The sequence below is a fragment of the Dactylosporangium sp. NPDC051087 genome, assembly GCF_055586325.1.
In genome coordinates this window covers 22,054-432,271 of record NZ_JBVJIJ010000004.1, presented here as the reverse complement: position 1 = coordinate 432,271, position 410,218 = coordinate 22,054, and the positions used below count along the sequence as shown (strand labels likewise).

Here is a 410,218-nt window from a genome sequence, read left to right as displayed (position 1 = left end):
GGCCGGGGTCGGTGTCGGCTGGGCTCCAGGCCGGACTGCAGTCGGGCCGGCCGTGATCGTGATCTGAGCCGGAATCGCGGTGGTCGGTCGGGCCGGGGTCGGTGTCGGCTGGGCTCCAGGCCGGACTGCAGTCGGGCCGGCCGTGATCGTGATCTGAGCCGGAATCGCGGTGGTCGGTCGGGCCGGGATGGTGGTCACCGTGGCTGTCGGCTGGAGCCCCGGCCGAACTGCGGTCGGAGCCGTGGTGGCTGTCGGCTGGCGCCCAGGTCGGACTGTGGTCGGGGCGGCCGTGACCGGTGGAGGAATCGGCCGGTCGGGCGGCGCGAGAGGTGGGTCGGCCGCAGGCGGCGACAGGAGACGAGCGTTGCGCAGGCGGGTCAGTTTCGCGGCGTGACGGGCGGCCAGGCCATGCGCGCGGGCCGCGGCGAACTCCGACCGCACCCGCACCCGCACCCGCACCCGCTCCGCACGCCGACGCTCATATTCGGCAGTCCGCTCGGCGAAGCGGGACTTCCAATCGACCGGGCCGATGGCTGAATCTGGTGCTGACAAAGAAAAGTAAGGTCGTGGCACGGCTGCCGCCTCCCCCCGGTAGGCGCCACCCCCATCATCGAGGTCGCACACCACCACGTCCAGCGGCATGACCGAAAGTCACGACCTGCGGACGGAGTGTTCGATCAGGGAGACCGTGGTGCGGGGGTCGTCGACCTGGATGACCAGGCGGGCGTACTGGGCGTCGGCGAGTTCCACGACGATCGCCTTCGCCGGGTCGCGGACGTCCCAGAAGACCTTTTCGCCGTCGAGGTGGAAGGTGCCGGCGGTGATGACGTTGGGGATGTGGGCGCCGGGGGCGCGGATGCCCTTCGGCTGGTGGATCATGCCGGGGTCGGCGGTGGCGCCGCGGACCTTGGTCAGAGGGATGGTCAGGCGGCTCTTGAGGGCCCAGAGCTTGTCCATGCCTTCGATTTCCACGACGAGGGTGTCGCGGTCGATGGTGACGGTTGCCATGGTCGCTACTCCTTGGGGTTGATGCGGGCCCGCAGGCGCTGGCCCAGCAGTGCGGTGGCGCGGTCCGGGCCGAAGACCTCGTCCAGCCGGGTGAGCGCGTCGCCGACCAGCAGGGCCACCTCCGGGTCGGAGGGGGCCTGTTCGACGGCGGCCAGCAGCAGCAGGTCGAGTGCCGCCGGGTCGGGAAAAGCCGAAGCGGAGGCGGAGGCGTCGGAGGCCAGCAGCGGAGTGAGGTCGTGCTCGAGATACCAGCGCAGCGCGGTCAGATACAGGCCGCGTTTGCTGCCGAACGTCTTGTACAGGCTGTTGCGGTGCACGCCGAGGCCGTTGACCAGGTCGTCCACGGACAGGCCGTCGTAGGCGCGCCGGGAGAACAGTGTCACGGCCGCCCGGGTCACCGCCTGCTCGTCGAAGCCCCTCGGTCGTCCCATGCCTCAACGGTACGAGTAAAGGAACGAACAGTCAAGAACGAGCGTTCCTAAACGGGGAGGGGTCATAATGCGGGGCATGGTGACGTTCCGAGACGCTGGCCCCGATGACGTGCCGGCCCTGGTCAGTCTGGTGCAGGCCGCCTATCGCGGGGACAGCAGCCGGGAAGGGTGGACGACCGAGGCGGACCTGCTGGAGGGCCAGCGTGCCGACCCGGAGATGGTCACGGCGGCGATCGGGACGACGATCGTGGCGGAGCGGGACGGCGGCATCGTCGGGTGCTGCCAGCTGGAGCGCCGCGACGGGTATGCCTACTTCGGCATGTTCGCCGTCGACCCGAAGCTGCAGGGCAACAGCATCGGCCGCAAGGTCCTCGAAGAGGCCGAGCGCAAGGCGAGAGACGAGTGGGGCGCCGGCGAGGTGCGGATGACCGTGATCGTCCAGCGGGAGGACCTCATCGCCTGGTATGAGCGGCGTGGCTTCAAGCGCACCGGCGAGCTGTCGCCGTTCCCCTATGGCGACGAGCGCTTCGGCCAGCCGCTGCGCGATGACCTGGCGTTCGAGACGCTGGTCAAGCAGCTGGCATAGTGCCGAGATAGGCCGAGGCGACGAGGGTCGTCCACTGATACACCGCGTCCTCGTTCGGCGCCAGGGGGCCGGGGACGAAATGGGGTGAGGACAGGCCGCGCTGCACGGACTCGCACGCTGCCCAGTCCTGCCGGTTCGTCAGGTCCCAGAAGTCGACCGCGTAGGCCGTCTCCGAGAAGCCCTCGGGGAAGAACCAGCTGCACTCGATCGACGTCAGGCCGGGCTCCAGCGGCGTCAGCCGGTGCGTCATCACATAGTCCGGATGCGCTGACACCAGCAGGTTGGGGAACAGCCCCACGTACAGCACCGTGCGGCGCGGTGCGTCGGGGATGAAGTGTCCGGGTCCGCTGCCGTCGAACGACATGGTCGTCGCGTGCGGCCGCAGGTCCATCGAGCCGCCGACCCACGCCCCGGGCAGGGACCAGTTGTCGCCGGACGTCGGCGGCGAGACCTTGCACAGCTCGGGGTGGATCAGCGGGCAGTGGTAGCACTCGTAGTAGTTGTCGATCATGACCTTCCAGTTGGCGGCCACCCGGTATTCGTGGCGCGCACCCAGTTGGAGGCCGCCCATCCGGTACGGCTGGAGCAGCCCGTCCAGGTCGCCGACGAACGCGGAGAAGGGCTGGGCGGGGGCGCCCGCGTTGACGAACAGCCATCCCTCCCAGACCGCGGCGGGCAGCTCGATGAGGCCGAACTCGGCGGGATCGAGCGGTCCCATCCCGGGCGCCGTGGCCAGCGCGCCGTCGAGGCGGAACGCCCAGCCGTGATAGGGGCACACGGCCGACGGCCGCCCGTTCGAAGCGCCGTCTGGCAGCAGCTCGTGCGCCCGGTGCCGGCACACGTTCGCGAAAGCGCGGACGGAGTCGCCGCTGAAGGTCAGCAGTACCCCGACGTCGCCGACGGTGACCGCCCGCTGCGTGCAGTCCGCGCCCAGCTCGGAGGCCCGCCCCACGCACGTCCACGAGGCCGCGAACAGGTGCCGGCGCTCCCACGCCAGGACCGCCGGGTCCGTGTACGCGGCGGCGGGCAGCATCCGCGACGACCCGAACGGCAGCAGCGCGGCCTCGACCGCGGCCCGGTCCAGCGGGGCCTCCACGCGGGACATGTCAGACCTGCCAACCATGCAAACCATCATGACGGACCGGACCGCGTTCGAGGAACGGTCAGCGCGTGGTCTCCCAGCGGTCAGACATCACGTGACACGCTCGGCGGATCGCCGAATCCGAGCCAGGTGATCCGGTGTCCGAGTCCGTCGTGCACCACCTCGAGCCGTAGCCGGGACACGCCGTAGACGGTGTCCCACAGCGACATCACGCTGACCCGGCGATATCCCTCGTCGGTGCTCATCAGGTCGGGTGGGATCCGGTGCGGGGGCAGCAGGAGGGGCACCGGGTAGCCGTCGACCAGCTCCCTCAGCCGGTCACCCTGCCAGCCCTGGCCGTCGGTCCGCGCGTCGATCGTCTGGTACCAGCCTCGTACAAGATCCAACACGATCGCCGCGAGCTCGAAGCGCACCGACGGCGGCAGGTCCCGGGCGGTCGGCGGTCCCCACGTGACCGGCTTCAGCCCGGCGGGCGGCAGCGCGTCGTGCATCCCGTCGCGGATCTCGGGGTTGCCGCCGAGCTCCCGCAGCGGCCCGTTGAGGTGCTGGTCCAGCGCGGCGAGCACCTGCATCGTGCCGAGCGACATGGCGCGTACGGCCGGCGAATGCTGCCGGTTCCAGTCGTTGAGCAGGAACACGAAGAACTCCCGCAGCTTCAGCGGATCGAAGTGCAGCTCGTCGCTCTCGGGTCCGAGGATGCCGCTGGAGCGCTGGATCCGGTCCTCCATGACGCGCACCTGCGCCGCGAACATCCGCGCGGTGCTCCTGCCCGGCTCCCAGAAGGAGACCCCGTCGACGTACCCGAACATGCCCATGCGCATGACCTTGCCACCTCGGCGGAAAAAGGTGCCCGCGAAAGCTCATGGCCGGCGCGGTGGCGCCGATGAAATCCCCGTGCGGGCCACGGACGGCCCGCGAAGTACGACCCGCATCAAGGAGGAATCACCATGGGTCTTCGTATCAACAACAACATCGCCGCTCAGAACGCCTACCGGAACCTGTCGGTGACGGACAGCCAGATGAGCAAGTCGCTGGAGAAGCTCTCCTCGGGCTTCCGGATCAACCGGGCCGCCGACGACGCCGCCGGCCTGTCCATCAGTGAGGGCCTGCGTTCGCAGGTCGGCGGTCTGAAGGTCGCGGTGCGCAACGCGCAGGACGGCATCTCGGTCGTGCAGACCGCTGAAGGCGCGCTCACCGAGACCCACTCGATCCTCCAGCGCATGCGTGACCTGTCCGTGCAGGCGTCGTCCACCGGTTCGCAGGACACCGACGCCCGCACGGCGGCACAGACCGAGTTCACCCAGCTCAACGCCGAGCTGGACCGGATCGCCACCACCACGTCCTTCGGCGGGCAGAAGCTGCTCGACCCGGCGGGCGCTTACACCGGCACCTTCCAGGTCGGCGCGAACAACGCGACGGCGGACCAGATCGCCGTGAACCTCGGCACGGCCGCCTTCGGCAGCGTCGCGGTGACCGGCTTCGACTCGACCGGTCTCGGCACCTCGGGCCTCGACCTGGTGGCCGGCGGCTCCGCCGCGATCACCGCGATCGACACCGCGATCAAGGGCATCTCGACCGCTCGGGCGACGCTCGGTGCGTACCAGAACCGCTTCGAGCACACCATCAACAACCTCAACACCGCGGTGGAGAACCTGTCCGCCTCGGAGTCCCGGATCCGCGACACGGACATGGCGCAGGAGATGGTCTCCTTCACCAAGTCGCAGATCCTGACCCAGGCCGGCACCAGCATGCTGGCGCAGGCGAACCAGGCGCCGCAGAACGTGCTGTCCCTGCTGCGCTAAGTCAACACGCCGTTGAGCGGGGCCCGCGTACGTTGGGCCCCGCTCAACGCATTCTTAAGTTTGTATTCAGCGATTGACATCGTTTACTGCTGGTACGAATGCTGCTGAGAGCGCTCTCACGAAGGAGTCTCTCGGTGCGTCTCAGGACAAAACTGCTCGGTGCGGCCGCCGCACTGGCCGCGGCGGTGCCCGTCGGCATCGCCGCGATGCCCAACGCGTCGGCGGTCGGACCCGGCCTGCTGCCCTTCACGGTCACGAACACCACCGGCCGCGGCGACGCGGTCTACCTCTACGTGCTGGGTGTCAACCTGAGCACCGGCCGCCTCGGCTACGCCAACGCCGGCGGTACCTTCACCAACTGGCCCGCGGGCCAGAACCCGCCCTCGCCGGCGCCCGACGTCGCGATCGGCGGCCCCGGCAACGGCGGCAGCACCACCATCCAGCTGCCGAAGAACATGTCCGGCCGGGTCTACATGTCGCTGGGCCAGAAGCTGAAGTTCTTCCTCACCCCCGACGGGCTCGTCCAGCCGGCGCCGTGGTCCGCCAGCGACCCCAACCACGACATCCTGTTCGACTGGAGCGAGTTCACCTACAACGACGCCGGACTGTGGCTCAACAGCTCGCAGGTCGACATGTTCGCCGTGCCGCACGAGGTCACCGTGACCGGCAGCAACGGCGTCACGACCCGCACCGGCGCGCCCGTCGCCAACGGCCGGCAGAACGTCATCAACCAGGTCAAGGCCCAGTCGGGCTGGGGCAACACCGTGGTCACCCGCGGCGACGGCACGGTCCTTCGCGTTCTCGCTCCCGGCAAAGCCGCCGATGCCGGGCTCTTCAGTGCGACGTACCTCGACCCGTACATCACCAACGCCTGGAACGCGTACACGTCCAAGACGCTGACGGTCGTGCCGTTCACGGACCAGCCGGGCATCAAGTACTTCGGCCGGACCAGCGGCAACGTCATGAACTTCACCAACGGCTCCGGCCAGCAGGTCGCGTCGTTCAACAAGCCCAGCACCAGCAACGTCTGGGGCTGCGACGGCGCGCTCGGCGCCCCCAACGACCAGGTCGTCGGGCCGATCGCCCGCACGCTCTGCGCGGCGCTGCACCGCGGCACGCTCGGCACCATCGACACCCAGCCCGGCGGCGGAGCGGCGGACTTCTACAAGAGCTCGCTGACCAACCACTACTCGCGGATCATCCACGCGAACATGGCCGACGGGAAGGCGTACGGGTTCGCGTTCGACGACGTGCAGAACCAGGAGTCCCTGGTGCACTCCGGCGACCCGCGCTCGGCCGGCATCACGCTCAGCCCGTTCGTCGGCGGCACCACCCCGCCCACCACGAAGCCGCCGACCACCCAGCCGCCGGCCGGCAACGTCAGCGGGATCGCCTCCAACTGGCACGGCAAGTGCATCGACGTGCCGAACTGGAACTTCAACGACGGCCAGCGCCTGATCGTGTGGAACTGCACGGGCGGCACCAACCAGCGCTGGAACTGGGTCAACGGCACCCTGCGCACCGAGAACAACAAGTGCATGGACGTCGCCTGGGGCTCCACCGCCAACGGCGCGGCGATCCAGATCGCCACCTGCAGCGGCAACGCCGCCCAGCAGTTCGTCCTGTCCGCCGTCGGCGACCTGGTCAACCCCCAGGCCAACAAGTGCGTGGACATCGCCGGCTGGAACCCGAACAACGACGCCGTCCTGCACCTGTGGGAATGCACCGGCGGCGCCAACCAGAAGTGGCACCGCGTCTGACGCGCAGGCCACGCCTGAAGGGCCGGGTCCCCGCCAGGGCCCGGCCTTTCGCGTGCGTCCTCAGCTGGCCAGGTCGAGACGGGCCAGCTGGGTGCGGCCGGAGACGTTGAGCTTCGGGAACGCGCGGTACAGGTGGTAGCTCACGGTCTTCGGGCTGATGAACAGATGGGCGCCGATCTCGCGGTTGGTCCGCCCCGCCGCGGCCAGCCGGACGATCTGCAGCTCCTGCGGGGACAGCCCCGACACCGCGCTCGGCGCCGCGTCCGCGGCGGCGGCGCCCGCGGCGCGGAGCTCGGCGCGGGCCCGGTCGGCCCACGGGCGGGCCTCCAGCCGGTCGAAGATCTCCGCCGCGGCGCGCAGCTGCGTCCGCGCCTCGTTCTTGCGGCGCTCGCGGCGGAGCCGTTCGCCGAAGGCGAGGTGGGTGCGGGCCGCCTCCCACGGCCGGCCGCTGGACGCGTGCGCGGCGACCGCCGCCTCGAAGTGCCGGTTCGCGGCCGGCCAGGACGGCTCCAGCAGGGCGTGGCAGCGGTGCGCGACCGCGTCGGCCCAGTCGAGGCGCGCCGCGCCGGCCCACTCGGCGAATCGCTCGCGGGCCGCCTCGGCCCGGTCCGGCGCGCCGATCCGCACCGCGGCCTCCACCTGGTCCGGGGCGCTGTAGACGGCCTGGATCTGGTGGCGGACCGGCCCGGCGAGAGCCGCGTCGAGCCGGTCGGACGCCTCCGCCGGCCGGCCCAGACCGAGGTCCAGCAGGGCGAGCGCCCACTCCGACCAGGCCAGCCCGTTGGCGATGTGGTTCCGCGCGTACCGGTCGTGACAGCGCCCGGCGAGATCCGCGCACCCGTCCGCGTCGCCCCGGACGGCGAGGATCCAGGCGAGGATCCCTTCCAGGTATCCGGCCCGGTTCGGTTGCCCGGTGTCCGTGGCCAGCTGCAGCCCTTCCGTCGCGGTGGCCACCGCGTCGCGGAACCGGCCCAGGTAGACCTCCGCCGCCGCCAGGGTCACGTGCGCGAGCGGCAGCCAGCCGATCGAGCCCTCCGCGCGCGACTCGTCCGCGACGCCCTGCGAGATCGCCCGGCCGGCCTCGAAGTCGCCGACGAGTCCCGCGACGAACGCCGCGTTGAGCCGCAGATTCGGCGGGCCGGTCCTCGTGCGGGTGAGGGCGCGCATCGCCGGTACACCCGCCGCGGGACCGTCGATGAGCAGCCTCGCCGCCGCGGTCACCGCGTCGACGGCGGGATCGAGGCCGTCGGCGGGGCGCAGGCCGAGCTCGTGCAGCCGCTCTGCCGCCTCCCGCACCCGCGGCGGGTCGCTGAGCTGCCAGGCGTTGCGGGCGGCGTCGACGAGCAGCAGCCCGGCGGCCTTGCGGTCCACCGGCGCGAGGGCCGCCGCCCCGGCGACCAGCAGGTCGTGCGCGGACGCCGCCGACCCCTCGTCGAACGCGAGCCGGGCGCGCAGCTCGCACACCTGCGCGGTGAGCACCGGGTCACCGTCGACCTGCTCACAGGACGCCAGGAACCGCCGGGCCAGGTCGGGCTGGCCGGCGTCGTTGGCCGCGACCGCCGCCGCGACCAGCCGGCGGGTCCGCTGCCTCGGGGACGCGGTCAGCTGGGCGGCGCGCTGCAGCGCCGCCGCCGAGGCCGGGTAGCCCTTGCGGCCGCGGGCCCGCTCGGCGGCGCGTTCGAGCGCGTCGGCCGCCTCGTCGTCGGGGCCGGTCGCGGCGGCGGCCAGGTGCCAGGCCCGGCGGTCGTCGTCGGCCGGCAGCAGTCGCGCCAGTGTCCGGTGTACGGCCAGCCGCCGGTCGAACGTGGTCTGCTGGTACGCCGCGGCCCGCAGCAGCGGATGGGTGAACGAGATCCGTTCCGCGGCGACGGTGACCAGGCCCGCCTCCTCGGCCGCGCCGAGCCCCTCGGGTGCCACGCCGAGCAGCTCGGCGGCGCGCAGCACGTTGCCCAGACCCTCGCCGGCGGAAGCGGCGGCGGCGATCAGCAGCATCGCCCGGCCGTCGGGTGGCAGCTCGTCGATCCTCGCCGCGAACGCGTCCTGGATCCGGCGCGGCAGCGTGGCCGGCACGAACGGCGGCGCACCCCGGGGCAGCTCCCGCAGCGCCAGCGGGTTGCCGGCGCTGTCGCGCACCAGCCGCACCCGGATCCGCTGCGGCAGGTCCGGCCGGACGTGCCGCAGCAGCGCGTCGGCGGTCTCCTCGTCCAGGCCGGCGAGGCGGTGCTCCGGCAGGCCCTCCGGGGCGAACTCGTCCCGCGCCCCGAAGAGCATCACCACCGACTCCGCGTGCAGCCTCCGGGCCACGAAGCGCAGCGCCTGCGCGGAGGACCGGTCCAGCCAGTGCGCGTCGTCGACGAGGCACAGCACCGGCCGGTCCTCGGCGAGCTCGGCCAGCAGCGTCAGCACCGCGACCCCGACGAGCAGCTGGTCCCCGCCGGCCGACGGAGGTCCGAGCCCGAGGGCGCCGCGCAGCGCGGCCGCCTGCCCGTCCGGCAGCCGCTCGATCCGGTCCAGGACCGGCGCCAGCAACTGGTGCAGCGACGCGAACGGGACCTCCGCCTCGGTCTCCACCCCGGCACAGCGCAGGGCCGTCATCCCGGTCGCCGCGGCGGCCGTGTCGTCGAGCAGGGCACTCTTGCCGATACCCGGGTCGCCGCGCACGACGAGCACCGCGCTGCGCCCGGCGCGGGCCCGGTCGAGCAGCGCACCCGCGGCGGCCCGATCGGCTTCCCGGCCCCACAACATGATCATTAGAGGGTACTGGTCACCTGTCCGGTACCGCGCCCCGCCCGCCCGCTCATACGGTCGTCGGCATGGTCGAGCTCGATGCCGTCACCAGGCGGTTCTCAGGAGTCACCGCGCTGGACGCGGTCACGGTCGCGTTCGCACGAGGGACGTTCACGGCGGTGATGGGGCCGTCGGGCTCCGGCAAGTCGACGCTGCTGCAGTGCGCGGCCGGCCTCGACCGCCCCGACGCCGGCCGGGTCACGGTCGCCGGGCAGGACATCACCGGGCTCAGCGAGCGCCGCCTCACGCTGCTGCGCCGCGAGCGGATCGGGTTCGTGTTCCAGGCGTTCAACCTGCTGCCCGCGCTCACCGCCCGGCAGAACGTCGGCCTCCCGCTGCGCATCGCCGGCCGCCGGCCGGGCCGCGGCACCGTCGACCGGGCGCTCGCCGCGGTCGGCCTCACCGACCGCGCCGGGCACCGCCCGCACCAGCTGTCCGGCGGGCAGCAGCAGCGGGTCGCGATCGCCCGGGCCCTGGTCAGCGAGCCGGCGGTGCTCTTCGCCGACGAGCCGACCGGCGCCCTGGACACCGCCACCAGTGGCGAGGTGCTGCGGCTGCTGCGCACGCTCGTCGACGAGCACGGCCAGACGATCGTCATGGTCACCCACGACCCGGTCGCCGCCGCCCACGCCGACCGGGTGCTCTTCCTGGTCGACGGCCGGTGCACCGGCGCGCTGGAGGCCCCGACCGCCGCAGCGGTGGTCGCCCGGATGGCGGGTACGGCGGCATGATCCTCATTGCGATCGCGGGTCTGCGGCTGCGGTGGCGGTCGTTCGTCGGCACGTTCCTCGCGCTGGTCCTCGGCAGCGCGCTCATCGCGGCCATGGGGCAGGTCCTCGCCACCACGGCCACCGCGCCGGACCGACCGCCGCAGCGGTACGCGGCGTTCCCGGTGGTGGTCGCGCCGTTCGACACGCTGACCGTCCCGACGTGGCGGGGCGGGGACAGCGAACCTCTGGAGGTGTCGTCCGGCCTGCCCACCGAGCTGGTCACCGAGCTGGTCGCCGCGCTGCCCGGCGCGCGGGTGGACCGGATCGTCCCGGCGCAGCTCGCCGACGGGCCGCGCGGATCCGGCGCCGGGCGGCCGTGGGCCGTCGCGCCCGCGCTGCTGGCCGGCCGGGCACCCGCCGACGACGAGATCGCCGTGGCGGGCCATCCGATCGGCACCCGGATCCGGGTCGTCGTCGGGGACGGCGTCCGCTCGTACACCGTGACGGGCCAGGTCGGCGAGGGCCTGTTCTTCGCCGACGCCACCGCCGCCAGGCTCCGGCCGCAGGTCGACGCGCTGCTGCCCGGCGGCGGCGCCGAGCGGGTCCGGGACCTGGTCGGCGACCGGGCCAGGGTGCTCACCGGCGACGACCGCGGCCGCCTCGACCCGGGCCGCACCGCCGACGGCCGGGCCCGCAACAACGCCAACACGATCGTCGGCATCGCCCTCGGGTTCGCCGCGTTCGTCGCGATCTTCGTGGTCGCCTCCACGTTCGCGTTCGCCGTCGGGCAGCGGCGGCAGGAGTTCGCGCTGCTGCGGGCCGGCGGTGCGCTCCCCGGCCAGGTCCGGCGGCTGGTGTACAGCGAAGCCCTCCTCGTCGCCCTGGTCGCCGCGGCGATCGGCGCGCTGGCCGGCCCGTCCCTGGCACCCGGCCTGCTGGACCTGCTGCGCGACCGGGGCATGGCACCGGACTGGGTGAGCACGGTCAGCACCGCGCGCTGGCCGGCCTGGACCGCGTTCGGCACCGGCGTGACCGTGGCGCTGCTCGGCGCGGTCACGGCGGCGTGGCGGGCCGGTCGGGTCCGCCCCGGCGAGGCGCTGCGCGAGACGGTCGTCGAGTCGCGGACCATGCCGCCGGCCAGGTGGGTCGTGGGCGGGCTGACGCTCGCGACCGCGGTGATCTCGATGGCGGTCACCGCGTTCGGCGACCCGGCGGGGGCGACCAACCGCAAGAGCTACATGCCGGTCGTGATGCTGCTGGTCGCCGCCACCGGACTGCTCGCCCCGGCGCTCGTCGCCGTGCTCGCCCGCCGCTCCGACGACGCGCCGTCCGGTCGCCGTTCCGGTGCCGCACTGTCCGGGGTGGGGTGGCTGCTGGCGGTGCGCAACGTGACCGCCTCGGCCCGGCGCACCGCCGCCGTCGCCGCGCCCGTGCTGGTCACCGTCGGGTTGGCGGCGTCGCTGCTGATCGCGTCGGACCTGACCGACGAGGCGAAGAACGTCCTGCGCGCCGACTCGACCCGCGCCGACTTCCTCGTCGTGCCCGACGGCACCGCCGGCCTGGACCGCGAGCTCGTCGCCCGCCTGCACGGCGTCCAGGGCGTCGACGTGCGCGTCAGCATCGAGACCAGCGTGTACACCCTGGAAGGCGACACCGCGCTGGTCCGGCGCCCGGCGACGGCGGTCGACGATATGCCCGACGACGGGATCAAGGTCGCCGCCGACTGGGACCTCCGGGTCGGCGACACCGCCAGGGTGTGGCTCGCCGACGGCAGCGAGGCGCGCCTGCGGGTCCTCGAGGTGCTGCCGACCGGCGGCGAGGCCGACGCCTATGTCTCCGCGTCGAAGGCGTTCACCGAGTTGCCGTCGGTCGCTCAGGTACGGCTGCTGCCCGGCACCGACCCGTCGGCCGCAAGCGCGGCGCTGAAGGCCGCGGTCGACGGCCACCGGGCGAAGGCCGTCACCCGCGCGGCGTGGCTGGCGGCGCAGCGCACCGGGCAGGGTTCGGCGAGCCGGCTCGGCCTGCTGGTCGTGCTCGGCATCGTGCTCGCCTACACCACCCTGGCGATGGTCAACACCCTGCTGATGGCGGCCCCGGACCGGGCGGGGGAGCGGCGCAGCCTGGGCCTGCTCGGCGCGAGCCGCCGCCAGGTGCTGGCCTGGACGGCCGTCGAGGCGCTGGTCACGGTGGCGCTCGGGGTGGCGCTCGGCGTGGCGGCCGCGGTGGTCGCGGTCGCGGGCCTGTGGACGACGCTGCTCGCGGTCGCCGGGCCGGTGGCGGTGCGTGTTCCGTGGGCCACGCTGGGTGCCGTGATCGGGGGGACCGTGCTGCTCGCGGTCGTCGCGGCGCTGGTCGGTGCCCGTCCGGAGAAATAGTGAGACCGGCACCCACGGGGGAAGGCGCCGGTCTACTGCATCCCAGAATAGGCCGCCTTCCGCGCATGCGCCAGTGCCAACCGGAGGACGTCCACCGTGGACGATCGGAGGCCGCCTTATTGCGATGTCGCCGCGCGTTCATCGGACGTTCAGCCGGGCCGGTGACCGACTCGTCCGCGATAGCCCATTTTGATCATCGGACGTTCAGCCGGAGGTCGGAAACAGGGGCAACACAAAACTAAATTCATGATTAAACTCCCGGTCGGACCCCGTCCCGGCGCCTCGCGGGCAGCGAGAGCGGCACGGCCATCGCGGTGGTCCGTTCAAATCCTTTTACGGGGAGGATCAATTTGTCTCGTGCTTACGTACGCCGAATCGCAGTCGGCGGCGTAACCCTCGCGACGGTCGCCGCGACCGCCACGGCGGCCAACGCAGCGCACACCGGTGAGGTCGGCAAGCTCACCTACAACGTCGGCTCCACGGCCTATGTGGCCAACCAGGACGGCACCGGCGCGAGCGTGCTCGCATCCGGGGTCGTCGGCAACGGCGCCTGGTCGCCGGACGGCAGTCGTTACGCGTACGCCTCGACCGACGGCAGCATCCACACGGTCCGCTACGACGGCAGCCGCAACCTCCAGATCACCAACCCGGCCTCGGGCACCGCGATCGACCCGTCGTGGAGCGCCTACGGCCAGCGGGTGTACTTCAGCCGGAACGGGCAGCTGTTCTTCGCGTCCAGTGACGCGACCTTCTGGGTCACGCCGCTGGCCGAGAACCCGGGCGGCAGCTACTACGACGTCAACCCGTCCGTGTCCGACACCAACGAGGTCATCTTCGAGCGGTCCGGCGGGGTCTACAAGTACAACCCGCAAAGCCCCGCCAGCTCGACCAAGCTGCTCGACGGCACCAGCCCGGACTTCGCACCGGGCGGCGCCACGTTCGTCTACGTGTCGGGCGGCAACCTCTGGACCGCCGACAACAACGGCGGCAACAAGACCCAGCTGACCACCGAGGGCGGCGCCACCGACCCGGCGTTCTCCGCCGACGGCGCCACCGTCGTCTACTCCACCGGCGGCGCGGTCAAGAAGGTCGTCGTCTCTACCAAGCAGGCCTCGACGGTCAAGGCCAGCAGCAGCGCCCCCAGTTCCCAGGGGGTGCGGCGCAACGTCGTCCAGCGCGTCTGGGGTGCCGACGGCACCGACACGGCGATCCAGACGTCGCAGTGGAACTGGCTCGACAACGGCGACACCAGCACCGACACCGGACGCATCCCCGCCGACGCGGTCGTGCTGTCCCGCAGCGACACCTACCTCGACGCCCTCGTCGGGTCGGCGCTCGCCATCAACAAGCAGGGCCCGCTGCTGATCACCGCCCGTGGCAACACGGTCGAGCCGCGCGTCCTCGCCGAGATCAACCGGATCCTCGGCACGTCGGGCGACGTCTACCTGCTCGGCGGCTCGCTCGCCCTGCCGGCGGGCATCGAGAGCCAGCTCACGGGCCTCGGCTACTCGGTCCACCGGATCTGGGGCAACACGCACTACGACACCGCGATCGCCATCAACCGGGAGATCACGCCCGACCCGCTGTTCGCGATCGTCACCACCGGCGCGAACTACTACGACGCCCTCGCCGCCGGTGCGGCCGCGGGCGCCACCGGTGACACGGTCGTCGTCCTCTCCGACGGTGGCAACATGCCGGCCGCGTCGGCGAACTACCTCAACAGCCTCAACCCCTACCCGGAGCAGGGCGGCACCTACATCGTCGCCGCCGGCGGCCCGGGCAACACCGCGCTCGGCAACGCGTACTTCAACAACCAGCTGTACAACTGGGGCGACGACTGGCTCTACTACCCGCTGGTCGGCAACAACGAGAAGGACACGGCGCTCGACCTGGCCTCGTTCTTCTTCGCGGCGCCGGTCAACGTGGCGATCTCCACCAACCGTGGCTGGCAGGACGCCCTCACCGGTGGTGCGATGATCGGCGCGGCCAACGGTCCGCTGCTGCTCAGCGAGCCGACCGGCCTCTACGGCCCGGTCGCGGACTACCTGTACGCGGGCTCGGGCAGCATCACCGCCGGCATCATGCTCGGCGGCTACCTCGCCCTTCCGGACAACCTCGCCGGGCAGATCGGCAACCCGATCAGCGTGGCGGGTCAGTACGACTTCGTGGACTTCTCGGCCGGGGTGGCCAAGAGCGGGCTGCGCGCGCAGACCGTCACGCCCAAGGCGACGGTCGACGCGAAGAGCACCGAGGTGCCCGGCCTGACCACGGTCAAGCCGAAGACCATCAAGTAAGCACGGCTCATCCAGGACAGGCCCCGGCGAGTTTCGCCGGGGCCTGTTCGCCCCCCAGGAGGAACCTTCTTGTCTCGTCCTTACGTCCGCCGGCTCATCGTCGGCGGTGTGACCCTCGCGACGGTCGCCGCGACCGTCACCGCGGCCGAGGCGACCCAGGCCGGCGAGGTCGGCCAGGTCGCCTATCGGGTCGGCGGCGCCGTCTACCGCGCCAACCCGGACGGCAGCGGCACCGCCCTCATGTCCTCGAGCTCCGCCAAGCCGGGCACCACGGGCAGCTGGTCCGACGACGGCAGCCGCTACGCGTACTCGTCGCTCGGCGGCCTCGTGTCCGTCCGCGGCGGTGGCGGGCAGACCGTCCAGCTCACCGACGACGCCGCCGACATCGACCCGGAGTGGCTGCCGGGCGGCTTCGCGCTGCTCTTCAGCCGCAACGGGCAGCTGTTCTCCGTGCAGAGCGACGGCTACGGCGAGTCGCCGCTCAGCGTGGACCCGGCCGGCGCCTACCAGGACACCGACCCGGCCGTCTCGATCAACTACCAGATCCTCTTCGAGCGGACCGAGCCCGGCCAGCCGGTGTCGATCTACGAGTTCGGCCAGGGTGCGCCGAGCCCGAGCACCATGCTCGTCGAGGGCTCCAGCCCCGACTTCGCGCCCGACGGCGCGCGGTTCGCCTACATCGCCGGCGGCAACCTGTGGACGGCCGCGGCCGACGGCAGCGCCAAGAAGCAGCTGACCACCGACGGCACGTCCAGCGACCCGGTGTACTCGCCGGACGGCACCGAGATCGCCTTCTCCACCGGTGGCGCCCTGAAGAAGATCAAGGTCGACGGCTCCGGCCTGACCACGATCAAGGCCGCGGGCACCGCGCCGGCCTGGCAGACCATCAACGCCAACGGCGTCGAGCGGGTCTGGGGCAACGACGGCGTCGCCACCGCCATCGCCACCTCCAAGTGGAACTGGGTCGACGACGGCACCGGGCCGGACGACCAGGGCCGGGGTCAGGCCGGGGCCGTGGTGCTGTCGCGCAGCGACACCTACCTCGACGCCCTCGTCGGCTCGGCGCTCGCCATCAAGAAGGACGCGCCGCTGCTGATCACCGCCCCGGGCAACTCGGTCGAGCCGCGCGTCGTGGCCGAGATCAAGCGGGTCCTGGGCAACAACGGCGACGTGTACCTCCTCGGCGGCACCCTCGCCCTGCCGGCCGGCATCGAGACCCAGCTGAAGAACCTCGGGTACACGATCCACCGGATCTGGGGCCAGAACCACTACGAGACCGCCGTCGCGATCAACAAGGAGATCGCCGCCGACCCGCAGCTCGCCATCGTCACCACCGGCGCGAACTACTACGACGCCCTCGCCGCCGGTGCGGCCGCGGGCTCCATCGGCGACACGGTCATCGTCCTCACCGAGGGCGCCACCATGCCGGCCTCGTCGGCGACGTACCTCAACAGCCTCGACCCCGACCAGGTCGCGGTCGTCACCGCGGGCGGCCCGGGCGACGCCGCGCTCGCCAAGGCGCTGAGCCGTGGCCAGCTGAGCAACTGGGGCGGCTTCGGCATCGACGACGCGTACCGGCTGGTCGGCCAGGACGAGATCAGCACCGCGCTGCAGCTGGCGCAGTTCTTCTTCAGTGCCCCGGCCTACGTGGCGATCTCCACCAACCGCGGCTGGCAGGACGCCCTCACCGGTGGTGCGATGATCGGCGCGGCGAACGGTCCGCTGCTGCTCACCGCCCCCGGCCAGCTCAACGGGTCGGTCGCGGAGTACCTGTCGGACAACTCGGCGAGCATCTGGCTCGGCGTCATGCTCGGCGGCTACCTGGCGCTGCCGGACGCGCTCATCGACCCGTTCGGCGAGTCGTTCAGCGCCGCGTTCGACTACTACTCGGGCGCGCCGTCGCTGGCCAAGAAGGCCAACCCGCGGTCGCTGGTCCCGCACGTGGACACCGACCCGCACACGGTGCCGGGCCTGCAGGCCAAGCGCTGACACAGCAATAGTTGAGCGGGCCCCGGCGGATCTTCGCCGGGGCCCGTTCCGCGTTCTGCCCACCATGTACCGGTTTGCTCATCGGCCGTTCGGGCGGAGCCGCTCTCCGAGATGGGATGTGACAAGGATCCGCCCCTAGACTGCCGCCAAGATCTCCATCTGTGCCGCCGGGTTCCCCGCGTGAGGACTGGTATGCAGCGTCCTAGGTATCTCCGGCGGTACACCATCGGTGCCGTCACTGTCGCCATCGTCGCCGCCACCGCGGTCGGCGCCGAGGCCACCCACACGGGGGCGGTCGGCAAGATCTCGTACAACAGCGGCGGCACCATCACGGTCGCCGGCCCCGACGGGTCCTGGCCGAAGACCCTTGCCGAGGGCACGGGCGCGAAATGGTCGCCGGACGGCTCCCGCGTCGCCTTCGTGGCGCCCGGTGGCGGCATCAGGTCCGTCCGGCAGGACGGCGGCCGGCCGGTCACCATCACCACGGACCCGGCCGACAGGGACCCGGTCTGGAGCCCGACCGGAGAGGGCGTCTACTTCAGCCGTGACGGCCAGCTCTACGTCGCATCCGCCGACGGCTCGGGCTCCGTCGAGCCGGTCGACGAGAACCCCGACCCGGCGATCATCCAGGACACGCTGCCGTCGGTGTCGATGACCCGCGAGGGCGACGGCAACGACCACGACATCCTGTTCTTCGTGCGCCGGCAGAACGGCGGTGCGCCGGCCATCCACCGCTTCACGCCCGTGGACGCCGCCCCGTCGCTGCTGATCACCAACGCGACGCTGCCCGACGTCGACCCGAACTTCACCAGGATCGCCTACGTCGTGCCCGCCACCACGCCGGCGGCCAACGACGCCGAGCTGTGGACCGCCGGCCTGGACGGCTCCGGCAAGGCGAAGCTCGTCACGCTCGCCGGCGACGTCACCTCGGTCGCCTGGTCGCCTGACGCGCAGAGCATCCTCGTCACGAGCGGCACGAAGGTCAGGTCCGTCGACGTCGCGGCCAAGACCATCAAGGACCTCGCCACCGGCTCCGGCACCGTCGCGTGGCAGTCGATCCAGGGCAACATCATCCCGCGCGTCTGGGGCAACGACGGCACCGACACCGCGATCGCCACCTCCAAGCGCAACTTCAACGACGGCTCCGCACGGGCGGTCGTCCTGTCGCGCAGCGACACCTACCTCGACGCCCTCGTCGGGTCGGCCCTGGCGATCAACAAGGGCGGGCCGTTGCTGATCACGGCGCAGGGCAACACCGTCGAGCAGCGGGTGCTCCTCGAGATGAGCCGGGCGCTGGGCGGGCACAGGACCGTGTACCTGCTCGGCGGCACCCTCGCGCTGCCGCAGGGGATCGAGAACCAGCTCAAGAGCCTCGGGTACACGGTGAAGCGGATCTGGGGCCAGAACCACTACGAGACCGCTGTCGCGATCAACAAGGAGATCACCTCGGCGCCGACGACGGCCATCGTCACCACCGGCGCCAACTACTACGACGCCCTTGCCGCCGGCGCGGCAGCGGGCGCCACCCCGGGCACCGTCGTGGTCCTCACCGACGGCGGCACCATGCCGGAGGCGTCGGCGACCTACCTCGACGGCATCGGCCCGGACATCGACACCGTCGCCGCCGGCGGCCCCGGCGACGCGGCGCTGCGCAAGGCGGCGAGCGCCGGGCAGCTCCCGGCGTGGGGCAACTTCTCCTACACCAGCCTCGTCGGCGACAACGAGAAGGACACCGCGATCGCGTTGGCCAGGCACTTCTTCGTGGCTCCGCGCAACGTCGCGATCTCCACCAACCGCGGCTGGCAGGACGCCCTCACCGGCGGCGCGATGATCGGCGCGACCTACGGACCGCTGCTGCTCACCGAGCCCGGCGCCCTCTACGGCCCGGTCGCCGACTACCTGTCCGACGGCTCCGGCAACATCCAGTACGCCGTGGTGCTCGGCGGGAAGCTGGCACTGCCGGAGACGATCATCCCGCCGATCGGTAACGCGATCGGCGTCCCCGGCACCTACATCGTTTCCGGCGGCTCGGCACCGTCATCGAACCTCGTGCCGCAGGGCGAGCCGCTCACGCGACGCTGATCCGCTGCTCCGCCCCGGTCGGCAGCGGCGGGGTCTGGATCGTCACGGTGCGGGTGGCCGCGTCGAACGACCAGGCCCCGCCGTCCAGCTCGGCCCCGTTGAGCAGCACCCGGGCCGGCGCCGCGCCGACCGCGTGCAGGCGGACCGTCCACGCGCGCTTGTCCACCGCACCCGGGAACGTGCCGTCGCGGGCGCCGATGGTGACGCCGCCTCCCCCGTCCTGGCTGTAGCGGACGGTCGTCCAGGCGAGCTCGCCGGCCCGGTCGCCGTGGCCCTCGCCGGCGTCCTCGTACAGGCGGAACTCCCCGTTCGCGCCGGTCGCGACGTCGAGGGTGACCTGGTCCATCGGTGCGGCGCCCGCGTTGGGGACGTCGTCGGTGCGCGTCGGCAGGATCCCGCCCGCGCGCTGGAAGACGGGCATCGTGCCGAGGTCGGTGGTGACGGTCTCGACCTTCGGGCCGGTGTAGGAGCGGCCGGTGAACCAGTCCGTCCACGTCCCCGGCGGGAACCACACGTCGATCCGCACGCCGTCCGTCCCGGGCCCGGTCACCGGGGCGACCAGGAGGTCGTCGCCGAAGAGGTACTGCGACGTGAAGTCGTACGCCTCCCGGAACGCTGGATAGTTGAGGAACATGCCACGCGCCATCGGCAGTCCGGTGTCCCGTGCCTGGCGGGCCAGCGTGTACGTGTAGGGGATCAGCGCCTCCCGCAGCCGCAGGAACTTGACCGCCGAGTCCCGCGCCTCGCCCGGGTAGTCCCACGGCAGCCGGAAGCCGTGGTTGGAGTGCAGCCGGAGCAGCGGCTGGAACGCGCCGAACTGCACCCACCGCGCGTAGAGGTCCGGCGGCAGCCGGTTGCCGTCCTGCGGGTAGTTGTGGCCGCCGATGTCGTGCGACTCATAGGGCATGCCGATCGCGCCGCGCAGCACGGTGTAGCGCGACGCGAACGCCAGCAGCTCCCACGTCGAGGTCGTGTCCATGCTGGTGTCGACGGTGTACCGGTGGTCGGCCCACGGCCCGGCCGGATAGACGGCGCTCTCGGCGTAGGCGGTGAAGCCGCTGCCGCTGCGGTTCCACGAGAAGCCGCGCCGCCCCTGACCGTCGATGTACGCGGCGTACTGCGCGTTGAGCCAGCTGTCCGGGGAGATGCCGGGCGTGGTCGCGACGCTGGAGTCGCAGCAGCTGTCCGGCCACCACACGATCGGGGCGAGCGCGTCGAACGGGCGGTGCAGGTCGAAGTACGCGCGCAGCTCCACCGGGTCGCTGAAGTCGAACACCCGGCACGGGTTGCCCGCCTCGCACGCGCCGACCGGCAGCTCGTGTCCGACGGTCCGGACCACCTCGGCGTAGCGGGGGTCGTCGGCGCGGATGCTCGGGTGGATGTTCAGCGCGACCCGCAGCCCCTCGCCGGTCGCCCAGTCCAGGAAGCCCTCCGGATCGGGGAACAGCGAAGGGTTCCAGTTCCAGCCGTTCCAGAACCCGGGCGCCTTGAAGTCGGTGTCGACGACGAGCACGTCCAGCGGGACGTCGTTCTCGCGGAACGCGGGCAGGATGCCGTCGCGGTAGTCGGCGTCCTTGTAGGGGTAGTAGCGCGAGAACCACGTGCCGAACGCCCAGCGCGGCAGCGTCACCGCCGGGCCCGTCAGGTCGCGCAGGTCCTTCAACGCCTGGCGGTAGTCCTGGCCGTACCCGAACAGGTAACCGTCCTGGTAGGTGTCGCGCACGGGGCGCGGCTGCCCGGTCGCCAGGGCCGTGGCGGAGTCGTTGAGCAGGAACCAGCCGTCGCGGCTGAGCAGGCCGTCGTACAGCGGCCGCGGCCCGTCGGCGTAGTCGAGGCTGCGCCGCCAGCCGCCCAGGTTCGCCGCGCTGTGCGCCGCGTCGGCCATCGCCGGATACGTCGCGCCGGTCGCCGTCACCGCCACGCTGTCGACGTTGAACGCGCATGCGTCCGCTCTCGCGCAGCCTACCGACACGCCGCTGGACCCCGCCGGCAGTTCCATGACCGCCGCCGTCTCGGCCCAGGCGTCCCAGCTTCCGGTCGGCGGCAGGTCCAGCCGTACCTTCGTGTCGCCGGCGGTGATCAGCGCCGTCTGCGTCTGGTCGCCGCCGTTGGCGTAGCGGAACCCGACGCGGTGCAGGCCGGCGGCCGGGCTGTCGCGGAGACTCCACGCGATCGTGCCCCGCATGCCGTCGACGAACCCCGGCCCGGTGAAGCCCCGCTGGTCGTCGGCGAGCCCGGCGCCGCCGGACAGGCGCATCAGCTCCGCCTCGCAGGCGACGCCGTAGTCGCAGTCGCCCGCGAGCCGCCACACCGGGTGCGCGGCGGCGCTGTCGCGGGGCTCGACGGTCACGTTGCCGTCGGAGAACGGGCCGGAGTTCAGCTTGTACCGCAGCGTGAGCCGGCTGGTCCTGATGACGCGCTCGCCGTGCTCGATGTCGCTCGTGTACCGCGGGACCGGAAGGTCACGGTTGACGGCGTTGAACGTGGGCCGGTCCTCGAACCGGCCGTCCGGGGCGTACTCCATCCGGATCAGCGTCGGCGACAGCACCTGAAACCTGGCCCGGCCGTCGTGCACCGCCGCCGGCGGGGACGGGTCGTCGTCGTCGGCCGCGACGACCGCGATCCCGACGAGCAGCGCCGCGGCGACACCGAGCGCTATTACGGAGCCGGGTCGACGACCTCTGAGGACTGGCGCTGGCTTGGAAGTGGGTTCAGGACCGGCCACGCCTCGCGCTCCTCGGTCATCGCGATCCGAGGCAGGTGCGCCTCCTTGAGCAGGAAGTGCGGGCGGCGTTTCACTTCGTAATAGATGCGGCCGACATACTCACCGATCACACCGACGACGATCATCTGCAGGCCGCCGAGGCCGACGATCGCGGTGAGCAATGTGACGTATCCGGGGGAGTCGATGCCGCTGACGACGCTCACGCCGATGATCCACAGCATGTACGCCACGGCGATCGACGTCATGAACAGGCCGAGATAGATCGCCAGGCGCAACGGCCGGTTGTTGAACGACAGCAGGCCGTCCATCGCGTAGTTGACCAGCTTCGGGAACGTCCACGAGGTGGCGCCGCCCTGGCGGGACACATTCTGATACTCGATGTAGGCGACGTCGAAGCCGACCCAGGCGAACATGGCCTTGGAGAAGCGGTTGTATTCCGGCATCGCGAGGATCGCGTCGACGACCGGGCGGGAGATGAGCCGGAAGTCACCGGCGCCGTCGACCAGCCGGACCTCGATCCAGCGGTTGACCAGCCGGTAGAAGGCCTTGCTCAGGAACGTGCGGGTCCTCGGGTCGCCGGCCCGGTTGCGCCGGGCGACGACCTGGTCGATTCCGGTGCGCCACATGGCCACCAGCTGCGAGATCAGCTCCGGCGGGTGCTGCAGGTCGGCATCCATGATGATGATCGCGTCGCCGGTGGTGTGCCGCAGCCCGGCATACATCGCGGCTTCCTTGCCGAAATTCCGGCTGAACGCGACATAGCGGACGCGGTCGTCGTTGGCGGCGAGCTTGCGCAGGATCGCGAGCGTGTCGTCGGAGCTGCCGTCGTCGACGTAGATCAGCTCGCAGGTCTCACCGGCCGCCGCGACCTCGGCGGTGATCCGGTCGTGCAGTCGGACAAGTGTCTCGGCTTCGTTGAAGCACGGAACAACCACGGACAACACGTGAGGGCCTCTCGTCTGGCAATGCGGACACACAGTAACGCGGGGGCTGACGCATCCGCGACCCCCGCTCGGCCGGTCCCGTCCGCCGTCCTTTCGACCCCCCGCGCCCTCCTTTCGGCCCCGGTCAGACGGAGGGCGATGGACCGCCGAGGTTCTGACTAGACTCCGGGGCGCCCCGACGAAGGAGTGCCCGCACCGTGCAGGACCTGCTCGTGGACCGGCCCGCCGTCGAGTCCGCCCCCGCCCCCGGCCCGCGCCGCCGCCGCTCAGATCTGCTCGGCCTCGGCGTCGTGGCGGTCATCGTCGCGTTCGCCGCGCAGCTGCCGGTGCTCAAGACGCACCTTTTCTACTACTACGACGACACCTCGTCGGTGATCATCCCGGGCTGGCGCCTGATCGGCGAGCAGCTGCTGCAGGGGCGGCTGCCGATGCTCGACGTCGACACCTGGCTCGGCGGCAACTTCGCCGGGGAGGCGCAGTTCGGCCTGTTCAACCCGCTGACCATGGCGAATGCCGTGCTGGTGGCGCTGCTGCCCGACCTGGCCGTCTCCGCCATCCTGATCAAGACCGAGTTCCTGGTCCTGCTCGCCGCCGGCGTCTACCTGCTCGCCCGTGAGTATGGCGCCAACCGCTCGGCCGCCGCCGTCGTCGCGGTCGCGATGCCGTTCAGCGGTTACACGCTGTTCTGGGACGCGCAGGCCTGGGTCACCAACCTCATCGCCTTCACGCTCACCGTCCACACGTGGTGGACGCTGCGCCGCTATGCGCGCGGCCGCCTGCACCCGGTCGTGCCGCTGATCGTCGCCGCCCTCACGACGACGTCGGGCAGTCCCTACAGTGTGCTCGGCGTCATGGTCGTCGTCGCCGCGGTCATCGTCGAGCGCCTGGTCAACCGGCAGCTGCGGGCCGCGATCGGGGTGGCCGTGATCGGTCTCGCCGCCGGGCTGATGGCCGCGATCGTCTTCCTGCCCCTGCTCGGCATGCAGCCGGTCGGCACCCGCCAGGCCGGCGGGGTCTTCAACACCGGCCAGCTCGTGCCCGGCCTCGGTCAGCTGCTCAACCTGAGCGCCCCGACGTATGTGCCGCGCCTCTACACCTTCGGGCCCGCCACCACCCCGATCGCCTACCTGGCGTGGTTCGTCGTGCCGCTGCTGCCGTGGTTCGCCTGGCCGGCGCTGCGGGAGTTCCGCGCCCGGGCCGGCATCGCCGCCGTCGGTGTCGCCTACCTGGCGCTGACCCTGGCCCCGTCCAACCTGTGGATGTTCCGCTGGCCGGCCCGGCTCATCGAATACCTGTTCCTGGCCGTCATCCTGGTCGTCGCGCTGCTGCTCAGCGCCGGTCTGCGCACCGACAACGCCGTCCGGCGCGGCCTCGGCTCGGCCGGGCTGATCCTCCTGTCCACCTACCTGGTCTGGGCGGACCGCCCCGACGAGGCCCGGCGGGCCGCGGAGGCGGCGCTGGTGGTCGGCGTGCTGGTCCTGGCGGTCGTGCTGGCCGCCCGGCACCGGGCCCGCCTGGTCACGCCCGCCCTGATCGCCGGGACCCTGATGCTGCTGGTCCTGCAGCTCAACTGGTTCCCGCGCAACCGCGACATCACGCCCTGGCAGTTCCCGCACAACGTCGCCCAGCTGCGCGCCGACTTCGCCGACCGGTCCGACGGCAACACGCTGATCATCGCGAACTCCTTCGACAAGGTCCGGGCCGCCGACAAGCAGCCTGACCGGGCCTGGCGCGAGGTCCTGTTCGGCAACGTGAGCCACGTCGCCGGGATGGACAGCCTCAACGCGTACACCGGCATGGGCAACCAGCAGTTCGGCGCCGCGCTGTGCATGGAATACGAGGGCAGCGTCTGCGACGACGCCTACCGGCGGGTGTTCGCGCCCGACCCCGCGACCGGCGTGCCGCTGGCGGACCTGCTGCGGCTGCAGACCGTCACGCTGCTCAACAGTCAGGTCCCCGGCACCCTGCAGAAGACCCCTGAGCTGCAGCGGGACCAGCCCTACCTGTTCGACCTCGCGGCGGCGCCGCCCGGCTGGGAGACCGGCGACCGCGGCGCGTATGCCACCGTGATCCGCCGGACCGCCGCCCTGCCGCACCCGTCGGGCCGGGTCTCGTGGACCTCGCCGGGGCTGACGGTCACCGCAGACCAGGTCACGTCCACGTTCTCCTCGTCGTCGGAGGAGATCCGGTACACCGGCGGCGGGCGGGTCATCGTCGCGGCGCTGGCCTGGCCGGGCTGGCACGCCTCCGTGGACGGCCGCTACCTGCCCGTCGACCGTGGGCCGGCCGGGCTCATCCAGGTCGACCTGCCCGACCAGGCGGGGGAGGGGACGCTGAAGCTCTGGTTCGTCCCCGCCGGGCTGCGCACCGGTGTCGAGCTGGTCGCCGTCGGCGTGCTCATCGGCGCAGGGTATTGCACCTATCACTCTGTGCGGCTGCGCCGGCGTCGCGCCGTTCCGGCCGCATGAACTGCCCGTTCGGCCAGGCCGTAGGGTGGGCGGCATGACCGTGGAGGTGGAGTCCGTCGATGTCCGGCGGGGACGCATCGGCGCGATCGTCGAGCACAGCGCCTTCCGTTACCTGGTCATCGGCGTCCTGAGCGCCGCCGCCGACTTCGGCCTGCTCTATGGGTTGCACGGCGGCCTGGGCGTCCCGGTGGGGATCGCCGCGTTCATCGCGGTCACCCTCGCGTTCTTCTGCAACTTCGCCCTCAACCGGATCTGGTCCTTCCGGAGCCAGGCGCCGGTCGTCGGCCAGTTCGGCAAATACCTCTTCCTCGGCTGCGTCAACTGGGTGCTGACCGCGATCCTCGTGACCGCGTTCACGGCGATGGGCCTGAACTATCTCGTCGCGAAGGCCATCGCCCTCGTTTTGACTACAGGCAGTAACTACATGTTGTACCGGTTATGGGTCTTCAGAGATCGACGCCCGGCGACGCCGGCTGAGGTCGGCTGAACGGGTTGTAAAGTACGCACGGTCGTCCGACGAGTGCCTCAGGAGCGCGGTCGGCGACACTGTAACCGGCAAATGAACTTGTGATCGGCAGGTTGCCGTTCACCGACATGTCCTTTAGTGTCGCCGTTCGTGCTGGCCGCCAGGCCGTCGCGCGCTTCACGGGGTGTAATCGAGCTGGCAGGGAGTGCCATTGTGTCTGGCGAGAAGCCGACCACTGTAGTCATCGGGGCCGGTCCGGCCGGTCTCACCGCCGCTTACGCCCTGGCGAAGCAGAACCTGCCGGTGCAGGTCTTCGAGGCCGACAAGGTCGTCGGGGGCATCAGCCAGACCGTCGAGCGCGACGGCTGGCGCTTCGACATCGGCGGTCACCGGTTCTTCACCAAGGTGCCCGAGGTCGAGGCGCTGTGGCACGAGATCCTCCCCGACGAGGACTTCCTGCTGCGCCCCCGCATGAGCCGCATCTACTACCGCGGCAAGCTCTTCGACTACCCGTTGAAGGCGATGAACGCCCTGCGCAACCTCGGCATCTGGGAGGCCGTGCGCTGCGTCGCGTCCTACACCGCGGCCCGCATCCGCCCGCCGAAGGACCAGTCGCACTTCGAGGGCTGGGTCTCCGCCCGCTTCGGATGGCGCCTCTACTCGATCTTCTTCAAGACCTACACCGAGAAGGTGTGGGGCATGCCCGCCACGGCCCTGCAGGCCGACTGGGCCGCCCAGCGCATCAAGAACCTCTCGCTGTCCAGCGCCGTGATCAACGCGATCATGCCCAAGCGCAACCAGAAGGACATCGCGAGCCTCATCGAGGAGTTCCAGTACCCGAAGTACGGCCCCGGCATGATGTGGGAGCGGTGCACCGAGCACGTCGAGAAGCTCGGCGGCTCCGTCACGATGCAGACCTGGGTCAAGACCATCCACCGCGACCCGGAGACCAAGAAGGTCACCGCCGTCGACGTCGCCGACGCCCAGGGCGAGCGGCGCGTGGAGCTGGACCACCTGATCTCCTCGATGCCGCTGTCCGAGCTGGTCCTCGCGATGGAGCCGGCCGCCGACCACGACGCCATCCTCGCCGCCAAGGACCTGCACTACCGCGACTTCCTCACCGTCGCGCTGGTCGTGCCGCAGGAGTTCTCCTTCCCGGACAACTGGATCTACATCCACGACCCGCACGTGAAGGTCGGCCGGATCCAGAACTTCGGCTCCTGGTCGCCGTACATGGTCAAGGACGGCCGCACCTGCCTCGGCATGGAGTACTTCGTCTTCGAGAACGACGAGATGTGGGTCAAGTCCGACGAGGACCTGGTCGCGTTCGCCACCAAGGAGCTGGAGCGCCTCGGCCTGGTCAAGGAAGGCGCCGTCGAGACCGGCTACGTCGTGCGCATGCCCAAGGCATACCCGACCTACGACGAGACGTATCAGCGCAACGTCGACGTGCTGCGGGCCTGGCTCGACGCGAACGTCACCAACGCGCACCCCGTCGGCCGTAACGGCATGCACCGCTACAACAACGCCGACCACTCGATGATGACGGCGCTGCTCACCGCCGAGAACATCGCCTCCGGGACCAGCCACGACGTGTGGGAGGTCAACGTGGAGGAGGAGTACCACGAGGAGAAGTCGACCGGCGACAAGCCCACCGCGGCCGCCGGCACCGGTCGCAGCGCTCCCGTGATCCCCCGCCAGACGCCTCGCGTCGACGCACCCAGCACGGCCGATGTCGACCGATGAAGCCACGCTGCCGGCGGTGACGGAACCCGTCACCGCCGGCCCCCCGGGGCCGCTGTCCCGCTTCTGGGGTCTGATCCGCGCGAACAAGCTCTTCACCGGCCTGCTGGCCGCCGGGGTCCTGCTCCGGGTGGCCATGATGGTCGTGTACTACCCGGCCTTCGGCTACTTCATCGACACGCTTGCCTACATGCGGTCGGCGAAGAACTGGGACACCGACCCCATCTGGCCGTTCGGCTACCCGTTCTACCTGTGGCTGCACGAGCCCTTCCAGCGCAACTCGACCGTCGCCCTCAGCCAGCACCTGCTCGGCCTGGTCATGGGCATCCTGGTCTACGCGCTGCTGCGCCGCCGCGGCCTGGCCCGCGGCTGGTCCGCCCTGGCGACCGCGCCGATCCTGCTCGACGCCCGCGAGCTGGTCGTCGAGCACCACATCCTGTCGGACACGGTCTTCTCGACGCTGCTGCTGCTCGCCGTCGTGCTCCTGCTCTGGCCCGCGCAGCGCCTGCCGCTCTGGGTCGCCGCGCTGTCCGGCGGCCTCTTCGCCGCCGCGAGCCTCACCCGCACCATCGGCCAGGTCCTGCTCGCCATCGCCATCGTCTACCTCATCGTGCGGCGGGTCGGCTGGAAGCAGATCGCCACCTTCTGCGTCGCCATGGCCATCCCGCTCGCCGGTTACATGGTCTGGTTCCACCACGAGCACGGCGCCTACGCGATCAACACGTACACCGGCCGCTACATGTGGTCCCGCACGACCACCTTCGTCGACTGCGACAAGGTCGACTTCACGCCGCAGGAGCGGGAGCTCTGCCCGCTGGAGCCGCTCGGCCAGCGCCTCGGCCCGGACTCCTACCTCTGGTACGACGACCCGACGAAACTGGTCAAACGGTACAAGGACGACAACATCTACAAGTCCTTCGCCACGAAAGCCATCCTGGCCCAGCCGGGCGACTACATCTCGGTCGTCTTCTCCGACACCCTGCACATGTTCCAGCCCGGCTGGCACGGCCCCTGGCGCACCGAATGCGTCCACGACCGGTGGAACATGCCGTCCGCAGCCTCGGACGACACCTGCCAACCGTCGCTGATGGTCAAGCCCTTCCGGGCGAGCTCCGACTCAATCGCCGGCAAACCCGCCAACTGGCAGCACAAAACCATGCACGCCTACGGCACGGTCTTCACCAGCCCCGGCTTCCTGTTCGTCTTCATGCTGCTGTTCATCTTCGCCGCGGCCCTGCGCCGACCCCGCAAGCAGCACGGCTACGAAAACCTCGACGCCGTCTTCCTGGCCACGATCTCCGTCGCCCTGGTGATGATGTCCCTCGCCCTCTCGGCGATCGACATCCGCTACATCATGCCGCTGCTGACCTTGGCGCCGATCGCTCTCGCCATCTCGATCCGCCGCTTCCGCAAGCCCACCGACGCCTAGTCCCTTCGTACACACGTTCCATCCACACCCTGTGGATAGAACGTGTGTACGAAGACTCTTCCCCTGCTCGGCCCCTGTGGACAAACCCGGGCCGCGTAGCACGCGTGCTTACCCGGGAAAGGCGGCCGCTGCTGTCAGGTGCTCGACGAACGCGCGGAAGTCGGGTGCGAGCGGAAGCTCGTGGTCCATCTCGTTGTCGATCCAGACGACCGGTGGCCTCCCTTCCGGTCCGCAGTCGCGGTAGTCGAGGCCGACCCAGTAGTGACCATCACCGCTGAGCAGGACCACTGGTGAGGGAAGCTCCCACTCCTGCGCCAGATACGGGGTGTCGAGCAGGGTCGTCGTCTCGGCTTGGCCGGCGGGGCCGATCCCGAAGAGGTGGTCGAAGGGAATGTGGTCGTCTGCGTAGAAGTTCGGGTCGGCAGGGCAGGCGTCCCATCTGCCGGCGATGACGCCGCCGTTCTGGATCCGAAGCAGGTGGAGGAGATCGAGCGGCAAGGTGACACCAAGTCGTCGCTCCGCATCGACGATCAGCTCGTCGGTCAGTGGGGCCAGCCGGAAGTGCTCATGCTCCGGGTGCCAGAAACTGGCCCCGACCTGCTCGAACGACACCATGCCAATCATGCTGTCACGCGCGGCGTGTCGAGGTTGCCGCCGAAGGTCGGGAGTCTGCTCCGCGGCCGAGGAGGGGCGCGGTCATGTCGACGTGAGCGGTTCGTTGGTCTGGCCGTGATCGTCGTGTTCGACGGCGATGGCGTGTCGTAGGAAGGTCCAACCGTCTCCGTTGTCGTCCTCGTTGTCGTGTCCGGCGTCGAGGGCGCTCGTAGTGTGCCAGGTCTCGCTGCTCGACGGCCCTGGTGGTCAGGTGACCAAGTTGTCTGGTTGGGTCGGGGTGTTTCCGCGGACCCGAGTCCGAGGATGGCTGCCATCTCGGTCGCCGATGTGCTGCGGCTGAACAGCGCGAAGTGGGCGTCGCGGCTGGGACGGCGGCGGGCGCGACCTTGCGCCTTGGACGCCGCACGCGTTGTTGCTTCAGCGGTGCGATCGCCTGCGCCGCCTGCGTTGCCGAGGGCTCCGGCCAGAGCCTGGACCGAAACCAAACTTCGTACACACGTTTCATCCACAGCCTGTGGATAGCACGTGTGTACGAAGAGGAGCTCCTGCTCAAAGTCTGTGGATAAACGGGAAGACCCCCGGACCCAAGTGGGCCGGGGGTCTTCCTGGGGTCTGTGTCGGGGCTTAGAGGGCCCGGCGGCCGCGCCCTGCGAAGCCGGCGACCAGCGCGACACCGATGGCGGCCACGATCACCTGGACCAGCAGCTCGCCCCAGTCGACGCCGGGGGTGTCGGTCGCGATGCCGACGGCATTGGCGATGAAGGTGCCGATCAGGGCGGCAACCACGCCGATGACCATCGTCAGCCAGATCGGAATGTTCTGGCGGCCGGGGACCACCAGCCTGCCGAGCGCGCCCACGATCAGACCGACGATCAGCGCAGTGATGATTCCGGTGACGGTCACTGTTCCTCCTCGTTTCCCGATGTAACGGCATCAATCCGCCGCTGATTCAGGGGTGCCCGATCCCATTGGCCGTCAAACACGAACCCGTCATCGACCGTCGACAGGATCCGGGGATTTCGGTGGGCGGATGGCGCCGGCCAGCAGGAAGGCGACGGTCAGCAGGACGGGAATCACGATGAGTGCGCGGAGGACCGACATGTGGTCGCCGAGCAGGCCGATGAGCGGGGGGCCGCCCAGGAAGGCGCAGTAGCCGATCGACGCGACCACGCTGACCCGCCCCGCCGCCTTGGCCGGGTCGTCGGAGGCGGCGCTCATCGCGACAGGGAAGCCCAGGGAGGCGCCGGTGCCCCACAGGAGCGCGCCGGCGTAGGCGACGGCGGTGTTGGGGCCGAAGATGAACAGGGCCAGGCCGGCCAGGGCGATGACGGCCAGGGCGCGCACGACCGGGACACGGCCGTAGCGGTCCAGCAGCGCGGGGCCGAACCACCGGCCGAGGGTCATCGCGGTCAGGAACACGGTGAAGGCGAGCGTGCCGACCGCGGCGGGCGTTTGGTAGCCGTCGATGACGGCGACGGAGATCCAGTCGATGCCGGCGCCCTCGGTGAAGGCGAAGGCGAGCACGAACACGCCGACGAGCAGGGTGCGCGGCTCGGTCCAGAACTGCAGGATGCCGCCGGAGGAGGAGGTGGACGAGGTCGGGGTGGGTGCCTCGTCGGGGAGGAACGCCCGGACCATGAAGAACGTGCTGGCGCCGGCCAGTAGTGCGACCGCGGACAGGTGCAGCGTGACGGGCACCTTCAATGCGACCATTGCCGTGCCGATCAGGGCGCCCGCGACGGTGCCGACGCTGTATCCGGCGTGGAAGCGCGGCATGATCGCCCGTTCGAGGTGGCGTTCGACGAGCGCGCCCTGCACGTTCATCGCGACGTCCCAGGCGCCGTTGGCGAAGCCGAACGCGAAGAGGCCGAGCACGACCAGTGGCACGCCGAGGTGGTATCCGGTGGCGACGACGACCAGCCCGACGGTGAGCAGCACGGCCATCGCGGCGACGGTGGCCCGCGAGCCGAGACGCGCGACGATCTGACCCGACAGTACGAGCGAGATGATCGAGCCGGCGGCGATGGCGACGAGGACCAGCCCGAGCTGGGAAGGCCCGAGGCGCAGCTCGTCGCGGATCTGCGGGATGCGGGTGGCCCAGCTCGCCATGGCGAAACCGGACCAGATGAAGGCGGCGTAGACGGCGCGGGTGGCGGCGCGCAGTGAGGTGGTGGACGCCGGCCCGGCGATCAGGGTCATCGAGGGTCTCCGAGGGTACGGGCCACGATCACGCGGATGTCGGCGCGTGAAACGGGTGCCGTGGACAGTGTCTTGTGCATGACCAGGCCCTCGATCAGGGCGTCGACGCCCCGTGCGGTGGTCGGGTCGACGAAGCGTTCGAGCACGGCGCGGCTGGTGCGCATCCAGGTCTCGGTGATGGTGCGCAGCGAGGGGTCGCGCAGCGCGGCCAGGTACAGCTCATAGGCGACGGCCCAGTCGGCGGTGTCCGCGCCGGCGTCGCCGTGGATCAGGTCGGTGAGCGCCTCGATCAGGGCGTCATGCGTGTGTACGTCGAGGAAATGCGACTCGTAGACCGCCGACATGCGTTCGGCGTGCCGCTGGAACGCCTGGGCGCGCAGGTCGTCGAGGCCGGTGAAGTGGTATGTCAGCGAGCCGAGCGGCACGTCGGCGGCCGACGCGATGAGCCGGTGCGTCGTGCCCGCGACGCCGTGCTCGGCGATGACCGAGATGGCCGCGTCGACGATGCGGTCCTTGCGGTTGGGGTCGTGGCGCCGGGTCCCGGTGGCCATCTCAGAGGGCCCGGACGACCCTGGCCGGGCTGCCGACCGCGAGCACGCCCGCGGGCAGGTCGCGGACCACGACCGAACCGGCCCCGACGACGGTGTCGGCGCCGATCGTGACGCCGGGGCAGACGATGACGCCGCCGCCGAGCCAGACGTTGTCGCCGATGACGATCGGCTTCGCCGCCTCCCACTTGTCCCGCCGCGGCCCCGGCTCCAGCGGGTGGGTGGACGTCAGCAGCTGCACGCCGGGGCCTATCTGCACGTCGTCGCCGATCGTGATGGTGGCGACGTCGTTGCAGATCAGGCCCCAGTTGGCGAACGACCGGGCGCCGAAGCTCGTCTGATATCCGTAGTCGCACTGCAGTGGCGGCCGGATGTAGGCGCCCTCGCCGTAGTGGCCGAGCAGCGACGTCAGCACGTCCCGCCGGCCGGCCTGGTCGGTGGGGTCCATCGTGTTGAAGCGATGGGTGAGCGCCTGCGCGCGGGCGTCGTCGGCGGCCAGTTGCGGGTCGTCTGCGATGTACAGCTCCCCGGCCAGCATCCGCTCGCGCATGGTCTTTCCGGTCATGTGTACAAACGTACACTCGCTATGTACGTCTGTACACTACCGCCGTCTACGCTCGACGGCGGCGGCGATCAGAGCGATCGGGATCCACAGGTACACCGCGATGAACCCGGCGAACTTGAGCGCCGCGGCGGTCGAGTAGAGGACGGCGACGACCGGGTTCACCGAGGCCGGATCCGGCAGCATGACGAAGGAGAACAGGTTCTCCACCACGTCGAGCAGCGGCGCGAACAGGCCCAGCGGAATCGCCAGGGTGGCGACCCGCCGTCCGCGCGAATCGGCCGGGAACGCGCGGGCCGTCAGGGCGAGTGCGGCCGTGAACAGCAGCGCGGTCGCCGCGATGAAGGTGAAGTCGATGAGCTGTGTCTGCCAGTAGACGCCCAGCGTGCCCGCCCGCCGCATCGCGGTGTACCAGCCGGAGAGCTTGTCCGCGCTGAACGACAGCTGCCCGACGTAGTACGGCACCGGATATCCGGACCTGGCGTAGAACCCGTCGAGGACCGACTGGGTGACCCGCTGTGCGACGAAACCGGCCACCGTGGCGCCGGCGAGGACGGGGAGCGATGCGCGCTTGATGAATTCCATGGAATGTATCTTCCGGAGCGCGATGGCGTGACGTCAAGTGTTCCATGGAATATATTTGCCCGATGGACAATCAGACGCGCGCTGAGCTGCAGGGCCGGGCGATGCGCGAGCTGTCGATCGCGCACCAGCTCGCCGAGACCAGGCTCAACCGGGCGCTCCGCCCGCTCGGCCTCACCATGACCCACACGGCGGTCCTGCTGCACCTCGCCAACGCCGGGCCCGGATCGGTTGGTGACATCGCGGCCGCGATGGAGGTCAACCAGCCCGCGGTGTCCAAGACCCTCAAGACCCTCGTCGAGCGCGGGGCCGTGACGATGGAGGCGGCCGCGGACGACGCCCGGCGGCGCCTCGTCGGCCTCACCCCGCTCGGCGGCGAGCTCATCGGCCAGGCCATGCACGCCATGCACCCGGACGCGACGGTCGCGTTCGCCGGGCTCGACGACGCCCGCCTGCGCCAGCTCGTCGAGCTGCTCGCGCAGGTCCGGGCCACCCTGGACGGGGCGAGGGCCTAATCGGGGGTGATGCCCGTGTTCGTCGGGTCCTGCAGGGCCTCGTCGATGTCGTTCGTCGTGGTGGTCATGATGGCCTGGACCTGGGCGCGGTCCAGGGCGCCCGGGGCGCTCCACAGCTCGACGAGGTCCTTCGCGATCACCGACTCGACGATGATCCAGGCGGAGACCGAGGGGTACATCTTGCCGTGCGGGATCATCTCGCGGAACGCGGCGTACTCCGGCTCGGTGGCGAGCTTGGTGCCCTCGATCGCCTCGGTGCGGGCGGGCCACAGGCCGGAGTTGACGCTGTAGCGCTGCTGGCTGGCCTTGCCCGTCAGGTACCGGACGAACTCGAACGCCGCCTCGGGATGCTTCGCCTCCTTGAGGATGCCGAGGTTGGAGCCGCCCAGGAAGCCGAACCTGCCCGCCTTGCCGGCCGGCATCGGCGCCGTCGCCCAGCCCGCCTTCAGCCCGGCCCGGGAGGTGTCGGAGGCGAACTCGGCGACCGACTGCGAGTTGTCGATGGTGATCGCGCCGGTACCTTCGGCGAACGCCCGCGGCACGTCGCTGGAGGACAGGGCCATCGCCTTCGGGTCGTCGTACAGGCCGATGAGCCGCTGGTAGTAGGTGACGCCGTCGACCGCGGCGGGCTCGGCGAGCATCGACTTCGTGCCGTCGTCCTTGATCAGGTCGCCGCCGGCGCCCCAGATGAAGGGGGCCACGTTGTGGATGATGCCGAAGTTGTTCTGCAGGCCGATGGCGAGCGGCGCGACCCCGAGGTCCGCCGCCTTGATCTTCTGCAGGGTCGTCTCGAACGAGTCCCAGGTCGCGAACGCCTCCTTCGCGTCCAGGCCGACCTTCTTCAGCACGTCGGTGCGGTAGAACAGCGCCCGGATGTCGATCAGCCACGGCAGCGCGGTGATGTCCTCGGAGGTGATCAGGTGGCTGGAGCTCCAGCTCGCCTTCGCGAACGCGGCCTCGCCGCCGACCGCCGCGATCTCCTCGATGCTGTACGGCCGCAGCGCCCCGATCGAGCTGAACCCGGCGACCCAGGTGGTGCCGAGCACGGTCACGTCAGGGCCCTCGCCGCTGGTCGACGCGGTGCTGAGCCGGGTCAGCGCCTCGTCCCACGGCACCCGGACCGCGTTGACCGTGATGTTCGGGTGCGCCTTGTGGAACTCCTCGGTCTCGGTGATGACCGCCTGGTCCTGCACCGGTCCGCCGTACGGCATGTACCAGAAGTCGATCGTGACGGGCGGCTGGTCGGCGGCGTACCCCACGCCTCCGGACTCTTTGTCGCCCTTCCCGGCGCACCCGGCGGCCGGCAGGAGCGACGCCGCGGCGGCGGCCGCGGTCATGATCAGCCGGCGACGGCTCAGGCTGCGTTGCACTGGGCACCCCCTTGTGGTCATCAGGCCAATCGTCCCGAGCGGCCGCGTGCTGAGAGCAAATCCGCAGCTCAAAACCCGAAAGTCGGGCCGCGCGTGCCGATCTCAGTGCCATGCGACAGGTCGGGAAGGTCAAGTGGCGATGGCCGCGGGTGCTGGTACTCGCGATCGTGCTGCTCGGCGGCGTGACCTTCGCCAACGTGTACCTGCACGGCCGCAGCCAGGCGCACGAGGCCACCCGGTCGCACCTGAGCGAGCTCAACATGCTGCTGCACGAGGAGAGTTCGCTGCAGTGGAAGACCGTCGCCGACCGCAACACGCCCGTGACGGTCGCCCGTGAGCTCGGCGAGATCCGCAGCCGCGAGCGCGCCCTGATCAACGCGCTCGGCGACCTCGACCCGAAGACCGTCGAAGGGCTGGAGACCAGCGTCAACGCGTACCACGCGGTGCTGGACACCGAGCTCGGCATGCTCGGCGTCGGCAAGCTCAAGGAGGCGCGGGCGCTGGAGAAACGGCAGACCGAGCCGCAGTTCGGCCGGCTCAACACCGAGCTGCGCAGCCTCGAGCAGCAGGAGGCCGACGCCGCGGACCTGGCCAACACGGTCGCCGACCTGGCGCTCGCCGTCGCCATGGTGTTCGCCCTCGTCTCGATCGGCGTGCTGCTCTACCGCTTCGAGCGCGAGCACCGCCTCACCACCAAGGCCAACGAGGAGATGCTCGAGCAGCAGCAGATCGCGCTGGACACTCTCGCCGAGCACGAGGCGCTGATCCGGCACCAGGCCTCGCACGACCCGCTGACCGGGCTGCCCAACCGGCGCATGCTCACCGAGCTGCTGGAGGGCGGCGCCGACGCCGACAACGCCGACCGGGCGCTGCTGCTGGTCGACCTGGACAACTTCAAGCCCGTCAACGACCAGCTCGGCCACGCCGCCGGCGACGACCTGCTCATCGGCGTTTCCAGCCGGCTGCTGGCCGCGGTCCGCGGCGACGACACCGTGGTCCGCCTCGGCGGCGACGAGTTCGCGATCGTCATCTCCGGCGGCGACGCCGGTGTCGCGGTGCGGGTGGCGGAGCGCATCGTGGCCACCGTCGGCGAGCCGTTCGAGATCGCCGGCACCGAGGTCCGGGTCGGCGCCAGCGTCGGCGTCGCCATCAGCGGCGGCGGCCGCGACGGCAACCAGCTCCTCCGCGACGCCGACATGGCGATGTATCAGGTGAAACAGGGTGACAAGGGCGGCTTCGCCGTCTACCACGAGCCCACGGTCCGCCTCATCGAGCAGGCGGTGCGCTGAGACCGGGTCATGATGGATCCATGAAGCTGGGTCTGCATTATTGGAACTTCTCGACGCCGGCCGATCCGGCGGCGATCGCACCAACTTTGAAGGAGACCGCCCTCATCGCCGAGCAGTCCGGCGTGGCGTCCTTCACCGTCATGGACCACTACTTCCAGATGGAGGCCTTGGCGCCGGCCGAGGCGCCGATGCTGGAGGGCTACACCACCCTGGGCTATCTCGCGGCCCTCACGGACAAGATGACGCTGGGCCTGCTGGTGACCGGGGTGATGTACCGCCACCCGGGGCTCCTCGCGAAGATCGTCACCACCCTGGACGTGCTGTCCGCCGGCCGTGCCCGCCTCGGGATCGGCGCCTCGTGGTACGAGCGGGAGCAGCGCGGCCTGGGCGTCCCCGTGGTGCCGGTCGCGGAGCGCTTCGAGCGGCTCGAGGAGACGCTGCAGATCTGCCTGCAGATGTGGAGCGACGACAACGGCCCCTACCAGGGCACCCACTACCAGCTGACGGAGACGCTCAACTCCCCGCAGCCGCTCGGCCGGGCCCGCCCCCTGATCATGATCGGCGGTGGCGGAGAGAAGAAGACGCTGCGGCTGGTCGCGAAGTACGCCGACGCCTGCAACGTCTTCGGCACCTCACCTGAGGAGGTCGCCGCGAAGTTCGACGTGCTGCGCGGCCACTGCGACACCGAGGGCCGCGACTACGACTCGCTGGTCAAGACCGTGCTGGTCAACCGCCCGCCGCTGGCCGACCCCGACGCCTGGCTGCGCGACGTCGAGGCGTACGGGCGGCTCGGTGCCACCGAGGTCATGACCATCCCGGACCGGCACCCGGTCGAGTTCGCCGACGGCCTGGCCAAGGAGATCCTGCCGAGGCTGCGGGAGCTCAGCTGAGCAGGGCGATGTCGCGCAGGTAGTGATCGAGGTCGCCGCGGGCGATGTGGGCGGCGAAGGCCTCGTCGCCCGCGCCCGCGGCGGCGCGCATGTGTTCGGTCAGGTCGCGCAGGCGGGGTGCCACTGCGGCGAGGGCGGCCTCGCGCAGCGCGGGGTCGGCGCCGTAGGCGTCGAAGAACAGCCCGAGGCGCTCCTGGGTGCGCGGCCCGGCGGCGGAGCCGAGCGGGACGAACCGGTAGACCGCATACGCCAGGTCCCAGGAGCGCGGGCCCGGCGCCGCCACGTCGAAGTCGATCAGACCGACCGCCGCCGAGCCGTCGTAGACGCAGTTGTACGGCGCGACGTCGTTGTGGCAGATGACCTCGACCGGGTCCAGCGCCGGTTTCTGCCAGCCGTCGCGCCAGCTCGCCGCCACGTCGGCGGTCGCGTCGTGGTACGCCCGCAGCAGCCGACCGGCGCTGGTCAGGGCCTCGTCGCCGGCCACCGCCGGGGTCCACGGGTCGTGGCCGACCTCGCCCGGAAGGAAGCTGAAGACGTCGCGGCCCAGCGGGTCGGTGCCGAACGAGCGGGGCGCCCCGGTGAAGCCGCGGGTCTGCAGGTGATCGAAGAGCTGGTGGATCCGCGGGCTCCAGGCGCCCGGCGGGCGCCGGACCGTCGTCCCGACGCGGACCACCCGGTTGACCCCGCCGCCGGTGAGCTCTTCCTCGACGTCAGTCATACGGGCCAGCTTCGCACAGTCCGAAAGGGCAGGCTCGCCCGGAAATGCGGCGACCTCGTGCGTGGCGTCACCTGTCGCCTATAGACGGCGTTGCACCGTTTGATGAGAGTTCTGGTCACCGGCGGCGCGGGTTTCATCGGGGGAAACCTGTGCCGGGAGCTGGTCACCCACCCTGCCGTCGATGAGGTCGTCGCGTTCGACGACCTGAGCACCGGTAGTGAGGGCAACCTCGACGGCGTCGGCGCGACGCTGGTCACCGGCAGCATCCTGGACCGGCCGGCGATCGACGACGCGGTCGAAGGCGCCGACGTCGTGATCCACCTGGCCGCGCGGCCGTCGGTGCCGCGGTCGGTCGCCGATCCGCTGCGCAGCCACCTGGTCAACGCCACCGGCACGATGCACGTGCTGGAGGCCTGCCGCCGCGATGGCACACCCATCATCACGGCGTCGTCGTCGTCGGTGTACGGGCCGACGAAGGTCCTGCCGAAGCACGAGGAGCTGCCGACCCGCCCGCAGAGCCCGTATGCGGCGAGCAAGCTCGCGGCCGAGTCGTCGGTGCTGGCCTACGGCGCCACCTATGGGCTGCCGGTGCTCGCGTTGCGGTTCTTCAACGTGTACGGGCCGCTGCAGTCCGTCGGCCACGCGTATGCGGCGGTCATCCCCACGTTCGCCGACGCGGCGCTGCGCGGGCAGCCGGTGCACGTGCACGGCGACGGCCGGCAGACGCGGGACTTCACCTTCGTCGGGTCGGTCGCGCGGCTGCTCACCGACGCGGCGGTCCGCCGGGTCACCAGCCCCACGCCGGTCAACCTGGCGTTCGGCACCCGCACGTCGCTGATCGACCTGATCGACAAGATCCGCGGCCTGGTCGACCGGCCGGTCGAGGTGGTCTTCGACCCGGCCCGCCCCGGCGACGTGCGCGACTCGCAGGCGGAGTCGTCCCGGCTGCGCGAGCTGTTCCCCGGCCACGGCCCCGTCCCGCTGGACGAGGGCCTGGCCGAGACCGTCAGCTGGTACGAACGGCAGATAGCGTCGGCGCCGCTGTAGCCGGCGCCAGAGCCGGCACCAGGCACAGGTCCGTGAGCTGCCCGATCAGCGCCGCCGGGGACGAGCGGAGGTCCAGGGCGAGGGCGAGCGCCGGATCCAGCGGCGGCACCGACACGTGCGAGATCAGCGGGTGCAGCGGCCGGAGGTCGATCTCGCCGTCGCCGAAGAGCTCCTCGTGCAGCTTCTCGCCGTGCCGTAGACCGGTGTAGACGAAGTCGACCGGCCGCTCGGACTGGGCGGCGAGCTGGTGCGCCAGGTCGTCGATCCGCACGGGGGCGCCCATGTCGAGCACGAGCGCCTCGCCGCCGGCGCCCAGGGCCGCCGCCTGGATGACCAGCTGCACCGCTTCCTGGACGGTCATCATGAAGCGGGTGACGTCCGGGTCGGTGACGGTCACCGGCCCGCCGGCCGCGATCTGCGCCTGGAAGGCGGTGACCACGGAGCCGCGGCTGCCGAGCACGTTGCCGAAGCGGACGTTGAGGAACGTGCCCGCCGCGACGGACGACCGGTGCGCGGTGAGCCGCTCGGTGATCCGCTTCGAGTAGCCCAGGACGCTGCACGGGTTCGCGGCCTTGTCGGTGGAGATGTTGACGAAGCGCTCGACGCCGGCCGCCGCGGCCGCCGTCAGGACGTTGAGCGTGCCGAGGACGTTGGTCTGCACCGCCTCGGCCGGGTGCCGCTCCAGCAGCGTGAGGTGCTTGAGCGCGGCCGCGTGGAACACCACCTCCGGGCGGCGGTCGGCGAAGATCGCGGCGATCGACTCCGCGTCGCGCAGGTCGGCGAGGATCAGCTCGGGGCCGTCCAGCAGCGCCCGGCCGTGGATCGACAGCTGCACCGCGTGCAGGGCCGACTCGTCGCGGTCGAGCATCATCAGCTCGGCGGGGCCGAACTGGTGCAGCTGCCGGCACAGCTCGGAGCCGATCGAGCCGCCGGCACCGGTGACGAGGACCCGGCGGCCGGTCAGGTAGTCGCCGATCGCGGCCAGGTCGGTGTCGATCTGGCGGCGGCCGAGCAGGTCCGACAGCTGCACGTCGCGGACCTCGGCGACCCCGACGGGCCCTTCCAGGCTCTCGCTGATCGACGGCAGGATCTTGAGGTCCCGGCCCACCGCCGTGGTCGTGGCGCGGACCTCGCGCAGCAGCGCGCCCGCGTCCTCGCTGCCGGCCCGGATCGCGAAGATGACGACCTGGGCGCCGGTGCGCACGATCGCCGAGCGCAGCGAGGCCCGCCCGCCGAGCACGGCGACACCCTCGATGCGCAGGTTGCGCTTGGCCGGGTCGTCGTCGACGATGCCGACCGGGCGATACCGGCAGTGCGGGTCGTGCGCCATCGAGCGCAGCAGCCGGTGACCGGCGGCGCCCGCGCCGAAGACGATGACCGGCACGGCCTCCGGGGTGGGGGCGACCCGCAGGCGGCGCTCGCGGCGCAGCCGCCCGGCCGCCCGGCCGGTGACCATGGCGAGCAGCGCGGTCATCGCGCCGACCACCGCGACCGGGGCCGCGGAGCCGGCCGGGGTCGAGCCGGCCGTCCAGAGCGACGGGCCGGCCGCCCACAGCAGCACGCCGGTCGCGGCGACGGTGAACGCGAGCGCCCGCAGCTCCGGCAGGGTCCCGCGGCCGTACCGGCGCCGGTACAGGTGGACCGGCCAGGCGATCGCCGTGTGCGCCCCGGCGGCGAGCACGATCGCGGCCCCGGCGGCGAACAGCGACGGCGGGGCGGGCGCGATGGTGATCGCCAGGGCCAGGCCGCCGGCCCAGGCGCAGAGGTCGGCGGGCCAGTCCGCGGGCCCGGAAGGCCTGTGGTCGTCCATCGGTTCCCCCTTCGACTGCGACCATTTTTCACGATTTGCAGTAGGAGATCCGGATAAAGCCGGATCGGGGAAATTAGACGGTTTCACCTCTTCCGTCATGACATCATGTCACTCTTCGTAAAGAAGCGAACACGGGAGGTCATGGCGTATGGAGCTGCGCGACTATGTCGGCGCGGTCCGGAAACGCTGGTGGCTGGTGGCCACGACCGCCTGCCTGGCCCTGGTCGCCGCGGTCTTCGTCACCGCGCGCACCGCGCCGATGTACGCGGCCTCGGTCACGTTCTTCGTGAGCACCCCGAGCAGCGGCGTGACCGATGCCTACCAGGGTGGCCTGTTCTCGCAGCAGCGGGCCAGGTCCTACGTCAACCTCGTCGGCAGCGACCGCTTGGCGCGGGCCGTGGCCGCGGACCCGGCGGTCGGCCTCGACGCCGACGAGGTCAAGGAGCGCATCAGCGCCCGGACCGTGCCCGACACCGTCCTGCTGGACATCACCGTCCTGGACACCCGGAGCGACCGCGCCCTGCGCATCGCCCAGGCCGTCGCGTCGAAGTTCGCCGCGCTCGTCGCGGTGCTGGAGACCCCGCCGGGCGGCGACAGCCCGACCGTGCGCGTCGACGTGGTCACCGGCCCCCGCGTCGGCACCGACCCCGTCTCGCCGCAGCCGGCCCGCAACTTCGCCGTCGCGCTGGTCATGGGCCTGCTCGTCGGTGCCGCAGGTGCCGTACTGCGGGAGATCCTGGACAGCAGCGTCCGCTCCGCGACCGCCCTGCGGCAGGCCGGCGGCAAGGCCGTCCTCGCCACCGTGCCGCTGGACCCCAGGGCCCGGCAGGAGCCGCTGCTGCTGGAGGACGCGTCCTGGTCCCCGCGCGGCGAGGCGATGCGCCACCTGCGCACCAACCTGCAGTTCGTCGACCCCGACCGGCGGGCCCGCTGCATCGTCGTCACCAGCGCGCTGCCCGACGAGGGCAAGTCGACGATCGCCTGCAACCTCGCCATCGTCCTGGCCGAGAACGGGCACCGGGTCCTGCTGATCGACGCCGACGTGCGCCGCCCGAAGCTCGCCGAATACCTCGACCTCGAAGGCGCGGTCGGCCTCACCAACGTCCTCGTCGGCCAGGTCGACCTGGACACCGCCGCGCAGCCGTGGGGCGACCGCGACATGTGGGTCCTGGCCAGCGGCTCGATCCCGCCCAACCCGAGCGAGCTGCTCGGCTCGCAGCAGATGGCCCGGCTCCTCGCCACCGCCGGCGAGAACTTCGACTACGTCGTCGTGGACACCTCGCCGCTGCTCGTCGTCACCGACGCCGCGGTGGTGGCCAGCCGCGCCGACGGCGCCGTGCTCGTCACCCGCGCCGGCAAGACGACCACCACCCAGGTGCGCTCCGCCGTCCTCGCGATCGACGCGGTCTCCGCCCGGCTCTTCGGCTGCGTGCTCAACGGCGCGAAGGCCGGCGGTGACGACGGCTACTCCTACGCCTACTACGGCACCCGGACCGGCGCGCCGCTGCTCACGGCGCGACCCGCCCCGCTCAGGCGGGATCTCGACGCGGCCGGTCGGCCAGGAGGGTGAGGATGTCCGCAATCGTCTCGGCGCAGACGCGGAACTCGTCGATCGGACCGCCGAACGGGTCGGGCAGGTCGTCGTCGAGCGACGAGCCCGCCTGCAGCCGCCCCCGCACCCGGGCGATGTCCCGCAGCGTCGTCGGCTCCGGCGGCAGGTGCCGCAGGTACCGGCCGAACTGCCGCAGCGTGAACGTCCGCGCCGCCGTCGCCGGGGCGAGGGTCACGCAGTGCGCCCGCTCCGCCCGGGTCGCGGTCAGCACCAGGTCGGCGCCGGCCAGCAGCCCGGCGTCGACGCGCCGGCTGGCGAACCCGGCCGGGTCCGCGCCCCGCTCCACCAGCACGTCCTTCGCGAACGCCGGCATGTCCAGGTCCGGCACCGCGTGGGTGCCCGCACTCGCGGCGTCCAGGCCACCGGCCCGGGCCAGCCGCTCGGCCATGGCCGACCGGCACAGGTTGGCCCGACAGACGAACAGCATGGAAAGCCCCCGATGACTTCTCGCATCTTCCTTTCGGCGCCCGATATGTCGGGCACAGAGGAGCGCTACCTCGTCAACGCGTTACGTTCCGGTTGGGTGGCGCCCGTCGGCCCGGATCTTGACGCGTTCGAGGCGGAGATCGCTCAGCGGTGCGGCACCGCGCACGCCGTCGGGGTCAGCTCCGGCACCGCCGCGCTGCACCTGGCCCTGCTCGCGATGGGGGTCGGACCCGGCGACGCGGTCGTCGTGCCGACGCTGACGTTCGCGGCCACCGCCAACGCCGTCGTCTACACCGGCGCCGAGCCCGTCTTCGTCGACTGCGAGCCGGACACCGGCAACGTCGACGTCGCCCTCGTCGAGCGGGCGGTCGCCGACCTGCGCCGCGAGGGCAGGCACGTCGGCGCGGTCGTCTCGGTGGACCTCTTCGGCGCCTGCGCCGACAACCAGGCGCTCGAGGCGCTGGACGTACCGCTGCTGGAGGACGCGGCGGAGGCGCTCGGCGCGAGCCGGGACGGGCGCCCGGCGGGCTCGTTCGGCAGGGCCGCGGCCCTGTCGTTCAACGGCAACAAGATCATCACCACGTCGGGCGGCGGGATGCTCGTCACCGACGACGAGGCGCTCGCCGACCGCTGCCGCTACCTCGCCACCCAGGCCCGGCAGCCAGTGGCGCACTACGAGCACACCGACGTCGGCTACAACTACCGGCTCAGCAACCTGCTCGCCGCGGTCGGCCGCGGGCAGCTGGCCCGCCTCGACGGGATGATCGCCCGGCGCCGGCAGCTGCGGGAACGCTACGCCAAGGCCTTCGCCGGCGTCCCCGGCGTGCGGATCGTCGGCGAGCAGGAGCACGGCGCCAACTGCTGGCTCACCGTCATCGCCGTCGACGAGCGCGAGTCCGGCTGGCCCGCCGCCGACCTCGGCGCGCACCTCGCCAAGGGCGACATCGAGACCCGCCCGGTGTGGAAACCGATGCACCGGCAGCCGGTGTACCGCGATGCCCGCGGCTGGCTGACGGGCGCCGCCGACCGGCTCTTCGCCACCGGCCTGGCCCTGCCCAGCGGCTCGCAGCTGCAGGACGCCGCGCAGCAGCGCATCTTCGACGCGATCGACGAGTTCCTGTGAACCGGGCCCTCGACATCGCCGGCGCCGCGGTCGCCGCGGTCGCCCTCGCCCCGGTCATGGCGGCGACCGCCGTCTTCGTCGGCGTCACCATGGGCACGCCGGTGCTGTTCCGCCAGGAGCGGGCCGGCCTGCACGGCGAGCCCTTCACGTTCGTCAAGTTCCGCACCATGCGCCCCGCGGCGACGAGCGGCTTCGACCCGGGCAGCGACGCGGACCGGCTCACCGCGGCCGGCCGCTTCCTGCGCTCGACCAGCCTCGACGAGCTGCCCGCGCTGTGGAATGTGCTGCGCGGCGACATGAGCCTCGTCGGGCCGCGGCCGCTGCCGACCGCGTACCTCGACCGGTACACCGACAATGAGGCGCACCGGCACGACGTGCGGCCCGGCATCACCGGACTGGCCCAGGTCCTGGGCCGCAACAACCTCACGTGGGAGCAGAAGTTCGCCCACGACCTGCACTACGTGCGGCACCGGACGCTGCGGATGGACCTGCGGATCCTCGTCGAGACGGTCCGCACGGTCGTGCGCCGCGACGGGGTCACCGCGACCGGCTCCGCGACCAACCACGAGCTGCGCGCCGCCGCTGCCGACGACGGGCGGCGGGCATGAGGAACGGCCTGGTCATCGTCGGAATCGGCGGGCACGGTCGCGAGGTGCTGACCATCGCGCGGGCCGCCGGCATGCCCGTGCGCGGCTTCGTCGACGACAGCCCCACCCAGCGCAACCTCGACCGGGTGTCCGCGCTCGGCGTGCCGTTCCTCGGGCCGAGCACCCGCCTCGGCGACGAGCGGCCCTCGATCGGATACGTGATCGGCATCGGCGACCCGCGGGTCCGGGCCCGCCTCGACGAGCAGCTGCGGCTGCACGGCCTCGCGGCGGCGACCCTGATCCACCCGGCCGCGACGATCGGCCCGGACGCGTGCGTGGGCGAAGGGTTCGTCGCGTTTGCCGGCGCCCGCGTCACCACGAACGTCCGCATCGGGCGGCACGTCCACCTGAACCAGAACTGCACCGTCGGCCACGACACCGAACTGTCCGACTTCGTGCAGGTCAACCCGCTCGCCGCGATCTCCGGGGACTGCCGGATCGGCCCCGAGGTGCTGATCGGCACGACCGCCTGCGTGCTGCAGGGGCGGCACGTCGGCGAGGGCGCCACCGTCGGCGCGGGGGCGTGCGTCACCCGCGACGTCGAGCCGAAGACGATCGTGAAGGGGGTGCCGGCCCGGTGAAGGTCGCGATGATCATCAAGACGGACGACGGCGGCCGGTGGACCCTGTCGCAGCTCGACGAGCTGCGACAGCGCGGCCACGATGTGGTCGCCGTGCTGCCGCCCGGCAGCGAGGGGCAGCTGCGCAAGGCCCTGCACGACCGGGGCATCGACGTCGTGCAGTCCGCGTTCGACTTCCGCTTCCGCCCGTCGCCCGCCACCCTGGCCGGGCTGCTCGGCCTGCGCGAGCAGCTCCGCGCGCTGCAGCCCGACGTGCTGCACTACCACCTCTACGCCTCCGCGCTCGCCGTCCGGATCGCGAGCCTCGGCCTGCCCGCCCGGCGCGTCCACATGGTCCCCGGCCCACTGTTCCTGGAGTCGCCGCTGATCCGGACGGTGGAGCGGGTCCTGTGCCGCCGCGACGAGGTCGTCATCAGCGGCAGCGACCACACCGCGGCGCTCTACCGCGGCATCGGCATGCCCGCCGAGCGGGTCGCCCCGATCCCTTACGGCACCGACTGCGACCACTTCTCGCCGCCGTCGCCCGCCTACCGGGCCGCGTGCCGGGCCGCGTTCGGCGTCGGCGACGGCACGTTCACCGCGTGCATGGTCGCCTACGTGTACCCGCCGAAGTGGCTCACCCACCGCGGCCGGGGCATCAAGGGCCACGACATCCTGCTCACCGCGTGGCGCCGCTTCCGCCGGGACGTCCCCGACGCCCGGCTGATCCTGCTCGGCGGCGGGTTCAACGCCGAGGGGGAGGCCTACAAGCGGCAGCTGGAGACCCGCTTCGGCGTCGCCGGCGACCCGGGCGTCGACTGGCACGACTCGGTGCTCGACGTCCGCGACTGCTACGCCGCCGCCGACGTCAGCGTCAGCCCGTCGCTGTCGGAGAACCACGGCGCCGCCCGCGAGGCCGGTGCGATGGGTGTGCCGAGCATCGTCTCCGACGCCGGCGCGCTGCCGGAGACCGTCGACGCGTCGTCGGGCTGGCTGGTGCCCCGCGACGACGTCGACGCGCTCGTCGCGGCCCTGCACGAGGCGCACGCGGAGTTCCTCGCCGGCACGCTGCGCCGCCGCGGGGAGCTGAGCCGGGAGCTGATCGTCGCCCGCTTCGCCGAGGGCCCGGCCGCCGCCGCGGTCGCCGACGTCCTGGAACGCGTCGTCCTCGACCGGCCCGCCTCCGACCGGTCCGGCCTCGACCCGTCTGCCTCCGACCGGTCCAGCCTCGAGCGGTCCGCCTCCGACCGGCCCGGTCTCGGGCGCGACGGCCTCGACCCGGACGGCCTCGACCCGGACGGCCTCGACCGGGACGGGCTGGGACGGGGCGGTCGAAGATGACGCAGCTGCGATCGGCGAAGACGCCCGTCCGGCATGCCGCGCCGCGGCGCAGGCCCTCGTTCGCCGGCAACGTCGGCTGGGGAGTCGCCGGCAACGCCGGCTACGCGCTGTGCCAGTGGCTGGTCCTCGTCGTCGTGGCCCGGCTCGGCACCCAGGCGATGGTCGGCGACTACGCCCTGGGCCTGGCCGTCGGCGCCCCGGTGGTGCTGCTGGCGAACCTGTCGCTGCGCACCGTCCTGGTCACCGACACGTTCCACGAGCACCCGTTCCGCCGGTACCTGCGGGTCAGGCTCGCCGGGATGGCCATCGCGACCGCCGCGGTCTGCGTCGCCGTGTGGGTCTTCGACCTGCCCGCCGCGGTCGTCGTCCTCGTCGGCCTGGCCAAGGCGTTCGACGGTGTCGGCGACATCTACCTCGGCCTGCTCCAGCGCCACCACGACCAGCGGAGCATCGCGATCGCCCAGCTCGCCAACGGCGCCCTCACCGTCGCGCTCACCGGCGTGCTGCTGTCCGCGACCGGCAGCGTCGCCTGGGCGGCCGCCGGCTCCGCGATGGGCTCGCTGATCGCGTGGCTCGGCTTCTGCGCGCCGCTCGCCTCCCGGGTGCTGGACGCGACCGCGAAGACCGGCCCGCGCAAGCGGCACACGCACCGCTTCAGCCCGCCCGGACCCGGCGCGCTGGTGTGGACGGCGCTGCCGCTCGGCCTGGCGTCGGCGATCACCTCGCTCACCGCGAACGTGCCCCGCTACGCGCTGCAGGACCGGCTCGGCGCCGCCGCCCTCGGCGCGTTCGCCGCCGCCGGGTACCTGGTGCTCACCGGCAACGTGCTCGTCTCCGCGGTCGCGCAGACGCTCCTGCCCCGCCTGGTCGAGCTGCGGGCGGCCGGGGCCAAGGACCGCTTCGCGGCGCTCGTGCGGCAGTCGCTCGCCGGGATCGCCGTCGCCGGTGTCCTCGCCGTCTGGGCGGCGGAGCTGTTCGGCGCGAAGGTCCTGCGGACCGTCTACGGCGAGTCCTACGCGGAGGACGCCGGCACCCTCACCGTGCTCACCGTCGCCACCGCCGTCGCCGCGACCTGCTTCGTGCTCGACGCGGCCCTGTCCGCGGTGCGCCGCTTCACCGGGCAGCTCGCCGTCAACGCCGCGGTCTGCGCCGCCGCCGTCCTCGCCGCGCTGGTGCTCGTGCCCCGCTACGGCATCAGCGGCGCGGCCTGGGCCACCGTCGCGGCCGCCGCCGTCCACGCCGGCCTGAAGTGGGAGCTGCTGCGGCGTGACCTTTGATGCTTCGTTCGATCCGTGGTACGCGGTGCTGCTGGCCGGGCTGGCGATCCCGGTGCTGCTGCTCGTCGGCGGGGTCCGCGACATCCTCGCCTACGTCACCGCGTACTTCTTCCTCTTCGGCTTCGGGCCCGTCGTCAGCTACCAGCTCGGCGGGGCGATCTACTTCGGCACCAACACCGCCCTCATCGGCCGGGCCGCGCTCGGGTTGCTGCTCGCCTTCGCCGGGGTGCTCGCCGCCGGTCTGCTGGTGCGCCAGCGCGACGACATCGCCGCACCCGTCGCGACGCACCGCTTCCCGCTGCTGCCCGTGGTCCTCGCCGGGCTCACCCTCTACGCGACGACCGTCCTGGTCCTCGGCGGCACCAGCTTCCTCGCCGGCACCAAGCTCGACCGCATCGACGTCGCCGGGCCCGGCCACTACGACTACCTGCTGTTCGAGATGTTCGCCTGCGCGCTGTACTACATGGCCGACGGCAGTTCCGCGGGGCGTTTCACGTACCGGCTGAACTTCGCCGTCTACGTCGTCTACTGCCTCAGCACCGGCGAGCGCGACTTCGTCTTCGTGCTGTTCAGCCTGATCCTGCACCGCGAGCTGACCCGGGGCGGCTCCTTCACCAGGCCGGTCGGCTACGGCGTGCTGCTGCTGCTCGGCGCGACCCTGATCTTCAGCCTCCGCGGCGACGGGCCCGCCGACACCACGCAGGTGCTCAACCAGGGTTCGGTGCTGTTCGTCGACACCTGGGTGATGACGCACGTGCCGTCGGTCGAGCCGTTCACGCGCGGCGCGACCTACTTCCACGCGATGGTCAACCTGCTGCCCGGGCACGCGCAGCCGGCGCTGGCGCAGTGGCTCGTCGACCGGTACGCGCCCGGCAGCGCCTCCGGCTACGGCTTCTCCCTCACCGGCGAGGCGTATCTCAACTTCGGGCTGTGGGGCATCCCGGCGCTGTTCGCCGGGCTGACGGTCGTGCACCGGCTGCTGGTCAACCGCATCGACCGCGCGCCGGTCTACGCCTACGGCAGCCTGCTCTTCACCGTCGCCTGGATGTACGGCTTCCGCGGCGAGAGCGGCAGCCTGCTCAAGACCTGCGTCTACGGCCTGCTCTTCTACGGCGCGGTCCGCCTGGTCTCCATCCGGACGGACCCGGAGATACCTGCCGAACGAGCGACCGAGAATCCGGAGGCGGTGCCGCAATGCGTCTCGTCGTGAGCTGCGAACAGCGGTACGTGCGCACCCCGGACGGCCGGGTGTGGAGCACGACCGGTGCCGCGTACGACTTCTGGCAGCGTTACCTGACGGTCTTCGACGACGTCCGGATCGTGGCGAGGGTCGCGGACCGGGACGGCCGCCCGGTCGACGCCCAGCGTGTCGACGGCGACCACGTCACCGTGCACCCGGTGCCCTACTACGTGGGGCCGCTGCAGTACCTGCGCCGCCTGCGTGCCGTGCGGGCCGCCGTCCGCGCCGCCGTCGAACCCGGCGACGCGGTCCTGCTGCGGGTGCCGTCGCCGATCGGGACGCTGCTGCACCGCACCCTGCGCCCGGGGCTGCGGTCCGCCGGCCGCCCGTTCGGCCTCGAGGTCGTCGGTGACCCTTACGACGTGTTCGCGCCGGGCGCGATCCGCCACCCGCTGCGCCCGCTGCTGCGTGCCTGGTTCACCGCCCGGCTGCGGGCCCAGTGCCGCAGCGCCGTCGCCGTCGCCTACGTCACCGAGCGCACGCTGCAGGCGCGGTACCCGGCCGCGCACGGGGCGGTGACCGCCGCGTACTCCAGCATCCAGCTCGACGGGTCCGCGTTCGTGGCCACGCCGCGCGCCGCACGCTCGCCCAAGGTCGCGGTCCGGCTCGTCTCCGTCGGGTCGCTGGAGCTGCCGTACAAGGGGATCGACACGCTGATCGAGGCGCTGCCGATGCTGGTGCGGGCCGGCCTGGAGGCGCACCTCGTGCACCTCGGCGACGGCCGCTGCCGCCCCGACCTGGAGCGGCTCGTGCGGGAGCGGCGCCTCGGCGGGCGGGTCGCGTTCGCCGGCGCCGTCCCGCCCGGCGCGGCCGTGCGGCTGTTCCTCGACGACGCCGACCTGTTCGTGCTGCCGTCGCGCACCGAGGGGCTGCCCAGGGCGCTGATCGAGGCGATGGCCAGGGCGCTGCCCGCGGTCGGCACCACCGTCGGCGGCACCCCGGAGCTGCTCGACCAGACGCACCTGGTGCCGCCGGACGACCCGGTCGCGCTCGCCTACGCCATCACCGCCCTGGTCGCCGACCCGGCGGCGCTCGCCGCGGCGTCGGCCCGCAACCTCGTCCGGGCCCGCAACTACGCCGCCGACACCCTCGCCCGGCGGCGCACCGACTTCTACCGCGCGCTGCGCGTCATCACCCAGCCAGAGAAGGTCAAGGAGGTCGTCGGAGGTGCCCGACAGCTCGACTGAGATCACCGGTGTCCGGCCCCACCTGCGGGTGCTGCTGCGCACCCGGCGGCGCAAGGTGGTGCTCGCCGTCGTCGTGGTGCTGGTCCTGCTCGGCGGGTTCGGGCTGCGGCTGATGACCGTCGCCGGGTCCGCCGCCGGGCACCTGCAGCGCGCCGCGACCCTGGTCGGCTCGCTGGAGGGGGCGCTGCGCGCCGGTGACCTCGCCGCGGCCCGCCGCACCACCGCCGACCTGCGCCGCCAGACCGCGCAGGCCCGGGCCGACACGTCCGGGGTGACGTGGGGCGTGGGCCGGTCCGCCCCGATGGCCGGCGACGACCTCACGGCGGTCGCCGCGGTCGCGCAGATCGTCGACGACCTCGCCGGCCGGGTGCTGCCGCCGATGCTGGACGCGGCCGGCGGGCTGCAGTCGACGCTCGCCGGCGGGGACGGCCTGGCCGCGGTCACCGGCGCCGCCCCCCATCTGGCCGCCGCTGATTCGCTCGTACGAGCCGCGCAACGCAGACTGGCGGGGCTGGAGCGCGACGGGCTGGACGCGCGGGTCCGCGCCGCGGTGCGACGGCTCGACGAGGCGCTGCACCGGATCGCGCCGCTGCTGGCACCCATCGCCCGGGCGGCGAAACTGCTGCCCGCGATGCTCGGCGCCACCGCGCCGCGGACCTACCTGGTGCTCTTCCAGAACCTCGCCGAGGTCCGGGCCACCGGCGGGATGCCGGGCGCGTTCGTGGTGCTGCAGGCGGACAAGGGCGCGATCACGATCCTCCAGCAGGGCGCCGCCGCCACCGACATCGCCGAGTTCGCCGCGCCCGTGCTGCCGCTGGACCCCGACATGGAGGACCTGCACACCGACCGGCTCGGCCGCTATCCCGCCGACGTGAACCTCACGCCCGACTTCCCGACCGCGGCGGCGCTGTACCGCGAGATGTACCGGCTGCGTTCCGGCCGCACCGTCGACGGGGTCCTGGCCACCGACCCGGTCGCGCTGGCCTACCTGTTGCAGGCGACCGGCCCGGTCGACGTCGCCGGCGGTCCCGCGCTCACCGGCCCGACCGCGGTCCGGCGGCTGCTGTCCGAGGTGTACCTGACGATCGCGGACCAGAAGTCGCAGGACGCGTTCTTCGCCGACGCCGCCAAGGCCGTCTTCGACAAGCTGACCGGGGCGTTGCCGTCGACGTCGAAGCTCATGCCGGCGCTGCGCAAGGCCGCGGCCGAGCGGCGGCTCCTGGCCTGGAGCGCGCACCCGGAGGAGCAGGCCGAGCTCGCCGGCACGGTCTTCGCCGGGACGTTGCCCGCCGACGACGGCGCCCGGCCGACCGTCGGGGTGTTCCTCAACGACGGCACCGGCGCGAAGCTCGGCTACTACATGACCCGCGAGGCGTCGCTGACCGCTGGGGAGTGCCTGGAGGACGGCTCCCGGCACCTGATGCTGACGGTGAAGCTGGCCTCGACGGCGCCGCGGACCGGGCTGCCGCGCAGCGTGCTCGGGCTGGGCCTGGCCGGCGACTACACGATCCGCACCAACGTCATGGTGTACCTGCCGAGCGGCGGCGCGCCCGTGGACGCCACCCAGGACGGTGCGCCCGTGGACTACGGCAGCGGCTTCGAGCTGGGCCGCACCGTGGCCGTCTTCACCGTCGACCTGGCGCCCGGCAAGAGCAGCACCCTGCAGCTGAACCTCATCACGGGCCCGGTGCCCGCCGAGGGCTTCACGCCGCGGCTGGTGACGACGCCCGGCATCACACCGTGGACGCTTCGGTTGCAATCCGCCGAGAGATGCGGCAAATGATGAAAAATGCCCATATCGGGGTGATGCGAAGTCTACGGTGAAATTTATGCGACCCCGAACAAGATCCGCACTGACCGCCCTCGCGGGGGCACTTGTCGCGGCGGCAGTGCTGGGAGCACCGACCGTCGCGCACGCCGAACCTGGTGGAGCGGCGGCCGCGGCCGCCTATCCGGCGCCGGAACCAGCCGTGAGGGTGAGCTCCGCGTCGGTGAGCACCGGCGGCGCGGTCCGCATCCAGGGGAAGCGGTTCCTTCCCGGCGAACCGATCTCGATCCGCGTCAAGTACCGCATCACCCGGCACTCCGGCGGCTTCGACAGCCCGTTCCCGGCCCAGGTGAGCGGTGACCGGCGCACCGACGACGACGGCAGGTTCTCCGCGAAGGTCCGGCTCACCTCACCCGGCTACGCCACCATCAAGGTCACCGGCAAGAAATCCGGAGAATCGGCCTCCGTGACCGTGCGAGTGCTCGCCTGGCGCGGCTCGTACGACTTCGGCGGCGACGACTTCTTCGCCGGTACGCCGCTCGGCAACCCCGTGCACAACAAGGGCGGCGACCACTGGGACGGCGGCGACCGGCCGGCCGGGTTCTTCGGACCGTTCTTCGGCGGCTGGAGCCCGTTCAAGCTGTCGGCCAACGAAACCACGCTCGGCACCGGGACCGCTGCCGGCACCGAGACCACCGACGCGGCCGACCTGGCGGCATCCGGCACGGACCAGCGCGGCGCCCACGGCGCCGACGTGGTGGCGAGCCTGCTCGGCCTGACCGCACTCATCGGCAGCGGACTGATCATGCGCCGCCGCCGCGTCTCCTAGCTCGCACAACCAAACCACCATCTGCACATCGCGTTCGACCCGTCGGCCTGCTTCACGGCCGGCGGGTCGAGTGTTCCCACCCTTAGGATGATCATGGGCAAAACAGTCATCATCGGGCAGGGCTACGTCGGCCTGCCGCTCGCCATCCGAGCGGTCGAGGCGGGCGACGACGTCGTCGGACTCGACGTCGACACCGACCGGGTCAAGTCCCTCGGCGCCGGCATCTCCTTCGTCGAGGACGTGCCCGACGAGCGGCTCGCCTGGGCGCTGGAAACCGGCCGGTACCGGCCGACGGACGACTACGCCGACGCCGCCGGCTTCGACACGTGCGCGATCACCGTGCCGACCCCGCTGACCGACGGCGTGCCCGACATCAGCCACATCGAACAGGCCGCCCTCCAGCTCGCCCCGCACCTGCGGGCCGGTTGCACCGTCATCCTCGAGTCGACGACCTACCCGGGCACCACGGAAACCGTCCTGCGGCCGCTGCTCGAGCACGCCTCCGGGCTCAGCGCACCGGACGACTTCTTCCTCGGGTACAGCCCCGAACGCATCGACCCCGGCAACCCCACCTGGCACCTGGACAACACGCCGAAGCTCGTCTCCGGCATCGACGAGGCGTCCCTCGCCGCCACGATGCGCTTCTACCAGCGTTTCGTCGACCGGCTGGTGCCGGTCTCCGCGCCGCGGACCGCCGAACTCACGAAACTCTTCGAGAACACGTTCCGGCACATCAACATCGCCCTCGTCAACGAACTCGCCATCGTCGCCAACCAGCTCGGCGTCGACGTGCGCGAGGCCATCGGCGCGGCGGCCACGAAACCGTTCGGGTTCATGGCGTTCGACCCCGGCCCCGGCGTCGGCGGGCACTGCCTGCCGATCGACCCGTCATACCTGTCCTGGCAGGTCAAACGCGAGGTCGGGCAACGGTTCCGGTTCATCGAGCTGGCCAACGACGTCAACGAGGGCATGCCCCGCTACGTGGTGCAGCGGCTCGCCGCCGGCCTCAACGACCGCTACAAACCGGTCCGCGGCAGCCGCGTCCTGCTGCTCGGCCTGGCGTACAAGAGCAACGTCGGCGACCTGCGCGAGTCACCGGCCCGGGTCGTCGCCGAACTCCTCGTCGCCCAGGGCGCCGACGTGCACGCCGTCGAGCCGCACGCCGCGCAACGCGACACCGGCAACGTCGTCGGCGTGACACTCGTCGACCTGACCCCGGCCGAACTCGCCGCCGCCGACGCCGTCGTCCTGCTCACCGACCACGACGACTTCGACTACGACCTGGTCGAGCGGCACGCCCGCTACATCTTCGACACCCGGGCGCGCTGCCACGGCGACGCCGTCGAACGCCTGTAAAACCTTCGATGTGCGGCGGCATCACGTTCGTCGGGTAGCTTGTGCCCGGTGATCGTGGTGCCGCTGCTCACGTTTATCGCTGTCTGCTGCCTGTGCCGGCCCCGCGAAGGCGGCGGCCTGCGGCTCGCGCTGCTCCGCGCGTCGGTCCTCGTCGGCGGCGCCGCCTGCCTGTCCGTCGAGGCGTTGTCGGCCCTGCACGCACTCAACCGCACCGCGGTCACCGTCCTGTGGCTGGTGGCGCTCGCGGTGACCGCGACCTTCGCGGTCCGCTCCCGCCGCCTCCCGGTCCTCGACCTGCGGGCCCGGTGGGCCGGACTGGCCACCGCCGAGCGGCTCATCGTCGGGGTGCTCGCCGGGCTGTTCCTGCTCGACCTCGTCGTCGCGCTCGTCGCCCCACCCAACAACTACGACTCGCAGACCTACCACCTGCCGAAGATCGAGCACTGGGTGCAGCAGGGCGACGTCACGTTCTACCCGACCGTTATCGACCGGCAGCTCGCGATGGCGCCGGGCGCGGAATACCTGCTGCTGCACCTGCGACTGCTCACCGGCGGCGACGGCTTCTACAACCTGGTGCAGCTCGCCGCCGGGGTCGGCGCGGTCCTCGCGGCGGCACGCATCGCGGGGCAGCTCGGCGGCGGCACCCGGGCGCAGCTGCTCACCGCGCTCGTCGCCGGGACCACGCCGATGATCCTGCTCGAGGCGACCAGCACCCAGACCGACCTGGTCGTCGCGCTGTGGGTCGCGTGCGTCGCCACCCTCGCCCTCGACGGCCTGCGCGCCCGGACCGGCCTGCTCGACACGCTGCTCATCGGCACGGCCGCCGGGCTGACACTGCTGACGAAGGCGACCGGGCTGCTCGCCGCCGGGCTGCTCCTCGCCGTCTGGGCCGCCGCGCAGCTGCGCCGGTCCCGGTGGCGCGGGCTCGCCTCCGCCGCTGCGGTCGGCGCGCTGATGCTGCTCCTCGCCGGGCCGAACCTGCTGCGGGTGCAGGCGACCTACGACAACCCCCTCGGTCCGGCGCATCTGCGTGACTCGATCTCCATGCAGGCGCACGACCCGGCCTCAGTGCTGGTCAATGCGCTGCGCATCGCGGAGACGGCGCTGCAGACGCCGGTCGGACCCGTCAACAGGGCCGTCGAGGCCGCGATCATCGGCGTCGCCGGCGTCCTCGGCGTCGACCCGCAGGCGCGGGACATCACGTACTGGAACGAGACCTTCCCCTACCCGTCGTGGCCGCCGGACGAGGACCGGGTGTCGCTGCCCGCGCAAGGCGTCCTGATCCTGATCGGCGCCCTGCTGCTGGCGTTCCGCAAGGACACCCGCCTGTATGCGGCCGTCTTCTGGCTGGCGGTCCTCGCGTACGTCGTCACCGTGAAATGGCAGCCGTGGGGCAACCGGCTCGTCGTCTTCCTCATCGTCCTCGGCGCGCCGCTCGCGGGCCTGTGGATCGCGAGCCTCAACGGGCGTCGGTTCGCGACGTGGGCGACGACGGGGACGCTCGCGGTCGGGGTCGCGGCCGGCGGGTTCGCCGTCGCGTACGGCTGGCCCCGGCGGCTCGTCGGCCAAGGCTCGGTCTTCACGACGTCGCAGCTGGACCAGCGCTTCATCCGTGAGCCGCAGCGGCGGGGCGACTACGAGTGGGCCGCGGCGGCCGTCCGCGAGTCCGGGGCCCGCCGGGTCGGAATCGTGCAGGGCTACAACACGTGGGAGTACCCGTGGTGGATCCTGCTGCGCGGCACGAAGATCGTGTCGATGCAGTCGCTGCAGCCCGGGCTGGCGGCGGCGACCATCAACGACGTGGACGCCGTCGTGTGCGTGAAACCACCGCACCAGTGCGAGTTCTACGTGCCGCCGACCTGGCAGGTCCACCGCCGCGCCGACGTCGCCTACGCCGTCGCGCCCTGAGGTTCTCGGCACCCGCGCTTCGAGCCTGACGTCCTCGGCGCACCCTCGCTTTGAAGTGCCCGGCCTATGCCGTGGCGTCCTGGCGTCCCTCGGCGGGTTCCGCCGACGGGCTCTGGCCGGGCACGACCGCGGGCGACTCGGGCGCGGTCCTCGACCGGACCTCACCCGCGAGCAGGATCAGCCAGATGGCGCCGTTGGTGCCGCCGATCACCCAGTCCTCGGTCATGATCGTCGGTACGGCCGCCGCGGCGCCGACCGTGAACCACAGGGCCGGGTGCCGGACGCCGGGCCGGCGCAGAACGACCGCCTGCCAGAGACCACGCAGCGCGTGCCAGAGCAGCAGGGCCACCCCGATCAGGAAGCCGATCGCGCCGAGCACGCCACCGCGGCGGAACGCGCCGACCGCGGCGTTGTCGGTGTTCAGGTCGCGGCGCGGGCCCTCCTTCGGGGCGCCGTCGTCGTCGCGGTGCACGACCGCCCGGGAGGTGCGGGCGTCGCCGAACGTCTTCTCCGCCCAGCCGGCGTGCTCCCAGTCGACCCACACCTGCCGCCACGTGTCGGTGCGGCCGCTGGTGACGTCGTTGCCGCCGTCGGTGAACCTGTCACGGAAGAGGAACGTGCTGCCGCCGCCGATCGTGAAGACGGCCGCGAGCACGACGAACGGCATCGCGACAGCGACCAGGCCGGACCGGCCGGACCGTTCGAGATCGTCGCTGCCGCCCACCGCGTCCCGGCCGTTACGTGCGGTCCACCGGCGCAGCAGTACCACCGCCGCATGAGCCAACGCGGCGGCCGTCGCGAACACGAATCCGGTCCGCGAGTCGCTGATCGACAGGACCAGCGCGGCGACCACGGCGACGCCGAGACGCTGCCAGGCGGCGAACGCCCGGTCGAACCCGACCCGCACCGCCGCGATGACGACCAGGCCGGCGAGGGAGTTCGGGTGGTAGAACAGCCCCGGACCGCCCCAGAAGCGGTTGCGCATCACGCGGGCCGACGCGCTGTCGGGGATCGCGTGGAGGTCGTCGAAGAGACTGCCGGCGCCGAAGTAGAGCAGCGCGCCGATGCCGACGAGGACCGCCGCGGCCATGCCGACGCTGAGGTCCTTGCGCTGGTCCTTCTTGGTCGAGGCGACGACCGCGAGGACCGCGAGGGTGAAGACGCCCAGATACGCCAGCCGCTGCGCGGCCACGGTGAGGTGGCCGGCCCGCATCACGAACAGGGCGCCGAGCACGCCGAACACCCAATAGGACAGGCCGAGCCAGGCGCCGCCGAGCCCCGGCAGCTCGCGCAGGGTGCGCAGCCACGGCCGGCCCCAGACCGCGAAGACGACGACCTCGACGAAGAGCACCGCCCAGATGACGATCGGGCGGTGCGTCGACGTCCACGTGAGGATGCCCGCGGTCGTGAACAGTCCACCGGCGACCGCGCCGCGCAACGTGACGCCGGGCAGGCTGACCGCGAGACCGACGACGCCGAGGGCGATGACCGCCGCCGCGAACGCCTCCGCCGACTCGCTGACACTGCCGGTGCGGCCGTGCTCCAGGACCGCCGCGAGGACCGCCAGGACCGCGGCGACAGCGCCGGCGGCGACCTTCTTCATTGGGCGCTGGCCGGCAGCTGCTTCTTGTCCTTGCGCCGGTTGCGGCTCAGGAAGAAGTCGCGCACGACCCGCCGCGGACCGGCGGGGACCAGCCACACCTGCAGGAACGTCACATAGTCGGTCACGCTGGGCTTGCCGTGCCGGCGGGCCTCGCCGAGCAGGTCGAAGAAGACGCGGGGGCTGCGGCTGGCCGCGGCCATCGAGCCGACCACGCTCATCGCGAGCGCCGCGTAGGCGCGGGGGGTGACCCGCGGCCGGGTCTCCTTCAACCAGTCCAGCGACTGCTTCCACGGCGCGTCGAAGCTGATCCGCGGCCGGTTCTCGTCCGCATACCAGATGACGAGAGGCTCCTCGGCGTAGATCAGGTCGACGCCGTCCTCCTGGAGGCTGCGCAGCGTCCAGTCGAGCTCCTGCAGCCGGCGCAGCCCGTCGGCGAACGGCACCTTCCGCAGCAGCGCCGTCGGCGCCATGATCGTGGAGGTCTGGATGAACCCGTCGCCGTGGAACAGCCCGTGCCGCACGGCCAGGTATTCACTGATCGGCTCGCCGGGCGCCGGCACGCGGCGCGGCATGATCAGCTCGGCCCGCGGGGTGCGCATGTAGAGGCGGCTGCCCACGATCGGCAGCGCCACCCCCGACGCCTTCGCCCGGCTCAGCTGGGTCTCGAGCTTCTCCGGCAGCCACTCGTCGTCGTCGTCGAGGAACGCGACCCACTCGGCCTCGGCGACGTCGACGCCGTGGTTGCGGGCGGCGGGCGCACCGCCGGACGTCTCCCGCTCGACCCAGCGGACTCGCTTGTCGCCGATCTCGCCGAGGGCTGCAACCGTCGCGGCGTCGGGTCCGTCAATGATGACGACGACCTCGATCTCCTGCAGCGTCTGGGCCAGTGCGCTGCGCACGGCACGCACCACCAGCTCGGGCCGGTTGCGCGTCGGGATGACGACGCTCACCACGGGTGTTTGCACGATGACCAATCCGTCTCGGCGATCCTTAAGGGTTCGCTGGCGTAGCGTACACGAGCTGCACTTTTGTCGGATACTTCGCAGCGAGCGCGCGGGCTGCCTCGATGTTCGACGGTGCGGCCGGATCACCGAAGGCTACCGGCAGCGGCTGGCCGGGTCGCACCGCGGGGCGGCTCGGGTGATCCTTGTCCATAACGAGCAGGCTGGCCGCCGGGTCGTGCAGGAAGAACCGCACGGTCACCGGGCTGTTCGCCACCAAACGGTCGAGGTCGTCCATCGTGCCGCCCTTGCCGCCGGGGTACAGCAGCCCGGACCAACCCGGGAACTGGCGGTACTGGCCCTGCAGCGCGGCGGCACCGAGCGTCCCGGACCAGTTACGCCACGGACTGCCCATCAGGTTGACGTTCACCGCGTTGCCGCCGTCGGGGAACATCCGGGCGATCAGCAGCGCGTCCCGGGCCGCCTCCGGGGAGCCGCGGTCCTTGCCGAGCGCGAGCTTCACCCCGGGCGCGACCGGCGTCGTGTGCCACTCACCGCCGGCGACCAGCATGAACAGCGCGACGGGCACCGCGACCGCGGCGGTCGCCTTGAAGCGGAACCTGGCCGCGGCGCCGAGGGTGCACAGCGCGACCACGATCAGCAGGTGCAGCAGCTTGTCGAAGTAGTAGACGGGCCGGCCGAGGGTGGCGATCTGGTACGCGCCGAGCCCGACGGCCATCACGCCGGCCGTGGCGAGCGCGAACCCGGCCGCCCTGAGCCGCGGGCTCCTGATGCCGAGCGGTCCCGCCGGCTTGAGCCGTGAGCTGCCGACGGCGAGGAGTCCCGCCGCGGCCAGGGCGACGAGCAGCACCGTCGCCGGGCGGTCGACGATCCTGGCGGTGCCGTTGAGCAGCAGCTGGTCGCCGCTGGACGCGGTCGCCGCGGTCAGCGGGCCGATCGCCGAGAGCGCGCCGACGGCGGCCGCGGTGACCCATGCCCACCAGTGCCGCCACAGCCTCGCGCGGACGGCCCACAGGGCGGCGATGATCCCCGCATACGGCAGGAACAGCGCATAGGTGAACGACACGCCGACGAGCAGCAGCGCGACCGTCGCCGTCTGCTCACCCCCGCGGGTCAGCGGGCGGGCGACCAGGCCGGTCAGGACGGCGGCGCAGGCGAGGCCGGCGAGCTCGTTGGGGTAGCCGCGGGACAGCACGGTCACCGGGTCGCCGAGGACCAGCCAGGCGACGACGACGGCCAGCACCGGGAGCAGCCGGGCGGGGCTGGCGCCGGGCCCGGCGATGCGGCGGGCGGCCCACAGGACGGCGAGGCAGAGCAGCAGGTACGTGCCGACGAGCAGCCACACCATGACGTCGACGGCGGTGGCGGGCGCGGCGTTGTGCCCAGACGAGCGCGCGAACCGGTCCAGGACGGCGAAGCTGAAGTGCAGGCCCTGGGGGTAGTTGGCGATGCCGGTCAGCTCCGCGTCGGGCACGAACGGGCGCAGCGCCTCGGGGCGCATGAACAGGTAGCCGCCGGTGCGTCCGATGACGTCGAACAGCAGGTAGTGCCGGGCGATGTCCTCACCGGCGAGCGGGAGGCCGAGCCGGCCGCCGAGGTCGCGGGCGGCGTACGGGACGAGGGCCACCAGCGACGTGACGGCAACGGCGATTGCGAGGAGTGCGTCTTTGCGCATCCCGGGCATTTCCGGCATCCGGTTGGTGGCGGCGGCGACCAGGACCAGCACCGACAGCGCGACCCCGGCGATCAACGTCGGGTGGAGGTGACCGGGCCACAACGTGATCGCGAGCCCGAAGACACAGGCGGCGCCGAACAGCTGGCCGGCCGCCGTCACGATCCGGTCCACCAGGCTCGTCGAGCCCCGCTGGACCGCCACCGTGCCGGCGAGGACGAGCAGCGGCAGCACGGCGTCGAGGTGCAGCGGATGGGTCGCCAACGGCACGAGCCAGGCCAGCGCCAACGCCGCCGCCGTCACCGCCGTTTTGCGGATCACCATCACGCTCCGTATCGATCGGTGCCACCGGCGATGCAACGTCGCCGCCGGGACGTGACGATATCGCGTTGTCCAGGTACCGTGCAGAAGGCTTCCGGGGCCGGCCTTCATGACGGAAGGTGATTGCCGAATACGGGGAGTGGCGGGCGTTGGCGAAGGGCGTGGCGCGACGAAAAGGTCGCGGCCGGCGGGATCCACTGTGGGCGAGGCTCCTCGTCATCGGGGGCGCACTGCTGATGATCGTCTCCGGCACGACGTTCGTGCTCAAGGACGCCGTCTTCGGCTATGCGACCCGCAGCGTCAACAAAGAGGACCTGCTCGGCGGTCAGGGCGAGAAGCACGCCACGGTCAGCGGCGCCAAGAACATCCTGCTGATCGGCATCGACCCCCGGCCCAACCAGGACCCGACCGAGGCGATCCGCTCCGACTCGATCCTGATCCTGCACATCCCCGCCAGCCACGACATGGCCTTCCTGATCTCGATCCCGCGCGACACGTGGGTGGCGATCCCGAGGTACAGCAACGGCAAACGCACCTACAACGGCGGCAAAGGCAAGATCAACGGCGCCTTCGCCGAGGGTGGCTACGGCCTCACCGGCAAGGACCAGCGCAAGCACGGCACCACCCTGCTGGCCGCGACGATCAAGCAGAACTGGGGCATCGTGTTCGACGCGGCGGCGATCGTCGACTTCGTCGGCTTCCAGGACGTCGTGCGGGTCCTCGGCGGCGTCGACATGTACGTCGACCAGCGCACCGTGTCCGTCCACATCGGCCACGACGCGCAGGGCAACACGAAGGTCCCGTTCGAGCAGCGGGACAACCCCAACGGCGGCACCACCCTCATCCCCATCAAGGGCGTCACACCCAAGGTGTATGAGGTCGGCTACCAGCACCTGGCCGCCTGGGAAGCCCTCGACTTCGTCCGGCAGCGCGAGACCCTGCCCAAGAGCGACTACGACCGCCAGCGCCACCAGCAGCAGTTCATCAAGGCCCTGCTGAAGAAGATCGCCAGCAAAGAGGTCATCGGCAACCCCGCCACCCTCAACAAGGTCCTCGAAGTCATCGGCCGCGCCATGACCATCGACTCCGGCAAGATCGGCCTGGACGACTGGATCTTCGCGATGCGCGGCATCGACGGCGACCGCATGCTGACCCTCAAGACCAACGACGGCGGCTTCCACGCCTCCCCGGAGAACCCGGGCGCCGAGGCCCTGGACCAGACCACCCTGGACCTGCTGAGCGCCGTCCGCACGAAGACCGTGCCGACGTTCGTCGCCGCCAACCCGGGCATCGTCAGCTCCAGCGGCTGAGCGGCAGCCCGCCACCCGGTTGTCTGACCATTGACCGCGGTCTACTGAGGTCTACCGAGATGCGCGACAACCCGAGAGAACGGCAGCGCCATTCTTTCGGGTTGTCGCGCAATACGTACGGTGACGACTACTCGGCGATGGCGGAGAGCTCCGAACGCAGGGTGCGCAATGCGCCCGCGAGGAGACGGGACACGTGCATCTGGGAGATACCGAGCTCCGCGGCGATCTGCGACTGGGTCAGGTTGCCGTGGAAACGCATCGCGATGATCTTCTGCTCACGCTCCGGCAGCTTGGCCAGGATCGGGCGCAGCGACTCCCGGTTCTCCACGTTGGCCATGTCGGGGTCCTCGCCACCGAGCAGGTCACCCAGGCCGGTGGCACCCGGCTCGGCGCTGTCGCCGGCGGGGGCGTCCAGGGACAGCGCCCGGTAGGCCTGACCGCAGTCCAGACCCTCGATGATCTCCTCCTCGCTGACACCCAGGCGGGCGGCGAGGTCGGCGACCGTCGGCGAGCGGCCCAGGTCCTGGGCGAGGTCACCGGAGACCTTGGAGATCTCCAGGCGCAGCTCCTGCAGGCGGCGCGGGACGCGGACGTCCCAGCCCTTGTCGCGGAAGTGCCGCTTGAGCTCGCCGACGATCATCGGGATCGCGTAGCTGGTGAAGGCGGCGCCGCGGGTCGGGTCGTAGCCGTCGACAGACTTGATGAGGCCGAGGTTCGCGACCTGCACGAGGTCGTCGAACTGCTCGCCGCGGTTGCGGAAGCGGCGGGCCAGGTATTCGGCCAGGGGGATGTACAGCTCGATGAGGCGGGCCCGCACGCGGTCGCGGTCAGCGCCCGCCGGCAGGTCGCCGAGCAGGGACAGCAACGCCTTGGCCTGGGCGTCATTGGCCCGCGTGCTGCTGCTCTCGGTCGGGGTCTCGTGGCTCCTGGCGATCGCGCGGCTGACATCCTGCGAAGCCGGAGCGGAGGTGGAGACAGTGATCGTCATCGGGGAATGACCCTTCTGGTGCGTTTGACCGGAACGGCGGTGACGGCACGGTGAATAAGAGCCGTGCTGGAAGGGGTTACGTCACCGTGCCTGGCCTGGCGCAGAGCGCACTGAAGCCGGCGCCGGTCGGGAATCGCTCTCGACACCCGTTGTTTGAGTGCCGGTGCAAGACCTGCGAGGTCAACCGGAGGGCTGGCCCGCCGCTGCTGGACGGAGCCCTAAATCGTCCGTTCGGACGAGGTGACCGAGCCCGACTGTACTAGAGCGGTGCGCCAAATGCGAGATGCGCGCTCCCACGAGGTTATTCCGAGGTCATCTATCACCGACAGTAGATCGATCCACTACTCGGTGTATACGAAAGCATTGGTTTTCCATTTCAATTCGGTAGTCGATCGGGTCCGCATGCCGATACCGGGGCTGCGTTTTTGCAGCGCGCAGGTTACCGTCTCACCCGTGGCGTGCACCTGATTCAACATTGATCCGTGAGGTGCGGGTCGGGGTGTCGTCGCTAAGGAGTTACACGTGGCATCAGGCACGGTGAAGTGGTTCAACTCGGAGAAGGGCTACGGCTTCATCTCGCAGGACAACGGTGGACCCGATGTGTTCGCGCACTACTCGGCGATCCAGGCCACCGGCTACCGCGAGCTGACCGAGGGTCAGAAGGTCGAGTTCGAGATCACTCAGGGCCAGAAGGGTCCGCAGGCCGACAACATCCGTCCGGTCTGACACACCCTTAGTCGTAGGCCGAGACCCGCTTCACGGCCGAAGGAGTATGCAAGCCCCCGTCCGGACTTTCCGGCGGGGGCTTTGCGGTTGGACGGGGAAGTTTCACGCGAGCGCGGCGGGACGGGCGAAGACCTCAGGAGTGCACGACTGCGCGTAGGCGTGCCGGATCGTCCGCAGCGCCCAACTCATCCGCTTCGTCGCCGTCTCCGGATGATCGCCGAACTCGGTCGCGACCCGCGCGACACAACCCTGCACCCCGATCCGCCGCAGCGTGACCGTCACCGCGGCACGAACCTCAGCATCCGCGGGACCTTGCGACATCTGCAACGTGGAGGCGAAGAGAGCTTCAGCGCGGACCGCTTCAAACGTCGACTCCATGATGTGACCTCCTGCTCGTTGCTCCCTGCTGTGATCCAGCTAACTCCTGGCCGGGTGCCGAGATGCTCCTAGTTCGGTTGCTAAACGGTTAGCCCGAACGTCTCCAGCAACCCGGTGAGCTCAAGTAGCCGGTGCACCGCAGGGCTGGTGCCGGTGATGCGCAGGTCGCCACCCACGTCGGACTGCGCGGCGACGAGCACCTGGATTCCGGTCGAGTCCATGAAGGGCACGCCGGACAGGTCGAGATCGACCCGGGATGGCGCGTACGCGTGGATGGCGTCGCGCAAGGACTCGATAAGGGTCGGGGCGCTCGTCATGTCGAGCTCACCGGTGGCGGTCACGGTCACCGTGCCGTCAGGGCCGGGGGAGGCCAGTGCGGCGAAAGCGGTCACAGATGTTTCACCACCCTCAGCAGGAGGCCATCGCCACCCACGTCGACAGTATCGGCGAGGGTCGAGACGACCTGGAGGGAGGGCTCCGACGGCAGCTGCGCGTCAGGAGCGTCCGGCGGGGACGTGACTTCGATCACGCACGCCTTCTCATCGACCGTAGCGCGGACTTGAAAGGCGATGCCCACCCGTACGTGGGTGATCACGTTGGCCCACGTCTCCGAGACGATCAGGCCGATGTCGGTGCGTTTCTGCTCGTCGACGCCCAAGCCGGCGAGCGCGCCGTCCAGGACGTGCCGGAGGGTGTTCATGCGATCGAGATCGCGCGGCAGGTCGACGGTCAGGCGCAGGTCCACACCTGATGTTTTACCGCGAACCGGAGATCGGAAACGCGCCGCAGGTCAGCCCGCGTAAGCGAACTCGCGAGCAGCCAGCTCCTGGTACGCGGAGTTGATCATGTCCAGGGCCCAGCTCATGCGCGCCGCCGACGTCTCCGGGTACTCACCGAACTCGCCGGCGACCCGGGCCGCGCAGCCCTTGATGCCGAAACGACGCAACGTCGACGTCACCGCCGAGCGGATCTGCACGGCCGACGGCTCCTGCGAGGCCTGCAGAGCGGAAGCGAAGAGCGCCTCGGCGCGGACCGTGTCGAACGTGCTGTTCATGTCAACCCCCGAGCTCGTGTGCTTCCCGACGCCAACCAGAGTTCCGCCGGGATGGTGCGGGCCGGTCCGCCACTCGGTTGCCGGAAGGTAGCGTGTCGACTACGGACAGATACTTGCCCTGGCGGGCTTGACGAGCTACGGTCAAGCCAGTCCCGCGGAAGTCGGCAGTCTGTCGCCCGGGGACCACCTTTCTCAAACGCGTGTCACGCCCTCTCGCAGGAAGCCAAGGTCACACGCGTTTCGGCCAGTGTTCTCAGGGACACAAGCCACCTCAAACGCCAGTCCCGAGGAGGACGCCCATGGCCCCAACCGAAGTGTTGGATCGAAACAAGCAAAATCACCCGGCGAAACCTCGCCGCACCAGATCCGCGCAGCGCAACCGGGACCACAGCCGCCCCGGCAACCAGCCTCAGCCCCCAGAGTCGGGCGAGGCGCGGGACGTCTCCGGCATCGCCGACGTCTTCCGCGACAAGATGATCCTGAGGGTCGAGAGCTACAGCCCGAGCCCCGAAGACGTCGCCATCCCCGCCGCGATGGTCCGGAAGTACGGGCTGCGCCAAGGCGACGCGATCACCGGCAGCGCCAACGGGTCAACCCTCACCCGGCTCGACACCGTGCACGGCAACGACCCCGAGTGGGCCCGCAACCGGCCGGAGTTCAGCAAGCTGACCGCCCTGTTCCCGCAGGAGCGGCTCCGCCTGGAAACCGGCCCGAAGCAGCTCACCAACCGGCTCATCGACCTGGTCATGCCCATCGGCAAGGGCCAGCGGGCACTCATCGTGTCGCCGCCGAAAGCCGGCAAGACGATGGTCCTGCAGTCGATCGCCAACGCCATCGCGCAGAACAACCCAGAGGTCCACCTCATGGTCCTGCTCATCGACGAGCGACCCGAAGAGGTCACCGAGATGCAGCGGTCCGTGCAGGGCGAGGTCATCGCCTCCACGTTCGACCGGCCGCCGTCGGAGCACACCGGCATCGCCGAGCTCGCCACCGAACGCGCCAAGCGCCTCGTCGAACTCGGCCACGACGTGGTCCTGCTCCTCGACTCGATCACCCGGCTCGGCCGCGCGTACAACAACTCGGCCCCCGCCTCCGGCCGCATCCTCACCGGCGGCATCGACGCCAACGCGCTCTACCCGCCGAAGCGCCTGCTCGGCGCCGCCCGCAACATCGAGAACGGCGGCTCGCTCACCATCATCGCCTCCGCGCTGGTGGAGACCGGCTCGACCGGCGACACCGTCATCTTCGAAGAGTTCAAGGGCACCGGCAACGCCGAGCTCAAACTGGACCGCAAGCTCGCCGACCGGCGCGTCTTCCCGGCGATCGACGTCGACGCCTCCAGCACCCGCCGCGACGACGTCATCCTGCACCCCGACGAGCTGCTCGCTGTGTCACGCCTGCGCAAGGCACTGTCGGCCAGCAACGGCGGGGCGACCGAGCAACTGCTGGACCGGCTGTCGAAAACCCAGTCGAACGCCGAGTTCCTGACCATGCTCCTGCGCGGTAACACCAACTAGCCACCGGCGCGCCGCTCACAACCCGCGCGGCGCTGCCACTGAAGGTGATGCCGCAAACACGAACCAATGATCAATTTTTTCGCGTTTGCTACCGTGCTTTTTAGCAGGCGGCGGTCACGGAGCGAACGCCTGCGGACCCTCCCCGGTCGAGCGTCATGAGGTTTCCAGGGTTGCAGTGGGTTCCTCCGGGGGTAGGCAGACAGGTTCGGAGTCGGTCGACCGCGAGTTGGACGGGTCAAACCGGCGAGGTCCGGCGGGAGCGAGTTCCCAGGCGGCCGGCGGACCAGGATCAGCGGGGGCGAGTCTTGGGTGTCCGGCGGCCTTTCCGGAGGTCCGGCGAAACCAGGACCTGCGGACCAGGATCTGTGGGGGGATCGGAGCCCGGCGCTGGGCCAGCCAGTATTCGGTGAAACCGGGGGATCAGCGGGACTCGTCCCGTGAGCGCCAGGGGTCAGGTCCCAGTGGAAGCCGGCCCGGGCTGAGCAGCCAGGTTCAGCGGGCGCGAGTTCCCGAGGCCAGGCGGACCAGGATTCAGCGAGAGCGACTCATGGTGTCCCGTGACCAGGAGCCCGTGACCAGGAGCCCGTGACCAGGAGCCCGTGACCAGGAGCCCGGTGGATCACGACCCCGTGGGCCAGGGCCTGGACTGGGGCTGAGTGGCCACGCTGGGTTCAGTGCGCAGCGGGGATTGGTGGCGTCCGTCCCATGGGGGCGGGCGGAACCAGGCCAGCGGGAGCCGGCTCCAGGAGCTAAGTCGATCAGGTTCGGCTGGAGCGAGTCCTCGGGGCCAAGCGGGCCGGGATTCAGCGAGAGCGAATCTCGGAGGTCCAGGGAGTCGGGAACCACGGATCGGGCCCGCGAGAAAACCGCAGGCCAGGAACCGCAGGCCAGGAACCGCAGGCCAGGAACCGCAGGAGCAGGGCCTGGCGCTGTATTCGGATGAGCGGCTGCGGGTGCCGGATGCCCTCACCGAGGCCCACCTCGTCGCCACCACCTGAGCGGGCGGGGTCAGTGGGGCGTCCCGCGTGGGGCCCAAGCGGGACCAGGCAGGCCCAGGGTCAGCGGGAGCGGGTTCCCGGGGCTAAGCGGACCAGTGCCTCGTCCGCCGAGAGGACGCCGAGCGCTGAGGCATAGGCCATCTCGCGGCCCCACGAGGCGATGTCGGCCGGAGCGAGGTCAGCGACGCCCTCGACGGTTGTGAGGTGCTCGCGCAGGCCGAGCCAGCTCTCCGTCGCGGCCATGCCCTCAGGGGTGGTCTGGTCGGACCAGCCGTAGTCGACCACGAAGTACTGGGCCAGGTAGACCGCGGCGGCGCCGATGATGGCGCCGGTGACCTGGTCGGGGATCTTGGCGCTGAGCTCTTCGTCGACCCACCACCAGGTGACGAACATGAGCAGGGCCGGCAGGATCGCGCCGAGCAGCAGGCCGCGCCGCATCTTCGGGGCCAGGCGGGGCTGGGAGAGGCCGCGGGCACGGGCCTCGTCCACGACGGCACGGTAGAAGGTGCGCCGCCACCGGCGGGCCTCGGTCCAGCTGTCGAACGCCAGGCGGGTCAGCGAGGTCTCGCCGTTGACCGACAGGCGGTGCACGCGGTCGAGGATCTGCTGCTCATACGGCGTCAGGCTGCGGCCGTCGCCCTTGCGCAGGCGGGCGGTCGTCTGGGTCGGCTCGTCGCCGGTCTCGCGCAGCTCCAGGAAGCCCCGCGCGGCCAGGTCGAGCAGGGTGCTGTCGATCGCGTCCTCGTCGGAGCGCCAGCGGTTGACCATGAGGCTGACGACCGCCGGCGGCTCCTGGCCCGGCAGGTCGGTGCGGGTCGGGCCGGGCTCGGGCAGGCGCGGGCGGGAGCGCCACAGGCTCACCGCCACCGCGGCGACCCAGAGGGCCAGCGCGGTGGGCACGCTGAACTCGAGGAACGGGGGCCAGTCCACGGCGGTCCTTCCCACGGGGGATGGGGAGACTTCGAGCAATCACTCTAGCCGCTCCCCAACCACCACCTTGCCGACCATATGTCCCGATTCAACCATTTCGTGGGCACGTGTGAGCGTCGCCGCATCGATGGGGGACAGGTGGGTGGTCAGGGTGGAGCGGATCGTGCCGTCGTCGACGAGCGAGGCGACCCGGTCGAGCAGCTCGTGCTGGGCGATCATGTCCGGGGTCTGGAACAGCGGCCGGGTGAACATCAGCTCCCAGTGGAAGGTGATGCTCTTCGCCTTGAGCGGCAACAGGTCCAGTCCTTCCGGCTCGTCGATCGCGGTGATCTCGCCGCCCGGGCGGAGGATCTCCGCGAACCGTTCGATCCGCCCCGCCGTGCTCGGCGAGAAGATGTAGTCGACGCCTGAAGGGAGGTCGTGATGGTCCACGACCTCGTGCGCGCCGAGGTCCAGTGCCCACTTGCGAGACTCGTCACGTGACGCCGAGCCGATCACCGTCACGCCCGTCAGCGCCCTCGCCAGCTGGATCACCATCGAGCCGACCCCGCCGGCGGCGCCGAGCACCAGCAGCGTGCCCGTGGACTGCGAGGAGAGCCGGAACCGGTCGAACAGCGTCTCCCAGGCGGTGATCGTCGTCAGCGGCAGGGCCGCCGCGGCGGCGAAGTCCAGCGTCGCCGGCTTGTGGCCCACGATCCGCTCGTCGACCAGGTGCAGCCGCGAGTTGGTGCCGGGACGGTCGATGCTGCCGGCGTAGTACACCTCGTCGCCGGGTGCGAACAGGGTCACCTCGTCGCCGACCGCCACGACCACGCCGGCCGCGTCCCAGCCGAGGACCTTGTCACCGCCGCCGCGCCGGACCTTGTGGTCCACCGGGTTGACGGACACCGCCTTCACCCGTACGAGCAGATCCCGCGCACCCGGAGCGGGGACCGGCAGTTCGGTGTCCTTCAGGCCCTGCGCCGTGCTGATGACGGCCGGCATGCTTTCCGAAGAGCTCATACGGCCGACGCTACCCAGGACGCCCTAGTTACCCGCAAGGGTGATGAGTTTCCGTTGGGTACTGTTGGCGCCGTGCCCGACGACGTCTACGCGGCGTGCTGCCCGTGCCGTGACATGCTTGACCTGCTCGCCAACAAGTGGAGCGCGCTCGCCCTCGGTGCCCTGGAGGACGGGCCGCAGCGTTTCGGTAGCCTACGGACCCGGCTGCAGGGCATCAGCCCGAAAGTCCTGACCGTCACCCTGCGCAAGTTGGAGGAGCACGGGTTGATCACCCGCGAGGTGTTCGCCGAGGTGCCGCTTCGGGTGGAGTATGCGCTGACCCCGCTCGGCCGGGACGCCTGCGCGCCCCTGGCCCACCTGCGGATCTGGGTCGAGTCCAACATCCACCGCTTCCCGGTGGCGGCGTCATGACCGGCCGGCGTCGCGGCGCGGCGGTGTCCGCATGACGCTGCCGCTGCTGCCCGAGCTCACGCTGGACCTGGCCGACGAGGACGCGGGCCTGTTCGACGCCACCGGTGGCGACTATCGCAGCGACGTCCCACCGCCGTTCTGGTCGTTCGCGTGGCCGGGCGGCATGGCGTTGGGCCGCTTTCTACTGGATCAGCCGCTGTACGTGGCCGGCCGCAGCGTCATGGACCTGGGTGCGGGTTCGGGGCTGGTCGGGATCGCCGCCGCCCGCGCGGGCGCCTGCACCGTCACCGCCGTGGACACCGACCCCGAGGCGCTCGCCGCGTGCGCCCGCAACGCCCGGGCCAACGGCGTGGACATCGTGACCTCGTCCGTCCCGGTCGACGCCGAGGTCATCGTCGCCGGCGACATCTTCTACAGCGGGCCGGTCGCCGAGCGGGTGCTGGGCTTCCTGCGCCGCAGCGGCGCCGAGGTCCTCGTCGGCGACCCGGGCCGCGGCTACCTGCCCACGCGGCTGTTCGAGCCGCTCGCCACATACGAGGTCCCGGTCCGCGTCAAGCTCGAGGACCAGTGCACGATGCGCACCACGATCTGGCGGCTACGCGGAAAGTCGTGAAGCGGAAGTCGTGAAGCGGAAAAGCGTGATCCGGAAGACCCCGGGCACCCAGAGGTGGCCGAAGTCTTCCGGATCACGGAGCAGCGTTACTTGTTGAGGCCGTCGAGGCCCTTGTCGAGACCGGCCCGGCGCAGGGCGTCGGCGAGCGCGCTGTTCTGCAGGCCACCGCCGCCACCCCGGGAGTCGCGGCCGCCACGGGAGTCGCCGCCACGGCCGCCGCCGCCACCGCGCTGACCGCCGCCGCCACCGCCACCACCGGAGGCACCGCGCTGACCGCCGCCGGCGCCGCCACCGCGGGAGTCGCGGCCGCCCGAAGCGCCGCGCCCGCCGCCGGGACCGCGCTGGCCACCGCGCGAAGCGCCGGAACCGGAGCCGGAGCCCGAGCCGGACCCGTCGGAAGCGCCGCCCGACTGCTGGGCCTCGTCGTCGAGGCGCAGGGTCAGTGAGATGCGCTTACGCGGGATGTCGACGTCGAGGACCTTGACCCGCACGATGTCGCCGGGCTTGACGACCTCGCGGGGGTCCTTCACGAACGTGTACGACAGTGCCGACACGTGCACGAGACCGTCCTGGTGCACGCCCACGTCGACGAACGCCCCGAACGCGGCCACGTTGGTGACCACGCCCTCCAGCAGCATGCCGGGCGTGAGGTCGGAGATCTTCTCGACGCCGTCGGCGAAGGTCGCCGTCTTGAAGGCCGGGCGCGGGTCGCGGCCGGGCTTCTCCAGCTCCTTGAGGATGTCGGTGACGGTCGGGAGGCCGAAGGTCTCGTCGACGAAGTCGGCCGGCTTCAACCGGGCCAACGCCGTGCCGTTGCCGATGAGGGTCTTCATGTCGGTGCCGGTCGCCGACAGGATGCGCCGGACCACCGGATACGCCTCAGGGTGCACGCTGGACGAGTCGAGCGGGTCGTCGCCGTCGGGGATGCGCAGGAAGCCCGCGCACTGCTCGAACGCCTTCGGCCCGAGCCGGGCCACGTCCTTGAGCGCCTTGCGGGAGCGGAACGGCCCGTTGGCGTCGCGGTGCGCGACGATCGCGTCGGCGAGGCTGCCGCCGATGCCCGACACGCGGGTCAGCAGCGGCGCCGAGGCGGTGTTGACGTCGACGCCGACGCCGTTGACGCAGTCCTCGACGACCGCGTCGAGGGAGCGGGACAGCTTCGACTCGGACAGGTCGTGCTGATACTGCCCGACGCCGATCGACTTCGGGTCGATCTTGACCAGCTCGGCCAGGGGGTCCTGCAGGCGCCGTGCGATGGAGACGGCGCCGCGCAGGGAGACGTCCATCCCGGGCAGCTCCTGCGCGGCGAACGCGGACGCCGAATACACCGACGCGCCGGCCTCCGACACCATCACCTTGGTCACGTCGAGCGCCGGGAACTGCTTGATCAGGTCGGCGGCGAGCTTGTCGGTCTCCCGGGAGGCGGTGCCGTTACCGATCGAGATCAGCTGCACGTTGTGCTTCTGGCACAGCGCGGCGAGCACGGCCAGGGACTCGTTCCACTTGTTCTGCGGCACGTGCGGGTAGATCGTGTGCGTGTCGACGACCTTGCCGGTCGCGTCGACGACGGCGACCTTCACGCCGGTGCGGAAGCCCGGGTCGAGGCCCATCGTGGCGCGGGTGCCGGCGGGGGCGGCGAGCAGCAGGTCGCGCAGGTTGGCGGCGAAGACCCGCACCGCCTCCTCCTCGGCCGCCTGCCACAGCCGCATCCGCAGGTCGATGCCGAGGTGCACGAGGATGCGGGTGCGCCAGGCCCAGCGGACGGTGTCGTTGAGCCACTTGTCGCCGGCCCGGCCCTCGTCGCGGATGCCGAACTTCGAGGCGATTGCCGGCTCGTACAGCGACGGCGCCTCCGGATCCTGGGTGGGCTCCAGCACCAGGTCCAGCATCTCCTCCTTCTCGCCGCGGAACATGGCGAGGATCCGGTGGGAGGGCAGCTTGGTGAAGGGCTCGTCGAAGTCGAAGTAGTCGGAGAACTTCGCGCCGTCGGCCTCCTTGCCGTCGCGCATCTTCGACACGATCCGGCCCTGCGACCACATCCGCTCGCGCAGCTCACCGATGAGGTCGGCGTCCTCGGAGAAGCGCTCGACCAGGATCGCCCGCGCCCCGTCCAGGGCGGCTGCGGCGTCGGCGACGCCTTTTGAAGCGTCCACGAAGACCGCGGCGGCGGCCTGGGGGTCGACCGTGGGGTCGGCGAGCAGGCCGTCGGCGAGGGGCTCGAGGCCGGCCTCGCGGGCGATCATCGCCTTGGTGCGGCGCTTCGGCTTGTACGGCAGGTAGATGTCCTCGAGTCGCGCCTTGGAGTCGGCGGCCATGATCTGCGCCAGGAGGGCGTCGTCGAGCTTGCCCTGGGTGCGGATCGACTCGATGATCGCGGTGCGGCGCTCCTCCATCTCCCGCAGATACCGCAGGCGCTCCTCCAGGGTGCGCAGCTGGGTGTCGTCGAGCATCTCGGTCGCTTCTTTGCGATACCGGGCGATGAAGGGCACGGTCGCGCCGCCGTCGAGCAGCTCGACCGCGGCGGTCACCTGCCGCTCCCTGACGCCGAGCTCTTCGGCGATCCGCTGCTGAATGGAGGTCGTCACGATCCTGCATTCTGCCCCACGCACCTCACCCGCCGCGCGGCCAGCACGGGCGGGTCCGCCGGAAGCTTCCGGAAAACTTTTTCGACAAAGCGTTATTGACCCTGAGCTGGTCCGTCTCCTGAATAGTTCGACAGGAGGATGCGGATGGGCACGGCCACGGTGATCGCGGCGAGGGATGGTGACCAGCGGGCGCTCGACGCCCTGGTCGCCGAGTACCTGCCGCTGATCTACAACATCGTCGGGCGGGCGCTGCAGGGGCACGCCGACGTCGACGACGTGGTGCAGGAGACCATGCTGCGCATCGTCGACGGCCTGCCGCGGCTGCGTGAGCCCGACAGCTTCCGGTCCTGGGCCGTCGCCATCGCCATGCACCAGGTCAGGGACCGGCACCGCCGGCAGACGCAGGCGCCGCTGGTCGGGGACCGGGCCGACCCGACCGACACCGCCGACCCCGGCGCCGACTTCGCCGACCTCGCGATCACCAGGCTGCGGCTGTCCGGCCAGCGCCAGGAGGTCGCCGAGGCGACCCGGTGGCTCGACCACGACGACCGGGAGCTGCTGTCGCTGTGGTGGCTGGAGGCCGCCGGGCAGCTGGAGCGCGAGGAGGTCGTCGAGGCGCTGCACATCACCAAGCAGCACGCCGCGGTGCGCATCCAGCGGATGAAGGCGCAGCTCGACGCGGCCCGCGCGGTGGTGCGGGCGCTCGCCGCGCGGCCCCGCTGCCCGGAGCTGATGGCGGTCGTGGCCAGCTGGGACGGGCGGCCGAGCGCGCTGTGGCGCAAGCGGCTGGCCCGGCACACCCGGGAGTGCCAGCGCTGTGACCGTGCGTGGACCGACATGGTCGCCGCCGAGCGTCTTCTCGCGGGCATTTCGCTGGTACCGGTCCCGTTCGTCTTCAGCGCGGCGGCCGTGAAGACGGGGGCGATCGGCACGGCGGCGATCGGCGCGAAAGGGCTGAAGGGGCTGATCCTCGGCTGGTTCGGCGCCGCGAAGCCGGCCCTGGCGGGGGTCGCCGCGACCGTCGCGATCGCCGGCGCGGCGGGCGCGGTCTACGTGGCCACGAACGGCGAGCAGAAGCCGGCGGTGGTGTCCCAGCCCGGCGAGTCGCCGTCCGCCGAGCAGAGCCAGAGCCCGGCGCCGGCGCAAAGTCCGAGCAGCGCCCCGCCGTCGAGCGTCGCCCCGTCCAAGCAGAACCTCCCGCCGGCGGTGAAGAGCCCGAAGAAGGGCATCAGCACCAACGGCAAGGTCAACTTCAACCAGGCCGCGGTCAAGGACATGAAGGCCGGCTGGTACTACAACTGGTCGCCGAGCCCGAGCTTCGGCGCGACCAGCGGCGTCGAGTTCGTGCCCATGGTCTGGGGCACCGCCAACGTCGACGCCGACGTGGCCAAGGCGAAGGCCAACGGCAAGGTGCTGCTCGGCTTCAACGAGCCGGACCTCAAAGAGCAGTCGAACATGAGCCCCGAGCAGGTGCTGGACCTGTGGCCGAAGCTCCAGGCGTCCGGCCTGCGGCTGGGCAGCCCGTCCGTCGCGTACGGCGGCGACACCGCCGGGGGCTGGCTCGACCGCTTCATGGCCGGGGCGAAGCAGCGCGGCTACCGGGTCGACTTCATCACGCTGCACTGGTACGGCGGCGACTTCGGACCGGACGCGCCGAACCAGCTCAAGCGCTACCTGCAGAACGTCTACAACCGGTACAAGCTGCCCATCTGGCTGACCGAGTACGCGTTGATGCGGTTCGAGAACGGCACCGTCTACCCGAGCGTGGACCAGCAGGTCAGCTTCGTGAAGAGCTCCACGGCGATGCTCGAAGGGCTGTCGTTCGTCGAACGGTATGCCTGGTTCATCCTGTACAGCTCGAAAGCGGGCGACACCGGTCTCTACAGCAACGGCACCACCCCGACCGGGGTGGGCGCCGCCTATCGCGCAGCAGGAGGATGATCATGGACGCGAGATCGGGTGGCGCCGCCACACTGCTCGGTGCGCTCAACGACGCCTGTGAGGATTTCCAGCGGTACGGGCAACAGGTCGCCGCCACGCACGGCCCGATCCACTGGGAGCTGATCGGCCGCATCGGACCGGGTGAGGCGCCGTTCGCCCTGGTCGGCGTGGTGCTGCGGTACGACCGGACCACCGTCGACCTCGGTGTCGACCTGTGGGTGCGGGAGGGCGCGTTCGAGGTCAGCGGCTACGGCACCGTCGACGGCAGGCGGCTGCTCATCGACCTGCCGGACGTGCTGACCCCGGACCTCGACGAGGCGATCGACGTCCTGCGCGAGTACACGCGGCGGCTGTGCTCCTACCGCAACGTGCTCGACGACGTCGCCTGAAGCGCCGGCCGGCGCCCTCGTGCGCGCAGGATGCGCAGGTGGACGGTGAGCGCGACCAGGCCCACCGCCGCGGTCAGCGCGCCGCAGGTGACGAAGGCGGCCGACGCGCCGACCGCCTGCACCAGCGGCGCGCCCATCAGCGTGCCCAGGGGCGTCGACACGACGATCACCGCGCCGCGGGCGGCGAGCACCGGCGGCAGCCGCCAGGCCGGCACCCTGCGCTGGAACAGCGCCATGCTGGTCGCCGGGTACGGCGCCCAGGCGAGCCCGGCGAACGCGAGCGTGACCATGTGCGCCCACAGCGGCAGCGCCAGGCCGAGCGGCATGAGCAGCACGCCGAACGCGATCACCGCGACGATCGTGGTCGGCCACAGCGGCAGCCTGCGCAGGTGCCCGGTGGCGACCGCGCCGGTGAGCGCGCCCACGCCGAAGGCCGTGTACAGCAGCCCGACCTCGCTCGCCGACGAGGCGAACAGCGGCACCGCGACCGGCAGCGGCCCGAACAGCAGGAAGAACCAGAACGTCAGCACCATCAGCCCCAGCAGGTCCGGATCCCGGCGGATCGCCGCGAAGCCCTCGCCGCGGTCCCGGTCCGGCGGCACGGCCGGGGCCGCGACCGGCGTCAGCGCCCTGATCTGCAGGAACGACACGGCGAGCACGGCGAAGGTGGCGGCGTCGACGGCCAGTACCGCCGGCGCCCCCAGGACCGCGATCAGCAGCCCCGCGATCGCCGGGCCGGCCACCGTGGACGCCTCCGTGATGACCGTGAGCAGCGCGTTCGCCGGCAGGTGCAAGGTGTCCGGCAGGACCTGGGCGATGACGGTGTACCGGCCGGCCGACCCCCACGCCGACAGCAGCGCGGACATGCCCAGCAGCAGCACGTACCGGAAGATCGACAGCCCGCCGCAGGCCGACAGCAGCGCGATGGCGCCGAGGAACACCGCCCGCAGGATGCCGTCGCACGCCACGAGCTGCGCGGCGCCGCAGTTTCGCAGCAGCGGCCTGAGCATGATCGCGCCGATGGCGCCGGGCAGCGCGTACGCGGCGATGGCGAGCCCTACCCACAGTCCCCGCGCGTGCCCCGGCGCCAGCTGCAGCGCCACCCAGCCGACCGCGACGGCGCTCATGCCGTCACCCAGCGCGGACAGCACCAGCCCGGGGAGGATCCGGTTGAAGACGGGGTGCCGGATGACCGGTAGATAGGGAGACATCGATTGATTCTTACTCAGATGCTGGGCATTCTCCAAGGATGATCGTCGAGCGCGTAACGGCCGCGGCTCGGGGTAACCAGAAATCCATGGCGAACTTCGGTTACACACTGATGTGTGAGCAGACGGGACCCACGGAACTCGTCGACGACGCGGTCCGCGCGGAAGAGGCCGGCTACGACTTCGCGGCGATCTCCGACCACTACAACCCGTGGCTGGTCGAGCAGGGGCATTCGCCGTTCGCCTGGTCGGTGCTCGGCGCCGTCGCGTACGCCACCCAGAACCTCGAACTGATGACCATGGTGACCTGCCCGATCCGCCGCTACAACCCGGCGGTCGTGGCCCAGCAGGCGGCGACGATCGGGGTGATGTCCCAGGGTCGCTTCACGCTCGGCCTCGGCGCGGGGGAGAACCTCAACGAGCACGTCGCGGGCGCCTGGCCGCACCGGACCCAGCGGCACGAGATGCTCCAGGAGTCCCTGGAGATCATCCGCCCGCTGCTGGCCGGCGAGACGGTCCACCACGGCGGCACCTACTTCGACGTGCCCGAGGCGCGGCTGTGGGACCGCCCCGACGACGGGGTGCCGGTCGTCATGGCCGTCTCCGGGCACGACTCGCTGCACCTGGCCGAGCCGCTCGACGGCACCGTCGCCGTCACCCCCGACGCCTCCCTGCGCCTGCCTGGCAAGCCCGCGTACGGGCAGGTCGCCGTCTGCTACGGACCCGACGAGTCCGAGTGCCGCAAGCGCGCGCTGGACCAGTGGCGCTGGTTCGGGCTGCAGTGGCCGGTCCTCTCGGAGCTGCCCGACCAGCGCGCCTTCGACGCCGCGTCAGCCAACGTCTCCGAGGACGACGTCGCCGCGTCCGTGCCGTGCGGCCCCGACCTGGACACGCACGTCGCGGCGGTCCGCAAGTACGTCGACGCGGGCTTCACCCACATCGCGCTGGTCCAGATCGGCGGCGGCCACCAGGAGGACTTCCTGGCCTGGTCCGAGTCCGAGCTGCTGCCGGCCCTAAACGCCGCCGGGGCGTAGGCGGGGGAGCCGGGAGTCGACGTCCGGCACCGAGTAGCCCAGGGCGCGCAGGCGGCTCGACACCTCCTCGATCGGCTTGCGGATCTTCTGCGCCGCGGCGAGCAGGTGGTTGAGCGGCACCGGCTGGCCCGCGTCCAGCCACGGCCTGGAGCCGTCCAGGTCGGTGCTGGCCAGGAGCAGGTCGTTGGGCTTCACCGAGTCGACCTGGATGCTGCTGAGGTCGACGTCGACGGTGTAGCCCAGCGTCTCCAGCCGCGCCGCGACCTCGTGCACCGGCCGGCGGACCCGCCGCGCCGCCTGCAGCAGGTGCGGCAGCGGCACCTGCTCGTCGAGGTCCAGCCACGGCTGCGAGCCGTCCAGGTCCCGGCTGGTGATCAGCAGGTCGTCGGGCTCCACCTGGTCCAGCGACGGACCCGAGCCCTGCAGGCTGACCGCGTAACCGAGGAACGTCAGCCGGGCCGCGATGTCGTGCACGCTGCGGCGGGTCCGCTGCGCCGCCCGCAGGATGCGGATCGTCGGGACCGCCTTCATCGGGTCCAGCCACGGGTCCGAGCCGTCGAGGTCCTCGCTGGTGATCGTCAGGTCGTCGGGCTCCAGGTGGTCGATGAGGATCGCGTCGGGGTCGACGTCGACGCGGTAGCCGACCGCCGCGAGCCTGGTGGCGACGTCGCCGACGTCCCGGCCGGTCGCCTCCGTCGCCCGCAGCAGGTGGATCAGCGGCACCGGGCGCGCCGGGTCCAGCCACGGCTGCGAGCTGTCCAGGTCCCGGCTCGCCAGCTGCAGGTCCTCCGCCTCCAGCTTCACGGTGTCCAGGGCGTCGAGGTTGCCGCCGACCGTGAAGCCGAAGCTGCCCAGCCGCGCCACGACCTCCGCCACCGGCCGGCCGGTCCGCTCGGCGGCGCGCAGCACGTGCACCGGCGCCACCTCCTCGTGCAGGTCCAGCCACGGTGACGTGCTGTCCAGGTCGCGCGAGATGAGCACCAGGTCGTCGGACTCGACGCTCAGCGCCTCCCAGCCGGCCTCCAGGGGGTAGCCCAGCAGCGCCAGCCGCGCCGCGGTCTCCTCGGCGGGCAGGTCGACCTTGTGCGAGGCGCGCAGGATGTGCAGCCGCGTCACCGGCTCCCGCGGGTCGAGCCACGGGTGCGAGCCGTCGAGGTCCCGGCTGGCGATGGTCAGGTCCTTCGGGCCGAACTGCTCGATCGGCAGCATGTCCACGTCGACGTCCACGTCGAAGCCCAGCTGCCGCAGCCTGGCGACGATCTGCTGGATCGGCCGGCCGGTCTTGTGGGTCGCCCGCAGCAGGTGTACGAGGTGCACCGGCTGGTCCGGGTGCATCCACGGGCGGGTGCCGTCCACGTCGCGGCTGGTGAACACGAGATCGTCCGGGTCGACGCCGACCTGCGCGGCACCCACCGACGGCTCGTAGCCGAGCTGGTCGAGGCGGGCCGCGATCTCCGGGGCGCTCCGGCCGGTCTTGCGCGCCGCGCGTACGAGATGGACCAGCGGCACGATGTCGACCGGCTCCAGCCACGGGCCGGTGCCGTCGACGTCGACGCTGAGCAGCAGCGCGTCGGACGGCCGGGAGCGCAGCGCCCGCTTCCAGTCCGCGCCGGGCTTGAGCACCTTGCGGTACCGGCCGCCGGCCGCGAGCGCGGTCAGCCGCCACTCGACCAGCTCGTCGGGGCCGCCCACCGGCCCGTCGTTGGCCACGAAGCAGCCGGTGACGGACGCGTCGACGGTCTCGCCGTCCATGTCCCACTTGCCGTGGCCACGCTCGATCGCCTGCTCGAAGATGAGGTCCGCGACCAGCGGCCGGATCGGCGCCAGGCGGCACAGCCACTCGTAGCCGAGCAGCGTGGTGCCGGGCGCGGTGAGGGCCGGGACCGCCTCCCACAGCAGGCGGTCGACGTCGTCCTCGCGGTACGCCAGGATCTTCGTCCGGTCGACGGACAGCCGCGGCGCGAGGTCCCGGTTGAGGTTGACCACCGCGCCGAAGATCTCCTTGCCGGCGTAGAGGCCGTCGGCGAGCAGCGCGCCGGTGCCCTTGCACCACCACACCCGCGACCCCTCGGCCGCGACCACCCCGACCCCGACGCCGTCCTCGTCCTCGTCCTCGTCGTCGACCGCGGTCGCCGCCTCCGACAGCTCGCCCGGCGCCCACGCCTGCGTCTCCACGCCGTCGGTCGCGTCGGTGGCGAACTCGGCCACCCACAGCAGCTTGCGCAGCTCCTCGACCGACGCGACGGTGACCCCCTCGCGCAGGTGCAGCCGCACGGTCGTGCCCGAGCCGTCGCCGGGACCGAGATCCTGGATGCGGAACAGGCTGCCCGGCCCCGCGATCGACACCCGCAGCCGCTCACCGGCCTGCCCGTCGCGGCCCATCCGGCACGTCTCGACGGTCAGCTCGTCGGCGAGCATGAAGTAGCTGAGCACGCCGATGCCGAAGCGGCTGTTCGGGAAGAGCTGCACCGGCGGGTCCAGCCGGGCCCACTCCGCCTGCTCCTCCAGGAACTCCGGCAGGTCCGCCAGCCGCACGCCGGCCTGCGAGAACACCTCGCTGAGCTCGCGCACGCCCATGCCGATGCCGTTGTCCACACAGTCCAGATACGGCCGGCCGGCGTCGTCGACGCCCTGCTCGAAGCGGATCCGGCCGTCCCACGCCGGCTGCTCGGAGCCGGTCCGGGTCAGGAACTCGGTGCGCGCCTCCCGGTAGCGGCAGGCGTCGAGCGCGTTCTGGTACAGCTCGCGGATGGCGAGCGCCGGGTCGCCGTACAGCTGCTCGCCCATGAGCAGCTCCCGCACCCGGTCCTCGGCCAGCCGGAACCGGACCCCGGCCGACTGGTAGGCGGGGACCCCGTCGACGACCGCGGGACCGACCTCGTCGGTGGCGGCCCGGTTGGGCAGGTGCCGCAGCGGGGCGAGCGAGTCGTCCCGGGAGGCGGCCCGCTGCGCCTCGGCGAGGAGCTGGTTGAGGGTCTCGACGTGGACGCGCAGCGCCACCTCGATCGAGGGGTGGGCGCAGTCGGCGGCCAGGACGAGCGTCGCACCGCGAAGATCCCACCGCGCCGCGTGGACCGTGCCGATCACCTGACCCGGCGTGACCGGGTCGCCGATGCCGAGGTGCTCGCCGATGACCTCGGGCAGGACCGTCGCCTCGATCGCCAGCCAGCGGGCGATCGTCAGCAGGAACGCGACCAGCCGCTCCCGCGTGCCGTGCCGGCCCTGGGAGACCAGCGACTCGGGCCGGTCGTGCCGGTTGAGGAACGCCGGGTCGGCGCGGATCGCCCGCAGCAGCTCGGCGAGGCGCTTCTGCGGCTCCTCGCTGAGCGCGGTCGCCAGGTCCTGGGTCTGCCCCTCGGGCCCCTGGATCAGCGACTCGATCGTCGACGGCTGATACGCGGCGGGCCGCCGGCCGATCCACCGGTGCAGCAGCCACCAGCCGAGCTCCGCGGCGGCCTCCCGCCGGCCCGCGCGGATGGCGGCGAGCGCACGGCGGTGCGGCTGGGCATACGTCTGGGAGAACCGCTCGAACGCGGCCCGGTCGCTGGACGCGTCCTGCGACGGCTCCAGGTCGCCCGGCTGCACCCCGCGCTCGGCGGCGGCGATGCCGGCCCAGAGCGCGTCGTGCAGGAACGGGGTCGTCACCAGCAGCGCCGCCTCGGCCCCGCTGAAGGTCACGTCCGGCGGCAGGAACCCGACCAGGGCCGCGACCTGCTCGGACATCCGCCGGGCGAAGTCGCCGTCCTGCCACGGGTCGTCCGCCAGCAGGGCCGCGGACCGTCTGCGTGCCTCGGCGAGCTGGCGAACGAGCGTCACCGCACTGTCACGATGCGACGTGCCCTCGGTCACCCGCCCCCACACCGCGTGCTGTGCAGCGAACGTTTCCCAGCCGTCAGGAGCCATGCGGGAAAACTTACCGGCCGAGGGCAACGGATTGCTCCTGTTGGGGCCGAACGGACGGTCGCGCGTCCTTGCGTGCGCAGGCTACGGTGCAGCGGGCAATGATGGCCGCTGGAAGGAGCACGTCGGGTATGTCCGTCGCTGAAGACGGCAACGAGCAGGTGCAGCCGGGCGAATCGCAGCAGCGTACGGACCGGGCGGCGCGGCATCGCGTCCCGCCGACGGCGTCCGCCGCCGCGAAGGTCCCCCGCCTGCCGGAGCCGTTCAACCCGGCGAAGCCGACGTTCCCGGCAGGTGCGGCAATTCCCCGCCAACGCCGCGGCGGCCCCACGGCGATCGCGACCGCCTCGATCCCGCTCGTTCCCGTCGAGGACGACAAGCCGGACTTCGACGCCCTCTTCGCCGACGCGCTGGGCGACGAGCCCACCTCCACGCCCGACGCCGATGCCGACCTCGAAGCCGAGGCCGAAGCCGATGCCGTGGTCGATGCCGGTGCCGCGCCTGTCGTCGCGCGCGAGTCGGATGCGGATGCGGACGAGACGGCCGTCGATGCGCTCGCTGACGGCGTGGAGGCCCCGGCCCTGATCGAGGCGTCTTCTGTCGAGGAGTCGGCCTTCGAGGCAGAGGGCGCGGGTCCGGACGAGGGCGAGGACCCGGCGACGGTCGGCACGCTCGCCGGCGAGGCCAGGGCGAACGCAGTGTCGTTCCTGGCCGAACCTTCCGGGTCCGCCGAGCCTGTGGCGCTCGGTAAGCCGGCGGCCGGGTCGCCGTCGCCGGTGGACCCCGCCGCGCTCGACGCGGCTCCGGCGGAAGGGCCCGAAGACGAGCCGGTCGACGTCGTCGCCGTCGGGGCGGCGCCCGTCCCGGCCGCGCCGGTCGGGGTCGCGCCGGTCGTGGTGACCGCCGACGACTCGCCCACGGTCGCCGACTACGTGCCGCCGGTGCTCGCGATCGTCACCGACGACCCCGCGGACGAGGACGGCGACGACTACCGTGGCTCCCGCCGCCGGACCGCGCCCTGGCGCAGGTACCCGGTCGGTGCCGTCGCCGTCGCCGTGCTGATCCTGCTCATCACCGCCGCCGTGGTCCTGCAGCTGGTCCGCAGCGACGGCGACAGCCCGACCCCGGCCGCCGACACCAGCACGCAGCGCCCCAACATCGGCGGGCTGCCCGAGGTGACCCGGGACGTGCCGTCCCCCGCGGCGTCCAGCGCCCCGGGGTCGGCGAGCCCGTCGCCGAGCCGGTCGCGGACCTCGGCGCGCCCCTCGGCCTCGGCGTCCGCGTCGAAGTCCGCGAGCTCCGCCCCGCCCCCGGCCCCGCTGATCAGCGGCCAGCTGGTCGGCGTCGGCTCCGGCAAGTGCCTGGAGTACCGCTCCGGCGAGAGCAACCGCGCCGTCATCGACAACTGCGACGCCCGCAACTCCGGCCGCACCAACCAGCGCTGGACCCTGCACGCCGACGGCACGGTCCGCGCCGACGGCGGCTGCCTCGACGTGCTGAACGCCGGCACCGCCAACCGCACCCCGGTGCGCCTCCTCACCTGCAACAGCACCCCCGCCCAGCGCTGGACCGTCCGCGGTGACGGCACCCTGCAAAACGTCAACTCCAAGCGCTGCCTCGACGTCGAGAACGGCGGCACCGGCGCCGGGAACGCCGTCATCATCTGGGACTGCAGCGGCGCCGCCAACCAGAAGTGGAACCGCCAGGCCTACTGACCCGCGATCGCGGGACCGGGTGCGTTTTCGTGCGCCCGGCGGAGGTAGGGGCGGACCGCCCGACGGCATTCGCGCGTGCGTCGAAAATGCCACCTGGCATTCATGAACCTGGCTTATTTGCCCTCTGAGCGGCGCTTTTGTGCCAGACGTGGTGTGGCTCTATCCCGGGACGCCCGGCGCGGCTAGTTTGTTAGGTAACACAACGAACCACACGCACGGGCCGGTCGACTCCTCGGCGGGAGGACACCGGTTCCTTTACGCACAGCGGTTTTCGGCGAACCGTTGCGCGCAGCGACCTGTGTCCACCCCGCACAAGGAGCTCCGTGTTCACCCAACGCCGGCGCGCTGCACGCGCGCTACTCAGCCTTGCCTCCTTATCCCTGATCACGACCGCGGCCGTCGCACTTCCGGCCGTCGCCTCCGCTGAAGCAGCTCCCGTTCAAGCACCCCAGGCACAGGCCGTCGACCCGTTCGACGTGCTCGTGTTCTCCAAGACCGCCGGGTTCCGGCACGACGCCATCCCCGCCGGGATCACCGCGATCCAGCAGCTCGGCGCCGCCAACGGCTTCACCGTCGACACGACCGAGGACGCCGGCGCGTTCACCGACGCGAACCTCGCCAAGTACGAGGTCGTCGTCTGGCTGTCCACGACCGGTGACGTGCTCGACGCCGACCAGCAGGGCGCTTTCGAGCGCTACATCAAGGCCGGCGGCGGCTACGCCGGCGTGCACGCCGCCAGCGACACCGAATACGACTGGCCCTGGTACGGCGAGCTGGTCGGCGCCTACTTCACCAGCCACCCGGCGCAGCAGCAGGCCACCATCAAGGTCGAGGACCCGGCGCATCCGTCCACGAAGGACCTGCCGGACCGCTGGAGCCGCTACGACGAGTGGTACAACTTCCGCGCCAACCCGCGCTCGAAGGTGCACGTCCTGGCCAGCCTGGACGAGAGCAGCTACACGCCCGGGACCGGCGCGATGGGGGCGGACCACCCGTTCGCCTGGTGCCGCGACTACGACGGCGGCCGTTCCTGGTACACCGGCGCGGGCCACACCCAGGAGTCCTACTCCGACCCGCTGTTCCTCAAGCACCTGCTCGGCGGCATCGAGACCGCGGCCGGCGTGCTCAAGTCGGACTGCAGCGCCACGCTGACCAGCGGCTTCGAGAAGGTGACGCTGGACAGCAACACCAACAACCCGATGGAGCTCGCGGTCGCGCCCGACGGCCGGGTCTTCTACATCGAGCGCGACGGGCGCGTCCAGATCGTCAAGCCGGACACGCACACCACCGTCACGGCCGCCACGATCCCGGTGTTCACCGGCAACGAGGACGGGCTGCTCGGCATCACCCTCGACCCGGGCTTCGCCCAGAACCACTGGGTCTACCTGTACTACGCGCCCAACGGCGGCGGCCCCCGCAACGTGCTCAGCCGCTTCACCGCGGTCGGTGACACGATCGACCTGAGCAGCGAGAAGCAGGTGCTGCAGGTCGACACGCAGCGCAACACGTGCTGCCACGCCGGCGGCACGATGACGTTCGACAGCGCGGGCAACCTGTACCTCGCGACCGGCGACAACACCAACCCGTTCGAGTCCGACGGCTACGCGCCGATCGACGAGCGGGCCGGCCGCCAGGACTACGACGCGCAGCGCAGCTCCGCCAACACCAACGACCTGCGCGGCAAGGTCATCCGCATCAAGCCGCAGGCCGACGGCACCTACACGATCCCGGCCGGCAACCTCTTCCCGGTCGGCACCGCGAAGACCCGCCCCGAGATCTTCGCGATGGGCTTCCGCAACCCGTTCCGCATCGGCGTGGACCCGAAGACCAACACGCTGTACGTCGGCGACTACGGCCCGGACGCCAGCCAGGCGAACGCCAACCGTGGCCCCGGCAACACCGTCGAGTGGAACATCGTCGGGCAGCCCGGCAACTACGGCTGGCCGTACTGCACCGGCGCGAACGTGCCCTACCGCGACTGGACGTTCCCGTCCGGCCCGGCCGGCCCCGCGTTCGACTGCGCCGCACCGGTCAACAACTCGCCCAACAACACCGGTCTGACGAACCTGCCGCCGGTCATCGCGGCGACCGTCGACTACGACTACGACGGCAACCCGCGCTTCCCCGAGATCGGTGGCGGCGGCGCGCCGATGGCCGGCCCGGTCTACCGGTACAACGCGGACTCCACCTCGGAGACGAAGTGGCCGCAGTACTACGACGGCAAGGCCATCTTCGGCGAGTGGAACCAGAACAAGCTCTACACCATGCAGGTCACCGCCGACGCTAAGTCCCTTGTGGACATCAACCAGGCGCTGGTCGGCATGAGCACGATCCGCCCGATGGACATGGAGTTCGGCCCCGACGGCGCGCTCTACCTCATCGAGTGGGGCACCGGCTTCGGCGGCAACAACGACGACTCCGGCGTCTACCGCATCGACTACATCGCCGGTGACCGGGCCCCGATCGCGCAGGCCGCGGCGAACCCGACCAGCGGCCCCGCGCCCCTGGCCGTGCAGTTCTCCAGCGCCGGGTCCCGCGACCCCGACGGGCAGCAGATCACGTTCGCCTGGGCGTTCGGCGACGGTGGCACCTCCACCGCGGCGAACCCGACGCACACGTACACCAGCAACGGCAACTTCACCGCCCAGCTGACGGTCACCGACTCCGAGGGGCGCAGCGCCACCGCGAACGTGCCCGTCACCGTCGGCAACACCGCGCCGAAGGTCACCATCACCCTGCCGCCCGACGGTGGCTTCTACGAGTGGGGCGACCAGGTCGCGTTCACGGTCACCGTGACCGACCCCGAGGACGGCACCGTCGACTGTGGACGCGTGCAGATCCAGTACCTGCTGGGCCACGACGAGCACGCGCACCCGCTCAACCAGTACACCGGCTGCAGCGGCACCGTGCAGACGTCCCTGGCGAGCGGCCACGGCGCCGACGCCGACGTCTTCGCGGTGATCGAGGCGTCCTATGTGGACAACGGCGGTGCCGGCGGTGCCGGTCCGCTCACCGGGCGCTCGCTCGTGCAGCTGCAGCCCAAGCGCAAGCAGGCCGAGTACTTCGCGGCCACCGGGCGGGTGCCGGGCTCGACCGCCGGCGGCGACCCGGGCGTGCGCACCGAGACCACCGGTGACCCGCAGGGCGGCTTCCAGAACATCGGCTTCGTCGAGGAGGGTGACTGGTTCTCGTTCGCGCCGGCCAACCTCACCGGCATCAGCCAGCTGCGGATCCGCGCCGCCTCCAACAACGCCAGCGGCGGCACGATCCAGGTCCGCACCGGCGCGCTCGACGGTCCGATCGTCGGATCCGTCGCGGTGCCCGGCACGGGTGGTTGGCAGACCTATGTGGACCTGACGGTCGACGTGACGCCGAGCACCTCCAGCGGCCCGCTGTACTTCATCGCCACCGGGTCGGGCGCCGGGTACAACGTCAACTGGGTCGACTTCATCGGCCGCGGCGTGACGGACAACGCGCCGCCGGTGGTCACCGCGACCGCCACCCCGCCGACGGGCACGACGCCGTTCAACGTCGCGTTCGCCGGCAGCGCCACCGACGCCGAGGGCGACTACCCGCTCACCTACGCGTGGGACTTCGGCGACGGCGGCACGGCCACGACGGCCAACGCCACGCACACCTACACGGCGCCGGGGACCTTCACCGCGACGCTGACCGTCACCGACGCCCGCGGCGCCAAGGGGTACAAGAGCGTCACCGTGCGGGCCGAGGCGCCGAACACGTCCTGCTTCGGCGCGAAGTCCGACGACTTCCTCGGATCCACATTGGACCGTGCGAAGTGGAGTGTCGTCCGGGAGAACCAGACGTTCTCCGTCGCGGGCGGCTCGCTGATCCTGCCGACCGCCGCCGGTGACCTCTACGGTGGCCGCAACGACGCGACCAACCTGGTCGTGCAGCCGGCCCCGACCGGTGCCTGGCAGGCCACCACGAAGGTGACCCTGACCGCGGCGGCGAACTACCAGCAGGCCGGCCTGATCGTCTACGGCGACGACGACAACTACGCCAAGGTCGATCTGCTCTACGGTGACTCGCGCAAGATCGAGTTCATCCGGGAGACCGCCGGCAGCCCGCGCAACGAGGGCGCCGACGCGATCCCGGCCCAGCCCGGCGACACGTACTACGTGCGCATCGCCTCGGACGGCACCAACCTGACCGCGTTCTACTCCACCGACGGCACCACGTTCACCCCGGTCGGACGGGCGGCGGCGCTCGCCGGCATCGCCAACCCGAAGATCGGCCTGTTCGCGCTCAACGGCGGCACCACCGCGCCGGTCGTCAACGCGAGCTTCGACTACTTCCAGCTGGTGCCGGACGAGCCGACGACCTCGACCGACCCGAACGACGAGTTCACCGGGTCCACGCTGGACCACTGCCGGTGGAACGCGATCGTGCGGGAGGACTCCACGAAGTACCGGGTGAGCAACGGCGCGCTGCAGATCGACGTCCCCAACGGCGACGTCTACGGCGCCGACAACTCCAACCCGGCCAACTTCATCCTGCAGAAGGCGCCCACGGGTGACTTCACGCTGGACACGAAGATCGACGGCTCGCTGTTCAACGAGCAGTACCAGCAGGGCGGCCTGATCGTCTACGGCGACGACGACAACTACGTCAAGTTCGACTTCGTCGCGGACAACCAGGCGGGTCAGACGGTCTCGCGGCGCATCGAGTTCCGCAGCGAGATCGCCGGGGCCGTGCAGAACCCGCAGCCCGGGGCGAACAACCTGACCGCCGCGGTCTGGTACCTGCGGCTGGCCAAGGCCGGTAACGTCTACACCGCCTCGTACTCGGCGGACGGCGTCACCTACACCGCGCTGGAGCCGCTCACCAACGCCGCGGTGGCGAACAGTGCCAAGGTAGGCCTGTACACCCTCGGCGCCGGGCAGAAGGCGTCGAAGCCGGCATCGTTCGACTACTTCCGGATCAGCACCGCCGCGGTGGACACGACGGCACCCGTCGCCACGTCCACTGTGGATGGTCCGCAGTCGAACGGCTGGTACACCGGGCCGGTCACCGTGACCCTCGCGGCGACCGACAACGCGGGCGGCTCCGGTGTCGACAAGGTCGAATACCAGCTCGACGCCGACAGCACCTGGACGGCCTACACCGCTCCGGTCGCGGTCAGCGGCGACGGTACGCACACCGTGAAGTTCCGCGCCTCGGACAAGGCCGGCAACGTCTCGGCGGTGCAGACGACCACCGTGAAGATCGACGCGACCGCGCCGGTCACCACGGCGGCGTTCGCGCCGGCGACCGACGCCGGCTGGCACAACGGCGCCACCCCGGTGACGCTCGCGGCCACCGACGCCGGTGCGGGAGTGTCCAAGGTGGAGTGGTCGCTCGACGGCGGCCCGTGGACGGCGTACACGACGCCCGTCAACGTGACCGGCAACGGCCAGCACGAACTGCTCTACAAGGCGACCGACGCGGCCGGTAACACCGAGACGCTCAAGTCCGCCATCCTGAAGATCGACGGCACCGCGCCGACGGTCATCGTCGCCGGCCTCGCCGACGGCCAGCTCTACGGCGACAGCCAGGACGTCCGCGTCACCTGGCAGGCCATCGACCCCGTCTCCGGCATCCGGTCGGTCACCGGGTCGCTGGACGGCGGCGCCTACCAGACCGGCACCCTGCAGGCCATGTACGAGCTCGACCTCGGCCTGCACGAGCTGGTCGTCGTCGGCACCGACAACGCCGGCAACACCACCACCAGCACCGTGCGGTTCTTCGTCACCACGTCGTTCCGGGACATGCAGAACCTCCTGGACCGCTTCAAGGCGACGAGCCGGTTGACCACCAAGGCCTACAACCAGCTGTCGGACCAGCTCGCGAAGGCCCGCAAGGCCGAGGCGAGCGGCAACGACAAGAAGGCGCTGAAGGAGCTCGCGGCCTTCCGCGACCTGCTGACCGCCAAGCTGGTCCCCGAGGCCGAGGTCCGGGACACGTTGACCCGGGACGCGGACGCGATGACGGTGCGGCTCGGCGGTACACCCCCCAACAACGCGGGAGTGAAGGCCAACGCCGGCAAGTCGCTGAAGGGAACCGGGCGCCTCGACGAGGACCCGAACAGGGTGAAGAAGAACGGCAAGCTGTGAAGTCCGTCGTTGCCCTGCTGGCACTCGCGGTGCTGGCGCTCGCCCCCGGCGACCTCAACCTTGAGGTCGCCGGGGACGGCGCCGAGGGGGTGACCGTCCGAGCGCTCAGCGCGGACGGCCGCCCCGCCGAGGGGGACCTCCGCCTGGTGCTGACCGCTACCGCGGAAGGCGGCCGGACGGTCGGCCCGTTGCAGCTCAACGCGGCCTCGGAGGGGCGCGGTTTCTACTCCTCCGGGCCGGTGCTGCCGGCCGGGGCGACGTGGACCGTCGTCGTCACCGGGGCGGGCGCCAAGGCTTCGGCGGTGGTCGCGTCGCGGCCCGCGCAGACGCCACCCGCCGTCGCCAAGCCGGTGCCACCCGCATCCCCACCCTCCCGCCTGTGGATCTGGGGACTCGGGGCCGCCGTGGCGGCGGGCGCGTTCGCCGTCGTCGCGGTGGTGCGGCGCCGGGCTTGACGCTCGGCGATCGACAACAGCGACACCGATGTGAGCAACAGGCCTGCACCAGCCGCTGACCAGCCCGTCAGCGGCTCGTGCAGGACCAGCACGCCGAGGGCGACCGCGGCGAGCGGCTCGATCAGGGCCACGACCGACGCGGTCGTGGCCCTGACCACGCTCAGGCCCGCGAAGAACAGCGCGTAGGCGAGGGCGGTCGGCACCGCGCCGAGGAACGCCAGCAGCGCGACCGTCTCACCGGTCCCGCCCCTGGTCGGCAGGAGGCCCTCGATCATGGCCAGCGGCAGCAGTACCACGGTGCCGACCGCGAACCCGCCGAGCGCGGCGTCGTAGGGGTCGTCCTTCGCGGCCCGGTTGAGCAGCGTGACGCCGGCGTATCCGGCCGCGGACACCAGCGCCACGGCCAGGCCCGCCGCCGTGACGTTGCCGTCGACCCCGATCAGCAGCACCAGCCCGACCAGCGAGGTCGCGACGATCGTCCCCTGGAGGGGCTCCTTCAGGAGCACCCGCGCGCCGACGGCGACGAGCACCGGGCCCGAGCCGAGGACGACGATCGTGGCGACGGCGACACCGGTGAGGTCGATCGCCACGTAGTAGGTGCTCTGGTACAGGGCCATGCCGAGGCCGTTGACGGTCCTCATCTTCCAGTTGGCGGGTGCTCCGGTCCGCGCTCTGAACGGGCGCATGGCCGCGAGCAGGAGGATGCCGCCGAGGTACCGCCAGAACGTGACGGCGATCGGGCCGAGGCCGCTGTGGTCGTACAGGACGGCGGCGACGAACCCGCCGGCGCCCCACGCGGCGGCCGCTACCGCGACGTAGAACAATCCCCTATTGACACTGTTATGTCCCATTTATGCGTTACTCCCGAATTGTGGTTTCCGCTATTACCCTTTCGATTTCTGCGGGCAGCGGTCACCGGCGCCGGGGCTTTTTGGTCTCCGCGGCGCTGATTCGGGGTCGTTCGCCGGCCGCCCGCTAACGGGTGGGTGGCGACAGCACGACACGCAAGCACATGCCGCGCACGGTAGCGATCACCCGCCGGCGGGACACCTCAATTACCTGCGACGATCACGTTCTGGTGACAAGTCCCCGACACCGCCGTGGTGATCATCACTGTCCGCTGCCGGCTTCGCGCTGCTGACCGGCGCTTTTACGCGTGGCGGTGACAATTCGTGTCCGGGTTTTCATCGGATTGTCACCCTTCGATGGGTCGACCCGTCCAGCTGATGACCACTACGCTGTAGCGACACGCACAGCCGGAGGTCGCGCCGTGGCTCTTTCCGCACCCGCCACGCACGGGTCATCCTCAGGACAAGGCCTGCCCTGGACCCTCGACGGCGGCAGAGGCATCCTCGGCCTCGACCCCATCACCGGCGCCCTCGTGGTCTGGGCCGCGCTGATGGGCATCATCATCCTGTTCATCCTCTTCGCCGCGATCCTGTCCCGCTGGAGCCTGGCCCGCATCAACCGGGCCGAGCGCCGCGCCGAGGTCGCCGAGGCCGACGCGAGCCTCAGCCCCGCCGAGCGCGCCCGCCTCCGCGTCGAGGCCGGCGAGCTGATCCGCCAGGCCGCCGCGACCGCCGCCGCCGCGAAGCGGGCCCAGATCGAGGTCGTCGAGGCCCAGGCCCGCGCGCTCGCCGCCCAGCAGGCCCGCGAGGTCGCGTGGGCCACGTTCGACGTCGCCCAGAAGGCCTACGAGGAGGCCCTGCGCTCCGCTGCCACCGAGTCGTCGCCGCCGGCCGAAGAGGACGAGGACGCCAAGCGCGAGGTCTCCCGCGCCGCCCTGGACGCCTTCAAGCGCGGCGACATCACCGTCGACGCCCTCGAGTCCGTCTTCAAGGGCGCCTCCGGCTGGGACCCGCTGCAGGAGCTGCAGGCCCGCGAGATCGAGCTGCGCCGCTCCGCCGAGAGCCGCGCCCGCCGCCTCTATGACGCCGCCACCGCCACCGAGCGCACCGCCGTCAAGGCCGCGGACGTTGCGGTCGTCGCCGCCCAGGCCCTGGCCGAGGAGGCCGCGGAGGTCGCCGAGGAGGCCGCCGAGCTGCGCAACACCCTCGACGCCGCCCGGCAGTCCGCGATCACCGCCTCCACCGTCGCCCGCCCCAAGCGCCGCGTCCCGCAGCAGCGCGCGAAGAACGCTCGCGCCACCGAAACCGCCACCACCCGCCCCGGCCCGGACGTCACGGTCACCTCCGACCCCGACCGCACGCAGGACATCCGCGCCGCGATCGAGGCCGCCGCGGCCGCGAAGGCCCCGCTCACCGAAGCCGCCTGACCCCACCTTCCGCCGGTCCCGTCCGACCGCACCGCCCGGCACCGCCGCCACCCGGCGCCGGGCAGCGCCGAGGGCGTCGACCCGGGGGCGGCGGGGTGCGCGCACGGTCACCTCCGACCGCGACCGCACGCAGGACATCCGCGCCGCGATCGGGGCCGCCGCGGCGAAGGCCCCGCTCGCCGAAGCCGCCTGACCCCGCTTTGCACCGGTTCCGTCCGGCCGCACCGCCCCGGCGCCGCTGCCACCCGGCGCAGGGTGCCGCCGATGACGTCGACAGGGCCGCGGCGCGCGACGGGGCACCACAAGGCGGACCCCGGACAGGCCACGCGCGGTCAGGGAGCACAGGAACGCCGGCCGGCCACCGCTGTCCTCATCAGACGTGACATCCGCGGCCGGCGTTGACCCGGCCGCGATCAGGGCGTGGATCCCTGCGCTCCGGCCGTGTCCGCGGACCTTGATCGCTGGCGTCGGCAGGCCGGGCGGATACGCCGTCGCGGCCATGCCGGCCAGGGCTTGTTCGGCGCGGTGTCCCGGTCCCGCCGCCGGTGGCCGTTGCGGAGGTCGTCGACGCGTTCGCCGCAAGCCGGCACCGCACACAAAGACGTCGGCCTCGGCGGACATGAGCGCGCATCCGGGGTGAGCATCCCCCGACTGGGGCGGAGCGCAGCATGAGTGCGCGGGGGAGTAGGGATCTGAGGGGTTGTAGAACGAGCGTTCACTGTCGCAGCATGGACGCATGGGTGAGCTTGTGGCGCTGCCCAAATCGGGCGACGTGTTCGAAGATGTGCGGGGCGACGACCGCACCATGCGGGTGACCTGTCACCCGATGCGCGGCACCGTGGTCGTGTCGCTGTGGGTGGACAAGATCTGCCGGGCCTCGTTTCAGCTGGCCGAGGGCGACCTGCCAAGGTTGCGGGCCGCCCTCGATGCCATGGAGTTCACTTCGGCGCCGATGGTGGTGCGGGAGGAGAGCGCCTAGCTAGGGCAGGTGCAGCACCATGCTCGGCGACGGGTGCTCCAGGACGACCCGGCCGGGCTGGGGCACGCCGGTCGCGGGGTCCAGCTCCAGCAGCGTGACCGTGTCGGAGTGCTGGTTGGCAACGACCAGGGCGCCGTCCAGCAGGGCGAAGTGGCGCGGCCACGTGCCGCCGGTGGACACCTCGTCCAGCGGGGAGATGCCGGAGTCCGACACCGCGAACGTCGTGATCGTGTCGTTGCCCCGGTTGGCGACGTAGAGGCGGGTGCCGTCCGGCGAGAGCACCAGCTCGCTCGGGAAGTTGTCGCCCGCGGGCGGGACCAGCACCGACGGTTGGACGTCGCGCACGGCGAAGTCGGCGGAGAGCACGGAGACCGTCGAGGTGAGCTCGTTGGCGACGAACACGCGGCCGTCGGGGTGCAGGACCAGGTGCCGCGGCCCGCTGCCCAGCGGGGCCTTCGAGGCGACCCCCACCCGGGACAGGGTCCCGGCGGGCGACAGCTCGTAGTGGACGATCTCGTCGAGGCCGAGGTCCACCACGTACACCATGGAGCCGCGGACCGTCACCTGATGGGCGTGCGGCGCGGTCTGGCGTGCCGGGTGCACGCTGCCGCCGGTGTGCTGCACCAGGTCGGTGCGGGAGGTCAGGGCGCCGTCGGCGGAGAGGGCGAAGACGGAGACGCTGCCGCCCTGGTAGTTGGCGGACAGGAGGAAACCGTCGGTGACCGCCAGGTGACACGGGGAGGCGCCGCCCGTCGGCAGCGACCCCATCGGGGTGCCGTCCGGGCGGAACGCGGCGACGTGGCCCTCGTCCAGCTCGGCGACCGTGTAGATCACCCCGGTCGCGGCCGAGAACGCCAGGTAGGACGGCGATGAGGTGCGGATCGGTGGGGCCGAGGGCTTGAAGTCGTCGTCGAAGATCGAGATCTGGTCTGCGTAGGAGCCGATGAGCACTGGCACCCCACCAACCTAACGGTCCCCGATGGTGGGGCCAGCACCACCACAAACAGCGGGGCTGCCCGGCTCGTGACCGGGCGCGGACAACGCGAGGCTGGACGGCATGACGCTGCTGGCCGACCGAACGTCCGACTTCACGACGTTGTCGAAACACATCCGGGCGGCCGGTCTGCTCGACCGCCGCCCCGGCTATTACGCCCTCAGGTTCACCCTGGTGGGTGCCCTCTACGCGGGCGGCTGGGCGACCCTCGTCCTCGGCAGCCCGCTGCTGGCCGCGGTCCTGCTCGCCGTCGCGTTCGCGCAGGTCGCGCTCGTCGCCCATGACCTGGCGCACAAGCAGGTGTTCCGCAAGCAGAAGATCTCCGAGATCCTCGGCATGCTGGTCGGCAACCTCGGCATCGGGATGAGCTACGGCTGGTGGATGAACAAGCACACCCGCCACCATGCCAACCCCAACCACGAGGAGCACGACCCCGACGTGGCGCCGGACATCCTGGTCTGGTCGACCCGGCAGGCGAGCGAGGCCAAGGGCCTGGCCCGGATCATCGGCGGCTGGCAGGCGGTGCTGTTCTTCCCGTTGCTGTTGCTGGAAGGGTTCAACCTGCACGTCTCCAGCGCCCGCGCGATCGGCAGGATCAAGCGCTCCAAGCTCGAGGGTTTCCTGCTGTACGGCCACTTCGCGATCTACCTGGTCACCGTGTTCGCGCTGCTCTCGCCGGGCATGGCGGTCGCGTTCATCGCCATCCATCAGGGGCTGTTCGGCCTGTACCTGGGGATGACGTTCGCGCCGAACCACAAGGGCATGCCCACCCTGACCGGCGAGGACGAGCTCGACTTCCTGCGCAAGCAGGTGCTGACCTCCCGCAACGTGCGTGGCGGCCGCTGGGTCGACGTGCTGCTCGGCGGGCTGAACTACCAGATCGAGCACCACCTGTTCCCCAACATGCCGACCCCCAACCTGCGCAAGGCCCAGCCGATCGTCGAGCGGTACTGCGCGGAGATCGGCGTGCCGTACCTGTCGGCGTCGTTCGTCGACTCGTACTCGCAGGCGCTGCGTCACCTGCACGAGGCCGGGGCGCCGCTGCGCGGGTAGCGTCGAGGCGTGGACGCACTGTCGCTCGCCGACTTCAGGGCCCGGGTCGCCGCCATGTATCTGTCCGACGTGGACGTGGCGGGGTTCCGGGCCCTCCGCGACGCGCTGTTCGCGACGCATCCGCAGTCCGCGGCACCCGGACCGTTGCGGTACTTCCCGGTCGACCCGTCGTTCTCCGCCTCGGTGCCGATGGAGCCCGCCGAAGGTTCGCTGGAGATAGCGACCGGGGGCGAGGACGGTGTCCTGCGCTACGACCGGGTCGGTGTGCTGCCCACCCCGTGGGGCCGGCTGACGCTGTTCTGGCTGGCGGCGTACGGTGGCGGCCTGTTCCTGCCGTTCCGCGACGCGACCTGCGGCAAGGAGTCCTACGGCGCGGGCCGCTACCTGACCGACACCGTCAAGGGCACCCATGGCCGCGGCGTCACGCTGGAGCCGGACGGCCGGGTCAGGCTGGACTTCAACTACGCGTACAACCCCTCCTGCGCCTACGACGATGCCTGGGCGTGCCCGCTCGCGCCCTATGAGAACCGGCTCGAGGTCGAGATCAGGGCGGGCGAGCTGGCGTACACGTGAAAGGCCGGCCCCCGAGCGGGGACCGGCCTTTTTCTGAAAACCCGAAACTGTGAACCCGAAACCGGTCAGCGACCGCCGAGCAGCCCACCGACGAGCGGGAGGTTGCCGCCCGCGACGCCGTTGAGCAGCGGGAGCCCGCCGACCAGCGGCAGGGCCTCCTCGGCGCCCTCGGTGGCGGAGTGCCGCGGGCTGTACTGCGTCGAGTGCTTCGGCGCGTAGGTCTTCTCGGTGACCAGCGGCAGCTGGCTCGCCGCCTGCGGCAGGGCGCCGGTCGTCGGCACGAAGCGGCTCGCGACCGCCGTGGTGCTGACGCCGGGGGTCGGGCCGACGCCGCCGATCACCGGGACGCCGGTGACCGAGTCGTTCTTCAGCACGTCGCTGCCGCCGAGCGGGAGGTCGCCGACGACCGGCAGGCCCGTGCCCGCCTCGGTGCCCTGGATCCGCTGCACCCGCTGGTTGCCGGAGCGCTTGCCGGTCGCGCCGACCGGGATGGCGAAGTCGTCGACGGGCTTGAGCGTGCCCGTGACCGGCAGGCCACCGACGAGCGGCAGGCCACCCGTGCCACCGGCGAGACCCCCGACGAGCGGCAGGCCGCCACCGGCGGTGTTGCCCAGCGGCAGGCTCGTCGCCTCGGTCCCGACGGCGGGGAACGCGGTGCGGGTGTCGGCGATCGACGTGCCGCCCAGCGTGTCGCCGGCGTCGACCGGCATGCCGCTCACGCCCGGCAGGCCCCACTGCTGCAGCGAGCCGACCAGCGGCAGCGCGGCGACGGAGTCCTCGGCCGGCAGCGCCTTGCCCGGCGCGGCCGAGATGTTGGAGACCTTGCTCGACGTCGTCTTGGGCAGGCCCAGCATCTCCGTCGGCAGGAAGTCCAGCACGTTCGGAAGCTGCTGAGAGCTGCCGGAAGGGCGTACCAGCTGATTGCTCATGTGTGCGGTGGTGGTGCGGCGGCCCGACTGCGTGTCGCTGGCCGCGCTCGTGTCGATGCGCGAGCCATGGGCCTCGAGCTGCAGCGACTGGTTGTTGGGCCCGCCGGCGGGCGAGAAGAGATCGTCCAGCTGGCCGGGCGTTAGCGTGTCATCGGCATGTGCGGCACCGGCACCGAGCAGCAAAATGCCGCCGGCCACACCGACGGTACCGACCGCCCGGCGAAACCACGTGTTCATCCTCGTAAACCAATCTGGTCGACAAATCCGATCGCCTGTTCAACGACGAACTCGGACAAAGTGACGCGGCAGTTGTCGATCCGCCGGGGCTCCGGGGGTTGGTGATCTTCGTTAGGATCGTCCTGTGGAGTCCGAATCCTGGTTGATGCGTCGGCTCCGCAGCGGCCTTCCCCGCGCTCAGGCCATCACCCGTCCGTGGTCCCTGGGCCCCGACGGGAACCCGCATCACCCACCCCGGCCGGCGGGCATGAAGAAAATCGTCGTCTGCGGCGACGACCCCCTCGCCTATCGCCTGATCGAGGAGCTGATCCACCAGTACGGGGTGCACGTCACCGCGATCCTGCCGAGCGTCGACCGCCGGTACGGGCCCGACATCGCCCGCCTCCTGCGCGACCGTGGCGGCCGGATCGTCGAGTCGCCCAACGCGGACCGGGCCGCGTTCGAGCTGGCCGGTCTCGCCGACGCCGACGCGCTCGCGCTGGTCAAGCAGGACGACATCGGCAACCTCGACGCCGCGCTGCAGGCGCAGGAGCTCAACCCCGGGCTGCGGCTCGTCATCCGGATGTTCAACCTGCGGCTGGGCAACACCGTCCGCCGCAACTTCGCCGACCTCCGCGTCCTGTCCGACGCGCAGATGGCGGCGCCGGCCTTCGTGTCGGAGGCGCTCGGTGAGGTCGCGCCGGTGCACGTACGGGTGGCGCGCCGCACCCTCTTCGTCGCCCGCCGCTCCGAGGTGCGCGCCGAGGACGTGATCTGCGGGCTCGCGGTGACCGAGGGGGACGGCGAGCCGGTGCTGCTGCCCGCCGACCAGAACACCGCCGACCTGGTCCTGGCCGTCGCGACCGGCGAGCCGTTGAGCACCGTCGTCGTCCGCGACGACGGCCCGGACACCGGGCAGGTGCGCCGCCGGCGCCGTCGCTGGCTGCGCAACCCGTGGCGGGCGTACCGGGGACTGGTCGGTCGCCGGCTGTGGACCACGGCCCTGATCATGCTCGGCCTGCTCGCCGTCGGCACCGCGATCCTCGCCGCCTACCAGGACATCCCCTGGTGGGACGCGGCCTACGTGACGCTGCTGTCCGAGCTCGTCGGCGGCGAGGCGGACCTGGAGGCCCGCTGGCCCGAGAAGCTGATCACGGTGCTGCTCAGCCTGGTCAGCATCGCGCTGATCCCGGTGATCACGGCGGCGATCGTCGAGACGATCGTCAACGCGAAGCTGGCCATCGCGCTCGGCCGGCTGCGCGAGCCGCTGTCGGACCACGTCGTGCTCGTCGGCCTCGGCAACGTCGGCACCCGGGTCATGCACGCGTTCGTCGACCTCGGCGTGCCTGTCGTGGTCATCGACCGCAACGAGAACGCCCGCGGTGCCCAGTCCGCCCGCGACCGCGGCGTGCCGTTCATCGTCGGTGACGCCAGCCGGATCGCGACCCTGCGGGCCGCGTCGGTGGACACCAGCCGGGCGCTGGTCGTGGTCTCCACCGACGACCAGGCCAACCTGGAGGCGGCCCTGGAGAGCCGCGAGCTCAAGCCGGACCTGCGGGTCGTGCTGCGGCTCTTCGACGGCGCGTTCGCGCACCGGGTCCAGCGCGCCTTCGGCATCACCGCGTCGCGCAGCGTCTCGTTCCTCGCCGCGCCGGCCTTCGCGGCGGCGCTGCTGGAGCGCGAGGTCATCGGCACGATCCCCGTCGACCGCAAGGTGCTGCTGCTGGCCGAGGTGCCGGTCGTCGTCGCCTCCGACCTCGACGGCGGCCTGGTCGGCGCGGCCGAGGACGTCGGCGAGGTCCGGGTCCTCGCGGTCACCACCGACAGCGGCCGGCAGACGGTCTGGTGCCCGCCCATGACGTACGTGCTGAGCGAGGGCGACCTGCTCATCGTGGTGGCGACCCGGGTGGGACTGGGCAACCTTTTGGCTCAGACCGGTGGGACGCTCGACCCAACTCCCTGAGTTCCCGCCTCCTCCCGGCGGCATCCGTCGTTGAATGGGGCGGATCGCCCGATTTACCCCTAACAGTCCGGGCGGTCCCTTCAGGCGGACCACTGGGAGGAAAGCGCTCATGCGCCGTAGGGTTTTGCTGGTAAGCGGGGTGTGCGCCCTTGTCGCGCTCACCGGGGCGGGGGTCGCGACGGCGACCTCGTTCGTGCCCGCACGACAGCCGGCGACCGCGTTCGCGGCGCCCGCGCACGAAGAGCCGGCCCCTGAGCCGTCGGGCATCCTGGAGTCGGTCACCGGCGGCGCGTTCGACCGGGCGACCACCTACCGCTACCCGGGCGCCGACTACGTGAAGGTGCACTTCTCCCGGCTCCAGCTCAACTCGGGCGACACCGTCAAGGTCAGCGACGCGACCGGATCCGAGATCCACCGGTACAGCGCCGCGCAGCTCGACGACATGGACAACTGGACGATGTCCGTCTCCGGCGAGTCGGCCACGGTCAGCGTCGAGCGCGCCGAGACCGACCCGCTGGGCATCCGCTCGAAGCTCGCCGGCCTCGGCGTCACCGTCGACCGGGTCGCCCGTGGCCAGACCCCGGCGGAGCAGGCCGCCGCCGAGGCAGCGCGGAAGGCGGCCGCCGCGGCGAAGCCCCACGAGGAGAGCATCTGCGACCGTGACGAGAAGGAGAACGCCGCCTGCTACAAGTCGGACGATCCCGTCGCGTACGCCAACTCCAAGCCGGTCGCGCGCATCCTCATCAACGGCGTCGAGCTGTGCACCGCCTGGCGCCTCGGCCCGAACAACCGCATGATGACCAACGCGCACTGCTTCACCACCACCCGTGAGGCCCGCAACACCGAGGTCTGGTTCAACTACGAGTGCGCGCAGTGCAGTGGCGGCCCCACCCTGCGCCCCGTCAAGGTCATGGCCGACCAGGTCATCGCCACCGACAACGTCCTGGACTACACCCTCTTCACGGTCCGCAACTTCGACGCCATCGCCCGCTTCGGCTACCTGCAGATGGATGTCCGCGCCCCGGTCCGCGGCGAGGAGCTCTACATCCCGCAGCACCCCCGCGGCATGCCGACCGTGATCACCACCCTCGACAGCAGTGAGCGCAGCGGCAACTGCGCCGTGGCCAACCCCGCCTACAACGGCTACGCCGTCGACACCGACATGTCGTACTACTGCGACACCGACGGCGGCTCGTCCGGCTCGCCGGTCATCTCCCGCCGCACCAACAAGGTCATCGCCCTGCACCACTTCGGCGGCTGCCCCAACTCCGGCGTCCGCATGGATCACATCGCGGCCGACATCAAGGGGCTCGTGTAGAGGTCCTGTAGAGCCTTTCGTCCAGGGCCGGGTCCGTTTCGCGCCGTCGGGTACCGTTTTCCGACATGCGAAACGTGCGCCCGGCCCTGTGGTTCGACCTGGTGCTCCTGGCACTCTTCGCCGCGATCACGGTCGCGCTCGCGCTGCGCACCCCGCTGCTGTCCGTCGACCTCGCGGTCCGCGACCTCGTCGACGCCCACCGCCCCACCTGGGCCTACTGGACCGCCCGGGTCTTCAACTACCTCGGCCAGGGCGGCCAGGTGCTGACCCCGTTGGCGGTGCTGACCGCGCTGTACATCGGCTGGCGCACCCACTCGGTCCGCCCCGCGCTGCCGGTCATCGGCGCGTTCGTCCTGACCTACCTGACGATCGGCCCGCTGAAGCTGTGGACCGACCGCCTCGCCGCCAGCTCCGACTACCCGGACCACCCCGAATACCTGTTCCACGTCGACTCGGGCATGTCCTACCCGTCCGGGCACGTGGTCAATGCCATCATCTGGTACGGCGTGCTGGCCCTTCTCCTCGGCGCCCTCCTGCGCCCGGGCCAGCTCCGCGCGATCCGCTACGGCGCGCCGGCGATCGTCCTGTTCACCACGACGTACCTGAGCTTCCACTGGGTCACCGACGGCCTGGCCGCGATCTGCCTGGGCCTGATCCTGGACCGCATCCTCCAGCGCGTCCCCTGGGACCGCGTCCCCCTGCCCCGCGGCCTGGCCGCCTGGTCGGGCCCCCTCGCCCCGCCCACCGAGGCGGCGGCCCCGCGCGGCGGCGTCCGCCGTTAGGACAGCCAGGCGCCGGCGCGCATGACCCGGGTGACGCGCAGGGACTCGTCGAGCAGGACGAGGTCGGCGCGCAAGCCGGGGCGCAGCGAGCCGAGCTCGTCGCCGAGGCCGATGGCGGCGGCCGGGGTGGCCGAGGCCATCCGGGAGGCGTCGACGAGGGACAGGCCGGCGCCCGTGGCGCGGCGGAAGGCGGCGTCCATCGTGAGGGTGCTGCCGGCGATGGAGCCGTCGCGGGTGAGGCGCGCGACGCCGTCGGCGACCGCGACGCTCTGGCCGCCGAGCTCGTATTCGCCGTCGGGCATGCCGGCGGCGGCCATGGCGTCGGTGATGAGCGCGGCGCGGGCCGGACCGGTGACGGAGACGGCGAACGCGAGGGTGCCGTCATGCAGGTGTACGCCGTCCGCCACGAACTCGCACGTGACCGGGCCCGCGCCGAGGAGGGCGAAGACCGGGCCGGGCTGACGGTGGTGCGGGGGGCGCATGCCGTTGAAGACGTGGGTGCCGACCGTCGCGCCGGCGTCGACGCCCGCGAGGGTCTCCTCCCAGGTGGCGTCGGTGTGGCCGAGAGCGGCGACGACGCCGCGGGAGACCAGGAGCTTGATGGCGTCCAGCGCGCCGGGCAGCTCGGGGGCGACGGTGACCATGCGGACCGCGCCCTCGCCCGCGTCGATGAGCGCGGTGAGCTCGTCGAGGTCGGGGTGGCGCAGGTGCGCGGGGTTCTGCGCGCCGCAGCGGGCCTGCGACAGATACGGGCCCTCGAAGTGCACGCCGGCGAGGACACCCTCGCTGACCAGCGGGGCGAAGGCCTTCGTGGCGGACAGCATCAGGTCTGGGGGCGAGGTGACGAGGCTCGCCAGCATCGTCGTGGTGCCGTGGCCGAGGTGATACGCCGCGGCGGTGCGGGCGGCGGCCGGGTCGCCGGTCGTGAACGTGGCACCGCCCCCGCCGTGGACGTGGATGTCGACGAAGCCGGGCACGACGGTGCCGGTGACGGGCGAGGCACCGGACGAGGCACCGACCTCGGCGATGCGGTCGCCCTCGACCCGGACGAAGCCGTTGTCGATGACCCGGTCGCCCGCGATCACCCGTACACCGGACACCAACGTCATCGAGATCCTCCTGTGCTGTCGTCGTGCATGCTGTCCAGGGCTAGCAGGGCGGCGCCGAGGCAGCCGGCCTCGTCGCCGAGCGCGGCGCGGGTGATCTGCGGCTCGCGGTGGAACGTCACGCGCGCGTGGACCCCCGCCCGCAGCGGGGCGAGCAGCGCCTCGCCGGCCTCGGCGAGCCCGCCGCCGAGCACGATGACCGCCGGGTCGAACAGGGCGATGCCGGTCATCAGGCCGTCGGCCAGGGCGTCGATCGTCTCCTGCCACACGGCGACCGCGATGGGTTCGCCTTCGGCGGCGAGCCGGGCGACCTCCTCGGCGGTGGCCGGTCGGCCGGCCTGTTCGCCATATCGCCGGCCGACCGCCGACGCGGAGGCGATCGACTCCAGGCAGCCGCGCTGCCCGCAGCCGCACTGCGGGCCGCCCGGGCGCACCACGATGTGGCCGATCTCGCCCGCGGCGCCGTGCGCGCCCGTGTAGACCTGGCCGTCGACGACGTTGGCCGCGGCGATGCCGGTGCCGATGGGGATGACCAGAACGTAGGAGTGGTCCCGGCCGGCGCCCAGCCGAGCCTCGGCGAGCCCGCCGGCGCGCACGTCGTGGCCGAGCGCCGCGGGCAGGCCCAGGCGCTCTTCCAGCAGGGCCTTCAGCGGCACGTCCCGGAAGCCCACGTTGGCGGCCCAGACAGCGATGCCGTTGCGCTCGTCGATCACGCCCGGCACGGCCACGCCCGCGGCCCGGGGGTCGAGCCCCTTGGCGCGGGCGGTGGCGGCGAGCCCCTCGGCGATGTCGAGGATCGTCGCGATGACGGCCTCGGGCCCGCGCTCGCGCCCGGTGGCGTGCCGCTCGGCGTGCAGGACCTGGTGCCGCTCGTCGCCTTCGGCGCCGACCAGCGCACACTTGATCCCGGTGCCCCCCACATCGAGGGCGATCACGGTCTTCGTCATGTGTAGCTCGTCCTCGCGCTGATCGATGTGGCATGAAACCGGGCGGGTTCGCGCATCATTGCGCACTGTCGGGCAGGCTGGCAACCGTACCCCGAGGGTTAGTTTGAGCAGTTGCCTTTGCGTTTACCCGTAGTTTCGCGCATTATTGTGCACACATCTCGCACCGTACGCGCAAAGGAGGGGCGAATGGACCGCTACGCACGCTGGAACGCGCTCCTCGAGATCCTGACCGACAGCGGGCGGATCAGCGTGGAGGACGCGGCCGAGCGCCTCGACGTGTCGCAGGCCACGATCCGCCGCGACTTCGACCAGCTCGCCCAGCAGCAGATGATCACCCGCACGCGCGGCGGGGCGGTCGCCAACGGCGTCTCGTATGACCTGCCGCTGCGGTACAAGACGGCGAAACACGCACCCGAGAAGCAGCGCATCGGGGCCGCCGCCGCCGCGCTGGTGTCCCCGGGCATGGTCGTCGCCCTCAACGGCGGCACGACCACGACCGAGGTCGCCCGCGCGCTCGCCGTCCGCCCCGAGCTCACCGGCGGCGTCGACGACGCCCAGCTCACCGTGGTCACCAACGCCCTCAACATCGCCAACGAGCTGCTCGTGCGGTCCCGCATGAAGATCGTCGTGACCGGCGGCGTGGTCCGCCCGCAGTCCTTCGAGCTGGTCGGCCCCCTCGGCGGCAACATCCTGCGCGACGTCACCCTCGACATCGCCCTGCTCGGCGTCGACGCGCTCGACGTCACCCTCGGCGCGGCCGCCCATCACGAGGGCGAGGCCGCGATGAACAGCCTCATGGTCGCCCGGGCCCGCCGCGTCGTCATCATCGCCGACAGCTCGAAGCTGGGCGGCCACGCGTTCGCCCGCATCTGCCCCATCGACCGCATCGACACCCTGGTCACCGACTCCAACGCCACCCCGCAGACCCTGGCCGCCTTCACCGCCGCCGGCGTCAAGATCGTGACTGCCTGACCCTTCACGACGGGTAGGCTGGCGGGACCCCCTGAGCCCCGCAGCGACGATGGAGCGACGATGAAGCGCGACGACCTCGCCGCCGCTCGTGTCCCGGCGCACCCCCTCCAGGACACCGACGACTTCGTGGACAGCGACGTCACCGCAGACCCCGAGCCGGACCCCGAGCCGGACCTCGAGCCGGACCACGACCTCGCCACGGTCGAGGAGCCCCCCGAGCTCGACGAGCGCAGCAAGCGGATCCTCGCCTTCGAGCGCCAGTGGTGGCGCCAGGCGGGCTCCAAGGAGCAGGCCGTCCGGGACACCTTCAACCTGTCCGCGACCCGCTATTACCAGCTGCTCAACGCCCTGCTCGACGACCCTCTGGCCCTGTCGCACGACCCGGTCGTCGTCCAGCGCCTGCGCCGCCTGCGCGCCTCCCGCTCCCGCCGCCGCTAGCCACAGCCGTGCCGGCTAGCGGGACTGGTGCTGCTCGGCGTAGGCGGCGAGCCACGCCACCTGGTCGGGGTCCAGGGAGGGGCGGACCCGGTCGCGGGCGAGAGCCACGTGCGCGGCGGTGACCTCGGTGGCTTCCAGGGACTCGCGCATGGCGGCCAGGGCGGACTCCCGGATCAGGGCGGTGCAGTCCGCGGCGGAGAAGCGGTCCAGCTCGTCCGCCAGCGCGGGCAGGTCCACGTCGGCGGCGAGCGGCACCGTACGGGCGGCGGCGCGCAGGATCTCGGCGCGGGCCTGGGCGTCCGGCGGCGGGACGAAGACCAGGCGCTCGAGGCGGCCGGGCCGCAGCAGGGCCGGGTCGACCAGGTCGGGGCGGTTGGTGGCGCCGATCACGACCACGTTGCGCAGGGACTCCACGCCGTCGAGCTCGGTGAGGAGGGCGGCGACGACGCGGTCGGTGGTGCCGCCGTCGGTGGCCTGGCCGCGGGTCGGGGCGAGGGCGTCGACCTCGTCGAGGAAGACGAGGGTGGGCGCGGCCTCGCGGGCGCGGCGGAAGAGCTCGCGGACCGCGCGCTCGCTCTCGCCGACCCATTTCGACAGCAGCTCGGCGCCCTTGACGGACAGGACGTTGGCCTTGCCGGTGCCGGCGATCGCCTTGACCAGGTAGGTCTTGCCGCAGCCGGGCGGGCCGTAGAGCAGGACGCCACGGGGCGGCTCGACGCCGAGGCGGGAGAAGGCGTCCGGGTAGGACAGAGGCCACAGGACGGACTCGGTGAGGGTCTGCTTGACCTCGACCATGTCGCCGACGTCGTCGAGGGTGACCTTGGCGAGCTCCAATGAGGACTCCGCCATCGAGGTGGGGCGCACGACCTCCAGGGCGGCCTCGAAGTCGGCCATCCGCACGCGGGGGGTCTCACCCTCGCGGCGGTGGCGGAGCGCGGCTCGTACACCTGCCTCGCGGGACAACGCGGCGAGGTCCGCGGCGACGAAGCCGGGCGTGCGGGCCGCGACGTCGTCGAGCCTGACGTCGTCGTCCAGGGGCATGCCACGGGTGAGGACGGTGAGCTGCTCGCGGCGCAGGGCGGCGTCGGGGAGCGGCACGGCGATCCCGTGCGCGAGCAGGCCGGGGGCGTGCACCGCGGGGTCGACGGACTCGGGACGGCTGGTCGTGCCGACCACGGCCGCGCCGTCGCGGATGAGCTCGCCGATCAGTTGACGGAAGACGGTCGACAGCGGGCCCGGCTGGTCGCGCGGGGCGAGCGCGTCCACGTCGGAGACCAGCAGGACCGCCGGACCGGCCGCGCGCACCTGACCTGCGGCCTCGCGCAACCTGGCGGCGGCGTCGTTGTTGGTCAGCGCCGCGAGCTCCGGCGCCCACAGCTGCACGACCCGGGCCCGGACACTGGTCGCGACGGCCTGCACGAGCGCGGACTTGCCGGAGCCGGCGGGCCCGGTCACCAGGACCCCCAGCGACACCGTCGTGCCGAGCTTGGCGAGGACCTCGCGGTGGTGGAAGCCGAGGTCGAGCAGCTCGCTCAGCTGCTCGGCCTGCGCGTTCAGCCCCGGCAGGTCCTCGAGGGTGAGATCGGCCGGCGGCGGCGAGGCGACGACGCTGCCGGGCGCGTGGGTGGCGTGGCCGTGCTGCCAGCCGACCGCGGTGTCCATGGTCACCAGGGCGCCGGCGGCGGGTGCGGCGGCCGCGACGGTCAGCAGGGCGCTGGTCCAGCCGTATCCGACGGTGTTGGACAGGCTGCGCCGCGCCGCCTCGAACACGCCGGGGTCCAGTGACGTGAGCGACACGTCCTGCGGCAGCAGCGACACGTTGTCGCCGACGGTGACGACCTTGCCGAGCAGGGCCAGGCGCAGCATCTCCGGCGACACGACCGCGGCGATCGCGGCCGGCCCGGACAGGGTCACCGAGGTCGCCGCCCGCAGCGGCGCCGCCGACACCGTCACCTGGCCGCCGTCGCGCAGGCCGAGGTTGCCCAGCAGGAGGTCGTCGGCGTAGAGCAGGGCGCGGCTGGCGCCGGACTCGGCGACCGCGGCGATCCCGGCGGACTCGCGCCGGCCGGTGAGCGTGATGGGGTCGCCGGCGCGCAGGCCCAGCGCGGACAGGACCTCGGCGTGGAGCCGGACCACGCCGCGGCGGGCGTCCAGGGCCGCGGGGCGCAGGCTGGCGGTGAGCGTCAAGGTCGCGGCCACGCACCGAGCGTATAACCCAGCCGCTTGCTGTGAACCTGCTGAGGAATTCGCCAGAGAGCAACATCCGTTGCGTACGTTTGGCCGATGCGTCTCTTACCGCGTCTCGACCGGCGCAGGGTGATCGCCGGCTCGGTGGTCGCCCTGCTGCTGGCCGGTCTGGTCGGCTGGGCGGTCGTCCCGTCGCCCGCCACGTTCCGCACCGAGGAGCAGCGCATCACCGTGCGCACCGGGCCCGACGACGCGACCGAGGTGACCCTCGACACGACGCTGTACCTGCCGAAGCAGAGCGGCAAGAAGCCGGCGATCCTGCTCGCGCACGGCTTCGGCGGCACGAAGCAGAGCGTGCGGTCGGACGCCGAGAAGTTCGCCGACCTCGGCTACGCCGTGCTGACCTGGACCGCGCAGGGCTTCGGGCGCTCCACCGGCGAGATCCACATCGACAGCCCGGACTGGGAGGTCAAGGACGCCCAGCGCCTGCTGGACTGGCTCGCGGCCCGCCCCGACATCCAGACCGACGCGTCCGGCGACCCCCGGGTGGCGGCGGTCGGCGGCTCGTACGGCGGCGCTCTCGCCCTCCTGCTCGCCGCGCAGGACAAGCGGGTGGACGCGATCGTCCCCATGATCACGTGGAACGACCTGTCGCGGGTGTTCCTGCCCGAGTCGACCGGCAAGGACCCGTCGGGCGGCGTGTTCAAGAAGCAGTGGGCGGGCCTGTTCTTCGGCTCCGGCAGCTCGCTGACGGACATCGCCGCCGCCGCCCCGCAGCGGACGCCGGGCGGGGACGCCCAATGTGGACGGTTCGCCAGGGACGTCTGCGAGGCGTACCTCGACATCGCCACCACCGGCACGGCCGACAAGGACGCCATCGCGCTGCTGCGCAGGTCCAGTCCCGCGCCCGTCCTGGACCGGATCAAGGCGCCCACGCTGCTCATCCAGGGGCAGGTCGACACGCTGTTCCCGCTGAGCGAGGGCGACGCCAACGCCCGTGGCATCGCCGCCAACGGCACGCCGGTGCGGGTCGCGTGGTTCACCGGCGGGCACGACGGCGGCACCGGGCCGCAGTCCGAGGTCGACCGGCTGCGGTACCTGACCGCGCAGTGGCTCGACCACTACGTCAAGGGCAACGGCAAGGCGCCGGAGAACAGCTTCACCTACTCGCGGGTGTCCGGTCTCAACGCCCAGGGCCGCGGGCTCGTCACCGCCGCGTCGTCGACGTCGACCTACCCGGGCATCGCCGGCACCTCCACCGAGAGCGTGCCCCTCCTCGGCGGGCCCACCGGCATCGCCAACCCGCCCAACGGCAACCCCGCCGCGATCTCGTCGCTGCCCATCGCCGGCATCGCCAGCCTCCTCGGCAGCGGCGTGTCCGCCGAGATCCCCGGCCAGCACGCCGACTTCACGTCCGCGCCGCTGACCGCGAGCCTCGACGTGGCCGGCGCGCCGACGGTCCGCATCCGGGCCGCGTCGCCGACCGGCGAGGCCGTGCTGTTCGTCAAGCTCTACGACGTGCCCGCGAAGGGCGCCGCGTCGATCCCCGACGGGCTCATCGCGCCGGTCAGGCTCACCGGCCTGCCGAAGGACATCGCCGACGCGCAGCCCGTCACCGTCACCCTGCCCGCGGTCGTGCACCGGTTCGAGGCCGGCAGCAGCGTCCGGGTCACCGTCGCCACCGCCGACACCGCGTACTGGTCGCCGCCCGAGCCGGGCGTCTACCAGGTCGACGTCGACGGCGCGCTGACCCTGCCGAACGTCGCCGGCACCCCGCTGGCCAACCCGAACGTCATCTGGCGCTACGTCCTCGCCGCGCTCGTCGCCGCCGTCGCGGTCGGGCTGGTCGTCGCGATCCTCGTCGCCCGCGGCCGGGCCCGGCGGATCGAGCGCCGCGTCGACCCCGACCTCGTGGACACGCCGCTGGTCGTGCGGGGGCTGCGCAAGACGTACGGGGACTTCGTCGCCGTCGCCAAGGTCGACTTCACCGTCGAGCGCGGCCAGGTCGTCGGCCTCCTCGGCCCCAACGGCGCCGGCAAGACCACGTCGCTGCGGGTCCTCATGGGGCTCACCCGGCCCAGCCAGGGTGAGATCTTCGTCTTCGGCCACCAGCTCCTGCCCGGCGCCCCGGTCCTGTCCCGGGTCGGCGCCCTGGTGGAAGGGCCCGGCTTCCTGCCGCACCTCACCGGTCTGCGGAATCTCCAGCTGTACTGGGCGGCGACCGGCCGCCCGCACGACGACGCCCACTTCGACGAGGCGATGGACATCGCGGGGCTCGGCACGGCCGTCAACCGGCGGGTCAAGACCTACAGCCACGGCATGCGGCAGCGGCTCGCGATCGCCCAGGCCATGCTCGGCCTGCCCGAGCTGCTCGTCCTCGACGAGCCCACCGACGGGCTCGACCCGCCGCAGATCGCCGAGATGCGCAAGGTGCTGCGCCGGTACGCGACCGGCGGCCGCGCGGTCCTGGTCTCCAGCCACCTGCTCGCCGAGGTGGAGCAGACCTGCACCGACGTCGTCGTCATGCACCGCGGCGAGGTCGTCGCGACCGGCAAGGTCGACGACATCGTCGGCGACTCGCCCACCGTCCAGCTCGACGTGTCCGACGTGGACGCCGCGTTCAAGGTGCTCGAAGAGCTCGAAGGGGTCCGCTCGGTCGCCCCATCCGGCGGCAACGGCGGCCTCATCGTCGAGCTCGACGGGGTACCCCGCTCGGAGGTCGTCGCGGCGCTGGTGCGAGCCGGCGTCGGCATCGACCGGGTGACGCCGCGGCGGCGGCTCGAAGACGCGTTCCTGTCGCTCGTCGGCGGCGACACCAAGGCCAGTGGGGAGCGGTCATGACAACTTCGTCCGTGGACGTCATCGGCGGTGCGCCGGGCTACCGGCCGGGCGCGACCCTCTCGCTGTGGACGGAGATCCGCCGGCAGGCGGCCCGCCGTCGTACCCAGATGGCGCTGGGCTTCATGGTCCTGCTGCCGCTGATCATCCTGGTCGCCTTCCAGCTCGACAACGGCGGCGACGACGAGGGCGGCAACGGCGGCGAGTTCTCCCGCCTGGCCGACCTGGCCACGGCCGGCGGCGCCAACTTCACCCTCTTCACCCTGCTGGTGTCCTCGGGCTTCCTGCTGGTCGTGGTCGTCGCCCTCTTCTGCGGCGACACCGTGGCCAGCGAGGCGTCGTGGGGGAGCCTGCGGTACCTGCTGGCGATGCCCGTCCCGCGGGCCCGGCTGCTCGGCATCAAGGTGACCGCGGCGCTGCTCTACTGCCTCCTCGCGGTGCTGATCCTGGTCGGCACGGCCATGCTGGCGGGCACCCTGCGCTATGGCTGGGCGCCGCTCAACGCGCCGATCGGCGGGGAGATCGCCGCGGGGACGAGCGTCGTGCGGCTGCTGGAGATCGTCGGCTACCTGTGCGTCTCGCTCCTGGTGGTGGCGTCCCTGGCGTTCCTGCTGTCGGTGTCCACGGATGCCCCGCTCGGCGCCGTCGGCGGTGCGGTCCTGCTGCAGATCCTGTCCAACATCCTGGACCAGATCACGGCGCTGGGCACGATTCGCAACTTCCTGCCGACCCACTACGGCGACGCGTGGCTCGGCCTGCTGTCCACCCCGCTGCAGACCGACGACATGGTGAAGGGCGGCATCGCGTCCCTGGCGTACGCCACCGTCTTCTTCTCCCTCGCGTGGTGGCGCTTCTTGCGAAAAGACGTGGTGAGCTGAACGGAATTCGCGTACTGACCGGTAGGGTGCCGGTCCATGCGAATCTCGGCGCTCCGCGGTGCGTGGCTGCTCGTCCTCGGCCTCGCGGCGCTCTCCGCCACCCTCTACTACGACCAGGCCAACATCGCGGCCTGGACCACCTACGTCGCCTCGTCCAACGCGATGAACGGCCCCGCCGAGGCCCTCACCGCGCAGATCTTCACGATGATCGGCGCGGTCGCCGCGGCGGCGGTCGCGGTGCTGGTCACGCTGTGCGCGCTGCTGTTCGCCACCGGCCGTTCCGCCGGCCACTGGGCGCTGCGGCTGACCGTGGTGCTCACCCTCGTGCTGCTGTCGCTGGTCGCGATGGTCGTGCTGGTCGCGACGCTGACGGGTGAGCCGCCGACCGCCGTGATCGACACTCCACTGTGGCTGCTCGCCGCCGAGTGGGCCGCCGTCGCGACCGCGCTCGTCGGCGCGGGCATCACCACCTCCACGCTGTGGCAGTTCACCCCTGAGCCCGTGTAGCGCGCATCGGCGGGCGATCGGGGTGGGTGATGTCGTGATCGACCGGGGTCACCGTGTCGCCGTGCCTGGCGAACTGGGTGAGGGTCGGCCAGATCGGCGCGCCCGGCGTGACCCTGGCGTGGATGGTCTGCAGGATCGTCGCGGCCATCCGGCCCAGGGCCGCGGTGTCCTGGTGACCGTGGGTCCGCTGGCCGAGGTCGACCTGGGCGATCGCGTCGAGCCCGGCGGTGCGGTAGGTGTCGATGAGCAGGCCCGTCTCGACGCCGTACCCGGCCGCGAAGGGCAGCGACTCCAGCAGTGAGCGGCGGGCCGCGTACTCCCCGGCCAGCGGCTGCACCACGCCGGCGAGCTGGGGGAAGTACGCGTTGAGCAGCGGCCGGGCGGCGAGCTCGGTGACCCGGCCGCCGCCGGAGGCGGACACGTCCAGCAGCGGCCGGTCGTAGAACGCCTTCACCATGAGGGTGGCCGGGTCCTCGAGCAGCGGGCCGAGCAGTCCGGTGACGAAGTGCGGCCGGAAGTCGGTGAGGTCGGCATCGACGTAGACCAGGATGTCGCCGCTGGTGACCGCGAGGGCCTTCCAGAGCACCTCGCCCTTGCCGGGCCGGGATCCGGTCCCGGGGAGGATGTCGTCGCGGTGGTGGACGACGGCCCCCGCCTGCCGGGCGACCTCGGCGGTGCGGTCCACGGAGCCGGAGTCGACGACGACCACCTCGTCGACCAGGGGCATGAGGGTGCGCACGCCGGTGACGATCTCCCCGACGGTCGGCTCCTCGTCCAGCGCCGGCAGCACCACGCTGATCCGGGTGCCGCCCTTACGGCGCTGGAGCTCGGCGAGGGACCAGTCGCGCCAGGTCGAGGTGCGCTTGGCGAACCAGGTGGCCGCGTCGGAATGCATGAGTGAAACCGTAGTCAGGTCCATCTCGTGAGATGACTCATACGACGCCACCCGTGTCGGCCCTTACACTCGAAGTCGAAACGCGCTCGTCACAACTGAATACCTCATCCAGAGGGGCAGAGGGATACGGCCCGATGAAGCCCCGGCAACCCCTGCGACACGTCTCGACGCTGAGGCGGTCGCGGTAGGTGCCAAATCCGTCCCGGTGCGCAAGGCCATGCACTTGGGGAAGATGAGAGGAAGGCCTCTATGACCTCGACGCTCAGCGTCTTCACCGACTCTCCCGCCCGCCATCTGGTCTGCCGTGGCTGTGGGGCGCAGTTCCCGCTCGCGGCGCAGCACGCCTGTTACGAGTGTTTCGGCCCTCTCGAGGTGGGCTATGACGCCGAGGCGCTCGGCCGAGTCACCCGGGAGCAGATCGAGGCGGGTCCGCAGAACATCTGGCGCTATGCGCCGCTCCTGCCCGTCGGCATCGACCCGGACAGCCGCGTGACGCTCGACCCGGGGCTGACCCCGCTGGTCAAGGCCGACCTGCTGGCCGGCGAGCTCGGCATCACCGGCCAGCTGTGGGTCAAGGACGACTCGGCCAACCCGACGCACTCGTTCAAGGACCGGGTCGTCTCGGTGGCGCTGACGGCCGCGAAGGCGCTGGGCTTCACCCGCTATTCGTGCGCCTCCACGGGCAACCTGGCCAACTCGGTCGCCGCGCACGCCGCGCGCGCCGGGGTGCCGTCGACCGTGTTCATCCCGTCGGACCTGGAGCCCGGCAAGGTCGTGATGAGCGCCGTCTACGGCGGCGATGTCGTCGCGATCGAAGGGTCCTACGACGACGTCAACCGGCTCTGCTCGGAGCTGACGGAGACCGACGAGTTCGAGGACACCGCTTTCGTCAACGTCAATGTCCGTCCGTTCTACGCCGAGGGCTCCAAGACGCTGGGATATGAGGTCGCCGAGCAGCTCGGCTGGCGCATCCCGGCGCAGGTCGTCATCCCGATGGCCAGCGGCGAGCTGCTCACCAAGATCGACAAGGCGTTCAGCGAGCTGGTCGAGATCGGGCTCGTGCCGGACGCGGAGTGGACGGTGTTCGGGGCGCAGTCCGCGGGCTGCAACCCGATCGCGGTCGCGCTGCACAAGGGCACCGACGAGATCGTCCCGGTCAAGCCGACCGGCATCGCCAAGTCGCTCAACATCGGCGACCCGGCCGCGGGGGTCTACGCGCTGGAGTCGGTCCGCCGGACCGGCGGCTGGATGGAATACGTGGACGACGACGAGATCCGCGCCGGCATCCAGCTGCTCGCCCGCACCACGGGCGTCTTCGCCGAGACCGCCGGCGGGGTCACCACCGCGGTGCTGAAGAAGCTGGTGGAGACCGGCAAGCTCGACCCCTCGAAGGAGACGGTCGTCTTCAACACCGGCGACGGGCTGAAGACGCTCGACGCGGTCGCCGGCACGGTCGGCCCGTCGCACCGGGTGAAGCCTTCATTGAAGTCCGTGCGCGAGGCTGGGCTTTTGAGCTGATGGCTGATTTTTTCGCGCAACCTGCTGACGCCGATCACGGACGGTGTCGGATCGGCTGCGGTTGAGAGAGCGCTTCCACGCTCGGACGAGGGGCTACTCAGCCGATCGACGGATGTGACCGCGACGCAGTGTGATCGCGGTCGAGCCGAGCGTCTCGAAGCCACCCGCCGAGGGACTTGACGACCTCAGCACCGCGCGCCAGGATGCTCGATGCGGGAGGACGTGTCGCCGCGAGGCCCGGACCCTGGTCCAGGCCCGCGACCACAGCACCGGAGGTGCTGGCGAGCGTCCTCTCGACCATTTCCAGGGCAGGTTCGGGGCGGCCCTAGATCATCGACGCATATATCTGTTGTCCGTCGATGTGCCGGTGGTCCACCCTGGCGGACATGAGCCAGGACTTCAGCATCGTCGAGCTGGACGCCGATGACCCGGCGGCGATCGACGCGGCATTCACCATCGGCAACGAGGCGATCCTCGCCGACCTTCCGGACTTCCCGCCTAACTGCCGCTATGAGCACGACGTGCGGGTCCGCCTGCCGATGCCGGGCGCCGAGCGGCACGCCTTCCTCGCCCACCGCGGCGCCGAGCCCGTCGGCCTGGCCCTGCTCGACCTGCCCGACCACGACAACCTCGACAAGGCGCTGCTCGACGTGCTGGTGCTCAAGCGGCACCGCCGGCAGGGCGTCGGCCGGGCGCTGTATGAGCACGCGGTCGACTTCGCCCGGTCCCGCGGCCGCACGACGGTGATGGGCTTCGGTGTGCTCACCGACGCGGCCGGCGCGCCGCTCGGCTCGGGGGCGCCGTTCGCCGAGGCGCTCGGCCTGGACAACAAGCTCCTCGACGTCCGCCGCCGGCTGGACCTGGCGGACGCCGACGACGCCGCGCTGGACCGGATGCTCGCCGAGAGCTGGCCGAAGGCGGCCGGCTACTCGACCGTCCAGTGGGGCAACACCCCGCCGCCGGAGCTGATCGAGGACCTGGCGCTGCTGGACAGCTCGTTCCTCGAGGAGTCGCCGATGGGCGAGCTGGACTTCGAGCCGGAGAAGATCGACGCCGAGCGCCTCCGCAACGCGTCGGCGGTGCGGGCGCAGTACGGCTCGCGCAGGTATGAGACCGGGGTCATCGACGACGCGACCGGCCAGGTGGTCGCGTGGACCGCGATCCGGGTCGCCAAGACGATCGACTGGCACGCCTGGCAACTGATCACCCTGGTGCACCCCGCGCACCGCGGGCACCGGCTCGGCCTGATCACCAAGTTGGTCAACCTGCGCACGCTGCGGGCGCAGGAGCCGTCGGTGCGCATCGTCGACACCTTCAACGCCGAGGTCAACGCGCACATGATCGCGATCAACGAGGCGATGGGGTTCCGCGTGGTGGACCGGTGGGCCAACTGGCAGGGGCCGATCGCTCCCGCGGGGTCAGTCGCGTGAGCGGTCCTCGTACATGGCGAGGAAGATCGAATACGGCCGGCCGTTGGTCCGCTCGCGGCCGGCGTATTCGTCGAGCAGGGCCTGGAAGCGGACCCGCAGCTCCTCCCACTCCTCGGGGGTGAGCCGCAGCCCGAGCCGGGCGAAGTCGATCGCGTCGTTCTCGGCGTCCAGCAGCGCCAGCTCCTGCTCGAAGGCGTCGAGCATCGCCCGGTTGGTGCCGGCGCGCTGACCGCCGAGGCTGAGCTGCCACGACTTGGTCGTGGACAGGTAGGGCACCTCGCGCGTGCCGCGCGGACCGCGGCGCTCCTCCTGCGGCACCAGGAAGCCCGTCGCGACCAGCGTCCGGACGTGGTGCAGGACCGTCGCCGGGTTGGCGTCGAGCCGCTCGGCGATCTCCTTGTTGGTGAGCGCCCGATCCAGGCAGAGCCGGATGATGCGCAGGCGGACGCCGGAGGCGAGTGCCTTGGCCTCCGCGTCGGTTGCTGCTCGCCGCATCGTCCGAGTCTAACGATTGACTTTTCCCAATCGGTCACCGACAGTGGGTCCGTGAGACTCGGCCTGCTCCGCGATCACGACTTCCGGCTGCTGTTCACCGCCGACACCATCAGCCAGGTCGGCACCCAGGTGACCCTGCTGGCGCTGCCGCTGGTCGCGGTGCTCACGCTGGACGCCACCGCCCTGCAGATCGGGATCCTCGCCGCCTGCGAGACCGCCGCGTTCCTGCTGGTCGGGCTCCCGGCCGGCGCCCTGGTCGACCGGCTGCGGCGGCGCGGGACGATGATCGTCGCCGACCTCGTGCGGGCGCTCCTGCTGGCCTCCGTGCCGCTCGCCTGGTGGTCCGACATGTTGCGGATGCCCCAGCTGTACGTGGTGGGCCTGCTCTGCGGTGTCTGCACGGTCTTCTTCGACGTGTCGTACCAGAGCTATCTGCCGTTCCTGGTCGGCAAGGAGCATCTCGTCGAGGGCAACGCCCGGCTGGAGATGGTCCGCTCCACGTCCCAGATCGGTGGTCCGACCGTCGCCGGCGGCCTGGTCAAGCTCGTCGGCGGGCCGCTCGCGATCGCCACCGACGCGGCCAGCTACCTCGTCTCGGCGCTGGCCCTGTGGCGGATCCGCAAGATCGAGCCCGAGCCCACGCCGAAGGCCGACGCCCACCTCGGGCGCGAGATCATGGAAGGCCTCCGGTTCGTCCTGGGCAACCGGCTGCTGCGGGCGATCTCGATGTGCACGGGCACCGCCAACTTCTTCGGCGCCATCTTCAACGCGATGGTGATCATCTACTTCGCCCGCGACCTGGCGCTGTCGCCGGCGCTCATCGGCCTGTACTTCAGCATCACCGGCCTCGGCGCGCTCGCCGGGGCGTTCCTGGTCGGGCCGTTCGTGCGCTGGTTCGGCCAGGGGCCGGCGATGTGGATCTCGATCCTGGGCGGGTCGCTCAGTCAGGTCCTCGTCCCGTTCGCCCGCGACGACTGGCGGCTGTGGCTGGCCGCGGCCGGCGGCGTCGTCTTCGGCATCGGCGTCGTCGTGTACAACGTGACCCAGGTCAGCTTCCGGCAGACGATCACCCCCGACGACCTGCTCGGGCGGATGAACGCGACGATGCGCTTCATCGTGTGGGGCACGATGCCGATCGGCGGGCTCGTCGGCGGTCTGCTCGGCACGGCCCTCGGGGTCCACCTGACGATCTGGGTGGCATGCGCCGGATCGCTGATATCGGTGGTGCCCCTCCTTCTGTCACCCTTGCGGAGTCTCCGCGAGTTGACGTCCGCACCTTCCGCGGGCACGGAAGCAGTGCGGAAGTAGGCCGATCTTGCGGTTGTGACAGGTTGCGTGGTTCCAGTCGCGGCTTCCGGTTCCAACCGCAAGATCGGCGCTTCCCCTCGGATCTGTCTGACGTTTCCTTATTCGTTTGTGCTCACTATTCGACGCCTGCCGATGCGCTCGCCGTTTGTCGGCCGCCCCAAGAAAGGTTCGATCGGGGACCTTTTGCGTGCGCATGAACCGTGACCTTGCTGTCCGATTTGGGGCTGTCGGGCCTCGGTATATCTCGTGTACCGTCCGTTTCGGTCGTCGATCCTCGCGCCGGTGCCACCCCTTGGCCCGGCGTGCCCGGCCGAGGACCTCAAGGCTGGTCCCCACAGCCAGCCGGAGTGACAAAAGAAGGACTGAAGTAGAGGAAGTGCACCGTGGCACAGGGCACCGTGAAGTGGTTCAACAGCGAAAAGGGCTATGGCTTCATCGCGGTCGACGGAGGACAGGACGTGTTCGTCCACTTCTCCGCGATCGAGATGGATGGCTACAAATCGCTGGAAGACGGACAGCGCGTCGAGTTCGAGATCGCGCAGGGTCAGAAGGGCCCGCAGGCGGAGAAGGTTCGTCACCTCGCCTGACAACGTTCGTCCACACCCCGCCGGGGCACCGTCCTCATTGATGAGGAACGGTGCCCTGCGTCTTTTTCGGCATTATTCGCGCCATTCATGCCTGATTTGGCGCTCTTTGCGACGCTTCGACCACCCATGCCGTCACCTTGGGTTTGCTTGCACTCGACCGGCCAGAGTGCTAAACAGGAGTTGGCACTCGCATCAGGTGAGTGCCAACGGTCGGGGCGGTGCAGCGCCTGGGCGCGAGAGCGTCGGGGAGCTGGTCGTCGCGGGCTCATCCGGCCCGGCCAGCGAGGATCCCGCTGGGTCCTTGAAGGTGCGAAAGCAGGCGGTGAGCCGCCGGCCCCACGTGGGTCGAGGCGTAACCGGAGTGTCCAGGAGGACAACGCCGAATGGCCAAGATTATCGCGTTCGACGAGGAAGCGCGCCGCGGCCTCGAGCGGGGCATGAACACCCTCGCCGACGCCGTCAAGGTGACGCTGGGCCCCAAGGGCCGCAACGTCGTCCTCGAGAAGAAGTGGGGCGCGCCCACCATCACCAACGATGGTGTGAGCATCGCCAAGGAGATCGAGCTCGAGGACCCCTACGAGAAGATCGGCGCCGAGCTGGTCAAGGAGGTCGCGAAGAAGACGGACGACGTTGCCGGTGACGGCACGACGACCGCGACCGTCCTCGCCCAGGCGCTGGTCCGTGAAGGCCTGCGCAACGTCGCCGCGGGTGCCAACCCGATGGCGCTGAAGCGCGGCATCGAGGCCGCCGTCGCGTCCGTCGCGTCGGAGCTGGCCAACCTTGCCAAGGACGTCGAGACCAAGGAGCAGATCGCTTCCACGGCCTCGATCTCCGCCGGTGACTCCACCGTCGGCGAGATCATCGCCGAGGCGATGGACAAGGTCGGCAAGGAAGGCGTCATCACCGTCGAGGAGAGCAACACCTTCGGGCTCGAGCTGGAGCTCACCGAGGGCATGCGCTTCGACAAGGGCTACATCTCGCCGTACTTCGTCACCGACACCGAGCGGATGGAGACGGTCCTCGACGACCCGTACATCCTCATCGTCGAGTCGAAGATCTCCGCGGTGAAGGACCTCCTCCCGGTGCTGGAGAAGGTCATGCAGTCCGGCAAGCCGCTCGCGATCATCTCCGAGGACGTCGAGGGCGAGGCCCTGGCGACCCTGATCGTGAACAAGATCCGTGGCACGTTCAAGTCCGTCGCCGTCAAGGCCCCGGGCTTCGGCGACCGCCGCAAGGCGATGCTGACGGACATCGCGATCCTGACCGGTGGTCAGGTCATCTCCGAGACCGTCGGTCTCAAGCTGGAGAACGCGACCGTCGACCTGCTGGGCAAGGCCCGCAAGGTCGTCATCACCAAGGACGAGACCACGATCGTTGAGGGCTCCGGCGACGCCGACGGCATCAACGGCCGGGTGGCGCAGATCCGTGCCGAGATCGAGAAGTCGGACTCGGACTACGACCGCGAGAAGCTGCAGGAGCGGCTGGCGAAGCTCGCCGGCGGCGTCGCGGTCATCAAGGTCGGCGCGGCCACCGAGGTCGAGCTCAAGGAGCGCAAGCACCGCATCGAGGACGCCGTTCGCAACGCGAAGGCGGCCGTCGAAGAGGGCATCGTCCCCGGCGGTGGCGTCGCGCTCGTGCAGGCCGGCAAGTCGGCCTTCGACAAGCTGGACCTGGTCGGCGACGAGGCCACCGGTGCCAACATCGTCAAGGTCGCCCTTGACGCGCCGCTGCGCCAGATCGCGGTCAACGCCGGCCTCGAGGGTGGCGTTGTCGTGGAGAAGGTTCGCAACCTGGACGCCGGCTGGGGCCTCAACGCCGCCACCGGTGACTACGTGAACCTGCTCGGCGAGGGCATCATCGACCCGGCCAAGGTCACCCGCTCGGCCCTGCAGAACGCCGCCTCCATCGCGGCGCTCTTCCTCACCACCGAGGCAGTGGTCGCGGACAAGCCGGAGAAGACCCCGGCGCCGGCGGGTGCGCCCGGCGGCGGCGACATGGACTTCTGAGTCCACGTCTTCCTTCGTCAAGAAGGGCAGGCCCGTTCCGGGCCTGCCCTTCTTGCTGTCATGGGCGGTTGTGTTGGTGTTTGTGAGATTCGGTACACCTGACGTGCTCGGACAGCGGGGTGAGCGCTAACAGTTAGGTATCTTTACCAAATGATCGAGGAGCGGGTGGATGACCGCGAGGTGAGCCGGTTGTGCGCCGGGGCGCTGGACCTTCCGGAGGACGCCGGAGAGGCGGACGCGCTGGTGCGGCGGCTGAGCGCACCGCCGGCCGGGCGGATCACGGTGCGGTTCGCGGAGCGTGACGACGCCGGTGACCTCGCCGGGGTGGTGTTCGGGTCGATCAGTGACCGGGACCCGCACCTCGGGCACGTCGAGCTGCTCGCGGTCCGGCCCGACCGGCGGCGCGGCGGCGCCGGCCGGCGGCTGCTGGAAGCGGCGGAGCGCGGCCTGGCGGAGCGCGGGGCGCGGAAGATCAGGATCGGGGGCAACCCGCCCTGCTACGCGTGGCCCGGGATCGACGTGCGGTACACGCCGGCCGTGTGCCTCGCGCAGCGCGCCGGATATGAGCACACCGACACCGCCTGGAACATGACCGCCGACCTGGACAGGGTCAGCCAGGCGAAGCAGGCGGACGAGGGGCGGCTCGACAGCGCGGGGGTCAAGGTCCTGCGGGCGGACGCCGCCGCACCGGAGTGGGTGCGGGGCATCTGGGGCGACGGCTGGGCCTGGGAGGTGCAGCAGGCGCAGGGTTGCTGGGTCGCCATCCGGGACGGCGAGATCCTCGGGTTCGCGGCGTACGGGGCGAACCGCCCCAGCTGGTTCGGCCCCATGGGCACCGCGCCGGCCGCGGAAGGCCTCGGCGTCGGGCGGGTGCTGCTGCGCCGGTGCCTCGCGGACCAGCACGCCGACGGGCACCGCACGGCACAGATCGGCTGGGCGGGACCGGTCGCGTTCTACTCCAAGACGGTCGACGCACGGCTCGAACGGATCTTCTGGATCTACACCAAGACGCTGTGACGCATGAAGGGCAGGCCGTGGGTTCGCCACAGTCCTGCCCCGCACACGTCGCATCGGCGCCCAGTGATCCCCCGTCGTGCCACGGGCGGCCGATGCCGTCTCAAGACCCGCCGCGAGCGGCGGGCACACGAAAGGTCAGCGGTCGGGCTGGTTGGCCCGCTTGTCCTGCAGGCTCGTCTGCTGGTCCTGGAGGATCTTCTTCGCCTGCATGGTGGCCGTGTTCGTGGTCGCCGTCTGAGCCGCGATGTCCGCGTCCGGCGTGATGGTCATGTCGTCGGACATGTCCTGGTCCAGGTAGCCGAGGTCGTCTTCGCTCCGGTGCATGCCGCGGCTGTCGAAGTTGCTGTTCTTCTTTGACTTGCCCATGGCTTTCCCCCTCGTGTAGGCCGCTCCCACCATATGAGGACCCTTCACGTGATGCGGGCAAAATCCTCATATCGTCCCTACAGTCGGTGGGATGAGCGGTGCGATACCAGTCATCGACGGCCACAACGACCTGCCCTGGCGCCTGCGGATGCGGGACACGACAGACATGGCCGGGTCGGTCGACGGCCTGCACACCGACATCCCCCGGCTCAGGACGGGCGGCGTCAAGGCGCAGTTCTGGTCGGTCTACGTCCCGTGCGGCGGCCCCGAGGCGGTCTCGACCGTGAAGGTGCTCGAGCAAATCGACCTCGTCCACCGGCTGATCGGCGCGTACCCCGATGACCTGGCCCTCGCGACGACGGCCGACGAGGTCGAGCGGGCAGCCGCCGGCGGACGGATCGCCTCGCTGCTCGGCGCCGAAGGCGGGCACTGCCTCGACAACTCGCTCGGTGTCCTGCGCAGCCTGTACCGGCTGGGCGTGCGCTACCTGACGCTGACCCACGGCAAGAACACGGCGTGGGCCGACAGCGCGACGGACACCCCGGCAGTCGACGGCCTCTCACCCTTCGGCGTGGAGGTGATCCGCGAACTCAACCGCCTAGGGATGATCGCCGACCTGTCACACGTCTCGACGGCGACGATGCACGCGACGCTGGACGTGTCGACCGCCCCGGCCTTCTTCTCGCACTCGAACGCCCGGGCACTGTGCGACCACCCGCGCAACGTCCCCGACGACGTCCTCACCCGGGTCCGCGACACCGGCGGCGTGGTCATGGTGACCTTCGTGCCGTTCTTCCTCAACGAGGCCTGCCGCCAGTGGGGCAACGAGCTGTACCAGGTCGAGGACGCCATCCCCGCGGAGTTCGGCTCGCCCGAGTTCGAGCGGCTCCAGCGCCGGTGGATCGCCGCCAACCCCTGCCCGCCCTCGAGCGTGCGCGACGTCGCCGACCACGTCGAACACGTCCGCACCGTCGCCGGCCTCGACGCCGTCGCCCTGGGCGGCGACTTCGACGGCACGGAGGTCGTCCCCACCGGCCTGCCGGACGTGTCTGCCTACCCGGCCCTGTTCGACGAGCTCCGCACCCGCAACTGGTCCGATGCCGACCTGCGCAAACTCGCCTGGGACAACACCCTGCGCGTCCTGCGCGACACCTGCGGCTGACGCGCTGTCAGACCGCTCGGACCTGGGCGAGCCGCTTGACCGCGTACTCATCCTTCCAGCACACAGCGGCCTCCCACGCCGCCGACGCCTGCGCGGCCACGTCAAGCGCACCGTCGTCGAGGCCGGCGGCGTTGCCGGGCAGCACGAGGTCGAGGTCCGGCACGTCGACGTGCGCCTCGTCCCAGTCGATCAGCCCGACCTGATCCGCGTTCATGCGGATGTTGCCAGGATTGTTGGGGTTGCCGTGCACGACGCACGTCTGCCGTCCGGCGAGCCGCGCCCACGCCGCCCGGCACCGGACGACACCCTCCGGGGGCATCGCCCCGAGGTCGATCCTCGTCCCGGTGCCGGCGTGCAGAAGATCGGTCGACGACCGCCAACCCGGGCGCTGCGGCCAGCCCTGCGTCAACCGGTGCACCTCGCGGAGCACCCCGGCCACGCGCCGCCAGTCGTCCTGCGTCTCGGGCGGTCCGCCCTCCAGGTAGGTCATCACCACCAGACCATCGACGAACAGCCGACCGTCCACGGCCGGGACCGGCACCGGCACGGTCAGCCCCTCACGGTCCAGGTGCTGGAGAAGCCCGGTCTCCCACGCCAGATCAGCATCACTCCTGCGGCCGAGACGACCGACCGCGAGCCGCCCGCCGACCCGCACACTCCACACGTCGTTGGCGACTCCACCGGTGAGCGGCTCAATGCGAGCGGCATCCTCACCCCACTGCCCGAGCGCCTCCCACCCCATCCGCCCCACCTTACGGCTCACCCGAACCCACTGCTCCGACCCGATCGAACACCGCCTTACAACCTGCTGCATCAGACGGCGTCCCGACCACGCCAGGCGGTCGCCGCCACTGACCGGCGGCGCCATCGGCTTGGTGCCCATGGCCGTTCGCGGCGTCGGCGTCGATGGCCAACCGAATTGGTGGCCGCGGCAGCGGTGCTGGCAGTTGCACACCGACGGACGTTCACCGCGGTGGCAAGAACGGACGCCAGCAGCGTGCCGCAGTGTTGGCGGCAGCCGAGGCTGCGGTCCTCCAGCTCCGCCGCGAACTTGTGGCGCGCCAAGTGCCGGCGGCAGCGGCGCGCACGATGGTGCCAGGGTGGCGACAGTGCTGCTGACGGGTGCTGCGGCGGCCCTCATGCACCGCGTCGCCGCTGGTCCGGCAGCTGGTGACGATATCGCGGCGTCGGCGTCGGCGTCGGCGTCGGCGTCGGCGTCGGTGGTGGCGGTGGCGGTGGCGGTGGCGGTGCCGAGGTGGCCGGGGGTCAGAGGAATGGGCGAGTGGCGGCGGCAGCGGTCACGCCGGCCCAAGCGTCCATAAGGCTGGGGCCCGCGGCGTCGGGTTGACCGTTGGGGGAGGTGGAGGTGCGGCCGGCGGTGAGGTGGGGGTGGCGGGGGTCGGAGGGATGGGTGGGCGGCGGCGGTCACGACAGCAGGCGAGTCCACACGGCCGTCAACTGCGGTGTCGGGTGGCCGTAGGAGCAGGTGGAGGCGTCGCTAGCCGTGGGGGCCTGCCGAGAGGGCGGAGTTGGCCGGGGATGGGAGGTGTCGAAGGACGGCCAGCACACGGATGAGGTCGGCGCCCTGGGTCGGGTTGGCCGCAGGAGGTGGAGTTGCTGCTGGTGGTCGGCGTAGGGGTTGCCGGGGTTCGCTGCGAGCGCCGCAAGAACCAGGCGCGGACGCAGCTGCGCACCGTGCCGGAGATCTTCGACCGGATGGAGGCCCGCCCGTCGGCCGACCGGGCCCGCGCTGAGCTCCGCGCCGCAGGCGCGACGCCGAGAGCGGTGTCGGGGGCTGTCTACGCAGGAACTGCAGATCGTCCGGGTCAGGGGATGGGCCGGTGGCGGCTGCGGTCACGGCAGTTGACGCAGCCACGAGGCCGGCGCCCGACGTGTCTGGTCGGCCATCGGCGGAGGCGTCGCTGGTGGTGAGGGCTGAGGTAACTGGGATGGGCGGTGTCGATGGTGGTGGCCAGCGCGTGCATCAGGTCGGCACCCGCGGTCGGGTTGGCCGTAGGAGAAGGTCGACGCTGCTGGTGGTGGTGTAGGGGAGCCAGGTCCGCTGCGAGCGCCGCAAGGACCAGGCGCGGACCTGCGCGCCGCGGCGGAGATCTTCGACCCGGTTGGTGGCCCGCCCGGGCCAGCGCCGTGAGCGCCGCCGCCATAGACGCCACGGACGCCGCGCCGAGAGAGGTGTCGGGGCTGTCCCCCGCAGGAGTTGCAGATCGTCCGGGTCAGGGGACGGGCAGGCGCCCGCCGTGCCCGGTTGGCCGTAGCAGGAGGCGGAGACGTCACCGATGGGGGGCTTCGGTGGCCGGGGTGGGCGGCGTCGATGATGGCGGCCGGCGTGTGCTGAGGTCGACGCCCGCGGTGCTGGGTAGCCGTACGGGGGCGGCCACCAGTGCCACCACCGACGCGACGTCGGTGGGCAGGGGTGCCCGGGAGGTCAGGGGGATGGGCGGATGGCGGCGGCTGTGGTCACGGCAGTCAACGCGTCCACGGGGCTGGCGCGTGCTGAGCTCGGCGCCCGTGGTGCCGGGTGGCCGTGCGGGGCGGCCACCAGTGCCAGCGCTGAGGCGGCACCGGCGGCTGCGGTTACTGCGGTCGACGCGTCCATGAGGCCGGCGCGTGCTGAGGTCGGCGCCCGTGGTGCCGGGTGGCCGTGCGGGGCGGCCACCAGTGCCAGCGCTGAGGCGGCACTGGCGGCTGGAGGCAGGGCTGGCCGGGAGGTCAGGAGGACGGGCGGCTGCGGTTACTGCGGTCAACGCGTCCACGGGGCCGGCGCGTGCTGAGGTCGGCGCCCGCGGTGCCGGGTGCCCGTACGGAGGTCGACGTCCACGAGGCCGGCGTCTGCTGAGGTCGACGCCCGCGGTGCCCGGTGGCCGTACCGAGAGGCCACCCGTGCCGCCACCGACGCGACGCCGGTGGCCGGAGGCAGGGTTGGCCAGGGCCAGGGCCAGGGGTGGCCGGGGGCAGGGGTGGCCGGGGGCAGGGGTGGCCGGGGGCAGGGTGGCCGGGAGGTCAGGGGGATGGGCGGATGGCGACGGCTGCGGTCACCGCGGTCAACGCATCCACGAGACCAGCCCCCGCCGTGTCGGTCTGGCCGCAGGACGACGTGGAAGCGTCGGCGGGCTGGGTGGTGGTGGTGAGGATCTGGCGGGTTTCTTCGATGTTGCCGATGAGGGCCGGGTTGGCCGCCCACATCAGGGCCACGACGCCCGCGACGTGGGGTGTGGCCATGGAGGTGCCGCTGAGGGCGCCATAGCCGCCGCCCGGCAGGGCGGAGACGATGGCGACGCCGGGGGCTGTGAGGTCGGGTTTGGCGAGGTTGCCGGGGGCGGGGCCGCGGCTGGAGAAGGAGGCGACCTTCGCGGCGTGGTTGACGGCGCCGACGGTGAAGGTGGCCGGGTAGTTGGACGGCGGGTCGGTGATGGTGGCGCAGCCGGGGCCGGTGTTGCCGGCGGCGGCGACGAAGAAGATGCCCGCGGCGGCGAAGGCGTCGACGGCGTGGCGCAGCGAGCGGGTGTCGCAGCCCTCGACGGACGGGCAGCCCCACGAGTTGGTGAGGATCTGCGGGGCGCGGTCGGGGTGGCCGCCGTGCATCGGGTCGGCGCCGGCTGGATAGGGCGCGAGCATGAACTGCAGGCAGGTCAGATAGTTGGCCATGCTGCCCAGGTTGCGCGGGAGGTTGGAGCAGGCGATCCAGTGGGCGCCGGGGGCGACGCCCACGCCGGCGCCGACCGCGGTGGCCAGGGTGTGGGTGCCGTGGCCGTTGTTGTCGGTGGGCAGCGCGGCGTGGTTGAAGGGGTCGAGCCAGGAGTCGTCGGCGCCGCGGAACGAGCCGCGCAGGGCCGGGTGGGTGCCGTCGACGCCGGAGTCGGAGCTGCCGACGACGATGCCGCGGCCGGTCGTGTATCTGGACCAGACCTGGTCGGCCTTGATGAGCGTGAGATTCCACGCGGGGGCGGTGGGCGCGGGCAGGTCGCCGCGGGTCGGGGCGGCCGCGGCCGGCAGGGGGCGCAGCTCCGGGTTGAACAGCACTCGGTCGACGTCGGAGCGGCCCTCCAGCCACCGGCGGGCGAGCTGGCCGTCGTGCACCTCGATGCCGTTGACCAGGTAGAACGGGGTGTAGTGCAGGCCCTTGGAGCGCAGCGCCGAGCGCAGTGAGGCCTGGGAGCGCTCGGCGGTGGTGACGAGCCGCTCATAGGTCTTGCGGATGCGGGTGGTGCGGTCGGGCTCGTCGCGCAGCCCGCTCAGGTCGGCCTGCTCCTTCATGATCACGAAGAGGTGCTCGCCGTGGAAGCCAGGCTGGCCGGCGAACGCGTAGACGCCCACGCCGCAGGCGGCGACGACGACCGCGGCGAGGGCGGCGAACCGCGGCCGCCACCGGATCCTGCCGGTCGCCGGGACGGCGAGGGCGCCCACCAGCAGCGCGAGGGCGAGGCCGGCGAGGGCACCGATCAGGGCCCACCACGCCATGTCGCGGGTGCCGAGCAGCAGCGACGTCTCCTCGGGGTCGACCAGGGCGAGCGGGCCGAGCAGCGGCGGCGCCAGCATCGCCAGGACCGACGGGCGGCCACGGCGGGCCAGCGCCGCGAGGGCGAAGGCCAGCGGCGGCACCGCGATCAGCGCGAACAGCTGCAGCGCGGGCTCGCCGACGCCGGAGACGAGGGGGACCAGGCCGACGGACGCGGTCAGGCCGCCGACCGCGGTGCCGCCCCAGGCGCTGCGCAGCGACCCGCCGAGGGCCACGAGCGCCGTGGCCGGCTGGACGGCGAGCCAGGCGACCGCCACGCTGGCGATGACGGCGAGGGCCGTCTCCAGCTGCCCGCCGAACGCGCCGACCCACAACCACGGCAGCAGCGCCACCAGGCCGGTCGTGAGCGACAACCACAGCAGCCAGCCGTCGGCCCGGTCGGGGCGGCCCCGGGTGGAGCGGTGCACGATCGCGGCGACGCCCGCCACCGCGGCGAGCAGCGCGAGATAGACCTCGTGATAGGTGTCGGGGATCAGGCGGACGGTGCCCAGCAGGGCGCCGAACAGCGCGGTCAGCGCCCACTGCCGCCCCGCCACCCGGGCGAACTGCACGTCGCAGAGCCGGGCGAGCAGCAGCGCGGGCACCGCGACCAGGGCGAAGACCAGCCAGCCGACGGTCGGCCAGATGTAGCGGGGCAGCTCGAAGCCCAGGGCGAGGAGGCCCTCACCGACCACCCACACCCCGGCGTGGACCGCGACGGTGACCGCCACCGTCCACAGGCCGAGGACGATGGTCAATCCCAGCGCCCAACCCCGCGACCGAACCATGGCCGCACTCTACGACCCGGCTGTGACAGTTTCGGATGAGCTGGAGGGGCAAACTGGGGGGCATGACGGAAACGTTCGACGCGGTGGTCATCGGCGCCGGGCACAACGGTCTGGTCGCGGCCAACATGCTCGCCGACGCCGGTTGGGACGTCGTCGTGCTGGAGGGCACCGGGCACGTCGGCGGCGCGGTCCGGTCTGCGCAGATCACCGCGCCGGGTTTCCTGAGCGACCTGTGCAGCGCGTTCTACCCGCTCGCCGCGGGGTCGCCGCCGCTGCTCGCACTCGACCTGGAGGCGCACGGCCTGCGGTGGACGCACGCGCCCGAGGTCGTCGCGCACCTCTTCCCGGACGGGCGCGCGGCGGTGCTCAGCCGCGAGCTGGACCTGACGGCGGAGTCACTGGAGCGCTTCGCGCCGGGCGACGGTTCGCGCTGGCGGCGGCTGTACCAGCAATGGCACCGCCTCTCCGACGCCATGCTCCCGTCGTTGCTCACCCCGTTCCCGCCGGTCCGGTCCGGGGTGCGGCTGGCCGCCCGCGCCGGACTCGGCGACGCGCTGCGGCTCGGCCGGCGGTTCCTCGTCCCGGCCGGGGTCCTCGGCGAGGAGCTCTTCCAGGGCGACGGCGGCCGCATGCTGCTCACCGGCCTCGCCCTGCACACCGACCTCGCCCCCGACGACGCGGCCAGTGGCGGCTTCGGCTGGCTCCTTGCCATGCTCGCCCAGCAGCACGGCTTCCCGGTGCCGGTCGGCGGCGCCCAGCAGCTCACCGACGCCCTGGTCAGGCGGCTCGGGAAGCGCGGCACGATCCACACGGGCGCGTCGGTGGAGCGGGTGGTCGTCGGCGGTGGCAGGGCGCTCGGCGTCCGGTGCGCCGACGGGAGGCTGTTCCGGGCCCGCCGCGCGGTGCTCGCCGACGTGCCGGCGCCCACCCTTTACCAGAGCCTCCTCCAACGGGAGCAGCTGCCGGCCGGGCTCCTGGACGACCTCGAAGGCTTCCGCTGGGACAACGCCACGCTGAAGATCGACTGGGCGCTGTCCGGGCCGGTGCCGTGGATCTCGCCGGACGTCGCCGGCGCCGGGACGGTCCACCTCGGCGCCGACCCGCAGCGCTACGCCGCGGACCTGTCCCTCGGCCGCGCGCCGGAGGACCCGTTCCTGCTCATCGGGCAGATGACGACCGCCGACCCGACCCGGTCCCCGGCCGGGACCGAGTCGCTGTGGGCCTACACGCACCTGCCGCGTCCGGCGAAGCCCGGCGAGGTCGACACGGACGAGTACGAGGGGATGGTGCGCACGCAGGTCGGCCGCGTCGAGGACGCCATGCGCCGGCACGCGCCGGGCTTCGCCGACCTGGTGCTGGCCAGGCACGTCAGCGGCCCGGCCGAGCTGTTCGCGAAGAATCCCAGTCTCGTCGACGGCGCGATCAATGGGGGGACCGCGGCGGCGTATCAGCAGCTCATCTGGCGGCCGGTCACCGGCCTCGGCCGCGCGGACACCCCCGTCGACCGGCTCTTCCTGGCGAGTTCCAGCGCGCACCCTGGTGGCGGCGTGCACGGCGCCGCCGGCGCGAACGCGGCGCGGGCGGCGCTCGCCCGGCACCGGCCCCTGCTCGGCGACGCCTACGCGGCGGGTGTCGGAAAGCTGATGCGGGCGATCTACCGCTGAGCGACCGCGAGATCGGCAAGCCGGGACAGCGCCTCGCCGTTGCGGAAGTGCAGCGCCACGTCGCCGATCTTGTTCCGGACCCCGAGCATCGGTCCGTCGGTGAACTGCTCCTGCAGCGTCACCCGCGTCGCCTGCGCGTCGAGGGGGTCGAGGGTGAAGCGCACCTCGCCGGCGCCCAGCGGCCACACCCGGACCTTGAGCAGGAGCATCCGGTCCGGGACGCACTCCAGGGACTCGCTGTGGTCCTTGATCGACAGCGGCCACGGGCCGGCCTTGTGATGCAGCCGCGACCCGGGCGAGGGCCATGACGGGTCGACGTCGCGGACGTGCGCGGTGCCGACGACCCAGTCGCTGTACGTCCACCCGTCGGACAGAACGGCGAAGACTCGGTCGGCCGGCGCTTCGATGATGCGTTCGGTGATGGACACGATGATGTGATGCCCCGTGACGGGCGCGGCTACCGTAGTGAGGTGCGCCGTGAACCCTCCACGTCCCGATTCGAGGCCAGTCGCCTGTCGCCGGGCCGCCGCGCCCAGGACGTCGCCAGGCTGCGCCGGGAGCGCTTCGACGTCCTGATCATCGGCGGTGGCGTCACCGGCGCCGGTGCGGCGCTCGACGCCGCGTCCCGTGGGCTGTCCGTCGCTCTCGTCGAGGCCCGTGACCTGGCCTCCGGCACGTCCAGCCGGTCGTCGAAGCTGATCCACGGCGGCCTGCGCTATCTGGAGCAGCTCGAGTTCGGCCTGGTCGCCGAGGCGCTGGAGGAGCGCGGGCTGCTCGCGACCCGCCTGGCGCCGCACCTGGTCAGGCCGGTGCCGATCCTGGTGCCGCTGCCCGCGCACCGGGGGCTGACCGGCGTCGCGCAGCGCGTCTGGCAGCGTGCCTATTATGGCGCCGGCGTCGGCCTCTACGACGCGTTCGCCACCGCCGCCCAGCTGCGCGGATCCGCGCCGCGGGGGATGCCGCTGCACCGGCACCTGTCACGCACCGAGACGCACCGGCGGTTCCCGTCGCTGCGCGAGGACGCGATCAGCGGCGCCATCCAGTACTTCGACGGCCAGGTCGACGACGCCCGGCTGGTCGCGACGCTGGCCCGCACCGCCGCCAGCCTCGGCGCCGTGGTGGTGCCGAGCGCCCGCGCGGTCGGGTTGCTGCGCGATGCCCGTGAGGTCACCGGTGTACGGGTCCGCGACCTCGAATCCCGTGAGGAGTTCGAGGTCCACGCCCGCACCGTCGTCGCGGCCACGGGCGTGTGGATGGACGACATCGCCGGCCTGCTGTCCGGCACCGGCCCGCGCGAGTCGGCGGGCATGCAGGTCCGGGCCAGCAAGGGCGTCCACCTCGTGGTGCCGCGCTCCGCGATCACCGGCGAGGCCGGGCTGATCCTGCGCACCCAGACGTCGGTGCTGTTCGTCATCCCGTGGGGCGGGCACTGGATCATCGGGACCACCGACACCGACTGGAACCTCGACCGCGGCCATCCGGCGGCGTCGGCGACCGACATCTCCTATCTGCTGGGCCAGGTCAACGCGGTCCTGGACCGGCCGCTGACCACCGGCGACATCGAGGGCGTCTACGCCGGTCTCCGGCCGTTGCTCTCGCGCGAGGCCCGGCACCGGCAGCCGCACAGCAAGGACGAGCAGAGCTCCGCGCTGTCGCGCACCCACGCCGTCGTCGAGCCGATGCTGGGGCTGATGCTGATCGCGGGGGGCAAGTACACGACGTATCGGGTGATGGCCGCCGACGTCATCGACCGCGTCGCGCACCGCCTCGGCGGCCTGCGCCGGCACGGTGGCCTGGTGCCCGCCTCCCGCACCGCCGACCTGCCGCTGCTCGGCGCCGACGGCTACCACTCGCTGTGGACCAACCGCGCCGACCTGGCCCGCCGGCACGGGATCTCCGTCGGCGTCATGGAGCACCTGCTGGAGCGGTATGGCTCGCTCGCCTTCGACGTCCTCGCGCTGGACCCGGCGCTGCGCCGTCCGCTGCCCGGCGCGCCGGAATACCTGGCGGCCGAGGTCGCCTATGCGGCGCTCGCCGAGGGCGCGCTGCACCTGGAGGACGTGCTGACCCGCCGGACCCGGATCTCGTTCGAGACCGACCACCGCGGCGCCGCGTCGGCCGCGGAGACCGCCGAGATCATGGGTGAGGTGCTGGGCTGGGACGCGGCGACCCGGTCCCGGGAGATCGAGCACTACCTGGCCCGGGTGGCGGCGGAGCAGGAGTCGCAGCGGATGCCCGACGACCTCACCGCCGACGCCGCCCGGCTGGGCGTCCCGGACGTCCGAGGCTTCCGGACGGACCGCACGGCGATTTCATGAGCAGACCTTGACGAAATCCGGGCAGCGATCTTCATAGAGGCCGGACGATGATGATTGCATGCTGTGGGGCATCGCGATCGTGGTGGTACTGGCTGTGGCGGCCGTAGCGGTCATCGTTGTCAACACCCGGCGGCAGCCGCGGGAGTTGACCCGGGAAGAGGTGCTGCGTCGCGGCCGGCTCGCCGGTCAGCGGGCGGCACGGACGAGCAGGACGTCCCGCCGGGGCCGGGGCCGCACCGGGGGCGGCGCGGACGGCGACGACGGCGGCGATGACGGCGGCAGCGACTGGGGCGGCGGCGACTTCGGCGGCGGCGACTCGGGCGGCGGAGGTGGCGGCGGCGACTGAGGCCGCGGCCGGCCCGCCGGACAACGGCGGAAGCCCGGCCGGACGAATCCGGCCGGGCTTTTCGCGATCTACTTCCAGCGCTTGGCGGACCAGGTGCTGGAGCTCCAGTAGTGCCCGCTCCAGTAGTGCCCCGACCACGTCCCGCCGGACCAGTAGTGGCCCGACCAGGTGTCGTCGTACCAGGCCTCGTCGGCCCAGCTCTCCCCGGACCACGTCGCCGAGCCCCACGTCTTGGACGCCCACGAGGTGCCGGTCCAGCCGTCGCCGGCCATCCGGCGGTTCATCCAGACCCCGCCGTTCCAGGCGCTGAGGTTGCGGGTCGCCTGCGCCCACACGGCCGGGTTGAAGCCGCCGAAGAGGTCGAACTCGCCGACCAGCTGCTGGTTGTCGTGCACGACGTGGTTCGAGCCGCGCGCGGACTCCAGCGAGCCGACCCCCGCCGAGGTGCCGGCGGCCTGGACGGTCGTCGGGGTCGCGGCTTTGACCGCGGCCGCGAGGTTGAGCTCGCCGACCCCGCCCGCCAGCGCCGTCGCGGAGCTCTTCAGCAGGGCCTTGACCTGGTCGGGGGTGAGGGTGGGCCGCTTCTGCAGGAGCAGTGCGATGCCGCCGGAGGCGACCGCGGCGGCCTGCGAGCTGCCGCTGCCACGGAAGAACCGGTCGCCGACGCGGGCGCCGGGGTACGTCTGGTCGAGGTAGGAGCCCGGGTCCCGCAGCGACACGATCTGCTCGCCCGGCGCGAGCAGGTCCAGGTTGCGGGTCGTGCCGCGGGAGTTGAAGCTCGACGCCGTGTCGTCGCTGTTGGAGACGGTGTTGTTGACCGAGGCCGAGCCGACGGACAGCACCGACGGGTCGTTGGCCGGGTTGGTGAGCGTCGCGACGGTGCCGGTGTTGCCGCCCGCCGCGACGACCACGATGCCGTTGCGCCAGGCGTTCTCCACCGCGTAGTTCAGCGGGTCGTAGAAGGTCTGCTGGGTGCTGTCGGTGCCGTACGCGAGGGTGATGATCCGGATCGGGTTGGCCTTGTCGTCGTTGCGGTGCTGGACGACCCAGTCGATGCCGGCGATGACCTGCGAGACGTCCACGGCGCCACCGGACGCGCCGACCTTGATGGAGGTCAGCTTCGCCTTGGGGGCGATGCCCTTGAACCCGGTCGAGCTGTCGTTGCCGACGATGATGCCGGCCAGGTGGGTACCGTGCCCGAACGTGTCCAGATATCGCAGGTTCGACGACTGGGACTCGAACGACAGGTCGGGCCCGTTGACGATCTGCGCGGCGGGCAGCCCGGGCACGTTGACGACGCCCGTGTCGATCAGCGCGACGCCGACCCCGGTGCCGTCGGCGCCCCCGACCTGCGAGGAGTAGGCGGTGCCGAGGTCCGTGGCGGTGAGGCCGCTCCCCCCGGCGTTGGACCAGGCGTCGGCGTGCCAGAGCCGGGATCCTTCATCGTGGGCGTATGCCACCGCCGGCGCCGTGACGGCCGACCCTGACACAAACGACGCTGCTAGGCCGAGCGCCACGGCACCTGCGACGACAGTCCTGTGAGCTGCCACCAGTGCTCCTTCCTGGGGTCCGGCCCGATCGGTGCCGGCTCACCAAACATGCAGGAGCTCTTACTGATAGTCACGTCCCGGCGACGCAACGGCACCTTCGGCGGTGACGAACACCCACCAGGTGGACACCGGACGGTCAAAACCTGCTGAACACCTCATCGGCGACCCCGGAAGGCCGATCAAGTTGACAATGAGCGTGCAGGGCGGCCCCGCACCGGTGACGATGGATCCAGTCACCGGTGCTCATTCGCGTGCCGCGCTGGACGTCGCCCTGCACGACGTCGCGGGCTGCAGCCTGCTGCTGTTCGACGTCGACCACTTCAAGACGGTCAACGACGCCTTCGGCCACCTGCGCGGCGACCTGCTGCTGCGCCAGCTCGCCGACCGTATCGCCGAGCTCATCCGCACCGACGACGTGCTGTTCCGCTACGGCGGCGACGAGTTCGTGCTGCTCCTGCCCAACACCGGCGCCGACGAGGCGCTGCGCCTCGCGATCCGCCTCACCGACGAGATCCGCGCCCGGGAGTTCTCCGGGACCCCGCCGCTGCACCTGTCGATCAGCCTCGGCGTCGCGACCAGCCCCGTCGACGGCACCGACGGCGAGGCCCTGATCGCGACCGCGGACCGCCGCAACTACCTCGCCAAGCGCCGCGGCCGCGGTCAGGCGGTCGGCGACGACGTCGAGGCCTCGGCGGCCGCGGGCTCGTCCCGCCTGTGGGAGCGCGACGCGGCGCTGAGCAGCACGCAGGAGTTCATCACCAGGGTCTCCGCGGGCGGTCAGGCCGCACTGCGGATCGTCGGCCCGCCGGGTGCCGGGCACACCCGGTTCCTCCGCGAAGTCGCCCAGATCGCCCGTTTGCGCGGTTTCCCGGCTGTACTGGCGGCAGACCGCGCACCAGGCTGCATCCTCCTGGTGGACGTGGGCGACCCGATGCCCGAACTCGGGGACGCGGCCGCGATCGTCTACGCGACCACCAACGTGCGCGACGACGACCCGCGCCGCACCGGGCTGCACGAGGCGGTCGTCGAGCTGACCCCGTGGTCGCCGGCGACGCTGCGGATCTGGCTGCGCATCGCCCTGGCCGGCGAGCCCAGCACTGCCCTGGTCGACCGGCTCGTGGAGCGCTCCGGCGGGCTGCCGGCGAAGGCCGAGGCGGAGCTGGGCCGGCTGAAGGCGGCCGGCGAGCTGATCGGCTCGGCCGACGGCACGTGGACGGTGAAACCGGCGAAGGCGAAGCGCCGGCGCAGCCGCCTGCCGGTGCCGATGACCAAGCTCGTCGGCCGGGACCGGGAGACGGCCAAGGTCGCCGCCCTCATCCGGGACGGGCGCCTGGTCACGCTGGTCGGCCCTGGCGGCATCGGCAAGACCCGCCTGTCGCTGGCCGCCGCGACCGTCGTCGCCGACGACTTCGCGGGCGGCGCCGTCTTCGTGCCGCTGGACAACAGCGCCGACGCCGAGCAGCTGACCGCCGCCCTGGCCCGGGCGCTGCAGGTCAGCGAGCTGCCCGACCAGCACCTGTTCGACACCGTCCTGGACCAGCTAGAGGAGTCCGAGCTGCTGCTGGTCCTGGACAACTTCGAGCAGGTCGTCGACGACGGCGCGGCTCTGGTCAGCGACCTGCTGGCCGCCGCGCCGGGGGTCCGCGCGCTGGTCACCAGCCGGGAGCGGCTCTCGCTCTACGGCGAGCAGGTGTACCAGGTGCCGACGCTCGCCGACTCGCCCGCCGTGACGCTGTTCGAGCAGCGGGCGCGGGCCGTCGACGCCGACTTCGAGATCACCATCGACACCGCGCTGCCGGTCGCGGCGCTGTGCCGCCGCCTCGACGGCCTGCCCCTGGCGATCGAGCTGGCCGCCGCCCGCATCGACCGCTGGACGCCGGACGAGCTGCTCAACCACCTCACCGAGCACCTCGACCGGGACCTCGACTCGCTCGGCGGCTCCGGCCCGCGCGATCTCCCGGCGCGGCAGCAGACCCTGCGCGGGGCGATCGACTGGAGCTTCGTGCTGCTCGACGCCGAGGAGCAGCGGCTGCTCACCGAGCTGTCGGTGTTCGCCGGCGGCTGGACCGCCCCGGCCGCCCTCGCCGTGACCATGCCCGGCGGCGACCTCGACCTGCTGGCCAAGCGGCTCGCCGGGCTCGTCGACAAGCACCTCGTGGTCCGCGACGAGGACGACGGCCGGTTCCGGCTGCTGTCGACGATCCGCTCGTACGCGCGGCACCGGCTCGGCAGCGCCCTTGAGGCCGCCGGGGCCCTCGACCGGCACGCCGACTTCTACGCCGCCTTCGCCGAGGCGTCGGCCGTCGGGCTGTCCGGGCCGGAGCAGGTCGAGTGGACCGGACGGGTCGAAGCGGACTATCAGAACGTCCGGGCCGCTTTCGCCCACGCTGATTTCCCGACCAAGACCCGGATCTGCCTGGGGCTCTGGCGGTACTGGCGCAACGGCGCCCACATCAACGAGGGGCGGGACTGGTTGTCCACGCTGCTCACCGCGCCGGGACTCGAGGACGCCGCCCTGGCGAGGCTGCTGCACGCCGCCGCCATCCTCGCCGCGACGCAGGACGAGCACGAGGAGGCGTTCCGCTTCGGCGAGTCCGCGCTGTCCAAGGCGACCGCGGCGGGGGACCGCGCGACCGTCGGCCACGCGCACAACGCGATGGGGATCGCGGCGATCGGCGGCGGCGACCACGCGGCCGCGACCGAGCAGTTCGGGCACAGCCTGGCGATCTGGCGGGAGCTGGACGTGCCGCAGGGCGTCGCCGCGTCGCTGGGCAACCTCAGCAAGGTCTCGCTGTCGCAGGGCGAGATCGCCGTCGCCGAGCGGTACGCCACCGAATGCCTCTCCCTGGAGCGCGCCGCGGGCAACACGCGGGGCATCCAGCTGGCCCTGGAGTGCCTCGGCCAGATCATGCTCGCCCGCGGCGACGTCACCGCGGCCCGCGAGGCGCTCGACGAGAGCCTCACCCTCAGCCGGCAGATCGGCGACTCGTTCGGCGCCGCGATGGCGCAGCACCAGCTCGGCCTCGCCGCCCGGCTGGAGGGCGACCGGGTCGAGGCGCTCAGGCTGCTGGTGACCGCGCTGGTCACCCGGCAGGAGGTCGGCGACCGGCTCGACCTGGCCATCTCGCTGGACGTGGTCGCGGCGCTGGTCGCGGCCGACGACCCGGCCCACGCGGCGCGGCTGATCGGCGCCGCGGACGGGCTGCGGGCCCGGCACCGGCTGGCCGAGCCACCGGACGCGCAGACGTTGCGTTCCGTGACGTTGCCGCTGCTCCTGGACCACCAGCGGGACCGGGCCGCGGGCCGGGCGGTGAGCATCGAGCACATCGTCGAGGCTCTAAAGTCGTCGTATGGTGTCGTTGGCTGACTGGCAGCGCCTGTTCCCCGCGGACTCGACCGTCGGAGCCGATCTGATCGCGCGCTGGTCGGAGCCGCACCGGCGGTATCACACCCTCGACCACCTGGCGTTCATGCTTCGCGTCATCGAGGATCATGATGACGTCGCCGACGACCCGGACGCGGTGCGGCTGGCGGCGTGGTTCCACGACGCGGTCTACGAGCCGTTCGCGCCGGACAACGAGGAGCAGAGCGCTTTGCTCGCTTCGAGCGTCTTGCCGGATTTGGGCGTTGACGCGGATCGCGTGGCCGAGGTGGCCCGGCTGGTGCGCCTGACGGCCGGTCACACGGTCACGGAAGGTGACCGCAACGGCGCCCTGCTCGCCGACGCCGACCTCGCCATCCTCGCGGCGCCGCCGGCCGACTATTCGCGATATGCGGCGGCCGTGCGAGCGGAGTACGCGGCGGTCCCCGAGGACGCGTTCCGCTCCGGGCGGGCGCAGATCCTCGGGGCTTTCCTCGCCGAGCCCGACCTCTTCCGGGCGGTGCCGGCGCGGGCGGAATGGACCGCCCGCGCACACGACAACCTGCGGGCCGAGATCACGACGCTTCTGGGTGCTCCGTGACGTTCTGCAGGTAGAGCGGCTCACCGAGCTTCTCGATGAGCGCCAGCTGCGTCTCCAGATAGTCGACGTGGTGCTCCTCGTCCGCGAGGATCTCCTCGAAGATGTTCGCCGACGTGACGTCGCCGATCGAGCGCATGTATTCGATGCCGCGGCGCAGCCGGTCGACGGCCTCGACCTCGACCTGCATGTCGCACTTGAACTGCTCCGGGACGGTCTCGCCGATCCGCAGCGCGAAGAGGCGCTGGTAGTTGGGCAGCCCCTCCAGGAAAAGGATCCGGTCGGTCAGCACCTCGGCGTGCTTCATCTCGTCGATCGACTCGTGCCGGGTGTGTTTCGCCAGGACCGTGTATCCCCAGTTCTCCTGCATCTTGGCGTGCAAGAAGTACTGGTTGATCGCCGTCAGTTCGGCGGTCAGTTGTTCGTTGAGAAATTCAATGACTCGTGCATCCCCCTGCATGTGGGCAGGGTAACCCCTTTTCTAGGCCAAAGCGGGCAATACCGCGTCAGGCACTTCGGCCTCGATCAGATCGGCCACCCGATCGAGGCAGGTGCCGCATCCAGTACCGGCGCCGCACTCGTCACCGACGGCGTCCTCGGTGTGCGCGCCGGCGCGGATGACCCGCCGGATCTCGCACTCCCGAACGCGGGCGCAGATGCAGACATACACGCTTGTGCTCCTCGCTTAGCCTTACCTAAGCAAGGGTCGCCTAAGTTCTCCCGGAAAACAAGCCCTGAGCAGGTATTTTACTTTGTTGATCCGGACATATGCCGTGGGCGGCGCAGCCCGGCAGCATTCAGACGGGCCACGATCTCCTTGCCCGTCACCCTGATGGCGCCCAGCCACACGGCCCGCTGGGCCATTTCCGCGGGCACGTCGTAGTGGTCCCGCTCGAAGGCTCTCCTCGGCGCGCCCAGCAGCTCGGCGAACGCGTGCAGCTCGGCCGGCGACACGTCACTGATCAGATGGGCCCAGAGGCGGCCGTGCGCGGGCCACCGCGGCGTGTCGATGTAGAGCACGACCACTAGCCTGCCAAACATGGATCTGCTGCACGAGCTTCGCGCCGCACTGCCCCACGAGGGTGGTGTGCTCACCGACCCGGACCTCCTGCGTTCGTACGAGCACGACGAAGCCGACCTGTGCGCCTATGGGACCCCGGCCGTCGTCGTGCGTCCCAGGACCACGGGCCAGGTCTCCGCCGTCCTCCGCGCGGCGAGCCGCCACCGCGTCCCCGTCATCCCGCAGGGCGCCCGCTCAGGCCTGGCCGGCGGCGCCAACGCCATCGACGGCGCGATCGTGCTGTCCCTCGTCGCGATGAACGAGATCATCGACATCGACGCGGCCAACCGCGTCGCCGTCGTCCAGCCCGGCGTCGTCAACGCCCAGCTGCGCCGCGCCGTGGCCGACAAGGGCCTCTACTACCCGCCCGACCCCGGCTCCTGGGAGCAGTCCACCATCGGCGGCAACGTCTCCACCGACGCCGGCGGCATGTGCTGCGTCAAGTACGGCGTCACCAGCGACCACGTCATCGGCCTCGAGGTCGTCCTGGCCAGCGGCGAGGTCCTCAACTGCGGCCGCCGCACCGCCAAGGGCGTCGCCGGCTACGACCTGACCAGCCTCTTCGTCGGCTCCGAGGGCACTCTCGGCGTCATCACCGAGATCACGGTCAAGCTCCGCCCGGCGCCGGCCTCCTCGCTCACCCTCGTCGCCGTCTTCGACACCCTGCCCGCCGCGGGCGCCGCCGTCTCCTCCGTGATCGCCTCCGGCCTCCAGCCCAGCATGCTGGAGGTCATCGACCGGGTCGCTCTCGGCGCCATCGAGGCCTACCGCCCCATGGACCTGCCCACGTCCGCCGCCGCCCTGCTCATGGCCGCCGTCGACTCCGGCAGCAGGGCACCCGACGACCTCGCGGCGATCGCGGCCCTCTGCCGCCAGGCCCAGGCCGTCGACATCCACGTCGCCACCGACGCCACCGAGGCCGACGCCCTCCTGACCGCGCGCCGCCTCGCCCACCCCGCGCTGGAGCAGTTCGCCGCGCAGCTCTACCCGGGCGGCGGCGGCATCATGGTCGACGACGTCGCCGTCCCCCGCACCCGCCTCGTCGAGCTCATCGAAGGCATCGAGGGCATCGCCGCCACCCACGGCGTGGTCGTCGCCACCGTCGGCCACGCCGGCGACGGCAACCTCCACCCGATCATCGTGATCGACCGCTCCGACCCCGCCAGCCTGGCCCGCGGCCAGAAGGTCTTCGACGCCATCATGGCCCTCGGCCTGTCCCTCGGCGGCACCTCCACCGGCGAGCACGGCGTCGGCCTGCTCAAACGCGACTGGCTGGCCCGCGAGATCGGCCCCACCGGCCTGAAGGCCCACCGCTCCATCAAGGCCGCCCTCGACCCCGACAACATCCTCAACCCCGGCAAGATCTTCTGACGGCTACTTGAGCCGGTTCACCGGCCCGGCGTCCATCCGCACCACCACCCGGTCGCCGGGTCCGATGTACGCGTCCGGCACCCTTTGGTCAGGACGGTCATGGCGACGCTCCTCAGCTCCCGAACGGCGGGAGCACAAGAACGCCCCATCCCGCCCGTTGCCGGTTCGCTCGTCCGCTTCCTGTCCCGCCCGTTGCCGGTTCGCTCGCCCGCTTCCTGTCCCGCCCGTTGCCGGTTCGCTCGCCCGCTACCTGTCCCGCCGGGCAGCCCGATCCCGTCTGCCCGCTCCGCCGGCCGGTGGACCGACTCGGGCCCCCGTTTCGCCGGCCCGCGCCGGTCGCTCGGCGCCGCCGGCACCAGCCGCCCCGGGAACCCCGGATCGTGCGGATCGGCTGCCGACCCCGCCCGTCCGGCGCCGCGGAGGCCGGCCGGGTCAGGGGGATCGGGGGAGTGCGACGGCGAGGGTGGTGGAGATCGCGGTGTGCACCGCTTCGGGGGGTGGGGGGTCGAGGCGGCAGTCGGCGTACAGCAGGTGGCCCGTGCCGATCAGGATCGCGGCGAGGGTGTCGACGTCGGTGTCGGCGGCGAGGCGGCCGAGGTCGCGCTCGGCGGCCAGGTACGCGGCGATCGCGGCGGCGGCCTCGGCCAGGACCGGCAGTCCGGTCGGCCAGGTCTGCCGGAGCCTGGCGCGCAGCTCGTCCCGAAACGTGATCAGCGGGATGATCGCGGCTGCCACCGAGGTGAGCAGGGTTTCCAGGGCCTCGGTGATGTTGGCGGTGACGGTGGCCGTGCCCGGGCGCATCGTCTCGCCGCGCGCCTTGACCCGGGCGGCGTGGTCGTGGACGAGCTCGACGAGCAGGTCGTCGAAGTCCTTGAAGTGCCGATGCAGGACGCCTTTCGCGCAGCCGGCCTCGGCGGTGACCGTCCGGCTCGTCAACGCCCCCGGACCGTCGCGCAGCAACACCCGCTCGGCCGCGTCGAGCAACTGCTGCCGCGCATCCCGCAGCGCCACTCCAGTCGGCACGTGCCTCCTCCATCTTCCAAGTGGGCAGTCGCCCATTTATAGTGGGCGCATGGTCACTCTACCGTCGTCGCCCGCTGACCAGCGCCGCGCCGTCGCCGAGTCGTTCGGCGTGGACGCGGCGCGCTACGACCGGGCCCGTCTCGCGTACCCGGACGCCTTGATCACCCGAATCGCCTCCGCCGCCTCGTCCCTGACCCCGTCACCCGCGCAGTCCGACCTTCGCACGCAGTCCGACCTTCCCGCGCAACCCGACCTTCCCGCGCAACCCGGCCTTTCTGCGCAGTCCGGTCTTTCTGCGCAGTCCGGCCCTTCCGTGGCGCCGGGGCCGGCGGTCCTGGACGTCGGGTGCGGGACGGGCATCGTGGCCCGGCAGCTGGCCGCAGCGGGCTGCTCGGTGCTCGGGGTCGAGCCCGACCCGCGGATGGCCGCCTTCGCCCGCGACACCGGCGTGCCGGTCGAGGTGTCGACGTTCGAGGACTGGGACCCGGCCGGCAGGACGTTCGCCGCCGTCGTGGCAGGCACCGCCTGGCACTGGGTCGACCCCGCCGCCGGCCACGCCAAGGCCGCCGAGGTGCTCATGCCGGGTGGCCTGTTCGCGGCCTTCTGCCACACGTGGGAGCTGCCGCCCACCGTCGCGGAGGCCTTCGCCGCCGCCTTCCGCAGGGTCCTTCCCGACGCCCCCTTCGGCATCCAGCCCTCCGTGCAGGGCGTCGCCGTCTACCGGCCACTGTTCGACCAGATCAGGGCCGGCCTCGACGCGACCGGCGCGTTCGGCGAGGTGGAGGAGTGGACCTTCACCTGGCAGCACACGTTTACGACAGCGACCTGGCTCGACCAGCTCCCGACCTCTGGTGCCCTCACCCGCCTCCCCGCGGACCGCCTGGCCGAGGTCCTGTCAAGTGTCGGCGCCGCCATCGACCAACTCGGCGGGACCTTCACGATGCCCTACACGACCGTCGCCGTCACCGCCCTCCGCCAGCGCTGAGCCCCGCAAGCTGTCACCCCGTGCCGGCCTCCTTGGCGGCCTGCTCCACGCGGTCGTGGTGGCTTTGCCACCAGGTGCCGTCGCCGGGTGGGAGGTTGTCGTTGTCCTGGCGCATGCCGGCCGCGCCGTCGATGAGCTCGCGGACGATGTCGGCGTGGCCCGCGTGCCGGTGGGTCTCGGCGGTCATATGGATCAGGATGCGGTGCAGGGTGACCTCGTTGTGCCCTGGAGACCACCAGGGCACCCGCCCGGCGGCGTCCAGGGGCAGCGCCTCGATCGTCGCGTCGGAGTGTGCCCATACCCGCCGATAGAGGTCGGTGATCTGCACCCGGGTCTCACCGGCCGTGGCCCACATGTCGGCATTGGGCTCGGCGCCCTCGTCGATCCACGGCATGGGCTCGCCGAACGGCCGGCCGAACGTCACGCCGAAATACCCCGCCTCCACGCTCGCCACGTGTTTGACCAGGCCGAGCAGGTTGGTGCCGGTCGGCACCAGCGGCCGCCGCACGTCATACTCCGACAGCCCTTCCAGCTTCCACAGCAGGGCGTCGCGGCCGGCCTGAAGATATCGGTGCAGGTCTGCTTTGCTCATGCCCGCAGCCTGCCACGGGGGTATGACAAAAAGTCAGGGCCGGTCTTCCGTGTGGAAAACCGGCCCTGGACGCTGTCGGGGTAGCCGGATTTGAACCGACGGCCTCTTCGTCCCGAACGAAGCGCGCTACCAAGCTGCGCTATACCCCGAGCGTGCCGGGTAATCGTAGCCCACACCCGTCAGGGCTCCAACTCGGCATCCCCTGTGGCTTCAGAGAGTCTTGAGGAAGGTGCTCACATTCGTCTCGTAGGCAGCGGGATCGAGGTTCCAACTGCGGCAGTGACCTGCTTCTCGGGTCTCGACGAGCCGTACCGACGCAGACGCCGCGGCAAGGGCGACGGTCGGCTGCGGGGCGACGGTGCGGTCGTCGTGGTCGACGAAGAGCAGCGTCGGGACGTCGAGGTCGACGTCGCTGTAGTCGAGATCGGCGGACCGGACGCCCAGGCGGTGCTGGATCAGCTTGAGGGCGGTCCAGGTCCACAGGGGCGGCACGTTGAGCTGCCGGGCGTTCATCCGCAGGGTGGCGGTCCAGTCGACGACCGGGCAGTCCAGGATGACCCCGCGCACGAATCCTCCGTGCTGCCAGGAGCGCAGCAGGTTGAGGATTGCCGCGCCGCCCATGGACCAGCCGTACAGGATGACCTGGCGAGCACCGGCCGAGCGGGCGTAGTCGATCGCTGACAGGACGTCACGCCACTCGGTGTGGCCGAGGTGGAAACGGGCGTCCGGGCTGGGGAACGCCTCGGGGTCGTTGCGGTAGGTGACGACGAGGGTGTTGTGACCGGATTCGGCGAGCGTCGGCAGGATGCGCAGGGCCTCGCCACGCGGGGCGCCCCGGCCGTGGACCGCGATGATCCACGTGTCGTCGGCCGGCCCGCTGGTCGGCGGCACCAGCCACGCCGGGCAGTCGCCGAGCTCGGCCGGGACCTGCACCTCCTCGAAGGGCAGCGCACGGGCGGACATGGGGTCGCCCTCGTAGACATAGCCGGTGGTGTACCCCTTGAGCCCGCCCGTCAGGGTGCCACGCGTGAGGCTGGTGATCTCCCGGGTCACGCTGGCGCGGTCCATGCTGATGACCGGCCCGAGGATGGCGTGACCGGCCGGCCACACGAAGGCCAGGGGCATCGACCGCGCCGTGTCCGGGGTGCGGGTCAGCGTGATGCGGTTTCCGGCGTACGCCCGCACGCGCACCGGCCACGCCCGCACCGCATTCGCGTTGAGGACCTGGCCGGCGAGGAACCACCCGGCGCCCGCCGTGCCGGTCGGCAGCAGCACGGCCAGACCGGCGGCACCCGCCACGCCGGCGTAGGCGGCCCTGCGCGGCCACTTGCGCACCGCAGGTACACCAGCGGCGGCGGCGGACGTGGCGGTCATCGCGGGACGAGCGTCAGGATCGACGCCTCCGGCGGGCAGGCGAACCGGACCGGGGCCGTCGGGTGGGTGCCGAGACCCGCCGACACGTGCAGGAACGCGGACGAGAACGGCCACCGGTGCAGCCCCTTCGCCATTCGCCGGTCGAGGCCGCAGTTGGTGACCAGCGCACCGAAGAACGGCAGCGCGACCTGGCCGCCGTGGGTGTGACCGGCCAGCAGCAGGTCGAAGCCGTCGTCGGCCATCCTGTCCAGGAGCCGGGGCTCGGGGGAGTGCGTGAGGCCGACGCGCACGTCGACGTCGGGCGAGGCAGGCCCGGCGACGCTGTCGTAGTCGTCGCGGCCGACGTGCGGGTCGTCGACGCCGACCAGCTCGACCGTGCGCCCGCCGGCCTTGACCGTCGTGCGGGCGTTGTTGAGGTCGGCCCAGCCGGAGCCCGTGAGCACGTCGCGCAGCTCCTCGGTGGGCAGCACGGCACCCTGCACATACGGCTTGTCACGGTCGAAATAGCCGAACGGGTTCTTCAACACCGGGCCGCGATAGTCGTTGCTGCCGAAGACGAAGGCACCCGGCCGGTCCAGGAGGGGGGTCAGCGCTCGCACCACAGCGGGGACGGCATCCACGTGCGCCATGTTGTCGCCGGTGACCACGACGAGGTCAGGGTCGGTGCCGGCGAGCTCCGCGATCCAGCGCTGCTTGCGGTGCTGTCCCGGCGTCATGTGGAAGTCGCTGAGATGCAGAATCCGCAGCGGCTCCGCGTCCGGAGCGAGCACCGGCACGTCAAACCTGCGCAGCGTGAACATGTTGCGCTCGACCAGCGAGGCATAGGCAAATGTGGCGGCACCGGCCGCAACGGTACCGACGGCGAGTCGCCGGACAGTCTTCGAGCGCATCCCTTGAGCGTACAGCCGCCTTTTACAACAGAATTTGTGTCGGGGGTCGCCGATAGACTGGGTTTCATGTTGAAGGAGCGTCTGGAGTCCGACTTGCGCGAGGCCATGAAGGCCCGCGACGAGTTGGTGACCTCGACCCTGCGGATGGCGATCACCGCGGTGCGCAACGCCGAGGTCGCCGGCAAGGCCGCCCGCGAGCTGTCCGACGAGGAGATCCTCTCGGTGCTCACCAAGGAGGCCAAGAAGCGCCGCGAGGCCGCCGAAGCCTTCGCCGACGCCGGCCGCGAGGCGCAGGCGGCGAAGGAGCGGGCCGAGGAGGAGGTGCTCGCGGGCTACCTGCCTGCCCAGCTCTCCGACGAGGACCTCGCCGGCATCGTCCGTGACGCGCTTGCTGGTGCCGGGCTGAGCGGGATGGCGAGCATGGGCCAGGCGATGAAGGCCGCCCAGGCCGCGGTGGCCGGCCGGGCTGAAGGGGGTCGGGTCGCGGCCGAGGTCCGCACCCAGCTCGCCGCGAAGTCCTGACCGACGCCGTCGGCGCTGGTCGGCGGAGCGTTGGTCAATCCGCGCGCTGGCTGCGCGGAGCATTTGGTCGGGCGGAGCAGCGGTCGGATCGATCGTTGCAGGAAGCGCGCCGGTGCAGGGCCAGAACAAGACCCTGGGTGCTGACGAGGCGTGGCCCATCGTGGCACTGATCGGACGAACGCCGCCGGACGAGACGAATCCAGGGCCGCCGAGCCGCGCGGATCCGCGGACACGGAACAAAGCTGGCTGGAAAGGGAGCGGCCGCCCCGAAGAAGATCGGGGCGGCCGCTGTGGTGCTTGGTGGGTCAGCAGACCCAGGGGAGCGGGCATTCCGTGTCGTCGCGGATGCCGTCGCCGGTGCCCGGGTCCGTGCCCAGGTACGGCGGGGCGGGGTTGCCGGGCCCCTTGCTGATGACCAGGGCGACCTGGCCCCCCTTGACCGTGGCGCCGCCCGGTTCGGTGCGGGCGACCGTGCCCACCGGGCAGGTTGAGGCGACCTGCGCGCTGGAGACCGTGACGGTGAAGCCGGCGCGGGTGATGCGGCTGCGGGCCTGGTCGACCGGGGCGCACTTGACGGAGGGGATCTCCACCAGTTTGCCCATGGACTTGTCCTTGGTCGGGGCCGTGAACTGGGCCACCGGCTTGCCCACCAGGCCGTCCTTGAGGGTGCCGAGGGTGGCGTAGTTGATCTGCGGGTGCTTCATGTCCTTGTTCGTCTCGGGCCAGTCGGGGTCGGTGAGGAAGCCGCCGACCGCGAGCTGCTTGGTCATCGCGACGAACGTGGCGCTCTTCTCCGAGTCGGTCGTGCCGGACTTGCCGGCGACCGGGCGGCCGACGTACTTGCGGGCGTAGCCTGCGGTGGCGCCGCCGCACTTGCCGGTCGCGGACTGGTCGCCGACCGGGCAGCGGGCCATGTCGACGGCCGCGCGGGCGACCTCCTTGTCGACGACCTGCTTGCACTTCGGGTCGAGGCCCTCGACCTTCTTGCCGCTGTTGTCGCGGACCTCGAGGATCGGGGTCGGCTCGCAGTACAGGCCGTCCGCGGCGAGCGTGCCGTAGGCGTTGGCCAGCTGCAGCGGCGTGGTGGCGCTGACGCCGAGGGTGAAGGCGCCCCAGCCCTTCGGGTTGGCGGCGAGCTTGGCGTCCTCGGTGGCGTTGAACTGGATGCCGAGGCGCTTCGCCACGTCGACGACCTTGTCGGCGCCGACCTGCTGCTCCAGCGGCACGAAGTACGTGTTGATGGAGCTGCCGAACGCGGTCCACATGTTGTAGGGACCGGACTGGCCGCCGGCGTTCTTCGGGCAGTACCACGGGCCGTTGCAGGCCGCCGGGCTGCTCGGGTCGATCTTGAAGGTCGACTGGAACTGCTTCTCGGTGTTGATCGTGGTCGCCAGGGGCAGGCCCGACTCCAGCGCCGCCACCGCGGTGAACATCTTGAACGTCGACCCTGCCTGGTAGCCGGGGATGTCCTTGTCACCGGTGATGATCGGCACCGTGGTGTTGGGGTAGTTGCCCTTCTGGCCCTTCTTGTCCGGGTTGGTGTTGGCCCCGTTCTTGCTGTTGTCGTTGCTGAACGTGCGGTTCGTCGCGATCGCCTGGACCCGGCCCGTGCCGGGCTCGACCGCGGCGAGCATGATCGCGTTCTGGTTGCCCAGGCGGATCTTCTCGTTCTTGCCGACGTTCGGCTGGTCGGCCGCGTACTTGAACGCCGCCGTCTGCGTGTTGATGTCGAGCGAGGAGATGACCGTGTAGCCGCCGGCGCGCAGCCGGTTGGCGCGCTGGTACTGGTCCTCGCCGAAGATCTTCTGGTCCATCCACCAGCGGCGCAGGTAGTCGCAGTAGAAGCCGGCGCCCAGTGCGGGTTGCTGCACCGACTCGCAGCCCTCCGGCGTGCGCTTGCCGATGATCTTCAGCTCTTCCTTGCCGGCCGCGTCGGCCTGCTGCTGGTTGATGTAGCCCATCGAGACCATCTGGTTGAGCACGTACTTCTGCCGGTTCAGGGCGACCGGCTTGCCCTCGGCGGTCGCCGGGTCGCTCGTGCCGGGCGCCTTGACCAGGCCGGCGATGAGCGCGGCCTCGGCCAGCGTCAGGTCCTTGGGGTCCTTCTCGAAGTAGACGTGCGCGGCGGCGAAGATGCCGTAGGAGCCGTGCCCGTACGCCGCGATGTTGAGATACCGCTCGAGGATCTGGTCCTTGTTGAGCTTCTTCTCCAGGTCGATCGCGTACTTCATTTCGCGCAGCTTGCGCGTCGGGGTCTTGTCGGTGGCGTCGACGACGTCCTGCGGCGTCTTGGCCGAGTAGGAGATCGCCTGCCGCACATACTGCATCGTGAGGGTCGAGGCGCCCTGCTCGGTGCTGCCGCCCGCGTTCTGGTTGGCGACGAACGCGCGCGCCACACCCTTCACGTCGACACCGGCGTGCTTGTAGAAGCGGTTGTCCTCGGCGGCCACGATCGCCTGACGCATGACCTCGGCCACGTCGGTCAGCGGCACGTCGCGCCGGTTCTCGTCGTACATCATCGCCAGCAGGGTCTTGCCGTCGGATGCGTAGACATAACTGATCTGCGGCGACGGGAGCACATCGATGTCCGTCGGCAGGTTCTCAAATGTGTCGGCGCCGGCCTTCGCGGCGAGGCCCGACATCGCGACCGCGGGGAATGCGGCCGCAGCGACCACCAAGCCCGCGAGCAGCCCACACAGCAGGAGAGATGCTGCGTTGGGCAGCAGGCCGTGTTCGCGTTTGCGCATCCAGGTCACTTCCTCAGACTACGTGACGGCGTCATGAGGCCGCGTCCAGATGCTGGCGTCCTCGTTGTCCTAGACGCGTGACACCGGGCGTGAGGTTGACCCGTAGCCGAGTCTGATACACGGAACACGGGGGTGCAGGCATTTTGGGCAAATCACACCCGGTCGTGACGCGGCGGTACCACGCTCCACCCTTTGGTGGATCGCCAAAGTGGCGGTTAACCTGGTGCAACAACGTTGCGTAACTGGACGACTACAGAGCATGATGTTCCGGAAAGCTCCTCTCGGGGTTCCCGTGGCCGGGGACCCTCCCGTCACGCCGGGTAGCCCGGCGAACTGCATCCAAAAGCCATGGGGGGACATGGTTTGGGTGCTATTCGCTGGGGCAAGCACGGCGGATGGACCCGGGGGGAGTCCAAGGGGGGAAGAGGAAATATGAGCATGGTCGTCGACTGGCCCAGCATCGCCGCGTGTCGCAATGGCGACCCGGACGCTTTGTTCGTCCAGGGTGCCGAGCAGAACGTGGCGAAGCGGATCTGCCGGAGCTGCCCCGTGCGGTATGAGTGCCTGGCGGATGCCCTCGACAACCGGATCGAGTTCGGAGTCTGGGGCGGCATGACCGAGCGCGAGCGCCGTGCGTTGCTGCGCCGTCACCCGCAGGTGCCGAGCTGGCGCAAGATGTTCGAAGCCGCCATGGATCGTAACGAGAAGGACGCCACCAAGGAGCTCGTTCCGACCGGCTGAGGCAACCGCGTCAGAACGAATTTCCGATCGCACGCAGCCCGTCGAGGTCATGGACGTCGGCGGGCTGCGCTGGGATCTTCACGACCGGCACCCCGGGGTGGGCGCGCAGGAAGCGGCCGGACACCGCCGCCTGCCGGTCCCGCTGATCCGCGAGTTCCGCATGTACGCGCAGCACCTCCACCGTCGCGGGGTGGCCGCCCAGCTCGTCGAGCCGCTCAGCGGCGGCGCGGGCCTCGTCGGCCGGCAGGGCGGCGGGCACCGAAACCACCCGGTTGAGCACCAGCCCCGCCAGCGGCATGCGGTCGGCGGCGAGCCGGCCGGCGAAATACACGGCCTCCCGGACCGCGTCCGGCTCCGGGGCCGCCACCACCAGGAACGCCGTCTCGGGCGCCTGGAGCACCCGGTAGGTCTGCTCGGCCCGCTCCCGGAAGCCGCCGAACATCGAGTCCAGCGCGCCGACGAACCCCGACAGGTCGGTCAGCAGCTGCGCCCCGAGGATCTTCGTCACAGTACGGCTGAAGAGCCCGAACGACGCCGACACCAGGTTGAACACGCTGCGCCCGCCGGCGCGGGCCGGGGCGAGCAGCAGCCGCAGCATCTTGCCGTCGAGGAAGCGCGACAACCGGGCCGGCGCGTCCAGGAAGTCCAGCGCGGAGCGCGACGGCGGCGTGTCGACCACGATCAGGTCCCACTCGTCGCGGGCCCGCAGCTGGCCCAGCTTCTCCATCGCCATGTATTCCTGCGTGCCGGAGAACGTCGAGCTCATGGCCTGGTAGAAGGGGTTGGCGAAGATCTCCTCGGCGCGCTTCGGGTCGGTGTGCTCCAGCACGACCTCGTCGAAGGTCCGCTTCATGTCCAGCATCATGGCCTGCAGCTCGGCCGAGTCCGGCTGGAGCCCCTTGACCAGCCGTGGCGTGTTGTCCAGCTCGGTCAGGCCCAGCGCCTGCGCCAGCCGGCGGGCCGGGTCGATCGTGAGCACCACCGTGCGCCTGTTGTGCCGCTCGGCGGCGCGCACCGCGAGGGCCGCCGCGGTCGTGGTCTTGCCGACCCCGCCGGAGCCGCAGCAGACGACGATGCGGATCGCCGGGTCGGCGAGGATCGCGTCGGCGTCGAGCTTGGGAGTCCCCACCTAGCGAGCGTATCCGCTAGGCGCTCGGTCCAGCCGAGGTGAGCAAGAGATCACCGAGTGGCTCCAGCGCGTCGGGCGTGACACCCCCCGGCAGGACCGGCAGCTCCACCACCGGCCGGCCGAGTCCCTGCAGGTCGGCCCGCAGCGACGCCTCCGCGGCGACCCTGGTCTGATACGCCTTCGCCTCGCCGGCCAGCCCGGCGAGGGTCTCCTTGTCGGCGGTGAGCCCCGCCGCGGTAAGCCCCCGGCGCAGGTCCGCCTGGGTCACCTTCGCCCCGGCGAGCACCGGCGGCCGGGTCGCGTTGACGATCACCGTGCCGATCGGGATGCCGAGCCTGGTGAGCTCGTCGATCGCGTCGGCGGTCTCCTGGACCGGCATTTCCTCCAGAAGGGTGACCACGTGCACCGCGGTCATCGGCGAGCGCAGGATCGCCGCGACGCCCTCGCTCTGCGTCTTGATCGGCCCGACCTTCGCCAGGCGGGCCGTCTCGGCGGTCACGTTGAGGAAGCGGCCGATCCGGCCGGTCGGCGGCGCGTCGAGCACGACCGCGTCGTAGACCCGGCGGCCGTCGGCGGTGCGCGTCACCGCCTCCTTGATCTTGCCGGTCAGCAGGACGTCACGCAGCCCGGGGGCGACGGTCGTGGCGAAGTCGACCGCGCCGACCTTGCGCAGCGCCCGGCCGGCCACGCCCAGCCGGTAGAACATCTCCAGGTATTCCAGGAGCGCCTCTTCGGCGTCGACCGCGAGGGCGCGGACCTCCCCGCCGCCGCTCGCTGTGGCGATCCGCAGCTCCTGATATGGCAGCGGGTCACGCTCGAAGAGCTGCGCGATGCCCTGCCGCGCCTCGACCTCGATGAGCAGCGTGCGCCTGCCGTCCCGGGCGAGCGCCAGGGCCAGGGCGCCGGCGACCGTGGTCTTGCCGGTGCCGCCCTTGCCGGTGACGACATGAAGACGGGCGGGCCAGCCCATGTTTCCCGCTCGGCTGGCCCGCCCGTCCTGAGACTCGCGCGTTGTCACTCCTCGACGCTACAGGGCGCCGACGACGACTACCCGGCAGTGATCTCGCACACCCACCAGCCGTTGTCGTTCGTCGCGAGGAACTTGTACTTCGTCTCCGCGACCTTCTCGTCACTCGTGGCGACCTTGATGGGGACGAGCAGCGTGGCCGAGGAGGCGTCCTGCTTCTCCACCGTCGGCGCCGGCCACGTGTAGGTCGGGCTGCTGAGGCCGGCGTCGTACTTCTTGATCTCGTCGACCCGGGCGGCCAGCTTGTTCTTGTCCCGCGAGGACGCGCACACGTACTTGAGCGCGTCGGTGGTGTTCTTGTCCTTGTAGACGGCCTTGAGGAACCCGTTGACCGCGTCGATCGCGCTCGCCTGGCCCTTGCCCTGGTTGCCCTTGTTGACGAAGTACGCCGCGGCGCCGCCGCCACCGCACAGGACCAGCGCCACCGCGAGGACGATCAGGGTGATCATCAGGCCGCGCTTCTTCGGCGGCTGCTGGGGCTGCTGGTAGCCGGGCTGGTAGCCACCCGCATACGGGTCGGCCGGGAACCCGGAGGTCGGCTGGCCGGGGAACCCGGAGGTCGGCTGGCCGGGGAACCCGCTCGTGGGCTGGCCCGGGAACCCGCTGGTCGGCTGCTGCTGCAGCGGGCCGGTCGGGAACTGTCCGGTCGGCTGCGGACCGGTCGGGAAGGCGCCCGTCGGCGGATACTGCTGCGGCTGCTGCGGCGGGAAGCCCTGCTGCGGATACTGCGAGGGGTCCGGCTGCCCGTACTGCGGGGGCTGCTGCCCGTACTGCGTCGGGTCGGGCTGCTGAGACGGGTATCCCGCCTGGGGGAACGGCGGCTGGATCGGCACCGCATACGGCTGGCCGGACGTCGGCGGAGCGGACGTCGGCGGGGCCGAGGTGGGCGGCGCGAACGGGTCCTGCGGCGCGGGCGCGGGCGGCCAGCCCTGTCCCGGAGGAGTCTGCGGTGGCTGTCCCGGCGCGGCGTAAGGGTCGCCTGGCTGGCCCTGGTATTCGGGCGGCCCAGGGTACTGGGGCGGTTGCGTCATATCTCCACCTCGTGTGCGACGGCCGGTCCGCCGGTGGTCCGGCTCCCGGGACCCGTGCGGCGCGGCCCTTAGGGTAGCCGCCGCACGCTCGCCTTGGGGGACCCGATTCGGTCGGTGTGCACCGGACGACCGATAGTCTCGCCTCATGCAGAAATGGGAGTACCTGACCGCGCCGCTGCTGGTCCACAACACGAAGCTGATCCTGGACAACTTCGGCGAGGACGGCTGGGAGCTCGTGGCGATCGTGCCCGGCCTCAACCCGGAGAACCTCGTGGCCTACTTCAAGCGGCCGAAGGCGGCCTGACGTGGGCAGTGAGGTGTTCGCCAGGCTGGAGGAGCTGGGGCTGACGATCCCGCCGGTCGTGCCGCCGGTGGCCGCCTACGTGCCGGCCGTGCGGACCGGCAACTACGTCTACGTCTCGGGCCAGCTGCCGATGGTCGACGGCAAGCTCGCCGCCACCGGCCTGGTCGGCGGCGAAGTGACCCCCGAGCAGGCCAAGGACCTCGCCCGCCAGGCCGGGGTCAACGTGCTCGCCGCCGTGCACGCCCTGGTCGGCCTCGACAAGGTCGTCCAGGTGGTCAAGATCGTCGGGTTCGTCGCGTCGGCGCCGGGCTTCACCGGCCAGCCGGGCGTCGTCAACGGCGCCAGCGAGCTCTTCGGTGAGGTCTTCGGCGAGGCGGGCAGGCACGCCCGCAGCGCCGTCGGCGTCTCAGCCCTGCCGCTCAACACCCCCGTCGAGGTCGAAGCGATCGTCGAGGTCGCATAAGGCAAGGTGCGGTCGCCCGGCCGGTGCGGACAGCGCGGGTTCCAGCGCGGGTTCCATGGCCGGTCGGGTGACGTGTCGAGCGATCCGGCCCGCCGTACGATCACTTCGTGGTAAGCCACGTCACCGCCCCGACCGCCGAGGTCCTCACGACGTTGCCCGACTGGGTGACCCTCGTCCGTGCGCCCAACCCGGGGCCCATGACGCTCGACGGCACCAACACCTGGCTCCTGCGGGCGCCGGGTGGCGGCGTCGTCGTCGTGGACCCGGGCCCGCTGGACGAAGGCCACCTGCGCGCGGTCGCGGAGCACGCGCCGGTCGCGGCCATCATCCTGACGCACAGTCATATCGACCACACGGAAGGCGTTCCGCGCCTCGCCGAGCTCACCGGTGCGCCGGTGCATCAGCCGCCGGTACACGCGACGCTGGACGTGGACGGGGTCCTGGTCGAACCCGTCGCCACGCCCGGGCACACCGCGGACTCGGTCTGCTTCGCCGCGCGGCACGGCGACCAGCGGGTGCTCCTGACCGGCGACACGATCCTCGGCCGCGGCACCACGATCGTGGCCTGGCCCGACGGCGACCTGGGCGACTATCTGGTCAGCCTGGGCCGCCTCGCCGCCTTCGAAGGGGTGCCGGCCCTGCCCGGGCACGGCCCGGCGCTCACCGACACCGCCGTCGCCGCCCGCTTCTACCACCAGCACCGCGAGGCCCGTCTCGCGCAGGTCCGCGAGGCGCTGGCCGCGGGCGCCGTCGAGCCGGCCGAGGTCGTCGCCCGGGTGTACGCCGACGTGGACCGCAGCCTGTGGGAAGCCGCCGAGTGGTCGGTGCGTGCACAACTTGCCTACCTGAGTCGGGAATCACACCCACCCCACTTAGGGTTGGACGCAACGTGACGTGTTCGGTGTGCGGGACCGTGGCCGTTCCAGGTGCGCGGTTCTGCCACCATTGCGGCTCCGCGCTGCCTGCCGCCGCCACCCTCCCGGCCGCCGAGCGGCGGATCGTGACGGTGCTCTTCGGCGACCTGTCGGACTTCACGGCGTGGTCGGAGGACCTCGACCCCGAGCGGGTCGGCGCCGTCACCGACCGGGTCCTCGCCGCGCTCGCCGGCGCGGTCAAGACCTTCGGCGGGCACGTCGACAAGCTCACCGGCGACGGGATCATGGCCGTGTTCGGGGCGCCGGTCGCCCACGAGGACGACGCCGAGCGGGCCGTGCGCGCCGCGCTGTCCATGCAGCGGGCGGTCCGCCGGGTGCTGGACGACGAGCGCGGCGGCGGCGCACCTCTCGGGCTGCGCATCGGCCTCAACACGGGCACCGTCGTCGCGGGGGTCCAGGCCGGCATCGAATACACCGTCATCGGCGACACCGTGAACACGGCCGCCAGGCTCGCCGACGCCGCCGCGATCGGCGCCGTGTATGCGGGCGACCGCACCTCCGCGACCACCCGGCGGCTCGCCTCGTGGCGCGCGCTGCGGCCGCTGCGCCTGAAGGGCAAACGCGAGCCGGTCGAGGCGTTCGAGCTGCTCGGCCTGCTCGACGCGCCCGGCACCCGCTCCGGCCTCGGCGACGAGGCACCCTTCGTCGGCCGCGAGGCCGAGCTCGCCCGCGTCTCCGGCCGCCTCGCCGAGATCGCCGACCGGCAGGAGACCCGCGTCCTGGTCTTCACCGGCGAGGCCGGGCTGGGCAAGTCCCGTCTCGCCGGCGAGATCGAGCGCTTCGCCGCCGGCTACCTCGGCGGCGCCGGCTACACGCCCAGCGTCGGCTTCGCCCCCGGCGGCGGCGCTCGCGTGCTGTCGGTGCACTGCGCCGCGTTCGGCGAGCGCCGCCGGCTCGCGCCCCTCGCCGACCTGGTCCGGGCCGCGATCGGCCTGCCGCAGGACGCGACGAACCTCACCCGCGAGGCGGTCGAGGAGCGGTTGCGCCGCCTCGCCCAGCGGCTGGCGCGCGCCGCCCGGGGCCGCCCCGAGCCGCCGCGCTTCGCCACCGACCTGCTGCTGAGCCTGATCGGCTACTCCGGCTCGTCCGCCGAGGCGTCCTGGGTCGCGCCCGGCGCCAAGCCCGACGAGCTCGACCTGCACGCCGTGCCCAACGCGGTCGCCGAGCTGCTGTCCGGCATGGCCGCCGAGACGCCGCTCGTGGTCATCGTCGACGACCTGCACGACGCCACCGCCGAGACCGTCGACGCGCTCGGCGCCGCCGTCGAGCGGATCACCGGCCCGGTCCTGATCGTGCTGCTCGGCCGGCCCGAGCTGGTCCGCTCCGCGGGCGTCCTCACCCGCGTCCCCGACGCCGAGCTGGTGCCGATCCCGCCGCTGCGCGGCGCCGACGCGGCCCGGCTGCTCACCGCCTACCTCGGCGGCGGGCGGCTCGCCGCGCCCGACGAGGACCGGCTCCTCGCGACCGCGCAGGGCAACCCGTTCTACCTCGCCGAGCTGGTCACGCTACTGCAGGAGCGCGGCGCGCTGAGCACCGTGCCCGGCAGCGACCCCGTCGGCTGGCGGCTCACCCCCGGCTCCCTGGGCGGCCGGCTGCTGTCGCGGGACCTCGCCGCGGTCCTCGCCGCCCGCATCGACGCGCTGCCCGCCGACACCCGCGCCGTGCTGCGCGACGCCGCCGTCATCGGCGACACCGTGCCCGGCCGCGCCCTGGAGGCGCTGCGCTTCAACCCGCCCGGCCAGCAGGCCCGGCCCGCCGTCGTCGCCGCCGTCGAGCTGGAGCGCGCCGTCGAGGAGCTGCTCCAGCGGCGCATGCTGCGGCGCGCCCGCGGTGGGTTCGCGTTCGCGACGCCGCTGCTGCGCGAGGCCGCATATGCCGGCATCGGCAAGGCCGACCTCGCCGAGCGGCACGCGGCCCTGTCCCGCTGGGCGGCCGCGGCGGTCGCCGCCCACCACGCCGGCGGCAGCAGCGCCGGCACCGTCACCGGCATCAACATGACCACCGGCGCCGCCGACGCGTTCATCGCCGAGCACGCCGAACGCGCCTCCCGCCTCGCCGACGTCGTCGGGCTGCGGCCCGACTCCCTCGCCCGGTCCGCCGCGCCGCTCGGCGTGCAGGCGCTCGGCCGGGCCGCCCGCGAGGCCCTCGCCACCGGCGAGCCCGCGCAGGCGGCGCAGGCGGCCGACCGGGCCGTCGCGCTCGGCGGCGGTGCCGTGCCGGCCGGTGACCGGCTCGTCCACGCCCGGGCGCTGCTGCAGCTCGGCCGGGTGCCCGAGGCCCTCGCCAGCGCCGAGAAGATCACCTTGAACGGGTCCGACGACCCGGCCGTCCGCGTCGGTGCCCTCCTGGTCGCCGGCCGCGCCTACCGGGCAACCGGCGACCAGCGCCGCAGCTACCAGACGCTGAGCGACGCCTTGGCCGCCGCGACCGAGGCCCGCCTCACGTATGAGCGCGGCGACGCCATGCGCCGGCTGGGCATGGCCGACTTCCTCGAGGGCCGGCTCGCCGAGGCGGGCGGGCGCTTCGCCGAGTCCTTCCAGATCGCGGTCAGCTCCGGCGACCGCCGCGCGCAGGCCTGGTCCCTGCAGCACCTGGCCTGGGTCACCACCACCCGCGGCGACTTCGCCGGCGCGGACGCGGCGCTCGGCCGGGCCGCCCGTCGCTTTGCCGAGCTCGGCGACCCCGTCGGCCGGGCCTGGCTGCGCGGCACCACCGCCTTCGTGCGGCTGCTCGCCGGCCGCCTCGGCGAGGCCAGGCGCCTCGCGAAGGCGTTCCTGCCGTTCGGCGAGCGGGTCGGCGACGCCTGGGCCGTCGGCACGCTGCGCGCGGTCGAGGCGTTCGCGGCCGCGGAGAGCGGCGACCTGGCCGACGCCGACCAGGAGGCGCGCCGGGCCTACCGCGACTTCGCCGCCGCCGGCGACGACTGGGGCCGCGGGCTCGCGCTCGTCGTCCGGGGCGTGGTCGCCCGCGAGCTCGCCGAGCCCGCACACGCCTACGACCTGCTCACCGACGCCACCGAGTACGGCGAGAAGACCGGCCACCCGCTGCTCATCGGCATGTCGCGGACCATGCGCGGCTTCGTCAGCCTCGACCGCGGCGACGCCGTGGCCGCCGAGGACGACGCCAGGGCCGTGCTCCAGGTCGTGGAGACCCATGACGTCCTGGAGGCGGCGAAGGTCGCGCCCAGGGTCCTCTTCGGCCTGGCCCGCCAGGCGCAGGGCGACCTGGAGGCGGCCCTGGAGGTGCTCGGCTGCGTGGCCGCCGACCGCCCTGGGCCGTCGGTGATGTTCTCCCGCCGGCACGCGGTCGCGGCCTATGCCGGTGCGCTGCTGGCCGCCGGCCGTCAGGTCGAGGCCCTCGACTGGGCCCGGCAGGCGCAGACCCTGCCCGGCGAGGACGTCCGCAGCCGCGTCTACGCCGCCCGCATCCTCGCCGACACCCTGGAGGCCAACGGCCAGTGCGACGAGGCCGCGGTCGTGACCGCCGCCCTCGCCACCTCCTGAGACACGTTGTGGCCGATGCGTGACGGCGAATGTCCGGAGGCTGTCGTACCGTTCTAGCCGTGACCGCTGCCGCCCCTCTGCCCACGGTGCCCGGTATGACCGGTTTGACCGTCTTCGCGCGCGGCGGCTACGCGACCGTCTACCGGGCGACCCAGGAATCGGTCGGCCGCGAGGTCGCCGTCAAGGTCGAGCACCGCACGCTGGAGACCGAGCGCGACCGCCGCCGCTTCCTGCGCGAGGCCCGCGCCGCCGGGCGGATGTCCAGCCACCCGCACGTGGTCGACCTGTTCGACGCCGGCGTGACCGACCTCGGCCACCCGTATCTGATCATGGAGCTGTGCGACGGCTCCTACGCAGAGCGGATGAAGGACTCGCCGCTCAGCCCGTCCGAGGCGCGCGACGTCGGGTTCAAGATCGCCGACGCGCTGGCCGACGCGCACGCGCTGGGCGTGCTGCACCGCGACGTCAAGCCGGCCAACATCCTGTTCAGCCGGTTCGGCGAGCCGGCGCTCGCCGACTTCGGCCTGGCCATCCTCGCCGAGTGGCGCGACGAGTCGATGACGCTCGACACGCTCACCCCGGCCTATGCGCCGCCGGAGACGTTCCGGCAGTCGCCGCCGGCCGGCTCCGCCGACGTGTATGCGCTGTGCGCCACGCTGTATGCGCTGATGCGGGGCCGCCCGCCGCGCTGGCGTGACGACCAGGCACCGAGCCTGCTGTCGCTGGTCGACATGTTCAACGAGCAGATCCCCGACCTGCCCGGCTGCCCCGAGAGCCTGATGGCGGTGCTGCGCGCCGGCATGGCCAACGACGAGACCGCCCGGCCGTCCGCGATCGAGCTCCGCGACATGCTGATCGGCCTGCGCCTGGAGCCGGTCCCGCCGGTGGTCGTGCCGCCGCTCGGATCGCCACCGGTCGAGCCGGTCTTCACGTCGAAAGCGGAGCCGAACCGGCTCCTCGCCTCCCCGTTCATGGGCGGCGGCGACCAGGAGCAGACCGTCCAGCAGGCGGCGTGGCTGGCCGGCGGCCCCCCGCCCGTCGACCCGCCCGAGGGCGGCGTCGTGCCGGACACGCCGACCCCGCCGCCGGGCGCCCGCCGGTTCATCATGATCGCCGCCGCCGTCGTGCTCCTCGTGGTGGCCCTGGCCGGCGCCGGCATCGCCTACAACCTCAGCGCCGGACCCGCCGTGACCCCCAGCCCGACCCCGGCGGGCAGCCCGACCGCCGCCGCGACGGCGGAGAAGGCCACGGCCTGCCCGCCGAGCGCCCCGAAGGCGGCCCGCTGCTCGCAGACCCTCGAGTGCTTCGACGCCGACAAGCGGCCGGCCGACTGCGGCGGGTCGCACGTCTGGGAGGTGTTCGCCTCCGGCGACCTCGCCAAGGGCACCCAGGTGAAGGCCGCCAAGGACAGCGCCGTGGTCGGCGAGGTGTGCAGCAAGAAGACGCTGCTGCTGGTGTACCTGCCGGCCGTCAGCTGGTCGATCGACGTGCTGCTGCCCGGCCTGGACGAGCAGCAGCAGGGCCCGACGACGTTCCGCTGCCTGGCCGGTAACCCGCCGAACGCGTTCACCGGCCCGCAGCTGAAGCGTCCGTAGGTCAGTAGGACTTCTCCTGGCCCAGCAGGTGCTGGGCGACGAAGTTGAGGATCATCTCGCGGGAGACCGGCGCGATCCGCCCGGCCCGGGTGGCGCCCAGCAGCGTCGCGACGCCGTACTCGGTGGTCATGCCGTTGCCGCCGTGCGCCTGGATCGCGGTGTCCACGGCGAGCGCCGAGGCCTCCGCCGACGCGTACTTCGCCATGTTCGCGTTGACGCCCGCCTCCAGGTCACGCCCGGCGTCATACAGCGCGGCGGCCTTGGCCACCATCAGCCGGGCCAGCTCGACCTGGATGTGCGCGTGCGCCATCGGGTGGGAGACACCCTGATGGCTGCCGATCGACCGTCCCCAGATCGACCGGCTGGCGGTGTACGTGGAGGCCCGCTCGAGCGCATACCGGGCCGTCCCGCACGCCATCGCCGCGACCGTGATCCGCTCCGGGTTCAGGCCGGAGAACAGCGCCGGCAGCCCCGCCTCCGGGTCCTCGCCGATCAGGGTGCCGGCCGGGACCCGTACCTCGTCGAAGAAGAGCAGGAACTGGTTCTCCGGCGACACGATCTCCATGTCCAGTTTGGACGCGGTCAGCCCGGGGGCGTCGGTGGGCACCAGGAACAGCGCCGGCTTCAGCTTGCCGGTGCGCTCGTCGGCCATCCGGGCCACCACCACGACCTGCGAGCACTCGTCGAAGCCGGAGATGTACACCTTGCGGCCGGTGATCACGTAGTCGTCGCCGTCGCGGCGGGCCACGGTGGACAGCTTGTGGAAGTTGGAGCCCGCGTCGGGCTCGGTGATGGCGAAGCAGACCTTGCGGGTGCCGTCGGCGAAGCCGGGCAGCCAGCGCTCCCGCTGCGCCGGCGTCCCGTGCCGGGCGACGATCGTGGCCGCGATGGCGGGCGAGACCACGAGCAGCAGCAGCGGCGCGCCGGCCGCGGCGAGCTCCTCGCAGACGATCGCGAGCTCGGTGATGCCGCCGCCACCGCCGCCGAACTCCTCGGGCACGCTGACGCCGAGGTAGCCGAGCTTGGCCGCCTCGTCCCACAGCTCGTCGGAGTGCTCGCCGGCCTTGGCCTTGCGCACGAAGTACTCGTGCCCGTAGCGCTTGCCGAGCTTCGCCACCGCGTCGCGGAGGGCCTGCTGTTCGGATGTGTAGTCGAAGTCCATGAGGGGTGGGCTCCAATCAGAAATGAACTACGCCGGGGTGAGCACCGCCAGCAGGGCTCCCGACTCGACCTGTGAGCCGGCCGCGACCCGCAGGTCGCTGATGACCCCGTCGGTGGGGGCGTGGACGGGGTGTTCGAGCTTCATCGCCTCGACGGTCAGCAGCAGCTCGCCGGCGGCGACCCGCTGGCCGGGCACGACGAGGACCCGGCCGACCGCGCCGGGCAGCGGCGCGATCAGGGAACCTTCGGGCTGCTCGGCGACCGGCAGCGGGTAGCGGGGCAGCTCGGTCAGCGTCACCGAGCCCTCGGAGCTGTCCACATAGGACATCGGGCCGACCGCGGCGACCGCGAACTGCAGGCGCACCCCGGCGACGTCGAGCACGACCTGCTCGGCGGTGGCCGACAGGATCTCCACGGGCGGGTGGTCCGGCGCGCCGGCCGGGTCGAGCGCGGCACCGGGCAGCCCCACGTCGTCGGGGTCGATCCGGCGCACCGCCCAGGCCGCCAGGTCGTTGAGCCGGTCCAGCCGGTAGCCGACCTCGATCGTGCCGGTCGGACCCTCGTACACCACCGTCTGCAGCGCGCTCGGGACGTTGCGCCATCCGGAGGGCAGCCCCGGCAGCGTGGCGGTCTTGGCCCGCCGCGCGGCGCCGGACAGCGCCGCCGCCAGGCACGACAGGCGCACCGCGTCGACCGACGACAGCAGCGGCGCGAACACCTCGGGGTGCCGGTCCAGGAATCCGGTGTCGGTGCCGCCGGACAGGAACGCCGAGTGCCGCAGCACCCGCACCAGCAGGTCCCGGTTGGTGGTGACGCCGTGGAAGCGGGCCCGCGCGAGCGCGTTGGACAGCATCCGGGCGGCCTCGGCGCGGGTCGGCGCCCAGGCGATCAGCTTGGCGAGCATCGGGTCGTAGTGCACGCCGACCACGGAGCCGTCCGCGACCCCGGAGTCCAGGCGCAGCCCCGGCGCGGGCAACGGGCCGAACGAGTGCCCGACACCGGGCACCTCGAAGCGGTGCAGCGTGCCGGTCGAGGGCATCCAGGCGTAGGCGGGGTCCTCGGCGTACAGGCGGACCTCGATCGCGTGCCCGCGCAGCGGCGGCGGGCCGTTGAACGGCAGCGGGCCGCCCTCGGCGACGACCAGTTGCAGGCGCACCAGGTCGACGCCGACCACGCACTCGGTCACGGGGTGCTCGACCTGCAGGCGGGTGTTCATCTCCAGGAAGAAGAACTCGCCGGACGGCGCGAGGAGGAACTCGACCGTGCCGGCGCCCACATAGGACACCGCGCGGGCCGCCGCGATCGCCGCCTGGCAGAGCCGGTCCCGCAGCTGCGGGTCCACCGCCGGCGACGGCGTCTCCTCGACGATCTTCTGGTGCCGGCGCTGGATGGAGCACTCCCGCTCGCCGAGCGTCACGACGTTGCCGTGCGTATCGGCCATGATCTGGACCTCGATGTGGCGGGCGCGTTCGACGTACCGCTCGCAGAACACGGTCCCGTCGCCGAACGCCGACGCCGCCTCGCGCCGCGCGGCCGCGACGGCCTCGGCGAGGGCCTCGCGGTCCCGGACGATGCGCATGCCCCGCCCACCGCCGCCCGCCGACGCCTTGACCAGCACCGGGAACGCGTCGACCTGCTCGGGCTCGAGCGCGGTCGGCAGCATCGGCACGCCCACGTCGGCCAGCAGCGCCTTCGCCTCGATCTTCGAGCCCATCAGCGCGATCGCCTTCGGCGACGGCCCGACCCAGGTCAGCCCGGCGTCGATGACGGCCCGCGCGAAGTCGGCGTTCTCCGACAGGAACCCGTATCCGGGGTGCACGGCGTCGGCGCCGCACTTGCGGGCCGCCGCGACGATCAGGTCGCCGCGCAGGTACGTCGCGGTCGGCGCGTTGCCGGGCAGGTGCACGGCGTAGTCGGCCTCGGCGACGTGCGGCGCGTCGGCGTCGGAGTCGGAGTAGACGGCGACCGTCTCGACGCCCATCGCCCGGCAGGTGGCGAACACCCGCCTGGCGATCTCGCCCCGGTTGGCGACCAGGAGCCTTCTGATCACGATTTCTCCTAGAGTCGGAAGACGCCGAAGTTGGGGTGCTGGTCGCCCGATCGGACGAGCGCCAGGCACATGCCCAGCACGGTGCGGGTGTCGCGAGGGTCGATCACGCCGTCGTCGTACAGGCGGCCGGACAGGAACAGCGCCGCGGACTCCTGCTCGACCTTGTGCTCGACCATGAACCGCATCGTGCGGTCCTGTTCCTCGTCGTAGGCGTGGCCCTTCGCCTCCGCGGCCTGCCGGGCGACGATGGACAGCACCCCGGCCAGCTGCTGCGGGCCCATGACGGCCGACTTGGCGTTCGGCCAGGTGAAGAGGAAGCGGGGTTCGAAGGCGCGGCCGCACATGCCGTAGTTGCCGGCGCCGTACGACGCGCCGATGTTGATCGTCAGGTGCGGCACCTTGGAGTTCGCCACCGCGTTGATCATGAGCGCGCCGTGCTTGATGATGCCGCCCTGCTCGTACTCGCTGCCGACCATGTACCCGGTCGTGTTCTGCAGGAAGAGCAGCGGCGTGCCGGCCGCGTTGGCGAGCTGGATGAACTGCGCGGCCTTCTGCGCCTCGGCGGAGAACAGCACGCCGCGGACGTTGGCGAGGATGCCGATGCGGTGGCCGTGGACGGCGCCCCAGCCGGTGCACAGCGCCTGGCCGTACGCGGGCTTGAACTCGTCGAACTCGCTGGCGTCGAGGATCCTCGCCAGGATCTCGCGGGGGTCGAACGGCACGCGGAGATCCGCGCTCGGTATCCCCAGCAGGTCGTCGGCGTCGAACTTGGGCTCGGGGCCGTAGGTCCTGGCGAGCGTCGTCCCGAAGTTCCGGACGCATTCCCGGGCGAGCCGGAGCGCGTCGCGTTCGTCCTCGGCGATGTAGTCCGCCAGGCCGGACTTCGAGGCGTGCATCGCGGCGCCGCCGAGCGTCTCGTCGTCCACCGTCTCGCCGGTGGCCATCTTCACCAGCGGCGGGCCGGCGAGGAACACCTTCGCCCGGTCCCGCACGAAGATCGTGTAGTCCGACATGCCGGGCACGTACGCGCCGCCGGCCGTCGCGTTGCCGAAGACCACCGCGACGGTCGGGATGCCCGCCGCCGAGAGTCGGGTCAGGTCGCGGAACGCCGCCCCGCCGGGGATGAAGATCTCCGCCTGCTGCGGCAGGTCCGCGCCGCCCGACTCGACCAGGTTGATCAACGGCAGCCGGTTCTCGCGGGCGATCTGGCCGGCCCGCTGGGTCTTCTTCAGCGAGAACGGGTTGACCGCCCCGCCGCGGACCGTCGGGTCGTTCGCCACGATCACGCACGGCGTACCTTCGACGATGCCGATGCCGGTGACGACGCTCGCGCCGACCGGGTAGTCGGTGCCCCACGCGGCGACCGGGCAGATCTCCAGGAACGGCGAGTCGCGGTCGACCAGCAGCTCGATCCGCTCGCGGGGCAGCAGCTTGCCGCGGGCGTGGTGCCGGGTCACGTACTTCTCGCCCCCGCCGCCGCGCGACTGCCGCAGCGCCGACTCCAGCTCGGTCAGCCGCTCCAGCATCGCCTCCCGGTTGTCCAGGTAGACGCTCCCGCGCGGGTCGAGCGCACTGGTCAGGATCGGCATGCCTCTAGACCCCCAACTGCTTCGCGATGATCTCGTTCATGATCTCCGTGGTCCCGCCGCCGATGCCCATGATCCGAGCGTCCCGGTAATGGCGCTCGACCTCGGCGTCGCGCAGATACCCGAGGCCACCGTGCAGCTGCACGGCCTGGTCGACGACGTGGTCGCAGGCCGCGACCGCCGTGTTCTTCGCCATCGCCACCTCCGTAACGAGTCGCTCGCCACTTGCGACACGTGTCGCGGTGTGTCGCACGTACGTGCGGGCGACGTCGACCTGCCTGGCCATCTCGGCGATGCGGTGCTTGACCAGCTGCCGGCTCGCGAGGGGGCGGCCGAACGTGTGCCGGTCGCGCACCCAGGCGAGGGTCAGGTCGAGGCAGCGCTGCGCCGTCGCGTAGCACTGCACGGCGAGGGAGAGCCGCTCCGCCGCGAAGTGCCGCAGCAGTTCATGGATTCCGCCGGCGTCGTGTGTACGGGGGACGCGGACGTCCACAAAGGACAGCTCGGCGGTGTCGGAGCAGTGCCAGCCCATCTTCTCCAGGGTCCGGGTGACGGTGAAGCCCGCCGCCTTCTCGACGACGACGAGCCGCACGCCGTCCTCGGTCCGCACCGCGGTGGTGGCGAAGTCGGCCCGGGCGCCGCTGGTGATGAAGAGCTTCGTGCCGTTGACGACGTACGAGTCGCCGTCGGGCTTCGCGGTGGTGCGGATTCCGGCGACGTCGGATCCGCCGTCGGGCTCGGTGATCGCCAGGCAGCCGATCAGCTCGCCGCGCAGGGTCGGCCGGACGAACCGGTCGATGAGGTCACGGTCGCGGGTGCCGACGATGTGCGGCAGCGCGATGCCGTGCGTGAACAGCGCCGCGATCAGGCCGGACGAGCCGCCCGACTGGATGATCTCCTCGGTGACCACGATCGAGTCGAGCAGGTCGCCGCCCTCGCCGCCGACCTCCTCCGGGAAGCCGATCCCGAGCAGGCCGATCTCCGCCGCCTTGCGGTGCACCTCGCGAGGGACCTCGCCGGCCCGCTCCCAGCCGTCGAGGTGCGGCACGATCTCCCTGCGGGTGAAATTTCGCACCAGGTCCCGCAGTTCGGGCTTCGCGAACGGGTCGATCATGGGATCGGCTCCTGGTGCGCAGCATGGGGGGTGTGGGGTGGCGCAGCCCCCCTCGGAACCGCTGGCGAAGCCAGGGGAGCTGGAAACAGCTCGTCGGGGATGTCGACGACGCGGGAGCGCAGCCACTCGCCGAGCGCCTTGCCCTGCGGGTCGAACCTGGTGCTCGCCGCGACCCCCTCGCCGAGGATGCCGTGCAGGACGAAGTTGAGCGCACGCAGATTGGGCAGCTCGTATCGGCTGACGTCGCGCACCTCGGGCAGCAGCTCTCGCAGCCTGTCCTCGGTGAGGGTCTCGCGCAGCCAGGCGTAGGCCTCGTCGGAGCGGGCCCAGACGCCGATGTTGGCGTCGCCGCCCTTGTCGCCGGACCTGGCGCCGAACAGTGTTCCCAGCGGCACTTTCATCGGACCTCCACCTCGGTGCCGTCGGGGAGCACCGCCACCTGCCGGACGGCGTCGCGCGGCACGAGCTGCGACCGGAACACCCCGAACGGTGTCGCGTCGCCGGGCGGGCTCGTCAGGGTCAGGCCCGGGTAGGAGGCGAGGGCGAGCTCGACGGCGGCCTGGGAGAACACCCTTCCGGCGGCCTTCGGGTCGGCGCTCTTGACGTGCACGGCCAGCAGGGCGCTCGCCCGCTGCTCGTCGTCGGCGTCGGGATGGTCGGTGCGGGCCAGCCGGAACTCCAGGTCGCCTGCGATCCGCCGGCGGAGCTGCCGCTCGACCAGGGCGGCCTTCTCCTCGATGTGCAGTCCGCAGAGGACGAAGGTCATGCTGTTGCGGAAGCCGGCGAGCGTCGGCGTGCCGATCTTCAGCGTGTCCGGTGGCGGGCTGCCCTTGACGTCGCTCACCGCGACCCGGTCGCTGCCCTGCTGGGTGAGCCGGATCGTGTCGAACCGCGTGGTGACGTCGGGCCCGAGATATTCGGGGGCGCCGATCTCGTACAGCAGCTGCGCGGTGACCGTGTCGACGGTGACGGCGCCGCCGGTGCCCGGATGCTTGGTGATGACGGACGCGCCGTCCTCGTGCAGCTCGGCGATGGGGAAGCCGGGATGGTCGAGGTCAGGCAGCTCGGTGAAGAAGGCGTAGTTGCCGCCGGTCGCCTGCGCGCCGCACTCCAGGACGTGCCCGGCGACGGTGGCGCCGGCGAGCGCGTCGAGGTCCCCGGGCCCCCAGCCGAAGTGGGCGATGCCGGGCCCGACGACCAGCGAGGCGTCGGTGACCCGGCCGGTGACCACGATGTCCGCGCCGGCCCTGAGGCACTCCGCGATGCCGTTGGCGCCGATGTACGCGTTGGGTTCGCCGGCGGTCACGTGGGCGACCTTGGCCGTGGTGATCGCCTCGATCGCCTTCCTCAGGCCGGCGGGGTTGAGGCCGCCGGCGTTGGTGACGATCTTCGTGCCCGTGTCGAGGGCGGTGCCGATGAAGCCTTCGAGCTGCCGCAGGAACGTCTTGGCGTAGCCGGTGGCCGGGTCCTTCATCCGGTCCTTGGCCAGGATCAGCATGGTCAGCTCGGCGAGGTAGTCGCCGGTCAGCACGTCGAGCCGGCCGCCGTCGAGCATCTCCTGCCAGGCGGTGGCGCGGTCGCCGTAGAAGCCCGAGGCGTTGCCGATGCGGATCACTGCCTCGGCTCCCTCTTGTCTCCGGGTGGCCCCGCGAACGCCTGGGCGAGCGTCGTCCATTCCCGTGCCTCGTCGCCGGTGGCCTGCAGGGCGAGGTCCGCCGGGTGGCTGCGCTGGGTCACCAGCAGGCAGAAGTCCTCGGCCGGGCCGACGACCCGGTTGGGTGCGTCTTCTGGGCCGAACGTCCACAGGTCACCGTCCACCGTGGACAGCTCGACCCGGAACGGGCCTTGCGGCGCGCTGCGGCCGTGGCTGAGGAAGCTGTGCCCGATCGTGCGGAAGCCGATGTTGGCCACGTGCCGCAGTCTTCGCGTGGGCCGGCGGTGCTCCTGGGCGTCGACGCGGCCGGGGAACGTCTCGGCCACGTCCTGGCCGTGCGCCCACGTCTCCATCATCCGGCCGGTCGCGGTGGACAGCGGCGACATCGCGGTGCCGAACCAGGGCAGCTTCCGGTCCGCGGGATGCGCTCTCAGCGCCTTGGCGAGGGCCTCCCGGCCGTCCCGCCAGCGGCGCAGCAGCTCCTGCGGCGGCGCGATGTTGTCCGCGGCCGCCCGGTCCACGATCGTGGACGGGTCCTCGATCGCGCTCATCTGCCGCACGAAGCCGGCCGGGTCGGTCGCGGCGAGCGTGGCCACCGTGTCGGTCCAGTGCAGGTGGGCGATCTGGTGCGCGACCGTCCAGCCCTTCGCGGGCGTCGGCCGGCTCCAGTCCTGCCCGTCGAGCGCCGACACCAGCCGGTCGAGCGCCGCGGACTCCGCTTCCAGGTCGTGCAGGACGTCGTCCAACGTCACCATCTCAGGCTCCCAGAATCATCGTGAGCTGCACCTTCCACGCGGCCAGGAGCTGGGCGCGGCGGTGGCTGTCGTCGGTGAGCAGGTTGGCGACGCCGAGGCCGCGCAGGAGGTCCAGCGTCGCCTGCACTGCCTCGCGGACGCCCGGCCGGCGCTCGTCGGCGCCGAGGACCTCGACCGTGAGGCGGTGCATCTCCCGGCCGACGCGGGCTTCGAGCGGCACGAGCGCGTCGCGCAGCTCTGGATCGGTGCGGGCGGCGACCCAGACCTCCAGGGCGGCGACGAACAGTGGCCCGGTGAACGCGGTGGCCAGCATGTCCAGGACCTTGTCGAGGCGCTCGTCGCGGTCGCCGGTGAGCTCGGCGGCCTCCTTGCGGATCTCGTCGGCCCGCCGCTCGGCGAGGTGCGTGACGGCGGCCAGGACCAGGGCGGCGCGCGTGGGGTAGTGGTGCAACTGGGCGCCGCGGGAGACCCCGGCGCGCTCGGCGATGACCGTGGTCGTCGCGCCGGACCAGCCGTGCAGGACGAGACAGTCGACCGTCGCCTCCAGCAGGCGCTGCTGGGTGGCGCGGCTGCGTTCCTGCTGCGGCTTGTTTGCGCTCACGCCCTCGAGGGTGCTCGTCGAAAAACAAACAGTCAAGCCTGATTTTTTTGCTCGCAAGCAAAAAGGCACGCGGCGGGCGTGCCTTTTTGGGGTGTCGTGTCCGGCTTTACACGCGGGCGCGGCGCGCGAGGCGCTCGGGGTCCATGATGATGACGCTCTTGCCGTCCAGGCGGAGCCAGCCACGGGAGGCGAAGTCGGCGAGGGCCTTGTTGACGGTCTCGCGGGAGGCGCCGACGAGCTGCGCCATCTCCTCCTGGGTCAGGTCGTGGTTGACCCGCAGGACGCCGCCGTCGCGGGTGCCGAAGCGGCCCGCCATCTGCAGCAGGGTCTTCGCCACGCGGCCGGGCACGTCGGTGAAGATCAGGTCGGCGAGGGCGTCGTTGGTCCGGCGCAGCCTCCTTGCGAGGACCCGCAGCAGCTGCTCGGCGATCTCGGGCCGGTTGGTCAGCCACGGGCGCAGGGCCTGCTTGCGCAGCCGGGCGAGGCGCGTGTCGAGCACGGCCGTGGCGGTCGCGGTGCGCGGACCCGGGTCGAACAGGGACAGCTCGCCGACCATGTCGCTCGGGCCCATCACGGCGATCAGGTTCTGCCGGCCGTCGGCGGCGCGGCGACCAACCTTGATCTTGCCGGACAGCACGATGTACAGACTGTCGCCCGGCTCGCCCTCGCTGAACACGATCTCGCCCTTGCGGACGTCGATCGTCTCCATCTCCTTGGCGAGGGATTCGGCAGCCTCGGGCTCGACGCCCTGGAAAATGCCGCTGCGGGCCAATACCTCGTCCATCGCGTCCACCTCGAATCCGTTGGCGTGTCACTCGCCATGAGCAATCACGCGAACGTCAGTTTATGCACACGCCGATAGTGTCGCGGGCGTCGGGCAGGATGCTCACGATACATGCCGACCTGCGGCGCGGCGTCCTTCAAAGGTACTGGTGACGCACCGGAACCGGACGGTCACGGCGTCGCGGGGGTGCGATATGTTCGCCCCGGGGCGACTCGACCCCGCCGGACTTTGATCTCTGGGGTGGGAAGCGCATGACGGTCTATGGTGGTCCGCCGAGCGACCCGTCCCCTTGGCCGGACGATCGCGAGCAGCCCCCACACGATCAACCGCCAGCGCGCGGGCAGGGTTACGGCCGGCCCGGTCCTGATCCTCGCGGCGCCGACCAGCAGTGGGCTCCGGACCCGCGCGGCGCTGACGGCCGCTCGTCCGACCCGCGCGGTGCCGACGGACGGTCTTCCGATCCGCGTGGCGCTGACGGGTGGTCTTCCGATCCGCGCGGCGGCGGGGATGGGCGTCGGGGCGACTGGGGCGCGGAGCCAGGGACGGCCGCTTGGGGGTCCGACGCCGGTGCCGCCGCCTGGGGTGGCGACGGCGGGCGCGGTGCCGACCCGGCGACGGCCGCCTGGAGCGCCGACACCAGGCCGGGCGACCCGCGCGGCGCCGAGCTGCGCGGCGGAGACTTCCGGGCGGCGCAGCAGCCGCCCAGCGCGTGGGCCCCTGAGGACCACCGCACCCCGCAGCCTCCTTCGGGCCCGGCCTTCGGCGGCGGCGCGCAGGGCACGGCGTCGGTCTGGGGGAGCGCGTCCCCGACCGGTTCGCTGTTCGACCCGGCGCGGGGTGCCGCGGCGCCCGGCCGTGACGGCGGCGGTCCCCAGGCTCGGGGCTCGGCCTCGCCCTCTTCCTTCGACCCCTCTTCCTTCGACCCGGGTTCCTTCGACTCCGGGCCGCAGGCTCGCGGCAGCGCTCAGCCGACCGGCTCGTTGTTCGACGCGGGCGCGCAGGGCACCGGCCCGGTCCGCGGCGGCGCTCAGCCGGGCGGGCCGATGTTCGACGCCGGTCCGCAGGGGTCCGCCCCGGTCCGCGGCAGCGCGCAGCCGACGGGTTCGATGTTCGACACCGGTGAGCGGGCCACGGGTCAGGCCCGTGGCAGCGCCAGGCCGGGCGGCACCTATGGCGCCGCCGCCGTGCCCGGCGCCGCCCCCGATCCGGCCGGTCCGGTCCGCGACCCGGGCGCCTTCCAGGACGGCCCGCCGCAGGGCACGTTCCGCGATTCGGGTCCGCAGGCCACCGGCACGTTCCGCGACGGCGGCCCGCAGAGCACCGGCACGTTCCGCGACGACGGCCCCCAAGCAACCGGCACGTTCCGTGACGCGGGTCCGCAGGGCACTGGCACGTTCCGCGACGCGGGGCCGCAGAGCACCGGGACGTTCCGCGACGGCGGCCCCCAGGGCACCGGGACGTTCCGCGACGGCGGCCCGCAGGGCACGGGCACGTTCCGTGATGCGGGTCCGCAGGGCACTGGGACGTTCCGTGATGCGGGGCCGCAGGGTGCCTTCCGGGACGGTCCGCCGTCGCCGGGGCCGCTGCGCGAGCCGAATCCTCAGGCGACGGGCACGTTCCGGGACGCCGACCTGCAGTCCACCGGGTCGTTCCGGGACAGCGGGCCGGCCGCCGGTGGGATGTTCGCGGCCGGCGGGCCGCCGAGCGGCCCGGCGTATGGCGAAGGACCCGCGTATGGCGACGGTCCCGGTTACAACGACGGCCCGGCCGGTCCGACCTTCGGCGCCGGGCAGTCCACGGGCCCCGTCTACGGCGGCCAGGCGACCGGCCCGGTCTACGGGGCCACGCGGGCGCCCGACCCGGGCGCGACCCGGGGACCCGAGGACCTGTTCGCGGCGCAGGCGTATCAGCCCGAGGAGCGCGCGGGGCGGCGGAAACTGCCGCTGCCGGGGGAGAACCCACCGCCGCGGGGCGGAAACGGCCGGCGCACGGCGATCATCCTGGGCGCGCTCGCGGCGCTCGTGATCGGCGCCGGGACCGCGGGCGCGGCGACGTTCCTCGGCGGCGACGACCCCGAGCCGGGCAAGAGCCAGCCGCCGGCGGTCGCGCAGCCGGGCAGCGAGGCGGCCACGCCGGGCGGGACGTCCGCGCCCGCCGGGGCCGGTGCCGGCACGGAGGTCACGATGACCGCCACCGGTGACATCGTCATGGGCATGGCGCCCAACGGGCTGCCACCCAACAACGGCAAGGGCTTCTTCGACCCGGTCAAGGAGTTCCTCACCGCCGACTTCCAGATGGGCAACCTGGAGCAGGTGCTGACGGACGACACGGGCGTCGGCAAGTGCTCGGCCGAGTCGGCGGGCAAGACGTGCTTCGCGTTCCGGACGCCGCCGTCGTATGTCAGCAACCTCAAAGACGCCGGGTTCCACATGATGACCATGGCCAACAACCACGCCTACGACTTCGGCGAGGTCGGCTACAAGAACTCGCAGAAGGCGATGGACGGCGCCGGCATCAAGTACACCGGCTGGCCGGGGCAGATCTCCGTCGGCGAGGCGAAGGGCCTGAAGATCGCGGTCGTCGGGTTCGCGTCGTACAAGTGGTCCAACCTGTGCAGCGACCTCTCCGCGGCCGAGACGGTGATCAAGGAGGCCGCGACCAAGGCCGACCTCGTCGTCGTGCAGGTCCACCAGGGCGCCGAGGGCTCCGACAAGACGCACACCAAGCCGGGCACGGAGTTCTTCCTCGGGGAGAACCGGTGCGACACGATCGCGTTCGCGCACAAGGTGATCGACGCCGGCGCGGACCTGGTCGTCGGGCACGGGCCGCACGTCATGCGGGCGATGGAGTTCTATAAGGGCCGGCTCATCGCCTACAGCCTCGGCAACTTCGCCGGCTACCGCGCGCTGAGCTACAACGGCACCGTCGGCATCGGCGGCGTGCTCAAGGTGACGATGACCGGCGACGGCACGTTCAAGAGCGGCTCGCTGACCGCGACCTACATGGTGGCGCCGGGCCTGCCGAAGCCGGACCCGAAGAAGCAGGCGATCCCGTTCGTGTCCAACCTGACGAAACAGGACTTCCCGACCACGGGCGCCAAGATCGCCGCCGACGGCACCATCACGCAACCGGCGGGCTGATCCGAGCCGTCCAGCAGACCGCCTGGCGGGGCCGAGCCGGCCTCGCCGGGCGGCGACGTATCGTCGGAGCGTGACAGAGACTGCGCTGGGGCTGAAGCGGCGCGCCCGCAGGATGGGGCGGGCACTCGCGGAGATCCATCCCGACGCGCACTGCGAGCTCGACTTCACCACGCCGCTGGAGCTCGCCGTCGCCACGATCCTGTCCGCGCAGACCACCGACGTGCGGGTCAACCAGGTGACCCCGAAGCTGTTCGCGCGCTACCCGGACGCCGCCGCCTACGCGGCCGCGGACCGCGTCGAGATGCAGGACATGCTGCAGCCGCTGGGGTTCTTCCGGAACAAGACCGACTCGCTGATGAAGCTCGGCCAGGCGCTGGTCGAGCGGCACGACGGGCAGGTCCCCGGCACCCTCGACGCGCTCGTCGCGCTGCCCGGGATCGGCCGCAAGACCGCCAACGTGATCCTCGGCAACGCGTTCGACGTGCCCGGCATCACCGTCGACACGCACTTCCAGCGGCTGACCCAGCGGTGGCAGTGGACCAGGGAGACCGACCCGGTGAAGATCGAGACCGCCGTCGGGGCGCTGATCGAGCGCCGCGACTGGACCATGCTGTCCCATCGCGTGATCTTCCACGGGCGGCGGGTCTGTCACGCCCGCAAACCGGCCTGCGGCGCCTGCACACTGCGGCGCGACTGCCCGTCGTACGGGATAGGACCCACCGACCTCGAATCGGCGCTCGCCCTGCTGAAGGGCCCCCGCGTCGCCGAGCTGACCGAGCTGGCCCTGGCCTCATGAGCCGCTTCGTCGCCGCGGCGCTGGCCGCCGTTCTCGCTCTCTCCGCCTGTACCGCGGCCGCTCCCGAAGCCGATGACGTGGCCGCGGCGCCGACCGGGCCGCCGTGCCTGAGCCCGGTCGAGTCGCCGTCCCCGGCCGTCACCGGTGGCAAGCCGCTGCCCGCGATGGCCGTGCGGTGCTTCGACGGCGGCCGTTACGTCGACGCCGCCCAGCTCGGCACCGCGCCGACGATCCTCAACCTGTGGGGGTCGTACTGCGAGCCCTGCCGCACCGAGCTGCCCGCGTTCCAGCGCTTCGTGACCGCGGCCGGCGGCAAGGTCCGCGTCATCGGTGTGGTCGTGAAGGACTCGCGCACCGGCGCGCAGTCCGTCATCGACGACAAGCAGCTGACGTTTCCGATGCTGGAAGACCGCGACCAGCAGTTCTCCGTCGCGTTGAGCCAGGCGGTGGGCAGGCCGCTCGTCTCGCTGCCCGCCACGCTCTTCGTCGCACCGGGAGGCCGCGTCGTCCACACGTACCAGGGCGAAGCTCTCGACGAGCAGAAGATCCGTGCCCTCACCGCCGAGCACCTGGGGATCGAGGTGCCGGCGTGAGTGACCTGCCAGACTGGCTCGAGCCGCTCCTGACCCGCCTCCGGGACACCGAGGCGGGCGACTTCACGCGCCTGCCCACACCCGACGGCGAGGGCCAGCGGCAGAGCGCGGTCCTGGTCCTCTTCGGCGAGCAGCCGGACAGCGGCCCCGACATCCTGATGCTCCAGCGGGCCGCGACGATGCGGAACCATGCCGGGCAGCCCGCGTTCCCGGGCGGGGCCGTCGACCCCGAGGACGCCGACACGATCGCGTGCGCGCTGCGCGAGGCGGAGGAGGAGGTCGGGCTCGACCCGGCCAGCGTCGAGGTCGTCACGACCCTGCCGACCCTGTGGATCCCGGTGAGCAACTTCCTCGTCACGCCGGTGGTCGCGTGGTGGCGCTCGCCGCACCCCGTCGGGCCGGCGGATCCGGCCGAGGTGGCCCGGGTCGAGCGGCTGCCGATCCGCGATCTGGTCGACCCGGCGAACCGGCTGCGGCTGCGTCACCCGAGCGGATGGATCGGCCCGGCGTTTCGGATACACGACATGTTGGTGTGGGGCTTCACCGCCGGAGTGGTCTCCACGCTGCTGGAACTCGGCGGATGGGCGGTCGACTGGCCGACAGACCGGGTTGAGGAACTGCCGGCACCTGGTGCCGCCACCGTAGGCTGAATACGTGTCTGGCAGCGTGATCGATATCGTCCTAGTGCTCCTCGTGGTGATGTTCGCCGTCAACGGCTACCGCCAGGGGTTCCTCGTTGGTCTGCTGTCATTCGCCGGGTTCTTCGGCGGTGCGCTGCTGGGCCTGCAGATCGGGCCGCGGATAGCGGAGTTCTTCGACGACGACCCGATCCGGGTCGTCGTCTCGTTGGCGGCCGTCTTCGGCCTCGCGGTCGCCGGCCAGGCCCTCGCCAGCTTCGTCGGCAACCGGCTGCGCAGCGCGATCGTCAACCGCACCGCGCAGGGCGTCGACAACGCCGGCGGCGCGGTCGTCTCCGTCGTCGCGGTGCTCGTCGTGGTCTGGCTCGTCGCCGCGCCGCTGAGCCAGTCGTCGCTGCCGTGGCTGGCCAGCTCGGTGAGCAACTCGTTCATCCTCAACGGCGTCGACAAGCTCATGCCGCAGCAGGCCGACCAGCTCTCCGCCGCGTTGCGCGACACCGTCGACACCCGCGGCTTCCCCGACGTGTTCGACGGCCTCTCCCCGACCCGCGTCCGGGAGGTCGAGGCCCCCGACCCGAAGCTCGCCGGCTCCAAGCTGGTGAAGGACTCGGAGCGGTCCGTCGTCAAGGTCCGGGGCATCGCGCAGAGCTGCTCCCGGCGCATCGAGGGCTCCGGCTTCGTCTACGCCACCGACCGCGTCATGACCAACGCCCACGTCGTCGCGGGCACCAAGTCGACCACGGTCGAGGTCAACGGCTCCCAGAAGAAGGCGATCGTCGTCGCGTACGACCCCGACCGCGACCTCGCCGTCCTCTACGTCAAGGGGCTGAACGCGCCGGTCATGCCGTTCGCCACCAAGAAGGCCGAGACCAACGCCGACGCCATCGTGATCGGGTATCCGCTGGACGGGCCGTACAACGCGCAGTCCGCCCGCATCCGCGACCACCGCGACATCACCGGCCCCGACATCTACGAGGACGGCAAGGTCACCCGCGAGATCTACACGATCCGGGCCCTGGTCCGCAGCGGCAACTCCGGCGGCCCGCTCGTCTCTCCCGACGGCACGGTGCTCGGCGTCATCTTCGCGGCGGCCGCCGACGACCCGAACACCGGCTTCGCCATCACCGCCGACGAGGCCGCGGTCGTCGCCGAGGCCGGCAAGTCCCACAACGACCCGACCGGCACCGGCAAGTGCGCGTGACGTGACTTTTGCGCTTGCGCGCTTGCGCGTGAGGGTGGCTTTGCGCGCTTGGGCGTGACGTGGCTTTGCGCGCTTGCGTGTGACGTGGCCTTGCGTGCTTGGGCGTGACCTGGCCTTGTGCGTGACGCGGTCTTAGAAGTGCCGTGCGTGCCTGGCCCGGTGCCTGGCGAGGACCACGCCGGCGCCGGCGACGAGGAGCAGCAGCGTCACGGTCAACCCGATCGTGACGCTCGACGCCATGTCGCTGTCCTCCTCGTCCGCGGTCTGCCTGGCCCCCGCCAGCCCGGCGTACTCGTCGGCCGGCAGCGGTGCCGCGCCACCCTCGTGCGCCGGCGGCGCTGCCGAGACGCTGGGTTTGGCAGGCTTACCGCTCTCCGCCTTCGGCGCCGTCACCGTCAGCGGGTTGGTCGCCACCTCCGCCACGGGCTCGCGCAGCGCCTTGAGCGGGTCGACCTCGCCGTACCCGAACTGGTCGTCCCGCCCCTCGGGCCCCAGATCCCGTGCCGTGCCGATCAGCCGGTTGATCACATTCGCGGCGCTCATCGTCGGGTACTTCGCCCGGATCAGCGACGCGGTCGCCGCCACCAGCGGCGCGGCGAAACTGGTCCCGGAGACCTGCCAGTACCCACCGCCGGGCCGCGCGCCGGTCAGGTTGTCGGCGGGCGCGGTCAGCACGGTCTCGGGGCCGGTCAGCGAGCCTTCCCACAGCCCGTCGCCCCCGCCGCCCTGCCCACCCGTCTGCGACGGGCTCACCGTCGGCTGCCCGCTCGGCTGCGCTTTCCCGCCGCTCAGCCCGGCCACGGCGACGACGCCCGGCTCGCGGGCCGGGTACCACACCTCATGGATCGACGGGTCCGTCGCCACGTTGCCCGTGCACGCCACCACCACGACGTCCCGGGCGGCCGCGTACCGCAGCGCGTCTGCGATCGCGTCGCTGTGCAACGCCCCGCCGAGCGACAGGTTGAGCACCTTCGCCTTGTGGTCGACGGCCCACCGGATGCCTTTGGCGATGACGCCCGGGTCGTCGTACTTGTTCAGCTTGTCGAGCACCCGTACCGGCAGGATCTTCGCCCCGGGCGCGATACCGGCCACTCCCGCGTTGTCGTCCGCCCGCCCCGCGATCAGCCCCGCGACCGTCGTGCCGTGCCCGACCGGGTCCTTCCGCCCGTCACCGCCGTCGACGAGGTCCACGCCCGGCAGCACCTGCCCAGCGAGGTCGGGATGCCCCGCATCGACCCCGCTGTCCAGGACCGCCACGATCACCCCACTGCCCGTCGACACCTTCCAGGCGTCCCTCGCATCGAGCTCGTTGAGCTGCCACTGCGACGACCTGGCCTGATCCGCCTCCGCCGGCTGCGCCACAACCAGGCACACCAACAGCGCAAAGACCGCCGTAACAAGGCCACGGGCGGCGGCACGGGGGAGGAGGACGGGTGCGATGGCCCCATTCTGGACCGTGTTGGCAGGGTCTGTCAGCCTCCCACCCCCACACCCGGACGATTCTTAACCAGCCTCTAAACGTCCCCTGCGAAACCGCTCTCCCGCCCGCCACCGACTGAACCCTTGCCCCTGCTGACCCAGCACACTCGGCTGCTCCGACCCGAACGAATCGCGCCCGCGCTCGTGCGCGGCGGTCAACGGAGGAGGCCGTAGAGGCCCAGGACGGCGCAAGCGAGTGGAATGGCTGAGACCAGGCAGAGGACGTCCAGGATGTCGGCGGTGCGGCCGGCGTACGGCGACAAAGGCCGCAACGCCGCCCTCGCCCCCATCAGCGCGACAGCCAGACCGCCCCCGGCGATGATCGAGGCCAGCACCGCCGTCGGTGGGGCGGCGAAGGCCAGGACCGTGAGCGCGCACCCTCCCGAGACGAGCAGCGGAACGCGGTGCCGGACCGTGACGAACATGCGGGCCCGTAACAGCAGGGCCAGTCCGGCGACGGCGACCAGGACCAGGCCCGACACGTCGCGGGAACGGGTGAGCACGGCCGCGGCCACCGCCGCGGTCAGTCCGATGCCCAGGAGCATGCCGGTGAGCATCTCGTCGGTGCGGGCAACGGCCGCGAACACGCGGTCGCGGTCCGGTGGCGCGCCCAGCCCGTCGCCGGTCGCGGTGAGGTCACCGGGCAGGGCGACGACCGGCATGGGCAGCTTGCCGAGGCGGATCGCGAGCAGCGGCGTGCCGGCCACCGCCGCGATCACGGTCGCGAGGACCACAGCCGCGGCCGCGGCGGGTCGCAGTTGCATGGCCAGGAACGCGCCTGCCGCGCCGAGCAACGCGGTCGTGGCCGCCGCGACGAAGAGCCGCAGCAGGTGCGCCACACCGGCCCCGGCCAGCAGCGAGGCGACGAGCAGCGCGGTGCAGCCCAGCAGCGCCCGACCCGAGGCGCCGGCGAGCGGAGGGGCGGCGAGCCAGCCGAACGCCGCCGCGAACGGCAGGCCGAACGCGGCGACGGCCGCGCCGGTCAGCGCGTCGCCATAGGCCCTGGAGGCGACCGTGCCGGTGAGCGTCAGGACCAGAGCGGTGACCGCCGCGACCAGAGGCAGGTCACCGCGGACCGTTGCCGCGAGCGCGACGACCAGGCCGGCACCGGCGGCGATGAGGGCCGCCGCCCGGGTCGCGGCGGGGCTCCACGCGACGCCCTGACGGCGGGCACCGGCGGCGATCGCGTCGACCACGTCGTCGAACTCGAGGTCGGGCCAGCTCTCCCGGGCGGGGACCAGATGCAGGACCGCGCCGTCGCGGACCTCTTGGCCGGCGAGGCCGGTCGTGGTGGACAGGGCGGTGCCGTCGCCGCGGCGCAGGAGCCAGCCACCGTGGCGCTCGCCGTCGTCGGCGAGGCCGACCCCCGCATGCTGCAACAACTCGGGCAGGAGCTCCACCAGCGGGACGGCGTCGGGCAGCGCGACGTCGACTCGCCGCTGTGGCGAACTGATCGTCACGCGGGCCAGACCTGGCGATGCTGCGGGCATGGGTCAGAGGTACCACGATCAATGGATCAATGTCGGCCCGCGATGCCGTTTTCGACGCTGTGTGAAGAACTCGTCACTCTGGATGCAACCGGCGCCCAGCACCCCCGCGCAGGTTTTACAGTCCCTGGCATGAGCACGGTCGTCGTCAATCGGTCGCCTCGGCGCCCGGCGCCCGAGATCCCGAGCGGTGAGCTGGTTGTCCAGGCACCGCCCGAGATCCCGGCCGCGCCGGCGTCGCGCTGGCAGCAGATGGTCCAGGTGGTGCCGATGCTGACCGGCACCCTGGCGACCGCGCTGCTGTTCGCCGGGCGCGACGGCGGCACCTATTCGTATGTGATCGGTGCGGTGTTCGGCTTCTCCACCCTCGGCATGCTGCTGACGTCGGCCGGCGCGGGAGGCGGGCCCAAGAAGGCGGAGATGATGGCGGCGCGCCGCGACTATCTGCGCCACCTGGCGGCGCTGCGACGGCAGGTCCGCGACACGGCCACAAAGCAGCGCGCCGGGCTGCACTACCGCCATCCCGATCCGGGCTCGCTGTGGTCGACGGTCGACAGTTTCCGCCTGTGGGAGCGGCGCCCGACCGACGGCGACTTCGCGGTCGTGCGGGTCGCGGTCGGCCCGCAGACCCTCGCCACGCCCCTGCACCCGCCCGTGACCGGCCCGCTGGAGGACCTCGAGCCGCTGACGGCAGGAGCGCTGCGACGGTTCCTCGACACCTGCTCGGTGGTGCCCGAGCTGCCGGTGGCGCTCTCGCTGCGCAGCTTCGCAAGGGTCCATCTGAGCGCCGAGGCTCCCGATGAGGCCTCCGCCGCTTTGGTACGAGCCGTGCTCGCGCAACTGGTCGTGTTCCATGCGCCGGAAGATCTGCTGGTCGCCGTGTGCGCGGGTCCGCACCGCCGCGAGCGGTGGGAGTGGACGAAATGGCTGCCGCACGCCATGCATCCGACCCGCACGGACGGGGTCGGTCCGGTCCGGCTCGTCGCGGGATCGGCGGTCGAGCTGGAGGGGCTGCTCGACGACCTGCTCGCCAACCGGGGGAGGTTCGCCGCCGAGCGGGCCGCGGCGCAGCGTTCCGCGCCGCACATCGTCGTCGTGCTCGACGGCGGAGACCTGGCCGGCAGCGGCCATCTCGGCACCGCGGGCGGCGTCGACGGGGTCACGCTGATCGACCTGGACGGTGCGCCGTCGCGGCTGCCCGATCGGACCGCGATCGTGCTCGACCCGTCGGACGGGCGGCTGGTAACCACGTCGGTGGTCGACGACGGAGACCCGGCAAGCCCTGGCGAATCCGTCGGCGTTCCCGACGGGCTGTCGGGCGCCGAGGCCGAGTCGATCGCCCGAAGGCTGGCCCCGCTCCGGTTGGCGGTTGTTGGGCGGACCGACGCCGACAACGCGAGAAGGGAAACCGGCGAGGACCTCGCGGCGTTGCTGGGGCTCGACGACCCGTGGTCGCTGGACGTGGCGAGGGCGTGGGCGCCGCGCCCGCATCGGAACCGGCTGCGGGTGCCGATCGGGGTCGGACCGCAGGGGCAGCCGGTGGAGATCGACCTGAAGGAGTCCGCGCAGGACGGGATGGGGCCGCACGGGCTGCTCATCGGCGCGACCGGATCCGGCAAGTCGGAGCTGCTGCGCACCCTGGTGCTGGGCCTCGCCGCGACGCACTCGTCGGAGACGCTCAACTTCGTGCTGATCGACTTCAAGGGCGGGGCGACGTTCGCGCGGCTGGACCGGCTGCCGCACGTCGCCGCGTTCATCACCAATCTCGAGGCGGAGCTGCCGCTGGTCGACCGCATGACCGACGCGATCAACGGCGAGGTCGTGCGGCGGCAGGAGCTGCTGCGCCGCGCCGGGGACTACGACTCGGTCCGCGACTACGAGCGGGCCCGCGCCGGGGGAGCGCCGCTCGCGCCGCTGCCGAGCCTGCTGGTGATCTGTGACGAGTTCAGCGAGCTGCTGGAGGCCAAACCGGACTTCATCGACCTGTTCGTGCAGATCGGGCGGGTCGGCCGGTCGCTGGGTGTGCACCTGCTGCTGGCGTCGCAGCGACTGGAAGAGGGCCGGCTGCGAGGCCTCGACACGCACCTGTCGTATCGGGTGGGGCTGCGGACGTTCTCGTCGCTGGAGTCGCGCACGGTGCTCGGCGTGCCCGACGCGTATGAGCTGCCACGCTCGCCCGGGCACGGCTATCTGAAGTCCGGCACCGAGCCGCTGGCCAGGTTCAAGGCGGCATACGTGTCGGGTGCCCACCACCAGCCGCGCCGTCCGGGTGCGGGCGGGGGCGAGGGCCGGCGCGTGCTGGTGTATGACACCCGCTTCGCCCCACCGGTCGTGCCGCGGGAGGAGCCGGCCGAGCCGACCGGCACCGCGAGCCTGCTCGACATCCTCGTGGACCGGCTGGCCGGGCAGGGCGTCCCCGCGCACCAGGTGTGGCTGCCGCCGTTGGCCACCTCACCGGCGCTCGACGAGCTGCTCGGCCCGGTCGTGGTCGAGGCGGGGCGCGGGCTGGGCGTCGCCGATCCGCGGCTGCGCGGGGCGTTGCAGGTGCCGGTCGCGCACGTCGACAGGCCACTGCAGCAGCGCCGCGACGTGCTGTGGCTCCACCTCGACAGCGCGCACGGGCACGTCGCGGTCGTCGGCGGCACGCAGAGCGGCAAGTCGGCGGCGCTGCGCACGCTGATCATGGGACTCGCGCTGACCCACACGCCCGCCGAGACCCAGGTGTATTGCCTCGACTTCGGCGGCGGGCAGCTGCTCGGCCTGCGGGACCTGCCACACGTCGGCGGGGTCGCCGGCCGGCTCGACCCGGCCGCGGTCCGCCGCACGGTCGGCGAGGTCGCGGCGCTGCTCAACGACCGGGAGCGACGCTTCGCCGAGGCGGGCGTGGACAGCATGGCGACGTATCGGCGCCGGCGCGCGACGGTCAGCGCGGCCGCCGTGGACGACGCGTGGGGCGACGTGTTCCTGGTGATCGACGGCTGGGCGACGGTCCGCGGCGAATTCGAGGACCTCGAGAGCACGATCACCGACATCGCGACCCGCGGTCTGTCGTATGGCATCCATGTGGCGGTCTCGGCGTCGCGCTGGATGGACTTCCGGCCGGCGCTGCGGGACCTGCTCGGCTCCCGGATCGAGCTGCGGCTCGGCGACGAGAGCGACTCACTCGCGCCGCGCAAGGCCGCCGCCAACGTTCCGAGGGACGCGCCAGGCCGTGGCATCACGTCCGACGGACTGCACCTGCTGGTGGCGCTGCCGGCGCTGACCGCGGTGCCACCCGCGGTGGTCGGGTCCCCGCCAGCGGGGGTTCGGCCTGCGGGGGCGCCGCCGGTTACGGCGAGCGGTGATCAGACCGCCCTGGTCAGAGCGGTGGCGGCGGCGTGGGACGGTCCGCCGGCGCCGCGGGTGCGGATGCTGCCGGCGCTCGTGCCGCACGCGGCCATGATCGGCGACCGGGCAGGTTCCGGCGATCCGCTCGACCTGCCGGTCGGCATCGCCGAGTCCGACCTGCGTCCAGCCCGGGTCGACTTCGGCGTGGAGCCGCACCTGCTGGTCTTCGGCGACGCGGGGTCGGGCAAGTCGACGCTGCTGCGGGGCCTGGCCACGACGATCGGTGGGCGGTTCGCGCCGGAGGAGGCGAGGATCGTGCTCGTCGACCACCGGCGCAGCCTGCTCGGCGCCGTGCGCAGCGAGCATCTCATCGGCTACGGCACCGGCGCGCAGCAGACGGAGGATCTGATCGCGTCGGTGGCGTCGTACATGCAGCGGCGGCTGCCCGGGCCCGACATCACGCAGGACCAGCTGCGCAGCCGGAGCTGGTGGACCGGGCCGGAGTGCTTCGTGCTGGTCGACGACTACGACCTGGTCGCCACCGGGGCGGGCAACCCGCTCGGGTCGCTGCTGCCGTATCTCGCCCAGGCCCGCGACATCGGCCTGCACCTGGTTGTGGCCCGGCACAGCGGCGGCGCGTCACGGGCGTTGTTCGAGCCGGTGCTGCAACGGCTGCGGGAGCTGTCCTCGCCTGGCCTGCTGCTGTCCGGGGACCGGGAGGAGGGCGCCCTGCTCGGCAACGTCCGGCCAGGACCGCTGCCACCCGGCCGGGGCTGGCTGGTCACCCGCCGCGACGGTGCGCGCCTGATCCAGGTCGCACACGTCGAGGCTGACTGAAACGCACCCTGCCGCGTCGGATCCGAAATCGTGCGGCCGTGTCTGAGAATGCCGGTTGCGTCTGTGACGCCCGGGCACGCCGCAATTGTCAGACCTTGAGCGCGCCGGGCCGCGGCGGGAGAAGCGCCGCGGCCGGAGCGGCGTCTTATTCGGTCGCGTGCGCGTTCGGGGCGACGCCCGGGTCGTGATACGTGCCGTTCGCGATCGCCTCCTGGTAACGCTTGCGGGAAGCGGCGATCTCGGCCTCGGCCTCGACCCGCCCGACCCACGTCGCGCCCTCGACGCTCTTGCCCGGCTCCAGGTCCTTGTAGACCTCGAAGAAGTGCTGGATCTCCAGCCGGTCGAACTCGCCCAGGTGGTGGATGTCGCGCAGGTGCTCCAGGCGCGGGTCCTCGGCGGGCACGCACAGGACCTTGTCGTCGCCGCCCTTCTCGTCGGTCATGCGGAACATGCCGATCGCCCGGGAGCGGATCAGGCAGCCCGGGAACGTCGGGGACTGCACCAGCACGAGCGCGTCGAGCGGGTCCTCGTCCTGGCCGAGCGTGCCCTCGATGAAGCCGTAGTCGGCCGGGTACTGCGTCGAGGTGAACAGCGTCCTGTCGAGCCGGATCCGGCCGGTCGCATGGTCAACCTCGTACTTGTTGCGTTGACCTTTCGGGATTTCGACCGTCACGTCGAAGTCCATCTGATGACTCCTCACCCTCGCACCGCTGCGCCGACCATTAGTCTCCCTGACAGCACCATGGTGAAGAACGGGGAGGGTCCGTTGGCGAGGGAAAGACCACAGGTTGGCACTGTTGTCGCGGCCGTCGCGCTGGTCGTGGCGCTCGTCGCCGCGCTCGCTTCGGTGTACGCCGGACCCCACACCATCCGGTTCCTAGGGCTCGTCGACTCGGACGAAAAGGCCAAATGGGCCGCTGGTGTCACGCCCGAGCTGCCACCGGCGGTACTGGCGGCGATGGACAGCCAGGCCCCGCTGCCGTCGCCGGAGGGAGTGAAGAATGCCATCGGCGCGTTGCTGACGGCTCCCGCGCTCGGCCCCCACATCACCGCCTCCGTGGTGGACGTGGCGACCGGCCAGGTCCTGTACGCCTCGGAGCCCGACGCGGCGATGACGCCGGCCTCGACGACGAAGATCGTGACGGCGGTGGCGGCGCTCGCCGCCCGCGGTCCGGCGTATCGCATCCCGACCCGGGTCGTGGCCGGCGCCCAGCCGGGCGAGGTCGTGCTCATCGGCGGCGGCGACCCGACCCTCGCCGTGTTCCAGACGCCGTACTACCCGGGCGCGGCCCGGCTCGACGACCTGGCCGGTCAGGTGAAGAAGGCGCTCGGCGACACCGTGCCGAGCAAGGTCGTCTACGACATGTCGCTCTTCACCGGATCCGGGATCGGGCCGGGCTGGGACTCCGACGCCACCACCGGCGGGTCCGGCGCGGTGATCACCCCGCTGATGACGGAGGGTGGCCGGCCGAACAGCGGGCAGTACGCGAAGCGCTACGCGCAACCAGACGTGCAGGCGGCGCAGGCGTTCGCGAAGATGCTCGGGCTGCCGGCGAGCGCCGCGGTGGCCGGCACCGCGCCGGCCGGGGCCAAGGAGCTCGGCAAGGTCGAGTCGGCGCCGATGCTGCGCCTGGTGGAGTCCATGCTGCTGCAGAGCGACAACGTGCTCGCCGACATCCTCGCCCGGCAGGTCGCGCTCGCCAAAGGCCAGCCGGCGTCGTTCGAGGGCGGTGCGGCGGCGATGCGGACGGTACTGGAGGAGCTGAACCTGCCCGTGACCGGATACGGACTGGTCGACGGCAGCGGATTCTCCCGCAACGACAGGTTGTCCCCGGCGCTGCTGACCACGCTCCTGGCGATGTCCGCCCGCTCCGACCGGGCCGATCTGCACGGCATCTTCGGTGGGCTGCCGGTCGCCGGGTACAGCGGCACGCTCACCGGACGGTTCGTCAAACCCCAGGAGGGGGCGAGCGCGGCGGGCGTGGTCAGAGCCAAGACCGGCACGCTCACCGGGGTCAACTCCCTCGCCGGGATCGTCGTGGACGCCGACGGGCGGACCCTGGCCTTCGCGTTCATGGCCGACCAGACCACCGACCGGGACACCGCGGTGGTCGCGCTCGACCGGGTCGCCGCCGCGCTCGCCGCCTGTGGCTGCCGGTAGTCGACCCGTCGCCGACGGTCGACTCCGGGTCTTCTCAGCAGCAGCCGGTGGTCGTGCGCGGGTACGGTGGGTTCATGGCGCAGTTCGTCGATTGGGATCTGGCCGCGGCAACCGCTGCGGCGTTGGGCAAGAGCGGCCCTGCCGTGTCCTACGAGGAGGCCGCCGCCGCAGTCACCGACCTTCGGGGACTTGCGGACGAGGCGACCGAGCACGTCAGCTCCTTCACCGGCCTGCGCACGAAGATGCTGGCACCGCCGGTGCGCATCGTCGACCGCCGCGACTGGGCGGCGACCAACATCGAGGGCCTGCGGCAGGTCATCCAGCCGCTCGCGGAGCGGCTCGCCGGCGGCAAGCAGCCGGGGCCCGTCGCCAGCGCGATCGGGTCGCGGTTCACCGGCGTCCAGGCGGGCACCGTCCTGGCATATCTGTCGGGCAAGGTCCTCGGCCAGTATGAGGTGTTCTCCGCCGACCCCGGCCAGCTGCTCCTGGTCGCCCCCAACATCGTGGAGGCGGAGCGCCGGCTCGGCGCCACCCCGCGCGACTTCCGGCTCTGGGTGTGCCTGCACGAGGTCACCCACCGGGTCCAGTTCACCGCGGTCCCCTGGATGCGGGGCTATTTCCTGGGTGAGGTGGGCGCCTTCGTCGACGCCTCCCAGCTCAACCAGGACCAGCTCGCCGAGCGGGTGCGGCGCGGCATCGGCGCCCTCGCCGACGTTGTCCGCGACCCCAACAGCAAGGTCTCCGTGCTCGACCTGGTCCAGACCCCCGCTCAGCGGGCCGTCCTCGACCGGCTCACCGCGCTCATGACCGTCCTGGAGGGGCACGCCGAGTTCGTCATGGACGGTGTCGGCCCTGACGTCGTGCCGTCGGTGGAGGACATCCGCGCCAAGTTCAACCGGCGCCGCGAGTCGACCACCAACCCGCTCGACCGGGTCCTGCGCAAGCTGCTCGGTGTCGACGTGAAGATGCGTCAGTATGCCGAGGGCCGCAAGTTCGTCCACGCGGTCGTCGAGCGCGTCGGCATGGACGGTTTCAACAAGATCTGGCAGTCGCCGCTGACCATCCCGCGGCTCGACGAGCTCGGCGACCCCGACGCCTGGGTCGTCCGGGTGCACGGCGCGAGCGCGCTGCACCGGCCCGTCATCGTCCCGCCCGCGCCGCCCGCCCCGCATGCCGCCGCCTCCTCGCCGGCGAAGGCCGCCGTGGTCGAGGCCCCACCGGCGCCCGTGCCGACGGTGGTGGAGCCGGTCGAGGCCGAGGCGGGGATCGCGGAATCCACCGAGGTGGCGGGCCTGTCGACGGATGAGATCGCGGCGTCCGCTCCGGTCACCGCCGCGGCCGCCCCGGTCGCGACGGCGTCCGCTCCCGCTGCCGAGTCCGCTCCGGTCACCGCGGCGGCGACGACGGTCGCTGGAGCCGGCATCCCGCCGGCCGAGGCTGCCGCTGTGCCGGCTCAGGCGGGCGCGGTCGAGGCCCCGCCGGCGCCCGTGCCGACGGTGGCGGAGCCGGTGGAGGCCGAGGCGGGGATCGCCGGGTCCACCCAGGTGGCGGGCCTGTCGGCCGATGAGGCCGCGGTGCCTGCTCCGGTCACGACGGCGACGACGGCGGTCACCGCTGACGACTCGGCACCGTCCGGGACCGCGAAGACCGCCGAGGCCGCGAAGACCGCCGAGACCGCCGAGACCGCTGGGACTGCAGAGGCCGCTGGGACTGCAGAGGCCGCTGGGACTGCAGAGGCCGCTGGGACTGCAGAGGCCGCTGGAACCGCAGAGGCCGCTGGGACCGCCGGAGGTGTTGCCGGCTCGTCCGGCGGCGGCGATGAGGCGGAGCCCGCCGAGGTTGAGCCGCAGGTGGCCAAAACCGGTGCGGTAGCGGACAACAGCAGCACGACCAGCAGCGCCGCGGACAGCAGCACAGCCAGCAGCGCCGCCGGCGGCGGCGGTGACCGTGGCGACGTGGACGGTGAGGGCCAGCAGAAGCCTGCCAAGCCCGACGTGACCGGCTGATCGGGGATGGCCGCGCTCGCGCCGGCCGTGGCCGCGGTGCGTGCCGCGGTCCGGCGTGGGCTGGCCGGGGTGGCGCCGGGTGACACGGTGCTGGTGGCGTGCTCCGGTGGGGCCGACTCGTTGGCGTTGGCGGTGGCGGCCAGGTTCGTCACGCAGCGCATGGGCACGCACTGCGGGCTGGTGACGGTCGACCACGGGCTGCAGGACGGCTCAGGCGACCGGGCCGCCCAGCTGGCGGGGTGGGCGCGCGAGCACGAGTTCGACCCGGTGGACGTCCGGACCGTCAAGGTCGGCGGGCACGGCGGGCCGGAGGCGTCGGCTCGCAACGCCCGGTATGCGGCCCTCGTCGCCGCGGCGAAGCACCACCGGGCGGCGCTGGTCCTGCTGGGCCACACGCGCGACGACCAGGCGGAGACGGTCCTGCTCGCGTTGACGCGCGGGGCGGGGCCGCACGGGCTGGCGGGCATGCCGGCCAGCCGGGAGCGGCAAGGGGTGGTGTTCGCCAGGCCGCTGCTGGACGTGCCACGGGCCGACACCCGGGCGGCGTGCGAGGTGGCGGGGCTGACGCCGTGGGAGGACCCGCACAACACGGACCACGCGTATGCCAGGTCGCGCGTACGGCCGCTGGTGGCGGCCCTCGGACCGGCCGTGATCGGCAACCTCGCCCGCACGGCGGGGCTGATCGCGGCGGACACCGAGCACCTCGACGAGCTGGCCTCGGACGCGTTCGACAAGGCCGTCGCGGGGGACGAGCTCGACGTCGCGCAGCTGGTTCGGTTGCCCGCGGCGGTACGGACGCGGGTGCTGCACGCGTGGGCGCGGCGGCTCGGGGTGTCCGGCGGCGCGCTCTCACACCGCCACGTGGTGGCGATGGACGCGCTGGTCACGGACTGGCACGGGCAGGGTCCCGCGGCGCTGCCGGGCGGGTTGCGGATCGCCCGGCAGGGCGGCAGGCTGCGCCGGATCGCTTAAGATCAACGGATGTCGAACGACCTGCATCCGCGCCGGGCGGTGTACGCGCCGCGCGGTGTCGTGGCGACCTCCCAGCCGCTCGCCGCGTCGGCGGGGCTGGCGGTGCTGCGCCGCGGGGGCAACGCCGTGGACGCGGCCGTCGCCACCGCCGCCGCGCTGACCGTGCTGCAACCGGGGTCCAACGACATCGGCAGTGACCTGTTCGCGATCGTGTGGGACGGCGAGCGGCTGCACGGCCTCAACGCCTCCGGGCGCTCGCCGGCGCTGCTGACCCGCGACCTGGTGCTGGACCGTGCGCCGTCGGTGCGGGCGGGGGCGGCCCTGGGCGGCGCGCAGGCGGCCGCCGAGCGGGTCATGCCGGCCCGCGGCTGGCTGCCCGTGACCGTCCCCGGCGCCCCGGCGGGCTGGCGTGACCTGCACGGACGGTTCGGATCGCTGCCGTTCGCGGACCTGTTCGCCGACGCGATCGCCTACGCCGAGCACGGATATGGGGTGTCGCCGACCGTCGCGCACCACTGGGACCGCGCGGTCGAGGTGGTGCATTCCGCGTTGCACGGTGCCGAGTTCACCGAGTGGACCCGGGTCTTCACGCACGGTGGCCGGGCGCCGCGGGCGGGGGAGCGGTTCAGCAACCCGGACGCGGCCCGCACGCTGCGGTCGATCGCGGCGAGCGGCGGCGCCTCCTTCTACCGGGGCGAGCTGGCCGAGGCGATGGTGGCGCACGCCGAGCGGACCGGCGGGCTGCTGCGCGAGGCCGACCTGGCGGAACACGCGTCGCTCTGGGTCGAGCCGTTGTCGGTGCGGTACCGCGGGCACGAGGTCTGGGAGCTGCCGCCGAACGGGCAGGGCATCGTGGCGTTGCAGGCGCTCGGGATTCTCGACGGGTTCGGTGCGGGCGGCGACGACGACCTGCACCGGCAGATCGAGGCCGTCAAGCTCGGGTTCGCCGACGCTCATGCGTATGTGTGCGACCCTTCGCTGGCCGTACACCCGCCGAACCTTCTGGCACCTGACTATCTGGCGGCGCGCCGGGCGCTCATCGGCCGGGACGCCGCCGAGCACCCGCCCGGTGACCCTGCGCGGGGCGGGACGGTCTACCTCTGCACCGCGGACGCGGACGGCCGCATGGTGAGCCTGATCCAGTCGAACTACATGGGCTTCGGCTCGCACGTCGTCGTGCCGGGCACCGGCTTCAGCCTGCAGAACCGCGGCGCCGGGTTCTCGCTCGGCGAAGGTCACCCGAACGAGGTCGGCCCGGGCCGGCGACCGTTCCACACGATCATCCCCGGCTTCCTGACCAGGGACGGCGCTCCGGTCGGGCCGTTCGGCGTGATGGGCGGCCACATGCAGCCACAGGGACACGTGCAGGTGGTCCGGTCGACGGTGGACGACCTGCTGGATCCGCAGGCGGCGCTGGACCGTTCGCGTTGGTACTGGCACACGGGGCTGGACGTCCGGCTGGAGCCCGGCCTCGCCGACGTGGCCGATGACCTGCGGCGGCGCGGTCACCAGGTGCGGATCGTCGACGAGCAGGGCGCGTTCGGCTACGGACAGGCGATCTGGCGGACACCGTCCGGCTACGTCGCAGGCTCCGAGCCGCGGGCCGACGGCGCGGCGCTGGGCTATTAATGGCGGATGTCTCCCAGGGGTGACCCGCCGTCGATCCGGGTGGGCCGATACGGCAGGCTAAGCGCATGGCCGACGGCACCACCTGGCACGCGTCCGACATCGACCACGTGATCATCAGCGAGGAGCAGATCCGGGACAAAACGGCGGAACTCGCCAAGCAGGTGGCGGCGGACCACGCCGACGTCGACTCGATCCTGCTGGTCGGGGTGCTCAAGGGCGCCGTCATGTTCATGGCGGACTTCGCCCGCGCCCTGGGCCGGGTCGGTCCGCCGGTGGAGCTCGAGTTCATGGCGGTCTCGTCGTACGGGCAGGGCACGACGTCCTCCGGGGTCGTGCGCATCCTCAAGGACCTGGACCGCGACATCGCCGGTCGGCACGTGATCGTCGTCGAGGACATCGTCGACTCGGGCCTCACGCTGTCATGGCTGCTGAAGTACCTGCAGAGCCGCTCCGCGGCCCAGGTCGACGTGGTGGCGCTGCTGCGCAAGCCCGATGCGCTGAGAGTGAACGTCCCGGTGCGGTATGTCGGCTTCGACATCCCCAGCGAGTTCGTCGTCGGATACGGCCTCGACTACGCCGAGCGCTACCGTGACCTGCCCTTTGTCGGGGTCCTCAAGCCGTCGGTCTACGGCCAGGGCTGACCCCGCACTTCCTGGGAGTCTGCTGGGAGCATCTCGTCCCCGGCCCACGCCGATCCGCGACTGTCGGTGCCACGGTGTACCGTCAAATGGTCGCAAGCGTCAACTAGGCCATTCTGTCGACGCTTTCGACATCGCGTCGGCACAGTGGGTCCGGCGCGGTCAGCGGTCTTACGGATGGAGGGGCCGGGCGCCGCGCGCGCTCGACGACAACATGGAACGTACCCGTTTGTTCCGCCGGCCGGTGGTCTGGATCCTCCTGGTGATCATCGGTGCGATCATCCTCAGTTCCTTCTTCACGTCCGGCCCCAGCTACACCAAGGCGGACACGTCGCAGGTTCTCGCCCTGTTGCGTGAGGGCAAGGCCAAGAAGGCAGTCATTCAGGACAAGGAGCAGACGCTCAAACTTGACCTGAAGACCAAGGAGACCATCAAGGGCTCCAAGACGGACAAGGTCGAGACCTCTTACACCGCACGGTCCGCCGACGAGCTGCAGAACGAGCTCGCCGAGCTGCAGGCCGCCAAGAAGATCGACCAGTACAACGTCAATGTCACGCAGGACAACATCTTCGTCAGCCTGCTGATCAACTTGCTGCCGATCGCGGTGCTGGTCGTCCTTCTGCTGCTGTTCATGTCGCAGATGCAGGGCGGCGGCTCGCGGGTGCTCAACTTCGGCAAGTCGAAGGCCAAGCTGATCTCCAAGGACACGCCGAAGACGACCTTCGCCGACGTGGCCGGCTCCGACGAGGCCGTCGAAGAGCTGCACGAGATCAAGGACTTCCTGCAGGCCCCGGCCAAATACCAGGCACTCGGCGCCAAGATCCCCAAGGGCGTCCTGCTCTACGGCCCGCCCGGCACCGGTAAGACGCTGCTGGCCCGCGCCGTCGCCGGCGAGGCCGGCGTGCCGTTCTACTCGATCTCCGGCTCGGACTTCGTCGAGATGTTCGTCGGTGTCGGCGCCTCCCGGGTCCGTGACCTGTTCGAGCAGGCCAAGGCCAACGCGCCCGCCATCGTCTTCGTCGACGAGATCGACGCCGTCGGCCGTCACCGCGGCGCCGGCATGGGCGGCGGGCACGACGAGCGCGAGCAGACGCTCAACCAGCTCCTCGTCGAGATGGACGGCTTCGACACCAAGGGCGGCGTGATCCTGATCGCGGCCACCAACCGGCCCGACATCCTCGACCCGGCGCTGCTGCGCCCGGGCCGCTTCGACCGGCAGATCGCCGTCGACCGCCCCGACATGGAGGGCCGCAAGGCCATCCTGCGGGTGCACGCGAAGGGCAAGCCCTTCACGCCCGACGTCGACCTCGACTCGGTCGCCCGCCGCACGCCCGGCTTCACCGGTGCCGACCTGGCCAACGTCATCAACGAGTCGGCGCTGCTGACCGCGCGTAACGAGAAGCGCGCGATCACCAACGACTATCTCGAAGAGGCGATCGACCGGGTGATCGCCGGCCCCGAGCGGCGCACCCGGATCATGAGCGACCACGAGAAGAAGGTCACCGCGTATCACGAGGGCGGCCACGCGCTGGTCGCCTGGGCGCTGCCGCACTCCGCGCCGGTGCACAAGGTGACCATCCTGTCCCGCGGCCGTTCGCTGGGCCACACGCTGGTCCTGCCGACCGAGGACAAGTACACGCAGACGCGCTCCGAGATGATCGACACCCTGGCGTATGCGCTGGGTGGTCGCGCCGCCGAGGAGCTCATCTTCCACGAGCCGACCACCGGCGCCGGCAACGACATCGAGAAGGCGACCGCGCTCGCCCGTTCGATGATCACGGAGTACGGCATGAGCGCCAAGCTCGGCGCCATCAAGTACGGCACCGGCGACGGCGAGCCGTTCCTCGGCCGCACGATGGGCCACGAGCGGGACTACTCGGAGAAGGTCGCGGCCGAGATCGACGGCGAGATGCGCGCCCTCATCGAGATCGCGCACGACGAGGCGTGGGAGATCCTGGTCGAATACCGCGACGTGCTGGACCAGATCGTCGAGGAGCTGTTCGAGAAGGAGACCATCTCCCAGGCGGACATGGCCCGCATCTGCGCCCGTGTGGTCAAGCGGCCGCCGATGGCTCCGTACAGCGGCAACGGCCGCCGGCGGCGGGCCCTCGAGGCCGGCGCCAACGGTGCCGAGGTCGGCCAGCCGGTCGGGCTGAACGGCGATGGTGACCACGTGCGGATCACCAGCGGCGGCGAGACCACGGACGGCAAGAACTGAGCGAGATCAGCAGCACCGAACCCGACGCCGATGACAACGGCGCCGGGTTCGGTGCATCAGTGGAGCCGGAGCTCGACCACGTCGCCGCCCGGCTCGTCAGCGGGAAGCTCGGCGGCGTGGAGGTCGAGCGCAACGTCGACCTGAAGCGCATCGAGGTGGCCGTCCGCGAGATCCTGCTCGCCGTCGGCGAGGACCCCGACCGCGACGGGCTGCGCAAGACCCCGGCCCGGGTCGCCCGCGCGTATGCCGAGCTCTTCGCCGGCCTGCGCGTCGACCCGGCCCAGGTCCTGTCCACGACCTTCGAGGCGGACCACGAGGAGCTCGTCCTCGTCCGCGACATCGAGGTCATGTCGATGTGCGAGCACCACCTGCTGCCGTTCCACGGGGTCGCGCACATCGGCTACATCCCCGGCCACGACGGTCGCATCACGGGCCTGTCGAAGCTGGCGCGGCTCGTCGAGGTGTATGCGCGCCGCCCGCAGGTCCAGGAGCGGCTCAACTCGCAGATCGCCGACCTGCTGATGACCGAGCTCAACCCGCGCGGCGTCATCGTGGTCATCGAGTGCGAGCACATGTGCATGTCGATGCGCGGCATTCAGAAGGGCGGCTCGCGCACGATCACGTCCGCGGTCCGCGGCCTGCTCCGCGACGACGCCAAGTCCCGCGCCGAGGCGATGTCCCTGATCCTGCGCGGCTAGCCGCCGGGCAGGTCCGCGGCTCCCGAGCCCGGCCGATGGTCGACGACCGTCCGGCCGGGCTTTCGCCTTTCCGTGTCCGGTGGCGCTGGCTCAGCGCAGTACCAACACCGCGACGAAGACCAGAAGAGGGACCAGGGCGAGGAGGCTGATCGTCAGGCCCATCACCGGGGTCCTGGACGTCGGCCGCCGGGTGGTCGCGCCGATCGTCAGCCAGCCCAGGCCGAAGGCGAGCGCCGGCAGTACCAGCGCACAAGGCAGGGCAAGGATGCTGATCTCGTCGAAGCGTTCGCCCGCCAGCAGGGTCGGCACCTGAACGACCGCCGCGAGCACCGCGAACGTGAAATAGATCGCGGCGTTTATCCAGACCCGGGTGCTGGAGGCGGTGTCCGACCGGCCGGGAGCGGCGAGCGCGGCCTCAGACTGCTTCAGGCCCGCCGCCGCCACGCGGAGGGCATGGGACACCCTGCCGGGTAGGGAATCGGGCGCTGGGGGGCTCACAGGGCGTACGACGCCCGTCCCGGTGGCGCCGGTGGACACGGGGGCCGGCACGCCGCTGACGGCCGTCGGGCGGATGGGCCCGCCGCTGACCTGAGCGGGGCTCTTCGCGAGGCTCTGCGGACGCGCCGGGACGCCGCTGACCGGCGGACGATAGGTCGGCTGCGCACCCGTCGGGCCGTTCAACGCGTTGCCGGGATGGTTCTGGTACGGGCCCATGATCGCGCCCGTGTTGCCCGCGGTGCTGCCCATGTACAGGTTGCCGGTCACCGGCGAGGTCGGTGGGGCGCTCACCGGAACGGTCGCCGTGCGCGGACCCTGCTGCGGGGCCTGCGCGGCGCCACGGCGGCGACCCACCGGCTGCGCGGCGCCGGTCAGCACCGAGGCCGCAGTCTGCGTCTCCTGCCAGCTCGGCAACATCTCGAACGGCCGGCCGCCGATCTCACGGGAGACCTCCGCCAGATACGCCTGATGATGGGCCAGCTTCGCCCGGATCGCCGACAGGTCGTCGCGTGCGGCCTTCAGCGCCGCCTTGTGCTCCGCGACGAGCGCGATGACCTCCCGCCGGACCGCGTCGAGCCGCTGCCCGGCGGCCACGTAGTTCAGCCACGCCGTCCTGCTCGGCTCGCCCACCGGCGCCGGTGGCGTGCTCCAGGGGCCGGCGAGCTGGGCGCACACACGGCGTACCAGATCAGCGGGCGGATCAGGGTCAAGGTATACGGGAGCGTTGAGCCGCCCGGGCGTGACGCCGGTGCCGGAGAACGTGGCCCCCGGCGGGTCACCAACCCACGCGTGCGGGTTACGGATCGCGATCTGCGTCGCGTGCGGCAACGGCGCCTGCGTGGTCTCCGCGGTCAACGGCGGCGGCGGCCAGCCGGCCGCGATGAGATGCAGCCTGCCCGCCGGACCCGCGTGCGCCAGCCCCGCGATCCTGGCCAGGTCCCGGCCCTCCGTCAGCTCCGGCAGCGACGCGATCACGATGAGCAGCGTCGGGCCGGCACCGTCCGTGCGGGCCGCGAGCCAGTGCTCTCCCTCGTCCAGTACGGCGCGGAGACCCTCCACATCGGTCACCGGCGGCGGCATGACCGACTCGATCCCGGTGAACCACCCGAACGTGGACCCCGAGTCGACCGAGTCGACCGCCCGGATCCGCACCGACCCCGGCGGCGACGACGCGAGCAGCCGCAGCACCAGACTGCGCAGCAACCCCGCGACCCGGCTGTCCCTGGCATCGGCGTCGATGGCGATGTGCCCCGCCCGCAGCAACGGCACCACGACCGGGAACCGCGCGTCGTCCAGCGGATGCGCCTGCCCGACCCGCACGAACGTCGGCGGCAGCGGCCCCCCGAGCGGCGTGCTCGGCGACAACGCGTCCAGCTGCGCCCCCAACCACCCCGGCGCCAGCAGATTCGCGTCCGCCCGCAGCTCAGCGGTGAGGTCGTGCTGTTCCGCGTACTGATCCGCGGGCGCCGCGTTCGGCGAGTAACCATCGAGGATCGGCCCTGCGGCGGCGACCAGCGCAGCGGTGTGCCGGTGCAGCGCAGCCGCTCGCTCGATCCGTGCCCGCAGGCGTGCCACCGTGCCCCTTTCCGCCCTCTCCGATCCAGCAGATGCCGGAACGGTAACGCAGACCGCGGAACCAGTCAGTAGGCGCACTGGGAGTCTTGCGTTCCCGCAGGTGCGAGCTTTGTCCTTCAGCTCTCCTGATCTTGCATCGCCCGCTGTACGTCCTTGCGCACGTCCCTCACCGCTGTCGTCGCCGGCGTTTGTCATGGTCCGCGGCGCGGGGGGATGCCACGCTCAGCGCGGCCGGATAGCCTTCTGACCGTGGACCCATCGAAGCCGAACGAGCCGAACGTCGATCAGGGCAGGTCGATCCCCCGATCCCGGCCCAGCGACGACGAGGTCCTCGAAGGCGAGATCATCGGCAAGGACGAACCTCTGCGCAGCGCTGACCCTGCTCCTGGCTCCCCTCCCAAGCCTCCGAGGCGAGGGCTTGGCTTTCGTAAGACCTTGTTGTTGGTTGTTGCGGTGACCGCTGTTGGCTTGTGTTTGGGCGGCTCGATCACCGCGTACGTCCTCTACGACAAGGCCACCACCCCCGACCGTGGTAGCCCGACAGTCACCCTGCAGCAGTACCTTAATGCGCGGTTCAACACCCGTGATGAGGCAAAGGCGTCAGTATTTGTTTGCAACTCACCGGGTCTCGGTGAAGTAGACCAAGCAATTGTCGATCTTCGAGCAATTGAAGTGAAATTCGATGTTGGCATTTCAGCAACGTTTTCCGACATGATGGTTTCTGTGGCCGATGAAACGTCGTCAGTCCGACTGAAGATTAACCTTGCTATTCCTGAGGAGGATGGGAGGAAATCGATTCTAACTCAGGATTGGAAATTTGGTTTAAGATACGGTGACGGATGGCGAGTGTGCAGCGCTGAAAAGCTGACGTAGTTACTCGGCCCAGACTAGGTGGATTGGAAGCTCTAGAGTCTTAGGGATCTGTCCGCTCCATGCCCATCTGTACCAATCAAGCTCTGTGCAGACGCGCACGCAGATATCACCTTCCGCGCTGTTGTATGGCTCGGTCACTGCCCGCAGATCACGCGTGTCTTTGCCAATTTTATCTTCTGGACCAAGCAAGCGAACCACTCGCAAACCGGTAATGGCGTCGATGTCTCGAATGGACCGAGGCGGCCGGGGTGGTGGCGTGTCGAGCGAGACCAGGCGTCCCACCAGATCCGAGGCATGCCTCGCTGGCGCTATGGCTGACGAAATCTCCTCCACCCAGACGCGTTCGATCGGCACGAGTGGCGCGAAGACCTCTGTCCGTTCTGATTCGGCCCGGTACCACTCCTGCTCAGGCAGCACTGGCACATACGTCCGGCTTGCCTGAACCACCGCGTCATCAATGCGCAAGTCGCCGCGCCAGCCTAGGCCGGGCATGCCCACCATCGCCCGCCGGCCCCGCAGGTCGCGGGCGGATGCGGCAGGCAGAAGCTCAATACCTGCCGGAAAGCGTCCAGCTCCTCCAGCGAGGAGATCCCAGTCGGGAAGGTCGTCGCCGCTGGGGAAATCGCTCACGGTTCCCCCCCGAGTGGTGCGCCGACACGCTGCATGAACTGCACTGGATCGACCGCGCCATTCTTGCTCGAGTCGCTGTTGATGTGCGTTTCGAAGTGCAGGTGTGGACCGGAGGAATGTCCAGTCGTGCCGGAAAAACCAATCTCTTGACCGGGTGCGACCTTTTGACCCACCACAACGCTGGGCAGTCTCACCATGTGGCAGTAGCGGGTGATGATGCCATTGGCATGTGAGATGTCCACAAACCAGCCGCAGCCACGAACCGACGGCGAACCGTCTCGGTCGCAACCCCAGGGCTTCCCATTTGGCCCGATCGCATCACAGCGGACCTTGATAACCGTGCCTGCTGCGGCAGCACGGATAAGAGTTCCCCGTGGAACGATAAGGTCTACTCCTTGGTGGGTGGGGCGGGATGCAGTCCTATACCCCGATCCTACTTTTCCTTTGACCGGGGCGGTCCATCCAGAAGCGGAGATCTGACCTGCGGCGACGCATTGCAACTCGGTCTGATCGCCAACTGCGCGCGCTGCCCCGCCAGTCAAAGAGTTGACCACTGTCGAAGCCAACTCCTCGTGCTTGGCGTAAGCGTCGGGGTACGCGCTGCGCTGTACCTTCTGCGCGGCGCGCGTCAGGCTCATCGTCTGCCAGCCCGGGATCGTCAACAGCTTCTCATAGAACTTCCGTGACGCGTACTTTGGATCCATGATCTGCTCGGGTGTCCCCCAGCCAGTGCTGGGTCGCTGCTGAAAAAGGCCCAACGAGTCATGGTCGTTTCGTTTTCCGAGATTCGGCAGGTTGCGTAGCCACGATTCCTGCATAGCCGTTGCAACTGCAATGACCCAGCCCCGCGGCGGCACGTTCATATCCTGCCCTACCCTCACAATGATCGCCGCGTTGCGAACTTGCTCGGGGCCGAGTCGTTGATGATTCGGCATTTCCGCCGATATGTCGACCAGTTTGCCGTTGCCACAGCCGGAGTCATATGAGGTGGTCTTAGTTGCCGCGTCAAGGAAGAATGAGACCACCCCACCTCCGCAGCACAGCAGTACCAGCGCCGCTGTTAATGCGATAAGCAACGCTGGACGGAGTCTTCGTTTGCCGTCTTCGTTTTGGTCGTCGGAAGTTTCGATGCCGGTCATGCCACCTCCCAGTCAAGCGAGATGACCTGCCAGCGGCCGCTGATTATTTGGAGTTTGAGGACGATTGTGCCTCCGTCGGCAGGCACCTCAATTTTCACCGCCTGACCGTCCTCCTTTAGGATTGGCGGCCCGGTGATCGTGGTGGCCGGCACGTCGCTTGGGTCAGTCTCGGCGAGAGCCTCCATGAGATCGCTCGAAGCGTCCGGTTTCAGCCCTGACCGCCATTGTTCGCCGGTAATTCCCGGTTTGCGCAACCAGGCATTTGCAAACCGTGTGGCCACGGTGTTCGCATCTGCAGCACCCTTACTCAATGATGGGGCTGGCGTGCTGGGTTCTTCCACGACGCCGTCGTCACCGAGCGAGTTGTACGGATCTGGCGTCGTTGTCGCTGGGGCGACGGTCGGACCCTGGCCCTCGTTTTCCGCTCTGTCATCGTCGGTGAATACAGCTCGGCCGAACCCTACGACTATGAGCACAACGACAATGAGTACTATCGCGATGCCGTACCGCGTGCCGAGCAGGCGCAGAACCGTACGCATGGATGCTCACCCCGGCAGGTTTGCTGACTCCGGCCGCCGAGCCACTGGCGGGTTCGACGAGGACCGCTCCGAGTCAGGCCGATAGATGGAATACGACGGAGCGCTCTCCGCCGTTGAATCCGGCTCTTCCCACGTTGGCTCGCGTCGCCGACGATTGGGTGTGCCTTGTCGGGTCGAGTGGTCCTCCGGTTGTGCCACACGTTCACCGACATCCACGGACAAGGGGTCCTCGTCCCGAGATTCGGGGCGTTGTTGGACAGATCCGCCCTCTCCGCGTTGCCGAGGCTCGTTGGTTCCTCCAGCATCAACGACCTTCAGTGCCGCTGCTTGTCGAACATCCCGCAGGAACAATCGGTGCCAGCCGCCTGCTGATGTGATTGCCCGGGTTGAATCCTTGCCGCCGAGTTGGGTAATCCTGCGGTAGGGGCGTAGCAGTAGCCAGCCGACGATTCCCGTCAGCCATATCAGCAACACTTGGAGCCATCCGGCCAGCGTGGGTGTGTCCAAGATCAGGCTCACCGCAAGAAGGTAGATCGCCGAGCCGGTCCCGAAAATAATGATGTTGAACATCGCTGCGATGACTGCGTTGCCAAGCCTACGCAGCCCGGCGTTGGCTGGCCGCAGAAGTCCGATCGTCCCAAGAATTGGTGAGGCGATTACGGCCCACCTGAAGATCAAAAATCCTAGAATAACGAGCACGGAGGCGGTGACGTCGAAGAGTGCAAAGAACAGGCCTGAAAGGATCGCCAAGAAGCCGGCGCCGACTCGATCCATTCCATTGCTGCCTTGTAGATGCTGGTAGGCTTCCGGATCTTCTGTCTTGATCTGTTCGGAAATGCGCATCCATCGCTGCTGCTTTTGCTCGGTGAGTGTCTTGCGCATCGTGGACTCGATCGGAGGTCCGGGCTTCTTGTCCAGAATGCGCTGCTCTTCTTCGGTGGCGGCGCGCCGTTCGTCCGCCCGAATGCTTTCTATGTCTTGCCAAGAGAATGATTTCGCGTCGTATAGAGCGGGTCCATACTTCGTGGCGGTGGTGCTATCGGAGGAGCCCAAGGTGCCGCGAAGCCAATTACGGTAAAGGAGGCCGTCCACCACCGTGTCGCTGGCGCGCATTGCGGGTGGTCGTACATCATTGCATGCGGATGGATCCGGATTACGGCACTTTTCAGGCGGAATGCTCTCGTTGGGTGGTCCGAGCGCGCCGTGAATAGCCCCGAGGCCAGAGATGAGAGTCTGGTCTGCCAGGCGTGCTGACCAGCTGGGCCAGGCGGCTATTGCCGTGATGAGGACCATGACAAAAATGGCCCAGCCTGCTGTCGTTACGGTGCTAGATAGATCGGATTGCCGGGAACGCCACAGCAAATAGAGTCCGACAATTGCTACGGTTATTGCGCCGAATGCGGTGAAGATCTTCGAATAAACTGCCTTGGTTGCTGTTTCGACAAGCGGGTCGGCCCAGCCCCACATGTATGTAGGATCCCATGCGCGCTCCCGTATGGCATTCGAAGCGCCGATGATTCCCGTAGCTACCAGAAATTCCCCATTCGCGACTGTGTTTTCAAACTCCGCGCTGGGGTTGGTGACGACTGATGCGCATTTCAGGTCGTAAGTTGTAAAATTATACCCGGCATAGCCATACTCGCTGTGTCTGAACCATAGCCGGGATTCCCGCGACGGTGGTGGCTCGGTGGCAAACCAGCCTGCCATGCCGGAGTCCGGTGAACTCGGGGTGGGTGCATCCAAACAGCTCAGTCGCGACTGAATGTTCACCTGCAGTCTGTCGGTGCAATTCTGAAAATTGCCCGGGGTTCGCCATTCTTGAACCGTGCACAACCCATCCCCGGGTGCCCGTGCTGGTGATCCTGGGGTGGCGGCGGCTGGGTTTACTGGGCCGGCGAACAGCGTAGCCACCGCGGCGAAGATGACCACAGCTGCGTGCACTGGCAGGCGGCTCACCTGTCGACCTCCGGGTCGTCATCGTGGACGTCCACGACCTCCCCGCCCACGGCGTCGCCGGGCTGGGTGCCGCCTGGGGTGGTGTCCAGGTAGCGCAGGAGGTCGCGGACGTAGGACACGTCGACGCGGACCTTCTGGACGCGGCCGTCGACGTCGCGCATCACGAACTCACGGAAGCCGAGACGCGAAGAAGACGACGTGTCGGCCTGGGAGAGGGCGGCGAGGGTCTGTTCGTAGCCGACGTCCGTCGGTACCCGCAGGAGGCGCAGCGCTTCGGCGGCGATTTCCGAGTCCTCGGCGATGCGACCCACGAAGACGGTGGAGACGAGGTTCTGCACGTCCAGGCCGAGGATGTCCCGGGGGTTCTGCGAGGCCACCAGCGCGGCCAGGTTCCACTTTCGGGAGTCGCGGGCGAGGCGGACCAGGAAGGAACGGCCGGAGCGCCAGCCTTCCATGAAGTGGGCCTCGTCCAGGCCGACCAGTTTGCGCTGGGTCATGTCGCCGCCGTAGCAGCGGCGGACCGCGAGGCGGTGGGCCGTGTGCAGCATGGGCAGGGCGAGGGACTCCTCGGCGGACCAGTACTCGCGCTCGATCTTGAGGTCTGGCAGGCGCAGGCCGGCCATGGTGATGACCGTGAGGGTCGCGTCGGCGCCGAGGAGGCCGGGTGGCGGCGTGCCGAAGAAGAGCATGGCGAGGGGCATCTCGGCGGTGTCCAGGAGCAGGTTGCCGAGCTCGAGGGCGTCGTGGTCGCCGGTGTCGCGCAGGGAGCGGATGACGTCCTCGAGGCTGGAGGACTCCTCGGCCGGCACCTGGCGCACGGCGTGGCGGAGCATCGTGGCGGTCGAGGCCTCGCGGGCGACCTGCGGCGGGACGAGCATCATGCAGATGTCCTGCACGAGCATGCGGCGTTCGGCTCGGGCGTTGGAGACGGCGATCTCGAACTCGCGGTCGCCGGAGGGGCCGGGGACGTAGTGGCCGCGCTGTGGGGTGGGGATCAGCGAGTACGGCGCGAGCGTGCCCTGCTCGGAGCCGGTGAGGTTGAGGACGCGCGAGTACGGGGCGAGCTCCGGCATCGCGCACAGGCGGGCGAGCGGGCCGGACGGGTCGAGCAGCGTCACCTGGACGCCACGCCGGGCGTTCAGGTAGCCGAGCGCGCCCATGAGGGTGGACTTGCCACCGCCCGGCTCGGCGACGAAGACGGCGAGGCCGGAGCGCTCGCGGACCTCCATCGGGAAGTGCAGGTCGAGGAAGACCGGGCGGCGGGAGGTGCCGGCGGTGCGGCCGATCAGGTCGCCGCGGCGGTCGCCGACAGTGGAAGCAGCCTGCGGCAGGGCGGCGGCGAAGAGCTTGACCGGCATGCGGCGCAGGTAGCCGGTGTTGGCCAGGGGCTCGCCGGGGATGAACTCGCGGGCCAGCCAGTCCTGCTGCTTCGGGTGCTGCAGCGCGACCCGCATCTCCCGGGAGTACATCTGGGTGATCCGGCGGGCCCGCTCCAGGCACTCCTCGCGGGTGCGGCCGCCGACGGCGATGCGGTGCCAGCCGTGCGCGCGGGAGGAGTCGACGGGCAGGCCGGTGCTGATCTCGTCGCCGATGGTGAGGGCGCGCTTCGCGAGGCGCTCCAGCTCCGGTGGCGCGTCGATGCCGTGCTCGCTGTAGTCGGCCTGCTGGGAGCGGATCAGCCGGAGCCGGTGCTCCAGGTTCCGGAACGAGTCGTTGGGGCCGAGGATGTCGATGCGTGAGGAGATCTCCATCGGCCACGGCAGCCGCTCGTGGAAGTGCAGCCACGGCTCGTGCCGCTCGGGGATCTCCAGCGGCTCCATGCGGCCGACGGTGAGGACGGCGACGTGCCGCTCCTCGCCGCTGACCCGGTTGACCAGCTTGACCGTGGACCCGTAGGGCGTGCGGTAGCGCTCCACCTGCTCGGTGAGGGCGAGCAGGTCGCCGCGCTCCCAGCCACCGTCGAGCGTCGTGACCTGTCCGGGTGGGGACATGCACAGTGCGACGGAGCGGTACAGCAGCCATTCCAGCTCATAGGCGGTGACCCGGCGGCCGCGCATGCCGAACGCGCCCAGGACCTCGTCGAACTGCTCGACGGTGCGGGCCATCCTGCGCCGCTCGGCGTCGGCCACACCGCGGCGGAAGAGGGAGCCGATGCGCTCGGCGAAGGTGTCGCCGAGGGTGCGCCGGGCGAAGGAGATGCCCAGGTAGGTCTGGCCCTCGGCGTGGTTGATCGCCAGGAGGTGCTTCTGCGCGGCGACGAGGTGGTCGGCCCACGACGGGCCGGCGCCGGCGGACGGCAGCGGAAACGGCGTGTTGTTGTCCACGACGCGCGCCCACTGGTCGGCCGGGAACGGCCGGGTGGTGCGGCGCAGGTGCAGGCGGAAGCCGGCGAGCCCGGCGTACTGCTCCGAGATCGCCGACAGCAGCGCCTCACGCTCGGCGTCGGGGCGGAACGCCCAGCGGACCTCGGGCAGCCAGTACCAGGCGGTGACGGTGTTCGGCGTGAACGTCAGGTGTCCCGCGATCTCGGTGATCGCCAGGTCGATCGACGCCTGCCGGTCCTTCTGCCGGGGCTTCGGGGTGCGGTCCAGCGGCGTCTTCTTGCCCGCGGCGGGCCGGGACGTCTGGCCGGGTGGAGGGGTCGTCCTGCGTGCCGGCACGACCTTCCCGTTCGCCGGTTTCGCGGGTGTACGACTGGCGCTCCCGCCCGACGGCCGGCTCGGCAACCGGGTGGCGCGGTCCGGCGCCTGCCGCTGGGCCGGCTGCTGGGCCCGGCGCTCCGCAGTGCCCGCCCGCCCGGAAAGGTCGCCCGCCCGCCCGTGAATGTCGCCCGCTCGTCCGGACACGTCGCCCGGCCGCCCGGAAAGGTCGCCTGTCCGCCCGGAGGTGTCGCCCGGCTGTCCGGTGAGGTTGGCGGGGCGGCCGGGCAGGCGCGGGTGCTCGCCGCTCCAGTCGAAGGTGTGCTCACCGCTGCGCTCGAGCCGGTCAGCGGCCGACGACGGACCCGCGGGCAGCGCCTGGGGCGCGGCGGGCTGCCGTCGCTCATAGGCGGTGGCCGGCAGCGCCTCGGTCCGCGGGACCACCCGTTTGGGGGCGCGCAGGTCCTCGGGTGCCCGGCCCGCGCCGGACGTCGGAGCCGCCGACACCGGGATGCCGGAGATCGGCCGGTTGCTGCCGGCGCCGATGGCCTTCACCCGGTCGCGCGGCGGGTCGTCGAACAGGCCGAGGAACGGCGAGTCGACGTCCGCCGCGGGCGGTGCGCTCGCCGGCCGGTCGGCCGACGGGCCACGGGCCGGGCCGCGGAACATCGCCACGCGACCGCCCTCGGCGGCAGCCCTCAGCCCGCCGTCGTAATCAGACGTGTGCGCAGCGTCGTCATCGGTGTCCGGGTTGTTGGAATAGCCCCCAGTACGACGGGGAGGCGGGTTGGTCATGCGAGATCACCGGTGAGTTCCGGGCGGATACGCACCCTGGTGGCCACGAGCCGCGCGTCACGCTGCTCGCGGCTCGGCTCCCGGGTGTGGCGCCAGTCGGTCAGGGCTGTGCGGACCACCATCCGGGCGGGACGGTCGGGGTCGACGTAGCGGAAGATCAGCGACGTCGCCACGATCGCGAGGGCGATCTCGTAGGCGGGGAAGAAGTCGACCTGCAGCGTGATCATGTAGCGGATGAACATGAACAGGGGCACCAGGAGCGCGAACACCCCGTACTGCGCATACGGCAGCTGGATGGGCAGGGTGTAGCCGGGCGGCCCGAGGTAGACCAGGCGGGCCCGGTAGATGTCGTCGTCGGTGCGCAGCCGCATTCTCGTTCACTCGTCTCAGCAGTGAGGCCAGGAAGGCTAGGCAGCTCTAGTTTCCGAAGAGCAGTCGGACGAGCGAGTCGCCGAAGAAGAAGAGCGACGCGGCGCCGGCGACGAAGGCCAGCCCGATGATCGCGATGGCGGAGCTGGTCAGCACCCGCGAGACCTCGCCCTTGCTGGCGCGGCCGATGAAGATGACACCGAGCACGGCCAGCAGGATCGGCACGATCTTCTCGATGAAGAAGTTCAGAATGCCGTCGGTGTTGATCGTCTTCGGCGCCGGGGACGGCGTCGGCGCCAGGGCTATCGCGTCCGCCACGCGGGCGGTCTCCCCCCACAACGCCTGGCCGATCTCCAACAACATCATCAGACCTCCCCGGAGGCGCGACGGGCGAGGTGCACGCCGCGCGTTAAGCCTCGCTGATAAGACGACCCGGTCATACAACCCCGGCTGCTGTGTCGCCCTCCAGCGGAACCTTATCCGGGCGTTTGCCCTGCTAAATGCCCATTGTCGGGTTTAACGGTCCGAATAACGTTCACTTGCAGAGAGTACGTTGCAGCCCTCTTTCCAACAAGCTGACCGGTCCGTGATCAGTGTTGCGGATGAGGCGCCTGAGCGGTTACCCCTGGTGGGGGACAGGTGACACACCGAAGGTGAGTACCTTCATTCAAGTGACGCTCCTTCGCCGTCCTGCCCCCGTGGTCATGGGGGTGCTCAACGTGACCCCCGACAGCTTCTCCGACGGCGGCCGCTACGCCGGCCTGGACGCCGCGGTCGACCATGCCATGCGGATGGTCGACGAGGGCGCCGACGTCATCGACATCGGCGGCGAGAGCACCAGGCCGGGCGCCGACCGGGTCGACGCGCGCACCGAGCTGGACCGGGTCCTGCCGGTCATCCGTGAGCTCGCCGCGGCGGGGGTCACGATGAGCATCGACACCACCCGCGCGGCGGTCGCCGCCGAGGCCGTCGCCGCCGGGGTCGCCCTGGTCAACGACGTGTCCGGCGGGCTCGCCGACCCCGACATGGCCCGGGTGGTCGCCGACGCGGGCTGCCCTTGGGTGCTCATGCACTGGCGGGGGCATTCGCGCAAAATGGCCGATCTGGCGGTTTACGACGATGTCGTCAAAGAGGTGCGCGCCGAACTCCTGGAGCGGGTCGACGAGGCCGTCGCCGCCGGCGTCGCACCCGAACGGCTGATCCTCGACCCCGGCCTGGGCTTCGCGAAGCACGCCGAGCACACCTGGCGGCTCGCCGCGCACCTGCCGGAGTTCGTCGCCCTCGGCCATCCCGTCCTCGTCGGCTCGAGCCGCAAGTCGCACCTCGGCCGGCTCCTGCACGACGCGGACGGCACGCCACGGGCGACCGAGGACCGGGAGGCGGCGACGATCGCCACCACCGTGCTGTCCGTCGCCGCGGGGGCCTGGGGTGTGCGGGTGCACGAGGTCCGTGGCAACGTGGACGCGATCAAGGTGTGGCAGGCAGTACAGGCGGCACGATGAACAAAGGTGATGACATGACGGCCGACCGCATCACCCTGACCGGGCTGCGGGTGCGCGGCAACCACGGCGTGTTCGACTTCGAGCGCGCCGACGGCCAGGACTTCGTGATCGACGTGGTCCTGGAGCTCGACCTCGCCCCGGCCGCGCGGTCCGACGACGTCACCGACACCGTCCACTACGGCGAGCTGGCCGGCCGCCTCGCCGAGATCGTCGCGGGCGAGCCCGTCAACCTGATCGAGACCCTCGCGCAGCGCCTCGCGGACGCATGTCTGCTGGATGCCCGGGTACGAGCGGCGACCGTGACCGTCCACAAGCCGCAGGCGCCGATCCCCCACGAGTTCGCCGACGTCGCCGTGACCATCCGCCGGGAGCGGGCGTGACCAGAGCGGTGCTGTCGCTGGGCAGCAACCTCGGCGACCGCGAGGCCAACCTGCGCGCCGCCGTCGACGGTCTCGGCGACGTGGTGATGGCCGTCTCCGGGGTCTACGAGACACCCCCGTGGGGCGATGCCGACCAGCCGCACTACCTCAACGCGGTCCTGCTCGCCGTCGACCCGGCCGCGACCGCCCGCGACTGGCTGGACCGGGCCCACCGGCTGGAGGAGGCCGCCGGTCGTGTGCGCGATCCGGAGCGTCGTTTCGGCCCGCGTACGCTTGACGTAGACGTCATCGCCGTCTGGGACGACGCCGACCGGCCGGTCACGACCGACGATCCGGAGCTGACCCTGCCCCACCCGCGGGCACATCTCCGGGCGTTCGTCCTCCGGCCGTGGCTCGACATCCAGCCCTACGGGCAGCTGCCGGGCCACGGATGGCTCTATGAGCTGGTCCGGTCCGCCCCGGTCGCCGCCGACCTCGCCGACCTGCGCCCGCGGGAAGACATCCACCTCGATTCGTGATCTGGAGCCGAGCCGATGGCAACGCCGTCACCCGACGAACCGAACGCGACCGGGCCCAAGGGCCGGATGGAGCCGACGAGCCCAGCCACCCTCGTCATCGCAGCGCTGGCGACCACCGCGCTGTCCTGGATCGGCATCAGCAGCCTGTGGAACAGCATGCCCACGCTGCCGTGGCTGCCGCCGTTGACCCTCATCGGCCTGGCGATCTTCGAGGGCTTCGAGGCGTATTCGACCCGTAACCGGATCCTCCGCAAGGAGGGCGCCGGCCCGCTGGTGCCGCTGGTGGTCGCGCGGTATGCGGTCCTCGGTAAGGCGTCCGCGCTCGTCGCGGCCCTGTTCGGCGGCCTCTACCTGGGCATGTCCTCGTGGCTGCTGACCCAGCGCGGGGTGCTGGCCAAGGTGTCGGAGAACCTGCCGCAGGCCCTGCTCGGCGTCGCGGCATCGATCGTCCTGCTTGCGGCCGCGCTCTGGCTGGAGCGCGCCTGCCGGGTGCCGCCCAGCCCTCGAGACAAGGATCTTCCCAGGCAGGGCCGCGTGGAAGGTCGCCACGAGGGCGATCGCAGCCAGGACGAAAGCCTCGATCGATAGCCTTCGGACACAAACACTGTCGTCTTCCTCGCCCAAAGACTGTCGCAGGTCACAATCCGCGGTTACTGTGCGACCCGTACCGGTCGTCGGCTGGCAGGAGGCGCGCGCGATGGCGTACGACGACTCGCGGTTCCGCGGTGAGCCCGGGTTCCGGGAGGAGCCCGACTTCCGCTCGGGCGGCGTGCCCGAGGACGCGCCCACGCTCGGGGCCGCGAACCAGTCCGTCTACACGCCGGGTGCCTACTCGGCGGGCACGGACTACAGCGTGCCGCCGACCGAGAGCACGCTGGGCCTCGCCGCCCGGCGGGCCACGCCCAGCGCTGCCCAGCTCGGTGACGTCTTCGACGACCCGGAGCACGGCGAGCCCGGCCGCGACCGGCTGGCGGTGCACGCGCTGTGGGAGATGGTGCTCCTGCTCGCCGCCGCCGCGCTGCTGTACCTGCTGCGCGACGCCCGGCCGGAGGCCCTGCGCGGTGCCGAGCTCGAGTCGCTGATGCTCGCCGGCGCGGAGCTGGGACTCGTCGCGGTCGCCATGGGGCTCACCCTGCGGGCCGGCGCCGTCAACCTGGCCGTGGGCCCGATCGCCTACGCCTCCTCGCTGTTCTTCGCCGACAACTCCCACCGCGGCCTGGCGATGACCGCCTGCATCACCGCCCTCGTCGCGCTCGGCGTCGGCGTGGTCATCGCGGTGCTGGTCGTCGGCTTCCACGTGCCCGGCTGGGCGGCCAGCCTCGGCGTCGCGCTCGCGCTCATGGCGTGGATCGCCGACCAGAACGCGGAGCAGGTCGTCGCCGGCGCCTACGACCCGCACGACAAGGCGCTGTTCTGGCTGCTCGGGGTGGTCCTCGTCGCGGTCGTCGGCAGCGCCGTCGGGCTGATCCGGCCGGTCCGCCGCGCGGTCGGCCGCTTCCGCCCGGTCGCCGACCCGGCCCGCCGCCGAGGTGGCGGCGCGGCCACCATCACCGGCCTCGCGATCGCCGGCTCCGCCCTGCTCGCCTCGGCCGCCGGCATCCTCACCGCCCTCGACGTCCGCCAGGTCACCACCACCGAGAACGGCATGGCCGCGGCCGGCCTCGCCACCACCGCCCTCGCCCTGGGCGCGGCCCTGGTCGGCGGCACCTCCGCCTACGGCCGGCGCGGCGGCGTGCTCGGCACGGTCCTCGCCGTCGCCGCGATCACGCTGCTCTTCCACTACTCCGCCGCGGAGAAGTGGAACATCGCGCCCCTGGCCGTCGGCGGCGGCGCGATCGCGGTCGGTCTCATCGTGACCCGCCTGATCGAGACCTTCGGCCGGCCGCGGACCTTCGCCGACGCCGAGGTCGAAGAGGAGGAGGTCTGGACCCCCAGCGCCGCCGGGTACGGCACCGGCGCGAGCCAGGCCGAGCCCGACAATTCCTGGTCGGCGTCGCGCACCGGGGGCTGGACGAGCCAGCTGCCGGCCCGCACGACCGACGAGGACTGGGGTGTCGAGGAGCGATGGGGCAGCAACCGCTGACCGCGGTGCGCATCGCTAAGCTGTTGGCATGACCGACGCCACCCTTGCCGAGCTCGACGCGCTGCCCACTGAGGAGCTGCGCGAACGCGCCTTCAACCTCGCCCGGCAGCGTCGCGACGTGAAGTTCTTCTGGGACCTCTTCAAGCACGTCACGGCCAGCAACGACGAGACGCAGGACGGCTGGCTCGGCTCGCTGGACGCCACCGTCGACGACGTCGTGGCGCTCTGGCGCGAGGTCACCGACCACACCTATGGCGAGTCCGAGCCGCTGGTCCGCGCCGCGTTCATCGACTACATCATGTCGCCGGCCAAGTAACTATCGGTATTCGTTTATAAATTGTGTTTCCCGGGACTAATCCGGGGCATGGCAGTTACTCGTTCGCGCTACCGCTCCGCGTCAGGCGCGGCGGCCCTGGTGGCGTTCCTCCTGGTGCTGATCTTCGGCAGCCCCTGGTACGTCGACTGGGTCAACGAGGGCGACCGCGGGATCTTCCTGGAGACCCTCGCGTGGCCCCAATGGAACATCGACAGCGACCAGTCGTTCCGTGAGCTGCTGGCCGCTGACCTGAAGGCGATCCTGCTGGTGGTCTTCACCGCCGTGTTCGTCTCACTGCTCGTCGGCGCGCAGCTCGCCAGCGCGCGCGGCACCATCTCGGCGATCCTGACCGGTTGGGCCGCCTTCATCTTCGCGGCCGCCCTCGCGGCCCTCATCACCGCGTTCCTGCTGGCGAACGCCTCGTTCGGGACCGCGGTCGTCAACGCCGCCGGTGGCGCCGGCTACGGCCTCATCGTCGGCTGGATCGTCGGCATCGCATCCATGGCGGGCCGGCGCACGTAGCAAAGCAACGGGCGCACCTTGGAGACCGGCGACGGCCACCCCGTCGCCGGTCTCGCTGTGTCAGCGCTTGACGGTGTCCACGTCGGCGAGCGCCACCTGTACATCAGCGGCCGACAGAAGACCGAGCGGCTGATCGGCGTCCTGGACCACCACCGAGCCCGCCCCCGCCGCCAGCATCGCGCCGAAGGCGACCCGGAGCGTCGCGTCCGCGGACACCCTGGGCAGGTCGCCGGGCGCGCCGTCCAGCGGGTGGAGCCGGTCGCGGGGGATCGGCGTCACCGACAGGCGCATCAGACCGCGATCTTCGCCGATGAACTGCTCGACGAACGCGTTCGCGGGGTTGGCCAGGAGCTCGGCGGGCGTCGCGTACTGCTCCAGGTGGCCGCGGTCGGACAGCACCGCGATCTTGTCGCCGAGCTTGATCGCCTCCTGGAGGTCGTGGGTGACCACGATCGTCGTCTTGCGCACGCTCTCCCGCAGCCGCAGGAACTCGTCCTGCAGCCGCCCCCGGTTGATCGGGTCGACGGCGGAGAACGGCTCGTCCATCAGCAGCAGCACCGGGTCCGCGGCGAGCGCGCGGGCGAACCCGACCCGTTGCCGCTGGCCGCCCGACAGCTCGTGCGGGTAGCGGTCCGCGTACTTGCCGGGCTCGAGGCCCACCAGGTCCAGCAGCTCGTCGGTGCGCTCCGCGACGCGCGAACCCGCCCAGCCGAGCATCCGCGGGACGGTGCCGACATTGGCGCGGACCGTTTGATGCGGGAACAGTCCCACATTCTGGATGACATAGCCGATGGTCCGCCGCAGCCGCACCGGATCGACGCTCGTCACGTCCTCCCCGTCGATCAGCACCCGGCCTCGGGTGGGCTCGATGAGCCGGTTGACCATGCGCAGCACGGTCGACTTGCCGCAGCCGGAAGGGCCGATGAGCACGGTCACGTCGCCACCCGCGACGTCCAGGCTTAGCTCCTCGACCGCCGTGGTGTTGTTCGGGTACGTCTTGCCCAGCCGATCGAGGGTGATCGGCGCGCCGTCGGCCTTCGCGGTACGGTCCACACATGTCCTTCCTGGCTCGCGGTGAGGCGGGCAATCCCTGGTTTTCCTGGAGCTATATCCGGGATAACACCGACACGATCCGGGACGCGCTGGTGGATCATGTGGCCATCACCGTCTGGTCGGTCGCGATCGCGGTGGCCATCGCGGTGCCGCTGGCGGTGCTGGCGTACTGGGTGCGCCCGCTCGCCACGCCGATTCTGACATCAGCCAGCGTGCTTTACACGATTCCGTCGCTCGCGCTGCTGGCCTTCCTGGCGCCCTTCCTGGGCACCGGCCGGACCCCGGTCGTCGTGGCTCTGGTGATGTACGCGCTGATCGTCATCATCCGCAACTCCCTCACCGGCCTGCAGCAGGTGCCCGGCGACGTGCGGGAAGCCGCCACCGCGATGGGCTACAGCCGGGCCGCCCGCCTGTGGCGCGTCGAGCTGCCGCTCGCCCTGCCCTCGATCCTCACCGGGCTGCGGCTGGCGACGGTCTCGACAGTGGCGTTGGTCACTGTCGGCGCGGCCGTCGGCTCCCAGGGCGGCCTCGGCGCGCTGATCCTCAGCGGCTTCCGCAACAACTTCTACAAGGCGCAGATCGCCACCGCGGCGCTCGTCTGCGTCCTGCTCGCCCTGGTGCTGGACCTGCTGCTGGTCGCGCTGACCCGGGCGCTCACGCCGTGGACGAGGAGGGCCAGGGCATGAGCGGCCTGGAGCGCAGCGGAACGGCCGCGAATCATGGGCGCAGTGTTGGTTCAGGCCGGCGCCGGAGCGAAGCGGAGGCGACGGAATGAACGCCATCAGCGATATGTTCCTGTGGTTCAACGATCCGCTGAACTGGACGAATCCCGACGGGGTGCTCGCCCGGCTGCGGGAGCACCTCGAGATCTCGTTCCTGGCGGTGCTCTTCGGCTGTGTCGTCGCGTGGCCGATCGGCATCTGGCTCGGCCGTCGCGGCTCCGGCTCCGGTGTCGTCGTCACCCTGTCCAACATCACGCAGGCGATGCCGGTCATCGCGCTGCTGACGATCCTGTCGCTGAGCCCGCTCGGCATCGGCAAGCCGGCCGTGGTCGTCGCGCTGACCGTGTTCTCGCTGCCGCCGCTGCTGGCCAACGCGTACACCGGCATGCGCTCGATCGACGAGGAGGTCCGCGACGCGGGCCGGGGCATGGGCCTGCGGTCTGGGGAGATGCTGTTGCGGGTCGAGCTGCCGCTCGCCGTGCCCTACCTCGCGACGGGCCTGCGCATCGCGACCACCCAGGTCGTCGCCACGGCCACTCTCGCCACCCTCGTCAACGGCGGCGGCCTCGGCAACATCATCTCCGCCGGGTTCGGGCTCGGACCGGGCCGCGGCGACGCCCAGATCCTCGCCGGCGCGGTCCTGGTCGCCCTGCTCGCGCTGCTGATCGACGGGCTGATGGCGCTGGTGGAGCGCAAGGTCACACCGAAGGTGTTACGGCAGGCCGCGGGCCGGGCATAGACAGGTCGTTACGAAACCGTGCCTGGTTGCGGTTGCCGATTTCCCATAGGCGGAGTTGCCTATTCAATTAGCGGGCGGGCCTTCAAGCCGAGAGCGCCGTCCGTCGGACACGCGGCCGGTCACAGTGATCGCGCCGGGACACGGAAGGCGGGCCATTTTGCGAACTGCCATGCGCGCCACGCTCGGGGTCGTTCTGGGCCTCGCCACCGTAGGCCTCGCGGCCTGCGGTGATGAGGGCTCCTCGGGCACCAAGGCGCCGGCGAGTGTGAGCGGGGCCGGCTGTGCCCCGGTCGCCGGGGACAAACTCGTCGTCCTCACCGACGACAAGCAGCTGCAGACGGCGGACAACATCATCGCCGCGATCAACACGAAGGCCGCCGACCCGGCCCTCGTCGCGGCACTGGACAAGGTCTCCGACGCGCTCACCACGGAGAAGCTGATCCAGCTCAACAAGGCGGTCGTCGTCGACCGTAAGACCTCGAAGGTCGCGGCGGAGGACTTCGCCAAGGCGGAGAACCTCACCGCCGGCATCGAGAAGGGCAAGGGCGGGGCGATCAAGATCGGCGCCGCCGACTTCGCGGAGAACGCCACGCTCGGCGCGCTCTACGAGATCGTCCTCGACGCCGCGGGTTACGACGCGTCGGTCCAGACCATCGGCAAGCGCGAGGTCTACTACGGCCAGCTCACCAAGGGCGACCTGCAGGTCGTCCCGGAGTACGCCGGCACCCTGACCGAGTTCATCAACGGCCAGGTCAACGGCAAGGACGCCACGACGCTGGCCTCCGGTGACGTCGACAAGACCGTCACCGCCCTCAAGGACATCGGCGGCAAGGCCGGCCTGACCTTCGGCAAGGCGTCGAAGGCGGCCGACCAGAACGCGTTCGCGGTCACCACCGCGTTCGCCGACAAGAACAGCGTGAAGACGCTCAGCGACTTCGCCGCGAAGTGCTCCGGCAAGGACACCGTCCTCGGTGGCCCGGCCGAGTGCCCGCAGCGGCCGTTCTGCCAGCCCGGCCTGGAGAAGACCTACAGCATCCAGTTCGGCAAGTTCGTCAGCCTCGACGCGGGTGGCCCGCAGAGCCTGGACGCGCTGAAGAAGGGCACGGCCACGATCGCGCTCGTCTTCTCCTCGGACGGCTCGCTCGGCTAGGTTCCGATACGCACGGTAGCGGCGAAATGCCCGTCCTGGCCTTCCAGGGCGGGCATTTCGCTAGCTCTGAAGAGTAGGTAAGGTCTCTGCTCATGCCAGCCGCGGAAACCACCGGAGGACGGCCGAGCGCGAAGGTGCTCCAGATCCTCTTCTGGGCTGGTGTCGGCCTTGCTCCGCTGGCCGCGCTGCTGCTGCTGTTCGGCGGAGGGTTCGTCCTGCAGCTCGCCGCGGTCCTCGCCGTCGGCGTCGTCGTGCTCATCGGCCTGTCCATCGCGCTGCGCGGCGACAACGACAACGTGCGCAGCGAGGTCGAGGAGACGATGTTCGAGGAGCTCGACACGCTCCGCGACGAGATCCGCGGCGACATCACCCACGCGGCCCGCGCCACGCACGGTCAGCTCGTCGAGCGCATCGGTGTCCTGCACGAGACCGTCGACGCCCTGCGCAACCAGGTCGACATGATGCGCGGCCAGCTGGAGCGCGCGACCCGGGCCGCGCAGCAGGCCGCCGCCGCGCAGCAGGCCGGACCGCAGCCCGTCGGCTCCGCGTCCGTGCCGCAGGGCGTCCTGCGGCACACCGAGACCGTGCAGGTCACCACCAAGACGATGGTCGTCGACCCGACCGACCAGCGGCGCGACGGCACCGTCTACGGCGCCCGGCCCGAGATCCCGCAGCAGCGCCGGCCCGTCGGGGAGCGCGTGTCGGAGCGCGTCTCCGACCGCGACGCCGACTGGCACGAGACCGGCCGTGTCGTCGACGGCAGCGGCCACTGGAGCGAGCCCCGCCGGCAGGGCTGGGGCGACGACGCCGAGCCGGCCGAGCGCGGTGGGCGGGCGGGCGCGCACGACCGCGGGCGGTCCGAAGGCCGCGGTGACGCCCGCGGCGACCACCGTGGCGAAGGCCGTGACTGGTCGGACCGGGGCGAGGCGACCGGGCGGACGGTCCGCGGCGAGTGGGCAGACGGCGACACCGCACGCCCGGGGCGCGGCGACTGGAGCGACGGCGACACCGGGCGGTCGGGCCGGGGCGAGTGGAGCGACGGCGACGGCGGGCGTTCAGGTCGCGGCGAGTGGGCCGACGGCGACACCGGGCGGTCAGGTCGCGGCGAGTGGAGCGACGGGGACGGCGGCCGGGCGGACCGCGGGCGCGGCGACTGGGCGGGCGACACCGGCCGCGCCGACCGCGGGCGCGGCGACTGGGACGGCGGCGCCGAGGCGGGTCGGGGCAGGCGCGGGGAGTGGAGCGACCGCGACGCCTCCGACAGAGCGGACAGGGCCGACAGAGGCGACAGGGACCGCGGCGACCGGGGGCGCGGCGACTGGGAAGACAAGGCCGACCGGGGCGAACGAAGCCGGGGGGACCACGCCGACCGCGGCGGACGTGGTGAGCACACCGACCGCGGGGAGCAGTCCGACCGCGCTGACCGGGGTTGGGGCGCCGAACGCATCAGCCGGTCAGAGCGCACCGAACGCTCCGAACGCTCCGAATGGACCGAGCGCAGCGAGCGGTCGGAGTGGATCGAACGTACCGAGGCATCCCGCGACGAACCGTCCTGGACCGAGCAGTTGCTGCGCGAGCGGATGGCCCGGGGCGAGGGGTCGCAGGAGGTCGAGCGCTCCGGTGGCCGCCGCCGCGCCTACGACCCGGACGACGACGCGGGCAGCGTGACCGGCGTGCGCACCACCGACCGGTGGGCCTCGATGCACAGCGACGAGCGCGGCGGCCGCGAGCTGCGCATGGGCGAGCGCCGAGCCGCCGTCCACGCCGACGAGACCGGCACCCACGTGCGGATCGAGGACCGGTTCGCGTCCGTGCGGCACGAGGAGTACGTGCCCGAGGACGAGCCCCGCCGCGAGAGCCCCCGCAGGTCGGAGGCCCGCCGCGAGCGCGAACGCCAGCACGGGACCGGCGAGCACTGGTCCGAGAGCAGCTACGAGGAAGCCCGCCGCGACGACACCGGCACCACCCGCTGGTCCGAGGTCCGCCGCCAGCCCGCCCTCGGTGCCGGCCAGGCCGCGCTGCCCGCCGCCCCCGCCTCCCGCTGGCAGGACCCGGACACCACCCCGCCCCGCGAGGAGGAGCGCGTCTCCCGCCGGGCCCGCCACGACGACGACGAGGACTACGGCTGGAACGGCTCCCGCGAGGACGCCCGCTCCCGCCCGGCGCCCCGCCAGATCGTCGACTTCGAGGGCAACGACGACCGCTGGCGCTGACCGCCGTGCGGCCGCCGGCTACTTGTCGACGTCGCCCACGACGAAGAACATCGAGCCGAGGATGGCGATCAGGTCGGGGACCAGGGTGCCCGGGAGCAGCTTCGACAGGGCCTGGACGTTGGAATACGACGCGGTGCGCAGCTTCAGGCGCCACGGGGTCTTCTCGCCGCGGGACACCAGGTAGTAGCCGTTGATGCCGAGCGGGTTCTCCGTCCAGGCATACGTGTGGCCCTCCGGCGCCTTCACCACCTTCGGCAGCCGGACGTTGACCGGGCCGGTCAGCTTGTCGACCTCGTCGAGGCAGGTCTGCGCGATGTCCAGTGAGGCATACACCTGGTCCAGCAGCACCTCGAAGCGGGCGTGGCAGTCGCCGGTGGTGCGGGTGACGACCGGCACGGAAAGCGCGCCGTAAGCCAGGTAGGGCTCGTCGCGGCGCAGGTCGAAGTCCAGGCCGGAGGCGCGGGCGACCGGGCCGGACGCGCCGAACGCGGCAGCGTCGGCCGCCGAGAGGACGCCGACGCCGACGGTGCGGGCGAGGAAGATCTCGTTGCGGCGGATCAGGTTGTCCAGGTCGGGCATGCGGCGGCGGACCTGGTCGATCGCGGCGCGGGCGCGGGTGGTCCAGCCGGCCGGGACCTCCTCTTTCAGGCCGCCGACGCGGTTGTACATGTAATGCATCCGCCCACCGGACGCCTCCTCGAGCACCGCCTGGATCGTCTCGCGCTCGCGGAAGGCGTAGAAGACGGGCGTGATCGCGCCGATCTCCAGGGGGTAGGAGCCGAGGAACATCAGGTGGTTGAGGACCCGGTTGAGCTCGGCCAGGGCGGTGCGCAGCCAGGTCGCGCGCTCGGGGACCTCGATGCCCATGAGGCGCTCGACGGCGAGGGCCACGCCGAGCTCGTTGCAGAACGCGGAGAGCCAGTCGTGCCGGTTGGCCAGCATGATGATCTGCCGGTAGTCGCGGACCTCGAAGAGCTTCTCCGCACCGCGGTGCATGTAGCCGATGATCGGCTCGGCGCTCAGGACCCGCTCGCCGTCGAGGACGAGCTTCAGCCGCAGCACACCGTGGGTGGACGGGTGCTGCGGGCCGATGTTGAGCACCATGTCGGCGGTGTCGAGCCCAGCACCGGTGCCGACCGTCAACTCGGAGGTCATGAGGGACAGCCTAGAGGTCCTGCAGGATCCGCAGCGCGCGCGAGACGTTGTGCATCGTGGCGGTGTCCGCGACGGCGACCCGCTCGAAGAACCAGCGCTTCAGCGGCGAGGAGAGCCGGTCGGGCATGACGACCAGGTCGTCGAGCTCGACGGCGAGCGGCGAGTCGCGCAGCTCCTCGGAGTCGGTGACCTCGGCGACGATCACGACCGGCACGTCGGTGCTGTTGAAGACGTCGGAGCTGATGATGAGGCCGAGGCGCTCGCGGGCGCCCTTGATCAGCCAGACCTCACCGCGCCGCACGGCGCCCGCTGAACAGCTCCGCGTCGACCAGGGCGATCTCCTCCTCGTCGGCGAGCGCGGCGCGCTCCAGGTCGGGCTTGGCGCGGCGCACCGCCTCGGCGTGCGCGGTGAAGATCTCGCGCAGGGCGCGTTCCTGCGCGGCGCGGTCGATCCACGCGCTGAGCGACACGCCGTCGCGCTCGGCCCAGTGCCGGGCGTCAGCGATGGTCTGGTCGGAGAACGACAACGTCACTTTGGCCGTCATACGAACAGTATGACTCATCGTCACACCCAGCGCATGACCCAGAAATGGCCACCGAGCCCCGAAGCGTCCGTGAGCTCGGCGGCGGCACCGGCCCGCGACAGCGCGCGCACATAGCCGGCCGGGTCGCTCGAGGCCAGCGCCAGCGGCGGCCGCCTGCCGTCGACCCCGAGCAGCCGCAAGGCCTCCCGCTGCGTCATCACCAGGTGGTGTACGCCCAGCGAGTCCAACGCCACGGCGATCGTCAGATCACAGGACCCGTCCGGCAGCGGCGGGGTCTCCTTGCCGTCCTGGAACCCGGTCAGCGTGCCGAAGAGCGGCCGCGCGCCGGCGAAGTGCCCGTAGTCGACGGCGAGCGCCAGCCCGCGCGCCACGCTGCCGACCGCCGCGGCCCAGGCCTCGTCCCGCGGGGCGCCCAGCTCGGCACGGGCCCCTTCGGGGAGTCCGTCGACGGGCCACCAGTCGGCCAGCCATTCGGCGTCGCGCTGATCCAGCGGCGACCCGTCCAGCGTGAGCGTGCCGTCGGGGGAGCTCAGGACGTACCGCGGCCGCAGCGACGAATCGAGCTCGACGATGTCGACCGGGATGTTGTCGAGCCACTCGGTGGCCACCAGCAGCCCGTTGATGCCGGAGGGGATCGCCGGGGTCCACCCGATCGTGCCGGGCAGGTCGTCCGGGCGGGGTGCGACCTCGACCCCGACGGCGGCGACCCGGGCGGCCACGGCGGGCGGCAGGGCGGCGAGGACGCCGCGCAGCAGCTCGCCGCGGCCGGCGCCGACATCGACGAGATCGAGCCGCCCGGGCGAGTCCAGCGCCTCGTCGACACGCTCCAGCAGCGCGGCGATCGCCCCGGCGAACAGCGGCGACGCGTGCGCGCTGGTCCGGAAGTGCGCGGCGGGACCGCCGCCGGGGCGGCGGAAGAAGCCGTCGTCACCGTAGAGCGCCCGCTCCATCGCCGCCCGCCACCGCACGCTCACAGGAACACTTTGCCTTCTCCCCGGTAGGTCGGCACCACGTCCACGATCGTGTCGCCGGACACCAGGTGCACCTCGTTGACGTGCTCGCACAGCTCGCCGGCCTTGGCGTGGCGGAAGTAGACGCGCTCGCCGAGGCGCAGGCCGGCCGCGCCCGGGCCGACCAGCGGCGTCTGCACCTCGCCGGCGCCCTCGGTGCCGATCAGCTTCAGGCCCTCCGGCAGCCACGGCAGCGGCTGGCGGGTCGGCGAGGTCTCCCCGGAGGCGATCCAGCCGCCGCCGAGGACGGTCGCGACCCGCGGGTCCGGGCGGCGCACGACCGACATGGCGAAGAACGCCGCCGGTTGCGGTCGCCAGCGCCGGTACGAGTCGAAGAGCCACGGCCCGAAGAGACCGGAGCCGGCGGCGACCTCGGTGACCGCGGGGTCCTGCGCGGTGGCCTGGACGCTGCCCGTGCCGCCACCGTTGACGAACTCGAGCTCGGCGTGGCGGCGCACCTCGGCCACGACCGCCGCCCGGCGCGCGAGCAGCTCCGGGAACGAGCGGGACTGGATCATGCGGATGAGCGCCCCGCGCACCGGGCGCCCGGGCGGGGCGTCGCCCAGCCCGGCGATCTGCGCCTCGTAGGACATGAGCCCCACCAGGCGGAACCCGGCCCGGCCGGCGATGGCGGCGGCGAGGTCGCCGGCCTGCCGGGCGCTGTGCACGGGCGAACGGCGGACCCCGATGTGCACGCCGCGGGCGGGTCGCCAGGAGGCGTCCAGGTCGATGCACACCCGCACGGCGCCGGCCCGCTCGCCGGCGGGCACGACCGAGTCGATCAGGTCGAGCTGGGCGGTGCTGTCGACCATGACGGTGACGGTCGCGGCCAGCTTCTCGTCGGTGGCGAGGCGGTGCAGCGCGGCGCGGTCGGCGGTCGGGTAGGCCACCAGGACGTCGCCGGACGTGCCCTGCTCCGCGAGCCAGATCGCCTCCGGAAGCGTGAACGCCATGACGCCGTGCCAGCCCGGCTGAGCCAGGGCCCGGTCGATCAGCGCGCGGACCCGCACCGACTTGCTGGGCATCCGCAGCGGCTTGCCGGCGGCGCGGCCGAGCATCGCGGCGCTGTTGGCGTCGAAGGCGTCGAGGTCGACGATCGCGAACGGCGGGTCGAGATCGGCGGTGGCCCGGTCGTAGCGGACCCGTTGGGCGGCACGTGAGCTGGACACGACTCACCGTACCGAGTCCCCGATGAATATGAAAGAACCTCGCGTACGGCGCGTCGGCCGACACCTGGGCGACACCTGGGGGCCGGTAGCGTGGTTACAGTAGGCGTTCGACGTCGTCCGGTGGGACGCTCACAGGGGAGGTGCCGTCATCGCCAGCAGCGACCTGTCCGGCTTCGGGGAGCTGAAGGCGGTCCTGCGCATCCGGGCGTTCCGCCGGTTGTGGGCCGTCCTGGGGCTCTCCTCCCTCGGCGACTGGCTCGGCCTGCTCGCCGCGGCGACGTTCGCCGCCTCGCAGGTGTCCAACTCGGCCGCCCAGGGCGCGGCGTTCGGCTCGGTCATCGCCGTGCGCCTGCTGCCGGCACTGGTGCTCGGCCCGGTGGCCGGCGTCTTCGCCGACCGGTTCGACCGGCGCCTCACGATGGTCGCCTGCGACCTGGTCCGCTTCCTGTTCTTCGCCTCGATCCCGGCGTCCGCGCTGATCCTCGACGACAGCACACTCGTCATCGCCTGGACCGCGATCGCCACGTTCATCATCGAGACCACCGCGATGATCTGGACGCCGGCGAAGGAGGCGGCGGTGCCCAACCTGCTGCCCCGCGCCCGGCTCGAGACGGCCAACCAGCTGACGCTCGCCACCACCTATGGCATCACGCCCGTCCTCGCCGGCCTGGTGCTGATCGGCCTGGAGCAGGTCGTCGTCGTGGTGTTCGGCGCCGAGGGCCGCCCGAGGGGCGCCGAGCCGAGCGACGTCGCCCTGTGGTTCAACGCGCTGACGTTCCTCGCCACCGCGCTCACCGTGTTCTTCGGCATCAAGGAGATCAGCGGCCGGCGCACCGCCGACGTCGAGCGCAAGCCGGGGATGCTCAAGGAGTTCGCGCAGGGCTGGGCGTTCGTCCGGCGCACCCCGCTGGTCCGCGGCCTGGTGCTCGGCATCTTCGGCGCCTTCGCCGGCGGCGGCGTGGTCGTCGGCACCGCGAAGTTCTACGCGGTCTCCCTCAGCGCCGGCGACGCCGGCTTCGCGCTGCTCTTCGCCACCCTCTTCCTCGGTCTCGGCATCGGCATCGCGGCCGGGCCGAAGATCGTCGGCGCGCTGTCCCGGCGCCGCTGGTTCGGCCTGTCGATCATCCTGGCCGCGGGCTCGGTGCTGATCCTCGCCTTCGCCACCCACCTCGCCATCGCGGTCGGCGGCGCGCTGCTCGTCGGCGTCGGCGCCGGCATGGCCTTCCTGTCCGGCACCACGCTGCTCGGCGGCGAGGTCGCCGACGACATGCGCGGCCGGGCGTTCGCCTTCGTGCAGACCGGCACCCGCGTGGTGCTCATGCTCACCATCTCGCTGTCCAGCGTCATCGTCGGCGCCGGCGGGTCGCGGCACATCAGCCTCGGCTTCACCGACGTCGAGGTCTCCAGCACCCGGCCGCTGCTCGCCCTCGCCGGCATCTTCGGCGTCTTCGCCGGCGTCGTGGCGCTGCGCCAGATGGACGACAAGAAGGGCGTGCCGCTGCTGGCCGACGTGCTCGGCTCGATCCGCGGCCGCCCGCTCAGCGCCGGCGAGCCGAAGGCAGCCCGGGGGCTCTTCATCGTCTTCGAGGGCGGCGAGGGCGCCGGGAAGTCCACCCAGGTCAAGCAGCTCGCCGACGCGCTGGAGAAGCTCGGCCGCGACGTCGTGGTCACCCGCGAGCCGGGCGCCACGCCGCTCGGCGCGCGCATCCGCAGCCTCGTGCTCGACCCGCCCGAGGTCACCGGCGAGGTCGTGAGCCCCCGCGCCGAGGCGCTGCTCTATGCCGCCGACCGGGCCCACCACGTCGCCACCGTCGTCCGGCCCGCTCTGACCCGCGGCGCCGTGGTCATCAGCGACCGCTACGTCGACTCGTCCCTCGCCTATCAGGGCGCCGGCCGGACCCTCCCGGTCGAGGAGGTCTCCTGGCTGTCGAAGTGGGCGACCGGCGGCCTCAAGCCCGACCTGGTCGTCCTGCTCGACCTGGACCCGTCCGTCGGGCTGGCCCGGGCCGGTCGCCGGGGAGAGGCCGACCGCCTGGAGAGCGAGTCGCTCGCGTTCCACGAGCGGGTCCGCTATGCGTTCCTCGACCTGGCGTCCGCCGACCCGAGCCGCTATCTGGTCCTCGACGCGTCCAGCCCCGTCGAGGCGCTCGCCGTCGGGGTGCTGCAGCGGGTCCGGCACCTCATGCCCGCCGAGGAGGAGTTCGACCTCGCGGAGGCCGTCGAGGAGGCCCTGGAGGACGCCGCCGAGACGGTCACCACGCTGACCGGCGACGAGCTGACCGACCAGCTGCCCCACCACCACCTGCCGGACCGCTCCGACGACGGGCGGGAGACGCGGGTATGAGCGCGGCGCCGCCGATCTTCGCCGAGCTCGTGGGGCAGGACGACGCGGTCGCGACGCTGACCCGCGCCGTCGCCTCCGCCGGCGCGATCGTCCGCGGCGACGTCCCCGAGGCCGGCATGACCCACGCGTGGCTCTTCACCGGCCCACCCGGCTCGGGCCGCTCCGTCGCCGCCCGCATCTTCGCCGCCGCGTTGCAGTGCCCCGACGGTGGCTGCGGCGTGTGCACGGCCTGCCACACGACCCTCGGCGGCACCCACGCCGACGTCCGCTTCGTGGTGCCCGAAGGGCTCTCGATCGCCGTCGGCGAGATGCGCGCCCTGGTCCTGCGCGCGGCCAGCTCGCCGACCCAGGGGCGGTGGCAGGTCCTGCTCGTCGAGGACGCCGACCGCCTCACCGAGGCCGCCGGCAACGCGCTGCTCAAGGCCATCGAGGAGCCACCGCCGCGCACCGTCTTCCTGCTGTGCACGCCCAGCACCCACCCCGACGACATCTCCGTCACGATCCGCTCCAGGTGCCGGGTCGTCCCGCTGCGCCAGCCGCCCGCCGACGCGATCGCCGCCCTGCTGCACCGCCGCGACGGCCTCGACGAGCAGACCGCCGCGTGGGCGGCCGCCGCCGCGCAGGGGCACGTCGGCCGGGCCCGCCGGCTCGCCCGCGACCCCCAGGCCCGCGCCCGCCGGGAAGCGGTCCTCGCCGTGCCCCGCCGGCTGACCGGCATCGGCGCCGCGTTCGACGCCGCCGCCGCACTCATCGAGGCCGCCGAGGCCGAGGCCGCCGCTTCGGTCCTGGAGACCGACGCCGCGGAACGGTCCGCACTGGAGACCGCGCTCGGCGCCGGCGGCACCGGCAAGGGCGCGGCCGGGGCGTCCCGGGGCTCGGCCGGCCAGCTCAAGGACCTCGAGCGCCGGCAGAAGTCGCGCGCCACCCGGGCCCAGCGCGACGCCCTCGACCGTGCCCTCGTCGACCTCGCCGGCTTCTACCGTGACGTGCTGGTCCACACCTTCGACGCGGCCGTCGAGCCCGTCCACGGCGACACCGACGAGCTCGCCGGCGCCGCCGCCGAGAAGTGGGCACCGGAGAGCACCCTGCGCCGCCTCGAGTCGGTCCTCGAGTGCCGCACCGCCATCGAAACCAACGTCAAACCCCGCATCGCCGTCGAAGCGATGATGCTCGCCCTCTGGCGCGGCTGAAGTTATCCACAGGCTGCGATCCGGGGTTTCGTGTCACTCGCTGGTGCCGTACGGTCACCCGGGGGAGGGGCCGACATGGGGCGCGAGATCGACGAGACGTGGATCGAGGAAGCGGTGGAGCGCTACCGCCGCATCGACGCGCTGCTCGCCGAGTTCGACAAGGCGGTCACGACCGTCGAGGTGAGCGTGCGCTCTCCTGACGGCCTGGTCGAGGTGGTGGTGACCGCCGACGGCACGATCCGCGACGTGCGGATCGACCACCTGCGCGGCCAGACCGGGGCCGAGCTGTCCCGCTCGGTCAGGGCAGCCGTCACCTCCGCCACCGAAGCCGCCGCCTGGGCCCGCAAGAAGCTCCACGCCGAAACCTTCGGCGACTACCGCTCCCTGACCTGACCCTGCACCACCCCGCATGCTGGACGCGGTTTCGCGTTGAACGTGGTTTCGCGTTTGGACGCGGGTCGCGTTGGACGTGTTTCGTGCTGAACGCGGTTTGTTGGACGTGTTTTCGCGTTGGATGCGGGCCGCGTTGGACCTGGTCTCGCGTGGACCTGGTCTCGCGTGGACGTGGGCCGCGTTGGACGTGGGCCGCGTTGGACGTGGTCCTGCGTTGGACGTGGGCCGCGTTGGACGTGCGGGTGTTTTGACCGTGGATCGCCTTTGACTGAGCATCGGGGGACTGCATGCGACTCGACGACCTGGCCGGCCGCCTCGACGCCGCCGGTGACGAACTGGCCGCGGCGAGCACCACGACGGCCCTCGTCGACCCGGGCTCCCGGGTCCTCGGCGGCGACACCTCAGGCGGCCCCGGCGCGCTGGGCCGTGCCCTGCACCGCGCTCTGACCACCGCCCTGACCGCACGTGGCCACGAAGCCGCCACCCATGGCGCCCGGCTCGCCGAAACCGCCGAGTCCCTTCGCCGAGCCGCCCAGAACTACCGCACCACCGACGACGACGCCCGTCGCCACCACCAACAGCATGAGGGCACCTGATGGCGAGCCTCCATGGGGCCCTCCTAGGAGTCGGCCCCCCGCCCAGCTCCACCTGCGGGTCGCCCGAGGTCGCCCTGCCCAGCTCCGCCGCCGCGCTGGATGCACACCGCGCGGTCTGCTCGACGTCGGTCCCCGCCGGGCGCCGCTCGTTCCGCGGTGTTCGAACCTTGCGTGGGGTCGCCCTGCTGCGCTGCGCCGACCATGCGTGGGGCGCGGACGGATTCGAGGTTTTCCCGTCGCGCCGTGCCGCCCGCGGTGATTCCGGCACTGCCCTGCGCCGCGCCGTCCGCACCTCGTCCGGGGCCGGTTTCTTGGTCCGGTCGCCGCGTCGTCCTGCCCGAGTCGCGGCCGGAGCCGACCCGGCGGGCAGGAACATCCGCGCCGCCGTCGCGCCAGTCGCGCTCCCCGCGCCAGTCGCGCTCCCCGCGCCAGTCGCACTCCCCGCGCCAGTCGCACTCCCCGCGTCCGCCAGCGCGCTCCCCATGCCCAGCGCGCTCCTCACGCCCAGCGCGCTCCTCACGCCCAGCGCGCTCCTCACGCCCAGCGCGCTCCTCACGCCCAGCGCGCTCCCCGTGCCCAGCGCGCTCGCCGCGTCCGCCAGCTCGTTCGCCGTGCCCGTTGTGCCCGCCAGCGCGCTTGTCGCGCCCGCCAGCGCGCTCCCCGTGCCCAGCGCGCTCCTCACGCCGAGCGCGCTCGCCGCGTCCGCCAGCTCGTTCGTCGTGCCCGTTGTGCCCGCCAGCGCACTCGTCGCGCCTGCCGGCGTGTTCGCCGTGCCGATCGCGCCTGCCGTCGCGTTCGGCGTCGGGTTCGGTGGATTGCCGGACGTGGTGTCGGTGGCGTGTCGGAGCAATCCGTCGTCGCTGATCCCTGCCCGGTCCGCGGGGCGGCCGGTCCGGCGCGATGAGCCACGGTCCCGCGCATCGTGGTCGACGCGGAGTGAGGGTCGCGGCGGGCGGCAGGAGGACGTGTGATGGATGCGCTCGAGCGGTTGCGGGGGATCGGGACCGAGGTGTTGCACCGGGTCGATGCCGTGCTCGTCGCGGGCGGGGCGCCGGACGGGGACCCGATCTGGGCGTTGCTGCGGGTCGTCGGGGCGCTGCCCGGGGACGCGCTGGAGTTCGGGTTGAAGCTGGACCCTGAGCCGCTGCGGGTGGCGGCGACGCAGCTGCGGGGCGACGCGGACAGGTTCGCCCGGCGGCGGGAGTGGCTTGCCGCGGACCTGAGTGGGGTGTGGGAGGGGTCGGGGGCGGAGGCTTTCGCGGCGCGGTGGGGGGCGCTTTCGACGTACATCGGCGGCGGCGAACCGGAGAGCATTACGGGCAGGCTGCGGGCCACCGCTGCCTATGCCGATGCGCTCGCTGACTGGGCCGAAGGGCTGCGGCGGGAGCTTGCCGAGGCGGTGGCGCGGGTGGCGACCTCGGCCGAGGCGGTCACCATGCGGGGCGAGCCGGTCGGGGAAGGGCCGCCGTCCGCCGCCGTGCTCGAAGCGGCCGCGCGGATCGGGGTCCGGGTGCTGCAGCCGGTCGCGGACGCGTTCGGTGCGGCGCAGGACCTGCTGGCGCGGTGGTCGCCGGAGCTGGTCGAGCTGCGGTACACCGAGCCCGCCACCGGGCCGGCCGGCACCGGCACCCCGACGACCCGGGTCGTCCTGTAGCCGGCGCACTAAGATCGCCGGATGTCAGTTGAGCAGCTTGCCGGGTACAGCAGCCGTGACTTCGCCGGGGACCTCGCGCGGTGGTTTCCGGATCGGGAGATGGCGACGGTCGCCGAGGACACCAGGCCGGTGGAGCCGTTCCTGGCCAGGTTGCCGGCGGAGGCGGCCGCGGCGCTGGCGGCGTACGACCGGTTCGTGCGGAGCGGGACGATGCCGTGGGTGGTCGACGTGACCGAGGACTCCTACGGGTTCGACTTCGCCGGCAACGACTGCCAGATCCTCGACTCCGACTACGAGACCGAGCTCTCCGACGACGACGTGTGGTCGGTCGCGGCGGACGGGGGCGGCAACCTGTACGTGATGCTGACCAACGGCAGGATCGCCGTGTGGTTCCACGAGGAGCAGGTCATCGAGGCCGGCACGCAGTTCGACAACCTCGACGTGTTCCTCTACTCGATCGTGCGGTACCAGGCGGCCCGTGCGGGTGTGCTGGACCGGGCCGCCGTCGCCGAGGAGCTGCGCGCGCTCGGGCAGCCCGGTGCAACCGCTGAGGGGGTGGGCCTGATCGCGTACCTCACCTGAGCGTGATCGGCGGCTCCATCAGGCGCAGGCGCATCGGCTTGCGCGGGGCGAACCACGAGCCCGTCGACTGCGCGTTCCAGCGGCGGGCCGTGCGGTCGACGCCGATCGGGTAGATCGTCAGGGTGCCGTCGGCGCCGAAGCGCATCCGCAGGAAGCCCTTGTAGCCGGTGATGCCCTGCCCGGCGAAGAGCTCGTTGACGTTGACGCCGAAGGCCGAGGCGACCAGCAGGTACAGCGCGAACAGCTCGCCGGCCGCGACGCACGACAGCGGGAAGTACAGGACGATCGCGATGAGCAGCGGCAGCGGCCACGCCTGGTCGACGAACGGCAGGTTGAGCCACGCCCAGGTGCCGAGCACGGCGATGCCGACGAACGCGGCGCCGTGGCCCAGCCCCAGGAGCCAGTGTTTGGGTCTGCGTCTGCCGGCGACGCCGGGCATCGCGAGGAAATACGCGCTGACCACGTCGACCGCCACCATCAGGAACGCGGGGATGGTGACGAGGCGCTGCTCCGCGCCCGACATGACGCGGTCGGCGGCGTTGACGAAGGCCAGCATCGTCAGGGTCTGCAGGACACCGAGCAGCCCGAGGAACATGGGATTTCGCCACGGTACGCGCCAGAAGACGCCGAACGAGAGCCGGCGGGACCGGGCCCTGCTCGGATAGGCCGCCTTGAAGTCGAATGCCTGCGACGGGCTGGCGTTGCGCACCAGGGAACGGCGCGGCGGCACCTCCAGCCGGCTGGGCAGCTCGTGCGTCGGGTACAGGTACGCGCCGCCGCCCCCGCAGGTGATCAGCTGCCGGTCGGCGCCCTCGTAGCGGGCGTAGTGATGCAGGTCACCGGAGAGCATCAGCTTCACGTCTGCGCCCGTCGGCGCGATGACGGTCCGCACGAAGTAGTCGAGGCTGTCGTAGGCCTTACGGTCCTCCTGCGCCTCCACCCAGCTCGGCGACGGCGGGCAGATGATGACCTTGTCGCCGGGGCCGAGGCGGGCCGCGACCCGGTTGAAGTACCGCAGCTGCGGATCGTCGATGTACGCGCCGGCCTGCACGTCCGTGCCGAGGATCCACCACCGGTTGGGCAGCTCGATCGCGAAGTAGGACCGGGACTGCCGGGTCTGCCAGCCGCCGATCTTGCCCTCGCCGCCGCGTACGAACAGCCGGAGGAACGCCGTCAGGCCGTCGTACCAGTCGTGGTTGCCGGGCACCGCGTACATGCGCGGCCGCGGACCCTCCGGCGGCGGCTCGGGCAGCGCGGCGCGGAACGGCCCCTTGAACCGGTCCTCGTACTGCTGCCCGCTCGCCGTCGGATAGACCTGGTCACCGCCGAGGACGAGCACCTCGCCGCGCGGCAGCTCGTGCCCCTCGACCGTCAGCTCCGGCTGGGCCAGCAGGTACGCCACGGAATAGGTGGCGTTGAACCCGTCGCCGGTGTCGGCGCAGTAGTCGACCCACAGCTCGCCGTCCGGGAAGTCGTCGGCCGTGTCCGCGCTGTAGAAGCCCGTGTACCCGGGTGCCTCCCGCATGATCCGGTCGGGCATCGAGTCCTGCAGCTCGCGCTTGTCCAGATACGCCCCGAACAGGTCGGCCAGCACGACCCGCACCGCGGTCCCGCTGAGCAGCACCGGGCTCAGCCACGGCACCGCCCGCCGCGGCGTGAACCCCATCTGGTCCGGGTCCAGCGCGTTGGGCCGGTCACCGACCTGAGCGGCCGGCGGCCCGGCCTCGGGCAACGGCAGGATCGGGTCGCCGGGCTGTGCCGTCAGCTCGCCGGGGGCGGCCGGCAGATCGTCAGGGATCACGCGGCCGAACGTTACTCGGGAAACCCCTCGCGCGCGCCCCCCGGGCGTGCCGTACACTTGGTCATCGTTGCCGCCTTAGCTCAGTCGGCAGAGCGATTCACTCGTAATGAATAGGTCAACGGTTCGATTCCGTTAGGCGGCTCTGGCAACGCTAGCTGCACAAACGCAAGGCCCGGGAGATCATCCCGGGCCTTGCGTCGTAGAGATCAAGAGTCGCGTGTGAGTCAGGCCCCACGCCGCGCCCGCTCCAACGCCGCCAGTGCCCTGCCGAACCGCCCGTCACCGGAGTGCACATACCGGTCCGTCGACCGGCCGTCCGCATGCCCCATCAACTCGCTGATGTCGTGCTTCGGCACGCCCTGGTCGGCGAGCCGCGTGCCGTACGTGTGACGGATGTCGTGCGGCGTCGGCTGCGGATCGGTCAGGTACGGCACCCGACGCACCTGCCGCGGCATCGGACCCGGCCTGCCCGGCGGTCGCGGCGCCGGTGGCAGCACCTCCTCCAGGTTTAGCGCCCGCGACCACACCCGGTCGTGCCAGTTGGAGTAATGCAACCTCGGCACCTTGCACCCAGGGCAGTTCTTGCGCTGCCGGCAGTCGTCGAGGTGCGCGGCACCGGGCGCCCGGAACACCACCTCGCCCGGCGGCGTCGCCATCACCACCGGCCGCAGCCGCGCCCACAGTCCAGGGCTCACCACGCACGGCCGGTTTCCCGCGTCGCTCTTCGCATACGGTCGCAGCGACCCGTCCGACTCGAGCACCGCCGCCACGACGAACCGGCCGCGCCGCATGTCCCAGACGTCGCGGGTGATCGCGCCGGCCTCCTCCCAGCGCACCCCGCTGTCGAACATCAGCTCGACGAACAGGCGGGCGTCGACCCGGCCGGGGAACAGCGCGTCGAGCCGGTCGAGCAGCTGCTGCTCCTCGTCGGGCTCGAAGACCCGGTCGACGTGTGCCGGCAGCCGCGGCAGCCGCACGTTCCGCGCGTGGTTGACATTCAGGATGCGGGAGTCGACCGCCACCTCGAGCAGGGACCGGAGCACGTGCACCGCCGCGTGGATGGTGTGCGCTCCGACCCGGCAGCCCTTGCACCGCCGGTCCCGGCAATCGTCCTTGTGCGAGGTCCGCATCTCCTTCACCCAGGCGTTGACGTCGGGCTTCAGGATCGACGAGAGCAGCTTCGCTCCCCAGTACGGCTGGACGTGGTTGCGCCAGACCGACTCGTCCCGCTTCGTGCTGGCAAGTTCGAGGTGACCGCGGCCGGCGTGGGCGCGGGGCCACCACTCGGCGACGGTGACCCGGCCGAGGCGGGGGTCGATCCAATCGCCGCGCCGGATCGCGACCTCCTGCGCCTTGGCCCAGTCGGCGATCGCGGCCTTGCTCGGGTCGGACTCGGTGATGCGGTCGTTGGGGCCTGGCCCGGTCCGGACGGTCGCTGCCCACAGCCCGCTCTCAAGCTGCCGGATCCAGGCCATCAGCTGCCGTTCGGCCGAAGCTGCACCACTGACGCCCGGCCCTGCCGTGGCTGGGTGTCGCTGACCATCAGCGCCCGCAGGATTCGCTCGTGCTCCCTGTGGTTGTGGTCGGCGGCCTCGTCAAGCAGCCGCCGCAGCATGCGCATGGTTTGCACGTGCTGCTGAACGAGGTTGACCTTGATCTCTTCGGTGTCTTCGGTGCTGCGGGTGACGGCGTCGCTGTCGATGCCGGCGCGGAGGTCGCGCAACTTCTCGTCCAGGATGCGTTCGAGGATCACGGCCTGGCGCTCGACTTCGGTGGCGACGACGTATCGGATGTCGCGTTCGGCGCTGCGCCGGTTGCCCGTGTCGACGGCGACCATGATGAGCCAGCCGATCGAGAGGATGCCGATGAGGAGTGCTGCGCCGCGGCTGACGGTCTGGTGGATCTCGAAGCCGCCGCTGCCGTCACTCAGTGCATAGATAGAAAATGATCCGTAGGTTGTGCCCAGTAAAGCGGCTGCGGCACCTGTCCACTTCTGTGCGGCGGAGTCCATAGCAACGTTCCCCCTTGTGGTGGCCCTGTGCTCGACGTCGCACCCCGCCAATGGCGAAACGTCTTCGACTTAAGTTGGCAATAATTGCCCACTACAAAGCAACCGGCTAGCAACACAGAGTGATCAAGCCGATCGGTGGATTAGAACATACGTTCGGATGACATTGTTCGGACCCGAATGGGTTACCACGACCGGGCTAGTTCGCCCGTCGACGGGGGAGCGTCCGCTTCGGCGCGGCCGCGCGCCGGTCCATCTCGCCCTGCACCCACGACGTGATCAGCCGCAGCTGCTGCCGCACGAACGCGCGGTCCTCGTCGGTGATGCGCGGGTCCTTCAGCATCGTGCGCACCTCGTCGAGTTCCGGCATCGGCAACTCGGTGAGGTCGGGCGCCTCGTCCATGTCGAGGTCGTCCATCGACGCCAGGCCGGCGGCGAACCAGAGCTTGACCGGCTTCACGCCGAGCACCGGCGCGATCCGGTTGAGGCTCGCCTTGCTCGGCTGCGCAATGCCACGCCGCCAGTTGGAGAACTGGGCCTGGGACACGCCAGTCAGCCGATTTAGCTCAGCAAAATCCTTGATGGACGCGTTGTCCATCAGGTTCCGGAGGTACCTCGCGAAGTCTTCCGCGGGCCACGGCTCGGCTGGCACACCTAAGACGTTAAGGGTCACCTCCTCGTCAGTCACTCTCTCGCGAGTAAGCGTCAAGCCTGGCACGGCGGCCCGACCGACCGCCCTCGTATTCAACTTCATCGCCTCCCCGACTTGTGTGCGCCTAAGAGTATGCACGTTCGTCGCTCGATGGGAAGGACCCGGGTCACGCCACTTGCTTGCGAGAAAGTGAGCGGGTACCTTGACTTTCGTGAGCCAAAGCGACACCACCGTGAAACTCCGGATCGACGAGTTCGACCGGCACACGAAGCTGCGCGGCTGGGCCACCGACGCGGAGCGGGCCAAGCACCTCGGTATCAGCCAGGCGACGCTGACGAACATCCGCAGCGGCAAGCAGGGCATCGGCCTGCGCTTCGTCGACGCGTGCCTCAAGCAATTCGGCCAGACCTACTACGACGTCCTCTTCGAGCGCGTCCCCGCGGCGAAGACCGAGCAGGTCACGGCCGATGCGTAGCCAGACCCCCGAGACCGTCATGACCGTCGCCGAACTCGGCGCCCGGCTGAAGATCTCCCGCGCCTCCGCGTACCGGCTCGTCGCATCCGGCGTCATCGACCGCACCTTCGTCGGCGCCGGCCGCGCAACCCGCATCACCGAGGCCGCTCTCTCGGCGTACCTCGCCCGGCAGACCAAGCCCGCGCGCAAGGCCGCCTGAAGTCCACCAAACAAGCAGGCCCCGCCCGGCGCTGGAACGCCTGCGAGGCCATGACCGGAGGAGATGCTCCGATGCCCACTACCGTAGACGAGTCCACCGGCGTCCGCGACGCCCGGCTCGCCACCCACGCCCGCCGCAGCGCCTTCGTCCTCGCCGTGCACCGCGCGGTCGAGCTCGACGGCCTGCCGATGCCCTACTCGATCGACTTCAGCAGCTACGGCGACCAGACCCACGTCACCCTCTACATGGACAGCAACGCGACCGGCGACGTCGACGACTGGGCCGAGCACCTCGTCTGCGTCACGTCCTGGGGCGGCCTCTACGAGTCCGGCGGCAAGCCGATGCGGGCCTACGAGATGGGCCGCGATACGCCGTGGCGCGGCTTCACCCTCCGGGTCCTCTCGATCGTCCTGCAGCTGGCCGAGGACGTGACGCGGTGATGACCGCCCTGCTCTTCCTCGCCGTCGGCCTCGCCGCGACGTCCGGGATCTTCTTCGCGCTCCTGTGCGTCACCGAGGGCCAGCTGAAGCGGGCCCGCGCGGCAACCGTGAAGGCCCGCGGCGAGCGCGACGAGGCGCTGCAGGAGGCCGACCGGCTGATGGACCGGCTCGCCGAGCGCATGCGCATCGAGGAGCCGTTCGACGGCGGCCCGCTCAGCCCCGACCTCGCAGCCCTGGACCGCATGACCTGGACCCTGAACGACGACGGGACCTCGGCATGCTGACCCCGACCACGCTGCTGCTCCTGCAGCTGCTCGACACTGACCTGCTCCTCGCGGCCTGGTCCGTCGCCTGCGTCGTGGCGCTGATCGGCGGCTGCGTCGTCATCTTCACCCTGACGCCGCCCAGCGACCCGTTCACCCTGCCGGTCCGGCACCAGCCGAGGCACGCCGCCGGCCGCGTCGACCAGGTCGCCGACGACACCGTCCCGCACGGCCCGCGGCACGCCCGGCACGGCGAGCAGGTGTGGCGGCCCGCGCACACGGTCGCGGCGATGCGACGCCGCGGCCAGCACCACACCGACGGCCGGCGCTGGCCCGTCGCGAACCTGCTCGATCACACACAGGACATCACCGCGGCCGAGCTGGCCGACGCTATGGGAGGTTCCGCGTGACGGCCCCGCTGCACGAGACGTACGCCGACGGCGGTCTGCGCCTGGTCGACCTCGTCGGCACCGACCTCGACGACGAGCTGCTCGTCGACGAGCCCACCCCGGCGCCGAAGCCGATCGCGGCGGGCGGCATGGAGTGGGCGCCGCAGCAGCAGGAGGCCATCCGCAAGGTCCTCGACTGGTATCAGCGGGACGGCGGCAAAGCCCGCATCGACTTCGGGCCCACCGACGAAGGCGACCAGGTGTTCCGCCTGTTCGGGTACGCCGGCACCGGCAAGACCACCCTCGCCCGCGCCATCGTCGACGAGCTCGGCCTGACCCGGGTCGCGTACGCGGCGTTCACCGGCAAGGCCGCCTACGTGTTGAGGCAGAAGTCGTGTGAGGGCGCGTCGACCGTCCACAGCCTGATCTATCAGCCTGTGGAAAAGGTCCGCGCGCACCTGGAGAAGCTCCGCGCGCAGCTCCGCACCGTAGAAGACCTGTTCGACCGCGCCGAGCTGCAGCGGGAGATCGCCCGCGAACAGGCGAAGGTCGACAGCCCAGACTGGATCCTCAAGGAGGAGTCCGAGCTCGAGCACACGCAGCTGCTCGTCCTCGACGAGGTGTCGATGGTCGGTGAGCGGATGGCCCGCGACATCCTCTCCTACGGGTGCAAGGTCCTGTGCCTCGGCGACCCGGCGCAGCTGCCGCCGGTCGACGGCGGCGGCTACTTCATCAACGCCCCCGCCGACCACCTCCTCACCGACATCCACCGCAGCGCCCTGGACTCGCCGGTCACGCGCATGGCCACCGCCATCCGCAACTCGCAGGCCGGGCAGCGGGACTACGGCGTCGCCGGCCGCGACGGTGACTCCGGTCGCCGCGAGCAGCTCACCCTCGACGAGCTCCTCGCGTTCGACCAGATCCTCGTCGGACGGAACGCCACCCGCTGGCAGGCCGTGCACATGATGCGCGCGTTCCGCGGCCTCAGCGGGCAGCGGCCGGTCGCCGGTGACAAGGTCATCGCCCTCGCCAACAGCGGCGAAGCGCAGGTGTTCAACGGGCAGCAGTTCGATGTCCTCGACTCGCGCCCGGGCGACCGCGACGACCGGTGCTGGCTGACCGTCCGCGACGACGACGGACTCGTCCGCGACGTCACCGCCTGGGCCGCCGGATTCCGCGACCTCGAAGGCGAAAAGGCAGCGAAGCGCGACGGCCGCGGCACCGTGATCGCGGCGACGTTCGCGCACGCAATCACCACCCACAAGAGCCAGGGCAGCCAGTGGCCGCGGGTCCTCGTGGTCGACGAGGCGTCCGTGTTCTACGGCGCCGCGTACCGGGAGGCCGAACGCACCCTCGGCCGCGACGCCGCGGTCACCGAGGCGCACCTGAACGGGTCCCGCTGGATGTATACCTCCGTCACGAGAGCCGCCGAGCAGGCCGTGATCGTGCCGCGGCTCAACGGGCTGGTGCGGGCATGAACACGATCACCGTCAGCGTCGCTGACCTGCGCCAGGCGCTTCGCGTGCTCGTGCCGTTCACCGACCGCACTGGCTTCGAAGTCATGGAGTGCGTGCACCTCGAGGCGGCTCGAGGCGTGCTGGATCGCGGCGCAGGCCGACGCCCTCGGCTGGCAGGTGCAGGTCGGCGACGTCGGCGACCGGCTCCTCGTCCTCGACCACATCGACCAGGAGGCGCAGGCATGAGGATCAAGTACGAGGACTGGAGCCCGGGCGCCGAAGCCCGGCAGGCCATCGCGCAGGCCAACAGCATCTGCCGCGACTACCGCGAGCAGGGCTACGACCTGACCTTGCGCCAGCTGTACTACCAGTTCGTTGCGCGGGACCTGATCCCGAACACGCAGCAGAGCTACAACCGGCTCGGCAGCATCATCAACAAGGCGCGCCTGGCCGGGATGCTCGACTGGGACTACATCGTCGACCGCACCCGTAACCTGCGCGGCAACTCCCACTGGACGACCCCCGAGTCGATCATCCGATCGGCCGCGCGGTCATTCGCGATCGACAAGTGGGCATCCCAGCCCCGCCGCGTCGAGGTCTGGGTGGAAAAGGACGCACTCGCAGGCATCGTCGGGCGGGTCGCCGAGCAGGCCGACGTCGACTACTTCGCCTGCCGCGGCTACGTCAGCCAGAGCGAACTGTGGGCCGCCGCCCAACGGCACATGCGGTACATCGCCGCCGGTCAGGGCGTCACCGTCCTGCACCTCGGCGACCACGACCCGTCCGGCATCGACATGACCCGCGACATCCGCGACCGCCTGCAGAACTTCCTCGACGTCGACTGGCTGAACGCCCACGAGGACGACTTCGACGGCAGCTCGGTCCTGGTCAAGGAGATCCGGGCCGCCATGGAAACGCACGTTGCTGGCGAACCGATCGAGGTGCGGCGCATCGCGCTCAACTACGACCAGGTCGAGCAGTACGACCCGCCGCCGAACCCGGCAAAGCTCACCGACTCGCGGGCGAGCGGCTACGTCCAGGAGCACGGCTACGAGTCGTGGGAGCTCGATGCGCTGGACCCGACCACGCTGGCCAACCTGATCCGCTCACACATCGACGGCATCCAGGACCCGGACGTGTTTTTCGTCGAGATGCAGGCGGAGCAGCGGCACCGTGAGCTGCTCGAGGCTGCCTCGGCCCGGTGGGCCGAGGTCATTGACCTGCTGGAGACCGGCCGTGGCTGACACGTTCCCCGACCGGGTCGCCCAGGCCATCGGCGACCCCGGCTCGATCACCGTCCGGAAGCTCAACGGCCGCGGCGAGCCCGAGGAGAACCTCACCCGCTGGCAGAAACGCGCCGTCCTCATGGTCATCAGCGAGCACCAGTGGGCGCCGTCCAGCGAAAACGACGGCGGCATCGCGAACCCGATCTTCGTCGCGGTCGCGCTCGCCTTCTACGGACTGCTCCTGCTCGCCGCCGGCCTGTGGCTCGGGTCGGTGTGGCTGTGACCGACGTGCTGCTCCGCGCCGCCCGCAACATCGGCGCCCTCATCCTCACCGCGGCCCTCCTCGCGCAGGCCGCCCGACGCCTCGGAGGCCACCGATGACCACCTACCGCAAGAGCGAGAAGATCGTCCGCCGCGTTGAGTTCGCCGTCCGCGCCGGGTCCGACATCGGCACCGTCAACAAGGTCGAGGCCATCGCCTTCCAGGACTGGAAGGCCCGCACCGGCAGCAACATCGGCTCCATCACCAGCGCACCCGACGACTGGTGCACGGTCCACGTCACCGACGACGAGATCGTGTTCGCGTTCACCGTCGAGCACACGCCCGATGCCGCCGCGCGCGCCGTCAAGATGGCCCGGGCCGCGACCAACGACCTGATCGAGCGTGCCACCTTCGGCCGCGGGACGGGCCCGGGTGGCAGCCTCAGCGCGGACGACCTCGGCCTCATCCACCACGCGCTCGACGGCGCCGGCATCAACGGTGTCGCATGACCACCAGCATCTCCGACGCCGAGCTCGCCGCGCTCCTCGCCGACCTGGTCGTGCCGACCACCCAGCCGACCGCCGCGCCGGCACTCGACGAGGGCGGCGTCCGCTGGACCATCAGCGGCGAACCCCTCATCGAGCAGCCCACGCCCGCCGAGCAGCCGCCAGCGCCGCGCTTCATCCCGGACGGGCCGCCGCCGTCGACCCTCGCCGTCATGCGCGACGTCCTCGCCGACCTCGACGCATCCCGGCCACGCAGCCAGCAGACCCGCATCGGCCCCTCGGAGCTCGGCACCCCCTGCCAACGCCAGCTCGCGATGAAGCTCGGCGGCGTCCCCCGCCAGCTGCCCGACCACCGGCCGCCGTGGGCGCCGATGCAGGGAACCGCCGTCCACGGCCTCATGGAAGAGGCGCTGCACCTGCACAACCAGCAGCTCGGCTACCAGCGGTGGGTCATCGAGGAACGCGTCCACATGGACGACGAGGTCAACGGCTGCGGCGACGCGTTCGACCTCGACACGGGCACCGTCGTCGACTGGAAGTTCGTCGGCACCACCGCCCTCCGCGAGGTCAAACGGAAGACGATCCCGAACCACCTCTTGGTCAAGCAGGAGTACCGGCTGCAGGCGCACCTGTACGGGTACGGGCACGAGCGCGCCGGCCGTGACGTCCGCTGGGTCAGGTTGGTCTTCCTCGCCAGGTCGCACACGTTCGACGACAGCGCCGAGTGGACCGAGGCATACAACCCGAACATCGCCATCAACGCCCTCACCAGGTACTACGAGACCCAGGACCTGATCGGCGCCCTCGACGTCGCCAACCAGCCGGCCATGTGGGACCTCGTCCCCGCGCAGCCCGGCAAGGCCTGCACCTGGTGCCCGTTCCGACGCATGGGCGGCCCGGCCGACGCGACCGGTTGCCCCGGCGACTTCGACACCGCAATCAGCAAGCAGGTCGCAGGAATCATCCCCTGACCAGCCCGAATCCAAGGAGATCACCGAAGTGGACCAGCACGCTATGGACGCCAACGCCCTGCTCATGTCCGGCGGCACCAAATCGATCAACTGGCAGGACAACCCCGTCGGCTACACCGTCATCGGCACCATCGTCGAGGCGCCCGAAGTCGCCCAGATGACCAAGTTCAAGAGCGAAGAGCTCGCGTTCTGGCCGCAGTCGGGGAAGCCGATGATGCAGATCATCGTCACGCTGCAGACGGAGCTCCGCGACCCCGCCGACCCCACCGACGACGGCAAGCGCCGCCTCCACATCCCGCCGCGCATGCAGGAACCGGTCCGTGAGGCCGTCAAGCGCGCAGAGGCTACCGGCATCGCGATCGGTGGGCGCCTCGCCGTCCGCCGCACCGGCGGGACCGGGACCCAGGGCAGCCCCTACGAGTTCGCCGCCGAATACGCACAGCCGAGCGTCGACCCCGGCAGCCTCCTCGCGGCCGGCCAGCCCGCCACCACCGCGGCGCCCGCGCAGGCCGCGCCCGCCGCGGTGCAGGGGTCGCTCATGAGCGGGTCGGCGATCGACGACACGCCACCGCCCGGCGTCGACCCGGCAAAGTGGGCCGCCCTGCCGGAGACGCAGAAGGCCGCCGTCCGCGCCGCCATGGCACCCGCCGCCGCGCCCACATCCGCCGGGTTCGGCAACGAGCCACCGTTCTAAGCCCCCTCCACCCCTGCTGATCTGCCTGCCCCGCACCGTCCCTCCCCGGTGCGGGGCAGGCCCGCTTAGACCGGAGCATCGATACCAATGACGATCACCGTCAGGCCACCCGCCGCCACCGCCGACACAGCCGCGGTCCGCAGCTGGCTGCGCATCCTGCACGGCGACAGCCCCGGCCACATCCACATCTGCTCCACCGGCGACTGGGCCGGCCGCACCTTCGCCGACCTCGACGCCGCCACCGGCTACGTCACCCACCTCGACAGCGAAGGCCGCGAAGGAATCTACGTCCGCGTCACCTCCACCCGACCCGGCCTCGCCCCGTTCAAACACGGCTGCGGCGAGACCCCGTGCGGCCTGGAAACGTCCCGGTGCCCGAAGCGGATCAAGCGCCGCGGCAGCGCGGAAGACTCCGCCGCGCTGCCCGGATTGTGGGCCGACCTCGACCTCGCCGGCCCCGGCCATGCCGAGCAGGACCTGCCGCCCGACGAGGCCGCGGGCCGCGCCGTCATCGCCGCATCGGGCCTACCCGAGCCGACCCTGTGGGTGCACTCCGGGGGAGGCCTCTACCCGATCTGGCTCCTCACCCAGCCGCACATCCTCACCGACACCAACCTCGACGCCGCCAAGCACCTCGCGAAGTCGTGGCAGGCGGTGATCGAGCACGCCGCCGCGTCGAAGGGCTGGCGGTACGGCCGCGGCGTCGGCGACCTCGCCCGCGTGCTCAGGGTGCCGGGCACCATCAACCGGAAGGAAGGCGGCGCCCGCCCCGCCCGGATCATCACCGACCCGCGCCCCACCGGCCAGCGGTACACGGTCGAGCAGCTGCAGCACGCCCTGGACGCCGCCGTCGCCCGCATCGCCCCACCCGAACCGCAGCCGCAGGCCGCCGGGTCGCCGATGCTCGGCACCGTCAGCCGGCCGGGCGACGACCTCAAACCCGGCGCCGACTTCAACACCCGCGCCGACTGGCCCTCGATCCTCAACCCCGCCGGCTGGCGCCTCCACTACACCCAGGAAGACGTCACCTACTGGACCAGGCCCGGCAAACCCAGCGGCATCTCGGCGTCGACGAACTTCCTCGGCACGGACCGGCTCAAGGTCTTCACCACCTCCGCGGCGCCGCTCGAGGGCGACGAGTCGTACAGCAAGTTCGGCGCCTACGCCGCGCTGCACTTCGGCGGCGACCACCAGGCCGCCGCCCGCGCCCTCGGCCGGCAAGGCTACGGCAGCCCACCCCCGGACCACGCCGCCGAGAACGCGCAGATGATCCGCGACATCCTCGGGCCCGCCGCCAGCACCACCGCCACGGCCGCGCCGAGTCTGCTCGAGCAGCAACGACCACCGTCGCTGTTCGACCCGCAGCCCACCCCGCCCGCCGCGGCGCCGCCGGCCGGACAGCAGCAGCCGTCGCGGGTCTGGGCGCCCGAACTCGACGTCTCCAACGCGATGCTCGCCGCCGACTGGCTCCGCGACGAGGCCGGCCGCGGCAAGCTCGCCGGGCTGTTCCGCCGCCTCGACGCCGTCGTCCACACCCCACGCGAGGGCGACGAAGGGTACGTGCCGCTCACCGAGTCGCTCGTCGACCACGACGGGCCCGCCCAGGTCCGCCCAGTCAACGACAGCACCCTCGCCAGCCGCATCAGCTACACCTACGGCGTCTACCGCGAGGTCAAACGCGGCGACGACTACGAAAAGGTCCCAGCGATCTTCTCCCGCACCGCGGCGAGGACCGCCCTCGACGTCCCCGACATGCTGCCCAACCTCCGCACGCTCCGCGGCGTCATCCACAGCCCCGTGTTCCGCGCCGACGGCACCCTCATCGAAGCGCCCGGCTACGACCCGGCGACAGGGCTGCTGCACCTGCCCGAACCCGGCCTCACCGTGCCGCCCGTCGCCGACGCACCCGACCGGGACCAGGTCGCCGCCGGCGTCCGCCTCCTCGAGGAGATGGTCGCCGGGTTCCCGTTCGTGTCGGCGCACCACAAGGCCAACGCCTACGGCGCCCTGCTCACCCCACTGTTGCGCGCGATGTGCCCGCCGCCCTACAAATTGTGGGCCGTCGAGGCGCACCAGCCCGGCTCCGGCAAGACCCTCCTCGCCAACCTCAACCGGTGGATCCACGGCGGCGTGTTCCGCGCCGAGGTGCCCGAGGACGACGCCGAACTCCGCAAGCAGATCACCAGCATCCTGAGCATCACCACCGGGCCCGTCGTCGTCCTCGACAACCTCAGCGGCGCCCTCAAGTCGTCGACGCTCGCCGGGCTGCTCACGTCGGCACAGTGGGACGACCGGCCGCTCGGCACCACCGCCTGGACACGATGCGTCAACGACCGCCTGTGGTGCATCACCGGCAACAACCTGGCCATCGGCGGCGACCTCCCACGCCGCACCTTCCGCACCGCGATCGACCCCGGCCGGCCCAACCCCGAGCTCAGGACTGGCTTCGCGATCGAGGACCTGGAGACCTGGGTACGAGAGCGCCGCGGGCAGCTGCTGCACGCGCTGCTCACCATCGTCCGCGGATGGGTCGCCGCAGGAATGCCACTCCCCGCCGCCCGCGCCAGCGACGGATACGCACGATGGGTCCGCACCATCGACGGCATCCTCCAGCACGCGGAAATCGACGGCCAATTCGACCACCACACCACGCAAATCGCGACCGGCAGCGACGATGACGACTGGGGCGACTTCCTGCACGCCGTTCACAGCCACGTCAAAGGCGAAGCGTGGACCGTCAAGGAATTGCTCGGCAAATTCAGCAACGGCAGCCTCCTATCGGACACCGTCGGCATTCCCCTCGACGCCCTCCCGGGCGATCTCGGGGACCGCGCAGCACGCCACGGCAGCGGCGTCATGGGCCTCACCAAGTCCCTCGGGAAGTGGCTCAGCAACCGCGAGGGCCGCTGGGCACGCGGCCTGACCGTCCGATCCGCTGGGGCCAGCAGCGCCAACATCAAGCTGTGGCAAATCGTGACAAGCGAGGCGCCATGAACCGGGGTATGGGCTTTGGGGGATTTAGTTCCGGCCCCCTCGCGCGCGAGGTTTACGGACCGACTACAGACCGTAATGGACCCGTGGAGCTGAAAAACGGGTCGGCCAGAACCAAACCCCAGAAAGCCCTAACCCCGCGACGAAGCCACCGCTCATGAGCGAACACCTCATCACCACCGTCGCCAAACAACACCACTGCCACCGCTGCAACGCACCAATCCTCACCGCACACGACGAAGGCTCCCCAGCACGAGTCGACGCAACCCCACTACCAAACCGCCAAGCCGAGATCACCGCACTCCTCGACGGCCGCCGCACCTACAACCACACGTCATGGGGCCACCTCTACTACCGAGACGAATGGCGAATCGCCGCACCAATCCCACCCGGCACCAAAATCCACGCCGAACACCAATGCCGCACCGACAGCCCGCAACAACTCACCCTCGACATCGGAGCAAAATGAGCCGCTCAAAAGCCAAAGGCACCGCGTGGGAAACCGCCATCGTCGCCCACCTCCGCGCCCACGGCGTCCCTCACGCCGAGCGCCGCGCCCTGGCCGGCATCCTCGACCGCGGCGACATCGCAGGCATCCCCGGCATCGTGATCGAGGCCAAGAGCGCCGCCCGCCTGGACCTCGCCGGCTGGCTTGCCGAAGCCGAATGCGAGCGCGACAACGACCACGCCAAGCACGGCATCGTCTGGGCCAAGTGCACCGGCAAGACCAGCCCCGCCGACGGCTACGTCGTCATGAGCGGCGCCACGCTCGTCCAGCTGCTCACCGAAGCCGGCTATATCGCCAAGACCGGCCGCCCGCTCACCAACGACCGGCAGCTCGTCGACGAGCTCCACGACGCATCCGGCCTGCTCGACGAGCTGCGCGGGCTCCTCCAGCGCTTCGACCTGCCCGCCGAGACCGCCCCGCCGCGCTGCACCTGCCCGCAAATCGACGTGACGCGGGCCGGGGAGAAGCCCGGTTCAGTCACAGTCCCCGGCTATGACCCGAGCTGCCCTGTCTGCCCCGACCCCTACGTCAAGCCCGTCGAGCAGGACGGAGCACCGTGACCGTCGACCCGACCGCCCTCCAGCAGGCCCGCATCGCCGTCGCCCTGCTCGCCGCCGCCTGGCCGCAACTTGCCGCCGCCGCCGACACCACGCTCACCCGGCGCGCACCGGCCGTCCGGCACTTCACCGAGGAGCAGCAGGAGATCCGCACCGCGTTCCGTGACCTGCTCGCCCGGGCCGAACGCGCCGACCGTGACGCCACCGAGCGCTACCGGGCACTGCCCTCCACCCGGCCGCCGGCCGACCTGGACATCGTCGACGTCCGCGCCAACGTCCTCCAGACCCTCCACACGGCCGTGCTGCTCGCCCGCTCCGACCTCGCGCCCTGGCTCGGCCGCCATGGGGTCCTTCTTGGCGAGCCGCCCCGCCGCGTCACCGCCGACGTCGCCCTCAGGACCACCAGATGGCTCGCAGACGCACTGGACCACGCAGGAGGCGCCACGCCGGCCGCCATCGTCAGCGAGCTACGCCCCGCCGTCCGCCGCGTCCAGCAGGTGCTCCAGTACGACCCCGACGAAGGGTGGAAGTCGCTGGGCACCATGCGCTGCCCGGCCTGCAAGCAGCGCGCCCTCTACCGCTGGGCCGGCAGCACCGACCGGCGCGCCTGGACCCGCGAGTGCCGCGCCCTGGTCGACGGCAAGCCGTGCCTCTGCCGCGGCGGCGGCAGCTGCCCATGCCGCCGTTCAGGCGCCCGCCTCCACAGCCGCCACCTGTGGGCTGCGTCATGACCGACCGCATTGTCGCCGGTGACGGCACCGTCTGGGTCACAGCCGCCGGCGGCGCCGCCGAGCTCGGCCCCGACGTCACACCCGCCCTCATCCGCAGCTGGGCATCCAGCCGCAGGCGACTCGTCACCGGGCAGCACGCCGAGGGACGCACCTGGTACAGGCTCACCGACCTGCAAGCCGCCGAGGCCCGCACGTTCGGCCGAACCAATGCTCGTACAAGCGGCCAACACGCTTGATCAGCCGAACGGCGAATGTCACAATCAGCGCCAACAGGAGACGTGTACCCATGAGCAACCGATCCCGGGCCCGCCTCACCCCCGCACAGCGCCGCGGCCGCTCAGGCCGGCCAGCAGAGCGCGTACGGCAGCAGACCTTCGAGCGGTACGGCACACGGTGCGGCATCTGCGGCCACCCCGGCGCCAGCGACAGCGACCACATCATCCCGCTCGACCTCGGCGGCGACCCGCTCGCACTGTCCAACCGGCAGCCCGTCCACGGCAAGGTGCCCTGCTACCAGTGCCCGCCCTACCCCAACGGCAAGCCCCGGCGCTGCAACCAGACCAAGGGCAACACGGTCAGCAGCGGGCGAGGCCAGCGCCGCCCCACCTCGGCGCAGCGCCGGCTCAACACCAGCGAGCCATGGTGACCCAGCGTGCGCACCTCACCTAGCGTGACCCCGCTCGGGCCACCGCTCCCGCCCTCACGCTACGTGGCGTGACCGACCGTCGAGCCCACCCCCGGTCGTCACGCCCAGTGGCTACGGACCGCCCATCCGCTCACGTTGGGTGAGGTCAGGGGGTAGGGGGTCGCCGATGAGGGCTGGTCAGGTGGACGACCCCCCGCTTCGCACCCCCCGCTTCTCTCTCCGGGGCCCTCGGCCGGATGTCACTCTGCGTAGTCATCACTCTGAGTGACATTATGCCCCTCACGCTCCGTGACCGCCATCTCAGAAGGTAGATCGGCCGTACGCGCCGGTAACTTAGGGCGGGTCCACAGTGGACGGAGCAAGGCATTGGCGGACACCGATCGACTGGCGTTGCTCATCGAGGCCCGGACCCGGCTCCGCGCCGCGATGAACGGCGACCTCTGCTGCCGGATGTGCGCCGCCGGCGTCGACCCGCCGCTTGCCGCAGTGGTCCGCGAGCTGCGCGCCGTGCTGCTGGAGATCGACCAGATGCCTGGCAGCGGGGAGGTGACTCCGCTTGACGACCTCGCTGGCGGCATCGCCGACGACCTCGCGGCACGCCGCGCCGCCCGTGAGGCGGGGTAACCGACGTCCCCGGATCTGCGTCGTCCCGCCGTACGCCCGCTCGTACGGCGACGAGGTCTCCGACTTCATGGCCCAGATCGGCCGGCCACCGGACCCGTGGCAGGCCGACGCGAACCTGGCTGCGTTCGGCGTCCAGGACGACGGGCTCTGGGCCGGGTTCGAGCAGTCGTACCTGATCCCGCGGCAGAACGGGAAGGGGTACGTCACCGACTCGATCGAGCTCGGCGGCCTGTTCCTCTTCCGTGAGCCGCTGATCTTCCACAGCGCGCACCTGTTCAAGACCAGCCGGGCCGCGTTCACGCGCCTCGAGGAGATCTGCAAGAACAGCGACTGGCTGTCCAAGCGGGTCGCCCGGGTGTCGAAGTCCAAGGGCGACGAGGGCATCTACCTCACCAAGGCCGCCGGCGGCGGGAGCCTGCAGTTCATCGCCCGCACGGAGGGCGCCGGCCGTGGCCTGACCGGCTCGACGACCGTGTTCGATGAGGCGTACGCGCTGACGATCTCGCAGTACCAGGCGCAGACACCGACGCTGTCGACGATCCCAAACCCGAGGATCATCTACACCTCGACGCCGCCGGACGAGGACACCGGGCCGATGCCCGAGGACGCGATGCTCCCGTCGGTCCGCAAGCGCGGACACCGCGGCGAGGACCGCGTCATCTGCATGGAGTGGTCGCCGCCGAAGAACTTCAATCGGCACGACATCGACGCGATCGTCGAGGAGATGTACCGCTGCAACCCGGCGCTCGGTATCCGCATCAGCGAGTGGTTCCTGCGCAAGCAGCTGATGGCGTTCCTTGAGGCGGGTAAGCCCGACAAGTTCTTCACCGAGCATCTCGGCCTGTGGCCTGCCGACCCGGACGAGCAGTGGCGGTACGTGCCGGAGGCCGACTGGACCACTGCCCACGACCCGGAGTCGCGGCGCGCGGGCCGGGTGGCGCTGTGCGTCACCATGTCGCTGGACCGGCAGTGGACCACGATCTCTGTAGCAGGGCGTCGCGGCGACGGGCTGCACCACATCGAGGTCGCCGTGTCGGAGCGCGGCACCGGCTGGGTCGCACCGAAGGTCAAGGAGCTCGTGTTGCGTCTGGCGCCGTCGGCGCTGGTGATCCCGTCGTCGTCGAACGCGGCGGCGTTGAAGCCGGACCTCGACACGGTGCTCGAGCACACCGGCACGACGGTGCGGATGATGTCGACGGCCGAGGAGGCGCAGGCCTGCGGCGGGCTCTGGGACGGGGTCTCCGGTCCGCTCCCGGCCGAGCCCGAGCCGGGCCAGCCCAGGCAGCCGTCGCCGCGCACTGTGCGGCACCGCGGCCAGGGCGTGCTCACCACGGCGATCGCTGGGGCGGTCACGAAGAAGTCCGGCGGCACGCAGACCTGGGACCACTACGCCGCGGCGGTCGACACCACGCCGGCGGCTGGCGTGGCGAACGCGCTGTGGGCGGACAAGACGTTCGGCGGGTCTGGCCCGCAGACGCTCGACGGTGACCTGATGTCCTGAGGAGGCGCGCTGTGACGACGCTGAACGCGGCCGAGCTGGCCGAGCTGCCGCTGTCGGAGCGGGTCGCCTACCGGGCCGCGGCGGTCGACTGGCGCCGGATCCTGCTGCTGGTGCTGCTTGCGCTGCCGTACGTGCTGGGCTGGACGGCCCGGCTCGTGGTGCGCACCGTCGGCTGGGTCCTGGCGTACGGGTGGGCCGCCGCGGTCGAGGGGTACGCGGCGTGCGCACCGGCCCCGAAGGGCGGCTGACGGTGGGGGCGCTCGAGCGCATCCAGGCGCGGAAGGCCGGGCTGGGTCGCAGGTCGTGGCCGGTCGGCCCGGGCTCGGTCCTCGGCACCGAGTCGTCGTGGGGCCATGACGTTTCGCAGTTCGCGCCGCTGGAGTACGGCGACTACATCGCCACCAGCAACGACGTGTACACCGTTGTGACCGCGCGGGCCCGGCTGCTCGCCGAGCTGCACCTGCGGTTCTACCGCGGCCGCGGTAGCGACAAGCAGGAGATGGCCGACCATCCGGCCGCCGACGTGTACTGGAAGGTCAACGAGTTCTGGTCGGCGGAGCGGCTCGCCCGCATGGACGAGATGGCGATGGGCCTGTGGGGTCACACTGCGTGGGCCCTCGAACCGGAGTCCCGGACGCAGCCGGCGCGGATCTGGTGGATGAAGGCGTCCCAGCTGCGCCCGGTGCCGCACGAGGAGAAGTACCTCCGGGGCTTCCTGTACGAGCCGATCCTCGGCGGCCCCGCGATCCCGTTCGAACCGCACGAGGTCGTCTGGTTCCGATACCCGAATCCGCTCGATGAGTTCGCGCCGCTGTCGCCTCTCGCGGCGGCCCGGCTCGCCGCGGACACCGCGTCGGCGATGCAGCAGGCGAACCGGAACCTGTTCATCAACGGGCTGATGGCCGGCGGCGTGATCGTCCCGGACACCGGCAACGTGACGTTCTCCAAGACGCAGGCCGAGGACCTGGAGCGCCAGTTCGCCGCCCGGATGAAGGGCGTCGACAAGGCGCACCGGTGGGCGGTCCTGCGGTACGAGGCGAAGATCCAAGGGCTCAACGTGACCCCGAAGGACGCCGAGTACATCGACGGACTGAACATGTCGTTCCGGCAGGTGTGCCGCGCGTACGGCATGCAGAGCAGCCTGCAGAACGACCTCGAGCACGCAACCCTGTCCAACGCGACCGCGTTCGAAAAGATCGAGTGGTCGCGGACGCTGCGGCCCGACGCGAACCTCCGGGCGGCCGAGATCCGCGAGCAGTACCTGCCGCGGTTCCCCGGCGGCCCGGACTGGTGCGAGTACGACTACACGCAGGTCGCGGCGTTGCAGGAGTCGGCGACCGAGGCCTGGGTGCGGGAGGCGCAGGCCCTGGACCGCGGCGCGATCACGATCAACGAATGGCGGCGTAGGCAGGGCATGCCCGACGTGCCGTGGGGCGACACCCCGTACATGCCGGTCAACAAGGCGCCCGTCGGCTCGGACGGTCAACTGCAGTTGCCGAAGTCCGATCCCGCCCCGGACCAGGCGGCCGACCCGGCCGGTCTGCCGGACGACGAGGTCAACCCCGCGAACCAGCCGGAGACACCACGGCACCTCGACCACCACGCCGCCCGGCGGCTGCTCGCCGCTCTCGCGCCGATGAATGGAGCACGGTTATGACCATCCACCGCGCGCTCGGCTACGTCGACCGGGCCAGCCTCGCCGACGGCTCGCCGCTGCGCGTCGTCATGGCGTCCGAAGGTAGGCAGGCCGACGGCATCGACCTGCGTATGTCCGGCGTCGACCTCGGCCGGTTCAACCGCAACCCGGTCCTCGGCTACGGCCACCGGTACTGGAGCCGTGACGACCTGCCGATCGGCCGGGTCGACAACGTCAAGGTCGAGGGCAAGCAGCTCGCCGGCGACCTGGTGTTCGACGAGGACGACGAGTTCGCGATGCGGTGCGAGCGGAAGATGCGCCGCGGCATCCTCTCCGCCGTGTCGATCGGCTTCGACGTCACCGAGTGGGAGAACGAGAACGACAACTACTGGCGGGGCGGCGTCGCCGTCGGCTGGGAACTGAGCGAACTGTCCGTCGTCCCGGTGCCGATGGACGCAAACGCCGTCGTCACCTCCGGCCGCGGGCTGCTCGACGAAGCCGACCGGGCAGCAGCCCGGGCCCTCGTCGACAACCTGACCGCCGAGTTCGGCGCCGAGCGGGTGCTCGCCGCGCTGCTGCGCCACGCGCTGCCCGGCGGCCCGACTCCTGAACAGCCGGCCGCGCCGGTGCAAGTCCTGACCCCGGCCATCCCGGCCGGCGTCCCCACCGATGCTGCGCGCACCCTGCTCGCGGCCTTCGCAAAGGAGTCCTGACGATGACCGACACGGTCACCCTGGACGCGCTGGCTGGCGAGATCCGGCAGCGCTTCGACGCAGTGGACCAGCAGGTGTCCGAGCGCACCTCCGACGAGAAGCTCAAGCAGCTCGTCCGCGAGGTCGCCGAGGACCTGGTCCGCACCGACACCGAGTTCGTGCGCAAGATCCGGTTCGGTGCCGAGCCGGCCGACGCGCAGATCGTCGGCACCAAGTACGCCCGCTGGGGTCTGTCGACCGGCGACGTCGAGTTCCTCTTCGACCTCATGTCGTCCCAGCGCGGCGTGCCGCGCCGCTCCGGCGGCCTGCACCCCGGCCCGTCCGAGGACCTCACCCGGACCTTCGAGGCGATTTCCGCCGCCCGCTACATGTCTGCCGACCAGGTCCGTGAACTCGACAAGGCCGCGATCGACGACCTGTTCCCGCGGATCCCGCTCGGCGAGTTCCACGGCCCGGACCGCATCCTCGCCCGCGCCGGGAAGTTCGAGCTGACCAACGCCTACCAGCGGGCCATCCGTGCGATGGACACCGCCGAGTCTGGGTTCGGCTCCCAGCTCATCGGCGCCCAGTACGTCGGCGAACTGTGGGAGGCGCCCCGCAAGCTGGGCCGGGTCTTCCCGCTGATCGACTCGTTCGAGATGGCGCACCCGACGGCGTACCTGCCGGTCGAGGTCGACATCCCGGAGATGCAGTTCGTCGCGGAGAACACGGCAAACAACAGCAACGAGTACGGCACGGTCAAGACCGGCAGCCAGCGGGTGCAGGTCGACGCCAAGAAGTTCGTCATCCACCAGATGTGGAGCGGCGAGATGGACGAGGACTCCATCATCCCGTTCATCCCGTTCCTGCGCCGGCAGGCCGGCCTGTCGGTCGCGCACTACACCGACAGCCTCGTCCTCAACGGCGACACCACGAACGCGGGCACCGGCAACATCAACCTCGACGACGCCGACCCGGCGGACACCAAGCACTACCTGGCGTTCGACGGCATCCGCCACGCGGCGCTCGTCGACAACACCGCCAACGGCACCGACGCGGCCGGCACCCTCACGCTCGCGAAGCTGCACAACATGCGCGGGCTGATGCTGGACAAGACCCGCCTCGTCGACTGGGGCCACCCGACGAACAAGGGCGACCTCGTCTACTTCTCCGACCCGGAGACCGCCGACGCGATCGCCCAGCTCGACGACGTCCTCACCGTCGACAAGTACGGCAGCAACGCCACGATCCTCAACGGCGAGGTGTCCCAGATCGCCGGGCACTCCCACGTGTCCACCATCGCGATCTCCCGCACCGAGGCCGACGGCAAGGTGTCGACGACCGCGAACAACAACACCAAGGGCCAGGTCGTCGCGACCAACCTGCGCGGCTACAAGGTCGGCTGGCGGCGCCGGGTCATGGTCGAGACCGAGCGGCTCCCCGCCCGCGACCAGACCCGCATCGTCTACAGCCTGCGCCTCGGGTTCGGCCGGTTCACCCCGACCGGCGCCGCGTCGGGCATCGAGTCCACCGCGGTCCTCTACAACATCTGACCGAAGTCGGCCGGGCCCCGCGCGGGGCCCGGCCGCGCTGTCCGAAGGAGGACACACCGATGTCACGTGAGCGGATCGCGACCGCGCCGACCGGCCGCAGCAACCGGTTCTCGGCCAGGACCGCCGAGACCCTGGCCGGCGCCCGGGTCATCACCCAGGACGAGGTCGAGACCTACCAGGCGTTCGCCTTCGACCCGGGCGGCGCCGGACGCAACGTCGACCTGCCCGCGGTCGGCGCGTGCGCCGGCGTCTACCTGTACATCTCCAACACCGCTGACGCCGCCGAGGTCCTGACCATCCGGACCTCGGCCGGGGCCACGATTGTCACGCCGACGCAGAACGAGACCGCGATGGTCTGGTGTGACGGCGTGCGCTGGTACGGGATGGTCGGTGACCAGGCATGAAGTACACCGTCGTGCACGCGTACACCGCCGCCCGGGACGGCCAGCGGTTCGGGCCGTGGGTGGAGGGCGAAGAGGTGGACCTGGACCAGGCCGACGCCGACTGGATCAACCGCGACTCGCCGGGCTGCCTCAAGGAGACGAAGGCGGCCGAGCGGCAGCAGCCGAAGACCGCCGACCGGCAGCACCGCGGCGGCGCGAACCGGGGCGCCTGATGGCCGACATCCTCGAGGGCCCGCTCGAGATGAAGCGGCACGACGACGGCCGGGTCGAGATCCTCCAGGCGCCGCCGCGCACCACCATCTCGCTGGAGTTCCTGATGACCGCGGACCAGCACCTCGTCCGGGTGTCCGGGTCGCGGCTCCGGCTCGCGGGCCAGGTCGAATACCGGGTGGTCGGCTGGGACCCGGTCCAGCACGCGCTGATCGCGGAGAGGACCAGCTGATGGGCGACTTCGTCTTCAACATCGCCAAGGGCAAGGTCGCCTACTACGGCACCCTGCCCGCCGCCAACGACGCCCTGATCGTCATCCCGATCGAGGCGTCCGGCGTCGAGTCCGACGCCACGCTGCAGGACTACGATGACGTGGCGACGCTGCTCGCCGCAGCGACGAACGAGCAGTCGACGATGGGCCGCAAGACCATCACCTCGGTGACCGTGACGGTCGACGACACCAACAACCGAGTCGACGTCGACTTCGCCGACATCACCTGGACCGCCGCGACCGGCAACGCGATCTCCGACCTGCTCGTCTGCTACGACCCGGACACCACCGGCGGCACCGACAGCTCACTGATCCCGCTGACCTGGCACGACTTCTCCATCACCCCGGACGGCTCCGACGTCATAGCAACGGTCGACAACATCTTCCGGGCGTCCTGATGGCAACCCAGGCCAGGGGCGACGTCCTACAGTCGCCGTGGGTCTCGCGGTTCGCCGACTACCAGGACAAGGCGATCACGATCACGGTCACGTTCAACAACGCGACCCGGTCGATCACCGGCGGCAGCATCACTCGCGACGCCGGGTGCGTGTTCACGAAGGTCCTCATCGGTGTGGGCGGCGACGGTCGGCCGGACTCGACGGACAAGGTGTTCAACGTCGGCGGCCTGGAGGGCACGCAGAGCGTCGGCAAGGCGCCGTTCACCGCCCGCGGCTTCAACACGGTCGAGGACATCCAGGCGCTCCAGATCACCGCCAGCCCATAAGGGGGGCGCCGTGGCCTTCGGCGACGCCGACCCGAGCACGCCCGCATTCGTCAAGGCCAACAGCGGCACGAAGGCCGCCACCACGGCGAGCTTCACCCCGCCGGTCGGGGCGCTTCTCGTGGCGTTCGCGTGGCACGACACCGCAGGCGGCAACCTCAACAACACCAGTCAGGTCACCGACAGCCAGGGCTTGACCTGGACACGTCGCGTCACGCATTCCAAGCAGGACGACACGTCGGCCGCGAACAACGGCCACATCGCGATCAGTACTGCCGTTGTCACGTCCAGCGTGGCGATGACCGTGACGACGACGGGCACGAACACCAACAACCCGGCCGCCCTATACGTCAGGGTGATCACCGGTGCGGACACGACCACGCCGATGGACGCCACCCCGACCGAGGGGCACAACACCAACGCGGTCATCTCGCTGGCCATCACCACCGCCACCACCGGCGCCCGGGTCTTCCTGATCGCTTGCGACTGGAACCTCGCCGCCAACATGACGGCCGGTGCCAACCAGACCGCGATCGTCGCCGACGGCATCGGCGGCCCCGACATGCGGGTCTACGCGGCCGTGCAGAACGCGGTGACCAGCCCGGCCGGGTCGGTCACCATGTCCACCGCGACGCCGTCGACGGGCAACACAAACAACTACGCGGTCATCGCGGTGCGGCCATCAGCAGGCGGGTCACAGTCGGCCCCGGCCAATACCGCCACCGAGACCGATACCGCGGTTGCACTTGGTCGGCAGAAGGCCCGGGCCGTCGGGACTGCTGCCGGAACTGATGCCGCAACCACCTTCGGCCGGGCCAAGCACCGCACGGTCGGCGTGTCGGCCGAGACCGACTCGGCAACAGCGCTCGGCCGAGCCAAGCGCCGCGCTGCTGGCGCCGCCACCGAGACTGACACTGCGGTAGCCGTCGCCCGGGCGAAGGCGCGCACCGTCGGACTGCCGGCCGAGACCGACGCTGCCCAGCCACTGGGCCGGAGCAAGGTCCGGCTGCTCGGCATCGCCACCGAGAACGGCACGGCGCTGCCGATCACCACGAGCGGCATGCACCTGGTTGGCCCTGCCGCCGAGACGGACACCGCGACACCTCTGGGACGGGTGAAGGCCCGCACGACCGGGACGGCAGCCGCCCTCGAGGCAGCGCTGCCGCTCACCCGCGTCAAGGCCCGCACTCTGGGCACCGCCACCGAGACCGGCCTTGCGCTGCAGGTCGAGGCATCCGGCGGCAGCACCCCGCCAGCAGCGGCCCGGACTCTGATCGACGGCCCGCGCAAGGCGGGGCAACGTCCGCTCGACTCGACCCGCGGCACCATGCGCCCGCGTAGACGGAGGTGACCGGGTGACGATCACCAACGGCTACGCGACCCTCGTCGAGTTCCGCGAACACATCGGCGACACCGCCGGCGTGGCCGTCACTGGCCGGGTCGAGCGGGCCATCACCGCCGCGTCGCGCGCCATCGACAAGCACTGCGGCTACCCGCACCGGCGGTTCTGGCTCGACGCCACTGCGGCACCGAAGGTGTACCGGCCCGACGACCCGTACGAGGTGTGGGTCCACGACATCGGCTCGCAAGCCGGGCTGGTCATCGCCACCGACACCACCAGCGACGGCAGCTACTCCACCACGTGGGACAGCGCCGACTACCAGCTGGAGCCTCTCGACGCCGACGGCGGTGACGCCGCCTACGCCTGGTGGCGAATCGTCGCCGTCGACGAGAAGACCTTCCCGGTCTCCCGTTACCGGACGACGCTGCAGGTCACCGCCCGCTGGGGCTGGTCCGCGATCCCCGACGACGTCAACCAGGCATGCCTCATCAAGGCTGCCGCGCTGTACGAGCGGACCAACAGCCCCGACGGCATCCACGCCGTCGACGGGTTCGGCGCCGTCCGGATCAGCCGGCACGGCGACCCGGACGTCGTGGACCTGCTCGGCCCGTACCGGCGCATGGACGTGGTGGGCATCTGATGGCTTCCCTCGAACAGATCCGCGCCGCGGTCAAAGCCACCCTCGAGGCGGCCATCCCCGACTTCCAGGTGCACGAGCGTGTCCCGGCCAAGCCGGTCCCGCCATGCGCGCTGGTCCTGCCGGGGACAGCGGACTTCGTGGTGTCGATGGGCCGCGGCACCGACACGTGGACCTTCGACCTGACCGTGCTCGCACCGACCGGCGACCTCGTCGTCGCCCAGGCGGTGCTCGACCCGTACATCACCGGCGCCGGAGACAAGTCGATCCGGCAGGCGATCTTCAACGCTCGCACCCTCGGCCTGGTCGGCACCGACGCGCACGTCGCCGGAATGTCTGAGTACGGCGGCCTGCACGACTACGCCGGCGGCTCCCACGTCGGCGCCACCCTCCGGCTCATCGTCCACACGCCCGGCAACGAATAGGGGAGCCATGCCCAACATCAAGTTCTGCGTCGAAGACCGGTGCACAAAGATCGCGATCGCCGCGCACCGCAGCCGCGACCACTGCCGCGACCACTACCTCGAGCTCGTCGAGCCGCACCTCGTAACCGCCACCGTCGTCGCCGCCGAGCGTGGCGCGAGGGGTGAGGTCCCCGGCGTGTCCGGCGTCGACGGCGTCACCGTCCGCGCCGGCGGCACCGTCCGGCTCGACCCGGAAGAGACGAACCTCGCGGCCCTCGTCTACGCCGGGCTGATCGAGCTGGCCCCGGACACGGTCGACCTGCTGAAGAAGGCGAGCTGACCCATGTCCACGTACGCCGCCCTGCAGCACACCATGTTCCTCGGCGGCTACGACCTGGGCCCGGATCTGACCAAGATGGGGCTGAACCTCCAGCACGCGGCGCTGGAGGACACCCGGTTCGGGATGGTCGGCCGGTCCAGGATCGGCGGTCTGCAGGACGTCACCGCGAACGCGAACGGCTTCCACCAGGTCGGCGTCGGCCTGAACGACCAGGCAATCTGGGACGCCGTGACGTCCCAGGTGCAGGTCATCACGCAGACGCCCACCGGCAGTGCTGGTGACGTCGCCTACTTCCACCAGGCCAGCAAGTTCGGGCAGAGCCTGTTCGGTGACGTCGGTGTTGTCGCCCCGTTCTCGATCGCGACGCAGGGCGTTCGCGGCGCCGGGTCGCTGTCCGTCGGCGCGGTCCGCGGCCGGCTGCTCGTACCCAAGGGCAACATCTCCGCGACCGGCGTCGCTGGGTCCGTCGTCCAGGTCGGCGCCGTCGCGTCCGGCAAGTATCTGTACTGCGCCGTGCACTGCTTCAGCATCGGCACCAGCTTCACGCTGCAGATCCAGTCCGACGACGCGAGCAACTTCCCGAGCGCCACGACGCGGATGACGACGCCGTCGATCACCGCCGTCGGCAGTACCTGGGTGACCCGCGTGGCCGGGCCGATCACCGACGACTACTGGCGCGTCAACGTCTCGGCCATCACCGGCACCTCGAACATCGCCGTCGCCATCGGCATCAAGTAACAGCCCAACCACCGATCACCCGCCGGCCACCCCGAGACGGGTGGCTTCTTCGCGCGCATGAGGAGCCACCGTGAGCACCTTCGCCTTCATCGACTGCCGGTTCGAGTGCAGCGCAGTCGACCTCTCCGACTGGGTCACCGGCGTCACCCTGCCGCTGGACTTCGAGGCCCTCGAGGACACCGCCATGGGCGACGTCGCCCGCTCCCGCAAGGGCGGCCTCGGCGACTCGACCATCCAGGTGCAGTTCAACCAGGACTTCGCCGCGGGCGGGCCCGACGCCACCATCTACGCGGTCCTCAACACGGTCGTCACGCTCAAGGTCCGGCCGACCTCCGCGTCGATCTCCGCGACGAACCCGGAGTACGTCGGCTCCTACCTGATCAACCAGTGGATCCCGTTCGGGAACAACATCGGCGAGCTCGGCAAGGTCCAGGTGTCGTGGCCGCTGTCCGACCCGGACAACATCGCCCGCAACACGTCGTGAGCGTCCGGTTCCAAGGCGCTGGCCGTAACGCGCTCAACGACATCGCCAGCCGCATGCGCCGATGCGGGGACGAGCTGCGGCCGCGCACAGCCGAGGCGCTTCGCCGCCCGACCAAGGCCGTCTACGACAAGATCCGCACCGACGTCCTCGGCGCGGACCTGTCAGCCCGCCGAGTCGGCCGCCCCCGGTTCACCGCGGCGATGCGCAACCAGGGCGTCCGCAAGCCAACAGCCCGGGCGCTTACCTGGAAGGTGTCGACGGCCGGTGGCGGCGCCCGCGCCGAGGTCAACTTCGACTCCGGCAAGATGCCGCCCAGGATCCGCCCGCTCTTCGCCTACTGGGTCGGGCAGAAGACAAGACTCCGGCATCCGGTCATGGGCGGCCGCAACGGGCGCTGGGTCAGCCAGAAGATTCCGAACGTGTGGAAGCGCAGCCAGCGGCTGCGTGACGAGGCTCGCCGCGACGTCCACGAAACCATCCGGGAAACCGCCGACATCCTTACCGCGAGAGGACGCTGATGAAACTCCGACTCACCGACGACGACCGCGCCACCTACGGCGGCCCCGAGTGGCTGGAGTGGAACCCGGACCGGCTGGCGTACGACGAGGCCGAGCAGCTGCAGGAACTCCTCGGCGTCAAGTTCGCCGCCTACCCGGCCTTCCTCAAGGACGGCACCGCGGCGGCCATCCGGTGGGCGCTGTGGCTGTCGCTGCTGCGCGACGGCGTCGACGTCGCCTGGGACGTCTTCAAGCCCGAGCTGATGGGCGTGCAGGTGCTGCGCGATCCGCCGGCGGGAAAAGATTCCTCGTCCACCCCGCCGACTCCCTCCGACTCCGGCGAGAGCACTACACCCCCGCCCTGATGCGGGTGTACGGGCTGCACCCGGACGAGATCCCGAAGCTGGACGTCGGCCTGTTCGAACGGCTCGTCAAGGACCTGCCCGGGGGGTGACCGGTGGCCAGCACCGAAGAGGAGATCAACCTCCGGATCAACGGTCTCCGCGAGGCACAGCGGGAACTGAACGACGTCGCCAACGGCGCAGACCGCGCCGCACGGATCAGCGACCACCTCGCCCGCTCGTTCGACCACCTCGAGCGCGAGGCCGAGGACGCCCAGCGCGCCCTTGACCGGGTCAACGACGAGATCCGCGACAACGGGCCCACGGAAGAACTCAACGCCGAGCTCGCCCGCCTGCAGCGGCGCCTGTCCGACATCGGCGACGAGCGGCGCGTCGCGGAGAATCTCCGGGCGCAGTTCCGCCGCTCGACCGAGGCAGCCCGGCAACTCGACCGGCAACTCGGCGACGTCCGCCGCGAGCTTGACCGGCTGAACCGGGAGTACGCCGAGGGCGGCGACCCGGCCGTGCTACGCCGGATCCAGGAGCAACGGCGGGCGCTTGACCAGCTCAACGCCCAGCGCCGCCGGTACGCCGCCGAGGACCACGAGGACCAGGTCCGGCTCGCCCGGATCGTCGAAGAGGCCCGCCGCGCACAAGCCCGCCGCGACGACGAGGAACGCCGCAGGCAGGAGGAAGAGGACAACTCCTCATTCCTGCGCCGAGCCCGCCGCCGCCTCAACAGCACCGGCGACTCCCTCCAGAACGCCCCGGTCCCGTCGAACCTCGTTGCGGCCGGCACCGCCATCGGCGCGTCAGCCGCCGTGCCGCTGCTGGCCGCGATCGGCGGGGCGCTCACCGGAGCGGTCGGTGCCGGTGTCGCGGGCGCTGGTATCGCCGGCGCGATCCTCGGCGATCCGGAGAAGTTCAAGAAGGAATGGGCCAGCGCGACCACCACGCTGAAGTCGGAGTTCCTCGGCGCCACCGAGGTTTTTGCCGGGCCGACTTTGGACGCAATCCGCGGGATCGGGCCGGTCGTCAAGTCTTGGAACCTCGGCGAGACCTTCGCCGACGCGGCGAAATTTGTGCCGACCATCGTCCGCGGTGTCGAGGGCTTCGCCACCGGCATCGTCCGCGGCGTGTCCGCGATGACCGACAAAGGCGAACCGGCTGTCGAGGGCTTGTCGTCCGGGCTCGCCGAGCTCGGCGATGCGGCTGGTGACGCGTTCGAGTCGATCGCCGACGGCGCCGAGGGCGGCGGCGAGGCACTCCGCGACGTCCTGTTCCTGACCGGCGACCTGATCAGGTTGTTCGGGTCGCTGACTGGCGCGGCTGAAGACTTCTACGGCTACGTCCACGACCACCCGATCGAGGCGGCTGTCAACACGGCCGGCCTCAGCCTCACGCTGACCCTGCTCGACCAGTTCTCCGACAAGTCCGACATCGTCAGCGGGTCGGTCACCGACCTCGGCGAAGCGGGCGCTGCCGCCTTCTACGGCATCGATCAGCGGGAACGCGACGCGCTGTCCACGGTCGAGCGGCTCAGCGCCGCCTTCGACGACACCCGCAACAAGATCCTCGCGCTGTCCGACGCGAACATCGCAGTCGAGGCCGACCTGGACGAGCTCACCGAGTCGTTCAAGGAAAACGGCAAGACGATCGACATCACCACGGACAAGGGCCGCGCCAACCTCAAGGTCATCAATCAGACGGTGGAGGACCTGCTGCGGCAACGCGACGCGGCCATCGCGGCTGGCGGCGGCACGCAGGAGGCGTACGACGCGGCCAACGCCGCATTCAACAAGCAGCTGCAAAACCTGGAAAACATGCTGGTCAAGCTCGGTTTGTCACGGACAGCCGCGCACAACCTGATGGGCGAGTTCTACGACAAGACCGTCACGCTCACCGTCCGGGTCCGGCAGGTCGGCAACGTCAGCGTCGACGGCGTGATCTCCAGCGGCGACCAGCGGCGGAACACCGGCAGCGCCTACGCCAACGCCGGCCCCGTCACGTCGACGGGCTATTCCCTGGTCGGTGAGCAGGGCGCCGAGATGCGGTTCATGAACAAGGGCGAGTACCTGGCCACGGCCGCCGAGACCCGGCGCATCGAACGCGCCGCCAACGGCGGTGGCGGCGGGACGGTCATCAACGTGACCGTGAACGCGGGCATGGGCACCGATGGGTACGCGGTCGGGAAGGCGGTCGCCGACGCGCTCCGTGCCTACGTCGAGCCGTCCGGGGGAAACCTGCAGCAGGCCGTCATGCGCAGGGGGGTCTAGATGCCCAAGTCCTGGCGCGACGGCTCGGTGCAGATCACTGTCGAGGCGGCGTTCTCGGCGGCGATCGGCAGCTACGGCGCCTGGGATTCGGGCCGCTGGGACGGCGCGACGTGGGGCCCGGACGTCACCTACGTCGATGTCAGCGACTGGATGCGGTCTATCAGCATCGACCGCGGTTTCGCGACCGGGGTCTCGAAATGGGGTGGCGGGCAGGCGTCGGTCGTCCTGGACAACTCGGACGGCCGGTTCTCCGCCGACAACCTTTCAGGCCCGTACGTCGTTGCGGGAGTCACCGGCATCCGGCCGTGGCGCCCGATCCGGATCTCGGCCACCTACGCAGGCGGCACCGTCCGGCTGTTCACCGGCTACATCGTGGACTACGTCGACACGTGGATGCCCGGCAACACCGACGCCGCCGTCACCGTGCCGTGCGTCGACGAGTGGGCCGCTCTGTCCGCGTTTGACGGCCTGGCCGTGGCGCCCCAGGGCGCCGGCGAGCTGAGCGGCGCCCGGCTCCACCGGGTCCTCAACGCCGCCGGTCACGCGGGTGGCCGTTCCATCGCGGCCGGCCGGGTCACGATGCAGGCGACGACCCTCGCGGCCAACGCCGCCAGGGAGATCGACCTCGTCATCGACAGCGAAGGCGGCGGCCTGTTCATCGACGGCGACGGCACGGTCGTATTCGAAGACCAGCACTCGCTCATGGAGGCCACCCGCTCGAACACCGTGCAGGGACTCTTCGGTGACGGCGGCGGCTCCGAACTGCCGTACGCGGACGTCGCGCCGACGAACGGCGGCCTGACGATCAAGAACATCGTCAGCTATGGGCGGGTCGGCGGGACGGTGCAGACGGCGGCCGACGCGACGAGCCGCGCCCTGTACCAGGACAAACGGTTGACGAGGACGGACCTGATCTGCGAGACCGACGCCCAGGCGCTCGCACTCGCCACGCTCGACCTGACCGTGTACGCCCAGCCGAAGAAGCGGTTCTCCGCGATCCAGATCAAGCCGATCCGTGACCCCGCCGCGCTGCTCCCGCAGGTCCTCGGCCGGCGGATGCGGGACCTCGTCCGCGTCATCGCCCGCCCGATCGGCAGCCCGACCGTCACCAGGGACGGCTTTGTCTCCGGCGTGCACCACCGCATCACGCCGGACAACTGGATCACGGACTTCGACCTGTGGGACGCCACGGTCTACAGCACGTATTCGTCGTCCCGCTGGGACGTCGCCACCTGGGACGGAGCCGCATGGTTCTTCTGACCGTCGTCGTGCACCCGGTCGACACCGCGGTGCACCCAACGAACCCGCCCGGCTACCGGTGGGCACTCATGCTTGGCGACGGCCCCGCCGAGCAGTTGGAGCGCTGCGCGAACGCGCACTGGGCGCCGACCCGCGCAGAGGCGGAGACGGAGGGCGACCGCAACGGCGCCTCCGCGACCCGGGTTCTGCAGATGCTCGGCCTGCCGGCCCGCTACGGCGGCGTGCAGCACCTCGACCATGACCCGATCCCCGCCGGCGGAGACCGGCTCAACTTCGTCTGACCGGGGGGCGCCATGCCGTACACCACGAACGTTGCCGGCACCACGATCACCGCTGCCTGGGGCAACAGCAACGTCAGGGATCAGGTGGTCACACCGTTCGCGACCGTCGCGGCGCGCGCCTCGGCGATCAGCGTCCCGGTCGAGGGCATGATCTCCACCCTGACCGACAACGACGTCGCGGACCTGTACGACGGGGCGACGTGGGTACCGATCGGGCCGCTCGTCACCGACGCGCTGAAGGTCACCGCCGCCAGCCCGTTCGTGTCGGGCACCGCGTTCGGCTCCGAGGCGGAGATCTCGTCGAAGTTCCGGCTGACGCTTCCGCAGGTCCGCGCCAACGACCTGTGGCTGATCGGGATCCACTTCCTGTTTCGTCAGTCGGGCACCGGCACCGACCTTACGTTCCGGTGGCGTGAGGACACGGTGGCGGGCAACGTCGTCCGGGCGTCGTACCTGCCTGAGGTGTCGACGAAGATCACGCCGTTCGGGCTGATCACGCCCTACATTCCGGCCGCCGACGCGACCAACAAGGTCCTCGTCTGCACCCTCACCCGCAACACCGGCACGGCCACCACGGACATCTACAACCTGGCCGGGACGGACTCGGCGAACGCGGCGTGGGCCGGCAGGTGCGGCAAGGCGTCCGTGCTCCGCTCGGTGTCATAACCCCCTCAGGACCAGGAGGTCTCCATGCGCGTGTCCGGCGTTCCGTTCGTTCAGGGCCGCAACAGCTACGTCGACGCGGACGGCACCAAGTACGGCGTGGCGATCCACAACACCAGCAACGACGCGAGCGACACCGCTGAGGCGTCGTACGCGACCCGCCGCACCGACGGCGTCAGCTCCCACTTTTACGTCGACGGCGACTCCGTCACCCAATCCCTCGACACCGCCGCCCGGGCCGGTCACGCCGGGTCGAAGCAGGGCAATGACCACGCGATCGCCGTCGAGATCACCGGCGCGAACGGCTGGTCCCGGCAGACGTGGATCAACAGCGTGGCCTGGGACAAGCTTGCCGCCGCCCTTGCCCAGGTCGTCCGGTTCTACGGCATCGAGGTGCGGCAGGCGACCGTCGCCGAGATGCGGACCAACCCGAAGGTGCGGGCCTTCTACACGCACGACCAGATGCGGCAGGCCTGGGGCGGCACCGACCACACGGACCCAGGCCCGGCGTTCCCGATGGATCACCTGCTCGCGAGCGTGCGTGCCGCGCTCGGTGGAACCGCGCCGCCCTCGGCAATCGACTCGAATGGAGATGACGTGAACCTCAGCGACCCGGTGAACTGGACGAAGCAATACAACGCCGCGCCGAAGGAACTCCCGACCGACACCCCCGCCCCGTGGCTCAGCGGCACGGTTGGCCAGCAGCTGCAGTACGTCCGGGAGGTCGGGCACTTCACCTACTTCACGGCGCTGCAGGTGGCCCGGCAGCAAACAGCGCTGACCGCGGTCGTCGAGCAGCTGGCCGGCATCATCGCCAAGGGCGGCGGGTCTGTCGACACCGCGGCGATCCTGGCCGGCGTCGACGAGCGCCTGGCGCGGCTGGCCGTCGAGCAGCGTGACGCTGTCGCGGACCTCGGCGAGGGCGGCGCCGCGCAGGTCCGCGCAGGCATCCCGGCGTCGTGACCTCGGAACCCCTCGGTCCCGTGATCATCGGAGCGCGCGAGATCTACGACCAGGTCGTGCGCATCGGCGGCGCGGTCGACAAGGTGGCGGGCAAAGTCGACGACACCGAGAAGGAGGTCGCGGACCACGAGGCGCGCATCCGGGCGCTCGAGCGGGCCCGTTGGCCGCTGCCCGCCCTCGCGGTCCTCGTCTCGATCGCATCGTTGGTGCTGGCCTACGCCGGCCTGGTCGGCCGCTGACCGACGGTCACTCGCAGGACCAGGACGTCACGAACACGCCCGCCTGACGGATCATCGTCGCGCCGCAGTCGCATCGCCAGGCCGGATGTCCGCGGTGCGGCGCGCAGGGCGCGTGCGTGCGCTGCCCGAACGGCCATCTCTGTCCGCAGGCCGGGCACTCAACCGGGTCGATCAGCGCCATCTCCATCCCGTTGCCGGTCCACCGGTAGCCGTCGGGCGGCGCGCCTCTCGCCATGCCCTCGACCGTACGCGCACCACCCTGCCCGCACGTCCCTGATGCCCTGAGGAGGGCCTCCGTGAAGAAGTTCATGCAGCGGTTCGGCAAGGCCGCGGTTGCGGTCGTCGTCGCCGGGCTCACCGTGCTCAGCTCCGCCGTGTCCGACGGTCACGTCACTGCGGGTGAAGGCGTGCAGATCGCCATCGCCACCGTGACAGCGTTCTCCGTGTGGTTCGTGCCGAACCTGCCGTCGAGCGGTGGCGTAAAGACGGGCGTCGCCGTCGTCCTGGCGGTGCTCAACGCGGCCACCGCCTACATCGTGGGTGGGCTCGACACGGGCGAGGTCGTCAACCTGGTGCTGGCTGGCCTCGGCGTGTTGCTGATCGGCGCGGCGCCGGCGCGGTCCGCGGGAGACCAGCTGGTGCCGCGACCCGTCGCGGCGGCGATGAACCGCGACCGGTACGGCACGACCTGATCAAGGTGTACAGCAGAGCGCCCCCGCCTCCGAAGAGGCGGGGGCGCTTCTCTGCGTCTCAGCTCGGCAGGGCCGGCTGCTCGGGCATGGTCTGCGCCCACGTGATGGCGGCGCGGATTCCCTCGTAGTGCGCGGTGCTGCGGCTGTAGACGGTGGTGTCGAACTTCGTTTTCCCGTCGGTGACGGTGAGCGTCGAGGACCACACGTCCGTTTCCTTGACCAGGAGAAGCAGCAGCGACAGCAGGCACGTGAAGAGGGCCAGCAGGATCGCGAGGGCGGTCGCCCATGACGGGGTCGAGGCGTGTGACGGGACGCGGTCGCCGAGGAACCAGCGGGCGGTGCGGCGGTCAATGTCGCCGTGTGGCGTGATGACGGTCGGGCCGTTGACGGTGATCTCGGCGATCCGCACGGGGCTGGCGTCCCAGCTCGCGGGTGGCGGCTGGACGGGCTGCGCCCAGGTCGTGTGCTGGCCGTACACGAGCGGAGCGTCGTGAGGTGTCGTCATGGCCGTGGACCGTACCGCCCGCACTGGCATGATCACCCTCGGCGATTCGGCTGAGAACGTGAGCGGCCCGGCTGCCCCTCCTCGGGGTGGCCGGGCCGCTTCGCCGTATCCGGATCAGTCCAGGCCGACGTTGTCGTAGACCCACTGAGCGTGGTCTCCGGTGGCACCGTACGGCTCGCACAGTGGGTCAACGGGCTCGCCGTAGACGACACTGATCGCGTCGTCGATGCTGGCGAACGCCCACAGGGTCCTGATGGAATGGCCCGGGTCGATCAGGTCGGCGTCGGGGGTGAAGTTGCCGCGGACAGCGAAGCCGCCGACGCCGTGACGGACCACGATCCGGCAGTTGTCCTGGTCGTCGAACGGGTCGCCGATCATCGCGAGCACGTCCGCGGGCCAGCCCTCCGCAGGCCACTGCAGACGCGGGTCGCGTGCGTACGCGGAGTCCTGCTGCCCGGTCATGACCGCACCTGCACCACGGCGGGACGGCCCGACTTGAGTTCGATGACGTAGCCGCGGCCCTCGCGGGCCCGGCTGGCGAGGACGACCCAGCTCTTGCACGCCCGCCGCCAGCTGCTGGTCTTGCCGTCGCTGTAGACGACGCGCAGCGTGCGGCACGTCGCGCGGCCGTCGACGTCGACGACCCGGCGGACGTTGATGTCGCGGCACGGGCTGCCAGTCGCGACGGTGAGCGGCTCGGTGCGGAACCGCTTACCGTGCCCGACGACGAGCTCGACCTTGTCCGCCGTCTGCTGCAGGCAGCGGACCGGCTTGCCGGCGGGCGCCGCGGCGGCGGGGTTCGGCGCGGTGAACGACGCGAGGAGCGACGCCGCTCCCGTCAGCAGGATAATCTTCGTGGTTCTGTTCACGGTGGTGCTCTCCTTCGTTTGGGCATGGTCGGACACCCGGGCGGGTGCCGGGACTCGTGGTGGATTAGGTGTCAGGCGTCGGGCTTGAGCGCGGCGAGCACCCGCTCAAGGCCGTCGGGTTCGATGAGCACGACGCGGGCCTTGGAGCCGTCGGACGGGCCGACGATCGCGAGGTCTTCCAGTTGGTCGATCAGTCGGCCAGCGCGGGCGAACCCGACCCGGAGCTTGCGCTGCAGCATGCTGGCCGATCCGAGCTGGCTGGTGATGACGAGCGCGGCCGCCTGCTGCAGCAGGTCATCGTCGGCAGCCTCACCCGACTCGGAGGCCGATGCGGTCGGCGTTTCCTGTGGCAGCCACTGCGCGCCGGCGGGTGCCTGGCGCTGCTGGTTCGGCTTCGCGGCTGCGACGACCTGGGCGACCTCGGCGGTGGTAACCCACGCGCACTGCAGCCGGATCGTGCCGTGCAGGCCGGGCGCCCGCAGCAACGCGTCGCCGAGGCCGAGGAGCTTCTCCGCGCCGGGCTGGTCGAGGATGACGCGCGAGTCGGTCAGGCTCGCGGTCGTCAGCCCGAGACGCGCGGGCATGTTCGCCTTGATCAGGCCCGTGACAACGTCGACCCGCGGGGACTGCGTCGCCAGGACCAGGTGGATGCCGGCGGCCCGGGCCAGCTGCACGATCCGCACGACCGACGACTCGACGGCCTTGGGCGCGACGAGCATCAGGTCGGCGAGCTCGTCGACGACGACGAGGAGACGACGCAGCCGGTCCGCCTTCGCGACCCGCCGGTTGTGCTCGGCGACGCTGCGGGCCCCGACCGCGGCCAGTTGCTCGAACCGGTCGTCCATCTCCCGCTCGATCCAGGCGAGCGCGTCGACCGCCTTCCGCGGGTCCTTGACGATCGGCGTCACCAGGTGCGGCACTCCGGCGTAGGCGGCGAACTCGACCTGCTTGGGGTCGACCAGCAACAGACCCACCCGGCTCGGAAGGTTGCGGGCCAGGACCGAGCAGATGACCGTATTCAGCACGCCCGACTTGCCCGCGCCGGTCTCCCCGGCGACAAGCAGGTGCGGCAGGGTCTCGAAGTCGATGACGACCGGGGCGCCGGCGGTGTCGGCGCCGAGCGGCACGAGCAGCGGTCCCCGCTCGGTGAGCGCGGCCAGGAGGTCGGGCAGGGCCACGAGGTCCCGGTCGGCGTTCGGGACCTCGACGCCGACGACGTCGCGCCGGCCAGGGATGACGGGCACCATCCGGATGTGCGGCTCGCCGAGCGTCCGGGCGATGTCCACGGCGAGGGTGAGGACCTTCACGGCCTTCACCCCGGCCGCGGGCCGCACGTGGTAGCAGGTGACCGCCGGGCCCCGGACGGCGTCGACGACCCGGGCGCGCACGGCATACTCGGCGAACACCCGGTCCAGCACCGCCGCGATGTCGTCCATGGCCGGCTGTGCGGTCAACGCCATCCTCGGCGCAGCCTTCACCGGGACCGTCCGCGCGTTCCTGACAGCGGCACGGAGCCGGTGGAAGGCGAGATCGGCGACACCGCTCAGCAGGGTCCGCAGGGCGGCCGGCCGCTCGTCAGTCGTCATCGTCGTCCCTGGACGGCTGGTACCAGGCGCCACGCACGCCGGTCGGTGAGGTGTCGATGACGGGCCGCGAAACCCTCCCCTGCCGCGCCTGGCCGGGCTGCTCCAGCTCGCTGGCCTGCACCGATTCGATCACCTCGGCATCCGCCGGTGGGGTAGGGGAGGGGTTGCGTCCCTCCCAGATCCGGATGCCGAAAACGAACAGGCCGATGGCGAGGATCAACGCCGCAGTGCCATACCAGTCACCCATGACAGCCTCCTCAGACCGTGCCGAAGAAATGCGACAGGACCCAGTTCGTCAGCTTCGCGGCGGCCTCGATCGTCGGGACGACGGGTCCGCCGACCCAGCCGCGTGCCAGGTCACCGAAGAGCCCCAGAGCGAACGCGATGGCCCACAGCTTGTAGTTGATCCGGCCGGTGCCGTGCGGCAGCCGCCAGTCCGCGGACTTGCCCAGCCACTTCCACTTCTTCCGCGCCATCGCCTTCACCCGGGTCGGGGCGAGCGCGAACATCGCGTACACGAACAGGCAGCCGGACACCATGCCGATGACCCGCACCGACGAGACGCCGGCGAAGTGCAGCGCTCCGCTGTTGGCCAGGAGCCAGTCCATGCCGTCGGAGATCTTCTGCACGATCCACAGGTCGAGCGGGCCGCCGTTCCACCCGCAGTAGATGGCCGGCGTCCCCATGACCAGGATCATCTTGTCGCGGAGTGAGTCGGACCCGGCCGCCGAGTAGTCCAGGACCAGGCTGAGCAGCAGGGCCATGAACACGGCGCTGGCGTTCATGATCGAGGCGTCCGGGACGTTGACGCCCGCGGCCAGGGAAACGATCACAGTGGTTCGCTCCTTTCCGTTGTTGGGGATTACGCCGCGGCCAGGGCTGCGCGGGTCTCGACAGGGCCACCCAGCGCCAGGTCGGCGAGGTGCCGCCGGTGCGTCGGGTCCACGACGGTGGCAAGCTCCAGCGCCGCGAGGGCCTCAGCCGGATCGAGCGGCGCGGGTACGGCCGGCCACTCACCGGTCGGGGCGCCGTCGAGGGCGGGCGGGGCGCTCGTCGGCCGGCCGACCTCGGCGAGGTAGCGGCTCACCTGCTTCCTGCTTCTGCCAACGTGCGCGGCGATTTCGTCCTTCGACATGTCCGGGTTCGCGAGGTACAGCGACTGCGCGATCAGCCGCGCCTTGTCGGGCGGCATCGGGGCCTGGGAGGTGTCGCCACCTGCGGTGTCACCCGACGCCCCGGCAATGTCCTCGGCTGTCCGAGCCATGTCCGGGACCGGCGCGCTGTCCACGACGATGTCCGCAGGGGTGTCCGTCGAGCTGTCCGGGACACCGGCAACGGCGGCCGCGGTGAGTTCGGCGCCGAGCAGCGCGGTGAGCCCGTCGTAGTCGGCGCCGGCGGCGAGCCGGGCGGCGATCTCGTCGAGGTCGTAGGTGGCGATCGCGAGTTCGGCGGCGACCTGGTCCTTTCCCACGGACAGCTTCCGGCGCAGCAGGGTGGCGATCGCGGCGTGCCGGGCGGTGCGACGGCGTGCGGCGGAGGCCGCCTCGAGGGAGCGGTGCAGGCCGAGGGTCGGGTCGGCGATGGCCAGGGCGCGGGCCTCGCGGGTGAGCCACGGGTGCCGCAGCCACTGGGCGGCGCCGTACGCCGGCGGCGGCGCGGCGAGCATGCGCCGGACGCGGAGCTGGTCACGACGGCGGGCAGCGGAGTCGAGCAGCCAGACGCCGTAGCCGAGGGCGCTCATGCCGGCGAAGAACGCGCCCTGCCGGTGGTCGGCGTGGCCGAGCCAGTTGAACGCGACGGCGAACCCGGCGACGGCGGCGGACAGGAGGCGGGCGGCGGTGGCGGTCTCGCCGAGCTGCATGCGGGCGAGGGCGTGCTGGGAGAGTACGACGCCGCCGAGCTCAAGGGCGGCGACCGCGGCGATGGCCGTGATGAGGGGCCAGCCGAGCCATTCGACGGCGGCGAGGGCCTGGCCGGCGAGGGCGATCAGCGCGACCACGAGGTAGAAGGCGGTCAGTCCGCGGCGGGAGGTCGTCATGGACGTCACTGTACTAGAGGATCTGTAGGTTTTGGAGGTTCTAGGGGATACTTGTTTTCGCTGGGTCGATCACCCCATAGGTCTTGGAGGTCTGGGAGGATGCAGGGCAGTCGGAGGGTGGGTGGGGTGCTGGTGGTCGGCAACGGGACGTGGCTCAGGCCGGGCGAGGTCGCGGAGATGCTCGGCGTACACGTCAACACCGTGCTCGGCTACGTCGACCGCGGCCTGCTCGACAACCCCGTGCCGCACAAGCGTCTGCCGGGCGGTCACCGCCGGATCCACAAAGACAGCGCCGCCCGCCTGATCGAGCAGACGAGCGGCGAGCAACCCTCGGCCGACTGAGGCCGGCCTACCAGGGACCGCCCGGCGGCCGGCGCAACATCGGATGCTGCCGCGGCGCCTCCCCGACCCAGCCGAACATGCGCTCGTAGACGGTCATCGGCGCAATCGTGCCGGCCAGTTCCCGCTCGGCGTCGCGTTCGTATGCGCCCATGTAAAGGGCGATGTTCTGCCGGGTCATCGTCGCGAGCAGGTGGCCACGCAACCGGCGGCACGGCCAGGGCGCCGCGCACGTCGGACATTCCCACGCCGGCCGGTCGGGCTGGTGCAGTGCGACGGCGCGCTCGTCGAGGACGTCGGCCTGGTCGTCGATGCGGCGGAGCGGGCGGGTCATGTGCACCTCGGTGGCTGGTGGCACGACGGCCACCGCCTCAGCGTGCCCCAGGCGGGTCGGCACCGGGGCGGGCAGTAGCCGCCGCGCCAGCTTCGGGGCCGGGGCAGGAGAGTTGGCGCCCTCGCTGCCCCGGCTTGTCCGCCCACCGTTGTTGCCACTCAGGAAGGACGGTCAGCCCGAACCTACAATTGCTAGCGCGTGTAGGTCAACCAAAAGCGACGACTTGATCTCGCGAGGTGATTGGTGATGTCATCTGTGGGCCACTCAGGGAGTTTTGACGTGCCCACACAGCAGTACGAAGAGGTCGCGGAGGACCTTCGAGCACGCATCGACGGCGGGGAGTTTCCGCCGGGTGCGAGGCTGCCGAGCCGCGCCCAGCTCCGCGAGCACTACGGCGTGAGCGCCTCCGTCGTCGACAAGGCGTTCATCCTGCTGCGCTTCGCGAAGATCACCGAGACATTGCCGGGCGTCGGCGTGTTCGTCCGTGCCGATTACAGCCCACCAAAGTCTGATCTTGGTGAGTCGCCCGTGAGTCACGAGGGCGAGACATCATGAGACACGATGAGACACCATGAGATGAAAGCGGCAGGCCAGACCAGGTGAAGGCCACAGTCCCGCAGGCTGCCGGAACCCCGTCAGTTCACTCGTAATGAATAGGTCAACGGTTCGATTCCGTTAGGCGGCTCTGGCAACGCGGACGCCCTCCACCCCAGGTGGAGGGCGTTTTCCATGTCCGGGCACCCCGGTGGTCGAGCTTCAGGCGACCGCGCCGGTCCAGACGGTCCAGGCCGCGAGCCAGTCGCGGTGGGCGGCGAGGTGGACCGCGGGAAGCTGTCCGGCGCCCTCCCGCAACCGCCGCCAGGCGATCTGCGCGGGACGGCTGGGGACGGTGTCGCTCAGCCCGGTGCCGGACAACAGGGTCTCGGCGATCGCTCTCTCCCGCAGCGTGGCGTCCGCACGGAACCAGGCGGCCTCGCGGTGCAGGGCGGCGAGCTGATCCGCGATGTCGCGCACCGACTCGCGGGCGACGTGCTCCGGCTCGCCGGTCAGTGCCGTGTGGCGTTGGACGGCGGCGCGCCACAGCGTCGACCAGTACCGCGGCAGGTCAGGCAGCGTCCCGCCGTCGTCGAGCCAGTCGGCGTGCTCCCGCGTGGCGGCGAGGACCATGTCGACGAGCGCGCGGTGCGGCTCCCCGCCCAGATGATCCGGCACCGGTTCGGCTGCCGGTGCCCTGCCGGGCGGGACCGGCGGTTTGAGATGGGCCAGCATCGCCGCCACGTCGTCGACGGTGTCCACCGCGATGACGTCCGGGTGCCAGTCCTGGGCGCCCACGCTGATCCGCAGCTCGCCGACCAGGCAACGGGCGGCCCACCACCGCTCGCCCGCCCGGACCATCCTGCCCGCGACCGGCGTCCCGTCGACAACCATCGTGGCGTCGCCCTCGGACCAGGCGAGCGCGGAGAACCGCTCGCCCGCCCGGCGCAGTTGCTGCTCCACCATCCATCGCAGCGGCCGGTCCCCGCCCGGCCGGGCGGTGTCCACGACGACCCGGACGTCGCCTGCGTCGTGGACGACCTCCACGCCCAGCACCACGCCGTCGCCGCGGTGCAGACCGCCGAAGTGCGGCTGTGCCGGGCGGGTCGCCGCTGAGACCGCGACGGCCTTGATGTCGCTGCCCTCCAGCGCCAGCCGGACGCGGTCGGTCTGGGCGGCGTGCATCCCGTCCGCCGGGCGGAACTGATCGAATTCCATCCTCGCCGCCTCCATTCCGGATCCTGCCGTGTGCCATCGCCGCCCGCTCCGGGCACCACCGTTCGACGGTACCCGGAGCGCCCTGCTTCAGTAGATCGTCGTTGTCGTGCTCGGCGAATAGGAGAAACAGACCCACGCCTCAGAGGTGACCACGAAGCTGCCCCCGGTGACCCGCGCCCGGCCCGGTCCGGGCGTCAGGTGCAACGACTGGCCGTAAAGCGTCCACGAGAACGATCCAGTGAATCCGTCGTACTCGTCGAAATAGGGTGCCGAGGTGCCACCATTGTCTTTGATCTCGATGGTCCAGTGGACGTCCCAGACCGAGCCCGCGTCCGGGACCAGCCGCACTCCCGACGTCAGGGTCGCCCAGGCGTAACCAGTCGGACTGAGATTCACCCATGACGTGCCGCAGTTACCGGTGACCTCGCCGTAGTTGGGTGCCGGCTTCGCAGGCAGCACGCCTTTGGAGGGCCTGTAGAGGCCCGCTCGAGCGGCGGCGGCCTTCGCGGCCGGCACCGAGGCACGGGCCCCGTCCGGCAGCGTCACGATCTCCATTCCGTTGGCCTTGGCCGCCGCCTCGTCGAAGCCGGCAAGCACCATGTGCGCTTCACCCGCCGGCGGAGCCGGCGGCTGTGCCGACGCCCCGTCGAGGGCCGCGCCCGCGACGCCGGGCGCCAGCAGTGAGCCTCCGGCAAATGCCAGCACGGCCAAGCTGATCGTGAAGAGCTTCCTTGCCGTTGCCGCCTTTTGGGCAGCGCGTTTCAGCGCCATCCTGCCTCCCCGTTAGAAATGGTCGAACCATCAAACTAAACGACAGTCACCAATATTTATAGATTGTCGGTGCTGAATCAGCTCGATGTCGGCTACTCAATTTCGGGGCAGGGATGGGGGGTTTCGTCGCGCGCCTTTCCTGCCGTGTGGCGGATGCTGTCGACGCGGCGTGGATCACCGATGCACTCGCACCCGCACCCGAATCGCGCGGCGCCCGGGTCGGCGGACGGGGGGCTTCGGGCGTGGGCTCTTGAAAGACGTTCGGGGGTCGTGCAACACTCCTCGACAGTAGATGGTCGATCGTATACGGTCGACGTTGAGCAGGGGAGCAGCGGAAATGGCTGATGCGTTTGACAGGCCGCTCGGTGGGTTTCAGACCAAGGCGGACCTTGTCTACGAGCGGCTGCGGGACGCGATCCTCAGCGGGGAGCTCCGGCCGGGCGAGCGGGTCAACATCGACGCGCTGTCCCGGCAGTTCGGGATCAGCAAGATCCCGTTGCGGGAGGCGATCCAGCGGCTCACCGGGCAGGGCCTCGTGGTCCAGCCGAACCCGCACGCCGGGGCGCAGGTCGCGCCGCTGTCGCTGCGGGAGATGCGCGGCGTCTATCTCGCCCGTGGGGCGCTCGAAGGGCTCAGCGCCCGGGTCGCGGCCTCGGTCATCACCGACGCCGAGCTGGACGAACTCGACGAGCTGCACGCGCAGATGCAGTTCCAGCACGGGCGCGGCAAGCTCACCCCGATGTCGGCGCTCAACCGGCAGTTCCACACCGGCATCGCCACCGCCACCCGCTACGCCACGCTTCGTGAGCTGACCGATCTGGCCCTGCTGCGGGTGCAGCACTACCGCGTCGGCGTCCGGGTCGAGCCGGCGTGGGGGCAGGTCATCACCGAGCACGAGGCGATCCTCGGCGCGCTGCGCCGCCGGGACCCCGACGATGCCGAGCGCGCCGCCCGCGACCACGTCGAGTGGCAGCTCGGCGTGGAGCTCGCGGCGCAGCTCGACCCCGAGCTCATCGACCTCGACGACGACCACCCGAGCGTGATGACGTGAAGGACCGGTCGTTCGGGCTGCTGCTGACCCTCCCGGCCATGGCGCTGCTCGGTGCCGTGGTGCTCTATCCGCTCGTCGCGGCGCTCACCACCAGCCTGTTCGACCAGAGCCTGGTGCTGCCGGGCCGCTCGTTCGTCGGCCTGGCCAACTTCCGGGAAGTGTTCGACCGGCAGTTCTGGCCGACGCTGCGCAACACGGTCGTCTTCACGGCCGGCGCGACCGTGGCGCCGGTGCTCGTGGGGCTGGCCCTCGCGCTCGCGCTCAACGCCAAGCTGCCCGGCCGGGCGGTGCTGCGCGGCATGTTCCTGCTGCCGTGGGTGATCCCCGGGGTCGTCGTGTCGTTCGTCTGGCTGTGGATCTTCAATGCCAACTACGGTCTGCTCAACGGGTTGCTGGTCCAGCTGCACCTGATCGACGAGCCGATCGTGTGGCTCGGCAGTCCCGGCACCGCGATGACCGCCGTCATCGTGGCGAAGACCTGGGCGAGCTTCCCGTGGATCATGGTGATGCTGCTCGCCGGGCTGCAGACCGTGCCCGAGGCGCTGCACGAGGCGGCGGCGCTCGACGGGGCCGGGGCGATCAACCGGTTCTGGCACGTGACGCTGCCGCACCTGCGCGGCATCCTCGGCATCGTCGTGCTGCTCGAAGTGATCTGGAACCTCCAGCACTTCGACATGATCTACGTCCTCACCCATGGTGGTCCGGCCGGCTCGACCACGACGTTCGCCGTCGCCGTCTACGACACCGCGTTCAAGGCGTTCGACCTCGGCACCGCGAGCGCGCTCGGCGCCCTGTGGCTGGTGCTCATCCTCGGCCTGACGATCGTCTACGTCCGTTTCACGGAACGGGGCGAAAAACTATGAAAAAAGCGGCTGCGACGGTCGCGTTCATCGGGATCTTCGCGTTCGGTCCCGTCTACTGGGTGCTCGTCACCGCCCTGACCCCGACCCACGAGGTGTTCCGGTTCCCGCCGCGGCTCTTCCCGGAACACGTCACGTTCGAGCACTTCGTCGCGCTGGCCGACAATCCCGTCCTGCTGCGGTACCTCAGCAACAGCCTCATCGTGTCGAGCCTGACCGCGGTGTTGACGGTGATCGTGGCGGCCTACACGGGGTATTCGTTCGCGAAGTTCCGTTACCGGGGGCGGCGGTCGCTGATGTACCTGGTGCTCGCGTCGCAGATGTTCCCGCAGGCGTTGCTGCTGATCACCTTGTACCTGGTGTTCTCCCAGGTCGGGCTGATCAACTCCTACCTCGCGCTGATCCTGTCCTTCACCACCTTCACGCTCCCGCTGTGCGTGTGGATGCTCAAGGGCTTCTTCGACACCATCCCCGACGAGCTCATCGAGGCCGCCAAGATGGACGGCGCCGGGCAGGGCGCCATCATCCACCGCATCCTGCTGCCGGTCTCCCTGCCCGGGCTGGTCGCCACCGGCCTCTTCGCGTTCATCCGCGGCTGGAACGACTTCATCTTCGCCCTGACCCTGGCCGGACCCGACAAGCAGACCCTCCCACCCGGCCTGGTCAACACCTACCTCGGCGAGTTCGAGACCGCCTGGCCCGACCTGATGGCCGCCTCCCTGGTCGTCTCCCTGCCCGTCGTCATCGGCTTCGCCATCCTCCAGCGCTATCTGGTCGCCGGCCTCACCTCCGGCGCCGTGAAGGGCTGAACACCCCCCCGCCCTCTGAGGAGATCCACCATGCCACTGACCCGCCGATCCGCGCTCGGCCTGTTAGGACTCACCACCCTCGCCGCCTGCGCCCCTTCGACCAGTACCCCCGCCACCCCCGCCGGCACCGACGGGCTCAAGGACGACGGCGTCAAAGAGTTCCCGCTGACGAGCTGGGCCTACAACGAGGCCGTCACCAAGGAGCCGCTGCAGGCCGCCGTCGACAAGTACACCGCCGCCCACGCCGGCACGAAGATCAGCACTCCGTCGTATCCGTACAACGACTACCTCAACCAGGTCCTGCTGCAGGTACAGGGCGGGCAGCTGACCGGAGCGGTGCAGCTGGACGTCGCCTGGCTGGCCACCCTCGCCGCCACCGGCAAACTCCTGGACCTCAAGAGCGTCGCCGCCGGCCTCGACTACGCGCCCGCACCCCTGGCGCTCGGGCAGTCCAAGGGCGTGCAGTACGGCCTGCCGTGGACCACTGCCGGCATCGGCCTGATCAGCAACAACGAGCTGCTCACCAAGGCCGGCGTCACCAGCCCGCCGAAGACGATCGCCGAGTTCGAGGCCGCCCTCAACGCCGTCAAGGCGCCCGGCGTCGTGCCGTGGGCCGGGATGACGAAGGTCGACCAGCTCAAGGACATCATCCCGTGGCTGTGGGAGTTCGGCTCCCCGATCGTCGACGACAGCGGCAAGATCGTGATCGGCGACGACCCGAGCATCGAGGCGCTCACCTGGTACAAGAAGCTCTACGACCAGAAACTCATCGCCCCCGACGTCAACCGCGTCGACGCCCGCGCCCTCATGTCCCAGGGCAAGACCGCGTTCTACGAGGACGCCATCGGCGGCCGCGCCGCCGTCACCAAGTCCTCCCCGGACAAGGACCTCGCCGCCAAGATGGTCCCCGTCGCCCGGCCGGTGGTCAAAGCCGGTGACAAGCCCCGGCACCTCGCCTGGGGGCAGATCCTCGTCGTGGTCAACGGCGCCGGGGCCGCCGCCGCCGCGAACTTCGCCAAGACGATCACCACCGACACGGGCTACTCGATCCCGTGGTTCACCAAGGCGGGCCTGCCGCCGACCACCAACGCCGGGCAGGCCGCCGCCGAGGTGAAGAACGACAAGTTCGCCACCGACTTCACCAGCCAGATCGGCGTCAACTCCAGCGCCAGCCCGTTCTGGATCTACCCGCAGTTCTCCCAGATGGAGAAGGTCCTGGCCGAAGAGGTCCAGGCCATCCTCATCGGCAAGAAGCCACCGAAGGACGCCCTCATGTCGGCCCGTGACCGGATGAACGCACTGATCAAATGACGCTCACCATCGCCTCCGTCGAGGCCATCGCACTCGCCGCGCCGTTCGCCGCGCTCTACGACACGGTGCCGGACTGGCTCACGACCCCCGCGTCCAGCCATCGGGTCCTGCCGCGCCTCGGCCAGTACACCACCCTGGTGCGGATCCGGACCACCGACGGCCTGGAAGGGATCGGCGAGTGCTACGGCCTGCCCGAGCCGCAGGTGACGGCGACGATCGTCGGCAAGCTGCTGGCGCCGATGCTCGTCGGGCGCGACGCGGGGGCGTCGGAGGCGTTGTGGGAGCTCATGTTCGGCGCGCAGGCCGGCGCCGGACGCACCGGCGGGTTCTACCTCGAGGCGATCAGCGGGGTCGACCTCGCCCTGTGGGACCTGCGCGGCAAGGCCGCCGGGCAGCCGGTCCACCGGCTGCTCGGCGGCCCGGTCCGGGAGTCGGTGCCGGTCTACGCCAGCCCGATCCCGTTCCTGCCGGGCGTGCAGGAGTCCGCCGAGCGCGCGCTGCACTTCCTGGAGCAGGGCTTCCACGCCATGAAGCTCAAGCTCGGCCGGGGCGAGAGCACCGACCTCGCGCACGCGTCGGCGGTGGTCGACGCCCTCGCCGGACGGGCCGCGCTGCACGTCGACCTCAACTGCGCGTACGACGTGAAAACCGCGATCCGGCTCGGCCACGCGCTCGACGGTCTCGGCGTGCGCTGGCTGGAGGAGCCGCTCGCCACGGACGACGTCGCCGGGCTCGCCGAGGTCCGCGCCGCCGTCAGGATTCCCGTCGTCACCGGCGAGAGCGAGTTCATCCGGTACGGCTACCGCGACTTCCTGCTCGCCCGCGCCGTCGACGTGGTCATGCCGAACCTCGCCCGGGCCGGCGGGATCACGGAGGCGCGGCGGATCGCGGCGCTGTGCGCGGCCTTCCACGTCACCGTGTCCCCGCACGGGGTCGGCTCGGCGGTCGGGCTGGCCGCGGCGCTGCAGTTCGCCGCGGCCACCCCCAACGTGCCGATCTACGAATACAACCGGCTGCCGAACCCGCTGCGCGACGACCTCCCGGTCGAGAAACCGTCTCTTGTGGACGGTGCGCTGCTCGTGCCGGACGGGCCCGGCCTCGGCGTCACGCTCGACGAGTCGCTCATCGCGAAATACGAGGTGTTCAGAGCATGAGAACGGTCGTGACGGGAGCAGCCGGCGGCATCGGGTCGGCCGTGGCCGCCCGGTTGCGGGCCGACGGCCACGACGTCGTGGGCATCGACCGGCAGGAGGCGGACCTCACCGACCCCGATGAGGTCGAGCGGGCGTTCAGCGCGATCGGCGACGTCTGCGTGCTCGTCACGTGCGCCGGGGTCACCGAGGGCGCGCCCGTGCATCGCACCGAGCCGGCCGACTGGCACCGGGTCATCGACGCCAACCTCACCTCCGCCTACCTGTGTGCCCGCCAGGTGCTGCCCGGGATGATGGCGGCCGGCGAAGGCGTCATCGTCACCATCGGATCCGTGCTCGGGCACACGGTCGCGCCGGGGCTGCCCGCGTACGCCGCGGCGAAGGCAGGACTGACCGCGTTCACCCGCCAGCTCGCCGTCGACTACGCCGCGCACGGCATCCGCGCCGTCAGCGTCGCGCCGGGCTGGATCCGTACACCCGCGACCACCGCAAGACTGAGCGACCCCGACGACGAGGTCCGCCAGCGCGAGGCGCACCTCGGCCGTCTCGGCACTCCGGAGGACGTCGCCGCCACGGTGTCCTATGTGGTCTCACCCGCCGCGGCCCTGCTGACCGCGACCGAGATCGTCCTCGACGGCGGCGCGTCCGCCGTGCAGGCCGCGAGCCTGCTGCGAGCCGCCCCGCGCGCCGCGCTGGGCCTTCCACCACTGTGAATCGGAGTCCACCGCCATGGCACTCACCCGTCGATCCACCCTCGGCCTGGCCGCGTCGGCCGGCGCCGGGGCCGTCCTCGGCGCCGCCTACACCCAGCCCGCGTCCGCGGCTGCCGCCGACTACGTCATCCGCCACGACCAGCCCCGGCAGACGATCTGGGGGCTCGGCGTCGAGCTGCAGTTCGACTCGATCGGCTCCGGCAACAACGGTCTGCCCGAGGCGACCACCTCGGTCCCGCACGACCTCGTCGCCGAGGAGCGCACCCGGCTCTACCGGGACATGCTGAAGGTGCGCCCCGACCGGGGATTCCGCTACTGCAGGCTGGCGCTCGGCCTGTACCTGCGCGGCCTCACCGCCGACCGGAAGAACATCGTCGGCCGCTGGCCCGAGCAGATGGCCGAGATCCGCGAGCTGATCCAGCAGTCCGCGATCGAGGGCGTCGCGGCCGAGTACTGGTCGCCGGCGCCCGCCTGGAAGTCCACGAACAGCTACATCGGCGGCACGCTCGCCTCGACGACCCCGGCGGCGCTGGACCAGTTCGGCGACGCGCTCGTGCGCGACATCGAATACCTGGAGGCCAACGGCATCCCGGTGAAGATGTGGGGCCTGCAGAACGAGCCGCACCTGACCAACCTGGCGTACTCGGCGTGCGGCTACTCCAACGAGCAGTACTACGCGGCGTTCAAGGCGGCCGCCGGGAAGATCAAGGCGCGCTGGCCCGGTATGCACATCCACGCCGACTCCAACGCCGGGCAGAACGGCCGCGGCGGCGCCCTCATCCGCGCCGACGCCACCGCGCTGTCCTATGTGGACGGCTGGAGCTGGCACCGGATCGGCGCCGACAGCAACGAACAGCTGACCGCCGGCGCGTTCACCGGCAACGCGGCCGGGAAAGTGGTCTACAACAACGAGTTCGAGTACCTGTCCGGCGGCACCAGCGACTGGCGGATGATCAACACGGCGCAGTCCATCATGAACTGGATGACGTTCCAGAACTCGCCGACCTGGTTCTGGCTGCACGCGCTCAAACCCACGTACAACTCGGAGGCGGCGGGCTACTCGCTCGGCTTCTGGCGGCCGTACGACGACAACGACTTCACCAAGAACGCGCAGATCGCCAAGGGACACTGGGACTACAACCGGCAGAACTGGCACGCCGTCGCCGGGTTCGTGCAGTACCTGCCGTGGAACTCGGTGCGCCACCACGTCGACGAGGGCACGGTCCGCTCCGACCAGCGCATCATGGCGTGGAAGACGCCGCAGGGGAAGCTGGTCTTCGCGTTCACCAACCGGGGCACGGCATCCGTCACGTACACCGTGGACACCGGCTCGACCCGGACGTTCCACGGGCAGCAGTACACGCCTTCGCAGTACAACAGCGGCCTCGGAGACAAGACGGGCCCCGTCCTGACGCTCACGCTGCCGCCGAAGTCGATCCAGTTCTGGATCGAGAAGGTCTGATGTCCTTCGACGCCCTCCTGCGCGACCGGCCGCTCGTCGCGATCCTGCGCGACGTGCCGGTCGCGCGGGCGGTCGCCCTCGCCGAGGCCGTGTGGGACAGCGGCCTCGGCGTCGTCGAGATCCCCGTCCAGACGCCCGCGGCGATCGACTGCCTGCGGGCGGTCGCCGCCGCCGGCCGCGCCCGCGGCGAGGTGGTCGGCGCGGGCACCGTGGTCTCGCCGTCGCTCGTCGCGGTCGCCGCCTCGTCGGGCGCGGCCTTCACCGTCGCACCCGGGCTCGACGCCGAGGTGGTCGCGGCGAGCCGCGCGGCGGGCCTGCCGCACCTGCCGGGCGTGGCCACGCCGACCGAGGTCCATGACGCGCTGAAGGCCGGCTGCGAGTGGCTGAAGGCGTTCCCGGCGGGCTCGCTCGGCCCCGCATGGCTGCGCGAGCTGCGCGGACCGTTCCCGTCGGCCCGTTTCGTCGCCACCGGCGGCATCGGCCCGGCCAACGCCGCGGACTTCCTCGCCGCGGGCGCCCGGGCGCTGGGGATCGGCGGCGCGGTCACAATTTCCGGCGGACTTTCCCCGTTGCTGACAGTGCTCTCCGGCGCGCGAACGCCACGTACCACGGAAAAGGTTGTATCGGATTGAGGTCTGCGAATCATCGCGGACGTCGATACTGTCATCCGGCACGGGCACCCTGACGGGGAGGGTAGTGCTGGTGAAAACGCTTGTCCAAAAACAGGATCCGATCAGTTTCCACATCGTTCTGGTCGGCGCGGCGACCGCCGGCGTCGTCGCCCAGGGCGGCTTCTACCCGCCGGGCAGGCTGCTCGTGACCGCGCTGGTCGCGGTGGCGTTCGGGCTCGCGCTGCACGCCAGGCGCGACCTGCTCCAGGGGCTCGGCCCGGTCCTCGGCACCGCCGGTGCGGTCGCCGTCTGGGCGCTGCTGCGGGGCGCGACGAGCGGCGGCCTGCCGGTCGCGGCGGCCATCACGGCGAGCCTCGCCACCCTGGTCGCGGCCGTGGCGATGGTGCGCGGCACCGGACTTGCCGCCCGGCGCTGGATCACGTCCGGCCTGGTCGGGCTCGGCACGCTGGTGGCCGTCACCGGCTGGGCCGGTGTCGCGTTTCGCCTCGAACGCTGGTCCGTGCTGGTCGAGTCGACGCTGTGGCGCGCCTCCTCCACCCTCACCTACTCCAACGCCGCCGCCGCGGTCCTCGCGGTCACCGCGCTGCTGGCCCTCGCGCTGGTCCTTGAGCAACCCACCATCTGGTGGCGGCCCTGGGCCGTCTATCTCACGCAGGTGGGGCTCGCCGCGACGCTGAGCCGGGCGGGGGCGCTCGCCTTCGCCGGGGGGCTGCTCGTCCTTTCGGCGGCCGCCGGTGTACGACCCGTGCTCCGCCATACTGCCCCGGCGTCCATCGGCGCGCTGGTCGCGCTGGCCGCGCTGGTCCCGTCGTTCCCGGTCGCGGCCTCACCGCGCCCGTTGCCGGCCCTCGGTGGCCTGCTGCTCGGCGGGGCCGTGGCCGTGCTGCTGCCCCGGCTGCGGCTGATCCTCGTCGTCCTGGCCGCGCCGGCCCTGCTCGCGGGGTGGCTGCTGTTCCCGGGCTGGGACGCCGTGCTGGCCAGGCGGGCGACGCTCGCCTCCCGCGGCCGCTCCGGCGCGACGTCCTCGGCGCTGGACCTGGTCGCCGCGCATCCCTGGATCGGCAGCGGCCCCGGACAGGGCCGGTTCTTCTGGACCGACCACACCGGCCAGCTGGTCGTGAGCCGCTGGGTGCACAACGAATACCTGCAATGGCTCGTCGACCTGGGCGCGGTCGGCCTGGTGCTGCTGCTGTCCCTCGGCGCCGCCCTGTACTTCTCCGCGCGCCGACGCGCTCCTTCACCGCTGTGGGCCGGGGCGGTCGCCGCCATCGCCGCGCTCGCGCTGCACAGCGCCTTTGACTTCCTGTGGGAACTGGCGGTCGTCCCGCTGCTCCTCGGTGTCCTCGTGGGCATCGCGAGCCCCTCCCACGGCGAAGAGTCCGCACCATCACCCAACGGGGAGGAAACATCATGAACGTCACCAAGTCGAAGCTCGGCGTCGCCGCACTCGCGATCGGCGGAGTCCTCGCCTTCGCCGTCCCGGCCGGCGCCGCCGTCAACCTCCAGTCGGAGTCCCCGGGCAACGCGACCGTGAAGATCACCAAGCAGGCGAAGCTGAAGGCCAACGGCGCCGCGACCATCGTGACCCTGAACGTCACCTGCCCCGCCGGCTGGACCTTCACCGCCTACGCCAGCGTCACCCAGGCCGTCGGCGGCATCACCACCAGCGGCAGCAACCACACCGCGGACAACACCTGCACCGGCGTGACCCAGAAGGTGAAGATCCCCGTGACCGCGTCCCCGGCCCCGTTCAAGCTCGGCGAGGCCTACGCGATCGGCGAACTCCAGGTCCGCAGCCCCAACTACTACTACGCCTACGCCAACACCGGCCGCGAGATCGTCAACGTCGAGTCCTGACCCCCTGACCAGGGGGCGCGCCACCCAACCGGCGCGCCCCCTGCCCAGATCCAGCCGGGCATTGGCCAACGTTTCACCAACGGGGGTGGCCAATGCCCGGCTGCGTTTCGCTCAGGCGGTCAGGTCGGCCGCCGAATGGACGATGGTGGGAGAGGACCGGCGGGCGGGGCGGTGGACCGCCGTGCTCTGGGGGCTCGGCGGGTTGTACGGGCTCACGCTGGCCGGCATTCTCGTCGCACTGTGGACCGGGGGCGTGGCGATCGATGTGCCGGCGGGGGTCGGCAACCTGGTGTTCGGGGGCGTCGGGCTGGTCTGTGCCGGCATGGCGGCCCGGCACGGGTGGCTTGACCAGCGGACCCGGCGGGCCTGGCGGTTCATGGCGTTCGGGTACGGGCTGGCGCTCAGTGTGCCGGTCATCTTCACCGTCACGGGGCCGGAGCCGTTCCCGGCGGTCGGGGACGTGGCGCATCTGGCGTTCGTGCTGACGCTGCTGGTCGCGGTGCAGGCGTTCCCGCTGCACGCCGCTACCCGCAACGAGCGGCACAAGCATGTGCTCGACGCGGCGACGGTGCTGGCGGGTGCGGCCATGACGATGTGGTACTTCGTCGTCGGGCCGTACATCGTGGCGAAGGGGGCGTCGGTCGGGACGGTCGTCGCCGCGGCCGCCTATCCCGCCGCTGACCTCGCGTTGCTGTTCGGGCTCGCCAAGGTGCTCCTGCGCGGGGCCGACCGGACGTCGCGGCGGCCGCTGGGCATCGTGGCCGCCGGGATGCTCGTGTACGCGGTCGGCGACGGCTACCTGGGGTACATGCAGGCCCAGACCGACCAGGTGGAGCGCACCGCGTGGCAGTTCGTCTGCTGGTGCACGACACACTTCCTGCTGGCGGTGGCCGCGGTCGAGCAGATCCGCCGGGCGAGCCGCCGGGCCGCCGACAGCACCGGGCCGCCGCGGGACGGCGGGACCAGCAGGACCAGGTTGCTGCCGTACGTGGCGATCGGCGCCGGCTACGCGTTGATGATCGTGGCGGCGGTGCGGCAGGAGCAGGCGTACCCGTGGGCGGGGCTGGTCGTCGGCGCCTTCGGCATCACCGGGCTGGTCGTGCTGCGGCAGGTGCTGGTGCAGCAGGAGAGCCGCGAGATGGCGGTCACCGACGGGCTCACCGGGCTGGCCAACCGTTCCCGCGTCCACGAGGTCCTGGGGCGGGCGCTGGAGCGCGGCGGGCGCTCGGGGCGCAGCACCGCCGTGCTGCTGCTCGACCTGAACGGTCTCAAGCAGGTCAACGACACCCTCGGGCACGAGGCGGGGGACCGGCTGCTGGTCGAGTTCGGCGAGATGATGCGCCGCAGCGTGCTCGGCAGCGACCTGGTCGGCCGGCTCGGCGGCGACGAGTTCGCGGTGGTGCTGCACGACATCGGCAAGGTCGAGCACGCCGTCGCCGTCGCCAGGCGGATCGCGGCCGCCACCGAGCAGCCGGTCGCCGCCGGCGCGCAGAGCCTGCGCGCGTCGGCGAGCGTCGGCATCGCGATCGCCGGGCCCGGCGAGTGCACCACCGACGAGCTGCTGCACCGCGCCGACCTCGCCATGTACCAGGCGAAGCGGCACACCGGCGGCACCCGCTGGCGGTGCTGGGACGGCACCCTCGCCGACGGGGTCGAGCTGTCGCTGGAGCAGGAGCTGCGCGCCGCGATCGCCGGAGGGCAGCTGCGCCTGCTGTTCCAGCCGATCGTCGCCCTGCCCAACCGTGAGGTCGCCGGCGTCGAGGCGCTGGTGCGGTGGGAGCACCCGGTGCACGGGATGCTCGCGCCGGAGACGTTCGTGCCGCTCGCCGAGCGCACCGAGGCGATCGAGGAGCTCGGCCGCTGGGTCCTGGAGCGGGCCTGCGCGCAGGCGAAGCGATGGCAGCGGCGGGTGCCGTCGCTGCAGCTCAACGTCAACATCTCGCCGAGGCAGCTGGACAACCAGGGCTTCACCGGCGAGGTACTGGCGATCCTGGACCGGGCCGGGTTCTTCCCCGGGCACCTGGTGCTGGAGGTGCCCGAGAGCGCGGTCGTCGGCGAGCCGGACTCGATCGCGCAGCTGGAGGCGCTGAGCACGGCCGGGATCCGCATCGCGCTGGACGACTTCGGCACCGGCTACTCGTCGCTGCGGTACCTGACCCGGCTCCCGGTCGACGCGCTCAAGCTCGACAGCTGCTTCGTCGCGGAGCTCGACGGCACGTCGAAGGGCTCGGCGGTCGCCCAGGCGGTGCTGCGGCTGGGCCAGATGCTGCACCTGGACACCGTCGCCGAGGGCGTCGAGGGCGAGGCGCAGGCACGCGAGCTGACGCTGCTGGGCTGCGAGAAGGCGCAGGGCATCTACTTCTCCGGCCCGGTCCCGGCCGCGGACCTGGAGCGCCAGCTCCCGGCGGACACAGTGGCGGGCTGAGGCGCTGCGAGTGATACTCGTCGCACCATGCGTGACTCTGTGCGTCTTCGTGCGGCCGTCGCACTCCTCACCGCCACGGGGGCGACCGCGCTCGGGGTGAGCGGCGCCCTCCCCGGGGCGTTCGCCGTGCTCCCCGTGGCGGCCGCCGCCGCGCTCGCCGGCACTCTGCTCGGCCTGGCGGGCGCGGCGATCTGGCTCCCGGCGGCGTTCGTGCTGTGGTGGCTGCACCCCGGTCCGGTTTCCGGCGTCGGTACGACCGGCGCCGGCCCGACGGACGCCGTGCTCTACGGGGTCGTGGCCGTCGCCGGGCTGCTGCCGGTGCTGGCGCTGCGGGGCCGGCGGGTGTGGGCGGCGCGGGGGGAGCGGATGCGGATCGAGGCGCGGGCCGCCGCCGCGGCCGCCGAACGCGCCAGGCTCGCCCGCGAGATGCACGACTCGCTGAGCAAGACCCTCGACGCGATCGCGCTCGGCGCCGCCGCCCTGCCGGGCACCCTGGCCGAGCCGGACCGGGCCAGCCGGCTCGCGGCGACGCTGCGCGACGGGTCCCTCGACGCGGCCCGCGACGCCCGGGTGCTCATCGACGAGCTGCGGTCCAACCCGGCCGACGCGCCGCTGTCCGACGTGGTCGCCGCGATCGGCCGGGAATGGTCGGTGACCAGCGGCGTCGGGGTCATCCTGCACAACGCCGACGTCGACGCCGCGCCCGAGGTCGGCATCGAGCTGTGCTGGATCCTGCGGGAGGCGCTGCGCAACGTCGCCGCGCACGCGCGCGCCGAGCTGGTCGCGGTGACGCTGACCCGGGCGGGTGGCCTGGTGACGCTGGAGGTCCGCGACGACGGCGCCGGCTTCGCCGTGCCCGGCGACCTGAGCCTGCTGCAGCGGACCGGCAGCCACGGGCTCGTCGGGATGGACGAGCGGGCCCGGGTGTGCGGCGGGACGCTGACCGTGTGGTCGGCCCCCGGCCGCGGCAGCCGGGTCACCGCGGTCGTGCCGGCCGAGCCGGTGCCGGTCGTCGCGCCGCCGTCGCGCCGGCTGCGGGTGCTCGTCGGCGCCGTCGCGGCCGCCCTGCCGCTGGCGCTGATCCTGCCGTTCAGCGGGTCGGCGGACCCGCCGGAGCTGGCCGCGCCGGCCGTGCCGACCCCGTCGGTCCTCAGTGGACAGACCGGGAGCGCCGTGCCGTCCGTCCCGCCCACGGTGGCGGCGACGAGCGTCGCACCGGCCACCACGAGATCCCCCAAAGGCTCCGCCGGTGTCCCGTCGAGCCCCGCTGCTGTTCCTGGCGTCGGCGGCGTATCCGGTACCGACGCCGCGAACGCATGCAGGGTGCGCTATTCCAAGCGGAACGAGTGGGACCCTGGGTTCGTCGCCGACGTGGTGCTCACCAACACCGGCACCCGGGCGCTGGACGGCTGGTCGCTGCGCTTCGAATACAGCTCAGGCCAGAAGCTGACCAGCTACTGGGGCGCGATCGCGACGCAGTCGGGCGCGGCGGTCGTGGTCGAGGACGGCGGGGTCACGCCGAAGGTGCCGCCGAACGGGACGGTCACCTTCGGCCTGCAGGGCACCTGGCAGGGCGCGAACCCGGCGCCGACCGCCTTCACCCTGAACGGCGTTCGGTGCGGCTGAGCCACTGCACGATCGCCTCGGTGCGGTTGTTGACGCGCAGCTTGAGGTAGATCTGGCTGACCCGGTTGCGGACCGTCTTCTCGGCCAGGTCGAGGCGCACGGCGATCGCCGCGTTGGGCTCGCCGGCCGCGATCAGCTCCATGATCTCGTGCTCGCGGCGGGTGAGCGGCTGGTGCAGCAGCGCCGGCGCCCGGTCGGCCGTGCGGTGCTGCACGTGATCGACCACGATGGACAGCGGCACCGGCGAGAGCCGGCTGTGCCCGTCGGCGGTGGCGCGGGCCGCGTCCAGCAGGTCCGCCCGCGTGTACTGACCCTCCACCAGCAGGCTGCGCGCGCCGGCCCGCAGCATCGGCACCACGTCGCCGGGCACCACGGCGAACGCGACGACCAGGACCGGCGGCCGTGGCGGCGGCAGCGTGGCGAGCGCGGTCAGCTCGCGGATCGGCGCGTGGGTGTGCAGCACGACGAGATCGGCGTCGATCCGGCCGCCGTTGAGCACGTGCAGCAGCGGGCGCACTTCGAGCGCCCCGGCGCACGGGCGCAGCAGCTCGGCGAGGCTGTTGCCGGTGGAGCTGATGACCAGGACCCGCATGCCGTCACGACACCACGGGCGGGTCGCGTTGGCAACGCTTCCCGAAACTTCCGGTGGGTGTCTTCGCGGTGTTTTTCGAGGTACGACGCGGGACGCACCCAACGGATTTGGGTGTTTCGTCGTCGGAGGTCAGGTGTTCCAGCGGCGAATCGCGCCGGCCCGGCTGGTGACGCCGAGCTTGGCGAAGACCCGGTTCACGTGATTTTCGACAGTCTTCGATGAAAGGAACAGCGTCGCGGCGATGTCCCCATTGGACAGTCCGCGGGCGATCAGGTCCATCACCTCCGCCTCGCGCTGCGACAGGCCGTGCCGCGCGGGCGTCTGGCGCACCGCGGACACCAGCACCCGCGCGGCGCTCGGCGACAGGTGCGACTCGCCGCCGGCCACCGCGCGGACCGCATGCAGCAGCTCCGCCGGGCCGAACTGGCCGTGCACCAGGAACCCGATCGCGCCGGAGCGCACGGCGTCGAGCACCGTGCGGTCGTCGGCGCTGCGGGTCAGCATCAGCACCCGGCTGTGCGCGCTGATCGCCCCGACGACCGACAGGCCGTCACGGACCGGCATGCGGTGGTCCAGCAGCGTGACGTCGGGGCGGTGCAGCCGGGCGAGCTGGAGTGCCTCGGCGCCGTTGCACGCCTCGGCGACGACGGTGAGGTCGCCGGTGAGCATCTCGCGGACGACGGCCCTGACCACGCTGTTGTCGTCGGCGATAAGGACTGTCGTCAATGCCGGGACCTCCCTGCGTGGTGTCCCGGTGTGCCACGGGACAAGCGTGCCAACGATGTTCGCCATTGTTTCGCGACGGTGTCGACATGCTTACGCTACCCGTCACCGGGAGCGCTCCCATGTGCGCCGCCACCGCTTGGGAGCGCTCCCGGTTCTGGACCGCCATCTAGAAAGGGCTTCGCATGCGTCTTCACCGAAGGTTGCTGGCCGCCGTCGCGGCCGCGCTGCTGGTGCCTCTGGCGCCGTTCGTCTCGTCGGCTCCGGCCACCGCCGCGGACCCCGCGGACTGGCTGCACACCTCCGGCAACAAGATCGTCGACAGCCAGGGCAACGAGGTCTGGCTGACCGGCACCAACTGGTTCGGCTTCAACGCCACCGAGCGGGTCTTCCACGGCCTGTGGAGCGGCAACATGACCGAGATCACCAAGTCGATGGCCGACCGCGGCATCAACATCGTCCGGGTGCCGATCTCGACCCAGCTGCTGCTGGAGTGGAAGGCCGGCCAGGCCGCCGTCCCCAGCGGCGTCAACACCTACGCCAACCCCGAGCTGCTCGGCAAGACCACGCTGCAGGTCTTCGACGCCTTCCTCGCGCTGTGCCAGCAGTTCGGCATCAAGGTGATGCTCGACGTGCACTCCGCCGAGGCCGACAACTCCGGGCACATCTACCCGGTGTGGTGGAAGGGCTCGATCACGCCCGAGCTGTTCTACCAGGCGTGGGAGTGGGTGATCGACCGGTACAAGACCAATGACACGCTGGTCGCGGCCGACATCAAGAACGAGCCGCACGGCAAGTGGTCGGAGTCGCCGCGGGCGAAGTGGGACAACTCCACCGACCAGGACAACTTCAAGAACACCTGCCAGGTCGCCGGCAACCGGATCCTCGCGAAGAACCCGAACATGCTCATCCTCTGCGAGGGCATCGAGATCTTCCCGAAGAACGGCACCAACTGGTCCTCCACCGCCGAGGCCGACTACTACGGCAACTGGTGGGGCGGCAACCTGCGCGGGGTCAAGAACTACCCGGTGAACCTGGGCAACCACATCGTCTACTCGCCGCACGACTACGGCCCGCTGGTCTACGAGCAGCCGTGGTTCCAGAAGCCGTTCGACAAGGCGTCGCTGACCACCGACGTGTGGCAGCCGAACTGGCTGTACATCCACACCGAGAACACCGCTCCGCTGCTCGTCGGCGAGTGGGGCGGCCGCCTCGGCATGGACGCGCGTCAGGACAAGTGGATGTACGCCCTGCGCGACACCATCATCGAGAAGCGCATCAGCCAGACCTTCTGGGTGCTCAACCCCAACTCCGGCGACACCGGCGGCCTGCTGCTGGACGACTGGAAGACCTGGGACGAGGCCAAGTACGCGATGCTGAAGCCGGCCCTGTGGCAGTACCAGAACAAGTTCGTCGGCCTCGACCACACGGTCAAGCTCGGCGCCAACGGGATCAGCCTCAACGACCGCTACGGCGGCGTCTCCGACACCGTCGCGCCGTCGGTGCCGTCCGGGCTGACCGTCGCCGGCACCACCGGCACCAGCGTCTCGCTGACCTGGACCGCGTCGACCGACAACAGCGGCACCGTCGCCGGGTACGACATCTACCGCGGCGCCACCAAGGTCGGCACCTCGGCCACGGCGTCCTTCACGGACGCCGGGCTGACCCCGAGCACCACCTACAGCTACACCGTGCGGGCCTTCGACGCGGCGGGCAACGTGTCCGCGGCCTCGGCCGCCCGCACCGCCACCACGACCAGCACGCCGGTGGACACCACGCCGCCGTCGGTGCCGGGCGGGCTGACCGTCTCGGGCAACACCACCTCCAGCGTCTCGCTGACCTGGGCGGCGTCGACCGACAACAGCGGCTCCGTGGCCGGCTACGACGTCTACCGTGGCACCACCAAGGTCGGGACGCCCTCGTCGACGTCCTTCACGGACACCGGCCTCGCGGCGAACACCACCTACAGCTACACCGTGCGGGCCCGCGACGCGGCCGGCAACGTCTCGGCGGCCTCCACCGCCGTGAACGGCAAGACCGCGGCCAACCCGACCGGGGTGGTGCGGGTGCAGTACCGCAACAACAGCGTCCCGACCAACGACCAGGAGATCAAGCCCGGCCTCCAGGTCGTCAACGGCGGCACCACGGCGCTCGCGCTGAACACCGTCGCGATCCGCTACTACTTCACCCGCGACAACGCCAGTTACGCCATCTGGTGCGACTGGGCCGTCGTCGGCTGCGGCAACCTCGCGACCCAGGTCGTGAACCTGCCGTCCGCCGTCAACGGCGCCGACGCGTACATCGAGGTCACCTTCACCGGTGGCAGCGTGGCGCCCGGCGGTAACAGCGGCGAGATCCAGCTGCGGGTCAGCCGCACCGACTGGCAGCCGGTCAACGAGGCCAACGACTACAGCCGCGGCGCGGGGACGTCCTTCGCGGACGCGACCACGGTGCCGGCCTTCATCGGCGGCTCCCTGGCCTGGGGCGTCGTCCCTTCCTGATCCTCACCTGACCCGGATGGGTGGCACCTCTTCGAGGTGGCACCCATCCGTTCGTTCGAGGGCTCCGAAGACATGGTGTACATCCGCTTACGAAGGGAAATATCACCATGCGCGTCTTCAAGCTCGCCGCCGTCTGCGTGGCGGCCGTGCTCGCCACCGCCGCCTGTGGAAACTCCACCGACGACGCCGCTTCACCGGCGGCCACCACCGGCGCCGCGACGACGATGGCCGCGCCGACCAGCGCCGCGGCTTCCTCGATGGACGCGCCGTTCGGGGCCGGTTGCGCCTCGGTGCCGACCGACCCGGCCAACGCCGGCAGCTTCACCGCGATGGCCAAGGTCCCCGTCGGCACCGCCGCGGCCGGCAACCCCCTGCTGAAGACCCTCGTCACCGCGGTCAAGCAGGCCAACCTCGTCGACTCGCTCAACACGCTGCCGGCGGCCACCATCTTCGCGCCGGTCGACTCCGCGTTCGCCAAGATCCCGGCCGCCGACCTGCAGAAGGTCCTCGCCGACAACAAGACCCTCACCGGCATCCTCACCTACCACGTGGTGCCCGAGAAGCTCACGCCCGCGCAGCTGGCCGGCACGCACAAGACCGTGCAGGGCACCGAGCTGACCGTCACCGGCAGCGGCACCAGCTTCACCGTCAACGGCGCGTCGATGGTCGTCTGCGGCAACGTCCAGACCGCCAACGCCATCGTCTACATCGTCGACACCGTCCTCATGCCGAAGGCCTGATCGTCGCCATGAGGCTCCGGGCCGCCCTCGCGGGCATCCTTGCCGCCGCCGCGGGGATCGCCACCGGTGAACTGTTCGCCGCGCTGGTCGTCCCCGCCGCGGGACCGGTCGTCGGCGTCGGGGGCGTCATCATCGACGCCACCCCGACCCCGGTGAAGGAATGGGCGGTGCGCACCTTCGGCACCTACGACAAGCCCCTGCTCCTGACCGGGATCGCCCTGGCGCTCCTCGTCTTCGCCGCGGTGGTGGGCGTGCTCGGAGCGCGCCGGCGGGTCTACGGACTCGCCGGCGCGGCGGTCCTCGGGCTGGCCGGTGCGGCCGCGGCCGCCAGCCGCCCCGCCGCGGGTCTGCTCGACGGCCTGCCGTCGCTGCTCGGCGGCCTGGTCGCGGCGGGCGCGCTGCTCCTGCTGCTGCGCACGTCCGCCACCACCGCGGGGCCGGTCATGCTGCTCGATCGGCGTCGCTTCCTCGGTACCGCCGCCGCAATCGCCGCCGGAGCAGCCGTCACCGGTGGCGGGGCAGCTGCCCTGCACGCCGCCGGGCGTAGTGCCGCCGACCGGTCCCGGGAGTCGATCAGGCTGCCGGCACCCGCCTCGGCCGCCCCGCCGCTGCCCGGCGGCCAGGACCCGGGGTTCGTGACCGCGAACCGCGACTTCTACCGGGTCGACACCGTCCTCACCGTGCCCCGCGTCGACGCCGCCGAGTGGCGGCTGCGGATCAGGGGCATGGTCGGGCGGCCACTGGACCTGACGTTCGACGACCTGCTGCGCCGGCCGCTGATCGAGCGGGACATCACGCTCAACTGCGTCTCCAACGAGGTGGGCGGGCCCTACGTCGGGACCGCCCGCTGGCTGGGCGTACACCTGGCGGACCTGCTGCGCGAAGCACGCCCCTCACCGGGCGCGGACCAGCTCGTGGCGCGGTCAGTGGAAGGCATGACGATCGGGACGCCGCTGGAGGTGGTGCTGGACGGGCGTGACGCGATGCTCTGCGTCGGCATGAACGGTGCGCCGCTGCCCCTGGAGCACGGCTTCCCCGTGCGGATGCTGACGCCCGGCCTGTACGGGTACGCCGGCGCCTGCAAATGGGTCACCGAGCTGGAGCTGACGACGTTCGAGGCGTACGACGCCTACTGGGTGGAGCGCGGCTGGGCGGCGCGGGGCCCGGTGAAGACCGCGTCGCGGATCGATCGGCCGCTGCCGTTCGCGCGCCTCGCCGCCGGTCCCGTCCGGGTCGCCGGCGTCGCGTGGGCGCAGGGCCGCGGGATCGCCGCGGTGGAGGTGCAGGTGGACGACGGGCCGTGGCTGCCCGCGACGCTGCTGCCGTCCCCGACGAACGACACCTGGGTCCAGTGGCGCCTCGACTGGGCCGCCACACCGGGCAGCCACCAGCTCCAGGTGCGGGCCACCGACAAGACGGGCGCGACCCAGACCGCGGACCGCGCGACACCCTTCCCTTCCGGTGCGACCGGCTGGCACACGGTCACCGTGACGGTCGCCTGATACCGCTCTTCATGTGCGTGCCGTTCAGCAGCGCTGTTCCGGTGCGTGCCGCTCAATGGCGCTGTTCGAACGCCTGCCGTTCAGTGGCGCTGTTCGGGTGCGTGCTGGTCAGTAGCGCTCTTCGTACGCCTGCCGCGACCCGCACACCGAGGCGCGGCTGCACGAGCAGCGGGACCCGTCGGCGTCCATCCGCACGGTGACGGAGTCGCGCGGCACGCTGTGCCCGACCACCCGGCCCTCGCCGCTGGGTGTGCTGACCCGGGTGCCGACGGCCGGCGCGGTGGCCTGGAACTGCTGATACAGCGGGTGTTCGTATTTGAGGCAGCACATCAACCGGCCGCAGGCGCCCGAGATGCGCAACGGGTTGAGCGGCAGGTCCTGATCCTTCGCCATCCGGATGGTGACGGGCTCGAAGTCGTTGAGGAACGTGGCGCAGCACAGGTCGCGCCCGCACGAGCCGATGCCGCCCTGGACCCTGGCCGAATCCCGCGCGGACAGCTGGCGCAGCTCCACCCGGCAGTGCAGGGTGGCGCCCAGGTCCCGGACCAGCGAGCGGAAGTCCACCCGATGGGGTGCGGTGAAATAGATCGTGGTCCGCGCGCCCTGACCGCCCGCGCCGTCCAGCACATGGTCTACTGCGACGACCTTCATCGGCAGCTCGTGATCGCGGATCAGCTTCTTCGCGGCGACCTTGGCCTCGGCCTTGCGCTTGCGCAGCAGCTCGTCGCGGCGCAGGTCGTCGTCCGCGGCCATGGCGACCAGGCGCGGGAAGCCCTCGGTCTCCTCGCTGACCCACTGCGCGGCCCAGACGCACTCGGCGACCTCGGGGCCGTCGTCGGTCGGGACCAGCACCCGGTCGCCCACCCCGGGGCGGAACTCGCCCGGGTCGAAATAGAACAGCCGCCCGTAGCGATTGAAGCTCACCGCGCACAGCATGCCCATGGCGCTCACAGTAACGCGGACCACTGGCAGTTCCATATGGCCTGCGGCTATCGCCCCTGAAAGTCCATTTTGGCTCTTTTGGGGGATCCCGTAGCTATTCCAACTACTTCGTCGTTACTAGTGCGGATGAGCCCGCAAAACGGGCCGTAACTCCGGCCGAGAAGGGCTCGTTGGGGGCAGCAGTGGCACGCCCCCCGGCGAGCTACCCCCGTACTCCCGGTCTCGGAGGACCTCAAGCATGACGTCTCCTGTTGCTTCCGCACGCCCTAAAACAGCCCGGACCTTCGCCGCCCTCGCCGCAACGGCGCTGGTCGGGGCGCTGAGCCCGGTCGCGTTGGCGGCACCCGCGGTGGCGGCACCGGCCGACGCGGCCTGCCCAGAGGGCTTCGGTGCCACCGCCGCCAGCAACACCCTCGCCCTGGGTCGCGTCGACCTGCGCGCCACCGGCCTGCCCGGCGTTGTCCTGCCCGAACTCCGCATCGCCACCACCCACTCCGGCCTCGCCGGTGGCGACCTGCGCGCCGCCGCCGACGCCCGCTACCTGCGCAGCAGCGGCGACCTGCCGGCCGGGGTGCTCGGGCCCAGGGCGTACCAGGAAGCACCACCCACCAACAGCCAGCCCGACGTCGTCAACGTCGCCGGCGTCGACCTGGGCGCGCTGCGCCTGGGCACCGGCGGCCTGCGCGCCCAGGCGTCCTGGAACAACGCCCGCCGCTGCACCACCGCCGACGGCCCGCGCGCCGCCTCCGAGGCGAAGCTCGCCGGGATCACCGTCCTGCCGGGCCGCAACGGCCGCGCCCTGCTGCGCATCAACGCCGTCGAGAGCGCCACCGTCACCGGCGTCGGCGAGGCCGGCGGCCGCCCCGCCGCGGTCTCCACCGCGACCGGCGGGATCGCCGACTTCAAGCTCCTCGACAACGGGCCCACCGCGATCGGCGTACGGGTCGTCAGCCAGCCGACGCTGCGCGCCCTCGCCGGCACCAAGAAGACGGTCGACTACACCGCCCCCGTCCTCGAGATCACGATCCCCGGCCAGGCACCGGTCCGGGTCTCCTCGGCCGGCTCCCACGTGGACGTGGTCGTGCCCCTCAACGCCGGCAGCCTGGAGGCCGCCACCGACCTGGCCCGCACCGAGAACCTCCCGCTCCTGGGCGGCCTGCCGCTGCTCGACCTGCTGACCGGCATCACCAGCGCGGTCTCGGGCGTCGTCGGCGGCGCCACGGCGATCCTGCCCGGCGCGGACCTCAACAGCCTGCTCGGCGGCCTGCCCGGCCTGCCGGCCGTCGGTGGCCTGCTCGGCTCCGGCCCCGCTGCCGCCGCGCCGCCCGCCGCCGAGAGCACCACCGCCTCCCCCAAGGGCGGGGTCGTGGTCCTGCGGGTCGAACTGGGCACGGTCGAGAAGCAGTTCAGCTCCACCGGCGTCTACGCCAAGGCCGCCTCGGTCCGCGTCAAGCTGATCGCCCGCAACACCTGGAAGTCCACCGGCGGCTACGGCCACGGCGACTCGGGCCCCGCCGACAAGACCGCCCTCATCGACCTGGGCATCTGCACCCTCGAAACGGCCGCGGCCGCCCCGAAGGCTCCCGCCGGACCCGGTGCCACCAGCAGCCCGGACGACGACGGCGGCTACGGCCCGGACGACGACGATGACGACGACGGCTACGGCGGCAACAACGGCGGCGGCACGGGCGGCAACGGCGGCCAGGCGGGCGGCGGCCTCCCCGTCACCGGCAGCAACGTGGCCCTGATGCTCGGCGGCGGCGTCCTGCTCGTCGTCGGCGGCCGCCTCCTGCAGATCCTGGCCCGCCGCAGAGCGGCCTGAAAAACCCCTTCGCCGCCCGTGCGGAGCCTGTCCTCTTAGGAGGCCGGGCCCCGCCCGGGCGGCGCTGTTTGCTGTTTCCCGCTGTGTCGCCTTCGGCGATTGGCTCGCTGCCCCACGCTTCGCGCGGGTGCTGTTACCCGCTGTGTCGCCTTCGGCGATTGGCTAGCTGCCCCACGCTCCGCGCGGGTCCCGCCGGGGGGATTCTCACCCCCGGAGCCCCCCAATGCGCCGCTCCGCGACGCACTGCCAGCGCGCAGAGCGCGCGGCAGCTTCCTACGCATCCGCGTGCCATCCCCGGAGGCTCGCCGCCGCGCTTTTCCGTGATCCGGAAGACCCTGTGCACCCCTGGGTACGCAAACTCTTCCGGATCATGGGAAGGGCGTCGGTCGGGAAGGGTGAGAGGCGCTGGGAGCGCTGGGGTGCGGGCCGGCGGGCGTTTGGGAGGGGTGTGCGGGCCGGGCCGGGCCGGGTGGTGGGCGGTGCGAGCCGGAGTGGGTGGGGCGGGAGCCGTGGGAGTGGGGCGGGAGCCGTGGGAGTGGGGCGGGAGCCGTGGGTTGGGGGTCAGGCGGCGAGGGTGGCCAGGGTGGGGGTACGGAGGTGGCGGAGGGCGGTGGCGTACTCGGCGGCTGCGGTGGCCACCCGTTCCGCGCCGAGGATCGCCTGCTCCCAGGTGCCGCAGAGGCCGGAGCCGAGCTCGATCTGCACGTCGCCGTCGTCGATCAGGAGGATCAGGTCGCCTTCGTCTTCGGTGAGGACGGTGCGGATGGCGCGGAGGTCGAGGGTGGCGATGGGGAAGAGGTTCTCGTCGTCCATGGCTGGCTCCCGTCGGCTGTGCGGCGAAGAGGGGTGGGGTGCGGCGCCGCGCGGCTCGCAGCGTCGTGGGACGGCGCCGCACCCCTGATTTGGGTGGCGCGAAACCGAACCGCCCAGCCCGGTCCCGCGCCTGGCAATACGATAGCCCAGTAGCCATAAGGCCACAATAGGCGCTGCCGATAGACATTCATATGGTCGCGGACATGATCTCCCGGAGTTCGGGCCTGGCACTCTATCTGCAGGTCGCGGACGCGATCCGGCAGAAGATCATCAGTGGCGAGATGGCTCCGGGGAGCCTGTTGCCCTCGGAGAAGTATCTGGCCGAGGAGTATGACGTCGGCCGGGACACGATCCGGGACGCCATGCAGTATCTGCGCGGCGAGGGACTCGTCGAGAGCAAGCGGGGTTACCGCAGCCGCATCCGGGCGGCCGTCCAGCGTGAGCGGGTCTGGCTGCACGAGGGCGAGATCGTGTGGGCCCGCATGCCCACCCCGCAGGAGAAGAAGGAATACGGCCTCGGCGACGGGGTGCCGGTCCTGGTCGTCGGCGACAAGGCGTATCCCGCCGACCGCTTCGAATTCGGCCGCGAGTAGGCAAGCGCCGCGAGTAGGCAAGCGCCGCGAGTGAGCAAGCGAGCACGAACGAGTGCACCGTAACGCGGATCACCCGTTATTGAGTTGATGAACGCCGCCCTGTGAACCGATGCTTGTGGCAAGCAAGTATCGGGGTAGCGCAGGGATGTGGGCAGTGGACGACCTCAGCGAGCACGCCGCCATCGGGCGGCAGGTCGGGCGGTTCATCCGTCTGTCGGAGCGGTTGTTCGCCACGCTGAAGTGGAGCGACGCGGGCCGTGGGCTCGAGCGCCCCGCGTACATGTTGCTGAGCCGGATCGCGGTCGACGGCCCGTTCCGGTTGTCGGCCCTCGCCACCGACGTCGCGCTGGACCTGTCCACGGTCAGCCGGCAGGTCGCTGCCCTGGAGACCGCGGGCCTGGTGCGCCGCGCGACCGACCCCACCGACCGCAGGGCCAGCCTGGTCGAGGTGACCGAGGTCGGCCACGAGGTGTTCGAGGAGAACCGGGCCCGCTGGCTCGCCACGTGGCAGGAGCTGCTGGCCGGGTGGACGCCGCAGGAGCGCCAGATCTTCGCCGCCCTCTTCACGCAACTCAACCAGACGCTTGCCGAAAAGCTGGAAAGCACCGAGAGGACCACCCGATGACCACCGTCGCGCCGCCGGAACACAACCGGCCGCAACTCGCCCACCGGCAGATCATGCTGCTGATGGGCGGCCTGATGACCGGGATGCTGCTGGCCGCGCTCGACCAGACCATCGTGGGCACCGCCCTGCCGACCATCGTCGGCGAGCTCGGCGGCCTCGATCACTACTCGTGGGTCGTCACGGCGTATCTGCTCGCCTCGACCGCTTCGACCCCGCTGTACGGCAAGATCAGCGACCTGTACGGGCGCCGCCCGGTCCTCCTGTTCGCCATCTCAACGTTCCTGGTCGGCTCGCTGCTGGCCGGCATGTCGCAGGACATGACCCAGCTGATCGCGACCCGCGCGCTGCAGGGCATCGGCGCCGGCGGTCTCATGACGCTCGCGTTCACCATCGTGTCGGACGTCGTCGCGCCCCGGGAGCGGGCCCGCTACCAGGGCCTCTTCGGTGCCGTGTTCGGCATCTCGTCGGTCGCCGGGCCGCTCGTCGGCGGGTACTTCGCCGAGACCGACTGGCGCTGGATCTTCTACATCAACGTGCCGCTGGGTGTCTTCGCCCTCTACGTCTGCAGCCGGGTCCTCCGGCTCGTCCCGCACACCCGGCGGGACCACAGGATCGACTACCTGGGCGCGACGCTCATGGTCGCGGCGGTCAGCGCGTGGCTGCTCGCGCTGTCGTGGGGCGGCAACGAATACGCGTGGGGTTCGGCGACCATCCTCGGCCTGCTCGCCGCGGGTGCGGTGCTGACCGCGCTGTTCATCGTCGCCGAGGGCCGCGCCGAGGAGCCCATCCTGCCGCTGCGGCTGTTCAAGCGGGCGACGTTCTCCCTGGCCAACACCGCGACGTTCATCCTCGGCTTCGCGATGTTCGGCTCGATCATCTACGTCCCGCTGTACCTGCAGATCGTCAAGGGCGCCTCGCCGACCCGGTCCGGCCTGCTGATGCTGCCGATGATGGCCGGCGTCATCGTCACCTCGATCGTCGCCGGGCGGGTCATCAGCCGGATCGGGCGGTACAAGTGGTTCCCGGTCGCCGGCACCGTGATCATGGGCTCGGGTCTGCTGCTGTTCACGACGCTGCAGGTCGACACGCCGCTGTGGCAGGCGTTCATCTACATGACCGTGATCGGCGTCGGGCTCGGCATGGCGATGCAGCCGCTCATCCTCGCCGTGCAGAACGCGCTCGACCTCCGGGACATGGGCGCCGGCACCAGCGCCGCCACGTTCTTCCGCTCGCTGGGCGGCTCGGTCGGTGTCGCCGCGCTCGGTGCGGTCATGAACAGCAAGCTGTCGGCGCAGATGAGCGACAGCGGCATGAAGGGCGTGTCGATCAACGCGCCCGCCGAGGTGCGCAAGCTGCCGCCGCAGGTCCTCGAGGCGGTCGAGCACGTGTTCGTCAATGCGCTGCACCCGGTGTTCCTCGCCGCGGCGGTGGTCGCCTTCGTCGGCACCGTGATCACGATCGCGCTGCCGGACCGGCCCCTGCAGGGCGCGGCGACCACGCCCGAAAAGGTCAGTGAGGAAGACGCGGCCGCCGAGATGGAAGCCAAGGCCGCGGCTTTCTAGCAATGCACAGGAACCCCGGAGCTACTCACCAGTAGCTCCGGGGTTCCGTTGTGAGCCAGGGCACATTAGCGTGCAGTACATGCGCAGCACGATGATGCAGACACCCCTCCTGATCTCCCGCATTCTGCAGCACGGGGCCACCGTCCACGGCGACTCCGAGGTGGTCACCTGGACCGGCGCCGAAGACGGGGCGAGACACACCTCATACGCCGAGGTCGGCCGGCAGGCCGCCCGCCTCGCCCACGCCCTCCGCGACGACCTCGGCGTCACCGGCGACGAGCGGGTCGGCACGCTGATGTGGAACAACGCCGAGCACCTGATCGCCTACCTCGCGGTGCCGAGCATGGGCGCCGTGCTGCACACGCTCAACCTGCGGCTCTTCCCCGAGCAGCTCATCTACATCGCCAACCACGCCGAGGACCGCGTCGTCATCGTCGACTCGACGCTGATCCCGCTGCTCGCCGGCGTCCTGCCGCACCTGACCACGATCCGGCACATCGTGGTCGTCGGCGACGGTGACACCGCGAAGCTGGCGAAGGACGGCGTCCAGGTGCACCGCTGGGACGCCCTGCTGGAGGGCAAGGCCGAGCGGTACGACTGGCCGGCCGTCGACGAGAACGACGCCGCGGCGCTGTGCTACACGAGCGGCACCACCGGCAACCCGAAGGGCGTCGCCTACTCGCACCGCTCCATCTACCTCCACTCGATGGAGGTCTGCATGGCGGAGAGCTTCGGCCTCGGGCCCAAGGTCCGCGACCTGTGCATCGTGCCGATGTTCCACGCGATGGCCTGGGGCCTGCCGTACGCCGCGATGATGAGCGGCGCGTCGCTGATCATGCCGGACCGTTTCCTGCAGGCGGCGCCCCTCGCGCAGATGATCGCCGTGGAGAAGCCCACGTTCGCCGGGGCCGTGCCGACGATCTTCACCGACCTGCTCGCGTACCTGGACGCCAACCCGACCGACACGTCGTCGCTGAAGGAGGTCGTCATCGGCGGCTCGGCCTGCCCGCCGGCGCTGATGCACGCGTTCTCCGAGCGGCACGGCATCGAGGTCATCCACGCCTGGGGCATGACGGAGATGTCGCCGCTCGGCTCGGTCGCCCGGGAGCCCTCCGGCGTCGACGGGCCCGAGGCGTGGGCGTACCGGTACACCCAGGGCCGCATCCCGGCGGGTGTCGAGGGCCGCATCGTCGGGCCCACCGGGGAGGTCATGCCGAACGACGGCAAGGCCGTGGGGGAGCTGCTGGTCCGCGGGCCGTGGATCACCGCGCAGTACATCGGCGAGGACGGCCCGGACCCGGACAAGTTCGAGGACGGCTGGCTGCGCACCGGCGACGTCGGCACGCTGTCGCCCAACGGGTACCTCACCCTCACCGACCGCGCCAAGGACGTGATCAAGTCCGGTGGCGAGTGGATCAGCAGCGTCGACCTCGAGAACGCGCTCATGGCACACCCGGCCGTCCTCGAGGCGTGTGTCGTGGGTGTACCGGACGACAAGTGGGGCGAGCGGCCCCTGGCCACGATCGTGCTCAGGGAGGGGCAGAGCGCCGACGCCGGGACGCTGCGCGAGTTCCTCGGCGACAAGGTCGCCAGGTGGCAGCTGCCCGAGCGGTGGTCGTTCATCGAGGCCGTGCCGAAGACCAGCGTCGGCAAGTTCGACAAGAAGCGCGTCCGCGCCGAGTATGCGGACGGCGGCCTCGAGGTGGTACAGATCAACGGGTGAACCGGACGGCGAAGATCGCGCTCATCGTCACGGGCGCGGTCATCGCCTGCATCATCGCTTCCTGTGGTGTGGTCCTGGCACTGCGTGACTGGGTGCCGGGACTCGCCGGGTGCGAGGACGTCGACACGCCGACGAAGACGGCCGTCATCACCTCGAAGACCCGCATCGAGCAGCAGTGGCCGCAGCTCGCCCCGATCCAGCAGGTGCACTGGCAGGAGCACGAGGCCCGGGCGCGGTCCTGCCCGGAGATCGGCCCGATGGACTACACGATGGACGGTTTCGCCGTGCTGACCCCGGAGCGGGCCGCGGCACTGCCGGCGACCGTTTCCGCGCCGGCTCCGGATGTACCGGAGGACCTGCGCCCCTTCGCGCCGGCCGCCCCGTCCTGGCTCCGGGTGGACGGCACCGGCCTGCTCCTGGACAAGGCGTCGGCGACCGTCTACTTCACCCGCACCACCGACTAGGCGGACTTCTTCGCGGGCGTCGCCTTCTTGGCCGCGGCCGTCTTCTTCGCCGGGGTCGCCGTCTTCTTCGCGGGCGTCGCCTTCTTCGCGGGCGTGGCCTTCTTGGCGGCGGTGCGCTTGATCGGCGTCGCCTCGGCGACCTCGTCGTCGTCGCCCTCCTCGGCCGCCGCGGCCTTCTTCGCGGCAGCCGCCGTCGGCTGCTTCTTCGCGGCGGAAGCGGCGGCCGGCGCGGCCTCACCGCGCGCCGCCTTGGCCCGCTCGACCGACGCGCGCAGCGCCGCCATCAGGTCGACCGCGGCGGCCGGCGCCTCCTCGGTCTCCTCCGGCTGCACGACCTCCCGGCCGGCCACCTTCGCGTCGATGACCTCCTGCAACGCCTCGCGGTAGTTGTCGGTGTAGGTGGACGGGTCGAAATCGGCCGCCATCGACTCGATCAGCGAGCCGGCCATCGCCAGCTCCGCCGGGCGCGCCGACACGTCCTCGTCGAGGATGTCGAACTTCGCCGCCCGGATCTCGTCGGGCCACAGCATCGTGTTGAGGACCAGCACCTCTTCGCGGACCCGCAGCGTTGCGAGCTGCTCGCGCTGCCGCAGCGCCACCTTCACGATCGCGACCCGCTCCGTGTTGGTGAGCGCGTCGCGCAGCAGCGCGTAGGGCTTCGCGGCCGTCTTGTCCGGCTCGAGGTAGTACGCCTTGTTGTAGAGGATCGGGTCGACCTGCTCGGCGGGCACGAACTCCAGGACCTCGATCGCCCGGCTGGTCGTCAGCGGCAGGTCGGCGAAGTCCTCGTCGGTGAGGATCACCATTTCGCCGCCGCCCAGGTCGTACCCCTTGGCGATGTCGTCATAAGCGACCTCTTCGCCGTCGATGGAGCAGACCCGCTTGTATTTGATCCGTCCGCCATCGTCGCGGTGGACCTGGTTGAAGCGGATGTCCTTCTCCTCCGTCGCCGAATACAGCCGGACGGCGATCGACACGAGCCCGAAGGAGACCGCGCCTTTCCAGATCGCGCGCATGGGGATCCCTTCCACAGCGTGTTGACCTCTGACTACAGCTTCGCATCGAATCGACCCGCACGCGAGGAACTCCGCGGCGAACTATCGTGGGGTGATGGGGACCGGCCCGCCGGCACCGATGCTCGCCTCGACCGGCCCGCTACCGTCCGGGCCGGGCTGGTCGTATGAGTTCAAGTGGGACGGCATCCGGGCGATCGCCGTCATCAGCGCCGGCGCGACCCGCCTCTACGCGCGCAGCGGCGTCGAGGTGACCGCCGCCTATCCCGAGCTCGCCGCGATCGGCGAAGGCCTCGACGACACCGTCCTCGACGGCGAGGTCGTCACCATGGACGAGGCCGGGCGACCCTCGTTTCAGCTGCTCGCCGAGCGGATGCACGTGCGCGAGCCGAGACTCGCGGCCCGCCTGGCGGTCACCCTGCCGGTCTCGTATCTGGCGTTCGACGTGCTGCGCGCCGCGGGGCGGGACGTGGTCGCCTCGCCGTACACCAGCCGCAGAACGGTCCTCGAAGGACTGTCCCTGGGGCCTCGGGCAGTCATCCCGCCGTGCTTCGACGACGGGCCGGCGACCGTCGCCGCCAGCCGCGACAACGCGCTCGAAGGGGTCGTCGCGAAGCGGGCCGGCTCGCACTACCACCCCGGCCTGCGATCGCCCGACTGGGTGAAAGTCAAGCTCGAAGAGAGCTGCGAGTTCGTCGTCGGCGGCTGGCGGCCCGGCAAGCGCGCCCTCGGCGCGCTGCTCGTCGGGGTCCCCGCCGCCGAAGGGCTGGCGTATCGCGGGCGGGTCGGCGGCGGGATCTCCAACGCGTCGGAGAAGGCGCTGCTGGACGCGCTGCGCGACCTGTCGACCGCGCGGCCGCCCTTCGCCGGCACCGTGCCCCGCGAGGACGCCCGCGGCGCGATCTGGGTCGAGCCGACGCTGGTCGTCGAGGTGAAGTTCAGCCACCGCACCCGCGACGGGCGGCTGCGCTTCCCGCGGTTCCTGCGCATGCGCCCCGACCTGACCGCATCGGACGTCCAGGATGGCTGACAAGGTCCGCGTCGAGGTCGAGGGCCGGCACCTCGACCTGACCAACCTCGACAAGGTGCTGTATCCGCAGGTCGGCTTCACCAAGGGCGAGATCATCGACTACTACACCCGGATCTCGCCGGTGCTGCTGCCGCACCTGGACGGCCGGCCGCTCACCCGGATCCGCTACCCGAACGGCGTCGAGGGCAACAGCTTCTTCGAGAAGAACGCGCCCGCCGGGACGCCCGACTGGGTCCGCACGGTCACGCTGCCGGTGCCGGGCTCCAGCCGCGGCCGGGAGACGATCGACTTCATCGTGGTCGAGGAGCTCGCGACGCTGGTGTGGCTGGCCAACCTCGCGGCGCTGGAGCTGCACACGCCGCAGTGGCGGGTGTCGCCGTCCGGCGAGGCGCTCAACCCCGACCTGCTGGTGATCGACCTCGATCCCGGCCCGCCGGCCGCGCTGCCGGCGTGTTTCGAGGTGGCGCTCCTGGTCCGGGACCGGCTCGCCGACGACGGGCTGGAGACGGTCGCGAAGACCTCCGGCCGCAAGGGGATGCAGCTGACCGCGGAGCTGTCCGGCGACGAGACGGCCGACGAGATCAGCGCCTATGTGAAAGACGTCGCCGACGAGCTCTCCCGCCTGCGGCCGGACCTGATCGTCTCGCGGATGGCCCGCCAGCTGCGGCCGGGCAAGGTCTTCATCGACTGGAGCCAGAACAACGCGTTCAAGACGACGGTGGCGCCCTACTCGCTGCGGGCCGGCGCGCTGCCCACCGTGTCCGCGCCGCTGACCTGGGACGAGGTCGCCGAAGGCACGATCACCATCGCCGACCTCACCCCGTCGGTCGTGCTGTCCCGCATCTGACCCGCCGGCTACCGGCGCAGGGCGGTGAGGAGGCGGTCGATGTGGGCCTCCGTGGTGCCGAGGCCGAAGCTGGCCCGGACCGCTTGCGCCGGCGCCTGCGCCGACGGGTCGAGGCGGGCGGTCGCCTCCTTCAGGAGCCGCCGGGTCAGCGGGTGGGCGCAGAACAGCCCCGTCCGCACGCCGATGCCGTGGTCGCGGCCGAGCCGCGTGGCCAGCTCGCCGGGGTCCTCGCCGAGCACCGCGAACGACACGATGCCGACCCGCTCCGCCTCCGCCCCGAACAGCCGCAGCTCCTCCACGTGCGCCAGCTCCGCCAGCCCCGCCCGCAGCCGCGCGACCAGGGCCCGCTCCGCGGAGTGGTCGGCACCGGCGAGCTCGCGGCACGCCGCGGCGAGCGCGACCGCGCCGAGCAGGTTGGGCGTGCCGGCCTCGTGCCGGGCCGGGCCGGTCGCCCACCGCACGGCGGCGGCGTCGTCGACGTGGGCACTGGCGCCGCCCCCGGCCAGATACGGCTCCGCGGCGTCGAGCCAGTCCGCGCGGCCCGCGAGCACCCCGGCGCCGAACGGTGCGTACACCTTGTGACCGGAGAACGCGACATAGTCCGCACCCAGGGCGGTCAGGTCGACCGGGGCGTGCGGGGCGAGCTGCGCGGCGTCGACCGCCAGCCGGGCGCCGAAGCGGTGCGCGACGTCGGCGAGCGCCGCGACCGGCCACACCTCGCCGGTCACGTTGCTCGCCGCGGTCACGCTGACCAGCGCGCACCGCTCCCGGCGCAGCGCCTCTTCCAGCGCCGCCACGGCCTCCCGCGGCGAGCGCGGCGCGTCGAGGTGCACCGTCCGCCTCCACGGCAGCAGGTTGGCGTGATGCTCGGCGTCGAACGTGAGCACGGCCTCGCCCTCGGGCACCGCCCGGGCGAGCAGGTTCAGCGCGTCGGTCGTGTTGCGGGTGAAGACCACCGTGTCGCCGTCGCGGGCGCCGAGGAAGTCCGCGACGGTCTCCCTGGCCTGCTCATACTCCCGCGTACAGCGCTCCGACAGCGCGCCGGCGCCGCGGTGGACGCTGCCGTAGAACGGCAGGAGGTCGGCGACCGCGTCGGCGACGACCCGCAGGCACGGGGCGGTCGCGGCGATGTCGAGATTGGCGAAGTCGACGCTGCGGCCGTCGCGCAGCTTCACGTCACCGGGGGACAGGGTCGTGGACATGGCAGAGCCCTCCGCTCGCGCTTGCCCGGACACACCGCGTGCCGGACCGTGTCATCACCCGGGGCACCCCGCCGCGAACGCGAGGGTTGCCGGCCAGCAAGCCGGGGCTGTGCGCTGGCACTCATGACCTGCGTTCACCGTAGCGCGGTTAAGGTTGGCCCATGACCGAACTCCCGCCGAGTGGGACGCCATCGGATCCAGCCGCCACGCCGCCCACGCCGGAGCGGTCACCGTGGGCGGGTCCCGTCGCCGGCGCCGCCGACGGGACTCCGGTCGGCCTGGGCAAACCCTCGGTGCAGGACTGGGACACGGCCGCCGCCGACGTCGTGCCCAACGTGACCGAGGAGTCCGCCCCCGACACCGGGGAGCAGCGCTATCCGACCGCGGCCCTCGCCCTGGCCGCCGCCCCGCCCGCCAAGCGCTCCGACCGCCGCCGCCTCTGGACGCTCATCGGCGTCATGGGCGGGATCGCCGCCTGCGGCGTGGCCCTGCTGGCGTTCTTCGGCTTCAGCGGCGGATGGACCGCCCTGGTCATCGGCGTCGGCGCCGCGGTCATCCCCGTGCCGGTGCTGGTCTCCTGTTTCCTCTGGCTCGACCGGTACGAGCCGGAGCCCGTGCGCTATCTCGTCTTCGTCTTCGGATGGGGGGCCTGCGTCGCCACCGCCGTCGCGCTGGTGGTCAACACCCTGGGCGGCGTGCTCGCCGACCGGCTCGGCCTGTCCGACGCGATCGTGGCGGTCGTGGTCGCGCCGTTCATCGAGGAGAGCATGAAGGCCCTCGGGCCGATCCTGCTGTTCTGGCGGCGCCCACGCGCGTTCTCCGGCCTGATCGACGGCATCGTGTACTGCGGACTCTCCGCGACGGGCTTCGCGATGGTCGAGAACATCCTGTACCTGGGCTTCAAGGGCTACGCGGACACCGCCGAGGACGCCGGACCGGTCAACGGGGCCGTCGCCCTCGTCGCGATCTTCGTGGTGCGCATCCTGATGACCGGCTTCGCGCACCCGCTGTTCACCTCCATGACCGGCATCGGGATCGGCCTGGCCTCGCGCAGCTCGACGAAGGCGGTCCGGTGGCTCGCGCCGCTCGCCGGGCTGCTGCTCGCGATGCTGCTGCACGGGTCGTGGAACCTCATGTCGGTCACGGCCTCCGCCAGCGCCTGGGTGCTGCTGTACGGGTACTTCGCCGTCATGATGCCGATCTTCCTGTGCATGGTCGGCTTCGCCCTTTGGCAGCGTTCCAACGAAGGCAAGCTGACCGAGCGGGTGCTCACCGAATACGCGCGGGCCGGCTGGCTCTCACCGCCGGAGGTGGCCGCCCTGGGCACCCTCGGCCGGCGGCTCTCCGCCCGCCGGTGGGCCAAGCGGGTCGCCGGCGAACCGGGCGCCAAGGCGATGCGGGCCTTCCAGTTCGACGCGACGAAGCTCGCACTGCTCCGCGACGGGCTGTACCGCGGCCTCGACAAGACACCGGAGCGCCGGATGGAGGCCCTCGCCGAGGAGCGGCAGCTGCTCACGGCACTCGCGGCCTATCGCCAGGTCTTCATCGGCCGGGATCCGCAGGCGCCGCTCGCGGTGTGGGACGGCAGCAGATACCACATCACCTTCCCGGACGGGATGGTCCGCGTGCTCGCCGCCCCACCCACGCCGGTCGTGCCGGTCCCGGTCGTGGTGCCGCAGCCTCTCGCGTACGGCAACTACCCCTATCCCTACAGGTAGAGCCCGGTGGAGTCCGGCTCCACCCGGCGGGCCGCGACGGCGTGCACGTCACGCTCCCGCAGCAGCACGTAGTCGCGGCCCTGCAGCTCCACCTCGGAGCGGTCCTCAGGGTCGAACAGCACCCTGTCGCCGGACACGATCGACCGCACGTTGGGACCGACACCGACCGCCGTCGCCCACGACAGGCGCCGTCCCACCGACGCCGTCGCCGGGATCACGATGCCGGACACGTGCCGGCGCTCACCTTCGGAGCCTTCGAGCCGCACGAGGACCCGGTCGTGCAGCAACCGGATCGGCAGGCCCCCTTCCACATCGGACACGACGGGCGGGGTGGTGGCCGCCGGGTAACCGGCGGCTGGCTGGGCTGTCACGGTTGCGACGCTACCGCCTGGGTACGTGCCATCGCCGCGGGACCCGGTCTACGGTGAGGAGTCCGCTCGCATCACCAAGGGGGTTCCGTGGGCCGGTTCGATCAGGTGCGCGTCAACCTCAGGCGGGCCTATGAGGAGCGCCTCGAAAAGGCCCGCATCGAGCGGGAGGAGGCCGCGTCCGCCTCACAGGAGCCGCCGGTCCCGGACGATCCACCGCCCACCCTGGACGTGGGGCACCCCTCGACGATGAGCCGCGACGACGCCGAGGTCCCGCACGGGCTGCGCATCACCGCCGCCTGGTCGTGGCGGCTGCTCGTCCTCGTCGCCGCGCTGGCCGTCCTGCTCTTCCTCGTCAGCCGCCTCAGGACCGTCCTCATCCCGCTGAGCATCGCGCTGCTGCTGTCCGCGCTGCTCGCGCCGATGATGGGCTTCCTGCGCCGCCGGGTGAAGCTGCCACCGTCCCTGGCCGCGTTCCTGGTCCTCATCACCGGCCTGGCCGCCGTCGCCGGCGTCCTCACCCTCGTGGTCTCCGAGTTCGTCGACGGCTTCCCGGCCCTGGCCGACAAAGCCTCCGTCGGCGTCAACCAGATCCAGGACTGGCTCACCACCGGCCCGCTGCACCTCAACGGCAGCCAGCTCGACGCCACCTTCGACGCCGCCACCAACTGGCTCAACGACAACCGCGGCAGCCTCACCGACAGCGCCGTCTCCACCGCCACCGCCACCATCGAGTTCTTCGCCCTGCTCCTGCTGGTGCTCTTCGTCACGTTCTTCTTCATGCGTGACGGCCACCGCATCTGGCTCTTCCTCACCGGAGTCCTGCCCACCCCGGCCCGCGACCCGATCCGCCGCGCCGGCGAGGCCGCCTGGCGCACCCTGGTCGCCTACGTCCGCGCCACGGTGCTGGTCGCCTTCATCGACGCCCTCGGCATCGGCCTGCTCCTCGTCATCATCGACGTGGACTTCTGGTTCCCCCTGGCCACGATGGTCTTCCTCGCCGCCTTCGTACCGATCATCGGCGCCACCGTCTCAGGCGCCGTGGCCGTCCTGGTCGCCCTCGTCGACGAAGGCCCGATCAGCGCCCTCGTCGTCCTCATCGGCGTCATCGCCGTCCAACAACTCGAAGGCCACGTCCTCCAGCCCCTCATCATGGGCCGCGCCGTCTCCGTCCACCCCCTGGCCGTGATCGTCGCCATCTCCACCGGCGTCGTCCTGGCCGGCATCATCGGCGCCCTGGTGGCCGTCCCCCTCGTAGCCGTCCTGAACACGGGCATCCGCCACCTGGTCCAACACCGCCACGAACCCCCACCCGACGCGGTCATCATCTCCTCCGACTAGCCGCCGGCCACGACCAGACGACGTCGAAGTGGGCCTGCCCGGTTGCGGAGCTGGAGTGTGGCGAACGTTCCCAGGCGGGGAGGGGTGCCATGGGCCAGGCCGGTCCGAGCGCGAGCCGTAGAAGAGCGACGCAGAAATAGGCCGCGGTCGTGGTCGGTTTCCAGCCGAACGGCGGGACGGGCAACGACCAGGCTCGTCAGACCGGCGACCGCAGAGCTGTGAGCTGATGTTGAGGTGGCTTCTCGTGAGCGGGGAGGGCGTCGCGGGCCGGGTCGGTCCGGGCGCCAACGGCGGCAAAGAGGCGTGCGGGTAGGGACGCTGCTGTGGGTCGTTTCCAGGCGGGAGTCCGGGCCGGGCAGCGACCAGGCTCGTCAGCTCGGCGGACCGGTGTCGAGGTGGCCATCCACAGCGGCGGGACGGTGGACTCGTCCGGCTGCGATGCGGAGGGCGGACCTGTCGTGAGGCGAGCTTCCCAACCTGCGGAGGGTGCCGGGGGCCAGGTCGGTCCGGAGGCCAACGGTGGCAAAGAGACGTGCGGGTAGGGACGCTGCTGTGGGTCGTTTCCAGGGGGGAGTCCGGGCCGGGCAGCCAGCAGGCTCGTCAGCTCGGCGGACCGGTGTCGAGGTGGCCATCCACAGCGGCGGGACAGTGGACTCGTCCGGCTGCGATGCGGAGGGCGGACCTGTCGTGAGGCGAGCTTCCCAACCTGCGGAGGGTGCCGGGCGCCAGGTCGGTCCGCACGCCAACGGCGGCAACGAGGCGTGCAGGTGGCGACGGTGGCCGCGGGCTGCTTCCAGGCAAGAGTCCAGGACAGCGAGGACGGCGAGGGCCAGCTCGGCGGCGATCAGCTCGGCGACTATCAGGACCCCGGCGACCAGGAACGCCAGATCGGCAGCCCATCAGGCGGCAGGCCCGCCAACCAACAGTCCCGTCGATCGGCCGGCCTGGCAGCTAGCACGTCAACCGGCGGTCTCGTCGAACGGCAGTCCCGTCAGTTGTCGGCCCGTCGATCGGCCGACTTGGCAGCCAGCCCATCAACTTGCGGTCCCCTCCCGGCAGTCTCGTCGATCGGCTGCGATCTCCGAGCCCGGATTCAGCCGGTGGGCGGCCTGGGGCACCGCCAACGAGCCCGTCGATCGGCAGGCCCGTCAGTCGGCAGTCCGTCGGTGGGCCAGCCCGCCAACCCGTCGACAGGCAACGCCAACCCGTCAACCGCCAACCCGCTCGCCAACCCGTCGACAGGCAACCGCCAACCCGTCAACCGCCAATCCGCTCGCCAACCCGTCGATGCGCCGGCCGCCAACCGTCGACCGGCCAACCCATCGACCGGCCCGTCAACCCGTAGATGGGCCGGCCCGCCAACTCGTCGGCCGCCAGCACGTCGACCGGCAGCTGCCCGTCAACTGGCGGACCTCGTGCGCCGGCGGATCTCGGGGCTGGTGAGTGTTTGAGTTTCTCGATGGTGGGGCGGTGGCGAGTGGTGGCGGCAGGTCAGGTGGCCGGCCGGAGTGTGGAGCGTTACGAGCTTCCCAGCCTGCGCAGAGCGCCGCGGACCAGGTCAGGCTTGGTCGTGTACCAGAACGGGGGCAGGGACGCCCGCAGATAGGGGCCGTAGCCACGGGCGGTTTCCAGGCGGGAGTCCAGGACGGCCACGACGCCCTTGTCGGTGCGGGCTCGGATCAGGCGGCCGACGCCCTGGGCGAGACGGACCGCGGCGATCGGGACGCTGACGGCGGCGAAGCCTGAGCCGCCGGAGGAGTCGACGGCGGCGGAGCGGGCGGCGGCGAGGGGCTCGTCGGGGCGGGGGAAGGGGAGGCGGTCGATGATGACCAGCTGGCAGGCGTCGCCGGGGACGTCGACGCCCTGCCAGAGGGACATGACGCCGAGCAGGCAGCTGTTGCGGTCGTCGCGGAACTTGCGGACCAGGATCGGCAGGGACTCCTCGCCCTGCAGGAGGATCGTGATGCCGGGGGCGCGGGCGCGCAGCACCTCGGCGGCGCGCTCGGCGGCCTTGCGGGAGGAGAAGAGGCCCAGGGCGCGGCCGCCGAGGGCCTGGACGAGCTCGACCATCTCGTTGGCCGCGGGGTCGGACAGGCCGGAGGTCTGCGGGCGGGGCAGGTGGGCGGCGACGTAGAGAATGCCCTGCTTCGCATAGTCGAAGGGGGAGCCGACGTCGAGGGAGCTCCACGCGAGGTCGGCCTCGTCGCGGGCGGCGTCGGCGCGCTTGACCGCCTCGCGGGCGGCCTCGGCCGGGGACGCGCCGGTGGCGAGGGCGGGCGCGGGGGTGGTGACGGGGAGGCCGAGGGAGCGGGCGACCGTGTCGAACTGGCCGCCGAGGGCCAGGGTCGCGGACGTGGCGACGACGGTGCGCTCGTGGAACAGGTGGGTGTTGAGGGTGCCGGCGACGGAGAGGGGCGCGACGACCACCGCGCGGCGGCCGCGGTCGTCGCGCTCGATCCAGACGACGTCGTGCTCGGAGTCGGAGAGGATGCGCTGGGCGATCTTGGTCAGGTCGCCGACCATGGTCTTGGCCTGGGCCTTGCGGACGGGGTCGGCGTCGTCGGCCTTGACCTCGCCGATGGCGTCGATGGCCTTGCGGCCGCCGCCGTCGAGGAGGGTCAGGGCCTCGCCGATGGTGGTGGGCAGGCCGTCGGTGATGCGGCCGGCGGGGGCGTCGGCGAGCGCGACGGTGAGGGTGTCGCCGGCCTCCATGAGGCGGTCGGCGACGTCGTCGTCGACATAGGGGCGGCAGCGGCGGGCGGCCCGCTCCAGCAGCTCGGGGGTGAGCTCGGCCTGCGACGCGGAGCTGACCCGGTCGGCGAGCTCGTGCGCCTCGTCGACGACGAGGAGCTTGTGCGGCGGGATGATCATGCGGCCGCTGAGCATGTCGACGGCGAGGAGGCTGTGGTTGGTGACCACGATGTCGGCCTCGCGGGCGCGGGCGCGGGAGGCCTCGGCGAAGCACTCCGCGCCATATGGGCAGCGGGCGGCTCCGACGCACTCGCGGGCGGGCATCGAGACGAGCTTCCAGGCCGAGTCGTCGACGCCCGGGTCGAGCTCGTCGCGGTCGCCGGTGTCGGTCTCCATCGCCCAGTCCCGGAGGCGGTCGATGTGCTTGCCGATCCTGCCGGCCTCGCCGAGCCAGCGGGTGGGCCGGGCCTCGCCGACGTCGAAGAGGGCGTCCTCGGGCTCCTCGGCGGAGGTGCCCTCGAGACGGGCCAGGCAGAGATAGTGGTGCCGGCCCTTGAGCACGGCGAAGGTCGGCCGCCGGCGCAGCATCGGCTCGACCGCGTCGGCGAGCCTGGGCAGGTCGTGGTCGACCAGCTGGGACTGCAGCGCCAGGGTGGCGGTGGACACCACGACGGGTCCGTCGATGAGCAGCGACGGCACGAGATAGGCGAGGGACTTGCCGGTGCCGGTGCCCGCCTGGACGAGCAGGTGCTCCTCCTGGGCGGCCGCGCGGGAGATCGCCTCGGCCATCTGCTGCTGCCCGGGTCGCTCCATGCCGCCGGGGACGGCACCGACGGCGGCGGACAGCAGATCAACGGTGGCAATCGTCGCGGTCACGCCAAGAAGCTACCGTGCCGGTACGACAGAACCCGTCGGGCGGACCAGGATCAGTACTGTGGGCGCATGCCAAAGGTGGTCTACCGGAAGTTCGACGGCTCACTGCACTGGAACTACGAGACCAGACTGCTCGGCGAGGACGACCACGGCATCTGGGTCGGCGCCGACAGCGGCACCATCGTGCACCGCGGGCCGACGAGGACGGGCCCGGTCGAGTCGCCGCACGTGCTGCTCTTCCCGCGTCAGGCCTGGTGGACCGCCTGTTTCAACGCGGCCCCGCACCGCACCGAGATCTACTGCGACATCACCACGGTCCCGCACTGGATCGAGGAGACCGAGGTCACGATGATCGACCTGGATCTCGACGTCCGGCGCCGCCGCGCGGGCGAGATCGAGCTGCTCGACGAGGACGAGTTCGCCGCCCACCAGGTCAAGTATTCCTACCCGGCCGACGTGATCGCCGAGGCCCAGGCCAGTGCCGAGTGGCTCTTCGGCGCCGTCACCCAGCGCACGGAGCCGTTCGGCACCAAGTACCACGACTGGCTAAAACTCGTCCAGTGAGAGCTTCGCCGGGTTGAGCTGGTTGTAGAGCCCGGTCACGAGCCCCGAAGGGCTGACCGACAGGCCGGCGACCGCGACGACGGAGCCGGATCTGGCGATCAGCCCGAGGTCGCCGTTGACGAGGGCGGGTTCGACTTCGAAACCCCGCCGGTAGAGGCCCAGCACGAAGCGCGCCACATCGGAAGCGCCCACGATCGGCCGGCGGGCGGCGGAGACGACGCCACCGCCGTCGCCGAGCGCCACCACGTCCGGGGCGAGGACCTTGAGCAGCGCGTCGAGGTCCCCACCGGACACCGCGGCGGTGAACGCGGCGAGGACCTCGGCCTGCTTGGCCCGGTCGGTGGTGTGCCGGCGTTCGCCGTCGGCGACGGCCCGGCGGGCCCGTGAGCCCAGCTGTCTCGCGTTCTCGGTGGTGGTGCCGAGGGTCGCCGCGACCTCCGCGAACGGCACGGCGAACACGTCGTGCAGCACGAACGCGACCCGCTGCTCCGGGGTCAGCGCGTCCAGCACGAGCAGCAGCGCGATGCTCACGCTGTCGCGGAACGACACCCGCTCGCCGGGGTCGACCTGCGCCGGGTCGGCGATCCGCTCGACCAGCGGCGACGGCAGCCACGGCCCGACGTACGCCTCGCGCCGGACCTTGGCGGCGCGCAGGTGGTCGAGGCACAGCCGCCCGGTGACGGTGGTCAGCCACGCCCGCAGGTCGGCGACGCCGGAGGTGTCCGCGCCCGCGAACCGCAGCCAGGCGTCCTGCACGACGTCCTCGGCGTCGGCGCGGCTGCCGAGCATCCGGTACGCCACGCCGAACAGATGCTCGCGGTGCGCGCTGAACCCGTCGTCCACGCACTCATTCAAGCCCATCGGAGCAGGGCGTTTCCCACCCGGGCGATATGTACGTTACATACCATTTAGGCATGAGCAATGGTCTGGCCACGGTCGCCAGCGGCCTCGTCGGCCTCGCTGCGATGGGTGCCCTCGCCGCGGCGAGGGCGCGGCGGGGCCGGCCCTATCTCGCCGACGGTCTGCTCGTCGCCGTCGACGGGCCGGCCGACCCGATCGCCACCGCGGTCCGCGCCGGCTTCGCGGGCGTCGAGGTCGCCGTCCGGCTCGACGGCGACACCAGCCCGCCCGTGCTGCGCCTGGACTGCGTCATGCCCGACGGCGAGCCGGCGCCGACGTTCGAGGACGCCGTCCTGGATCCCCTGGCGGCGCTGGTCGACGCGAGCCCGGTCGGCCGGGTCCATCCCCGCCGCGCCGAGCCGTTCCTGCTGCTCGTGCACGCCGACCCGGACCTGGCGGCACCGCACAGGAGCGCGCCACAACAGCGGGGCGCGCCGGCGCTGCTGACCGCGCGGCCGGAGTACGAGGCCCTCGACCTCCTCCTGCGCCCGCGGGCCGAACTGCTCACGACCTTCCTGGGCGGCCGGGTGGTGCCCGGCGCGATCACCGTCGTGCTCACCGGCCCGTACTGGTCCCGCGCCGACCTGCTCGGCGCCTACGAGCGGTTCGCGTTCCTGGAGGGCCGCTTCAGCGACCTGGAGCCGGGCGGGCTGCCGGTGACCGTCGCGCCGCTGGTCACCGAGGTGCTCGGGGCCAGGCTCGGCTGGGACCCGCAGGAGGAGTGGCCCGAGTTCCCCGCCGAGGCGCGGCACATCGTGCGGTCGTTGATCGGCGCCGCGCACGCCGGCGGCCGGCGCATCCGGTTCGTCGGCGTGCCCGAGGACCCACGCTCGGTGCGCACGGCGTTCTGGCAGGAGCTTCGCGCCGCGGGCGTCGACCTCATCGCCAGCCGCCACCGCGGCCCGCTCGCCAGATTCCTTCGCAAACCGGTCGATAGGGAGCGAAAGCATCGGGCGGAGCCCCGGCGGCTCGCGGTACAAGATGAACAGAAGCTGAACGAGAGATGAACTGCACAAGGTCACAGGACTGCGGTTCTGCTGACCCCGGCATCGGGATCTAGCATTCCCGCCGAGGACCAACCGGTTTGCTCGCGGATTTCGTTCACGTCTCGAGGTCAGGGCTGTGCGTTTCAGGCTTCGTCCCAGCGACGATTCGTTCTACGAGTTCTTCACCCGTGCGGCGAAGAACCTGGTGATCGGCACGGAGCTGCTCTCCGAGCTGGCGCTCCCCGGCGTCGACGTGCAGACCGTCAGTGAGCGGCTGGTCGAGGTCGAGCACGACAGCGACGCCATCACGCACGAGCTGTACAAGAAGATCAACTCCAGCTTCATCACGCCGTTCGACCGGGAGGACATCTACCGGCTCGGATCGCTGCTCGACGACGTGATGGACCACCTGGAGGCGGTCGGCAGCCTGCTGTACCTCTACGGCCTCACCAAGCTGCCGTCGCTGCCGCGTGAGCTGCACGAGATCGTCAAGGTCCTCGACCAGCAGGCCAGGCTCACCGCCGAGGCGATGCCGCGGCTGAAGACGATGAAGAACCTCGAGGAGTACTGGGTCGAGTGCAACCGCCTGGAGAACGAGGGCGACAACGCCTACCGCATGATGCTCGTGCGGCTGTTCTCCGGTGAGTACGACGCGCTCACGGTGCTCAAGATGAAGGAGGTCGTCGACGAGCTCGAGGCCGCCTGTGACGCCTTCGAGCACGTGGCGAACACCATCGAGACCATCGTCGTCAAGGAGTCCTGATCAGCGCCCAGCTCGTCGCGGTGCTGGCGGTCATCGTCGTGGCGCTGGTGTTCGACTACACCAACGGCTTCCACGACGCGGCCAACGCGATCGCGACCTCCGTGTCCACCCGTGCGCTCAGCCCGCGCACCGGCCTGATCATGGCCGCGCTCGGCAACTTCGTCGGCGCCCACCTCGGCGGCGCCGTCGCCAAGACCGTCGGCAGCGGCATCATCCACCCGCCCAGCGGCATGAGCGGCCTCGGCATCGTGTTCGCCGGCGTGATCGGCGCCATCGCGTGGAACCTCATCACCTGGTACTTCGGCATCCCCTCCTCCTCGTCGCACGCACTGGTCGGCGGCCTGGTCGGGGCGTCGCTCGGGGCGATGATGCTCGGCGTCGACGACGCCACCGTGCTGTGGTCCGGCATCGTGGAGAAGGTCGTCATCCCGATGGTGGCCTCGCCGCTGGTCGGCTTCACGCTCGGCGCCATCTTCATGATCGCCATCATGTGGGCCTTCCGGAACGGCAACCCGCGCAAGCTCAACAAGGGCTTCCGCTACGCGCAGACCGTCTCCGCCGCGGCGATGTCCGTCGGCCACGGCATGCAGGACGCCGCGAAGACCATGGGCATCGTCGTCCTGGCCCTCTACGCCGGCGGCTACCAGGACAACACCACCCACATCCCCGAGTGGGTCTTCTGGACGTCCTCGACGATGCTGGCGCTCGGCACGTACTCCGGCGGCTGGCGCATCATCCGCACGCTGGGCCGCAAGGTCATCGACCTGGACCCGCCGCAGGGCTTCGCGGCCGAGACGGTCGCCTCCGGGGTGCTCTTCACGACGTCATGGCTGGGTGTACCGATCTCGACGACCCACACGATCACCTCGGCGATCATGGGCGTCGGCGCGACCAAGCGGCTCTCCGCGGTCCGGTGGAGCGTGGCCGGCAACATCCTGATCGCCTGGGTGCTCACCTTCCCGGCCGCGGGAGCCATCGCCGTCATCGCCTACCTGCTCTCCCGCTGGATGTTCTAGCGCTGTCGTCAGGGACTGCCGTACGTGTCGCGGTGCGCCAGGCGCATCTCGGCGCGCAGGCCGTTCTCGGTGAGCTCGATCGGGTGCCGCGGGTCGATCCGGTTGGCGGTCGCCGGGTCGCCGTCGTCGTCGATCGGCAGCCCGGCGGCCTGCCGCTCGAAGTTGGGCACCGGATTGCCGAAGGCATCCACGTCGCGTCCGCCGGCACCGTTGTACGGGCGCCGGTCGGTCGTGCCGTGCGTGAAGTCGTACACGTGCGCCAGCTCATGGAAGAGCGTGACCACCGGCGGCCGGCCGTCCAGCACGCCACCCCACGCCGGGTTGTAGCGCACCACCGGCCGCGGTCCGGGCATCGCGTGCCCGTTGTCGTCCGCCTCCGGCCGGATGGTGACCGGCACGCCGGTCGCCTGGAGCGCCGCGAGCATCTGCCGGCCGTCGGGCGAGGCACTGAGCAGCTCGAGATCCGCGCGTACCCGTGCGACGAACTCAGCGTCGCCCTCGATCCGCACGAAGCCGTCCAGCCCGCCCGCCGAGGAGACCGCGGTGAACCGCTCGACCCCGGTGGCCCGGTCCTCGCCCTGGCCGTACAGGATGTCGTCGCCCTCGCCGCCGGCCACCACGTCCGCGCCCGCCCCGGAGTACACGACGTCGTCGCCCTTGCCGCCGATGATCAGGTCGTCGCCGCTGCCGCCGGAGAGCACGTCCCGGCCGTCGCCGCCGTCCAGGATGTCGTCGCCGGTGCCGCCGTCGACGTAGTCGCCGCCCGCGCCGCCGATCAGGGTGTCCCGGCCGGCGCCGCCGTACAGCACGTCGCCGTCCTCACCGCCGTCGAGCCGGTCGCCGCCCGCGCCGCCGTCGGCGTAGTCGGCGCCGTCCCCGCCGAACAGCGTGTCGTCGCCGCCGTTGCCGGCCAGCCGGTCCTCGCCGTCGCCGCCGACGACGGTGTCCGCGCCGCCACCGCCGCTGATCACGTCGTCCCCGGCACCGCCGAACAGCAGGTCGTCGCCTTCGCCGCCGTCGACCTGGGCCATGCCGTCGCCGCCCCATAGCCGGTCGTCCCCGCCGCCGAGCACCGCGATCTCGGCCACCGGCCGCCCGCCGCGCGTCGCCGGCCCCAGGCTGACCAGGTCGTCGCCCGCGCCGCCCAGAACCTTGTCGGCGCCCGCCCCGGCGATGATGACGTCGTCGCCGGCGCCGCCCTCCAGCACGTCGTCGCCGGAGCCGCCGAGCACGGTCACGGCGCCGGCGCCCGCCACGCGGACGGTGTCGTCGCCCGCGCCGGCCCGCACGACCAGCCGCGCGCCGGCGGGTACCCTGACCGGCACCCCGTCGACGAGCACGACCCGGCTCCCGTCCGGCTCGGTGCGCACCGTGATCACATCGCCGCCGCCGGTCGCGTTGACCACCACGCTGCCGGCCACGATGACGTCGACGCCGGTCCCGCTCTCCCCGGCGGCCTGCCAGCCCTCCACCCGCCCGGCCGCCACCGCACCCCACCCCGTCGCGACCGCCGCCCACCGCGGCCGGTCCGATCGCAGCGCCGCGTCGTGTACCAGCAGCGCCTGCACCACCTCGGACCGGATCGCGGCGGCGTCACCGGCGGCCCGTCCCACCGCGTCGGCCTGCGCCTGGTCCACGGGGCTGAACGTGACCCCGTCCCGCCCCCGCCGGTGCGGCACGGCCGCGCCGATCCGCCGCCACCCGTCGTCGAGCAGGTCCTGCCCCCGGCGCAGCAACGCGGCCATCGCCTCCAGCCGGCCGGCGGTCGCCGGGCCCATCCTCGCCACGGTGTCCAGGTCGCGCGCCAGCTTCGCGCGGTGCCACTGGTAGCTCTCGGCCGCGTCCCCGGCCCATCCGCCGCCGTCCACCGCCCGCGCCGCCGCCTCCAGCCCGGCCAGCGCCGCCGCGGCGTCCTGCCCGGTCGCCCGCCACACCAGCGCCGCCGCCTCCAGCGACTCGGGCCGCGCGTCGAGCCGCCACAGGTCGTCGACGACGATCGTCGCCGTCACCGCCTCCGCCGTGGTCATGCCCCCACCCCCACAGCCGTCCCCGCCGCACCGTGCCGCTGCGCCACGAGCCCGCGCCGCTCACCGGCCGCGCCCGCCACAGGACCGCCGGTCATGCGGTGGCTCCGCGGGAGCCGCCGACGCGCTGGTCGGCGAGGCGGTCGGCCTCGTGGTACGCGAACGCGGTGCGCAGCAGGCGGTCGGCGTCGCCCTCCAGGACCGCGGCCAGCCCGGTGATCGCGGCGTGGGCATCCTGGAGCACGAGGGTGCAGGTGCCGTGCAGGGTGGCCGCGCCGCCGAGGTTGCCGAACGCCGACGGGGGCAGCGGCAGGTGGCGGTAGCCGCCCCCGAAGCGGTCGCCGAGGCGTGCCGCCGCGGCCAGGCTGGCATCCGCCAGATCGCTCAGCGCTCCGGGATCGGCCCGGATCTCCTTCGCCATATCGCGCAGGGTAGCCAAGCGCGGACCGTCGGGTGGTCCCGCTCAGTCGGAGTAGTCAAGACCGACCTTTACCCGTACAACATCCAAAACCGTCAAAATGTCCAGCGTTTCGGCGAGGGGGATCAACGGGCTCTCAGTGAGGCCCTCGCGCAGGCAACGGTGCACCTCGGCGGCCTCGAAGTGGTAGCCGGCGCCCTCGAACGGCAGCTCGACCTCCGACGGCGAGTCGCCGCTCCAGAGGGTGAAGGCCTGCGGGTGGAAGAAGTCGCGCGGCACCTCGATGCGGCCCGTCGTGCCGGTGATCGTCGCCCGGCGGGCGCTGTCGCCGACCAGCCCGCAGGTCAGCGCGGCGAGGGCGCCGGAGTCGTAGCCGAGCAGGATGCCGGTGTTGGCGTCGACACCGCCGGGCGTCATCCGCGCCCACGCCTGCACGCTGGAGGGCATGCCGAGGAACAGGTGCGCGAACGTCACCGGGTATATCCCGACGTCATACAGCGCCCCGCCGCCCAGGGCCCGGGACATCAGCCGGTGGGTCTCGTCCCACGGGCCCGCCATGCCGAAGTCGGCGTGCACCGCCGTGGGCTCGCCGATCGCGCCGCCGGCGACGAGCTCGGCCATCCGCCGGACCGCCGGGATGCAGCGCATCCACATGGCCTCCATGAGGAACACGCCGCGCTCGCGGGCGGTCTCCACGAGCGTCTCCGACGACGCGACGTCGAGCGTGAAGGGCTTCTCCGTCAGCGTCGCCTTGCCCGCGGCCAGGGACAGCATCGTCGCGTCGAAGTGCGCGGTGTGCGGGGTCGCCACGTAGATCGCGTCGACCTCGGGGTCGTCGACCAGCGCCTGCCAGGAGCCGTGCGCCCGGGGGATGTCGTGCGCCGCGGCGAACCGCTCCGCGGAGGCGGAGGTCCGCGAGCCGACGGCGGTCACCACGGCGTCCGGCAGCAGGCGGAGGTCGTTGACGAACGTGCTCGCGATGCTGCCGGTGGACAGGATGCCCCAGCGAATGCGGTCGGCCATGACGTTCAATCTAGTGCTCGGCGGGGTACCGGACGCCCGTGGGACCGGATGAACAACACCGCAGGCCGGACGGGGTGTCGGACGCCACCGTCGAGGCGCTGGGCAAGCTGAGCGAGGCCCTGGAGACCGTGGAACGGGCCCGGGGGCGCCTCTACGACCTGCACCAGCTGATCGGCCACGCCGACCTGATGCTCGACGAGGCGGTCGGCATGTTCCGCGCCGCCGGCCACGCGAAGCTCGCCGAGCGGATCGAGACCGAGCTGGTCGGGCACAACGTGATCGCCGGACGCTGGACGTTCCAGGTGGTCGAGGAGTTCGACGACGGCTACTACGCCCTGTTCAAGGACCTCGACCGGACCGCCCGCGACGAGCTGGTCCAGGGCCGCCGGCACCTCTTCGAGGCCGAGATGAAGGAGCGCCGCCGCACCCACGGCCGGCCGGGCCACGAAGCGAAACCTTAGGCTGGGCGGATGGTCGAGTTCCGTCTGCCGCCCGGTCTGGCCGAGCAGTCCCGTCGGTTCGCCGCGTCGGGTGCCGTGCCGGTCGAGCCCCGCCTCGCCAGCACGGTGGTCCTGCTGCGGGCGCCGTTCGAGGTGTACCTGCTGCGCCGCGTCCGCACGATGGCCTTCGCCGCGTCGATGTACGTGTTCCCCGGCGGCGGCGTGGACCCGCGCGACGCGACCGTCCTGCCCGGCTGGGCCGGCCCGTCGCCGGCGCAGTGGGCGGCGCGGCTGCGGCTGGAGGAGTCCGTGGCCCGCTCGGTCGTCTGCGCGGCGGTCCGGGAGGTGTTCGAGGAGTCCGGCGTGCTGCTGGCCGGCGCCGACGAGGACACCGTCGTCGGCGACGTGAGCGGGCCCGACTGGGAGCGGGCCAGGCTGGCGCTGATCGACCGGGAGCTCGGCTTCGCGGAGTTCCTCGCCGACAACGGCCTGGTCCTGCGCTCCGACCTGCTGGCGGCGTGGTCGCGCTGGATCACGCCCGAGTTCGAGCCGCGCCGCTTCGACACGTACTTCTTCCTCGCCGCCCTGCCGGAGGGCCAGGTCACGAGGGACGTCGGCGGGGAGGCCGACGACACGGTCTGGTGCTCCCCGGCCGAGGCCGCGGACGGTCGCTTCACGATGCTGCCGCCGACCACCTACACGCTCGTCGAGCTGGCGGAGGCGGGCAGCATCGAGGCGGCCCTGGCGGCGGCGTCGGACCGGGACCCGGCCGACGCCATCCGCCCAATCTGACGATCAGCCGAACCGGCCGGTGATGTAGTCCTCGGTCTTCTTGACCGACGGGTTGGTGAAGATCTTCGCGGTGTCGTCGTACTCGATGAGACGGCCGGGGTCGCCGGTCTTCTCGATCGAGAAGAAGCCGGTGCGGTCCGAGACGCGGGCCGCCTGCTGCATGTTGTGCGTGACGATCACGATCGTGTACTGGTTCTTCAGCTCGGTGATCAGGTCCTCGATCGCGAGCGTGGAGATCGGGTCGAGCGCCGAGCAGGGCTCGTCCATGAGCACGACCTGCGGCTCGACCGCGATGGCGCGGGCGATGCAGAGGCGCTGCTGCTGGCCGCCGGACAGGCCGGCGCCGGGACGGCCGAGCCGGTCCTTGACCTCGTTCCACAGGTTGGCGCTGCGCAGCGCCTTCTCGGCGACCTCTTCGAGCACGTTCTTCTTGCGTACGCCGTTGAGCCGCAGGCCCGCGACGACGTTGTCGAAGATCGACATGGTCGGGAACGGGTTGGGCCGCTGGAAGACCATGCCGATCATCCGGCGGACCGCCGTGACGTCGACGTCCTTGTCGTAGATGTTCTGCCCGTCGATGAGGAGCTGGCCCTCGATGCGGGCGTTGGGCAGGACCTCGTGCATCCGGTTGATCGACCGCAGGAACGTCGACTTGCCGCAGCCGGAGGGCCCGATCAGAGCCGTCACCGACTTCGGCTCGATCGTCATCGAGACGCCGTCGATCGCCTTGAACGATCCGTAGTACGAGGTGACACCGTGGGCTTCGATGCGCTTTGCCATGTGGGGCGCTCCAGAGAGGGTCATCGGGCGAGCTTGTTGCGGCGGGCCAGCAACTTGGCCGCGACGGTCAGGACCAGGACGAGGACGACCAGCGTGAGGGCCGCCGTCCAGGCGCGGCCGGGCGCGAACTCCGAGGCGACCCCGGCCTGTTCGAAGACGAACAGCGAGAGGGACGACTGGTTTCCGCTGAACACGTTGAAGTTGATCGAGCTGAGGCCGCCGGCGACGAGCAGGACCGGTGCGGTCTCACCCGCGGCGCGGGCCACCGCCAGCATGACGCCGGTGACGATGCCCGGCAGCGCCGTCGGCAGCACGATGCTGACGATCGTCTTCCAGCGGGCCACGCCGAGCGCGTAGGCGCCCTCGCGCAGCGCGCTGGGGACCAGCCGCAGCATCTCCTCGGTCGACCGGACGATCGTCGGGAGCATCAGCACGCTCAGCGAGAGCGCCGCCGCGAAGCCCGAGTAGGCGGCCCGGCCGTCGTTGAACAGCGGGGTGACCGTGAAGACCCAGAACGACAGGATGAACAGACCGGACACGATCGACGGGATGCCGGTCATGACGTCGACGAAGAAGCGGATCGCGTTGGCCAGGAAGCCCCGGCCGTACTCCACGATGTAGATCGCGCCGAGGATGCCCAGCGGCACCGTGATCAGCGTGGCGAGACCCGCCTGCTCGAGCGTGCCGATGATCGCGTGGTAGGCACCGCCCTTCTCGTCGAACGCGCCGATGTTGTTCATCGACGTGCCGAAGAAGTTGCCGTCGAGGCGGGTGGTGCCCTTGCTGATCAGCACCCAGGCCACCGACAGCAGCGGGGCGAGGGCCAGGATGAACGCGCCGTAGATGAGCGTGGTGGCGATCCGGTTGCGCGCCGCGCGCCCGCCCTCGACCACCGTGGCGGCGATCGCGACGAACAGCACGAACAGCACGGCCGCGACGACGCCGGTCAGGACCAGCCCGCCGGCGCCGGTCAGGTAGATCAGCAGGAACGCCGCGGCGATCGCGGCGACGGCCGCCGCGGCCGAGGACCACGACGGCAGGGACTTGCTGCGCAGCTGGTCACCGCTGCTCAGCCCGATCACGCGCTCAGGGGTTTCGACGCTCATCATGCGCTCCCGACGAATTCGCGGCGCCGGTAGACGATCGCGCGCGCGGCCATGTTGACGACCAGCGTGATGGCGAACAGCACGAGACCGGACGCGATCAGCGCGCCGCGGCCGAGCTCGTTGGCCTCGCCGAACCGGTTGGCGATGTTGGAGGCGATGGTGACGCCGCCGGGTCCGAGGAAGTCGAAGTTGATCGCGTACACGCCGCCGAGGGTCAGCGCGAGGGCGATGGTCTCGCCGAGCGCACGACCCAGGCCCAGCATGACCGAGGCGATGATGCCGGCCTTGCCGTAGGGGATCACGGCGGTGCGGATCATCTCCCACTTGGTGGAGCCGAGCGCGAGCGCGGCCTCCTGGTTCTCCGGCGGGGTCTGCATGAAGACCTCACGGGAGAGCGACGTGACGATCGGCAGGACCATGATCGCCAGGACGATCGAGCCGAGCAGGATCGACTTGCCGTAGGGTCCCTCGCTGCCGAAGATCGGCAGCCAGCCGAAGGTGTCGTGCAGCCACTTCGAGAAGTTGGTGATCGGCTCGTAGAAGTAGTCGCGACCCCAGAGGCCGAACACGACGCTGGGGACCGCGGCGAGCAGGTCGATCACGAAGCCGAGGGAGGTGGCCACCCGGCGGTGCGCGTAGTGCGAGAGGCACAGCGCGATGCCCAGCGCGACCGGCACCGCCAGCAGCAGCGCCAGGGCGCCGGTGAGGACCGTGCCGAAGACCGTCGCCGCGACACCGAACTGCGGGGTGTCGCCGTCGGTGAACCACGACTTGTAGGTGAAGAAGTTCTCGGTGTCCTTGCTGATCGCCGGAATCGCCTTGACGATCAGGAAGACGGCGATGGCGGCGATGATGACGAGCACCATTGAGCCGGCAGCCGTCGCGGTGCCACGGAAGATCATGTCGGCGCCGAGTCGACGGCGCCTCGGAAGACCGCCACCTCCGCCGGGCGAACCGGCGGAGGTGGCAGGCAGAGTCTGCTGGCTCAACGAGGGTCCCGTCAGGCCAGGTTCTTCACGGAGGCGGCAACCTTGGTCTGGACCGACTCGGGCAGCGGGGCGTAGCCCAGCTTGTCGAGCTGCGCCTGGCCCTCGGCGCTCACGGTGTAGCCGAGGAAGCCCTTGAGCAGCTCGAGCTTGTCGGCCGGGGTGCCCTTGCTGCAGACGATCTCGTAGGTCACCAGGATGATCGGGTAGGCCCCGGCCTCCTTGGTGGCGTAGTCGATCGAGAGCTTCAGGTCGTCGCCGGTACCGGTGATCTTGGCGCCCGCGACGGTCTTGCCGGCCGCGGCACCGGTCAGCGCGGTGTACTCACCGGCACCGTTGTAGATCTTGGCGGTGGCGAGCGAGTTGACCTTGGCGAACGACCACTCGACGTAGCCGATGGTGCCGGGGGCCTTCTTGATCGCGCCCGCGACGCCGTCGGAGCCCTTCTCGGCCTGGCCGCCGGTGCCCTTCCAGACCTTGTCCTTGCCCAGGGTCCAGGTGCCGGCAGCGGCCTTGTCCAGGTAACCGGTGAAGTTCTCGGTGGTGCCCGAGGACTCCTGGCGGTGGATCGCGTTGATCGGGGTCGACGGGAGCGTCGCGCTCGGGTTGTCGGCCTTGATGGCGGCGTCGTCCCACTTGGCGATCGAGCCGCTGAAGATCTTGGCCAGGGTCTCCGGCTTGAGCTGGAGGTCCTTGACGCCGTCGAGGTTGTAGGCGATGGCGATCGGGCCGGTGACCATCGGCAGGTTGAGCGCCGGGTTGCCGCCGCAGCGAGCGGTCGCCTTGGTGGTCTCGTCACCGTCCTTGAGGGCGGAGTCCGAGCCGGCGAAGTCGGCGGTGCCACCCGAGAAGGCGGTGATACCGGCACCGGAGCCGGTGCCCTGGTAATCGATCTTCGCGTCCGCGCACTTCTGCTGGTACGCCTTGATCCACTCGTCCATCGCGTTCTTCTGCGCGGACGAGCCCTGGGCCGTCAGCGAGCCCTTTGCGCAGTTGATGGTGGAGGCCGGAGCGCTGCCACCGTTGCTGCTCGTGGTGCCGGGGGTCTCGTTGTTGTCCGAGCCGCACGCGGTGAGCGCCAGCGTCGCGGTGATCGCGATGCCGGCCAGAATGCCGTGCCGCTTGAAGTTCACTGCGGTCCCTTCGTCGGGGTACTGCCGACGGGGGTCGTCGACTGAAAGCGACGCTAAGAGCGCTAGGTAACCGGCCCTCCGGGGGCGGATGAACGAGGGGTGAACAGGTCCTCCGGAAAAGGTGACGCCTGATCGGAGGCCAGTTGGCCAATGGGTGAACTGCCCATTGGAGATAGCTGGTGCCCGTTTTGCGTCAGGCGCCGCGGCGGAAGTTCACATCGGCCGCCCAGCGCACGAAACCGAGCCGCTGATACAGCGCCACCGCGCGCCGGTTGTCCTCGTCGACATAGAGCATGACCTGCGAAAGTCCGCGCGAGCGCAGGTGATGGAGGCCGGCCAGGGTCAGCGCCCGGCCGAGCCCGCCGCCGTGCGCCCCGGGCGCGACGCCCAGCACGTAGACCTCGCCGATGGGCTCGTGCGTGTGATCGGCAAGATCGCCGTGGATCTTGGTCCAGTGGAAGCCGACGAGCTCCTCGCGGCCGTCCTGCCCTTCCGGCAGCCCGTGGCGGACCGCGAGCAGGAAGCCCTCCGCGTCGAACCACGGCTCGCCCATCCGCAGGCGGAGGTCGTCGAGCGTCCACTTGCCCTGCTCGGGGTGATCGGCGAAGGCGGCGGCATTGACCGCGAGCCAGGCGGCGTCGTCCTCGCCGGGCCGGAACGGGCGCAGCGTCACGCCGTCGGGCAGCGCGACCTCGTCCAGCGGCGCGAACAGCGACCGCCGCAACTGCAGCAGCACCCGTGCGCGGTCGAAGCCGAGGCTGACGGCGAGCGCGGAGGCCGAGGGGTGGTCGCCGTGCGCCCACAGCCGCAGCCGGCCGCCAGCGCGCTCGTCGGCGACCGCGATCGCCGCCTTGGCCAGGGCCCGGCCGGTGCCCCGCCGCCGGTGCCGCGGATGCACCACCAGCTCGGCCGAGGCACCCGCGACGGCGTCGGTCGTGTCGACGTGCGCATAGCCGACGACGGTGCCCGCGGCGTCGCGCGCCAGCAGGTGCACCGCCTGCGTCTCGCCCCCGTGCCGCAGGTGCAGCACCACGTGCTCCGACAGCGGCAGCACGCCGTCGGTGTCGCCCGCGGCCCGGCTCAGCGCGAGCACCTCGTCGACCTGCGGGACGGAGAGGTGGTCAAGCTGCTCGACGGTCACGGGTGGAGTCTAGGTCAGACCCTTACCGGCTCCGACTCGTGCAGGGGGCGCGACGGCGGGACGACGAACTTGTAGCCGACCTGGCGCACCGTGCCGATCATCGACTCGTATTCCGAGCCGAGCTTCGCGCGCAGGCGCCGCACGTGCACGTCGACCGTGCGGGTGCCGCCGAAGTAGTCATAGCCCCACACCTCGCGCAGCAGCTGGTCGCGGGTGAAGACCCGGCCGGGGTGCTGCGCCAGGAACTTCAGCAGCTCGAACTCCTTGTAGGTGAGGTCGAGCGGGCGGCCCTTGAGCTTCGCCGCATAGGTGTCGGGGTCGATCGTCAGCTCGCCGGCCTTGATCATGCCGCCGCTCGCGGCGGCGGCCGAGTTGAGGCGGCCGACGCCCAGGCGCAGCCGGGCCTCGATCTCCGCGGGACCGGCGCTGGCCAGGATGACGTCGTCGAGGCCCCAGTCGGCGTGCAGCGCGACCAGGCCGGCCTCGGTCACCACCGCGAGCAGGGGGACACCGAGCCCGGTGGCGTGCAGCATGCGGCAGGTCGCGCGGGCGTCGGCGAGCTCGGTGCGCGCGTCGACGATCACGGCGTCGGGGCTCGGCCCGCTCACCAGTGTGCGGACGTCACGAGGTGCGGTGCGCACCGTGTGGGGCAGCAGGTCCAGCCCGGGCAGGACCACCTGGCCCGCGGGCGCCGCGGTCAGCAGCAGAATCTCCACGAGTCACCTCCGTGGCCGCGGCGCACCTCGCAGTGGGGGCGCTGTGGCGCCCTGAGCGGGGCGGCGGCTCTGTGTCTTCGTCCCGGCCACGTTGACGGGGTGTTGTGGGTGTATCCCACCGAAGAATATCGGAGTATTCATGTTTTGCGACCAGCGGCGATCCGAATCGAGACAGTCGGGTGAGCCACACTCCACCGTTTCTTTCGACGTGCTATGCGGTTTTTCTCATCCCGGTGCGGGCCGGGCAGGGGTGGTTCTGGCACCATCGGGGCGTGCCCGCTACCACACCCCCCGCCGGGGACCACGGCGCCTGGCCGCCGGCCGCCGATGAGGCGCCCCGCCGCCGGCGCCGGGAGGAGGCCGACGTCACGGACACCTCCGAGCAGTCCGAGTCGTTTCAACCGGCGCGGCGCATGGTCTCCCTCGGCATCGCGGGCTTCGCCGCGCTCATGACGGTCGGCCTGGTCGTCGGCGCGCAGACCAGGCACGAGTCCTACGCCGTGGTGATCTTCGGCGTGCAGGTGCTGTTCGTCGGCGTGTGGATCCTCGCCAGCCGGCCGCCGGCCCCGCGCGTCGTCGGCGCCGTCGGCATCGCGGTCGCGATCGGCACCGACGTCGCCGCCGTGCTGACCCGCCCCGCGTCGCTCGCGCCGCTCGCATACGTCACCGCCGCCGGCTTCATCATCGGCGTCATCGGCCAGCTCACCCGCCCGGCGGGGCGGCAGCGGGTCACCGAGTCGCTCGGCTCGTCGCTGGTCGTCACCCTCGGTGTCGTCGCCTTCGCCAGCGTGATCGTGCTCGGCCGGATCCCGCGCGGCACCCAGGCGATCGTCGCCTGCCTCGCCGCCGCCGGCATCGCGATCGTCGTGGCCCGGCTCGCCGACTCGATCGCCCCGCTGCCCCGCATCGCCCCGCAGGTCCCGCGCGGCGGCGCGGGGGTCGTGCTCGGCGCGATGGTCGGCACCGCCGCGGCCGGCGCGATCGGCAACCTGCTCGACGGCATCACCCCGCTGCCCAGCGCGCTCGCGGGCCTGGCCACCGCCATCGTGGCGGTCATGGTCGACCTGTCCGTCGGCTACGCGGAGGCCAGCCGCCGCATCGACGGTGACGAGCCCGCCATGTACCTGGCCAGGCACATCCAGGGGCCGTTGGGAGCGTTCGCCTTCGCCGCGCCGGCCGCCTATGTGGCCAGTACGCTCCTGCTCCTGTAACGCTGGGCTTGCCAGGGTAGGAAATCCTGGTGGCTGGGTACCGTCCCGGTCAGCGACACGCTGGCAAGGCGCGAAGGGAGTGCTGTGGCGACTCGAGGGGCCAAGGTCGGCATCGTCCTGGTCGTGCTGGCGGTGATCCTGGTCGGCGTGCTCTTCGTCGCCGACCGTGTCGCGGCGAGCACCGCACAGGACCGCATCACGGACGAGACCCGCAAGCAGCTCGCGGCCAACTCGGTCACCTACGAGGGCGACCCCTCGGTGAAGATCGCCGGCTTCCCCTTCCTGACGCAGGTGCTCGCGGGGGAGTACGAGAAGATCACCATCGCGCTCAGCAAGCCGCAGATCGACAACGTGAAGCTCGAGGACCTCACGGTCGACGCCAAGGCGGTCAAGGCCGACGCCCGCGACCTGATGAACGGCAAGGGCGAGGTCGTCGCCGGCGAGGTCGTCGGCCGGGCCAACATGACCTGGGACAACGTCCGCAAGCTGCTGGAGTTCAGCAACCTGCCGCAGGGTGTGGACCCGTCCGCGGTCGACGTGAAGGTCGTCAACAACAAGATCGAGCTGCGGATCCCGTTCGCGTACCAGGGCATCAAGGTCACGATCATCGCCAACGGCAGCATGGTGGTCGAGTCGGGCAAGGTCCGCCTCAAGCTGGAATCGGTGACCACCGACCAGGGCAACCTGCCGAAGTTCGTCAACGACCTCATCCAGGCCAACAAGAACCGCCTGCAGGTCACCGTGAAGCTGCCCGGCCTGCCGTACAACCTGGTGATCAACTCCGCGGAGACCACGGACGCCGGGCTGCTGGTCATCGCCTCCGCGAAGGACGTCCCGCTGTCGCAATGATCAGGTCAGGGGTGGTCCACCTGCTGGACGTGACCTAACGGACCATGGGATGACACGGGCAGCGATGCTAGGCTCCCTGACCATGAGCATGCTGCTCACCAGACGGCGCGCGGTCGACCTGTGCCGCGTGGCCACCTGCCTGTGTTGCCGCCCCTAGTGGTGCGGCCCTGCAGCGTGCTCTTCTAACGGCTCGAGGCAGCGGCGCCCCAGACCGATGGGTCTGGCGGGCGTTCCCAGCTCGCGGCAATCTCCCAGACCCATCGCCGAAACCGTGATCCGTCCCCTCGGGTCGCGCGCGGCGTGGTGCACACCCCGACCCGTGTGTCGACTCGACCCATCCGAATCGTTCCCCTGGGAGAGAAAACACTCATGAGTCGCGAGAGCGCACTGGTCACGGCCGACTGGGCCGAGCAGAACATCGGCGCCGGCAACGTGGTGTTCGTCGAGGTCGACGAGGACACCGCCGCCTATGACGGCGGCCACATCGCCGGCGCGGTCAAGATCAACTGGAAGACCGAGCTGCAGGACCAGGTCCGCCGGGACTTCGTCAACAAGGAGCAGTTCGAGGCGCTGCTGTCCAGCAAGGGCATCGGCAACGACGACGTCGTCGTGCTCTACGGCGGCAACAACAACTGGTTCGCCGCCTACGCGTACTGGTACTTCAAGCTGTACGGCCACGGCGACGTCAAGCTGCTCGACGGCGGCCGCAAGAAGTGGGAGCTCGACGGGCGCCCGCTGACCAAGGACGAGGTCAGCCGCCCCGCGACCGCCTACGTCGCGGTGCACGACCAGGACCTGTCGATCCGCGCGTTCCGCGACGACGCCGTCAAGGCGATCGGCGTGCAGAACCTCGTCGACGTCCGCTCGCCCGACGAGTTCGCCGGCCGCCTCCTCGCCCCCGCCCACCTCCCGCAGGAGCAGGCGCAGCGTCCCGGCCACATCCCGACCGCCGTGTCGGTGCCGTGGAGCAAGGCCGCCAACGAGGACGGCACCTTCAAGTCCGACGACGAGCTGCGCGAGCTCTACGCCGCCGCCGGCCTGGACGACAGCAAGGACACCATCGCCTACTGCCGCATCGGCGAGCGCTCCTCGCACACCTGGTTCGTGCTCAAGGAGATCCTCGGGCACAGCAACGTGCGCAACTACGACGGTTCCTGGACCGAGTACGGCTCCCTCGTCGGTGTCCCCGTCGCCGTGGGCGACGAGCCCGGTAACGCCTGAAAGGCGGAGAAACCATCATGAGTGTTGCTGACAGCTGCGGCGCCCCCGAGCAGAGCGCGCCGATCCCGGCCTCCGTGGACGTGGAGAAGGAAACCGTCATCACCGGCGTGGTGAGCTCCGGCGACGGTCCCGTCGGCGGTGCCTACGTGCGCCTGCTCGACTCGACCGGCGAGTTCACCGCCGAGGTCGTCACCTCGCCGGCCGGCCAGTTCCGCTTCTTCGCCGCGCCCGGCAACTGGACCCTGCGCGCCCTGTCCCGCCAGGGCAACGGCGACGCGAGCGTGTCCGCCGGCCGGGGCATCAACGAGATCGCGGTCGCGGTCGCCTGACCTTCGCACGCAACGTGACGCCGCCCTCCGGGCCCAACCCCGGAGGGCGGCGTCGTTGTGCCGGGCTGCGAGGATGTCGGCCGTGAAACGTCGCTGGATCGTCGCCGCAACGGCCGCCTGGGCCCTCGCCGTGGCGGGGTTCGCCTACTACTCGTCGCGCAACGACCCGCCGACGTCCCGCGACCAGACCACGATCGCCGAAGGCCTGCCGGTCGTCGACGAGGCCCTCGCCCGGGTCGCCGCCGCGCTCGACCCCGCCAGCACCGTCACCGCTCTGGGCGGTTACACCCGCACCGACCGCAGCTGCCGGGTCACCTCGGCGCGCGAGGGCACCCGATTCGAGCGGGTGCTGCTGGTGTACGTGCGAAAGGACGCCGAACCCGCCGTCCTGGACCGGGTGCAGGGGGCTTTGCCCGCGGCGTACAACAGCCACCTGGTGAGCGGGGCGAACACCCACCTGCTGACCGCTGACGCCGGTGGCTTCGTCACGCTGCGCGGTGCCCTTGTGCAACCGGGCCAGCTGCGCTTCGTCGCCGACACCGGCTGCCGCGTGCAGGACGCGGCGGTGCAGGAGGCGACGCCGCAGTCGCAGAGCGCCAACCGCGCGCCCGTGCAGGCGGTGCTCGACACCCTGAAACAGACCGCCTCGCAGTGGCTGACCCACCGTCTGACCTGCCCCGGCGGCGGCACCCTGTGGACCGTCGAGGCGGTCACCACCGGCGACGGCGCCGCGTCGCGCACCACGGTCCCCGCGACCGCGGTCGTCCTCGACGAGCCGAAGCTGTTCGCGTTCCGCGCCGGTGAGGCGGGTGTCGCCCTGCGCGCCGAAGGCGACGCGCTGCACATCACGTCGACCGCCGGCTGCTGAGGCGCGTCTGGCAAGTGGATGCCGGGCTGCGGCGGGCCCCAGGCGCCGCCTGGAACCACGCCTCGCTCCGACCCCGCTCACCTCAGTACACGAGCGCCTGCGCGCCTTCCTGGAGCGCCTCCTCGACGAAGGCGGCCGCGCCGGCGATGCGCACGCCCGGGATGACGTCTTCGGGGCCGATGTCGCGGCGGGCCGCGCACTGGGTGCACAGCGTGACCGTGCCGCCGGCCAGGATCGCCTCCAGCAGGTCGGCCAGGGGAGCGGCGTGCGGCAGCTCGAACTGCGCCGCCCGGCCCGGCAGCGCGAACCACGCCGACTCCCCGGTCAGCCACAGCGAGGTGGGCACCCCGCCGGCGAGGGCGGTGGCGGCCACGGTGAACGCCTGCGAACAGCGCTCCGGCGCGTCCGCGCCGGCGGTTGTCTTGATGACCAGAGAGCGTGCCATGCATCGCAGCATAGGATTCGGGGGATGGTTACCGAGATCGGGTTCGTGAGCTTGCTGGTCGCCGGAATGGGCGCACTGGCCGGCGGCCTGATCTATCTGGCGGTGAGGGTGTCGAGGGGGCGTTGGTGACAGACGTAGAGCCGCCGTGGGCGGGGTTGGCCCAGGTCGGGGAGTATCCGTATGAGGAGACGCACGACCTGCGGGTCGGCCCGGATCTCCACCCCGCGCTGCTCGGCCTGCTGCCGCTGGTCGGGGTGTGGCGCGGGCGCGGCCAGGGCGACTACCCGACGATCGAGGGCTTCCACTACGCGCAGGAGATCCGCTTCAGCCACGACGGCCGGCCGTTCCTGTTCTACGAGTCGCGTGCCTGGGTGATCGACGTCGAGGGCAACCCGATCAAGCCCAGCAACCGGGAGACCGGCTGGTGGCGGCCGGTGCTCGCGGACGGCAAGGCGACCGACGAGGTCGAGGTGCTGCTCAACCAGCCGACCGGGATCATGGAGCTCTACATCGGCCAGGCCAAGGGCACCACGCAGTGGCAGATGGCCACCGACGCGGTCGTGCGCACGTCGACGGCCAAGGAGGTGCGCGGCGCGCAGCGGCTCTACGGGATCGTCGAGGGCGCGCTGCTCTACGCGTTCGACCTCGCGGCGGTCGGCCAGCCGCTCCAGACGCACCTGTCGGCCCGCCTGGAGCGTGTCGCCGGCTAGGGCTCCGGGCTAACCTGGTGCGGTGGGTTTCGATGATCTGGCCGCAGTGCTCCGGTCGCGGGGCCTGCGGCTGACCGCGCCGCGGCAGCTCGTGCTCGAAGCGGTCTACCGGCTGCGCCACGCGACGCCGGACCAGATCCACGCCGACGTCAGCGAGCGCGCCGCCGGGGTCAACATCACCACCGTCTACCGCACCCTCGAGCTGCTCGAGGAGCTCCAGCTGGTGACGCACGCGCACCTGTCGCACGGCGCGCCCACCTACCATCCGCTCGGCGAGCACCAGCACGCCCACCTGGTGTGCCGGGGCTGCGGCGACGTGCTGGAGCTGCCGTCCCGCACGCTCGAGGCGCTCGCCGACGAGCTGTGCACCACCCGCGGCTTCCGCCTCGACATCGGCCACGTGGCCCTGTTCGGGGTGTGCGGCAACTGCGGCACCAAAGAGGAGTGACCCGCTCGTGAATCCCATAACCGTGGCGTCCATCGACCCCTCATCCCCCGACGCCGGCGCGGTCGCGCACTACGGTGACCCCGGCCGCGAGCAGAAGATCCTGGACACCGGGGCCGGACTCGTCGACCGCTCGCACCGCGACGTGCTCGCCGTGCCGGGCGTCGACCGGCTGACCTGGCTGCACAGCCTCACCACCCAGCACCTGACCGGCCTGCCCCCGATGACCGGCTCCGAGCTGCTCGTCCTGTCGCCGCACGGGCACGTCGAGCACCACGCCGTGCTCGTCGACGACGGCACGACCACCTGGCTGGACCTGGAGCCGGGCGCCGGGGCGGGCCTGCTGACGTTCCTCACCCGGATGATCTTCATGACCCGGGTCGAGCCCGCCGACGCCACCGCCGACCGGGCCGTGCTGTCGATCGCCGGCCCGCACACCGACGAGGCGCTGACCGCGCTCGGCGTCTCCCTCGCGGCGCCCGACGTGGTGCCGGTGCCGCCGGCGAAGTTCGCCACGGGTGCCGTCCCGCCCCGCCCCACCGCCAGGTATGCCGCCGCGGCGCTGCCCGGCTTCGACGGGCTCGTCCGGCGGGTCGAGGGCGGCGCGGACCTCCTGGTGCCGCGCGCCGCGGTGCCCGACGTCATCGCCGCGGCAGGACTCCCGCTCGCGGGGATCTGGGCGTATGAGGCGATGCGGGTGGCGGCCCGGCGGCCGCGCTTCGGCTTCGAGACCGACCACAAGACGCTGCCCGCGGAGGTCGGGTGGACGGCGCAGGCCGTACACCTCGAGAAGGGCTGCTACCGGGGGCAGGAGACGATCTCCCGGGTGCACCACCTCGGCCGGCCGCCGCGCAAGCTGGTGCTGCTGCACCTCGACGGCATCGCCACCGACGAGCTGCCCGCGCCGCACACCGAGATCGTCAAGGACGGGCGGGCGGTCGGCTTCATCGGCACCGCCGCGCGCCACTACGAGCTCGGCCAGATCGCGCTCGCCGTGGTCCGGCAGAACGTCAAGCCCGACGACGGCGGTCAATTGCTGGTGGGTCCGTCCACCGCCGCGATCGATCCGCTGTAGAAAGAGCCATGACGACAACGACGTTGATCACGGTGGCGCCCACCGGCGCCGAATCGAGCAAGTCCGACGTGCCAGCCCTGCCGGTGACCCTGGCGGAGCTGGTCGCGGCCGGCAAGGAATGCCAGGCGGTGGGCGCCGCCGTCATCCACGTGCACCTCCGCGACGCGGCCGCCGCGCCGACCCTCGACCTGGGCCTGCTCAAGGAGGCCGTCGCCGCACTGCGGGCCGAGACGGACCTGATCGTCCAGCTCTCCAGCGGCGGCGCGGTCACCGACCCGCAGGACGACCGGCTCCGGGTCCTGGACGCCGAGCCCGACATGGCCTCCTGCACGATGGGCACGGTCAACTTCGGCGATGACGTGTTCCTCAACCGGTGGGCGTTCGTCGTCGAGCTGCACACCCGCATGCGCGACCGCGGGATCGTCCCCGAGTACGAGATCTTCGACCTCGGCCAGCTGACCACCCTCAAGCGCCTGCTCGACAAGCACGGGCTGCCCTACGGCGGCCACGTCCACGTCGACCTCGTCATGGGCGTGCCCGGCGGGATGCCCGGCACCGCCGACGCCCTCGTCGCCTGCGTCCAGGCGATGCGCGACCTGCCCGAGGGCACCACGTTCTCGGCCACCGGCATCGGCCGCAGCACGCTGCCGGTCCTGCTCGCGTCGCTGTCCGCCGGCGGGCACCTGCGGGTCGGCCTGGAGGACACCGTCACCTACTCCAGGGGCGTGCCGGTGGAGAGCAACGCGCAGCTCGTCGCGCGGGCCTCCGCCTTCGCCCGGCTCGCCCAGCGCCCGCCGATGACCCCGTCGGACGCCCGCGCGCTGCTGGGTGTGCGGGCATGAGCGGGCCGGAGCGCAGCGGAGGGCTGCTCATGGTTGGTGCAGTGGTTGGCTCAGGCCGATGCCGGAGCGCAGCGCAGGCGGCGGCATGAGCGACCTGTACCTGGGCGGCGAGCCGCTCGCGGAGGTCGTGCGCAGCGGTTTCGTGGAGAGCCGGCACAGCGGGTCCGTCGTCGTGCTGGACGCCGGAGGGGAGGTCACGGCCTGGGCCGGCGACGTGCTCGGCCCGGTCTTCCCGCGCTCGTCCAACAAACCCATGCAGGCCGTCGGCATGCTGGCGGCCGGCCTGTCCGCCACCGAGGCCGAGCTGGCGATCGTCTCGGCCAGCCACCGCGGCCAGCCCGTCCACATCGACGCCGTGCGCGAGGTCCTCGGCGACGTCCCGGCGGCCGCGCTGGGCTGCCCGCCGGACTACCCGCTGTCCGACGACGCCCGCGACGCCCTGGTCAGGGCGGGCGGGCAGCGCTCGCCGCTGTTCATGAACTGCTCCGGCAAGCATGCCGGGATGCTGCGCACGTGCGCGGCCAACGGCTGGCCCCTGGCCGGTTACCTGGATCCGGCGCATCCGGTGCAGATGGCGATCCGCTCCGGCGTCGAGTCCCTGGCGGGGGAGCCGGCGGCGGCGGTCGGCGTGGACGGGTGCGGCGCGCCGCTGCTCGCGGTGTCGCTGCGCGGGCTGGCCTCGGCGTTCCTGGCGCTGGTGGCCGCGCCGCCGGGTTCCGCGCCGCGCCGGGTCGCCGACGCGATGCGCGCCCGTCCCGACCTGGTCTCCGGTACTGACGCCGACGGCCACGACACGCAGCTCATGCGGGCGGTCCCCGGGCTCCTGGTGAAGGGTGGCGCGGAGGGTGTCCTCGCCGCGGCACTTCCCGGCGTCGGCGCCGTGGCAATGAAGATCGACGACGGTGCGATGCGGCCGCGGCTGCCGGTGCTGAGTTCGGCCTTTTCACGGCTGGGCGTCTCGCTGGCGCCATACTCTGAAATGTCGGTTTTGGGGGGCGGGTCGCGGGTAGGCGAGGTGCGCGCTGTCTGGTGACTCGCTTCACGCTAGCTCCTGCTAGCGTTTTGCTTGCAAGAGTTAGCAGGGCGAGCTACGGTCGGTGACGTGACTGAAGAGCCGCGCGACCTGGGTGGGTTCATCCGTGACCTGCGCCGCAACGCGCGCATCTCGCTCCGCCAGCTTGCCGAGCAGGCCGGCGTCAGCAACCCATATCTCAGTCAGATCGAGCGGGGCCTGCGCAAACCGAGCGCCGAGGTGCTCGCGCAGCTCGCCGGTGCGCTGCGGGTGTCGACCCCGCTGATGTATCTGCGGGCCGGCCTGCTCGAGCGCGAAGGGCACGACGTCCTTGCCGCGATCGCTGCGGACAGTGATCTCACCGTGGCCCAGAAGCAGTCGCTCACCCAGATCTACGAGACGTTCCGGCGCGAGAACACGCGCACCGATGTGGATGGCGCCCCCTCGGGGGCGGGGCCGGGCGCCGATCCGACATCACCGACGAAGCCAGAGGAGCCGAAATGACCACGAGCACCACCACCCGCAAGATCCCCACCCCGCTCTATGCCGCCGCCGGCGCCGGCGACCTGGCCTATGAGCAGCTGCGCAAGCTGCCCGCGCAGGTCGCCCAGCTGCGCGCCCGGGTCGAGGAGCTGCGCCCGGCGGTGACCGACGCCGTCGCCGAGACCAACCTCCGTGCCGACCTGACCGTGGCGGCCGACCGCCTGCGCGACGTGGCCCGGCGCAACACGGTGACGCTGCTGGCCGGCGCCCAGGTGGCCCAGGACCGCGCGCTCGCCGTCTACACCGAGCTGGTCAACCGGGGCGAGAAGGTCGTCGCCGGCGGCCGCACGACCGAGGCGAAGATCGAGATCGCGCCGGCCACGAAGACCGTCACCGCCGAGGTCGCCGTGACCCCGACCCCGGCCGACGTCGCTCCGGCCGTGACGCCGAAGTCCGCCTCTGCGACTGCCCCTGCGACTGCCCCCGCGGCTGCGCCCGCCACGGCCCCCACGAAGAAGGCGACCGCCGCGAAGAAGACCGCTGCCGCGAAGAAGTAACGGGAGTTTGTCGAGAGCCCTCCGGCACCGTCTCGCACGGGCCGGGGGGCTTCGGAATAAGCTCGTGGGATGGTGACTGCAGTGCCGGTGTTCTACGACAGGGTCGAGCTCTACATCGACCTGGCGGTGTGGATCTTCTGCCTGGTGCTCGGCGCCGCGGCGTTGCTGCACTGCCTCGTCCAGCGGGCCGACGCCTTCCCGGCCATCGGCACCATGTCCAAGACGATCTGGCTGGCCATGAACGGTGGAGGCCTGCTGCTCACCGCGCTGGCACCACAGTTGCGCATGGGCTACCTGAGCATCTTCCTGCTCATCTCCGCGGGCATCTTCGCGGTGTATCTGCTCGACATCAGACCCGCCCTGCGCGACGCGGTCGACGGCCACGGCTCGTGGTGATGGCGGTTCGCTGATGGACTTCCGCTGGCCGCCGCCGCCCGACGGCAGGCCCGACCGCTTCCGCCCGCCCGTGACCCGCGGGCCGCAGACCGGCCGGCCGACCCTCCCCGCACCGCCGACCGAGCAGATCGCCACCCCGCACGGCGTCGAGCTGGAGCGGCTCGTCACCGGCGAGGGCGACCCCGTCACGGTCTTCGCCCACGGGCTGGGCAGCGGCATCGCCGAGACCCGCCCCCTGGGCAGCGCGGTCTCCGGCCGCAAGGTCTTCTTCCAGTTCCGCGGGCACGGCCACTCCGCCGCGCCCGGCGGCGTCTGGACCTATGCCGACCTCGCCCGGGACCTGCGCGCCGTCGCGGACCTGTCCGGCGCCACCCGAGCCCTCGGCGTCAGCCTCGGCGCGGGCGCGCTCTGCCGGCTCCTCGCCGACAACCCCGGCCGCTTCGAGCGCGCCGTGTTCTTCCTCCCCGCCGTCCTGGACACGGCCCGGCCGGCCGCCGCGCAGGAGCGGCTCAGCGCCCTGCTCGAAGCGATCGACGCCGGCGACGCCGCCGCCGTGGCCGACGTGATCTCCATGGAGGTCCCCACCCAGGTCCGCAACACACCCGCGGTCTGGGCGTTCCTGCGCCAGCGGCTCGACCAGCTGATGCGCGACGGGCTCGCCGCCGGCCTCGGCAGCCTGCCCGCCCAGGTCGCCGTCGAGGACCGCGCCGACCTCGGCAAGGTCACCGCCAGCTGCCTCGTCATCGGCGCCCGCGGCGACGACCTGCACCCTGTCGCCGTCGCCGAGCAGCTCGCCGAGTCCCTGCCCGGCGCCGAGCTGCACATCTACGACCGCCCCGGGGTCGTGTGGACCCAGCGGGCCGACCTGCGCGGCCGGATCTCCGCGTTCCTCAACGCGCCCTGAGCGTGCTGCCTTGAGCGTGCTGCCTTGAGCGTGCTGCCTTGAGCGTGCTGCCTTGAGCGTGCTGCCTTGAGCGTGCTGCCTTGAGCGTGCTGCCTTGAGCGGGTCGGGTTGGGCGCGTCGGGTCACGTCCACGGGCGTGGTGTACGAATCGCCGACCTTTGCGGTGGTTGAGGATATGGGGACGGTCATCGCCTGAATCCTCCGAACTGACCGGGGCGCGAAGGAGGGATCAAGAGATGACCAGGGCGATCATGCCCGCCGAGGGCGGCTACCTTCAGGTGTCGGCGATGGCTGCGCATCTCGAGACGCGGGTCGAGGCGTCCGCAACCGGCCGTCGGACACCGGTCCCTGCCCGCTTCTCGCCCTGGACGCCCTGGTGGTGAAGGTCCGCGAACTCGGCCCACCCTGATCGCTACCGGCGTGAACGCTGACGGGCGGCGGGAGGTCCTCGGACGAGGGCGGCGCCGGCCGGCTGGCGTTCCTACGCTCGCCGCCGGCGCGGGGCCTGTCCGGGGTCCACCTCGTCGTGTCCGACGCGCACCGTCGCCTGGCCGCGTCGCCTGAGATTGTCCGAACGGCTGACCCCCGGGCATGTATCAGGAGGACGACTCAAGGCGTCTGTCTTGTGAATGACAAATTCGCCGCGGCGGACGTTCGCCGGCGGTGGACCTTCGCCACGACTGACCTGAGGGGGATCGGACCATGACCGCGCTGCGCCGCTGGGCCGGACCGACATAGAGTTCGGGACATGGGTGTCACGCAACACGGCAGGACCTCCCGCCTCGACCTCGCGGACCCGACGCTGCGCGAGTGGACGTGCGTCGTCCTGCACTCCGATGCCGCCGAAGGCATCGTGCTCGACCGCTCCGCCTTCTACCCCGGTGGTGGCGGTCAGCCGCCGGACCACGGCGTTCTGCTGTGGCAGGGGGTGCAGACGCGGATCACCGGGACGCGGAAAGGTGACGACCTCTACCTCCAGCCGGCCGAGGGTGACCCGCTCCCGCCCGCCGGCACCGAGGTCGTCGGTGCCGTGGAGGACGACCGCCGCACGAAGCTGATGCGCACCCACTCCGGCCTGCACGTCCTGGGTGGTGTGGTGTTCCGCGACTTCGGCGCCCTCGTGACGGGCGGCAGCATGGAGCCCGCCGAGGCCCGCATGGACTTCAACCTGCCCGAGGTCCCGCCCGACTTCAAGGCGCGCCTCGAGGAGCTCATCAACGCCGAGGTCGTCGCCGACCGGAAGGTCGTGACCAGGGTCCTCGGCCGGGACGAGGCCCTCGCCATCCCGGACATCATCCGCACCCAGTCCAACCTGATCCCGGCCGACGAGCAGGAGATCCGCATCGTCGACATCGTGGGCCTCGACGCTCAGGCCGACGGCGGCACCCACGTCGCGTCGACCGCCCAGATCGGCCGGCTCCAGGTCGTCAAGGTCGAGAGCAAGGGCAAGGCCAACCGCCGGGTCCGGGTCCGCCTCGTCGAATAGTCGTCAGGCCGGCGGTCCGGGCGGAAGGTGCTTCAGCGGGCGACCCGCAGCTGGTTGGCGCCGGCGGGCAGGATCAGCTTCGCCCCGTCGGACCTGGTCACCTCAAGGATCGGCTCGCCCGGGTCGATGCCCAGGTCGCGGCGCTCCGGATCGGTCGGCATCCGGCCGATGACCTCGTCGCCCTCGCGCAGCTCCACGAGCTCCCGCTGCAGCGTGGGCCGCACCTGGGTGCGCGCTCCCCGGGCGGACACCACGAGCCCTTCCTGGCGCAGCACCGACACCGCATTCCGGACCGCGGGCCGTCCCAGCGCGTACTCCTGCATGAGGCTGCTCTCCGACGGCACGAACGCCCCGGGCGCCAGCACGCCCGTGTGGATCTGCTCACGCAGCAGGTCCGCCAGCTGCTGGTACAGCGGCCGATCCGAACTCCGGTCGATCATGCGACAACCGTAGATAGCCAGCCGATCTTGTCCGCTTGCCGTCCTATGCGCACATGGCCCTATCGGCGACGGCTAGATCGTGCCGTCGTACTTGGCGGCGCCGGCCACCGTGGCGTCGCCGCGCAGGCGGGACTTGGCGGCGCCGTCGCCGTACAGGGTGAAGCGCAGGAAGTCGAGCATCGTCTTGGCGACCGCCTGGTTGGCCGGGGCGGACCCGAACAGGCCGCCGCCGTGGTCGCCCTTCAGCAGGGTCAGGAAGGCCTTGGGCCAGGTGCAGCCGTCGTAGAGCGAGCGGCCGCTGCTGTAGGGCACGGTGGCGTCGGCGTCGCCGTGGATGAACAGGACCGGGGTGCTGGCGCCGCTGAACCTGCCGCCCATGCCGCCGCCGGAGACGATGACGCCGCCCTTGAGCCGGGCGTCGCGGCCCGAGCCGGACAGCATGCCCGCGGTGGTGTAGCCGCCCGCCGAGTGGCCGCCCGCGGCGACCCGGCTCGTCTCGATGTGGCCGGCGAGCGGGGCGCCCGCCTTCGTGTCGAGCTTGAGCACCTCGGTGATCACGGCGGACGCGTCGGCGGGCTGGTTGCCCATGTCGTTCTGGTTGAACGGGTTCGCCGCGGAGTTGGTGAACGGATACGCGGGCGCCGCGACGACGAACCCGGCGGCGGCGATCTTCGCGGTCACGCCCTGGTAGCCCTCGGGCGAGCCGTGCAGCCCGTGGCTCCACAGGACGAGCGGGAACCTGCCGGCGGCGACGGCCGCGTTGCTCTTCGGCGAGCCGCCCGCCGAGCCGGTCGCCGGGTAGAGGACCAGGGTGCGCAGGGTGCGGCCGGCGCGGGTGAAGGTGAACGTGCTGACCCCGACGGCGAACGTCTGGGTGGGCGCCTTGACCGCCGGCGTGGCGCTCTTCGAAGCGGCGGCCGACGCCGATCCGGACGGTGCGGCCCCGGCGGCGGCGAGAGCGGCGGCACCGTCGTCCTCCGGGGCCGACGCGGTGGAATCCGGGGCCGAGGTCGAGGACGACGTTTCCGGATTCTCCGAAGGACCGGCCTTGCTGCCGCAGCCCGAAAGAGCGACGACGAGCAGGAGACCGGCGACAGCGCCCCGCATCCGCATGCGAGGAAACTACGGCTTTGGATCCGCGTGCGTCTTTACGCCCGACTTAAGTTTGGGGCTCGTGCCGGCGGCAGCGGGTGGCGTGCACCCCCAGTCCACGACCACCCGCTCTGCTGCGGTCTTTCGACCGCGCGGTGCCGCCGGTTGCGATGGCCGCCCCGCCCGGACAGGCCACCGCGAGTGGGCCTTGCGGCCCAGAAACACCCCCGTCGCTCCCCAACTTCAGGAATCGCCGGTATCCGCGATCGACGGTACGCGGCCAGCAAATGCAGCGACAAGTAGCGGGACTGTCGGCTCGCTCACACAACTGAAATAATTGAAATCAATCGAAATGTTGGAAGCTCGGCCACAGGTCAGCCCAGGTGCCCGTCAGTCCCCGGCACACGAAGACCCGAGCTGTTTGCTCTTCGTTCTCGACGCCGTAACCGTTGTCCAGTTCCGCTTTCAGTTCGCACGATCCGAATGCCGTCGCGCGGGACGGGTCGCCCTGCGTCACGAACACGACCACGGTCGCCGTCTCGGGCGGCGGGCCGAGCCACCACAGCTCGTTCTGTCCACTGTAGACATCGGGCAGGCGCAGCGCCTTGCCGTAGCGGTCCAGGGCGCCGGCCTCGCCGTAGTTGCCGGTGATGAGCACCGTGTTCGGTTTGTCCTGCGCCGGGAGGGCCTCGTACACGTCGGCGACCTGCCGCACGTACCGCTGCCATCCGACCTGGTCCGCGATGCCCTGGTTGATCGCGGGAACCGGCGTGTCGCCGATCACGTCGACGGGCAGCACCGGCAGCGACGTCAGGACCGCGACGCTGACGTTGACGGCCGCCCCCGCGACGAGGATCCAGCGCCGGGTGACGCGCCGCTCGACGGGCACGGCGCCGATCGCGAACAGCGCGCACAGCAGCCCGACCGTGTAGTACGGCTGGCCGGCGATGGCGAACAGCAGGACCAGCATCAACGGGTACGCCACCCCGAACGCGCGAACCGGGCGCAGCGCCGGGTTCCGCAGCAGCGTCACGATCCCCGCGACCCAGACCGGCACGAAGAACGGGCCCAGCCACGCCAGCTGCAGCGGGATCAGGGTGATCCTGGCCTCGTCGCCCTTGTTCTCCGCCAGCGCGGCGGCCATGTCGAGCTGCGGGAAGTCGTTGGTGATCTGGTACAGCAGGTTGGGCAGCCCGACGACGACCGCGATGCCGGCGCCGGCCCACAGCCACGGCGACAGCAGCAGCTTGCGCGGCCCGGCGACGAGCACCCCCGCCGCGTACGTGAGCAGCAGCAGGATGACGAGATGTTTGTTGTACAGCGCGAGCCCGGTGATCAGCCCGGCCACCAGCCAGTACCGCGGCTGCTCCCGCAGCGAGGCGCGCATGACGCACAGGACGACCGCGAGCCAGACCAGCAGATCGGGTCCCGTGGTCAGCGTCAGGTGCGTGGAGACCAGCGCGAAGGTGGTCAGCGCGCCGGTCCCGGCGAGGGTCTGCGCGACCGCGCCGCCGCCGGCCTCACGGGCGATGAGGGCGAGCAGGAAGACCGCCGCGGCCAGGAACAGCACGCCGGGCAGCCGGATCGCCCACACGGAGTCGCCGAACACCTCGACGCACGCCCGGATCAGCAGCGGCGTGAACGGCGGCTGGTCGACGTAGCCCCACTCGGGGTTCGCGCCCAGCATGCGGAAATACAGCTCGTCGCGGTGATAGTCATACCGGTTGATCGTCAGCAGGAGCACGACGGCGGCCGAGGCCGCCACCGCACCGACAGGTTTCCATGCGAGTGGCGATCGTTCGATCACCCGCACAGGATAGTCAGCCGGTGCGCTCCACGAAGGCCGTAAATGCCTTGAGATTGTCCAGGGGCTCGCCGCGCTTGACCCGCCACTGCCACTCGCGCCGGATGGCGGATCCGAAGCCGATCTCCAGCATGGGGTCGAAGCTCTCGTCGGCGTAGGTCAGCACCGCCCCGAGCAGCCGGTCGAGCTCCTCCTCGGTGACGGCGTGCAGGGGCAGCCGGCCCATCAGGTACACGTCGCCGACCTTGTCGACGCTGAACGCGACCCCGTACATGCGCGCATTGCGCTGCAGGAGCCACTGCCACAGCTCCTCGCGGTTCTCGTCGGGGTGGCGCATCACGAACGCCTCGACGCGCAGCGTGTGCTCCCCGACGATGAGGTTGCAGTTGGTCTTCTGCTTGTGGGTGCCGGGCAGGACCACCACGTAGGCGTTGTCGCCGGTCTTCTCCCAGGCGATCTCGCGCTCGTCGCAGACCCGCTCGATCAGCTCGGCCGTGCTCTCGGGGGTCCCGGTCATGACATCGCCGCCAGCAGCTCGGTGTCGCGGTGGGTGGTGAGGGCGTCGCGGTACGCGGCGAGCAGGCCGCTCGCGGTGTGGCTCCAGGAGAACTCGCGGGCGTGCCGGACCGCACCGGCGGAGAGCTCCCGGCGCCTGGCCGGGTGGGCGAGGAGGTCACCGAGCACCGCGGCCCAGTCCTCCGGCCGGTGCGTGTCGACCAGCACCCCGGAGACGCCGTCGCGGACGGCGGTGACCAGGCCACCGACGGCGGCCGCGACGACGGGCGTGCCGCACGCCTGGGCCTCGATCGCGACGAGGCCGAACGACTCGTTGTGGCTCGGCACGGCGACCAGGTCGACGGCCCGGAAGAGCTCCGCCAGGTCCTCGCGGGGCTGCGGGGCGAGGAACCGCACGCAGTCGGCGATGCCCAGCTCGGCGGCCAGGTCCATGAGCGCCGTGGGCCGGTCCAGGCCGGAGCCGCTGGGACCGCCGCAGACCGCGACGACCAGCTTCGCGCCCAGCTCGGGGTCGCGGGCGCGCAGCTCGGCGGCGGCGCGCAGCAGCACGTCGGGCGCCTTCAGCGGCTGGATCCGCCCGACGAACGCCACGACGAGGGCGTCCTCGGGCAGCCCGAACTTCGCCCTGTCGCCGGTGCCCGGCGTGAACGTGTCCAGGTCGACGCCCGGGGGCACCACGCTGACCCGGCGCGGGTCGGCGGCGTAGAGCTCGATCAGGTCGGCGGCCTCGGCGGGCGTGTTGGCCACCAGGCCGTCGGCCGCGGCGACGACCTGCTCCTCGCCGATGACGCGGGCGATCGGCTCGGGCTTGTCGCCGTCGGCCAGGAGCTGGTTCTTCACCTTGGCCAGGGTGTGCGCGGTGTGGACGAGAGGGACGCCCCAGCGGTCCTTCGCCAGCCACCCGACCTGACCGGACAACCAGTAGTGGGAGTGGACGAGGTCGTACCAACCGGGCGCCCTGGAGGCCTCGGCGCGCAGGACACCGTTGGTGAACGCGCACAGCTGCGCCGGCAGGTCCTCCTTGGCGAGGCCCTCGAACGGCCCCGCGATGACGTGCCGCACGAGCACGCCCGGTGCCATCTCCACCACCGGCGGCAGCTCGCTGCACGTCGCCCTGGTGAAGACCTCGACCTCGACACCGGCCCGGGCCAGGCGCTCGGCGACCTCGACGATGTACACGTTCATGCCGCCGGCGTCGCCGGTGCCCGGTTGGTCGAGCGGGGACGTGTGCACGGACAGCGTCGCGACCCTCCGCGGCAGCGTCCGACGGGACTGCGGGGTGTGCCTGTGCAGCGAGTCGACCCGCGCCACGTCGGTGCTCCTTCTTCTGTTGCCGGACGATTACATCTTCCCAACCGTCCATGTTCCCTCGCGGACGGCCGTCTACCCACCGTTGCGTTGGTCACTGCGCTCCCGGACCTTTGCGGCAGGATGGTCGGCATGTCTTCTCCTATCGCCGTGGTGACCGGGGCCTCCAGCGGCATCGGTGCTGCTACCGCCCGCCGGCTCGCCGCTGAGGGCTTCCACGTGGTGGCCGTCGCCCGGCGCGCCGCGCACCTCGCCGCGCTGGTCGAATCTCTTCCGGCGGCAACCGCCGTTGTGGCCGACATCACCTCTGATGCAGACATTTCACGACTTGTCGACGTCGTGACTGATTTGGGCGGCCCGGTGGAGCTGCTGGTCAACAACGCCGGGGGTGCCATCGGCGCGGAGACCGTCGAGGAGGCCGACCTCAGCGACTGGCAGTGGATGTTCGAGGTCAACGTCCTGGGCACCGTCCGGGTCACCAAGGCGCTCCTGCCGCTGCTGACCGAGTCGGGCAGAGCGACCATCGTGGTGATCTCCTCCACGGCGGGTCTCATCGTGTACGAGGGGGGCGGCGGCTACACGGCGGCGAAGCACGCGCAGACAGCGGTCGCGGAGACGCTGCGCCTGGAGCTCAACGGCCGCCCGATCCGGGTCGTCGAGATCGACCCCGGCATGGTGAAGACCGACGAGTTCGCCATCAAGCGCTTCGAGGGGGACGCCGAGAAGGCCGCGGCCGTCTACAAGGGAGTGGAGTTCCCCCTGGTCGCCGACGACATCGCCGACTGCGTCGCGTGGACCGCCACCAGGCCGCACCACGTCAACATCGACCGGCTCGTGGTCCGGCCGCTCGCCCAGGCCGCCCAGCACAAGGTGCACCGGGTGTCGTGATGCGGCCGCTCGGCGCGGTCACCCGTGGCACCACCAACCCCAACCGGCTGCGGCGGGTCGACAACTGGATCGCGGTGACCCTCGGCGGGTTGCTCGCCCGGGCCGAGGCGCCGCTCGTCGTCGACCTCGGCTACGGCGCCTCGCCGGTCACCACCCTGGAGCTGCGCCGCCGCCTGGGCCCGTCGGTCACCGTCGTCGGCCTGGAGATCGACCCGGCGCGGGTCGCCGTCGCGCAGCCCTTCGCCGACCCGCCGGGGCTGACGTTCCGGCGCGGCGGCTTCGAGCTGGCCGGGCTCTCCCCGACGGTGGTGCGGGCGTTCAACGTGCTGCGCCAGTACGACCTCGACGCCGTCCCCGCCGCGTGGGCCGCGATGACCGCGACCGGAGCGGTGCTCGTGGAGGGCACGTGTGACGAGCTCGGGCGGCTGGCGTCCTGGGTGACCGTTTCGGCGGGGGTACCGCGGACGCTGACGATCGCCAGCCGGCTGTCCACACTGGACACCCCCGCGACCCTGGCGGAGCGGCTGCCGAAGTGCCTCATCCACCACAACGTGCCCGGCCGGCCGATCCACGCCCTGCTGTCCACACTGGACACCGCCTGGCGGGCGGCGGCGCCGCTGTCGGTCTTCGGCCCGCGGCAGCGCTGGCGGCGGGCGGTCGAGGTGACCCGCGACGCCGGCTGGCCGGTGCTGGACCGCCCGGCCCGCTGGCGCCTGGGCGAGCTGACGGTGCCCTACTCCTGCCTGGTCACAGACGGCAGTTGACGAGGACCGGCTCGGGGTGCAGCCCGACGCCGAACTTCGCCTGGACGCCGTGCTGGATCTCCCGGGCCAGGCCCAGGAGCGCGGTCGTCGTGCCGGAGCCGCGGTTGGTCAGCGCGAGGGTGTGCTTACCGGACAGCGCCACGCCGCCGGCCGGGTCGCCGTAGCCCTTGCCGAAGCCGGCCCGCTCGATGAGCCACGCCGCGCTGAGCTTGACCATCCCGTCGGGCGCGGGCCAGGCGGGCGGCTCGCCGGCCGCCGCCCGCACCTTGGCCACCGCTTCCGGCGCGACCACGGGGTTGGTGAAGAACGAGCCCACCGAATACGTGTCACGGTCGGCCGGGTCGAGGACCATGCCCTTGCCGGCGCGCAGCTTCAGCACCGCCTCGCGGACCTCCCGCAGCGGCGCGGCCTCCCCCTGCTCTACGCCGAGGGTCCTGGCCAGCTCCGCATACCGGATCGGCGTGGACAGCGGCGACTCCGCCAGCTCGAACGTGACGGCGAGGACCACGAAGCGCTCGTTGTGCTTGAACACGCTGGTCCGGTACGCGAAGCCGCACGCCTCGCTGGGCAGCTCGACGACCTCGTCGCGGACCCGGTCGTACACGCGCACCGCGGTGATCGTCTCGGCGACCTCCTGCCCATACGCGCCGACATTCTGGATCGGGGTGGCGCCGGCCGAGCCGGGGATGCCCGACAGCGACTCGATCCCGGACCAGCCGCTGGCGACCGCCTCGGCGGCGACCTCGTCCCACGGCTGCCCCGCCTGGACGGTCAGCCTGACGACCCCGTCGGCCCGGTGCGCCGCCGTGCCGCGCTGCCGCATCAGCACCACGGTGCCCGGGAACCCCTCGTCGGCGATCACGACGTTGCTCCCGCCGGCGAGGACGAGCAGGCGCTCCGCGTCCTTGACCGCCCGCACGGTGGCCTCCTCGGAGGTCACCTCCACCAGATGATCGGCTGGCCCGCCGAGGCGCAGGGTGGTGAGGTCGGCGAGGCTGGACACGGGCGCGGCTGCTTCGGACACCGCACCAGACTAAGGCGTGCCCTAATGTTGGACCTGCAGCGTCCGGACCGGGAGAGGGATCGCCGATGAGCAAGCCTCAGCTCACCAAGGAGTTCTGGCTCGCCGCGCTGCGCGCCGAGGGCGACGCCTTCCGCGCCACGCTCGGCGGCACGGTCCCCCTGGACGCCGCCGTGCCGACCTGCCCCGGCTGGCAGCTGCGCGACCTCGCCTGGCACCTCACGCAGGTCTACGTGTGGGTCACCGGGGTCGTCCCGCGCGGCGTCACCGACCGCCCCGAGCCGCGCCCGGACACGCCGCTGCCCGCCGACGTGGACCCGGTGGTCGCCTGGACCGACGCCTTCACCGAGCTGACCGCCACCCTCGACGCCGTCGACCCCGACCTGCCCGCCTTCAACTGGGCGCCGCAGGCGAAGAAGGCCGCCTTCTGGCACCGCCGGATGGCGCAGGAGACCGCCATCCACCGCTGGGACGCCCAGATGGCCGGCGGCCTCAGCGAGCCCATCGAGCCGCGCCTCGCCAGCGACGGCGTCACCGAGGTCCTCGACACGTGGCTCCCCGGCGGCCGCCGCTCCGGCCCCGCCAACCGCGCCGGCATGATCGCCCTGCACGCCACCGATGTCGACCAGGTCTGGTATGTCCGTCTCCGCGGCGCCGGGGTCGCGCTCCTGGACACCGACACCCTGCTGGACTCCGACGACCACCACGAGCGCGCCACCGCCAGCGGCCCGGCCAGCGACCTGCTGCTCGCCCTGTGGGGCCGGGTCGCCTTCGACACCCTCCTCGTCAGCGGCGACACCGGCCTGCTCGAGGGCCTCCGCACCGGCTGACGGTCCTCACACCCGCACGACCGCGCGCTGCCCGGCCTTGTCGATCTGCTCGACGGGCAGGCCGAACAGCTTGCGGGTCAGCAGCGTGCTGCCGGCGACCGCGGCCGGCACGACCAGGATCGCGGCGAAGGGGATCAGCAGGATCACGAACACGGGCATGCCGAAGCCGAGCGCGAGGGGCCGGTTGGCCCGCAGCATGGCCCGGCGCTCCTTCAGGCGCAGCCCGCGCCGGTTGAACGGCACCCCCGTCAGCTCCACCGCGAGCAGCCACCCACCCACGACGGCGTCGACGACCGGGATGACCGTCTGCCCGAACACGGGCACGAACCCCAGCAGGAACAACGGGACCGACACCGCGATCCCCAGCACGATCAGCCGGATCGAGTCCGCCGCGTTCTTCAGGATCGTCTTGTGCCACGGCAGGTCGGGCATCCCCGGCGTCCCGCCGAAGCGCCCCTCGACCCGCTCGGAGATGACCTCGTAGAACGGGTCACCGATGAGCAACGTCAGGGCCGTGTAGGTCAGCACCGACACCAGCGCCGACACGATGACGATCCCCGCGCCCGCGCCGAACCGCGTCACTCCCCGCCACGGCGAGCCCCAGTCGTCGGCGAACCAGGTGACGGCCGCCGAGATGTCCCGGATGAACCACCACAGGAAGAACCACGCGGTGCCGAGCAGCAGGAACGAGATGACCGCCGGGATCAGCCCCAGCAACATGAGCCGGGGACTGCGCCAGTACAGCGCGAACCCCCGGCCGAGCAGCCGCGCCCCTTCGGCGAACTCGTCCCACAACGTCTTCAGCGGCACCACCCGCTCATCTTTCACGACCCGGACCGCACCTGGCCGGCAGCCCCCGAAACCCCGCCGGGCCGATCCGGGCTAGGCGACCGCGAACACGTCCAGCAGGCCGGTCAGGCGCAGCTGGGCGTAGGCGAGCGGGCGTGGGTTGCGCACGCTGAGCTTGCAGCCGGCCTCCTGGGCCAGCTTCCAGCAGCTGACGAGCGCGCCGATGCCGGCCGAGTCGAGCACGGTCACCCCGGCGAGGTCCACCGCCAGCGTCCGCGGCCGGAAGACGGGCAGCACCGCCCGCACCGCTTCGGAGAGGTGGTCGCGGGTGGCGAGATCGAGCTCGCCGTCGAGCCGGATGACGACCGCGCCGGGGTCCGGTGCCTCGAGGCTCGCCGTCAGTCCGTCCACTTCGCCCCCTGTCACGTTGAGGGGCGGCGTCTACCCCGCGACGGGTACCTCTAAACGTCGGGTTTCGGCGCGGGCGACCCGGCGTTCCCGGGCCGGCTGGATCAGCAGGTGGCCGGCGGCGGCGAGCAGGCCGAGGCCGCCGCAGATCACCCAGTGCCAGTCGCCGAGGTACTCCAGGCCGGCGCCACCGGCCGCGGGCGCGATGAAGCTCGCCGCCGGGAAGACCAGGTAGAACACGCTCTGGTACCGCCCGCGCAACGCCTCCGGCGACAGTTCGGCGATGACCGCGGCGTTCGGCGGCGCGGCGAGCATCGAGCCGACCGTCCACACGGTCGCGGCCAGCAGGTAGCCGGGCACGTCGGAGGCGAGCGCGACGCAGGCGAAGCCGAGTCCCAGGAACACGTTGGCGACGGCGAGGGTGGTGCCCTTGCGCCACCGGTCGATGAGCTTCGGCACGAAGAGCTGCCCGGCGACGATGAGCAGACAGGCGTACGCGACGACCGAGCCGTACACGGTGGGGCGCAGCCCGTCGGCGGTGATGGCCAGCGGCAGGATCGTCGAGCTCTGCAGCGTGACGACGGCGAGCAGCAGGCTCAGCCCGACGAACGACAGGAACGCCCGGTCGGTCAGCGCCGTGTGCAGCCCGCCCCGGGGTCCGTCCGGTGTCGCGCGGGCCGGTGGTCTCGTCTCCCGCACCTTCCACACCAGCAGCAGCGCCGTCACCAGCGTGCCGGCCGCGTCGACGGTGAACAGGAGCGTGAAGCTGACCTCGGCGAGCGCGCCGGCGATCAGCGACGCCGCGGCCATGCCCAGGTTGAACGCCCAGAACTGCAGGTTGAACGCGCGGCCGCGGTCGCCGCTGGGCACCACGTCGACGATCGCGGCGACGAACGCCGGGCCGGGCATGGCGTGCATGAGGCCGAGCAGCGCGGCGAGGCCGGCGATCGCCGGGATGTGCTGCGTCATGGCGAGCCCGGCGAGGAACACCACGGCGCCGAAGTGTGAGAGCAGCAGCGTCGGCCGGCGGCCCCACCGGTCCGCGAGCACGCCGCCGAGCAGGACGCCGGCGATCCCGCCGATGCCGTAGAGGCCGACGACGAGCCCCGCGGCGCTGGGCTTCAGGCCCCGGTCGGAGGTGAGGTACAGCGACAGGACCAGCGCGACGAATCCGCCGACGCGGTTGATGAGCATGCCGGTCCAGAGGTACCAGTACATCCTCGGCAGGCCACCGATCGTGGACCGGTACCACACGCGCACAGTTGCTCCAGGATCAGTTAACGCTCTTAACAGTTAGATCTTAGCCAGCTCGTCCTGGCGCTCCGCGGCGGTGGCCAGGTCCGCCACCCGGCGCTCCCGGGCGCGCACCGCGAGCAGGCTCCACAGCGCGGCGGCCAGGCTGAGCCCGAGGCAGCCGAGCCACAGCGTGGTGTTGCCGGCCAGGTCGCGGACCGCGCCGCCGAGGGTCGGCGCCAGGAACGCCGCCGCCTGCCAGGACAGGCTGTAGGCGCCCTGGTAGCGCCCCCGCATGTCCACCGGCGACAGGCCGGCCAGCAGTGCGGCGGTGGAGGGCGCGTTGAGCATCTCGCCGACGGTCCAGACCAGCACGGTCGCCGCGTACCAGACCGGGGTGTGCACGAAGGCGGTGAGCCCGAAGCCGATCCCCAGCACCACCGCGGCGACGGGGGCGACCAGGGCCTCCCGGCGGCCGGTGAGCAGCCGGGTGACGAGCGGCTGGCCGAGCACGATGAGCACGCCGTTGAGCGCGATCACGATGCCGAACGTGCGCGGGCTGAGCCCGTCGTCGATCATCGCGATCGGCAGCATCGAGGAGTGCTGCATCAGCACCAGCGCGATCAGCAGGTTGCACACGACGAAGCCGAGGAACACCCGGTCCCGGCCGAGCGCGGCCAGGCCGCCGCCCCGCTGCGCGGCCCTCGGTGCGGGCGCCGGCCTGGTCTCGCGGATCTTCACCGCGATGAGCACCGCCGCGGCGGCCGTGGTCACGGCGTCCGCGACGAACAGCGTCAGGTAGCCGGCGCCGGCCGCGAACCCGGCCAGGACGGCGGCCGTGGCGAACCCGAGGTTGATCGCCCAGAAGTACACCGAGAACGCCCGGCCGCGGTCGGGCGCCGGCACCAGGTCGGCGATCATCGCGCCGAGCGGCGGGCGGGCCCCCTCGGCGGCCATGCCCAGCGCGAGCGCGCCCACCATGATCGTGCCGCGATCGTGGGCCAGGCCGAGGGCGAGCATCAGCACCGACGCCGAACCCATCGCCAGGAGCACCGTCGGCCGCCGGCCCCAGCGGTCGGTCAGGTGTCCCGCGACGGTGACGCCGACCGCTCCGCCCAGCCCGTACAGGCCGAGGACCAGGCCGGCGGTCGACTCGCTGAAGCCCCGCTCGGTCGTCAGGTAGATCGTCAGGAAGATGCCGACGAAGCCGCCCGCCCGGTTGACCAGTGTGGCTGTCCAGACGACCCAGAACTGAGATGGTAAGCGGTGCTTCACGCCCGCATCCTTACATCGGAGGTCCGATGCTGTCGAAATGATTCGGTGCGGGAGGATGGGAGCATGAGTGAAGTCGGGACACTGGTGCTCTTGCGGCACGGTGAGAGCGAGTGGAACGCGAAGAACCTGTTCACCGGCTGGGTCGACGTGGACCTCAGCGCCCAAGGAGAGGCCGAGGCCCGTCGGGGCGGCGAGCTGCTCCGTGAGTCCGGTCTGCTGCCGGATGTGGTGCACACGTCAGTGCTGCGCCGTGCCATCCGCACCAGCGAGATCGCCCTGCACGCCGCCGACCGGCACTGGATCCCGGTCCAGCGCAGCTGGCGGCTCAACGAGCGGCACTACGGTGCCCTGCAGGGCAAGAACAAGAAGCAGACGCTCGAGGAGTTCGGCGAGGAGCAGTTCATGCTCTGGCGCCGTTCCTACGACGTGCCGCCGCCGCCGATCGCCGACGACGACGAGTGGTCGCAGGCGTCCGACCCGCGCTACGCGAACCTGACGCCGGACATCCGTCCGAGCACCGAGTGCCTCAAGGACGTCGTGCAGCGCATGCTGCCGTACTGGTACGACCAGATCGTGCCGCAGCTGCTGGCCGGCCGCACCGTGCTGGTCGCGGCGCACGGCAACTCGCTGCGCGCCCTGGTGAAGCACCTCGACGGCATCTCCGACGAGGCCATCGCCAAGCTCAACATCCCGACCGGCATCCCGCTGCGCTACGACCTCGACGCGGCGCTGCGGCCGGTCACGGCCGGCGGCACCTACCTGGACCCGGAGGCGGCCAAGGAGGCCGCGGCCGCGGTCGCCAACCAGGGGCGCTAGCTGTTCCAAGAACAGTGAGGGGGGCCGCTGCGGCGGCCCCCCTCTTTTGCTGCGCTGCGCTATGCCGGGGCTGTGTCGAACGCCTCGCCCGTGACGAGGAACACCACGTGCCGGCCGGCGTTGACCGCGTGGTCGGCGTAGCGCTCGTAGAAGCGGCCGAGCAGCGCCGTGTCGACCGCGGCCTGGGTGCTCTCGGTCCACTTGGGCCCGAACATGGTCTCGAACAGGCTGGTGTGCAGCCTGTCCATCTGGTCGTCGTCGCGGTCCAGCTGACCGGCGGCGACCACGTCGAGGTTGGAGATCGCGCGGGAGATCTTGCCCGCGATCCGGTCGGCGACCAGACCCATCTCCTCGAACGTCTCGGTCAGCGTGGCCGGGACGGCGACCTCGGGCAGCCGGCGCAGCGCCGTCTTCGCGACGTGGTCGGCGAGGTCGCCCATGCGCTCGAGGTCGGTCGCGAGGTGCAGCGCGGTCAGCACGACACGCAGGTCGGAGGCGACCGGCGCCTGGCGGGCGCAGAGGTCGTAGACCTTGTCCTCGACGAGCCGGTAGAGGGCGTTGACCTCCGCGTCGCGGGCCACGACCTCCTCGGCCTCGGTCTGGTCGGCGGTGAGCAGCGCCTTCGTGGCGCGGACCATCGCGCTGCGGACGGCGTCCGCCATCGACACCAGTAGACGGTTGACCTGCAGCAGGTCGGCACGGTATTCGTCGCGCATAGTTCTCCTATCGTGGTGTCCCTCACCGTAGGTCGCGCGTGGACGTGGCCGGTGAACTTCATCCCGCGTGAGGGTGAACACTGGGTGATGTGAGCCCGTTTCGTGCCCTGGACCACCGTCCGTCGGGTAAGCGACCTCCTACCATCAGGTCGTGGATTGGAAGTTCCGGCAGTCGAAGGCCGACAGCGCGGCGATGGACTCGGCGATGACCGAGATCCTCGACGCGTTGCTCGTCGGTGTCGTCGTCCTCGACGAGACGGACCGGCCCGTGCTGGCCAACGCGGCGGCCCGCGAGATGGGCCTCATCCGGCAGCGCCAGGGCGCGCCCGAGGAGGCGCACACCATCGTGCGCACCCTCGCCGGTCAGGTCCGGCGCAACGGGGTGACCAGGGTGGTCGAGCTCGACCTGCCCCGCCTCACCCACGGCGAACCCCTTGGCGTCAACGTGCGGGCGGTCTCGCTCGACGGCGGCCGGGTCGCGATCGAGGCCGCCGACGTCACCGAGTCGCACCGGGTCGCGCGGGTCCGCCGCGACTTCGTCGCCAACGTCAGCCACGAGCTCAAGACCCCCGTCGGGGCCCTGCAACTGCTCGCCGAGGCGCTGCTGGACGCGACCGACCAGGACCCCGCCGCCGCGATCCGGTTCGCCGAGCGGATCAAGCACGAGTCGGCCCGGCTCGGCCGGCTCGTCTCGGAGCTGCTGGAGCTGTCGCGGCTGCAGGGCGCGGAGCCGCTGCCCGAGCCCGAGCCCGTCGACGTCGACAAGATCCTCGCCGAGGTGCTCGACCGCACGAAGACGCCCGGCGCCGCCAAGAAGATCGAGGTCGCCTCCGACGGCCCGCGTGGCCTGATCGTCTACGGCAACGAGAATCAGCTGGTCACCGCGGTGGTCAACCTGGTGGAGAACGCGATCGCCTACTCGCCGGAGTCGACGACGGTCACCGTCACGACCCGTGAGGAGGCCGGCCTCATCGAGATCGCGGTCGCCGATCAGGGCATCGGCATCGAGCCACGGGATCTCGACCGGATCTTCGAGCGCTTCTACCGGGCCGACCGCGCCCGCTCCCGGGCGACCGGCGGCACCGGCCTTGGCCTGGCGATCGTCAAGCACATCGCCACCAATCACGGCGGCCGCGTCGACGTGGTCAGCAGTGTCGGAGTTGGCTCGACGTTCACCTTGCGGCTTCCCGCGCGTCCGACGGAGGCCGCGCTGGCGATACCGCCGTCCGTTGAGATCGGAGGGGCCCCATGATCGTGACCCAATCGCAACATCAGACCCGCGGTTCGCAGCGCAGTGCGGCTCCCCGGCAGCTACGAAAGGACAGCACGTTGGCGCGCGTACTCGTGGTCGAGGACGAAGAGTCCATCTCCGACCCGTTGTCGTACATGCTCCGCAGGGAGGGCTTCGAGGTCTCCATCGCGGCGACCGGCACCGAGGCCCTCACGGAGTTCGACCGCACCGGAGCGGACATCGTCCTGCTCGACCTGATGCTGCCGGAGATGTCGGGCACCGAGGTCTGCCGCCAGATGCGGACCAAGTCCAACGTGCCGATCATCATGATCACGGCCCGGGACAGCGAGATCGACAAGGTGGTCGGCCTGGAGATCGGCGCCGACGACTACGTCACCAAGCCGTATTCGCCGCGTGAGCTGGTCGCCCGCATCCGCGCGGTGCTGCGCCGGCAGGTCGACGCGCCGGGCGAGCTCGCCCCGCCGACGCTGTCCGCCGGGCCGGTCCGCATGGACGTCGACCGGCACGTCGTCACGGTCGCCGGCGACGCCGTACAGCTGCCGCTGAAGGAATTCGAGCTGCTCGAGCTGCTGCTGCGCAACGCCGGCCGGGTCCTGACCCGCGGCCAGCTGATCGACCGCGTCTGGGGCGCCGACTACGTGGGCGACACGAAGACCCTCGACGTGCACGTCAAGCGGCTGCGCTCGAAGATCGAGCCGGAGCCCTCGGCGCCGCGCTTCATCGTCACCGTCCGCGGCCTCGGCTACAAGTTCGAGCCGTAAACCGCTCAGCCGGCGTTCGCCACCGACTCGCGCGCCCTGCGCCGCTCCTCCATCTCGCGCCGCAGGACGTAGCCGCGGATCGCCCGGCCCATGACCTCGGTCGTCTCGTACGTGATGATCACGTCGAACGCGTCGTTCTCGGGGTCGCGGCGGACGAACAGCACCGTGCCGCGGATCGCGATCGTCTCCTCGTCGAGCGCGATCCGCAGGTCGACCCGGTCGTCGCGGTCGAAACGGTCCTCGTGCAGGCGGCACCGCACCCCACCCTCGGACAGGTCGATGACCCGCCCGCGGAACGCGGTGCCGTCCCTGCTGACCTCGACGGCCTCGCCGCCCCCGCCGCGCACGTAGTTGCGCCGGGTCTGCAGCCGCACCGACCCGACCGCCTCCAGCGACCAGCGCGGCGGCTGCTCCTTGCTCAGCTCGACCAGCCGCACGTCGACGGCCTGCCGCCGGTCGCCCGCCACCCAGGCCAGCTCGACGGAGGTGCCGAGCTTCGGCATGTCGGCGCCGTTGACACCGAACGGCGCGGCGACGGTCAGCCGCTTGCCGGTCATGTCCTCGACACGGGACTGATAGGCCTCGCCGTCCATCAGCACCACGTCGACCAGAGCGTTGATCGCGGGCAGGGTCACGCCTACACGTTCGGCTGATCGTCCGCCGACTTGAGGCCGGCGTGCTACGAGTCCAGTGCCTCGCGCCACTCGTACGGCTTGGCGAAGTGTCCGGGCATGCACACCAGCTCCGAGGTCTTGCGCTTCTCCCGTGCCGGGCTGCCGGCGACGACGGTGTCCGGCGCCACGTCCCGGGTCACCACCGACCCCGCGCCGACCAGCGACCGGGCGCCGATCCGGACACCGGGCAGGATCGTCGCGTTCCCGCCGATCGACGCGTCGTCCTCGACCGTGGCGCCGCCCACGCACTCGTCATACCGCGGGCAGGGCGGGTGCGGGTCGTCGGTGAACACGACGCCGGGGCCGAGGAACACCCGGCGGCCGAGCGTCACGTTCTCCAGGAAGCAGTGCGAGTGCACCCGGCTCCCGTCGCCGATCCGGTTGCCCGGCTCGAGGACCGCGTTGGTGCCCACCGAGCACCCGTCGCCGATGACGTTGTTCTCCCGGATCATCGCCCCGTGCCCGGACTGGAACCGCGCCCCGATCCGCGCCCCCGCGTAGATCACGGTCCCGGACCGGATCCGGCTCCCCGGCCCGATGATCGTCGGCAGTTCGCCGGGTGCCGCGCCGCGGGGCGGCACCCCGATCCGCGCACCGGGCTCCACCACGGTGCCCTCACCCAGCTCCACGCCGGGGAAGATCTCTTCGGTCACCCGACGAACCTATTGCACCGCGCGGCGGTGCGGCGGGCGGGTTCCCGCGTTGTCACACACCGGACACCCCGACCCCGTAGCGTTTCCGGGGGTGCGCAGCTTCAACTCCGGCCCCGCCGGGACGATCATGATGCTGGTCGGCGTGATCCTGGCCGCGAGCTCGGTCTGGACCGCGATCACCCGCTCGGGCTGGCCCGAGGCCCTGCCCAGCATCCTCATCGGCCTGTCCCTGACCGCCGTCGGCTACTCCCTGTTCTCCAGGGGGCGCCGCACCGGCTCGCAGCCCCACCCGCCGACCGACGAGGACTGAGCCGGCCTTCGCACGTGCGCGCGCCGGCCGGTTTCGTCCGCCGGCTTTCGCTGGTCAGGCCTTTTCGCTGGTCAGGCCTTTCGCTGGTCAGGCCAGGCGGGTCGGCAGCAGCTTCAGGGCGACGGTCGTCGCCGGGTGCGGGGCGACCATGCCCTGCTTCGCGCGCTCCGCGCACAGGTCGGCGAGCTTCGCGTAGGCGGGCCGGCCGATGAGGGCGACGAGCTCCGCCTCGTACTCCTGGTAGAGCCGCTTCGCGCCGACGTGCGCCTCCGGCGAGGACGTGCACCACCAGTGCAGGTCGTGGCCGCCCTCGCCCCAGCCTCGGCGGTCGAACTCGCCCAGCGTGGAGACGAGGATCTTCGTGCCGTCGGGGCGCTTGCGCCAGTCCTGGTCGCGGCGCACGGGCAGCTGCCAGCAGACGTCAGGCTTGTATTCCAGGGGGTGCACGCCGTCGCGGAGCGCCTGGCCGTGCAGGGCGCAGCCGCCGCCACCGGCGAAGTCGGTGTCGTTCTGGAAGACGCAGCCGGCGCCGGGGCGGGTCGCGGTGCGCAGGGCCTTCGACTCGCCGTCGATGGTGTCCCATTCGGTGTAGTTCTTGAAGCCGCGGCGGTAGTGCTGCCAGTGCTCCGGGTCGAGGCGCTTCGCGGCGGCACGGACCCGCTTCTCGTCGTCGGCGTCGGTGAAGAACGCGCCGTGCGAGCAGCAGCCCTCCTCGGCCTTGCCCTCGATGATGCCGTGGCAGCCCTGCCCGTAGACGCACGTCCAGTTGGACAGCAGCCAGGTGAGGTCGGCGCGCACGAGGTGGTCGGCGTCGGCGGGGTCGTAGAACTCCAGGAACTCCCGCGGGAAGTCGAGGTCGACCTCCAGGTCGCGGGGCGCCTCGGAGTCGCCGATGCGGTCGACCGCGACGTGAATCTCCATTTGACGAAGCGTACGCGTCCCGTCGCGGCATTACGGTGAAGGGATGCGGCTCGGTGTGCTCGACGTCGGATCCAACACGGTCCATCTGCTGGTGGTCGACGCCCATCACGGCGCGCATCCGTGGCCCGCGCACTCGCAGAAGGCGGAGCTGCGGCTCGCGGAGAGGATCGGCAAGGACGGCGAGCTCAGCAAGGCCGGCGCCGACAGTCTCGTCGCGGCGTGCGCGGAGGCGCGGGACGCGGCGGCCGCCCTGGAGACCGACGACCTGCTGGCGTTCGCGACGTCGGCGGTGCGGGACGCGAAGAACTCGGCGAGAGTGCTGCGCAGGGTCCGTGAGGAGACGGGCGTCGACCTGCAGGTCCTGTCGGGCGAGGCCGAGGCGATCATGACGTTCCTGGCGGTGCGCCGCTGGTTCGGCTGGTCCGCCGGGCGGCTGCTGGTGATGGACATCGGCGGCGGCTCGCTGGAGCTGGCGACCGGCATCGACGAGGAGCCCGACGTGGCGCTGTCGGTGCCGCTCGGCGCGGGACGGCTGACCCGGGAGCGCATCGACGGCGACCCGCCGACCAGGGCGGCGGTCGATGCGCTGTGCGAATACGCGGAGGCCGAGGTCGCGAAGCCGGTCAAGCGGCTCCTGGACGCGGGCTGGGACCGGCCCGTGGCCACCTCGAAGACGTTCCGGACCCTGGCCCGGCTGGCCGGCGCGGCGCCCTCGTCCGCGGGACCCCGCGCACCGCGGAAGCTGACCAGGGTGGGGCTGCACCAGGTGCTCTCGTTCATCCGCAGGATGCCGTCGGCGGCCCTCGCCGAGATCGACGGCGTCAGCCCGGGCCGCGCGCATCAGATCCTCGCCGGCGCGGTCGTGGCCGAGGTGACGATGCGCAGCCTCGGCATCGACGAGGTCGAGATCTGCCCCTGGGCACTGCGCGAAGGGGTGATTCTTCGCCGGTTGGAGGTACTGGAGTCCAGTTGATCGACGGGAGGCGTTAGGGCGAGCGGGCTAGCCTGGGGGAGTGAGCCCTCGAGTGCCGGTGCTGCTGTCCACCTCGTCCGTCTTCCCCGAGCCGACCGCGGCAGGGTTCGAGATGGCCGCCGCCGTCGGCTACGACGGCGTCGAGGTCATGGTCTGGTCCGACGCGGTGAGCCAGGACGCGGGCGCCCTCGCCGGCCTGTCGAAGCACTACGGCGTGCCGGTCCGCTCCGTGCACGCGCCCTGCCTGATGGTGACCCAGCGGGTGTGGAGCCCCGACCCGTGGGAGCGGCTGCGCCGGGCCGCGATGCTCGCCGACACGCTCGGCGCCCCGGTCGTCGTGGTGCACCCGCCGTTCGCCTGGCAGCGGGAATACGCCCGGACGTTCGAAACCGGCCTGGCGAAGCTCGGCAAGCAGTTCCCCGGCATCAGGTTCGCGGTGGAGAACATGTTCCCGCTGCGCGGCGTGGGACGGGAGTTCGTGCCGTACGCGCCGGGCTGGGACCCGACGATCACCGGCTTCGACGCCTACACCCTGGACCTGTCACACTGCGCCGCGTCACGGACCGATGCGCTCGCGCTGGCCGACACGATGGCGGCCGGCCTGGCCCACGTCCACCTCGGCGACGGCACCGGCAAGGGCCGCGACGAGCACCTGGTCCCCGGCCGGGGCACCCAGCCGTGCGCGGAGCTGCTGGAGTCGCTGGGCCGGCGCGGCTTCACCGGGTCGGTCGCGGTCGAGGTCGGCACCCGCAAGGCGAGCAGCAGGGCCGAGCGGGAGGCCGACCTCGCCGAGTCCCTGCGTTTCGCCCGCAGGCACCTGGCCACCGCCCCGACCGCCGCCCCGAGCAAGGTCTGACCGGCAGGCCTGCGGGGCGAGGCGTCGCCGGCCGGGCGGGAAAAAGCCCGGCACGCCGAATCGCGCGCCGGGCCGTGAAGTCTCGACGGTCAGAGCTTGCGGACGGATTCGGCCTGAGGGCCCTTCGGGCCCTGCTTGATCTCGAACTCGACGCGCTGGTTCTCGTCGAGGCTGCGGTAGCCGTCCTCGGCGATGGCGGAGAAGTGGACGAAGACGTCGTTGCCGCCGTCGACGCTGATGAAGCCGAAGCCCTTCTCAGCGTTGAACCACTTCACGGTTCCCTGTGCCATGGTGCTGTTTCTCCTTCGTAGGGCGTTGTGATCCGGCGCGTGCCCCGGTGTCGAGGGCCGCGACCGGAAGGCCACGTCCCAAACATCGCCCTGAACCGAACGCCCGACATGTCCGACAAGTCGGGCAGGTCGGGCGCGCGGTGAAGCGAACCACAACACGGAAGATATGCCGAAGTCGGCAGCGCCCGTGGCGGTTTCCGGTACTTACGCGGTCACGACCGCGCGATCCGCTTCGCCCACCGCGACCTGCGACGGTGCGAGTGCGGCGCCCGTTTCGGCGGCACGCTTGCGGGCCCGGTGCGCCGCGACGTGCGACCTGGTCGCGCACCGCTCCGAGCAGAAACGCCGGCAGCAGTTGGACGACGTGTCCAGGTAGACGTTGCCGCAGCGCTCGTCCGCGCACACGCCGAACCTGGAGCTGCCGTGCTCGCACAGCCACACCGCCAGGCCCCACGCCGCCCCGGCGAGCAGCTCCGAACTGACCGACGACCCGCGACCGGTGACGTGCATGTGCCAGTCGTGGGTGTCGTGACCGGAGATGCGCGGCTGCATCGGATATGCCTCCAGCAGCGCGTTGAGCTCGGCGACCGCGGCCATGTCGCGACCGGAGGAGCCGTGCTCGAACACCTCCCGCAGCCGCTTGCGGGCACGCCGGAACGCGACGAGGTCGCGCTCGGTCGCCTCGGCGGTCTGCCAACTGTCCTCGCCGAACAGTGCGACGAGATCCTGCATGCTTTCGAGCGGCGCGTTGACGATGTCGACGGCGGTCCGCGCATACGCGTCGAAGTCCACCCGACCAAGGTAGTCAAGAAATGCCACACTGGCGACCAGGCGTCACCGAGGACGTGTGGTTCTGTCTACGCTCGGCACATGCTCAGATCGGTCATCCTCGCCGCCGCCCGCTCACATCGGGTCGAGCGAATCGTTGAAACCGCCCCGGTCAGCCGGAGCATCGTTCGCCGTTTCATCGCCGGTGAGCACGTGGAGGACGCGCTACAACGCACCCGCGAGCTCGTCGCCGACGGACTGGCCGTCACCATCGACCACCTGGGCGAGGACACCACCAACCCCCAGCAGGCCGAGGCGACCCGAGACGAATACCTGCAGCTGCTCGACGCCCTGCACGCCGCCGAGCTGACCCCGGCCGCCGAGGTCAGCCTGAAGCTCTCCGCGCTCGGCCAGGTCTTCGACGAGAAGCTGGCCTACGAGTACGCCCGCGCGATCTGCGCCAAGGCGAGCGAGGCCGGCACCACCGTCACCCTCGACGCCGAGGACCACACGACGACCGACTCGACCCTGGAGGTCCTCGGCCGGCTGCGCGCCGAGTTCCCGACCACCGGCGCCGTCGTGCAGTCCTACCTGCGCCGCACCGAGGCCGACTGCCGCGAGCTGGCCGTCAGCGGTTCCCGCGTCCGGCTGTGCAAGGGCGCCTACAAGGAGCCCGAGTCGGTGGCCTACCAGTCCCGCCTCGACGTCGACAAGTCGTACGTGCGCTGTTTGAACGTCCTGATGGCCGGCTCCGGCTATCCGATGATCGCCACGCACGACCCCCGGCTGGTCGCCATCGGCGAGGACCGGGCCAAATGGTTCGACCGCAACCCCGACGAGTTCGAGATCCAGATGTTGTACGGGGTGCGCCCCGACGAGCAGCTGCGTCTCGCCCGGCTCGGGTACACCGTGCGGGTCTACCTTCCGTACGGCACCCAGTGGTATGCGTACATGATGCGGCGGCTGGCCGAGCGCCCCGCCAACCTCGGATTTCTCGCCCGAGCGGTCACTTCCCGCGGATAAAGCGAAAATAGCGACATAGCGGAAAGTTACGGCCTTACCCTGCATCTCGTCCGTATGGGCGACGCGGCGCCTTGACCGGGTCGCGTACGTTCCGGCAGTGATGCAGGGGGATGAGGCTGACGCGACCAACGGACCGGACACCGCGCCGGACCCGGTTTCCGTGCGCCCTCAACTGCCCCGGCCACGTCCCGCGTACGAATCCGAGCCCGAGCCGGTCGCCGCCCCGATGTGGGTGGCGCCGGACTCGCCGTCGCCGCAGCCGCTGACCGCGCCGGAGTGGCCGCGGACGTCGGCGCAGCCGGTCGCGCCGTGGCCGCCGGCCGGACCGTTCCCCCCGCGGATGGGCAACACCGGCCAGCACCCGATCGTCCCCACCCGGACGGGCAGCACGGGCCAGCACCCCGTCGTCCCGAGCCCCGCGCCGGGCCCGCCGCCGGTGCCGCGCCCGCCCATGCCCGGCGAGCCCATGTCCCGGACCGGCCAGTTCCCGGTCGTGCCGCAGCAGCAGGACCAGCGGCACACCGGCCAGTTTCCCGTCGTGCCGCCGCCGCACGTACCGCAGCAGCAGCGGCACGACGAGCTCGGCTTCGCGCCGCCGTCCGGCCCGCACCTCGGCGTGCCCTCGCAGGTCGGGCCGCAGATGTATCCGCCGCGGCCGCACATCCCGCAGCAGTACGGCTACCAGTCGCCGTACCCGCAGCCGTATCCGCCGCAGGTCCCGCCGAAGCGCGGCAGGATCACCGGGCTGCGCGCGGCGCTGCTGGTGGCGCTCGCGCTGGTGCTGGTGACGCCGCCGGCGGCGATCGCGTTCGAGACCGTGCGCCGGGAGCGGACCGCCGCCGGCAGCGCCCAGGGCGTCGACCCGGGCGCCCGCGGCCCCGGGCAGGCCGACGCCCGGCCCGGCGGCAGCGGCTCCCCGAAGACCATTCCGCCCGCGTCGGTCGACGGCAAGGTCAAGCAGGCCCTCACCGACCAGGGCGCGGCGCTGCTCAAGGGCGACGCCGCCGGGTTCGTCGCGGCCGTCGACCCGTCCGCCGGTGCGTTGCGTGAGGAGCTGACCAGGCGGTTCAACTCGCTGCGGCAGCTCCAGGTGAAGGTGTGGGAGCCGACGGTCCTGGACGCGGTCAAGGTCGCCGGCGACAACACCGCGGACGTGATCGTCTACGTCCGGTACTGCTACGTCGTCGACACCTGCGACCCGATGAACCTCGAGACGAAGACGAAGTGGAACGTCACCGCCGACGGGGTGAAGCTGCTCGAGTTCGGCGTCGCCGAGGACCTCGGCCCGCGTCCGTGGGAGCGCAGCGAGCTGCGGGTCGCCGTCGGCAAGCGGGTCATCATGGCGACGACCCCGAAGTACGCGTCGCGCCTCACGACCATGCTCAACGCGGCGGAGAAGGCCGCGGAGCTGTCGGACCGCTACTCGAAGTGGGCGCCGCCGCCGTCGCGGTACGTCGTCTACCTCGCCGGGCCCGACGAGTGGTCGACCTGGTACGGCATCCGGCAGGAGAGCTGGGTCGCCGGCTTCGCGCTGCCGCTGACCGCCGACGCGACCGAGATCGTGCTCAACGCCAACCGGGTCGACGTGAAGGAGACCCTGGACGTGCTGCGGCACGAGTTCACGCACGTCGTGACGCTGTCGAAGGTCGCCCGCGCCTACGACCAGACGTGGTGGCTCGTCGAGGGCATCGCCGAGTACGTCCGGGTGCAGGGCATCGGCGGCAAGTTCGACGACGTGTCGACGGTGCGCAAGTACGTGCAGAGCGGCCGCTGGGCGAACGAGATCGCGATGGACGACCCGCCGGAGGGGACCAGCTCCGCCGACGTCAGCGGGCGGTACGGCGTGGCGTACATGGCGGTCAACCGGATGGCGGAGCGCTTCGGCGAGGCGAAGATGCTGGAGTTCTTCGACCTCACCGCCAGGCAGGGCGAGCCGCTCGAGACCGCCGCGACGAAGGTCTATGGCGTCTCGTGGGACGACGTGTCCACCGACTGCGTGAAGTACGTGCGTAATCACATCTAGGGCCGCGTGGCAGACTTGCGGCTGTGAATCGCGTCCCCCCGCGTGTTCAGTTGCTGGTCGCCGTGCTCACGGTCTTCTCCCTCACCGGCGCGTCCTGCTCCGAGGAGGACGACGACATCGGGCTCGGCACCGCCGGCCGTGGTGACGTCGTCGAGGTCGTCGACGCGCCGGCGACCGTCACCGCGCGGGCCGCGGCGACCCTGACCGCGGCGGCCGACGGCACCCTCGCCGCCCTCGCGGTCCGCCCCGGCGACACGGTCGAGGCCGGGCAGGTCCTGGCCGTCGTCGACTCGCCGTCCGCCCAGCAGCGGCTGCGCGCCGCCGAGGAGGCCCTCGACGCGCTCAAGGGCGCGGGCGGTGGGGGAGGCGGCGTCAAGAACCTCTCCGCGACGCAGAAGAAGACCGACGACGCCGCGGCCAAGGCGTTCGGCGAGGCCCGCAAGGCCGCCCAGGTGATCGCCGACGCCGATGTACGGGCCGGGCTCCTGGCCCAGATCGACTTCGCCGAGAGGTCCTACCAGGAGGCCGCCGCGTCCGCCCGTGCGGTGATCACCGCCGTCCAGCGCGGCCTGGCCAGCGTGACGAAGGCCATGGCGGCGTTGACGGCGGCCCAGCGCAGCCAGGCGCAGGCGGCGTACGACCTGGCGAAGGCCACCGTCGACGCGCTGACGCTGCGGGCCCCGGTCGCCGGGGTCGTCCAGCTCGGCGGGACGTCGGCCGCGTCGGCACCGTCGATCACGGACCTGCTCGGCGCGGCCGGCTCCGCGCTTCCGGCGGGTGCCGCACCCACCGGCGGCTCGGCGGGCGCCGCCGGCCCGGGCGTCGACCCGGCCGTCCCCGTCGGCGGCCAGGTGAGCGCCGGGACCGCGATCCTCACCGTCGTCGACGTGTCGCAGCTCGGGCTGATGGCGGAGATCGACGAGACCGACGTGCTGCTCGTCCAGCCCGGCGTCACCGCCCGGGTCGAGCTCGACGCCGCGCCCGGCGCCACCTACTCCGCGACGGTCACGTCCGCGGACGTCCTGCCGTCGACGTCGGCACGCGGCGGCGTGTCGTACCGCTCCAGGCTCACCCTCGGCAAGGGCACCTTCGCCGACGGCCGGTCCGCCCCGGCGCCGCGCCCCGGCATGAACGCGGTCGCGCACCTGCAGGTCCGCCAGATCAGCGACGCGGTGACGGTGCCCGCGGCGGCCGTGTTCAATGTCGCCGGCAAGGACGTCGTGTGGCTCGTCCGGGACGGCAAGGCGGTCCAGGCGCCCGTCAGCGTCGGCGTCTCCGGCCAGGACCGGGTCCAGGTGCTCAGCGGCGTCGCGGACGGCGACCGGGTCGTCGTCCGCGGCACCGACAAGGTCAAGCAGGGCATGGACCTGTCCCGATGACCGCGGCCCTGCTCGCGCGCGACGTGACCCGGGAGTACGCCCTGGACGGCGTCACCGTCCCGGCGCTGCGCGGGGTCAGCTTCACCGTCGAGGCCGGTGACTACGTCGCGATCATCGGCCCGTCGGGCTCCGGCAAGTCGACCCTCATGCACCTGCTCGGCGGCCTGGACCGGCCCACGACGGGGACCCTGGAGATCGGCGGCCGCGACGTCTCCGGCCTCGACCCGCAGGCCCTGGCGAAGCTGCGCAACGAGACGATCGGGTTCGTCTTCCAGTCGTTCCATCTCCTCGCGCGGACCAGCGCCGTCGACAACGTCGCGCTGCCGCTGGTCTACCGGGGGATGCGCGCCTCGCAGCGGCGGGCCCGGGCGGCCGCGATGCTGGAGCGGGTCGGGCTCGGCCACCGCCTCGACCACCGGCCCAACCAGCTGTCCGGCGGGGAGCAGCAGCGGGTCGCGATCGCCCGCGCGCTGGTCACCGACCCGCAGGTGCTGCTCGCCGACGAGCCGACCGGCAACCTCGACACCCGCAACGGGCAGGCGGTCCTCGCGCTGCTGGAGGCGCTCAACGGCGAGCAGGGCGTCGCGCTCGTCGTCGTCACCCACGACAACGAGGTCGCCGACCGCGCCCACCGCAAGATCGTCATGCGGGACGGCGAGATCGTGTCGGCGTCATGAGGTTCGCCGAGGCGTGGCGGGTCGCCATCGACGCGCTGCGGGCCAACCGGCTCCGCTCGACGCTGACCATGCTCGGCGTGATCATCGGCGTCGCCGCCGTGGTGGTCCTGGTCGCCATCGGCACCGGCACCAAGCAGCAGATCGAACGGCAGGTCGAAGGGCTCGGCTCGAACCTGCTCATCGTCCTGCCGGGGCAGGTGAGCCTCGGCTCGGCGCCGTCGGTGTCGCGGATGGACCTCTCCGACGTCGACGCCGTGGCGAAGATCGTCGGGGACCGCAACCGGGTCGCCGTCACCGTCGCGTCGGGCGAGACCGTCGCGGCCGGCAACGTCGACACGTTCGCCACGATCAACGGCGTCATCGAGACCACGCCGCAGGTGTTCGTCCGGAGCCTGGCGCGGGGCACGTACCTGAGCCGCAGCGACGTCGACACGTCCCGCCGGGTCGCGGTCCTCGGCTGGAGCGTGGCGAGGACGCTGTTCGGCGAGCGCGACGCCGTCGGCCAGCAGATCACCATCGCCGGTGTGCGCTTCCGCGTCATCGGGGTCTTCGCGCAGCTCGGGCAGAGCCTCGGCGTCGACCGCGACAACGAGGTGCACGTCCCGATCACCACCGCGCAACGCCTGCTCGGCACCAACCGCGTCGACGGGATCGCGATCAAGGCGCCGAACCGGGAGGAGATCAACGACCTCAGCGCCCGCATCATCGCCGAGCTCGGCCGCCGCCACCCCGGCACCGAGTTCAGCGCCGTCACCCAGGAGCAGATCCTCGGCGTGCTCGGCGACATCCTTGGCGTGCTCACCGGCGTCCTCGCCGCGATCGCCGGCATCTCCCTGCTCGTCGGCGGGGTCGGCGTCTCCAACATCATGCTCGTCTCCGTCCGGGAGCGGACGAAGGAGATCGGGCTGCGCAAGGCGGTCGGTGCCAGACCCCGCGACATCGGCGTGCAGTTCCTGCTCGAGGCGGTGCTGCTCACCACGCTCGGCGGCTTCATCGGGATGGGACTGGGCATCGGCGCGGCCCTCGCCGTCGCCGCGTTGTCGCCGGTACCTGCGGCGATCACCTGGTGGTCGCTCGCCCTGGCATTCGGGGTCTCCGCGGCCGTCGGCATCGTCTTCGGCGTCGTCCCGGCACAGCGGGCCGGTCGTCTCGACCCCGTCGTGGCGCTGCGGACCGAGTAACTTGACCTTGAGAGGAAAGATTCCGACGAAGCCAGGGCGCAAGTCACAGCAGTACCGTTACCGTACTGATAACACGCTGATTCATCAGTTCGGCGAGCAGCTGGTCGGAGGTTGCGATGTCTAGCACGCCACACACCACCGAAGGCCGGTTGGGCGAGGTCAGGTTCCTCACGGTCGCCGAGGTGGCCACCCTCATGCGGGTTTCGAAGATGACCGTCTACCGGCTGGTCCACGCCGGGGATCTCACCGCCGTGCGGGTCGGCCGATCGTTCCGGGTGCCCGAGCACGCGGTCGACGCCTACCTGCGCGAAGCGTTCCGCGAAACGGCGTAAACCGCCTTCTTGGTGGGCCCGCTTTTCCGATCACGCGGGGGTGCGGCTACGCTGGAGCCGCTAACCATGTCTTCGGCGTGCCAGCGATGGCACGCGTTCCGCTGTTTCGAGGAGATACCCGTATGGGCTCGGTGGTCAAGAAGCGCCGCAAGCGTATGGCCAAGAAGAAGCACCGCAAGCTGCTGCGCAAGACCCGCGTCCAGCGTCGTCGTCTCGGCAAGTAGCGGCGCGTCGGCGGTCCGCCCCGGCTCGCACGCACTCGCATCTAGGGGATTTGGCATCTAGAGGAGTCGCGTGAGTACGCCAAGGGTTGTCCTGGTGACAGGGGTGGGCCGCTATCTGGGCGCGCATCTGGCCGCCAGGCTCGCCACCGATCCACGGATCGAGCGGGTCGTCGGCATCGACAACACGGCACCGTCGGGTGACCTCGCCACGGTGCTCAAGGACGTCGACGTGCACCAGGTCGACCTGCGCACCCCTGGGGTGCTGCGGGTGATGGTCGACGCCCGGGTCGAAGCGGTGGCGCACCTCGCGGTCACCACCGCGGCCGACCAGCACGGCGGCCGCGCCGCGATGAAAGAACTCAACGTCATCGGCACGATGCAGTTGCTCGCCGCCTGCCAGCAGGCGTCCCGGCTGCGCAAGCTGGTGGTGCGTTCCTCCACCGCGGCCTACGGCGCGTCCTTCCGCGACCCGGCGATCTTCACCGAGGACACCGAGCCGCGGGAGATCCCGCGCGGCGGCTTCGCCAAGGACGTCCTCGACATCGAGGGCTACGTCCGTGGTTTCCGCCGCCGCCGGCCCGACGTGGGCGCCACCGTGCTGCGATTCGCGCCGTTCATCGGCTCGACCGTCGACACCAGCCTGACGAGGTATTTCGCCGCGCCCGTGGTCCCGACCGTCTTCGGCCGTGACCCGCGACTGCAGTTCCTGCACGTCGACGACGCGTTCGAGGTCCTGCACCGTTCCGTGATCGAGACGCACCCGGGCACCTTCAACGTCGCCGGTGGCGGCACTCTGACCCTGACGCAGGCCGTCCGCCGCGCCGGCCGGGTGACCATGCCGGTCGTCGAGCCCGGCCTCGGCATCGCCGCCGGCCTCGGCCGCGGCAACGTGTCGCTGGACCAGCTCGACCTGTTCGTGCACGGCCGGGTCGTCGACACCACCAGACTCATCCGGGAGTTCGGCTTCGCCCCCCGGACCACCGCGGAAGCCTTCGACGAGTTCGTCCGCAGCCGCCGGTCCGGCGAGGCGCTGCCGGCCGACCGCATCCGCGCCCTCGAACAGACCCTGCTCGAAGGCTTCCGACGGACCCGTGCGGCGCCCCCCGCACTGGAGGCGGGCACACATGACTGACCCCGGTCTCGCGGACACTGGCGTGCCGGATCCACGGGTCGAGGACGCCGCTCCCGCGTCCGCCGCGGGCACCACCGCCGCCGCTCCCGCGGGCGCCGCCGCTGCCGCTTCCGCCCCCACGAGCGCTGCCGCTGCCGCTTCCGCGGGCGCCGCTGCCGCCGCGGAAGCTGACGCTGATGCCGCCGCGGGCCTGCCGGACCAGTGGGACGACCGGGTCGCCGGGGCGCTGGCGTTTCTCCGTGAGCGTCTCACCGGCGACTACGAGATCGACGGCTTCGGGTTCGACCGGCACCTGACCGACGGCGTGTTCCTGCCGCTGCTGCGCCCGCTGTACAACCAGTGGTTCCGCACCGAGGTCTTCGGCGTCGAGCACCTGCCGAAGGAGGGCCCGGCGCTCGTCGTGGCCAACCATTCCGGCACGGTCGCGCTGGACGCCCTGATGCTCTCCGTCGCCGTCCACGACGAGACCTCCGCCCGCCGCCACCTGCGGCTCCTCGGCGCCGACCTGGTCTTCCGGTTACCCGTGCTGTCCGAGATGGCCCGCAAGTCCGGCGCGACCCTCGCGTGCAACCCCGACGCCGAGCGTCTCCTCGGCGAGGGCGAGCTCGTCGGTGTCTTCCCCGAGGGATTCAAGGGCATCGGCAAGCCGTTCGCCGAGCGGTACAAGCTGCAGCGCTTCGGCCGTGGCGGCTTCGTCTCGGCGGCGGTCCGCACCGGCACGCCGATCGTCCCGGTCTCCATCGTCGGCGCCGAGGAGATCTACCCCCTGATCGGCAACCTGCGCCCGCTGGCCCGCCTGCTCGGCGCCCCGTATTTCCCGGTGACCCCGACCTTCCCGTGGCTCGGCCCGCTCGGGCTGGTGCCGCTGCCGAGCAAGTGGCTGATCGAGTTCGGCGAGCCCATCCCCACCGCCGACTTCGTCGACTCCGCCGACGACCCGATGGTCGTGTTCAACCTCGCCGACCAGGTCCGCGAGACGATCCAGCAGACCCTCTACAAGCTGCTCGACCGCCGCCCGGACGCCTTCTCCAGCTGAGCCGCCGTGCCGGTTTCCCGCGATCCGCGGGACGTCACGACGTCTTGCGGATCATGGAACGGGAGCGGCTTTGCGCCGGCGGCGGCGGATGGCGGCGGCGGTGGCGACGCCCCCGACGACCATGCCGGTGGCCAGGGCGGCGGGGATGGCGATCTTCGCGGCTTTGCGGCCGGTGCGGAAGTCGCGGATCTCCCAGCCCCGTTTGCGTGCCTCGCGGCGCAGGGCGGGGTCGGGGTTGACGGCGACGGCGTAGCCGACGGTGGAGAGCATGGGCGTGTCGTTGACGGAGTCGCTGTAGGCGGCGCAGCGGGTGAGGTCCAGGCCCTCGACCGAGGCGAGGGCGGTGATCGCGGCGGCCTTCTCAGGGCCGTGCATGAGGTCGCCGACGAGACGTCCGGTGTAGACGCCGTCGACGATCTCGGCGACGGTGCCGATGGCGCCGGTGAGGCCGAGGCGCTGGGCGATGATGCGGCCGAGCTCGACGGGGGCCGCGGTGACGAGCCACACGCGCTGGCCGGCGTCGAGGTGCAGCTGGGCGAGGGCGCGGGTGCCGGACCAGATGCGGTCGGCCATGAGCTCGTCGAAGATCTCCTCGCAGAGCCGCTCCATGTCGTCGACCTGCCAGCCGGCGATGAACGCGAGGGCCGCGGACTTCGCGCCCGCGACGGTGCCGGCGTGCTCGGAGGCGAGGAGCCGGAAGCGGGCCTGCTGGTAGGCGAAGCGGACCAGGTCGCCGCTGGTGAAGTAGCGGCGTTTCGCGAGGCCGCGGGCGAAGTAGTAGATGGACGCGCCCTGCATCATCGTGTTGTCGACGTCGAAGAAGGCGGCGGCCACCGGGTCGGCGGGGACGGCGAGGGCGGCCTCGACCTCGGCGACGGCCCAGCCCGCGGGCGAGGACGCCACGATGCGGCCGGACTGCCGGCGGCGCCGCAGGGCGAGCGCGGCGGTCGAAGGTCGGATCGGCATGCTCGGGAAACCCCCTCTTGTGTTCGACCAACCGTACCGGCAGGAACAGCACGAAGGGCCCGGTGTCTGACACCGGGCCCTTCGTCGTCAGAAGCTCAACCGCATGCTCAGTCGAACAGCCAGTCCAGCAGCCCCTGGCCCTTCGTGGGGGAAGGCGAGGGGTCCTGTGACGGCGCCGCGGGCGCGGACTCGGTGGCCGAGCCGCTGTCGGTCGCGGAACCGCTCGGGACGGGACGCTGGCCGGCGGGGGTGCCGGTCTGGCCCGGGTTGTTCTGCTGCTGGGTGTTGCCCGGCTGGTTGGTGCCCGAGGTCTTCTGACCGGCCGGCTTGCACGCGGTGCTGTTGGGCACCGGTCCGAGCTGGTCGGCGGCGGAGACCGCGGCGGTGCCGCACTTGATCAGCGGGCGGATCGCCTTCGAGCGCCGGTCGATCTCGTCGAGCAGGGTGACGGACTTGGCGGCCCGCGTCCTGGCTTCACCGTCGACGCCGTTGCGCAGCTTCTCCGCACCGGCGTGCTGGGTGCCGACGAACGCGTCGATGGCGTCGAGCGCGGCGGCGTCCTTGCGGCTGACGGCGGTCGCGGTCAGCAGGCGCACCCCTTCGAGCGTCTCGCTGTCCATGTCGTCGAGGACCGCGGACAGACCCGCCGGGTCCTTCACCGCCTGGGCCTCGTCGAGCCGGGTCCGCGCGAACTCGAGGTACAGCTGGCCGCGGCTGATGTCCGAGCCGGCGAGTGCCAGCTGGGCCTTCTCCGTGGACCGTTTCACCGAGTAGAGGGCGTCGCCGGGGATGGCGTCGCCGCTCGCCGCGGACATGCCCGACAGTGCGAGGGTGCCGGCGGCGAGGCCGACGACGATCGCGCCGCGGGTGCGGGTCCGCCGGCTGACCGCGGGCCTGCTGCCCGCGGGACGGCGCAGGGAGCGCACGCCCCGGCGGGTCACCTCGGGCTCAGGGTCCTTGGCCGTGATGCCGATGCCCTCACGTTCTGCTGTGGCCAGGAGCATGGCCCGCAGTCCGTCCTTGAACTCCTGCTGCGTCTCCACCTTGACCGGCAGGTCCGTCAGCCGTTGGCTGACCTGGACCAGTTCGGTCAGAGAGTCGTCGAGCGTGGACCTCATGCGGTGCCTGCGGGCTCCTGCTGCCTCGTCCATGAGCTGTGCGAAACGCTCAGCCCGACGACGGTGGAAGACGGAGCCGATCACCTGAGGCACCCCCCTTCGCTGATCGCGTCACTCAGGCGCGGCAGGGTAGCGGGATGGTGTGCCACCGCGTCCGCCGTGCGCCAAGCCGACGGTCGCACCCGGACCAACGGTGCAGAGCGGAGGCTGGTTACGGCGCCGAACGGGGCACTGTAACTGAAGGTGACAGCGGTCACGGCTGGAATCCGTCGGGGAGCAGCCGCGCGAGGGCCCGGACGGCGCGGTACTGCAACGCCTTGATCGCACCCTCGTTCTTGCTCATGGCCTGCGCGGTCTCCGCGACGGAGAACCCGTGCAGGAAGCGCAGCACGATGCACTCCTGCTGCTCCGGGTTGAGCTGCTTGACCGCTTTGAGCAGGTCGACGTTGGTGATGTGGTCGATGACCGCGGCCTCGGGGCTGCCTTCCGGTCCCCGGTCGGGGCGGTCGGCGTCCAGGACGTCACCGGTGGTGACCTCCAGCCGGTAGCGCCCGGACTTGAAGTGGTCGGCGACGAGGTTCCGCGCGATCGTGACGAGCCAGGCGCCGAGGTCGCGGCCCTGCCAGGTGAAGCTGCCGATGCGCTTCAACGCCCGCAGGAACGTGTCGGCGGTCAGGTCCTCGGCGAGCTGCCGGTTACCGACCCGGAAGTACACGAACCGGAAGACGGTGTCGAAGTAGCGGTCGTACAGCAGCCCGAACGCCGCGCCGTCGCCGGCCTGGGCGCGTTCGATCAGCGCCCACACCTCCGACGCGGGGTCGCCGCGGTCCGGCCGGGCCGGCTTCGGCGCCGGCTCCTGCGTCTCGGGAGCGCCGGACCCGCCGGGGCCGCTGTCGACCAGCGTGCCGGCGACCGCGACCTTCGAGATCGGGACCGTGTCGTCCTCGATCAGACCACCGCCGGGCGACGGCTTGGCGCCCGCGTTCGGTCTGACGTTTGTGCCGGAACCTTGACCGGAACCCTGACGGGTGGGTGCCTCGTTGGTGTGGGGGCGGCCCCTGGTCCGCGGGACGCTGCCTCCGTCACCGCGGATCACCGTGCTGAACATGTCGCGCACGGATTCGCGCACGGACTCGCGCAGCATCGACAGCCCATCGGTGAGTGCGTGCTCGGCGTCGAACACGTGCTGGATCGTGGTCATTCGTCGCAATCCAGACCACAAGGCCTATTCGGCGCGATCACGGGCACTTCGGCCTCCTCGGGGTGAGGGGTGTCAACTCGCAACAAATGGGGTGAGCTGACTTGGGTGATGATAGGTCCGGCGTCACCCGCATGTGGGCAGTCTTTGGCGTGAGGGCACAATTCTTCCCACAGAACGGGGGCGTCCCAGCGCACATGCTGTCCGTCACTTCGTCGCGACACGCCGTGCAACACGCCGAGTATCTGGGCAAACGGTGCGAAGGCACGCCGCACTTACTTGGGTCTCCCGCACCCGACCCACACGATCGAGTGGACCTTTACTCAGTCGGCGTGTCGGGGGCGTAAGCACCCTGGCACAACACCGGGTGAGCCCAGGGTGATAGGTGACGGGTGATCTCTCACCTGACGGGCGCTCACCCATGACGTGGCAGACTGACCGATCGTGCAGGACGTCACGAACTTCGCCGATCTGGTCCGGCGCGCCGCCGCTGCGAATGGCGCCCGGCCGGCCCTGCGATCACACGACACGCTGATCACCTGGTCCGAGCTCGACGAGCAGGTCGACGCGGTCGCCGCGCACCTGACCGGGCTCGGCCTGCCCGCCGACGACCGCGGCCCGGCCCGGGTCGCGGTCGCGCTGCCGAACGTGCCGGAGTTCGCCGCGGTGTTCTTCGGGGTGCTGCGCGCCGGGCTCGTCGCCGTGCCGGTCAACCCCGCCTACACCGCGCGCGAGCTCACCCACGTGCTCACCGACTCCGGCGCCGTGGTCCTCGTCGGCACCCAGGCCGTGACCGCCGCCTGTCGTGCCGCAGACGCGCCGCCCCGGACGTACACCCTGGGCCAGAACCTGCGGGAGCTGCTCGCACCCGCCCCGGCGCGGCCCGGCGAGACGGACAGCGGTCTGGCGTTGCTGCTCTACACGTCCGGCACGGCCGGCGCACCGAAGGGCGCGATGCTGTCGCACCGGGCGCTGCTGGCCAACCATGAGCAGCTCGCCGCGATCGACCCGCCGCCGGTCCGCCCCGACGACGTGCTGCTGCTCGCCGTGCCGCTCTTCCACGCGTACGGGCTGAACAGCGGCCTCGGCGCGGTCGCCTACCACGGCGCGTGCGGCGTCCTCGTCGAACGCTTCGACCCCGCCGACTCCCTGGAGGTCATCGAGCGGCATGGCGTCACCGGCGTCGTCGGGGTCCCGCCGATGTTCATCGCCTGGTCGCTGATGGGGGAGCGGCTCACCCACGCGTGGGCCGGGGTCCGGCTCGCCGTGTGCGGCGCGTCGCCGCTGGACGCCGCCGCCGAGCGCCGGTTCGTCGAGGCGACCGGTCAGCCGGTGCATCAGGGGTACGGGCTGACCGAGGCCGCCCCCGTCCTCACCAGCACCCTCGCGGGCGCGACGGTGAAGCCCGGCTCCATCGGCCGGGCCATCCCCGGCGTCGAGCTCAAACTCCTCGACGCCGGCGGTGAGGAGGTCCTGCTCGACGAGGACGACGAGGTCCGCACCGACCCGGGCGAGATCGTCGTGCGCGGCGCGAACCTCTTCGACGGCTACTGGCCCGCCGGCGACGGCGCGCCGGGCGCCGACGGCTGGTGGGCCACCGGCGACGTCGCCTACGCCGACGAGGACGGCGACCTGTTCATCGTCGACCGGCTCGGCGAGCTGATCCTCGTCAGCGGCTTCAACGTCTACCCGCACGAGGTCGAGCTGGTCCTCGCCGCGCACCCCGCCGTCGTGGAGGCGGCCGCGCTGGGCGTGCCCCACCCGTACACCGGCCAGACCGTCAAGGTCGTCGTCGTGCGCAGACCCGGGTCACAGGTGACCGCCGAGGAGCTGATCGCGCACTGCGAACGCAACCTCGCCAGGTTCAAGTGCCCGACCGCGGTCGAGTTCGCCGCCGAGCTGCCCCACTCGGCCACTGGCAAGATCCGGAAGGCGGCGCTGCGGTGAGGCTCACCCTGTACACGCGACCCGGCTGCCACCTGTGCGACGTCGCCAAGGAGGCGATCGAGCGGGTCGCCGCCGCCACCGGCGAGGGCTGGACGGAGATCGACATCACCGGCGACGACGCCCTCGAGGAGGAGTACGGCTTCCGCATCCCCGTCGTCCTCCTCGACGGCAAGGAGCACGGCTACTGGCGGGTCGAGGAGGACCGGCTCCTGCGCGACATACGGCTATCCTCAGCGCCGTGAAGCACCTGGTTTGGGACTGGAACGGGACCCTCCTCGACGACCTGAAACTCGTCGTCGACGCCACCAACGTCTGCCTGGCCACCGTCGGCGGGCCGGTGATCACCGCCGAGGACCACCGCCGCGACTTCCGCCGGCCGATCCTCGACTACTACGCGCATGTCCTGGCCCGGCCCGTCGACCAGATCGAGTTCCAGCTGCTCGACGACGCGTTCCACGACGCGTACCGGCTGGGCATGGCCGACGTGAAGCTCGCCCCCGACGCCCTGGACGCGATGGGCCGCTGGACCGGCACCCAGTCGCTGCTGTCGATGTTCTTCCACGACGAGCTGCTCATCGAGGTCGAGCGGCACGGCCTCGGCGCCCACCTGGTCCGCGTCGACGGCCTGCCCGGCACCGTCGGCGGCCACCGCAAGGCCGCCTACCTGCGGCGGCACCTCGAAGCCCTGGAGATCGACCCCGCCGCGGTCGTGCTGATCGGCGACTCCGTCGACGACGGCGAAGCCGCCACGTCCCTCGGCGCCACCTGCGTGCTGTACGCGGGCGGCTTCACCGACGTGACCCTGCTCAAGGCGACCGGCCTGCCCGTGGCGTCGACGCTGCTCGAAGCCGTCGAGATGGCGGGCTGACCCATGAGGGTGGTCGTCGCCGACGATGCGGTGCTCCTGCGGGAAGGTCTGGTCCGGCTGCTCACCGAGAGCGGCCACACGGTCGTCGCGGCCGTCGGCGACGGCCCGAGCCTCGTCGAGGCGGTCGTCGAGCACCGGCCCGACGTCGCGATCGTCGACGTGCGGATGCCGCCGTCGCACACCGACGAGGGGCTCCGCGCCGCCGTCGAGGCCCGCCGGCAGGTCCCCGGCACCCCGATCCTGGTGCTGTCGCAGTACGTCGAGGTGTCCTACGCCGACGACCTGCTCGCCGACCGTGCCGGAGCCGTCGGCTACCTGCTCAAGGACCGCGTGTCGGACGTCGCGGACTTCCTCGACGGGATGCAGCGGGTCGCGACCGGCGCGACGGTGCTCGACCCGGAGGTCGTCGGGCAGCTGCTGGTCCGCCGCCGCCGCGACGACCCGCTGCGCAGCCTCACCCCGCGGGAGCGGGAGGTGCTCGGCCTGATGGCGGAGGGCCGCTCCAACACGGCGATCGCCCGCAAGCTCGTCGTCACCGACGGCGCGGTGGAGAAGCACGTCAAGAACATCTTCACCAAGCTCGACCTGCCCCCGGACGACGAGCAGCACCGCCGGGTGCTGGCGGTGCTGACGTACCTGCAGAGCTGACCCCGCCCACCTGGCCCCCCGGGAAGCCGGAGGCTCAGGTGGGCAGGATCGCGGTCAGGCGGGTCCCGCCACCGGCGGGGCTCGTCACGGTCATCTCGCCGCCGGCGGCCTTGACCCGATCCATGAGGCCGGTCAGGCCGTGGCCCTTCGCCAGGCTGGCCCCGCCGACGCCGTCGTCCTCGACGGTGACCAGCAGCCCGTACGCCGACCGCTGCAGCCGCACCGTGACCTCCTGCGCGCCGCTGTGCTTCGCGACGTTGGTCAGCGCCTCGGCGACGACGAAGTAGGTCGTGGTCTCCAGGCTCTCGGCGAGCCGCTCGTCCAGCTGCGGCAGCTCCAGGTCGACCGGCACCGGCGACCGGCCGGCGAGCGCGGTCAGCGCGGCCCGCAGCCCCCGGTCGACCAGGATCGGCGGCGCGATGCCCCGCGACAGGGCGCGCAGCTCGTCCAGGGTCTCCCGGGTCTGAGCGAGGGCCTCGGCGACCGTGGCCCGCGCCGCCTGCGGGTCGGACTCGAACTGCAGGTCGGCCCGGCCGAGGTCCATGGCGAGGCGGACGAGGCGCTGCTGCGGCCCGTCGTGGATGTCGCGCTCGAGCCGGCGCAGCGCGGTCGCCTCGGCGGACACGGCCGCCTCCCGCTGCGCCCGGGCGACGTCCCGGCCGGCCTCCGCCTCCGCGACCCGCTCCCGCAGCTCGTTGACGCCGTTGAGCAGCGCCCGGGCGAACTGCGCCTCCAGCTGCGCGGCGCCGCGGACGACCGGCAGGAGGGTGAGGGCGAAAATCACCCCGATGCCCGTGTACAGCAGGATCCGCACGTCGTCGCCGCTGCCGAGGCCGATGAGCTCGTTGAGGTCCTTGTTCTCCGGCGGGCGGGGGATCGACCAGTCCCATAGGATCGTGGTCACACCGCCGAGGGCCCCGGCCCACCACGTGACGACGAACGCGAAGGCGATCGTGCTCGGGATGAAGCGCAGGATCCCGTGCAGCAGGTCCAGCCATGACTGGCCGTCGCTGAGCGGCACCAGCATCTTGCGCCAGAAGCCGTCGTCCGGGTCGGGTTTCTTGTAGTAGGGGTGCGGTAGCCGGGTCCGGAGCACGGGTCCGATCCGGGCGCGTTCGACGGTGGCGAAGCCGCGGGCCTGGAAGAGTGTCGCGACCAGGATCGGGAAGCCGAGCACCGTGACGAGCAACCCCAGGCCGAGGGCGAAACCGACGAGGAAGAGCACCAGGGTCACGAGGCCGAGCGGGAAGCCGAGCAGCACGTACTGCGTGTCGACGGCGAGCTGGCGGAAGATGCCGCGGTTGCGGGGGGTGATGGTCGTTGTCATGTCATCGACGCTATTCACGGCGCCTCGCTCATCCCATCCCGCGGCCCGGCCACTCGGTAGTAGGGGCAACCCTACCGGCACGTGTAGTGTCGCTACGGGTGGAGAAAAACCCTCCGGCGTGTTGGCGGCGAAATGCCCGATTTTGTAGTGATACTTCATCGAGCGCCCGCCCGCTGCCGGCCAGGTCCGGGGAAAGGGGCACGCAGGTGCCGCGGGGGCATTCCACGTGCACGTGGACCGCACGGGCGGGCGCTGACCTCTGCATGGTTGGCGTCGGCGCTTCAAGATCGCGATTTGTGCACGGCTTCACAAGCGCCTACTCTGTTGCAACGACGAACCCCGCTAGCACAGGCGGTCACAGCCATCGCGAGCGGCCTCGCATACCGTCGTCGTCACGGAGACTCATGAGCCAGCAGCGCACCGGCCCCACCGACGGACCGGACTTTCCGGACCTCCCGGAGGCGACCGTCGCCAGGCTTCCGGAATACCTGCGCGCCCTGCACCACCTCGCAGAGGACGGGCACGACACGGTCTCCTCGGAGGGCCTCGCAGCGGCCGCCGGCGTCAACTCCGCCAAGCTCCGCAAAGACCTCTCGCACCTCGGCCGCACCGGCACCCGCGGCGTCGGCTACGACGTGACCCTCCTCATCGACCAGATCGAACAGGTCCTCGGCCTCACCCACCGCAGGGCCGTCGCCCTCGTCGGCGTGGGTAATCTCGGTCACGCCCTCGCCGGATACGCAGGCTTCGGCACCCGCGGCTTCCGCATCGCCGCCCTCTTCGACGCCGACCACGGCCGCGTCGGCGAACACATCAACGGCCTCGTCGTGCGCCACATCGACGACCTGCCCGAGGTCGTCGAGCAGGAGTCCATCTCCATCGCCGTCATCGCCACCCCCGCACACGCCGCGCAGCACGTCGCCGACCGGCTCGTCGAAGCCGGCGTCACCAGCGTCCTGAATTTCGCACCCTGCGTTTTGAACGTTCCCGACGGCGTCGACGTGCGTAAGGTCGACCTGGCCATCGAACTGCAAATCCTGTCCTTCCACGAGCACCGCAAGTCAGCGCTCACCGCGCTGCCCGCCGCGGTGCAGAAGCCCGGGCGGGTCGGCATGGCCAACCGGCTCGGCGGGGAGGCGGTGGCCACGTGAACAACTCGAAGCGGACCCCGGTCCGCAGCACCGCGCAGGTGACGGCGTGAACCTTCTCGTCGTCGGCATCTCACACCGGACCGCCGGGGTCCCGCTCCTGGAACGCCTCGCCGTCACCGGCGACCAGCTGCCCACCCTGCTCGCCGACCTCGCCGCCCAGCCGTACATCGACGAGGCCGTCGTCCTGTCGACCTGCAACCGGGTCGAGATCTACGCCGCCGTCACCGCCTTCCACGGCGCCCTCGCCGACATCGGCGGCGTCCTCGCCGCCCGCGCCGGCACCACCGTCGGCGACCTCGCCGGCCGGCTCTACGTCCACTACGAGGTCGACGCCGTCCGCCACGCCTTCCGCGTCGCCGCCGGCCTCGACTCCATGGTCGTCGGCGAGGCACAGATCCTCGGGCAGCTCCGCGACGCCTACGGCACCGCCACCGAACACGGCACCGCCGGCCGCGTCATGCACGAACTGCTGCAGCAGGCGCTGCGCGTCGGCAAACGCGTCCACGCCGAGACCGAGATCGACCGCGCCGGGCAGAGCGTCGTCAGCGCCGCCCTCGCCTACGGCCAGGGCGCCACCGGCCCCGTGGACAACCGCCCCGTCCTCGTCATCGGCGCCGGCGCCATGGGCGCCCTGTCCCTCGCCACCCTCCGCCGCGCCGGCGCGAACCCGCTGTACGTCACCAACCGCAGCCCCGAACGCGCCGAACGCCTCGCCGAACTGCACGGCGCCACCGCCGTGCCGTACGCCACCCTGCCGTCGCTGCTCGCCGACGTCGACGTCGTCGTCAGCGCCACCGCATCACCCGAGCCCGTCCTCGACGCCGCGCTCTTCGACCCCGACCGCCCGCTGCTCCTGCTCGACCTGGCCCTGCCCCGCGACGTCGCACCCGGCGTCGGCGACCTCCCAGGCATCACCCTCGTCGACATCGAGCTGCTGTCCGAGTCGCTGTCCACCACCGCCGACGCCGAGCAGCGCGCCGCCGAGGACATCGTCGCCGGCGAGGTCGAGGCGTTCCTCACCTGGCTGCGCGGCGCCGACGTCGCACCGACCGTCGCCGCCCTGCGCGCCCGCGCCGACGAGGTCGTCGAAGCCGAACTCGGCCGGCTCGCCCAGCGCTGCCCCGAGCTCACCGACACCCACCGCGCCGAAGTCGCCCACAGCATCCACCGGATCGTCCAGCGCCTGCTCCACCAGCCGACCGTCCGGGTCCGGCAACTCGCGGCCGAACCCGGTGGCGAGGCATATGCTCAGGCGCTCCGGGAACTGTTCGACCTACAGATCCCGACCTCGGACATCGATCCGGCCGCCGCAGGTGAGGTGCACCCGTGACATACAAACTCGGCACCCGGGGCAGCGCACTGGCCATGGCGCAGTCCGGCACCGTCGCCGCCGCCGTCCGCGAACGGACCGGCCGCGACGTCGAACTCGTCGAAATCGTCACCCCCGGCGACCGCTCCAGCGCACCCATCCAGACCCTCGGCGTCGGCGTCTTCGTCTCCGCCCTGCGCGACGCGCTGCTCGCCAAGGAGATCGACTTCGCGGTCCACTCGTACAAGGACCTGCCGACCGCACCCGCCGACGGCCTCGTCATCGCCGCCATCCCGCAGCGCCACGACCCCCGCGACGCGCTCGTCGCCCGCGGCGGCCTCACCCTCAACGAGCTGCCCGTCGGCGCCCGCATCGGCACCGGCGCCCTGCGCCGCATCGCCCAGCTCAACGCCCTCGGCCGGCGGTTCGAGCCGCTGCCACTGCGCGGCAACGTCGACACCCGCCTGCGCAAACTCGCCGAGGGCGAGTTCGACGCGATCGTGCTCGCCCACGCCGGCATGGCCCGCCTCGGCCGCGCCGCCGAAGCCACCGAAGTCCTCGACCCGCTGCTGATGCTGCCCGCCCCCGCGCAGGGCGCACTCGCGGTCGAATGCCGGGAAGACGATGCCGAGCTGCGCGACCTCCTCGCCGCGCTCGACGACGAATACACCCGCGCGGCGGTCACCGCCGAGCGGGCGCTGTTGGCCGAGCTCGAGGCGGGATGCTCCGCCCCGATCGCGGCACTGGCCGAGGTCGCAGAAGGCGACGACGGGCCGGAGATCTATCTGCGCGGTGCGGTCTTCAGCCCGGACGGCGGGTTCGCCCTCCGGCTGTCACGCACCGGAACGCTCGCCGACGCCGCGGAGGTGGGCCGAGCCTTGGCCCGCGACCTGCGCGAAGAAGGCGCCGACAACGCACTGGGAGTGCAGCATGACCCGCACCCGTAAGGGCAGCACCGGCCGGATCGCCTTCGTCGGGGCAGGCCCCGGCGATCCAGGCCTGCTGACGCGTCGCGCCCATGAGGCGCTGGTGTCCGCCGACCACATCGTCTACGACCGCAACGTCCCCGAGTCGCTGCTCAGCGTGATCCGCGCCGACGCCGACCCCGAGACGCAGTTCTCCCCGGCCGAGGGAGCGCCCGGCGACGTCGCCAAGGTGCTGCTGTCCGCGGCCCGGTCCGGGCTGCGCGCCATCCACCTCGTCGGCGGCGACCCGCTCGCCCACGACACCGTCCTCAAGGAAGTGCAGGCCGTCGCCCGCACCGCCGTCCCCTTCGAGGTCGTCCCCGGCATCGGACAGGCCGCCGGCGTCGCCACGTACGCCGGTGTCCCGCTCCCCGGGGTCCGCGTCACCGCCGACGTCGACGACGTCCAGTCCGTGGACTTCGAGTCGATCGCCGCCGCCGTCAGCCGGGGCTCCTCCGCCCTCGCCGTCGACGCCGGTGACCTCGCCGCCGTCCGCGACGGGCTCCTCGCCGCCGGCGTCGACGCCGGCACCCCCGTCTCCGTCACCGGCGACGGCACCGGCGAAACCCAGTACAGCAGCGCCACCACCGTCGACAGCATGGTCGCCGCCGCGCTCGGCTTCGCCGGGCGGGTCGTGCTCTGCCTCGGCTCCGGCGTCGCCCAGCGCGAGAAGCTCGGCTGGTGGGAGAACCGGCCCCTGTACGGGTGGAAGGTCCTCGTCCCCCGCACCAAGGAACAGGCCGGCGCCATGAGCGAGCGGCTGCGCGCCTACGGCGCCATCCCGTGCGAGGTCCCGACCATCGCCGTCGAACCGCCCCGCACCCCGGCCCAGATGGAACGCGCGATCAAGGGCCTCGTCGACGGCCGCTACGCGTGGACGGTCTTCACCTCCGTCAACGCCGTCCGCGCCGTCTGGGAGAAGTTCGCCGAACACGGCCTCGACGCCCGCCACTTCGGCGGCGTCAAGGTCGCCTGCATCGGCGAGGCGACCGCGGAAGCCGTCCGCGGCTTCGGCATCGTCCCCGAGCTCATCCCCGCCGGCGACCAGTCCTCCGAAGGTCTCCTCGCCGAGTTCTCCCCGCACGACGAGATCCTCGACCCCGTCGGCCGGGTGCTGCTGCCCCGCGCCGACATCGCCACCGAGACGCTCGCCGCCGGGCTCACCGAGCTCGGGTGGGAGGTCGACGACGTCACCGCCTACCGGACCGTCCGCGCGGCCCCGCCGCCGGCCGACATCCGCGACGCCATCAAGTCCGGCGGCTTCGACGCGGTCCTCTTCACCTCGTCCTCCACCGTCCGCAACCTCGTCGGCATCGCCGGCAAGCCGCACGCCCGCACCGTCGTCGCCGTCATCGGTCCCAAGACCGCCGACACCGCCGTCGAGTTCGGGCTCCGCGTCGACGTCCAGCCGCCGCACGCCTCCGTGCCCGACCTGGTCGAAGCGCTCGCCGGCTACGCCGTCGAACTGCGCGAGAAGCTCGCCGCGATGCCCGCGAAGCAGCGCCGCGGCTCCAAGGTCCAAGGCCCGACCGCGCTACGGTTCCGGTAGATCTGATATCGCAGGGGAGTTTCCGTCATGGCTGGTTTCCCGACCGTCCGCCCTCGCCGGCTGCGTCGCTCACCAGCCATGCGACGACTCGTCACCGAGACACACGTCGAGCCGTCGAACCTCATCCTGCCCATGTTCGTCAAGGAAGGCATCACCGAGCCGCGATCCATCTCGTCGCTGCCCGGCGTCGTCCAGCACTCGCGTGAGTCCCTGCGGAAGGCCGCCGTCGAAGCGGCCAACGCAGGGCTCGGCGGCATCATGCTCTTCGGCGTCCCCGCCGTCCGCGACGAGGTCGGCTCCGCCGGCACCGACCCCGACGGCATCCTCAACGTCGCCATCCGCGACGTCATCGCCGAGGTCGGCGACGCCACCGTCGTCATGAGCGACCTGTGCCTCGACGAGTTCACCTCGCACGGGCACTGCGGCGTCCTCGACGACTCCGGCGCCGTCGACAACGACGCGACCCTCGCCGCCTACGCCGCCCTCGCCGTCGCCCAGGCCGAGGCCGGCGCCCACGTCCTCGGCCCCTCCGGCATGATGGACGGCCAGGTCGGCGTCGCCCGACGGGCCCTCGACGAGGCCGGCTACACCGACGTGTCGCTGCTCGCCTACGCCGTCAAGTACGCCAGCGCCTTCTACGGCCCCTTCCGCGAGGCCGTCGAGTCCGCCCTCGTCGGCGACCGCAAGACCTACCAGCAGGACCCCGGCAACGTCCGCGAGTCGCTGCGCGAGGTCGCCCTCGACGTCGAGGAGGGCGCCGACATGGTCATGGTCAAGCCGGCCCTGCCGTACCTCGACGTGCTGACCAAGGTCGCGGCGGCCGTGGACGTACCGGTGGCCGCCTACCAGGTCTCCGGCGAATACGCGATGGTCGAGGCCGCCGTCGCCAACGGCTGGCTCGACCGCGACCGCGTCGTCCTGGAAACCCTCACCTCGATCCGCCGCGCCGGCGCCCAGATGATCCTCACGTACTGGGCCCTGGACGCCGCCCGCCTGCTCCGCCCCTGACACCCTTCACCTACGCACAGTCGCGGCGTTTGACGCTCCGCGGTTGATTTGGTGGGCGGTTGTACGGTGCTTTGGAAGCAGCACGCTGGCCACTGGCCTGGATCTGTGTCCCCGCGTCGCCGTCGTAGGGCCCTCGGCCTGCCGCGACTCCATGACCGGTGATCGGACGCGGTTTTCGTCACACGGCCACGCGCGCTCACACCCCGCGCCCGCGTTGCGCGTCCGCGTTCGTTGCCTGTGTTCGGTGCCCGCGTTCGGTGCCCGCGTTCGGCGTCCGCGTTCGGCGACGTGGAAGGTCGGAAGACCACGCGCTCGCAGCGCCCAGCGCCGGTGAGATCAGTCGGCCGTCGGGTCTCGGCGGCTGGGGAGCTGAGGTCAGGCGGCCACGCGGTCACGGCCGCCGCGTTTGGCGACGTACAGGTTGCGGTCGGCCATGTCGTACAGCTCGCGGCCGTCCATGCCCTCGTGCAGGGCCGCGACGCCGATGCTCAGGGTGACGCGCAGGCCGAAGGCGACCTGGTTCCAGTCGCGGGCGGTGACGACGTCGAGGATGCGTTCGCCGACGCGGGCGGCGGTCGGCAGGTCGGCGCGCAGGAAGAGGGCGAACTCGTCGCCGCCCAGACGGACCGCGGTGTCGTCGGGGCGGCAGTGGGCGCGCAGGATCGAGGCGACCTCGCGCAGCACCCGATCCCCGACAATGTGCGAAAAATGGTCGTTGATGCCTTTGAAACGGTCGACGTCCACGAGGAGCAGGACGACGGAGCCGCCCGAGTCTCCGACCTGGTCGAGCTGACGGTCGAACTGGCGGCGGTTGCCGAGGCCGGTCAGGGCGTCCTGCGCGGCGACCCGGTCGGCGCTGGCACGGGCGGCTTCCAGGTCGACGCGCCGGCGGGCCTGCTGGAGCATCGAACGGCGTTCCAGCCGCAGCCGCCACAGGTGCCGGGCGTGCGCGCGGACCGCGTTGAGCAGCGCGCCGGTCGAGTCGCCGGGCTGCTCGGCGGCGGCCAGCACCGCCAGCTCGTACTGGAAGATCAGCCGCTGCGGGCTCAACGGCGCCAGCTCGTCGGCGGCCAGGAACTCGCGGCGGGCCTCGCGGAGGCGGCCGGTGCGGCGCAACGCGATGCCGTACGCGAGGTGGGCGAGCCGCGCCTCGTGCTCGTGGCCGTTGTCGCGCAGCGGCACGACGAGGGAGCCGGCGAGCGTGAGCGACTCCTCGACGGCGCCGTCGTCGATCTTCACCAGGCCGAGCGCGTACAGGACGGTGGCCAGAGGCGCGTCGTGGAACGTGTTCTGCACCCAGTACCGGACGAGGCCGACGGCGCGGGCGAAGCGCACGTTCGCCTCTTCGGTCAGCCCGACGTGCTCCAGGCGCAGCCCCCATTCCAGGAGCAGTTCGGCGCGTTGCAGCTCGGCGGCGGCGCGCTGGTCGGTGCCGGGGGTGAAGGACCCGACCGCGAACGCGGCGACCTCGTCGGCGAGCTCGTACAGCTCCGCCGCGCGGGCCGCCTCGCTGACCGAGGACATGGCCGAGATGTACCGCACGTTGCCCCGCGGGATGCTCTCCAGCAGCCGTAGCGCGCTGGCGAGGCGGTGCAGGCCTTCGTCGAGGAGCCCGAGCTTGATCATGACCTCGGCGGTGTCCGCGAGGGTCTTCGCCTCGCCGGTACGGGCACCGCCGGCCCGGTGCATGTGCAGGAGGCGTTCGCCTTCTTCGAGAGCCTCGTGCAGCCGTCCGAGGCTGATCAGCGCGTACAGGCGGCCCTGGCGGATCATGCCGGTGGCGCGGTCGTCGCCGAGGATGCCGACGACGTGTTCGAGCCGGTCGGCGAGCTCGAGGGCCTCGGAGTTGCGGCCCTGCACGGTCAGCTCGTGCACCTGCAGCGCCAGCGCGTGGTGCGGGCCGAACGGCCACAGGGGGATGGGCAGCCGGGCGTCTGGCATGTGCGTCCCCTCCTCGCGGCGGTCTCGCACCTGTCGTCGGCAGGGCGGGGGCGGGGATGAGCGTTGCGACGCGCCTCACTCCCGCAGGACGTACATTTCGGGCGTTTCGCCATAAAAAGGGAACATGCAGGTCCGGCCGGGGTGCACACTGGGGTTACGGGACCGGTGGAGGGACTTCGATAGGACTTTCGGGTGCACCAACTGTCAGGAACCCGACAGTTGCCCGATTCGTAGTGATAGACCCTCGTTGCCCCCATCGTGAGATGGCTTGTCACTGGAGGCGCCGGATACATCGGCGCGCACGTCGTCACCGCCCTCGGTGAGTCCGGAGTCGAATCGGTCGTCGTCGACGACCTCTCGACCGGGCGCGCCGCCCGCCTGCCACTCGGAGTGCCGCTGGTGCGCGCCGACGTGCGCGACAGCACCACGATGCGCGAACTGTTCCGCCGCCACCGGCCCGATGGCGTCATCCACCTCGCCGCCCGCAAGGACGTCGCCGAGTCGACCGCCCACCCGCTGCGCTACTACCAGGACAACCTCGACGGCCTGCGATCCGTCCTCGCCGCCGTCGCCGCCACCGGCACCCCGTCGGTCCTGTTCTCCTCCAGCGCCGCCGTGTACGGCACGCCGTCCCACTCACCGGTCACCGAACTCGACCGCACCGCACCCGAGAACGCCTACGGCCGGACCAAACTCATCGGCGAATGGATGCTGCGCGACGCGGCCGCCAGCGCCGGCTTCGGCTGGTGCGCGCTGCGCTACTTCAACGTCGCCGGCGCCGGCGCGCCGCACCTGCGCGACACCGGCGGCACCAACCTCGTACCCCGCCTGCTGCACGCCGCCACCCGAGGCATCCCCGCGACCGTCTACGGCGACGACTACCCGACCCCCGACGGCACCGCCGTCCGCGACTACGTCCACGTCGCCGACATCGCCGACGCACACGTCAGAGCCGCCCTCGCACTACGGCACCGGGACATCCACGACGAGGTCCTCAACATCGGCCGCGGCGAAGGCGCCTCCGTCCTGCAGATGATCGACGCCGTAGCCGCCGCGCTCGGCCACCCACTGCCGTACGTCACGCAACCCCGCCGGACCGGCGACCCCGCAGCGGTCGTCGCCTCCCCGGACCGCATCCGCGAACTGCTCGGCTGGCACGCCCGCCACGACCTCGACGACATCGTCCGCAGCGCCGCCGCCAACCCCGTACCGGAAACCCAAGCCGCGTAAGCCCAAGCAACCTGAAACGCAATGCCCCCGAAGATCCCCCCGAAGGAGCAGCACGTTGAAGTTACGGATCCGCCGGCGAACCCTCGCCGGTGCCTGCGCGCTCGTCGCCCTCACCGGCTTCCTCGTCACCACACCCGCCCTCGCCGCCACCCCGAAACAGCGCATCGACCTGCGCGTCCTCGTCCTCGACGACGGCAGCACCGGCATCGACATGCTCCGCGCCCAACTCGACCGTGAAGGCGTCCCCCACGACGCGCTCCAGCTCGCCGCCGCCGGCCGCCAGCAGATCACCGCCGCCTACCTCGCCGACTCCGTCAGCGGCGTCCGCCGCGCCAAGTTCCAAGGCGTGATCGTGCCGAACGAAAGCGCGGTCACCGGCACCGAAGCCACCGCCCTCGCCGACTTCGAACGCGAATTCAAGATCCGCCAGATCGACGCGTACACCTGGGCCAACCCCAACGTCGGCCAGGACCTCGCATGGAGCGGCGTCCTCGACGGCGCCACCATGAACGTCACCGACGCCGGCAAGGCCGCCGGCTTCGGCTACCTCAACGGCACCGTCCGCATCGACGACCGCGACCCCAACGTCATCGAATCCTACGGATACCTCGGTACAGCGGCGGCCGGCGCGACCTTCACCCCACTCGTCACCGGCACCGTCCAAGGCGCCCCCACCGGCTCCCTCATGGGCGTCTACACCCACGACGGCCGCGAAGAACTCGTCGTCACCCTCGCCGCGAACCGCTACCAGACCCACGCGATGGAACTCGGCCACGGCCTCATCACCTGGCTCACCAAAGGCATCCACCTCGGCCACACCCGCAACTACCTCAGCGTCCACATCGACGACGTGTTCCTGCCCGACGACCGGTGGGACACCACCCACAACTGCACCGTCGGCGACGACTGCGCCCCCGACGTACAGAACACCCCGATCCGGATGACCCCCGCCGACGTCCAGGCACTCATCGCGTGGCAACAGGCCAACGACCTGAAACTCGACATCGCCTACAACGGCGGCGGCAGCGTCGAAGCCGGCACCGGCGACCCCCTCACCACCACCATGGTCAACAACAAGAACCAGTTCCGCTGGATCAACCACACCTACGAACACCCGTACCTCGGCTGCGTCCAGGACTTCACCGTCACACCCTGGAAATGCGCCACCGACGGCTACGGCGGCACCCGGTGGGCGACCCAGGCCGAGATCACCACACAGATCAAAACCAACGTCGACTGGGCCAAGAGCAAAGGCATCACGATCGACGCCGGCGAACTCGTCACCGGCGAACACTCAGGGCTCAAAACACTCCCGCAGATGCCGGCCGACAACCCCAACCTCGCCGCCGCGCTCAACGCCACCGGCGTCAAATACATCGCCTCCGACGCCAGCCGCGAACAGACCACCCGCGGCATCGGCAACGCCGTCACCGTGCCCCGCTACCCGATGAACATCTACTACAACGTCGCCACGAAAGCCGAAGAGGTCGACGAATACAACTGGATCTACACCAGCCGAGCCAACGGCGGCAGCGGGATCTGCGAGAACAACCCCGCCTCCACCTGCATCACCCCGCTCGGCGCCAACGGCTTCGACACGTACATCGTGCCCATCGAAGCCCGCATCGCTTACGACCACGTCGTCTCCACCAGCCCCGCACCGCACTACGCACACCAGTCGAACCTCGCCGAGGACCGCATCCTCTACCCCGTCCTCGACGCCATCCTCGACCGGTACACCGCCACATACACCAGCGCCACCCCCGTCGTGAACCCCAAGTTCGCCGACACCGCACTGCAGAACAAACGACAGGCCGCATGGGCCGCCGCGCTGCAGGCCCGCACCGTGGAGGCCTACACCCTCGACGGGCGCGTCACCATCGTCAACAAGAGCACCGGCGCCCTCGACATCCCGATCACCATGCCCAACGGCACCAAACTCATCACCATCTCCCTGCTCGGCATCGAAATCATCGGCGGCACCTTCGGCGACGCCTACGGCGGCGAACGCTCAACCTGGAGAAACCTCGCCCGCAACGGCACGCAGCAGCTGAAACTCGGCAGCTGAGGTCGCGCCGTGCGTGTCGTCCTCGTCAACGAAGGCACCTACCCGTACGTCACCGGCGGCGTCAGCACCTGGTGCAACCAGCTGGTGCGCGGACTGTCCGACGTGCACTGGGACCTCGTCGCCATCGTCGGCACCGAACCGGACCGGCCCGCGGTCGAACTGCCCGGCAACGTCCGGTCACTGACCGCGGTCCCGGTCTGGGGCACCGCCCGCCCAGCCCGCGGCAAACCCGAACGGGCCGCCGCCCGGCTGTGCCGCGGAATGCTCGGCGACACCGCGGCCGACCTCGTCGTCTTCACCGAAGGGCTGCGCGAGCTCGCCGAGCTCGCGCGGCCCCGCCCCGGCCGGTTCTCCAAAACCCGCACCGGCCGGCACCCCCTCGCCGGGGTCAGACTCGCCGACATCCTGCTCGACGCGTGGGCCCGCGCCCGAGCCGACGGCATCCACCTGCCCCGGCTCACCCTCCGCGACGCGGACGTCGCCGGCGTCCTGCTCGAACACGCCCTGCGCCCACTCGCCGCCGAGATCCCCGAAGACACCGACCTCGTGCACGCCAACGCCAACGGCCTGTCATCCATGATCGCCCTCGCCGCGAAATGGCGCAGCGGCGTCCCGTTCCTCATGACCGAACACGGCGTCTACCTCCGCGAACGGTACCTCGCCTCCGGCGACCAACCACCCGGCGTCAAAACCGCCCTGCTGCGCTTCCACCGCGCCCTCGCCCGCCTCGCCTACTGGGAATCGGACCTCATCACCCCCGTCAGCGGATTCAACTCACGATGGGCCGTCCGGCACGGCGCCGACCCGGCGAAACTCGCCGTCATCGGCAACGGCGTCGACCCCGCCCGCTTCCCCCCGCTCACCGGCGAACCCGCCGACCCCGTCATCTCCTGGGTCGGACGGATCGACCCGCTCAAAGACCTGGAGACCCTCATCCGCGCCCTCGCCGTCGTCCGGGAACAGGTGCCGGAAGCACGGCTGCACCTCGCCGGGCCCGTCCCCGCCGGCAACGAGGCCTACGCCGCCGCCTGCCGCGACACCGCCGCCGGCCTCGGCCTCACCGACGCCGTCACCTGGGCCGGCCCGTGCACGTCCAGCCGCGACGCGTTCGAAGCCGGGCAGATCGCGGCACTGTCCAGCATCTCCGAAGGCATGCCCTACACCGTCCTCGAAGCCATGATGTGCGGCCGGCCGACCGTCAGCACCGACGTCGGCGGCGTCGCCGAAGCCGTCGGCGACGCCGGGCTCATCGTGCCGCCGCGCGACCCGCAGGCATTCGGCGAGGCGTGCATCGCACTGCTCACCTCCCCGGACCTGCGGGCCGTGACCAGCCAAAACGGTCAGCAGCGAGCCCTGCGGGAACACACGCTGGACCGCTGCCTGACCGCCTACCGCGGCCGGTACCTGCAGCTGACGGACAGCCGAGTCATCGCCACCGCACCCGTCCCCGACCAGATCCTGGTGCCCGCATGAGCGTCCCACAGCGCAGCGCAGCGGAGGTGGCGGCGTGAGCGGCCCGGAGCGTAGCGGAGTGGTTGCGAATCATTGGCGCAGTTCTGGCTCAGGCCGACGCCGGAGCGCAGCGGAGGTGGCGGCGTGAGCGGCCCGGAGCGTAGCGGAGTGGTTGCGAATCATTGGCGCAGTTTGAGCTCAGGCCGACGCCGGAGCGCAGCGGAGGTGGCGGCATGAGCGCCGACTCGCTGCTCCTGGTGCCCACGCAGCGGCGGGCCCGGCCACCACTGCTGGACCGCGGGGAGTCGCTGCGGTTCGTCGGGCGCGTCTCCACCGACCCAGTCGCCGCCCTCGCCGACCGGATGCTCGAGGACTGCGTCAGCGCCGTCGACGTCGACGAGGTCGCCGCGATCCTCGAAGCCAACGGCATCAACGACCGCGTCGCCGACCGCGAATACGGACTGCCCTCGGTATTCGCGCTCGCCGGACGCGTCGTCGCCCGCACCATCGACACCGCGCACACCGTCGTACAGGCGACACCGCTGGAAGACGGCCCGACACCACGAGCCGTCATCACCGACACCCTCACCCGGGCAGCGATCTACCTGACCCCCCTGGCGATCGGGCTCGGCGCCGCCGCCGAGGTCGACGGCGCACCGCAACTCGCCACCACCGGCACCCTCCTGCTCGGCTGGGGCGGCGGACAAGCCCTGTCATACCTCGGCTACCGGGCACTGTCCGAACGGGGCGTCACCGCCGCCGCCCGGCTCCTCGGCACCGGATTCCTCACCGTCGCCGCCCTCTGGTCACTCGCACTCGCCGGCACCGGCCTCCGGGCGTACACCATCGCCGCCGTCCAACTCGCGTTGTTCGCGGTCGCCGCCGTCGCCCTCGTCACCGGCCGCGAACGCGTCGTCCTCGCCGCCGCCGCGCCCTGCTGGATCGCCACCGCGTTCATCGCCCTCGGCGCCGGCCCGTGGGCGGTGACCGCCCTGCTCTGCGGCGTCACGGGCCTCCTCGCCGTCGCGTTCCGCCCCGTCGTCGGCGCCGACGTCAGCGGCCGCATGCCCTGGCGGCGATGGCGGTCATGGCGCGGCGACATCGGCTACGCCCTGCTCTACGGACTCGTCGGCACCGGCCAGGCCGCGCTCCTGCGCGCCGTCGCCCTCGACGGGATCGCACCCCACCGCGTGCCCGTCGAAGCCGTGCCCCTGCTCATCGGGGTACCCCTGATCGAACTCACGCTCGTCTGGCATCAACGGCGCATCGCGTACGCCCGCGCCGTCCTCGCCGACCGGGGCGCGTTCGACCGGCGGCTCGCCCGGATCAGCAAAGGCACCGTCGCCGTCCTGTGCATCCCCGTCGCGCTCGGCGCCGCGATCGCCGGCGCCGTCTGGGTCGGCATCGCCGGACCAGACGGACAACCCCTCGCCGCCGCGATCCTGCTCACCGGCGTGTACGCGCTGTGCCTCGTCCTCGCCGCGCACGGCCGGGCCGGCACCGCCGCCCTCGTCGTCTGGTGGCCGACCCTGCTCGTCGCGGGCGTCGGACACTGGGCACCCGCACTCGTGCACGTGGCACCCACGTTCACCGAAACCCTCGCCGTCGCGACCCTCCTCGGAGCCGGCCTCCCCGGCCTCGCCGTCGCGGCGCTCGTCCTGCGCGACCCGGAGAGTTACCGATGATGCTCCTGCCGATGTACGTCCACCCCCTCGCCGACCCCGACGCGTGGGACGCGCTGTGCCGCAGCACCGAACGCCCCACCGCGATCGTCAACGTCCACAACGGCCCCGGCGGCGCCGACCGCGACGAGGTGTACGCCGTCGCGACCGCCCGCCTGCACCGCAGCGGCGTCCGGATGCTCGGCTACGTCGACCTCGACTACGGCCGCCGCGCCAACGGGGAGGTCTGGTGCGACATCGTCGGCTGGGCGAGGTACCCGGTCGGCGGTATCTTCTTCGATCAGGTGCCGGCGGACGCGGCCGGCCTCGCCTACGTGACACAGGTGGTGCGGGCGGTGCGCGGATCGGTCGTCCTCAACCCCGGCACCAGGTGCCTGCCCGGCTACGCGGACCTCGCCGACGTCGTGTGCACCTTCGAAGGCCCCTGGGAGTCCTATGTGGACGCCCCGCCGGCGTACGGGCTGCCCGACGGCCGCGACTGGCCGAACGCGGCGCACCTCGTCTACGGCGTACCCACCGAACGCCTCGGCGCCGCCACCGCCCTCCTGCTCTCCCGGGCGCCGCACGGCCTCGTCACCGACCTCGTCGCCCCGCTGCCGTACGAGGGCATCCCGACAGTCGTACGCGAGCGGGCGGCGGCCCGGTGACCGGCCGGCGGCTCCGCTTCGCCCTGTGCGGCCTGGTCCTGCTGACCGTCCTGTACGCCGCTGCCTGCACGAGCCCGGGCGACGACGACTCGGACGAGGGCCGCGGCACCCCGAAGACCGCCGCCGTCCCCCCGTCCGGAGCCGGCGGCCTCGCCTCCGCGCCGCCCTCGTCGGGCGCCGCGTCCTCCCAGCCGCCCGCCGCCACAGGCTGGTGGAAACCCGCGGTCGGGGTCACCTGGCAGTGGCAGCTGACCGGCAAACTCGACACGTCCGTGGCCGCCGACGTGTACGACGTCGACGCCGTCACCACGTCTGCCGAGGACGTCGCGAAGCTGAAGGCGGCCGGCCGCCGCGTCATCTGCTACGTCAACGCCGGCGCCCACGAGGACTTCCGCGCGGACGCCGGGAACTTCCCCGAGTCGGTGCGCGGCAAGGGCCTGGAGGGCTGGCCCGGCGAGAAGTGGCTCGACATCCGCCGCTGGGACACTCTCCAGCCGCTGCTGGCGGCCCGGTTCAAGATGTGCAAGGACAAGGGCTTCGACGCCGTCGAGCCCGACAACGTCGACGGCTACGCCAACAACAGCGGCTTCCCGCTCACCGCCGAGGACCAGCTCACCTTCAACCGGCGTCTCGCCGACCTCGCGCACGGGCTCGGTCTCGCCGTCGGCCTGAAGAACGACGTCGAGCAGGCCGAGGCGCTGGCGCCCTCGTTCGACTTCGCGGTCAACGAGGAGTGCGCGCACTACGACGAGTGCGACGCCCTCAAGGTCTTCATCGCCGCCGGCAAGCCCGTCTTCCACGTCGAATACGACGTCGACACCGCCAAGTTCTGCCCGAAGACCACCGCCCTGCGCTTCTCGTCGATGAAGAAGAAGGAAGACCTCGACGCGTGGCGCCAGACGTGTTGACGCGACCGGGCCGGTCCGCGGCGCTCCTCCAAACCTAAGCCTACACCCACCGACCAAATTTCTTGTCGGACGATACACCCACCATACTGCATCGTTCCGCCGCGACGAAGCGGTGACTTTTGGTTAGTCCAGCGAAAGTTCATGCCAAGGCATCGGAAAGTGTGGACAGGTTGGTTCGAAGCTCCTAGTGTGTCCTGCACGACACTGGACTGTTTCGTCAATGTATCCGTCGGCAGCGGACATATCGATGGGCATCCCAGCGTCGCGGAGGCACACGGCATCCGGCGCGGCGGCGCGCGCCCTGCCTGGCACGTTCAGTCAGGGAAGGGATCACAGTGAACCAACAACCCTCACGTCATCGATGGCGGCCGATGGGCGCCGCTCTACTTCTTGTCTCGGCGAGCGTCAGCGCCCTGGTCGTCCAGGCCACGCCCGCGGCAGCGGCGATCAACGCGGCAGACTTCCAGCAGGTCACGCTCGCCAAGGGTGAGCCCGAGGTCGGCGAGCCGCTGACCATCTCGGTCCTGCCCGACCGCTCGGTCCTGCACACCGCCCGCAACGGCACGCTGCGTCGCACCGACGCCAACGGCACCACGAGCGTGATCGCCAACATCCCCGTCTACCAGCACGACGAGGAAGGCCTGCAGGGCGTCGCGGCAGACCCGAACTTCGCCAGCAACCGCTACATCTACCTGTACTACGCGCCCCCGCTGAGCACCCCCGCGGGCGACGCGCCGGCCACCGGCACCGCCACCGACTGGGCCACCTGGACCGGGGTCAACCGCCTCTCCCGGTTCACGCTCAACGCGAACTTCACCGTCAACATGAGCAGCCAGGTCAACATCCTGGACGTGCCCGCCAACCGGGGCATCTGCTGCCACGTCGGCGGCGACATCGACTTCGACGCGGCCGGCAACCTCTACCTGTCGACCGGTGACGACTCCAACCCGTTCGACTCCGCCGGCTACTCGCCCCTCGATGAGCGGACGAACCGCAACCCGGCCTACGACGCGCAGCGTTCCGCCGGCAACACCAACGACCTGCGGGGCAAGATCCTGCGGATCAAGGTCAACGCCAACGGCACGTACAGCATCCCGTCGGGCAACCTCTTCGCGCCGGGCACCGCCAACACCCGGGCCGAGATCTACGCGATGGGCTTCCGCAACCCGTTCCGGATGAGCGTCGACAAGGCCACCGGCATCGTCTACGTCGGTGACTACGGCCCCGACGCCGGCACCACCAGCGCCAACCGTGGCCCGTCCGGGCAGGTCGAGTTCAACCGGATCACGTCGCCCGGCAACTACGGCTGGCCGTACTGCACCGGCTCGAACACCAGCACCGAGATCTACAACGAGTGGGACTTCGCCGCCGGCACCGGTGGCGCCAAGTACAACTGCGCGGGCGGGCCGACGAACAACTCGTTCCGCAACACGGGCCTGGGCACGCTGCCCGCGGCGCGTCCGGCGTGGATCAAGTACGGCGGCGACAGCGGCACCCCGGCCGAGTTCGGCGGCGGCTCCGAGTCGCCGATGGGCGGCCCCGTGTACCGCTACGACGCGGCGAACCCGTCGGCGACGAAGTGGCCGGCCGCGTTCAACGGCATGTTCTTCGCCGGTGAGTTCGGGCGTGGCTGGATCAAGCCGATCGTCGTCAACAGCGACGGCAGCCGCGGCGCGATCGACACGTTCCCGTGGGGCGGCAAGCAGGTCATGGACATGCAGTTCGGCCCCGACGGCGCGCTGTACGTCCTGGACTACGGCACCGGCTACTTCAACGGCGACGCCAACTCGGCCCTGTACCGCTACGACTACGTCGGCGGCGGCAACCGCGCCCCCACCGCCGTCGCCAGCGCGAACAAGACCTCCGGTGCGGCGCCGCTCGCGGTGACGTTCTCCTCCGCCGGGTCCAGCGACCCGGAGGGCGGCCCGCTCACCTACTCGTGGGACTTCGACGGCAACGGCACCCAGGACTCGACCGCCGCGAACCCGTCGTACACCTACAACACCAACGGCAACTACACCGCGACGCTGACGGTGCGGGACAACCAGAACGCGCCCGCGACGTCCAGCGTGCTGATCAGCGTCGGCAACACCGCGCCGACGGTCACGGTGAACCTGCCGGCGAAGGGCCAGCTGGTGTCCTTCGGTGACAGCGTGCCGTGGAGCGTCACGGTCACCGACCCGGAGGACGGCACGGTCGCCTGCTCGCGGATCACGATGACCTACGTGCTCGGCCACGACCAGCACGCACACCAGATCACCTCGCAGAACGGCTGCACGGGCACGATCAACATCCCGGTCGACGGTGAGCACGACGACGCGGCGAACATCTTCCCGATCTTCGACGCGCAGTACACCGACAACGGCGGGCTGACCGTGCACGCGCAGAACATCCTCCAGCCGCGCAAGCGGCAGGCGGAGCACTTCAAGACGTCGTCGGGGATCAACACGTTCACGAAGACGACGGCCGAGGGTGGCAAGACGGTCGGCGACATCAACAACGGCGACTGGATCCAGTTCGACCCGTACAAGCTGAACAACGCCACGAGTGTCGCCGTCCGGGCGTCTTCCGGCGGCACCGGCGGCACCGTGCAGTTCCGCACGGGCTCGGCGACGGGTCCGATCATCGGCTCCGCGACGATCCCGGTGACGGGCTCGTGGGAGACGTTCACGACGGTGACCGCGCCGATCTCCGGCGCGCCGGCCGGCACCACGTCGCTGTTCGTGACGTTCGCCGGCACCGGCACCGCCGCACTGTTCGACGTGGACAGCTTCACGTTCACGACCAGCAACAGTGGCGTCGGCCCGGTCAAGGGCCTCGCCGGCAAGTGCCTCGACGTGCGCAGCGCCGCCACCGCCGACGGCACGCAGATCCAGCTGTACACCTGCAACGGCACCAACGCGCAGACCTGGACCCGCTCCGGTCAGACGCTCCAGTCGCTCGGCAAGTGCCTGGACATCTCCGGTGGCGGCAGCGCCGACGGTACGAAGATCCAGCTGTGGACGTGCAACGGCTCCGGCGCGCAGAACTGGGCGCCGAACGCCGACGGCACGCTGCGCAACCCGCAGTCGGGCAAGTGCCTCGACGTGTCCGGCAACAACTCCGCGGACAGCACGGTCGTGCACCTGTGGACCTGCGTCGCAGGTCCGCCGGCCAACCAGAAGTGGACCCTGCCCTAACGAGGTGATCGGGCGCCCGTGCCGCCACACGGGCGCCTCCCTCCCTGCTAAGGAGTGCTAGTGCGCAGAATTCTCGCCGGAGCGGGCGCCGCCATCGCCCTCGCCGCCGGCACCCTGTCCGCCGCCACCCCGGCCGTCGCCGCCGACGCGCCCTACGACGTGCTCGTGTTCTCCAAGACCGCCGGCTTCCGCCACGACGCCATCCCGGCCGGCATCACCGCGATCCAGCAGCTGGGCGCGGCGAACAACTTCACCGTGACCGCCACCGAGGACGCGACGAAGTTCACCACGGCGAACCTCGCGCAGTACGAGGCGGTCGTGTTCCTCAACACCACCGGTGACGTGCTCAACGACACGCAGCAGACGGCGTTCGAGTCCTACATCCGCGGCGGCGGCGGGTACGTCGGCGTCCACGCGGCCGCGGACACCGAGTACAGCTGGCCGTTCTACGGCAACCTCGTCGGCGCGTGGTTCGCCTCGCACCCGGCGATCCAGCAGGTCAACTCGAAGACCGAGAACCGGGCCCACCCGGCCTCGGCGCACCTGCCGCAGACCTGGACCCGCACCGACGAGCTGTACAACTACCAGACCAACCCGCGCAGCGGCGCCCGCGTCCTGGCCACGCTCGACGAGTCGTCCTACTCCGGCGGCTCGATGGGCGCGGACCACCCGATCACCTGGTGTAAGACGATCGACAGCGGCCGCTCGTTCTACACCGGTTTCGGGCACACGCAGGAGTCGTACGCCGACGGCAACTTCCGCAACCAGCTCCTCGGTGGTCTGCGGTACGCCTCGAAGCGGGCCAAGGCCGACTGCCGCGCGGAGACCGGGTACACCGCGATCTACAACGGCTCCACGACCGGCTGGTCGCAGGCGGGTCCGGGCAGCTTCACCAACTCCGACGCGACGCTGACCTCGACCGGCGGCATGGGCCTGTTCTGGTACAGCGCGAAGCAGTACACCTCGTACTCGCTGAAGGCGGACTGGCGGCTCACCGGCGACAGCAACTCCGGCATCTTCGTCGGCTTCCCGAACCCCGGTAACGACCCGTGGGTCGCCGTCAACCAGGGCTACGAGATCCAGATCGACGCGACCGACGCCGCCGACCGCACCACCGGCGCCGTCTACACGTTCAAGTCCGCGGACATCGCGGCCCGTGACGCGGCGCTCAACCCGGCCGGCGAGTGGAACACCTACGAGCTGCTCGTCGAGGGTCAGCGGATCCGGATCTACCTCAACGGCTCGCTGATCAACGACTTCACCAACACCGACCCGGCCCGCAACCTCGACGGGTACATCGGCATCCAGAACCACGGCTCCGGCGACACCGCCTCGTTCCGCAACGTGCGGGTCAAGGAGCTGGGCACGAACCCGCAGCCGACCGACGTGACCGTGCAGGCCGAGTCGTTCAGCTCGGTCAACGGCGCGCAGGCGTTCACCAAGGCGGGCGCCAACAACGGCCAGACCCTCGGCTACATCGACCCGGGCGACTGGGCCGGCTACAACAACGTCAACGTCGGCGGCGCCACGTCCTTCCGGGCGCGGGTCGTGTCCGGCGGCGCCGGTGGCCAGATCCAGATCCGCAACGGCTCGCAGACCGGCACGATCCTCGGCACCGTCAACGTGCCGAACACCGGCAGCTGGGACACGTACGCCAACGTGACGACCACGCTGTCCGGGGTCCCGTCGGGCAACGCGAACATCTTCCTCACGTTCACCGGCACGGGCACCGGCCTGTTCGACGTCGACGACATCACGTTCGTCAAGACGGGCACGCCGCCGACCGGGGTCGGCCCGATCAAGGGTCTCGCCGGCAAGTGCCTCGACGTCCGCTCCAGCGGCACCGCCGACGGCACCCAGATCCAGATCTACACCTGCAACAACTCCGGTGCGCAGACCTGGACCCGCAACGGCCAGACCCTGCGGGCGCTCGGCAAGTGCCTGGACATCTCCGGTGGCGGCAGCGCCGACGGTACGAAGATCCAGCTGTGGACGTGCAACGGCTCCGGCGCGCAGAACTGGGCGCCGAACGCCGACGGCACGCTGCGCAACCCGCAGTCGGGCAAGTGCCTCGACGTGTCCGGCAACAACTCCGCGGACAGCACGGTCGTGCACCTGTGGACCTGCGTCGCGGGCCCGCCGGCCAACCAGAAGTGGATCCTTCCGTAACTGATCACCGCTGATGAGGGCCCCGGGGCAGTCCCCGGGGCCCTCATCGTGTGCGTGCGATGGATAGGCTGCCGGAGTGCTGGGGACACGAGCGGGGTTCGCGCTGGCGTTGGTGGTCACCCTCGGGCTGACCGCGTGTGGCGGCAAACCGGGCAAGTCCGATGCGGTGGCGGGTGCACCGGATGCAGTGGCGCTCCCGTCGCCCCCGGCCGAGGCGCCGCCGGCGTCCGCGTCGCCCTCGCCCTCGCCCTCCGCATCCGCCTCGGCCAGACCGCCGGCCAGCAAGAAGCCGGCGCCGAAGCCGTCGGCGACGCTGAAGAAGCAGGTCGCGGCGGGCGGGGACACCGGCGGGCGAAGCCGCCCGCGCCCGGCGGCGACGGGGTGCCGGCCACGGCGGCGGGCACGTTCACCGTCGCGGGCGGCGGGACCGGGATCGCCGGCACGGGCACGACGCTCGTCAGGTATCGCGTCGAGGTCGAGAACGGCATCCAGTGGGGCACAAACCCGGTCTGGACGCCGGAGAAGACCGCCGCCGAGGTCGAGCGGGCCCTCGGCGCCGAGCTCGGCTGGACGGTGTCGGCCGCGCACCCGGTGACGTACCCGTCGAACAAGCTCACCGACGCCAGCTGGTCGTTCCAGCGGGTCAGCGGCGAGGACTACAGCGTGCGGCTGCGCCTGGCCACCCCCGGCACCGTCGACAAGCTCTGCAAGGCCGTCGGCGTCACCACCCAGGGCATCTACTCGTGCCGCTACGGGCAGACGATCCTGCTCAACCTGCGCCGCTGGCTGAAAGGCATCGACGGGGCGCCGGGTGTGGACTTCCACGCCAACACCGTCAACCACGAGATGGGTCACTTCCTGGGCTTCGACCACATGAAGTGCCCCGGCTCCGGCCCGGCGCCGATCATGCAGACCCAGACGATCGCGCTCAACGGGTGCGCCTACAACTCGTTCCCGTTCACCGCGGACGGAACCTTCGTCCAGGGCCCCTGGGCGCCCAGCTGACACCTGACCGGCGGGGTGCTACTTCAGGCGGCGCAGCAGGTCGATGACGTCGGCGTCGTACTCGCGCCACTCACGGTCGGGCTTGAAGCCGAGCTCCGCGTTGACCTTGAGCAGCGGCTCGTTCTCCGTCGCGTTCCACGTCTGCACGTCCAGCAGGTGCGGCTCGGCGGCGCGCAGCTCGAACAGCATCCTGGCCTTGATCGCCCGGCTGATGCCGTAGCCGCGGTGCGTGGGCACCTCGATGGTGTCGTACTGGTCGGCGCGGGTCGGCCGCTGCGCGGGCACCACGACCTCGGTGAGGCCGGCGATCGTGTCCGTCGCCTCGTGCACCGCGAGCACGATGTACGGCTTCAGGCCGCGCGCGTGCAGGGTCGCCAGGCTGGCCCGCAGCCGCTCCGCGTCGTAGGAGCTCGGGCGCAGCGCCAGGTCCTCCACGACGGAGGCCCGGGCCGCCTCCTTCGCCGCCGCGTAGCCCGCGTAGTGCTGCTCCGGCGGGCCGCCCGGGTGGTACTCGACCCGGTAGCCCGCGCCGATGCCGGCGGCCATCTCGCCCAGCCGCAGCCAGTCGACGCCGCCGAGGTCCAGCAGGTTGCGCTGCTCGATGAACGCGCAGTCGAAGCCGAAGGACTCGAAGAACTTGATGCTGGGGGTGCCGCCGATCACCTCGACGCCGACGGACTCGAAGCCCTCCTCGGCGGCGCGGCGGGCGACCGCCGCGAGCAGGGCGGTGCCGACGTGCCCGCGGCGCGCCGCGGGTCGCACCGACAGCTCCAGCACGCCGATCTCCTCCAGCGCGAGGAGGCTCGCGTGCCCGAGCACCTCACCGGACTCGTCGACGGCCAGCCACGACGTGCGCCGCTCGCCGGGCATCGTCACCGCGAGATATTCCCGGAACTTGATGTCACGCCACGGTGGATCCTCCGGTACGTCGAACGCCACGATCTCGTTCAGTGCCCGCAGCACCGATTCGAGCTCGGCCGCGGACGCGGTCCCTGGGTCCCACTCGCGCACCATCACGGAGTCAAGCTTGCCTACCTTTGTGGCTCAGCGGAAGTACCGCGCCGCAGAGCGTGGCCTTCATCTACCCCGTACGGTCGCGCCGGCCGTAGTCATTCGTGGCGTTGAACACCGATGTGCGGTACTCCTCCGGAATGTTGTACGCGTGGATGGCGGCGTTCCAGCCCTCCACGGTGGACAGGTCACGGCCGCCGGAGCACAGGTAGGCGGCGGCGGTCAGCGCCGCGTCGTCGATGTCGTTGACGTCGGTCACCCCGTCGGCGTCGGCGTCCACCCCGAACTGTTTCCAGGTGCTCGGCAGGAACTGCATCGGCCCGACCGCGCGGTCCCAGGTCTTGTCGGTGTCGATCTGGCCGCCGTCGGTGTCGGGGATGGCCTGCCGGTTGCTCTGCCCGTCCAGCGGCGGGCCGATGATCGGCGGGGTGGACTTGCCGTCCTCCTGCACGAGTGAGCCGTTGGTCCGGCCGTGGTCCGACTCGATCTTCGCGATGCCGGCGAGCGTGGTCCAGGTCAGCTTGCACCCGGGCGTGGTCCGTGCCGTGATCAGCTCCGCGTAGCCGTACGCCTGCATGGCCACCGGCGGGATGTTCAGCTTCACCGCGCGTGGCCCGGCCCACGCGGCCAGGACGTCCGAGGGGCGCTCCTTGGTGCCGGGCGGCGGCGCGAACGTCGTGGGCGGCTGTGACGGCACGGGTGCCTCGCCGGTCTCGATCGTGCCGGGCGTCGCCGACGGCGGCGGCGGGGCGGAGGTGCCGGCCCGCGGCTCGGAGACCGCCGGGACCAGATACCGGCCGGCGGTGAACGCGACACCGAGGACCAGGGCGAGGGCGAGGGCGGCGGCGACCGCGCGGCCGGCGGGCCGGCGCAGCCAGACCCGCAGGCCCTCGAACCGCGGCGGCCGGGTCTGCAGGACGTCCACCACGGCGGTGCCGCCGGCGGGCTCCTCCGCCGCGTGCTTCGGCACGTGCCGCTGCGCAGGAACGCTCGGTGACGTTGATTTGACCAGGTCCACGGTTTTTCTGCCGTGTCTCGACGGTGAATCCGGCTCATCCGGTGCGGGTGGGCGGATCGCGGTCACCGAGAGTGTGTCCACTGTGGTGGGTCGCTGCTCGTCGGGGGCGGGACCGCGCTTCTGTGCCACACCGTCGAGTATTCCGAATTCCCGCTCGCGTGTCACCGTCGCCTAACCTGTGGGGATGCCTCGTTACGAGTACCGGTGCAGGGCCTGCGGCGACACGTTCGAAGTCCAGCGGCCGATGAGTGAAGCCAATGCGGCCACCGCGTGTCCGTCGGGCCACGACGACACGGTGAAGCTGCTGTCGACCGTCGCGGTGGGCGGTGTCAACGCCGCGGGTGCCCCGCAGCGTCCTTCTGGTGGCGGATGTTGCGGCGGCTCGTGCGGTTGTTGATGCATTGTTACGGGTCGGTTTCGTAATAGTCGCCGTATGGCTTTGATGTTGTGGCCTCGCGTGCCACAACTCTGTCGGTCACGTTCTCGTTACGTCACGCGAAACCCACTCAAGCTTTACCCCCGTATGCTTGCTGACCTGCGGGTACCGGCGTCTCATCGACCTTGAGGCCGACCGGTGGGGACCGTTTCTACGATGCGCGCGACCCATGGGTGGGGAAATATGGGTCACGCCTGAAAAGGGAGGCGGAGGTTTCACGTGTCGGCGCGGACGCATCTGCCCAGCGGGCTGGTGACTTTCCTGTTCACCGACATCGAGGGCTCGACTCGACTGGCCCAGATGCTCGGGACGGGGTATCGGCCGGTGCTCCAGGAGCACCGGCAGGTGATCCGCCGCGCGCTGTCCAAAGCGGACGGTGTCGAACTCTTCACCGAGGGTGACTCGCTGTTCGTCGCGTTCGCGGACGCCGCCGCCGCGCTCACCGCGTGCATCGAGGCGCAGCGCGAGCTCGCCGCCCACGACTGGCCGACCGCGGCCGACGGCACCGACGGCCGGCCGAAGGTCCGCATGGGCCTGCACACCGGCTTCGCCGAGCCCTACGGCGGGGAGTACACCTCACCCGAGGTGCACCGCGCGGCCCGCGTCGCCGCCGCCGCCCACGGCGGCCAGGTCCTGTGCTCCGCGGCCACCGCCGCCCGCGTCGGCGACCTCGGCGACAGCGACGGCACCGGTGGCACGGGTGGCGAGACGTTCCTGCTCGACCTGGGCCTGCACCGGCTGCGCGGCTTCGACGGCTGCGAGCGGATCTTCCAGCTGGTCGCGCCGGGCCTCGACCGCCAGTTCCCCCGGCCGCGCACCATCGACGCGCCCGCCCACAACCTGCCGGTGCAGACCACCCGGTTCATCGGCCGGGCCACCGAGCGCGCCGCCGTGCGCGACCTGATCGGCGCCCACCGCATCGTCACCGTCGTCGGCGCCGGCGGCGCGGGGAAGACCCGTCTCGCCGTCGAGGCCGCCGGCGAGCTGGTCGAGCGGTTCCGCGACGGGGTCTGGTTCGCCGACCTCAGCGCCGTGGCCACCAGCGACCTCGTCGACGTGGCCGTCGCCGCCGCGGTCGGGCTGCGCCCCGAGCCGGGCCGGCCCGTCATCCAGACCCTCGCCGACCACGCCCGCGACCGGCGGATGCTGATCCTGCTCGACACCTCCGACGCGCAGCTGCCCGCGGCCCGGCGGCTCGTGTCGCGGCTGCTGTCCGCCGGCCCGGCGGTCACCGTCCTGGCGACCAGCCGCGAGCCGCTCGGCCTGCCCGGCGAGGTCGTGTGGCGGATCCCGCCGCTGTCGGTCGAGGCGGCCAGCGGCGGGGGCTTCAGCGACGCCGTCGCCCTGCTCGTCGACCGGGCCTCCGCCGCCCGGGGCGGACGGCCCGTCGAGCCCGGCGACATCGCCCAGCTCACCCGCGTCGCCGAGGCCCTGGAAGGGCTGCCGCTCGCCCTGGAGCTCGCCGCGGCCCGGCTGCGGCTGCTGTCCGCCGCGCAGCTCGTCGCCCGCATCGACGACGTGCTCGGCACCCTCGACGCGGGCCACAGCGGGCCGGTGGAGGCCTCCGACCGGCACCGCACCATGCAGGCCGCCGTCGACTGGTCGTACCGGACCCTCGACGAGCGCGCCGCCCGGCTGCTGCGCCGGCTGTCGGTCTTCGCCAGCCCCGTCGAGCTGCCCGCGATCGAATGGCTGCACGACGGCGACCCCCTCGACCCCCTCGCGACGCTCGTCGACAAGTCGCTGCTGCAGGCCGAGGCCGGCGCCACGAACGCCACCTACCGGATGCTCGACCCGATCCGGGCGTACGCGGCCCGGCTGCTCGTCGAGGCCGGTGAGGAGGAGCCGGCCCGGGAGCGGCACGTCGCCTGGTGCCTGCAGGCCGCCCACGACGCCTACCTCGACACCGACGGGCGGCCCGTCACCCCGTCGCTGTACACGCTCGACCCGCTCGCCGACGAGCTGCGGGCCGCCCTGCACTGGACCGTCACCCGGGGCAGCGCCCGCCAGGGCCTCGCCGTCGCCGGGGCGCTGGACCAGTGGTGGCGGGAGCGTGGCCTCGTCCGGGAAGGACGCATGTGGCTGTTCCGCCTGTACGAGCGGATCAGCGCGACCGGGGAACCCGTCCCCGACGCGGAGCTGGCCGCCGCCTATCACCTGCACTCCCTGCACGCCGGGGCGGACGGGGAGACCGTCGAGGAGCTGCGCTTCTCCCAGCGGGCCGAGGCGGCCGCCCGGCGGGCCGGTGACCCCGGCCTCATCGCGCGGGTCCTCGCCGGGCGGGGCGCGCCGCTGCTGGACATGGGCCGTTTCGACGAGGCCGAGCGCTCCTGCCGGGAGGTCATCGCCCTCGCCGACGAGCAGGGCGTCGCCGGGGAGACCCTTTTCGCCGTCTACGCGCTCGCCCAGCTGCTCTGGCGCCGGGGCGCGCTCGACGAGGCGGCCGACCTGCTGGCGTCGGCCCGCACCTTGGAGAACTCGCGGCCGATGGAGCGCGGCCGGCGCACGGTCGACATGCTCCTCGGGCTCGTCGCGCTGTCCCGCGGCGACCTGGTCGCGGCGCACGACCACCTGATCGTCGCGCTGCGGTCGCGCATGAACTTCGGCTTCCACCTGCGGGTCTGCGAGACGCTGATGGCGATCGCGGTGCGCTGCCGCATGGCGGGGGAGACCGGCACCGCGGCCCGGCTGTTCGGCGCCGCGCAGGCGGCCCGGGTGCGGCTGCGCTGCTCCGCCGGGGGTTTCGGCACGTACTGGACGGAGCAGCAGGCGGCGCTGCGCGCCTCGATGGGCGACGCGGACTTCGACGACGCCTACGCCGCCGGTGCCGCGCTGGGCCTGGAGGAGTCCGTGGCCCTCGCGCTGACGATCGAGCACCCCGACCTGGTGGCCGGCTCGATCCGCTTCTCCGCCGCCGAATAGGCGCCGCTCAGATGGAATGGCAGGCCCGACGGGGGGTTGCCCCGCTGACCTGCCATCCCACCTCAGGGAGGGCTCACCGACGTGAATCGGTGTGCTACCTCTTCTGACGCGTCGAAACCGTCCGCGGTTGCCTAGAGAATCGTCCAGGTGTCGCCGCTGTTGAGCAGGGCGCCGAGCTCCTCCTCAGGGGTGCCCTTCACCTTGGTCTTCGCCGTGGTCAGCTGCTCGCGGACCAGGTCGTCGTAGGCGGGCCGCTCCACCGAGCGGAACACCCCGATCGGCGTGTTGCGCAGGTCGAGGCCCGGCAGCCGGGACAGCGCGAACGCGTAGGCGGGCTCGGCGACCGACTGGTCGTGCACGACGATCTCGCCCGGCGCCGCCGACGCGGTCGGCACCACCGACAGGCCGAAGCCGCCGGGCGGGTGCGTCACCGCCCACTCGCCGTCCTTGCCGAACGTGATCGGCTGCCCGTGCTCGAGACGGATGGTGTAGTCGTCCCTGGTGGCGGGGTCCTTCAGGACCTCGAACGCGTTGTCGTTGAAGATGTTGCAGTTCTGGTAGATCTCCACGAACGCGGACCCGCGGTGCTCGGCGGCGGCCCGCAGCACCGACTGCAGGTGCTTGCGGTCCGAGTCGATGGTGCGGGCGACGAAGCTCGCCTCCGCGCCCAGCGCCAGGGAGATCGGGTTGAACGGCGAGTCCGCCGAACCCGCCGGCGTCGACTTGGTGATCTTGCCGATCTCGGACGTCGGCGAGTACTGCCCCTTGGTCAGGCCGTAGATCCGGTTGTTGAACAGCAGGATCTTCAGGTTGACGTTGCGGCGCAGCGCGTGGATCAGGTGGTTGCCGCCGATCGACAGGGCGTCACCGTCGCCGGTCACCACCCACACCGACAGGTCGGGCCGGGACACCGACAGGCCGCTCGCGATCGCCGGCGCGCGGCCGTGGATCGAGTGCATGCCGTAGGTGTTCATGTAGTACGGGAAGCGCGACGAGCAGCCGATGCCGGAGACGAACACGATCCGCTCGCGCGGGATGTTGAGCTCGGGCATGAACGACTGGACCGCGGCCAGGATCGCGTAGTCCCCGCAGCCGGGGCACCAGCGCACCTCCTGGTCGGACTTGAAGTCCTTCGTCGTCAGCTTGAGCGCCTCAGGCATTCTTGACCACTTCCTCCAGCACCGACTCCAGCTCCGCGGCGGTGAAGGGCAGGCCGCGGACCTGGTTGTACGCGATCGCGTCGATCAGGAACTTCGAGCGGATGACCCCGGCGAGCTGGCCGAGGTTCATCTCGGGGATGACGACCTTGTCGTAGGCGGCGAGGACCGCGCCGAGGTTCTTCGGCATCGGCGACAGGTGCCGCAGGTGCGCCTGCGCGATCGGCAGCCCCCGCTGGCGCAGGGCCCGGGCGGCGGCACCGATCGGGCCGTAGGTGGAGCCCCAGCCGAGCACCAGCACGCGGGCGTTGCCGTCCGGGTCCTCGACCTCGACGTCGGGCACCTCGATGCCCTCGATCCGCGCCGCGCGGGTGCGGACCATGAAGTCGTGGTTGGCCGGGTCGTAGGAGATGTCACCGGTCTTGTCGGCCTTCTCCAGGCCGCCGATGCGGTGCTCCAGGCCGGGCGTGCCGGGCACCGCCCACGGGCGGGCCAGGGTCACCGGGTCGCGCAGATACGGCAGGAACGTGGTGCCGTCCTCGCCGTTGGGCTCGGTCGCGAACTCGGTGCGCAGGTCCGGCAGCTCCGCCACCTCGGGCAGCCGCCACGGCTCGGAGCCGTTGGCGATGTACCCGTCCGAGAGCAGGATGACCGGGGTGCGGTAGGTCAGCGCGATCCTGGCGGCCTCGATCGCGGCGTCGAAGCAGTCGGCGGGGGAGCGCGGCGCGACGACGGCGACCGGCGCCTCGCCGTGCCGGCCGAACAGCGCCATGTTGAGGTCGGCCTGCTCGGTCTTCGTCGGCAGGCCGGTGGACGGGCCGGCCCGCTGCACGTCGATGATGAGCAGCGGCAGCTCCAGCGCGACGGCGAGGGAGATGGTCTCGCCCTTCAGCGCGACACCCGGGCCCGACGTGGTCGTCACGCCCAGCGAGCCGCCGTAGGAGGCGCCGAGGGCCACGCCGATCGCGGCGATCTCGTCCTCGGCCTGCACCGTCGTCACGCCGAACTTCTTGTGCTTGCTCAGCTCGTGCAGGATGTCCGAGGCCGGGGTGATCGGGTAGGCGCCGAGGAAGACCGGCAGCTCCGCCCGGACACCGGCGGCGACGACACCGAGCGCGAGCGCGGCGTTGCCGGTGATGTTGCGGTAGTTGCCGGCGGTCATCTTCGCCGGCTTCACCTCGTAGCGGACCGCGAACGCCTCGGTCGTCTCGCCGAAGTTCCACCCGGCGGTGAAGGCGGCGATGTTGGCGGCGACGAGCTCCGGCCGGGCGGCGAACTTGCGCTCCAGGAAGCGCAGCGTCGACTCGTGCGGCCGCGAGTACATCCACGACAGCAGGCCGAGCGCGAACATGTTCTTGGCCCGCTCGGCGTCCTTCTTCGACACGCCGTGCGATTCCAGTGCCTTCACCGTCATCGACGTGAGCCCGACCGGCGCGACGGCCCAGCCCTCGAGGGAGCCGTCCTCCAGCGGGTTGGTGGCGTAACCGACCTTCGCGAGGTTGCGCTTCGTGAACTCGTCGGTGTTGACGATGATCGAGGCGCCCTTGGGCAGGTCGCCGAGGTTGGCCTTCAGCGCCGCGGGGTTCATCGCCACCAGGACGTTGGGCGCGTCACCCGGCGTCAGGATGTCGAAGTCGGCGAAATGGACCTGGAAACTCGACACGCCCGGCAGGGTGCCGGCGGGCGCGCGGATCTCCGCGGGGAAGTTGGGCAAGGTCGAGATGTCGTTGCCGAGCTGCGCGGTTTCCGACGTGAAGCGGTCACCGGTGAGCTGCATGCCGTCGCCGGAGTCGCCAGCGAACCTGATGACCACTCGATCCAGCTGGCGGACCTGCTTGGTCACGTGAGCTGACCTCCTGTTAAGCCGGCGGAGCGGGGATGCGGTGGTGCGACGACATCGTCGGGCCGGCCGATCCTTCTTGACACTCAGAGGGTACGTCGAAGGTCCGCGCCTGCCGTTGCCGCAGTTGCTTATGTAGGTCGGATCCCAGATTTGTGCGGCAGACGTCCAACCGCGCAAACTCCACTATTCTGCGCTTATTCCTCTGGCTCGCGGAAGCCGGACCCGGCGACAGGGCCGCTCGGCAGCCTCGGCAACGTCAGCGACCTGGGGATCGGGGAGCGCTGCGGCAGCGGCGGTAGATCTTCGTCACTTCTGCGCTGCGCCGGCACCGTCACCAGCGACTCGTCGGAGCTCGCGGCGGCTTCCTCCCGCGCCTCGGACTCGTCGCGCAGGCGGCGCCGCAGCGAGAACATCACCAGGAAGCCGACCAGTGCGACCAGGCCTATGATCCCGCCCACGAACGGCAGGCTGGACAGCTGGTCGCTGGTCAGGATACCGCCGGAGGAACGCGGCCTGACCGGGTCGGTGCCGGTGCGGACCGCCACCGCCGCAGGCGACGCCGGGGCCTCCGTGGGCAGCGGCGACTCACCCGCCAGGGGCGGCCCGCTGATCCTGTAGTCGGCGCGGGTCTCGATCGCGTCCCGGCCGATCGGGGCCAGGTAGCCGTGGACGGCGCCGGTGAGCGGCACCTCGGCCCGGGCGGACGCGCTGATCGACAGCACGAAGCTCGCCGAGACGTCCTTGCCCGCGGCGACGTCGCCCAGCTCACACCGGTCCCGCTCCGGCGAGATCTTCTTCTTCGTCTTGCAGGCGCTCGGCAGCGACACCAGGTCGACACCCGGCGGGGTGACCACCTCGACCGCGGCGGCGGCCTTCGCCGAGCCGGTGTTGCGGAGTTTGACCTGCAGTGTCGCGTTCTCGGCATGCGGTGTGGCCTGCGCCGGGAGTGTCATCTGGTCGGTTGTCAACTCGATGCCGGGCACCGGAGGCTTTGTGCTGAAGGTGATTGAGAAATTTCGCACTTTCTGCGGGAAGTTCTCCATCACCGCGGTGACGTTGCCCGCTCCGGACAGCCGCCACGCGTCCGGCGCGACGTCGACGGTGACCACGACGTGCCCGATCTTGCCCGGGTCGAGGGGGCAGGAGAAGCTCAGCGTGCCGTTGCTGGTCGTGCAGCCGTCGGTGCCGTAGCCACCGGTCGGGCGGGTGCCGCTGGGGAACGTGTAGAAGCCGGTGATGGTCTCGGCGATCTCGCCGAGGTTCTGCACCGAGACGACCAGCTTGGCCGAGCCGTCGCCCTGCCAGTAGCCGTCGCCGAGGACGACGTCGCTGACGGTCATGCCGAACTTGCGGACCTTCGGCGGTGGCGGCGGCGCCTCGGTCGTCGGCGGTGGCGGCGGCTGGGTCGTGGGCTCCGCGGTCGGTGTCGGCGGATCGGTGGTGACCGGCGGGTCCGTCGGCGCGGTGGTCGACACTTCCGGGTCCGGCTCCGCGTACGCGGCCGGGGAGAGCGTGAACAGCAGCGAGCAGATGGTGATCAGGGCGACGAAGGCAGCACGAAGCCGGGCGCGGCGGCGCGCGGGTGCTTCCATGGAGGTGTCCTCGTATCTCGGCGGCGATCCGCTTGCTTGCTGTTGGACAAGGAAGCCCATTATCTAGACAAGTTCTGGTTTTCGGCATCTCGGAGTTCGTAACTATCGGAGTACGGTGCGTGTTGTGAGTGGCTATCTGGGTGGTTATGCGACGCTCGGCCTCCTGCTTCTGGTCGGTGCGGGTGTTTTCGTCGCGGCCTTTACGGCTGCTCGGCTGCTAGGACCGCGCCGATCGGCTGACAGCGGGGCGACCGCGGCGAAGTTCGACACGTACGAATGCGGGCTTGACCCGGTGGGCGGCGACTGGGCGCAGGCGCAGATCCGCTACTACGTGTACGCCTTCCTGTACGCGTTGTTCGCGGTGGAGAGCGTGTTCCTGTTCCCGTGGGCCGTGATCTTCGACCGGCCCGGGTTCGGGACCGCCGCCGTCATCGAGATGGCGATCTTCGTGGCGGTGCTCGCGCTCGGCATCCTGTACGCGTGGCGCAAGCGCATCCTGCGCTGGACCTGACCTGCCCTAAGCCAGACCTCTGCGGGACACCGCGGGCTGGCGGTCGCCCCTGATCGCCGCGACCGTGTCCAGGACCCGGCGGGTCGCCCGCACCTGATGCGCCCGGAAGACCCGCGCACCCAGCCACGCCGACACCGCCGTCGCGGCCAGGGTGCCCTCCAGCCGCTCGCCGACCGGCAGGTCGAGGGTCTCGCCGATGAAATCCTTGTTCGACAGCGCCACGAGCACCGGCCAGCCGGTCGCCGTCATCTCGCCGAGCCGGTTGGTGATGGCGAGCGAGTGCCGGGTGTTCTTCCCGAAGTCGTGCGCCGGATCGATGAGGATGCCGTCCCTGCGCACGCCCAGCGCGACCGCCCGCTCGGCGAGGGCCGTCACCGTGCGTACGACATCCTCGACCGGATCCCCGAACGCCGCCCGGTGCGGCCGGGTCCTCGGGGTCAGCCCGCCCGCGTGCGAGCACACCAGACCGGCGCCCGTCTCCGCGGCGACCTCCGCCAGCCGCGGGTCCGCGCCCGCCCAGGTGTCGTTGATCAGGTCCGCGCCGGCGGCGATGACCTCCCGCGCCACCTCCGCCCGCCACGTGTCGATGGAGATGACCACGTCGGGGAAGCGCTCCCGGACCTTCACGACCGTCGGCAGGGTGCGGCGCAGCTCCTCCGCCGCGTCCACGGTGCTGCCCGGGCCGGCCTTCACCCCGCCGATGTCGATGATGTCCGCGCCCTCGCCGACCGCCACCTCCACCGCCCGCAGCGCGGCGTCCTCGGCGAACGTCGCACCCTTGTCGAAGAACGAGTCCGGGGTCCGGTTCACGATCGCCATCACCGCATAGTCACTGTCGGTGAACTGCCGGCCGCCCAGCCGAAACATCATGGATCCTCCGTCTTTCCTTCAGATGGGTGTGCCGGGGTCGCCCGCGCCCAGTCAGCGTGCCACGATTCCCCCTATGGCTGAGTTCCTCCTGGTGTTGATCGCCGCCGTGGTCGTCGGGGCCATCGGGTTCGGCGTGTCCTTGTTGATCACCGGCGACGACCCGGGGATCGAAGGTCACGAGCCCGACGGGCGTGCCGTACCCCTGCCGTCCTCCCGCCCCCTGGTGGAAGGCGACGTCGGGCACGTCCGCTTCGACACCGCCCTGCGTGGGTACCGGATGGCGCAGGTCGACTCCGCGCTGCGCCGTGCGGGCTACGACATCGGCTACAAGGAGGAGCTGATCCAGGTCCTCGAGGCCGAGGTCAGGGCCCTGCGCGACGGGCGCACCGAGGACGCCGACGCGCTCCGCGACGCCCGCGAGGCCGCGGTCACCGGCGCCGGAGGCACCAACATCCCGGCCACCCCGGCCGCCGAGCCCGTCGATGCCGCTGTCGATGACGACTCCGCCGAGCCTGTCGTCGACCTGTCCAAGCCCTCGGACGACACCGCGCACAGCTGGGGCGATCCTTCCCCGGTGGTGAAGTGACCGATCCGGCGTTCGACGACGCGGTAGCCCAGCCCGGCACCGGCGAGGTGACCGCGACGGTGATCGTCCGGGCACCCGCCGAGCGGGTCTTCGCCGCCCTCGTCGACTGGCCCCGCCAGAGCGACTGGATCCCGTTCACCAAGGTCCGGGTACTGACCGGCGACGGCGGCGAGGGCAGCACGATCGAGGCGGTCACCCGGGTCGGCCCGGCCGCGCTGCGCGACCTCATGCGCGTGGTGAAGGTCGACCCGCCGTACGAGGTCCGCGTCGTGCACCACGGCAAGGTGCTGCGCGGCCCAGGGGTGCTGCGCTGCACGCCGCTGGGCGCCGACCGCACCCAGGTCGTCTGGCACGAATGGTTCCACCTGCCGGCCGGGGTCGCGGGGAAGGCCGCCTGGCCGGTCCTGTGGCCCGGCTCCAAGGTCAGCCTCACCGGTGCCCTGCGCCGCTTCGCCCGGCTGGTCGAGGCCGGGAAACTGTCGTAGGCGGGCGGTACATTCCCTGGCGTGGTTGATGTGGTGATCGGTGACGACGGGCTCGCCAGATGCCCGTGGGGTGGCTCAACGCCCGACTATGCGGTCTATCACGACACGGAGTGGGGCCGGCCCGTCCGCGACGACGACGGCCTCTATGAGCGGCTCACCCTCGAGGCGTTCCAGTCGGGCCTGTCGTGGATCACGATCCTGCGCAAACGGCCCTCGTTCCGCGCCGCGTTCGCCGGTTTCGACATCGCCACGGTCGCCGAGTTCGGCGAGGCCGACGTCGAGCGGCTCCTCACCGACACCGGCATCGTGCGCAACCGGGCGAAGATCGAGGCCGCCATCGCCAATGCCCGCGCCGCCGCCGACCTCCCCGGCGGCCTGGCCAAGCTGCTGTGGTCGTTCGCACCAGATCCCAGACCCGCCCGGCCGGCCACCTCCGCCGACGTCCCGGCGACCACCGAGGAGTCCAAAGCCCTGGCCAAGGCCCTCAAGCGGCACGGCTTCCGGTTCGTCGGCCCGACCACCGCCTATGCCCTCATGCAGGCCACCGGCATGGTCGACGACCATCTCGCCTCTTGTTTTGTGCAGCTCGACCGGCCATGATCCGGACTGACGACCGCACGGCGAGCGACTGGAGCGTGGACCGATGACCGCCGAGTTCGCCGCCGACTACGGCGGTCCACTCGACCTGGTCGAATACGACCAGGGTTGGCCGGCGAAGTTCGCCTACTACCGCGACGAGCTCGCCGACGCCCTCGGCCCTGTGGCGTTGCGCATCGAGCACATCGGCTCCACGGCGGTGCCCGGCCTCGCCGCGAAGAACGTCATCGACATCCTCGTCGTCGTCGCCGACGAGCACGACCGCGACGGCTACCGGCCCGCCGTCGAGTCGACCGGGATGGCCCTGGCCCACCGCGACCCGGCCGCCTCCTGGTCGTTCTACCGTCCCGCCGCCCCACCCCGCACCAGGCACGTCCACGTCACGTCGCGCGGCTCCTCCCACGAGCGGGTCCAGCTGCTCTTCGTCGACTTCCTGCGCAACCACGACCTCGCCGCCGACGCCTATGCCCAGGTGAAGCGCCGCCTCGCCATCCGCTTCGCCGACGACCGCGAGCGCTACACCCGCGCCAAGACCGAGTTCATCTTCGACATGCTCGACCGCGCCGAGCAGTGGGCGGACCAGACCGGCTGGACCGTCGAGGAGCGCTGAAATTCTCCACCCCTGGCGGGGTGGGAGCGGGGGTTCCCACCCGCACCCCCATGCGCCACTGCGTGGCGCACTGCCTGCGCTTCGCGCGGCAGGCTCGGGCGCTTGCGCGCGGCATCTCCCGGCTCGGGCGGTCGGGAGCGTCGAGCTTCTGGGCTCCGGAGGGAGTCGTCTTCCCTCTCGTGGGGGCGGGGTTCCTACCCGCACGCCGATGCGCCACTGCGTGGCGCACTGTCTGCGTTTCGTGCGGCAGGTTCGGGCGTGTGCGCGGTGTCTTCGGCTTGGGTGGTTGGGAGCGTCGAGTTTCTGGGCTCCGGAGGGAGTCGTCTTTCCCCTTGTGGGGGCGGGGTTCCCACGCGCACGCCGATGCGCCACTGCGTGGCGCACTGTCTGCGTTTCGTGCGGCAGGTTCGGGCGTGTGCGCGGTGTCTTCGGCTTGGGTGGTTGGGAGC

Annotated in this window: 372 protein-coding genes, 3 tRNA genes, 9 pseudogenes and 2 riboswitches; of the genes and pseudogenes, 243 read left to right on the top strand and 141 right to left on the bottom strand. The window is 71.5% G+C overall.

Annotation, left to right across the window (positions count from 1 at the left end; translation table 11 throughout):
• Positions 1 to 651: 651 nt before the first annotated feature.
• On the bottom strand, positions 652 to 1,008 hold the full coding sequence (locus ACZ6TV_RS10885; protein WP_465296949.1) for a hypothetical protein: 357 nt from the start codon (positions 1,006 to 1,008) through the stop codon (positions 652 to 654).
• A 5-nt stretch (positions 1,009 to 1,013) separates the two neighbouring features.
• Positions 1,014 to 1,439, bottom strand: a complete 426-nt coding sequence (locus ACZ6TV_RS10880; RefSeq protein ID WP_465296948.1) for a TetR/AcrR family transcriptional regulator — start codon at positions 1,437 to 1,439, stop codon at positions 1,014 to 1,016.
• Positions 1,440 to 1,515: 76 nt separating this feature from the next.
• Here ACZ6TV_RS10880 and ACZ6TV_RS10875 point away from each other — a divergent pair, with 76 nt between their 5' ends.
• Positions 1,516 to 2,025 carry a GNAT family N-acetyltransferase gene (locus ACZ6TV_RS10875; RefSeq protein WP_465296947.1) on the top strand — a complete coding sequence of 170 codons (510 nt, stop codon included), beginning with the start codon at positions 1,516 to 1,518 and terminating at the stop codon, positions 2,023 to 2,025.
• Here ACZ6TV_RS10875 and ACZ6TV_RS10870 read toward each other — a convergent pair.
• Together ACZ6TV_RS10870 and ACZ6TV_RS10865 are read right to left on the bottom strand one after the other, a co-directional pair.
• Positions 2,009 to 3,148, bottom strand: coding sequence for an aromatic ring-hydroxylating oxygenase subunit alpha (locus ACZ6TV_RS10870; protein ID WP_465296946.1), 1,140 nt, complete (start codon positions 3,146 to 3,148; stop codon positions 2,009 to 2,011). The two genes, ACZ6TV_RS10875 and ACZ6TV_RS10870, sit on opposite strands and share 17 nt — an antisense overlap.
• Before the next feature lie 62 nt (positions 3,149 to 3,210).
• On the bottom strand, positions 3,211 to 3,942 hold the full coding sequence (locus ACZ6TV_RS10865) for a DUF6086 family protein (RefSeq protein WP_465296945.1): 732 nt from the start codon (positions 3,940 to 3,942) through the stop codon (positions 3,211 to 3,213).
• A gap of 132 nt (positions 3,943 to 4,074) precedes the next feature.
• On the opposite strand from ACZ6TV_RS10865, the gene ACZ6TV_RS10860 reads away from it, so the two are divergent.
• Positions 4,075 to 4,929, top strand: a complete 855-nt coding sequence (locus ACZ6TV_RS10860) for a flagellin N-terminal helical domain-containing protein (RefSeq protein ID WP_465296944.1) — start codon at positions 4,075 to 4,077, stop codon at positions 4,927 to 4,929.
• 134 nt (positions 4,930 to 5,063) lie between these two features.
• Positions 5,064 to 6,689, top strand: a complete 1,626-nt coding sequence (locus tag ACZ6TV_RS10855; RefSeq protein WP_465296943.1) for a beta-1,3-glucanase family protein — start codon at positions 5,064 to 5,066, stop codon at positions 6,687 to 6,689.
• Positions 6,690 to 6,749: 60 nt separating this feature from the next.
• Here ACZ6TV_RS10855 and ACZ6TV_RS10850 read toward each other — a convergent pair whose 3' ends face one another.
• Positions 6,750 to 9,434 (bottom strand): helix-turn-helix transcriptional regulator, encoded by a 2,685-nt coding sequence (locus ACZ6TV_RS10850; protein WP_465296942.1) that lies wholly within the window; start codon positions 9,432 to 9,434, stop codon positions 6,750 to 6,752.
• A 68-nt stretch (positions 9,435 to 9,502) separates the two neighbouring features.
• Here ACZ6TV_RS10850 and ACZ6TV_RS10845 point away from each other — a divergent pair, with 68 nt between their 5' ends.
• The 5 genes from ACZ6TV_RS10845 to ACZ6TV_RS10825 all read left to right on the top strand — a co-directional run bounded on the left by ACZ6TV_RS10845 (position 9,503) and on the right by ACZ6TV_RS10825 (position 18,926).
• On the top strand, positions 9,503 to 10,207 hold the full coding sequence (locus ACZ6TV_RS10845) for an ABC transporter ATP-binding protein (RefSeq protein ID WP_465296941.1): 705 nt from the start codon (positions 9,503 to 9,505) through the stop codon (positions 10,205 to 10,207).
• The gene (locus ACZ6TV_RS10840; RefSeq protein ID WP_465296940.1) at positions 10,204 to 12,561 is read left to right on the top strand and encodes an ABC transporter permease; all 2,358 of its coding nucleotides are present in this window, start codon (positions 10,204 to 10,206) and stop codon (positions 12,559 to 12,561) included. The genes ACZ6TV_RS10845 and ACZ6TV_RS10840 overlap by 4 nt, the downstream gene beginning before the upstream one ends.
• Positions 12,562 to 12,911: 350 nt before the next feature.
• Positions 12,912 to 14,855, top strand: coding sequence for a cell wall-binding repeat-containing protein (locus ACZ6TV_RS10835; RefSeq protein WP_465296939.1), 1,944 nt, complete (start codon positions 12,912 to 12,914; stop codon positions 14,853 to 14,855).
• A gap of 69 nt (positions 14,856 to 14,924) precedes the next feature.
• Positions 14,925 to 16,844, top strand: coding sequence for a cell wall-binding repeat-containing protein (locus ACZ6TV_RS10830; protein ID WP_465296938.1), 1,920 nt, complete (start codon positions 14,925 to 14,927; stop codon positions 16,842 to 16,844).
• Between the two features lie 192 nt (positions 16,845 to 17,036).
• Entirely contained in the window at positions 17,037 to 18,926 is a 1,890-nt protein-coding gene (locus ACZ6TV_RS10825) for a cell wall-binding repeat-containing protein (RefSeq protein ID WP_465296937.1), read from the top strand.
• Here the strand turns inward: ACZ6TV_RS10825 and ACZ6TV_RS10820 are convergent.
• A complete protein-coding gene (locus tag ACZ6TV_RS10820; RefSeq protein ID WP_465296936.1) occupies positions 18,913 to 21,651 on the bottom strand; it encodes a TIM-barrel domain-containing protein in 2,739 nt (912 codons plus the stop codon). The genes ACZ6TV_RS10825 and ACZ6TV_RS10820 overlap by 14 nt on opposite strands.
• Positions 21,585 to 22,595, bottom strand: a complete 1,011-nt coding sequence (locus tag ACZ6TV_RS10815) for a glycosyltransferase family 2 protein (RefSeq protein ID WP_465296935.1) — start codon at positions 22,593 to 22,595, stop codon at positions 21,585 to 21,587. The genes ACZ6TV_RS10820 and ACZ6TV_RS10815 overlap by 67 nt, the downstream gene beginning before the upstream one ends.
• Positions 22,596 to 22,792: 197 nt before the next feature.
• On the opposite strand from ACZ6TV_RS10815, the gene ACZ6TV_RS10810 reads away from it, so the two are divergent.
• The 4 genes from ACZ6TV_RS10810 (at position 22,793) to ACZ6TV_RS10795 (ending at position 28,701) form a co-directional block, all read left to right on the top strand.
• Positions 22,793 to 25,063 carry a hypothetical protein gene (locus ACZ6TV_RS10810; protein WP_465296934.1) on the top strand — a complete coding sequence of 757 codons (2,271 nt, stop codon included), beginning with the start codon at positions 22,793 to 22,795 and terminating at the stop codon, positions 25,061 to 25,063.
• 34 nt (positions 25,064 to 25,097) lie between these two features.
• Positions 25,098 to 25,550, top strand: coding sequence for a GtrA family protein (locus ACZ6TV_RS10805; protein ID WP_465296933.1), 453 nt, complete (start codon positions 25,098 to 25,100; stop codon positions 25,548 to 25,550).
• Positions 25,551 to 25,742: 192 nt separating this feature from the next.
• Complete coding sequence (locus ACZ6TV_RS10800) at positions 25,743 to 27,275, top strand: NAD(P)/FAD-dependent oxidoreductase (RefSeq protein WP_465296932.1); 1,533 nt, start codon at positions 25,743 to 25,745, stop codon at positions 27,273 to 27,275.
• Positions 27,276 to 27,291: 16 nt separating this feature from the next.
• Entirely contained in the window at positions 27,292 to 28,701 is a 1,410-nt protein-coding gene (locus tag ACZ6TV_RS10795) for a hypothetical protein (RefSeq protein ID WP_465296931.1), read from the top strand.
• A gap of 108 nt (positions 28,702 to 28,809) precedes the next feature.
• Here ACZ6TV_RS10795 and ACZ6TV_RS10790 read toward each other — a convergent pair whose 3' ends face one another.
• From ACZ6TV_RS10790 to ACZ6TV_RS10765, 6 genes are all read right to left on the bottom strand, one after another.
• Complete coding sequence (locus ACZ6TV_RS10790; RefSeq protein ID WP_465296930.1) at positions 28,810 to 29,316, bottom strand: SMI1/KNR4 family protein; 507 nt, start codon at positions 29,314 to 29,316, stop codon at positions 28,810 to 28,812.
• 624 nt (positions 29,317 to 29,940) lie between these two features.
• Positions 29,941 to 30,219, bottom strand: coding sequence for a GlsB/YeaQ/YmgE family stress response membrane protein (locus tag ACZ6TV_RS10785; RefSeq protein ID WP_354781790.1), 279 nt, complete (start codon positions 30,217 to 30,219; stop codon positions 29,941 to 29,943).
• 87 nt (positions 30,220 to 30,306) lie between these two features.
• Complete coding sequence (locus ACZ6TV_RS10780; RefSeq protein ID WP_465296929.1) at positions 30,307 to 31,515, bottom strand: MFS transporter; 1,209 nt, start codon at positions 31,513 to 31,515, stop codon at positions 30,307 to 30,309.
• Entirely contained in the window at positions 31,512 to 32,066 is a 555-nt protein-coding gene (locus ACZ6TV_RS10775; protein ID WP_465296928.1) for a TetR/AcrR family transcriptional regulator, read from the bottom strand. Before ACZ6TV_RS10775 ends, ACZ6TV_RS10780 begins: the two co-directional genes overlap by 4 nt.
• 1 nt (position 32,067) lies before the next feature.
• The gene (locus ACZ6TV_RS10770; RefSeq protein ID WP_465296927.1) at positions 32,068 to 32,628 is read right to left on the bottom strand and encodes a sugar O-acetyltransferase; all 561 of its coding nucleotides are present in this window, start codon (positions 32,626 to 32,628) and stop codon (positions 32,068 to 32,070) included.
• Positions 32,629 to 32,664: 36 nt separating this feature from the next.
• On the bottom strand, positions 32,665 to 33,210 hold the full coding sequence (locus ACZ6TV_RS10765) for a hypothetical protein (RefSeq protein ID WP_465296926.1): 546 nt from the start codon (positions 33,208 to 33,210) through the stop codon (positions 32,665 to 32,667).
• A gap of 62 nt (positions 33,211 to 33,272) precedes the next feature.
• On the opposite strand from ACZ6TV_RS10765, the gene ACZ6TV_RS10760 reads away from it, so the two are divergent.
• Positions 33,273 to 33,722 (top strand): MarR family winged helix-turn-helix transcriptional regulator, encoded by a 450-nt coding sequence (locus ACZ6TV_RS10760; RefSeq protein WP_465296925.1) that lies wholly within the window; start codon positions 33,273 to 33,275, stop codon positions 33,720 to 33,722.
• On the opposite strand, the gene ACZ6TV_RS10755 is transcribed toward ACZ6TV_RS10760, so the two are convergent.
• Complete coding sequence (locus ACZ6TV_RS10755) at positions 33,719 to 35,092, bottom strand: extracellular solute-binding protein (protein ID WP_465296924.1); 1,374 nt, start codon at positions 35,090 to 35,092, stop codon at positions 33,719 to 33,721. The genes ACZ6TV_RS10760 and ACZ6TV_RS10755 overlap by 4 nt on opposite strands.
• A 110-nt stretch (positions 35,093 to 35,202) precedes the next feature.
• Here ACZ6TV_RS10755 and ACZ6TV_RS10750 point away from each other — a divergent pair, with 110 nt between their 5' ends.
• The gene (locus tag ACZ6TV_RS10750; RefSeq protein WP_465296923.1) at positions 35,203 to 36,381 is read left to right on the top strand and encodes a diguanylate cyclase domain-containing protein; all 1,179 of its coding nucleotides are present in this window, start codon (positions 35,203 to 35,205) and stop codon (positions 36,379 to 36,381) included.
• A 20-nt stretch (positions 36,382 to 36,401) separates the two neighbouring features.
• On the top strand, positions 36,402 to 37,271 hold the full coding sequence (locus tag ACZ6TV_RS10745; protein ID WP_465296922.1) for an LLM class F420-dependent oxidoreductase: 870 nt from the start codon (positions 36,402 to 36,404) through the stop codon (positions 37,269 to 37,271).
• Here ACZ6TV_RS10745 and ACZ6TV_RS10740 read toward each other — a convergent pair.
• Complete coding sequence (locus ACZ6TV_RS10740) at positions 37,264 to 37,989, bottom strand: phosphotransferase (protein ID WP_465296921.1); 726 nt, start codon at positions 37,987 to 37,989, stop codon at positions 37,264 to 37,266. The genes ACZ6TV_RS10745 and ACZ6TV_RS10740 overlap by 8 nt on opposite strands.
• A gap of 102 nt (positions 37,990 to 38,091) precedes the next feature.
• Here ACZ6TV_RS10740 and ACZ6TV_RS10735 point away from each other — a divergent pair, with 102 nt between their 5' ends.
• Positions 38,092 to 39,036, top strand: a complete 945-nt coding sequence (locus ACZ6TV_RS10735; protein ID WP_465296920.1) for an NAD-dependent epimerase/dehydratase family protein — start codon at positions 38,092 to 38,094, stop codon at positions 39,034 to 39,036.
• On the opposite strand, the gene ACZ6TV_RS10730 is transcribed toward ACZ6TV_RS10735, so the two are convergent.
• Positions 38,996 to 40,846 (bottom strand): polysaccharide biosynthesis protein, encoded by a 1,851-nt coding sequence (locus tag ACZ6TV_RS10730; protein ID WP_465296919.1) that lies wholly within the window; start codon positions 40,844 to 40,846, stop codon positions 38,996 to 38,998. The genes ACZ6TV_RS10735 and ACZ6TV_RS10730 overlap by 41 nt on opposite strands.
• 148 nt (positions 40,847 to 40,994) lie before the next feature.
• Here ACZ6TV_RS10730 and ACZ6TV_RS10725 point away from each other — a divergent pair, with 148 nt between their 5' ends.
• Positions 40,995 to 42,416, top strand: a complete 1,422-nt coding sequence (locus tag ACZ6TV_RS10725; RefSeq protein ID WP_465296918.1) for a tyrosine-protein kinase domain-containing protein — start codon at positions 40,995 to 40,997, stop codon at positions 42,414 to 42,416.
• Here the strand turns inward: ACZ6TV_RS10725 and ACZ6TV_RS10720 are convergent.
• Positions 42,376 to 42,885 carry an arsenate reductase/protein-tyrosine-phosphatase family protein gene (locus tag ACZ6TV_RS10720; RefSeq protein ID WP_465296917.1) on the bottom strand — a complete coding sequence of 170 codons (510 nt, stop codon included), beginning with the start codon at positions 42,883 to 42,885 and terminating at the stop codon, positions 42,376 to 42,378. The genes ACZ6TV_RS10725 and ACZ6TV_RS10720 overlap by 41 nt on opposite strands.
• Before the next feature lie 45 nt (positions 42,886 to 42,930).
• On the opposite strand from ACZ6TV_RS10720, the gene ACZ6TV_RS10715 reads away from it, so the two are divergent.
• The 11 genes from ACZ6TV_RS10715 to ACZ6TV_RS10665 all read left to right on the top strand — a co-directional run bounded on the left by ACZ6TV_RS10715 (position 42,931) and on the right by ACZ6TV_RS10665 (position 56,119).
• Positions 42,931 to 44,007, top strand: coding sequence for a DegT/DnrJ/EryC1/StrS family aminotransferase (locus ACZ6TV_RS10715; protein ID WP_465296916.1), 1,077 nt, complete (start codon positions 42,931 to 42,933; stop codon positions 44,005 to 44,007).
• Complete coding sequence (locus tag ACZ6TV_RS10710; protein ID WP_465296915.1) at positions 44,004 to 44,615, top strand: sugar transferase; 612 nt, start codon at positions 44,004 to 44,006, stop codon at positions 44,613 to 44,615. The genes ACZ6TV_RS10715 and ACZ6TV_RS10710 overlap by 4 nt, the downstream gene beginning before the upstream one ends.
• Entirely contained in the window at positions 44,612 to 45,235 is a 624-nt protein-coding gene (locus ACZ6TV_RS10705; RefSeq protein ID WP_465296914.1) for an acetyltransferase, read from the top strand. The genes ACZ6TV_RS10710 and ACZ6TV_RS10705 overlap by 4 nt, the downstream gene beginning before the upstream one ends.
• Before the next feature lie 8 nt (positions 45,236 to 45,243).
• Entirely contained in the window at positions 45,244 to 46,554 is a 1,311-nt protein-coding gene (locus ACZ6TV_RS10700) for a glycosyltransferase (RefSeq protein WP_465296913.1), read from the top strand.
• The gene (locus ACZ6TV_RS10695; protein ID WP_465296912.1) at positions 46,551 to 47,831 is read left to right on the top strand and encodes a lipopolysaccharide biosynthesis protein; all 1,281 of its coding nucleotides are present in this window, start codon (positions 46,551 to 46,553) and stop codon (positions 47,829 to 47,831) included. Before ACZ6TV_RS10700 ends, ACZ6TV_RS10695 begins: the two co-directional genes overlap by 4 nt.
• Positions 47,821 to 49,041 carry an O-antigen polysaccharide polymerase Wzy gene (wzy, locus tag ACZ6TV_RS10690; protein WP_465296911.1) on the top strand — a complete coding sequence of 407 codons (1,221 nt, stop codon included), beginning with the start codon at positions 47,821 to 47,823 and terminating at the stop codon, positions 49,039 to 49,041. The genes ACZ6TV_RS10695 and wzy overlap by 11 nt, the downstream gene beginning before the upstream one ends.
• Entirely contained in the window at positions 49,026 to 50,258 is a 1,233-nt protein-coding gene (locus ACZ6TV_RS10685; RefSeq protein WP_465296910.1) for a glycosyltransferase family 4 protein, read from the top strand. Before wzy ends, ACZ6TV_RS10685 begins: the two co-directional genes overlap by 16 nt.
• On the top strand, positions 50,239 to 52,041 hold the full coding sequence (locus tag ACZ6TV_RS10680; RefSeq protein WP_465296909.1) for a DUF4012 domain-containing protein: 1,803 nt from the start codon (positions 50,239 to 50,241) through the stop codon (positions 52,039 to 52,041). Before ACZ6TV_RS10685 ends, ACZ6TV_RS10680 begins: the two co-directional genes overlap by 20 nt.
• Positions 52,042 to 52,228: 187 nt before the next feature.
• The gene (locus ACZ6TV_RS10675; protein ID WP_465296908.1) at positions 52,229 to 52,855 is read left to right on the top strand and encodes a hypothetical protein; all 627 of its coding nucleotides are present in this window, start codon (positions 52,229 to 52,231) and stop codon (positions 52,853 to 52,855) included.
• Positions 52,856 to 52,948: 93 nt separating this feature from the next.
• Positions 52,949 to 54,211 carry a nucleotide sugar dehydrogenase gene (locus tag ACZ6TV_RS10670; RefSeq protein WP_465296907.1) on the top strand — a complete coding sequence of 421 codons (1,263 nt, stop codon included), beginning with the start codon at positions 52,949 to 52,951 and terminating at the stop codon, positions 54,209 to 54,211.
• Positions 54,212 to 54,259: 48 nt separating this feature from the next.
• On the top strand, positions 54,260 to 56,119 hold the full coding sequence (locus tag ACZ6TV_RS10665) for a hypothetical protein (protein ID WP_465296906.1): 1,860 nt from the start codon (positions 54,260 to 54,262) through the stop codon (positions 56,117 to 56,119).
• A gap of 64 nt (positions 56,120 to 56,183) precedes the next feature.
• On the opposite strand, the gene ACZ6TV_RS10660 is transcribed toward ACZ6TV_RS10665, so the two are convergent.
• From ACZ6TV_RS10660 to ACZ6TV_RS10650, 3 genes are read right to left on the bottom strand one after another with little or no spacing between them, the layout of a single operon-like run.
• Complete coding sequence (locus ACZ6TV_RS10660) at positions 56,184 to 57,722, bottom strand: O-antigen ligase family protein (RefSeq protein WP_465296905.1); 1,539 nt, start codon at positions 57,720 to 57,722, stop codon at positions 56,184 to 56,186.
• Positions 57,719 to 58,687: a glycosyltransferase family 2 protein gene (locus ACZ6TV_RS10655; RefSeq protein ID WP_465296904.1), complete on the bottom strand. Its 969-nt coding sequence runs from the start codon at positions 58,685 to 58,687 to the stop codon at positions 57,719 to 57,721. The genes ACZ6TV_RS10660 and ACZ6TV_RS10655 overlap by 4 nt, the downstream gene beginning before the upstream one ends.
• A 25-nt stretch (positions 58,688 to 58,712) precedes the next feature.
• Positions 58,713 to 60,680, bottom strand: a complete 1,968-nt coding sequence (locus ACZ6TV_RS10650; protein WP_465296903.1) for a hypothetical protein — start codon at positions 60,678 to 60,680, stop codon at positions 58,713 to 58,715.
• Positions 60,681 to 60,796: 116 nt separating this feature from the next.
• On the opposite strand from ACZ6TV_RS10650, the gene ACZ6TV_RS10645 reads away from it, so the two are divergent.
• Positions 60,797 to 61,987, top strand: coding sequence for an LCP family protein (locus ACZ6TV_RS10645; protein ID WP_465296902.1), 1,191 nt, complete (start codon positions 60,797 to 60,799; stop codon positions 61,985 to 61,987).
• A 127-nt stretch (positions 61,988 to 62,114) separates the two neighbouring features.
• Here the strand turns inward: ACZ6TV_RS10645 and ACZ6TV_RS10640 are convergent, their stop codons facing one another.
• Positions 62,115 to 62,975: an RNA polymerase sigma factor SigF gene (locus ACZ6TV_RS10640; RefSeq protein WP_465296901.1), complete on the bottom strand. Its 861-nt coding sequence runs from the start codon at positions 62,973 to 62,975 to the stop codon at positions 62,115 to 62,117.
• 522 nt (positions 62,976 to 63,497) lie between these two features.
• Here ACZ6TV_RS10640 and ACZ6TV_RS10635 point away from each other — a divergent pair.
• Positions 63,498 to 63,701, top strand: a complete 204-nt coding sequence (locus ACZ6TV_RS10635; protein ID WP_033363591.1) for a cold-shock protein — start codon at positions 63,498 to 63,500, stop codon at positions 63,699 to 63,701.
• 102 nt (positions 63,702 to 63,803) lie between these two features.
• Here ACZ6TV_RS10635 and ACZ6TV_RS10630 read toward each other — a convergent pair whose 3' ends face one another.
• The 4 genes from ACZ6TV_RS10630 to ACZ6TV_RS10615 all read right to left on the bottom strand — a co-directional run bounded on the left by ACZ6TV_RS10630 (position 63,804) and on the right by ACZ6TV_RS10615 (position 65,133).
• Positions 63,804 to 63,983 (bottom strand): hypothetical protein, encoded by a 180-nt coding sequence (locus ACZ6TV_RS10630; RefSeq protein WP_465296900.1) that lies wholly within the window; start codon positions 63,981 to 63,983, stop codon positions 63,804 to 63,806.
• Between the two features lie 176 nt (positions 63,984 to 64,159).
• Entirely contained in the window at positions 64,160 to 64,471 is a 312-nt protein-coding gene (locus ACZ6TV_RS10625; protein ID WP_465296899.1) for an STAS domain-containing protein, read from the bottom strand.
• On the bottom strand, positions 64,468 to 64,824 hold the full coding sequence (locus tag ACZ6TV_RS10620; RefSeq protein WP_465296898.1) for an ATP-binding protein: 357 nt from the start codon (positions 64,822 to 64,824) through the stop codon (positions 64,468 to 64,470). Before ACZ6TV_RS10620 ends, ACZ6TV_RS10625 begins: the two co-directional genes overlap by 4 nt.
• Before the next feature lie 45 nt (positions 64,825 to 64,869).
• The gene (locus ACZ6TV_RS10615; protein WP_465296897.1) at positions 64,870 to 65,133 is read right to left on the bottom strand and encodes a hypothetical protein; all 264 of its coding nucleotides are present in this window, start codon (positions 65,131 to 65,133) and stop codon (positions 64,870 to 64,872) included.
• 299 nt (positions 65,134 to 65,432) lie between these two features.
• Here ACZ6TV_RS10615 and rho point away from each other — a divergent pair, with 299 nt between their 5' ends.
• Complete coding sequence (gene rho, locus ACZ6TV_RS10610; RefSeq protein WP_465296896.1) at positions 65,433 to 66,650, top strand: transcription termination factor Rho; 1,218 nt, start codon at positions 65,433 to 65,435, stop codon at positions 66,648 to 66,650.
• A gap of 1,058 nt (positions 66,651 to 67,708) precedes the next feature.
• Here rho and ACZ6TV_RS10605 read toward each other — a convergent pair.
• Together ACZ6TV_RS10605 and ACZ6TV_RS10600 are read right to left on the bottom strand one after the other, a co-directional pair.
• Positions 67,709 to 68,578: a DUF2207 family protein gene (locus ACZ6TV_RS10605; protein ID WP_465296895.1), complete on the bottom strand. Its 870-nt coding sequence runs from the start codon at positions 68,576 to 68,578 to the stop codon at positions 67,709 to 67,711.
• A gap of 39 nt (positions 68,579 to 68,617) precedes the next feature.
• Complete coding sequence (locus tag ACZ6TV_RS10600) at positions 68,618 to 69,580, bottom strand: zinc-binding alcohol dehydrogenase family protein (protein ID WP_465296894.1); 963 nt, start codon at positions 69,578 to 69,580, stop codon at positions 68,618 to 68,620.
• Positions 69,581 to 69,652: 72 nt separating this feature from the next.
• On the opposite strand from ACZ6TV_RS10600, the gene ACZ6TV_RS10595 reads away from it, so the two are divergent.
• Positions 69,653 to 69,991: a winged helix-turn-helix transcriptional regulator gene (locus tag ACZ6TV_RS10595; protein ID WP_465296893.1), complete on the top strand. Its 339-nt coding sequence runs from the start codon at positions 69,653 to 69,655 to the stop codon at positions 69,989 to 69,991.
• Positions 69,992 to 70,022: 31 nt separating this feature from the next.
• Positions 70,023 to 70,604: a class I SAM-dependent methyltransferase gene (locus ACZ6TV_RS10590; protein ID WP_465296892.1), complete on the top strand. Its 582-nt coding sequence runs from the start codon at positions 70,023 to 70,025 to the stop codon at positions 70,602 to 70,604.
• 86 nt (positions 70,605 to 70,690) lie between these two features.
• Here the strand turns inward: ACZ6TV_RS10590 and ACZ6TV_RS10585 are convergent, their stop codons facing one another.
• Complete coding sequence (locus ACZ6TV_RS10585) at positions 70,691 to 73,189, bottom strand: Tex family protein (RefSeq protein WP_465296891.1); 2,499 nt, start codon at positions 73,187 to 73,189, stop codon at positions 70,691 to 70,693.
• 144 nt (positions 73,190 to 73,333) lie between these two features.
• On the opposite strand from ACZ6TV_RS10585, the gene ACZ6TV_RS10580 reads away from it, so the two are divergent.
• Together ACZ6TV_RS10580 and ACZ6TV_RS10575 are read left to right on the top strand one after the other, a co-directional pair.
• Positions 73,334 to 75,130 (top strand): sigma-70 family RNA polymerase sigma factor, encoded by a 1,797-nt coding sequence (locus tag ACZ6TV_RS10580; RefSeq protein ID WP_465296890.1) that lies wholly within the window; start codon positions 73,334 to 73,336, stop codon positions 75,128 to 75,130.
• Positions 75,131 to 75,132: 2 nt separating this feature from the next.
• Entirely contained in the window at positions 75,133 to 75,519 is a 387-nt protein-coding gene (locus ACZ6TV_RS10575; RefSeq protein ID WP_354785174.1) for a hypothetical protein, read from the top strand.
• Here ACZ6TV_RS10575 and ACZ6TV_RS10570 read toward each other — a convergent pair.
• A complete protein-coding gene (locus tag ACZ6TV_RS10570; protein WP_465296889.1) occupies positions 75,489 to 76,730 on the bottom strand; it encodes an MFS transporter in 1,242 nt (413 codons plus the stop codon). The two genes, ACZ6TV_RS10575 and ACZ6TV_RS10570, sit on opposite strands and share 31 nt — an antisense overlap.
• Positions 76,731 to 76,816: 86 nt before the next feature.
• On the opposite strand from ACZ6TV_RS10570, the gene ACZ6TV_RS10565 reads away from it, so the two are divergent.
• On the top strand, positions 76,817 to 77,761 hold the full coding sequence (locus ACZ6TV_RS10565) for a TIGR03557 family F420-dependent LLM class oxidoreductase (RefSeq protein WP_465296888.1): 945 nt from the start codon (positions 76,817 to 76,819) through the stop codon (positions 77,759 to 77,761).
• On the opposite strand, the gene ACZ6TV_RS10560 is transcribed toward ACZ6TV_RS10565, so the two are convergent.
• The gene (locus ACZ6TV_RS10560) at positions 77,741 to 81,664 is read right to left on the bottom strand and encodes a wHTH domain-containing protein (RefSeq protein WP_465296887.1); all 3,924 of its coding nucleotides are present in this window, start codon (positions 81,662 to 81,664) and stop codon (positions 77,741 to 77,743) included. The two genes, ACZ6TV_RS10565 and ACZ6TV_RS10560, sit on opposite strands and share 21 nt — an antisense overlap.
• A 128-nt stretch (positions 81,665 to 81,792) precedes the next feature.
• Between ACZ6TV_RS10560 and ACZ6TV_RS10555 the strand changes: the two genes are divergently transcribed.
• Both ACZ6TV_RS10555 and ACZ6TV_RS10550 read left to right on the top strand, forming a co-directional pair.
• Complete coding sequence (locus ACZ6TV_RS10555; RefSeq protein WP_465296886.1) at positions 81,793 to 83,376, top strand: RICIN domain-containing protein; 1,584 nt, start codon at positions 81,793 to 81,795, stop codon at positions 83,374 to 83,376.
• A gap of 476 nt (positions 83,377 to 83,852) precedes the next feature.
• Entirely contained in the window at positions 83,853 to 89,489 is a 5,637-nt protein-coding gene (locus tag ACZ6TV_RS10550) for a ThuA domain-containing protein (protein ID WP_465296885.1), read from the top strand.
• A gap of 223 nt (positions 89,490 to 89,712) precedes the next feature.
• Here the strand turns inward: ACZ6TV_RS10550 and ACZ6TV_RS10545 are convergent, their stop codons facing one another.
• Positions 89,713 to 90,768, bottom strand: a complete 1,056-nt coding sequence (locus tag ACZ6TV_RS10545; protein ID WP_465296884.1) for a DMT family transporter — start codon at positions 90,766 to 90,768, stop codon at positions 89,713 to 89,715.
• A gap of 446 nt (positions 90,769 to 91,214) precedes the next feature.
• Here ACZ6TV_RS10545 and ACZ6TV_RS10540 point away from each other — a divergent pair, with 446 nt between their 5' ends.
• The gene (locus tag ACZ6TV_RS10540) at positions 91,215 to 92,219 is read left to right on the top strand and encodes a hypothetical protein (RefSeq protein ID WP_465296883.1); all 1,005 of its coding nucleotides are present in this window, start codon (positions 91,215 to 91,217) and stop codon (positions 92,217 to 92,219) included.
• A 736-nt stretch (positions 92,220 to 92,955) separates the two neighbouring features.
• Positions 92,956 to 93,198 carry a hypothetical protein gene (locus tag ACZ6TV_RS10535; RefSeq protein ID WP_465296882.1) on the top strand — a complete coding sequence of 81 codons (243 nt, stop codon included), beginning with the start codon at positions 92,956 to 92,958 and terminating at the stop codon, positions 93,196 to 93,198.
• On the opposite strand, the gene ACZ6TV_RS10530 is transcribed toward ACZ6TV_RS10535, so the two are convergent.
• Positions 93,199 to 94,155 (bottom strand): lactonase family protein, encoded by a 957-nt coding sequence (locus ACZ6TV_RS10530; protein WP_465296881.1) that lies wholly within the window; start codon positions 94,153 to 94,155, stop codon positions 93,199 to 93,201.
• A 100-nt stretch (positions 94,156 to 94,255) separates the two neighbouring features.
• On the opposite strand from ACZ6TV_RS10530, the gene ACZ6TV_RS10525 reads away from it, so the two are divergent.
• Positions 94,256 to 95,245, top strand: coding sequence for a fatty acid desaturase family protein (locus ACZ6TV_RS10525; RefSeq protein ID WP_465296880.1), 990 nt, complete (start codon positions 94,256 to 94,258; stop codon positions 95,243 to 95,245).
• A 9-nt stretch (positions 95,246 to 95,254) separates the two neighbouring features.
• Positions 95,255 to 95,818, top strand: a complete 564-nt coding sequence (locus ACZ6TV_RS10520; RefSeq protein WP_465296879.1) for a DUF1684 domain-containing protein — start codon at positions 95,255 to 95,257, stop codon at positions 95,816 to 95,818.
• A 65-nt stretch (positions 95,819 to 95,883) separates the two neighbouring features.
• Here the strand turns inward: ACZ6TV_RS10520 and ACZ6TV_RS10515 are convergent, their stop codons facing one another.
• On the bottom strand, positions 95,884 to 96,984 hold the full coding sequence (locus ACZ6TV_RS10515) for a hypothetical protein (protein WP_465296878.1): 1,101 nt from the start codon (positions 96,982 to 96,984) through the stop codon (positions 95,884 to 95,886).
• A 247-nt stretch (positions 96,985 to 97,231) separates the two neighbouring features.
• Here ACZ6TV_RS10515 and ACZ6TV_RS10510 point away from each other — a divergent pair, with 247 nt between their 5' ends.
• The 3 genes from ACZ6TV_RS10510 to ACZ6TV_RS10500 all read left to right on the top strand — a co-directional run bounded on the left by ACZ6TV_RS10510 (position 97,232) and on the right by ACZ6TV_RS10500 (position 101,026).
• Positions 97,232 to 98,926 carry a potassium channel family protein gene (locus ACZ6TV_RS10510; RefSeq protein ID WP_465296877.1) on the top strand — a complete coding sequence of 565 codons (1,695 nt, stop codon included), beginning with the start codon at positions 97,232 to 97,234 and terminating at the stop codon, positions 98,924 to 98,926.
• Positions 98,927 to 99,065: 139 nt separating this feature from the next.
• Positions 99,066 to 100,244: a trypsin-like serine peptidase gene (locus tag ACZ6TV_RS10505; RefSeq protein WP_465296876.1), complete on the top strand. Its 1,179-nt coding sequence runs from the start codon at positions 99,066 to 99,068 to the stop codon at positions 100,242 to 100,244.
• A 65-nt stretch (positions 100,245 to 100,309) separates the two neighbouring features.
• Positions 100,310 to 101,026, top strand: a complete 717-nt coding sequence (locus ACZ6TV_RS10500) for a phosphatase PAP2 family protein (protein ID WP_465296875.1) — start codon at positions 100,310 to 100,312, stop codon at positions 101,024 to 101,026.
• Here the strand turns inward: ACZ6TV_RS10500 and nagA are convergent.
• Both nagA and ACZ6TV_RS10490 read right to left on the bottom strand, forming a co-directional pair.
• Complete coding sequence (gene nagA / locus ACZ6TV_RS10495) at positions 101,023 to 102,135, bottom strand: N-acetylglucosamine-6-phosphate deacetylase (protein ID WP_465296874.1); 1,113 nt, start codon at positions 102,133 to 102,135, stop codon at positions 101,023 to 101,025. The two genes, ACZ6TV_RS10500 and nagA, sit on opposite strands and share 4 nt — an antisense overlap.
• Positions 102,132 to 103,079 carry an ROK family protein gene (locus ACZ6TV_RS10490; RefSeq protein ID WP_465296873.1) on the bottom strand — a complete coding sequence of 316 codons (948 nt, stop codon included), beginning with the start codon at positions 103,077 to 103,079 and terminating at the stop codon, positions 102,132 to 102,134. The genes nagA and ACZ6TV_RS10490 overlap by 4 nt, the downstream gene beginning before the upstream one ends.
• Before the next feature lie 186 nt (positions 103,080 to 103,265).
• Here ACZ6TV_RS10490 and ACZ6TV_RS10485 point away from each other — a divergent pair, with 186 nt between their 5' ends.
• The gene (locus tag ACZ6TV_RS10485; RefSeq protein ID WP_465296872.1) at positions 103,266 to 104,051 is read left to right on the top strand and encodes a DeoR/GlpR family DNA-binding transcription regulator; all 786 of its coding nucleotides are present in this window, start codon (positions 103,266 to 103,268) and stop codon (positions 104,049 to 104,051) included.
• A gap of 60 nt (positions 104,052 to 104,111) precedes the next feature.
• Positions 104,112 to 104,489, top strand: coding sequence for a DUF3263 domain-containing protein (locus ACZ6TV_RS10480; protein ID WP_465296871.1), 378 nt, complete (start codon positions 104,112 to 104,114; stop codon positions 104,487 to 104,489).
• Positions 104,490 to 104,504: 15 nt separating this feature from the next.
• Here ACZ6TV_RS10480 and ACZ6TV_RS10475 read toward each other — a convergent pair whose 3' ends face one another.
• Positions 104,505 to 106,688, bottom strand: a complete 2,184-nt coding sequence (locus ACZ6TV_RS10475; RefSeq protein ID WP_465296870.1) for an AAA family ATPase — start codon at positions 106,686 to 106,688, stop codon at positions 104,505 to 104,507.
• 84 nt (positions 106,689 to 106,772) lie between these two features.
• On the opposite strand from ACZ6TV_RS10475, the gene ACZ6TV_RS10470 reads away from it, so the two are divergent.
• From ACZ6TV_RS10470 to ACZ6TV_RS10460, 3 genes are read left to right on the top strand one after another with little or no spacing between them, the layout of a single operon-like run.
• Positions 106,773 to 109,517, top strand: coding sequence for an alpha/beta fold hydrolase (locus ACZ6TV_RS10470; RefSeq protein ID WP_465296869.1), 2,745 nt, complete (start codon positions 106,773 to 106,775; stop codon positions 109,515 to 109,517).
• Entirely contained in the window at positions 109,514 to 110,392 is an 879-nt protein-coding gene (locus ACZ6TV_RS10465) for an ABC transporter permease (protein ID WP_465296868.1), read from the top strand. The genes ACZ6TV_RS10470 and ACZ6TV_RS10465 overlap by 4 nt, the downstream gene beginning before the upstream one ends.
• Positions 110,393 to 110,428: 36 nt before the next feature.
• The gene (locus tag ACZ6TV_RS10460; protein ID WP_465296867.1) at positions 110,429 to 110,899 is read left to right on the top strand and encodes a hypothetical protein; all 471 of its coding nucleotides are present in this window, start codon (positions 110,429 to 110,431) and stop codon (positions 110,897 to 110,899) included.
• On the opposite strand, the gene ACZ6TV_RS10455 is transcribed toward ACZ6TV_RS10460, so the two are convergent.
• Positions 110,880 to 111,794, bottom strand: coding sequence for a glucosyl-3-phosphoglycerate synthase (locus tag ACZ6TV_RS10455; protein WP_465296866.1), 915 nt, complete (start codon positions 111,792 to 111,794; stop codon positions 110,880 to 110,882). The two genes, ACZ6TV_RS10460 and ACZ6TV_RS10455, sit on opposite strands and share 20 nt — an antisense overlap.
• Positions 111,795 to 111,895: 101 nt before the next feature.
• Positions 111,896 to 112,033: riboswitch (SAM riboswitch) on the top strand.
• 10 nt (positions 112,034 to 112,043) lie between these two features.
• Here ACZ6TV_RS10455 and thrC point away from each other — a divergent pair.
• Both thrC and ACZ6TV_RS10445 read left to right on the top strand, forming a co-directional pair.
• A complete protein-coding gene (gene thrC, locus ACZ6TV_RS10450; protein ID WP_465296865.1) occupies positions 112,044 to 113,312 on the top strand; it encodes a threonine synthase in 1,269 nt (422 codons plus the stop codon).
• A 386-nt stretch (positions 113,313 to 113,698) separates the two neighbouring features.
• Complete coding sequence (locus tag ACZ6TV_RS10445) at positions 113,699 to 114,742, top strand: GNAT family N-acetyltransferase (RefSeq protein WP_465296864.1); 1,044 nt, start codon at positions 113,699 to 113,701, stop codon at positions 114,740 to 114,742.
• On the opposite strand, the gene ACZ6TV_RS10440 is transcribed toward ACZ6TV_RS10445, so the two are convergent.
• Positions 114,731 to 115,237 (bottom strand): helix-turn-helix domain-containing protein, encoded by a 507-nt coding sequence (locus ACZ6TV_RS10440; protein WP_465296863.1) that lies wholly within the window; start codon positions 115,235 to 115,237, stop codon positions 114,731 to 114,733. The genes ACZ6TV_RS10445 and ACZ6TV_RS10440 overlap by 12 nt on opposite strands.
• 51 nt (positions 115,238 to 115,288) lie before the next feature.
• On the opposite strand from ACZ6TV_RS10440, the gene ACZ6TV_RS10435 reads away from it, so the two are divergent.
• The 4 genes from ACZ6TV_RS10435 (at position 115,289) to ACZ6TV_RS10420 (ending at position 120,155) form a co-directional block, all read left to right on the top strand.
• Complete coding sequence (locus ACZ6TV_RS10435) at positions 115,289 to 116,545, top strand: MFS transporter (RefSeq protein ID WP_465296862.1); 1,257 nt, start codon at positions 115,289 to 115,291, stop codon at positions 116,543 to 116,545.
• Positions 116,546 to 116,928: 383 nt separating this feature from the next.
• A complete protein-coding gene (locus tag ACZ6TV_RS10430; protein ID WP_203848689.1) occupies positions 116,929 to 117,132 on the top strand; it encodes a cold-shock protein in 204 nt (67 codons plus the stop codon).
• 383 nt (positions 117,133 to 117,515) lie between these two features.
• Positions 117,516 to 119,138, top strand: a complete 1,623-nt coding sequence (gene groL, locus ACZ6TV_RS10425) for a chaperonin GroEL (RefSeq protein WP_465296861.1) — start codon at positions 117,516 to 117,518, stop codon at positions 119,136 to 119,138.
• A gap of 150 nt (positions 119,139 to 119,288) precedes the next feature.
• Positions 119,289 to 120,155 (top strand): GNAT family N-acetyltransferase, encoded by an 867-nt coding sequence (locus ACZ6TV_RS10420; RefSeq protein ID WP_465296860.1) that lies wholly within the window; start codon positions 119,289 to 119,291, stop codon positions 120,153 to 120,155.
• Between the two features lie 135 nt (positions 120,156 to 120,290).
• Here ACZ6TV_RS10420 and ACZ6TV_RS10415 read toward each other — a convergent pair whose 3' ends face one another.
• Positions 120,291 to 120,521 carry a hypothetical protein gene (locus ACZ6TV_RS10415; RefSeq protein ID WP_465296859.1) on the bottom strand — a complete coding sequence of 77 codons (231 nt, stop codon included), beginning with the start codon at positions 120,519 to 120,521 and terminating at the stop codon, positions 120,291 to 120,293.
• Positions 120,522 to 120,612: 91 nt separating this feature from the next.
• Here ACZ6TV_RS10415 and ACZ6TV_RS10410 point away from each other — a divergent pair, with 91 nt between their 5' ends.
• Positions 120,613 to 121,683, top strand: coding sequence for a dipeptidase (locus ACZ6TV_RS10410; protein ID WP_465296858.1), 1,071 nt, complete (start codon positions 120,613 to 120,615; stop codon positions 121,681 to 121,683).
• Positions 121,684 to 121,690: 7 nt separating this feature from the next.
• On the opposite strand, the gene ACZ6TV_RS10405 is transcribed toward ACZ6TV_RS10410, so the two are convergent.
• Positions 121,691 to 122,425, bottom strand: a complete 735-nt coding sequence (locus tag ACZ6TV_RS10405; protein WP_465296857.1) for a phosphotransferase enzyme family protein — start codon at positions 122,423 to 122,425, stop codon at positions 121,691 to 121,693.
• 2,279 nt (positions 122,426 to 124,704) lie between these two features.
• Positions 124,705 to 126,987 carry a S8 family serine peptidase gene (locus tag ACZ6TV_RS10400; protein ID WP_465296856.1) on the bottom strand — a complete coding sequence of 761 codons (2,283 nt, stop codon included), beginning with the start codon at positions 126,985 to 126,987 and terminating at the stop codon, positions 124,705 to 124,707.
• A gap of 62 nt (positions 126,988 to 127,049) precedes the next feature.
• On the opposite strand from ACZ6TV_RS10400, the gene ACZ6TV_RS10395 reads away from it, so the two are divergent.
• The gene (locus tag ACZ6TV_RS10395) at positions 127,050 to 128,651 is read left to right on the top strand and encodes a phytoene desaturase family protein (RefSeq protein WP_465296855.1); all 1,602 of its coding nucleotides are present in this window, start codon (positions 127,050 to 127,052) and stop codon (positions 128,649 to 128,651) included.
• Here ACZ6TV_RS10395 and ACZ6TV_RS10390 read toward each other — a convergent pair.
• Positions 128,642 to 129,079, bottom strand: coding sequence for an SRPBCC family protein (locus ACZ6TV_RS10390; RefSeq protein WP_465296854.1), 438 nt, complete (start codon positions 129,077 to 129,079; stop codon positions 128,642 to 128,644). The genes ACZ6TV_RS10395 and ACZ6TV_RS10390 overlap by 10 nt on opposite strands.
• Positions 129,080 to 129,088: 9 nt before the next feature.
• Between ACZ6TV_RS10390 and ACZ6TV_RS10385 the strand changes: the two genes are divergently transcribed.
• Entirely contained in the window at positions 129,089 to 130,969 is a 1,881-nt protein-coding gene (locus tag ACZ6TV_RS10385; protein ID WP_465296853.1) for a glycerol-3-phosphate dehydrogenase/oxidase, read from the top strand.
• Positions 130,970 to 131,027: 58 nt separating this feature from the next.
• Complete coding sequence (locus tag ACZ6TV_RS10380) at positions 131,028 to 131,315, top strand: hypothetical protein (RefSeq protein WP_465296852.1); 288 nt, start codon at positions 131,028 to 131,030, stop codon at positions 131,313 to 131,315.
• A gap of 68 nt (positions 131,316 to 131,383) precedes the next feature.
• On the opposite strand, the gene ACZ6TV_RS10375 is transcribed toward ACZ6TV_RS10380, so the two are convergent.
• Complete coding sequence (locus ACZ6TV_RS10375; RefSeq protein ID WP_465296851.1) at positions 131,384 to 132,775, bottom strand: S8 family serine peptidase; 1,392 nt, start codon at positions 132,773 to 132,775, stop codon at positions 131,384 to 131,386.
• 280 nt (positions 132,776 to 133,055) lie between these two features.
• On the opposite strand from ACZ6TV_RS10375, the gene ACZ6TV_RS10370 reads away from it, so the two are divergent.
• Positions 133,056 to 136,232, top strand: a complete 3,177-nt coding sequence (locus ACZ6TV_RS10370) for a diguanylate cyclase (RefSeq protein WP_465296850.1) — start codon at positions 133,056 to 133,058, stop codon at positions 136,230 to 136,232.
• Positions 136,216 to 136,827, top strand: coding sequence for an HD domain-containing protein (locus ACZ6TV_RS10365; protein WP_465296849.1), 612 nt, complete (start codon positions 136,216 to 136,218; stop codon positions 136,825 to 136,827). The genes ACZ6TV_RS10370 and ACZ6TV_RS10365 overlap by 17 nt, the downstream gene beginning before the upstream one ends.
• On the opposite strand, the gene bfr is transcribed toward ACZ6TV_RS10365, so the two are convergent.
• The 3 genes from bfr to ACZ6TV_RS10350 form a co-directional block, all read right to left on the bottom strand.
• The gene (gene bfr / locus ACZ6TV_RS10360; protein ID WP_465296848.1) at positions 136,802 to 137,284 is read right to left on the bottom strand and encodes a bacterioferritin; all 483 of its coding nucleotides are present in this window, start codon (positions 137,282 to 137,284) and stop codon (positions 136,802 to 136,804) included. The genes ACZ6TV_RS10365 and bfr overlap by 26 nt on opposite strands.
• Before the next feature lie 21 nt (positions 137,285 to 137,305).
• Positions 137,306 to 137,494: a (2Fe-2S)-binding protein gene (locus ACZ6TV_RS10355; protein WP_354785262.1), complete on the bottom strand. Its 189-nt coding sequence runs from the start codon at positions 137,492 to 137,494 to the stop codon at positions 137,306 to 137,308.
• A gap of 77 nt (positions 137,495 to 137,571) precedes the next feature.
• The gene (locus ACZ6TV_RS10350) at positions 137,572 to 137,844 is read right to left on the bottom strand and encodes a DUF4031 domain-containing protein (protein ID WP_465296847.1); all 273 of its coding nucleotides are present in this window, start codon (positions 137,842 to 137,844) and stop codon (positions 137,572 to 137,574) included.
• A gap of 19 nt (positions 137,845 to 137,863) precedes the next feature.
• On the opposite strand from ACZ6TV_RS10350, the gene ACZ6TV_RS10345 reads away from it, so the two are divergent.
• On the top strand, positions 137,864 to 139,255 hold the full coding sequence (locus ACZ6TV_RS10345; protein WP_465296846.1) for an FAD-binding oxidoreductase: 1,392 nt from the start codon (positions 137,864 to 137,866) through the stop codon (positions 139,253 to 139,255).
• A 432-nt stretch (positions 139,256 to 139,687) separates the two neighbouring features.
• Here ACZ6TV_RS10345 and ACZ6TV_RS10340 read toward each other — a convergent pair whose 3' ends face one another.
• Positions 139,688 to 140,278, bottom strand: coding sequence for a TetR/AcrR family transcriptional regulator (locus ACZ6TV_RS10340; RefSeq protein ID WP_465296845.1), 591 nt, complete (start codon positions 140,276 to 140,278; stop codon positions 139,688 to 139,690).
• 49 nt (positions 140,279 to 140,327) lie between these two features.
• Here ACZ6TV_RS10340 and ACZ6TV_RS10335 point away from each other — a divergent pair, with 49 nt between their 5' ends.
• Positions 140,328 to 141,263, top strand: a complete 936-nt coding sequence (locus ACZ6TV_RS10335) for a class I SAM-dependent methyltransferase (RefSeq protein WP_465296844.1) — start codon at positions 140,328 to 140,330, stop codon at positions 141,261 to 141,263.
• A 13-nt stretch (positions 141,264 to 141,276) separates the two neighbouring features.
• On the opposite strand, the gene ACZ6TV_RS10330 is transcribed toward ACZ6TV_RS10335, so the two are convergent.
• The 4 genes from ACZ6TV_RS10330 to ACZ6TV_RS10315 all read right to left on the bottom strand — a co-directional run bounded on the left by ACZ6TV_RS10330 (position 141,277) and on the right by ACZ6TV_RS10315 (position 144,119).
• Positions 141,277 to 141,855 (bottom strand): DinB family protein, encoded by a 579-nt coding sequence (locus ACZ6TV_RS10330; RefSeq protein WP_465296843.1) that lies wholly within the window; start codon positions 141,853 to 141,855, stop codon positions 141,277 to 141,279.
• Between the two features lie 75 nt (positions 141,856 to 141,930).
• A tRNA-Pro gene (locus tag ACZ6TV_RS10325) sits at positions 141,931 to 142,004 on the bottom strand.
• A gap of 61 nt (positions 142,005 to 142,065) precedes the next feature.
• Entirely contained in the window at positions 142,066 to 143,229 is a 1,164-nt protein-coding gene (locus ACZ6TV_RS10320; protein WP_465296842.1) for an alpha/beta hydrolase family protein, read from the bottom strand.
• Positions 143,226 to 144,119 (bottom strand): metallophosphoesterase, encoded by an 894-nt coding sequence (locus ACZ6TV_RS10315; RefSeq protein ID WP_465296841.1) that lies wholly within the window; start codon positions 144,117 to 144,119, stop codon positions 143,226 to 143,228. The genes ACZ6TV_RS10320 and ACZ6TV_RS10315 overlap by 4 nt, the downstream gene beginning before the upstream one ends.
• A gap of 66 nt (positions 144,120 to 144,185) precedes the next feature.
• On the opposite strand from ACZ6TV_RS10315, the gene ACZ6TV_RS10310 reads away from it, so the two are divergent.
• Positions 144,186 to 144,641: a GatB/YqeY domain-containing protein gene (locus ACZ6TV_RS10310; protein ID WP_465296840.1), complete on the top strand. Its 456-nt coding sequence runs from the start codon at positions 144,186 to 144,188 to the stop codon at positions 144,639 to 144,641.
• A 305-nt stretch (positions 144,642 to 144,946) separates the two neighbouring features.
• Here the strand turns inward: ACZ6TV_RS10310 and ACZ6TV_RS10305 are convergent, their stop codons facing one another.
• Entirely contained in the window at positions 144,947 to 147,388 is a 2,442-nt protein-coding gene (locus ACZ6TV_RS10305) for a transglycosylase domain-containing protein (protein WP_465296839.1), read from the bottom strand.
• A 432-nt stretch (positions 147,389 to 147,820) separates the two neighbouring features.
• On the opposite strand from ACZ6TV_RS10305, the gene ACZ6TV_RS10300 reads away from it, so the two are divergent.
• Positions 147,821 to 148,129, top strand: coding sequence for a WhiB family transcriptional regulator (locus tag ACZ6TV_RS10300; protein ID WP_344515926.1), 309 nt, complete (start codon positions 147,821 to 147,823; stop codon positions 148,127 to 148,129).
• Between the two features lie 10 nt (positions 148,130 to 148,139).
• Here the strand turns inward: ACZ6TV_RS10300 and bagB are convergent, their stop codons facing one another.
• The 3 genes from bagB to ACZ6TV_RS10285 form a co-directional block, all read right to left on the bottom strand.
• A complete protein-coding gene (bagB, locus tag ACZ6TV_RS10295) occupies positions 148,140 to 149,258 on the bottom strand; it encodes an ATPase BagB (RefSeq protein ID WP_465296838.1) in 1,119 nt (372 codons plus the stop codon).
• A 16-nt stretch (positions 149,259 to 149,274) separates the two neighbouring features.
• Positions 149,275 to 150,228, bottom strand: coding sequence for an ATPase BagA (bagA, locus tag ACZ6TV_RS10290; protein WP_465296837.1), 954 nt, complete (start codon positions 150,226 to 150,228; stop codon positions 149,275 to 149,277).
• A 77-nt stretch (positions 150,229 to 150,305) separates the two neighbouring features.
• Positions 150,306 to 151,316, bottom strand: a complete 1,011-nt coding sequence (locus ACZ6TV_RS10285) for an Rv0361 family membrane protein (RefSeq protein WP_465296836.1) — start codon at positions 151,314 to 151,316, stop codon at positions 150,306 to 150,308.
• 145 nt (positions 151,317 to 151,461) lie between these two features.
• On the opposite strand from ACZ6TV_RS10285, the gene ACZ6TV_RS10280 reads away from it, so the two are divergent.
• The 5 genes and pseudogenes from ACZ6TV_RS10280 (at position 151,462) to ACZ6TV_RS10260 (ending at position 158,116) form a co-directional block, all read left to right on the top strand.
• A complete protein-coding gene (locus ACZ6TV_RS10280; protein WP_354785288.1) occupies positions 151,462 to 151,620 on the top strand; it encodes a DUF4177 domain-containing protein in 159 nt (52 codons plus the stop codon).
• A gap of 1 nt (position 151,621) precedes the next feature.
• The gene (locus ACZ6TV_RS10275) at positions 151,622 to 152,083 is read left to right on the top strand and encodes a RidA family protein (protein WP_465296835.1); all 462 of its coding nucleotides are present in this window, start codon (positions 151,622 to 151,624) and stop codon (positions 152,081 to 152,083) included.
• A gap of 107 nt (positions 152,084 to 152,190) precedes the next feature.
• Positions 152,191 to 152,976 carry an MBL fold metallo-hydrolase gene (locus tag ACZ6TV_RS10270; RefSeq protein WP_465296834.1) on the top strand — a complete coding sequence of 262 codons (786 nt, stop codon included), beginning with the start codon at positions 152,191 to 152,193 and terminating at the stop codon, positions 152,974 to 152,976.
• A pseudogene (locus tag ACZ6TV_RS10265) lies at positions 152,973 to 156,476 on the top strand (adenylate/guanylate cyclase domain-containing protein); the annotation flags it as partial. The gene ACZ6TV_RS10270 and the pseudogene ACZ6TV_RS10265, both read left to right, overlap by 4 nt.
• A gap of 140 nt (positions 156,477 to 156,616) precedes the next feature.
• Positions 156,617 to 158,116 (top strand): serine/threonine-protein kinase, encoded by a 1,500-nt coding sequence (locus tag ACZ6TV_RS10260; protein ID WP_465296833.1) that lies wholly within the window; start codon positions 156,617 to 156,619, stop codon positions 158,114 to 158,116.
• A 1-nt stretch (position 158,117) separates the two neighbouring features.
• Here the strand turns inward: ACZ6TV_RS10260 and ACZ6TV_RS10255 are convergent, their stop codons facing one another.
• The 8 genes and pseudogenes from ACZ6TV_RS10255 to ACZ6TV_RS10220 form a co-directional block, all read right to left on the bottom strand.
• Complete coding sequence (locus ACZ6TV_RS10255) at positions 158,118 to 159,278, bottom strand: acyl-CoA dehydrogenase family protein (protein WP_465296832.1); 1,161 nt, start codon at positions 159,276 to 159,278, stop codon at positions 158,118 to 158,120.
• A 27-nt stretch (positions 159,279 to 159,305) separates the two neighbouring features.
• Positions 159,306 to 161,327 (bottom strand): acetyl/propionyl/methylcrotonyl-CoA carboxylase subunit alpha, encoded by a 2,022-nt coding sequence (locus ACZ6TV_RS10250; RefSeq protein ID WP_465296831.1) that lies wholly within the window; start codon positions 161,325 to 161,327, stop codon positions 159,306 to 159,308.
• A gap of 8 nt (positions 161,328 to 161,335) precedes the next feature.
• Complete coding sequence (locus ACZ6TV_RS10245) at positions 161,336 to 162,916, bottom strand: acyl-CoA carboxylase subunit beta (protein ID WP_465296830.1); 1,581 nt, start codon at positions 162,914 to 162,916, stop codon at positions 161,336 to 161,338.
• Positions 162,917 to 162,920: 4 nt separating this feature from the next.
• Entirely contained in the window at positions 162,921 to 164,027 is a 1,107-nt protein-coding gene (locus tag ACZ6TV_RS10240; protein ID WP_465296829.1) for an acyl-CoA dehydrogenase family protein, read from the bottom strand.
• A pseudogene (locus tag ACZ6TV_RS10235) lies at positions 164,024 to 165,702 on the bottom strand (acyclic terpene utilization AtuA family protein). Before ACZ6TV_RS10235 ends, ACZ6TV_RS10240 begins: the two are co-directional and overlap by 4 nt.
• Entirely contained in the window at positions 165,639 to 166,436 is a 798-nt protein-coding gene (locus tag ACZ6TV_RS10230) for a TIGR03084 family metal-binding protein (RefSeq protein ID WP_465296828.1), read from the bottom strand. The pseudogene ACZ6TV_RS10235 and the gene ACZ6TV_RS10230 overlap by 64 nt, the downstream one beginning before the upstream one ends.
• Position 166,437: 1 nt before the next feature.
• Positions 166,438 to 167,037 (bottom strand): TetR/AcrR family transcriptional regulator, encoded by a 600-nt coding sequence (locus ACZ6TV_RS10225; RefSeq protein WP_465296827.1) that lies wholly within the window; start codon positions 167,035 to 167,037, stop codon positions 166,438 to 166,440.
• A 106-nt stretch (positions 167,038 to 167,143) separates the two neighbouring features.
• On the bottom strand, positions 167,144 to 167,821 hold the full coding sequence (locus tag ACZ6TV_RS10220; protein ID WP_033363643.1) for a Crp/Fnr family transcriptional regulator: 678 nt from the start codon (positions 167,819 to 167,821) through the stop codon (positions 167,144 to 167,146).
• A gap of 1,943 nt (positions 167,822 to 169,764) precedes the next feature.
• Between ACZ6TV_RS10220 and ACZ6TV_RS10215 the strand changes: the two genes are divergently transcribed.
• From ACZ6TV_RS10215 to ACZ6TV_RS10195, 5 genes are read left to right on the top strand one after another with little or no spacing between them, the layout of a single operon-like run.
• Positions 169,765 to 170,961, top strand: coding sequence for a CapA family protein (locus tag ACZ6TV_RS10215; protein WP_465297013.1), 1,197 nt, complete (start codon positions 169,765 to 169,767; stop codon positions 170,959 to 170,961).
• Positions 170,962 to 170,983: 22 nt separating this feature from the next.
• Positions 170,984 to 171,757, top strand: a complete 774-nt coding sequence (nth, locus tag ACZ6TV_RS10210; RefSeq protein WP_465297012.1) for an endonuclease III — start codon at positions 170,984 to 170,986, stop codon at positions 171,755 to 171,757.
• Complete coding sequence (locus ACZ6TV_RS10205; RefSeq protein ID WP_465296826.1) at positions 171,754 to 172,350, top strand: TlpA family protein disulfide reductase; 597 nt, start codon at positions 171,754 to 171,756, stop codon at positions 172,348 to 172,350. The genes nth and ACZ6TV_RS10205 overlap by 4 nt, the downstream gene beginning before the upstream one ends.
• Complete coding sequence (locus ACZ6TV_RS10200) at positions 172,347 to 173,000, top strand: NUDIX hydrolase (RefSeq protein ID WP_465296825.1); 654 nt, start codon at positions 172,347 to 172,349, stop codon at positions 172,998 to 173,000. The genes ACZ6TV_RS10205 and ACZ6TV_RS10200 overlap by 4 nt, the downstream gene beginning before the upstream one ends.
• A gap of 4 nt (positions 173,001 to 173,004) precedes the next feature.
• Positions 173,005 to 174,189, top strand: a complete 1,185-nt coding sequence (locus ACZ6TV_RS10195; RefSeq protein WP_465296824.1) for a MarP family serine protease — start codon at positions 173,005 to 173,007, stop codon at positions 174,187 to 174,189.
• A gap of 132 nt (positions 174,190 to 174,321) precedes the next feature.
• Here ACZ6TV_RS10195 and ACZ6TV_RS10190 read toward each other — a convergent pair whose 3' ends face one another.
• Positions 174,322 to 175,551: a S8 family serine peptidase gene (locus ACZ6TV_RS10190; protein WP_465296823.1), complete on the bottom strand. Its 1,230-nt coding sequence runs from the start codon at positions 175,549 to 175,551 to the stop codon at positions 174,322 to 174,324.
• A gap of 272 nt (positions 175,552 to 175,823) precedes the next feature.
• A complete protein-coding gene (gene eccD, locus ACZ6TV_RS10185; RefSeq protein WP_465296822.1) occupies positions 175,824 to 177,158 on the bottom strand; it encodes a type VII secretion integral membrane protein EccD in 1,335 nt (444 codons plus the stop codon).
• 129 nt (positions 177,159 to 177,287) lie between these two features.
• Between eccD and eccCa the strand changes: the two genes are divergently transcribed.
• Positions 177,288 to 181,319 carry a type VII secretion protein EccCa gene (gene eccCa / locus ACZ6TV_RS10180; protein WP_465296821.1) on the top strand — a complete coding sequence of 1,344 codons (4,032 nt, stop codon included), beginning with the start codon at positions 177,288 to 177,290 and terminating at the stop codon, positions 181,317 to 181,319.
• A 145-nt stretch (positions 181,320 to 181,464) separates the two neighbouring features.
• Here the strand turns inward: eccCa and ACZ6TV_RS10175 are convergent, their stop codons facing one another.
• Positions 181,465 to 182,004, bottom strand: a complete 540-nt coding sequence (locus tag ACZ6TV_RS10175; RefSeq protein WP_465296820.1) for an inorganic diphosphatase — start codon at positions 182,002 to 182,004, stop codon at positions 181,465 to 181,467.
• Between the two features lie 81 nt (positions 182,005 to 182,085).
• On the opposite strand from ACZ6TV_RS10175, the gene dacB reads away from it, so the two are divergent.
• From dacB to folE, 7 genes and pseudogenes are all read left to right on the top strand, one after another.
• Positions 182,086 to 183,480, top strand: coding sequence for a D-alanyl-D-alanine carboxypeptidase/D-alanyl-D-alanine endopeptidase (gene dacB / locus ACZ6TV_RS10170; protein ID WP_465296819.1), 1,395 nt, complete (start codon positions 182,086 to 182,088; stop codon positions 183,478 to 183,480).
• Positions 183,481 to 183,554: 74 nt separating this feature from the next.
• Positions 183,555 to 184,598, top strand: a pseudogene (locus tag ACZ6TV_RS10165) (zinc-dependent metalloprotease); the annotation flags it as partial.
• Between the two features lie 894 nt (positions 184,599 to 185,492).
• Positions 185,493 to 186,458 (top strand): tRNA lysidine(34) synthetase TilS, encoded by a 966-nt coding sequence (tilS, locus tag ACZ6TV_RS10160; RefSeq protein ID WP_465296818.1) that lies wholly within the window; start codon positions 185,493 to 185,495, stop codon positions 186,456 to 186,458.
• 9 nt (positions 186,459 to 186,467) lie between these two features.
• Entirely contained in the window at positions 186,468 to 188,087 is a 1,620-nt protein-coding gene (locus ACZ6TV_RS10155) for a gamma-glutamyltransferase family protein (RefSeq protein ID WP_465296817.1), read from the top strand.
• Positions 188,088 to 188,152: 65 nt separating this feature from the next.
• Positions 188,153 to 188,728 (top strand): hypoxanthine phosphoribosyltransferase, encoded by a 576-nt coding sequence (gene hpt, locus ACZ6TV_RS10150; protein WP_354785328.1) that lies wholly within the window; start codon positions 188,153 to 188,155, stop codon positions 188,726 to 188,728.
• Between the two features lie 211 nt (positions 188,729 to 188,939).
• A pseudogene (gene ftsH, locus ACZ6TV_RS10145) lies at positions 188,940 to 190,824 on the top strand (ATP-dependent zinc metalloprotease FtsH); the annotation flags it as partial.
• Between the two features lie 178 nt (positions 190,825 to 191,002).
• Entirely contained in the window at positions 191,003 to 191,641 is a 639-nt protein-coding gene (folE, locus tag ACZ6TV_RS10140; RefSeq protein ID WP_465296816.1) for a GTP cyclohydrolase I FolE, read from the top strand.
• Positions 191,642 to 191,731: 90 nt separating this feature from the next.
• On the opposite strand, the gene ACZ6TV_RS10135 is transcribed toward folE, so the two are convergent.
• Complete coding sequence (locus ACZ6TV_RS10135) at positions 191,732 to 193,714, bottom strand: hypothetical protein (RefSeq protein ID WP_465296815.1); 1,983 nt, start codon at positions 193,712 to 193,714, stop codon at positions 191,732 to 191,734.
• A 249-nt stretch (positions 193,715 to 193,963) separates the two neighbouring features.
• On the opposite strand from ACZ6TV_RS10135, the gene ACZ6TV_RS10130 reads away from it, so the two are divergent.
• A complete protein-coding gene (locus tag ACZ6TV_RS10130; protein WP_465296814.1) occupies positions 193,964 to 194,587 on the top strand; it encodes a hypothetical protein in 624 nt (207 codons plus the stop codon).
• On the opposite strand, the gene ACZ6TV_RS10125 is transcribed toward ACZ6TV_RS10130, so the two are convergent.
• The 7 genes from ACZ6TV_RS10125 to ACZ6TV_RS10095 form a co-directional block, all read right to left on the bottom strand.
• The gene (locus tag ACZ6TV_RS10125; RefSeq protein WP_465296813.1) at positions 194,588 to 195,217 is read right to left on the bottom strand and encodes a hypothetical protein; all 630 of its coding nucleotides are present in this window, start codon (positions 195,215 to 195,217) and stop codon (positions 194,588 to 194,590) included.
• Positions 195,214 to 196,356, bottom strand: coding sequence for a M23 family metallopeptidase (locus ACZ6TV_RS10120; protein WP_465296812.1), 1,143 nt, complete (start codon positions 196,354 to 196,356; stop codon positions 195,214 to 195,216). The genes ACZ6TV_RS10125 and ACZ6TV_RS10120 overlap by 4 nt, the downstream gene beginning before the upstream one ends.
• Positions 196,353 to 196,895, bottom strand: a complete 543-nt coding sequence (locus ACZ6TV_RS10115; protein WP_465296811.1) for a hypothetical protein — start codon at positions 196,893 to 196,895, stop codon at positions 196,353 to 196,355. Before ACZ6TV_RS10115 ends, ACZ6TV_RS10120 begins: the two co-directional genes overlap by 4 nt.
• A 6-nt stretch (positions 196,896 to 196,901) precedes the next feature.
• The gene (locus ACZ6TV_RS10110; RefSeq protein ID WP_465296810.1) at positions 196,902 to 198,851 is read right to left on the bottom strand and encodes an MFS transporter; all 1,950 of its coding nucleotides are present in this window, start codon (positions 198,849 to 198,851) and stop codon (positions 196,902 to 196,904) included.
• On the bottom strand, positions 198,848 to 202,159 hold the full coding sequence (locus tag ACZ6TV_RS10105) for an ATP-binding protein (RefSeq protein WP_465297011.1): 3,312 nt from the start codon (positions 202,157 to 202,159) through the stop codon (positions 198,848 to 198,850). The genes ACZ6TV_RS10110 and ACZ6TV_RS10105 overlap by 4 nt, the downstream gene beginning before the upstream one ends.
• A 122-nt stretch (positions 202,160 to 202,281) precedes the next feature.
• Entirely contained in the window at positions 202,282 to 202,656 is a 375-nt protein-coding gene (locus tag ACZ6TV_RS10100; RefSeq protein WP_354785344.1) for a hypothetical protein, read from the bottom strand.
• Positions 202,657 to 202,702: 46 nt separating this feature from the next.
• Positions 202,703 to 203,017 (bottom strand): hypothetical protein, encoded by a 315-nt coding sequence (locus ACZ6TV_RS10095; RefSeq protein WP_465297010.1) that lies wholly within the window; start codon positions 203,015 to 203,017, stop codon positions 202,703 to 202,705.
• Positions 203,018 to 203,358: 341 nt separating this feature from the next.
• On the opposite strand from ACZ6TV_RS10095, the gene folP (ACZ6TV_RS10090) reads away from it, so the two are divergent.
• The 7 genes from folP (ACZ6TV_RS10090) (at position 203,359) to ACZ6TV_RS10060 (ending at position 207,975) form a co-directional block, all read left to right on the top strand.
• The gene (gene folP / locus ACZ6TV_RS10090) at positions 203,359 to 204,156 is read left to right on the top strand and encodes a dihydropteroate synthase (RefSeq protein ID WP_465297009.1); all 798 of its coding nucleotides are present in this window, start codon (positions 203,359 to 203,361) and stop codon (positions 204,154 to 204,156) included.
• Between the two features lie 14 nt (positions 204,157 to 204,170).
• Complete coding sequence (folB, locus tag ACZ6TV_RS10085) at positions 204,171 to 204,536, top strand: dihydroneopterin aldolase (RefSeq protein WP_465296809.1); 366 nt, start codon at positions 204,171 to 204,173, stop codon at positions 204,534 to 204,536.
• Positions 204,533 to 205,054, top strand: a complete 522-nt coding sequence (gene folK / locus ACZ6TV_RS10080) for a 2-amino-4-hydroxy-6-hydroxymethyldihydropteridine diphosphokinase (protein ID WP_465296808.1) — start codon at positions 204,533 to 204,535, stop codon at positions 205,052 to 205,054. The genes folB and folK overlap by 4 nt, the downstream gene beginning before the upstream one ends.
• Before the next feature lie 15 nt (positions 205,055 to 205,069).
• Positions 205,070 to 205,642, top strand: coding sequence for a DUF3180 domain-containing protein (locus tag ACZ6TV_RS10075; RefSeq protein ID WP_465296807.1), 573 nt, complete (start codon positions 205,070 to 205,072; stop codon positions 205,640 to 205,642).
• Between the two features lie 109 nt (positions 205,643 to 205,751).
• The gene (locus ACZ6TV_RS10070) at positions 205,752 to 207,137 is read left to right on the top strand and encodes an ABC transporter permease (RefSeq protein ID WP_465296806.1); all 1,386 of its coding nucleotides are present in this window, start codon (positions 205,752 to 205,754) and stop codon (positions 207,135 to 207,137) included.
• Between the two features lie 28 nt (positions 207,138 to 207,165).
• Complete coding sequence (locus ACZ6TV_RS10065; protein WP_465296805.1) at positions 207,166 to 207,453, top strand: hypothetical protein; 288 nt, start codon at positions 207,166 to 207,168, stop codon at positions 207,451 to 207,453.
• Between the two features lie 48 nt (positions 207,454 to 207,501).
• Positions 207,502 to 207,975, top strand: a complete 474-nt coding sequence (locus ACZ6TV_RS10060; protein WP_465296804.1) for a hypothetical protein — start codon at positions 207,502 to 207,504, stop codon at positions 207,973 to 207,975.
• Between the two features lie 60 nt (positions 207,976 to 208,035).
• On the opposite strand, the gene ACZ6TV_RS10055 is transcribed toward ACZ6TV_RS10060, so the two are convergent.
• Entirely contained in the window at positions 208,036 to 209,028 is a 993-nt protein-coding gene (locus ACZ6TV_RS10055; RefSeq protein ID WP_465296803.1) for an ABC transporter ATP-binding protein, read from the bottom strand.
• Positions 209,029 to 209,030: 2 nt separating this feature from the next.
• Between ACZ6TV_RS10055 and ACZ6TV_RS10050 the strand changes: the two genes are divergently transcribed.
• The 4 genes from ACZ6TV_RS10050 (at position 209,031) to ACZ6TV_RS10035 (ending at position 213,852) form a co-directional block, all read left to right on the top strand.
• The gene (locus tag ACZ6TV_RS10050; RefSeq protein ID WP_465296802.1) at positions 209,031 to 209,714 is read left to right on the top strand and encodes an ABC transporter permease; all 684 of its coding nucleotides are present in this window, start codon (positions 209,031 to 209,033) and stop codon (positions 209,712 to 209,714) included.
• Positions 209,715 to 209,799: 85 nt separating this feature from the next.
• Complete coding sequence (locus ACZ6TV_RS10045; protein ID WP_465296801.1) at positions 209,800 to 210,489, top strand: ABC transporter permease; 690 nt, start codon at positions 209,800 to 209,802, stop codon at positions 210,487 to 210,489.
• A gap of 169 nt (positions 210,490 to 210,658) precedes the next feature.
• Positions 210,659 to 211,639 carry a glycine betaine ABC transporter substrate-binding protein gene (locus ACZ6TV_RS10040; RefSeq protein WP_465296800.1) on the top strand — a complete coding sequence of 327 codons (981 nt, stop codon included), beginning with the start codon at positions 210,659 to 210,661 and terminating at the stop codon, positions 211,637 to 211,639.
• Positions 211,640 to 211,731: 92 nt separating this feature from the next.
• A complete protein-coding gene (locus tag ACZ6TV_RS10035; RefSeq protein WP_465296799.1) occupies positions 211,732 to 213,852 on the top strand; it encodes a hypothetical protein in 2,121 nt (706 codons plus the stop codon).
• An 18-nt stretch (positions 213,853 to 213,870) separates the two neighbouring features.
• Here the strand turns inward: ACZ6TV_RS10035 and ACZ6TV_RS10030 are convergent, their stop codons facing one another.
• The 5 genes from ACZ6TV_RS10030 to ACZ6TV_RS10010 are packed head-to-tail and all read right to left on the bottom strand — an operon-like array spanning position 213,871 to position 217,731.
• A complete protein-coding gene (locus tag ACZ6TV_RS10030; protein WP_465296798.1) occupies positions 213,871 to 215,007 on the bottom strand; it encodes an NADH-quinone oxidoreductase subunit D in 1,137 nt (378 codons plus the stop codon).
• A gap of 10 nt (positions 215,008 to 215,017) precedes the next feature.
• The gene (locus ACZ6TV_RS10025) at positions 215,018 to 215,308 is read right to left on the bottom strand and encodes a type II toxin-antitoxin system PemK/MazF family toxin (protein ID WP_354785371.1); all 291 of its coding nucleotides are present in this window, start codon (positions 215,306 to 215,308) and stop codon (positions 215,018 to 215,020) included.
• Positions 215,295 to 215,552, bottom strand: coding sequence for a DUF6364 family protein (locus ACZ6TV_RS10020; RefSeq protein WP_033363510.1), 258 nt, complete (start codon positions 215,550 to 215,552; stop codon positions 215,295 to 215,297). The genes ACZ6TV_RS10025 and ACZ6TV_RS10020 overlap by 14 nt, the downstream gene beginning before the upstream one ends.
• 20 nt (positions 215,553 to 215,572) lie before the next feature.
• A complete protein-coding gene (locus ACZ6TV_RS10015) occupies positions 215,573 to 216,526 on the bottom strand; it encodes an SAM-dependent methyltransferase (RefSeq protein WP_465296797.1) in 954 nt (317 codons plus the stop codon).
• Positions 216,523 to 217,731: an amino acid deaminase/aldolase gene (locus ACZ6TV_RS10010; protein ID WP_465296796.1), complete on the bottom strand. Its 1,209-nt coding sequence runs from the start codon at positions 217,729 to 217,731 to the stop codon at positions 216,523 to 216,525. Before ACZ6TV_RS10010 ends, ACZ6TV_RS10015 begins: the two co-directional genes overlap by 4 nt.
• 181 nt (positions 217,732 to 217,912) lie before the next feature.
• Here ACZ6TV_RS10010 and tmk point away from each other — a divergent pair, with 181 nt between their 5' ends.
• The 7 genes from tmk to ACZ6TV_RS09975 all read left to right on the top strand — a co-directional run bounded on the left by tmk (position 217,913) and on the right by ACZ6TV_RS09975 (position 224,490).
• The gene (tmk, locus tag ACZ6TV_RS10005; protein ID WP_465297008.1) at positions 217,913 to 220,075 is read left to right on the top strand and encodes a dTMP kinase; all 2,163 of its coding nucleotides are present in this window, start codon (positions 217,913 to 217,915) and stop codon (positions 220,073 to 220,075) included.
• Positions 220,072 to 221,265, top strand: coding sequence for a DNA polymerase III subunit delta' (locus tag ACZ6TV_RS10000; RefSeq protein ID WP_465296795.1), 1,194 nt, complete (start codon positions 220,072 to 220,074; stop codon positions 221,263 to 221,265). Before tmk ends, ACZ6TV_RS10000 begins: the two co-directional genes overlap by 4 nt.
• Before the next feature lie 75 nt (positions 221,266 to 221,340).
• The gene (locus tag ACZ6TV_RS09995) at positions 221,341 to 221,658 is read left to right on the top strand and encodes a YbaB/EbfC family nucleoid-associated protein (RefSeq protein WP_465296794.1); all 318 of its coding nucleotides are present in this window, start codon (positions 221,341 to 221,343) and stop codon (positions 221,656 to 221,658) included.
• A gap of 287 nt (positions 221,659 to 221,945) precedes the next feature.
• Entirely contained in the window at positions 221,946 to 222,254 is a 309-nt protein-coding gene (locus tag ACZ6TV_RS09990) for a hypothetical protein (RefSeq protein ID WP_465296793.1), read from the top strand.
• Positions 222,255 to 222,736: 482 nt separating this feature from the next.
• On the top strand, positions 222,737 to 223,225 hold the full coding sequence (locus ACZ6TV_RS09985; protein WP_465296792.1) for a hypothetical protein: 489 nt from the start codon (positions 222,737 to 222,739) through the stop codon (positions 223,223 to 223,225).
• Positions 223,225 to 223,908, top strand: a complete 684-nt coding sequence (locus ACZ6TV_RS09980; RefSeq protein ID WP_465296791.1) for a hypothetical protein — start codon at positions 223,225 to 223,227, stop codon at positions 223,906 to 223,908. The genes ACZ6TV_RS09985 and ACZ6TV_RS09980 overlap by 1 nt, the downstream gene beginning before the upstream one ends.
• Before the next feature lie 21 nt (positions 223,909 to 223,929).
• Positions 223,930 to 224,490: a hypothetical protein gene (locus ACZ6TV_RS09975; RefSeq protein WP_465296790.1), complete on the top strand. Its 561-nt coding sequence runs from the start codon at positions 223,930 to 223,932 to the stop codon at positions 224,488 to 224,490.
• Here the strand turns inward: ACZ6TV_RS09975 and ACZ6TV_RS09970 are convergent.
• Positions 224,483 to 226,348, bottom strand: a complete 1,866-nt coding sequence (locus tag ACZ6TV_RS09970; protein ID WP_465296789.1) for a metallophosphoesterase family protein — start codon at positions 226,346 to 226,348, stop codon at positions 224,483 to 224,485. The genes ACZ6TV_RS09975 and ACZ6TV_RS09970 overlap by 8 nt on opposite strands.
• Positions 226,349 to 226,360: 12 nt before the next feature.
• Between ACZ6TV_RS09970 and ACZ6TV_RS09965 the strand changes: the two genes are divergently transcribed.
• Positions 226,361 to 226,433, top strand: a tRNA-Thr gene (locus tag ACZ6TV_RS09965).
• 82 nt (positions 226,434 to 226,515) lie between these two features.
• Here the strand turns inward: ACZ6TV_RS09965 and ACZ6TV_RS09960 are convergent.
• The 3 genes from ACZ6TV_RS09960 to ACZ6TV_RS09950 all read right to left on the bottom strand — a co-directional run bounded on the left by ACZ6TV_RS09960 (position 226,516) and on the right by ACZ6TV_RS09950 (position 228,987).
• On the bottom strand, positions 226,516 to 227,766 hold the full coding sequence (locus tag ACZ6TV_RS09960; protein WP_465296788.1) for a tyrosine-type recombinase/integrase: 1,251 nt from the start codon (positions 227,764 to 227,766) through the stop codon (positions 226,516 to 226,518).
• Positions 227,766 to 228,302 (bottom strand): hypothetical protein, encoded by a 537-nt coding sequence (locus ACZ6TV_RS09955; protein ID WP_465296787.1) that lies wholly within the window; start codon positions 228,300 to 228,302, stop codon positions 227,766 to 227,768. The genes ACZ6TV_RS09960 and ACZ6TV_RS09955 overlap by 1 nt, the downstream gene beginning before the upstream one ends.
• A 196-nt stretch (positions 228,303 to 228,498) precedes the next feature.
• Positions 228,499 to 228,987 carry a helix-turn-helix domain-containing protein gene (locus ACZ6TV_RS09950; protein ID WP_465296786.1) on the bottom strand — a complete coding sequence of 163 codons (489 nt, stop codon included), beginning with the start codon at positions 228,985 to 228,987 and terminating at the stop codon, positions 228,499 to 228,501.
• Between the two features lie 175 nt (positions 228,988 to 229,162).
• Between ACZ6TV_RS09950 and ACZ6TV_RS09945 the strand changes: the two genes are divergently transcribed.
• The 42 genes from ACZ6TV_RS09945 (at position 229,163) to ACZ6TV_RS09740 (ending at position 259,342) form a co-directional block, all read left to right on the top strand.
• Positions 229,163 to 229,426, top strand: coding sequence for a hypothetical protein (locus tag ACZ6TV_RS09945; RefSeq protein ID WP_465296785.1), 264 nt, complete (start codon positions 229,163 to 229,165; stop codon positions 229,424 to 229,426).
• Positions 229,419 to 229,625, top strand: coding sequence for a helix-turn-helix domain-containing protein (locus ACZ6TV_RS09940; RefSeq protein WP_465296784.1), 207 nt, complete (start codon positions 229,419 to 229,421; stop codon positions 229,623 to 229,625). The genes ACZ6TV_RS09945 and ACZ6TV_RS09940 overlap by 8 nt, the downstream gene beginning before the upstream one ends.
• A 71-nt stretch (positions 229,626 to 229,696) precedes the next feature.
• A complete protein-coding gene (locus ACZ6TV_RS09935; RefSeq protein ID WP_465296783.1) occupies positions 229,697 to 230,065 on the top strand; it encodes a hypothetical protein in 369 nt (122 codons plus the stop codon).
• Entirely contained in the window at positions 230,065 to 230,349 is a 285-nt protein-coding gene (locus ACZ6TV_RS09930; protein ID WP_465296782.1) for a hypothetical protein, read from the top strand. Before ACZ6TV_RS09935 ends, ACZ6TV_RS09930 begins: the two co-directional genes overlap by 1 nt.
• On the top strand, positions 230,343 to 230,738 hold the full coding sequence (locus tag ACZ6TV_RS09925; RefSeq protein WP_465296781.1) for a hypothetical protein: 396 nt from the start codon (positions 230,343 to 230,345) through the stop codon (positions 230,736 to 230,738). The genes ACZ6TV_RS09930 and ACZ6TV_RS09925 overlap by 7 nt, the downstream gene beginning before the upstream one ends.
• Positions 230,735 to 232,195, top strand: coding sequence for an ATP-dependent DNA helicase (locus ACZ6TV_RS09920; protein WP_465296780.1), 1,461 nt, complete (start codon positions 230,735 to 230,737; stop codon positions 232,193 to 232,195). The genes ACZ6TV_RS09925 and ACZ6TV_RS09920 overlap by 4 nt, the downstream gene beginning before the upstream one ends.
• 221 nt (positions 232,196 to 232,416) lie before the next feature.
• Complete coding sequence (locus ACZ6TV_RS09915; RefSeq protein WP_465296779.1) at positions 232,417 to 233,418, top strand: hypothetical protein; 1,002 nt, start codon at positions 232,417 to 232,419, stop codon at positions 233,416 to 233,418.
• Entirely contained in the window at positions 233,411 to 233,683 is a 273-nt protein-coding gene (locus ACZ6TV_RS09910) for a hypothetical protein (protein ID WP_465296778.1), read from the top strand. The genes ACZ6TV_RS09915 and ACZ6TV_RS09910 overlap by 8 nt, the downstream gene beginning before the upstream one ends.
• Positions 233,684 to 233,777: 94 nt before the next feature.
• A complete protein-coding gene (locus ACZ6TV_RS09905) occupies positions 233,778 to 234,170 on the top strand; it encodes a hypothetical protein (protein ID WP_465296777.1) in 393 nt (130 codons plus the stop codon).
• Positions 234,167 to 235,138 carry a hypothetical protein gene (locus tag ACZ6TV_RS09900; protein ID WP_465296776.1) on the top strand — a complete coding sequence of 324 codons (972 nt, stop codon included), beginning with the start codon at positions 234,167 to 234,169 and terminating at the stop codon, positions 235,136 to 235,138. The genes ACZ6TV_RS09905 and ACZ6TV_RS09900 overlap by 4 nt, the downstream gene beginning before the upstream one ends.
• Positions 235,139 to 235,166: 28 nt before the next feature.
• Positions 235,167 to 235,832, top strand: coding sequence for a hypothetical protein (locus ACZ6TV_RS09895; RefSeq protein ID WP_465296775.1), 666 nt, complete (start codon positions 235,167 to 235,169; stop codon positions 235,830 to 235,832).
• Positions 235,833 to 235,919: 87 nt separating this feature from the next.
• On the top strand, positions 235,920 to 238,826 hold the full coding sequence (locus ACZ6TV_RS09890) for a hypothetical protein (protein WP_465296774.1): 2,907 nt from the start codon (positions 235,920 to 235,922) through the stop codon (positions 238,824 to 238,826).
• 154 nt (positions 238,827 to 238,980) lie between these two features.
• Positions 238,981 to 239,292 carry a hypothetical protein gene (locus tag ACZ6TV_RS09885; RefSeq protein WP_465296773.1) on the top strand — a complete coding sequence of 104 codons (312 nt, stop codon included), beginning with the start codon at positions 238,981 to 238,983 and terminating at the stop codon, positions 239,290 to 239,292.
• Positions 239,289 to 239,891, top strand: coding sequence for a hypothetical protein (locus ACZ6TV_RS09880; RefSeq protein WP_465296772.1), 603 nt, complete (start codon positions 239,289 to 239,291; stop codon positions 239,889 to 239,891). The genes ACZ6TV_RS09885 and ACZ6TV_RS09880 overlap by 4 nt, the downstream gene beginning before the upstream one ends.
• Positions 239,888 to 240,619 (top strand): hypothetical protein, encoded by a 732-nt coding sequence (locus ACZ6TV_RS09875; RefSeq protein ID WP_465296771.1) that lies wholly within the window; start codon positions 239,888 to 239,890, stop codon positions 240,617 to 240,619. The genes ACZ6TV_RS09880 and ACZ6TV_RS09875 overlap by 4 nt, the downstream gene beginning before the upstream one ends.
• Positions 240,616 to 240,855, top strand: coding sequence for a hypothetical protein (locus tag ACZ6TV_RS09870; RefSeq protein ID WP_465296770.1), 240 nt, complete (start codon positions 240,616 to 240,618; stop codon positions 240,853 to 240,855). The genes ACZ6TV_RS09875 and ACZ6TV_RS09870 overlap by 4 nt, the downstream gene beginning before the upstream one ends.
• Before the next feature lie 50 nt (positions 240,856 to 240,905).
• Complete coding sequence (locus tag ACZ6TV_RS09865; RefSeq protein ID WP_465296769.1) at positions 240,906 to 241,265, top strand: HNH endonuclease; 360 nt, start codon at positions 240,906 to 240,908, stop codon at positions 241,263 to 241,265.
• 366 nt (positions 241,266 to 241,631) lie between these two features.
• A complete protein-coding gene (locus tag ACZ6TV_RS09860) occupies positions 241,632 to 241,889 on the top strand; it encodes a hypothetical protein (RefSeq protein ID WP_465296768.1) in 258 nt (85 codons plus the stop codon).
• A complete protein-coding gene (locus tag ACZ6TV_RS09855) occupies positions 241,876 to 243,390 on the top strand; it encodes a hypothetical protein (RefSeq protein ID WP_465296767.1) in 1,515 nt (504 codons plus the stop codon). Before ACZ6TV_RS09860 ends, ACZ6TV_RS09855 begins: the two co-directional genes overlap by 14 nt.
• A gap of 11 nt (positions 243,391 to 243,401) precedes the next feature.
• On the top strand, positions 243,402 to 243,638 hold the full coding sequence (locus ACZ6TV_RS09850) for a hypothetical protein (protein WP_465296766.1): 237 nt from the start codon (positions 243,402 to 243,404) through the stop codon (positions 243,636 to 243,638).
• A complete protein-coding gene (locus ACZ6TV_RS09845) occupies positions 243,611 to 245,047 on the top strand; it encodes a phage portal protein (RefSeq protein WP_465296765.1) in 1,437 nt (478 codons plus the stop codon). Before ACZ6TV_RS09850 ends, ACZ6TV_RS09845 begins: the two co-directional genes overlap by 28 nt.
• Positions 245,044 to 245,739, top strand: coding sequence for an HK97 family phage prohead protease (locus tag ACZ6TV_RS09840; protein WP_465296764.1), 696 nt, complete (start codon positions 245,044 to 245,046; stop codon positions 245,737 to 245,739). The genes ACZ6TV_RS09845 and ACZ6TV_RS09840 overlap by 4 nt, the downstream gene beginning before the upstream one ends.
• A 2-nt stretch (positions 245,740 to 245,741) precedes the next feature.
• A complete protein-coding gene (locus ACZ6TV_RS09835) occupies positions 245,742 to 247,271 on the top strand; it encodes a major capsid protein (RefSeq protein ID WP_465296763.1) in 1,530 nt (509 codons plus the stop codon).
• A 59-nt stretch (positions 247,272 to 247,330) separates the two neighbouring features.
• A complete protein-coding gene (locus ACZ6TV_RS09830) occupies positions 247,331 to 247,675 on the top strand; it encodes a hypothetical protein (RefSeq protein ID WP_465296762.1) in 345 nt (114 codons plus the stop codon).
• Complete coding sequence (locus ACZ6TV_RS09825) at positions 247,672 to 247,887, top strand: hypothetical protein (RefSeq protein WP_465296761.1); 216 nt, start codon at positions 247,672 to 247,674, stop codon at positions 247,885 to 247,887. The genes ACZ6TV_RS09830 and ACZ6TV_RS09825 overlap by 4 nt, the downstream gene beginning before the upstream one ends.
• Entirely contained in the window at positions 247,887 to 248,117 is a 231-nt protein-coding gene (locus ACZ6TV_RS09820; RefSeq protein ID WP_465296760.1) for a hypothetical protein, read from the top strand. The genes ACZ6TV_RS09825 and ACZ6TV_RS09820 overlap by 1 nt, the downstream gene beginning before the upstream one ends.
• Positions 248,117 to 248,554: a hypothetical protein gene (locus tag ACZ6TV_RS09815; RefSeq protein WP_465296759.1), complete on the top strand. Its 438-nt coding sequence runs from the start codon at positions 248,117 to 248,119 to the stop codon at positions 248,552 to 248,554. Before ACZ6TV_RS09820 ends, ACZ6TV_RS09815 begins: the two co-directional genes overlap by 1 nt.
• On the top strand, positions 248,554 to 248,880 hold the full coding sequence (locus tag ACZ6TV_RS09810; RefSeq protein ID WP_465296758.1) for a hypothetical protein: 327 nt from the start codon (positions 248,554 to 248,556) through the stop codon (positions 248,878 to 248,880). The genes ACZ6TV_RS09815 and ACZ6TV_RS09810 overlap by 1 nt, the downstream gene beginning before the upstream one ends.
• 10 nt (positions 248,881 to 248,890) lie before the next feature.
• Positions 248,891 to 250,228, top strand: coding sequence for a hypothetical protein (locus ACZ6TV_RS09805; protein WP_465296757.1), 1,338 nt, complete (start codon positions 248,891 to 248,893; stop codon positions 250,226 to 250,228).
• 4 nt (positions 250,229 to 250,232) lie between these two features.
• Positions 250,233 to 250,859: a hypothetical protein gene (locus tag ACZ6TV_RS09800; protein ID WP_465296756.1), complete on the top strand. Its 627-nt coding sequence runs from the start codon at positions 250,233 to 250,235 to the stop codon at positions 250,857 to 250,859.
• Positions 250,859 to 251,281 (top strand): hypothetical protein, encoded by a 423-nt coding sequence (locus ACZ6TV_RS09795; protein ID WP_465296755.1) that lies wholly within the window; start codon positions 250,859 to 250,861, stop codon positions 251,279 to 251,281. Before ACZ6TV_RS09800 ends, ACZ6TV_RS09795 begins: the two co-directional genes overlap by 1 nt.
• Before the next feature lie 7 nt (positions 251,282 to 251,288).
• Positions 251,289 to 251,600, top strand: coding sequence for a hypothetical protein (locus ACZ6TV_RS09790; RefSeq protein ID WP_465296754.1), 312 nt, complete (start codon positions 251,289 to 251,291; stop codon positions 251,598 to 251,600).
• Positions 251,601 to 251,603: 3 nt separating this feature from the next.
• Positions 251,604 to 252,338, top strand: coding sequence for a hypothetical protein (locus ACZ6TV_RS09785; RefSeq protein ID WP_465296753.1), 735 nt, complete (start codon positions 251,604 to 251,606; stop codon positions 252,336 to 252,338).
• A 70-nt stretch (positions 252,339 to 252,408) separates the two neighbouring features.
• Positions 252,409 to 252,822, top strand: coding sequence for a radical SAM protein (locus tag ACZ6TV_RS09780; RefSeq protein WP_465296752.1), 414 nt, complete (start codon positions 252,409 to 252,411; stop codon positions 252,820 to 252,822).
• Complete coding sequence (locus ACZ6TV_RS09775) at positions 252,819 to 253,340, top strand: hypothetical protein (RefSeq protein WP_465296751.1); 522 nt, start codon at positions 252,819 to 252,821, stop codon at positions 253,338 to 253,340. The genes ACZ6TV_RS09780 and ACZ6TV_RS09775 overlap by 4 nt, the downstream gene beginning before the upstream one ends.
• Positions 253,340 to 253,684, top strand: coding sequence for a hypothetical protein (locus ACZ6TV_RS09770; RefSeq protein ID WP_465296750.1), 345 nt, complete (start codon positions 253,340 to 253,342; stop codon positions 253,682 to 253,684). The genes ACZ6TV_RS09775 and ACZ6TV_RS09770 overlap by 1 nt, the downstream gene beginning before the upstream one ends.
• Positions 253,685 to 253,776: 92 nt before the next feature.
• Positions 253,777 to 255,936, top strand: a complete 2,160-nt coding sequence (locus tag ACZ6TV_RS09765) for a hypothetical protein (RefSeq protein ID WP_465296749.1) — start codon at positions 253,777 to 253,779, stop codon at positions 255,934 to 255,936.
• Complete coding sequence (locus ACZ6TV_RS09760) at positions 255,937 to 257,196, top strand: hypothetical protein (protein WP_465296748.1); 1,260 nt, start codon at positions 255,937 to 255,939, stop codon at positions 257,194 to 257,196.
• The gene (locus ACZ6TV_RS09755) at positions 257,184 to 257,477 is read left to right on the top strand and encodes a hypothetical protein (RefSeq protein WP_465296747.1); all 294 of its coding nucleotides are present in this window, start codon (positions 257,184 to 257,186) and stop codon (positions 257,475 to 257,477) included. Before ACZ6TV_RS09760 ends, ACZ6TV_RS09755 begins: the two co-directional genes overlap by 13 nt.
• A 12-nt stretch (positions 257,478 to 257,489) precedes the next feature.
• Positions 257,490 to 258,143 (top strand): hypothetical protein, encoded by a 654-nt coding sequence (locus ACZ6TV_RS09750; RefSeq protein WP_465296746.1) that lies wholly within the window; start codon positions 257,490 to 257,492, stop codon positions 258,141 to 258,143.
• 24 nt (positions 258,144 to 258,167) lie between these two features.
• Positions 258,168 to 259,103 (top strand): peptidoglycan recognition protein family protein, encoded by a 936-nt coding sequence (locus ACZ6TV_RS09745; protein ID WP_465296745.1) that lies wholly within the window; start codon positions 258,168 to 258,170, stop codon positions 259,101 to 259,103.
• Between the two features lie 20 nt (positions 259,104 to 259,123).
• On the top strand, positions 259,124 to 259,342 hold the full coding sequence (locus tag ACZ6TV_RS09740; RefSeq protein WP_465296744.1) for a hypothetical protein: 219 nt from the start codon (positions 259,124 to 259,126) through the stop codon (positions 259,340 to 259,342).
• A 7-nt stretch (positions 259,343 to 259,349) separates the two neighbouring features.
• On the opposite strand, the gene ACZ6TV_RS09735 is transcribed toward ACZ6TV_RS09740, so the two are convergent.
• Positions 259,350 to 259,577: a hypothetical protein gene (locus ACZ6TV_RS09735; protein WP_465296743.1), complete on the bottom strand. Its 228-nt coding sequence runs from the start codon at positions 259,575 to 259,577 to the stop codon at positions 259,350 to 259,352.
• A 61-nt stretch (positions 259,578 to 259,638) separates the two neighbouring features.
• Between ACZ6TV_RS09735 and ACZ6TV_RS09730 the strand changes: the two genes are divergently transcribed.
• Complete coding sequence (locus ACZ6TV_RS09730) at positions 259,639 to 260,034, top strand: hypothetical protein (protein ID WP_465296742.1); 396 nt, start codon at positions 259,639 to 259,641, stop codon at positions 260,032 to 260,034.
• 58 nt (positions 260,035 to 260,092) lie between these two features.
• Here the strand turns inward: ACZ6TV_RS09730 and ACZ6TV_RS09725 are convergent, their stop codons facing one another.
• The 7 genes from ACZ6TV_RS09725 to ACZ6TV_RS09695 all read right to left on the bottom strand — a co-directional run bounded on the left by ACZ6TV_RS09725 (position 260,093) and on the right by ACZ6TV_RS09695 (position 265,032).
• Positions 260,093 to 260,539, bottom strand: coding sequence for a hypothetical protein (locus ACZ6TV_RS09725; protein WP_465296741.1), 447 nt, complete (start codon positions 260,537 to 260,539; stop codon positions 260,093 to 260,095).
• A 114-nt stretch (positions 260,540 to 260,653) separates the two neighbouring features.
• Positions 260,654 to 261,001, bottom strand: a complete 348-nt coding sequence (locus ACZ6TV_RS09720; RefSeq protein ID WP_465296740.1) for a hypothetical protein — start codon at positions 260,999 to 261,001, stop codon at positions 260,654 to 260,656.
• Complete coding sequence (locus tag ACZ6TV_RS09715) at positions 260,998 to 261,408, bottom strand: hypothetical protein (protein ID WP_465296739.1); 411 nt, start codon at positions 261,406 to 261,408, stop codon at positions 260,998 to 261,000. The genes ACZ6TV_RS09720 and ACZ6TV_RS09715 overlap by 4 nt, the downstream gene beginning before the upstream one ends.
• 71 nt (positions 261,409 to 261,479) lie before the next feature.
• Complete coding sequence (locus ACZ6TV_RS09710; RefSeq protein WP_465296738.1) at positions 261,480 to 262,994, bottom strand: DNA translocase FtsK; 1,515 nt, start codon at positions 262,992 to 262,994, stop codon at positions 261,480 to 261,482.
• Entirely contained in the window at positions 262,984 to 263,241 is a 258-nt protein-coding gene (locus ACZ6TV_RS09705; protein WP_465296737.1) for a hypothetical protein, read from the bottom strand. Before ACZ6TV_RS09705 ends, ACZ6TV_RS09710 begins: the two co-directional genes overlap by 11 nt.
• A 10-nt stretch (positions 263,242 to 263,251) precedes the next feature.
• Positions 263,252 to 263,827, bottom strand: a complete 576-nt coding sequence (locus tag ACZ6TV_RS09700) for a hypothetical protein (protein WP_465296736.1) — start codon at positions 263,825 to 263,827, stop codon at positions 263,252 to 263,254.
• 29 nt (positions 263,828 to 263,856) lie between these two features.
• Positions 263,857 to 265,032 (bottom strand): hypothetical protein, encoded by a 1,176-nt coding sequence (locus ACZ6TV_RS09695; protein WP_465296735.1) that lies wholly within the window; start codon positions 265,030 to 265,032, stop codon positions 263,857 to 263,859.
• Positions 265,033 to 265,158: 126 nt separating this feature from the next.
• Between ACZ6TV_RS09695 and ACZ6TV_RS09690 the strand changes: the two genes are divergently transcribed.
• A complete protein-coding gene (locus tag ACZ6TV_RS09690; protein WP_465296734.1) occupies positions 265,159 to 265,374 on the top strand; it encodes a helix-turn-helix domain-containing protein in 216 nt (71 codons plus the stop codon).
• Positions 265,375 to 265,381: 7 nt separating this feature from the next.
• On the opposite strand, the gene ACZ6TV_RS09685 is transcribed toward ACZ6TV_RS09690, so the two are convergent.
• The gene (locus ACZ6TV_RS09685; RefSeq protein ID WP_465296733.1) at positions 265,382 to 265,738 is read right to left on the bottom strand and encodes a hypothetical protein; all 357 of its coding nucleotides are present in this window, start codon (positions 265,736 to 265,738) and stop codon (positions 265,382 to 265,384) included.
• A 246-nt stretch (positions 265,739 to 265,984) separates the two neighbouring features.
• Between ACZ6TV_RS09685 and ACZ6TV_RS09680 the strand changes: the two genes are divergently transcribed.
• Together ACZ6TV_RS09680 and ACZ6TV_RS09675 are read left to right on the top strand one after the other, a co-directional pair.
• Positions 265,985 to 266,260: a winged helix-turn-helix domain-containing protein gene (locus tag ACZ6TV_RS09680; RefSeq protein ID WP_465296732.1), complete on the top strand. Its 276-nt coding sequence runs from the start codon at positions 265,985 to 265,987 to the stop codon at positions 266,258 to 266,260.
• A gap of 34 nt (positions 266,261 to 266,294) precedes the next feature.
• Positions 266,295 to 266,390, top strand: a tRNA-Thr gene (locus ACZ6TV_RS09675).
• 71 nt (positions 266,391 to 266,461) lie between these two features.
• Here ACZ6TV_RS09675 and ACZ6TV_RS09670 read toward each other — a convergent pair.
• Both ACZ6TV_RS09670 and ACZ6TV_RS09665 read right to left on the bottom strand, forming a co-directional pair.
• Complete coding sequence (locus tag ACZ6TV_RS09670; RefSeq protein ID WP_465296731.1) at positions 266,462 to 267,457, bottom strand: hypothetical protein; 996 nt, start codon at positions 267,455 to 267,457, stop codon at positions 266,462 to 266,464.
• Positions 267,458 to 267,544: 87 nt separating this feature from the next.
• Complete coding sequence (locus ACZ6TV_RS09665; RefSeq protein ID WP_465296730.1) at positions 267,545 to 268,228, bottom strand: hypothetical protein; 684 nt, start codon at positions 268,226 to 268,228, stop codon at positions 267,545 to 267,547.
• A gap of 337 nt (positions 268,229 to 268,565) precedes the next feature.
• Here ACZ6TV_RS09665 and ACZ6TV_RS09660 point away from each other — a divergent pair, with 337 nt between their 5' ends.
• The 12 genes from ACZ6TV_RS09660 (at position 268,566) to ACZ6TV_RS09605 (ending at position 282,125) form a co-directional block, all read left to right on the top strand.
• On the top strand, positions 268,566 to 269,279 hold the full coding sequence (locus ACZ6TV_RS09660; protein WP_465296729.1) for a GntR family transcriptional regulator: 714 nt from the start codon (positions 268,566 to 268,568) through the stop codon (positions 269,277 to 269,279).
• The gene (locus tag ACZ6TV_RS09655; RefSeq protein ID WP_465296728.1) at positions 269,276 to 270,142 is read left to right on the top strand and encodes a carbohydrate ABC transporter permease; all 867 of its coding nucleotides are present in this window, start codon (positions 269,276 to 269,278) and stop codon (positions 270,140 to 270,142) included. The genes ACZ6TV_RS09660 and ACZ6TV_RS09655 overlap by 4 nt, the downstream gene beginning before the upstream one ends.
• On the top strand, positions 270,139 to 270,948 hold the full coding sequence (locus ACZ6TV_RS09650; RefSeq protein WP_465296727.1) for a carbohydrate ABC transporter permease: 810 nt from the start codon (positions 270,139 to 270,141) through the stop codon (positions 270,946 to 270,948). The genes ACZ6TV_RS09655 and ACZ6TV_RS09650 overlap by 4 nt, the downstream gene beginning before the upstream one ends.
• A gap of 30 nt (positions 270,949 to 270,978) precedes the next feature.
• On the top strand, positions 270,979 to 272,259 hold the full coding sequence (locus ACZ6TV_RS09645; RefSeq protein WP_465296726.1) for an ABC transporter substrate-binding protein: 1,281 nt from the start codon (positions 270,979 to 270,981) through the stop codon (positions 272,257 to 272,259).
• Positions 272,256 to 273,413, top strand: coding sequence for a mandelate racemase/muconate lactonizing enzyme family protein (locus tag ACZ6TV_RS09640; protein WP_465296725.1), 1,158 nt, complete (start codon positions 272,256 to 272,258; stop codon positions 273,411 to 273,413). Before ACZ6TV_RS09645 ends, ACZ6TV_RS09640 begins: the two co-directional genes overlap by 4 nt.
• Positions 273,410 to 274,123 carry an SDR family NAD(P)-dependent oxidoreductase gene (locus tag ACZ6TV_RS09635; protein WP_465296724.1) on the top strand — a complete coding sequence of 238 codons (714 nt, stop codon included), beginning with the start codon at positions 273,410 to 273,412 and terminating at the stop codon, positions 274,121 to 274,123. The genes ACZ6TV_RS09640 and ACZ6TV_RS09635 overlap by 4 nt, the downstream gene beginning before the upstream one ends.
• Positions 274,124 to 274,139: 16 nt before the next feature.
• Positions 274,140 to 275,585 carry a glycoside hydrolase family 30 beta sandwich domain-containing protein gene (locus ACZ6TV_RS09630; protein ID WP_465296723.1) on the top strand — a complete coding sequence of 482 codons (1,446 nt, stop codon included), beginning with the start codon at positions 274,140 to 274,142 and terminating at the stop codon, positions 275,583 to 275,585.
• Positions 275,585 to 276,217, top strand: a complete 633-nt coding sequence (locus ACZ6TV_RS09625; RefSeq protein ID WP_465296722.1) for a bifunctional 4-hydroxy-2-oxoglutarate aldolase/2-dehydro-3-deoxy-phosphogluconate aldolase — start codon at positions 275,585 to 275,587, stop codon at positions 276,215 to 276,217. The genes ACZ6TV_RS09630 and ACZ6TV_RS09625 overlap by 1 nt, the downstream gene beginning before the upstream one ends.
• A 70-nt stretch (positions 276,218 to 276,287) precedes the next feature.
• Positions 276,288 to 277,631, top strand: a complete 1,344-nt coding sequence (locus ACZ6TV_RS09620; RefSeq protein WP_465296721.1) for a hypothetical protein — start codon at positions 276,288 to 276,290, stop codon at positions 277,629 to 277,631.
• Entirely contained in the window at positions 277,628 to 278,074 is a 447-nt protein-coding gene (locus ACZ6TV_RS09615; RefSeq protein ID WP_465296720.1) for a hypothetical protein, read from the top strand. The genes ACZ6TV_RS09620 and ACZ6TV_RS09615 overlap by 4 nt, the downstream gene beginning before the upstream one ends.
• 142 nt (positions 278,075 to 278,216) lie before the next feature.
• The gene (locus ACZ6TV_RS09610; RefSeq protein ID WP_465296719.1) at positions 278,217 to 280,499 is read left to right on the top strand and encodes a putative bifunctional diguanylate cyclase/phosphodiesterase; all 2,283 of its coding nucleotides are present in this window, start codon (positions 278,217 to 278,219) and stop codon (positions 280,497 to 280,499) included.
• 39 nt (positions 280,500 to 280,538) lie between these two features.
• A complete protein-coding gene (locus ACZ6TV_RS09605) occupies positions 280,539 to 282,125 on the top strand; it encodes a cellulose binding domain-containing protein (protein ID WP_465296718.1) in 1,587 nt (528 codons plus the stop codon).
• Here the strand turns inward: ACZ6TV_RS09605 and ACZ6TV_RS09600 are convergent.
• Positions 282,097 to 282,717, bottom strand: a complete 621-nt coding sequence (locus ACZ6TV_RS09600; protein WP_354783614.1) for a LuxR C-terminal-related transcriptional regulator — start codon at positions 282,715 to 282,717, stop codon at positions 282,097 to 282,099. The two genes, ACZ6TV_RS09605 and ACZ6TV_RS09600, sit on opposite strands and share 29 nt — an antisense overlap.
• Before the next feature lie 129 nt (positions 282,718 to 282,846).
• Positions 282,847 to 283,443, bottom strand: a complete 597-nt coding sequence (locus tag ACZ6TV_RS09595) for a response regulator (RefSeq protein WP_465296717.1) — start codon at positions 283,441 to 283,443, stop codon at positions 282,847 to 282,849.
• A 182-nt stretch (positions 283,444 to 283,625) separates the two neighbouring features.
• On the opposite strand from ACZ6TV_RS09595, the pseudogene ACZ6TV_RS09590 reads away from it, so the two are divergent.
• The 4 genes and pseudogenes from ACZ6TV_RS09590 to ACZ6TV_RS09575 form a co-directional block, all read left to right on the top strand.
• A pseudogene (locus tag ACZ6TV_RS09590) lies at positions 283,626 to 285,449 on the top strand (cellulase family glycosylhydrolase); the annotation flags it as partial.
• Positions 285,450 to 285,464: 15 nt separating this feature from the next.
• Complete coding sequence (locus ACZ6TV_RS09585) at positions 285,465 to 285,941, top strand: cellulose binding domain-containing protein (RefSeq protein WP_465297007.1); 477 nt, start codon at positions 285,465 to 285,467, stop codon at positions 285,939 to 285,941.
• Between the two features lie 107 nt (positions 285,942 to 286,048).
• Positions 286,049 to 286,681: a fasciclin domain-containing protein gene (locus ACZ6TV_RS09580; RefSeq protein ID WP_465296716.1), complete on the top strand. Its 633-nt coding sequence runs from the start codon at positions 286,049 to 286,051 to the stop codon at positions 286,679 to 286,681.
• Complete coding sequence (locus ACZ6TV_RS09575) at positions 286,678 to 288,183, top strand: molybdopterin-dependent oxidoreductase (protein WP_465297006.1); 1,506 nt, start codon at positions 286,678 to 286,680, stop codon at positions 288,181 to 288,183. The genes ACZ6TV_RS09580 and ACZ6TV_RS09575 overlap by 4 nt, the downstream gene beginning before the upstream one ends.
• A 108-nt stretch (positions 288,184 to 288,291) precedes the next feature.
• Here the strand turns inward: ACZ6TV_RS09575 and ACZ6TV_RS09570 are convergent, their stop codons facing one another.
• Positions 288,292 to 289,125: a PSP1 domain-containing protein gene (locus tag ACZ6TV_RS09570; protein ID WP_465296715.1), complete on the bottom strand. Its 834-nt coding sequence runs from the start codon at positions 289,123 to 289,125 to the stop codon at positions 288,292 to 288,294.
• 238 nt (positions 289,126 to 289,363) lie between these two features.
• Between ACZ6TV_RS09570 and ACZ6TV_RS09565 the strand changes: the two genes are divergently transcribed.
• The gene (locus tag ACZ6TV_RS09565; RefSeq protein WP_465296714.1) at positions 289,364 to 290,947 is read left to right on the top strand and encodes a hypothetical protein; all 1,584 of its coding nucleotides are present in this window, start codon (positions 289,364 to 289,366) and stop codon (positions 290,945 to 290,947) included.
• A 561-nt stretch (positions 290,948 to 291,508) separates the two neighbouring features.
• Here the strand turns inward: ACZ6TV_RS09565 and ACZ6TV_RS09560 are convergent.
• Positions 291,509 to 291,760 (bottom strand): hypothetical protein, encoded by a 252-nt coding sequence (locus ACZ6TV_RS09560; RefSeq protein ID WP_465296713.1) that lies wholly within the window; start codon positions 291,758 to 291,760, stop codon positions 291,509 to 291,511.
• A 203-nt stretch (positions 291,761 to 291,963) separates the two neighbouring features.
• Here ACZ6TV_RS09560 and ACZ6TV_RS09555 point away from each other — a divergent pair, with 203 nt between their 5' ends.
• From ACZ6TV_RS09555 to ACZ6TV_RS09535, 5 genes are all read left to right on the top strand, one after another.
• Entirely contained in the window at positions 291,964 to 292,353 is a 390-nt protein-coding gene (locus ACZ6TV_RS09555) for a winged helix-turn-helix domain-containing protein (protein ID WP_465296712.1), read from the top strand.
• Positions 292,354 to 292,507: 154 nt separating this feature from the next.
• Positions 292,508 to 292,978, top strand: coding sequence for a MarR family winged helix-turn-helix transcriptional regulator (locus tag ACZ6TV_RS09550; RefSeq protein ID WP_465296711.1), 471 nt, complete (start codon positions 292,508 to 292,510; stop codon positions 292,976 to 292,978).
• Positions 292,975 to 294,540 (top strand): MDR family MFS transporter, encoded by a 1,566-nt coding sequence (locus ACZ6TV_RS09545; RefSeq protein WP_465296710.1) that lies wholly within the window; start codon positions 292,975 to 292,977, stop codon positions 294,538 to 294,540. Before ACZ6TV_RS09550 ends, ACZ6TV_RS09545 begins: the two co-directional genes overlap by 4 nt.
• A 79-nt stretch (positions 294,541 to 294,619) precedes the next feature.
• Positions 294,620 to 296,263, top strand: coding sequence for a fatty acid--CoA ligase (locus ACZ6TV_RS09540; protein ID WP_465296709.1), 1,644 nt, complete (start codon positions 294,620 to 294,622; stop codon positions 296,261 to 296,263).
• Positions 296,260 to 296,727, top strand: coding sequence for a hypothetical protein (locus tag ACZ6TV_RS09535; protein ID WP_465296708.1), 468 nt, complete (start codon positions 296,260 to 296,262; stop codon positions 296,725 to 296,727). Before ACZ6TV_RS09540 ends, ACZ6TV_RS09535 begins: the two co-directional genes overlap by 4 nt.
• On the opposite strand, the gene ku is transcribed toward ACZ6TV_RS09535, so the two are convergent.
• Positions 296,724 to 297,743 (bottom strand): non-homologous end joining protein Ku, encoded by a 1,020-nt coding sequence (gene ku / locus ACZ6TV_RS09530; protein WP_465296707.1) that lies wholly within the window; start codon positions 297,741 to 297,743, stop codon positions 296,724 to 296,726. The two genes, ACZ6TV_RS09535 and ku, sit on opposite strands and share 4 nt — an antisense overlap.
• 94 nt (positions 297,744 to 297,837) lie before the next feature.
• Here ku and ligD (ACZ6TV_RS09525) point away from each other — a divergent pair, with 94 nt between their 5' ends.
• Complete coding sequence (gene ligD, locus ACZ6TV_RS09525) at positions 297,838 to 298,770, top strand: non-homologous end-joining DNA ligase (RefSeq protein WP_465296706.1); 933 nt, start codon at positions 297,838 to 297,840, stop codon at positions 298,768 to 298,770.
• Positions 298,763 to 299,617, top strand: coding sequence for a non-homologous end-joining DNA ligase (gene ligD / locus ACZ6TV_RS09520; RefSeq protein WP_465296705.1), 855 nt, complete (start codon positions 298,763 to 298,765; stop codon positions 299,615 to 299,617). Before ligD (ACZ6TV_RS09525) ends, ligD (ACZ6TV_RS09520) begins: the two co-directional genes overlap by 8 nt.
• A gap of 8 nt (positions 299,618 to 299,625) precedes the next feature.
• On the opposite strand, the gene ACZ6TV_RS09515 is transcribed toward ligD (ACZ6TV_RS09520), so the two are convergent.
• Positions 299,626 to 300,819: an aminotransferase class V-fold PLP-dependent enzyme gene (locus ACZ6TV_RS09515; RefSeq protein ID WP_465296704.1), complete on the bottom strand. Its 1,194-nt coding sequence runs from the start codon at positions 300,817 to 300,819 to the stop codon at positions 299,626 to 299,628.
• Between the two features lie 12 nt (positions 300,820 to 300,831).
• Positions 300,832 to 300,948, bottom strand: a riboswitch (SAM riboswitch).
• Positions 300,949 to 300,980: 32 nt separating this feature from the next.
• Here ACZ6TV_RS09515 and ACZ6TV_RS09510 point away from each other — a divergent pair.
• Positions 300,981 to 302,537, top strand: a complete 1,557-nt coding sequence (locus tag ACZ6TV_RS09510) for a PrsW family intramembrane metalloprotease (protein ID WP_465296703.1) — start codon at positions 300,981 to 300,983, stop codon at positions 302,535 to 302,537.
• Here the strand turns inward: ACZ6TV_RS09510 and ACZ6TV_RS09505 are convergent.
• A complete protein-coding gene (locus ACZ6TV_RS09505) occupies positions 302,528 to 302,857 on the bottom strand; it encodes a GroES family chaperonin (RefSeq protein WP_465297005.1) in 330 nt (109 codons plus the stop codon). The genes ACZ6TV_RS09510 and ACZ6TV_RS09505 overlap by 10 nt on opposite strands.
• Before the next feature lie 138 nt (positions 302,858 to 302,995).
• Here ACZ6TV_RS09505 and ACZ6TV_RS09500 point away from each other — a divergent pair, with 138 nt between their 5' ends.
• On the top strand, positions 302,996 to 304,246 hold the full coding sequence (locus ACZ6TV_RS09500; RefSeq protein ID WP_465296702.1) for an AI-2E family transporter: 1,251 nt from the start codon (positions 302,996 to 302,998) through the stop codon (positions 304,244 to 304,246).
• 1,518 nt (positions 304,247 to 305,764) lie between these two features.
• On the opposite strand, the gene ACZ6TV_RS09495 is transcribed toward ACZ6TV_RS09500, so the two are convergent.
• The gene (locus tag ACZ6TV_RS09495) at positions 305,765 to 307,750 is read right to left on the bottom strand and encodes an ATP-dependent DNA helicase (RefSeq protein ID WP_465297004.1); all 1,986 of its coding nucleotides are present in this window, start codon (positions 307,748 to 307,750) and stop codon (positions 305,765 to 305,767) included.
• A gap of 129 nt (positions 307,751 to 307,879) precedes the next feature.
• Here ACZ6TV_RS09495 and ACZ6TV_RS09490 point away from each other — a divergent pair, with 129 nt between their 5' ends.
• Complete coding sequence (locus tag ACZ6TV_RS09490) at positions 307,880 to 308,374, top strand: DUF402 domain-containing protein (RefSeq protein ID WP_465296701.1); 495 nt, start codon at positions 307,880 to 307,882, stop codon at positions 308,372 to 308,374.
• On the opposite strand, the gene sigJ is transcribed toward ACZ6TV_RS09490, so the two are convergent.
• On the bottom strand, positions 308,357 to 309,217 hold the full coding sequence (gene sigJ / locus ACZ6TV_RS09485; protein WP_465296700.1) for an RNA polymerase sigma factor SigJ: 861 nt from the start codon (positions 309,215 to 309,217) through the stop codon (positions 308,357 to 308,359). The two genes, ACZ6TV_RS09490 and sigJ, sit on opposite strands and share 18 nt — an antisense overlap.
• A 71-nt stretch (positions 309,218 to 309,288) precedes the next feature.
• Here sigJ and ACZ6TV_RS09480 point away from each other — a divergent pair, with 71 nt between their 5' ends.
• The 3 genes from ACZ6TV_RS09480 to ACZ6TV_RS09470 all read left to right on the top strand — a co-directional run bounded on the left by ACZ6TV_RS09480 (position 309,289) and on the right by ACZ6TV_RS09470 (position 312,039).
• Positions 309,289 to 310,281, top strand: coding sequence for a PI-PLC domain-containing protein (locus ACZ6TV_RS09480; protein ID WP_465296699.1), 993 nt, complete (start codon positions 309,289 to 309,291; stop codon positions 310,279 to 310,281).
• A gap of 115 nt (positions 310,282 to 310,396) precedes the next feature.
• Entirely contained in the window at positions 310,397 to 311,023 is a 627-nt protein-coding gene (locus tag ACZ6TV_RS09475; RefSeq protein WP_465296698.1) for a DUF47 domain-containing protein, read from the top strand.
• Positions 311,023 to 312,039, top strand: a complete 1,017-nt coding sequence (locus ACZ6TV_RS09470; RefSeq protein ID WP_465297003.1) for an inorganic phosphate transporter — start codon at positions 311,023 to 311,025, stop codon at positions 312,037 to 312,039. The genes ACZ6TV_RS09475 and ACZ6TV_RS09470 overlap by 1 nt, the downstream gene beginning before the upstream one ends.
• Positions 312,040 to 312,047: 8 nt before the next feature.
• Here ACZ6TV_RS09470 and ACZ6TV_RS09465 read toward each other — a convergent pair whose 3' ends face one another.
• From ACZ6TV_RS09465 to ACZ6TV_RS09455, 3 genes are all read right to left on the bottom strand, one after another.
• Positions 312,048 to 314,066 carry a M91 family zinc metallopeptidase gene (locus ACZ6TV_RS09465; protein WP_465296697.1) on the bottom strand — a complete coding sequence of 673 codons (2,019 nt, stop codon included), beginning with the start codon at positions 314,064 to 314,066 and terminating at the stop codon, positions 312,048 to 312,050.
• A 91-nt stretch (positions 314,067 to 314,157) separates the two neighbouring features.
• The gene (locus ACZ6TV_RS09460) at positions 314,158 to 314,484 is read right to left on the bottom strand and encodes a hypothetical protein (protein WP_465296696.1); all 327 of its coding nucleotides are present in this window, start codon (positions 314,482 to 314,484) and stop codon (positions 314,158 to 314,160) included.
• A gap of 42 nt (positions 314,485 to 314,526) precedes the next feature.
• Positions 314,527 to 315,504, bottom strand: a complete 978-nt coding sequence (locus ACZ6TV_RS09455) for a Gfo/Idh/MocA family protein (protein WP_465296695.1) — start codon at positions 315,502 to 315,504, stop codon at positions 314,527 to 314,529.
• A 38-nt stretch (positions 315,505 to 315,542) separates the two neighbouring features.
• Here ACZ6TV_RS09455 and ACZ6TV_RS09450 point away from each other — a divergent pair, with 38 nt between their 5' ends.
• Complete coding sequence (locus ACZ6TV_RS09450) at positions 315,543 to 315,965, top strand: hypothetical protein (RefSeq protein WP_465296694.1); 423 nt, start codon at positions 315,543 to 315,545, stop codon at positions 315,963 to 315,965.
• Between the two features lie 9 nt (positions 315,966 to 315,974).
• Entirely contained in the window at positions 315,975 to 316,736 is a 762-nt protein-coding gene (locus tag ACZ6TV_RS09445) for an NUDIX hydrolase (RefSeq protein WP_465296693.1), read from the top strand.
• Between the two features lie 3 nt (positions 316,737 to 316,739).
• Here the strand turns inward: ACZ6TV_RS09445 and pstB are convergent, their stop codons facing one another.
• From pstB to ACZ6TV_RS09415, 6 genes are all read right to left on the bottom strand, one after another.
• Positions 316,740 to 317,516, bottom strand: coding sequence for a phosphate ABC transporter ATP-binding protein PstB (gene pstB / locus ACZ6TV_RS09440; RefSeq protein WP_465296692.1), 777 nt, complete (start codon positions 317,514 to 317,516; stop codon positions 316,740 to 316,742).
• Positions 317,517 to 317,536: 20 nt separating this feature from the next.
• Positions 317,537 to 318,625 (bottom strand): phosphate ABC transporter permease PstA, encoded by a 1,089-nt coding sequence (gene pstA / locus ACZ6TV_RS09435; protein ID WP_465296691.1) that lies wholly within the window; start codon positions 318,623 to 318,625, stop codon positions 317,537 to 317,539.
• Entirely contained in the window at positions 318,622 to 319,524 is a 903-nt protein-coding gene (gene pstC / locus ACZ6TV_RS09430; protein ID WP_465296690.1) for a phosphate ABC transporter permease subunit PstC, read from the bottom strand. The genes pstA and pstC overlap by 4 nt, the downstream gene beginning before the upstream one ends.
• A 98-nt stretch (positions 319,525 to 319,622) precedes the next feature.
• The gene (pstS, locus tag ACZ6TV_RS09425; RefSeq protein ID WP_465296689.1) at positions 319,623 to 320,741 is read right to left on the bottom strand and encodes a phosphate ABC transporter substrate-binding protein PstS; all 1,119 of its coding nucleotides are present in this window, start codon (positions 320,739 to 320,741) and stop codon (positions 319,623 to 319,625) included.
• A gap of 193 nt (positions 320,742 to 320,934) precedes the next feature.
• The gene (mshD, locus tag ACZ6TV_RS09420; protein WP_465296688.1) at positions 320,935 to 321,882 is read right to left on the bottom strand and encodes a mycothiol synthase; all 948 of its coding nucleotides are present in this window, start codon (positions 321,880 to 321,882) and stop codon (positions 320,935 to 320,937) included.
• A gap of 14 nt (positions 321,883 to 321,896) precedes the next feature.
• A complete protein-coding gene (locus ACZ6TV_RS09415; protein WP_354783552.1) occupies positions 321,897 to 322,598 on the bottom strand; it encodes a winged helix-turn-helix transcriptional regulator in 702 nt (233 codons plus the stop codon).
• Positions 322,599 to 322,870: 272 nt separating this feature from the next.
• On the opposite strand from ACZ6TV_RS09415, the gene ACZ6TV_RS09410 reads away from it, so the two are divergent.
• The 6 genes from ACZ6TV_RS09410 to ACZ6TV_RS09385 all read left to right on the top strand — a co-directional run bounded on the left by ACZ6TV_RS09410 (position 322,871) and on the right by ACZ6TV_RS09385 (position 327,076).
• Complete coding sequence (locus ACZ6TV_RS09410) at positions 322,871 to 323,809, top strand: hypothetical protein (protein ID WP_465296687.1); 939 nt, start codon at positions 322,871 to 322,873, stop codon at positions 323,807 to 323,809.
• An 84-nt stretch (positions 323,810 to 323,893) separates the two neighbouring features.
• Positions 323,894 to 324,658 carry an LmeA family phospholipid-binding protein gene (locus ACZ6TV_RS09405; RefSeq protein ID WP_465296686.1) on the top strand — a complete coding sequence of 255 codons (765 nt, stop codon included), beginning with the start codon at positions 323,894 to 323,896 and terminating at the stop codon, positions 324,656 to 324,658.
• 49 nt (positions 324,659 to 324,707) lie between these two features.
• Positions 324,708 to 324,815, top strand: a complete 108-nt coding sequence (locus ACZ6TV_RS09400) for an Ms5788A family Cys-rich leader peptide (RefSeq protein WP_465296685.1) — start codon at positions 324,708 to 324,710, stop codon at positions 324,813 to 324,815.
• Positions 324,816 to 325,027: 212 nt separating this feature from the next.
• Complete coding sequence (locus ACZ6TV_RS09395) at positions 325,028 to 325,879, top strand: sulfurtransferase (RefSeq protein ID WP_465296684.1); 852 nt, start codon at positions 325,028 to 325,030, stop codon at positions 325,877 to 325,879.
• A gap of 17 nt (positions 325,880 to 325,896) precedes the next feature.
• Positions 325,897 to 326,208, top strand: a complete 312-nt coding sequence (locus ACZ6TV_RS09390; protein ID WP_465296683.1) for a DUF1416 domain-containing protein — start codon at positions 325,897 to 325,899, stop codon at positions 326,206 to 326,208.
• Positions 326,209 to 326,290: 82 nt separating this feature from the next.
• Positions 326,291 to 327,076: a hypothetical protein gene (locus ACZ6TV_RS09385; protein ID WP_465296682.1), complete on the top strand. Its 786-nt coding sequence runs from the start codon at positions 326,291 to 326,293 to the stop codon at positions 327,074 to 327,076.
• Positions 327,077 to 327,158: 82 nt separating this feature from the next.
• Here the strand turns inward: ACZ6TV_RS09385 and ACZ6TV_RS09380 are convergent, their stop codons facing one another.
• The gene (locus ACZ6TV_RS09380) at positions 327,159 to 327,533 is read right to left on the bottom strand and encodes a DsrE family protein (RefSeq protein WP_465296681.1); all 375 of its coding nucleotides are present in this window, start codon (positions 327,531 to 327,533) and stop codon (positions 327,159 to 327,161) included.
• 12 nt (positions 327,534 to 327,545) lie between these two features.
• On the opposite strand from ACZ6TV_RS09380, the gene mtfM reads away from it, so the two are divergent.
• The 12 genes and pseudogenes from mtfM (at position 327,546) to ACZ6TV_RS09320 (ending at position 335,431) form a co-directional block, all read left to right on the top strand.
• The gene (mtfM, locus tag ACZ6TV_RS09375) at positions 327,546 to 327,650 is read left to right on the top strand and encodes a small membrane protein MtfM (RefSeq protein ID WP_033363477.1); all 105 of its coding nucleotides are present in this window, start codon (positions 327,546 to 327,548) and stop codon (positions 327,648 to 327,650) included.
• Positions 327,647 to 328,231: a heme-binding beta-barrel domain-containing protein gene (locus tag ACZ6TV_RS09370; protein ID WP_465296680.1), complete on the top strand. Its 585-nt coding sequence runs from the start codon at positions 327,647 to 327,649 to the stop codon at positions 328,229 to 328,231. Before mtfM ends, ACZ6TV_RS09370 begins: the two co-directional genes overlap by 4 nt.
• A 22-nt stretch (positions 328,232 to 328,253) precedes the next feature.
• Positions 328,254 to 328,679: a Fur family transcriptional regulator gene (locus tag ACZ6TV_RS09365; RefSeq protein WP_465296679.1), complete on the top strand. Its 426-nt coding sequence runs from the start codon at positions 328,254 to 328,256 to the stop codon at positions 328,677 to 328,679.
• A gap of 7 nt (positions 328,680 to 328,686) precedes the next feature.
• On the top strand, positions 328,687 to 329,751 hold the full coding sequence (gene ygfZ / locus ACZ6TV_RS09360; protein ID WP_465296678.1) for a CAF17-like 4Fe-4S cluster assembly/insertion protein YgfZ: 1,065 nt from the start codon (positions 328,687 to 328,689) through the stop codon (positions 329,749 to 329,751).
• An 8-nt stretch (positions 329,752 to 329,759) separates the two neighbouring features.
• A complete protein-coding gene (locus tag ACZ6TV_RS09355; RefSeq protein ID WP_465296677.1) occupies positions 329,760 to 330,593 on the top strand; it encodes a beta-keto acid cleavage family enzyme in 834 nt (277 codons plus the stop codon).
• Positions 330,594 to 330,678: 85 nt separating this feature from the next.
• Positions 330,679 to 331,626, top strand: coding sequence for an asparaginase (locus ACZ6TV_RS09350; protein ID WP_465296676.1), 948 nt, complete (start codon positions 330,679 to 330,681; stop codon positions 331,624 to 331,626).
• A gap of 69 nt (positions 331,627 to 331,695) precedes the next feature.
• Positions 331,696 to 332,097: pseudogene (locus ACZ6TV_RS09345) on the top strand (helix-turn-helix domain-containing protein); the annotation flags it as partial.
• Between the two features lie 8 nt (positions 332,098 to 332,105).
• Positions 332,106 to 332,645, top strand: coding sequence for a hypothetical protein (locus tag ACZ6TV_RS09340; RefSeq protein ID WP_465296675.1), 540 nt, complete (start codon positions 332,106 to 332,108; stop codon positions 332,643 to 332,645).
• 69 nt (positions 332,646 to 332,714) lie between these two features.
• Positions 332,715 to 333,041, top strand: coding sequence for a DUF2516 family protein (locus tag ACZ6TV_RS09335; protein WP_465296674.1), 327 nt, complete (start codon positions 332,715 to 332,717; stop codon positions 333,039 to 333,041).
• Positions 333,042 to 333,051: 10 nt separating this feature from the next.
• Complete coding sequence (locus ACZ6TV_RS09330; RefSeq protein WP_465297002.1) at positions 333,052 to 333,945, top strand: alpha/beta fold hydrolase; 894 nt, start codon at positions 333,052 to 333,054, stop codon at positions 333,943 to 333,945.
• Positions 333,946 to 334,220: 275 nt separating this feature from the next.
• Positions 334,221 to 334,504, top strand: a pseudogene (locus tag ACZ6TV_RS09325) (transposase); the annotation flags it as partial.
• Between the two features lie 189 nt (positions 334,505 to 334,693).
• On the top strand, positions 334,694 to 335,431 hold the full coding sequence (locus tag ACZ6TV_RS09320) for an alanyl-tRNA editing protein (RefSeq protein ID WP_465296673.1): 738 nt from the start codon (positions 334,694 to 334,696) through the stop codon (positions 335,429 to 335,431).
• A gap of 32 nt (positions 335,432 to 335,463) precedes the next feature.
• On the opposite strand, the gene ACZ6TV_RS09315 is transcribed toward ACZ6TV_RS09320, so the two are convergent.
• From ACZ6TV_RS09315 to mshA, 5 genes are all read right to left on the bottom strand, one after another.
• Positions 335,464 to 335,871, bottom strand: coding sequence for a GntR family transcriptional regulator (locus ACZ6TV_RS09315; RefSeq protein WP_465296672.1), 408 nt, complete (start codon positions 335,869 to 335,871; stop codon positions 335,464 to 335,466).
• A gap of 72 nt (positions 335,872 to 335,943) precedes the next feature.
• A complete protein-coding gene (locus ACZ6TV_RS09310; protein ID WP_465296671.1) occupies positions 335,944 to 336,984 on the bottom strand; it encodes an alpha/beta hydrolase family protein in 1,041 nt (346 codons plus the stop codon).
• Positions 336,985 to 337,306: 322 nt separating this feature from the next.
• Entirely contained in the window at positions 337,307 to 338,770 is a 1,464-nt protein-coding gene (locus ACZ6TV_RS09305; protein ID WP_465296670.1) for a glycosyltransferase family 39 protein, read from the bottom strand.
• A 13-nt stretch (positions 338,771 to 338,783) separates the two neighbouring features.
• Entirely contained in the window at positions 338,784 to 339,284 is a 501-nt protein-coding gene (locus ACZ6TV_RS09300; protein WP_465296669.1) for a type III secretion system chaperone family protein, read from the bottom strand.
• Complete coding sequence (mshA, locus tag ACZ6TV_RS09295) at positions 339,281 to 340,594, bottom strand: D-inositol-3-phosphate glycosyltransferase (protein ID WP_465296668.1); 1,314 nt, start codon at positions 340,592 to 340,594, stop codon at positions 339,281 to 339,283. The genes ACZ6TV_RS09300 and mshA overlap by 4 nt, the downstream gene beginning before the upstream one ends.
• A 129-nt stretch (positions 340,595 to 340,723) precedes the next feature.
• Between mshA and ACZ6TV_RS09290 the strand changes: the two genes are divergently transcribed.
• Both ACZ6TV_RS09290 and ACZ6TV_RS09285 read left to right on the top strand, forming a co-directional pair.
• A complete protein-coding gene (locus ACZ6TV_RS09290; protein ID WP_465296667.1) occupies positions 340,724 to 341,479 on the top strand; it encodes an SDR family oxidoreductase in 756 nt (251 codons plus the stop codon).
• Entirely contained in the window at positions 341,479 to 342,243 is a 765-nt protein-coding gene (locus ACZ6TV_RS09285; protein WP_465297001.1) for a class I SAM-dependent methyltransferase, read from the top strand. Before ACZ6TV_RS09290 ends, ACZ6TV_RS09285 begins: the two co-directional genes overlap by 1 nt.
• On the opposite strand, the gene ACZ6TV_RS09280 is transcribed toward ACZ6TV_RS09285, so the two are convergent.
• Entirely contained in the window at positions 342,227 to 343,267 is a 1,041-nt protein-coding gene (locus ACZ6TV_RS09280; RefSeq protein ID WP_465296666.1) for a UDP-N-acetylmuramate dehydrogenase, read from the bottom strand. The genes ACZ6TV_RS09285 and ACZ6TV_RS09280 overlap by 17 nt on opposite strands.
• Before the next feature lie 65 nt (positions 343,268 to 343,332).
• Between ACZ6TV_RS09280 and ACZ6TV_RS09275 the strand changes: the two genes are divergently transcribed.
• Positions 343,333 to 344,094, top strand: coding sequence for a maleylpyruvate isomerase family mycothiol-dependent enzyme (locus tag ACZ6TV_RS09275; protein ID WP_465296665.1), 762 nt, complete (start codon positions 343,333 to 343,335; stop codon positions 344,092 to 344,094).
• A gap of 6 nt (positions 344,095 to 344,100) precedes the next feature.
• On the opposite strand, the gene ACZ6TV_RS09270 is transcribed toward ACZ6TV_RS09275, so the two are convergent.
• The 4 genes from ACZ6TV_RS09270 to ACZ6TV_RS09255 are packed head-to-tail and all read right to left on the bottom strand — an operon-like array spanning position 344,101 to position 347,799.
• Positions 344,101 to 344,922 (bottom strand): EI24 domain-containing protein, encoded by an 822-nt coding sequence (locus ACZ6TV_RS09270; RefSeq protein ID WP_465296664.1) that lies wholly within the window; start codon positions 344,920 to 344,922, stop codon positions 344,101 to 344,103.
• 54 nt (positions 344,923 to 344,976) lie between these two features.
• Positions 344,977 to 345,294 (bottom strand): STAS domain-containing protein, encoded by a 318-nt coding sequence (locus tag ACZ6TV_RS09265; RefSeq protein WP_465296663.1) that lies wholly within the window; start codon positions 345,292 to 345,294, stop codon positions 344,977 to 344,979.
• Positions 345,295 to 345,324: 30 nt separating this feature from the next.
• Complete coding sequence (locus ACZ6TV_RS09260; RefSeq protein WP_465296662.1) at positions 345,325 to 346,551, bottom strand: MDR family MFS transporter; 1,227 nt, start codon at positions 346,549 to 346,551, stop codon at positions 345,325 to 345,327.
• 33 nt (positions 346,552 to 346,584) lie between these two features.
• On the bottom strand, positions 346,585 to 347,799 hold the full coding sequence (locus tag ACZ6TV_RS09255) for an MDR family MFS transporter (RefSeq protein ID WP_465296661.1): 1,215 nt from the start codon (positions 347,797 to 347,799) through the stop codon (positions 346,585 to 346,587).
• Between the two features lie 63 nt (positions 347,800 to 347,862).
• On the opposite strand from ACZ6TV_RS09255, the gene ACZ6TV_RS09250 reads away from it, so the two are divergent.
• A complete protein-coding gene (locus ACZ6TV_RS09250; RefSeq protein ID WP_344511552.1) occupies positions 347,863 to 348,615 on the top strand; it encodes a phosphoglyceromutase in 753 nt (250 codons plus the stop codon).
• A 59-nt stretch (positions 348,616 to 348,674) separates the two neighbouring features.
• On the opposite strand, the gene phoU is transcribed toward ACZ6TV_RS09250, so the two are convergent.
• Complete coding sequence (gene phoU, locus ACZ6TV_RS09245; RefSeq protein WP_465296660.1) at positions 348,675 to 349,331, bottom strand: phosphate signaling complex protein PhoU; 657 nt, start codon at positions 349,329 to 349,331, stop codon at positions 348,675 to 348,677.
• Between the two features lie 217 nt (positions 349,332 to 349,548).
• On the opposite strand from phoU, the pseudogene ACZ6TV_RS09240 reads away from it, so the two are divergent.
• Both ACZ6TV_RS09240 and ACZ6TV_RS09235 read left to right on the top strand, forming a co-directional pair.
• A pseudogene (locus tag ACZ6TV_RS09240) lies at positions 349,549 to 350,583 on the top strand (ATP-binding protein); the annotation flags it as partial.
• A gap of 77 nt (positions 350,584 to 350,660) precedes the next feature.
• Positions 350,661 to 351,344, top strand: coding sequence for a response regulator transcription factor (locus ACZ6TV_RS09235; protein ID WP_354783493.1), 684 nt, complete (start codon positions 350,661 to 350,663; stop codon positions 351,342 to 351,344).
• Positions 351,345 to 351,349: 5 nt separating this feature from the next.
• Here the strand turns inward: ACZ6TV_RS09235 and ACZ6TV_RS09230 are convergent, their stop codons facing one another.
• Together ACZ6TV_RS09230 and ACZ6TV_RS09225 are read right to left on the bottom strand one after the other, a co-directional pair.
• The gene (locus ACZ6TV_RS09230) at positions 351,350 to 351,979 is read right to left on the bottom strand and encodes a PilZ domain-containing protein (RefSeq protein WP_465296659.1); all 630 of its coding nucleotides are present in this window, start codon (positions 351,977 to 351,979) and stop codon (positions 351,350 to 351,352) included.
• A 44-nt stretch (positions 351,980 to 352,023) separates the two neighbouring features.
• Positions 352,024 to 352,671, bottom strand: coding sequence for an acyltransferase (locus ACZ6TV_RS09225; protein WP_465296658.1), 648 nt, complete (start codon positions 352,669 to 352,671; stop codon positions 352,024 to 352,026).
• 91 nt (positions 352,672 to 352,762) lie between these two features.
• Here ACZ6TV_RS09225 and ACZ6TV_RS09220 point away from each other — a divergent pair, with 91 nt between their 5' ends.
• The gene (locus ACZ6TV_RS09220; protein ID WP_465296657.1) at positions 352,763 to 352,981 is read left to right on the top strand and encodes a hypothetical protein; all 219 of its coding nucleotides are present in this window, start codon (positions 352,763 to 352,765) and stop codon (positions 352,979 to 352,981) included.
• Between the two features lie 87 nt (positions 352,982 to 353,068).
• On the opposite strand, the gene ACZ6TV_RS09215 is transcribed toward ACZ6TV_RS09220, so the two are convergent.
• Entirely contained in the window at positions 353,069 to 353,902 is an 834-nt protein-coding gene (locus tag ACZ6TV_RS09215) for a DUF3109 family protein (RefSeq protein WP_465296656.1), read from the bottom strand.
• Between the two features lie 43 nt (positions 353,903 to 353,945).
• Here ACZ6TV_RS09215 and ACZ6TV_RS09210 point away from each other — a divergent pair, with 43 nt between their 5' ends.
• Together ACZ6TV_RS09210 and ACZ6TV_RS09205 are read left to right on the top strand one after the other, a co-directional pair.
• Entirely contained in the window at positions 353,946 to 354,875 is a 930-nt protein-coding gene (locus ACZ6TV_RS09210; RefSeq protein WP_465296655.1) for a Ppx/GppA phosphatase family protein, read from the top strand.
• Between the two features lie 40 nt (positions 354,876 to 354,915).
• A complete protein-coding gene (locus tag ACZ6TV_RS09205; protein WP_465296654.1) occupies positions 354,916 to 355,731 on the top strand; it encodes a sugar phosphate isomerase/epimerase family protein in 816 nt (271 codons plus the stop codon).
• A gap of 89 nt (positions 355,732 to 355,820) precedes the next feature.
• On the opposite strand, the gene ACZ6TV_RS09200 is transcribed toward ACZ6TV_RS09205, so the two are convergent.
• Positions 355,821 to 356,021 (bottom strand): cold-shock protein, encoded by a 201-nt coding sequence (locus tag ACZ6TV_RS09200; RefSeq protein ID WP_344511569.1) that lies wholly within the window; start codon positions 356,019 to 356,021, stop codon positions 355,821 to 355,823.
• 204 nt (positions 356,022 to 356,225) lie between these two features.
• Positions 356,226 to 356,813, bottom strand: coding sequence for a CGNR zinc finger domain-containing protein (locus tag ACZ6TV_RS09195; protein ID WP_465296653.1), 588 nt, complete (start codon positions 356,811 to 356,813; stop codon positions 356,226 to 356,228).
• 78 nt (positions 356,814 to 356,891) lie between these two features.
• Between ACZ6TV_RS09195 and ACZ6TV_RS09190 the strand changes: the two genes are divergently transcribed.
• The 9 genes from ACZ6TV_RS09190 to ACZ6TV_RS09150 all read left to right on the top strand — a co-directional run bounded on the left by ACZ6TV_RS09190 (position 356,892) and on the right by ACZ6TV_RS09150 (position 365,796).
• Positions 356,892 to 357,812, top strand: a complete 921-nt coding sequence (locus tag ACZ6TV_RS09190) for a proline dehydrogenase family protein (RefSeq protein WP_465296652.1) — start codon at positions 356,892 to 356,894, stop codon at positions 357,810 to 357,812.
• Positions 357,813 to 357,909: 97 nt separating this feature from the next.
• Positions 357,910 to 359,835: a hypothetical protein gene (locus ACZ6TV_RS09185; protein WP_465296651.1), complete on the top strand. Its 1,926-nt coding sequence runs from the start codon at positions 357,910 to 357,912 to the stop codon at positions 359,833 to 359,835.
• Positions 359,836 to 359,858: 23 nt separating this feature from the next.
• A complete protein-coding gene (locus ACZ6TV_RS09180; protein WP_465296650.1) occupies positions 359,859 to 361,214 on the top strand; it encodes an efflux RND transporter periplasmic adaptor subunit in 1,356 nt (451 codons plus the stop codon).
• Complete coding sequence (locus ACZ6TV_RS09175) at positions 361,211 to 361,891, top strand: ABC transporter ATP-binding protein (RefSeq protein ID WP_465296649.1); 681 nt, start codon at positions 361,211 to 361,213, stop codon at positions 361,889 to 361,891. Before ACZ6TV_RS09180 ends, ACZ6TV_RS09175 begins: the two co-directional genes overlap by 4 nt.
• The gene (locus ACZ6TV_RS09170) at positions 361,888 to 363,072 is read left to right on the top strand and encodes an ABC transporter permease (protein WP_465296648.1); all 1,185 of its coding nucleotides are present in this window, start codon (positions 361,888 to 361,890) and stop codon (positions 363,070 to 363,072) included. Before ACZ6TV_RS09175 ends, ACZ6TV_RS09170 begins: the two co-directional genes overlap by 4 nt.
• A gap of 116 nt (positions 363,073 to 363,188) precedes the next feature.
• Positions 363,189 to 363,404 (top strand): helix-turn-helix domain-containing protein, encoded by a 216-nt coding sequence (locus ACZ6TV_RS09165; protein ID WP_033363444.1) that lies wholly within the window; start codon positions 363,189 to 363,191, stop codon positions 363,402 to 363,404.
• Positions 363,405 to 363,526: 122 nt separating this feature from the next.
• On the top strand, positions 363,527 to 363,628 hold the full coding sequence (locus ACZ6TV_RS09160; RefSeq protein WP_007465623.1) for a 30S ribosomal protein bS22: 102 nt from the start codon (positions 363,527 to 363,529) through the stop codon (positions 363,626 to 363,628).
• A gap of 70 nt (positions 363,629 to 363,698) precedes the next feature.
• Complete coding sequence (locus tag ACZ6TV_RS09155) at positions 363,699 to 364,760, top strand: NAD-dependent epimerase/dehydratase family protein (protein ID WP_465296647.1); 1,062 nt, start codon at positions 363,699 to 363,701, stop codon at positions 364,758 to 364,760.
• Positions 364,753 to 365,796 carry a lysophospholipid acyltransferase family protein gene (locus ACZ6TV_RS09150; RefSeq protein ID WP_465296646.1) on the top strand — a complete coding sequence of 348 codons (1,044 nt, stop codon included), beginning with the start codon at positions 364,753 to 364,755 and terminating at the stop codon, positions 365,794 to 365,796. Before ACZ6TV_RS09155 ends, ACZ6TV_RS09150 begins: the two co-directional genes overlap by 8 nt.
• A gap of 51 nt (positions 365,797 to 365,847) precedes the next feature.
• On the opposite strand, the gene ACZ6TV_RS09145 is transcribed toward ACZ6TV_RS09150, so the two are convergent.
• The 3 genes and pseudogenes from ACZ6TV_RS09145 to ACZ6TV_RS09135 all read right to left on the bottom strand — a co-directional run bounded on the left by ACZ6TV_RS09145 (position 365,848) and on the right by ACZ6TV_RS09135 (position 369,081).
• Positions 365,848 to 366,762 (bottom strand): HAD family hydrolase, encoded by a 915-nt coding sequence (locus ACZ6TV_RS09145; protein WP_465296645.1) that lies wholly within the window; start codon positions 366,760 to 366,762, stop codon positions 365,848 to 365,850.
• Positions 366,763 to 367,100: 338 nt separating this feature from the next.
• Positions 367,101 to 367,913 (bottom strand): annotated as a pseudogene (locus ACZ6TV_RS09140) (DUF5667 domain-containing protein); the annotation flags it as partial.
• Positions 367,914 to 368,133: 220 nt separating this feature from the next.
• Positions 368,134 to 369,081, bottom strand: a complete 948-nt coding sequence (locus ACZ6TV_RS09135; protein WP_465296644.1) for a sigma-70 family RNA polymerase sigma factor — start codon at positions 369,079 to 369,081, stop codon at positions 368,134 to 368,136.
• 441 nt (positions 369,082 to 369,522) lie between these two features.
• Between ACZ6TV_RS09135 and ACZ6TV_RS09130 the strand changes: the two genes are divergently transcribed.
• The 4 genes from ACZ6TV_RS09130 to ACZ6TV_RS09115 are packed head-to-tail and all read left to right on the top strand — an operon-like array spanning position 369,523 to position 372,541.
• Positions 369,523 to 371,025, top strand: a complete 1,503-nt coding sequence (locus ACZ6TV_RS09130) for an AMP-binding protein (protein ID WP_465296643.1) — start codon at positions 369,523 to 369,525, stop codon at positions 371,023 to 371,025.
• The gene (locus ACZ6TV_RS09125; RefSeq protein ID WP_354783463.1) at positions 371,022 to 371,267 is read left to right on the top strand and encodes a glutaredoxin family protein; all 246 of its coding nucleotides are present in this window, start codon (positions 371,022 to 371,024) and stop codon (positions 371,265 to 371,267) included. Before ACZ6TV_RS09130 ends, ACZ6TV_RS09125 begins: the two co-directional genes overlap by 4 nt.
• On the top strand, positions 371,252 to 371,893 hold the full coding sequence (locus ACZ6TV_RS09120) for an HAD family hydrolase (RefSeq protein WP_465297000.1): 642 nt from the start codon (positions 371,252 to 371,254) through the stop codon (positions 371,891 to 371,893). Before ACZ6TV_RS09125 ends, ACZ6TV_RS09120 begins: the two co-directional genes overlap by 16 nt.
• Positions 371,894 to 371,896: 3 nt before the next feature.
• Positions 371,897 to 372,541, top strand: a complete 645-nt coding sequence (locus tag ACZ6TV_RS09115; RefSeq protein WP_380113664.1) for a response regulator — start codon at positions 371,897 to 371,899, stop codon at positions 372,539 to 372,541.
• A gap of 34 nt (positions 372,542 to 372,575) precedes the next feature.
• Here the strand turns inward: ACZ6TV_RS09115 and ACZ6TV_RS09110 are convergent, their stop codons facing one another.
• A complete protein-coding gene (locus tag ACZ6TV_RS09110) occupies positions 372,576 to 373,868 on the bottom strand; it encodes a sensor histidine kinase (RefSeq protein ID WP_465296642.1) in 1,293 nt (430 codons plus the stop codon).
• Positions 373,869 to 374,272: 404 nt separating this feature from the next.
• Here ACZ6TV_RS09110 and ACZ6TV_RS09105 point away from each other — a divergent pair, with 404 nt between their 5' ends.
• From ACZ6TV_RS09105 to hemB, 5 genes are read left to right on the top strand one after another with little or no spacing between them, the layout of a single operon-like run.
• Positions 374,273 to 375,019: a redox-sensing transcriptional repressor Rex gene (locus ACZ6TV_RS09105; RefSeq protein WP_327006510.1), complete on the top strand. Its 747-nt coding sequence runs from the start codon at positions 374,273 to 374,275 to the stop codon at positions 375,017 to 375,019.
• 46 nt (positions 375,020 to 375,065) lie between these two features.
• Entirely contained in the window at positions 375,066 to 376,349 is a 1,284-nt protein-coding gene (locus ACZ6TV_RS09100) for a glutamyl-tRNA reductase (RefSeq protein ID WP_465296641.1), read from the top strand.
• Positions 376,346 to 377,275, top strand: coding sequence for a hydroxymethylbilane synthase (gene hemC / locus ACZ6TV_RS09095; protein WP_465296640.1), 930 nt, complete (start codon positions 376,346 to 376,348; stop codon positions 377,273 to 377,275). The genes ACZ6TV_RS09100 and hemC overlap by 4 nt, the downstream gene beginning before the upstream one ends.
• Entirely contained in the window at positions 377,259 to 378,842 is a 1,584-nt protein-coding gene (locus ACZ6TV_RS09090; RefSeq protein ID WP_465296639.1) for a bifunctional uroporphyrinogen-III C-methyltransferase/uroporphyrinogen-III synthase, read from the top strand. The genes hemC and ACZ6TV_RS09090 overlap by 17 nt, the downstream gene beginning before the upstream one ends.
• Positions 378,843 to 378,869: 27 nt before the next feature.
• A complete protein-coding gene (hemB, locus tag ACZ6TV_RS09085; protein WP_465296638.1) occupies positions 378,870 to 379,850 on the top strand; it encodes a porphobilinogen synthase in 981 nt (326 codons plus the stop codon).
• Between the two features lie 375 nt (positions 379,851 to 380,225).
• Here hemB and ACZ6TV_RS09080 read toward each other — a convergent pair whose 3' ends face one another.
• Positions 380,226 to 381,791, bottom strand: a complete 1,566-nt coding sequence (locus tag ACZ6TV_RS09080; RefSeq protein ID WP_465296637.1) for a GGDEF domain-containing protein — start codon at positions 381,789 to 381,791, stop codon at positions 380,226 to 380,228.
• 258 nt (positions 381,792 to 382,049) lie between these two features.
• On the opposite strand from ACZ6TV_RS09080, the gene galE reads away from it, so the two are divergent.
• From galE to ACZ6TV_RS09035, 9 genes are all read left to right on the top strand, one after another.
• Positions 382,050 to 383,021 (top strand): UDP-glucose 4-epimerase GalE, encoded by a 972-nt coding sequence (galE, locus tag ACZ6TV_RS09075; protein ID WP_465296636.1) that lies wholly within the window; start codon positions 382,050 to 382,052, stop codon positions 383,019 to 383,021.
• 55 nt (positions 383,022 to 383,076) lie between these two features.
• Positions 383,077 to 385,089 (top strand): hypothetical protein, encoded by a 2,013-nt coding sequence (locus tag ACZ6TV_RS09070; protein WP_465296635.1) that lies wholly within the window; start codon positions 383,077 to 383,079, stop codon positions 385,087 to 385,089.
• Between the two features lie 9 nt (positions 385,090 to 385,098).
• Positions 385,099 to 386,562 carry a GT4 family glycosyltransferase PelF gene (pelF, locus tag ACZ6TV_RS09065; protein WP_465296634.1) on the top strand — a complete coding sequence of 488 codons (1,464 nt, stop codon included), beginning with the start codon at positions 385,099 to 385,101 and terminating at the stop codon, positions 386,560 to 386,562.
• A gap of 212 nt (positions 386,563 to 386,774) precedes the next feature.
• Complete coding sequence (locus tag ACZ6TV_RS09060) at positions 386,775 to 388,226, top strand: hypothetical protein (protein WP_465296633.1); 1,452 nt, start codon at positions 386,775 to 386,777, stop codon at positions 388,224 to 388,226.
• Positions 388,223 to 388,870: a spherulation-specific family 4 protein gene (locus ACZ6TV_RS09055; RefSeq protein WP_465296632.1), complete on the top strand. Its 648-nt coding sequence runs from the start codon at positions 388,223 to 388,225 to the stop codon at positions 388,868 to 388,870. The genes ACZ6TV_RS09060 and ACZ6TV_RS09055 overlap by 4 nt, the downstream gene beginning before the upstream one ends.
• Positions 388,867 to 389,778, top strand: coding sequence for an endo alpha-1,4 polygalactosaminidase (locus ACZ6TV_RS09050; protein WP_465296631.1), 912 nt, complete (start codon positions 388,867 to 388,869; stop codon positions 389,776 to 389,778). The genes ACZ6TV_RS09055 and ACZ6TV_RS09050 overlap by 4 nt, the downstream gene beginning before the upstream one ends.
• 371 nt (positions 389,779 to 390,149) lie before the next feature.
• A complete protein-coding gene (locus ACZ6TV_RS09045; protein WP_465296630.1) occupies positions 390,150 to 392,957 on the top strand; it encodes a PQQ-dependent sugar dehydrogenase in 2,808 nt (935 codons plus the stop codon).
• A gap of 60 nt (positions 392,958 to 393,017) precedes the next feature.
• Complete coding sequence (locus ACZ6TV_RS09040) at positions 393,018 to 395,126, top strand: ThuA domain-containing protein (protein ID WP_465296629.1); 2,109 nt, start codon at positions 393,018 to 393,020, stop codon at positions 395,124 to 395,126.
• Positions 395,127 to 395,261: 135 nt separating this feature from the next.
• Positions 395,262 to 396,131 (top strand): DUF3152 domain-containing protein, encoded by an 870-nt coding sequence (locus tag ACZ6TV_RS09035; RefSeq protein ID WP_465296628.1) that lies wholly within the window; start codon positions 395,262 to 395,264, stop codon positions 396,129 to 396,131.
• An 18-nt stretch (positions 396,132 to 396,149) separates the two neighbouring features.
• Here ACZ6TV_RS09035 and ACZ6TV_RS09030 read toward each other — a convergent pair whose 3' ends face one another.
• Together ACZ6TV_RS09030 and ACZ6TV_RS09025 are read right to left on the bottom strand one after the other, a co-directional pair.
• Positions 396,150 to 397,145: a GNAT family N-acetyltransferase gene (locus ACZ6TV_RS09030; RefSeq protein ID WP_465296999.1), complete on the bottom strand. Its 996-nt coding sequence runs from the start codon at positions 397,143 to 397,145 to the stop codon at positions 396,150 to 396,152.
• A 67-nt stretch (positions 397,146 to 397,212) separates the two neighbouring features.
• Positions 397,213 to 398,112 carry a lytic transglycosylase domain-containing protein gene (locus ACZ6TV_RS09025; RefSeq protein ID WP_465296627.1) on the bottom strand — a complete coding sequence of 300 codons (900 nt, stop codon included), beginning with the start codon at positions 398,110 to 398,112 and terminating at the stop codon, positions 397,213 to 397,215.
• A gap of 232 nt (positions 398,113 to 398,344) precedes the next feature.
• On the opposite strand from ACZ6TV_RS09025, the gene ACZ6TV_RS09020 reads away from it, so the two are divergent.
• Positions 398,345 to 398,557 (top strand): FmdB family zinc ribbon protein, encoded by a 213-nt coding sequence (locus tag ACZ6TV_RS09020; RefSeq protein WP_465296626.1) that lies wholly within the window; start codon positions 398,345 to 398,347, stop codon positions 398,555 to 398,557.
• A 258-nt stretch (positions 398,558 to 398,815) separates the two neighbouring features.
• On the top strand, positions 398,816 to 401,518 hold the full coding sequence (locus ACZ6TV_RS09015) for a winged helix-turn-helix domain-containing protein (RefSeq protein WP_465296625.1): 2,703 nt from the start codon (positions 398,816 to 398,818) through the stop codon (positions 401,516 to 401,518).
• Positions 401,519 to 401,649: 131 nt separating this feature from the next.
• Here the strand turns inward: ACZ6TV_RS09015 and ACZ6TV_RS09010 are convergent, their stop codons facing one another.
• From ACZ6TV_RS09010 to ACZ6TV_RS09000, 3 genes are all read right to left on the bottom strand, one after another.
• Positions 401,650 to 402,678: a 2-oxoacid:ferredoxin oxidoreductase subunit beta gene (locus ACZ6TV_RS09010; RefSeq protein ID WP_465296624.1), complete on the bottom strand. Its 1,029-nt coding sequence runs from the start codon at positions 402,676 to 402,678 to the stop codon at positions 401,650 to 401,652.
• Entirely contained in the window at positions 402,671 to 404,518 is a 1,848-nt protein-coding gene (locus tag ACZ6TV_RS09005; protein WP_465296623.1) for a 2-oxoacid:acceptor oxidoreductase subunit alpha, read from the bottom strand. Before ACZ6TV_RS09005 ends, ACZ6TV_RS09010 begins: the two co-directional genes overlap by 8 nt.
• Before the next feature lie 194 nt (positions 404,519 to 404,712).
• Complete coding sequence (locus tag ACZ6TV_RS09000) at positions 404,713 to 406,110, bottom strand: hypothetical protein (protein ID WP_465296622.1); 1,398 nt, start codon at positions 406,108 to 406,110, stop codon at positions 404,713 to 404,715.
• Positions 406,111 to 406,234: 124 nt separating this feature from the next.
• On the opposite strand from ACZ6TV_RS09000, the gene ACZ6TV_RS08995 reads away from it, so the two are divergent.
• Positions 406,235 to 406,621: an NADH-quinone oxidoreductase subunit A gene (locus tag ACZ6TV_RS08995; RefSeq protein WP_465296621.1), complete on the top strand. Its 387-nt coding sequence runs from the start codon at positions 406,235 to 406,237 to the stop codon at positions 406,619 to 406,621.
• Between the two features lie 6 nt (positions 406,622 to 406,627).
• Here the strand turns inward: ACZ6TV_RS08995 and folP (ACZ6TV_RS08990) are convergent, their stop codons facing one another.
• On the bottom strand, positions 406,628 to 407,491 hold the full coding sequence (gene folP, locus ACZ6TV_RS08990) for a dihydropteroate synthase (protein ID WP_465296620.1): 864 nt from the start codon (positions 407,489 to 407,491) through the stop codon (positions 406,628 to 406,630).
• A gap of 73 nt (positions 407,492 to 407,564) precedes the next feature.
• Here folP (ACZ6TV_RS08990) and ACZ6TV_RS08985 point away from each other — a divergent pair, with 73 nt between their 5' ends.
• Genes ACZ6TV_RS08985 through ACZ6TV_RS08970 form a run of 4 tightly spaced genes read left to right on the top strand, consistent with a single transcriptional unit; the run spans position 407,565 to position 409,769 of the window.
• Positions 407,565 to 408,077, top strand: coding sequence for a DivIVA domain-containing protein (locus ACZ6TV_RS08985; RefSeq protein ID WP_465296619.1), 513 nt, complete (start codon positions 407,565 to 407,567; stop codon positions 408,075 to 408,077).
• The gene (locus ACZ6TV_RS08980; protein WP_465296618.1) at positions 408,074 to 408,562 is read left to right on the top strand and encodes an SRPBCC family protein; all 489 of its coding nucleotides are present in this window, start codon (positions 408,074 to 408,076) and stop codon (positions 408,560 to 408,562) included. Before ACZ6TV_RS08985 ends, ACZ6TV_RS08980 begins: the two co-directional genes overlap by 4 nt.
• A gap of 21 nt (positions 408,563 to 408,583) precedes the next feature.
• The gene (locus ACZ6TV_RS08975) at positions 408,584 to 409,162 is read left to right on the top strand and encodes a DNA-3-methyladenine glycosylase I (protein WP_465296617.1); all 579 of its coding nucleotides are present in this window, start codon (positions 408,584 to 408,586) and stop codon (positions 409,160 to 409,162) included.
• Positions 409,163 to 409,205: 43 nt separating this feature from the next.
• Entirely contained in the window at positions 409,206 to 409,769 is a 564-nt protein-coding gene (locus ACZ6TV_RS08970; RefSeq protein WP_465296616.1) for a GrpB family protein, read from the top strand.
• The last annotated feature ends 449 nt before the right edge of the window (positions 409,770 to 410,218 follow it).

Excerpts from the sequence above, each read along its gene's own strand:
- ACZ6TV_RS09865 (WP_465296769.1), top strand. The coding sequence starts at position 240,906 with ATGAGCAACCGATCCCGGGCCCGCCTCACCCCCGCACAGCGCCGCGGC.
- ACZ6TV_RS10705 (WP_465296914.1), top strand. The coding sequence starts at position 44,612 with ATGAGGAACGGCCTGGTCATCGTCGGAATCGGCGGGCACGGTCGCGAG.
- ACZ6TV_RS10415 (WP_465296859.1), bottom strand. The coding sequence starts at position 120,521 with ATGGGCAAGTCAAAGAAGAACAGCAACTTCGACAGCCGCGGCATGCAC.
- ACZ6TV_RS10600 (WP_465296894.1), bottom strand. The coding sequence starts at position 69,580 with ATGAGCTCTTCGGAAAGCATGCCGGCCGTCATCAGCACGGCGCAGGGC.
- ACZ6TV_RS10615 (WP_465296897.1), bottom strand. The coding sequence starts at position 65,133 with ATGAACAGCACGTTCGACACGGTCCGCGCCGAGGCGCTCTTCGCTTCC.
- ACZ6TV_RS10260 (WP_465296833.1), top strand. The coding sequence starts at position 156,617 with ATGACCGGTTTGACCGTCTTCGCGCGCGGCGGCTACGCGACCGTCTAC.
- ACZ6TV_RS09455 (WP_465296695.1), bottom strand. The coding sequence starts at position 315,504 with ATGGCCGACCGCATTCGCTGGGGCATCCTGTCCACCGGCAGCATCGCG.
- ACZ6TV_RS09985 (WP_465296792.1), top strand. The coding sequence starts at position 222,737 with ATGCCCAGCGCGCTCCTCACGCCCAGCGCGCTCCTCACGCCCAGCGCG.
- ACZ6TV_RS09150 (WP_465296646.1), top strand. The coding sequence starts at position 364,753 with ATGACTGACCCCGGTCTCGCGGACACTGGCGTGCCGGATCCACGGGTC.
- ACZ6TV_RS10740 (WP_465296921.1), bottom strand. The coding sequence starts at position 37,989 with ATGACTGACGTCGAGGAAGAGCTCACCGGCGGCGGGGTCAACCGGGTG.
- ACZ6TV_RS09170 (WP_465296648.1), top strand. The coding sequence starts at position 361,888 with ATGAGGTTCGCCGAGGCGTGGCGGGTCGCCATCGACGCGCTGCGGGCC.
- ACZ6TV_RS10305 (WP_465296839.1), bottom strand. The coding sequence starts at position 147,388 with ATGCGCAAACGCGAACACGGCCTGCTGCCCAACGCAGCATCTCTCCTG.
- ACZ6TV_RS09160 (WP_007465623.1), top strand. The coding sequence starts at position 363,527 with ATGGGCTCGGTGGTCAAGAAGCGCCGCAAGCGTATGGCCAAGAAGAAG.
- ACZ6TV_RS09465 (WP_465296697.1), bottom strand. The coding sequence starts at position 314,066 with ATGACCACGGCGGAGGCGGTGACGGCGACGATCGTCGTCGACGACCTG.
- ACZ6TV_RS09650 (WP_465296727.1), top strand. The coding sequence starts at position 270,139 with ATGAAAAAAGCGGCTGCGACGGTCGCGTTCATCGGGATCTTCGCGTTC.
- ACZ6TV_RS10485 (WP_465296872.1), top strand. The coding sequence starts at position 103,266 with ATGGACCGCTACGCACGCTGGAACGCGCTCCTCGAGATCCTGACCGAC.
- ACZ6TV_RS10335 (WP_465296844.1), top strand. The coding sequence starts at position 140,328 with ATGGTCACTCTACCGTCGTCGCCCGCTGACCAGCGCCGCGCCGTCGCC.
- ACZ6TV_RS10365 (WP_465296849.1), top strand. The coding sequence starts at position 136,216 with ATGGTGTCGTTGGCTGACTGGCAGCGCCTGTTCCCCGCGGACTCGACC.
- ACZ6TV_RS09515 (WP_465296704.1), bottom strand. The coding sequence starts at position 300,819 with ATGTCCACGACCCTGTCCCCCGGTGACGTGAAGCTGCGCGACGGCCGC.
- ACZ6TV_RS09030 (WP_465296999.1), bottom strand. The coding sequence starts at position 397,145 with ATGGTGCGCGAGTGGGACCCAGGGACCGCGTCCGCGGCCGAGCTCGAA.
- ACZ6TV_RS10240 (WP_465296829.1), bottom strand. The coding sequence starts at position 164,027 with ATGATCGACCCGTTCGCGAAGCCCGAACTGCGGGACCTGGTGCGAAAT.
- ACZ6TV_RS08985 (WP_465296619.1), top strand. The coding sequence starts at position 407,565 with ATGGCTGAGTTCCTCCTGGTGTTGATCGCCGCCGTGGTCGTCGGGGCC.
- ACZ6TV_RS09960 (WP_465296788.1), bottom strand. The coding sequence starts at position 227,766 with ATGGCCTGGATCCGGCAGCTTGAGAGCGGGCTGTGGGCAGCGACCGTC.
- groL (WP_465296861.1), top strand. The coding sequence starts at position 117,516 with ATGGCCAAGATTATCGCGTTCGACGAGGAAGCGCGCCGCGGCCTCGAG.
- eccCa (WP_465296821.1), top strand. The coding sequence starts at position 177,288 with ATGAGCACGGTCGTCGTCAATCGGTCGCCTCGGCGCCCGGCGCCCGAG.
- ACZ6TV_RS09600 (WP_354783614.1), bottom strand. The coding sequence starts at position 282,717 with ATGCGGGTCCTGGTCATCAGCTCCACCGGCAACAGCCTCGCCGAGCTG.
- ACZ6TV_RS09355 (WP_465296677.1), top strand. The coding sequence starts at position 329,760 with ATGACGACAACGACGTTGATCACGGTGGCGCCCACCGGCGCCGAATCG.
- ACZ6TV_RS10885 (WP_465296949.1), bottom strand. The coding sequence starts at position 1,008 with ATGGCAACCGTCACCATCGACCGCGACACCCTCGTCGTGGAAATCGAA.
- ACZ6TV_RS09810 (WP_465296758.1), top strand. The coding sequence starts at position 248,554 with ATGGCAACCCAGGCCAGGGGCGACGTCCTACAGTCGCCGTGGGTCTCG.
- ACZ6TV_RS09760 (WP_465296748.1), top strand. The coding sequence starts at position 255,937 with ATGCCCAAGTCCTGGCGCGACGGCTCGGTGCAGATCACTGTCGAGGCG.
- ACZ6TV_RS10000 (WP_465296795.1), top strand. The coding sequence starts at position 220,072 with ATGAGCGCGGCGCCGCCGATCTTCGCCGAGCTCGTGGGGCAGGACGAC.
- ACZ6TV_RS09135 (WP_465296644.1), bottom strand. The coding sequence starts at position 369,081 with ATGACCACGATCCAGCACGTGTTCGACGCCGAGCACGCACTCACCGAT.
- ACZ6TV_RS09785 (WP_465296753.1), top strand. The coding sequence starts at position 251,604 with ATGTCCACGTACGCCGCCCTGCAGCACACCATGTTCCTCGGCGGCTAC.
- ACZ6TV_RS10230 (WP_465296828.1), bottom strand. The coding sequence starts at position 166,436 with ATGGTGACGTTGGACGACGTCCTGCACGACCTGGAAGCGGAGTCCGCG.
- ACZ6TV_RS09020 (WP_465296626.1), top strand. The coding sequence starts at position 398,345 with ATGCCTCGTTACGAGTACCGGTGCAGGGCCTGCGGCGACACGTTCGAA.
- ACZ6TV_RS09670 (WP_465296731.1), bottom strand. The coding sequence starts at position 267,457 with ATGGAATTCGATCAGTTCCGCCCGGCGGACGGGATGCACGCCGCCCAG.
- ACZ6TV_RS09630 (WP_465296723.1), top strand. The coding sequence starts at position 274,140 with ATGGCACTCACCCGTCGATCCACCCTCGGCCTGGCCGCGTCGGCCGGC.
- ACZ6TV_RS09310 (WP_465296671.1), bottom strand. The coding sequence starts at position 336,984 with ATGCGGATGCGGGGCGCTGTCGCCGGTCTCCTGCTCGTCGTCGCTCTT.
- ACZ6TV_RS09060 (WP_465296633.1), top strand. The coding sequence starts at position 386,775 with ATGAGCGCCGACTCGCTGCTCCTGGTGCCCACGCAGCGGCGGGCCCGG.
- ACZ6TV_RS10805 (WP_465296933.1), top strand. The coding sequence starts at position 25,098 with ATGACCGTGGAGGTGGAGTCCGTCGATGTCCGGCGGGGACGCATCGGC.
- ACZ6TV_RS10490 (WP_465296873.1), bottom strand. The coding sequence starts at position 103,079 with ATGACGAAGACCGTGATCGCCCTCGATGTGGGGGGCACCGGGATCAAG.
- ACZ6TV_RS10560 (WP_465296887.1), bottom strand. The coding sequence starts at position 81,664 with ATGGCTCCTGACGGCTGGGAAACGTTCGCTGCACAGCACGCGGTGTGG.
- ACZ6TV_RS10280 (WP_354785288.1), top strand. The coding sequence starts at position 151,462 with ATGCAGAAATGGGAGTACCTGACCGCGCCGCTGCTGGTCCACAACACG.
- ACZ6TV_RS09745 (WP_465296745.1), top strand. The coding sequence starts at position 258,168 with ATGCGCGTGTCCGGCGTTCCGTTCGTTCAGGGCCGCAACAGCTACGTC.
- ACZ6TV_RS10120 (WP_465296812.1), bottom strand. The coding sequence starts at position 196,356 with ATGACCGGCATCGAAACTTCCGACGACCAAAACGAAGACGGCAAACGA.
- ACZ6TV_RS10460 (WP_465296867.1), top strand. The coding sequence starts at position 110,429 with ATGCGAATCTCGGCGCTCCGCGGTGCGTGGCTGCTCGTCCTCGGCCTC.
- ACZ6TV_RS10735 (WP_465296920.1), top strand. The coding sequence starts at position 38,092 with ATGAGAGTTCTGGTCACCGGCGGCGCGGGTTTCATCGGGGGAAACCTG.
- ACZ6TV_RS10715 (WP_465296916.1), top strand. The coding sequence starts at position 42,931 with ATGTCGGGCACAGAGGAGCGCTACCTCGTCAACGCGTTACGTTCCGGT.
- folP (WP_465296620.1), bottom strand. The coding sequence starts at position 407,491 with ATGATGTTTCGGCTGGGCGGCCGGCAGTTCACCGACAGTGACTATGCG.
- bagA (WP_465296837.1), bottom strand. The coding sequence starts at position 150,228 with ATGGGCTGGCCCGCCCGTCTTCATGTCGTCACCGGCAAGGGCGGCACC.
- ACZ6TV_RS09705 (WP_465296737.1), bottom strand. The coding sequence starts at position 263,241 with ATGGGTGACTGGTATGGCACTGCGGCGTTGATCCTCGCCATCGGCCTG.
- ACZ6TV_RS09835 (WP_465296763.1), top strand. The coding sequence starts at position 245,742 with ATGACCGACACGGTCACCCTGGACGCGCTGGCTGGCGAGATCCGGCAG.
- ACZ6TV_RS10790 (WP_465296930.1), bottom strand. The coding sequence starts at position 29,316 with ATGGTGTCGTTCGAGCAGGTCGGGGCCAGTTTCTGGCACCCGGAGCAT.
- ACZ6TV_RS09640 (WP_465296725.1), top strand. The coding sequence starts at position 272,256 with ATGACGCTCACCATCGCCTCCGTCGAGGCCATCGCACTCGCCGCGCCG.
- ACZ6TV_RS09190 (WP_465296652.1), top strand. The coding sequence starts at position 356,892 with ATGCTCAGATCGGTCATCCTCGCCGCCGCCCGCTCACATCGGGTCGAG.
- ligD (WP_465296706.1), top strand. The coding sequence starts at position 297,838 with ATGGGGACCGGCCCGCCGGCACCGATGCTCGCCTCGACCGGCCCGCTA.
- pstB (WP_465296692.1), bottom strand. The coding sequence starts at position 317,516 with ATGGCAAAGCGCATCGAAGCCCACGGTGTCACCTCGTACTACGGATCG.
- ACZ6TV_RS09495 (WP_465297004.1), bottom strand. The coding sequence starts at position 307,750 with ATGGAGCGACCCGGGCAGCAGCAGATGGCCGAGGCGATCTCCCGCGCG.
- ACZ6TV_RS09735 (WP_465296743.1), bottom strand. The coding sequence starts at position 259,577 with ATGGCGAGAGGCGCGCCGCCCGACGGCTACCGGTGGACCGGCAACGGG.
- ACZ6TV_RS10875 (WP_465296947.1), top strand. The coding sequence starts at position 1,516 with ATGGTGACGTTCCGAGACGCTGGCCCCGATGACGTGCCGGCCCTGGTC.
- ACZ6TV_RS10155 (WP_465296817.1), top strand. The coding sequence starts at position 186,468 with ATGTCGAACGACCTGCATCCGCGCCGGGCGGTGTACGCGCCGCGCGGT.
- ACZ6TV_RS09815 (WP_465296759.1), top strand. The coding sequence starts at position 248,117 with ATGGGCGACTTCGTCTTCAACATCGCCAAGGGCAAGGTCGCCTACTAC.
- ACZ6TV_RS09380 (WP_465296681.1), bottom strand. The coding sequence starts at position 327,533 with ATGCTGCGATGCATGGCACGCTCTCTGGTCATCAAGACAACCGCCGGC.
- ACZ6TV_RS10590 (WP_465296892.1), top strand. The coding sequence starts at position 70,023 with ATGACGCTGCCGCTGCTGCCCGAGCTCACGCTGGACCTGGCCGACGAG.
- ACZ6TV_RS10410 (WP_465296858.1), top strand. The coding sequence starts at position 120,613 with ATGAGCGGTGCGATACCAGTCATCGACGGCCACAACGACCTGCCCTGG.
- ACZ6TV_RS09445 (WP_465296693.1), top strand. The coding sequence starts at position 315,975 with ATGGTCGAGTTCCGTCTGCCGCCCGGTCTGGCCGAGCAGTCCCGTCGG.
- ACZ6TV_RS09615 (WP_465296720.1), top strand. The coding sequence starts at position 277,628 with ATGAACGTCACCAAGTCGAAGCTCGGCGTCGCCGCACTCGCGATCGGC.
- thrC (WP_465296865.1), top strand. The coding sequence starts at position 112,044 with ATGACCTCGACGCTCAGCGTCTTCACCGACTCTCCCGCCCGCCATCTG.
- ACZ6TV_RS09335 (WP_465296674.1), top strand. The coding sequence starts at position 332,715 with ATGGTGACTGCAGTGCCGGTGTTCTACGACAGGGTCGAGCTCTACATC.
- ACZ6TV_RS10480 (WP_465296871.1), top strand. The coding sequence starts at position 104,112 with ATGAAGCGCGACGACCTCGCCGCCGCTCGTGTCCCGGCGCACCCCCTC.
- ACZ6TV_RS09995 (WP_465296794.1), top strand. The coding sequence starts at position 221,341 with ATGGGGCGCGAGATCGACGAGACGTGGATCGAGGAAGCGGTGGAGCGC.
- ACZ6TV_RS10760 (WP_465296925.1), top strand. The coding sequence starts at position 33,273 with ATGGACAATCAGACGCGCGCTGAGCTGCAGGGCCGGGCGATGCGCGAG.
- ACZ6TV_RS10745 (WP_465296922.1), top strand. The coding sequence starts at position 36,402 with ATGAAGCTGGGTCTGCATTATTGGAACTTCTCGACGCCGGCCGATCCG.
- ACZ6TV_RS09320 (WP_465296673.1), top strand. The coding sequence starts at position 334,694 with ATGGGTGTCACGCAACACGGCAGGACCTCCCGCCTCGACCTCGCGGAC.
- ACZ6TV_RS09610 (WP_465296719.1), top strand. The coding sequence starts at position 278,217 with ATGGTGGGAGAGGACCGGCGGGCGGGGCGGTGGACCGCCGTGCTCTGG.
- ACZ6TV_RS09580 (WP_465296716.1), top strand. The coding sequence starts at position 286,049 with ATGCGCGTCTTCAAGCTCGCCGCCGTCTGCGTGGCGGCCGTGCTCGCC.
- ACZ6TV_RS09115 (WP_380113664.1), top strand. The coding sequence starts at position 371,897 with ATGAGGGTGGTCGTCGCCGACGATGCGGTGCTCCTGCGGGAAGGTCTG.
- ACZ6TV_RS09290 (WP_465296667.1), top strand. The coding sequence starts at position 340,724 with ATGTCTTCTCCTATCGCCGTGGTGACCGGGGCCTCCAGCGGCATCGGT.
- ACZ6TV_RS09540 (WP_465296709.1), top strand. The coding sequence starts at position 294,620 with ATGCGCAGCACGATGATGCAGACACCCCTCCTGATCTCCCGCATTCTG.
- ligD (WP_465296705.1), top strand. The coding sequence starts at position 298,763 with ATGGCTGACAAGGTCCGCGTCGAGGTCGAGGGCCGGCACCTCGACCTG.
- pstA (WP_465296691.1), bottom strand. The coding sequence starts at position 318,625 with ATGATGAGCGTCGAAACCCCTGAGCGCGTGATCGGGCTGAGCAGCGGT.
- ACZ6TV_RS10750 (WP_465296923.1), top strand. The coding sequence starts at position 35,203 with ATGCGACAGGTCGGGAAGGTCAAGTGGCGATGGCCGCGGGTGCTGGTA.
- ACZ6TV_RS10870 (WP_465296946.1), bottom strand. The coding sequence starts at position 3,148 with ATGGTTGGCAGGTCTGACATGTCCCGCGTGGAGGCCCCGCTGGACCGG.
- ACZ6TV_RS09145 (WP_465296645.1), bottom strand. The coding sequence starts at position 366,762 with ATGCCGATCCGACCTTCGACCGCCGCGCTCGCCCTGCGGCGCCGCCGG.
- ACZ6TV_RS09930 (WP_465296782.1), top strand. The coding sequence starts at position 230,065 with ATGACCGCCCTGCTCTTCCTCGCCGTCGGCCTCGCCGCGACGTCCGGG.
- ACZ6TV_RS09660 (WP_465296729.1), top strand. The coding sequence starts at position 268,566 with ATGGCTGATGCGTTTGACAGGCCGCTCGGTGGGTTTCAGACCAAGGCG.
- tilS (WP_465296818.1), top strand. The coding sequence starts at position 185,493 with ATGGCCGCGCTCGCGCCGGCCGTGGCCGCGGTGCGTGCCGCGGTCCGG.
- ACZ6TV_RS09725 (WP_465296741.1), bottom strand. The coding sequence starts at position 260,539 with ATGACGACACCTCACGACGCTCCGCTCGTGTACGGCCAGCACACGACC.
- ACZ6TV_RS10400 (WP_465296856.1), bottom strand. The coding sequence starts at position 126,987 with ATGGTTCGGTCGCGGGGTTGGGCGCTGGGATTGACCATCGTCCTCGGC.
- ACZ6TV_RS09925 (WP_465296781.1), top strand. The coding sequence starts at position 230,343 with ATGCTGACCCCGACCACGCTGCTGCTCCTGCAGCTGCTCGACACTGAC.
- ACZ6TV_RS10780 (WP_465296929.1), bottom strand. The coding sequence starts at position 31,515 with ATGACCCTGATCGCCGGGCCGGCGTCCACCACCTCACTGCGCGCCGCC.
- ACZ6TV_RS10445 (WP_465296864.1), top strand. The coding sequence starts at position 113,699 with ATGAGCCAGGACTTCAGCATCGTCGAGCTGGACGCCGATGACCCGGCG.
- ACZ6TV_RS10070 (WP_465296806.1), top strand. The coding sequence starts at position 205,752 with ATGGCGTACGACGACTCGCGGTTCCGCGGTGAGCCCGGGTTCCGGGAG.
- ACZ6TV_RS10440 (WP_465296863.1), bottom strand. The coding sequence starts at position 115,237 with ATGCGGCGAGCAGCAACCGACGCGGAGGCCAAGGCACTCGCCTCCGGC.
- rho (WP_465296896.1), top strand. The coding sequence starts at position 65,433 with ATGGCCCCAACCGAAGTGTTGGATCGAAACAAGCAAAATCACCCGGCG.
- ACZ6TV_RS10865 (WP_465296945.1), bottom strand. The coding sequence starts at position 3,942 with ATGGGCATGTTCGGGTACGTCGACGGGGTCTCCTTCTGGGAGCCGGGC.
- ACZ6TV_RS09560 (WP_465296713.1), bottom strand. The coding sequence starts at position 291,760 with ATGGACGACGAGAACCTCTTCCCCATCGCCACCCTCGACCTCCGCGCC.
- ACZ6TV_RS09480 (WP_465296699.1), top strand. The coding sequence starts at position 309,289 with ATGAGCAATGGTCTGGCCACGGTCGCCAGCGGCCTCGTCGGCCTCGCT.
- ACZ6TV_RS09315 (WP_465296672.1), bottom strand. The coding sequence starts at position 335,871 with ATGATCGACCGGAGTTCGGATCGGCCGCTGTACCAGCAGCTGGCGGAC.
- ACZ6TV_RS09870 (WP_465296770.1), top strand. The coding sequence starts at position 240,616 with ATGACCGACCGCATTGTCGCCGGTGACGGCACCGTCTGGGTCACAGCC.
- ACZ6TV_RS09980 (WP_465296791.1), top strand. The coding sequence starts at position 223,225 with ATGGATGCGCTCGAGCGGTTGCGGGGGATCGGGACCGAGGTGTTGCAC.
- ACZ6TV_RS10730 (WP_465296919.1), bottom strand. The coding sequence starts at position 40,846 with ATGGACGACCACAGGCCTTCCGGGCCCGCGGACTGGCCCGCCGACCTC.
- ACZ6TV_RS09000 (WP_465296622.1), bottom strand. The coding sequence starts at position 406,110 with ATGGAAGCACCCGCGCGCCGCCGCGCCCGGCTTCGTGCTGCCTTCGTC.
- ACZ6TV_RS10455 (WP_465296866.1), bottom strand. The coding sequence starts at position 111,794 with ATGCATTCCGACGCGGCCACCTGGTTCGCCAAGCGCACCTCGACCTGG.
- ACZ6TV_RS10315 (WP_465296841.1), bottom strand. The coding sequence starts at position 144,119 with ATGCGCTCGAAGACTGTCCGGCGACTCGCCGTCGGTACCGTTGCGGCC.
- ACZ6TV_RS10405 (WP_465296857.1), bottom strand. The coding sequence starts at position 122,425 with ATGGGGTGGGAGGCGCTCGGGCAGTGGGGTGAGGATGCCGCTCGCATT.
- ACZ6TV_RS09770 (WP_465296750.1), top strand. The coding sequence starts at position 253,340 with ATGAAACTCCGACTCACCGACGACGACCGCGCCACCTACGGCGGCCCC.
- ACZ6TV_RS10770 (WP_465296927.1), bottom strand. The coding sequence starts at position 32,628 with ATGACCGGAAAGACCATGCGCGAGCGGATGCTGGCCGGGGAGCTGTAC.
- ACZ6TV_RS10030 (WP_465296798.1), bottom strand. The coding sequence starts at position 215,007 with ATGACCTCCGAGTTGACGGTCGGCACCGGTGCTGGGCTCGACACCGCC.
- ACZ6TV_RS09010 (WP_465296624.1), bottom strand. The coding sequence starts at position 402,678 with ATGCCTGAGGCGCTCAAGCTGACGACGAAGGACTTCAAGTCCGACCAG.
- ACZ6TV_RS10095 (WP_465297010.1), bottom strand. The coding sequence starts at position 203,017 with ATGTTGTTGGAGATCGGCCAGGCGTTGTGGGGGGAGACCGCCCGCGTG.
- ACZ6TV_RS09300 (WP_465296669.1), bottom strand. The coding sequence starts at position 339,284 with ATGACCGGGACCCCCGAGAGCACGGCCGAGCTGATCGAGCGGGTCTGC.
- ACZ6TV_RS09885 (WP_465296773.1), top strand. The coding sequence starts at position 238,981 with ATGAGCGAACACCTCATCACCACCGTCGCCAAACAACACCACTGCCAC.
- ACZ6TV_RS10515 (WP_465296878.1), bottom strand. The coding sequence starts at position 96,984 with ATGAACACGTGGTTTCGCCGGGCGGTCGGTACCGTCGGTGTGGCCGGC.
- ACZ6TV_RS10670 (WP_465296907.1), top strand. The coding sequence starts at position 52,949 with ATGGGCAAAACAGTCATCATCGGGCAGGGCTACGTCGGCCTGCCGCTC.
- ACZ6TV_RS10380 (WP_465296852.1), top strand. The coding sequence starts at position 131,028 with ATGCTGTGGGGCATCGCGATCGTGGTGGTACTGGCTGTGGCGGCCGTA.
- ACZ6TV_RS09975 (WP_465296790.1), top strand. The coding sequence starts at position 223,930 with ATGTCAGTTGAGCAGCTTGCCGGGTACAGCAGCCGTGACTTCGCCGGG.
- eccD (WP_465296822.1), bottom strand. The coding sequence starts at position 177,158 with ATGCCCGCAGCATCGCCAGGTCTGGCCCGCGTGACGATCAGTTCGCCA.
- ACZ6TV_RS09350 (WP_465296676.1), top strand. The coding sequence starts at position 330,679 with ATGAGCGACCTGTACCTGGGCGGCGAGCCGCTCGCGGAGGTCGTGCGC.
- ACZ6TV_RS10245 (WP_465296830.1), bottom strand. The coding sequence starts at position 162,916 with ATGCCGATCCTGACCAGTGCGCTCGACCCGCGCGGGAGCGTCTACCTG.
- ACZ6TV_RS10175 (WP_465296820.1), bottom strand. The coding sequence starts at position 182,004 with ATGGACTTCGACGTGACGGTCGAAATCCCGAAAGGTCAACGCAACAAG.
- ACZ6TV_RS09695 (WP_465296735.1), bottom strand. The coding sequence starts at position 265,032 with ATGACGACCTCCCGCCGCGGACTGACCGCCTTCTACCTCGTGGTCGCG.
- ACZ6TV_RS09795 (WP_465296755.1), top strand. The coding sequence starts at position 250,859 with ATGGCTTCCCTCGAACAGATCCGCGCCGCGGTCAAAGCCACCCTCGAG.
- ACZ6TV_RS10470 (WP_465296869.1), top strand. The coding sequence starts at position 106,773 with ATGCGTCTCTTACCGCGTCTCGACCGGCGCAGGGTGATCGCCGGCTCG.
- ACZ6TV_RS09755 (WP_465296747.1), top strand. The coding sequence starts at position 257,184 with ATGGTTCTTCTGACCGTCGTCGTGCACCCGGTCGACACCGCGGTGCAC.
- ACZ6TV_RS09175 (WP_465296649.1), top strand. The coding sequence starts at position 361,211 with ATGACCGCGGCCCTGCTCGCGCGCGACGTGACCCGGGAGTACGCCCTG.
- ACZ6TV_RS10575 (WP_354785174.1), top strand. The coding sequence starts at position 75,133 with ATGGACGCGAGATCGGGTGGCGCCGCCACACTGCTCGGTGCGCTCAAC.
- ACZ6TV_RS10385 (WP_465296853.1), top strand. The coding sequence starts at position 129,089 with ATGCCCCGTGACGGGCGCGGCTACCGTAGTGAGGTGCGCCGTGAACCC.
- ACZ6TV_RS10060 (WP_465296804.1), top strand. The coding sequence starts at position 207,502 with ATGGCAGTTACTCGTTCGCGCTACCGCTCCGCGTCAGGCGCGGCGGCC.
- ACZ6TV_RS10050 (WP_465296802.1), top strand. The coding sequence starts at position 209,031 with ATGTCCTTCCTGGCTCGCGGTGAGGCGGGCAATCCCTGGTTTTCCTGG.
- ACZ6TV_RS09165 (WP_033363444.1), top strand. The coding sequence starts at position 363,189 with ATGTCTAGCACGCCACACACCACCGAAGGCCGGTTGGGCGAGGTCAGG.
- ACZ6TV_RS09790 (WP_465296754.1), top strand. The coding sequence starts at position 251,289 with ATGCCCAACATCAAGTTCTGCGTCGAAGACCGGTGCACAAAGATCGCG.
- ACZ6TV_RS09625 (WP_465296722.1), top strand. The coding sequence starts at position 275,585 with ATGTCCTTCGACGCCCTCCTGCGCGACCGGCCGCTCGTCGCGATCCTG.
- phoU (WP_465296660.1), bottom strand. The coding sequence starts at position 349,331 with ATGCGCGACGAATACCGTGCCGACCTGCTGCAGGTCAACCGTCTACTG.
- ACZ6TV_RS09545 (WP_465296710.1), top strand. The coding sequence starts at position 292,975 with ATGACCACCGTCGCGCCGCCGGAACACAACCGGCCGCAACTCGCCCAC.
- ACZ6TV_RS09340 (WP_465296675.1), top strand. The coding sequence starts at position 332,106 with ATGACCACGAGCACCACCACCCGCAAGATCCCCACCCCGCTCTATGCC.
- ACZ6TV_RS09055 (WP_465296632.1), top strand. The coding sequence starts at position 388,223 with ATGATGCTCCTGCCGATGTACGTCCACCCCCTCGCCGACCCCGACGCG.
- ACZ6TV_RS10535 (WP_465296882.1), top strand. The coding sequence starts at position 92,956 with ATGGGTGAGCTTGTGGCGCTGCCCAAATCGGGCGACGTGTTCGAAGAT.
- ACZ6TV_RS09635 (WP_465296724.1), top strand. The coding sequence starts at position 273,410 with ATGAGAACGGTCGTGACGGGAGCAGCCGGCGGCATCGGGTCGGCCGTG.
- ACZ6TV_RS10880 (WP_465296948.1), bottom strand. The coding sequence starts at position 1,439 with ATGGGACGACCGAGGGGCTTCGACGAGCAGGCGGTGACCCGGGCGGCC.
- ACZ6TV_RS10345 (WP_465296846.1), top strand. The coding sequence starts at position 137,864 with ATGGATCTGCTGCACGAGCTTCGCGCCGCACTGCCCCACGAGGGTGGT.
- ACZ6TV_RS10310 (WP_465296840.1), top strand. The coding sequence starts at position 144,186 with ATGTTGAAGGAGCGTCTGGAGTCCGACTTGCGCGAGGCCATGAAGGCC.
- folP (WP_465297009.1), top strand. The coding sequence starts at position 203,359 with ATGGGGGTGCTCAACGTGACCCCCGACAGCTTCTCCGACGGCGGCCGC.
- ACZ6TV_RS10510 (WP_465296877.1), top strand. The coding sequence starts at position 97,232 with ATGAAGAAAATCGTCGTCTGCGGCGACGACCCCCTCGCCTATCGCCTG.
- ACZ6TV_RS10570 (WP_465296889.1), bottom strand. The coding sequence starts at position 76,730 with ATGTCTCCCTATCTACCGGTCATCCGGCACCCCGTCTTCAACCGGATC.
- hpt (WP_354785328.1), top strand. The coding sequence starts at position 188,153 with ATGGCCGACGGCACCACCTGGCACGCGTCCGACATCGACCACGTGATC.
- ACZ6TV_RS10565 (WP_465296888.1), top strand. The coding sequence starts at position 76,817 with ATGGCGAACTTCGGTTACACACTGATGTGTGAGCAGACGGGACCCACG.
- ACZ6TV_RS09940 (WP_465296784.1), top strand. The coding sequence starts at position 229,419 with ATGCGTAGCCAGACCCCCGAGACCGTCATGACCGTCGCCGAACTCGGC.
- ACZ6TV_RS09905 (WP_465296777.1), top strand. The coding sequence starts at position 233,778 with ATGACCACCTACCGCAAGAGCGAGAAGATCGTCCGCCGCGTTGAGTTC.
- ACZ6TV_RS09390 (WP_465296683.1), top strand. The coding sequence starts at position 325,897 with ATGAGTGTTGCTGACAGCTGCGGCGCCCCCGAGCAGAGCGCGCCGATC.
- ACZ6TV_RS09915 (WP_465296779.1), top strand. The coding sequence starts at position 232,417 with ATGAGGATCAAGTACGAGGACTGGAGCCCGGGCGCCGAAGCCCGGCAG.
- ACZ6TV_RS09880 (WP_465296772.1), top strand. The coding sequence starts at position 239,289 with ATGAGCCGCTCAAAAGCCAAAGGCACCGCGTGGGAAACCGCCATCGTC.
- ACZ6TV_RS10320 (WP_465296842.1), bottom strand. The coding sequence starts at position 143,229 with ATGACCGCCACGTCCGCCGCCGCCGCTGGTGTACCTGCGGTGCGCAAG.
- ACZ6TV_RS10580 (WP_465296890.1), top strand. The coding sequence starts at position 73,334 with ATGGGCACGGCCACGGTGATCGCGGCGAGGGATGGTGACCAGCGGGCG.
- ACZ6TV_RS10105 (WP_465297011.1), bottom strand. The coding sequence starts at position 202,159 with ATGTTCCGCGGCCCGGCCCGTGGCCCGTCGGCCGACCGGCCGGCGAGC.
- ACZ6TV_RS09400 (WP_465296685.1), top strand. The coding sequence starts at position 324,708 with ATGACACGGGCAGCGATGCTAGGCTCCCTGACCATGAGCATGCTGCTC.
- ACZ6TV_RS10720 (WP_465296917.1), bottom strand. The coding sequence starts at position 42,885 with ATGCTGTTCGTCTGTCGGGCCAACCTGTGCCGGTCGGCCATGGCCGAG.
- hemB (WP_465296638.1), top strand. The coding sequence starts at position 378,870 with ATGGCTGGTTTCCCGACCGTCCGCCCTCGCCGGCTGCGTCGCTCACCA.
- ACZ6TV_RS10700 (WP_465296913.1), top strand. The coding sequence starts at position 45,244 with ATGATCATCAAGACGGACGACGGCGGCCGGTGGACCCTGTCGCAGCTC.
- ACZ6TV_RS10660 (WP_465296905.1), bottom strand. The coding sequence starts at position 57,722 with ATGAAGAAGGTCGCCGCCGGCGCTGTCGCCGCGGTCCTGGCGGTCCTC.
- ACZ6TV_RS09215 (WP_465296656.1), bottom strand. The coding sequence starts at position 353,902 with ATGGAGATTCACGTCGCGGTCGACCGCATCGGCGACTCCGAGGCGCCC.
- ACZ6TV_RS09570 (WP_465296715.1), bottom strand. The coding sequence starts at position 289,125 with ATGGGCATGCTGTGCGCGGTGAGCTTCAATCGCTACGGGCGGCTGTTC.
- ACZ6TV_RS09990 (WP_465296793.1), top strand. The coding sequence starts at position 221,946 with ATGCGACTCGACGACCTGGCCGGCCGCCTCGACGCCGCCGGTGACGAA.
- ACZ6TV_RS10850 (WP_465296942.1), bottom strand. The coding sequence starts at position 9,434 with ATGTTGTGGGGCCGGGAAGCCGATCGGGCCGCCGCGGGTGCGCTGCTC.
- ACZ6TV_RS09275 (WP_465296665.1), top strand. The coding sequence starts at position 343,333 with ATGAGCAAGCCTCAGCTCACCAAGGAGTTCTGGCTCGCCGCGCTGCGC.
- ACZ6TV_RS10695 (WP_465296912.1), top strand. The coding sequence starts at position 46,551 with ATGACGCAGCTGCGATCGGCGAAGACGCCCGTCCGGCATGCCGCGCCG.
- ACZ6TV_RS10040 (WP_465296800.1), top strand. The coding sequence starts at position 210,659 with ATGCGCGCCACGCTCGGGGTCGTTCTGGGCCTCGCCACCGTAGGCCTC.
- ACZ6TV_RS10395 (WP_465296855.1), top strand. The coding sequence starts at position 127,050 with ATGACGGAAACGTTCGACGCGGTGGTCATCGGCGCCGGGCACAACGGT.
- nagA (WP_465296874.1), bottom strand. The coding sequence starts at position 102,135 with ATGACGTTGGTGTCCGGTGTACGGGTGATCGCGGGCGACCGGGTCATC.
- ACZ6TV_RS09210 (WP_465296655.1), top strand. The coding sequence starts at position 353,946 with ATGCGGCTCGGTGTGCTCGACGTCGGATCCAACACGGTCCATCTGCTG.
- ACZ6TV_RS10045 (WP_465296801.1), top strand. The coding sequence starts at position 209,800 with ATGAACGCCATCAGCGATATGTTCCTGTGGTTCAACGATCCGCTGAAC.
- ACZ6TV_RS09890 (WP_465296774.1), top strand. The coding sequence starts at position 235,920 with ATGACGATCACCGTCAGGCCACCCGCCGCCACCGCCGACACAGCCGCG.
- ACZ6TV_RS08970 (WP_465296616.1), top strand. The coding sequence starts at position 409,206 with ATGACCGCCGAGTTCGCCGCCGACTACGGCGGTCCACTCGACCTGGTC.
- ACZ6TV_RS09555 (WP_465296712.1), top strand. The coding sequence starts at position 291,964 with ATGATCTCCCGGAGTTCGGGCCTGGCACTCTATCTGCAGGTCGCGGAC.
- ACZ6TV_RS09105 (WP_327006510.1), top strand. The coding sequence starts at position 374,273 with ATGAGCCAGCAGCGCACCGGCCCCACCGACGGACCGGACTTTCCGGAC.
- ACZ6TV_RS10370 (WP_465296850.1), top strand. The coding sequence starts at position 133,056 with ATGAGCGTGCAGGGCGGCCCCGCACCGGTGACGATGGATCCAGTCACC.
- ACZ6TV_RS10300 (WP_344515926.1), top strand. The coding sequence starts at position 147,821 with ATGAGCATGGTCGTCGACTGGCCCAGCATCGCCGCGTGTCGCAATGGC.
- ACZ6TV_RS09830 (WP_465296762.1), top strand. The coding sequence starts at position 247,331 with ATGTCACGTGAGCGGATCGCGACCGCGCCGACCGGCCGCAGCAACCGG.
- ACZ6TV_RS09395 (WP_465296684.1), top strand. The coding sequence starts at position 325,028 with ATGAGTCGCGAGAGCGCACTGGTCACGGCCGACTGGGCCGAGCAGAAC.
- ACZ6TV_RS10825 (WP_465296937.1), top strand. The coding sequence starts at position 17,037 with ATGCAGCGTCCTAGGTATCTCCGGCGGTACACCATCGGTGCCGTCACT.
- ACZ6TV_RS09285 (WP_465297001.1), top strand. The coding sequence starts at position 341,479 with ATGCGGCCGCTCGGCGCGGTCACCCGTGGCACCACCAACCCCAACCGG.
- ACZ6TV_RS10035 (WP_465296799.1), top strand. The coding sequence starts at position 211,732 with ATGCCAGCCGCGGAAACCACCGGAGGACGGCCGAGCGCGAAGGTGCTC.
- ACZ6TV_RS09490 (WP_465296701.1), top strand. The coding sequence starts at position 307,880 with ATGCCAAAGGTGGTCTACCGGAAGTTCGACGGCTCACTGCACTGGAAC.
- ACZ6TV_RS09825 (WP_465296761.1), top strand. The coding sequence starts at position 247,672 with ATGAAGTACACCGTCGTGCACGCGTACACCGCCGCCCGGGACGGCCAG.
- ACZ6TV_RS09045 (WP_465296630.1), top strand. The coding sequence starts at position 390,150 with ATGGGCGCCGCTCTACTTCTTGTCTCGGCGAGCGTCAGCGCCCTGGTC.
- ACZ6TV_RS10330 (WP_465296843.1), bottom strand. The coding sequence starts at position 141,855 with ATGAGCAAAGCAGACCTGCACCGATATCTTCAGGCCGGCCGCGACGCC.
- ACZ6TV_RS10255 (WP_465296832.1), bottom strand. The coding sequence starts at position 159,278 with ATGGACTTCGACTACACATCCGAACAGCAGGCCCTCCGCGACGCGGTG.
- ACZ6TV_RS10840 (WP_465296940.1), top strand. The coding sequence starts at position 10,204 with ATGATCCTCATTGCGATCGCGGGTCTGCGGCTGCGGTGGCGGTCGTTC.
- ACZ6TV_RS10420 (WP_465296860.1), top strand. The coding sequence starts at position 119,289 with ATGATCGAGGAGCGGGTGGATGACCGCGAGGTGAGCCGGTTGTGCGCC.
- ACZ6TV_RS09565 (WP_465296714.1), top strand. The coding sequence starts at position 289,364 with ATGACGTCTCCTGTTGCTTCCGCACGCCCTAAAACAGCCCGGACCTTC.
- ACZ6TV_RS09200 (WP_344511569.1), bottom strand. The coding sequence starts at position 356,021 with ATGGCACAGGGAACCGTGAAGTGGTTCAACGCTGAGAAGGGCTTCGGC.
- ACZ6TV_RS09900 (WP_465296776.1), top strand. The coding sequence starts at position 234,167 with ATGACCACCAGCATCTCCGACGCCGAGCTCGCCGCGCTCCTCGCCGAC.
- ku (WP_465296707.1), bottom strand. The coding sequence starts at position 297,743 with ATGCGCGCGATCTGGAAAGGCGCGGTCTCCTTCGGGCTCGTGTCGATC.
- ACZ6TV_RS09935 (WP_465296783.1), top strand. The coding sequence starts at position 229,697 with ATGCCCACTACCGTAGACGAGTCCACCGGCGTCCGCGACGCCCGGCTC.
- ACZ6TV_RS10775 (WP_465296928.1), bottom strand. The coding sequence starts at position 32,066 with ATGGCCACCGGGACCCGGCGCCACGACCCCAACCGCAAGGACCGCATC.
- ACZ6TV_RS10220 (WP_033363643.1), bottom strand. The coding sequence starts at position 167,821 with ATGGACGAGGTATTGGCCCGCAGCGGCATTTTCCAGGGCGTCGAGCCC.
- ACZ6TV_RS09840 (WP_465296764.1), top strand. The coding sequence starts at position 245,044 with ATGACCATCCACCGCGCGCTCGGCTACGTCGACCGGGCCAGCCTCGCC.
- ACZ6TV_RS10845 (WP_465296941.1), top strand. The coding sequence starts at position 9,503 with ATGGTCGAGCTCGATGCCGTCACCAGGCGGTTCTCAGGAGTCACCGCG.
- ACZ6TV_RS10205 (WP_465296826.1), top strand. The coding sequence starts at position 171,754 with ATGAGCCGCTTCGTCGCCGCGGCGCTGGCCGCCGTTCTCGCTCTCTCC.
- ACZ6TV_RS09460 (WP_465296696.1), bottom strand. The coding sequence starts at position 314,484 with ATGGCGAAGGAGATCCGGGCCGATCCCGGAGCGCTGAGCGATCTGGCG.
- bfr (WP_465296848.1), bottom strand. The coding sequence starts at position 137,284 with ATGCAGGGGGATGCACGAGTCATTGAATTTCTCAACGAACAACTGACC.
- ACZ6TV_RS10765 (WP_465296926.1), bottom strand. The coding sequence starts at position 33,210 with ATGGAATTCATCAAGCGCGCATCGCTCCCCGTCCTCGCCGGCGCCACG.
- ACZ6TV_RS09510 (WP_465296703.1), top strand. The coding sequence starts at position 300,981 with ATGACCGAACTCCCGCCGAGTGGGACGCCATCGGATCCAGCCGCCACG.
- ACZ6TV_RS09080 (WP_465296637.1), bottom strand. The coding sequence starts at position 381,791 with ATGCCAGACGCCCGGCTGCCCATCCCCCTGTGGCCGTTCGGCCCGCAC.
- ACZ6TV_RS09955 (WP_465296787.1), bottom strand. The coding sequence starts at position 228,302 with ATGGACTCCGCCGCACAGAAGTGGACAGGTGCCGCAGCCGCTTTACTG.
- ACZ6TV_RS09665 (WP_465296730.1), bottom strand. The coding sequence starts at position 268,228 with ATGGCGCTGAAACGCGCTGCCCAAAAGGCGGCAACGGCAAGGAAGCTC.
- mtfM (WP_033363477.1), top strand. The coding sequence starts at position 327,546 with ATGGTTACCGAGATCGGGTTCGTGAGCTTGCTGGTCGCCGGAATGGGC.
- pstC (WP_465296690.1), bottom strand. The coding sequence starts at position 319,524 with ATGATCTTCCGTGGCACCGCGACGGCTGCCGGCTCAATGGTGCTCGTC.
- ACZ6TV_RS09720 (WP_465296740.1), bottom strand. The coding sequence starts at position 261,001 with ATGACCGGGCAGCAGGACTCCGCGTACGCACGCGACCCGCGTCTGCAG.
- ACZ6TV_RS10075 (WP_465296807.1), top strand. The coding sequence starts at position 205,070 with ATGGCAACGCCGTCACCCGACGAACCGAACGCGACCGGGCCCAAGGGC.
- ACZ6TV_RS10685 (WP_465296910.1), top strand. The coding sequence starts at position 49,026 with ATGCGTCTCGTCGTGAGCTGCGAACAGCGGTACGTGCGCACCCCGGAC.
- folB (WP_465296809.1), top strand. The coding sequence starts at position 204,171 with ATGACGGCCGACCGCATCACCCTGACCGGGCTGCGGGTGCGCGGCAAC.
- ACZ6TV_RS09645 (WP_465296726.1), top strand. The coding sequence starts at position 270,979 with ATGCCACTGACCCGCCGATCCGCGCTCGGCCTGTTAGGACTCACCACC.
- ACZ6TV_RS10500 (WP_465296875.1), top strand. The coding sequence starts at position 100,310 with ATGCGAAACGTGCGCCCGGCCCTGTGGTTCGACCTGGTGCTCCTGGCA.
- ACZ6TV_RS10640 (WP_465296901.1), bottom strand. The coding sequence starts at position 62,975 with ATGACGATCACTGTCTCCACCTCCGCTCCGGCTTCGCAGGATGTCAGC.
- ACZ6TV_RS10525 (WP_465296880.1), top strand. The coding sequence starts at position 94,256 with ATGACGCTGCTGGCCGACCGAACGTCCGACTTCACGACGTTGTCGAAA.
- ACZ6TV_RS10065 (WP_465296805.1), top strand. The coding sequence starts at position 207,166 with ATGACCGACGCCACCCTTGCCGAGCTCGACGCGCTGCCCACTGAGGAG.
- ACZ6TV_RS09110 (WP_465296642.1), bottom strand. The coding sequence starts at position 373,868 with ATGACAACGACCATCACCCCCCGCAACCGCGGCATCTTCCGCCAGCTC.
- ACZ6TV_RS09090 (WP_465296639.1), top strand. The coding sequence starts at position 377,259 with ATGACCCGCACCCGTAAGGGCAGCACCGGCCGGATCGCCTTCGTCGGG.
- ACZ6TV_RS10020 (WP_033363510.1), bottom strand. The coding sequence starts at position 215,552 with ATGACGGCCAAAGTGACGTTGTCGTTCTCCGACCAGACCATCGCTGAC.
- ACZ6TV_RS09250 (WP_344511552.1), top strand. The coding sequence starts at position 347,863 with ATGAGTGAAGTCGGGACACTGGTGCTCTTGCGGCACGGTGAGAGCGAG.
- ACZ6TV_RS10725 (WP_465296918.1), top strand. The coding sequence starts at position 40,995 with ATGGAGCTGCGCGACTATGTCGGCGCGGTCCGGAAACGCTGGTGGCTG.
- ACZ6TV_RS10555 (WP_465296886.1), top strand. The coding sequence starts at position 81,793 with ATGTCCGTCGCTGAAGACGGCAACGAGCAGGTGCAGCCGGGCGAATCG.
- ACZ6TV_RS09750 (WP_465296746.1), top strand. The coding sequence starts at position 257,490 with ATGCCGTACACCACGAACGTTGCCGGCACCACGATCACCGCTGCCTGG.
- ACZ6TV_RS09820 (WP_465296760.1), top strand. The coding sequence starts at position 247,887 with ATGGCCGACATCCTCGAGGGCCCGCTCGAGATGAAGCGGCACGACGAC.
- ACZ6TV_RS10100 (WP_354785344.1), bottom strand. The coding sequence starts at position 202,656 with ATGCGGCTGCGCACCGACGACGACATCTACCGGGCCCGCCTGGTCTAC.
- ACZ6TV_RS10465 (WP_465296868.1), top strand. The coding sequence starts at position 109,514 with ATGACAACTTCGTCCGTGGACGTCATCGGCGGTGCGCCGGGCTACCGG.
- ACZ6TV_RS10115 (WP_465296811.1), bottom strand. The coding sequence starts at position 196,895 with ATGCGTACGGTTCTGCGCCTGCTCGGCACGCGGTACGGCATCGCGATA.
- ACZ6TV_RS09710 (WP_465296738.1), bottom strand. The coding sequence starts at position 262,994 with ATGACGACTGACGAGCGGCCGGCCGCCCTGCGGACCCTGCTGAGCGGT.
- ACZ6TV_RS10650 (WP_465296903.1), bottom strand. The coding sequence starts at position 60,680 with ATGGTGATCCGCAAAACGGCGGTGACGGCGGCGGCGTTGGCGCTGGCC.
- ACZ6TV_RS10285 (WP_465296836.1), bottom strand. The coding sequence starts at position 151,316 with ATGACGCAACCGCCCCAGTACCCTGGGCCGCCCGAATACCAGGGCCAG.
- ACZ6TV_RS10860 (WP_465296944.1), top strand. The coding sequence starts at position 4,075 with ATGGGTCTTCGTATCAACAACAACATCGCCGCTCAGAACGCCTACCGG.